Below are 461,373 nucleotides of genomic sequence, written 5' to 3'. Positions count from 1 at the left end.
GCACACGTTAGACCGTACCAACACTTAACCAACTAATTAGAAGCAAGGAGAAACACCATGAAACCTCAAATGGCTCTGAAACCACTGGTTTTCGCTCTCGCCGCACTCATGGCTGCTGCTGCTCAAGCAAATGGCTGGCACCCTGCGCCTCAACCAACCGGTGTTGTTGCCTCTGTCGTGACAGACGTACAAAACAGCGCAGGCAACCGCTTCGACGACACCAACACCGAAAACAACGCCTCTGCCGATGATTCGGTTAATAGCAACAGCGGTAACACCGGTGTGAACGCTCAGGCTGGCAGTGGCAACCAGGCAGACAACTCTGGCGCCATCTCCAGTGCCAAAGGTGACTATGCAAGCGTGTTCGCCGTGGTCGATGTGAATCAAAACAGCGGTCTGAACAACTTCGTTAACAAAGGCACACAAAACAATGCCTCCCTGGACAACTCGGTTAACGGCAACTCCGGTAACGTCGGTTACAACGGCCAAGCCGGTCAAGGCAACCAAGGTAAAAACAACCTGGCAATCACCACCGCTGATGGCAAAAACATCGCAGCGGCCGCCAACACCGAGCAAAACTCGCTCGCCAACAGCTACCTCAACACCGCTACTTCCGGGTATGGCCATTATGGCAAACCTCAGTACGTATCGAACAACTCCAGCCTCAACAACTCGGTTAACCGCAACTCCGGCAACACAGGTGTAAACCTGCAATCCGGTGCCGGCAACCAAGGCAGCAACAGCCTGTCGATCGGTCAAGGTTGCACCGTTTGCACCAGCGGCGTGCGCTTCTGATCCAATCGGGCCTTGGCAACAAGGCCCTTTTTTATTCCAGTGTCCAACAGGTCACACGATCATGCGCCTCGCGACCCTTACCCTCCTGATGTTGCTCACCGGCCCAACCTGGGCAGGCACCATGGCGATCTCCGCCATGCCTGGCGGTGCAGTCATCTACAAGAAGGTCGAGAGTATCCGTGAACGCCGGTTCGCCAACCTGGTGGAACAGAAAACCGATTTCAGCTGCGGTGCTGCGGCACTCGCCACCATCCTGCGCCAGGGCTATTGGCTGGACGTAGACGAAGACCACGTCATCAAAGGCATGCTGGTCAATGCAGACCAGGACCTGGTACGTACCCAGGGTTTTTCCATGCTGGACATGAAGCGCTACCTCGAAAGCATCGGCATGCGTGCCCGGGGTTACAAGATCGGGCCAGAGACCCTGGTGACCGTGAAAATCCCTGTGGTGGTGCTGCTGGAGATTCGTGGCTACAAGCACTTCGTGGTGTTACAGCGCGCGGACAAGGACTGGGTCTATATCGGCGACCCGGTGCTGGGCCATAAACGCTATTCACACGACGACTTCGTCAAAGGCTGGAATGGCATTGTCTTCGCCATCCTGGGTGAAGGTTACGACAAGGCCAACGCCTTGCTCGACCCACCCACACCGCTGACCGCCAAAAACCAGATGAATGAGTTCAGGCCCGTAGGCGATGCAGAGCTGATGGATTTCGGTTTCATCCAGAGCGACTTCTTTTAACAGAAGCGCAATAAGGGGCAGGACGCTCCAGGAGCAGCAGATGAACACTTCCCGTTGGCTGACGGTCTTGTGTCTGGCAGCCTCAATGCCCGCTTATGCTTCATCGGGGTTTAAACCGATCGAACTCAAGGATTCGGAAATGGCCGAGCTGCGCGGTCGATATGTGATGCCGGGGCGGATTATCAGCTTCGGCATCGTCATGAGCAGCACGTTTCAAAACGCTGCCGGAGATATCATCAAGGGCACGGCAAGCATGCAGGTCGACGCGTCCACCATCACACCGCAATTCTATGTACAAACCACCGGCTCATCAGGTTCAGGCACGAACCAGGGGCCGGGCACCGGCACCGTGACCGGCGGCGCAGGCCTGGGCAGTGGCCAAGGCGTGACTCAGAGCGTACGTACAGCCGGTGACGGTAATACGGGCTACAACAATGTAGGTATCAACGTGACTGAAAATGGCTTGGCCCCCACGAATGTCGTGCAATCCGGGCAGGTACTGCTGGCAGGTGGAATAGTCAACGGCACCAGCGCTGCGGGCGATATTGCTGTTTCGGCGAGAAACGGCGGCCTGCAGATGGCGATCCAGTCCAAGAATAATCAAGGCAACAGCCTCCAACAAATCGGTGGCGGCAATCTGGGCCAGGCCATCGTCCTGACCGGTAATGCCAACTTCGTCACCAATATGACCCAACTCAATGTGGTGATGAATAACGGCCTGAACAACCCGGCGTTGAACTGCAACCTGGATCAACTCAAAGGCCTACGCACTCTCGGTTATTGAACTACGCTGACCCTCGGCACTTTCGCATTCAGAACAGGACGGCTTATTTCATGCATCGATCGTTATCGCTACGTGCGGTGGTCTGTTTAAGTACGCTGTTGCCCGCATCCGTGTTGTATGCCGCGCCAGACGCCGATATCGAGACCCTCAAACAGGAACTTCTGGAACTCAAGCAGCGGTACGATGTACAGCAAAAAGCCCTGGCGGTGTTGGAGCAACGGGTGCGCCAGGTGGAGGACCAACCCGCGGCACCCGCGCCCAAGCGCCTGGCCAAGTCCCCGGCAGACTTCAAGAAAGGTGGCACGACCGTGGCAGGTACGGGCGCAGCAGCAGCCTCTGGTGGTGCAGGTGGTGGCGGCAGTTCTTACGGTCAGTCACTCAAGGACGACTCAGCCCCTGCACAAAGCGTGAGCAACCTCTATAACGAGGCCAGCGGCTTTTTCGGCAACGGCAAGTTCAGCGTTGAAACCGGCATCACCTACGCGCGTTACGATGCCCGCCAGCTCACCCTCAACGGCTTCCTGGCGTTGGACTCTATCTTCCTCGGCAATATCAACCTGGACCGGATCAAAGCCGATAGCTGGACCCTGGACCTGACCGGTCGCTACAACGTCGATAACCGTTGGCAGTTCGACGTCAACGTGCCGGTGGTGTACCGCGAATCGACCTACCAATCGAGCGGCGCCGGCAATGATGCCACTGCCACCTCTGAAGCAGACGTCAGCCGCGATCCAACCATCGGTGACGTGAACTTCGGCGTGGCGTACAAATTCCTCGATGAAACCCCTACCTTGCCGGACGCGGTGGTTTCGGTACGCGTCAAGGCGCCGACCGGTAAAGAACCCTTCGGCATCAAGCTGGTCAGGCAAACTACCAACGACAACCTCTATGTACCGGAAAGCCTGCCGACCGGTAACGGTGTCTGGTCGATCACACCGGGCATCTCGCTGGTCAAGACCTTCGACCCGGCCGTGCTGTTTGGCTCGCTTTCGTACACCCATAACTTCGAAGATTCGTTTGACGACATCAGCAGTGACGTCAATCAGAAGGTCGGCGGCAAAGTCAGGCTGGGCGACAGCTTCCAGCTCGGCGTCGGTGTAGCCTTCGCCCTGAACGAAAAGATGAGTATGTCGTTCTCGGTCTCCGACCTGATACAGCGCAAGAGCAAGCTCAAGCCTGACGGTGGGGACTGGCAGTCGGTGGTGTCCAGCGATGCCAACGCAGGCTACTTCAACGTGGGCATGACCATTGCGGCGTCGGATAACCTGACGATTGTGCCGAACCTGGCGATCGGGATGACGGATGATGCGCCGGACTTTACGTTCAGCCTGAAATTCCCTTATTACTTCTAACTGAAACGACGGTATTCGCCAACAAGCTCGCGCCTACTACGGGTAGTCGAAACAAGGAAAAGCCCCGCAACGATAAGGGTCGTTGCGGGGCTTTTCGGTTTACCCGCCCTAGCGGATCTGGTGTTTGTGCAGCAACCGGTAGAACGTGGGTCGGGAAACCCCCAGTACACGGGCCGCCACACTCAAGTTGTCACTGTGCCGGTTGAGCACGTCGCACAGCGCCTGACGTTCGGCGCGGTGCTTGTAGTCTTCCAGTGTAGCCATCGGCGGCGAAATTGCCTGTTGACCCTGCAATCCCAGATCAACGGCTTCTATCTGCCGTCCTTCGGCCAAGACCAGCCCACGGCGTACGCGATTGGCCAGCTCACGGACGTTGCCTGGCCAGGCGTGCTCACCCATTGCGACCAACGCATCGTCACTGAAACTGCGTGGGCGGCGGCCGGTTTCCTGGCTGTAGAAACGTGAAAAGTGGTTGGCCAACATCGCTATGTCGCCATGCCGTTCACGCAGAGGCGCGGTGACCACTTGCAGGACATTGAGCCGGTAGTACAAGTCTTCGCGGAAAGTACCCTTCTCTACGGCGGCTTCAAGGTCGACGTGAGTCGCCGCCAATACCCGCACGTCCACCGGAATCGGCTGGCTGCCCCCCACTCGCTCGATCTGTTTTTCCTGGAGAAAGCGCAGCAGGTTGGCCTGTAGCTCCATCGGCAGATCGCCGATTTCATCGAGAAACAGGGTGCCGCCGTTGGCCGCTTCAATCCGCCCGACCTTGCGCTGGTGTGCACCGGTAAACGCGCCCTTCTCATGCCCAAACAATTCGGATTGGATCAAGTGTTCAGGGATCGCCCCGCAATTGATCGCCACAAATGGTTTGGCGTGACGTTGGGATTGGCGGTGCAGGGTCTTGGCGACCAGTTCTTTACCGGTGCCGCTGTCGCCACGGATCAATACCGGGGATTCGGTGGGCGCCAGTTTGGAGAGCAATTTGCGCAGTTCGCGGATCGGTCGACTGTCTCCCAGCAGTTCATGCTCGGGTTCATCCACCGCCGTGTAGCCCTTGCCACGCAGGCGTGCCATGCCGAACGCGCGGCCCAAGGTGACCTGTACGCGAGCCACATCGAACGGCAAGGTATGGAAATCGAAGAACCACTCGCAGACGAAGTCACCGACGTTCTGCAGGCGTAGCACGTCTTGGCTGAGCACCGCGATCCACTCAGTGCCGCTGCGGCTGATCAGTTCTTTGACCGCTTCAGGACGTTCCAGGTGATAGGGCTGCAGGCGCAACAGGCCGACATCGCAAGACCGGTCACCGACCCCTTCCAAGGTGCAGCTGTCGACTTCCCACCCCGCCGCACGCAAACCGGGCAGCAGCCCGTGGCAGTCGTCACAGGGATCAACCACTAGCAATCGACGTTGAACGGGGGGTCCACCCATGACTGTTCCTTGGCGTCAACATTGTTAAAGTTATTTAGAAACAATAGTTTGTGACGTCTGCCGCTTACCCTAGCAAGGTTTTGACGCTGGCCTTGTATCGTTTCGCTATAAGTCGGGGCAAAAAGCCATTAGCCGGTGTTCAGACTGAAAAAGTTAGGCGTCGACGAGACTTCCATTCAGCTTTCAAAACAGCCGCTTACATGACGTTAATCACTAAATATCGAAAATAGTTGCTTTAACATGTGACCCGTACCCCGCCATCGTGCATCAGTACAAGTAACCCGCCGCACGGTCAGCCCAACCGCCGGCACTCACTTGAATGGGCAATGAGAGAGAACCCACATGAACGCCCCGCTCCGCATCAACGAAGCTCTTTTGATCGCAGACCGTGCCTTCCAGCCCTTTCAGTGCGTGGCCTGGCATGACGGCAATGGCGCCCTCAGCCTGAGCGTCATCGACCGCACCAATACCCGTATTGGTAGCAAACAACTGTCGTCGAGTGCTTATACCGACCCGGCACAACTTGAAGACTTGCTGTTGCAGGCCCGTGCCGAACTCGATAAAAGTGGCTACCAGTTGCAATCGTGGGCAATGCCTAAGTAATCCGCCACTGCAACTTGCGCTTATCGGTTTAGATCAGCGCAAGTTCAGTGTTAAAACGCGCGACGCTTATTGAGCAGCCAGAATAAACCGCTCGATGGCCTCTGCGGCACCGTCCTCGACATTACTACCGGTTACCACGCTGGCCTGACGCTTGACGGTTTCTTCAGCCTGGCCCATGGCAATCGACAACCCGGCCACCTGAAACATGGCAGGGTCATTGCCGCCATCCCCTATGGCCGCGGTCTGCTCCATGGCGATGCCGAGGTGCGCCGCCAAGGTTTTCAAGGCCTCGCCCTTGTTGGCCAACATTGCAGTCACGTCCAGGTACACCGGCTGTGAACGCGACACCTGGGCCAACCCCTGCACCTTGGGCTGCAACTGCGCCTCTAGCTCCACCAGCAACTGCGTGTTGTTGCTGGCCGCGACAATCTTGTCCACACGCTCCAGGTAGGGTTCAAAGCTCTCCACCACGACCGGCCCGTAGCCCAGCCCCTCAGCCTCGCGCGGCTCCATCGGCCCTGCCGGGTCGCGGCGCAACCAGTCGCCGTCAGCAAACACCCAGACCTCCACCTCCGGCTCAGCCGAGAACAACGCCAACGTCACCAGCGCCGCCTCCGCCGGCAGATGATGGGCAACCAGAATGCTGCCATCGGGATGGATCAGCGTACCGCCGTTAAAACCAGCGACGGGCACGTCGATGCCGAAGGTTTCGATCAAGTGCAGCATGGCCTTGGGCGGACGCCCGCTGGCCAGGCTGAAAAACACCCCGCTGTCACGCAAGGCACGCACCGCGTCGGCGGTGCGTTGGCTGAGGCTGTGATCCGGATGCAGCAACGTGCCGTCCACATCACTGAGGATAAAACGGATGGGATGGATCGCAGCATCACTCATCCGAGGCTATGCCAGGTGCGGCCGTCACGGGCCAGCAAGGCGTCGGCGGCAGCCGGACCATCTTCACCGGCCTTGTAGGTCTGGATCCCATCGTCTTCCTTCCATGCATCAAGGAATGGCTGCACCGCACGCCAGCCGTTCTCGATGTTGTCTGCGCGCTGGAACAAGGTCTGGTCGCCGGTCATGCAGTCATAGATCAGGGTTTCATACCCCGTCGACGGCTGCATTTCGAAGAAGTCCTTGTAGGCAAAACCCAGCTGGATGTTGGCCATGTCCAGGGTCGGCCCGGGCTTTTTCGCCAACAGGTCAAACCACATGCCTTCATTGGGCTGGATCTGGATCTTCAAATAGGTGGGCTTGAGCTCATCCACCTCAGTATCGCGAAATTGCGCGTAGGGCGCAGGCTTGAAGCAGATGACGATTTCGGTGTCGCGCACACTCATGCGCTTGCCGGTGCGCAGGTAGAACGGCACGCCGACCCAGCGCCAGTTGTCGATCATCACCTTGAGGGCGACGAAAGTTTCGGTGCTGCTGTCCGGGGCGACATTCGCCTCTTCGCGATAGCCCGGCAGCGACTTGCCGCCGATTTCACCGGCGGTGTACTGCCCGCGCACCGAATTGGCCCGTGCATCTTCAAGCGACCAAGGGCGCACCGCGCCAATCACCTTGGCCTTTTCACCCCGTACGGCATCGGCGCCGAAGGCAGCGGGAGGCTCCATGGCCACCATCGCCAGCAACTGGAACAGGTGGTTGGGCACCATGTCGCGCAGAGTGCCGGTCTTCTCGAAGAAATTGCCACGGGTTTCAACGCCGACGGTTTCAGCGGCGGTGATTTGCACATGGTCAATGTAATGGTTGTTCCAGAACGCTTCGAACAGCACGTTGGAGAAACGGCTGATGAGGATGTTCTGCACCGTTTCCTTGCCCAGGTAATGGTCGATGCGATAGATCTGCTTCTCGCTCATCACCTTGAGCAGGCTGGCGTTCAGCGCCTCAGCGGTGGCCAGGTCGGAGCCAAAGGGCTTCTCGATGACCACGCGGCGAAAGCCGTCTTCGGTTTCCGTGAGCAGGCCGGCGCTGCCCAGGCGCTGCACCACGTCGCTGAAGAAGCGCGGAGCAGTGGCCAGGTAGAACACCGCGTTGCCGGTCCCGCTGTCAGCGATCTTCTTGCCGATGTCGGCATAGGTGCTGTCATCGAGGAAATCCCCCTCGACGTAGCTGATGCCCTTGGCCAATTGCGCCCACCGCTCAGGGTCCAGGGCGTTTTCACCACTTCCCTTGACCTTGCTCGCTGCTTCGGTGCGAATGAAGTCTTCGAGTTTCTTGGCGAAATCGGCGTCGCTGATGGCGTTGTGGTCAACGCCGACAATACGCAGGCCGTCGCCCAGCAGGCCATCACGACTGAGGTTGTACAGCGCCGGCATGAGCAGGCGCTTGACGAGGTCACCATGGGCACCAAACAGAAACAGCGTGGTGGGTGGAGCGGGTTCGGCCTTGGGTTTCTTGCCGTTGGCGGTCATTTTTTGGAAGTCTCCACATGACCACCAAAGCCGAAGCGCATGGCAGAAAGCATTTTGTCACCGTAGGTGCTCTGCTGACGCGAACGGAAGCGTGCGAACAGCGAGGTGGACAGCACCGGCACCGGCACGGCTTGCTCCATGGCCGCTTCGATGGTCCAGCGGCCTTCGCCACTGTCGGCAACCGAGCCGGAATAGCCGTCGAGTTTCGGGTCGGTGGCCAAGGCGTCAGCGGTCAGGTCCAGCAGCCAGGAAGACACTACGCTGCCACGGCGCCAGACTTCAGCGATATCGGCCACATTCAGGTCGAAGCGCTGGTCTTCGGGCAGGTTTTCCGAGTTCTTGGTCTTGAGAATGTCAAAGCCTTCGGCGAACGCCTGCATCATGCCGTACTCGATGCCGTTGTGGATCATCTTGACGAAGTGCCCGGAACCCGCAGGGCCTGCGTGGATATAGCCTTGCTCGGCGCGCGGGTCAGCGCTGTCTGAGCGATCCTTGGTGCGCGGGATGTTGCCCAGGCCAGGGGCCAGACTCTTGAAGATAGGATCGAGGCGCTGCACGGTCTCGGCGTCGCCACCGATCATCATGCAGTAACCACGCTCCAGGCCCCAGACGCCGCCGGACGTGCCGACGTCGACATAGTGCAAGCCTTTTTCCGCCAGCGCCTTGGCCCGACGGACGTCGTCCTTATAGTTGGTGTTGCCGCCGTCGATGATTGCATCACCGTCTTCCAGCAGCGTACTCAATTCGTTGATGGTGTCTTCGGTCGGTGCGCCGGCTGGCAGCATCACCCACACGGTGCGCGGCTTCTGCAGCCCGGCAACCAGGGCCTTGAGATCGGCAACGCCGGTAGCGCCCTCTTCGCTCAGGCCTTTTACAAATGCTTCGTTACGGTCGTAAACAACGGTGGTATGCCCATTGAGCATCAGGCGCCGTGCAATATTCCCGCCCATGCGGCCTAGTCCGATAATCCCCAGTTGCATGTGCTGATGCTCCTAACTACTAAAAAATGTGTGACATAGTTTATAGCGCAATGAGGCTAATGAGGGTTAGTCCAGCGCGGATACCTGTAGTTTCATGGAAAAAAGTTGCCATCGTTTCACCATCACGGCACAAAAAGTCACAGGACCATCAAAAATAAAAAAGTTCCATTGCCCGCAAAAAGAATTCAGAATTAGCCTCGACTGCTGCCGAGAACCTCGACTCAAGCGTTCTGGCACACCGCGACATACCGGCTATTTGCGAGGTAAGCAATGAGCACTGCACAGATGAATCGTCCGCCACAGACCCTCTATGTCACCATTCGACGTGATGAGTTGCGCCAGTTGAAAGACGAACGCGAACAGCTGCAGCAGGAAGTCATGCGCCTGCGTTCGCACATCATCCAAGCCCAGTTGGACCAGCCCGCCGGCGTCCAGCCCGCACTCTGCTGAGTCTTGCGATCACTTTGTAAGATAACAGCTACAAAAATCTCACAAAGTTTTCACATACCCCTCCCGATACTCCCGCCCGAAGGGCCGCCCCATGCAAGGGTGGCCTCTGTTGCGCGCGCCCCTGCGCGTCAACTGAAAAAATTATCGGGTTGGAGCGCTGGATGGCGATGTTCAAACGCAGCACTACGTCTGCGAAAGGCTTTGATTGGGCCGGTCTTGGTTGGCTGTTTCTGTTCTTCTGGTACTTCTCGGGTATTACCCAACTGCTGATCCAACTGACCGGAACCTCCGGTTTCAGTGGCTTTCGCCAAGCCTTCTTTATGAGCGCGCTGTGGCTGGCGCCCATGTTGCTGTTCCCCCGCCGTACACGTCTGCTCGCCGCGTTGATCGGCGTCGTGCTGTGGGCTTGCTCCATGGCCAGCCTGGGTTATTTCTTCATCTACCAGCAGGAATTTTCCCAAAGCGTCATCTTCATCATGTTCGAGTCGAACATTTCGGAAGCCGGTGAATACGCCACCCAGTATTTTGCCTGGTGGATCGTGCTGGCGTTCATCGCTCATACCGCCTTCGCCGTGTTCCTCTGGACCCGTTTGCGCCCGGTCTATCTGCCTCGCGGTCAGTCGATGCTCGCCGCGGCCGCCATTGTGCTGGCTGTGGTGGGTTATCCGCTGGTCAAGCAGATCGCCACCAGCGATAACATGGAACAGGCTATTGATCGCTTCGAAACCCGCATCGAGCCTGCCGTGCCATGGCAGATGATTGTTGCCTATCGCCGCTACACCGAACAGCTGGACAACATGCAAGGCATGCTGACCAGCGCCAGCCAGATCCCGCCCCTGAAAAACCTCAAGGACAGCATGGCTGGCCAGCCGTCAACGTTGGTATTGGTGATCGGCGAATCCACCAACCGCCAGCGCATGAGCCTCTACGGCTACCCACGCAACACCACGCCCGAACTGGACAAGCTGCGTGATCAACTGGCAGTGTTCGATAACGTCATCACACCGCGCCCCTACACCATCGAAGCACTGCAACAGGTGCTGACCTTTGCCGACGAAGAAAATCCGGACCTGTACCTCAAGACACCGTCGATTGTCAGCGTGATGAAGCAGGCCGGCTACAAGACCTACTGGATCACCAACCAGCAAACCATGACCAAACGCAACACCATGCTCACAACCTTTTCCGAACAGGCCGACGAGCAGGTGTACCTGAACAACAACCGCAACCAGAACGCTCGCCAGTACGACGGTGACGTGCTTGCCCCCTTCTCCAAGGCGCTGGCCGACCCCGCCGAACGCAAGTTCATCGTGGTGCACCTCTTGGGCACCCACATGAGCTACCAGTACCGCTATCCGCCGACCTTCGACAAATTCACCGATCGCCAAGGCGTACCGGAGGGCGTCAGCGATGCGCAGTTGCCGACCTATAACAGCTACGACAATGCCGTGCTGTACAACGACTTTGTGGTGTCGAGCCTGATCAAGGACTACGCCAAGACCGACCCCAATGGCTTCCTGTTGTACCTGTCGGACCATGGCGAAGACGTTTTCGACTCCGCCGGCCACACCACCTTGGGGCGCAACGAAGGCAAGCCGACGGCGCCGATGTACACCATCCCGTTCATGGCCTACGCCTCCCCCAAATGGCGCGAAAGCCACGACTGGAGTTTCGCCGGCGACCTGCAACGCCCGTACAGCAGCTCCCAACTGATCCACACCTGGGCGGACCTGGCGGGCCTGAGTTTCGATGAATGGGACCGCAGCAAGAGCCTGGTCAGCGACAGCTTCACGCCTCGCCCCTTGATGATCGGCAACCCCTACGAGCGTCAGCAGAAAGGCCTGATCGACTTCAGCCTGATCAAGCCGAAAAAGCGCACCACCGACGTGGTGCTACAAGAGCCCTTGCAATAGAAAGATAACAATCATTCTCGTTTAACCCTAAAGTTCCGCGCCTCCTTTCGTCTTTGAGCCAAGGCCTTCTTTTACTGAGAAGGCTGCAAAGACGACAAGGAGTCTTCCGCGATGTTCGCGCCCTTTACGCGTTCCATGACCTTCACCCTCGGCCTGTTCACTGTGGTAGCAAGCCCGGATCTGCTGGCTGAAACCGACCCCGAAAACAACGCCCTCGAACTCGGTGCCACCAGTATCACCGCCGAAGGCCTGGGTGCCACCACCGAGCACACCGGGGCCTACACCACCGGTTCCATGAGCACCGCCACCCGCCTGAACCTGTCGGTCAAAGACACCCCGCAATCCATCTCGGTGATCACTCGCCAGCAGATGGATGATTTCAATCTCAATACATTGACCGATGCGCTGCGCCAGACCACCGGGGTGACCGTCCAACACCTGGATTCGGACCGCGCCGGCTACTCATCGCGCGGTTACTCCATCAACAATTTCCAGGTGGATGGCATGCTCAATACATTCGGGCGCATGAAGTCAGACGCCGACACCATCATCTACGACCGTATCGAAGTGGTACGCGGTGCGACCGGCCTGACTACCGGCGCAGGCGATCCCTCGGCCACGGTCAACATGATCCGCAAACGCCCGACGTCACAGTGGCAAGCCAAAGCCGGCGTCAGCGGCGCCAGCCATGACAACTACTACAGCTACCTGGATGTGGGCGGCCCGCTGGCATTTGACGGGCGCCTGCGCGGACGTACCGTGATGGCTTACCGCGACAGCCAATCCTTTCGCGACAACTACGCTCTGCAAAGGGAAGTCGGCTACGGCATTCTTGAGGCCGACCTGACAGACGATACCGTGGTAGCCGTAGGCTTCGATTATCAGAACAAGCATGTTCAGGGCACCTCATGGGGCACACTGCCCTACTGGAACAGCGATGGCGGCAAGGCCCGCTTGTCACGCTCCGCCAATATGGCCACCGACTGGAGCTCCTGGCCGCTGAAGGACAAGACCACCTTTGCCTCCCTGGACCACAAACTGTCCGAGGACTGGCGCCTGAAAGCCGCCTACACCCACCGACAGAGCGATACCGACGGCAAGGTCTATTACGGCGGCGCGGGCTTCCCGAATCCGGACGGCAGCGGCATGACCGCCTGGACCAACCAGATGGTGGGCACGTCGAAAATGGATGCCGTGGACTTCAACCTCGCCGGCACCTACACACTGCTGGGGCGCGAGCATGAATTGATGGTGGGGTATGGGGAGTCGGAGCAGCGGGATTCCTCGCCCTACCAGCGTTACAGCACACCCGAAGGCTACGAAACCATCCCTGATTGGCAAGATATGGGCGGTATCGTCAAGTTCCCCGACCGTACCACTGGGCTCAAGGGCCCTCACTCAAGCAAACAACAAAAAGCCGGGTATCTGGCCACTCGACTGAGCCTGACCGACAGACTTCACGCGGTACTGGGCAGCCGGTATGGCAGCTGGGAAATCGAAAGCACTCCTGTTGACTATGACGCCAATAACCAGCGTATCCCCGAACCCAAAACCCGCCAGACCCACAACGACATGTGGACGCCCTACGCCGGGCTACTCTACGACCTGACACCGCAATACACGGTGTATGCCAGCTACACCGATATCTTCAACCCGCAGGACGAACGCGACGCCAGCAAGAAATACCTGGAACCGGTGGTGGGCAGCAACTACGAAATCGGCCTCAAGGGCAGCCTGCTGAACGAGCGGTTGAACCTGGCCACCGCGTACTTCTGGAGCACCCAGGATAACGTGGCCGAACTCGACAACGCCGCGCCACCCGACCCGGTGACCCGCGAGCAGTTCTATAAATCCGGTGGCAAAGGCAACAAGGTGCAGGGCTTTGAAGTCGAGGTGTCAGGCGAAGTGATGCCCGACTGGAATCTCACCGCAGGCTACACCTACACCCACTCGGTCAACGGCGATAAGCAACGCAACAACACCGATCAGCCGATGAACCTGCTGAAGATGTCGACAGCCTACCGCCTGCCGGGTGAATGGCGAGGGTTGACGGTAGGTGGCGCGGTCAATTGGCAGAGCGAGTTCTACAAATTTGCCGGGCGTCCAACGGGTGGCCGGAACCAGGACGGCGACCTCATCACGACTCCGACCAAGATCACCCAGCAGGCCTACACCGTGGTCAACCTGATGTCGCGCTACCAGTTTGACGAACATGTTTCGGCATCCATTAACGTCAACAATCTATTTGATAAAAAATATTACGAACGTGTCGGTTTTTACAATGGCGTGTATTGGGGTGACCCTCGTTCGATCACTCTGGCATTGGACTGGAAGCTGTAAGATCTTTTAACCCGAAGTTAACGAAATTGTTAACTTCGCGGTTTTTTCCGAGTTAATTCCTACTTAATAAACTCACCTCAAACTCGCCCCATGAATCTGATCAAGGACAGAGCGGATACCGATCACTCTTAATGGGAATACTGCCATGAAACTCTCGACCCTGGTGCTTGCCAGCCTGATGACCCTGACCTCCGCCGCCGCCTTCGCCGAAGGTGGTTCCGAGCGCTCGAAAGAGTTCTACAACAACTTCACGTTCATGCAGCAAAAGACTCACGGCACTGCAGAACAAACCGCGCAGGCTGATGGGAAGAACGTGAAGAAAGAGGCAGCCGGTCAATCTACCGCCGAGGAACTACCGAACACTTGATTCAACTGCGTTAACCGCACGGCCCTTTACCATCCTGCTCCTATGGCTAAGGTGAACTTGGCGCCATTTAATTAATGGCGCCTTTTTTTTGCCTGTGATTGATTAAAGCGGTTTGCTCCAGAACAACATGCGCCCGTGGGCTGGATCAAATATCGAGTCATCAAAACCGAACTTGCGATAGGCCGACTGAGCCACCGCATTGCCCTCCAGCACCTCCAGGGTGATTTTGCAGCAGCCCCGCTGACGCGCAATTTCCTCGACCTTCTGCAGCATTTTCTGGCTCAACCCCAGCCCGCGAAACGCATCCATCACAACCACGTCATGGACATTGACCAGCGGACGGCAGGCAAATGTGGAAAACCCTTCAAAACAATTCACCAGACCTGCCGGCTCCCCTCCCACAAACGCCAGCACGCTGAAGGCATGAGGTCGCTTGGCCAGCTCGCCCGGCAACTGCTCCAGAAGATCGGCAGGCAGGCTGTGGCCACCGCCCATCGGGTCCTCGGCGTAATGGTTGAGCACGCGGCCAATAGCTTGCGCATGCACGGGATTGGTATAGCTGGCTTGCAGCACCAGGATATCTGGGGTGTCCATTTCCGTCCTCAATCACGACTACAAGGGAATCGGCTCCCTATAGGGGCACGATTGTAAGCGTGGAGCCGGACACAGATGAAGGAGATTAACTACAAAAATGCGCATGAAAGCGCCAAGGCTGTGCCGTTGAAAGCTGACAATCAGCCGATTCCTGTGTTTTTTCACACGCCCTCAGGCGAAACGCAGCAACTGCATTTCCCGCAGGCGGCTCAATGTCCGACGGAACGCAAACTCCAGGTAACCCTCGGTATAAAGACACTCCAGAGGTACCCGCGCCTCGATGAACAATGGCACCTTGCGGTCGTAGCACTCGTCCACCAGGGCGATGAAACGACGCACACTGTCATCGTGCACCGACAATTGCGGCAACTCGCGATCACCCGCCTCCACGCGCTGTGCGCCATCTTCGGTACCTCGGGCGATCCGGCCGGGGCGTTTTTGCGCACTGAGGTTGGGCACTTCACCCAACAGGATCGCCTTGAAGCGATCGCACAGCAGCATGAAATCCATCGCCGCGAGGGGTTGCTCGCACAGGTCCGCGTAATTGCACCAGAGCACTGTGTCGCTGGACTGCTGCGCGATGATCGAGCGATGACCGACAGTCACCGGCCCACTCTGCACCGCCTGCCCTTGCGCCAATTGCTTGAATACACCGGCCAGCGCGTCGGGTTGATTGACCCAATAGCGCTGAAACGCCACGCCCGGGTGCAAGCGGTGGTCCTTTTCGCCGTCCACGGCCACCACCTGCATATGCTGTTCTATTGCCGCAATGCCCGGCAAAAAACGCTCCCGGTTGAAGCCATCGGCGTACAACTGCCCAGGCGGTTGATTCGACGTGCAGACCATCACCACGCCTTCCTCGAACATCACCTGAAACAAGCGTCCCAGGATGATCGCGTCACCGATGTCATTGACGAACAGCTCATCGAAGCACAGCACGCGCACCTCCTGGCTCAGCTCGCGCGCCAGGGCCTGCAAGGGGTCATGGGTGCCTGTCAGTTGGAACAGCCGTTGATGCACCCACGCCATGAAGTGATGAAAGTGCTGGCGCCGCGCAGGCACCCGCAGGCTCTGGTAGAACTGGTCCATCAGCCAGGTCTTGCCACGCCCCACTGGCCCCCACAGGTAGACGCCGATGATTGGCGCACGCCCCCGATGTAGGGCTTCATGGCAGGCTTGCAGCGCGTCGACCGCTCGACGCTGAGCGTCGTCGGCAACGAAGCCCGGTTGAGCAATGGCGTATTGGTAGGCAGCGCGGGGCGAGTCGAAAGTCATGCCCGCCAGTATGACCTACAGGGAAATATCCAGTCGCGAAATCTTACCCTGCTCGTTCAATCGAAAGGTGTAGCGCAGCTCCAACGGGCTTCCGGGAAAATTGCCAGACACCACATTACTGACCAGCACCTTGCCCGTTCGGTGTTGCACCTTGAGCACTTCGACCCGCGGCTGGTAACGGCGCGCGGTGTCTTCCATCCAGCGCGCGATGGCAACGGTGCCGACTTGATGCTGCCCCTCATCGAACACATTGGCGTCGTCGGCAAAACAATCGGCGACAGCCGAGGTGTCACGGCTGTTGGCCGCCTCGAGGTAGGCCATGATGGCCGGCGCCAACTCGGGAATAGACATGGCACAGCTCCTTTGTAGGTGATTGGTGACGCCATGCTAAGCCAGGGTTGTGTCAGTTTTTGTCAGGAGTAAACGGCCCGTCCTCATTCTGTTCCATCAGCTTGCGCCAGGCCCGTAGCCAATCACTGCGCCGCCCCGGATAACGCTCGCCATGGGGTTGGGCACTGGCCACACGGTCGGTGCGGAAGGTGCGATACGCGCCACGCAATTCACACCAGGCGACGATCACCCGCACTTCGTTCAAGAACCCCAAGGCCAGGGGCCAAATCAGACGTTGGCTCTGGGTCTGGCTGGCGTCTGCGTAATCGATCTGCAATTTGGCCTGGCTGCGAATGGCTTCGCGAAACACGTTGAGGGGTACGCGGTTTTCCGGATAACCGAACCCTGGCGGGCCGGGCAATACCGTTGGGTTGCGCAAGGCTTCCTGAGCGGCCGGGTCGAGCACGTCGGCGATTTTCGCCAAAGCATTGGCGGCGGCGCGGCTGAGCACGTCATCACCGCGCTGATCCACGTAACGCAAGCCGAGCACGATAGCCTCGGTTTCCTCGGCGTTCAGCATCAAAGGCGGCAGAAACAGGCCGCTTCGCAACACATATCCAACCCCCGCCTCGCCGAAAATCGGCGCGCCCAATGCAGTCAATTCGGCAATGTCGCGGTAAAGCGTACGCTCGGACACCTCTAGCTGCGCCGCCAGCACGGCAGCAGTCACCGGGCGTTTCTTGCCCCGCAAGGCCTGGAGCAAAGTCAGTAGACGAGTGGTGCGCGACACGGGAATGCCTGCCGAGAAAAAAAGTGATGCAGCTTAGCAGAGCCCCCTGTCAGAAAACGTCAGCAGTGAAAAAGCCTCTTGACCGAATACATTACCAGCATCATATTTAATACATGTTGATAGACATGTATTAACCATCACAGCCTCAGGAGTCCTTCTATGCGCAATAAAGTCTTTGGCCGCCGCAGCGGTCTGCAGGTATCTGAACTGGCCTTGGGCACCGCTAATTTCGGTACGGGCTGGGGCCATGGCGCCGAACGCGATGAAGCCAAACAAATCTTCGACGGCTACCTTGAGGCCGGCGGCAACTTTCTCGATACCGCCAACGGCTACCAGTTCGGCCAGGCCGAAAAACTGCTGGGTGAGTTTATCGCCACCGAGCGTGACAACCTGGTGGTGGCCACCAAGTACACCTTGCGCTCCCAGCCATCGGATGAAGGCACGATCAGGCTGGGCAACAATCGCAAGAACCTGGTTCGCTCGGTGGAAGACAGCCTCAAACGCCTGAACACCGACCGGATCGACCTGCTCTGGGCGCACATGAGCGACAACGTCACGCCCATGGAAGAGATCCTGCGCGGCCTCGACGACCTGGTCCGCGCCGGCAAGATCCACTACGCCGGCCTTTCCAACTTTCCCGCCTGGCGTATTGCCCGCGCCGACCTGCTGGCCGAAGTGCGCAACTTCGCGCCGATCATCGGCATCCAGGTGGAATACAGTCTGGTCGAGCGCACCGCCGACCGCGAATTGCTGCCGATGGCCGAAGCCCTGGGCCTGGCTGCAACACTGTGGTCGCCCCTCGGCGGTGGCTTCCTGACAGGCAAGTACCGCAACACCCAGGACGACAACCGCGCCAACAAACTTGGGATCCTGGTGCACGCCGAACACAGCGCCCGTGAAACCGCCGTGCTGGATACCCTGCTGGCGGTCGCCGCCGAAGTTGAAGCCTCCCCGACCCACGTTGCCATCGGCTGGCTACGGGAAAAGGCGCGCCGCTCCACCACCGCACTGATCCCGATCCTGGGTTCGCGCACTCGCGCCCAACTGGACAGCACCTTGGGCGCGTTGAATGTGCAATTGTCGGCCGAGCACGTCACCCGTCTCGACCATGCCAGCGCCATACCACTGGGTGTACCGCACGGCATCATCGCCGAGCGTTTCCCCATCGATATCGGCCTGGACTCCCCTCGCCCGCCGGTTATCTGAGGCGAAAAAAAACGGCCTGTCGAACAGGCCGTTTTTTATTCATCGCTCCAGCTTAAGCCAGGCTCTTGCTGACCACTTCGAACACATCGCTCGACAGCTCACCAGACGACCGAATGCGCTCCAGCTCTGCCCTCATCAGCGCCTGGCGTGCGCTGTCGTATTTGCGCCAGCGGGTCAACGGCGCCAACTGCCGCGAAGCGATCTGCGGATTGAAACCATTCAACTCGATCACCAGGTCCGCCAGGAAGCGATAACCCGAACCGTCCGCCGCGTGGAAGTTGATCAGGTTCTGCCCGGCAAAGGCCCCCATCAAGGCGCGCACCTTGTTGGGGTTCTTGATGTTGAACGCCGGGTGTTCCATCAACGCCTTCACGCGCGCCAGCCCGCCCGGCAAGGTGCTGCCGGCCTGCACGCTGAACCACTGGTCCATGACCAACGGGTTGTCCTTGAAGTTCTCGGCAAACACCGCCAGGGCCTGGGCCTTCTCCGCTTCGAACGGCGAATTCACCAGCACCGCCAGCGCGGTCAGGCGCTCGGTCATGTTGTCGCTGGTGTCGAACTGCTCGAGAGTCGCCGCCAACACTTCCGGCTTGCCGCTGAGCATCAGGTACGACAGCGCGATGTTTTGCAATGCGCGACGGGCGAAGTGCTCGGCGGCCGCCACGTACGGCGTTTGCTTGGACAGCTCGCGATTGGCCTGGTAACGCAGCCACAGGGCTTCATGCAGGTTATCCGCCAATTGCTTGCGCGCAAACTCGCGGGCGGCGTGGATGGCATCCACATCCGCCACCTCGCTGATTTCGGTCAGGTAGGCTTCACCCGGCAGCGACAGCATCTCCGCAACCATCGCCTGGTCCAGGCTTTCGTCGCTCAACACGCTGCGCAGCGCGGTGATCAAGCGCTGATCCATGTGCAACGCCTGGCCCTGTTGATGCTGGGCAATCAGTTCCTGCAACACCTGCACCGACAACTGCTGGCCGGCATCCCAGCGGTTGAAACCGTCGCTGTCATGCTGCATCAGGAACATCAGTTGATCGCGGTTGTACGGGAAACTCAGCTTGACCGGCGCAGAGAACCCGCGCAGCAGCGAAGGCAACGGTTGCTCAGGGATATCAACGAACGTGAAGGTCTGCTCGGCCTCGGTCACCGAGATCACGCGCGACGTGGCGCCAGCGGTCGCTTCACCGGCCAGGCGCAAGGCCATACTGCTGCCCTTAGCGTCCAGCAAGCCCAATTCCACAGGGATCACGAACGGCAGTTTTTCCGCCTTGTCCGGGGTTTCCGGGCAGCTCTGGCGGAAGGTCAGGCTGTAGGTTTTGGCCACCGCATCGTAGGACTCGCTCACCGCCAGACGTGGCGTGCCGGCCTGGCTGTACCAGCGTTTGAACTGCGTCAGGTCGGCGCCGTTGGCGTCTTCCATGGCCTTGATGAAGTCGTCGCAGGTCACGGCCTGGCCATCATGGCGTTCGAAGTACAGATCGCTGCCTTTGCGGAAGCCTTCGGCACCGAGCAAGGTGTGGATCATGCCCACCACTTCGGAGCCTTTTTCATACACGGTCAGGGTATAGAAGTTGGAGATTTCGATGAAGCTGTCCGGCCGCACCGCGTGGGCCATCGGGCCGGCGTCTTCGGCGAACTGGTGGGTGCGCAAGTACGCCACGTCCTGGATGCGCTTGACCGTGGCCGAGTTCATGTCGGCGGAGAAGCCCGAATCACGGAACACGGTGAAGCCTTCCTTGAGCGACAGCTGGAACCAGTCGCGGCAGGTCACGCGGTTACCCGACCAGTTGTGGAAGTATTCGTGGGCGACGATCGCCTCGACCCGCTGGTGCGCGGCGTCGGTAGCGGTTTCGGCACGGGCCAGCACGGCACTGGAGTTGAAGATGTTGAGGCCCTTGTTTTCCATGGCGCCCATGTTGAAGTCGTTCACCGCCACGATCATGAAGATGTCGAGATCGTACTCGCGACCATAGGTTTCTTCGTCCCAGCGCATGGACTTCTTCAGGCTGGTCATCGCGTGCTGGCACTTGTCGATGTTTTCCGGCTCGACGTAGATACGCAGCGCTACGACACGGTCAGTCATGGTGGTGAACGTATCTTCGACACACCACAGGTCACCTGCAACCAGGGCAAACAGGTACGCCGGTTTCTTGAACGGGTCTTCCCAGGTTGCCCAGTGGCGGCCGTCTTCGCCAGGACCGCTGGCGATCGGGTTGCCGTTGGACAGCAGGATCGGGTAGCGATGCTGTTCGGCGATGACCGTGGTGGTGAAGGTACTCATCACGTCCGGGCGGTCGAGGTAGTAAGTGATCTTGCGGAAACCTTCGGCCTCGCACTGGGTGCAGAACATGCTGCCGGACTTGTACAGGCCTTCCAGGGCGGTGTTCGTTTCCGGGTGGATTTTTACCGTGGTGTCCAGGGTAAAACTCGCACTTTTCGGCTGGACCGTCAGGTGGCTGTCGGTCAGTTGGTAGTCATCAGCGCCGAGTGCTTGATCGGCAAGGTTCACGCTCAACAATTCCAGCTGTTGTCCATCCAGCACCAACGGCGGCAACCCCGCGCCGCGCTCAGGGTTGCGGCGCATCACCAGCTGCGCGTGGACCAGGCTGTGGTCCTCGAACAACTCGAAGGTCAGGTGCGTCTCTTCGATCAGGTAGTCCGGCGCCTGATAGTCCTTCAGGTAAATCATCTTCGGTTGTTCGGTGCGCATGGGTGGCATCCTTCTACTGATGCACGGCGAGCTGGTAGGCCGTGTACTTACGAATATTGATAACGCCGGTGTCGAAGATCAGGTATTGGCCCTTGATCCCCAGCAGCGTGCCTTCGGCAATCGGGTTCTTGTCCAGGTTGAAGCTGACGATCTTGGCCGGATACTGCTCCACCGGGTAGCGGATTTCGATCGGTTCGATGTCGGTCACCGGTTGGATGGCCTGCAGGCCAAAGCGTTCCTGCAAACCGAGCAAGCCTTCGGCGCAGGAAGCGAACAGCTCATCGCGCACCTGCTTGAGGTCGACCGCTTGGGCGTCGCCCTTGAGCAGCGCGCGCCAGTTGGTTTTGTCGGCCACCTGACTGCGGAACAGGTCTTCGACGAACCCGGACTGCTGGCGCGTCGCCACGCGCATGATCGGCAGCGCCTGGCTTGCACCCTGGTCCAGCCAGCGCGTCGGCAACTGGGTGGCGCGGGTGATGCCAACCTTGATCCCCGACGAGTTCGCCAGGTACACCACGTGGTCGGTCATGCAGAATTTTTCGCCCCAGCCCGGATCGCGGCAGGTGCCGGCATCGTAATGGCAACGCTCGGGGCTCATGATGCACAGGTCACACTGGGCCAGCTTGGTCATGCACGGGTAGCAGTAACCCTGGCTGAAGCTGGTCTTGGTCTTGCGGCCGCAATGGCTGCAATGAATGGCACCAAGGTATTCCAGGCGCACGTGAGTACCGATCAATGGATTGACCGGTACCTCGGCATCGCCTAGGCGAAACGCATATTGAACGGTCGGCTCACCGAGTTGCGCCGACATTTTGCTGACTGCACCGCGACCAATTTCAATCAATGGATCGCATCCGACTTGAACAGGATGTTCGGCACCGGCGCGGACTTGGACGCACATTCCTGCGGGCCCATGTAGCCGGTGCGCTGGTCTTCCGGCAGGTTCTGGATTTCCCAGGCGATCATGGCCTGCAACGACAGTTCGCGCTGTTCGGCAGAGAGCTTGCGGCCATCGGACCATTTGCCGATCTCCACGGCGAGCTTGAGGCTCTCGTAGATGTCCGGCGTGATGTTTTCGATCATTTCAGCAAAAGAGGACATAAGGCTCTTCCTTATCAAATAGACGCTTTGCGGCGGCTGTATAGCCCACCCAGCAAACCCGTCAGGCAACCGATAACCAGGCCGCCGACATGGGCAGCGTTGGCGATTTCGCCGAAACCGATCATCGAGACCAGCCCCGACAGGCAGAGCAGCAGCCATACCAGCATCATCACCAGCACCCCGCGGGGCAAGCGATAGGCCGGGTTAGGCGACAATAATTGAAAAATCCAGCAATGCCCGAGCAGGCCATACAGCACGCCGGACAACCCACCGAACAGGCCGGGGCCGCCATAAGCATATTGAGCGTAGTTGGACACCAGGCTGAACAACAGCGTCAGGCCCAGCAAGTTGATGCTGCCCTGGCGCGCTTCGATGCGCCGGCCCAGTTCCCAGTACCACATGCCGTTCATGGCCAGGTGCAGGATGCCAAAGTGGATCAGCATCGGGGTGACCAGCCGCCACCACTGCCCCGCCGCCAGGCTATCGGCCAGCGGCGTGAACTGGATGTACTCGCCGACGATGCGAAATGGCAGGAACGTCAGCCAGCTCATGGCTTGCAGGTTTTCACCGAGCAAGGTCACGGCGCCAACAATGATACTTGCCAGCAGCACCAAAGCGGTCAACGGGCTGTGCCGCAGTTGCTGAATGAACCCGGGCCGCTTGACCGGAGCCTGCTCGGGAATATCCAGTTGCTGGTCCGGGTCCCCGGCAGGAAAGCGTTGGTACAGTACGCGCACGTCGTCGCTGATGTTCTCGGGCACCCACAACACCTGCTCACCCGCCTCTTCACTGACACGATGGGGGACTTGCATACGTTGCAGCAGCAGGACAAAGCCGCCCAGGTCGACGCTCAAGGGTAAGCGTAATACCGCCACAGCACTCATTTGATGACCTCGGGCCGCTCAACGTCGACCCATACGAATTTATTCGGATCCAGCCGCGTCTCCTGATCCAGACGGTAGGCCACCAGCTTGCCATACAGCACTGCGCTGTAGTCCAGGCAGGCCAGGTTCGGTCGGATCGGCGCCGGTTTGCCGCTGCGCCAGTAATGGCCGACGAACAGCAAGGGTTCGTCGACGCCGTAGCGCAGCAGGGAATTCTTTTCGGTGGACGACAACGGCGTACGCGCCACCGGTTCCGGCAAGGCGTCGGGCTGGAACACGATATCGCCGTAGGTCTTGGGGTCGTCTTCCCAGAACTTGGTGCGGAAGAATGAGCGCGTCAGGCCATCGCCACCGGTCAGCGTCAAGCCATCCGGCAGGCGCATGTCGGTGCCACGCAGCAGGCGGTCGAACGCATTACAGGCAAAACTGCCCGGTACGGCGGCGGCCTGCAGGAAATGCTGGTCGATGCATCCGTTCGGAAAAGTCGCGCGCAGCGGATCGATAAAGCCGTTATCCCAGCAGGCGTGCACCACGCGGAAGCGTCCGGCATCGACAAACAGCGGCATGTCGTAGAACCAGCCGAGGAAGTCGTGCCAGTCGGCCGGGTGCTGTTCGAATTGGGTCAGGGTCTCGTGGATCAATCGCGCGTGCCGTGGGTTGTGTTCGCGCACGAACTGTTTGCCACTGCCAGGCGGTGCGGGCGTGGTCCAGCCCAGGGCGTTGAACTCATGGTTGCCCATGATGCACAGCGCCTGGCCGGCCTCGGCCATGTCGTGGACGATGTGCAAGGCCTCGCGGATGCGCGGGCCACGGTCGATGATATCGCCGAGGAACACCGCCATGCGCGACGGGTGGCGCCAGGTGCCGCCCTGCTTGTGGTAGCCCAACAGGTCGAGCAGGTGCTCAAGGGTATGGGCGCAACCGTGCACGTCACCAATCAGGTCGTAGCTACGCGCGGGATCGAGCATCAGTCGCCTCCACCCCCCAAGCGGCTGCCCCAGCCCAGCTTGGTGCGGCACACTTCGTAGTAGTTGTGGTCCAGCGGGTGGATCAACCGCAACTTCTGTGCCTTCTTGCTCACGGTGATGGTGTCACCGGGGGCGCAGGTGAAATGGTTCTGCCCGTCACACGACACCTGGGGGTAGATCTGCATGTCTTTGGACACCACGATTTTCAGCTCACTGTTGCCATCGACCACAATAGGCCTGCTCGACAACATATGGGGGTACATCGGCACGATCACAATGGCATCCAGCTTGGGATGCATGATCGGGCCGCCCGCCGACAGCGCGTAGGCCGTGGAGCCGGTAGGCGTGGCAACGATCAGGCCGTCGGCCTTCTGGCTGCACACGAACTGGCCGTCTATATAGAGCTCGAACTCGATCATCCGCGTGGACTTGCCGGGGTGCAGCACCACGTCATTCAAGGCATCGCCCTGGCCGATGGCTTCGCCGTGGCGACGCACTTCAGCTTGCAGCAGGAAGCGGTTTTCCACCAGGTAATGGCCGTCGAGCACCTTGGCCACTTCGACTTCCAGGTCATCGGGGCGGATATCGGTGAGGAACCCCAGGCTGCCACGGTTGATCCCCAGCACCGGCACGTTATGCCGAGCCAAGGCCCTGGCCGCACCCAGCAGGCTGCCGTCGCCACCGACCACAATCACCATGTCACAGACTTCGCCGAGCATCTTGCGCGATGAAGTCTGCAGGCCGTGGCCGGGGAGGATTTCAGCGATGGTGTCTTCGAGGATCACATGCAGATGGCGTTCCAGCAGGAATTTTTTCAGCCGGCGGACGGTGTCCAACACCTGGGTACTGCCCAGGCGACCGATAATGCCGATATTGCGAAATTGCTCCATGGGGCTCCTGCGGGATGTGGGGTGTGGCAAAAAGAAGGATTATGGGCGAAAGGCCGCCCCAGGCAAAATCCTTTGTCGCCATGAAGCCTTGATGACAATAGTTCTCAGCCACCCATGCAACCTTTAAACGGCTATGCTCGGACCATGACTGTGTTCCCGGATCTGCACACCCTGCCCCGACAGCTGCGCCACCCCGAAGTGCGCGACCTGGCGTGGGTGATGCTCGCCCCGCCGATGCTCGCGCGCACACCGTGGCCGCAACGCCACCCGCTGGCCGGCAGCGATTGGGTGCAGGCACCGCATCAACTGGAACGCTGGCTGCGCCAACTTGATCAGGACAGCGGCGCCTTGCAGCAATGGCTCAGCCTGTCACGCACGCGGCGCCTGGGCCTCTATTACGAACGCCTGTGGCAGTTCGCGGTGCAACATGCGCCGGGCGTGGAATTGCTGGCCGCCAACCTGCCGATCCGGCGTGCCGGGCATACCCTCGGCGAGCTGGACATGCTGCTGCGCGACCGCGATGGGGTGCATCACCTGGAGCTGGCGATCAAACTTTATCTTGGGCCACAGGATGGCCACGGCCAGGACACGGCGCAATGGCTGGGACCGGGTTGCCATGATCGGTTGGACCGCAAACTGGCTCATCTGGCCCAGCATCAACTGCCGATATCAGCGCGTGCGGAAAGCCGCGAGGCGTTGGCGGCGCTGGATATACAGCAATTCGATGCGCATTTGTGGCTGGGCGGTTACCTGCTCTACCCCTGGCCCGGCCAGGCTCAAGCCCCCGTCGGCGCCCATCCGCAGCACCTGCGTGGGCGCTGGTTGCATCAGCGCGATTGGCAAGCGTTTGTCAGCCTCAGCCAGCCGGGCCGCTGGCAACCCCTGCCCCGGCATGCGTGGCTGGCGCCGGCGCATTACCCGGCGGATCAGGTGTGGAGCGAGGCGCAGATGCAAGGCTGGCTGGCCGACCTGGACCCCATGGCCCCGGCGCAGTTGCTGGTGCGACTGGTGCAGGTGGGTGAGGATTGGGAGGAAGCTGAGCGGCTGTTTCTGGTGGCGGACCTTTGGCCGAATGTGCCGGGGGCTGGCTGAAGGATTTTTGGTGTATTGGAGGGCCTTATCGCAGGCAAGCCAGCGGCCACACTTTGACTGCACCGCCTATCAAATGTGGGAGCTGGCTTGCCTGCGAAAGCGATCGTCCAGGCGCTACAAGTCATCGATATGCCGATAATCCAGCTGCAACCCAGCCGCCAACTCTTGAGCCCGACCCAACCTGATCGGCCCACGCTCGATATCCACCAGCACGCCAGGGCACTCCAGCAACGGTAACCCGGCGATATCCTTGAGTCGTCCGTCAGTGATCACCAGCAACCGCTGTTGCTCAGCCGGATAACGCGCACGCCGCAGTGCCAGCCAATGCCTGGCCTCTACAAGCGCCGCGAGTAATGGCGTGCCGCCGCCCGCGCCCAACTGGTCCAGCCAACCCGCCAAGCCCTTCGCCGCCTTCAATCCCTGGACCTGCCAGTTGGGCGAATGCCCGCTGGCCGTCAACAACGCCATCCGTGCCCGCTGGCGGTAGGCATCATCAAACAACTGCGCCAACACGCCCTTGGCGTCGGAAAGCGCGTGATGTCGCCGGGTGGACGCCGACGCATCGACAATCACCAGCCACAACGCGGGGGCCGAACGACTGCGCAGGTGATAAAGCAGATCCTCACGGGTTTGCGGGCGCCCACCGAGCAAGGTGCCCGGCCAATTGATCGAGCCCTGTTTCGCGCTGCGCGCCTTGCCGTGCCTGCCTCTGTCCAGTTGCCCCGCGTTGGGGCGGGCATCCGCCCCCGCGTCAGGTCGGGGGCGAATGCCTAGGGCTTTTTTGGCCAGGCCGGCACATCGCGGCGTGCGCCGGTGGGCAAAGCCGGTGCGGGCATGTCACCCCATTGGCCTTGGCCTGGGGAAGCGTCGGAGGACTTGGGCGATTGCCCTTCACTCGGTGGACTCGAAGGAGTGGCCTGCTCTTGGCGGCGATGGCGCAAGGCAAACTCCGCCACAGCTTCAATATCTTCCTCGCCGATAGCATGGGCACCCCGCCAGGCGGCATGGGCCCGAGCGCCGCGCAACCAGACCAGGTCCGCACGCAACCCGTCGACGCCCGCAGCGAAGCACCGTTCGGTGATCCGAGCCAGCGTCTCATCGTCCAGCGCGATGGCATCCAGCCGCGCCCGCGCCTGAGTGCAGCGCTCTCGCAAGGCTGCCTGCGACTCATCCCATTGTGCGCAGAACGCCGCCGGGTCGCTGTCGAAATCCAGGCGACGACGAATGATCTGCCCACGCTCGACCGGCAAGGTCTGCCCACTCAACGCCACGTTGAAACCGAAACGGTCGAGCAGCTGCGGTCGCAACTCACCTTCCTCCGGGTTCATGGTGCCGATCAGCACGAAGCGCGCCGAATGGCGATGGGAAATACCATCGCGCTCGATCAGGTTGGTGCCGCTGGCGGCCACGTCCAGCAGCACATCCACCAAGTGGTCGGGCAGCAGGTTGACCTCATCGACGTACAATACGCCGCCATCGGCCTTCGCCAAGACCCCGGGTGAGAACTGCGCCCGCCCCTCGCCCAACGCGGCGTCCAGGTCCAGCGTGCCCACAAGGCGCTCTTCGGTGGCGCCCAAAGGCAACGTCACGAACTGACCACTGGCCAACAGGTCCGCCAAACCGCGCGCCAAGGTCGACTTGGCCATGCCGCGCGGACCTTCGATCAGCACACCGCCGATCTTCGGGTCGATGGCAGTCAGGCACAGCGCCAGTTTCAGGTCATCGGCGCCGACTACGGCGGACAGCGGGAAATGGGGAATATCAGTCATGCGATCCCTCTTCAAATTCTGCGACACAAGCCTGCTCACCACAACGAGCCCGCCTTTAGCCGTCCTCTTCTATATCCAGCAACAGGTTTTCCAGCGCCTCGCGATACGCCCCCGGCTCCTGCCACATGCCCCGCTGCTGGGCTTCGAGCATGCGCTCGGTCATGTCCCGCAAAGCGTCGGGGTTGTGTTGCTGCACAAAGGCGCGGGTGTCGGGGTCGAGCAGGTAGGCATCGGCCAGCAGCGCGTATTGATGATCGTCGATCAGCGCCGTGGTGGCGTCGAAAGCGAACAGGTTGTCCACGGTCGCCGCCATCTCGAATGCACCTTTATAGCCATGGCGCTTCACGCCTTCGATCCACTTGGGGTTGGCGGCGCGGGAGCGGATCACCCGGTTCAGCTCTTCCTTCAGAGTGCGGATCTTCGGCAGGTCCGGTTGGCTGTGGTCACCATGGTAGCTGGCGGCCTTGTCACCGCTGAGGGTTTCCACGGCAGCGAGCATGCCGCCCTGGAATTGGTAGTAGTCGTTGGAATCCAGCAGGTCGTGCTCACGATTGTCCTGGTTCTGCAGCACCGCCTGCACCTGGCTCAAGCGCTGAGCGAATTGCGCACGGGCGGCGGTGCCTTCATCGGAACCTCCATAGGCGTAGCCGCCCCAGTTGAGGTAAACCTCGGCCAAGTCCTCACGGCTTTGCCACAGGCGACCGTCGACCGCGCCCTGCACGCCCGCACCATAGGCGCCCGGCTTGGCGCCGAAAATGCGCCAACCGGCTTGTTTCGCCGCAGCTTCTGCGTCCAGGCCAGATGTGAGCAACGCCTCACGCTCACTGCGCACCTTGGCGGCCAGCGGGTTCATATCGTCCGGTTCATCCAGCGCCGCCACTGCCTGCACCGCGGCGTCGAACAGGCGGATCAGGTTGGCGAAGGCATCGCGGAAGAACCCGGACACACGCAGGGTCACGTCGACACGCGGGCGGTCCAGCAGGCTGATCGGCAGTATTTCAAAATCATCCACCCGTTGGCTGCCGGTCGCCCACACCGGGCGCACGCCCATCAGCGCCATGGCCTGGGCGATGTCGTCGCCGCCGGTGCGCATGGTGGCAGTGCCCCATACCGACAGGCCGAGTTGGCGCAGGTGGTCGCCGTGGTCTTGCAAATGTCGCTCGAGAATCAGGTTGGCGGATTGAAAGCCGATGCGCCAGGCCGTGGTAGTGGGCAGGTTGCGCACGTCGACGGTGAAAAAATTGCGACCCGTCGGCAGCACATCCAAACGTCCGCGGCTCGGCGCGCCACTTGGGCCGGCAGGCACAAAACGGCCACTGAGGGCATCCAGCAAGCCACACATTTCCGCCGGGCCACAAGCGTCCAGACGCGGCGCCACCACGATGCGCAGGCTTTCGATAACGGCCTTCACATCCTCCCAACCGGGCTCTTCCAGCTGTTCAAGCGGCCCCTCCAGCGCCTGTTCGATCAGCCGCGCGGCATACAGCTCCAGGCGCTCGCGGGTATCGCCGGCGGTGCGCCACAACTGCGCATCGATCTTCTGCAAGACCTGGGGACGGCGCCCGGTCCAGGGCTCGGCCAAAGCGCAATCCAGCGGATCAAAGCCCAAGTCAAAGGCCTTGGCCAACACACGCAGCAGACTCGATTGCGGACCACGGCCATCGCCACGCGGGATGCGCAGCAAGGCCAGCAAAGTATCGATACGCAGGCGACCTGCCGGCGACTCGCCAAAGATGTGCAGGCCATCGCGGATCTGCGACTCTTTCAAGTCGCACAGGTACGTGTCCAGGCGCGGCAGCCAGACGGCGGCGTCGGCGTCGCTCTCCAGCTCAAGTTCCTGGTCGATGCGGGTTTCGCGCACCAGCTTGAGGATGTCTTTCTGCAACTCCAGGGCGCGACGCGGATCCAGCAGTTGCGCTTCGTAGTACTCGTCCGCCAGCAGCTCAAGGTTACGCAGGGGGCCGTAGGTTTCGGCACGGGTCAGGGGCGGCATCAAGTGATCGATGATCACCGCCTGGGTGCGTCGCTTGGCCTGGGCGCCCTCGCCCGGATCGTTGACGATAAACGGGTAGATATTCGGCAGCGGCCCCAGCAGCGCATCGGGCCAGCAGTTTTCCGACAAGCCGACGCCCTTGCCCGGCAACCATTCAAGGTTGCCATGTTTGCCTACATGGATCACGCCGTGGGCACCGTAGGTGTGGCGCAACCAGAAGTAGAACGCCAGGTAACCGTGGGGCGGTACCAGGTCCGGGTCGTGGTAAACGGCGCTGGCGTCCACCTGATAACCCCGCGCCGGCTGGATACCGACGAACGTCAGGCCCAGGCGCAGGCCGGCGACCATCATGCGGCCATCGCGGAACATCGGGTCGTGATGAGGCGTGCCCCAGCGCTCCAGCACCGCCTGGCGATTGGCCGCGGGCAAGCGGCTGAACATCGCCTCGTAGTCCTCCAGGCCCAGGCTTTGGTGGCAGGGGCGCAGGTCGAGGCTGTCGAGGTCATTGGTAACGCCGCCGAGCAAAGCGTGGATCAGTGCCGTGCCGCTTTCCGGCAATGCATCCGACACCGGGTAGCCTTCGGCCTGCAGGGCACGCAGGATATTCAACGCCGCCGCCGGCGTATCCAGGCCGACACCATTGCCGATACGACCGTCGCGGGTCGGGTAATTGGCGAGGATCAGCGCGATGCGCTTGTCGCCATTCGGCACTCGCGCCAACTCGACCCAGCGCCGCGCCAGCTCAGCAACAAAATCCATGCGCTCCGGCGCGGCGCGGTAGCACACCACATCCGACTGGCTGCGCTCACTGCGCCAGGCCAGGTCCTTGAAGCTGATCGGCCGGCTGATGATCCGCCCGTCCAGCTCCGGCAAGGCAATGTGCATCGCCAGGTCGCGGGGGCCAAGACCTTGGTCGCTCGCTTCCCAGCCGGGCTGGTTGTCCTGGGCGCAGATCGCCTGGATCACCGGGATATTGCGGCGAAACGGCCGCAAGTGCGGCGCTTCCGGGCTGGACTGGGCGAAGCCGGTGGTGTTGAGAATCACCGCCGCGCCGACCTCGTCCAGCAGGTCCTCGACCACCGCCAGGCAGCCGGGTTCTTTCAAACTGGCCACCGCCATCGGCAACGGGTTGAGACCCGCCGCCTGCAAGCGCTGGCAGAACACATCGATAAAACCGGTATTGGCTGCCTGCAAATGCGAGCGATAGAACAACACCGCCGCCACCGGCCACTCGGCATTCCAGTCGGCCTGCCAATCATTCAGCCGGGCGCTGGCACGGTGCGGGTGATAAATCGCCGTGCGCGGCAAGGTTTGCGGCTCGGCCCAGGCGTAATCACGGCCCAGGTAAGTGCTGGCCAGGCAGCGATAGAAATCCAGGGCATTGCCCAGGCCGCCCTGGCGCAGGAAGTGCCAGAGGCGATCACGCTCTTCGGCGCCGACGGTACTTAGTCCGCTGAGCTCAGGGTCCGGGCGATCATCCCCCGGCACCAGAATCAGTTGAACGCCACGCTCGGCCAATTCCACCAGACGCTCAATGCCGTAACGCCAATAACCGATGCCACCATGCAGGGAAATCAGGATGACCTTGGCGTGGCGCAGCACCTCATCGACATACAGGTCGACCGAGGCATGGTTCTGCACCTGCATCGGGTTGGCCAAGCGAAAGCTGGGGTAATCGTCCGGCAACTGCTGGGCCGCTTCGGCCAGCAGCGCCAGGCTGGAATCGCCGCTGCACAGGATCACCAGATCAGCGGGGGTTTGTCCGAGGTCGGCAATATTGTCGTCCGAGACGAAACCACCGGGCTGGGTCCTGAGCAGGTGCATGGGTTAAACGCTGAGGGCTGCGCGCAGTTGCGCTTCAAGGCCCGCCGCGTCGAGGTCCTGACCGATCAGCACCAAGCGTGTGATGCGTGCTTCGTCCGGGCCCCAGGCACGGTCGAAGTGCTTGTCGAAACGCGTACCCACCCCTTGGATCAGCAGGCGCATCGGCTTGTTCGGAATCGCAGCGAAGCCTTTGACGCGCAGGATGCCGTGTTGCACCACCAACTGGGTCAGGGCGTCGAGCAGCAGCGCTTCATCGGCCTGCGGCAGGTCGATGGAGATGGAGTCGAAGGCGTCGTGATCATGGTCATGATCGTCTTCACCGTCATGGTGATGGTCGTGATGACTGTGGCGACCGTCGATATGCTCTTCGGAGCCGGCACCCAGGCCGATCAGCACGTCCAACGGCAAACGACCGCTGCTGGCTTCAATGATCTTCACCGCGGGCGGCAGTTCTTCCGCGACTTCCAGGCGCACACGGGCCAGGTCTTCAGGGCTGATCAGGTCGCTCTTGTTGAGGATCACCAGGTCGGCGCTGGCCAGTTGGTCGGCGAACAGCTCATGCAGCGGCGACTCGTGGTCCAGGTTCGGGTCGAGCTTGCGCTGGGCATCCACCTGGTCCGGGAAAGCGGCGAAGGTGCCGGCGGCCACGGCCGGACTGTCGACCACGGTGATCACAGCGTCGACGGTGCAGGCGCTGCGGATTTCCGGCCACTGAAAGGCTTGTACCAACGGTTTTGGCAGGGCCAGGCCGGAGGTTTCGATGAGGATATGGTCGAGGTCGCCGCGACGGGCCACCAACTCGCGCATCACTGGAAAGAACTCTTCCTGCACGGTGCAGCACAGGCAGCCATTGGCCAACTCGTAGACGCGGCCGTTGGCTTCTTCTTCGGTGCAGCCGATGGAGCACTGCTTGAGGATTTCACCGTCGATACCCAGTTCGCCGAATTCGTTGACGATCACGGCGATGCGACGGCCCTGGGCGTTATCGAGCATGTGGCGCAGCAAGGTAGTCTTGCCCGAGCCGAGGAAGCCGGTGACGATGGTGACGGGGAGTTTGGCCAGTGTTTTCATCGGATGCCCTTGGGGGCGGGCATACGGGACGATAGGCCCTGCGACGGCGCGCAGCAGCGGATTTCGTCACCGGATCACCCCGCCCGGTTGAAGTAGAAAATCGGTTGCGAGGCAGGTCTCCTGGCTTGGGGCTTGCGGGTCTTGCGACCGGCGCTGGCTGCGCCTTCCCGCCTTGTCGGCAGTGGCGTGGCAGTCAGCTGAACCCTTTACAGTTGCGGGGGCAGCCGCGGCTTGGACCGCGTTCCCTTCTTAGCTTCGGCCTGGGCCGAAGAACCTCGAAGGGTGTAAGGCTACGCAGTGCTTGGGGGATGGTCAATGATGGGGTTGGATTGGTTGGGTTAGTGTACATATCCGTTTCTGCGGTGATGGCTGCTATGGGTTCCGCCCTTACGGCGGGTCACTTTGGAAAAGAGCCCCAAAGTAACCAAAGGGCTCTTGCCCCAACACTCGGCACCTCGCTCACGCTCGGTGTGCCCGTAATCCGACAGGGATTTGGGGGGCCACCGCCACGCGCCATCCATGGCGCGGGGCGGCTAAACCGGCATCCCTGCCGGTTTACCCCCCAAATCCCTGTCGAATTCCGGCCAGCGTGTTTGACGGGGCGCTTAGGATCAAGATCAAGATCAAAAGCAAAAGCACAGCGGCCTGACAGCCGGCTTGAGTGGTGTAGAGCAAAGGCGGTTCGCTGTAGGAGCGGAACCCATTTCAGCCATCATCGCAACAAGGGATATGTACACACCCCAATTGACTCCCCTCCCACCCCCATGCTCTCCTACACATCTTGTTTCGGGTGCCCTTCACAGGGTGAAACGGGAAACCGGTGCGTCATAGCGATATGACCAGTCCGGTGCTGCCCCCGCAACGGTAAGCGAGTGAAGCGTCAGATCCACTGTGCCTCGACGGCATGGGAAGGCGATGCTTATTAGGCACATTGCCCCTCGCAAGCCCGGAGACCGGCCCGAAAAATTCAGATAACAAACCCGCGGTGGGCGGGCGCTGTTCAAACCCTGCGTGCCTGGCTCGCGGGGTTTCCATGCGCTCGTTTCACCCAGACACCTGAAAGGGACGCGCCATGTCGATCGTCAGCAGCACCTCGCACTCCGCCAGCAGCACCGCCACCCTGAGCCAACGCCTGACCGCCGCCATCGGCGCGTCGATCCTTGGTGCGTGCCTGGTGTACTTTGCCGGTTTCTCGCACATCGAGGCCGTGCACAACGCTGCCCACGATACCCGCCACAGCGCTGCGTTCCCGTGCCACTGAGACCTGCCGACATGATCAAGCGTATCGCGCAAACTGCAGGTTTCACCGGCCTGCTGGCCGCCCTGTTGCTGACCTTGCTGCAAAGCTTCTGGGTCGCCCCGCTGATTCTGCAGGCGGAAACCTTTGAAAAGGCCCCGGCCGCCACCGAAGTGGCCCACGAACACACCGAAGGCGCTGCCGCCCACACCCACGATGCCGAAGCCTGGGAGCCGGAAGACGGCTGGCAGCGCGTGCTCTCCACCACAGGCGGTAATCTGGTGGTCGCGGTCGGTTTTGCGCTGATGCTGGCCGGTCTCTACACACTGCGCGCGCCAACCCGCACCGCCCAAGGCCTGCTGTGGGGCTTGGCCGGTTACGCAACCTTCGTGCTGGCACCGACGATGGGCCTGCCGCCTGAGCTGCCGGGCACCGCCGCCGCGGACCTGGCGCTGCGCCAGACCTGGTGGATCGGCACTGCGGCTTCTACGGCTGCCGGCATCGCTTTGATCGTATTTGGTCGTAACTGGCTGTTGAAAGTGCTGGGCGTGGCGATCCTCGCCGTCCCCCACGTGATCGGCGCGCCACAGCCCGAAGTGCATTCGATGCTGGCACCGCAAGCCCTGGAAGCACAATTCAAGATCGCTTCACAGTTGACCAACGTCGCTTTCTGGCTCGCACTGGGCCTGATCAGCGCGTGGCTGTTCCGCCGCAACCGTGACGACCAATACTCGGCATGACCCTGGTGATCGGCCTGGGTTTCCAGCAGGGTTGCGATCTTCACACCTTGCTGGCGCTGTTCGATTCGGCCCTCGCCGAGGGCGGTATCGAGCGTCACCGCATTAGCGCGCTGGCCAGTATCGATCGCAAACAGAATGAACCGGGGTTACTGGCTCTGGCCCAGAGGCTGAACCTGCCACTGCAGTGTTTCAGCGCCGAGCAACTGGCGGCGTTTGAACACCGCCTGAGCCACAAATCCGACATCGCTTTTGCCCACACCGGCTGTTATGGCATCGCCGAAAGCGCCGCGCTGGCACTCGCCGAGCACCTTGCAGGCAGCCCTGCCCGCCTGTTGATCACTCGCAAAAAAACCGCCCAAGCCACCTTTGCATTAGCCTGCGCCGGCTAAAATCCCGATAATTGCCGCCCCCGATCATGAACAACATTCATGCTCGCCCGTTTTTTCGACAGGAACCACCATGACCGTCTACTTCATCGGCGCAGGCCCCGGCGACCCGGAATTGATCACCGTCAAAGGCCAGCGGCTGATCCGCAGTTGCCCGGTAATCATCTATGCCGGCTCATTGGTTCCGGCGGCGGTATTGGACGGCCATTCGGCGCTAACGGTGGTCAACAGCGCCGAATTGCACTTGGAACAGATCATTGACCTGATCAAAACCGCCCACGACAACGGCCAGGACGTGGCCCGCGTCCATTCCGGTGACCCGAGCCTGTATGGCGCCATTGGCGAACAGATCCGCCATCTGCGGGAGCTGGGCATTCCCTTCCAGATCATTCCCGGCGTCACCGCCGTGGCCGCCTGCGCCGCCCTGCTGGAAACCGAGCTGACCCTGCCCGATATCGCCCAAAGCGTGATCCTGACCCGCTATGCCGACAAAACCCGCATGCCCGCCGGCGAGGATTTCGACAGCCTGGCCCGGCATGGCACCACCATGGCGATTCACCTGGGGGTCAATCACCTGGAGAAGATCGTCGCTGAGCTGCTGCCGCACTACGGCGCGGATTGCCCGATTGCCGTGGTGCACCGGGCAACCTGGCCGGATCAGGATTGGGCGATGGGCACGTTGAGTGACATTACCGAGAAGGTGGCGGCCAAGGGCTTTCGGCGCACGGCATTGATTGTGGTGGGCCGGGTGTTGGCAAGTGACAGCTTCAGTGAGTCGTCGCTGTATCGCGCGGGCCATGCTCATCTTTACCGCCCCTGAAACCCAGGCATAAAAAAACGGCGCTCACGGGGCGCCGTTTTTTCTGCTCGCAGTGAACGCCTTATTCAGTAGTAGGCGTTTTCTTTCTGCGTGTGGTCGGTCACGTCACGCACGCCCTTGAGCTCTGGAATACGCTCCAGCAAGGTGCGCTCGATGCCTTCACGCAGGGTCACGTCCGCCTGGCCACAGCCTTGGCAGCCGCCGCCGAATTTCAACACCGCAATGCCGTCTTCGACCACGTCGATCAGGCTGACCTGGCCGCCGTGGCTGGCCAGGCCTGGGTTGATCTCGGTCTGCAGGTAGTAATTGATGCGCTCGTTCACCGGGCTGTCGGCGTTGACGTTCGGCACCTTGGCGTTTGGCGCCTTGATGGTCAACTGGCCGCCCATGCGGTCGGTGGCGTAGTCGACCACGGCGTCGTCGAGGAAGGCTTCGCTGAAGGCATCGATGTACGCGGTGAAGCTTTTCAGCCCCAGGGCGGTGTCTTCAGGTTTCTCTTCCCCAGGCTTGCAGTAGGCAATGCAAGTCTCGGCGTATTGGGTGCCGGGTTGGGTGATGAAGACGCGGATGCCGATACCCGGGGTGTTCTGCTTGGACAGCAGGTCAGCCAGGTAATCGTGGGCGGCGTCGGTAATGGTTATGGCAGTCATGGAAACTCCTCACAGGCTTGCCAGCAGTTTACGCCAAAATATTACGCAGGTACAAAGTCCTAGTGTTTTTGTCGGGATAGGTTTTTTGGGGGGGTGTACATATCCGTTATTTGGGTGATGGCTGCTATGGGTTCCGCTCTTACGGCGGGTCACTTTTGAAAAGAGTCCAAAAGCAACCAAAAGGCTCTTGCCCCAATACTCGGTGTGCCCGTAATCCGACAGGGGTTTGGGGGACCGCAAGAGCACGGCGGCCTGAGTGGTGTAGAGCAAAGGCAAGGGCAAACGCAGTCCCTGTAGGAGCTGGCTTGCCTGCGATGGTGGTTAACGATGACGCGGGTAACCAGACAAAACGCGGCGTTCTCACGTTTTTCGCCGGCAAGCCGGCTCCTACAAAGGACGAAAAGCGTATCCACGATGCGAAGCGAGTCGCGCTTGCTCTGGCTTTTGATCTGAGGCGCCGTAAGGGCGGAACCAATATCAGCCGTTACCGCAGCAACGGATATGCACTCCGAAAAGATCTCACAAGTTCTGATACCGATTCATATCCAACACCCCCTCTTCCACCGGCGTAGTCTCCCGAATGTACTGCGACACATCATGGAAGTACTGCCAAAACAACGGATGACTGCGCCGCACACCCCAGCGATCCACAATCTTCTCGAAACGCTTGGCATCCTTGGCCTGCTCCATTTCAGCCACAAACTCCGGCACTTCCTGGGCAGGGATATTGAACATAAAGTTCGGATAGCTGCTCAGCACGCCAGGATAAATCGTCACCGTGTCCAAGCCCGGCTGATAGCGATAAGCCTCACCCAGCAGAAACGCCACGTTACTGTGGGCACGATTGCGCAGCATGCTGTAGAGCACACGCTTACCGCTGGCGGTCTCGACACGCAACATCGTCGCTTCAGGCAGTTGGTCGATGACCTTGAGCCCGGCGGCCGGGCGTGAAGTCAGGCGGCTCAGCGCCTGCTCCGCATCCTGAATGGCTGGGTCCACGCCGTCACGCGAGCAATAGGCGCCCGTGCAGCGGTTGATCGGATCCGGGCTCGCATTCAAATCGCCATAACGCGTGAGCAACTGGTTGGCAAAGTCGCGCTTCGGATCGTTTTCATTCAGGTGCAGGCCAGTGGGTTTATCGTCATCAATGGCTTCATAGTCCAGCCATAGCTTGAGCTTGCCGCTGTTCTGGTACCAGTCATCCAAGAAGCCCTCGCGGGAATCGGCCGGCATCAGGCGCAGGAAGTTCTGCTCGGCACCGTTGCGAATCAGGTCGAAATACAACCGGGTCTGGGCCTGGTGCGACACGTTGCCGAACACATCGAAGTTCACCGCCAACTGATAATAGGTGCGCTCCAGCAGCGGGTAGTCGAACAGCCACAGGGTTTGCGGCACCTCGCCAATCAGGCCTTTGGTCACCGAAGCGCTGTCGAAGTGGCGGAAGATGCTCAGCAAGGCATTGTCATTGCCCGCCCACAGGGTCGACCAGCTTGGCGGCGGCAAGTCAGCATAGCTGTCGCGGCGCAGGGCCTCGTATTCATTACGTTTGTCGCGGTACGCCAGCCACAGGCTGAGCACGCTGCCGACGTCATCGTTCTGCCCCGGCATCGCCAGCAACGGCGTGGCCTGGCCGCGATAGCGCGCATCGGTGATGTACAGGTCGTGGTCCGGGTCTTGGAACAGGGTCCAGAAGTTGTCACGGATCACGTCCGTGGCAATCTGCCCACGGCACACCGGCCCACGGATAAAGGTGCGTACGAAGTATTCGGCGTTGTCCAGCATGAACTGGTAACGCGCCTTGGCCGGGATGGCTTCGAAGGTTTCGAAGGGGTTGGCGCGACGGCCTGGGCCATAGCCCGGCAAGGCGTTGACCTGCCAGTTGCCGGCGTAGAACAGTTCTTTGATCCGCGCCATCTTCTGGGCACTGAACGGGTACGCGATGTGGGTTTTATGCACAATCACACCCTGCACCGGCCACAGGCGGTAATACACACGGGTGCCTGGATCATCATTGGGGCGACGGGTGGCGATCAGATCGATCGGCTGGCCGCTGGGCGTACGCGAACGCACCCACTGGAAGAAATGCCCCGGTTCGCCGTTTTCGAAGTAGATGTGCGCGAGAAACAGATGTTCGAACAACCAGCGCGCCACCAGGCTCTCCCGCGCACCCGGCTGGTTGAACAGGTTTTCCCACTGCTGCACCTGCAGGGCTTCCTTGGCGCTGGGCGCCAGGCCTTGTTCATCGATAGGAGCGCCGGACGCGAGCCAGCGTTGCAGGGTCTGGTATTGCTGGTCCGTCAGGCCGGTGACCGCCAGCGGCATGCCTTCCTTGGGATGGGCACCGGCGTAGGCATTGAACTCGCCGGGCATGGCGCACATGTTTTCACGGTTCAGGCCCAGTACGATATCTTGAGGCAACTTGGCGTTGGGTTGCAGCGGTGCGTTATGGCCCAGCTCCAGCATGCGTGCCATCAAGGCCGCCTGGCTGCCCTGGGCGTCCAGCACCGAGTAAAAGCCCTTTTGCTGCCAGGCCTGCTTGCCAAAGGCGTCATAGAACAGCCGTGTGGTCGGGGTCGCCTGGCTGCGCTCGCCATCATAGACCGGCACTTTGTTTGCACCCCGGGCCGCGCCCTCGCCACTGCCCAGGTTGAGCTGGCAGGCGGAGTCGTAGCAGGCGTGGCAGGCCACGCACTTCTCGGTAAAGATTGGTTGAATGTCGCGAGTGTACGAAATCGCCGGGGCGGGTCCGTCAGCCTGTGCGATGCAAGCGACCAGCGCCAGGACGGCGCTGGTGATGAGGCGAAGTGACATGTATCGGGTCCCGGTTCAATGCGTGCGCTGAAAATTTGCCGGTGATTCTACCGGGCCATACTCCCCAGCAACATGAACGATATTCATGCAAAAACTGCGCATGCTCTAAATCGGCACAGGTTTGTTATGATTCACGCCCTCCGAAATGCCTGACCAGAGTAGTCCCATGTCCGATCGTAGCGTTCGTCTGCAAGCCCTTCATCAAGCCCTCAAGGAACGTATCCTGATCCTCGACGGCGGCATGGGCACGATGATCCAAAGCTACAAGCTTGAGGAAAATGACTACCGTGGCAAACGCTTCGCCGACTGGCCCAGCGACGTCAAGGGTAACAACGACCTGCTGGTGATCACCCGTCCAGACGTAATCGGCGGCATCGAAAAAGCCTACTTGGATGCCGGCGCCGACATCCTCGAAACCAACACCTTCAACGCCACGCGCATCTCCATGGCCGACTACGGCATGGAAGCGCTGGCGTTTGAGCTAAACGTAGAAGGCGCACGCCTGGCGCGCAAGATCGCCGACGCCAAAACGGCGGAAACCCCGGACAAGCCGCGTTTCGTCGCAGGCGTGCTCGGCCCGACCAGCCGCACCTGCTCGCTGTCGCCCGACGTGAACAACCCCGGCTACCGCAACGTGACCTTCGATGAATTGGTGGAAAACTACACCGAGGCCACCAAAGGCCTGATCGAAGGCGGTGCCGACCTGATCCTGATCGAAACCATTTTCGACACCCTCAATGCCAAGGCCGCGATCTTCGCCGTGCAAGGCGTGTTCGAGGAATTGAATATTGAGCTGCCGATCATGATTTCCGGCACCATCACCGACGCCTCCGGGCGTACCCTGTCGGGCCAGACCACCGAAGCGTTCTGGAACTCCGTGGCCCACGCCAAGCCGATCTCCGTGGGCCTCAACTGCGCCCTGGGTGCCAGCGAGCTGCGTCCGTACCTGGAAGAATTGTCGAACAAGGCCAACACCCACGTTTCTGCCCACCCGAACGCCGGCCTGCCCAACGAATTCGGCGAATACGACGAGTTGCCGTCACAAACCGCCAAGGTCATCGAAGAGTTCGCCCAGAGCGGCTTCCTCAACATTGTCGGCGGCTGCTGCGGCACCACGCCGGGCCACATCGAGGCCATCGCCAAGGCCGTGGCCGGTTACGCGCCGCGCCAGATCCCGGATATTCCGAAGGCTTGCCGCCTGTCAGGCCTGGAGCCGTTCACCATCGATCGCAGCTCGTTGTTCGTCAACGTCGGCGAGCGCACCAACATCACCGGCTCGGCCAAGTTCGCCCGCCTGATCCGTGAAGACAACTACACCGAAGCCCTGGAAGTCGCGCTGCAGCAGGTGGAAGCCGGCGCCCAGGTGATCGACATCAACATGGACGAGGGCATGTTGGATTCGAAGAAGGCCATGGTGACCTTCCTCAATCTGATCGCCGGCGAGCCGGACATCTCCCGCGTGCCGATCATGATCGACTCCTCCAAGTGGGACGTGATCGAGGCCGGCCTCAAGTGCATCCAGGGCAAGGGCATCGTCAACTCCATCAGCATGAAGGAAGGCGTGGAGCAGTTCATCCACCACGCCAAGCTGTGCAAGCGCTATGGCGCTGCGGTGGTGGTGATGGCGTTCGATGAAGCCGGCCAGGCCGACACCGAAGCGCGCAAGAAAGAGATCTGCAAACGCTCCTACGACATCCTGGTGAATGAAGTCGGCTTCCCACCGGAAGACATCATCTTCGACCCGAACATCTTTGCGGTCGCCACCGGTATCGAAGAGCACAACAACTACGCCGTCGACTTTATCAACGCCTGCGCCTACATCCGTGACGAGCTGCCGTATGCACTGACCTCCGGCGGCGTGTCCAACGTGTCGTTCTCGTTCCGTGGCAACAACCCGGTGCGTGAGGCAATCCATTCGGTGTTCCTGCTGTATGCGATCCGCAATGGGCTGACCATGGGCATCGTCAACGCCGGCCAGCTGGAGATCTACGACCAGATCCCGGCCGAGCTGCGTGATGCCGTGGAAGACGTGGTGCTCAACCGCACGCCGGACGGCACCGACGCCCTGCTCGCCATCGCCGACAAGTACAAGGGCGACGGCAGCGTCAAGGAAGCCGAGACCGAAGAATGGCGTGGCTGGGACGTGAACAAGCGCCTGGAACACGCGCTGGTCAAAGGCATCACTACGCACATCGTGGAAGACACCGAGGAATCGCGGCTGTCGTTCGAGCGCCCGATCGAAGTGATCGAAGGCCCGCTGATGTCCGGCATGAACATCGTCGGCGACCTGTTTGGCGCTGGTAAGATGTTCCTGCCCCAGGTGGTGAAATCTGCCCGCGTGATGAAACAGGCGGTAGCGCACTTGATCCCGTTCATCGAACTCGAAAAAGGCGACAAGCCGGAAGCCAAGGGCAAGATCCTGATGGCAACCGTAAAAGGCGACGTGCACGACATCGGCAAAAACATTGTCGGCGTGGTGCTCGGCTGCAACGGCTATGACATCGTCGACCTGGGCGTAATGGTGCCGGCAGAGAAGATCCTGCAGGTGGCCAAGGAACAGAAGTGCGACATTATCGGGCTGTCCGGCCTGATCACCCCGTCCCTGGACGAGATGGTCCATGTGGCTCGCGAGATGCAGCGCCAGGACTTCCACCTGCCGCTGATGATCGGTGGCGCCACCACCTCCAAGGCGCACACGGCGGTAAAGATCGAGCCCAAGTACAGTAACGATGCCGTGGTGTACGTCACTGACGCCTCCCGCGCCGTGGGCGTGGCGACGCAGTTGCTGTCCAAGGAACTGAAAGCCGGCTTCGTGGAGCGCACTCGCGAGGAGTACGTGGAAGTGCGCGAGCGCACCTCGAACCGCAGCGCCCGCACCGAGCGCCTGAGCTATCCCGCCGCCATCGCCAAAAAGCCACAGTTCGACTGGAGCACCTACAGCCCGGTGGTGCCGACCTTTACCGGCGCCAAGGTGCTGGACAATATCGACCTCAAGGTGCTGGCCGAGTACATCGACTGGACACCGTTCTTCATTTCCTGGGACCTGGCGGGCAAATTCCCACGCATTCTTACTGACGAAGTCGTCGGTGAAGCGGCCACCGCGCTGTACGCCGATGCCCAGGAAATGCTCAAGAAATTGATCGACGAAAAACTCATCAGCGCCCGTGCGGTGTTCGGTTTCTGGCCGACCAACCAGGTGCAGGACGACGACCTGGAAGTCTACGGCGACGACGGCCAGCCGATCGCAAAACTGCACCACCTGCGCCAGCAGATCATCAAGACCGATGGCAAGCCAAACTTCTCCCTGGCCGACTTCGTAGCGCCCAAGGACAGCGGTGTGACTGACTACATCGGTGGTTTTATCACCACCGCCGGTATCGGTGCCGAAGAAGTCGCCAAGGCCTACCAGGACGCGGGCGACGACTACAACTCGATCATGGTCAAGGCCCTGGCCGACCGCCTGGCCGAAGCCTGCGCTGAATGGCTGCACCAGCAGGTGCGTAAAGAGCACTGGGGCTACGCCAAGGATGAGCAATTGGACAACGAGGCGCTGATCAAAGAGCAATACAGCGGCATCCGCCCTGCCCCCGGTTACCCCGCGTGCCCGGATCACACCGAGAAAGCCCAGTTGTTTCAACTGCTCGACCCCGAGGCCCGCGAAATGCATGCAGGTCGTAGCGGCGTGTTCCTCACCGAGCATTACGCGATGTTCCCGGCGGCGGCCGTCAGCGGCTGGTACTTCGCCCACCCGCAGGCGCAGTACTTTGCCGTGGGTAAGGTCGACAAGGACCAGGTGGCGAGCTACACCGCGCGCAAAGGCCAGGACCTGAGTGTGACCGAACGTTGGCTGGCGCCGAACCTGGGCTACGACAACTAAGCCCGGCTGGATTGTCTATGCTATCCCTCACACACCTGGTGTCGAGGGATGTATGGACGATCCAATCAACAACAAGCCCCCTACCTTCTGGCAGATGCTGCACAGCGTGATCGCGGCCGCGTTTGGCGTGCAAAGCGGCAAGAACCGCGCTCGCGACTTTACCCACGGCAGGCCCAGCCACTTTGTAGCGTTGGGCATTCTGTTCACGGTGGTGTTTGCCCTGACGTTGTTCGGTATCGTCAAGCTGGTGCTGCTGTTGGCCGGCGTCTAGCGCAGCAGCAGTTGCAGGCTGAAGGGGTAACGGTAGGACGCCGGCTTGCCGACGGCAGACAGTGCACGGAAATCCACTGGCGCCGCTGGCGCCAACAACCGTTGTGCCTGGGTGGCGTCTATCAACTGGAACAGCGCTTCCTGGCGGTCGCGCCCGCCATGGGCGTCGATTGGCACGCCCTTGGCATCATCATGGATCAACACCATCGCCCACCCGCCCAGGGTGAAATGCCCGGCGACCAGTGTACTCAGCCGTCCATCCAGCCGTGCCTGCAAAATCTGCGGCGAACTGTTCACCGCACTGAACAACACCTCCTGACCCGGCACCCGCCCACTGTCCTGTAGCGCCTGCATGGCGCCAAGCGCCATTTCGTCGTTGGCCGACCACACCAGCGCGGTCTGCGGGTAGCGCTTGAACAACAGCACCGCTTGCTCGAACGCGCGCTGGCGGCTCCATTCGCCGGAGACCAACTGGCGCAGGCGCACTTCAGGGTGCTCAGCCAGGGCACGGCGCAGGCCCTTTTCGCGCAGCTGCGCGGCCGGGGTCGTCTTGGTGCCGGAGAATGCCAGCAGGTCGATGGATTCGCCAGGCTTTGCAGGGCCGTGCTGGCGCAGCAAGTCGGTCAGCATCAAATAACCGGCCTGCTCGTCGTTGGCGACCATGCTGCCCATCACGTCGGCGTCGTTGCGGGCGTTCAGCAATTGCACCTGATCGGCGGTCAGCGCGTTATTCACAATCAGCAGCTTGACCCCGCTCCCCTGGGCCATGCGCAGGATCTGCGGGGCAACGTATTGCTCGTTCACCAACACCAGGTAATCCGGCCGCTCGCTGCCTTGCAGTGCCTCGCGCGCCTGATTCAGGGTGTTGCGGGTGTCACGCTCGGAATAGCGCACACGCAAATGCAGGCCGAGGTCCTTGGCTCCGGCCTGCATGAACTGCGCGTAGCTGACCCAGAAGGTTTCCGTCGACATGCCAGGGTTGAGAAACACCACCGACGTGGCATGGGCCATCGCCCCGTACGCCGATCCCAGCAACCACACGCACGCAATCAGCACCTTCGACATTGATGTTCAGCCCCGGATATTTGACCGTCATGATAATGGCATTGCGACAGTCAATCGAGGCTGTTTACTGGTGGCTTACCCAAAACACGGCAGTTCCCACCACCAGAATGATCAGGAACAGAATGGCCCAGGCATCTACGGTACTGTCGGGTTTACGGGCTTTTGTCGGGTTACTCATCGCATCGCCTCTTGTCGGTTTTATAGGTGATTACGTTCAAACACGCTCACAGTAAAGTTGACGATTGCCCGCATGACAAATGTGGGTATGGCGATAACGGTTCTCATTAGTCGATTTGGTTATTTGCATATACTCAAACATCACTTTTGCGCATAAACGCAAACTGGTATCTTGCCCCGGCTCCGTTGGGAGTGCGCGGCCGTGCGCGCAGATTTGCCGAGAACAGGACCTATATGTACGTATACGACGAATACGATCAGCGCATCATCGAGGACCGCGTCAAGCAGTTCCGTGATCAGACCCGACGCTACCTAGCAGGTGAACTGAGCGAAGAAGAGTTCCGCCCTCTGCGCCTGCAAAATGGCCTTTATGTTCAGCGCTTTGCGCCGATGCTGCGGGTGGCCGTGCCCTATGGCCAACTGACGTCGCGTCAGACGCGCATGATGGCCAAGATTGCCCGCGACTTCGACAAAGGCTACGCCCACATCAGTACCCGCCAGAACGTACAGTTCAACTGGCCGGCGCTGGAAGATGTGCCGGACATCCTGGCTGAACTGGCTACCGTGCAGATGCACGCCATTCAGACCAGCGGTAACTGCCTGCGCAACGTGACCACCGACCAATTCGCCGGCGTGGCCGCTGACGAACTGATCGACCCACGCCCCTGGTGTGAAATCGTCCGTCAATGGACCACCTTCCACCCAGAATTCGCCTACCTGCCGCGCAAGTTCAAGATCGCCATCAATGGCTCGACCTCGGACCGTGCAGCCATCGAAGTGCACGACATCGGCCTAGAGCCGGTGCACAACGAGGCCGGCGAGTTGGGCTTCCGCGTACTGGTTGGTGGCGGCCTCGGCCGTACTCCGGTGGTCGGTGCGTTCATCAACGAATTCCTGCCATGGCAGGACCTGTTGAGCTACCTCGACGCGATCCTGCGGGTCTACAACCGCTATGGCCGTCGTGACAACAAGTACAAGGCCCGGATCAAGATCCTGGTCAAGGCGCTGACCCCTGAGGTCTTCGCCCAGAAAGTCGACGCTGAGATGGAATACCTGCGCGGCGGCCAGACCACCCTGACCGAAGCCGAAGTGCACCGCGTGGCCAAACACTTCGTCGACCCTGAGTACAAGGCGTTGAGCAATCAGGACGCCGAGCTCTCAGCACTGGACAAAGAACACCCCGGTTTCGCCCGTTGGCGCACCCGCAACACCCTGGCGCACAAGAAGCCAGGCTATGTGGCAGTGACCCTGTCGCTGAAACCGACCGGCGTTGCCCCAGGCGATATCACCGACAAACAGCTGGACGCCGTCGCCGACCTGGCCGAGCGCTACAGCTTCGGCCAACTGCGCACCTCCCACGAGCAGAACATCATTCTCGCGGACGTTGAGCAGAGCCAGCTGTTCACCCTGTGGGGCGAACTGCGCGAAGGCGGTTTTGCCACGCCGAACATCGGCCTGTTGACCGATATCATCTGCTGCCCGGGCGGCGACTTCTGCTCGCTGGCCAACGCCAAGTCGATCCCGATTGCCGAATCGATCCAGCGCCGTTTCGACGACCTGGACTACCTGTTCGACATCGGCGAGCTGGACCTGAACATCTCCGGTTGCATGAACGCCTGTGGTCACCACCACGTCGGCCACATCGGCATCCTGGGCGTGGACAAGAAAGGCGAAGAATTCTACCAAGTGTCCCTGGGTGGCAGCGCCAGCCGCGATGCGAGCCTGGGCAAGATCCTCGGCCCGTCCTTCGCCCAGGAAGCCATGCCTGAGGTGATCGGCAAGCTGATCGACGTGTACATCGAACAGCGCACCGAAGATGAACGTTTCATCGACACCTACCAGCGCATCGGCATCGACCTGTTCAAGGAGCGCGTCTATGCAGCGAATCATTAAGAACAACGAAGTCCTCGACGAAACCTGGCACCTGCTGCCCAAGGACGCGAGCTTTGACGGCATCTCCAACTGCGACGACCTGATCGTGCCGTTGGCGCTGTGGCGCGAACACGGCCACGCCCTCAAGGCCCGCGACGGCGGCCTGGGTGTGTGGCTGGACGCCGATGAAGAAGCCGAAGAAATCGGCGAAGACGTGGAGCACTTCCAGGTCATCGCGCTGAACTTCCCGGCGTTCACCGACGGCCGCAACTACTCCAACGCCCGCTTGTTGCGTGACCGTTACGGCTACAAAGGCGAGCTGCGTGCGATTGGCGACGTGCTGCGCGACCAGTTGTTCTACCTGCGCCGTTGCGGGTTCGATGCGTTCGCCCTGCGCGCCGACAAAGACCCGTACGAAGCCCTGGAAAGCCTCAAGGACTTTTCGGTGACGTACCAGGCGGCAACGGATGAACCGCTGCCGTTGTTTCGTCGTCGCCAATAAACCGTAGGAGCGGGCTTGCCCGCGAAGATCGTCAACGATAACGCGTGAATCCTGGATGAACGTGTTGTCTGTGAGGTCTTCGCGAGCAAGCTCGCTCCTACAGGTTCTCGCTGATCAATCCTAATACCTGCTTCTGCCCTACGCTGCACGGCACCCCTTCCGGCTGCGCCCGTACCGCTTCGATCACCCCCAGCAGTTGCGCCTTGCTATGGGCCAGTTGCGCCTGCATGGCTTCGATCTGCGTGACCTTGCGCTCCAGCGCCTCGATCAACTCTTCGCGCTTGTGCTCGCCCGGCGCAGGCATCAGCGCCTTGAGCTCCTGCAGGGTAAAGCCTGCCTGTTGCGCGCTCTGGATCAGCTGCAAGGTTTGCAGGGCCTCCGGCGCATAACGCCGGTACCCATTGGACTGGCGTCCGACCTGGCTGATCAGGCCCTCGGCCTCATAAAAGCGGATCCGCGACGCCGCCAGCCCACTCTGCTTTGCCAGCTCTCCAATATTCATCACGGCACCTGCTTGACATTAAAGTTAACTTTAAGCTTAGCCTGAGGCTTCCCCCACTCAGGAGTCAACCCATGTCACCCTTTGAAGCCCTGCAACTGCCCAATGGCCAGGTCCTCCCCAATCGTATCGCCAAGGCAGCGATGGAAGAAAATATGGCCGATGGCAATCAGGCGCCGTCCCGTGAGTTGAAGCAACTGTACAAGGCCTGGGCGGACGGCAAGCCAGGCGTGTTGATCACCGGCAACGTGATGGTCGACCGCCGGGCCATGACCGGCCCCGGTGGCGTGGCCCTCGAAGATGAGCAGCATCTGGCGAGCTTTCGCGAATGGGCCGACGTCGCCCGCAGCAACGGCGTGCACTTCTGGGTACAACTCAGCCACCCAGGGCGCCAGACGCCAGCCAACCTGCGCCAGCAAGCCCTTGCACCGTCCGCCGTCGCGCTCGACCTCGGCGGTTTCTCGAAAATGTTTGCCACACCCAAGGCCATGACCGAGGACGACATCCAGGACGTGATCCAGCGCTTCGCCACCAGCGCACGCCTGGCCGAAAAAGCCGGGTTTACCGGCGTGCAGATCCACGGTGCCCACGGCTACTTGCTCAGCCAGTTCTTGTCGCCGTTGAGCAACCAGCGCACCGACCGCTGGGGCGGCTCCCTGGAGAACCGTGCGCGCCTGTTGCTGGACGTAATCCGGGCAGTGCGCGCCAATGTCAGCCCGGCGTTTTGTGTATCCGTCAAACTCAACTCCGCCGATTTCCAGCGGGGTGGCTTTGCAGAAGCCGACGCACGCGCCGTGGTCGAAATGCTCAACCCGCTGCCCATCGACCTGCTGGAGTTATCCGGCGGCAGCTACGAGGCACCGGCCATGCAAGGCGAAGCGCGTGACGGTCGCACCCTGGCGCGTGAGGCGTATTTCCTGGAATTCGCCAGTCAACTGGCGACGATCGCCACGATGCCGCTGCTGGTCACCGGCGGTATCCGTCGCCTGCCCATCGTGCAACAGGTACTGGACAGTGGCGTCGCCATGGCCGGGATCGCCACAGCATTGACGCTGGAGCCGCAATTGATCCAACACTGGCGCGAAGGCCGCGACCCCAACCCGCAACTCAAGCCCATCGACTGGAAGCGCAAGCCCCTGGCGTCACTGGCCATCCTCGCCGTCGTGCGCTATCAGATGCGCCGGCTCAGCCGCGGCCATTTGCCCAAGGCCAACGTCGCGCCGTGTATGGCGTTGGTGCGTGACCAGTGGTTTCTTGCGCGGCGTACCCGGCAATACCGGGCGGCCATGACGCAATCTTCACATTAAAGGCTGAACATCCGCCGTGATCGAACTGTCCCCTATTGATCAGCAGTTTTTAACCTCACTGACGATTGGAGTTCTTCATGGCGAAAATCAACCTGGCCCAGCAATTGGCGACCACCCTTGAACAGGCGGGCATCAAGCGCATCTGGGGCCTGACCGGCGACAGCCTCAATGGCCTCACCGACGCCCTGCGTACCATGGACAGCATCGAGTGGATGCATGTGCGCCACGAAGAAGTGGCGGCCTTTGCCGCAGGCGCCGAAGCGGCGGCCACTGGCGAATTGACGGTGTGCGCCGGCAGTTGCGGGCCGGGCAACCTGCACTTGATCAATGGCCTGTTCGACTGCCATCGCAACCATGTGCCGGTGCTCGCGATTGCCGCGCAGATCCCATCGTCGGAGATCGGCCTGAACTACTTCCAGGAAACCCATCCCCAGGAATTGTTCAAGGAGTGCAGCCACTTCATCGAACTGGTCACCAACCCCGAGCAGATGCCCCACGTGCTGCACCGCGCCATGCGTTCGGCGATCCTCAATCGCGGCGTCGCGGTCGTGGTGATTCCAGGCGATGTGTCGCTGCTGGAAGTGGAAGACAAGCTCAAGCCATGGCCAGCCTTGCATGCGCCACGCACGCTGCCTGCGGATCAGGACCTGCAACGCCTCATCGAAATCCTGGAAAGCAGCCAGAAAACCACCCTGCTCTGTGGCAGCGGTTGTGCCGGCGCCCACGATCAGGTGGTGGCCCTGGCTGACGCTCTCGGCGCTCCCGTGGTACACGCCCTGCGCGGCAAAGAACATGTGGAATGGGACAACCCGTTCGACGTGGGCATGACCGGCCTGATTGGCTTCAGCTCCGGCTATCACGCCATGCTCGACTGCGATACCTTGATCATGCTCGGCACGGACTTCCCCTACCGCCAGTTCTACCCAACCGACGCGAAGATCATCCAGATCGACCGCAACCCCCAGGCCCTCGGCCGTCGCGCCACGCTGGACCTGGGCATTGCCGCGGATGTCAGCGAAACCATCGGCGCCCTGCTGCCGCGCTTGACGCGCAAGACTGATCGCAGCTTCCTTGAAACCTCCTTGAAACATTATGAGAAAGCCCGCCAGGGGCTGGACGACTTGGCTCAGCCGTCGAAAGCCAATCGGCCGATTCACCCACAATACGTCGCACGCTTGCTCAGTGAATTGGCAGATGACGATGCGATCTTCACCGCCGATGTCGGCTCGCCCACCGTGTGGGCTGCGCGCTATTTGAAGATGAATGGCAAGCGCCGTTTGATCGGTTCGTTTAACCACGGTTCGATGGCCAATGCCATGCCCCAGGCCATCGGGGCCCAGGCAGCCTTCCCGGATCGCCAGGTGATTTCGATGTCGGGTGACGGCGGTTTCGCCATGTTAATGGGGGATTTCATCTCGTTGGCACAGTTGAACCTGCCGGTGAAAGTCATCGTGTTCGATAACTCGTCCCTGGGGTTTGTCGCGATGGAAATGAAGGCTGCAGGCTACCTGGATGCCGGCACCGAGCTGAAAAACCCGGACTTCGCGGCCATGTCCAACGCCATGGGCATCCTGGGCATTCGCGTGGAGCAGTCCGAAGACCTGGAACCGGCCCTGCGCCGCGCCCTCGCCCACGACGGCCCAGTGCTGGTGGACGTGGTCACGGCGACCCAGGAGTTGGTGATGCCGCCGACCATCAAGTTGGAACAGGCCAAGGGTTTCAGCCTGTATATGCTCAAGGCGGTGATGAGTGGCCGTGGCGATGAAGTGATCGAACTGGCGCGCACCAACTGGTTGCGCTAACACAGGGAAGCGCCGTAGCGGACCGCGTTGGCGTTCTTGCTGGTAGATCAGCTGGCCTGACAACGCGCAAAAAAGACCCGGCGGTCATCGCCGGGTCCATAGCAATCAAGCGTGCTGTTTTGCCACCCACTTGCTGTAGGCATCAATAAATGCCTGCAGGAACGGCTTGGTCTTTTCCGACACCTTGCCCGCCTCGTCAAACACGCTGCCCGCGCCGCCCAGGTAGGCCTCCGGCTGCTGCATGCAGGGCACATCGAGGAATACCAGGGACTGACGCAGGTGATGGTTGGCGCCAAATCCACCAATCGCACCTGGCGATACGCTGATGACCGCGCCCGGCTTACCACTCCATGCGCTCTGCCCATAAGGTCGAGAACCGACGTCGATGGCATTCTTCAGCGGGGCGGGCACGGAGCGGTTGTATTCCGGGGTCACGAACAACACCGCGTCGGATGAGCTCACCTGTTTGCGGAAAGTACTGTAGGCTGCCGGCGGTGTCGCACCGTCAATATCTTCGTTGTAGAGCGGCAAATCGCCAATTTCCACAATGTTCAACTGCAGGTTGGCAGGGGCCAGTTCGGCCAGTGCCAGCGCGACCTTACGGTTGATCGAGTCTTTTCTCAAGCTGCCGACCACGACGGCTACGGTGTAGACCTTGCTCATTGGGGTTTCCCGACGTCTGACTAAAGGAGCTTGTAGTTATAAAGTCTTCGCGGCGTGTTCACCAGAAAGTTTTGATATTCCTGCGGGCGTTTGCCCGGCATTACGACCCGTAGGAAGAGTCTGAAAATATCAGCGAATAGTATTTTTATTCCGTAAGTAAACTACCCCGCTCCGTGACGGTCTACAGAACCGCAAATAGAGTGTTTATCTCCAGAGGTTCTAAACAGATGGCAGCAGTATTAGTCGGACAGTTTCATGCCAGAGACGCAGAAGGACGCGTGTATTCGGTGCATGAGTTCCAGGAATCCAACCCGGCGCAAGGCGACCTGGCTGGCTCGGCACCTACCACCACCTACAAGCTGGCCATTGGCGACCGTGTAGAGAAACTGGAAGGCGACGAATTCAAGTTGATCCAATCAGGTACCATTCTTGTGCGCGAATCGCAAACCACCCTCGCGTCATAAGACCTCGCCTATTCACCTGCTCAGTCCTGGCCATTCAAGGCATTGACTGGGCTGGGGTGATCACGGACGACGGATCTCCGTGACCTCGATACCCTGCTCTCCCTGCACCTGCTTAAGCGTCACCATCAACTGCCCCCGCTCGCCTTCGACGGCATACATCGAACGCTGGTAGCCTGCCGAGTTGTAGCCCGGATGTGCGACCACCTGCCTGACCAACTCCACGCCCAGCACCGAGCCCACTTGCTCGACCACCTGTTCCTGGGAGCGAATAAAGGCTTCAAGTGCCAGGTTTTCCGGCGGGATTTCGCGTTGAGTGTCGAAGAGATAAGCAGCCGCGCAGCCGACGGTCACTAGGACCAGCAGTTGCTTGGCCGTTACCCCGAGGAATATCGAGGGTAAAGGCATATGAGACCAGACCTGTTCTTGTTGTTAATGCCGGTAGCCGGCTGTGGTCGTTGATGATCAGCGCAGCCATTCTATTGAATACGCAGCCCGCTGCACATAGACTCCGGCGATGCGTTTACGTCATATCGAAGTGATTCAGGCCATCTTGCAGACCGGACACCTCGGCACGGCCGCCGAGTGGTTGCAGCTTTCCGTGGGCGATGTAGACGCGGCGCTTAAGGACGCCGAGCAGCAGCTTGGTTTCATGCTGTTCGCCAGTGTGCGTGGACGCTTGCAGGCCACCCGGGAAACCCTCGAGCTGCAAGCCGAAATCGCCCATGTCTATGAAGCGCTGGAACCGGTACAACGACTGGCCAGCCGCTTGAAACACCCTCACGCCCCGACCCTGCGCGCCCTCTGCACGCCGCCCCTGGCCAATCAGCTGTTGCCGCACAGCATTGCGCTACTGCGCCGGCGTTTCCAGGACACTCCCTGCAACCTCTCGAGCCAGACGACCCGAGAGATCGTCAGGAGCCTGCTGCTGCACGAAGCCGATGTGGGCTTGAGCCTGCATGACCCGGAACACCCGCAGATTCACAGCACCGTACTGGCTCAGGGCAAACTGCAGTTGCTCGCCCCCCATGGCTGGCTCAAGCCCAAACAGAAATACATCGCGCTACAGGAGCTGGCAGGACAATCGATGATCGGCCTGGAAGGCCAGGACCCGCTCAGCCGCCTGTTGGACGCCAAGCTGCAAGCCCTGCGCCCGCAGCCGGTGGTGCAGACGCGCGTACAGACCTATCAGATGATGCGCAGCCTGGTGGAAGCCGGAGAAGGCCTGGCAGTGGTCGACCCCTTCACCGCGTTCGGCGCACGGGAGGCTGGGCTGGATGCGTGCCCGGTGTCGCCGCCGATCCTGATCAGCCTGTACGCGCTCACCCTCAAGGACGGCGTGACCACCCCGGCGCTGAATGCGCTGCTGGAGATCGTCACGCAAAAGGCCGAGGGCCTGCTCGCCAGCGACACAAAACCCCTCACCCCTACACCTTGAACAACCGATACCAGAATATCGCCACTTCGCGGGTTTGCGGGTCAATGCCTCGATAGCGCAGGTGGTCGACCCCACCCATCACGTAACCGCAACGCTCATACAATCGGCAGGCGCCGAGGTTGTTGTTCTGGGTTTCCAGCATCATGCCCGGCAGGTTTTTCTTGCGGCTCCAGAACTGCGCCACATCCAACAACGCCTTGGCTACCCCGTGGCGTCGCGCGGGCAAGGCCACTGCCAGCTCGTCGACATGGGCAAAACCATTCCAATTGGTGCTGACCACGATATGTCCCACCGGGCGATCATCCAGGTAGGCCATGAAGATTGCGCTGTCGGGCGCATCGCGGAAACTGGCGAACTCTTCAGGGTCGATGCCATAACACTTGCGGTACGGCAATATTCGCTCCACGGGCCATTGATCGACTCGCTTGCCCATCTGTGGCTCACCGTAGGCGCTGACCTCAAAGCTGAAATCATTACCCCACACGTAGGCATCAAAACCTTCGTCGGCGACCCGTACACTGAGCCCTGGATACTTCGGGTTCATTACAGCTTGCATAAACATCCTTAACCCTTGATGCAATCAACGGTGTAACAACGACCACTGCCGTCATCTTCGTGTTGCAACCCATGAACATCGGCGACAAAACCGGGGAAACTGCTATCGAACGTCCGGGCAAAAGCCAGGTAGTCAATGATCGAGCGCGTCGACTCGGTAAAGCGCTCGCCCGGCATGATCAACGGAATGCCCGGCGGATAAGGCACCAGCATCACGGCTGCGATGCGCCCTGGCAAGGCGTCGATGGAAACTGCTTCCACTTCACCCCTGACCAACTGGTCGTAGGCGTCGGCGGGTTTCATCGCGATTTCCGGCAGAACGGTGTACATCCGTTTGAGGTGTTTCGCGGTGGCGTTGCTGCGGTAACAGCTGTGCAATTGGTCGCACAGGTCGCGCAGGCCCAGGCCTTGATAGCGCGTCGGGCCTTGGGCAAAAACCGAGGGCAGGCAACTGGCCAGGCTGACATTGGCGTCGTAGCTGCGCTTGAATTCCAGCAACTCGGTGAGCAAGGTACTCCATTTGCCCTTGGTGATGCCCATGGAAAACAGTACAAGGAAAGAATACAGCCCGGTTTTTTCCACCACCAGGCCCCGCTCCCAGAGGAATTTGCTGACAACCGCTGCGGGAATCCCGCAATCGCTGAGGGCACCTCCCGCAGTGAGGCCGGGCATCACCAGTGTCACCTTGATCGGGTCCAGTAGCACATAGTCTTCGGCCACGTCGCCAAAGCCATGCCAGTCATCTTGAGGGTGCAATAGCCAATCTGCGGTGACGACGCGGTCGATTCCGGCTACCGACGGCGGCTGCCAGATCGAAAACCACCAGTCCTCTTCAGCAATGTGCTGGCGCAAGTTGGCCAACGCGCGGCGAAAACTCAACGCCTCGTCGAACATTTCCTGCAACAGCGAACGCCCGGCCGGACCTTCCATCATCGCCGACGCCACATCCAGCGAAGCAATGATGCTGTATTGCGGCGAGGTGGAGATATGCATCATGAAGGCTTCGTTGAAACGGTCACGGTCCAACTGGCGGGCGCCGCCATCTTGCACATGGATCATCGAGGCCTGGCTGAAAGCCGCCAGCAGCTTGTGGGTCGAGTGGGTGGTGAATACCAGTGGGCTGTCCGGAGTGCGCGAGGTGCCCATGCCGTAGCGCCCGGCGAAAAACTCATGAAACGCGGCGTAGGCGTACCAGGCCTCATCAAAATGCAGCACCTCGACGCTATTGCCCAGTTGCTGCTTGATCAGCTCAGCGTTGTAGCACAAGCCATCGTAGGTGGAGTTGGTCACCACCGCCAGCTTCACTTTCGGCGGGCGGCCACGGGTGAGCGGGCTGGCGTCGATCTTGGCGCGGATGGATTCGGGGCTGAACTCGCTCAAGGGAATCGGACCGATAATCCCCAGCTCGTTGCGTTCGGGGCACAGGTACAACGGGATGGCGCCGGTCATGATGATCGAGTGCAGCACCGACTTATGGCAATTGCGGTCCACCAGCACCAGGTCATCGCGCCCGACCATGGAATGCCAGACGATCTTGTTGGCGGTGGACGTGCCGTTGATGACGAAAAAGGTGTGGTCGGCGCCAAAGTTGCGCGCAGCGCGGGCCTCGGCTTCAGCCAGAGGCCCGGTGTGGTCCAGCAGCGAGCCCAGTTCGGGCACTGACACAGACAGGTCCGAGCGCAGGGTGTTTTCCCCGAAGAACTGATGAAACGCCTGCCCCACCGGGCTCTTGCGGTAGGCCACGCCACCGCCATGACCGGGGGTGTGCCAGGAATAGTTGGAGTCGGCGGTGTGCTGCACCAGCGCCTTGAAGAACGGCGGCAACAGGCCATCCAAATAAGTGCGGGCCGCGCGCGCGACTTGCCGCGCAAGGAACGGCACGGTGTCCTCGAACAGGTAGAGAATGCCGCGCAGTTGGTTGAGCTCGCTCATGGCGTCGGCGGGCGCGTTTTCCAGGGTAACTTGCTCGCCCAGGGCAAAGATTGGCAAGTTGGGTGCCCGCAGCCGCGCCAGGCGGATCAGCTCGACCATGTTTTGCAGCAGATGGGTATTCTCGCCAGCGCCCTCGGCGGCGATCAGCATGCACGCCAAACCGTGATGGGTGGAAGCCACCAGTCGCCCCTCGGCGTAATCCACGGCGGAAAAAATACTGAAGCCCTCTTGTTCCAGCTCTCGGGCGATACCTCGGACCCGGTCACCGGCAACGGTGTCGGCCTTGATGTCACGGTGCACGATAAGGACAGGAAACTTCAGGTCTTTGTACATGAGTGCTTGTAGTCCTGAGGGCTATGCACTCAAGGGTAGAAGCTTGGGGGCGATGACGCGAATGAAGATTTTTAAAGCGCGGTAACCCACAGTAGAAGCCGGCTCGCCGGCTCCTGAGGGGTTTGACTCATTGTTGGGTCAGGGTCGACCACAACGCCGGCGCACCCGCCGATTTGGCAATCGCTTCCAACCGCGCCGCATGCTCGGCCAGATCCTGCTCACTGGCGCGGATGATCGTGGTTGGCTTGCGGTCGGCCGGCAAGCGGCGGATTTCCGAAGGGCGGTTACCCGACCCCTCCGCCGAGCCGCTGCCGTCAGAGGCGTTACCGGCCAGGGACAGGCTGGTCTGCCCGCCGGTCATGGTCAGGTAGACGTCGGCAAGAATCTCGGAGTCGAGCAAGGCGCCGTGGAGTTCACGGCCGGAGTTATCGACGCCATAACGTTTGCACAAGGCATCGAGGCTGTTGCGCTGGCCGGGGTGACGCTCACGGGCCATCATCAAGGTGTCGAGGATCGAGCAGTGCTGGGAAATGTCTGCGCGATCGGTCTGCCCCATCAGGGCAAATTCGTTGTTGATGAAGCCGACGTCAAACGCCGCGTTATGGATGATCAGCTGGGCGCCGTTGATGAATTCGAAGAACTCATCGGCGACTTCAGCGAAACGCGGCTTGCCCTTGAGGAATTCGTCAGTGATACCGTGGACGCCGATCGCGCCTTCGTCACTGTCGCGGTCCGGTTGCAGGTAGACGTGGAAGTGACGCCCGGTGAGGCGCCGACCCATCAATTCGACACAGCCGATTTCAATGATCCGGTGGCCGTCGGTCACCGGCATGCCGGTGGTTTCGGTATCGAGTACAACAGATCGGATGGCCATCAGGGTTCAGCTCTCAACGGTGTGGTGTGATTCAAGGGGCGCGATATTAACACGTGAGTCGGCATCAGCTCTGCTTGTAGCCGCGCACTTCGTCCACGCCACGGTTGGCCAATTGGTCGGCGCGCTCGTTGCCAGGATGGCCGATGTGACCACGCACCCACTTCCAGGTGATGTCATGGCGATTGCATTGCTCGTCGAGGAGTTGCCACAGGTCGGCATTTTTTACCGGTTCCTTGGCCGCCGTCTTCCAGCCGCGTTTCTTCCAGTTGACCATCCACTCGTTGATGCCCTTCATCACGTATTGCGAGTCGGTCACCAGCAGCACGTTGCAGCGGCGCTTGAGTTCTTCCAGGCCGCGAATGGCGCCCATCAGTTCCATACGGTTGTTGGTGGTATTAGGCTCGCCGCCCCACAACTCTTTCTCTACGCCCTTGCACACCAGCAACGCGCCCCAGCCGCCAGGGCCCGGGTTGCCCTTGCAGGCGCCATCGGTGAAGAGTTCTACGCTATCGGTCATCGGTTGCTCGGTATTCATTCAAAAAGAGGGTCATGCATCGCTTTGCTTGCGGTTGACCTTGGCCATCGGCATCGGCACCAGCTTGCCCATCGGCTCGCGGCGTACCGGTTGCACCGGCCGCAACCCAACCACGATCTTGCGCGCCACCAGCAGATAGAAGCCGCCACCCGACAATTGCCACGCACCTGCGCGGCGCTCCCAGCCAGCCAGGCGGGCTTGCCACTTGGTCGACGCAAGCGGCGGACGATAGCACCCGAAGCGGCGTTTCTCCAGCGCGAAGCCCAGCAGGTTCAGCCAGTCTCCTACCCGCTGCGGCGAGATACAGCGCGCCTGGCGCAAGGCGTCGTGGGCGAATACATGGCGCAAGCCCCAACTGCTCCAAGGGTTGATCCCGACAATAAGCAAATGGCCACCAGGGCGTACGCTGCTCGCCGCTTCGCGCAGCAAACCGTGGGGCGACAGGCAGAAATCCAGGCCATGCTGCAACACCACCACGTCGGCAGCGTGCTCGCTCAAGGGCCAGGCCTGTTCCTCGCAGACGATCTCTACCCCTGGCAACGGCGCGCCCAGGCGCACATTGCGCTGCACTTGGGGGGCGCACGGCGGCGTTTCGGCCGAAGGACCGTAATGCACCAGGTAGCCACCAAAGAACCGGCCCAGCTCGTCTTCGAGCATGCGCCGTTCCTCGTCCAGCAAAAATTGCCCGATCGGACCGGACAGCCATTCGCGGGCTGCGCCGATCAGGGCCAGCCACTCAGGATCGGCCTGGGCGAACGCTTTATCAGTCATTGCATTCTCCAACTCGCCTAGACGTTCTAAGATGCACCAATGTGTTCAGCTTGGCGAATCGAAGAATGATACAGATCAGTGCCCTGCCCGCCTTCACCGATAACTACATCTGGTTGTTACAAGACCCGAGTACCCAGCGCTGCGCCGTGGTCGACCCCGGCGATGCCGCGCCGGTGCTGGCTTGGCTAAAGCAGAACCCTGAGTGGGCCCTGAGCGACATCCTGATCACTCACCACCACCATGACCATGTCGGCGGCGTCGAACACCTCAAACGGGTGACTGACGCCAAGGTCTACGGCCCGGCCAACGAAAAGATCCCTGCGCGGGACGTAGCCCTGAACGATAACGATCGCATCAGCGTGCTCGGCTGGGATTTTGACATTTATACAGTGCCGGGCCACACCCTGGGGCATATCGCCTTTTATCACCTGGGCGTGCTGTTCTGTGGCGACACCCTGTTCGCCGCCGGTTGCGGGCGCCTGTTCGAAGGCACGCCAGCACAGATGCACACTTCACTTGAAAGTTTGGCCGCCCTGCCCGCTGACACCTTGGTGTACTGCACCCACGAATACACGCAGAGTAATCTCAAGTTTGCCCAGGCCGTGGAACCGGACAACGCCGATATCGCCCAACGGGTGGAGATCGTCCGCCAATTACGGGAACGTGGCGAGATCACGCTGCCTTCCAACTTGGCCCTGGAAAAGCGCACCAACCCCTTTCTGCGCACCTCTGAAACATCCGTTAAACAAAAAGCGGACGAACGGAGTGGACGCGACAACCGCTCTGGGGCCGAGGTATTTGCTAGCCTGAGGGCTTGGAAAGATAAGTTCTAATAGGAAGCAATCTGATACGTAATTTCTGAATGGTTGACCGGAACCAAACGGGTTTCTAGAATCGCCCGACATTTTTGCCCGGAACTTACTTCCAGCCAATGTCGTCATCTATTCGTAAATCCAACCATTCAGACGCATTGACCCGCCTGGCTCAAGCTGTGGCGGTGGCTGTGTCCGCCACGCTGGCGGGCTGCCAATCAAGCAATTTCACCGCACAATCCACCGTGCAACCCAAGCCAAACCTTACTGCCAAGATCAAACAGAAACCCGTCATCTGGCTTTCGGACAAGCCGGCTCCCGAAGTGCCCCAGGATGTTTGGGAGCGTATGCGACGGGGCTTTCAACTGCAGGACGGTGTAGGCGTCAACCCGCGTATCGAACAACAGCGCCTGTGGTTCGCCAGCAACCCTTCCTTCCTAGAGAATGCCGGCGAACGCGGCAGTCTCTACATTCATTACATCGTCGAACGCCTTGAAGAGCGCAACATGCCCCTGGAACTGGCACTGCTGCCAGTGATTGAAAGCGCCTACAACCCGATGGCCTATTCGCGCAGCGATGCGGTCGGTCTATGGCAGTTCATCCCCTCCACCGGGCGCTACTTCAATCTGCGCCAGACCCGTGCCTACGATGGCCGCCGCGACATCACCGCCTCCACCACAGCCGCCCTTGACTACCTGACCCGCCTGCACGACATGTTCAACGGTGACTGGCTGCTGGCCCTGGCTGCCTACAACGCGGGTGAAGGCACGGTGAGCCGGGCGATCGAGCGCAACGAAAAGCTCGGCCTGCCGACCGACTACTGGAACCTGCCCCTGCCTCAGGAAACCAAGGACTACGTGCCCAAATTCCTGGCGCTGTCCCAGGTGGTGCTGGCGCCCGAGGCCTATGGCGTCAACCTGAACCCGATTGCCAACACGCCGTACTTCGAGGTGGTTGAAGTCAAGCAAAGCATGGACCTGTCACGGGTTGCCGCGCTGGCCGAGATCGACGAAGACGAACTGTTCCAGCTCAATCCCGCGCTGAAACAACGCACCACCCTGGATGGCCCGCAGCATCTGCTGGTGCCGAGTTCCAAGGCACAACTGCTCACCAGCACCCTTTCGACGATGAAGCCTGAAGAATTGCTGGCGATGCGCCCGAAAAAGCAGGTGTTCGACGAAGTCGAGACGGCACGCGTTGCCGGCCGTACCCGCAACTACAAGGTACGCAGTGGCGACAACCTGACGCTGATTGCCAAGGCCAACAAGGTCGATGTGCATGACCTGCAGCGCTGGAACAAGCTCAACGGCCAGGCCCTCAAGGTCGGCCAGACCCTGGTGATGCAGGACACGCGCAAGCGGGTGGCCAAGGCCGACAGCAAGAAGCCGGTGCAATACAAGGTCAAGAAAGGCGACTCGCTGTACATCGTCGCCAAGCGCTTCAACGTTGAGATGCAACATCTCAAGCGTTGGAACCCACGTACTGGCCAGGCGTTGAAGCCGGGGCAGATGCTGGTGGTTTCCGGACCAAGATAAGCCCTCCCAACAGCACCGGGGAGCAAATGTGGGAGCGGGCTTGCTCGCGAAGGCAGTGTGTCATTCGACATATTCGGTGACTGACACTCCGTCTTCGCGAGCAAGCCCGCTCCCACATGGGCGCTCCATCATCCGACCGGCTTTTTCCAACCGGAACAAGCTGTTACTGTACCGATCATAAAGCCCAAGCCGCCCGGATCGGATCTCTGACTTGAAGCGTCCCCTCCTTCTACTAATAAGTCTGGCCTTGAGCTTTGGTGCGAACGCGGCGATTACCGAGAGCCACGGTTATACGCAGTTCGGCGTGCTCAAGTACCCGGCCAAATTCACCCACTTCGATTGGGTAAACCCTGCAGCGCCGAAAGGCGGGACATTGCGGGTCATGGCCTTTGGCACTTTCGACACCCTCAACCCCTACACTTTCAAGGGCTCAAGCCCGGTTTCCACCCCCAATTTCCTGCAATACGGCGTCAATGAGCTGAACGAACCGTTGATGGTCGGCACCGGCCTGTACGCGCCCTCCGGCGACGAGCCGACCTCCAGTTACGGGCTGATCGCACAGTCGGTGGAGTACAGCGAGGACCGCAGTTGGGTGGTGTTCAACCTGCGCCCGGAAGCGCGCTTCCACGATGGCAAGCCGATCACCGCCTATGACGTGGCGTTTTCCTATCGCACCCTGCTGACCGAAGGCCACCCGCAATACCGTACCAACCTGCAGGAGGTGGCACGGGTGGATATCCTCAACCGGCATCGCATTCGCTTTGTGTTCAAGCGCGCCGGCAACCCGCTGCTGATCCTGCGCCTGGGCGAATTGCCTGTCCTGCCCCAGCACTATTGGAAAAACCGCGACTTCAAGGCGACGACTTTCGAACCGCCGCTGGGCAGCGGGCCGTACCGCATCAGCAAGGTCACGCCTGGCCGGCAACTGGTGTTCGAACGGGTGAAGAACTACTGGGGCAAGGACCTGCCGGTCAACCGGGGTTTCTATAACTATGACAAGGTCGAAGTGGAGTTCTACCGCGACAGTGACGTGGCCTTCGAAGCGTTCAAGGCCGGTGAGTTCGATATCTACATTGAGCACCAGGCCAAGAACTGGGCCAATGGCTACAACTTCCCGGCGGTTAATCGGGGCGACGTGATCAAGGCGCAGATCGCGCACCAGATTCCGACCCAGAGCCAGGGTCTGTTCATGAACAGCCGGCGACCGATCTTCAGCCAGACCAAGGTGCGAGAAGCCCTGGGGCTGATGTTCGACTTCGAATGGACCAACCGCACCCTGTTCAGCAGCGCCTACAAACGCACCTTGAGCTACTACCCCAACAGCGAATTCTCGGCCTCCGGCGTTCCAACCGGGCATGAATGGCTGATGCTCTCGCCGTACCGCGATCAATTGCCGGCCAGCCTGTTTACCCAGCCGTTCAGCCTGCCCCAGACCGACGGCCGTGGCATCCCCCGCGAAACCATGCGCCGCGCCCTGGCCCTGCTCGGCGACGCCGGCTGGAAACTCTCCGGCCAACGCCTGCTCAACAAGGACGGTCAGCCGCTGCGATTCGAAATACTGCTGGTCAATCCGAACCTGGAGCGCATCCTGCAGCCCTATGTCGAAAACCTGATCAGCATCGGCATCGACGCGCGCCTGCGCACCGTCGATCGCGCCCAGTACAAGCAGCGCCTGGATCAATTCGACTTCGACATGATCCTGATCACCCTTAACCAGACCTTGAGCCCGGGCCTTGAGCAGTGGCAGTACTTCCACTCAAGCCAGGCGGCGATCAAGGGCAGCAAGAACTACGCAGGCATCGCCAACCCGATTGTCGATCACCTGCTGGAACAACTGCTGGCCGCCAAGACCCGCGAAGAGCAACTGGCCGCCGGCCGTGCCCTGGACCGGGTGCTGCTGTGGCAGCATTACAGTATTCCCAACTGGTACCTCAACTATCATCGCTTGGCGTACCGCAACCGGTTCGCCTTTGTCACCACGCCGCCCTATAGCCTGGGCCTGAGCGCGTGGTGGCTGAAAGCTTCGGAGAAAGCCCAATGATGTATTTGCGTACTGCACTGCTCGGCGGCCTGCTGCTGTGCACCGCGGCCCAAGCCGCCCCGCAACATGCGTTGACGCTCTACAACGAACCCCCAAAATACCCCGCCGACTTCAAGCACTTCGACTATGTGAATCCGGACGCGCCCAAGGGCGGCACCTTCCGCGAGTCCGCCATGGGCGGCTTCGACAGCCTCAACCCCTACATCAGCAAGGGCGTGCCAGCCGACAACCTCGGCCTGATTTACGACACCCTGGCTATGCAAAGCCTGGACGAGCCCATCACCGAATACGGCCTGGTCGCCGGCAAGATCGAAAAAGCCCCGGACAACAGCTGGGTACGCTTCTATTTGCGCCCCGAAGCACGCTTTCATGATGGCCACCCGATCCGCGCCGAAGACGTGGTGTTTACCTTCCAGGAACTGATCAAGGAAGGCTCGCCGATCTATCGCACTTACTACGCCGACGTCGACGAGGTGGTCGCCGAAGACCCACTGAAGGTGCTGTTCAAGTTCAAGCGCACCAATAACCGCGAATTACCACTGATCCTCGGGCAACTGCCGGTATTGCCCAAGCATTGGTGGGCCACCCGTGATTTTGCCAAGGGCAACCTCGAAGTGCCGCTGGGCAGCGGGCCGTACAAGGTCGCCGAGGTCAAGGCCGGGCGCATGATTCGCTACGAGCGGGTCAAGGATTACTGGGCCAAGGATCTGCCGATCACCCAAGGCTTCTACAATTTCGACAACCGCATCACTGACTACTACCGCGACAGCACCGTGTCCCTCGAAGCCCTCAAGGCCGGGCAGTTCGACTACTGGCTGGAGTTCAGCGCCAAGAATTGGGCCAACGCCTACAACATCCCGGCGGTTGCACAGGGGCGCCTGATCAAGGAAGAAATCCCCAACGGCAACCCCACGGGCATGCAGGGCTTCGTGTTCAACATGCGCAAGCCGATGTTCCAGGACGTGCGCGTGCGCAAGGCCATCAGCCTGTTACTGGATTTCGAATGGAGCAACAAGCAGCTGTTCAACGGCGCCTATACCCGCACCCGCAGCTATTTCGAGAACTCCGAGATGGCGGCCACCGGCCTGCCCGGCCCGGATGAACTGGCGATCCTCGAACCGCTGCGCGGCAAGATCCCGCCTGAAGTCTTCACCCAGGCCTTCGAACCTTCCAAGACCGACGGCAGCGGCATGATCCGCACCCAGCAGCGCGAGGCCTACCAACTGTTGCAGGAAGCCGGTTGGCGCATCGTCGACGACAAGATGGTCGACACCAGCGGAAAACCGGTAACCATCGAGTTCTTGCTGGCCCAGACCGAGTTCGAACGCATCCTGCTGCCGTTCAAGCGCAACCTGGCCGACTTGGGTATCGACCTGGTGATCCGTCGGGTGGACGTCTCACAGTTCATCAACCGGATTCGCTCGCGGGACTTCGATATGCTGGTGGGCAGCTTCCCGCAGTCCACCTCGCCGGGGAACGAACAGCGCGAGTTCTGGAAGTCCTCCAGCGCCGACAAGCCCGGCAGCCGTAACTACATGGGCCTCAAGGACCCGGCCATCGACCAACTGGTGGAAGAGCTGATCGACGCCGATTCGCGCAAGAGCCTGGTGGCACACGCCAAGGCCCTGGACCGTGTGTTGCAGTTCGGCTACTACGTGATCCCAAACTGGCATATCAAGACCTTCCGCGTGGCGTACTGGGATCACTTGGGCCATCCCAAAGTCCCGCCGCGCTACGACGTCGGCACCGCCACCTGGTGGGCCAAACCCGACGTAAAACCTGCGGTTACCCTGGAAACAAGCGCCGATCCGGCGAGCGGAGGCGATTAAATGCTGGCCTATATCTTTCGCCGCCTGTTACTGATCATCCCCACGCTGTTCGGGATCCTGCTGATCAACTTCGTCATCATTCAGGCCGCCCCCGGCGGGCCGGTAGAACAAATGATCGCCAAGCTCGAAGGTTTCGAGGGTGCCACCAGCCGCATTGCCGGCGGCGGTGCCGAAGTGTCGGTGGCCGGTTCCAGCAGCTACCGTGGCGCCCAGGGCCTGGACCCGGCGCTGATCAAGGAAATCGAAAAGATGTACGGCTTCGACAAATCGGCGCCGGAACGTCTGTGGATCATGGTCAAGAACTACGCCCAGCTGGATTTTGGCGACAGTTTCTTCCGTGACGCCAAGGTCATCGACCTGATCAAGGAAAAGATGCCGGTGTCCATCTCCCTCGGGCTATGGAGCACGCTGATCATGTACCTGGTGTCGATTCCCCTGGGGATCGCCAAGGCCACGCGGCACGGCAGCCATTTCGATGTGTGGACCAGTTCGGCAATCATTGTCGGCTACGCGATCCCGGCCTTCCTGTTTGCGATTTTGCTGATCGTGGTGTTTGCCGGCGGCAGTTACCTGGACTGGTTCCCCTTGCGCGGGCTCACGTCGAACAACTTCGACGAACTGAGCTGGGGCGGCAAGATCCTCGATTACTTCTGGCACCTGGCGCTGCCCATCACGGCCCTGGTGATCGGCAACTTCGCCACCATGACGCTGCTGACCAAGAACAGCTTTCTCGACGAGATCAACAAGCAGTACGTGGTTACAGCCAAAGCCAAGGGCCTGACCAATCACCGTGTGCTGTACGGCCATATATTCCGCAACGCAATGTTGCTGGTGATCGCCGGTTTCCCTTCGGCCTTCATCGGGATTTTCTTCACGGGGTCCCTGCTGGTGGAGGTGATCTTCTCTCTGGACGGCCTGGGCTTGATGAGTTTTGAAGCGGCGATCAACCGCGACTACCCGGTGGTGTTCGGCACGCTGTTTATCTTCACCCTGCTGGGGCTGATCGTGAAACTGATCGGCGACCTCACCTACACCCTGGTCGATCCGCGTATCGACTTTGCCAGCCGGGAGCATTGAGATGAATCTATCCCCCCTCAATCGCCGCCGGTTCGAGCGATTCAAGGCCAACAAGCGTGGCTGGTGGTCGCTGTGGCTGTTCCTGAGCCTGTTCGTGCTGAGCCTGGGCGCCGAGCTGATCGCCAACGACAAGCCGCTGGCCGTGCACTACGACGGCGGCTGGTATTTCCCGGCGCTCAAGCGCTACCCGGAGACCACCTTTGGCGGTGAATTCCCGCTGGAGGCCAACTACAAGAGCCCGTATATCCAGGAACTGCTCAAGGCCAAGGACGCCTGGACCTTGTGGGCGCCGATTCCGTTCAGTTACCAGAGCATCAACTACGACCTCAAGGTGCCCGCGCCGGCGCCGCCCTCTTCCGTGAACTGGCTGGGCACCGATGACCAGGGCCGCGACGTGCTGGCGCGGGTCATCTACGGCTTCCGCGTGTCGGTACTGTTTGCCCTGACCCTCACGGTACTCAGTTCGATCATCGGCGTGATCGCCGGGGCCCTGCAGGGTTTCTATGGCGGTTGGGTCGACTTGGCCGGGCAGCGCTTCCTGGAAATCTGGTCCGGGTTGCCGGTGCTGTACCTGCTGATCATCCTTGCGAGTTTTGTGCAACCCAACTTCTGGTGGCTGCTCGGCATCATGTTGCTGTTCTCGTGGATGAGCCTGGTGGACGTGGTGCGCGCCGAGTTCCTGCGCGGGCGCAACCTGGAATACGTGCGCGCCGCCAGGGCGTTGGGCATGCAGAACGGCGCGATCATGTTCCGGCACATCCTGCCCAATGCGATGGTGTCGACCATGACCTTTATGCCGTTCATTCTCACCGGCGCCATCGGCACCCTCACCGCCCTGGACTTCCTCGGCTTCGGCTTGCCGGCCGGTTCGCCGTCGTTGGGTGAACTGGTGGCCCAGGGCAAATCCAACCTGCAAGCGCCGTGGCTGGGCATGAGTGCCTTTGCCGTGCTGGCGATCATGTTGAGTTTGCTGGTGTTTATCGGCGAGTCCGCTCGCGATGCCTTCGACCCGAGGAAATGAGATGAATCAGGACAATCTGATCGAAATCCGCGACCTCTCCGTCGAGTTCGTCACGGGCGACCATCACCACCGCGTGGTGAACAACGTCAGCTTCGACATCAAGCGTGGCGAGACAATCGCTCTGGTGGGCGAAAGCGGCTCGGGCAAATCGGTGACCGCCCATTCGATCCTGCGCCTGCTGCCCTACCCGCTTGCGCGGCACCCCTCCGGCACCATCAACTATGCCGGGCAGGACTTGCTCACGCTGAAAGAAAAAACCATCCGCCATATTCGCGGCAACCGTATCGCGATGATCTTCCAGGAGCCGATGACCTCGTTGAACCCGCTGCATTCCATCGAGAAGCAGATCAACGAGGTGCTCGGCCTGCACAAGGGGCTGCAAGGTAAAGTCGCCACCCAGCGCACCCTGGAGTTGCTGGACCTGGTGGGCATTCCCGAACCGCACAAACGCCTCAAGGCCCTGCCCCATGAGCTGTCCGGCGGCCAGCGCCAGCGGGTGATGATCGCCATGGCCCTGGCCAATGAACCGGAGCTGCTGATCGCCGATGAGCCGACCACGGCGCTGGATGTGACGGTGCAGTTGAAGATCCTCGAATTGCTCAAGGAACTGCAGGCGCGCCTGGGCATGGCGCTGTTGCTGATCAGCCACGACTTGAACCTGGTGCGGCGCATCGCCCACCGCGTGTGCGTGATGCAAAAGGGTTGCATCGTCGAGCAGGCCGATTGTGAAACGCTGTTCCAGTCGCCCCAGCATCCGTACACCCAGAAGCTGCTTGCGGCTGAGCCCAGCGGCGGACCTGCGAGCAATGCAATCGGCCCTCCACTGCTGGAGGTGGATAACCTGAAAGTCTGGTTCCCGATCAAGAAGGGCTTTTTGCGCAACACCGTCGATTACGTCAAGGCGGTGGACGGCATCAACTTCAGCCTGCCCCAGGGGCAGACCCTGGGCATTGTCGGCGAAAGCGGCTCGGGCAAATCCACCCTGGGCCTGGCGATCCTGCGGTTGATCGCGAGCAAGGGCGGCATTCGTTTTGAAGGCCAGCAACTGGATACACTCAGCCAGCAGCAGGTGCGCCCGCTGCGCCGGGAAATGCAAGTGGTGTTCCAGGACCCGTTCGGCAGCCTGAGCCCGCGGATGTGTGTCAGTGAGATCGTCGGTGAAGGGTTGCGCATCCACAAGATGGGTACGCCGGCCGAGCAAGAGGTGGCGATTATTGCGGCACTCAAGGAAGTGGGGTTGGATCCGGAGTCGCGCCATCGGTATCCCCATGAGTTCTCCGGTGGCCAGCGTCAGCGCATTGCCATTGCCCGGGCGTTGGTGCTCAAGCCGCGCCTGATCCTGCTGGATGAGCCGACGTCGGCGCTGGATCGCACGGTGCAGCGGCAGGTGGTGGAGTTGTTGCGCAGTTTGCAGGCCAAGTACAACTTGACCTATCTGTTTATCAGCCATGATTTGGCGGTGGTCAAGGCGCTGAGCCATCAGTTGATGGTGGTAAAGCATGGGCAGGTAGTGGAACAGGGGGATGCGGCCGAGATCTTTGCTGCGCCGCAGCATGGGTATACGCGGCAGTTGTTGGAGGCGGCGTTTTTGGTTTGATCGTGTACCAATCCGTTTTTTCGGTAACGGATATGTACACCACCACTCCAACGGAACTTTGCCAAGAAATAACCGCCTGAATCCGGTAGGCTCACCCTTTTCATTCAAGGAGTTACTCCCCATGGCCAAAGCAACCGCCCGTCACATCCTCGTTTCCACTGAAGACAAGTGCAACGAACTCAAGGCCCAAATCGAAGGCGGCGCCGATTTCGCAGAAATCGCCAAAGCCAACTCCAGCTGCCCATCCAGCCGCGACGGCGGCAACCTGGGTTCGTTCGGCCCCGGCCAGATGGTCAAGGAATTCGACACCGTCGTATTCAGCGCCCCGGTCAACACCGTGCAAGGCCCGGTGAAAACCCAGTTCGGCTACCACCTGCTGGAAGTCACCAGCCGCCAGGACTGATCCTGTCTGTGCTGATGGTCTAAACGACGGCCCGCCTTTTGGTGGGCCGTTGTGCATGTGATGACTGGCGACGCTGATGCCGTTAGCGTACAAATCCCTTTTCTACTTCACACGGCATTCAAGGCTGACAATGCGATTGGCTTTTTCCTACATTTTTAGTTCGACACTGGCCCTGCTGCTGGCCAGCAGCGTCGTGATCGCGGCGCCCCAACCGTACCTGACCGTGTACGGTGAACCGGCCAAGTACGCCGCCGGCTTTACCCATTTCGACTATGCCAACCCGAATGCCCCCAAGGGCGGCAGCCTGCGCCGTTCGGCCATCGAGATCGGGCGCTTCGACCACGTGCTGCCGTATATCGACAAAGGCATCGGGGTTTCACAGGTCGACGGCTGGCTGTATGCGCCCCTGGCCCTGCGTTCCCTGGACGAGCCCTACACCGTCTACGGCCTGGTTGCCGAAAAGATGGAGCGCGCCGATGACGGCCTGTCGCTGCGGTTTTTCCTCAACCCCAAGGCACGTTTCGCCGACGGCAAGCCAATCACCGCCGAAGACGTGCGCTACAGCTTCGACCTGCTGATGACCCAGGGCAGTCTGCGCTTTCGCACCCTGTTCGCCGACGTCAAGCACGTCGAGGTCGAGGGCGAGCGCCAAGTGCGTTTCGACTTCTCCAGCAATGAAAACCGCACCCTGCCCCTGGATATCGCCACCCTGCCGGTGTTCCCGGAGCACTGGTGGAAGACCCGCGACTTTGCCAACGGCGGCGGCTATGAAGCCCCACTGGGCAGCGGCCCTTACAAGGTCAGCAAGATCGACTCCGGCAGCACCATTACCTTCACCCGCGACCCGAACTGGTGGGGCAAGGACCTGCCCGTCAGCCGTGGCCTGTACAACTTCGATCACCTGAGCCTGGAGTACTTCGGCGACACCGAGGTGGCCCGCCAGGTATTGCGCGGCGGTGCCTACGATTTCAACCGCGAATTTTCTGCCACCGGTTACTCCATCGGCTACAACGGCCCGGCCCTGGATGATGGCCGCCTGCAACGCGCGCACTTGGCCAAGGAGATGCCGCAACCGGCCCAGGGTTATGTGTTCAACGTGCAAAAACCAGTCTTCAAGGACCGCCGCGTGCGCCAGGCCCTCGCAATGCTGTGGGACTTCGAATGGGCCAACCGGCAGATGATGCGCAATATGTACATCCGCCAGCAAAGCTTCTTCTCCAATAGCCCGCTGGCAGCCACCCAGCCGCCGACCCAAGAGGAACTGGCGATTCTTGAACCCTTGCGCGGCCAGGTGCCCGACGAGGTGTTCACCCAGGTGTTCAAGGCACCGGTGACCGACGGCAGCGGCATGATCCGCGACAAACAGCTGCAAGCCTTGGCGTTGTTGGAAGAGGCCGGCTGGAAACCGCACGGCGACAAGCTGGTTAACGCCGAGGGCGAGCCGCTGGAGTTTACCTTCCTTAATGCCCAATCTGGCCTCGAACGCCTGTTGCTGCCGTACAAACGCAACCTCGCGCAGATCGGTATCACCCTGAATATCCGCCGTATCGACGCCTCCCAATATGTGAACCGGGTGATGGCACGGGACTACGACATGATCGTCACCGGCTTCCCGGTCACCACCTCGCCGGGCATGGAACTCTACAACTACTTCGGCTCGGCCGCCGCCTTTGACCCCGGCGCCAATAACTACATGGTGCTCAAGGACCCGGCCGTCGACAGCCTGATCAAGGGCCTGGTCAAGGCCGACACCCAGGCGCAGATGCTCACCTACGCCCACGCACTGGACCGGGTACTGCAATGGAATTACCTGTGGATCCCCAACTACTATCCGCCCGGCACCTCTGCCGCCTGGTGGAACCGCTTCGGCCGCCCGGCCATCGAGGCGAAAAACGATGAAGCCCTGGAAACCTGGTGGGAAATCAGCCCCACGCCCCTGACCAACGAGCAAATGAACGCTGAGCTGAAAAAACGCGGAGGTGCGCGCTGATGTTTGCCTATATCGTGCGGCGCCTGCTGCTGATCATCCCGACGCTGGTGATCATCCTGCTGGTGAATTTCGTGATCGTCCAGGCAGCTCCGGGCGGCCCGGTAGAACAAGCCATTGCCCACTTGCAAGGCATTGGCGGCGGTGCCGTCGGCGGATCGTCCGGCGAAGGCATCAGCGGCGGCTCCCGCGCCAGCCGCGGCCTGGACCCTAAGTTGATCGCAGACATCGAAAAACAATACGGCTTCGACAAGCCGGCACCGGAGCGTTTGTGGCTGATGCTCAAGAGCTACGCCCAGCTGGACTTTGGTAACAGCTTCTTTCGCGGCAAGACGGTGATCGACCTCATTCTGGAAAAAATGCCGGTCACCCTCTCGCTCGGCCTGTGGGCCACGCTGATCACCTACCTGGTGTCGATCCCCCTGGGGATTCGCAAGGCCGTGCGCCATGGCAGCAGCTTCGATGTGTGGAGCAGCACCGCGATTGTCATCGGCTATGCCATGCCGGCGTTCCTGTTCGCGATGTTCCTGATCGTGGTCTTTGCTGGCGGCACGTCGCTGAACTGGTTCCCGGTGCGCGGGCTGGTGTCGGAAAACTTCGAAGAGCTGAGCACCGTGGGCAAGATTGCCGATTATTTCTGGCACCTGGTATTGCCAGTCACCTCGCTGGTCATCGGCGGGTTTGCCACCCTGACCATCCTCACCAAGAACTCGTTCTTGAATGAAATCACGCGCCAGTACGTGGTGACCGCCCGCGCCAAGGGCTTGAGCGAAAGGCGTGTGTTGTATGGACACGTATTCCGCAATGCCATGTTGCTGGTCATCTCAGGGATTCCCCAGGCGTTTATCGCCGTATTCTTCGCCGGCTCCCTGCTGATCGAGGTGATCTTCTCCCTGGATGGCCTGGGCCGCATGAGCTACGAAGCCGCCGTCTCCCGCGATTACCCGGTGGTATTTGGCTCGCTGTTCATCTTCACCTTGTTCGGCCTCTTGATAAAACTCATCGGTGACCTCTGCTACACCCTGGTGGACCCGCGTATCGACTTTGCCGCGAGGAACGCCTGATGCTTAACCTGTCTCCCGTGGCGCGCCGACGTTTCGAGCGCTTCAAGAAGAACCGTCGCGGCTGGTGGTCGCTGTGGCTGTTCATCGGCCTGTTTATCCTGACACTGGGCGGTGAGTTGATCGCCAACGACAAGCCCTTGGTACTGAGTTTCAAGAACGAACTGTATTTCCCGGTATTCAAGCGCTACACCGAGCAGGCGTTCGGCGGCCAGTTGCCATTTCAGGCCGACTACCGCAGTGACTACGTGAAAAAGCTGATTGAGCAGGACGGCGGCTGGATGCTGTTCCCTCCGATTCCGTTCAGCGACGACACGCCCAACTACGAGCTGACCCGCCCTGCCCCCAGCCCGCCATCGGCGGTGAACTGGCTGGGCACCGATGACCAGTCGCGGGATGTATTGGCGCGGGTGATCTTTGGCGCACGGGTGTCGATCCTGTTTGCCTTGGCGCTCACGGCCATAAGCGCCGCCATCGGCATCGCGGCTGGTGCTTTGCAGGGCTATTACGGCGGCTGGGTGGACCTGATCGGCCAGCGCGTGCTGGAAGTGTGGTCCGGGTTGCCGGTGCTGTACCTGTTGATCATCCTGTCCGGCTTTGTCGAGCCGAACTTCTGGTGGTTGCTGGGGATCATGGCGCTGTTTTCCTGGCTGGCCCTGGTGGACGTGGTGCGCGCAGAGTTCCTGCGTGGGCGCAACCTTGAATACGTCAAGGCTGCTCGGGCCTTGGGCCTGGGTGACGGCAAGATCATTCGCCGGCACATCCTGCCCAACGCCATGACCGCCACCTTGAGCTACTTGCCGTTTATCCTGACCGGCGCAATTTCAACCCTGAGCGCCCTGGATTTCCTCGGTTTCGGCATGCCCGCAGGCAGCGCCTCGCTGGGCGAGTTGATCGCCCAGGGCAAGCAGAACCTGCAAGCGCCCTGGCTGGGCCTGACGGCGTTCTTCACACTGGCGCTGATCCTGTCGCTGCTGGTGTTTATCGGCGAGGCATTGCGTGATGCCTTCGACCCCCGCTCATGAGTGACCACCTATGAACCTGATCGAAATTCGCGACCTCAGCGTCGCCTTCAGCGGCCAGACCGTGGTGCGCAACCTGAGCCTGGACGTACGCCCCGGCGAATGCCTGGCGCTGGTAGGCGAGTCGGGCTCGGGCAAGTCGGTAACCGCCCACTCGATCCTGCAATTACTCCCCGAAGCCGGCACTGAAACCACCGGTTCCATCCAGTACCGTGGCCAGGAACTGATCGGCGCGTCGGCGGCGACCCTGCAGAAGCTGCGCGGCAACCGTATTGCGATGATCTTCCAGGAGCCGATGACCTCCCTGAACCCTTTGCACAGCATCGAAAAGCAGATCGGCGAAACCCTGTTGCTGCACAAGGGCCTCGGTGGCAAGGCTGCCCAGGCACGCATCCTGGAATTGCTCGACCTGGTGGGCATCCAGAAGCCCCAGGAACGGCTCAAGGCCTATCCCCATCAACTGTCCGGCGGGCAACGCCAGCGGGTGATGATCGCCATGGCCCTGGCCTGCGAGCCGGAACTGCTGATCGCTGACGAACCCACCACCGCGCTGGATGTAACGGTGCAGCGCAAGATCCTGCTGCTGCTCAAGTCCCTGCAAAAGCGCCTGGGCATGTCGCTGCTGCTGATCAGCCACGACCTCAATCTGGTGCGCAGCATTGCCCAGCGCGTGTGCGTGATGCGGGCTGGCGAGATTGTCGAGCAGGCCGACTGCCAGACCCTGTTCAATGCGCCGCAACACCCCTACAGCCGTCTGCTGCTGGATGCGGAACCGGACGCGGATGCGCTGTGCAGCGACGAACGCGAGACGGTGTTACAGGTGGATGACCTGACCGTGCAATTCCGCCTTGGCGGTGGGTTGTTCCGCCGCAAGACCTACCTGCGTGCAGTGGACGGCATCAGCCTCAGCGTGCAGCGCGGCAAGACCCTGGGGATTGTCGGCGAGTCCGGCTCGGGCAAGTCCACCCTGGGCCAGGCGATTCTGAGGCTGCTGGACTCCACCGGTAGCATCCGCTTCCAGGGTGAAGCCCTCGACCCGCTGAATAACCAGCAGATGCGCCCATGGCGCAAGCAGATGCAGGTGGTGTTCCAGGACCCTTACGGCAGCCTCAGCCCACGCATGACCGTAGAACAAATCATCAGCGAAGGCCTGGAGGTGCACGCGCCGTGCAGCCTGGCCGACCGCGATGCGCAGGTGATCCAGGTGCTCAAGGATGTGGGCCTCGACCCCGCCAGCCGTCACCGTTACCCCCATGAGTTTTCCGGCGGCCAGCGCCAACGCATCGCCATCGCCCGCGCCCTGGTGCTCAAGCCGGCGCTGATGCTGCTGGATGAACCCACGTCGGCCCTTGACCGTACCGTACAGAAACAAGTGGTGGCGTTGCTGCGTGAGCTGCAAGACAAGTACGGCCTGACCTACCTGTTTATCAGCCATGACCTGGCGGTGGTGCGCGCCATGGCTCACGATATGATCGTGATCAAGGACGGCCAGGTGGTGGAGCACGGCGCCAGTCATGCGGTGTTCGATGCACCACAACACCCTTACACCAAAGAGCTGCTGGCAGCGGCGCATATCCCCTTGTAAGCGCTCCCCCACTTGTGTGACGGCATAAATATGAACATCACCGACAACCTCAAGGACTACCAGCAGGTTCGTGGCCTGGCCATCCAGTCGCTGTTCGAGATCATCGAGCAGTCCAGCGAAGGCACGGTGATCGTCGACCGCGACGCCAACATCGTGTGGATGAACGAGCGCTACGCCAAGCGTTTCGGCCTCAAGAGCGCCGACGAAGCCATCGGCCAGCCGTGCGAGCAGGTGATTTCCAACAGCCTGTTGCGCCAGGTGGTGCGCAATGACCAGCCGATCCTGCTGGACATCCAGGACACACCCAAAGGCCCGCTGGTGGTGATGCGCTTGCCGATCCACAACGAGGCCGGCGCGGTGATCGGGGCGATCGGCTTTGCCCTGTTTGATGAACTGCGCAACCTGTCGCCGCTGATCGAGCGCTACCTGAGCATGCAGCAGGAACTGGCCTCCACACGCTCGCTGCTGCGTTCACGCCAGAGCAAATACAACTTCGCGCACTTTATCGGCACGAGCGCCGCCAGCCTCGAAGTCAAACGCCGGGCGCGACGCAGCGCCAGCGCCGAGTCGCCGGTATTGCTGCTGGGGGAGACCGGCACCGGCAAAGAGTTGCTGGCCCAGGCGATTCACGGCGCCTCAAGCCGTGCGCACAAGGCCTTTGTCAGCATCAACAGCGCGGCGATTCCCGCTGATCTGCTGGAGGCCGAGTTCTTCGGCACCGCGCCGGGTGCGTTTACCGGCGCCGACCGCAAGGGCCGTCCGGGCAAATTCCAGATTGCCCAGGGTGGCACGCTGTTCCTCGATGAGATCGGCGACATGCCCCTGCCGCTGCAAAGCAAATTGTTGCGGGTGTTGCAGGAAAAGGAATTCGAGCCGGTGGGCTCCAACGAGATGCTGCACAGCGATGTACGGGTGATCGCGGCCACGTCCATGGACCTGGAAGCGGCGATCAAACGTGGCGAATTCCGCGCGGACCTGTATTACCGGCTGAACGTGCTGCCGATCCAGGTGCCGCCGCTGCGTGAGCGCCTGGAGGATATCCCGGCGTTGAGCGAGGCGATTCTTGAGGAACTGCGCAGCCAGCATGAGCTGGACCGTGAGGCACTGGCGCTGCTGGCACAGCATGCGTGGCCGGGGAATATCCGTGAGCTGCGCAATGTGCTGGAGCGGGCGGCGTTGCTGAGTGATGACCTGGTGTTGGATGCCAGGGAGATTCGGGCGGCGATTGGCACCTTTACGCCGGTGGAACGTGCCAGCGCGGTGGCGGCGGTCGAGGGGGAGAGTTTCAGCGCGGCGCGGGAGCGGTTTGATCGGCAGGTGATTGGCGCGGCGTTGCGGGCGTGTGAGGGGAATGTGATAGAGGCGGCCAATCGATTAGGGCTCGGGCGCTCGACGCTGTACAAGAAAATGGTGGCGCTGGACCTCACTCAGTCTCAATAGAGAGACTTCATTCCAAATATGAAGACAGTCCAATGTGGGCGCGGGCTTGCTCGCGAATACGGTGTGCCAGCCGCCTAATTCGTTGCTGATACGCCGCATTCGCGAGCAAGCCCGCTCCCACATTTGATCTTTATGAGTCTCGAATACGGGACAAATCTGATAACGCCAATCCAATCGCTATAATTTATCCTTATATTTCAAACAGTTAGTTAATTGGCACGCATCTCGCTATAACCCTTCCCACAGTTTCACCCCACAAAAATAACAATCCGATGGAGACACACCATGAGTGTGATCATTGCCCTGGCAGCGCTCGCGTTGCTGATGCTGGCTGCCTACCGTGGCTATAGCGTTATCCTGTTTGCCCCCATCGCCGCCCTCGGCGCTGTCCTGCTGACCGATCCGTCCGCCGTCGCACCCGCCTTTACCGGGGTGTTCATGGAGAAGATGGTCGGCTTTATCAAACTGTATTTCCCGGTATTCCTGCTCGGCGCGGTGTTCGGCAAGCTGATCGAGCTGTCGGGCTTCTCACGTTCGATCGTGGCGGCGGCGATCCGCTTGCTCGGCACGCGCCAGGCGATGCTAGTGATCGTGCTGGTCTGCGCACTGCTCACCTATGGCGGTGTGTCGCTGTTCGTGGTGGTGTTTGCGGTGTACCCGTTCGCGGCAGAGATGTTTCGCCAGAGCAATATCCCGAAACGTCTGATCCCGGCGACCATCGCCCTCGGCGCGTTTTCGTTCACCATGGACGCCCTGCCCGGCACGCCGCAGATCCAGAACATCATCCCCAGCACCTTCTTCAACACCACCGCCTGGGCCGCGCCATGGCTGGGCTTGATTGGCACGATCTTCGTGTTCTGCGCCGGCATGCTCTACCTGGCACGCCAACGCAACAAGGCCCAGCGCGCCGGTGAAGGTTACGGCACCGAACTGCGCAACGAACCGGAAACCGCCGACAACCTGGCGCTGCCCAACCCCTGGCTCGCGCTGTCACCGCTGATCCTGGTGGGCGTGATGAACCTGTTGTTCACTCACTGGATTCCGCAGTGGTACGGCAAGACCCACAGCCTCTCCCTGCCGGGCATGACCACGCCGGTGACCACCGAAATCGCCAAGCTCACCGCGATCTGGGCGGTGCAGGCGGCATTGCTGGTGGGGATTATCGTGGTGCTGGTGTTCGGTTTCTCGGCGATCAAGAGCAAGCTCGCCGAAGGCAGTAAAAGTGCGGTCAGCGGCGCGTTGCTGGCAGCGATGAACACGGCGTCGGAATACGGCTTTGGTGCGGTGATCGCTTCGCTGCCGGGCTTTCTGGTACTGGCGGACTGGCTCAAAGGCATCCCCAACCCGCTGGTCAACGAAGCGATTACCGTGACCCTGCTGGCCGGTATCACTGGCTCTGCGTCGGGCGGCATGAGCATCGCTCTGGCGGCCATGTCCGAGAGCTTCATTTCGGCGGCCCATGCGGCCAATATCCCCCTTGAAGTCCTGCACCGCGTCGCGGCCATGGCCAGCGGCGGCATGGACACCCTGCCCCACAACGGCGCGGTGATCACGCTGCTCGCGGTCACCGGCCTGACGCACCGCGAAGCCTACAAGGATATTTTCGGTATCACGATCATCAAGACCCTCGCGGTGTTCGTGGTGATCGGCACTTTCTACGCCACCGGCATTGTGTGAGGTTTTCATGACGACATTGAACGGCAAGACCGCCCTGGTCACCGGTTCCACCAGCGGTATCGGCCTGGGCATCGCCTTGAGCCTGGCCAAGGCCGGCGCCAACCTGATCCTCAACGGCTTCGGCGACGCCAGCGCGGTGATCGCCCAGGTGCAGGCGTTCGGCGGCAAGGTCGGCCACCACCCGGCCGACGTCAGCGACCCGGCGCAGATCGCCGACATGATCGCCTACGCCGAGCGTGAATTCGGTGGCGTGGACATCCTGGTCAACAACGCCGGCATTCAGCATGTGGCGGCGGTCGAAGACTTCCCTGTCGAACGCTGGGACTCGATCATTGCGATCAACCTGTCTTCTGTGTTCCACAGCACGCGCTTGAGCTTGCCGGGGATGAAGGCCAAGGGCTGGGGGCGTATCGTCAATATCGCGTCTGTGCATGGGCAAGTCGGCTCGGTGGGCAAGGCGGCGTACGTCGCGGCCAAACATGGCGTGATCGGCCTGACCAAAGTGGTGGGCCTGGAAACGGCCACCAGCAATGTCACCTGTAACGCCATCTGCCCCGGCTGGGTGCTGACGCCGCTGGTGCAGAAGCAGATTGATGATCGCGCCGCCAACGGCGTAGACCCGCAGCAGGCTCAGCATGACTTGCTGGCGGAGAAGCAGCCGTCGCTGGAATTTGTGACGCCGCCGCAGCTGGGTGAGTTGGTGTTGTTTTTATGCAGCGAAGCCGGCAGCCAGGTGCGCGGCGCCGCCTGGAACATCGATGGCGGCTGGCTGGCCCAGTAACACGAGACACTGGAGTTCAAAATGTGGGAGGGGCAAGCCCCCTCCCACATTTGAACTGTATTGTGTGGAAGACCTAGATAAGAACAAGAGACCTTGCTGATGTCCGACATCCTCTGGCAACCCTCCCCCGAACGCATCGCCCACACGCGGATGGACCTGTTCCGGCGCTACATCAACGAACGCTATAGCGTGCAGCTCAGCGATTACCCGGGGCTGCACCAGTGGAGCATCGACCAGCGTCCGGATTTCTGGCGGGCGATCGTGGACTATTTCGACGTGCAATTTCGCAGCCCGCCGACGGCGGTGCTGATCGAGGACGCCGAGATGCCCAGTGCGCAATGGTTTCCCGGCGCCACCCTGAACTTTGCCGAGCACCTGTTGCGCCGCCGCGACGACCACCCCGCCGTGGTCGCCCTCAGCGAAGACGGCCAGCGCGAGCAATTGACCTACGCCGAACTGGCCGCCCACGTCGCCGGCCTGCAACACAGCCTGCGCGCCGCCGGAGTTGTCCAGGGTGACCGCGTCGCCGCGTGCATGCCCAACACCTGGCAAACCCTGGTGGGCATGCTCGCCACCACCAGCCTCGGCGCGATCTGGTCGTGCTCATCGCCGGACTTCGGCACCCAGGGCGTGATCGACCGTTTCGGCCAGATCGAACCCAAGGTGTTGATCACCTGCGCCGGTTATCGTTATGCCGGCAAAGACATCGACCAAAGCGCCAAGCTCAATGAAATCCTCGAACGCCTGCCGTCCCTGGAGCAACTGATCATCGTGCCGTACGCGCGGCCCCAGGCCCAGGTTTCGGACTATCAGACCCACGCTGGCGTCGCGCTGTGGCAAGACTTCTACCAACCCGGCGGCGAACCCCAATTCGTCGCGGTGCCGTTCGATCATCCGCTGTACATCCTCTATTCCAGCGGCACCACCGGCGTGCCCAAGTGCATCATCCACGGTACCGGCGGCGTACTGCTCACTCACCTCAAGGAACACGGCCTGCATGCCGACCTGTCTCGCGACGACTGCCTGTTCTACTACACCACCTGCGGCTGGATGATGTGGAACTGGCTGGTGTCGGTCTTGGCCATCGGCGCCACGGCGGTGTTGTATGACGGCTCGCCGTTTCACCCTGGGCCGGAACGGCTGATCGATCTGATTGACGCAGAAAAGATCAGCGTATTCGGCACCAGCCCCAAGTTTCTCGCCACATTGGAAAAAGCCGGCTTGCAACCGCGCCTGAGCCACGACCTGGGTAGCCTCAAAGGATTGATTTCTACCGGCTCGCCGCTGTCGCCCCAGAGCTACGACTACGTGTACCGCGAGATCAAGGCGCAGCTGTGCCTGTCGTCCATGTCCGGTGGCACCGACATCGTCTCCTGCTTTGTGATCGGCAACCCGGTGCTGCCGGTGCGGCGCGGCGAAATGCAGTGCAAGAGCCTGGCAATGGCCATCGAAGTGTGGGATGACCAGGGCCGGCCGCTGATCGGCGAGAAAGGCGAACTGGTGTGCACCCGGCATTTCCCGGCCATGCCTATTGGCCTGTGGAACGACCCGGAGTGCAAGAAACTGCGCGCTTCGTATTTCAGCCAGTTTCCCGGTGTCTGGGCCCAGGGCGACTACGCCGAACAGCGCCCCAACGGCAGCCTGCTGATTCACGGGCGCTCCGACGCCGTGCTCAACCCCGGCGGCGTGCGGATCGGCACGGCCGAGATCTACCGCCAGGTGGAAAAAATCCCCCAGGTGCAGGAAAGCCTGGCCATCGGCCAACGCTGGCAGGAGGACGTGCGCGTGGTGCTGTTCGTGCGCCTCAACGAGGGTGTCGAACTCGACGAAACCCTGGAGCAGCAGATCCGCCAGGTGATCCGCGCCAACACTACGCCCCGCCATGTACCGGCCAAGATCCTCGCTGTCACCGACATCCCCCGCACCATCAGCGGCAAGATCGTTGAATTGGCGGTGCGCAATGTGGTGCACGGCGAGCCGGTGAAGAACACCGACGCGTTGGCCAATCCGCAGGCTCTGGAGCAGTTTCGCGACCGCCCTGAACTCGCTCAAGGATGAAAGGTTTCAGCGCTGTCGTACTCATTTGAAAATAACCCCCGAATGCATGCTATTTTTCGGGGGTAGTCACCCGTTCCCGAGTCACGGGATAATGGGTCTTGTCATTTTTCAAAGCGTTACGCTCAGGGCTTTAACATGAAGGGAACATCCACCGTCAGCGAAGCCGCCGCATTGATTGCGCGGCTGGACTGGGCACAAAGCCCGCTCGGTGAGGCCAACGATTGGCCGCAAAGCCTGCGCACCGCCGTGGACATCGTTGTCCACTCGCCAATGCCCATGCTCCTGCTGTGGGGCGACCAACTCACGCAACTCTACAACGACGGCTTTGCCCAGTTGGCCGGCAACAAACACCCCGCCGCCATGGGCCAGCCCGCGCACCAGACATGGCCGGAGCTGGAAAGCTTTACCGCACCGGTCTACGACGCCGTGCTGAGTGGCCAGGTACGCACCTTCAGCGAGCAGCGCTTCGTGCTGCAGCGCAACAATCGCGACATGGAAATCTGGCTGGACCTGACCTACAGCCCTATCCGCGATGAAAGCACCCGTGTGGCCGGCATCCTGGTCACCGCCATCGAAACCAACGAACGCCGCAAGGCCCAGCACAACACCGAACAACGCCTGCAGCTCGCCCTGGCGGCGACCGACGCGGTGGGCACCTGGGACTGGGACATCGGCGAAGACCGCTTTATCGCCGACGCGCACTTTGCCTACCTGCACGGCGTCGACCCCAGCGATGCGCGCCTGTTGCCGATCAGCGACTACCTGCACGGCGTGCACCCGGAAGACCGCGGCATGGTGGCGGGCAGCATCAAGCACTGCATCACTTTCGGCACCGAATACGCCGAGGAATACCGCCTGTTGCTAGCGGACGGCCAGGTACGCTGGGTGTTTGCCCGTGGCCGTTGCTACAAAGATCATCAAGGCCGTCCGGCGCGCTTCCTCGGGGCCGCACTGGACCTCACCGAGCGCAAACACACCGAGCAAGCCCTGCGCCAGAGCCAGACCGAGCTGCAGTTGATCATCAACGCCATGCCGGTGCTGATCGGGTATGTCGACCATGAACAGCGTTTCCGCCTGAACAACAGCGCGTACCTGGAGTGGTACGGCATGACGCCCCAGGAGCTATACGGCAAGACCATCCGTGAAGTGCTCGGCGACGAGGTGTATGCCGGACGTGAAGACAAGATCGCCGCCGCGCTCAAGGGCAAGGCCTGCAGCTTCATGACCATCACCCCCCACCGCGACGGCCGCCCCCGCCACGCCTTGATGAAGTACCTGCCGCGTTTCAGCAATGACGGCTCGGTGAACGGTTTCTACATCTTTGTGATCGATGAGACCGAACGCAAACTCACCGAAGAAGCCTTGCGCCACCTCAACGAAAACCTTGAAGAGCGCGTGGCCCAGCGCACCCAGGCCCTGGCCGAAGCCAACCAGCGCCTGCAAAACGAGATGTTCGAACGCGAGCGCGCCGAAGACGCCCTGCGCCATGCGCAAAAGATGGAAGCCGTGGGCCAGCTCACTGGCGGCATCGCCCATGACTTCAACAACATGCTCACCGGCATCATCGGCAGCCTGGACCTGATGCAGCGCTACATCGCTGCCGGGCGCAGTGACGAAATCGGCCGTTTTACCGATGCCGCCGTGTCCTCCGCTCATCGCGCGGCCGCCCTCACCCACCGCTTGCTGGCGTTCTCCCGCCGTCAGTCGCTGGACCGGCGCCCGCTGGATCCGAACCAATTGGTCGCCTCCCTGGAGGACTTGTTCCGCCGCACCAAAGGCGCGCACATCACGCTCAAGGTGAAACTGGGCCACGACATCTGGCCGGTAAACACCGATGCCAGCCAACTGGAAAACGCCCTGCTCAACCTAGTGATCAACGCCCGCGACGCCATGCCCGATGGCGGCGAACTGCTGATCGAAACCGCCAACAGCTACCTGGATGGCACCGACATCACCACCCTCGAACCGGTCAAGGCCGGCGACTACGTGATGCTCGGCGTGTGCGACAACGGCACCGGCATGGCGCCGAAAATCCTTGCCAAGGCGTTCGACCCGTTCTTCACCACCAAGCCCATTGGCCAAGGCACCGGCCTGGGTTTGTCGATGATCTACGGGTTTGCCCAGCAGTCCGGCGGTCATGTGACGATCCAGAGCGAGCCGGGCCAGGGCACGTGCGTGCGCCTGTACCTGCCTCGCCTGTACGGCACCGCGCTGGAAAGCAGCCTGCCGCCGCACTTGAGTGAAGCGCCGGTGGCCCTGGCGGGTGAAGCGGTGGTGGTGGTCGAGGACGACCCCGCGGTACGCATGCTGGTGGTCAATGTGCTCGACGAGCTGGGCTACACCGCACATCAGGCGGCGGATGCCCGGACGGCGTTGCCGCTGCTGGAGTCGGATTTACGTGTCGACTTGCTGGTGACCGATGTAGGCCTGCCGGGCATGAACGGCAGGCAACTGGCAGAGATCGCCCGCCAGTATCGCCCTGGCTTGCGCGTGTTGTTCATGACGGGTTACGCCGAGAAAGCCGCCGAGCGCCAGGGGTTCCTGGAGGACGGCATGGACATGGTGGCCAAACCGTTTTCCATCGACCTGCTGGCCACGAAAATCCGCAGCATGATCAGCGTCGAAGAATGAGTTCAGGCATAATCGCGCGCCGTCGCACACCTGGTAGAGATCAATGAAAGCCCAAGCCCGTCACATTCTGGTGAAAACCAGTGAAGAAGCCGAACAACTCAAGCAGCGCATAGCCAAGGGCGAAGCGTTCGATGTGCTGGCCAAGAAGTACTCCACCTGCCCATCCGGCAAGCGTGGCGGCGACCTGGGTGAAGTGCGACCCGGGCAGATGGTGGGGGCGATTGATGCGGTGATCTTCAAGAAGCCGGTGAAGGTGGTTCACGGACCGATCAAGAGCAAGTTCGGCTATCACTTGGTGCAGGTGTTCTACCGCGACTGATGAATCGGGTGTCAAACCGGCTTTTTGTGGTGAGCAGGCTTGCCCAGCGCGAGGCAAGCCCGCTCACCACACGGGTTTGGTGTACACGCGGGGAATGAGTGCGCCGGGCACCTGGATGACCCGGCTTGCCAACCGATGCCCGGCCAATGCAGCCTGCTCCGGCGAGCTGCCCTTGAGCCGACTGGCCAAGTACGCCGCGCTGAATGAATCCCCCGCCGCCGTCGTATCGACAACCTTTTCGACCTTCACCGCCGGCACCGCAAAGCGCTCCCCCGCCCAGCGGATCAGACAGTCATCTGCCCCACGCTTGAGCACCACCTCGTCAATGCCAGGATACGCCGCGAACACCTGCTCACTGTCGGCATAACCAAACAGCGCGCGTTCGTCGTCCTCGGTCAGCAAGGCGATATCCACCTCGGCCAATACGCGGTGATACGCAGTGCGCGCCGCGTCAATACCGGCCCAGAGACGCGGCCGATAGTTGTTGTCAAACACCACCTTGCCCCCTCGACGACGGGTCTCGACCAGAGTTTGCAGCAAGCGCTCGCGGCCGATATCACCCAATACCGCCAGGGTAATACCGCTGAAATACACCACGTCGTAGTCCGGCAAAGCGGCCAGGATCGGTTCGGCGGCAGGCGTGGTGAAGCAGTCGCGCACGGCGGCTTCGTTGCGCCAGTAAAGGAATTTGCGCTCGCCATTGGCGTCGGTCTGGATGCAGTACAAACCCGGCAGGCGTCCGGGCAGGCGCTGGACCCTGCCCAGGCCCAGGCCTTCATCTTTCCATTGCTTGCACATGGCATCACTGAAGCTGTCATCGCCCAGGGCGGTGACGTAATCCACGCTGCCGGTTTCACCCAGCTCACGGCGCAGGTACACCGCCGTGTTCAAGGTGTCGCCACCGAAACTCTGGTGCAGGCTGCCGTCAGCGCGGTGTTGCAGTTCGATCATGCATTCGCCGATGAGGGCGATGCGCGGAGACAAACGGGTCATGGCTTTACACTCAGAATCGGGTTTCCAGGGATTCGATCACCTGCAATTGCTCATCAACCAGGCAGCCGACCTGCCACTTATCGAACGTGAGGCAAGGGTGGGAGGTGCCGAACGAAATGATGTCGCCAATGCGCAGCTCAACCCCTGGCGCCACGGTCATGAACGCGTGCTGGTCCATCACGGCAGTGACTTTGCACGCAGTCACATCATCGCCTTCAGCTGGAAGAATACCGGCCTTGTAGCGTTTGAGCGGCACCGGCAGACCGGCGTCGTAGGCCACGTCGCGCTTGCCCAGGGCGATCACGGCGAAGCCTGGCTCCGGCAAAGATTGCACATGGGCCCAGACTTCCAGGGCTGGGCGCAGGCCTTCGTTGAGGTCGCTGCGACGGTCGAGCACACAGCATTGCGCTTCTTTATAGATACCGTGGTCATGGGCCACGTAGCTGCCGGGGCGCAATACGCTGAGGAAGCGGCCGGCGGCGTTCTGCTGCTCAAACGACTCGGCAATCAGGTCGTACCAGGCCGAGCCCGACGCGGTGACGATGGGCTTGGGCAGGTCGAAAGAGCCGTTGTTCTGCAGGTCCACCGCCAGGCGCACCAGGCTGGCGGCGAAGTCGCGGATGCCGCTGATGGCGTGCTCGCCGTGGATCACGCCTTCGTACCCTTCGATACCGGTGAGGGCCAGGGCCGGCTGCGCCTTGATCGCCCTGGCCAGGTCGCGCACTTCCTGCTCGGTGCGGCACCCGCAACGGCCACCGACCACACCGTATTCGATCATCACGTTCAGGCGCAGGCCACGGGCGGCGAAGAACAGGCCCAGGTCGGCGACGTTATCCGGGTGATCAACCATGCAATGGAAGTCGAAATCCTTGTCGGCCAGCAGGTCGGCGATCAGCGCCATGTTCGGCGCGCCCACCAGTTGGTTGGCCATCAGCACACGGCGCACGCCACCGGCATAGGCGGCGCGGGTCTGCACCGCGTTGGCCAGGGTGATACCCCAGGCACCCGCCTCGATCTGACGCTGGAACAACGCCGGCATCATGCTGGTCTTGCCATGGGGTGCCAGCTCGGCACCGCTGTTGCTGACAAAGTCCTGCATCCAGCGGATGTTGTGCTCCAGGGCGTCACGGTGCAGCACCAGGGCAGGCAGGCTGACGTCACGGACCAGGTGGGCCCCGACGGCGGCGGCGCCCTTTTCAACGGCATTGATGGCAGACATGGAAAACTCCTATTCGTTGATACGCCGGGCCAGATTGTTGGCGCTGTCGATCAACACCCGGCGATAGTCGTTGTAGTGTTTGATGGCATCGGCCCGTGGAGCGACGATGCACAAGGTCGCAATGCTGACGCCTTGCGCATCCCGCACCGGGGCGGCAAAGCAGTGGGTAAAGGTGTCGGCCACGCTGTCGAAGGAAAAGAAGCCATCGAGGGTGGCCTGACGGATTTGCGCCAGGAAGGTATCCAGCGGCAGGCGCTGGCCGTCCGGCAGGATGAAATCGTCGTGATCGATCAGGTCGATGATCTGCTGGTCGCTCAAGTGCCCCAGCAACAGGCGCCCGGACGCGGTCCACGGAATCGGTGCGTTTTCGCCGATGTCCGAGGAAATACGAAAATGCCGCTCGCCCTCGCGCATCAGCGCCACCGTGTATTTGCGCCCGTTGAGCAGGCACATCTGCGCGGTTTCGTGGGTCTGGCTGACGATCTCCTGCAGGGCATGGTCGGCCTCGCGGGTCAGGTCGAAATGGCGCAGGTGCGCCTGGCCGAGGAAATACAGCTGACGGCCGAGGTAGACGTGACCGTCCTTGCCCACCGTTTCCAGAATGCGCCGTTCAAGCAGGGACGCGACCAATTCGTACACGGTGGACTTGGGACTGCCGATGCCGCTGGCAATATCATTCGGGCGCAGGGGCTGGCCGATTTCCTTGAGGAAATCGAGGATATCGAATGCACGGTCCAGGCCTTTGGCGCGGCGTTTGATGGTGTCTTCGGTCATGGCGGTTTCGGTCCGGTCAGAATGTTGCTATCAACACATACCCCCTGTGGGAGCGGGCTTGCTCGCGAATGCGGTGGCTCAGCGACAGATGCATTTACTGATACACCGCATTCGCGAGCCCGCCCGCTCCCACATTGGATTTGTAGCGACGTCAGGATCCAGGCATTTAGCCTTTTTTCTTGTACGCCACGCAATCGATCTCCACCTTGCAGTCGACCATCATGTTCGCCTGCACACAGGCCCGCGCCGGGGCGTGTTCCGGGGTGAAGTACTCGCCGAACACCTTGTTGAAGCTCCAGAAGTCCCGCGGGTCTTCCAGCCACACGCCGACGCGCACGACATCTTTGAGCTCGTAGCCGGCTTCTTCGAGGATCGCCACCACGTTACGCATGGTCTGGCGGGTTTGTTCGATGATGCCGCCGGTGATGATTTCGCCGTCCACCGCAGGCACTTGGCCTGAGACGTACAACCAACCGTCTGCTTCCACCGCGCGGGCGAAAGGACGAGGTTGGCCACCGCCGGCTGTGCTGCCGGCACCGTAACGAGTGATGCTCATAACAATATGCTCCTGATTAAAAACGAATGTTCTTGAGAAATTCCGCCAGGCGCGGCGATTGCGGGCGTTCGAAGATGTCCTTCGAGGTGCCCTGCTCTTCAATGCGGCCCTGGTTCATAAAAACGATCTTGTCCGAGACTTCATAGGCAAAGCGCATTTCGTGAGTGACCAGCAACATGGTCATGCCCTCTTCCGCCAGGCCTTTGATCACACTGAGTACTTCGCCCACCAGCTCCGGGTCGAGGGCCGAGGTGACTTCGTCGAACAGCATCAGGCTGGGGTTCATGGCAATGGCGCGGGCAATCGCTACACGCTGCTGCTGGCCGCCGGACAATTGACCCGGGAAGTGGTTACGACGCTCTAGAAGTCCTACGCGGTCCAGCCATTTTTCTGCCAAAGCCACCGCCTCGTCCTTAGGCATTTTCTTAACTTTCAATAAGCCCAGGGTGACGTTCTGCAGCGCAGTCAGATGCGGAAACAGGTTGAATTGCTGGAACGCCATGCCAGTCATCGCACGGTGCTGGGCAATCACCCGCTCAGGGTGGCGCACGCGCTTGCCGGCGATTTCGCTGTAGCCGATGGACTCGCCATCCAGGGTGATCTGCCCGCCCTGGAACTCTTCCAGCAGGTTGACGCAACGCAACAGCGTGGTCTTGCCCGAGCCGCTGGAGCCGATCAAGGTCACCACGTTGCCGCGCTGCATGGACAGGTCGACGCCCTTGAGCACTTCCACCTGGCCATATTGCTTACGCAGGCCACGGATGTTCAGCAGCGGTTGGTTGGTGTGAGGTTGGTTCATGGCAAGGCCACCCGCTTTTCAATGTAGCGCCCGAATAACTCGATGGCGTAGTTGATGACAAAGAACATAAAGCCTGCGAACAGGTAGAACTCCAGGGTCATGAAGGTGCGCGCGATCACTTGCTGGGTACTGAGCAGCAACTCGGCCACGCCGATCACCGACAGCAGGGTCGAAGCCTTGACGATTTCCGTGGAAGAGTTGACCCAGGTCGGCAAGATCTGGCGCAGCGCCTGGGGCAGCAACACGTAGCCCAGGGACTGGTAAAACGTCAGGCCGATCGCCTTGCCCGCTTCCAGTTGCCCACGGGGAATGGCTTGCAGCGCACCGCGCACGATCTCCGAGACGTGGGAGCCGCAGAACAACGTCAACCCGACTGCACCGGCCTGGAACGCGGTGATCTGCCAACCGAGCGCCGGCAGCATGTAGAAACACGCCAGCACCAGTACAAACACCGGCGTACCACGGATCAAGTCGACATACAGCCGAAACGGCGCACGCATCCAGAACTTGCCGTAGGTCAGGATCAACCCGGCGACGATGCCGATCAGGGTGCCAAAGATAATCGCCAACGCGGACACATAAACGCTGGCTTGAAAGCCCGCCCAGAGGGTCTCCCGGGCGATCCACAACTCATGTAGCCAGCTGGGGGATTCGTACATGGAAACCTCGCTTAACGACGGATCGCCAGACGCTGTTCCAGGTAACGGAGCAGCATGGCAATGAGGTAACAGGCAGCCACGTAGAGCGCGGTCGTGACCAGCCAGGTTTCAATCACCCGGTAGCTTTCGACGTTGATCTTGCGGGCGTAGTAGGTCAGCTCCGGCACGGCGATGGCGGCGGCGAGCGAAGTGTCTTTGAACAGCGAAATGAAGTTGTTCGACAGCGCAGGCAGCACGTTGCGCAGCATCACCGGCACGGTGATGTAGGCGCGGATACGCCACTCCCCTAGACCGATGGCCAGCCCGGCTTCCCGCAACCCTTTGGGAATGTTCAACAGCCCGGCGCGGAAGACTTCGGTCAGGTAGGCACCGGCGTACAACGATAGGGTGATGATGAACGAAGGGATCTTATCCAGACGAATCCCGAGGCTGGGCAACGCAAAGTAGATCAACAGGATCAGCACGAGAATCGGCGTATTGCGCACCACCGTCACATACACCGAGGCGAAGACGCGCAACGCACGGTGCTTGGACAGCATGGCAAACGCCATCATCAGGCCGATCACACAGCCGATGGCAATCGACAGCAGCGCCAGCTCAAGGCCCAGGCCGAGCCCCGCCAGCAAGCTGGGGAAGTCGCGCCATACGGCGGCAAAGTTCAACTGATAGTTCATGGTCAGCAGTACCTGATTGAGGCGCCGTCAGCGGCGCCCCAGGTTTTCGATTTACTTGAACTCAACCGGGAAGCCGATCGCGGGTTCCGGCAGGTCTACACCGAACCATTGCTTGAACGAGGCCTTGTAGGTCGGGAACTCCACACCGGTCATGGCTTCATGCAGCGCGGTGTTGACGAAGTTCAGCCAGTCCTGGTCGCCACGCTTGACGGCGCACGCATAGGTCTGCGGGCTCCAGGCGTAGGCCGGGCTGCGATAGCGGCCTGGGTTCTGCACCATCAGGTACTTGACCGAGGACTGGTCGGTAGCGGCGGCATCGGCGCGACCGGAGTTCACAGCCTGGTACATCAGGTCGACGCTGTCGTACTGGTCGACCTTGGCCTTGGGCAGCGCCTGGTGCACCAACTCTTCGGCGTAGACGTTTTGCAGCACAGCCACGGTGACGCCGTCGCCGGCGGCCTGCAGGTCTTCAATCTCTTTGTACTTGCTGTTGTTCGGCAGCAGCAGGCCCACGCCTTCGCGGTAGTACGGCAGGGTGAAGGCGACCTGCTGGGCACGGCTGGCGGTAACGGTAATGAACTGGCAACTCATGTCGACCTTGTCGGTCAGCAGGTTGGGAATCCGGGCGTCAGACGACTGCACCACGAACTCGACCTTGCTCGGATCGTTGAACAAGCCCTTGGCCACGATACGGCCGATGTCGATATCAAACCCCTGCAACTTGCCATCCGCTCCCTGGAAGTGCCACGGCGCATTGGTACTGCCTGTACCCACGATCAAGTGCCCACGCTTGAGCACATCATCGAGCTTGCTGTCCGCCGCCTGCACGATGCTGGCGAGGGAAGCCGATGCGGCGAAGAGAAAAACACACGCTTTAAACACGGAAGGTCGGTGATGCATGACAAGCACTCCAGGAGTTGTGTATTCCGCTATACCGGAACTTAGTATGTAACAACGGAATAGACAGCAGAAAGTGTGCCACACGCGGTAACAGAAAAATATGACGCATATAAATTTGTTATAAATCAGTCAGATGACTATTCATGAGCAGCAAGGCGTTACGCCAGCATCTGGAATCACGTTGCTACCCAAGGCCCCAAATGCCGGTGACAGGCCACAATCGAGTGCGCCACAACGACTTTGCCGCGCACCGTTGCAGTGCGCATGCAGCCTGGAAAAATCCCCACACTGGACTAGCCTTGGCGCATCTCTGCCGACAAGGACCCCGCCCTGATGAAGCTCCGTCTCACCCTGGTTTTGCTCGCTTTCCTGACGGCCGGCAGTGCCTCGGCCAACAACGACCGTCGCGAATGCAAAGCGGAACTGCGCAAGCTCAATGACGCCTTGAGCACCAACTACACCAGTCAGAACCACCATGGCTACCGCCAGGCAAAGGCCTCACGAGACAATCTGGAATACAAGAAATGTGCGAGCCAGGCACGCAAGGCGCGTGAACGGGTGGAGCGTAACGGCGACCTGTGAAGGTTGACAGTAGACCCGAACACCTTCCCGCCTTAGCGTGAGCCATGCCTGGAGGGGAATGTCGATGAACTATGTAAATGCCGTGATTGCGGACAAGGCTGCGTTTGAGCGCGAACTGGAGACGGCGCAGCCCGTTTTTGTGGTGTTTATGTCACATGACTGCACGGCGTGCAGTGACGCACTGCCACGCTTCATGCGCATCAGCGAACACTACAAGGACCACGTCAAAATCTTGATCCTTGATTGCCTCGACACCCCACGACACCCAAGTGTCGACCGCATCCCGATGCTGCTGATCTACCACAACCAGAGACTGCTCGAAGCCCTTCCCGGCCTTGGCGAGCAAGCGCTGAAAAGTGCCTTCAAGCAGTACACCCAACTACCCGCCGTTACGCCCTAGGCAAAGGCGCCAGGCAAACTTGCGTCACCCGCCGCTCCTCCACCGCCGCGACCGTCAGGCGCCAGCCCTCATGTTCCAGGCTATCGCCCACTACCGGAAGGCGGTCGAGCAGGCTCATGACCAGGCCGGCCAATGTCTGGTAATCCTCGGTCGCAGTCGCCCTGAAGCCGGTGCGCTGGCGAACCAGGTTAAGGTTCAAGGCGCCATTGGCGCGGAAGCCATCGCCCTCTTCGACGATATCCGGGCCCTCGATTTCGCTGGCATCCGGCAACTCACCCGCGATGGACTCCAGGATATCGGTCATGCTCAACACCCCCATGAAATCACCGAACTCGTTGATCACGAACGCGATATGGGTCGACTCCTGGCGCATTTGCTCCAGGGCATTGAGGATCGAGAAACTGTCCAGCAAATTGATCGCCCGGCGTGCCAGGTGCTCCAGGTTCGGCTCGTTGCCGGCCAGGTATTCCTTGAGCAATTCCTTCTTGTGCACGAAGCCCAGCGGCTCATCGACGGCGCCGTTGCGGATCAATGGCAGCCGTGAGTAGGACGAATGCATCAGCTTCAAGCGAATACTGTCAGGATCGTCCGCCAGATCGATGCAGTCGACCTTGGCCCGCGGGGTCATCAACGTGCGGATCGGGCGTTCGGCCAGCTGCAGCACACCGCTGATCATCACGCGCTCACGTCGGTCAAATAGCGGACCTTGCGCGGCATCCGGCTCGCCCAGCAGGTCAGCGACCTCTTCACCCACTTCTTCCACGGCCAGGCTGCGACCACCCAACAAGCGCATCACGGCATGGGCCGTGCGCTCACGCACCGGCAGCACGCCTTGGGCCGATTTCTTGCGACGTGAACGGGCGATCTGGTTGAACACTTCGATCAGGATCGAGAAACCAATCGCCGCGTACAGGTAGCCCTTTGGAATATGGAAACCCAGGCCTTCGGCGGTCAGGGCGAAACCGATCATCATCAAGAAACCCAGGCACAGCATGATCACTGTCGGGTGCGCATTGACGAAGCGGGTCAGCGGCTTGCTTGCCACGATCATGAGGCCGATGGACACGATCACCGCGATCATCATCACCGCCAACTCGTCCACCATGCCCACGGCGGTAATCACCGCATCCAGGGAGAACACCGCATCCAGCACCACGATCTGCGCCACGATCGGCCAGAACATCGCGTAGGCGACATTGCCGGTACGCTGGGCCACATGGCCTTCCAGGCGCTCGTGCAATTCCATGGTGGCCTTGAACAGCAGGAACACACCACCAAACAGCATGATCAGGTCACGGCCCGAGAAGCTCTTGTCGAACACCTCGAACAACGGCTGGGTCAGGGTCACCAGCCAGGAAATACTCGCCAACAGGCCCAGACGCATCAGCAGCGCCAGGGACAAGCCGATCAACCGCGCGCGGTCACGCTGCTCCGGTGGCAACTTGTCCGCCAGGATCGCGATAAACACCAGGTTGTCGATGCCCAGCACCAGTTCCAGCACAATCAAGGTCAACAGGCCGAGCCAGGCCGTTGGATCCGCTAACCATTCCATTTATTGAGTCTCTTCAGTCATCGATTTTCAGAATGCCGGGCACGGCAAGGCGCGGTCAGTGGACCGGTACAAGGTTAGCAGTCGGAATACGGGGTGCTTCAGAGGGAACAGCGGCAGCGTAAGTCTTGGGGAAAGACGACTGGGGGGCTCCGAGAGGGTGTTCATGCAAGTCCTGAAATAGCAAAAGGACTTGAATCCTACATCTGAAACACAAATTTCCTACAGCGCGAAACTATTACTAAATCTGTACCCCCCTGCAGGCGTCAGGATTTTCGGGTAGCGTCGTCCAACGCCAGAATGGTGTGCGCATTGGTCACCGTCGTGGCCAGCGTATTGATCACCCCCGACCGCAACGCCCCCAGGGTCGCCGCCGCCTTGGTGTTCTCGCTGGCAATCGCCACCACATCCGGGATGCGAAACAACTCCGGCACCGTCAACCCAATCACCCTGCCCTGTATGGCGTTGACCGCAGGCTGGCCGTGAATGTCGATAAAGTCATACCCCATCATGTCGCCGACAGTGCCGGACAAACGCGCCTGGGCGATTTCCTGCGGTGAAAACCACCCCATGCGCACCATATTGCTGTTTTCGCTCATGTCGCCAATACCGATCAACGCAATATCCGCACGCCGCGCCCGATCCAGCGTCGAGCGCACGGTGTCGTTATTGATCAGCACCCCGCGCAATTCCGGGTTCGCCACCAGGGCCGGAGCATACAAGCTTTCACTCTCCCCCCCGAAGCGCAGCGCCAGGCGCCGACAGATATGGTCGGGGTTCATGTATTCGCCGGCCTTGAGCGAACCACCGATGGCGCAGACAAATGTGCAATTGCGTGTCACCGGCAAGAACACGTTGTCGGCCACGGCCCCGACGTTGCGCCCCATGCCCACCGCGACAATCATGCCATCGCTCAACGTCTTGTTCAGGTAGTTGGCCACCAGGCTGGCGACGGCCGAGCGCTGGGTGTCAGGCTCACTGTGGTCGACGGCGATCAATGCGCGATCCAGCTTGAAGCGCTCCACCAACGCGCGCTCCAGCTCATTGTTCATCGCCGGATGCTGCAGCACGCGCACCTCGACAATCCCTTCATCGCGCGCACGCTTAAGCAGGCGGCTGACCTTTGCCCGCGACAGATCGAAGCGCTTGGCGATGGCTTCCTGAGTGACGTTCTCGAGGTAATAGAGCATCGCCACTTCGGTCATCTGATCGATATCGCTGGCAATGCGCTGGGTACTGTCACTCATGGGGACGGGCTTCCGTTTCGGCGTCAAAGGCGCATTCTCCCGACTCTTGCCCCGTTTAGTCCACTACTGATGCCCGTCGCGCTCGATCGCATTGATACGCTCGACCTTGGCGCCGGAACGCGCCGACTCAAACTCCGACTCCAGAAACGATTTGACGATGCTTTTGGCCAGCTCCGCACCGATCACCCGCGCACCGATGGACAGGATTTGCGCATCGTTGCTCTTGCGCGCCCGCTCCGCCGAATAGGTGTCGTGGGCCTGGGCCGCGCGAATGCCCAACACCTTGTTGGCGGAAATGGCCATGCCAATCCCGGTGCCACACACCAACACACCCAGCCGCTGCTGCCCGGCATTGATCGCGTTGGCCACGGCCAGGGCGATGTCCGGGTAAAGCACGGGCGCGGTGGAATGGGTGCCGAAGTCGGTCACCGGGTAACCCAGCGCCTCGATATGGCGCTTCAACAGCTCTTTGAGCTCAAAACCCGCTTCATCGCATCCGATAGCCACCGGGAAAGGTGTGTTCATGGCGTCTGGCTCCACTGCCGTGATCGTGTTTATGACCGATCATATGATCAGTCAGTGAAATTATGCTCACACATTTCGCGGTCAACCACCCCTCACTGTCAAGCATGATTTAACTGACTCGCCAGTCAATGGCGCCTAAATAGGCGTTATTCACGCACAAGATCAGAATTATGGCTTTTACATGAAAGAGATTGACTGATCAGAATTTCATTTGATACACATATGCTCACAGCGAAACATGACTGTGCGACCTAATAAGAATTCACAGCACGAGGACACGCCAATGGCCAGGCCATTACTGCTCCAGGCTGAACACGTCGCCAAGGCTTACGCCGGGGTCCCTGCCTTGCGTGACGGGCGCCTCTCTCTGCGGGCCGGCAGCGTCCACGCCCTGTGCGGCGGCAATGGCGCGGGCAAATCGACATTTCTGAGCATCCTGATGGGCATCACCCAGCGTGACGCCGGCAGCATTCTGCTCAACGGCGCGCCGGTGCAGTTCAACCGCCCGAGTGAAGCGCTGGCAGCGGGGATCGCGATGATCACCCAGGAGCTGGAACCTATCCCCTACATGACAGTCGCCGAGAACATCTGGCTGGGACGCGAACCACGCCGCGCCGGTTGCATCGTCGACAATAAGGCCCTTAACCGTCGCACCCGCGAATTGCTCGACAGCCTTGAGTTCGACGTCGATGCCACCAGCCCGATGCACCGCTTGAGCGTCGCGCAGATCCAACTGGTGGAAATCGCCAAGGCCTTCAGCCATGACTGCCAGGTGATGATCATGGACGAACCCACTTCGGCCATCGGCGAACACGAGGCGCAAACCCTGTTCAAGGCCATCCGCCGCCTGACTGCCCAGGGCGCCGGCATCGTCTATGTGTCGCACCGCCTGAGCGAACTGGCGCAGATCGCCGACGACTACAGCATCTTCCGCGACGGCGCCTTTGTTGAAAGCGGGCGCATGGCGGACATTGATCGCGACCATCTGGTACGCGGCATCGTCGGCCAGGAACTGACCCGCATCGACCACAAGGTCGGCCGCGAATGCGCTGCCAACACCTGCCTGCAAGTCGACAACCTGAGCCGCGCCGGGGAGTTCCACGACATCAGCCTGCAACTGCGCCAAGGCGAAATCCTCGGCATCTATGGCTTGATGGGCTCGGGGCGCAGCGAGTTTCTCAACTGCATCTACGGCCTCACGGTCGCGGACTCCGGCAGCGTCACCTTGCAAGGCAAACCCATGCCGATCGGACTGCCTAAGGCGACCATCAATGCCGGCATGTCCCTGGTCACCGAAGACCGCAAGGACAGCGGCCTGGTGCTCACCGGCAGCATTCTTTCCAACATTGCCCTGTCGGCCTACAAGCGCCTGTCGAGTTGGTCGCTGATCAATGCGCGCAAGGAAACCCAGCTGGCCGAGGACATGGTCAAGCGCCTGCAGATCAAGACCACGTCCCTGGAATTACCGGTGGCGTCCATGAGCGGCGGCAACCAGCAGAAAGTGGTACTCGCCAAATGCCTGTCCACCGAGCCGGTCTGCCTGCTGTGCGACGAACCGACCCGCGGCATCGATGAAGGCGCCAAGCAGGAGATCTACCACCTGCTCGACCAATTCGTACGCGGCGGTGGCGCCGCCATTGTGGTGTCTTCGGAAGCCCCGGAGCTGCTGCACCTGAGCGATCGCATCGCCGTATTCAAGGGCGGCCGGCTGGTGACCATCAGCACCGACACCGCCCTTTCCCAGGAAGCCTTGTTGAGACTTGCCTCATGAATGCCAAAACCATCACAGCCCCCGTTACTGCCGCGCCGCGCAATCGCCTGCGTCTGTCCCTCGACCGTTTCGGCCTGCCGCTGGTGTTTATCCTGCTGTGCGTGGTGATGGCGTTCTCCAGCGAGTACTTCATGACCTGGCGCAACTGGATGGACATCCTGCGCCAGACCTCCATCAACGGCATCCTCGCGGTAGGCATGACCTATGTGATCCTGACCAAGGGCATCGACCTGTCGGTGGGTTCGATCCTGGCCTTTGCCGGGTTGTGCAGCGCCATGGTCGCGACCCAGGGTTATGGCCTGCTGGCAGCGGTCAGTGCCGGGATGTTTGCAGGCGCGATGCTCGGCGTGGTGAACGGCTTCATGGTCGCGAACCTATCGATCCCGCCGTTCGTGGCCACCCTGGGCATGCTCAGCATTGCGCGCGGCATGACCTTCATCCTCAACGATGGCAGCCCGATCACCGACCTGCCCGACGCCTACCTGGCGCTGGGCATCGGCAAGATCGGCCCGATCGGCGTGCCGATCATCATCTTTGCCGTGGTCGCACTGATCTTCTGGATGGTGCTGCGTTACACGACTTACGGCCGCTATGTGTACGCGGTGGGCGGCAATGAAAAGAGCGCACGCACCTCAGGCATCGGCGTGCGCAAGGTGATGTTTTCGGTGTACGTGGTCTCGGGCCTGCTCGCCGGACTGGCTGGCGTGGTGCTATCGGCCCGTACCACCTCTGCCCTGCCCCAGGCCGGGGTTTCCTATGAGCTGGACGCGATTGCCGCCGTGGTGATCGGCGGCACCAGCTTGTCGGGCGGCACCGGCAGCATTGTCGGCACGCTGTTCGGCGCACTGTTGATCGGGGTGATCAACAACGGGCTGAACCTGCTCGGCGTGTCCTCTTATTACCAACAGGTCGCCAAGGGCCTGATCATCGTGTTCGCAGTACTGATCGACGTGTGGCGCAAGAAAAAACGCTAGAGAACGACCTACAACAATAACCGGAGTTCTACTCATGAAACTTGGTACCACCCTGGCCGCCACAGCGGCCCTCTCCCTGCTCGCCTGCAGTATCGCCATGGCCGCCGATGGCAAGACCTACAAGGTCGGCGCAGCCGTCTACGGCCTCAAGGGCCAGTTCATGCAGAACTGGGTCCGCGAGCTCAAGGAACACCCGGCGGTCAAGGACGGCACCGTGCAGTTGACCGTGTTCGACGGCAACTACGACGCCCTCACCCAGAACAACCAGATCGAAAACATGGTGACCCAACGCTACGACGCCATCCTGTTCGTACCGATCGACACCAAGGCCGGCGTCGGCACCGTCAAGGCGGCCATGAGCAACGACGTGGTGGTCATCGCCTCCAATACGAAAGTAGCCGATGCCTCCGTGCCGTATGTGGGTAACGATGATGTCGAGGGCGGCCGCCTGCAGGCCCAGGCCATGGTCGACAAGCTCAATGGCAAAGGCAACGTGGTGATCATCCAGGGGCCGATTGGCCAGTCGGCGCAGATCGACCGGGAAAAAGGCGAACTGGAAGTGCTGGGCAAACACCCAGACATCAAGATCATCGAGAAAAAGACCGCCAACTGGGACCGCGCCCAGGCCCTCGCACTGACCGAAGACTGGCTGAACGCCCACCCCAAAGGGATCAACGGCGTGATCGCGCAGAACGATGACATGGCCCTCGGCGCCGTACAGGCCCTGAAGTCCCACGGGCTGACCTCCAAGGATGTGCCCGTCACCTCTATCGATGGGATGCCCGACGCGATCCAGGCGGCGAAAAAAGACGAAGTCACCACCTTCCTGCAAGACGCCCAGGCACAGTCCCAGGGCGCGCTGGACGTGGCGCTGCGCGCACTGGCCGGCAAGGACTACAAGCCGCAGTCGGTGATCTGGGAGCGCTATGCCAAGGAGGTGAAATGGGGTGACGGCACGGCCAAGAACTACATCCTGCCGTGGGTGCCGGTCACCAATGCCAACGCCGATGCACTGTACAAACAAGTCAGCGGCGGCAAATAACGGTTTTGACCTGTAAATGCGCGCCAAATGTGGGGGAGCCACCGCCCCCATATCGGACCGCCACCGTTTTCGAAAATGGAGTTATTCATGTCTGGATTCTGGAACCAAGCCTTCGACCTGACCGGCCATTGCGCGGTGATTACCGGTGGCGCCGCCGGGATCGGCCTGGCCTGCGCCAGCCTGCTGGTGGAACGCGGCGCGCGCGTGGCCCTGCTGGACCGTGACCCCGCGGTGGTCGAGGTAGCCGCCGGCCTGGGCGCCGGGCATCTGGGCATTGCCGTCGACCTCGGTCAGATCGGCCAGATACAACACACCATCGATACGGTTTTCGCACACTTCCAACGCCTGGATTACTTGATCAACAGCGCCGGCGTGGTGCTGCTGGACAAGGCCGTCGATGTCAGCGAAAGCGCCTGGGACACCACCCTGGACATCAACCTCAAGGCCAGCTTCTTCGTGGCCCAGGCCTGCGCCCGGCACATGCTCGCCCAAGGCAGCGGGCGCATTGTCAACCTCGCTTCCCAGGCCGCCGTGATTGGCCTGGACCGGCATGTCGCCTACTGCGCAAGCAAGGCCGCCATTGTCGGCATGACCAAGGTACTGGCCATGGAGTGGGCCCCACAGATCAACGTCAATGCCATCTCCCCGACCATCGTCGAGACAGCCCTGGGCAAGAAAGCCTGGGCCGGCGAAGTGGGTGAAAAGGCCAAATTGCAGATCCCGGCGGGCCGCTTTGCCCAGCCGGAAGAAATCGCCGGGCTGGCGCTGTACTTGCTCAGCGATGCCGCACAGATGATCACCGGCGCCAACATGGTGATCGACGGCGGCTACAGCATTCAGTAATTCATCTTCTTGTCGTGAGGTTTTGTCATGTCCACCGTCACCGAACGCACACCTGAACAACTGTCCCCGGTCATCCCGAAAACCATGCAGGCCGTGGTTTGCCATGGCCCGGAAGATTACCGCCTGGAAACCGTCGACGTGCCCGTGCCGGGCCCCGATGAAATCCTCACCAAAGTCGAGTTGTGCGGCATCTGCATGGGCGACATCAAGACCTATCGCGGCGCCCCGTCGTTCTGGGGTGACGCCGAACAACCCCGCTACGTGAAACCGCCCATGATCCCCGGCCATGAATTCGTCTGCCGCGTGGTTGCCTTGGGCCCAGGCGCAGAGAAACGAGGGGTGAAGGTCGGTGACCGGGTGATTTCCGAACAAATCGTGCCGTGCTGGGGCTGCCGCTTCTGCAACCACGGTCAATACTGGATGTGCCAGAAGCACGACCTGTATGGCTTCCAGAACAATGTGCAGGGCGCCATGGCCCAGTACATGATCTTCACCAAGGAAGGCATCATCCACAAAGTGCCGGACTCTATCGCCCCGGACGAAGCAATTCTGATCGAACCACTGGCATGCTCACTGCACGCCGCGGAACGCGCCAATGTGGATTTCGACGACGTGGTGGTGGTCGCCGGCGCTGGCACCCTGGGCCTCGGGATCATCGGCGCGGTGCGCATGCGCAACCCGAAAAAGCTCATTGTCCTGGACATGAAGCCGGAGCGCGCCGCCCTCGCCCTGCGCATGGGCGCCGACGAGGTCTGGAACCCGGCCGAGGAGGACGTGCTGGCGAAAATCCGCGAGATCACCGACGGCTACGGGTGTGATATCTACATCGAGGCCACCGGGCACCACAAGGCGGTGAACCAGGGCCTGGCCATGCTGCGCAAGCTGGGCCGCTTCGTCGAATTCAGCGTGTTCAATGACGAGGCCACCGTGGACTGGTCGATCATTGGCGACCGCAAGGAGTTGGACGTGCTGGGCTCGCACCTGGGACCGTACATGTACCCGCGCGCCATCGATTTCATCGGCAACCGCAAGATCGACATGCGCGACGTCGTGACACACACATTTGCGCTGGCGGATTTCAAGGAAGCGTTCGCTGTCATGGAGCGCGGCGATAAGTCGCTGAAGGTGGTGCTGCAACCCTGACCGCGCACCCACCGCTTCTGCGCCTACCGTTAACAACAAGAACAGGAACCCGCGTTATGAATCGAGTCATCAACGATCCGGACCAGGTGGTCGAGGACATGCTGCGCGGCATTCTGGTCGCGCACCCCGAACTGCGCCAGTACGAGACCAACCCACGCGTCATCGTCAAGGCCAAGCCTTCTGGGCCTGGCCGCGTCGGCATTGTCACCGGGGGCGGGTCGGGCCATGAACCGGCCTTTCTCGGCTATGTCGGCCCGGGACTGGTGGATGCGGTGGCCGTCGGCGAGATCTTCTCCTCGCCCACTGCCAAGAGTTTTTTCGACGCGTTTCGCGCAGCCGACCATGGCGCAGGTGTGGCTTGCCTTTACGGTAACTACGCTGGCGACAACATGAACGTGAAGCTGGCAATGAAAATGGCCGCCAGCAAAGACATGCGTATCCGCACCGTGGTCGCCAACGATGACGTGGCGTCCGCGCCCAAAGCCGAGATTGCCAAGCGCCGTGGCGTGGCCGGGGAAATCTTCATGTGGAAGATCGGTGGCGCCGCTGCCGCCCAGCATTACGACCTGAACGGCGTGATCCGGGTCGCGCAGAAGACCGTCGACCACTGCCGCTCGATTGGTATCGGCCTCACGCCGTGCACCATTGCGGCAGTGGGCAAGCCGAACTTCCAGATTCCCGACGGCCAGATGGAACTCGGCATAGGCCATCATGGCGAACCGGGCATCGACGTAATCCCGATCGAACCGGCCGCCGCCATGGCCGAACGCATGCTCGCGCCGATCCTTGCCGACCGCGACTTCAGCCAGGACAACAGCGTGGTGGTGCTGGTCTCGGGCCTGGGCGCCACGCCGGTCATGGAGCTGTATATTTTCTACGCTGAGGTCGAAAAACAGCTCACGGCTAAAGGTTTGAAGATTCACCGTTGCTATGTGGGCAATTACTTCACGTCCCTGGAAATGATGGGCGTAACCCTGACCTTGCTCGGCCTCGACGCCGAGCTTACAACCCTGATCGATCAACCCTGCCGCTCCATCGGCATGACCCAGGCGGAGTGAACCATGAGCCAGTATTTTTCCACCCGCGACGGCGGCGCCATCGTCAGCGACCTGGTCAGCGTGATCGTCGCCAACCGTGAATACCTCAGTGAAATCGACGGCGCCATCGGCGATGGCGACCACGGCATCAACATGGCCAAGGGCTTCGCCCATTGCGGGCGCACCCTCGAAGGACGCCAACTGACCCTGGCCGAAGCACTCGACGAGCTGACCCTCAGCCTGATGGAGGGCATCGGCGGTTCCATGGGCCCGCTGTATGGCAGCCTGTTTATCGGCATGGCCGATGAAGTGCGCAACAGCGACGACATCGACGCCGCGACTTTTGCTCATTTGCTGCGCGGCGGGTTGACCTCGTTGCAGGACATTACCGAAGCGGGGGTGGGCGACAAGTGCCTGATGGACACCTTGATACCGGCGGTCGAAGCCTTTGAGCAGGCACACGCCACGGGGGCCTCCTTCAGCGAAGCACTGGACGCAATGAAAGCCGCCGCATCACAGGGCCGCGACTCGACCAAGGACCTGGTGGCAAAGATCGGCCGCGCCAGTCGCCTGGGCGAACGCTCCCTTGGCGTGTTGGATGCCGGCGCCGTGTCGTGTTGCCTGATCCTTACGCGCCTGGCCGACTCGGTACAGCCGCGACTGTCTGCTTGATCTGCTGGAGATACCGCGCCACCGCCGGCGCTTGCTCGAAGCGCCGGTGAATCAGCGACAGCCACGACGACGCGTCACTGCCCTGAATGCTGCGGTACACCACGCCAGGCAAACTCACATGCCCCACCATTGACGCCGGCACCACCGCCACACCCTGCCCGAGTGACACCAGCGCCACCACCGCCACCAATCCACCGGGTTGCGGCCCCAGGCGCGGCGCGTAGCCGCCTTGCGCGGCCACCTGCAAAGTGCCACTGATTTGCTCCGGCAAGATAAATGTCTCGTTTTGCAGGTGCTCGCAACCGATGGCCTTGAGGCCCAGCAGCCACGAGTCCTGCGGCAGCGCCAATACAAACCCCTCACTGTCCAGACGCACCGCCTCGACACCCTCAGGCAGGGTCATGGGCGAGCGGATATAACCAATATCGACACGCCCGTCCGCCACCGCGCCAGGCAACGTCGCCATCGCACATTCGCGCACATTCACGCTCACATCCGGAAACGCCTGGACGAACGCCTGCATTTGCCGCTGCAACAGCCCCGAATACACCGCCGACGCCACGTAGCCCAATTGGATATGACCGATCTCGCCACGCCCAGCGCGCTGGGCATTGCGCTGGGCGAACTCGAACTGGCGCACGGTAGCTTCGGCTTCGATCAGCAAGGCGGCGCCGGCTTCGGTCAAGCTGACCTCGCGCTGCTGGCGGACGAACAAGCGCGTACCCAGCGTCGTTTCCATGTCCTGGATCTGGCGGCTCAACGTCGGTGGCGCAATGCCCAACTGCTCGGCGGCCCGGGTGAAGTTGCGCTGGCGGGCTACAGCCAGGAAGTAGCGAAAATGACGGATGTCCATAACAGGATTAGCTCAAAGGTAATGAAGTGCTTCACGGCGGCTAACAAAGACGTCGCCGGCCGAGATTAAGCTAACGGCACTTGAACACTAGAGAGCCTTTGCAATGTCCGTCAACTGTCTTTTCCGCATTGCCTGCAAGGTAATTCAATCATGAGCCGAGTCAGTCCGCGCCTCACCTTATTGACGGCGTCCGGCGTCTGTTCGCTGATCGTGCTCGACACGAACATCGTCGCCGTCACACTGCCCAGCATCGCCCGTGATCTGGGAGCAAATTTTGCCGACATCGAATGGGTCGTCAGCGCCTACATGCTGGCCTTTGCCGCACTGTTGTTACCCGCCGGCAGCATCGCCGATCGCTTCGGCCGCAAGAAAACCCTGGTCTGGGGGCTGAGCATCTTTATCCTGGCGTCCCTCGGCTGCGGTGCCGCGCCCAACGCGTTGTTTCTGGACATCGCTCGCGCGATCAAAGGCGTCGGCGCAGCCCTGCTGTTGACCTCGGCACTCGCCACCATCGGCCACACCTTCCACGACGATGTGGAACGGGCCAAAGCCTGGGCCTTCTGGGGCGCCTGCATGGGCGTGGCCATGACCGCCGCACCGACCCTGGGCGGCTTGATCACCGAGTACCTGGGCTGGCGCTGGATTTTCTATCTGAACCTGCCAGTGGGCCTGGCCTTGATGGCGCTGGTACTGCGTGCAATCCCGGAATCCCGCGATACCCAGTCGGCACGGCTCGACCCCTGGGGCAGCCTGGCCTTCAGCGCCAGCCTGTTGTGCCTGATGTGGGGCCTGATCGAAGCCAATCGCATTGGCTGGGACAACCCGTTGACCTACGCCCGGCTCATCGGCGGCGCGGCATTACTGGGTGTATTTGTCCTCGTCGAGCGTGTGCAACAGCGGCCCATGGTCGACCTGCAACTGTTCCGCCACCCGCGCTTTATCGGAGCCTTGCTGGGGATGTTTGCCTACGCCGGTTGCGCCCAAGTGATGATGACCTTGTTGCCGTTCTACCTGCAGAACGGCCTGGGGTTCTCCGCGATTGACTCGGGCCTGGGCATGTTGCCGTTTGCGCTGACCCTGTTGATCTGCCCACGCATTGGCGCACGCCTGGCGGGGCGATTGACACCCGCTACGATGATGGCTGGTGGCCTGACACTGGTGGGCAGTGGCAACCTCTTGAGTGCCTGGGCGGTAAACGTGGGAGGTTACCTGCCTTTTGCCTTGGCGATTGCAGTTACAGGCGCCGGGGCAGGTCTGCTCAATGGCGACACGCAGAAAAACATCATGGTCTGTGTGCCGCGAGACCGTGCCGGTATGGCGTCGGGCATGAGCACCACCATGCGCTTCAGCGCGATCATGTTGGCGATCGGCGTGTACGGGGCGTTATTGAGCCGTCATAGCGAGCAGTTGTTGAGCGCAAGCATCGGCGCACAATGGCAGGCTCAGGTTAACGGCATTGCTTCACGCGTAGTCGCCGGGGATATGTCGGCAGCGATGGGTTTGTTGCCGGAGTCGGCACGCGCACTGGTGCAGCCGCTGGCGCGACAGGCGTTCGTGGGTGGGTTCAGCGCGGTGTTGTGGGTGGCGGGCGTATTCGGGTTGCTGGGGGCGCTGGTGGTGGGGATGTTGATGCGTAACCCGATACCTTCAGCCCCACAACAACTCCCCCTGCGGGCACCGAACTGAATGTGGGAGCGGGCTTGCTCGCGAATGCGGTGTGTCAGGAACAGATGCACTGACTGAGACATCGCATTCGCGGGCAAGCCCGCTCCCACAGGGGGGGGGGGTCGTCTACGTTCTGGAGGTCGGGTTACCAGAAGCGCTGCTGGGTCAACCGGCTCCACCAGGTCAGCAACACCCGGTCCACTGAGCCACTGGCCGCCAGCCCAACTCGCTCCTGCAAGCTCTTGCGCTCGGCATAATGCAGGTGGAACACCTCGGCGGTCTTGGCCTTGGTGGCCAGGTATTCGTCGCTGGTCTGCAGTTCGTCGACCAATTGCTTGTCGAGCGCTGCAACACCCAGCCACACTTCTCCGGTCGCCACGTCATCAATCGCCAACTGCGGGCGGTAGCGCGAGACGAAGTTCTTGAACAGTTGGTGAGTGATGTCCAGGTCTTCCTGGAACTTCTCGCGGCCCTTTTCAGTGTTTTCGCCAAACACCGTGAGGGTGCGCTTGTACTCACCGGCGGTCAGCACTTCGAAGTCGATGTCGTGCTTCTTCAGCAGGCGGTTGACGTTGGGCAACTGCGCCACGACGCCAATGGAGCCGAGGATGGCAAACGGCGCACTGATGATTTTCTCGCCAATGCACGCCATCATGTAGCCGCCGCTGGCTGCGACCTTGTCGATGCACACGGTCAACGGCACCCCTGCCTGGCGGATACGCGCCAGCTGCGATGAGGCCAGGCCGTAGCTGTGGACCATGCCACCGCCGCTTTCCAGGCGCAGCACCACTTCATCCTTCGGCGTGGCCAGGCTCAGCAAGGCCGTGATTTCATGGCGCAGGCTTTCAGTGGCGGAGGCCTTGATGTCGCCATCAAAATCCAGCACAAACACCCGTGGCTTGGCCTCGGCTTTCTGCTTGCCCTTCTTCTTTTCGGCCTTGCCTTCGGATTTACGCAGGGCCTTGAGCTGGTCCTTGTCGAGCAGGGTCGATTCCAGGCGCTCGCGCAGGCCCTTGTAGAAGTCATTGAGCTTGCTGACCTGCAACTGGCCGGCGGATTTGCGACGCCCTTTGCTGCGCAGGGCCGCGAAACTGATCAGTACCACCAGAATAGCGACCACCAGGGTCACGGTCTTCGCCAGAAAGCTCGCGTATTCGGCCAGAAAATCCATAGTTCTCCTTACAGGTGCGGTGCGCCAGGCGCGGATTGCCCAAGCATACCGACGGGGCTTGCCGGGAGCCAGTGCTCAAACCGCCACCAGGCGCCCTCCAACGAGCTTTTAAAACAAGCGTATGTTTTTTCATTGACAGCTCGCAGGCATCCTCATAACCTCGCCAGACTTTCAACGTACCGGGAAAACGGACGTGGGCAGCATCTATCTGATTCGACATGGCCAGGCCTCCTTCGGTGCAGACGACTATGACGTCCTGTCGCCCGTCGGCGTGGAACAGGCACAAGTGCTCGGCCGCCACTTGGCCGACATGGGCCTGGTGTTCGACCGCTGTGTGGCCGGCGATCTGCGTCGCCAGCAGCACACCGCCACCGCCGCCTTCGATCAGTACAGCGCCCTGGGCCTGCCGGTGCCGGCGCTGGAAATCGACAGCGCCTTCAACGAATTCGACGCCGACGCAATCATCCGCGCCCTGCTCCCCGACCTGCTGACCACCGAACCTGAAGCCCTGGAAATTCTGCGCAATGCCGCGCAGAACCGCAGCGAGTTCCAGCGTATCTTCGCCCTGATCATCGAGCGCTGGCTGGCCGGCACCTATGACCCACCGGGGCTGGAAAGCTGGCTGGGTTTCGTGGAGCGTGTGCAGGGAGGCCTGCAACGGATGCTCGAGGCGGCGGACAACGCGCAGAAGATCGCCGTGTTCACCTCCGGCGGCACCATCACCGCCCTGCTCCACCTGATTACCCGAATGCCTGCCGCCCAGGCCTTCGAACTGAACTGGCAAATTGTTAACACCTCGCTCAACCAGCTGAAATTCCGCGGTCGCGAGGTGGCACTGGCTTCCTTCAACAGTCATACCCACTTGCAACTGTTGAAGGCGCCGCAGCTCATCACGTTCCGATGAACTGCGGCCAACCGTGACCCCAAGGTCACTGGACTCTACCCTAAAGGATCGAAACCATGACTGACGTAGCCAAAGCTGTAGAAGCAATGAAAGCCAAATTCAACCCAGCCGCCGCTGACGGCCTGGACCTGGTGTTCGGTTTCCGTATCGACGACACCCAGAACTTCTCGCTGGTGGTGAAAAACAACACCTGCGAATTGCTGGAAGGCGAAAACCCAGACGCCCAGGTCACCCTGGTGATGGACGCTGAAACCATGAAAGGTATCGTCAGCGGCGAGACCGACGGCATGCAGGCCTTCATGGGCGGCAAGCTGCGCACCGAAGGCGACATGATGCTGGCCATGAAACTGAGCGAGCTGTTCCCGGCGTGATGCACGGGCACGCCTGAAGCCCGATCCCGCCTCTCCAGGCGGGATTTTTTTGCCTGCTACTTTGATTCCATTGTTGGCGCGTTGAGCTTGCCTTTGGGCCTCCCCTGCCCACGCTGGTACAACGCCTCCACCAGCTTTTGCCGCTCGTCCTGCGCCAAGATGCTGGCAAACTGCGCCAGCGTGCTATCCACCAATGCACGAAGCGCCATGTCGGCTTCGCGGGCCTGGGCCAGTTCGGTCGTCAACGCTCCCCGATCCAGCGTCGGCGCTTCCATCTGCTTGATTACCCCCAGGCGCGCCGCACGCCCGGCCATGATCAGCGGCTGGCTATCGGCGGTGTTATGACGCAACAGTTGGCGCAATTCCCTGCGCCGCTCCGGCGATAACTTGACCATGGCCTGACGCAACCCATGCTGGTTGACCACCACTTCGGCAGGTTGGGTGCTGGCTATCCAGTGGTAAAGACCACCAGCCAGCCCGCCGATCAAGAACACATTGAGCAATACCGAGACCAGCAGCCACGGTTTCAGGGATTGGGCGCTCATTGCTCGGCTTCCTCGGCGTTGACGGTAAAGATGACTTGCGCATCGCCCTGGTCAAACACACTGGGCAACACCTCGGCGGACACCCATGGCAATGGCACGCTCATGGACGCCACCAGCATGCCGGTGACAACACCCGCAATGCCGGCGCCCACCAGCCCTGCCGGTGACAACCAACCGGCGTAGCGCGACCAGAACGACGCGCGACGCGGCACCGACTGACGGATCTGCCGAGCCAGCGCCGGGTCGGTCAAGGCCAGTTGATGGCTGTCCAGTTCGGCGTCGAGCCAACCGGCCTGATTCAACGCTTCACGGGCACTGGCGTTAGCGCTGTCGAGCAGCTCCTGGGCGGCGCCGCGTTCAGCCACAGGCCAACGCTGTAGGTCGGCCCCATAGGCGTCGGCCAGATAAGCAAATCGTTCAGGTGTCATGATGTTCCCCTTCCTGGGCGGGCAAGCCCGGATGTATCGGCAAGTTGGCTGCGCAACTGGCGTCGGGCCCGCGACAGCAGGCTCTCCAGTGCCTCGACGCTGATGTTAATCAGGGCCGCGGCGTCGATGTTCGACAGCTCCTGGTAGTACTGCAACACAATCGCCTCGCGCTGGCGCTCGGGCAAAGCGGCCAAGGCGGCGGCCATGCGTGCGCTGCGGTCGGCGCTTTCCAATTGCTCATCCAGAGGCGCTGCGCTGTCCGCCAGCTCCAGCACCTCCTCCTCGGACAAAGGACGTTGCTTGCGCCGACGCAATCGGTCATGGCACAGGTTGAGCGCCACCCGATGCAGCCAGGTGTCGAAACGCGCCTCGCCACTGCGCCAACTCGCCGCCTGGCGCCAGATGCGCAGGAAGCTTTCCTGGGCCACGTCCTTGGCTTCGTCGGCATCCCCCAGGATCCGGCTGGCGAGCGCCAGCAGACGCGGCAGTTTGCGCGTCACCATTTCGTTGACGGCCGCAGGGTCGTTGTTGCCGATACGTACGAGCAGTTCAACGTCCGGATCAGAGTCTTTCAATCGGGCAATTCTCGGTCAGCGGATCCAATGCCCTTCGCGCCAGTACCAGTTCGGACCGTGGGCCTCCCAATGGCCGGGCGCCCAACGCGCATTGCGCATCACCGGCTGCCAGTGGCCTGGCACCCAGCCATAGCCGCGCCCTTCCCAGCGCCAATGGCCACGGTCCCAGGCGTAGCCCGGTCGCTCCACGGGAACCATTTCCACACGCTCCGGTGGCGGCGCCTGGCGGATGATGATTTCGGTCTGGGCAAACACCGAGGTGCTGACAAACGCGGCGAGTGTCAGCGGAGCAAGCAAGGCAAAGCGCACTGTGGCCAGGGGTCTCATGGCAACTCCTTCATGCAACGAGCGAAAGTGCCGGTTGCTGATGGGTTGAACGGGGCAAGTCGAAAAATCCGTCGCAGGACGCGCGGATTATTTACGCAGGCAGTATTGCCCAGGGGATGAAGGGGCTTGATGAAATGTTTGAAAGCTTCGCGACGGATTTACGCAGATGGCGACGTTGAAGGATTAACGCTGATCAACCGAAGAGGAAACACCATGTCCCGCCGACTTTACCTGCTGATTGCCGCATTGCTGATCGTCAGCCTCAGCGGCTGCGTGATCGTGCCGGAACACCGCCATTGCTGCTGGCGCTATTACGGCGCGCTCGATACGCCGACCCACAGCGTCAACGGCTAGCCAACCGCCGCAAAACCACGGCGCCCGGCCTTGATCTCGGTGCGCAACTCACCAATCAGGTTTGAGATGGAACGGATGCTGTCCAAACCGTCAGGGGACACGCCGGTCAGCAGCAAATCAACCCGGCCCGACACTGGCTCGAAGATGCTGATGCGCAACGAGCCGTCGCTGTTCAAGGTGCAATCGCACGCCAGCGGCAGGAAACCCGAAGCCATGATGCGGTTGAATTCAACGAATGAAATCATGACAAGTCCCCATCCCCCGGGCCTCACCCGGTCATTGAGATAGAGACAGCGTAGATGAGGTTCTGCAGGGCATGAAAGCATCCATGCAAAAGTGTTAGCCGGGCCTCATTTCGCCCTGAAAACGCCGAATCACTGACGCCAGAAAACCCGTCTTTTCGACCTCTCGTCTGCTGCTCCGGCGAGCGCTTGACTCGGCGCGTCGATCACAAGACGCTGTTGGCCTTTGGCCATCACTTTGAGCAAAACCACCATGAGCATCGACCCGCCGAGCCAGCCCGACAGCGATGTGTACAAGACCTTGCTGGAGTCGACCAAGGCCATTCCCTGGCGCATCGATTGGCAGACCATGACCTTCAACTATATCGGCCCGCAGATCGAAACCCTGCTGGGCTGGCCCCCGCAGAGTTGGGTCAGCGTGGACGACTGGGTCGAGCGCATGCACCCGGATGATCGTGAATACGTGGTGAATTTCTGTGTGTCGCAATCCCGCGCAGGCGTGGACCACGAGGCGGATTATCGCGCGCTGACGGTGAATGGCGACTACGTGTGGATTCGCGATGTGGTGCACGTGGTGCGCAAGGACGGCGAAGTCGAAGCGCTGATCGGGTTCATGTTCGATATCAGCGAACGCAAGAAGACCGAAGAGCACCTGCTGCGCCTGCAAAAACAACTGGAAGAATATTCCTACCAGGACGGCCTGACCGGCATTGGCAATCGGCGCATGTTCGACACCGTGTTGGAGCGCGAATGGACCAGCGCCCAGCGCAGCCAGCTACCGCTGTCGTTAATCATTCTGGATATCGATTTTTTCAAGCAGTACAACGACCACTACGGCCATATCAAAGGCGACGAATGCCTGCGCCAGGTTGCACATACCCTGTCCCAGGCGGCTAACCGGCCACGGGATTTCATTGCGCGTATCGGTGGTGAAGAGTTTGTGTGGCTGCTGCCGGAAACCGATGCGCAATCCGCCCGGCAGGTGGCGCAGCGTTGCTTGCACCTGATTCGCCAGCAGCAGATCGAGCATGGTTTTTCGGCGGTGTCGAACCTGCTGACCCTGAGTCTGGGCGTCGGCACGTGCATCGTGAAACCCGACAGCCCGATGCTGGGATTTGTCGAAGAGGTCGACAAGTTGTTGTACCAGGCCAAACGCAATGGGCGGATGCGCGCGGAGTTCGCTGACAGTGAAGTCTGACGCGAAGGTCAAATTGCAGGCAAAAAAAATCCCAAGTAGCTGATGGAAACTTGGGATTTAAAAATGCATAAACCGTGGGAGGTGAACGCCCGACTATAGTAACGATTGTAAAAAGCCGCAACAAGATTATTTTAATCCTTTCGTCGGATTAAAAACGCTGTAAGTCATTCAATAACCACACATTTTTTAAGGTAGCGAGGTCTATAAGTGCCACTTTTTGGTGCAACTACCCACCCTATTTCCACTTATAAAAAAGGGCTATTCGATTATCACGGCGTGCCATTCAACGACTTGCAAACTTCCTGCGGTTCGGGGCTGCCTGGCATTACCGAACGCCCCACACTTTGCACTTGCCGGCACAGTGCCAAGCGTTCATTGGCCGCTTCCCTTTCGCGGTCAACCTCGGCGTTGAGCCGCACAAAATAGATTCCCAGCAACACCGCGGCGCAGAGCACGCCGAGCACAAAGTAGCGAAAGCTGTTGGACGATGCCGGCTCTGGTGCGTTCATGACGTTACTGCGCCCTGCTCTTCTCATAACGCACATCATCGCCGTCCACTGGGCCGACCACGCTCCAGCCTAACCGCTGATAAAACCCGTTGGCACGGATGCCGTCGCGGCCGTCGGTGATCAGGAACAAGCGGTCGTGGCGTTCAAATAACGCAGCCTCGGCCACCGCCATCAGTTGACGGCCCAGGCCCAGATTCTCGTAAGTCGGGTGCACGAACATTGCGAACACCTCGCCTTCGGCCAGGTCGACCATGGCAAAGGCGGCGGGCTGACCATCCACCTCGGCGATCCAGACGCAGGGCGCCGCGCGGATGCTGTCGGCCAGCACCTGCGGCGTGATACCCAGATCGGCCATTTGCTCGGTACTCAAATGGTTTTGCACCACCGAGGTGCGAATGGTGAAGACCGTGTCGACATCGTCCTGCGTCGCTACGCGGATTAGCGTTTGCATACTGGCCTCCCTAATAGAGGACGCAATTGTAGGCAAATAGAAACGCAGTGAATGTCGTGGATTTGTAAAACGGCCTACAGGGCCTCGCCCTGATGCCAGCTCGCCGCTGTCACATTAAGCCGTCATTTGCGTGCGACTTTGTAGCGCACGCAATCCTGGTAGAAGCCCTGCCGAATCGCTTCGGGCTTAAGCCGTGAACGGCTGTCGTAGGTTTGTTCGGTGATGCCCATGGCCATCATGCGCATCCAGGATTTGTTGAATTTCATGGTCTGGATCTTCTGCCGCGCCGCGTAAAGCGACACGCCCGACAGCTTGAGCTCCTGGGCCCTGGCGGCGGTGCCGGCGCCCCAGCTGCACATGTACTTGTCCCCCTCGCGCAGCTCCCGAGCCTGCACGGCAGCCGCGCCGCCGGCCAGGGAACAGGCGATCAGCATGAATCCAACAGTGCGCATTTGCATCCTCACCTAACCACCTGAAAATAAAAGCGATTCTGGCGAGGATTTTGTTACAAAGGGGCCATTAAATTGCCTTATTGCGCAATGTTTCAGCTAGCTGCCGCAGCGGGCAGCCAGGCCGTTGAACAGCCCTCACTTCACCATTGGTAGGTCGCGCTCGCCTGCACGGTGCGCTGCGAGCCATACCAGCACCACGAATAGGAGTAGCAGGACGCGACATACTCTTTATTCGCCAGGTTGGTGGCATTGAGCGCCAGGCGCAGGTTGTCCTTCAGGAGGGCGATGTTCGGAATGTCGTAGTGCACCGCCGCATCGAACAGGGTGTAGCCCGGGACCTTCAGGGTGTTGGCGGTATCCCCCCAGGACGAGCCGACATACCGCGCCCCCGCACCGACGCCGAAGCCCTTGAGTTTGCCATCGTGGACGGTGTAGTCAGCCCACGCCGAGGCAGTGTGACGCGGCACGCCGTAGGTGGTGGTGCCTTCGGCGGCGATGGCCGGGCCTACGCCGATGTCGCTGATGGGTGCATACCGCACGGTGTTGTTGGACTTGCTGATGCGGTTATCCAGATAAGCATAGGCCGCGGTGATGTCCAGGTTGTCGTTGAGGCTGGCTTTGCCCTCCAGTTCAAAGCCTCGGGATTGCACTTCGCCGTCCTGGCTCTGGCAGCGTCCGGTGCCGCACAGGTGAGTCGGGTCTGGGTCGGTGGTCAGCACATTGGTCTGGCGTAGGTCGAAGATCGCCGCAGTGATAAAGCTGTTGCTGCCTGGTGGTTGGTACTTGATGCCGATTTCATACTGCTTGCCTTCGGTCGGCTTGAACACCGAACCGCCGTAGCCGGTGCCTGACTGCGGGTTGAACGACTCCGCGTAGCTGGCATACGGTGCCAGGCCATTGTCGAAGAGGTAGACCAGGCCGATGCGACCGGTGAAGGCTTTGCTGTCCAGAGAGGATTTGCTCTTTGCCCCGCTGCTGAGGGTCTGGGTGCTGTTATCGGTACTGGCCCAGTCGTAGCGACCGCCCAGCAGCAATACCCATTTGTCCCACTTCATCTGTTCTTGCAGGTACACGCCGGTCTGCTCGCTGCGCGAGGTGCCGTCGGTGGTGTAGGCCGGCACCGGCACGGCCGCGCCATAGACCGGATTGAAAATATCCAGGGTCGGGCCCGCTGTGTATACACCAGAACCGGACAGGGTGTCGGTGCTGGTGTTCTGGTAATCGAGCCCCATCAGCAGGGTGTGCTGCAACGGGCCGGTGTCGAATTTGGCCTGCACCTGGTTGTCGAGGGTATAGGCATCCAGGTCGACATCGCTGGCGATGGTCGAGCGGCGGATGGTGCGGTAATCCGCCATCAGGTAGTTGCTGTAGAGGCTGCGGTACTGGCCTTCGCTGCGCAGGTAACGCGCATTCTGGCGCACGGTCCACACGTCATCGAAGTGATGCTCGAACGCCCAGCCGATGCTGTAGTACTCGCGGTCACTTTTCTCGAAGTTTTTTTCACCGTCGTAGAAATCCACATCGATACTGCGCCCGGTCGGGCTGTGCAGCACCGACCCCCAGGCCGGCACCGAGCCGTAGGACGCACCTTTGGGATCCTTCTGGAAATGCCCGAGCAGGGTCAACGAGGTTGCGTCGTCCGGGCGCCAGGTGAGGGCGCTGGACAGTGACTGTCGGCGCGTCTCAGTGTGCTCGACCTGACCATCGGCGTCGTCGAAAAGCCCGGCCACGCGGTAGGAGTACACGCCCTGGTCGTCCATTGGGCCACTCAAGTCGAAGGTCGTACGCTTCTTGTTGAAGGTGCCGTACTCCACACCCACTTCATGAAACGGCGTATCCAAAGGACGCTTGCTGACCATGTTGATCACGCCGCTCGGCGTACCCTGCCCGTACAGCACCGACGCCGGGCCGCGCAGCACTTCCACGCGCTCCAGGTCAAAGGCGTCTTTCTGCGGCAAGGCATCACGGCTTGAGGGCATGCGCAGGCCGTCGAGGTAGGTCGCCGGCGAGAACCCCCGGATGGTCAACTGGTCCAGGCGCGATGCGGTGGCGCCACGGGTCTCCGGGATAACGGCAGCGCTATAGCGCAGGATCTGGTTGAGGCTCTCGGCGTTTTGCGCGCGCATCTGGTCTTTGGTGACGATGGAGATCGACTGCGGCGTTTCGATCAACGCGGTGTCGGTCTTGGTGCCCGACAAACTGCGCGTGGCCACATAACCGGACACCGGCCCGGTCGGGCTCTCAGCCTGGTACGCGCCGCTGATGGTGGTGGCCTGCAGCTCCATGGCCCCGCCGTTATCCGGGATGGATTCCAGGCGGTAGCGGTCGGCGGAGAGCTTCAAGGCTTGCAAGCCGCTGCCGGAAAGCAATTGGGTCAGCGCCACGTCGGTGTCGTATTGCCCACTTAGCCCCTGGCTGCGTTTGCCACGCGTCAGGCTTGCATCAAACGCCAGCACCAGGCCCGCCTGCTCGGCCAGGCTATTGAGTGCCTGGCTCAAATCACCGGCTGGAATCGAGAAGCGGCCCACAGCGCTGCTGCTCTCTTCGGCATGGGTGGACTGGACGGTCAGCAACGGCACGGCGGCAAAAGCCATCGCCACTGACAAGGCCAGTGGGTGCAAGGGACGAGCAAGGCGCGACATGGGAAATCCTGCGTAAGGGAGGTTCTATTAACCATGACGGCCAGGTCGGAAAATCGGGCAAGGATGAGAGCGATTTTTATTTGCTCTGCCGCGCTGCAATCAGTTTTGTCGCTTTTTTGTGTAGCCTTTGGGTTGGTTTTTAGTGGTTTTTCCCCGTGTTCAGTCAGCCCTTTCTGAATGTATTAACCGCTCTTCCTAAAGAAAATGGTCCCCGTTTTACATTTTGAAGGAAACAAAAAAATGCTGATTACGTTAACTAAAAGGTTTGCAAAAAAATGAGCCACCTTGACGACGGGACAATTGAAGACTTTAAAAAATCAATACGAAAATCACTGCTTAACAAAAACCAAACATGACCTAATGGTAGAAACAATGAGTCAGAACATACCCTAGCGATCTTTAGTTAGATGCTCACTGCTCCAAATGAAGACAATGCCTAAGACTGGAAGGTCTCGCACAATCCAAATCTACACACTAGAAACTCTTATATCGGAATGTCTGGGCAAGTAGGGAAAGCAACGGAATGCCTCAAGCGATCGTTCGAAACCAAAAAAATGCGTGGGTTATGGTGCCCCAAGAACATTTCGCGGCGAGGCGCTGTCGCCAATGACGTGACCTACGAATTGCATGGCATTCGTTGTTGGGTTTGCCTGTCTGCACCTATGTATCAACTTTGATTAAAGCCCTGGCGATAAGGTCGACGAATTTGACCTTTGGCGATTATATATTGACGCCTGTGAGCTACCGCAAAAAAAACATACCGAAAAGAGTACGTGGCGCATGAATTCGGCGCGTATCTGAAACGAGGAAAAGCCAAGAAAATGCCCGATTCGATGTCCAACTTGTACTTCATTCAACCTTTAATAAGGACTGCCCATCCTGACGAGCAATCAGCCCTTCACCCCCACGCCACCACCAACAACCCTGCCCCCAACACCAAACACAACGGCGAATAAAAATACGTATCCAACCTCGCAAACCGCGACCCACCGACCTTCTTGAAAAACCCCACCAACTCCGAATCCCCAATCGCCCTGGCGAACATCACCACCGCAATTGCGCTGATGCCCCACTGCAACGCCCCATGGGACACCGCCGAGAAGTACAATCCGGCCCGCAGGCACACCAGCAGCGCAATGGCCACCAGCCCCATCGCCACCAGGAACGTCCCCAGCGCCGAGGGTTTGAAGGCCGGTTTTGGGCCGCTGGCGAATTCGCCGGGCAGTTGGGGGATGGCGGCGAGGCTGCCGAGTTTGCCGCCGGCGGCCCAGTACAGGTGGACCATGCTGATGCAGGTAAACACCCCGACAATCCATCGTGCGACAACGAAGCTCATGGCTGGCTCTCCCTGAAAAGGTGCGAAACAGGATAGTCGTCCTGAGATTTTTTGCAGGCATTTCGTCGGCGGCTGATGGTAAAGTGCCGCCCCATGAAAATCGCCCGTGCCGACCGCTCGCTCATTGCCTGGATGCTCTATTGCTGCGTCCTGTTCAATGTGTTCGCCTGCAGTATCGGTCACGGGCAGATGGTCGGGATGCAGCTCAATGGCATCGGCGGTCAGTTTTGTACGGTGGACCCGCGTACTCAGGCGCCCAAGCCGTCCAACTCGACTGAAGAGAACCTGCCGACGCTGTCCAAGGCCTTTGGTTGCCCGCTGTGTTCCACCGGAGGCATGGGCCCGGCGCTGAGTTCCAGCCTGAATGTGGCGGTGTTGCCACAGCCCCATGCACCACCGCCGGCCATTGTCCTGTCTGCTGACATCCCTGCCCGCTTCACCTGGCCGGCGGCTAATCCGCGCGCACCGCCTGCTTTCGCCTGATCCCTTCGCTTTCCAATCTGCACTGACCACCGTTTCCGCAAGGATGTACGGGCGGCTGTGCGTTGTTTTCAAGCCAAGTTTTTCAGGATTCAACCATGAAACATTTACCCCTGTTGGCGGGCCTGTTCGGCTGCCTGCCTGTCTGTGCCTGGGCCCTTGAGTTGGCCCCGACCACCATTGATGGCGAACAAACCGCCGAGCCTGGCCTGGCCTTGGACCAATCCAGTGGCATGGCCTCGCGCTTGGGCTTGAGTGTGCGCGAAACCCCGGCGTCGGTGGCTATCGCCAACCGCAATGACATCGAACGCCACGGCGCCAAGACCTTCCGCGACGCAGCCAACACCTTGCCTGGCGTGAATGCCAGCGCCCCGCCAGGATTTGGCGGTTTTGTCTCCTACCGCGGCTTTACCAGCAGCCAGATCACCCAGATGTTCAACGGAATCAATGTCGCGACCGGCCTGGCCCGGCCAGTGGATGCGTGGATCTACGACCGGGTAGAGCTGGTAGGCGGCCCCTCCTCCTTGATCAACGGTGCCGGTTCCGTGGGCGGTTCGCTCAACTACGTGACCAAACTGGCCACCCGCGAAGAGCAGGCGGCCGAAGGCCAGCTCACCTATGGCAGCTATGACACCGCCGGCATGGCGTTTGGCGTCAATCACGCCCTGACCGAACCCGGCGCCGATGTGCAGCACTACGCGCGCCTGGACGTGAGCCGCAACACTAATCATAGCTACATCGACCGCGACCAACGCGAGGCCTGGAGCCTGGCGTTCTCCCTGCTCAGTGACCTCACGCCCAACCTGTCGCATACCCTGGCGCTGGAATACCAGGATGAGCATGAAGACAGCCCTTACTGGGGCACACCGGTGCTCAACCCCAAAGTGGGCGAGCTGAAGATCGACAAACACAACCGTTTCAACAACTACAACGTTTCCGACGGTCGCTATGAGCAGCGCACGATCTGGGCGCGTTCGATCATCGACTACCGCGTCAACGACAGCACCACCCTGAAAAACACCCTCTACCACTTGGACAGCCAGCGCGACTACCGCAACCTGGAAACCTACCAGTACAACGCCGACAACAGTGCGGTGAACCGTTCGACGGCCTATCAAGTGCGCCATCAGGGCGAACAGAACGGCAACCAGTTCGAGCTGCGCCACGACAACAGCCTTTTCGGCCTGTCGACCACCTGGTCCGGTGGTTTCGAGTACAAGGTCAATAGCACCACCAACACCCCGCTGAATGTGCCGGGCAACAGCAGCGTGGACCCGAACAACTACAACCCCGGGCACTTCTACGACATCCCGCGAACCCGTGAGAAGTTCGGCAAGGACAAGACCAACGAGGTCACCACCCAGGCGTTATTCGTGGAGAACCGGCTGGGGCTCACGGATAAACTCTCGCTGCTCACCGGCCTGCGTTACGACGCTATCGACCTGGATGTCACCAACCACCGTGCGATCACCGCCACCAATCCCCGCCACTTCAAGCGCAGCTGGGAACCGGTGACCGGTCGCGTCGGCCTGACTTACCAGTTCATCCCATCGGCCAACGTGTATGTGCAATACAGCACGGCCGCCGAGCAGCCGAACACCACCACGCAGGTGTTTGATGTCTCGACGGGCAAACAGTGGGAAGTGGGCAGCAAATTCGACTACCTGGACGGCCGAGGCTCGGCCACCGTGGCCGCTTACAAGATCGAGCGTAAGGATTTTGCCGTGACCGACCCGCAGGACCCGACCAACAGTATTCCGGTCGGCGCGCAGTCATCCAAAGGCATCGAGTTGGCCAGTTCGTTACGCATCACGCCAAGGTTGCTGGCGGAGGGTAACTTCGCGTGGGTCGACGCCGAGTACGACGATTTCAACGAGAAAATCGCCAGTGGCGCGGTGGTCTCGCGCAAAGGCAATACGCCAACCAACGTGCCCAAGCGCGTGGGCAACCTGTGGCTGACCTATGATTTTGCCGAAGATTGGCAAGGGGGCGTGGATGCGCGTTATGTGGCCGAGGTGTATGCAGATAATGCCAACACCCAGACGGTGCCGGCCTACACGCTGTTCGGCACGTTCCTGCGCTATAAAGTGGACTCGCACACCTCGGTGACGGGCCGGGTACGCAATTTGACGAATGAGGTGTATGCCGAGTTTGCCCATGTGTCGCCGGCTTACTACCTTGGTGCGCCAAGGACATTCGAGCTGGCAGTACAAACCAGGTTCTAAACACTTGAACGCAGGAGCCCGGCTTGCCGACGATGGCGTCCGATAGAACGCCATCGCCGGCAAGCCGGGCTCCTACAGTACATGCGCAGTGTTATTTCAGGCTGGCTTCAACCTTCTGTGCCACATCTTCTGTCAACCAAGCCTTCCACACCTGCGGATGTTCCTTCAGAAACACCTGGGCCACTTCCCGTGGCGCCGTGTGATTTTCACTCATGGTCGCCAAGGCTTTGTTCAGCGGCTCAATCGGAAACTCGACCTTCTCGAAGAACTGGGCAATCTGCGGGTGTTCCTTCTGGAACGGCGTCGAGACGCCGATGCTCAGCTTGGAGGCCAACGACCGCGTAGGTTTTGGATTCGGGTTATCCGCATCCGTCAGGGTCTTCCACGCCTCGGCATCAAACGGCGGCTCTTCCAACTGGATCAACTTGTAGCGCCCCATCAGCGGCGTCGGCGACCAGTAGTAAAACAACACGGGCTTGCCCCGGCGGATCGATGAGGCGATCTCGGCGTCCAGTGCCGCGCCCGAGCCGCTGCGGAAGTTCACATAGCTGTCGTCCAAACCGTAGGCCTTGAGCTTCTGTTTGTTGACCACTTCCGAGGTCCAGCCGATGGGGCTGTTGAGAAAGCGCCCCTTGCCTGGAGATTCCGGGTCCTTGAACACATCCTTGTAGCGCGCCAAGTCCTTCACGCTCTTGAGCTCCGGCGCGAGGGGCTTGATACCCTTGGCAGGGTCGCCCTTGACCACGTATTCCGGCACCCACCAGCCTTCGGTTGCGCCTTTGACCGTATCGCCCAGGCCGACCACTTTGCCTTCGGCTTCGGCCTTGACCCACACCGGGCTGCGGCCCGCCCATTCTTCACCGATCACTTGGATGTCGTTCTTCGCCAGGGCGGTTTCCAGGGTGATGGTGGTGCCAGGCAATGTATCGGTGGGCAGGTCGTATCCCTTCTCGACGATCACCCGCAACACTTCGGTGATCAGGCTGCCGCTTTCCCAGTTCAGGTCGGCAAAATGCACCGGGGCCTCGGCGGCCGACACCGGCAATGCCGCCACTGACAGCCCCAGCGTCGTCAGGGAGGCCGCCAACAGTGTTTTCAATCCTTTCATGCCCTTGCACCTCGCGATATCGCAGCAGACAGCGGACGGCTTTGCTACGTAAGCGCGAAGCCTCTGAATAGTTAAGTCAACTCAACTGTAGTAGAGGTTCCGGGAGATAGCGGGTGTTCGCGGAATTTTATGCTTATTCGCTGGCCTTGAACGTCACCAGTTCACCCTTGCGCCATTTGGCGGCTTTGCCGGTCACGGCTTTCAGGGTCTTGGTCAGGCCTTCTTGCAGCTGCTCGTTGGCGGCAAACACCAGCATCACGCTGTGGCCTTCCTTGAACACGATGCCATGGCCTTCGGCCGACGACACAAAGGCGTAGTCGCCCAGGCCGTAGACGGTCAACTTGATGTCACGGAACTTCAGTTCGAACTTGCCACCTTCACGGCTGGGCAATACCGCTGCGCGGAAGTGATCGCCCACTTTGAGCTCCAGACGCGGCTTATCATCCACGACCATCGCTGCCTCGGTATCGATCTCGGCGATGTAGATACCTTCCGGCGTCTGCTCTGTGATGTAAACGAAACGGGATTGAAACTGCTTGACCAACTTTGCGCGCAAATCACCCAGCACGAACAACGCGTGCATATCCAGATTACTGACTGCCAAGGAAACGCCCCCACATCAAAAAGAGCGCCGCCCGCCAGAGCGGGCAGCACAAAAAAAACGGCCATTACGGCACGATCCCATCACTCATTCTTTAAAAAACTGAAGAAGAACCCACTGTCGCGCCGCAAGACTAGTACGGACGTACGCGATGGACCTTGTGCAAGGTCATCAGGCACCACAGGAGATCACAGGTTCAACGGCCCGAGAATACGGGCCGACCAACTTCAGAGAATAACCCAATTAAAAATGCAGTTTTCCGACAAGCAAACACAAATAAACACGCTGTCATGGAACCGGGCGCAGATCGCCGACGACAATACTAAAACAGCAGCACCGATCAAAACCACCCAAAACGTTGCAATCAAGTCAACCGGATCGATCGAAAGGAGCAGGCCATGCAACGATCAACCTACAATGCAATGTCTTCGCACACCCGTCCATCATCTCAGGGCGAGGCTCAATACTACTGCTTGGGCGGCTTCGAGGGGTACTCGGATTCGGTTCTTTTCCAAGTCGTACCTGCCGGCAAAAACTTCTTCCACATCCGTGAAGTGCTCAGCGGCCGAATAAAAGGCTTTCGCAGCGGCCATGTCAAGGCCTGCGAACTGGCCAAGAAACTTGAAGCCCAGTTGCAAGCACCTCATGGAGCGGTCGTTTCGTCCGCCCGATAACTTAACTGCGCCGCCGACCCGCAACAACTGCCATACTGGCCCGTCCACTGAAGTTTGTGCCCTGCGGGCCCAGGTTTCTCCAGTGCAGTTATCTCCAAGGGAAGGCTCTACGTGACGGAATTTGATATCGGCGAATTTTTCATCCATGGCGACGCGAGGGAAGTAGACGGAGAGTTCCAAGCAGTGATCATCATGCGGGCCAAGCCACCGCTGACCACCGTCACCACCCACCAGGTGGAAAAAGACCGTTGGTTCAAAACCGTCGACGCGGCGGCCACCGCCGCAAAAGAATCCGCCAAGGCCCTGAAGGCCGCCGTGGATTCCGGGGCACTCAATTCCTGATAATCCGATAGAACTCTGCTGCACCACAACCCTCCCATGCATAACGACCACCCTGCATGGAGAACGAAATGGACGCGCCAATCCCTACCCTGGAAACCCTGTTTGAACAATTGGGCCTGGACTCAACCCCGGAAGCCATCGACGCCTTTATCGTCGCGCACCCTTTGCCTGAGGACGTGAAACTGATCGATGCACCGTTCTGGTCCGATCAGCAAGCTGCCTTTCTAAAGGAAGAGCTGCGCGACGACGCTGAATGGGCGATTCCCGTGGATGAACTGAATCAACGCCTGCATCAATCGCAGTAAGCCGAATCAATGCAGGCTGTCCGACTGCTCCAGGCGCAACAGCGCCTGCCAGGCGGCCCTGCACTCTTCAGCTTCATCACGACTGGCGAAGGCGGTGCCGCGCTGCTCACCGTTGAGCAACACCACCCAGCAGGCCTTCTGGCCCAGCGCACGCAGGGTTTGGGGTACGCCACTGCCAATCATCACGGCGACATCGACTTTGTTTTGCATGGAGCTTCTCCGCAGCATTAGTTAGCTGGCTAACAATGTTGGCCATGCTACGGTTTTCCTCGCGTTGGAAAAAGCTATCCCCGGAATAGCTCCATTGCATAAACAGCAATAATCCCTAGCGCCCGCCTTTCATCTCTTCGGGTTTATAGCCCAGCCGCAAGCCGCCCCAATGCCGACCCTTGACCATGATCGGCACCGACAGGTCGTGCATCAGCTCTCCGGTATCACGGGTATAGGTTTGCAGCAAGACTGCCTGCTGGTGGCTTCCACAACGGATCCCGGTGCGGTCTTCGAATTTGCGCTTGGTGCGATTCTGCACGGCATCCACCTGAACATCGCCGGTCAGCGCGTGGGAAAACGCCTTGTTGTGCGTCGGCACATAGCCCTGCGGCGTGCAGGCAATCGCGAAGACCAAGCCTTCATGCCGTGGCAACAGCGCTTCCTGGATCGCCGGCAACACCTGGTCGGTGTAGCCGTCGAACCGGGTGTGGTATTTGCTCGGGCTGGTATTGGCAATCAGCGTGTAGCTGCGGTCAAACAGATCATCCAGGCTGATGCGGTTCTGCTGCACATCGGCTTCGAACTGCGCGGCAATCTGGCTGGCGCCTTCACGGGCCAGGTCATAGATGCGCTGGTGATAATCATCCAGCCCTACTTCCGCCAGACGCTCGCTGATGGTTTCGGCCTGCCCTTCCATCTGCACGGCGGCATCGGCCAACTGACGGGTTTGCTGGTCGCTGACGGCCAGGTCGCTGCGCATCTGCTCAACAGCATGGAACAAGCTGTCGAGCTGGGTGCGATTGGTGTCAGTGCCCTGGGCGATCTCATTCACCTGGCCTTCCACATCTGCGGACAACCTGGCGATGTTTTGCAGCTGCTCGCCGGCGTGCTCTACCTGTTCAACGCCAGTCTGCAAGTCGGTCGAGAGCTGACGAATCTGCTCCACCACCTGGACGGTGCGTTGCTGGATATCCGCGACCATCACGCCGACTTCATCGGTGGCCGTGGCCGTACGCCCTGCCAACCCGCGCACCTCATCCGCGACGACCGCAAACCCACGCCCATGCTCACCGGCCCGCGCCGCTTCGATCGCGGCGTTAAGCGCCAAAAGGTTGGTCTGGCTGGCGATGGACTGGATCACCAGGGTCACCCGCTGGATTTCCTCGCTGCGCAGGCTCAAGGCTTCGATCAGCTCACGACTGGCGTTGGCACGCTGGCTGAGCTGATGCATGCGGGTGATCGATTGGGTCAGCACTTCGCGGCCTTCAGTGCTGCGTTGATGGGCCTGGCTGGCGGCACCCAGCGCGTCGCGGCTGAGTTGAGAGGTGAGCTTTTCGGTGCCGATCATTACTTCGGCACTGCTGACAATCTGCTTGGCCGCGCCCAATTGCGACTGCAGGCGAGCCGCCAGTTGCTTGACCGAATAGGCTACCGCGGCTGCGGACAGGGCGTTATGGCTGGTGGTGTAGGACAGGTCGCGAGTCAACTCGCCCATCCCATCGCCGACCTCAGAAGGCGCGCTGGCAGGCGCGCGACTTTTCAGGCGAGGCAGCCAGATCACCAGCAGGGCCAGTGGCAGGCAAAGGTAGAGCGGCAGGCTGGCGAGCGCCAAGCCAAGCAGGACCAACACCAGGGCGGCGCTCTGCAACAGTGGCGTCAGCCAGCCGGGCAGCCCGCGCGCCACCGCTTGCGGTGACACTGCTGCGCCCATCAGAGATCCGTCTCCAGCCATCTTCGTTACCCCACTGTTTGTCATTATTGTCGCTGCATTAAACGCCACTATCGGGCCATTATCCATGGGCCTTTAGTGGGGTAGCTTGCAGCAGATCAATAGACGGGGTGTAACGGGTCTTTCCCGGGGAGCCGCAGGACGGCCCCCCGCTTCACCGCATCAGGCTTGGCGCTGATGCTTGTCGATCTGCTCGTGGCGCTCTTGCGCTTCGATGCAGTACTTGGTGGTCGGGCTGATCAGCAGGCGCTTGAGGCCGATAGGCTCGCCGCTGTCATCGCACCAGCCGAAGGAATCTTCCTTGATACGCTCCAGTGCGCGCTCAAGTTGCGGCAGCATGCGCTGGTCGCGGTCGATGGCGTTGACCAGCCAGGTACGCTCTTCTTCCACGGAAGCGGCGTCGGCCGGATCGGCCGGGGTGTCCAGGCTTTCAATGGCGATACGGTTCTGTTCAATGCGCTCGTGGTGTTCCACTTTCATGTCTTGCAGCAACTTCTCGAAAAAAGCGTGCTGTTCGGCATTCATGTAGTCATCCGCCGGCATGGCCAGCAACTTTTCCTTTGTCATTGATTTCTCTATAAAAAATACGTGCATTAAGGCGAATAAGGGAGCGTTCCGGCCGACCTTTGCAGGTCTCGGAAGGGCGCCATCCATTTCAAGCGCCACCCGGCACTCAATTTACGAGGGGCGGCAGTCTAAGGCCGACTTGAGGGCGCAGCAACTGAAAAGACAGGCAATTTTTCCGAGATAACCCCCAAAAGCACCAGGACGGGCTCGGCGAATGGTCATCGGAGTGCGTTTATAGCAAGAAATTCAGTGTTGTGGAGCTATATAGAAGACAAACGGTTAGAACTGATCGACGAGGGATCCCATGTGGGAGCGGGTTTGCTCGCGAATGCTGAGTATCAGTCAGCACATCCGGTACTGATACACCGCATTCGCGAGCAAGCCCGCTCCCACAACTTGTCTCGCGTCAGGCAGGAAATTCAGTCAGCGCTTGAGTTTGCGCTTGTTGCGGTATTGGTCGATCACCACCGCCACCACAATGATCAGGCCCTTGATGATGTCCTGGATGTACGCGTCCACCCCGACAAAGGTAAACCCGCTGGCCATCACCCCAAGGATCAGCGCGCCAATCACGGTGCCGGTGATGCGCCCTACCCCGCCCGCCAGGCTGGTGCCGCCGATCACTGCCGCAGCAATCGCATCCAGCTCATAAGACATGCCCATGCCGGCCTGGCCGGTCGCGGCACGTGCCGAGGCCACCACACCCGCCAGACCAGCCAGGAGACCGGCGATGCTGTACACGATGATCAGGTGGCGCTTGACGTTGATCCCCGAGGTACGCGCGGCCTGCATGTTGCCGCCAATCGCATAGGTGTACTTGCCGTACTTGGTGTAACGCAGCGCAATATGGAAGATCACCGCCACCACCAGGAAGATGATCACCGGCATCGCGCCATGGCCGATGGCCGTGTACGAGTCCGAAAGCATGCTCACCGGCTGGCCTTCAGTGTAGTAACGCGCCAGGCCACGGGCCGAGACCATCATGCCGAGGGTGGCAATGAACGGCGGAATGCCGGTGACGGCGATGATGCTGCCGTTGATCGCACCCGCCAGCAGTCCCACACCCAGCCCCATCGCCACGGGGATCCACACCGGCAAGTCGGTCAGGCTCGGGAACACCGCACGGGAAAAGTCGGAAGTCTGTGCCAAACTCGCCGCGATCATCGCCGACAGCGCCAACACCGAGCCGGAGGACAGATCAATACCCGTGGTGATGATGACTTGAGTCACGCCGATCGCCAGCAGGCCGATGATCGACACTTGCAGGATCATCAGCACCAGGCGCTGGGAGTTCATCAGGAAGCTCTGGTCACGCACGATCCAGCCGAACAGCTCGAAGACCAGGCCGATGCCGATCAGCACCAGAAAGATGCTCAGCTCGGTGGGCAGGCGTCGACGACTTTTGGTGGGTACCGTCGCGGGTTTGTTATCTGTTATTGCGTTCATAGCCCTTCACCTTCTTATTCTGTACGTCAGTGGACTGCCGTCATCCCGGAGGCCAACTGCATGACTTTTTCCTGGGTCGCTTCGCTGCGGTCCAAGGTGCCCATCAACTCGCCTTCGTGCATCACCATGACCCGGTCGCTCATGCCCAGCACTTCGGGCAATTCGGAGGAAATCATGATCACGGCCATGCCTTCACTGGCGAGGAAAGCGATCAATCGGTAGATCTCGGCCTTGGCGCCCACGTCGATGCCACGGGTGGGTTCATCGAGGATCAGCAGACGCGGGTTGGTCATCAGCCAGCGCGCCAGCAAGGCCTTCTGCTGGTTGCCGCCGGACAAGGTGTCGATGCACTGCTCAAGGGACGGGGTTTTCACCCGTAGCTTCTTGCACATGTCTTCGCACAGCGCACGCAGGGCTTTCTGCTGGATAAAGCCGTTGCCGGTGTAGTGCGGCAATACCGCCATTTCCATGTTTTCCAGCACCGACAGGCAGGGGAACAGGCCGCTGAGCTTGCGGTCCTCGGTCAACAGCGCAAAGCCTTTCTCGATGGCCATGTGCGGGTCGCTAATGCGCACCGCCTTGCCATCCAGGGTGATCTGGCCGCTGCTGCTGGGGGTGATACCAAAAATGGTTTCCGCCACATTGGTACGGCCCGAGCCCATCAAGCCGGCAATACCGAGGATTTCGCCAGCGTGCAGGTCGAACGACACGTCCTTGAATACGCCGTCCAGCGTCAGGTCGCGCACCGTCAGCAACAGGTCGCCGATGGGCGTCTCGCGTAGCGGGAACAACTGGCTCAGCTCACGACCGACCATCATCGAAATCAGACTGTCGCTGTTCATGCTGTCGGCGCGTTGCAGGCCGATGTAGTGCCCGTCACGGAACACCGCCACTTCATCGGCGATGGCGAACACTTCGTTCATTTTATGGGTGATGTAAACGATGCCTTTGCCCTGGGACTTGAGGTCGGCAATGATCGAAAACAGGTGGGCCACTTCCTTCTCGGTAATGGCCGATGTCGGTTCATCCATGATCAGGATGTCGGAGTCGTAGGACACGGCCTTGGCAATCTCGACCATCTGCCGCTCGGCGATGCTCAGGTTGCCCACCTGTTCCTCGGGGTCCAGGTTGATACGCAGGCGCGCCAGCAGTTCGGCGGTGCAGCGGTGCATTTCGCGGTGGTTGACCATGTGCAGGCTGTTGAGCTGCTCGCGGCCGATCCAGATATTCTCGGCGATGCTCATGTGCGGCATCAGGTTGAGTTCCTGGTGGATCATCGCGATCCCGGCCTTCTGGGCCGCCAGGGGCGTTTCAAACACGATCGGCTTGCCACGCAGGCGGATTTCCCCGGCGTCGGGCTGGTAGATGCCGGCGATGATTTTCATCAACGTCGACTTGCCCGCACCGTTCTCGCCCATCAGCGCCAGCACGGTGCCAGGGCGCACCCGCAGTTGCACGTCGGCCAGGGCCACGACGCCGGGAAAGCCTTTGCTGATGTTGACGATTTCCAGCAGGTAGGGTTCTTCCAGCGTCTGAGGCTGAAGACTGGGAGGCTGCGAGACAGTCGCTTGAGCGAGCATAAGGAGGTACTCCATCTGCAGGGCGACCGAAACCGCCCTGCCGGCTTATTGTTGTTATCCAGGGGCTACTTGAAGTCTTTGACGTTGTCCGGGGTGATCAGTTGGAACGGGATCACCACGTTCTGCTCGATAGGCTCGTTCTTGGCCATCTTGCGCGCCGTCTCCACCGACTTGTCGGCCTGGCCCTTTGCATCCTGGAAGGCCGACACCGTCATGTCACCCTTGGTGATCGCATTCAGGCCATCCGGCGTGCCGTCGACACCGGCGATCAACACGCCTTTCTTGCCCGCCGATTTCAGGGCCATGGCGGCACCGATCGCCATCTCATCGTTGTTCGACAGCACCGCCTGGAAGTCACGGCCCTGGGTCAGCCAGTCGTTGACCAGGGTCATGCCCCTGTCACGCAGCCAGATACCGGTCTGTTCCTGCTCGATCTTGATGCCTGGGTACTTGGTCAGGACCTCCTTCACACCTTTGGTACGGTTGGTGGTGGAGTTGTTCGCCAGGTCACCCAGCAGAATCACGATATTGCCTTTGCCGCCGAGCTTTTCGGCGATGTACTGCATCTGCAGCTTCCCGGCCTCGACGTCATCGGACGTCACCGCCGCAACACCGGGGGCCAATGTTGGGCTGTCAGGACGACGGTTGACGAACACCAGCGGAATTTTCGCAGCGGTGGCGGCCTTGATGATATTGGCCGTCGACGCGGTATCCACCGGGTTGACGATGATCGCGTCGACTTTCTGGCTGATAAAGTTCTCGACCTGGCTCAGTTGCTTGACCACGTCGGCACGGGCGTCTTCGAACTGCAATTGCACGCCATCACCCTTGGGATAGGACTTGGCTTGCTTGTCCATGTCTTCGCGCAGGTAGGTGAGAAAGGTGTCATCAAAGGCGGACATGCTCACGCCTATCTTCAGATCGGCGGCAGAGGCAACACCGCTGGCGAGCAGCATGGACAGGGCCAGCGCGGTAAAACGGATCGGGGTCTTCATGAACGGTCTGTCTCCACTTTCTTGTTGGTTTTTTGGACGTTGCGTTTATCAGAGCTCTGCAGGCAGCCGGACGACGGGGGCACCCGGAATACAGCACACCAGCGCACCTTTGTTTTCGACGCACAGCACATTAAGGAAGGAGAAGTAGAACGGCCGGGCGCGGGGCAGACCGCGTGGCGCAAGAGCGGGGCGTAAAACTCGCAGTACAGCGTTGAAGATTTTCATCTGACGGTACCTGGTTGTTTTGATCTTGTTTTTGTTGAGTCGCGCGGATCAAGCCGAACGTACTTTATGCAACCTGGAAAAGACTTTATTGGAAAATAATTTCCATATCAACCTGTTTTAGAATTTTATTCTATTTTTGTTGAAACCACCTGCTGGCGCTCGGCGCTCAGGCGTGCGGCGTCCAATATACGGGTGGTTTCCAGAGCGTCATAGGCATCCACCGGCAGCGGTCCCTGCCCGTGTACAGCCAGTTGCAACTGTCGATAGAACTGCGTCCAGCAGCCCTTCTCCGACGGTACCCGCTCGCGCTCCGGGCCTTGCTCGAACCATCCCCAACGTCGATGCTCTTCGGCGCCCCAATGCTCGCCTTCGGTTTTCGGCGACTTGCCGGCCATCAAGGCTTCTTCCTGGCCGTCGAGGCCTTCGACGGTGTAACAGCCTGCGCTGCCACTGACCCGAAAGCGCGGCGCCTGGCTGTTTTGCAACGCGCTGCCCCACAGGTGGGAGATCACGCCGTTGGCATGGGTCAGCGAGACAAAGAAGCCGTGATCTACCGTGGGGTGTTCGACGGTGTAGTGCAGTTGGGCGAATACACGATCAACCGGGCCAAACAGTTGCAACGCCTGGTCGACCAAATGGCTGCCCAGGTCGCGCAGCCAGCCGCCACCGCTGGCGTTGCCCACGGCTTGCGGGCTGTAGCGCTCCACACGGGATTCAAAGCGGTTGATCTTGCCCAGGGCGCCGGCATCAATGAGCTTGCGCAGCGTCAGGTAGTCCGAGTCCCAGCGTCGGTTCTGGTACACGCTGAGCAGCGTGCCCTGGCGCTCGGCGGCGGTGATCAGCGCCTGGGCCTGTTCAGCGTTGGCGGCGAAGGGTTTGTCGCTGACGACGGCAACGCCGTGTTCGATGGCTTCCAGCACCAGGGCTGGGCGGCCTTTGAGGGTGGTGGAGACGACCAGAGCGTCGACGCCGACTTCAACGATCTGGCCGATGTTGTCAAAAGCTCTGACACTGGGGTGGTCGGTTGCCAGTTGCTGGCGGCGTTCAGGTGAGCGAGTCACCACGCCGACAAACGTCGCACCTGGCAGGGTTGCAATCAGCGGCGCATGAAAAAAGCGCCCTCCGTGGCCGTAGCCGACTAGACCGATGCGCATGCATAGACTCCTTAATGAAGGGGAAACCCAATCAAAATGTGGGAGCGGGCTTGCTCGCGAATGCGGTGTGTCAGATACACATTCTTTAACTGACACATCGCATTCGCGAGCAAGCCCGCTCCCACACTGACTGCTTTCCATCTGTGGGATCGCGGTCAGCCGTAGAAGTGTGGGCGGTCCGGCAAGCTCACTTTCACAATCTGCTCACTGTTCTGCGCCTCAATACACGCATCCGCCGCCACCGCCGCCGCAAAGCCATCCCACGCCGACGGTCCACCGACCTGTCCCGCACGCACGCTGTCGATGAACGCCTGCAACTCCACGTCGTATGCGCCGATAAACCGATCTTTCCAATCCATCAGGATTGCGTTGGACAGCTTCGCGCCGCTGCGCAGTTGCACCTGGGACGGCTCCGGCAGCTTGGCGATGCCGGTCTCCCCCACCACTTCGCACTGGATGTCATAGCCGTACTGGCAGTTCACGAACACTTCCACATCGATGCGCGTGCCCTTGGCAGTCTCCAACAGCACGATCTGCGGGTCGCGCAGATGGGCGAGCGCCTTGCTGGATTTGCGCGGAAACACCACTTGCACCGAGACGTAGTCATCGTTGAGCAACCACCGCAGCACATCCAGTTCGTGGATCAGGGTGTCGGTGATCGCCATGTCGGTCTTGTAGTTCTCGCCCACCGTCGGGTTGCGATGCGCGCAGTGCAGCATCAGCGGCTCGCCGATCTGGCCGCTGTCGATCACGGCTTTGAGGGCGCGATAGCCTTCATCGTAAGGGCGCATGAAGCCGACCTGCACCAGGCGTTTGCCGAAAGCTACTTCGGCATCGACGATCTTGCGGCAGCCTTCGGCGGTGACCGCCAAGGGTTTTTCGCAGAACACCGGTTTGCCGGCGGCGATGGCGGCCAGCACGAATTCTTCGTGGCTAGGGCCCCAGGAGGTGACGAGGACCGCTTCGACCTCGGGTGAATGGATCAGCGCATGGCCGTCGGCGTACACCTCGGCGCTGATGTTCAAGTCAGCCACCACCTTGGCGGCTTGCTCCAGGTTGATGTCAGTCACCGCCACCACTTGGCTGTTGAGCAAGGTCTGACTGCAGCGACGGATATGGTCCCGGCCGATAGCGCCTGTACCGATCACACCCAGTTTCAAAGACATACAAACACTCCTCTTGTTATTAGTACTGCCGGGCCTTCGCCAGGTGTTCATTGAGTTTTTTCGCGGCGGCATTCGTGCGTTCGCTGGTGGAGACCTGCGCCACGCCCACCCGCCACCACGACAGGTAGCCGTGGATCATGGTCTTGGGCAGCACCTTGATATCGATCAGCGTGGAAACCGTCTGCTTACGTGCATCGGCCAGTGCCGCTTCGAGCTGTTCCACGCTGCTGACCTTGTAGGTCTTGCAGCCATAGGCCGCTGCGCTCATGGCGAAATCCACCGGTACAAGGCCACCGTCAAGCTTGCCGCTCTCGGGGTTGCGGTAGCGGAATTCGGTGCCGAAGCTGTCCATACCGTTGCCGATCTGCAGGTTGTTGATGCAGCCGAACGCCATATTGTCGAGCAGCACCACGTTGATCTTGCGCCGCTCCTGGATCGAGGTCGCCAGTTCCGAGTGCAGCATCATGTAGGACCCATCGCCGACCAAGGCGTAGACCTCTTTGGTCGGCTCCGCGAGTTTCACGCCCAGGGCCGCATTGATCTCGTACCCCATGCACGAATAGCCGTACTCGACGTGGTAGGTGTTGACGCCCTTGCTGCGCCAGGCACGCTGCAAATCGCCGGGCAGGCTGCCGGCGGCGGCGACGATGATCGCGTCGTCGGCCAGGGCCTCATTCAATACACCCAGCACGCGGCTTTGGGTCAGGCACGAGCCGGTCAGCTCGATAAATTCACGCAGCACCGTGCGGTCCAGGTGGTCGTCGACCTCAGGCACGAAACCGTCGCCGGCATACTCCACCTGATGCACGCGGTCCACTTCGGCCTCCAACTGCGCCTTGGCCTCAGCGATCTGCCCGCCCCAGCCGGAACGGTAATCGCCCAAGGCATCGGCCAGTGCTTCGAGGGCGACGTGCGCGTCGGCCAACACCTGTACGCCGTCGAGTTTCAGGGCATCGCAGGGGCTGATATTGAGGTTGAGAAACTTCACCTCGGCATGCTTGAACAGCGATTTTGACGAGGTGGTGAAGTCGGTGTAGCGCGTGCCGATACCAATGATCAGGTCCGCTGCGGGCGCCAGCAGATTCGCCGCCAGGCAGCCGGTTTCACCAATCCCGCCGACGTTCAGCGGATGACTGGAAACCACGGCGCTCTTACCCGCCTGGGTTTCCGCGAAGGGAATATCAAACCGTTCAGCAAAGGCTTGCAGCGCGGCATTGGCGCCGGAGTACTTCACGCCGCCACCGCAGATGATCAGCGGCTTGCGCTTGCCCCGGAACGCCGCCAACGCATCGCCGATCATCGCGGCGGTGGCCGGGCGGCGGTCGATACGGTGCACACGTTTTTGCAGGAAGTAGTCCGGGTAATCCCAAGCCTCGCCCTGCACATCCTGGGGCAGCGCCAGGGTCACCGCGCCGGTTTCGGCAGGATCGGTGAGCACGCGCATGGCGTGAATCGCCGCCGTCATCAGCTGCTCAGGCCGGTTGATGCGGTCCCAGTACTTGCTGACGGAACGGAACGCATCGTTGGTGCTGATGCTCAAGTCGTGGAACTGCTCGATCTGCTGCAACACCGGGTCGGGCTGGCGGCTGGCGTAGACATCGCCGGGCAGCAACAGCAACGGGATACGGTTGGCGGTGGCGGTCGCCGCCGCGGTAAGCATATTCGCAGCACCTGGGCCGACGGAGGCGGTGCAGGCGTAGATCTTGCGGCGCAGGTGCTGCTTGGCGAAACCAATCGCGGCATGCGCCATGCCCTGCTCGTTGCGGCCCTGGTGCACCACCAGGTCGCCGGCGTCCTGTTCAAGGGCCTGGCCCAGGCCCAGCACATTGCCGTGGCCGAAAATGGTGAACACGCCGGCGACGAACTTGCTTTGTACGCCGTCGACTTCGATGTATTGGTTATCCAGGAACTTCACCAGGGCCTGGGCCATGGTCAATCTTGTTGTGGTCATGTTCGCACCTTGTATGAATGCAAATCTGTCGATCAACAGTGATCCCATGTGGGAGCGGGCTTGCTCGCGAAAGCGATGGGTCAGTAAGTCAATCCGGTGACTGACACACCGCCTTCGCGAGCTCGCCCGCTCCCACAAGTTATCCGCTGTCAGTTCCGGGATTTGTTCAGATGGGCAATGCTCGCGCCCAACGCTTGCTGGATATCCGCCAGCTCGTGCACGCTTGTCGCAAACGGTTCGAACGACAGGTAGCCGCTGTAACCGCTGCTGAGCAAGGTGTCGATCTGCGCGGCGTTGCCGAGGATATCGCCCTCGCCCACCAGCACCCGGTGACCGTCGCGAATCGATTGGAGCGGCGCCTCGGCATCTTCCACACCGGAGATATGCACCAGCCCGGTCAACTCCGGAAAAAACTCATGTTCGCCGGCCAGGTGATGATGGAAGGTGTCGTGCACCAGGCGAAACACATCCAGGCCGCCGATGGACTGGATCGCGTTCACCGCCACGCGCTTACGGCGCATGGCGCATTCTTCGAAGCCCAGGGGCTCGATAAACCCGAGAATCCCGTACTCGCGCAGGATCGGCGCCAGCTCGCTCAACGCAGTGCGCAAACCGGCGGCACGCTGGGCTTCGTTGCGGGTGTCGCCGGGTTCATTGAACGGACACATCACCAAGCCCTGCGCACCGCATTCGCGAGCATACGTGGCGAGCGCTATCGCCTGGGCGCGGCGCTCGTCATTCCACACATCGAAGGGGTACAGCGCGTTGATCGACAGCACCGTGATGCCCTGGGCCGCACACAATTCACGCACGCGGCTGGCCGGGGTGCCGTATTCGATCTGACGATCCTTGAGGTCGTTGCGAATCTCGATGGCATCGCATTTCAAGGCCACGGCCAGTTGGATGAAATCCGGCAGGGACAGGTTGGGCGCGACCATACGGTTAAGGGCGAAACGTAGAGGCGACTTCATTCTTGTTGTTCTCCGTCCAAACCGCTGATTAAAGGTCCAGCAGCCAACTGTGCTGCGGGTCGTTATGGAAATGCCAGGCGCGCTTGGGGCCGGCCATCACGTTCAGGTAATAAGACTCGTAGCCATAGGGCACGCTAACCGGGTGATACCCCTTGGGCACCACCACCAGGTCGCTGTTTTCCACGGCCATGGCCTGGTCGATGCTGCGGTCGTCGGTGTAAACGCGCTGGAACACGAAGCCCTGGGGCGGGTTGATCTGGTGGTAGTAGGTTTCTTCCAGGAAGCTCTGGTGCGGCAGGTCATCGGTGTCGTGCTTGTGCGGCGGGTAACTCGACGAATGCCCGGACGGCGTACGTACTTCCACCACCAGCAGGGAATGGGCCGGCTCGCTGTCGGGCAGGATGTCGCAGACGTAGCGGGTGTTGGCGCCCTTGCCGCGTACGCTGCGCTTGCAATTTTCCGGGCGGATCAGACGCGGCTCGTAGCCCACGGTGCCCGGTGCGGCGCATACGGCAATCTGTACGTCGCTCAACGCGGTGACCAGGGCATCAGTGCCCGGCGGCAGGTAGGCGGCGAACGGGGATTTGTCTTCAAACACCGATTGTCGATCGCCCAGGTTCTGCCAGTTGAAGCCTTCGCCTTCGATGTTCACCCGGCCGCTGAGCAGCACCAGGCACAGTTCTTTATCACCGGCACTGACCGGCAGGGTTTCCCCCAGGCTCAGGCGGTACGCGCAAAAGCCCACATACTCCAGGCGTCCGGCTTCCAGGGCGACCATGGTCTGGCCGCGTTTGCTGCTTTTGACCAACAAACTCATCACTCAAGTCCTCTCGTTGAGAAGCGCACGCAAGGTGTCATAGCCTTTTTTTGCATAGATATAGCTGGGTGCGACCGCCGGGTCCTGTTCGGCTTCCACCACCAGCCAACCTTCGTATTGGGCGGCCAGCAGCACATCGAGCAATTCGGCGAAGTCGATATCGCCATCGCCGGGCACGGTGAAGGTGCCGTTGACGATGCAGTCGGGGAAGCTCCACATCTGGTTGCGCGCCAGTTGCACCACCGCCTTGCGCACGTCCTTGAAATGCACGTGGCAGACGCGGTCGATGTGTTTGCGCAGCACCTCAATGGGCTCGCCGCCGCCCATGTAGCAGTGGCCCGAATCGAACAGCAGGCCGACTTCCGGGCCGGTACGGCGCATCAGTTGGTCAATGTCTTCCGGAGATTCAACATAAGCGCCCATATGGTGGTGGTACGCCAGGCGCACGCCTTGGGACAGGGTGAAACGCGCCAGTTCGGTGAGTTTGTCGGCGTAGTCCTGCCAGGCTTGTTCGCTGTGAAAGCGCGGGCGTTCGATCAGGCGGATGCGCGAGCCCTGGATTGAATCGGCCACCTCGCCGTACACCAGCACCGTAGCGCCATTGCGTTTCAGCAACTCGACATGCCCGACGATGGCCTCGATTTCTTCAGCCACCGAGCGCCGGGCCAGGCGGCTGGAGTACCAGCCGGAGACCAGCGCCAGGTCATAAGGGCGCAACACATCGCCGACGCCCTTGGCGTCCTTGGGGAATTTACCGTTGAGTTCGAAGCCTTCGTAGCCGATGTCCTTGCCTTCGCTCAGGGCGGTGCTCAGAGGCGTTTCGCCGCCCAGGGCGGGGAGGTCATCGTTGCTCCAGGAGATCGGGTTGATGCCAATTCGGATTGCGGGCATGGCTGCACCTTTTGTTTTTATCTGACTTGAGCCTGGTGAGATTTGCGTTATGTGGGAGCGGGCTTGCTCGCGAATGCGGTCTATCAGATCGCAATTCTTTAACTGACCCACCGCGTTCGCGAGCAAGCCCGCTCCCACATTTGACCGTGTTTAATTTCGGGCACTGCGCCAGGCGTTTATGAGTTGTTCAAAGGTGGCCTGGACTTGCTGAATCAAAACTTCATCATCAATCTCCCCCGCCATCCACGCCCGGCTCGGCTCCTGGAAGATCGTGCGGCCAACGGCAAACCCTCGGCAGGTCGTGCTCTGGCTGGCCTGCTGGAAGCCGTCGGCGAGAAACTCGGCCGACGCATTCAGGCCCAGCAGCACCACGCCACGGCAGTACGGGTCGCGCTCCTGGATCAGTTCGTCGAGCTTCTTCCAGTCCTCGGCCGACTGCGCCTCGATCTTCCACCACGCCGGGTAGATACCCAGGTTGTACAGACGCTTGAGACTGCGGTAGAGCACGTCGGGGTAAGTCGACGGGTGATCCTTGGGCGGGATGACTTCCAGCAGCAGTTCATGGCCGCTGACAATCGACGCTTCGTACACTGCCTTGAGTTGCGCTTCCTGTTCCAGGCGCAGCAGCGGCTCGTCGTCGGGATGGAATTGCACCAGGCACTTGATGATCTGCTCCTGGGGCCAGGCAATCAGGTTGCTGCCCACCGAGCGACCGTGTTCGAACGCCAGGGGACGCGAGTTCTGCACTTCCACCGGACGCGCAATCCACCAGCCGCGACCGCTGGCGGCGTTGAGCGCATCCTGGCCGAAGCGCTGGTCGGCGAGCAGGCCGACATCGGCCTCGACGCCTTGCTCTGCGAGTTTTTTCTCCACGCGCTCAATGGCCTGGATGAACAGTTGCTTGGCGTCACTGATGCGCGCCAGGTCCTGGCCGCCTTTCTGCGCCAGGTCCACCAGCTGCCAGCGATGATCGAAGGCAAACACGAACAGTTGTTTCCAGGCCTTGCGCGGCACCGTCACACGGTGCAGACGTTGCAGGGTCAGGTCCTGGTCCGGTCGGGTAATCGGTACCGGGCTGTTGAACAGGTATTCCAGCTCCGCCGGCGTGGGCATGGCCGGGGCGCAGGCGTGGCGTGAAACGACCAGGCCGCCACAGGCATTGGCCAACTGGCTGCAACGCTCGTCACTCGCATCGTTGATCCAGCCGCTGAGGAAGCCCGACATGAACGCATCGCCGGCACCGAGCACATTTAGCACTTCTACACGCACACCGGGGTAGATGGCGCCGTCTTCAAGACGTGCGGGGATGGCGCCGTGGATCACTGTGCAACCCTGCGGGCCGAGCTTGACCACCAGGGTCGCCTGGGTCAGTTCGCGCACCTTGCGCAGCGCAGTGAGCAAGTCTTCACTGCCCCCCGCGATGAGGAATTCTTCTTCAGTGCCGACGATCAGATCAAAGCGCGGCAGGATCTTCTGTACATGCTGGCTGACATTCTGGTCGGCGACAAAACGGGTTTCACCATCGGCCTTGCCCGCCAGGCCCCACAGCACCGGGCGGTAGTCGATATCCAGCACGCGCTGGACGTTGTGCTTGGCCGCGTAATCCAGCGCCTGGATGCTGGCCTTGTATACGCCGTCGGTGGAGAAATGCGTGCCGGTAATCAACAACGCCTTGCTGGAGGCGATAAAGGCTTCGCTGATGTCTTCGGCGCGCAGGGCCATGTCGGCGCAGTTTTCGCGGTAGAACACCAGGGGAAAGGTTTCGCGGTCCTTGAGACCTAGCAGGACCAGGGCGGTGAGGCGTTCCGGGTCGACCTTGATGCCGCTGACATCACAGCCTTCGCGGGCCAGGGACTCCACCAGGAAGCGCCCCATATGGTCATCGCCGACCCGGCTCAACATCGCCGACCTGAGGCCCAGCCTGGCGGTGCCGAAGGCGATGTTGGCGGAGGAACCGCCGAGGTACTTGGCAAAGCTGGACACGTCCTCAAGCCGCGCACCCACTTGCTGCGCATAGAGGTCGACGCCCAGGCGCCCGAGGCAAATCAGATCCAATTGACGCCCACTGGCAAAACGAGTCTGGCCCATGCTGGCTCCTGTTATTTTTATCAGCCTGCGTTGTACCGACGTGGCGACGGCAAACGCTCTTGGTGGGAGCAGACTAGAACGTCCGGCGACGCCAATCAATATTTATTCCAGATATTTTTTCATTGGAATATTTTTTCCATTAAGCTCGTACAGGGGCGCTTCCACCACAGTGCATCGTTTCAGCAGGCCACGCCGGCCGTGATGCCAAGGTATTTTTTTGCGCCTACCCTGTAGACTTGCGCCACCCATCAGCGCAACAGACAAAAACGCCAGAAGGATTACCCATGTCCCGCACCGATCCCGAGACCACCCTGGAAGACACCATCGCCAGCCCTCCGATCAATGCCGAGCGCCTGTTGCAGCTGATCACCGACGAATACGAGAGCCTGCCGCGCCAACTCAAGCGCATCGCCAGCTACATGAGCCAGCAGAGCGACCGGATCATGGTCGACCGCATCAGCGACATTGCCCGCGAGTGCGAAGTGCACCCGTCGGCCATCGTGCGCTTCTCGCAGCGCTTCGGGTTCAGTGGGTTCAGTGAGATGCAGGCGCTGTTCCGCGAGGCCTACACCCACAAGACCACGCCGGTGCAGAACTATCAGCAGCGCATCCGCAGCATGATCGCCAACAAGTCGCAGAAAGCCAGCGGCGGCGACCTGGCGCGCGAGTGCGTCAACGCGACCCTGTCCGGCATCGAGCGCCTGGGGTTGGAGTTGGATGATGTCGCTTTCGACAAAGCCGTGGACCTGGTGGTGAATGCCGACAATATCTACGTGGTCGGCGTGCGCCGCTCCTTCGCGGTGGCGGACTACCTGGTCTACAACCTGCAGCACACCAACAAACGCATCCATCTGATCTCAGGCCTGGGCGGCAGCTACCGCGAACAGATGCGCAGCGTGCGCGCCAATGACCTGGTGATCGCCATCAGCTTCACGCCCTACGGCAAAGAGACGCAGCATTGCCTGCGCATCGCCCAGCATCATCAGGCCAAGACCCTGATCATCACCGACAGCAACCTGTCGCCCCTGGCCAAGCGGGCGAACGCGGTGCTGTTGGTGAATGAAGGTTCGTCGTTTGCCTTCCGCTCGTTGAGCGCCACCCTGTGCCTGTGCCAGGCGTTGTTTATTGCGGTGGCGTACCGGTTGGAGTTGAAGGTGGATGAGATTCACGAGCAAGTCGGGTTCGACGACTGACGACCCCTACCACAACTGTGCCAACGCGCGGCCGTGGTAGCGGATCTGCGCCAGGGTCAGTGCCGTGTAGCCAATGATCACCGCCGGCGGCAAGGTCACCCCGTGACAGAACTTGCCCAGCGGCTGCAGCGTCAAGCCTGCTTCAGCAGCGCGGTTGCAGAATTCGACCTCTTCGACACCCGCTGGCAGCCACATCACAAAATGCAATCCGGCCTGCTGGCCGCTGACCGCGCAGTGCCCGCCCAGGCACTCCAGCAACGTATCGCGTCGGGCCTGGTACGCCTGGCGCGAGGCACGCAAATGACGTACGAAGGCGCCGCTGCGCAAGAACTCCACCAGCCCCAATTGATCAGTGGCCCCCACCGAATGCCCGGTGAGTTGCAAGGTGCGCAACAGTCCGCGGCGCAACACCTTGGGCACCACCATGAAGCCTACGCGCAAGCCGGGGAACAGGTTCTTGTTGAAGCTGCCGCAATAGATCACGCGGTCGGCCGAGTCCAGGGATTTGAGCGCCGCCAGCGGCGCGGTGTTGTAGTTGTACTCGCTGTCGTAATCGTCTTCGACCACCCAGGCGTCGGCGCGAGCGGCCCAGTCCAGCAACGCCAGGCGACGGGATACCGACAGGGTCATGCCCAGCGGCGCCTGGTGCGCCGGTGTGACATAGGCCAAGCGCGCCCTCTCAGGGAGTTGGCCAGTGTCGAGGCCCTCGGCAGTGACGGGAATACCCTGCACATTGGCGCCTGCCAGGGCGAACAGACGCCGCGCCGGCAGGTAGCCGGGGTCTTCGACACAGGCCGTCTCGCCCGTCTTGAGCACACTGCGCGCAATCAAGTCGAGGGCATGACGGATGCCGGTGGTGACGATCACTTCATCGGCCTCGCAGTGCAGGCCGCGATAGCTGCGCAGGTAGTCGGCGATCTGTGCGCGCAATTCAGGCAGGCCGGCCGGGTGCGATGCTTCCAGCACGCCCGGCCCTGCTGCCAGCAACCCACGGGAGATGCAGCGGGCCCAGGTCTTCAGGTCAAACAGACTGGCATCCGGGCGGCGTGCGACAAAGGGCACATGGCTCTGCACACCGACATCCGGCGGATCAGGCTCCGCAGGGCGACGAGGTATGTCCTTGGCCAACGGCGCGGCGATGAACTGCTCCGGGATTACCGCACACACCCGCGTGCCAGACCCGGCGACGCGTTTTACGTAGCCTTCGCTGTGCAGGCGGTCGAACACGGCTTCCAGCGTGCCACGTGACACCCACCAGCGCTCGGCCAGGCTGCGCGTGGAGGGCAAGCGGCTGCCCGCCGGCAATTGCCGGTTGAGGATCGCCCCGCGCAAGGCTTCGTAGGCGCCCTGCTGCTTGCCCGCGCCCAGCGTGTCGGGACGCGGCAGGTCGAGCACGGATGCGGTTTTTCCTCGGCGCATAGTGGTCCTATCAAACAAGGCATAAGTGGTCCTCAGGATTAAACCACAATACAGCTAGAGTCCGGGCTCTACTCCTTGCTTCGAGACGCCCCATGACTCAACGCGCCCTCTCCACTGGGTTCTGGCTGATGCTGCTGACCGCGCTCATCGCCTTGCCACGCGTCACCCTGGACATGCACCTGCCGGCCCTACCCGCCATGGCTGACTATTTCCACACCAGCGACAGCCAGTTGCAACTGACCCTCACGCTGTACGCCCTCGGCTCGGCGATTTCGCTGCTGGTCAGTGGGCCACTCACCGACCGCTTCGGCCGCCGTCCGGTATTGCTGGTCGGGTTGTTCCTGTATGTCCTCGCCACGGCAGCGTGCGCCCTGGCGGACAACCTCGCCGTGTTGATCATCGCGCGCCTGTTCCAGGCCTTGGGCGGCTGCTGCACCACCGTGATCGGCCGCGTGATGGTGCGTGACTACTTCGACCGCGACGAACAGGCACGCCTGCTCGGCCTGATCTCCATGGCCATGGCCATCTCACCCATGGCCGCGCCGGTACTGGGCAGCCTGATGCTGCCGTTCATCAACTGGCGCGGGCTGTTCGTGCTGCTGGGGGGGATCGGAGCTGTGCTGTGCGAGGTGGTGTATCGCCGCCTGCCCGAAACCCGCCCGCCGGAAGTCGCCGCCGCCCCGCCGCAGGGACTGCTGCGCCTCTACGGCCAGTTGCTGCGCGATCGTTATTTTCTGCGTTACGCCTTGGCCATCGGTTGCGTGTACAGCACCTACTTTCCGTTTATCAGTGAGTCATCGGCGCTGCTGCAACGCGGCTTCCATCTGTCCGCCACGGCGTATGCCCTGGTGTTCGCCGCCACGATCAGCGGCTACATGCTGGGCGCGAACCTGTTCCGGCGCCTGGTCAGGCGCTTTGACCCGGACCGCTTGATCGCCGTGGGGATAGGCCTGAATCTGCTGGGCAGCGTCACTCTTGCACTGGCCACAACGGCACTGCCAGGGGAATGGCTGGCGATTGTGTTGCCAATGGTACTGATCATGGTATCGGTGGGTATGACGATTCCGGCCTGTCAGCTGTCGGTGCTGCAGCCTTATGGCGCAATCGCGGGAACGGCATCCGGGCTGTTCTTTTTCACCCAGATGTTGCTGACGGCGGTGAGCAGTTGGGCGACCGGATTGTTGTCCGATGGCACCTCTGCGCCATTGGTGATCATGACATCGGTCGCGAGTGTGTTACTGGTGACCAGCTGGCTGGCCTTGCAGCAAAAAGCCGCGCCTGTTACTCAGGCGCGGCTTGGATGAAACGGTAATCAGTGCATGAAGATCGCGATCAGGATGATCACAGGAATAGGCACACCGAGGAACCAAAGCAGTAGTGAACGCATGATGCTCTCCTTGAAAGAACGGGCCTTGAATGAATTAACGGACGAAGTGTTCGGTTTCCACATACACCACGGCATCGCGACGGCGACCGCCAAAGGTGGCTGCGAAACTGGCGAAGAACGCGCCGATCAACAGAGCAACAAAGGTCCACAGCGACGTGTAGGCAGCGACCTTGGCGGCGGTGTCAGCGGCTTGTTTGGCTTTAAGCTTGGCGTCTTCGACTGCTTTGCGGGCATCGCCATAGACCTTGTCGATACGCGCTTCGGCATCCGCCTGGCTGAGGTTGGTGCGCTGGCTGATCAACTGGGCCAGGTAGGCACGGTCTTCAGCGGCCAATTGGCCGTCATTGCTCAGGGTGCGGGTGAAGATGCGGGCAACCACGCCGTGGGCGGCGTCATCGCTGACGGCTACCGGGCGGTCGTCGCGGAACAGGCTGTCGACGTAGTAGTCGAAGTCGCCGCCATTGACACCTTTGGCGGCACTGCCGGCGGCTTGCGTAATGCCGCTGGCCGCGCCGGCTGCAACACTGGCACCGGCTTTCACGCCGCCGCTGACGACACTGCTCACCGAACCGACCACCAGTACTGCAGTAATCAACGTGGCCACAGCCCAGGCCAGGAACCCATGGGCCGTGTCGCGGAAGTACACCTCATCGCCGTGCATATTCGCCCATTTCACCCGCAACCGACCGGCAATATAGCCGCCCAGCCCGGATGCGACGATCTGGGTAAACGCCAGCCAGACAATCGTGGAAATGCCAAGCCCCTTGGCGCTGATGCCACTGTCAGCCCACGGCGACACCGCCGAAAAGCCCAGGCCGAAGCCCAGCAGCACGAGGATCAGGGACAATGCGGCCGCAGCGGCCGCCCCGGCAAAAATCGCCCCCCAGGAAACCCCGGAGAGCGTGCTCGATTCTTGCAGCGTGGATGAGGATGTGATCATTGTTGTTGTGCTCCAAGGCAGAAAAATAGTGTTACAAGTCTCAAAAGGGACAGTGCAGGCACCATGCCAGGCAGCAAAAAATTTAAAACCGTTACAAATCATGGAGTTAAGTAAATTGAACTTACTCAAACCATGCAACTTGCAAGAAAGGGCCGTTGCGGGCGGGCGTTATGCATTCCCGTTAGCCGGTCATGAAAGATGTGTCAGTTTTGCCAATATGAAGTTTTATTTAGGAAGCGTTCAGCGATTTCTTGGCAAAATGCCCGCACTTCCGTAGGCGCCGGCTTGCTGGCGATTGCGGTCTTCCCGTGTGAATCGATCACCAGGTAATACCATGACCCGTATTTTGACTATCGAGGATGACGCCGTAACGGCCCGCGAGATCGTCGCCGAGCTGAGTAGCCATGGACTGGATGTAGATTGGGTAGACAACGGCCGCGAAGGCCTGGTCCGCGCCGTGAGTGGCGACTACGACCTGATCACCCTCGACCGCATGCTGCCGGAACTCGATGGCCTGGCCATCGTCACCACGCTGCGCACTATCGGTGTGTCGACGCCGATCCTGATGATCAGCGCCCTCTCCGATGTGGACGAACGTGTGCGCGGCCTGCGTGCCGGCGGTGATGACTACCTCACCAAACCGTTCGCCTCGGATGAAATGGCCGCTCGCGTTGAAGTGCTGCTGCGGCGCAAAAGCACCGTCCAGGAATTCGAAACCGCCCTGCGCGTGGCCGACCTGGAGCTGAACCTGATCAGCCGTGAAGCCAGTCGTGCCGATCAGCCCCTGAGCCTGTTGCCCACCGAATACAAGCTGCTGGAGTTCCTGATGCGCAACACTGGGCAGATCCTGTCGCGGATGATGATTTTCGAGGAAGTCTGGGGCTATCACTTCGACCCCGGCACCAACTTGATCGACGTGCACATCGGCCGTCTGCGCAAGAAGATCGACCCACCGGGCCTCACGCCGCTGATCCGCACGGTACGAGGTTCCGGTTATGTCATTGCTGAACCCCTCTAAGGGCTGGCGCTCTTCCAGCAGCCGCTTGCTGGCGCTGTACAGTTCGTTGTTCGTGGCCTGGAGCTGCATCCTCATGGGGGTGCTGTACTACGAGGTGTCGGGCTATCTGGGCGACCTGTCGCGCCATTCGCTGATGCAGCGCCAGCACCTGTTCCAGCGCTTTGACGGCGAGGAACTGGTGGAAGCCCTGACCACCAGCATGACCTTCGACATGAAGGGCGTGGACGCCTACGGCTTGTTCGATGAGCAGTTCCGCCCTCTCAATGGACCGATCCGCGCGGTGCCGCCCGACTTGCCCCTGGACGGCAAGATCCACGCCCTGACCAACTGCGTCGACTCCGACGACCCCAAGTTGCCCAAGGACAGCTGCGACGCCGTCGCCACCCATACCGATGACGGCCGCTGGCTGGTACTGGTACGCGCCAACGGCTCGCTGTTCGGCGTGACCCGTATCATCTGGCATGCCCTGCTGTGGGCGCTTTCCTTGACGATTATCCCTGGCGCTGCGGGCTGGCATTTGTTGCGTCGTCGACCGTTGCGGCGGATTCGCGGGATCCAGGCCAGCGCCGAAGCCATCGTCGCCGGCGACCTGACCCACCGCCTGCCGCTGTCGAATCGGCGCGACGAACTGGACATGCTCGCGGCCATCGTCAACGCCATGCTTGATCGCATCGAGAAGCTGATGAACGAGGTCAAGGGCGTGTGCGACAACATCGCCCACGACCTGCGCACCCCGCTCACGCGCCTGCGTGCGCAGCTGTACCGCATCAAGCAGGAGGCCGAGGCGGAGTCGGACTACGCGGTGAAACTGGATGACGCGATTGCCGAAACCGACACCCTGATGGCGCGCTTCCGGGGGCTGTTACGTATCTCCGAACTGGAAGACCACCAGCGTCGCTCAGGCTTTTTGGTCATGGATCCACTGCCACTGTTGCGCGAGTTGCACGACTTCTACCTGCCCCTGGCCGAAGAAGGCGAACTGCAATTGCGGCTCGAAACGCCGGAGTCCCTGCCATGGATCACCGGCGACCGCGCATTGCTGTTCGAAGCCCTCGCCAACCTGCTGAGCAACTCGATCAAGTTCTCCCCACCGGGCGGCGAGGTGATTCTGCGTGGGGTCAACGACGCCGGCAGCACGCGCCTTGAAGTGCACGACTCCGGCCCCGGCATACCCGCAGCGGAACGTGACGCGGTGTTCCAGCGCTTCTATCGCGTGGATGAGAGCGACCAGCAAGGCGGCTTTGGATTGGGCTTGTCGATTGTGGCGGCGATCATCAACCTGCATGGGTTCAGGCTCGAAGTGGGTACGAGTGAGCGAGGCGGTGCACGCCTGGTTCTGGAGTGCCGCCAACAACTCATGCCCGAATAACGCATGCATCACAACACCCTGTAGGAGCCGGCTTGCCGGCTCCTACAGGGGACGCGGGTCAGCCTGGGAAATTGGCCCGCAACGCCTCCAGCCCACCGCTGTAAACACCCGCAAACAACTCTTCCGCCGCCGCATCCGTGGTGCCTGCCGCCGGCGTGAACACACCGGACCAGGTCACTTTCGCCGACGCTTCACCCAACGCCTCGACCTGCACCGTTGCCAGGTATGCACTCACCGGAAATGGCGACTGTTCAATGGTGTAGCTGTAAGTACGGCCGACGTTATCAAAGCTCTGCAAACGCTCCACCACCACCCCGCCATCGGCGGTTTGCAGATGACGCACGCGACCGCCATCAAGGGCCTCGCTTTTGACGATAAACGGCAACCAGTCCGGCAGGCTGTTGAAGCCGCCGATCAATTGCCAGACCTGATCGGCCGATACAGGGATTTCAATCACAGAAGACGCTGTTGCCACGTTAATTACTCCAGAAAATAGAAAACCATTCAGATGGCCATGCTGTCGACCACACCGCCGTCGACCCGCAACGCGGCACCGGTGGTGGCAGAAGACAGGGGTGAAGCAATGTACGCCACCAGGTTGGCGACTTCATCCACATTTGCTGCGCGCTGGATGATCGAGGTTGGCCGTGCGTTTCGCACAAACACATCCGCCTCGTCCCGCGCACTGCGCCCGGATTTTGCGGTGGCGTCCTTGAGCATCTGCTCCAGGCCGTCGGTAAAGGTCGGGCCAGGCAAAACCGCGTTAACCGTCACGCCGGTACCCGCCAGGCGCTTGGCCAAACCATGCGACACCGCCAGGTTGGCGCTCTTGGTCACGCCGTAGTTGATCATGTCCGCCGGGGTAGCCACGCCGGACTCCGACGACAGGAAGATCACTCGCCCCCAGCCCTGCCCGACCATGCCCGGCACGTAATGCCGCGCCAGGCGCACACCGGAGATCACGTTGACTTCATAGAAGCGTGCCCATTCGCTGTCCGGGGCCTCGAAGAAATCCACATCGTTGAAGATACCCAGGTTGTTGACCAGGATGTCGGCGCGCGGTTCGGCGGCGAACAGTTTTTCTGCACCTTCGGCCGTGCCGAGGTCTGCCACCAGCCCGCGCAGGTCCGCGCCGGGGACGGCCTGGCGGATGCTCGCCAAGGCGTCATCCACCTTGCCCGCTTCACGCCCGATCACCACCACGGTGGCGCCGGATGCTGCAAGCGCCTGGCTGATGCCCAGGCCAATGCCGGCCGTGCTCCCGCTGACGATGGCTACTTTACCGCTCACATCAATTTTCATCGGTTGAACTCCTGAAGTTAAAGCGGCAGTGGTGCACGGTCCGAAATCAATCGGGCCTCGCGCAGGGACTGCCAGAAGGCTGCCGGAATAGTCTCTGACAACGCCGCAACGTCTTCGGCAATCCGCCCCGGACGACTGGCGCCTGGAATCACTGCCGCCACGGCCGGGTGGGCCAGGGAGAATTGCAGCGCCGCCGCTTTCACGCTGACGCCAAACGCCTGGGCAATCGCCCTGATTTGCTCGACCTTGCGGATGATTGCCGGGCTGGCTTGCTGGTACTCGAAGTGCGCGCCGCCCGCGAGGATGCCGGAGCTGTAGGGGCCACCGACGACGATCTCGACGTTCTGCGCCAGGGCCGCGTCCATCAGGCGCTGCAGGGCACGATCATGGTCCAACAGTGTGTAGCGGCCGGCCAGCAAAAAGCCGTCGGGCTGCGCTTCGGTCAGGTCCAGGGTCAGTTCGCACGGCTCGACGCGGTTTACGCCCAGGCCCCAGGCCTTGATCACGCCCTCTTCACGCAGGCGGGTCAGCACTTTGAAGGCACCGGTGCGGGCCTGGTTGAAGTACTCCAGCCATTGGTCGCCATAGAAGTCCTGGGCGATGTCGTGAATCCACACGATGTCCAGGCGATCAGTGTTCAGGCGGGTCAGGCTGTCTTCGATGGAGCGCAGGGTGGCGTCGGCGCTGTAGTCGTTGAGCATCTTGTTCGGGCGGCCGTGTTCGAACACGCCGCTTTTTTCGCCGAGGTCGCGGGCGCTGTCTTCTATTTCGTCGAGGATCACCCGGCCGACCTTGGTGCTGAGCACGAAATCATCGCGGTTGTACTGCGACAGGGCGTGGCCCAGGCGGATTTCCGAGAGGCCCGAGCCGTAGAACGGCGCGGTGTCGAAGTAGCGCACGCCGGCATTCCAGGCAGCCTCGACAGTGGCCTGGGCTTCGTCTTCTGGAATAGCGCGGAACATGTTGCCCAGCGGCGCGGTGCCGAAGCCGAGCTGGCCTGGGAGTTTGTCTTTCAAGCTCATGGTAGATCCTCAATGGGTTCAGGGGTCGCTGTGACCGTTGAGCAGATCCTAGATTGCGCAGATCGGACCGTCCAAGACATACTGCGACCAACTTGAGTCCCTAGAGGTCTAACATGATCGACCTGCGCCAATTGCGCTACTTCGAAGTCGTCGCCGAGGAAGAGCACGTCGGCCGTGCTGCCGAGCGCTTGCACATCTCCCAGTCACCGCTGAGCCGACAGATAGCCCAGCTGGAAGAGCGCCTGGGACTGACCCTGTTCGAACGCAGTCAGCAACGCATCCGCCTGACCCGTGACGGCCAGACCTTCCTCGCCGAGACCAAGGCCTTGCTGACCCACGCCAACCGCCTGGAATCCTTGGGCAGGCGCCTGGGCCGAGGTGAGGAAGGCGGCCTGTGCATCGGCTATATCGAGAACGCCATGCATGCCGGGGTACTGCCCAATGCCTTGCGCGTGTTGCGCGACGACCGGCCTACCGTGCATATCAAGCTGTATAACCTGCCGTCGCCGGAACAACTCGAAGGCCTGCGCCAGCGCAGCCTGGACATTGCCCTGGTCGGCGAACCACCCGCCGCCGACGACCCGGACCTTATCGCGCGGCAAGTGCTGGATGACCCCATGCTGCTGGCCTTGCCCGAGCATCATCCATTGGCCCGTCAGAGCGAGTTGTTGCCCGAGCACCTGGCGGACCAGGAGTGGATCGGCGTGCAGCGCAAACCCGGCGCCAACCCCGCCGACGACTTCGTCGCCGCCTGCATCCGCGCCGGTTTCACCCCGCAGATCCCCATGGAAGCCGGGGAGCCGTTTACCGCGCTGGGCCTGGTCGCTTCGGGCCTGGGCGTGGCCATGGTGCAAAAGGGCCTGAGCCGCAATGCCCCGCCCGGCGTGGTGTTGCGTGAACTGCCGTGGTTGAACTACACCACCCCGCTGTGGGCGGCGTGGCACCGCGTCAACCTGCGGCCGCTGGTAGAAACCTTTCGCAAGGTGCTCACCGAATCTGAGCATTGATGGAGCTCCACAGGTGGGGGGCGTCAGTTAAATCAATTCCCGCAGGCGATACCACAGCATCCCCAACGCCAGCAGCGGCGACCGCAGCGCCTTGCCACCGGGAAACGTCATGTGCGGTACCTGGCTGAAAATATCCAGCCCGGTGCTGTGACCGGCCTGGATAGCCTCGGCCAACAGCCTCGCGCACCAATGCGTCACGTTCAGCCCATGTCCGGAATACCCCTGGGCGTAAAACACGTTGGGGTACTGCTTCAAGCGACCGACCTGCGGGAAGCGATTGGCGGTAATGCCGATCTTGCCGCCCCACTGGAACTCGATGGCCGTATTGGCGAGCTGCGGGAACACCTTGAGCATTTTCGGCTGCATGTAAGCGGCGATGTCCGCCGGGTCGCGGCCGGAGTAATGGCAGGCGCCGCCGAACAACAGGCGCCGGTCTGCGGACAACCGGTAATAATCCAGGCCGACCTTCTGGTCGCACAGCGCCAGGTTCTGCGGGATCAGTTGGTTGGCCAGATCCGCCGATAACGGCTCGGTGGCGATGATGTAGCTGCCGGCCGGGAGTACCTTGCCACTCAGGCGCGGTTCCAGCTCCTCCAGATGCGCATTGCACGCCAGCACCAGGCTAGCGGCGCGCACCGTGCCGCCGGCGCAGCGCACGTGCACCGTGTCGCCGTGGATCAGTTCGAGTACTTCGGTGTGCTCGAAAATCCGGACCCCGAGGGATTCGGCCAACCGAGCCTCACCCAAAACCAGATTCAACGGGTGAAGATGCCCGGAGCCCATGTCCACCAGGCCGCCGGCATACACCGGCGAGCCGACTACTTGCTGTATATCCTGCGGCCCCACCAGACGCGTTTCGTGGGCGTAACCCAGCGCCGCCAGGTGCGCCTGCTCGCCCTTGAACGCCGCGAATTGCGCCGGGGTGTTGGCCAATTCGCAAAAGCCCCAGCGCAAGTCGCAGTCGATGCGGTGCGTTCGGATACGCTCGCCCACCAAGGCCACCGAGTCGATGCCGGCGCGCTCCAGGTAACGCACGCCATCCTCGCCCACGTACTTGCCGAATCCCGACACGTCATGGCCGATACCGCGAATCAACTGCCCGCCGTTGCGCCCGCTGGCACCCCAGCCAATACGGCGGGCTTCCAGCAGGACCACCGAGAGCCCGCGCTGGGCCAGTTCGATGGCGGTGTTAACGCCGGTGAAACCGCCGCCGATCACGCACACGTCGGCGGTCAGGTCAGTGCCCAATGCGGGTCGCTCCGTCAAAGCGTTGGCCGTAGCCCGGTAGTAGGACCGGGCGTGGTCAGTCGACTGAATCATTTGTTGGTCTTCACTTTGCTCCAGGCGCGGGTCATCAGGCGCATGGTTGCCGGGGTCGGCGTGGTGGAAATATAGAGTTTGTCGAGCACGTCCTGGGACGGGTACACCTCAGGATTATTCACCAGTTCCGGGTCCATGAACGCCTTGGCCGCCGGGTTGGCGTTGGCATACCCCACCGAGGCGCTGACCTTGGCGATCACTTGAGGGTCGAGCAGGTAGTTGATGAACGCGTGGGCTTCTTTCGGGTGACTCGCGTCGGCGGGAATCGCCAGCAGGTCGAACCACAGGTTGGAGCCTTCCTTGGGAATCGAATAGGCGATCTTCACACCATTCTTGGCTTCCTTGGCACGGTTGGCCGCCTGGAACACGTCGCCGGAATAACCGAAGGCCACGCAGATATTACCGTTGGCCAGGTCCGAAATGTACTTGGAAGAATGGAAATAGGTGATGTACGGCCGCAGCGTCAGCAGCTTGGCCTCGGCCTGCTTGTAGTCCTCGGGATTCTCGCTGCGCGGGTCCTTGCCCATGTAATTGAGGATCGCCGGGAACAGCTCGTCCGCCGAATCGAGGAAAGCCACGCCGCACTGGTTGAGCTTCTTGATGTTCTCGGGCTCGAACAGCACCGCCCATGAATCGATAGCGTCGATGCCCAGCACCTCTTTGACCTTGTCGACGTTATAGCCGATGCCATTGGTACCCCACAGGTACGGCACCGAGTGCGCGTTGCCTGGGTCATTCTTTTCCAACAGCTTTAGCAACTTGGGGTCGAGGTTCTTGAAGTTGGGCAGTTGCGCGCGGTCCAGCTTGAGGAACGCACCGGCCTTCACCTGGCGCGCCAGGAAGTGGTTGGACGGCACCACCACGTCATAGCCGGTGCGTCCCGCCAGCAACTTGCCCTCCAGGGTTTCGTTGGAGTCGAACACGTCGTAGATCGGCTTGATCCCAGTCTTGGCCTGGAAGTCGGCCAGGGTGGTCTCACCGATATAGTCGGTCCAGTTGTAGACGCTGACCGTCGGCGCCGCCTGGCTGGCGCTGCTGAACGCAGCCACCAGGGCCAGCGGAAAAAGCTGTTTCACAAGACGCATATCGACACCCCTTTTTTGGTTTTTTTAGACGCTCAACAGCAGGAACTCGCGCTCCCAGGAACTGATCACCCGTTTGAAATTCTCGTGCTCGGCGCGCTTGACCGCGACGTAGCCGCGCACGAACTTGTCGCCCAGGTACTGCTTGACCGTGGCGCAATCCTCCATGCGTGCCAGCGCATCTTCGAGGGTGAACGGCAGGCGCAGGTTACGGCGCTCGTAGGCGCGGCCCTCCACCGGCGCGCTGGGCTCGATCTGTTCGATCATCCCGAGGTAGCCACACAGCAGACTAGCCGCTATCGCCAGGTAGGGATTGGCATCGGCGCCGGGCAAGCGGTTTTCCACGCGCATGGCGTCGGGACTGGAGGTGGGCACACGCAGGCCAACGGTGCGGTTTTCTTCGCCCCATTCGACATTGACCGGCGCCGAGGTGTCCGGCAGGAAGCGGCGGAACGAGTTCACGTTGGGCGCAAACATCGGCAACAGCTTGGGGATGTACTTCTGCAAGCCGCCGATGTGGTGCAGGAAAAGCTGGCTCATCTTGCCGTCGGCATCGACGAACACCGGTTTGCCGGTGGCGATGTCGACCACGCTCTGGTGCAGGTGCATGGCGCTGCCAGGCTCGTCGGCCACCGGCTTGGCCATGAACGTGGCGGCCACGTTGTGCTTGAGCGCGGCCTCGCGCAGGGTGCGCTTGAACACGGTGATTTGGTCGGCCAGGTCGAGGGCGTCGCCGTGGCGGAAGTTGATTTCCATCTGCGCCGGGCCGTCTTCGTGGATCAGCGTGTCGAGGTCCAGGCCCTGGGCTTCGCACCAGTCGTAGACGTCTTCGAACAGTGGGTCGAATTCGTTGGCGGCGTCGATGGAAAACGACTGGCGACCGGTCTCGGCGCGACCGGAGCGGCCAATCGGGGTTTTCAGCGGCAGGTCCGGGTCTTCGCAGCGCTGGGTCAGGTAGAACTCCATTTCCGGCGCGACGATCGGCTGCCAACCCTGGTCGGTGTAGAGCTGCAGGACTTTCTTCAGCACGTTGCGCGGCGACAGTTCGATGGGGTTGCCCTGTTTGTCGAAGGTGTCGTGGATGACGATCGCGGTAGGCTCGATGGCCCACGGCACCACATAGGTGGCGTGGGACACCGGACGGCAGATCATGTCGATGTCAGCCGGGTCGAGCAGGTCGTAGTAGACATCGTCGTCGACAAAGTCCCCGGTTACCGTTTGCAGCAACACACTTTCCGGCAGGCGCATGCCTCGCTCATGCAGGAACTTGTTGGTGGGCGCAATCTTGCCGCGTGCGATGCCAGTCAAATCACTGATCACGCATTCGACTTCGGTAATCTTGTGTTCTTTCAGCCAGGCGGACAGCTGATCGAAGGGGGCGTTCATAAGGACCTCGTCATGGGTTGGGTGCATGCGCCGGCTTGTACTCCTGGCGCATTGAGGTCTATCTTGATGCCGCCGCCCCTGCGGCATCTATCCACTTTGCACGAACCACAACGCACCAATAGAGTGCGCCCAGGTTACCCATGACACAGGCAACAGCTTTGCGCGTACAGGCCTTCACCACCGGTGATGTGGCGGCTCAATGCAGTGCGACACCCGGTTGGGTGCAGCAGTACCAGCAGATGTCCCCAGGGCATTTCGCCGGGCGAATCCGCTACCTGGACCTGCAAGGTGTGCAGGTGTACGAAGAGTGCATGAACACCCGCGTGGAGCAGCATTTCAACGCACCGCCAGGCTCGCTGGCCTTCTGTTTCGACGGCAGTGACAACGCGCTGTACCTGCTGAACGGTGAAAGCCACAACACCTGGATCACCCCGGAAAACTACCGTGAAGTGGCGGTGGTGTTCGGGCCGCAATTCGTGCAACGCCATGGGCTGGATGTGGCGAAACTTGAAGGCCTGTTCATGGCGCCGCTGACCTGCCAGCAGAATGGACTGTTCAGCCGTTGGCTGAGTGGCACCCTCACCCGCCTGTCCACAGCAATCGACCCCGCCAGCCGCGATGCCCTCACCCAGCAATTGCTGGAAGACTGCCTGTTCATCCTCGACAACGCCTGCGTATGCCTGGACCGCCACTCGTTGCAGCGGCGCAGCGAAGAACGGCGACTGATGGCGCGCATCGGCGAATGGGCGGCGGATGCTCCGGATGAGATCGTCAACGTGTTGGAACTGGCGCGGATTGCCGGCGTGCCATTGCGTCAGTTGCAACAGGGGTTCAAGACCTACACCGGGATGAGCCCGGCGCAGTGGTTGCGGCTGCGCCGGTTGAATGGGGCGCGGCGGGAGTTGTTGCAGACCCGTGAGACCACCGTCGCTGAAGTGGCGATGAATTGGTCGTTCTGGCACTTGGGAAGGTTCTCCAACAGCTACCGCGCCCTGTTCAAGGAGTTGCCCAGCGAGACCCTGAAGCGTCACGCCTGACTGCAGGCGCTATTTCAGGAAAGTGCCAATTAAGTGGTTGACCCGCTCCGCCGCCTCCATCTGCACCATATGGCCCTGTCCCGGCAAGATCTCCACTTGGGCGTCCAACCCCTCGGCGTGACTGGCCGGGATGATTGCATCGTCGCTGCCCCAGATTACCAGGCTCGGCTGTCGGCCCACCACATGACGCCTGTCCAACCTCTGTCGTCCGCCTTCGAACAACGCGGCAGTGAGCTGCCGCAATGCCGGGTCGACTCCTTCCAACCGCTTGAACTTGAGCATGTCCTCCAGCATCTGCCGCGTCACCAGCGCGGGATCGCTGAACAGTTGGATCAATTGCGGCTTGAGCGCATTGCGGTTGTTGGCCTCGGCAAACCCTTGCAGGTAATCACCGTTGATGTCCATGCCCAGACCGGCGCTGGCGATCAGGGTCAGTGAGGCGACGCGCTGGGGCGCCCGGTCGGCAACGGTCAGCACGACCAGCCCGCCCATGGAGTGGCCGGCCAGGTGCACGCGGTCTAGCTTTAGATGATCAAGCAGGTCCAACACCGCTTGGCTCAGCTCATCAGCATCGCCGCGTTGCAGCTGCTTGCCCGACTCACCATGGGCTGGCAGGTCAAGGGCGACCACCCGGCGTTCGGCGGCCAATGCCGGTTGGTTGAACAGCCAGTTGTTCAGGTCGCCACCGAATCCATGAACCAGCACCAACGGAATGCCACCCTCGCCCAAGTCGAGATAGCGCAACAAACGCCCGCCTATTTCAACCTTCTGCGCACTGGGCCCCGAGGCCTCTGCTTCGGCGGTGCTGGAAACAAACCCGGCGTTGAAATGTTCGATGACCGCATCGATTTCTGCCTCGGTGGCCTCGCCCTCTACCACAATCCCCAGCAATGCGCCCACCGGCAGCGTCTCGTCACTCAGCGCCAGCACACGGCGCAGCACGCCAGTGAACGGCGCCTCGACGCTGCTGGAGATCTTGTCGGTCTCCACGTCCAGCACTTCCTCACCCTTCTCTACCCGGTCGCCGGGTTGCTTGAGCCAGACATCAATACGGCCCTCGGTCATCGATAGCCCCCACTTGGGCATGGTCAAGGTATGGATCATGCGGCGGTCCTCTTGTCGGCGATCTTCAGCACGGCGGCCTCGATCTTCGCCGCGTTGGGGATGTACAGGTCTTCCAGTGCATCGGAGAACGGCACGGGCGTGTGCGGCGCGGTGACCATTTGGATCGGCGCGCGCAAGAACGAAAAGCCCTGCTGGGCGACCAACGCACTGATATCAGTGGCCATGGAGCAACGCGGGTTGGACTCGTCGATCACCACCAAGCGGCCCGTCTTTTCCACACTTTCAAGGATGCTGTCTTGATCCAGCGGGCTGGTGGTGCGCAGGTCCAGCACCTCACAGTCGATGCCTTGTCGTGCCAGCTGGGCGGCGGCCTCCAGGGCGATATGCACCATGCGCCCGTAAGTCACCAGGGTCACATCCTTGCCTTCGCGAACAAAGTTGGCCTCACCGAAAGGCACGGTGTACAGCTCTTCGGGCACCTCGCCCTGCAGGCTGTAAAGCATCTTGTGCTCAAGGAAAATCACCGGATCGTTGTCGCGGATCGCCTGGATCAGCATGCCCTTGGCATCATACGGCGTGGCCGGGCACACCACCTTGAGGCCGGGAATGTGGGTCCACATTGAAGTGAGCATCTGCGAATGCTGGGCCGCCGCACGCAGGCCGGCGCCGTACATGGCGCGAATCACCAGCGGCGTTGTGGTCTTGCCGCCGAACATGTAGCGGAACTTGGCGGCCTGGTTGAGTAACTGGTCGAGGCAGCAGCCGATAAAATCGACGAACATCAATTCGCACACCGGGCGCATGCCACGGGTGGCAGCACCGACCGCCATGCCCACGTAGCCGACTTCGGACAACGGCGCATCGAGTACGCGCTCGGGAAACTCCGGGTACAGACCCTTGGTCACGCCGAGCACGCCGCCCCAGGCATCCTGCTCGCCAGGTGAGCCGGTGCCGCCGGACACATCCTGGCCAATAATGAACACGCTTTTGTCGCGGCGCATTTCCTGGGCCAGGGCTTCGTTGATTGCCTGCTGATAGCTGATTTTGCGAGCCATAAGATTCTCTCCACCTATTGTTGTTATTAGGGATACGCGACGTAGACGTCGCTGAGCAGGTCGGCGGCCTGGGGTTTGGGGTCGGACTTGGCCAGGCGCACGGCGTCCTCGATCAACTGCGCGACCTCGCCATCAATGCGCTCGAATTGCGCCGCATCGAGCCAGCCTTCGGCGCTGCAACGCTGACGAAACAGCGCCAGGCAGTCCGCGTTTTCCCGCAGGTTTTTCACTTCGTCGGGGCCGCGATAGGTTTGTGCATCGCCTTCGAAGTGGCCGTAGAAGCGGCTTAACTTCACTTCCACCAACGTTGGCCCGTCGCCCTTGCGCGCACGCTCCACGGCGACGCCAAGCGCTGCGTGCACGGCGAAGAAATCATTGCCGTCGACGATCACTCCCGGCATGCCAAAGCCCATGGCCCGTTCGGCGATGTCCTTGCACGCCACCGACCAACCGGAACCGGTGGCCTCGGCATAGCCGTTGTTTTCCGCAACGAACAGGCACGGCAGTTTCATGATCGAGGCCAGGTTCATCGCCTCGAACACCGCGCCTTCGTTGGAACCACCGTCGCCAAAAAACGCCACGGCCACGCCCTGGCTGCCTTTGAGCTTGGAGGCCAGCGCCGCGCCGGCCGCCAACGGTGCGCCGGCGCCGACAATGCCGTTGGCACCGAGCATGCCCTTCTCCTGGTCGGCAATGTGCATGGAGCCGCCCTTGCCGCCGCATACGCCGGTTTTCTTGCCGTAGATCTCGGCCATCATGCCAAACACATCCACGCCCTTGGCGATGCAATGGCCGTGGCCGCGGTGGTTGGAAGCAATGCAATCTTCATCATTGAGGTGAGCCATGACCCCGGCGGCGCTGGCTTCCTGGCCGGCGTACAGGTGCACGAAACCGGGGATCTCGCCGGTGGCGAATTCCACATGCAGGCGTTCTTCGAAATCACGGATAGTGCGCATCACGGTGTAGGCATGCAGCAATTGATCGGTGGACAGGTGAGTGGACATCTTGTTGTTCTCCAGGTTGTCTCGACGCACAAAAGGCTGGCTGCGGCCAGCTACAAGTCCTTCAGCACAGCCTGTGCCAAGGCCAGCAAAAACCTGGCAAAGCCTTGATCCAGAGCAGTTCCTTACGGTTGTGCCGCTAAGACAAGCCAGCGCAGAATGAGACGCGGCATTGCAACGTGCGGGCCGCGTCTCGGGCGGTTTGAGACGCTGCGTCTCATCCTGGGCAGTTGGTCAGCCCGCGCTTGTCCGACCCGACGCATGCGCGCTTAATAACGGGCATAACAACAAAGATCGAGAACCGGAGGCTTTATGCTCGCCGCGCACTCCAGAGAACACGTCGACTGCGTCAGTCGTGTGGTTCGCAACGCCGATCGCCTGCCCCAGGCTCCGGTGCCGTCGCTGATTTTCGATTCGTGGCGACGCTCCATGGAGCAACATCACCTGGACCCCGGTTCCCTGCAGGGGCCGCGCATCCTCAGCGAACCATTGCTCAGGGAGTGCCGCGAGCGCGCAGACCTGTTCATGCGCATTGCCAGCGAAGAAGTCGGGCAACTGCACCACCGCGTGCGGCATGCCGATTACTGCGTGATGCTGACCGACGCCCAGGGCCAGACCATCGACCATCGCGTGGACACCTCGATCCGCAACGACTGCCGCAAGGCCGGCCTGTACCTCGGCACCTGTTGGTCGGAAGCCGAAGAAGGCACTTGCGGCGTGGCCACGGTGCTCACCAGCCAATCAGCGGTGACGGTGCACAAGCGCGACCACTTCCGCGCAGCCTTCATCGGCCTTACCTGCTCCGCCGCGCCGATCTTCGACCCTCAAGGCAATCTGTTAGGGGTAATGGATGCCTCGGCACTCAAATCCCCGGATGACCGCCGCAGCCAGCACTTGGTGCGCCAGATGGTAGCCCAGAGCGCCCAGGCCATCGAAAACGCTTTTTTCATGCACAGCGCCCGCCAGCACTGGGTGCTGCAGGCCCACAGCACACCGGGCTACGTGGACAGCCAGCCCGACCTGCTGCTGGCCTGGGACCAGGACGGCCGCCTGCATGCCCTGAACAGCAAGGCGCGCCAGGCTCTGCGCCGGCGCTTTGGCCAGGTGCCGGAGCATATCGGTGAAGTATTCGACTTGGACGCCTTGCGCGCCGTGACCCACGATGCCACCCAGCAGTTGCCATGGTTGGGGGAGCCGGGGGTCCTGCACGTACGCGTCAATGCCCCGCGACGCAAACCGGCGCGTGCGGCGGTGATCCCGCTGGTCGATGCGCGCGTGGAGGAGCATCTGCGCCTGGCCCTGCGAGTCAAGAACCGTAACCTGCCAGTGCTGGTGCAAGGCGAAACCGGTGCGGGCAAGGAGGTGTTTGCCCGCCAGCTGCATGAGCGCAGCGCCCGTCACACGGGGCCGTTCGTGGCGGTGAACTGCGCGGCGATCCCGGAAAACCTGATTGAAAGCGAGCTGTTCGGCTATGTGGCCGGGGCCTTTACCGGCGCGTCCAGCAAAGGCATGCCGGGGCTGTTGGTGCAGGCCGACGGCGGCACGCTGTTCCTCGATGAGATCGGCGACATGCCGCTGGCCTTGCAGACGCGCCTGTTGCGGGTGATGGCCGAGGGTGAAGTGGCGCCATTGGGCGCAGCGAAAACCCGTGCAGTGGATATCCATGTGATCTGTGCCAGCCACCGTGATTTGTCGGTACTGGTCAGTGAAGGCCGGTTTCGCGAAGACCTGTTCTTTCGCCTGGGTTGCGCACGCTTCTGCCTGCCACCGTTGCGCGAACGGACCGACAAGCTGGCCCTGATCAATCGGCTGCTGGAACAGGAAGCACGCAACAGCAGGGTCTCGGTCGGCATCGCCCCTTCGGCGTTGCAACTGCTACTGGGTTACGCCTGGCCCGGCAATGTGCGGCAACTGCGGCATGTGCTGGCGTACGCCTGTGCAGTGTGTGAGGGCGGTACGGTTCAGGTGGCGGATTTGCCGGTGGAAGTGCGTGGGGAACAGGTTGCGGCACCGACGGAAGATCGCGCGAGCCCGGAACGCCAGGTGGTGCTGGATGCGTTGATTCGTCATCGCTGGAAGCCGTTGCCAACGGCCCAGGCGCTGGGAATTTCCCGTGCGACGCTGTACCGCCGCGTCAACCAACTGGGCATCGACATGCCCGGCAAACCGCGGCACTGACCCACACCGTAGGAGCCGGCTTGCCGGCCCCTACGGGGGAGATGGAGGGTCAGCGGTAGACCAGGCCGCCATCGATCAGCGGCGATTGGCCGGTCATGTAGTCGGAGTCCGGCCCTGCCAGGTACGAGACCAACCCTGCCACGTCCTCCGGCGTTTCTGCACGGCCCAGGGCAATGCCATCCACATACTTCTTGTAGGTCGCGCCCACATCAGCGCCGGTGATTTCGGCCATGCGCTTGTCGATCTCGACCCACATATCGGTGCCCACTACACCCGGGCAATAAGCGTTGACCGTGATCCCGGCGCTCGCCAGCTCCTTGGCCGCGGCCTGGGTCAAGGCGCGCACGGCGAACTTGGTGGCCGAGTACACACCCAGTAACGCAAAGCCTTCGTGGCCGGCAATGGAACAGGCGTTGATGATCTTGCCCTTCTGCTTGAGCGCCTTGAACTTCTTGCCGGCCGCCTGGATACCCCACAGCACGCCCTGTACGTTGATACCCAGGGTGCGCTCGACCTGTTCCGGGCTGACCTCCAGCAGTGAGTCGATCTGCGCGACCCCGGCGTTGTTGACGATGATGTCGAAGCCACCCAGGGTCTGGTGCGCGTGCTCTACCGCTGCCACCACCTGCTCGCGCTTGGACACATCGGCGACGAACACCGAAGCCTGGCGGCCCAGCGCCACGACTTCGCTGGCCACGGCTTCGAGCCTGGCGCCATTGATGTCCACCAGGGCGATGTCGGCACCGTCCTGTGCCAAGCGCAAGGCGATAGCCCGGCCAATGCCTTGACCGGCGCCGGTGACCAGCGCGACTTTTCCAGTAATTGCCATGATGTTCTCCTGCGATGATGAGGGAAGCCTTGTCTATCGCAGGTCCAGCAAGGCGTGTCGAGGCGCGGGCTGATGGGTGTGCGGCTTGAGACGAAGCGTCTCAAGCCGCGAGTCATTCTCGAAAACTTGTAAAAGTGCGCACTTATGCCTAGCTTATGCGCCCCCCGCCCCGCGCTTTAAGGCCCTGCCCCCATGGTTTTGCGTTTTCGTCCCGTCGTCTCCTCACGTTTCGCCCTCGGCCTGCTGCTCAGTGGTGGCATTGGCAGCAGCCTGGCGGCGGAAATCGAACTGCCGGCAGTTAACGTCCAGGGCCAGGATGAATCCGGTTACCGCAGTGAAACCGCCTCGGTGGGCGGCTTCGATGACGCACCACTGCTCGACACCCCGGCTTCGATCACGGTGATCAACGCCGCGCTGATCAAGGACCAGCAGGCGCGCCTGCTCAGTGAAGTGCTGCGCAACGACGCTTCGGTGGGTGACAGTTATGCGCCCATCGGCTACTACGAAAACTTCGTGGTGCGCGGCTTTTCGCTGAATGCGGCGAGCAGCTACAAGATCAATGGGCGCACCATCACCGGCGAACAGAACGTCGCCCTGGAAAACAAGCAGCAGGTGGAAGTGCTCAAGGGCCTGGCGGGCCTGCAAAGCGGTATCTCGGAACCAAGCGGCGTGATCAATTACGTCACCAAGCGCCCGGAAGACGTGCGTTCGGTGACCGTCTCCACCGACGACCGTGGCAGCGGCTATGTGGCCACCGATGTCGGCGGCTGGTTCGGCAGTGAGCAACAGTTCGGCCTGCGTGCCAACGTGGCCCATGAAGACCTCAACGCCTATGTTGAGCACGCCAATGGCCAGCGCGATTTCGTGTCCCTGGCCTTCGACTGGAACATCAGCCCTGACGCGGTATTGCAACTGGACGCCGAGTACCAAAACAAGCAGCAGCGCTCGGTGCCGGGCTACCAGCTGTTGGGCGGCACCGAAGTGCCACACAATGCCTCGCCGAAAACACTGCTGGGTCACCAGACCGGTTCCAGGCAGGTGGGCATCGACTCGCTGAACCTCAACGGCAAGTTCGAATACCGTTTCAGTGATCAATGGAAAGGCAGCGTGAGCGCCGCGCGCAGCAAGGTGGTGATCGATGACTACAGTTCGTTTGCCTGGGGCTGCTATGGGTCGACCAGCTGCAGCTCATCGAGCGTGCCCAACTACTTCAGCCCTGAAGGCAATTACGACGTCTACGACTACCGCAGCCCGGACGACACCCGCCGCGACGACGAAGTGCAGGCGGCCATGACCGGGTTGTTCGACACCGGCGGTATCGGCCATGAACTGACCTTCGGCACCAGTGCTTTTCGCCGCGTGATCGACAAGCGCAAATCGGTGAACGAGTTCATCGGCACCGCCAATATCGATGAAGATGTACCGAGCTTCATGCCCACTGACAAACCACTGAACGACAGCCACCGCAACCTCGACAGCCGTCAATATGGCCTGTTCGTCACCGACCGCATCCGCCTCAACGAACAATGGCAAACCCTCCTCGGCGGCCGCGAAGTACGCCTGGATGAAAAAGCTTTCGACGGGACCACTGGCAACCAGACACGCCACACTCAGCAATACGTCTTCCTGCCGCAAGCGTCGTTGATCTACAAGCCCGTGGAAAACATCTCGCTCTACACCCGCTACAGCAAAGGTTTGTCCCTGGGCGGCACTGCGCCGTGGTTCGCCAGCAACGCTGATGAGACCCTGGCGCCCACCACCTCACGGCAAATCGAAGCCGGGGTGAAATACGACTGGCGTCGCATCAGCTTTGCCGCCGCGGTGTTCCAGACCCGCCAGGCCTACCAGTACGCCAAGCCGGATGGCGCCGGCCTCTTCACCTATGTGCAACAGGGCGAGCAGAAAAACACCGGGCTGGAACTGTCGGCCAACGGCTGGGCCACCGAGCGCCTGCAGATCGCAACCAGCGTGACGGCGATTCGCGCACGGGTGACCGGTAGTGGTACCGCGGACTATGAGGGCCACCAAGCGATCAACGTGCCCAAGCTGCGCGCCAGTGTGTATGCGGATTATGCGTTGCCGTGGGTGAACGGCCTGGCGGTACTGGGCGGTGTGCAATACAGCGCCAAGAAGTACGCCAATCGCAGCGGCAATGTGGAGGTGGGCGATTACGCCGTGGTGAACGTAGGCAGCCGCTACACCACCAAGGTGAGCGGCTATGAAACGGTATTTCGCCTGAGCGTCGACAACCTGTTCGACAAGCGCTACTGGCGCGACGCGGGCGAGTACATGGGCGATGACTATCTGTTCCAGGGCGCGCCCTTGAACGCGCGCCTGAGTGCGTCGGTCAACTTTTAAGGCTTACTTGGGCATCTTGCGGAAACCCACGGCCAAGCGGTTCCAACTGTTGATGGTGGCGATCGCCACGCTGAGGTCAACCTGCTCCTGAGGGCTGAATTCGGCGGCCAGTGCGTTGAAGTCCTCATCCGGAGCATGGGTCTGGCTGATCAGGGTCAAGCTCTCGGCCCAGGCCAGGGCGGCGCGTTCACGCGGGGTGAAGAACGGCGTTTCACGCCAGGCCGACACGGTGTACAGGCGGCGTTCGGTCTCGCCACCTTTGCGGGCATCGGCGGTGTGCATGTCCAGGCAGAAAGCACAGCCATTGATTTGTGAAACGCGCAGGCGCACCAGCTCCAGCAGCGGCAGTTCGATGGACAATTTGCCGACGGCGGCTTCCAGGGCGAGCATAGCTTTCATGGCGTCTGGGGAGGCGGTGTAGAAATCGGTACGGGTTTGCATGGGGGTGCTCCAGGGCAGCGGGGATTGATGGCTAGGTTAGTCATCGGGCCTTGGGGGCGGAATATCCAATTTGGGGTAAGAATGGGTGACCAATTTTTGGGCGTGGGGAGTGTGTCGAAAACCGTTACCCAAATAACGGATTTGCCCAATCACCCCGGCAACGGAATCACCCTCAACGCCCTGACCGACTTATAAGAAAAGCTCGAATAAATCTCCTTGACGCAAGGCAGCGTCTGCAACACCTCCCGCGCAAACTCGCCAAACGACTCCAGGTCTTTGGCCACCACTTCCAGCAAAAAGTCATAGCGCCCCGAGACGTTATGGCACGCCACGATCTCCGGTATCTCCAGCAGCCGCTGCTCGAAAGCCCGTGCGATTTCCTGGGTGTGACTCTCCATCATGATGCTCACAAAGGCGGTCACCCCAAACCCCAAGGCCTTGGGCGAGAGGATCGCCTGGTAACCACTGATCACCCCACTCTCTTCCAGGTTACGCACCCGTCGCCAGCATGGCGAGGTGGTCAAGGATACGCGGTCGGCCAACTCGGCCACGGTGAGACGGGCGTTCCCTTGCAACGCGTTTAAAAGGGCTTTGTCGGTACGATCCAGGCTGACGGGCATAACTTGCCTCTGATTGTTGTTTTTAGCGGATTTTCATCCCGTGGTGCGGGAATTAGCGGCAAATATCGCAAAGTTCATCTTCAATTATGAGCATAGCATTGTAGGAAATAAGGAGCGCCCGACATGAACAATAAACACAATGCATTCGGCTTTTCCACCCGCGCCATCCACCACGGTTATGACCCCAAGGACCATCACGGCGCGCTCGTTCCGCCGATTTATCTGTCTGCCACCTTTGCTTTTCCCACCGCCGAATACGGCGCTGCCTGTTTCGCCGGCGAAGCCAGTGGGCACTTCTATACGCGTATTTCCAACCCGACCCTGGCGCTGCTGGAGTCGCGCATGGCGACCCTGGAAAACGGCGACGCGGCAGTGGCGTTCAGTTCCGGCATGGGCGCGATTGCCGCGACGTTCTGGACCCTGCTGCGCCCTGGCGATGAAGTGATCGTCAGCCAGACCCTGTACGGCTGCACCTTCGCCCTGCTGCACCATGGCATCGGCGAATTCGGTATCAAGGTGCGGCACGTCGACCTCACTGACCTGACGGCACTGCAAGCTGCACTCACCCCGGCCACCCGCATGATCTACTGCGAGACCCCGGCCAACCCCAACCTGCGACTGGTGGATATCGCTGCCGTGGCCGCCCTCGCCCACCAGCAGCCGAACGTCACCCTGGTCGTCGACAACACCTACTGCACACCCTATCTGCAACGCCCCCTCGAGCTGGGCGCCGACGTGGTGGTGCACTCGGCCACCAAGTACCTCAGCGGCCACGGCGATATCACGGCGGGCATCGCCGTAAGCAACCAAGCCCTGGCCCAGCGCATTCGCCTGCAAGGCCTCAAGGACCTGACCGGTGCGGTGATGTCGCCCCAGGACGCTTCGCTGCTTATGCGCGGCCTCAAGACCCTGGCCCTGCGCATGGATCGCCATTGCAGCAACGCCCAGGCCGTGGCCGAAGCCTTGCAGGCACACCCGGCCGTGCAGTCGGTGACGTACCCGGGATTGCGCTCGTTCCCGCAGTACGAACTGGCGACACAGCAGATGAAAATGCCCGGAGGCATGATCGCCTTCGAACTCAAGGGCGGCATCGAAACCGGTCGGCGGTTCATGAATGCGCTCAAGTTGTTTACCCGTGCGGTCAGCCTGGGTGATGCCGAGTCACTGGCCCAGCACCCGGCGAGCATGACCCATTCCACCTACACCCCGCAGGAGCGCGCGGCGCACGGCATCAGCGAGGGATTGGTGCGTTTGTCGGTAGGGCTTGAGGACGTGGCCGACCTGTTGGCGGATGTGCAACAGGCACTGGCCAAGTGCACCCGTACTGCCACGCGTCCTTCCAAGCTGGCGAGCTTTTAATCCGATTTTCTAGGATTGGCCCCCCTTCCCGTCGCCGCCGCCATCCAACCGTGCCGCCATGCGAATGTCGATCTCAGGGGGACGCTCGGTAACGGCCCCCCGCATGATTGACGCGGTCTTCCAGCCCCTGGCTCGGCTTGCCGGCTTACAGGTTCAGGCGGGGGGTAATTTCAGGTGACGGGCGTACCACGGTCGTCTCGGCACGCGCTTGAACAGGCCCTGCAACAGGTGTTCGTCTTCGCCAAAGGTAATGCGCAGCGCGAGCTTCATGGTCTCGGGGTCCATCTCCATCGAACGGCCCATCTGCAACCCCGGCGTGGTGCTGCAGCCATGGGTATCCGGGCCCAGCCAGGGGTCGCCGACTTCCACCCAACGGCCCGGTGCGAACCAGGCCACGCCGTTGACTTCCATGCGCTGGACTTCGCCCGGATTGAAGCGCTCATGGGCGCGGAACCAGTCCTCGATGCGGTCGTCGATCCAGCCATGGAAATGCCAGAACACCGGGTTGACGTGAGAGGAAAACGGGTCGCCGAGGAAATCGTTTTCCGCCGCATACCAGCGCGCAGCGAAGTCGGCGGGGTCGCGAGCCATGGGCACGGGGGCGCCGTTGGAGGGGTCGCGCGGCACCGAAGCCCAGCGCATGTGCAACCAGTCGTGCAGACCCAGCTCCATCTCAGAACCCAGTTGACCGAGGGTGAATTTAGCCAGGTAACGTGGGTCACGGTATTGGGACTCCCAGACCTGGAAGTTGCTGTGATAGGTCTCGGCAGCCTTGATGTCGCTGACCCACTGGGTGTACTCGGTATCGTCCGGGGCCGACCAGGTGGGCGGCAGCGCGAAGCCATCGTGGTTGTCGAAGTAACGCAGGAAGCCCAGGCGATCCAGCTCCAGGGCCGGTTGCGGTTCGGGAAATTGCGGCCACGAGGGCAGATCCTGCATTGAACGCGCAGTGCCGAGCATGTGCCGATGCATAAAGAAAAAGTCGATCCCCGAGCCGTTGCGGTCCTTGTGTTTTCCCCGCGCATCGCGTTCCTGGCCGCGTGGGCCGGGTTGCCAGCCGATGCCGCGCAGGGCATCGCGCTTCTCTTCGGAGAGCTTGTGCCACTGGTCGCGGGTCGCGTGCCACAGCTGGTGAAACAGACGGTGCTCGGGGGCAATCAGCCAGGCCAGCAGGGTCGGATTGAGGCCAATGCGCTGGCGAGCCTCGGGGAACCACTGCTTGTGGGCAATGAAACGATTGTCGCGCTCAACTAAAGCCAGCGGCCGGTCGAGGTCGAGGATCTGCCCACTGAGGGTGCTGCTGCCAGCGTTGGCAAAGGCAGCCCAGACCTCATCAAGGGTCATCTTGAATTCATAGGCCGGCGCGCCGTCGGCCGAAGCGCGGTCGATCAGGCGCCAATAGAGCACGGCGCTCTCCCCTGTCAGCAGGTCACCCAGCACACGGTAACGCGGCTCGCCCTCGGCGCGCAGATGGGCGGCGGTGTCCAGGTACCCCCGCAGACCGCGTCCACGGGGCGCGATGTCGAGCAGCAGTTGCAAATCTTGCAGTGGCAGCCCTTTGAGGCCGGCGTCGCGGCCTTCAAGGCGCAGGTCCCAAACCCCACGCAGCGTGTTCGCCAGGTGCTGGCCGGCGGTGTCGGCCAGGTCCACCGTGGCTTCGCCGGGGGTGATGGGGAATTCTTCTTCGCGCGTCAACTCGCGATGGGCATAGAAGGCGGCCGGCACAGCCGCGCCTGTCAGCGCCAGGCCTGCGATGAACCCACGTCGAGAGATGGTCATTGTCTACCTTAGGAAACGGCTTTATCAGAGCTAGAACGTTTGCCCGCCGGGGAAATTTACCGGCGCGCCCTGCCCGCCTAAATTTCCCCACCCATCACTCGTTCTTCCCTGATAGCGAAGGCCTCAACTGACTGAGATGGCAATGACAAAACCACGTTCGAAAAAGGCGCTGTATATCGGCTTGCCCCTGGCACTGGCCATCGGTGCCGGGGCCGGTTTCCTGGTCTGGGATCACTGGTTCAAGGGCAATGCCGGTTACCCGTTGGCGGTGATCAAGCAGGCCGATGAAATGCAGGATAGGTTGTTGTCGTTTGACAGCCATATCACCGTGCCCGTGGATTTCGGTACCGCAGGCAACGAGGCGGACAAGGACGGCGAAGGTCAGTTCGACCTGGCCAAGGCGGCACGCGGGCGCTTGTCCGGCGCAGCGTTGACCATTTTCGGCTGGCCGGAAATCTGGAACGGTCCCAACGCCCCGCACAAACCCACCGATGGGTTTGTCGAAGCCGCGCGCAACGAACAGGAAGTGCGCTACAAGATCATCAGCGGCATGGTGCGTGACTTCCCCAACCAGGTCGCCATCGCCTACACCCCGGATGACTTCCGGCGCCTGCATGGCGAGGGCAAGTTCGCGATCTTCATCAGCATGCTCAACGCCTACCCGCTGGGCAACGACTTGAACCAGTTGGACCTGTGGGCGGCGCGCGGCATGCGCATGTTCGGCTTCAGCTATGTGGGCAACAATGCCTGGTCGGACTCGTCGCGGCCGCTGCCGTTTTTCAATGATTCCACCGACGCCCTTGACGGCTTGTCGGACATTGGCAAGCAAGCGGTGCACCGCCTCAATGACCTGGGGGTGATCATCGATGTGTCGCAAATGTCGACCAAGGCCCTGGAGCAAGTGGCGCAGTTGAGCCGCACACCGATGGTGGCGTCCCATTCGGCGCCGCGCGCCTCCGTGGATATCCCGCGCAACCTGAGCGACAAAGAGCTGCAACTGATCAAGAACAGCGGCGGCGTCGTGCAGATCGTGGGCTTCTCCGCCTACCTGCGTCCCCTGAGCCAGCCGACCCAGGACAAGCTCAACGCCCTGCGCGCACGCTTCGACCTGCCGCCCCTGCCTAATCTGGCCGTGGCGCTGATGCCGGGCGACGCAATCATCGCCGCCTGGCCCGAGCACAGGTTCGGCGAGTACGCCAGCGCGCTGTACGGCATCCTCGACGAGGAACCCAAGGCCACCCTCAAGGATCTGGGGGATGCCATCGACTACACCGTGCGCAAGATCGGCATCGATCATGTCGGCCTGTCTTCGGACTTCAACGACGGGGGCGGCATCCAGGGCTGGAACAACGTCGGCGAGATACGCAACGTCACTGCCGAATTGATCCAGCGCGGCTATTCCGAGGCCGATATCGCCAAGCTGTGGGGAGGCAACTTCCTGCGGGTGTGGGACCAGGTACAAAAAGCCGCCAAACCCTTGGCCAACCGCTAATCATCCAGAAGCCCGTCCATGACCGACCGCCGTACCTTTCTCAAGCAGGCTGGTGTATTTGCCGCCAGCCTGCCACTGGGCGCCGCCCTGCTTCCGCAGGCCCTTGCCGCCCCTGCAACCGATGACCCATGGACGGGGCTCAAGCAACTGTTCAACCAGGACCCGGATTACCTGCACTTTTCCAATTTCCTGGTGGCTACCCACCCCAAGCCGGTGCGCGAGGCTATCGAGCGTTACCGCGCACAGATCGACCGCAACCCAGGGCTGGCCATGGACTGGGACCTGCAGGAAACCTGGAAGCGCGAAGGTCAGGTGCGCGAGTGGGCGGGACGCTACCTGAAGGCCACCCCGCCGCAGATCGCCCTCACCGGCAGCACGTCCGAAGGGCTGGCGATGATTTACGGCGGGATCAAGGTGCGACCTGACCAGGAAATCCTCACCACCGTCCACGAACACTATGCCACCGAGTACAGCCTGGACTTTCGCGTGCGCAAGGAGCAGACCCAGGTCCGCAAGATTCGCCTGTTCGACAGCGCCAACCGCGTGTCTGCCGACGAGGTGCTGGGCAACATCCAGCGCAATATCCGCCCCAACACCCGCGTCCTCGGTATGACCTGGGTGCAGTCCGGCAGCGGCGTGAAGCTGCCCATTGGCGAGATCGGCAAGCTGGTCGAAGAACACAACCGCAACCGTGACGACAAGGACCGTATCCTTTACGTGGTGGATGGCGTGCACGGTTTCGGCGTAGAAAACCTCGACTTCCCGGATATGCATTGCGACTTTTTCATCGCGGGTACCCACAAGTGGATGTTCGGCCCACGCGGCACGGGCCTGGTCTGCGCCCGCGACCCGCAAAACAACGACGTGACCCCGATGGTGCCAACCTTCTCCGAAGACAAGGACTTCGCCACCGTCATGACCCCGGGCGGCTACCACGCCTTCGAGCATCGCTGGGCGGCGGACGAAGCCTTCAAGCTGCATCTGCAACTGGGCAAGGCGCAGGTGCAGGCGCGGATTCATGCACTCAACACCGAACTGAAAGACCAGTTGCTGGCACACCCAAAGATCGAACTGGTCACCCCCCACAGCCCTGAACTGTCGGCCGGTTTCACCTTCTTCCGCGTCAACGGCCAGGACAGTGATGCCGTGGCGGCCTACATGATGAAAAACCGCGTGGTGATCGACGCCGTGGACCGCGATGTCGGCCCGGTGATCCGAACCGCCCCCGGCCTGCTCAATTCCTCCGCCGAGATCCAGCGCTTCATGACCTTGCTGAGCCAGCGGGCGTGACACCCACCTTTTCCCCTTTGAATGAGAGGCCCACATGAACAAACCGCTCACAGCCCTGGCGCTTTCCGCCCTGTGCAGCGCCTTGCTGCCCAACCTGGCCCAGGCCGCCGCGCCACAACCCGGCAAAGTGTTCAAGGACTGCAAGGACTGTCCGGAAATGGTGGTGCTGCCTGCCGGCACCTTCACCATGGGTACGCCGGACGATGAAGTCGGCCGCGAGCCGGATGAAGGCCCGATGCACGACGTGACCTTCGCCAAACCGTTCGCCATGAGCCGCTTCCACATCACCGCCGGCGAATGGGACAGCTACATCCGCCAGACCGGGGTGAAGATCGCCGACGGTGACACCCGCCCCGGCCGCGAATGCATCGCCAGCAAGCCGCGCTACCCCCAGGGCCCACGCCAGCCGGCGGTGTGCATGGACATGGACGACATCAAGCAGTACGTGGCCTGGCTGTCGAAAAAAACCGGCCAGCAGTACCACATGGTCAGCGAAGCCCAACGTGAATACGCTGCGCGCGCCGGTTCTACCGGACCATTCCCCTTCCCGTTCGACGAGGGCAAGGACTACAGCATCGCCAAGCACGCCAACACCTATGGCCCGGCCGATGGGTACAGCTACTCGTCGCCCGTCGGCAGCTACCCGCCGAATGCGTTTGGCATGTACGACATGCATGGCAACGTCTACGAGCGAGTGGCCGACTGCGAGCACTCCAACTATATCGGCGCGCCTACCGACGGCAGCGCGTGGATGGAGCCAAACTGCGAGGGCTACATGATTCGCGGCAATGACTGGGGAGAAGCGCCGGTGTTCTCGCGCTCCGGCAACCGCAACAACATCTACCCGCAGACGCGGGGGGATTGGATTGGCTTCAGGGTCGTGCGCGACCTGTAATAACGCAGAAGATCAAATGAGGGAGGGGACTTACCCGATGGTGGTGTACCCGTCAGAGTATCAGTACCTGACCTACCGCCCTCGGCGGCATAAGTCTCTACACAACGCTGTAGCAACCCCGGCGACCAAGGCAACCCAGGTAACCCAGGTAACCCAGGTAACCACGATGCGAAGCGAGCCGCTCTTGATCTCGCTTTTGATCTCAGGCGCCCCGTCAAACACGCTGGCCGGAATTCGACAGGGATTTGGGGGGTAAACCGGCAGGGATGCCGGTTTAGCCGCCCCGCGCCATGGATGGCGCGTAGCGGCGGCCCCCCAAATACCTGTCGGATTACGGGCACACCGAGCCTAGGCGAGGTGCCGAGTGTTGGGGCGAAGGCCTTTTGGTTACTTTTGGGCCTTTCCAAAAGTGACCCGCCGTAAGGGCGGAACCCATAGCGGCCGTTACCCAAATAACGGATATGTACCCAGTCTGATCCAACATCCAGGCCAGCGGTCAGGCCGCCACGGGAGCAAGCTCCCTCGCCACAGGTCCAGCGCCATACCCAGAATTGTGTAGATACCGAGGCCTCGATGGCGCTGAATCAGTCACCTGATGAATTGACTGACACACCGCTATCGGGGGCAAGCCCCCTCCCACATTTGGATCGCAGCCTAACCGTTAGATGGCGCTCGGCTGTCAGGCCGCCACGGGAGCAAGCTCCCTCGCCACAGGTCCAGCGCCATACCTAGAATTGTGTAGATACCGAGGCCTCGATGGCGCTGAATCAGTCACCTGATGAATTGACTGACACACCGCTATCGGGGGCAAGCCCCCTCCCACATTTGGATCGCAGCCTAACCGTTAGATGGCGCTCGGCTGTCAGGCCGCCACGGGAGCAAGCCCCCCTCCCACATTTTTAACTGTGCCCGCTTTAGATTCCCTGCTGCGCCAACAACGCCAACCCTTCATGCAACGCCGGGAACAGGCTGTTATTGAAGTTGTTCCAACGCAACTCAAGGATGGTGTCCTCCGGCGAGATCTCGGTCTTGAGCACGTCGTGGAACACTTCGCCCGAGTCGATGCCGTTGTCCACGTAGTGGAACGACGCGCCGGTGAGGTACAGCGGCGCCGAGGGCGTCGTGGCCTTGGTCGCCCAATCCGTGACCGTCAGCCCACGCGCGCCGTACAGGGCATTCCAGGTCGCATAAGCACCACGGCGCTCGTACGGCGATTCGATGCGGGTGATACCTGGGTGGATGTTCATGATGCGACGGGCAAACGGCGCACCGGGGCGCACCAGCTCGTCCAGAATCACCAGCAGGCCGTCCAGCACCACGATATCGGCCTTCAACTCCACCAGCGTGTCATGCAGGCGGCGTTCGAAATCCTGCTTGCCGGCGATATGTTCCGCGCTGCCCCGAGGCAGGCGCCGATAGGTCGACGGCACACTCAGTAACAGATCATTGACCAGGCGCCCCTGCACGCGCAGGTCGGCGGGATACAGCCACTGGCGACCCGGCTGGTAGGCAAAACCGTAGTCGCTGACCAATTGCTGGTCCCGTGGGTTCTGCTCGTCATCGTCATACACCACGCCCACCAGGTTGTAGGCCTCGCCCAGCGGCGTGTCGTTCAGCGCCCCCACCAGGGATTCCAGCACCGACATCATGTAGCGCTCATGGTCCTTGTACGCCACCGGCTGCCCGGCCTTGTCGGCCGCGGCATTGCGCAGGGACCACACGTACACCAGATTCTTTTTCGTCATTGTCTCGCTCTCGCTGGATAGATCAGGCACGCGCCAATACGCGTGCGCCTACACCACAAGAACGAACCAGCCCACGCGCAATTTATCCACCCCGGCCACCGCCCGGCACACCGAGCTAAATAGTCGCGCCGACACTTCGTTTGTCATGGGTAAGGGTCTGTGTGCCCAGCCCCCTCTTTTTCACTTTCCGGGAAGTATTTATGACCGACCCCAAGCGCGGCGCCTTCAACGGTCTGCTCGCATTGCTCAGGCCCTTTCGCACCATCGTGACCGTCTCCGTCGCCCTGGGCATGGCCGGCGGCCTGGCCATCACGTTGCTGCTGGCGACCATCAACAATGCCCTGCACTCCCCACAAGGCATGACCCAGGGCGTGATCCTGACCTTTGCAGCCTTGTGCGTGCTGGCCCTGGTCAGCTCGATCATTTCCGACATCGGCACCAACTACGTCGGCCAACGGATCATTGCCGCCCTGCGCAAAGACCTGGGGGAAAAAGTGCTGTCGGCGCCCATCGGGCAAATCGAGCGCTACCGCTCCCATCGACTGATCCCGGTGCTGACCCACGATGTCGACACCATCAGCGACTTCTCCTTCGCGTTCACGCCCTTGGCCATTGCCGCCACGGTGACGCTGGGCTGCCTGGGCTACCTGGCTTACCTGTCGGTACCGATGTTCCTGATGATGGTCGTCGCCATCGTGATTGGCAGCGCCGTGCAGTTCATCGCCGGCGGCAAAGGTATCCAAGGCTTTGACTTGGCACGCAGCCATGAAGACGAATTGCAGCGTTATTACAACGCCATCGCGTCCGGCGCCAAGGAACTGCGCATGCATCGGCCACGACGCTTTCGCATGAACACCCACCGTATCCAGGAAACGGCGGACCGCATCAGCGATATTCAGGTGCGTTCGGTCAACATCTATATCCTCGCCAAGACCTTCGGCTCGATGCTGTTCTTCGTCGTCATCGGCCTGGCCCTGGCGATGCAGGCCTATAACCCGAACCCGGACCCGACCGTGATCACCGGCTTCGTGCTGGTGCTGTTGTACATGAAAGGCCCGCTGGAACACCTGCTGGGTTACCTGCCCGTGGTGGGCAAGGCGAAGATTGCCTTTGGGCGTATCAGCGAGTTGTCGGAGCGCTTCTCCTCTCCGGAACCGCACCTGCTGATGGATGACAGCGAGGCGCCGACACCGATCGTCAACAGCCTGGAACTGCGCAACGTGAGCTACAGCCCACCGGCCGTGGAAGGCAGCGAGCCGTTTCACCTGGGGCCGATCAACCTGAGCATTGCCCAGGGCGACATCGTGTTTATCGTCGGCGAAAACGGCAGTGGCAAGACCACGCTGATCAAATTGCTGCTGGGGCTCTACCCGCCGCAGTCCGGCGAAATCCTGCTCAACGGCGAGGCCGTGACCGACCCCGAGCGCGATGACTATCGCCAATTGTTCACCACGGTATTCGCCGACTATTACCTGTTCGACGACCTCGTCCAGGGCAGCGCCACCCAGTCACTGGACAGCGCGACTAAATACCTGGAACGCCTGGAGATCGCGCACAAGGTCAGCGTCAAGGACGGCGTATTCAGCACCACCGACCTGTCCACCGGCCAGCGCAAGCGCCTGGCACTGGTCAACGCATGGCTGGAAGAACGCCCAGTGCTGGTGTTCGACGAATGGGCCGCCGACCAGGACCCGGCCTTCCGTCGAATTTTCTATACCGAACTGCTGCCGGACCTCAAGCGCCTGGGCAAAACCATCATCGTGATCAGCCATGACGACCGTTATTTCGACATCGCCGATCAGCTCGTACGGCTGCGCGCCGGCCAGGTGGTGCACGAGATGGAGCCTGCATGAAATTTTCTTTTCCGGTTTTCCGAAGTAGAAACGTCTCACTAGTGGTAATGAGAACCAACCTCAATAAACTTTAAAATTTGCCCACTTAAAACACAGAAGAGAAACCATCCATGTCAGCACGACTCGGTCTCAGCCCACTGAGCAAAGCGCTAACCAGGGCCCTGAACATCAACCTCCTGCCGAGCGCGCTTGCCCTTGCGGTATCGCTGCCGGTTGCCGGCTATGTGCAGGCACAGGAGATCGAGTTGGACATTCCAGCACAGGCACTGGGGAGTGCACTGCAGGAATTCGGCCGCCAGGCCAACCTGCAGGTGCTGTACAGCCCGACCGACGTAGCAGGAAAAAACAGCACTGCGATCAAAGGCAAACTGGATCCGCAGCAGGCGATCAACACCTTGCTGGCAGGCACTTCAACCACCCACAGCCTCAGTGGCAACGCGCTGACCGTTACCGCCGCCGGCGCGTCCGCCGGGCTGGAATTGAGTCCGACCCAAGTGACCGGCAACGTGCTGGGCAACATCACCGAGGGCTCCGGCTCCTACACGCCGGGCACCATTGCCACGGCCACGCGGCTGACCCTGACCCCGCGGGAAACCCCACAGTCGATCACGGTGATTACCCGGCAACATATCGAGGACTTCGGCCTCAACAACGTCGATGACGTGATGCGCCACACGCCTGGCATCACCGTATCGGCCTATGACACCGACCGTACCAACTATTACTCGCGTGGATTCTCGGTCAACAGTTTCCAGTACGACGGTATTCCGTCCACCGTGCGCAACGTCGGCTACTCGGCGGGGAACACCCTGAGCGACATGGCGATCTATGACCGCGTCGAAGTGCTCAAGGGTGCCACCGGCCTGCTCAACGGCGCCGGCTCCCTGGGCGCGACCATCAACTTGATCCGCAAGAAGCCGACGTCGGAGTTCAAGGGCCATGTGCAACTGGGGGCCGGCTCCTGGGACAACTATCGCAGCGAAGTGGATGTGAGCGGCCCGTTGACCGACAGCGGCAATGTCCGGGGCCGTGCAGTGGCGGCGTACCAGGACAAAAAGTCCTTCATGGACCACTACTCGCGCAAGACCGAAACCTACTACGGCATTACCGAGTTCGACCTGTCACCCGACACCATGTTGACCGTCGGCTTCGACTATCAGGACAACATTCCAAAAGGCTCCAGCTGGTCCGGTTCGTTCCCGTTGGTCAACTCCAACGGCAGCATCAACAAGATGCCACGCTCCTATAACAACGGCACCACCTGGAGTTCCTGGGAACAGAACACCCGCACCGCCTTTGCCATGCTTGAGCATGATATGGGTGACGGCTGGGTCACTAAATTCCAGCTCGACCACAAGATCAACAGCTACCATGCCGACCTCGGTTCGATCCAGTTTGTCCAGCCGGCAGCCGATGGCACCGCCGAGATCAACGGTCAGAAATACACCGGTGAAACCAAAAGCACTTCGGCCGACCTCTACGCCACCGGGCCTTTCAGCCTGTTCGGCCGCGAACATGAACTGGTGGTGGGCGGCTCGATCGGCACGTCGCGTTGGCAAGGCAAGGGGTACTGGTCGCCAGAATGGCCAGGCGGCAATAAAGTCGATTTCTATAACTGGAATGGCCACATCGCCAAGCCGATCTACGGCCCTGTCCAACAATACATCGACGACACCATCCGCCAGACCGGCTACTACATGACCACACGCTTGAACGTGATGGATGACCTGCACGTAATCCTCGGTGGGCGCGTCGCCAACTACCACGTCACCGGCATCAACCCTTCCTACAAGGAAACCGGCCGGTTCGTGCCTTACGCCGGTGTGGTCTACGACCTCAATGACAACATTTCGGCGTACGCCAGCTACACCGATATTTTCCAACCCCAGGAAAGCACCTACAAAGATCGGAATCAGAAGCTGCTGGAACCGGATGAAGGGCAAAACTATGAGTTGGGCCTCAAGGGCGACTTCCTCGATGGCCGCCTGAACGCCAGCGTTGCTTACTTCGAAGTGCATGAGACCAACCGCGCTATCTCGGACGATGCCTACAACAACCAGACCCCGGCCCCCAGCAACTACGCGTTCAAGGGTTCCAAGGCCGTGACCAAAGGCTATGAAGCTGAAGTTTCCGGTGAGCTGAGCCCAGGCTGGCAGGTTCAGGGCGGCTACACCCACAAGATCGTGCGTGACGATAACGACAAGAAAATCTCCACCTTCGAGCCTGAGCACCAGGTCAACCTGAACACCACCTACAAGCTCAAGGGCGACCTGGATCAATTCACCATTGGTGGCGGCCTGCGCTGGCAGAGCAAGGGTTGGTATGAAATCTACAACTCGCCGCTCAACACCAACCAGGACATCACCCAGAAGGCCTATTGGCTGGTGGACTTGATGACCCGCTACCAGGTCACCAAGAACCTCTCGGCGACTGTCAACTTCAATAACATCTTCGACAAGTCCTACTACACCAACGTGGGCTTCTATAACTCGGCTGCCTACGGTGAGCCGCGCAACGTGATGTTCAGCACCCGCTGGGACTTCTGATGTGATGCCTTGATCGCCCTTGCGGCGATCAATCGAAAGCCCGATGGAAGCGCTGCTTTCATCGGGCTTTTTTGTGCCCCGCCCTCCCCTGTGGCGAGGGAGCTTGCCCCCTCGCCACAGGTTCAGTGTTCATCATTTGAGGTGTTATTCCATGGCGGCCACCAGGCTACGGATGAACTCGGCACTGTCGATGATCCCGTCGTGATCAGTCTCGATCACCACTGAACGCTCGATCCGCCCCTGAACAAGGGTGCTTGCCATGTGCTGCTCAATGAGGTCCTTGAACTGACCGGCGCGGCTCATGGACGCCCACCAGCAACTGACCGGGGCCTTGATCGGCTTGAAGTCCGCCGCCGACAGACGCTCACTCAGCGCGCGGTCGACCTCCCAGGAAATCTGCGCCTCATTGCCACGCAGCAACTCGTCCTTGATACCGGTAAAGGCCTCGCCCAGGGTCTGCTCGGCCCAGGCGATAAACCCTTGCCACTGCCCCGCTTCGTCTTGGGCATCACGCTGACATTGCTGCCAGGCCGCCTGAATCCGCTCGGCAAACGCCGGGAACATCACGCCCAACAAGGCCGCACGCCGCTCGTTCGCCGAGATTTCACGGTCATCCTCGGTGACGACCGCCTGCCAATAGGGCGTGAGCCACTGCGGCGGCGCGGCGTCGATCCAGCCGACAAATTCGACGTCGCGTCCCGCTTGCTCCAGCACGTAGGCCACTTCCATCGCCAGGTTGCCACCCAACGACCAGCCTGCCAGGCGGAAGGCGCCTTGGGGCTGGGCCAACAGAAGTTGCTCGGCGTAATCCTCGACCATGGCTTGCCATTCGGGCACCTCTGCCCCCGCCTCGGCCAGCGCACGACAGATCACCCCGAACACCGGACGCTGCTCCCGTAGCGCGAGGGCAATCGCGGTGTAGCAATGCACCGAACCGAAGCTTGGGTGGAACATGAACAACGGCGTGCCTTCGGTCTGGCTGTTGAGCTTGACGATCAACGAGCTGCGCGCGTCGCCCTGCAGGCAGTTAACCTGGCCACGTACCGTCGGGTTAAGCATCAACTGGCTGACGGACAAGCCGACACCGCTGACTTTACGGATACGTTCCTTGAGCATCAGCACCAGCAAGGAGTGACCGCCCAACTCGAAGAAGTTGTCGTTCAGCCCTACGCGCTCGACACCCAGGACATCCCGCCAGATCGCCGCGACCTGCTGCTCGATGGCGCTTTGCGGGGCCTGATACGCGCCTGCACCTTGCGCCTCCGGTTTAGGCAACGCCTTGCGGTCCAGCTTGCCATTGGGGCTCAGGGGCATCTGTGTCAACACCACCCACTGTGCCGGCACCATGTAGTCCGGCAACTGCGCCGCGAGGTGCATCGCCACCTGTGCTTTCCAATCCTCGCTCGGCGCCTGCAGCACCAGGTAGCCCACCAGGTGCGTGCCGTCCACGGCGAGCACCGCCGCTTCACGCACACACGCGTGCTCCAGCAGGCGGGCCTCGATTTCACCCAACTCGATGCGCAAGCCACGCAGCTTGACCTGGTGATCGATGCGCCCGGCATACTCGATCACCCCATCGTCGCGATAACGCGCCAGGTCCCCGGTGCGATACAAACGGCTGCCACTGCCGAACGGATCGGTCACAAAGCGTTCGGCGGTCAGCGCCGGCCGACGGTGATAACCGCGCGCCAGGCCGACGCCGCCGAGATAGAGTTCACCCAACACGCCAACGGGTGCCGGTTCCAAGTTGCCGTCCAATACGTAGCAGCCCAGGTTGGCGATCGGCCGACCAATCGGCACGGCGTCACGCCCTTCGTCGACGCAGGTCCAATGGGTCACGTCGATTGCCGCTTCGGTCGGCCCATACAGGTTGTACAAACCGGCATGGGGCAGCTTGGCGAACACCTGTTGCTGGGCATCCACCGGCAGCGCTTCACCGCTGCACACAATGCGCTGCAGGCTATGACAGGCGCCGACGCCGGCATCCTGCAAGAAGGCCTGGAGCATGGACGGCACAAAGTGCAACGTCGTGACGTGCTCGGCGTTGATCAGGCTCACCAGCCTGGCCGGATCACGATGGTCGCCCGGCGCTGCCACGACCAGGCGCGCGCCGGTCATCAACGGCCAGAAGAACTCCCACACCGACACGTCGAAACTGAACGGCGTCTTCTGCAAGACCGTATCACTGCCCTCCAGGCCATACGCGTGCTGCATCCAGCACAGCCGGTTGGTCAGCGCCGAATGGCGGTTACCCGCGCCTTTGGGCTGGCCGGTGGAGCCCGAGGTGTAGATCACATAGGCGAGGTTTTCGCCATCGACGGTGACTAGCGGATTCTGCTCGGCGTAGGCCTGCAACCACTCATCGCCCTGCTCCAGCACCAGGCTGTGCAAGCCCGTTGGAATCGGCAGTTGCTCCAGCAAATGCGCCTGGGTCAACAATAGCTTCACGTCGCTGTCTTGCAGCATGTAGGCCAATCGATCGCGGGGGTATTCCGGGTCCAGCGGCACATAAGCGCCACCGGCCTTGAGTACCGCCAGCAGGCCAACGACCATTTCAATCGAACGCTCAACCGCCAGTCCCACGAGGACATCCGGCCCAACGCCGGCTGCTATCAGGCGATGCGCCAGGCGGTTTGCCCGACGGTTAAGCGCGGCGTAACTCAACACCTGCCCGGCGAATACCAGCGCCGGTGCGTCCGGTGTGCGCACCACCTGGGCTTCGATCAGCTGATGCACCGCAAGGTGCAGCGGGTAGTCCGCGGCTGTGGCGTTCCAGGCATGCAGGACCGTTTCGCGCTCGGTACTGGCCAGCGAAGGCAACGTTGCCAGACGCTGAGCGCCGTCCACTGCCAATGCCTGCAACAGCTGCTGGAAGTGCTCGGCCAACTGTTCGATATGCGCCGCGCTGAAGGCGTGGCGGTCGTAATTGAACTCCATGCCCAAGGTGTCACCGATGCCCAGCAACACGGTCAACGGGTAATGGGTTTGCTCCAGGCTGTGGACGGCACCGAACGTCAGGCCCGAGGGTGCGCCCTGCTCCAGCGCTTCGGAGACCGGGTAGTTCTCAAACACCAGAATGCTGTCGAACAGCGCTTCGCCCCCCAGCCCGGCCCAGCGCTGGATCTCGAACAGCGGCGTATGCTCCTGCTCACGCAAGCGCACGTTCTGCGCCTGGATCTGCTGCAGCCACTGGCTGACCGTCATCTGTGCATCCGGCGTGGCAACGACGGGCAAGGTGTTGATGAACAGACCCACCTGTTGTTCGATACCGCGCAATTGCGCCGGACGGCCTGCCACGGTGGCGCCGAACGCCACGGTGGCCTGTCCGGTGTGATGCTGCAACAGCAGCAGCCAGGCGCTTTGCACCAGCGTATTGAGGGTGACTTTATGGCGCTGTGCGAAGGCCTTGAGCTGAGCGGTCTGGCTGGCGTCCAGGTTCAGACGGTGCTCGCCGTTGACCGCCAGCGCCTCGCTTTGCGCAGCCTGTAGGCCACGGGCCAAGCGGGTCGGTTCCTGCAGGTTGAGCAGTTGCGCTTTCCAGAATGCCTCGCTGACCGACTTGTCCTGCGCCTGCAGCCAGGCAATGTAATCGCGGTAACGCCCGATGGGCGCACGCAGCGGTTCACCGGCGTAATGTTGCAGGACCTCGCCAAACAACTGCGAACCACTCCAGCCGTCCATCAAGATGTGGTGGTTGGTGTAGATCAAGTGATAACGGGACGCCCCCGTACGGACCACCGTCAGGCTCAGCAACGGCGCCTGTTCCAGCACGAACCCCTGGGCCCGCGCCGACTCGGCGAGGCTATCGAGTGCCGCACTGCTGTCAGGACGACCTTGCCAGTCCAGCTCGGCGAACGGCATGCGCATCTGTTTGTAGACCACCTGCAACGGCTGCTCAAACTCGGTCTGCCAGAGAAAACCGCTGCGCAGGATCTCATGGCTGTCCACCGCCGCCTGCCAGGCCTGGCGGAAGCGCGGTACATCCAGGCCCTCGACATCGATGCGCATCTGGTTGATGTAGTCACCCGAGCCTTCGCCGTACAGCGATTGGAAGAGCATGCCTTGCTGCATCGGCGACAGCGGGTAAACGTCTTCGATGTCAGCCACCGTCACCGGCAAGCTGTCCAGTTGCGCCTGGGACAGGCGCGCCAGCGGGAAGTCCGAAGGCGTGACACCCTGGTTGACACCACAGTGCTCGATCAACGCCTTGAGTTCCGCGGCGTAGTCATCCGCCAGGCGTTGTACCGTCGCCTCGTCGAACATCTGCTGGCTGAAGCTCCAGTTCAACTTCAATTCGCCCGCGTAGACCTGGCCGTTGATTTCCAACCAGTTGCCCAGCGGGGCCTCGCCACTCTGTTCGGCACCACTGCCATCACCGGAGGGGACGAACAAGCCTTCTTCGCCGCCGTCAAAACTGCCGTCGAATTGCCCCAGGTAGTTGAAGGTGATGCGTGGGCGCGGCAGTTCGCTCAGGGCCTGTTGAGCCTCGGCATTCCCCAGGTAACGCAGGGCACCAAAGCCCAGGCCCTTGTCGGGAATCGCGCGCAGCTGCTCCTTGATCTGCTTGAGGGAGCCGGCCAGCGAATCGGTCGGCACCAGCTTCACCGGGTAGAGGCTGGTGAACCAGCCGACGGTACGGGTCAGGTCGATCTCGTCGAACAGGTCTTCACGGCCATGGCCTTCCAGGCGGATCAACATCGACGCGTCACCGGTCCAGCGCACAACGACGCGCGCCAGTGCGGTCAGCAACAGGTCATTGATCTGGGTGCGGTAAGCACTGGGGGCGTCCTGCAACAGACGCCGCGTGAAGACCTGATCCAGATGGGTGGTCACGCTCAGCGCATGCCGGTTGCTCAAACTGGCCTGTGGATCGGCCCCCGGCAGGCCGGTTGGGCTGCCTTGCAACTGCGTCTGCCACCAGGCCAGTTCCTGCGCCAGTGCGGCGCTGCGTGCATAGGCTTGCAGACGCTCGGCCCAGGCCCGGATCGCGCTGGTCTTGGCGGGCAACACGACCGTGGCACCTTGGGCAACTTGGCGGTAAGCCGTTTGCAGGTCTTCCAGCAGGATGCGCCAGGACACGCCGTCCACCACCAAGTGATGAATCACCAGCAGCAAGCGCTGGGAGCCGTCGGCCAGATCGACGAGCACTGCACGCAGCAGCGGCCCTTCGCTCAGGTCGAGGCTGCGCTGGGCTTCCTCACCCAGGGCCTCCAACTCTTCGACCGCATTCAAGGTGGTCTGCCACAGGACCTGCTCGGCCTGATGCTGCTGCGGCCCGCGATACGCCGCGCTCCAGCCTGCCGCGCCCTGGACGAAACCGATGCGCAAGGCGTCGTGATGCACGATCAAGGCCTGCAGCGCCGCCACCAGCAGCGGCGCCTGCAACGCCTGGTGTGGCTGTAGCACCACCGACTGGTTCCAGTGGTGACGCTGGGGGATGTTATCGGCGAAAAACGCCTGCTGGACGGGCAGCAACAACAAATCACCGGTCAATGCCGACTGATCCAGCACCACCGCGCCCTCGCCTTCGCGGGCCACGGCCGCCAGGCTCTGGACCGTCTGGTGCTGGAACAGATCCTTGGGCGTGAAGCGCACACCGGCCTGGCGGGCACGGCTGACCACCTGGATCGAGATGATCGAGTCACCGCCCAATTCGAAGAAGTTATCGTGCAAACCAACACGTGGCAGACGCAGCACGTCGGACCAGATCGCCGCGATCTTCTGCTCCAGCTCACTCTGCGGCGCCACGTACACCTGCTGCATCTGGCTGACATCCGGGCGCGGCAAGCCCTTGCGGTCAAGCTTGCCGTTCGGCGTCAGCGGCATGCGCTCAAGGAACATCAGGTGCGTGGGCACCATATAGTCCGGCAAGCGGGCTTTCAGGGCGCGGCGCAGGGCTTCGCGGCAGGTCGACTGCGCCACTGCGTCGTCGATCAGCAGCGGGTCGAGCGGCACTACATAGGCAACAAGTTGCTTGCCGCTCGGCCCCTCCTGGGCCACCACCACGGTTTCTCCGACACTGTCCTGCTCGCGCAGGCGGGCTTCGATCTCGCCCAACTCGATACGGAAGCCCCGGATTTTCACTTGATGGTCGACGCGACCGAGGTAATCCACCACACCATCCGGGCGGCCACGGGTCAGGTCGCCGCTGCGATACACACGGCTGCCGGGCTTGCCGAATGGGTCCGGCACAAAGCGTTCGGCGGTCAGGGCCGGACGCTCCAGGTAACCCCGGGCCACGCCCTCACCGCCCAGGTACAACTCGCCGGCGACGCCGATGGGTTGCAGGTTGAGTTGCGCGTCCAGCACGTAGCCGCTGCGGTTGCCCAGCAGCGTGCCGATCGGCGCGTAGACGGCTCCGCAGGGGTCGCCCTTGCGCGCTTTCCACAGTAACGGCGTGACCACGGTTTCCGTCGGGCCGTAACCGTTGAACAGGTAGGTCGGCTTGAGTGCGCGCCAAGCCAGGTCATAGCTGGCCTGGGCCACGGCATCACCGCCGAAGCAATACACACGAACCTTGGGCGGGTTACCGTCGCGCTCGGCATGTTCGGCCAACTGTTGCAGGTACACCGGCGGGAACACGGCCATGGTCACGTGATGGCGATGCATCTGCTGGTAGGTGTACTCCGGCAGCCACAGGCTGTCATCGCGAATCAGCACGCTGGCGCCGTTGATCAGCGGGTGCATCCAGCCTTCGTGGGAGCCGTCGAAGGCAAACGACATGAAATGCAGTTCGCAATCGGCCGGCGATGTTTCATAACGCTCGCCGGTGGCAATGATGTGCGCCACCAACGGGCCGTGGGACACCGCTACGCCCTTGGGCATGCCGGTGGAGCCGGAGGTGTAGATCACGTAGGCGAGGTTGTCGCCATCCAGCACGACCTCGGGTGCGCTGTCGTCGTTGGCGGACCAGGCTTGCGTCTGGTCCACGGCAAGGGCTTCCAGGCCGTCTGGAATCGGTAAGCGCTGTTGCACCGTCGAATGGGTCAACAGCAATCGGGCACGGCTGTCCTGCATCATGTACAGCAGGCGGTCACGCGGGTATTCGATGTCCAGCGGCACGTAGACGCCGCCGGCTTTCATCACCGCCAGGAACGCCACCATGATCTCGGCGCTGCGTGGCATGGCAATCGCCACGCGCACTTCGGGGCCAACGCCACGGGCGATCAATGCATGGGCCAGGCGGTTGGCCTGGCGGTCCAGCTCGCCGTAAGTCAGCTGTTGCTCGCCAAATTTCACCGCCACCGCCTCGGGGGTTTCCCCGGCGCGGTCGGCCACCAACTCGTGAACCAGACGCTTGGCCGAGAAACCTGCGTCGCTCTGGTCCCACCGTTGAAGGATCTGCTGCCGTTCGGTGTTGTCCAGCAGGTTCAATTGGCTGAGAGTCTGCCGTGGGTCGGCAACCATGCCTTGCAACAGGTTCTGCCAGTGTCGCGCCATGCGTTGCACGGTACTGGCCTCAAACAGGTCCTGCGCATAGCCGAGCGTGGCCCAGATACCTTCGGTGGATTCCTGGATATCCAGGTCCAGGTCGAAATGCGCCGTCTTGCTTTCCCATTCCAACCCCTCTACCGAAAGATTCGGCAGTTGCTGCTGAACCTGAGCCTGGCCCACGTCGGTCTGGTGGTTGAACATCACTTGGAACAACGGGTTGTGGCTCAGGCTGCGTTCGGGTTGCAGCGCTTCCACCAGTTGTTCGAAGGGCAGGTCCTGGTGGGCCTGGGCGTCCAGCGCCCGTTGCCGGGCCTGTTGCAACAGCTGCTCGACGCTCATCTGCCCGTGGAGATCGGCCTTGAGCACCTGGGTGTTGACGAAGAAGCCGATCAGACGCTCGGTCTCGCTGCGATTGCGGTTGGCGATCGGCACCCCGACACGGATCTCTTCCTGGCCACTGTAGCGGTGCAGCAGCGTCTGGAACGAGGCCAATAGCAGCATGAACAAGGTCACGTCCTGCTGCTTGGCCAAGGCCTTGAGGCCTTGGGTCAACGCGCCGGGCAGTTCGAATGCCAGGCGCGCGCCACGATGGCTTTGCACAGCAGGACGCGGGTGGTCGAACGGCAACGCCAACACGCTCTGCTCACCGCCGAGCATGTCGCGCCAATACGCCAGTTGACGGGCCTTCTCGCCCGCCTCCATCCAGTTGCGCTGCCATACGGCGTAGTCGGCGTACTGAATCGGCAGCGCCGGCCATTGCAACACCTGTCCCTGGCTGTAGGCCGCATACAGTTGCACCAGCTCTTCAACCATCAGTTGCATCGACCAGCCATCGGACACGATGTGATGCTGCACCAAGACCAGTACATGTTCATCAGCGGCGATGCGCAGCAACGAAACCCGCAGCAAAGGCCCTTGTTCCAGATTGAAGGGTTGGGCGATTTCGGCCTCGACCCGTGCCTTGAGTTGCGCTTCATGCACCTCGGCGTGCGCTATCTGCAACGACACCTGCGGCGAAATTATCTGAACCGTGCGGTCGCGCTCCTGGCGCAAATGGGTGCGCAGGCTTTCATGCCGAGCCAGCAAGGTATCGAAACTGCGTTGCAGTGCGCCCAAGTCAAGCTGCCCTTTCAAACGCAAGGCGCTGGGGATGTGGTACGCGGCGCTTTGCGGCTCCAGTTGCCACAAAAACCACTGGCGCTCCTGGGCGTAGGACAGCGGCAACGGCTGGTCCCGCCCTACCGGCAACAGCGCGGGCGCGGTCGGTGCGTCTGGGTCCTGGGTTGCCAGTGCGGCGACAAACCCCTCCAGGCGCGGCTGTTCGAACAGCAGCTTGAGCGGCACTTCGAGCTTCAATGCCTGACGAATGCGCGAGACCACTTGCATGGCCAGCAGTGAATGCCCGCCCAGTTCGAAGAAGTGATGGGTCAGGCCCACACGCTCGACGCCAAGAATATCGGCCCAGATCGCCGCAACCTGCTGTTGCCGTGGCGTAACCGGTGCCTGCCAGGCCTGTTGCACCGCGCTGCCATCGGGTTTGGGCAGCGCCTGGCGGTCAAGCTTGCCGTTGGGGTTCAACGGCATGCGGTCGAGGAAGATCAGGTGCGCAGGCACCATGTAATCGGGCAGTTGCTCACGCAAGGTGGCCTTGAGCGTTTCGCCCGCCGCAGCCTGTTCCGCCGCGGACAACGGTTGGGCCGGTACGAGGTAGGCCACCAACTGGTTGTCGGCGGCCAGCAGGAAGGCTTCGCGCACCGCCTCCTGTGCCAACAGGAGCGCTTCGATCTCACCCAACTCGATACGGAACCCGCGAATTTTGACCTGATGGTCGACGCGACCGACATATTCGATCACCCCGTCAGCGCGATAACGCGCCAGGTCACCGGTGCGGTAAAGACGCTCGCCCAGGGTGCTGAACGGGTCGGCGACAAAACGTTCGGCAGTCAGGCTCGGGCGTTGCAGGTAATCACGGGCCAGGCCGCCGGCACTGGCAATGTACAGCTCACCCACGGCGCCCACCGGCAACAGGTTAAGGTCAGGGTCCAACACATACAGGCCGCGCCCCGGCAACGCGCGACCAATCGGGCTGGCCGTCGCACCCATCACGGCATTGTCATCGCTGCAATCGAGCACGCTGGACACCACCGTGGCCTCGGTCGGCCCGTAGGTATTGAGCAGGCGTACATGCCCCAACCCCGCGCGTCGCCACAGCACCGGGCCATCCAACGGCATCGCTTCGCCGCCGATATGCACCTGGCGCAATGCGCCATAGGGCCGTGGCCCCGCTGCCAGGCAATCCTGCAGGAACAGTTTCCAATAGGCCGTGGGCAAGTCGGCCAGGGTGATGCCTTGGTCGATAATCTGTCGGTACAGGTCCGCGCCGTCCCACAACTGCGGCCCGCGCAACACGACCGTCGCGCCCAAGGTCAGGGCCGGGTACAGCTGCTCGACAAAGCCATCGAAGTTAAGGGTCGCGAACTGCAGTACGCGGTCGTCCGCGACCAGACGCGAATACTCGGCCGCGATACCGGCGAATTCGCTCAATGCCGCATGGCTGATGGCAACGCCTTTTGGCTTGCCGGTGGAGCCGGAGGTGTAGATGACATACGCCAGGCTGCGGGGCTCGAACGCGGTAGGCGGGTTGTGCTCGGCACACTGCGCCAGCTGCGCGTCGGCCAGGTCGATGTCCAGCGCCGTCAGATCGGCCGGCAATGGCAAACGATCGCGCAGGTGGGATTGGGTTAACACCAGGCGCACACCACTGTCATCGAGCATATGTACCAGGCGTTCACGCGGGTATTCAGGGTCAAGCGGCACGTAGGCACCACCCGCCTTGAGCACCGCCAACAGGCTGACCACCATAGCAAAGGAGCGCTCGACCGCGATCCCCACCAGCACTTCCGGGCCTACGCCCTGGGCGATCAGGTAGTGTGCCAGGCGATTGGCCTGGCGGTTCAGTTCACCGTAGCTGAGCGTTTGGTCATCCAGGGCCAGCGCCTGGCGCGCCGGATGTTCGCGGGCCTGGGCCTCGAACAACTGGTGCACGGCATGCGGTGCCGCGACGGTGGCGGGGGCATTCCAGTCCTTGAGCATCCGCTGTTGTTCGGGCGCATCGAGCATCGACAGCACGCAAAGACGGCTGCGAGGTGCGCTCACTGCCGCCTGGAGCAGGTTCTGCCAATGCTGCGCCAAGCGTTCGATGGTTGCGCTTTCGAACAGGTCGGTGGCATAGGTCAACGCCGCCCAGAGGCCTTCAGCGGACTCATGGGTGTCCAGGCTCAGGTCGAAATGCGTGGTCTGGTTTTCCCAATCCAGCTGCGCCACCCGCAGGCCGGGTAATTGCTGGCCATCGCGTCCGCCCTGGGCGTCGGTCTGGTGGTTGAACATCACTTGGAACAGCGGGTTGTGGCTCAGGCTGCGCTCAGGTTGCAGCGCCACCACCAGTTGTTCAAACGGCAAGTCTTGGTGCGCCTGGGCTTCCAGGGAGCGGCGCTTGGCCTGTTGCAGCAGTTCGGCAAAGCTCATCTGCCCGTCCAGGTCGGCCTTGAGCACTTGGGTGTTGACGAAAAAGCCGATCAGCCGCTCGGTTTCCACGCGGTTGCGGTTGGCATTCGGTACGCCGATGCGGATGTCCGACTGGCCGCTGTAGCGAAACAGCAGGGTCTGGAACGAGGCCAGCAACAGCATGAACGGGGTTACGCCCTCTTGCTGGGCCAGGCGCTTGATACCGGCCACCAGGTCCGCCGGCAGATGCACCTGCAAGCTGGCGCCGCAATGGCTTTGCTGCGCCGGGCGCGGATGGTCCAGGGGTAATTCCAGCACCGGTTGCTCACCGCCCAGCAGGTCCTGCCAGTAGGCCAATTGACGGGCCTTCTCCCCGGCCTCCATCCAGCTGCGCTGCCACAGCGCGTAGTCGGCGTAGTGGATCGGCAAACCCGGCAGTTGCACCTCCCGGCCTTGGCTGTGCGCGGCGTAGAACTGCACCAGTTCCTCGACCATGACCTGCATCGACCAACCATCGGAAATGATGTGGTGCTGCACCATCACCAGCACATGCTCGTCTTCGGCCAATTGCAGCAAGCTCACGCGCAACAGCGGCCCCGCCTGCAAATCGAAAGGCCGGGCTATCTCAGCCCCGACGCGCGCCAGCAATTGCTGTTCGTCGGCAACGTCCTGGCGTATCTCGATGCGCGCCTCAGGCGCTACGTTTTGCAGCAGGCGCTCGCCGTCCTGTACCAGGCGTGTGCGCAGGCTTTCATGGCGGGCCAGCAGGCTGTCGAACGCGCGTTGCAGCGCCGCCAAGTCCAGACGGCCCTGCAAACGCAGTGCGCCGGGAATATGGTAAGTGGCGCTGTCCGGGTCCAGTTGCCAGAGAAACCACTGGCGCTCCTGGGCGTAGGACAACGGCAGCATCTGGCCGTCCTCACGGATCGAGGCAATCGGCAGTTGAGCGAAGCTCATACCCCGGCTTTGCAGGCGCTGGTAAAACTGCTGGCGCTGTTCCAGAGGCAGGCGAAGGAAGCGCGAAACCAGATCGATATTAGGGTTGGAAAGCATGGGTCAAATCGCCTCTAGTTCGCTCAAAAAGTCACGAAGGTCATCAAAATCTTCCGCACTGCCGGCGCGGAAGGTGGCGGCGGCCTGTACATAGGCGCGCAGCGTTTCGGTCTGGAACACTTCCAGCAACGGCACTTCCAGGCCCAGTTCGGCCTGGACCCGCGAGGTGATCTGGATCGCCAGCAGGGAATGGCCGCCCACTTCGAAGAAGTTGTCGTTCAGGCCCACCTGCGGCAGGCGCAGCACGTCGGCCCAGATCGCGGCGATCTGCTGTTCCAGCTCGGTTTCGGGGGCCACATAGGCCTGTTGCAACAGGCTCGCGTCCGGTTCGGGCAAGCCCTTGCGGTCGAGTTTGCCGTTGGGGGTCAGCGGCATTTGTGCCAGGAACATGAAGTGCGTCGGCACCATGTAGTCCGGCAGGTGGGTTTTGAGCGCGCGGCGCAGGCTGTCGCGGAACTCGCTTTCATCGGCCAGGAGGGTGTCTGCCGGTACCACGTAGGCGACCAGTTGTTTGCCGGTCGGGCCTTCATGGGCCACCACGACGGTTTCACCGACATTGTCCTGTTCGCGCAGACGGGCTTCGATCTCGCCCAGCTCGATACGGAAGCCCCGGATTTTCACTTGATGGTCGACGCGACCGAGGTAATCCACCACACCATCCGGGCGGCCACGGGTCAGGTCGCCGCTGCGATACACACGGCTGCCGGGCTTGCCGAATGGGTCCGGCACAAAGCGTTCGGCGGTCAGGGCCGGACGCTCCAGGTAACCCCGGGCCACGCCCTCACCGCCCAGGTACAACTCGCCGGCGACGCCGATGGGTTGCAGGTTGAGTTGCGCGTCCAGCACGTAGCCGCTGCGGTTGCCCAGCAGCGTGCCGATCGGCGCGTAGACGGCTCCGCAGGGGTCGCCCTTGCGCGCTTTCCACAGTAACGGCGTGACCACGGTTTCCGTCGGGCCGTAACCGTTGAACAGGTAGGTCGGCTTGAGTGCGCGCCAAGCCAGGTCATAGCTGGCCTGGGCCACGGCATCACCGCCGAAGCAATACACACGAACCTTGGGCGGGTTACCGTCGCGCTCGGCATGTTCGGCCAACTGTTGCAGGTACACCGGCGGGAACACGGCCATGGTCACGTGATGGCGATGCATCTGCTGGTAGGTGTACTCCGGCAGCCACAGGCTGTCATCGCGAATCAGCACGCTGGCGCCGTTGATCAGCGGGTGCATCCAGCCTTCGTGGGAGCCGTCGAAGGCAAACGACATGAAATGCAGTTCGCAATCGGCCGGGGATGTTTCATAACGCTCGCCGGTGGCGATGATGTGCGCCACCAACGGGCCGTGGGACACCGCTACGCCCTTGGGCATGCCGGTGGAGCCGGAGGTGTAGATCACGTAGGCCAGGTTGTCGCCGTCCAGTTTCACCTGCGGTGCCGTGTCGCTGAAGCCTGCCCATTCCTCGGTACGATCAATTGCCAGGCAATCAAGGCCGTCGGGGATCGGCAGTTGCTGCAAGGCACGGGTGTAGGTCAGCAGCAACTGCGCGCGGCTGTCCTGCATCATGTACAGCAGGCGATCACGCGGGTACTCGATGTCCAGCGGCACGTAGACGCCACCGGCTTTCATCACCGCCAGGAACGCCACCATGATCTCGGCGCTACGCGGCATGGCAATCGCCACGCGCACTTCGGGGCCGACGCCACGGGCGATCAATGCATGGGCCAAGCGATTGGCCTGGCGATCCAGCTCGCCGTAGCTCAGGGTTTGCGCGTCGAATTTCACCGCGACTGCATCCGGGTTTTCCCGGGCGCGGTCGGCGACTAATTCGTGGACCAGACGCTTGGCCGAGAAGCCGGCGTCGGTCTGGTCCCACAGTTGAAGAATGTGGTGTTGCTCGTCCTGGCCCAGCAGGTTGAGTTGGCTGATGGGTTGCTGTTGGTCGGCGACCATCGCCTGCAACAGGTTCTGCCAGTGGCCGGCCATGCGTTCAATCGTGGCGGGCGCAAACAGGTCGGTGGCGTAGTTCAGGGAAGCCCGCAGGGTCGCCTGGCTTTCCTCCACATCCAGTGCCAGGTCGAACTGGGCCACGCCTTCATCCCAACTCAGCACCTCGACATCGAGTTCGGTGAGGCGCTGCAGGTGATGGGCAGCCGAGGTTACGCGATGGTTGAACAGCACCTGGAACAGCGGGCTCAGGCTCATGCTGCGCTCGGGTTGCAGGGCTTCTACCAGTTGCTCGAACGGCAGGTCCTGGTGGGCCTGGGCCTCCAGAGAGCGCTGGCGTACCTGTTGCAGCAGTTGCACGACACTCATCTGCCCGTGGATATCGGCCTTGAGCACCTGGGTGTTGACGAAGAAGCCGATCAGCCCCTCGGTTTCCAGGCGATTGCGGTTGGCAATCGGCACGCCCACGCGCACGTCTTCCTGGCCGCTGTAGCGGTGCAGCAACGCCTGGTAGGACGCCAACAGCACCATCGGCAACGTCACACCGGCGCCTTGGGCCAAGCGGCGCAAACCGGCCAAGAGTTGCGGTTGCAACTCGATTCCCAGGCGTGCGCCACGGTGACTTTGTACCGCCGGGCGCAGGTAGTCGAAAGGCAACTCCAGTACCGGCTGCACGCCACCCAACTGGGCCTGCCAGTACGCCAGTTGGCGGGCCTTCTCGCCGGCCTCCATCCAGTTGCGCTGCCACAGGGCGTAGTCGGCGTACTGGATCGGCAAGGCTGGCAAGTCTGGCATGTGGCCTTGGCTGAAGGCGGCATACAGCTGCACCAGTTCCTCGACCATCAGTTGCATCGACCAGCCATCGGAGACGATGTGGTGCTGCACCAGCACCAGTACATGATCATCAGCCGCCAGGCGCAGCAGTTTGACCCGCAGCAGCGGCCCGCGCAGCAGCTCGAACGGCTGCGCGACCACCTCAGCGACCCGTGCCTTGAGGCTGGCTTCATCGGTGTCGGCCAGGTCGATTTCGATCAGGCCCGAGTCCTCAATCACCTGCACGGTAGCGGCGGCGTCCTGGCGCACATGGGTGCGCAGGCTTTCATGGCGCGCCAGCAAGGTATCGAAACTGCGTTGCAGCGCCCCCAGGTCAAGCTGCCCGTGCAAACGCAAGGCGCTGGGGATGTGGTACGCGGTGCTGTGTGGGTCCAGTTGCCAGAGGAACCATTGGCGTTCCTGGGCGTAGGACAGCGGCAGCGGTTGGCGGCGGTCAGCCTTGAGCAAGGCCGGCGCAACCACGCCCTCCTCGCCCAAGGCCTGCACGAAGTCACCCAGCAGCGGGTGTTCGAACAGAGTCTTGAGCGCCACTTCCAGCGCCAGTGCCTGGCGAACCCGCGAGACTACCCGTGTGGCCAGCAGCGAATGCCCACCCAGTTCGAAGAAGTGGTCATCGAGACCGACCTGCGGCAGATCCAGCACGTCGGCCCAAATGGCCGCGACCTGCTGCTCACGCGGCGTCACGGGCGCCACATGCCCGGTGCGCAACAGCGCCGCGTCCACCGCCGGCAATGCCTTGCGATCAAGCTTGCCATTGGGGGTCAGGGGCAGGCTGTCGAGGAACATCAGGTGCGCCGGCACCATGTAGTCCGGCAGGCGCTCGCGCAGGGCCGCCTTGTAGACCTCCGGCGCGTCGGGCGCGGAACTGACCAGGTAGGCGATCAAACGATCGTTGTCGGCCAGGACCACGGCTTCGCGTATACCGGCCTGCTCGCGCAGGCAGGCTTCGACTTCACCCAGTTCGATACGGAACCCACGCACCTTGACCTGATGGTCGACCCGGCCGATGTACTCCACCACACCGTCGGCGCGGTAGCGGGCCAGGTCGCCGGTGCGGTACAGGCGTTCGCCCGGCGCACCATACGGGTTAGGCACAAATCGCTCGGCGGTCAGCGCGGGACGCTCGTGGTAACCGCGCGCCAGGCCGACGCCGCCGATCAGCAACTCACCGGCCGCGCCCACCGGGCTTGGGGTCAAGCCGGCATTGAGGATGAACAACGCGGTATTGGCGATAGGCCGCCCGACCAAAGGCTGGGCCTCGTGCAGACGATGGGCTGCCGACCAGATAGTGGTTTCCGTCGGGCCATAGAGGTTCCACAGCGGGCCTTGCAGGTCGAGCAGGCGCTGGGCCAGGTCCGACGGCAGTGCTTCGCCGCCGCACAGGCATTTGATACCGCGCAGCAGCTGGGCACGCGGGCTCTCCAGCAGCATGCGCCAGGTCGACGGCGTGGCTTGCAGGACGTTGGCACACTGGCTGTGCACCAGGTCGATGATGGCTTCGGGGTCGAGGGCCAGTTCCTGGCCACTCAGCAGCACGGTGGCGCCGACCGTCAGCGGCACGTACAGCTCCAGGGCGAAGATGTCGAACGAGAAGGTGGTCAGCGACAAGACGCGGGCGTCAGCACCGATGTCCAGGGTGCCGGCCATCCCGCAGGTGAAACTGCACAGCGCCTCGTGGCGCACCATCACACCCTTGGGCGTGCCGGTGGAGCCGGAGGTGTAGATCACGTAGGCCAGGTGTTCCGGCGTGACGTTGACCTGCGGGTCGTGCTCGGCGGCGTTGTCATCCGCCTCGACCATCAGCACCTGCACACCCTGCGGGTGCGCCAGGCTGCCGTCCAGGTGCGACTGGGTCAGCAACACTCGCGCACGGCTGTCTTCAAGCATGAAGGCCAAGCGGTCCGCCGGGAACTGCGGGTCGAGCGGCACATACGCGCCACCCGCCTTGAGGGTCGCCAACAGGCCGATCACCATGTCCAGCGAACGCTCGACATGCACCGCCACCAGCACGTCCGGGCCTACGCCCGCCGCAATCAGGCGATGGGCCAGGCGGTTGGCGCGACGGTTGAGTTCGCCGTAGCTGAGGGCCTGACCCTTGAACTGCAGCGCCAGCGCGTCCGGTTGTGCCAGGGCCCGGGCCTCGAACAGCGTGTGCACGCAACGCTCGCGGGGATAATCCACCGACGTGTCGTTCCAGGCCTCGACCATCTGTTGCCATTGCGGTGCGCTGAGCATCGCCAGCTCATCCACGGCCTGGGACGCATCGTTCACCACGGCGCGCAACAGGTTTTGCCAGTGCTCGGCCAGGCGCTCGACGGTGGTGGCGTCGAACAGGTCGGTGGCATAGGTCAGGGACGCCCACAGGCCTTCGGCGGACTCTTCGGTCTCCAGGTTCAGGTCAAACTGGGTGCTGTGCCCGGCCCAATCCACCGCTTGCAGGTCCAGGCCCGGCAATTGCAGCGGGGCCGCACGCAGGTTGTCCTGGTGGTTGAACATCACCTGGAACAGCGGGTTATGGCTAAGGCTGCGCTCCGGCTGCAGGGCTTCGACCAGTTGTTCGAACGGCAGGTCCTGATGCGCCTGGGCGTCCAGGGCCCGCTGCTTGACCTGGGCGAGCAATTGGTCGAAGGCCATCTGCCCGTGCACGTCGGCTTGCAGCACCTGGGTGTTGACGAAGAAGCCCAGCAGGCGCTCGGTTTCCAGGCGATTACGGTTGGCGATCGGTACGCCGACACGGATCCGGGACTGGCCGCTGTAGCGATGCAGCAAGGTCTGGAACGACGCTAGCAGCAGCACGAACAGGGTCACTTCCTGACGCTGGGCCAGCGCCTTGAGCTCAGCGACCAGCGCGTTGTCGAGCTGGACTTGCCGGCGTGCGCCACGATGGCTTTGCAGCGCCGGCCGCGGATGATCCAGCGGCAGCTCAAGCACCGGATGCTCGGTGCCCAAACGGGTGCGCCAGTAGTCGAGTTGGCGCTGTTTTTCACCGGCCGCCATCCAGTCACGTTGCCACTGGGCATAGTCGACGTACTGGATCGGCAGCGCAGGCAACTCAGCCTGGCCCTGATAGAGCGCCACCAGCTCGTCGACCATCACTTGCATCGACCAACCGTCGGAGATGATGTGGTGCTGGGTGATCACCAGCACATGGTGCTCGGCCTCGACCTCCAGCAAGTTGACGCGCATCAGCGGGCCATTGACCAGGTCGAACGGACGCTGGATTTCCTGCGCCACCGCGTGCTCGATCGCCGAGGCCACGACCCGCTGGCGTTCGATCGGCATCGCCAGGCGCGGATGAATCACTTGCCAGGTGTGCTCGCCCTCTTCCACAAAGGTGGTGCGCAGCGGCTCATGGCGCTGCACCAGAACCTGGAACGCCTGCTCCAGCGCCGCGACGTCCAAGCGTCCGCGCAGATGCAGTGCACTCGGCACGTGGTAAGCCGCGCTGGTCGGGTCCAGTTGCCAGAGGAACCATTGGCGCTCCTGGGCGAACGACAGCGCCAGCGGCTGGTCCCGCGTCACCGCCACCAGCGGCAGCGCCGGGGCGGTCTGCAACCCGGCGCAAGCGACTGCGAACGCTTCCAGCGTCGGTTGTTCGAACAGTGCGCGCAACGGCACTTCCAGCTTCAGGTCATGACGCACCCGCGAGACCACTTGGGTCGCCAGCAACGAATGGCCGCCGCGTTCGAAGAAGTGGTCGTTGAGGCCCACCTGTTCCACTTGCAACACTGCTTGCCAGATGACGGCCAATCGCGATTGCAGGGGATTCTGCGGCGCCAGGTAGGCCTGGCGCGCTTGATTCAGGTCCGGCGCCGGCAATGCGCGACGGTCAAGCTTGCCGTTGTTGTTCAACGGCAAGGCCTCAAGGATGACCCATTGCCCCGGCACCATGTAGTCCGGCAGGGACTGGCGCAAGGTGGCCGCCAATGCTTGCGGGTCGAGCGTCTGCGCCGTAACGGGCACCACATACGCCACCAATTGCGTGCCCGTCGCGCTCGGTTGCGCGATGACAGCCGCTTCACGCAACGACGGCAAGGCTTGCAGGCTGGCTTCGATCTCGCCCATTTCCACGCGGAAACCGCGAATTTTCACTTGATGGTCGATACGCCCGACGTACTCCAGCGCACCCGCCTCGTTGTAACGGGCCAGATCGCCACTGCGGTAGAGCCGTGCACCCGGCACGGCGGAAAACGGGTCCGGCAGGAAGCGCTCGGCGGTCAACGCCGGGCGGTCAAAATAGCATTGCGCCAGGCCGTGCTCGGCGCCGATGCACAGCTCGCCCACGCCATCGCTGGCCAGCAGTTCGAAACCACTGTCCAGCACATACAAGGCACGGCCTTCGATGGCCCGGCCAATCGGCACGCCAAACGCATCGCTGGCGTCCGCCAACTGGCAGTCGTGCACGCTGGACACAACGGTGGCCTCGGTGGGCCCGTAGGTGTTGACCAGGCGCACGCCACCCAGGCCGGCGGTATGCCAGGCGCGCAGCCCTTCCACCGACATCGCCTCGCCACCCACGTGGACCTGGCGCAGGTTGCCCAGGGTGCGTCGGTCGACGGCGCATTCCTTGGCGAGCAGATACCAGTACGCAGCCGGCAAGTCCGCCAGGGTCACGCCCTGCTCGACGATTTCGCGGGCCAGTTGCCCGGCATCCCACAACTCATCGCCGCGCATGATCAACGCCGCGCCCACACACAGCGGCGGGTAGCATTGCTCGACGAAGCCGTCAAAGCTGAACGTCGCAAATTGCAGCACGCGATCAGAAGCACTCAAGCGGCTGTAAGCCTCGGCGCTGTCGCAGAACTGGCTGAGGGCGGCATGGTCGATAGCCACGCCCTTGGGTAACCCGGTCGAGCCGGAGGTGTAGATCACATAGGCCAGGTCGGCAGCGGCGGCATGGTTGGCGGGAGGGGTCGACGGGTAGTCGGCCAACTCTGCGCCCGACGCGGTGAAGTCCAAACGCGCCAGCCCTTGGGGCAGTGGCAGGTCGGCCAGCAGCCCGGTTTCGCTGAGCAGCAGGTCCAGGCGGCTGTCCGCCAGCATGTAGGCCAGGCGTTCGGTCGGATAGTTCGGGTCCAGCGGCACATAGGCGGCGCCGCTTTTGAGCACCGCCAGCAGGCTGACGATCAACTGCGGGCCACGTCGGGCCGCCAGGCCGACGCGCTGGCCTGGGCCAACACCCAGCGCCAGCAGGCGATGGGCAAGACGGTTGGCGTGGTCATTCAGCTGTGCGTAGCTCAGGCGCGCGTCGCCCGCTTGTACCGCCAGCGCGTCAGGTGTGGCGGCAGCTTGGGCGGCGATACGTTCGTGCACGCGCAGCTGGCGCGGGGCGGCACCGGTCGCCCGGCTATGGGCGAGCACGTCGCGGTGAGTAGCGGCGTCGAGCAGGCGCAGGTTGCCAAGCGGTGCCTGGGCGTCTGCGAGCATCTGCACCAGCAGGTGATGCAGGTTGCCGCTCAGTCGAGCAACCTGCTGCGCGCTGAATCGGGCCTGGTCGTAGCCGAACTCCAGGCGCAGGCTGGCGCCCAACTCGATCCCCAGCGTCAGCGGATAGTGGGTCTGCTCATGGTTGTGCAGGCGGCCGAACGTCAGGCCGGCGGGCGCGCCTTGTTTCAAGGCTTCGGCCACCGGGAAGTTTTCGAACACCAACAAGGTGTCGAACAACGCAGCGCCCTGCTGCCCCGCCCAGCCCTGGATGTCGTAGAGCGGCACATGTTCGTGGTCGCGCAGGCTCAGGTTGAGCGCTTGCAGTTCGCTCAGCCAACCGGCCACCGACAGCGCTGGCGAGGCCGCGCTGACAATGGGCAGCGTGTTGATGAACAGGCCCAGTTGCTGTTCGATTCCCGGCAACGGTGCCGAGCGCCCCGCGACCGTGGCGCCAAAGGCCACGCAGTCCTGCCCGGTATAGCGCTGCAGCAACAAGCTCCAGGCGCCTTGAAGCACGGTGTTGAGGGTGACTTTGTGGCGGCGGGCAAACTCGCCGAGAGCACGCGTGAAGTCGTCGCCCAGCAGCACCCGATGCTCAGCCATGCCTTTGCCTTCGGTCGGTACACGCAGCGCCTGCGCCAGCAAGGTGGGCGTTTGCAACGGTGCCAGAGTGGCTTTCCAGAACGCTTCGCCCGAAGCTTGCTGATGCAGCCAACCCAGGTAATCGCGGAACTGCCCCAGCGGCGCTGGCACGGCGTGCCCGGCGTAATGAGCGATGACCTCACCCAGCAACTGCGCGTTACTCCAGCCGTCCATGAGGATGTGGTGGCTGGTGAAGATCAGGTGCCAGGCCGTACCGGCACCGCGTACCAGCATCAGGCGAAACAGCGGCGCTGCATTCAGTGTGAAACCTTTCTCGCGCTCGGCCACGGCGAGCGCATCGCAGTCGGCGTCGATGTCTTCGATCACATGCAACTGCACATCGACCTGGCGCTGGATCACCTGATGGGCGCTGTCCAGGCCAAGCCAGTGGAAGCTGCTGCGCAGAATGTCATGGCGGTCCAGCGCGGCTTGCCAGGCACGGCCGAACGCCAGCAGGTCCAAGCCTTCGATGTCCAGGCGCAACTGGTTGATGTAAGCCTCGGCCTCAGGCTCATACAGGGTGTGGAACAACATGCCCTGCTGCATCGGCGACAATGGGTAGAGATCGGCAATCGCCGGCCCGGCGATGGGCAAGCCGTCCAGTTGCTGCTGGGTCAGGCGTGCCAGAGGGAAGTCCGAAGGCGTGACCTGCCCCGCCGGCGTGGCGCAACAGTGTTCGATCAGGGCCTGGAGTTCCGCCCTGTAGTCATCGGCCAGGCGCTGGACCGTCGCCACGTCGAACATCTCGCGACTGAATCCCCACTGCAAAGCGAGTTCACCGCCATACACCTGCCCTTCCACGGTCAGCCAGTTGGCCAGCGGCGCCTGCGGGTCCTGGGCCTGGCCACTGCCCTGGGTAGCCGGGACGAACAGCGCCGACTCATTGAACTGGCGGTCGAACTGGCCCAGGTAGTTGAAGGTGATGCGTGGCGCGGCCAAGGCTGACAACGCTTCGCGGGCGTCAGGCGTGCCGAGGTAGCGCAACAGGCCGTAGCCAATGCCTTTGTGCGGCACGGCGCGCAGTTGCTCCTTCACCGATTTGATCGCCGCCGACAGCTCGCCATCGGCGTGCAGGCGCACAGGGAACAGGCTGGTGAACCAGCCGACGGTGCGGCTCAGGTCAACCGAGTCGAACAGGTCTTCACGGCCATGGCCTTCCAGCTGGATCAGCGCGGCGGGCTGTTCGCTCCAGCGGCTGATGACCCGTGCCAACGCGGTCAGCAGCAGGTCGTTGACCTGGGTGCGGTAGGCCGCCGGGGCATCTTGCAGCAGTTGCCGAGTGTGTTCGGCACTGAGACGGATCTCCAGCAGGCTGCCCAGGCGATTTTGCAGGCCGCCCTGGGGGTTGTCGCACGGCAGATCGGCACTCGCGGTCTGCGCTTGCCAATACGGCAGTTGCTCGTCCAGCGTCTGTGCATGGCGCTGCAACTGCTGCGCCCACAGCTGGTAGGCGCTGGTCTTGGCTGGCAACGCGGCGTTGCGATAGGCCTGTTGCAAGTCTTCGAGCAGGATGCGCCACGACACACCGTCCACCGCCAAGTGGTGCACCACCAGCAGCAGGCGCTGGGTGCCGTCGGCCATCACGGCCAGGACCGCGCGCAGCAGCGGGCCCTGTTCGAGGTCGAGACTGCGTTGCGCCTCGTCGCACAGCGCGGCCAACTCGGCCTCGTCAGCAACCTGGGATTGCCACAACGACGCGGTGGCAACCGGCTCGGCGTGAGCTTGTCGCCAACCGTCTGCCTGCTGCACAAAACGCAGGCGCAGGGCGTCGTGGTGGTTGATCAACCGAGTCAAGGCGGCCTCTAGGCGCGCGGGCTCAAGGGCTTCACGCGGGGTCAGCAGCAACGACTGGTTCCAGTGTTGACGCGCCGGGATCGCCTGCTCGAAAAAGCTGTGTTGGACGGGCGTGAGGATCACCTCGCCGGTCACCGGCCCCTGATCGATAGCAGTCGCCTGCTCGAAGGTCGCCACCAGCGCCAGGCTGCGCACGCTCTGGTACTGGAACAGGTCCCGTGGGCTGAGGCGAATACCCGCCTGGCGCGCACGGCTGACCACCTGGATGGAGATGATCGAATCGCCGCCCAGTTCGAAAAAGTTGTCGTCCAGGCCGACCTGTTCCACACCCAGCACATCGCTCCAGATCGCCGCCACGGCTTTCTGCAGGTCGTTTTCCGGGGCGACAAAGGCCTGCTGTGGCGCGACATCCGGCAATGGCAGGGCCTTGCGGTCGAGCTTGCCGTTGGCGGTCACGGGCAGCTTGGCCAGGGGCACCATATGGCTGGGCACCATGTACTCGGGCAGGCTGCTGAGCAGCCAGGCTTTGAGGTCGACCGGCGCAGTGTCCTCCAGCACCAGGTACGCCACCAGTTGCTTGCCACCCTGCACCAGTACCACGGCTTCGCGCACCGAGGGGTGTTGCATCAGGCGTGTCTCGATTTCACCCAGCTCGATCCGCAGGCCGCGCAGCTTGACCTGGTGATCGAGACGGCCAAGGTACTCAATCACCCCGTCGGCCCGCTGACGCACGCGGTCGCCCGTGCGATACAGACGCGCGCCGTCACCGAAGGGGCTGGGCACAAAACGTTCTGCGGTGAGCGCCGGGCGCCGGTGGTAACTGCGGGCAAGGCCAATGCCGCCCAAGTAGAGTTCGCCGCTGACGCCAGCGGGCACCGGGTTGAGCTGGGCATCGAGCACGTAGGTGCCGAGGTTGGCGATTGGACGGCCGATGGGCACGCTGTCGGCGCCTTCGTCGACGCAGGTCCAGTGGGTGACGTCGATGGCCGCTTCGGTCGGGCCGTAGAGGTTGAACAGCCCGGCTTGAGGCAACTTGGCAAACACTTGCAATTGCGCATCCAGCGGCAAGGCTTCGCCGCTGCACACGATGCGCTGGAGGCTGGTGCAGGCCTGCACTCCGGGCTCATGGATAAACGCCTGGAGCATCGAGGGCACGAAGTGCAGCGTGGTGATGCCGTGCCGACCAATCGTCTCGATCAGGCGGGCCGGTTCGCGATGCTCGCCAGGGGCCGCGACCACCAGGCGTGCGCCGGTCATCAACGGCCAGAAAAACTCCCACACCGAGACGTCGAAGCTGAACGGGGTTTTCTGCAGGACCGCATCGCGGGCATCCAGACCGTAGGCCCGCTGCATCCAGCACAGGCGGTTGACCAGTGCGCGATGACTGTTACCGGCACCCTTGGGCTTGCCGGTGGAGCCCGAGGTGTAGATCACGTAGGCCAGGTTCAGCGCGTGAAGGGGGACGTTTGCCGACTCGGCGCTGTAGCCATCGAGCCAACTGGCAGGCTGGTCCAGGGCAATCACCTGGATACCCTCGACAGGCAGCACTGGCAACAGGCTGTGCTGGCTGAGCAACAACTGAATGCCACTGTCCTCGATCATGTAGGCCAGGCGTTCCTGGGGATATTCAGGATCCAACGGAACGTAGGCGCCACCCGCCTTGAGAATGGCCAGCAGACCGACCACCATTTCGATGGAGCGCTCGATGCAGATTCCGACCAGCACGTCCGGGGCTACGCCCTTCTCGCGCAGGGCATGGGCCAGCTGGTTGGCACGCGCATCCAGCTGGGCGTAGGTCAGCGTCGTGGTGCCGAACACCAGCGCCGGCGCGTCGGGCGTGGCCTGCACTTGGTCTTCGATCAGGTGATGGATGCCGCGCTCGGTCGGGTACGCCTCGGCGGTCTGGTTCCACGCGTGGACCAGCAATTGCTGTTCATCTGCGGCCAGCATCGGCAACTCGCCGATACGCTGCGTGCCGTCCGCCACCATGGCCTGCAACAGGCGGATCCAATGCCCGGCCATGCGCTCGATGGTCAGCGCGTCGAACAGGTCATTGGCGTAGGTCAGCGCGGCGTGCAGGGTGCCGGATTTTTCATAGGTGTCGAGGGTCAGGTCAAACTGGGTGGTACGGCCTTGCCACTCCACCAGCGCCAGCTCCAGGCCGGAGGCGGTGCTGACGCCGGCAATGTCGGCCACCACTGGCTGGTGGTTGTACATGACCTGAAACAGCGGCGTATGGCTGAGGCTGCGCTCGACCTTGAGCGCTTCCACCAGCCGCTCGAACGGCAACTCCTGATGAGCCTGGGCGCCCAGTGCGTGTTCCTTGATGCTTTGCAGCAGCTCAGTGACAAGGGTTTGCCCGGTCAGCTCGGTGCGCAGGACCTGAGTGTTGACGAAAAAGCCGATCAGGCCTTCGACTTCCGTGCGGTTGCGGTTGGCGATCGGCACGCCGACGCGGATATCGCCCTGCCCGGTGTAACGATGCAGCAGCACGTTGAAGGCACCGAGCAACAGCATGAACAGGGTGACGTTGTGCTTTTGCGCACAGGTGCGCAATTGCGCGGCCAGCTGCGGGTTGATCGCAAAATCATGGCGCGTGCCCTGATAGCTCGGCATGGCCGGGCGTGGGCGGTCGGTGGGCAGCTCCAGCACCGGGTGCTCATCACCCAGGCGCGCCTGCCAGTACTCCAGCTGACGCGCCTGCTCGCCGGCTTCGAGCCAGCGGCGCTGCCACAGGGCGTAGTCGCTGTACTGGATCGGCAAGGCCGGCAATTGTGGGGCCTGGCTGCGCTCATGGGCGTCGTAGCAGCGGATGAACTCGTCGATCAGCACGTTCATCGACCAGCCGTCGGAGACGATGTGGTGCAGGGTCAGCAGCAACACGTGCTCCTGGGCGTCGAGTTTGAGCAGTTGCACGCGCAGCAGCGGGCCGTTTTCCAGGTCGAACGGCAGCAGCGATTGACGGGTCGCAGCGGCGTTGACGGCCTCTTCACGCTCGGCGAGGGCCAGGTGGCTCAGATCGAGTTGCTCGACGGTCAACGACGTGTCGGCCGCCACCTGCAACAGGCGTTCATCCGCCTGGCGCTGGAACACGGTGCGCAAGGTTTCGTGGCGCGCAACCAGGCTGGCAAACGCCTGCTCCAGCGCATCCAGGCTCAGCGCGCCCTTGAGCCGCACGGCACCCGGCAGGTTGTAGGCCCCGCTGGCCGGGTCCAATTGCCAGAGAAACCACATGCGCTGCTGCGCGTAGGACAGCGCCTGGCGATCCTCCACTTGCACCCCTGCCGGAATCGGAAACCGGGAAAAGTCCACGCCTTCTTTCTGCAAGGCCTGCAGGAACAGTTGGCGTTTTTCCAGGGGTAACCCGATAAACCGGCGAGCAAGTTTCAAGGAGTCTTCAGCATTCATTTCTTGGAGTCCGGAGCAATAGGCAGGAAGCACAAAGGCACGTCGTCCCTATAAAACGAACCGGAGAGGGAAAAATTAGCGGGGGGATGGGAGGCGCAAGGCGAGGTGTCATCAAGGGTTACATCAGTCTCAGGAAGACCGCACAACGTCGGGCTAGCATTGACGAACACCACTTTTTGCAACTGAATTTAGTTACACGCAGGAAACGCCTTGCCCAAAACAAGCTGCTCGCCAAACTGCTCGATGAGCACATGGCATTTACCTGGCCCGAACTCGTCACGCTGCTGCGTCGACTGGGCTACTACCTCACTACGTGCCAGTCCCTGGGCCACACACCGGAGAAGCCTTGCACGGCTCCTTCAATGTCCGGGTCGGCCATGACCTGCACTTGGCGGCGGCCCTGGCGGCGACCCGCAAGAAACTGACCCTCAATGACCTGACTCGCCAAGCCTTGAGCGATTTTCCGCACCACCACAGTGCAGACGCTTGCCCAGCGATAAGCCGATTATCCCAACCGCCGATACCCCAGCACCGCGGCCCCCAGCACCACCGCCCCGGCCACCAACGCGACCCAGAACCCGCTGGTGGCGCCAAAGTGGTCGATCATCCAACCGGAACTGGCGGCGCCGATGGCCACGCCGATGCTGAGGCCGGTGATCAGCCAGGTCATGCCTTCGGTCAGGCGGCTGGCGGGCACGATCTGCTCCACCAGGGCCATGGACACGATCAACGTGGGGGCGAAGAACAGCCCGGAAATAAAGATCGCCACCGCCAGCCCCGGGATGTTGCTCACCAGCAGCAACGGCAAGGTGGTCAACGCGGTGGCCACGCCGCAGAACAGGAACTGCCTGGGCAACGGTGCCTTGAGCTTGAGGGTACCGAACGCCAGCCCCGCCAGGCACGAACCGATGGCGTACACCGACAGCACAATGCTCGCCGCCGCCGGCTGGCCCTGATGCTGGGCAAAGGCGACGCTGACCACGTCCACCACGCCGACGATCACGCCCATGGCCAGCAGCAGGATCATCAGGATCAGCACCGAGGGCGATGCAATCAGCCAGCCGCCGTGATGGTCCTGATGTTCATGGACGGGAGGCTCGGTCTCACGTTGCAATACAAAGGTGGTGACGCCGACCGCCAGTAACAGCGCCGCCACCAAGGGCCCCGCCTCGGGGAACAGCACCACGCTCAAACCCACCGAAATGGGTGGCCCGATGATGAAGCACACCTCATCCAGCACCGACTCCAGGGCGAACGCGGTCTGCAACTTGGGCTGGCCACGGTACAACTCGGTCCAGCGCGCACGCACCATGGCCGACATGTTCGGCATGCAACCGGCCAAGGCGGCAAACAGGAACAACGTCCAGTTCGGTGCCTGCAAGCGGGTGCACAGCAGCACCATCAACAAAGCCCCACCACCGATCAGCGCGGCCACCGGCAGCACCCGGCCCTGGCTGTAGCGATCCACCAGCCGTGATACCTGGGGTGCGCAAAACGCCGTGGCCAGGGCAAATACCGCTGCCACCGAACCCGCCAGGCCGTAACCGCCGTGCACCTGGGAAAGCATGGTGATCAAGCCAATCCCTGTCATCGACACGGGCATGCGCGCCAGCATGCCTGCCAGTACAAAGGCCCGGGCGCCGGGGACCTGGAATAACTCGGCGTAAGGGTTTGCCATCCTGCTGGACCTCTTCCTGAATGCCTGCGACTTGCTATCTGCAATGACCGAGGCAAAATACATACGGTGCGTATGTGGCAAATCATGCGTAACATACGCGACGTATGTCAATCGTTCACTTGCCCGTTGTGAGACCTACCATGAGCCGAGCCCGTGCCGAAATGATCGAAGACACCCGTGCCCGGCTGATCGCCAGCGCCCGAAAGGCCTTTGCCACCCAAGGCTACGCGAACACATCAATGGACGATTTTACCGCCCGCGCCGGCCTGACACGCGGCGCGTTGTACCATCACTTTGGTGACAAAAAAGGACTGTTGGCCGCCGTGGTTGCCCAACTCGACAGTGAGATGGACACACACTTGCAGCGCATTACAGATGAAGCAACGGATCCGTGGGCCGGCTTTTGCGAACGTTGCCGCGCCTATTTGCGCATGGCTCAGGACGACGAGATCCAGCGCATTGTGTTGCAGGATGCGCCCGCCGTATTGGGCGATACCGGCTCCCAGCAACAGTGTGTCGAGTCGTTGCGCCAACGGCTGGAAGCCCTGATGCAAACCGGTGTCATCCGCCCCGCCCCGAGCGCCGCGCTGGCGCAATTGATCAACGGCAGCCTGGTCAACACCGCCCTGTGGATCGCCCGGGATGAGCATCCGGGCGAGCGGCTGGAGCAAGGTTTGCAGGGCCTGGAGCTGTTGTTGCGTGGCCTCAGCCTTACACCAACCGCTTGATCTGCTTGTGTCGCCACACCAGGCGGTAATACGCAGTCTGCAATGCCAGCATGGCCAGGTAGGTCACCGGAAACGCCATCCACACCCCTTCCAGGCCGAAGTGGGCGTTCAACAGGTAAGCCATCGGCAGTTCAACGCAGAGCACACAGAAAATCGAGATCACCACCGGCATCAGCACCACACCGCTGGCGCGCATGATCCCGCCGATCACAGCCTGGAAACCAAACACCAGGATGCTCCACAGCATGATGTGCAGCAGGTGTTCGGCATTGACCCGCGCCGCGTCGTCGGTGATGAACAGGCCGAGCAACCAGTGCGACAAGACGTAACCCAGCACAATCAGGCCACCGGTAAGGCAGGTGTTGATCAACAGGCCGGTGCGCAGGATCGGGCCGATGCGCTCCAAACGCCCGGCACCAATCGCCTGGGCGCCGAGGATCGACGCGGTGATGGCAATCGACAGCGCGGGGAACTGCACGTAGTTGACGATCTGCGTCACCGCGCCATAGGCCGCCGTGGCTTGGGAGCCATGGCCGTTGACCAAGGCAAGGATGACCAATTCCGACAGCGACAGCACCACCATCTGCAGGCCGGTGGGCAAGCCGATACGCAGGACTTTGCCAAGAATCACACGGTCCAGGCGCAAGGCGGCGAGCAGTTCGCGGTCCGGTGCCATCACATGGTTTTTATGCCGAAGGCGCAAGATCAAAAACAGCATGGCTAACGCGTTGCCCACCAGCCCGGCATACACCGCGCTCTGGATACCCATGGGTGGCAGGCCGACCCAGCCGCGAATCAGCGCCGGCGTCAGCAGCAGGCCGACCAGGGTCGAGACCATCAGCGCCAGCAACGGCGAGATCGTGTCGCTGACACCGCGCAGCAGCTGGGTGTAGAGGATGAACACCAGCAGCAACGGCATGATCAGCATCATCTTCTGCGCATAACCGACCGCATCGTCGAGCACATCAACCGGTGTGCCCAGCGCCTGCAGCGCCGGGCGCGCAAATAGGCTGCCCAACACTGCGGCAACCACACCCACCAGCGCGCCCAGGGTCAGGGTCGCGCCGGTGATTGCCTTGACCATTGCCGTTTCCTGGGCACCCCAGGCCTGGCCGATCAACACCGAGGCGCCCGCCCCCAGGCCAATCACCAGGGCAATGAAGAAAAACACGATGGGAAACATCCCCGACACCGCCGCCAGCGCCTGGGTACCGAGCATTTGCCCGACATAGATACCGTTGAGGGTGCCGGAAAAACTTTGCAGGAAGTTGGACAGGACCATCGGTGCCAGAAAGATCAGGTAGATCTGCCACAGCGGGCGTTGCAAAGGGCTTTGCATGAAAAAACGGGGCCTCGAAGAACTAAAGCGTCCGAGGGTTATACCGTAAGTGGATCCTATCTTCCTGTGCTTTCGGGTTCGACCACCAAACAGGCGTTGCGCACTGTCGCACTCAGGTGTCGGGCATTACCTTGCAATAAGCATTCGGCAATCGCGGGCTCCAGTTCGACCCGCAAGCGCCTGGCCAGCGCCCTCGCGCCAAATCGCATGTCGTGCTGGCGGCACAGCCAAGCCCGCGCCTGCGCATCCAGCACCAACGAGCGCTGCTGCACCGCCAGGCGCTGGTTGAGTTTGTCGAGTTCCACCGCCAGCAGCGCCTCCAGCCACTGCGCGTCGATGGGCTCGAACATCAGGATACGGTCGATCCGATTGAGAAACTCCGGTTCGAAATGCCCATGCAGCGCCTCTTCCAACACCTGTGCCTCACCCCGTGCACACACGCGCAGCAGACGTCGCCAGCCCTGGGTAAAACGCAGGCGATGCCGACGCGCCTGTTGCGCGCCGATGTTGCTGGTCATGAAGATCAGGCTGTTGCGAAAGTCTAACGTGCGCGTGCCGCCGGCCAAGGTCAGCTGACCGTTTTCCAGTATGCCCAACAGGCTGCGTACCACCTCCTGGCTGGCCTTTTCCAGTTCATCGAACAGCACGATCCCCGGCCGGCTGTAGGTGCCCTGGATCAACTCGCTGTTGAACAGGCTGATGCCCTCCTTGCTGCCCACATACCCCGGCGGCGCGCCGGTCAGCGCGGCCGCGTAATGTTCCTGGGCCAGGGTGTGCATGTCGATGCGGCAGAAACCGTCGGCGCGACCGTGCAGCGCCTGGGCCAGCAGGCGCACGATTTCGGTCTTGCCGACACCGGTCGGCCCCATGAACAGGTTGACGCTCAGGGGGCGGTCACGCTCACTGATATCGGCCTTGACCACCTTGAGCAAGCCTTCCACCTGGGCCAGCGCCGCCTCCTGGCCGATGATCCGGCTGCGCAGCAGGGCCATCACCTGGGCCGGTTCAAAGGTAAAGCGCATGCCCTACCCCGCCGTCTTTTCTTGACCACCATGGGGCAAATTCGCCACCGGGCACTCCGCGACGCCTACCGTGCTGCGGGTGATTTTCTCCACGTTTTCCTGGGCTTTCTGCGCATCCAAGACCCAGGTGCGATAGAACTCGAACGGGCAATCCGCCACGCCCTTGTCGCCATCGCCCGAGGCATGCATGCCGGTGTAGCCCCGATGCAGCAGCTTGAACAGATGGTTCTGCGACTGGTCATTGGCCCGCGCATCGCGGATCTGCGACACCGACAACTGCGCATACTGAATACCCATCTCCTCCTCGCCGCACTCGCCCAGGGTGCGCCCATCAAAGCCGATGATCGCCGAGTGCCCGAAGTACGAGTACACCCCGTCGAACCCCGCCGCATTCGCCACCGCCACATAGCAGTTATTGGCCCAGGCCATGCTCTTGGACATCTGCACCTGCTGCTCCTTGGCCGGGTACATATAGCCCTGGCACCGCACGATCAGCTCGGCGCCCTTCATGGCGCAGTCTCGCCAGATCTCCGGGTAGTTGCCGTCGTCGCAGATGATCAGGCTGATCTTCATGCCCTTGGGCCCGTCGCACACGTAGGTTCGATCCCCCGGATACCAACCCTCGATCGGGCACCAGGGAATGCACTTGCGATAGCGCTGCACGATCTCGCCCAGGTTATTGATCAATACCAAGGTGTTATAGGGCGCCTTGTGCGGATGTTCTTCGTGGCGCTCGCCGGTCAGGGAGAACACGCCCCAGGTATTCGCCTGGCGGCAGGCTGCCGAGAAGATCGCGGTCTCCTCGCCGGGAATGCTCGCGGCGGTCGCCATCATCTCGTCATGGTCGTACATGATCCCCATGGTGCTGTATTCCGGGAACACCACCAAATCCATGCCGGGCAGGCCCTGTTTCATGCCGACAATGATCTCGGCAATCTTGCTTGCGTTGTCGATGACCTCGGCCTTGCTGTGCAGGCGCGGCATCTTGTAGTTCACCACCGCTACACCGACGGTGTCCGGGCTGCTGGAAATGTCGCCATGGCGCATTACAACGCTCCTGTTCTAGTGACTGATCATCCACGGCCGTGGGCCGGTGCGGGTCTTGAGCCCCAAGGGGTTGGCCTTGCTGGGCTCGACCTTCTTGCGGGTGCCGCAGCAACTACAACCGGCCGGGTGTTTGCGGCTGTCCTGGTATTCGCCGACCGTTTGCGGCGCGTTGGCGCTGCGCTCGTTGCCGGCGATGGCCCTGCGCTGGTTGGCCGACAGGGTTTGCAGCGCCGGAGCCGACACCCGCAACTGCCCGCCCGGCCCTGCGCAATACGGGCATTGGCTGGGTTCGTTGCGCTGTGCAATCGGGCGCAACATCGTGAAGGTGCCGCAGGTGTCGCAGGCGTATTCGTAGGTCGGCATGGCTAGAGGTCCGGAGCGATGGGCAGGTCGATGCTGCCGTCGAGAAATTGAGTTGGGCCACTGGCGTTGGGGTTGATGTCGAACTCGAAGATTTCCGTCGGCAGCCACAATGTGGCGCAGGCATTCGGGATGTCCACCACGCCGCTGATATGCCCTTGCACCGGTGCCGAGCCGAGCAGCGCGTAACCCTGGGCCGGCGAGTAGCCGAACTTGGTCAGGTAGTTGATCGCATTCAGGCACGCCTGGCGGTAGGCGACATTGACGTCCAGGTAGTGCTGCTGGCCCTGTTCGTCCACCGAAATGCCTTCGAAGATCAAGTAATTCTTGTAGTTCGGCGTGATCGGGCTCGGCTTGAACACCGGGTTCTTGATCCCGTACTTGGCCATGCCGCCCTTGATCAGCTCGACCTTCATGTGCACCCAACCAGCCATCTCGATCGCGCCGCAAAAGGTGATTTCGCCGTCGCCCTGGCTGAAGTGCAGATCGCCCACCGACAGCCCGGCGCCGTTGACGTAGACCGGGAAGAAGATCTTCGAGCCCCGGGATAAATCCTTGATATCGCAGTTACCGCCATGCTCGCGCGGCGGCACTGTGCGTGCGCCGGTCGCTGCCGCATCGTCACGGGCCTGCCCGGTGAGTTTGCCCATGTGAGCAGTGGCGGCCAGCGGTGCGTTGGCCAGTGGCGGAACGCGCGTCGGGTTTGTGTCAATCAGCTCCTGCTCGCGACGGTTCCAGTCGGCGAGCATCACCGGGTCGGGCAGGCAACCGATCAAGCCTGGGTGGATCAGCCCGGCAAAGTTCACCCCGGGGATATGCCGCGAACGGGTGAACATGCCTTTGAAGTCCCAGATGGCTTTCTGCGCGCTGGGGAAGTGATCAGTAAGGAAACCACCGCCGTTCTGCCGCGAGAAAAAACCATTGAAGCCCCACTGGGAATCGGCCTTGGCACCGATATCCAGCAAGTCCACCACCAACAAATCCCCCGGTTCGGCGCCGTGTACACCCACCGGGCCCGACAGATAGTGCACGGTCGACAGGTCGACATCGCGCACATCGCTGGCGTCGTCATTGTTCTTGATCGCGCCGGCGGTCCAATCGTAGGTTTCCAGGATGAAGTCATCGCCCGGCTTGACCCAACAGGCCATGGGGATGTCCGGGTGCCAGCGGTTATGGATCTGCTCGTTCTCGGTGACAGGCTGGTTGAGGTCGACTTTGATCAGCGTTTCGGTCATGGACTGGCTCCTGGACGGATGACGGGGTGCGTGGGATCCAGTCTCAGGCGGCCAGGAAAAACGGGAAATACGTTGGATGACGTATTAACGACGGTGTCGCGGTTTTATTCCATCAATTCGCTCGATGACAGCTTAAGTATTTACTGATTGGACGCCAGGCAGGCAGGTCGTTAGATTCCACCGCGAAGATAGCTTTTAGCCATCACTCCTGCCCCCTTGAATATCGAGCCTTTTATGAAAAACCCTATGTCGTTGGCAATGCGTATCGGGCTGGGCTTCGCGTCCACCTTGTCGTTGCTGGTGCTGATCACTGCCGTCGGTATTCAACGCGTGGGTTTTATCGACAGTACGCTCAAGGATGTCGGTGAAAAAGCCGCCGTCGTCCAGCGCTACGCGATCAACTTCCGTGGCAGCGTGCACAACCGCGCCATCGCCATTCGCGATGCGGTACTGGTCAAGGATGAAGCGGCGCTCAACCGCCATCTGGCCGAGATCGACCAGCTCAAGCGCGATTACCAGGACTCTGCCGTGATGCTGGACCGCCTATTCGCCAACACCACCGCCAGCGCCGAGGAAACCCGTCTGCTGGGTGATATCAAGGCCATCGAGACCCAGGCCCTGGCGTCCACCGAACGGGTGATCAACCTGCGTCGCAGCAATGACACTGCCGGCGCCCAGGACTTGCTGCTGGCCCAGGCTTCGGTCCACTACACCGAGTGGCTCAAACGCGTGAATGCGCTGATCGACTTCGAAGAAGCGCACATCAAGCAACGCCTGGATACCGTGCAATCGGCTGCCGGCACCTTTGCCATGCTGATGGTGCTGGCCAGCGCCGTCGCGATCATCTTGAGCGTGCTGGTGTCACTGCTGATTATCCGCAAGGTCAAGGCCACCCTTGGCGCAGAGCCGGAGGAAGTCGCCGAGGCGATCCGCCGCCTGGCCGATGGCGAGCTGAACCAGCGCATCGAGACCCGCTACCCCGACAGCGTGATGGGCATCCTGAAAAACGCCCTGGCACGCCTGAGCGACACCATCAGCGAAGTGCGCTCGGCAGCCCAGGCCCTGCGCCATTCCTCGGTCACCCTGCTGTCAGTGGCCAGCGATAACCGCCAGCAGATCAACCTGCAGACCAGCGAAGCCCAGCACGTGGCGGCCGCAATCACGCAAATGGCCGCCTCGGTCAGCGAGGTCTCAGGCTACGCTTCCGCCGCATCCAAGGCGACTATCCTGGCCGACGCCGAAGTGGACAGCGGCCACCGCCTGGTGGGCGAAGTGACCGTGTCCATCGAAGAATTGGCGACGATCCTCGACCAGGCCACCCTTCGGGTCAACCAGGTGTCCAGCGACAGTGAAAACATCGAAACCGTGATCGAAGTGATCAACGCCATCGCCGCCCAGACCAACCTGTTGGCGCTGAACGCGGCGATTGAGGCCGCACGTGCCGGTGAACATGGCCGAGGATTTGCGGTGGTGGCCGATGAAGTGCGCTCCCTGGCGACGCGCACCCAGGAGTCCACCCAGGAAATCCGCGACATGATCGGCAAGCTGCAAAGCGGCACCCAGGACGCCGCCGACATCATGCAACGCAGCCGCAGCCTGGCCCAGACCACCGTGACGCAGACCCGCGACTCTCAGTTGGCGCTCGGCAAGATCAGCCAGGAAGTCGGCGCGATCAATGCGATGAACGCGCAGATCGCCAGTGTTTCCGTGCAGCAAAGCGCGGCGGCTGAAGAGGTTGCACAGAACGTCACGCGCATCCACAGCTCCACCGTGCAATCGGCGGCAGGCTCCGAGCAGGTGGAAAATTCCAATCACGAACTGGCGGAGCTGGCGGATCGCTTGAGCACCAAGGTGGCGTTTTTCAACGTGGCCTAGCGTTTGTCGCGTTTCATCTGCATGGTCAGGGTGAAACGGTCGGCAGGGTAGACCGATTCCGATACGGCGATCAGCACGCCGGCCTCATCGCGGTACTGGCGAATGATGGTCAGCCCCAGCGCACCGCTCTGCGCCTTGAGGCTGGCGGCCAATTCAGACGATAACTGTACCGGGCGCACTTGCTGGTCCACCACATCGATGTGCCGCGAGAAGGCCTTGCCGATCAGTGCCGCGATCAGTTCATCCGGGTGCTTGCGTGCTTCAGGAATCACCTCGGCAAAGGTCTGTTCGGCATATACATCGGTCCAGCACAACGGCGCATTGCCAGCGCCGGCATCGACCTTGATGCTCGACACACAGAAGTAATGCCCGCCCGGCTCCAACCCCAGGCGCCGGGCCAGGGCGATGTCGACAACGAACTCGCGCACCGCCTGGATATCGCGGATATGGGTTTCGGCCACTTGCACGAGGTCGGCCACCGACGCCATCGCCTGGGAGTACCCCCCCTGGGGCGACGACGCTTCGACGCGCGTGCCCACGCGCTTGCGCCGCGAGACCATGCCCTGCCCCTGCAACTGGTCAATGGCCGCGCGCACGGTGTGGCGGCTCACCGCATACAGCGAGCAGAGTTCGAACTCAGTCGGCAACAACGAACCCACCGGGTAATGGCCGCTGCCAATCTGGTCGATCAAATCCTTGGCAACCGCCGCATAACGCCTCTGGCTCACGCTTTCCATTTTTACCCTCGTTATCGAGTTGACAGTGTATCAGCACAAGCGCAATCATAATGTACGGACATATAAAATATGTATGGTTTAAAAATAACAATTAGGATTTTCCCATGTCGAGTACCGTTTTTGATTCCGCCCTGTTCCGCGACATGTTCGGCACCGCCGAAATGCGCGGCGTGTTCTCCGATAAAGCCCTGATCGAACGCTATATCGAAGTGGAAGTGGCCCTGGCCCGTGCCGAAGCGCGTTGCGGCGTTATCCCGACCGACGCGGCCGAGCAGATCGCCACGCTGTCGCAGTACGAAGCCCTAGACCTGGCGCTGATGCAGCACGAGACAGAAATCGTCGGTTACCCGATCCTCCCGCTGGTTGAGCAACTGTCGAAGATCTGTGGTGAAGCGGGCCGCTACGTGCATTGGGGCGCCACCACGCAGGACATCATGGACACCGCCGTGGTCCTGCAAGTACGCGCCGCACTGGCCATCGTCGAGCGCGATATCCAGACCGTGCGCGGGCTGCTCGCCGGCCTGGCCGAGCGTTATCGCGACACGCCCATGGCCGGCCGCACACACTTGCAGCACGCGCTGCCGATCACCTTCGGCTACAAGTGCGCGGTGTGGCTGAGCATGTTCGATCGCCACGCCGAGCGCTTGGTGGAACTGCGCCCACGCGTCGAAATCGGCCAGTTCGCCGGGGCTGCAGGTACCCTCGCCTCCCTCGGCGACAAAGGCCTGGAAGTCCAGGAAGCGTTGATGAGCGAACTCGGCCTGGGCGTACCGCAGGCCACCTGGCACGTGGCCCGCGATGGCCTGGCCGAGACCCTGAACTTCCTCGGGCTGGTCACCGGTTCCCTGGGCAAGATCGCACTCGACATCATGATGATGATGACCAGCGAGCTGGGCGAAGTGTACGAGCCGTTCGTCAAGGGCCGTGGCGCCAGCAGCACCATGCCGCAAAAGCGCAATCCGATTTCCTGCGAGCTGATGTACGCCGCCGCCAAGGGCGTGCGCCAACACGCCGGGCTGATGCTCGACGCGATGATCCAGGACTTCGAACGCTCCACCGGCCCGTGGCAGGCGGAGTGGATCGCCATTCCCGAAGCCTTTGCGCTCAGCGCCGCGTCCCTCGGCCAGGCGACCTTTATGCTCGCCGGCCTGGAGGTGCGCCCCGAGCGCATGCGCAAGAACCTCGACATGACCCAGGGCCTGATCGTCGCCGAAGCCGTGATGATGGGCCTCGCCCCGGCCCTTGGCCGCCAAGTGGCCCATGACGTGGTGTATGCCGCGTGCCGCATGGCCAACGACCAGGGCACCAGCTTGCTCGACGCCCTGCTCGCCCAGGGTGAAGCCACGGCGCAACTGGACCTGGCCGAGCTGCAACGCCTGACCGATCCCGCCAACTACCTGGGGCTGGCGCCGCAGATGGTGGATATCGCGCTGGCGCGCCAGGGTGCCGTGAAACGCTGACGCCAACGCGGATGAAGATCCAACTGTGGGAGCGGGCTTGCTCGCGAATGCAATGCCTCAGTCAACCAATGCATCAACTGACAGAGCGCTTTCGCGAGCAAGCCCGCTCCCACAGAGGTTCTCTTTCGTTTCACAAGCCTGTGTAACACCCGAACCATAACAACAATGAGAGCACAGACATGTCATCCACCACCGCAAAAAAACCGCTCTACAAGGACCTGACCTTCCAGGTCATCGCCGCCATGTTCCTCGGCATCGCCTTTGGCTTTCTCGCCCCCGAGCTGGCCGCCAGTTTCAAGATCCTTGGCGATATCTTCCTCAAGCTGATCAAGACCGCCGTCGCGCCGCTGGTGTTTTTCACCGTGGTCCACGGCATCGCCTCGGCCGGCGATATCAAGCGCGTCGGCAAGGTCGGCTTGCGCGCGTTGATTTACTTCGAAGTAGTCTCCACCATCGCCCTGGCCATCGGCCTGTTGTGGGGCAACCTGTTGCAGATCGGCTCCGGCATGCACGACGCCCACCCGAGCAGCGCCGCCGCGACCGCCGCGAGTGCCGCCGTGGCCAAGGGGCATGCGCCGGCGTCGACCCTGGACTTTATCTACGGCATCTTTCCGGACAATTTCGTCGGTGCCTTCGCCGGCGGCCAGTTGCTGCAAGTACTGGTGATCTCGGTGTTGTTCGGCTTCGCCCTGCTGGCGTTGAAGCCCGAACGCCGCGAAGTGATCGAAGACGGCCTGAACCGCATCTCCGAGTGCTTCTTCGAGTTTATCAACCTGCTCATGAAGTTCGCGCCCCTGGGTGCCTTCGGTTCGGTGGCTTACGCGGTGGGCAGCAATGGCACGGCGGTGCTGATGTCCCTGGCCAACCTGGTGTTGATGTTCTACGTCGGCATCGCATTCTTTATCTGTGTGGTGCTCGGCGCCGTATGCCGGTTGAGCGGCTTCAGCCTGTGGCGCTTCCTCACCTATATCAAGGATGAAATCTTCATCGTGCTCGGCACCGCCTCGTCGGAAAGCGCCCTGCCGCGCCTGCTGCAAAAACTCGAGAAATTCGGCTGCTCCAAACAGAGCGTTGGCCTGGTGCTGCCCACCGGCTATGCGTTCAACCTCGACGGCACCTCGATCTACATGTCGCTGTGCGTGCTGTTTATCGCCAATGCCTACGGAGTGCCGCTGAGCTGGGAACAACAGCTGGGCATCATCGCGATCATGCTGGTGACCTCCAAAGGCGCGGCGGCGGTGTCGGGTGGCAGCTTCGTGGTGTTCGCCGCGACGGTCACGGCCATCGGCGTGCTGCCGGCAGAAGGCCTGGCGCTGCTGTTCGGCGTGTACCGCTTCATGTCGATGGCCATTGCCACCTGCAACACCATCGGCAATAGCGTCGCGACGGTGGTGGTGTCGAAATGGTCCGGGGAGTTCTCCCAACAGACTGCCCAGGATGAATACCAACGCGTGCTCGGGCGTGCTGCCGGCGCTGCGCTTTAACGGAGCCTCGTGATGACGACTCTGCGAATCGAACATGACGCGTTCGGCCCCGTGTCCATACCGGCCGACCGCTACTGGGGCGCGCAAACCCAACGGGCGCTGGAGGTCTTCGGCGGTAAGCAGCCGTTCCCCGCCAGCCTGATCCGCGCCTTTGGCCAACAAAAACGTGCGTGTGCGCGTGCCAATGCACGCCTCGGCGTATTGGCGCCGGCCCTGGCGCAAGCGATCGAACAGGCCGCCGAAGCACTCGCCAAAGGCGACCTTGACCAGCACTTCCCGCTGTCGATCTGGCAAACCGGCTCCGGCACCCAGACCAACATGAACGCCAATGAGGTGATCGCCAACTGCGCCAACCTCACCCTCGGCGGCGAACTGGGCAGCAAGTCGCCGGTGCACCCCAACGACCATGTGAACCGCTCACAGTCGTCCAACGACAGCTTCCCCACAGTGATGCACCTGACCACTGTGCTGGAACTGCGCGGTCGACTGCTGCCTGTGCTGGGCCATCTGCGTGATGCGCTCGGTAACAAAGCCGACGCCTGGCAGGAGGTGCTTAAAATCGGCCGTACCCACCTGATGGATGCGGTGCCCATGAGCCAAGGCCAGGCATTTGGCGCGTTTGCCCAGCAAATCCAGCACGGCATCGCGCGCATCGAAGCGTGCATGCCGCGCCTGCGCCTGCTGCCCCAAGGGGGGACAGCTGTGGGCACTGGACTGAATACACCGGCGGGTTTTGACCTGGCGTTCTGCGAGGAAATCAGCCGACTCACTGGCGAACGTTTCGAAACCAACCCGTGCAAGTTCGAAGGCATGGGCACCCACGATGCCTTGGTAGAAGCCTCTGGGGCATTGAATGTGCTCGCCGTGTCACTGACCAAGATCGCCAATGACATCCGCCTGCTTGGCTCGGGGCCGCGCTGCGGCCTGGGTGAATTGATCGTGCCCGACGACGGCCTGACCTCTTCGATCATGCCCGGCAAACGCAACCCGACCATCGCCGAAGTGCTGGTGCAGGCGGCGATGCAGGTGATCGGCAACCACACCACCATCACCCTGGCGGGGGCTTCCAGCACCTTCGAATTGAACGTGGCCAAGCCGGTATTGATCCACAACCTGCTGCACTCGATCGAGGTACTCAGCGACTGCGCCAGCCTGTTCACCCACAAGCTGCTGGGCGGCCTGGAAGTGAACCGCCGGCAACTGGCGCACAATGTGGAGCACTCATTATTGATGGCGACCGCACTGAACCCGGTGCTGGGCTATGACCGCGTGGCGCAGATCACCCGTAAGGCCGCGGACGAGGGCCTGTCACCCAAGGACGCGGCGGTGCAACTAGGGCTGATAACCGCCGAAGATTATGAGCGACAGGTGCGGCCGGAAAGGATGATCACACCCAGCTGACGACTGAACGTTGCCCGACAGGACGTTCAGTCCGACACCCCCGCAAGGCGCTCTACCTGAGCATGAAAAGTCATAACTCCAATGTTTGGACTGTATCGCGTCCAATCAGCCTGTCCGGTAGATCGCTGTCGGTAACGGAGTCCAACTGACGGTTGAACTCCGGCCGGCTAAGGATCTCCCGGGCCAGCAGGGTCATCCTATCGTTCACGGGATTGCCGTCCATCGTCTGGCTTGCTACTTCACGTAATGATTGCTGGCTGATTTTGTCATTGGCGTTGGGAGCGAAGTAGTCAAAGTTATTACCCAGCTCTTTCGCCAAATCAGCGTTTGTGGCACCTCTTAACTCACGAAAAACCTCACCACTCTGCGGGCTCATGCCTTCGCCTTGCGACGATGCGGACATGCTGCCGAATGCCTGCGGGCGATAGTACTCGTCATAGGTGTTTTCAACACGTTGGCGCTGCATGGAACCGGTGTACCTTCCGGCCCAACTCTGCATGGACGGTGTCTCTTGGGATTGGTAGTAATCAACCACCCTGTTCGCGTCCCCCTGGCTGATCAGCCCGTCTTCAAGACCACTGTGGTTGATTGCATCGAGCAAATGACTCATTTCAGGACGGCTGAGAATCTCGTTGGCCAGCAGTGTCATCCGGTCTTCTACCGGGTTACCGGTCAACGGACGATTGGCAGCGTCCTCAAGGACTGCACGTGTGACAAAGCCGGACGGGCCCTGGAAGTAGCTGAAGTTATCGGCAAAATCCCGTGCAACCGTGGTATTCGAAGGCGCGCGATAGTCCCCCGGTGAATGATTCATTGCGGGCTGGTTGAACGCTCCGACGTTATTAATGGGGCGCTCATATTGCGCAGGGTAAGCCTGCGAAAATGACGGTGCAGTGCTCGGCTCTCCGGCCCTGGACTGCTGGCCGGCAGACGCGTCATCGCTCGTGTAGTAATCAACGAGCTGTTCAACGTTTTCACGGTCAACTAGACCGTCGTGTATACCGCGCTCATTCAACTTATCCAACTTGCGGTTCACGTCCGGGCGATTAAGGATTTCGCCTGCCAATAGCGTCATATTGTCGTCGACGGAATGACCGGTCAGCGGACGAGCCGCCACTTCACGGAGTCTGGCCTGGTCCACGAAGCCGGTCTTGGTATTGACGAAGTAATCAAAGTTATTCCCAAACGTCTTTACCAGATTCAAATTTGAAGTGTTCTTGTATTTGTCCTCCCGCGAGGTGGGTTGCCCGTCAAGATCAGGCCTATTGAAACTGAGTGGGTAATTTTGACCGTATTGAGTATTTACCATGGCAACACCTCAGGGAGTAGATGCATCACAGCCGACCAACGTTCGGCTGGACAGTTTGTCGACATCCATCTGTGGCCACACAAAGAGCAACGGTTCCAGTAAAACATAGGTTAAAACCAGCACTTACGAAGCGGCAACCCAACCTGCATTCACACCGATAAGTACCGGCTGATCATCGCCTCATCCACTCGGTCGCGGGTCTCTTCAATCACAAACCGCCCCTTCTCGATCACCAGAAAACGGTCCGCGATGTCCAGGGTAAACGACAGCACCTGCTCCGACACCACAATGGTCAAATCGCGCAGGTTACGGATTTCCTTCAGCGTGCGGGCAATGTCCTTGATGATCGACGGCTGGATACCCTCTGTCGGCTCATCCAACAACAACACTTTGGGGTTGGTCGCCAGCGCCCGGGCTATCGCCAGTTGTTGTTGCTGCCCGCCAGACAGGTTACCGCCCTTTCGCGACTGCATGTCGTGGAGCACCGGAAACAGCGCATACAAGTCTTCCGGCACTTTGCCGCGTGCCGATGCCGGCAAGCCGGTCTGAATATTTTCCAGCACGGTCATACTCGGGAAAATCATGCGGCCCTGGGGCACATAGGCGATCCCCCGCGCGACCCGTTCATGGGTTTCCAGCGCCGAGACATCCTGCCCATCCACGCTGACTTGGCCCTGCCACTGCGGCAGGATGCCCATCAGGCTCTTGAACAACGTGGTCTTACCCATGCCGTTGCGGCCCATCACCGCGACAATCTCGCGCTTGGCGACATTCAGGTTCAAGTCATGGAGAATCTGGCTCTGCCCGTAGCCGCAGGACAACTGGTCGATCTTGAACATGCGCGGCTCCTCAGTGGCCCAAATACACTTCGATAACTTTCGGGTTGCTTTGCACCGATGCCATGCTGCCCTCGGCCAACACTTTGCCCTGGTGCAGCACCGTGACCTTGTGGGCGATGCTTTTGACGAACTCCATGTCGTGCTCGATCACCAGCACCGAACGGCCCTGGCTGATGCGGTTGAGCAGCTCGGCGGTTTGCGCGCGCTCATTGACGCTCATGCCAGCCACCGGTTCATCGAGCATCAGCAACTCGGGGTCCTGCATCAGTAGCATGCCGATCTCCAGCCACTGCTTCTGGCCGTGGGACAGCAGGTCGGCCTGTTGTTGCAGCAGGTCGCCGAGAAAGATCTCCCGCGCCACCTCCTCCACCCGGGCGATCACCTGGGCGTTGCGCTTGAAGAACAGCGCGCCCCATACCTTGCGACCGGCCGGGTAAGACATCTCCAGGTTCTCGAACACCGTGAGGTTTTCGTAGATCGACGGGTTCTGGAACTTGCGGCCCACGCCGGCACGCACAATGTTGTACTCGCGCATGTTGGTCAGCTCCTGGCCATCGAACTGGATGCTGCCGCTGGTGGCGCGGGTTTTGCCGCAGATCAGGTCAAGCACGGTGGTCTTGCCGGCGCCGTTTGGGCCGATCACCACGCGCACTTCATTGCGGTCGATGTACAGGTTAAGGTTGTCGACCGCCTTGAAGCCGTCGAACGACACGGTGAGGCCTTCAATGGCCAGCACCGGTTTTTTCATTTCAAAGCCGACGGCGGTCATGGCTGGGTCTCCAGGATTTTGCTTGTGGCCTTGGGTGTTAACGGTGCGTTCACCGGGGTCGCCGCTACAGGTTTACGCCGCAACATTTTCGCCAGTGCCTGACGCCCATGGCTGTCCCACAAACCGGCGAGGCCGTTGGGGAAGTACATCACCACCGCGATAAACAGCCCGCCCATCAGGTACAACCACAACTCGGGGAAGGACTCGGAAAAGTAAGTCTTGCCGTAGTTCACCAGCAACGCGCCATACACTGCACCGAGCAGTGACATGCGCCCGCCCACCGCCGCAAAGATCACCATCTCGATCGACGGCACGATGCCCACGAACGACGGCGACATAAAGCCCACCTGCAAGGCAAACATCGCCCCGCCAATCGCCGAGAACGCGGCGGCCACGCAGAACACGAAGATCTTGAAGCTGGCCACGTCATACCCGGAGAAACGCACGCGTTCTTCCTTGTCGCGCATCGCCATCAGCAACCGGCCGAGCTTGGAAGCAAGGATGAAGCGGCCAATGAAGATGCAGCCGAACAGCAACCCGGCGTTGATGAAGTACAGGATCATCTTCGCGCTGTCGGTGCGCAGGTCCCAGCCAAGCAGGGTCTTGAGGTCGGTGATGCCGTTGACGCCACCGGTCAGGCCTTGTTGGCCGACGATCAGCACCGTGAGGATCAGCGCAATCGCCTGGGTGACGATGGAGAAATACACATCGCCCACGCGCCGCTTGAACAGCGCCATACCGATGATGAACGCCAGCAGCACCGGCACCGCAATCACCGCCGCCAAGGTGAAGCTGAAACTGTGGAACGGCTGCCACAGCCACGGCAGCTCGGTGATCTGGTTCCAATCCATGAAGTCCGGAATGCCCGGTGTGGACTGGATCTTGGTGCTTTCGGGGTCCGAGGCTTCCAGTTTGAGGAACATTGCCATGCAGTAGCCGCCGACGCCAAAGAACACGCCCTGCCCCAGGCTGAGGATGCCGCCATAGCCCCAGCACAACACCAGGCCCACCGCGACAAACGCATAGGTCAGGTATTTGCCGACCATGTTCAGGCGGAACGCATCCAGGGTCAGGGGGAATACCACCAGGATCAACAGCGCCAGCAACACGATGCCGATCAGGTTTTGCTGGCCGCCCAGCAGCTTGTCTAAAGCCTTCATCCGCTCGCCTCTACTTGCGCACTTTGATGGAGAACAACCCTTGCGGGCGCAGCATCAGGATCAGAATCACCGAGGACAAGGTGAGTACCTTGGCCATCGAGCCACTGAGGAAAAACTCCGACAGCGATTGGGTCTGGGCAATCACGAAAGCCGAAGCGATGGTGCCGAACAGGCTCTGCGCGCCGCCGAAGACCACCACCAGGAAGGTGTCGACGATGTACTGCGAGCCCGCCGTCGGCCCGGTGGAGCCGATGGTGGTGAACGCCGCGCCGGCCACCCCGGCGACGCCGCAGCCCAAGGCGAAGGTCATGCGGTCGACCTTGCGCGTATTGATGCCCACCGCGCGGCTCATCAGGCGGTTCTGCACCGTGGCGCGCACTTGCAGGCCCCAACGCGAGCGGTAGAGCATCAGGAAGATCGCGGCGGTGAGCAGCAGGGTCAGGGCCATCATGAACAGGCCATTGCGCGGGATCTCGATGGCATCGGTGAAATTCACCGAGCCCATCAACCAGGCCGGTGGTTCAGCGCTGACCTCACGGGCGCCGAACACCGAGCGGAAGGTCTGCTGCATCACCAGCGACAGCCCCCAGGTGGCGAGCAAAGTGTCCAGCGGGCGCTTGTACAAGCGGCTGATCATCGCCCACTCCACCAGCCAGCCAATCGCACCGGCCACCAGGAATGACAGGGCAATGGCGAAGAAGAAGTAATAGGGTTGAAAGCCCGGCGCAAAGTGCGCCGTGAGGCTGGAACACACGTAGGTGGTGTACGCGCCGATGGTCAGGAACTCACCGTGGGCCATGTTGATCACACCCATCTGGCCAAAGATGATCGCCAGCCCCAATGCCATCAGCAACAGCACGCAGAACACGGACAAGCCGTTGAACCCCTGCATCGCCGCGATGGCTCCAAATTCCGATAGCCATTCCATGATGATGGTCTCCTGAGCGCCAGGTTGAATTGCAATCTGCTTCCGCTTTAGGTGGGAGCGGGCTTTCTCGCGAATGAGGTGGATCAGTCAATACACCGGCGAATGACACTCCGCATTCGCGAGCAAGCCCGCTCCCACACTTAGGTCAGCGTCAAGACCGGGGTTATTGGTAGCCTTTGGGAAACGGATTCGGCTCGATCAGATCCGACTCGTAGATCACCTTGAACTGACCGTTGGGCTGCACTTCACCGATGCGCGACTTGCTCCATAGGTGATGGTTCTCGTGAATCTTCACGTAGCCTTCCGGCGCGGTTTTCAGCTCGATGCCAGGCGACGCGGCCACAACTTTATCCACGTCGAAACTGCCGGCCTTCTCCACCGCCGCTTTCCACAGCCACGGCCCCAGATAGGCCGCCTGGGTCACGTCGCCGATCACTGCGTCCTTGCCGTATTTGGCCTTGAAGGCCTCGACGAAGGCTTTGTTGTTGGGGTTATCCAGACTCTGGAAGTACTTCATGGAGGCATAGAAACCGGCCATGTTTTCACCGCCGATGCCGAGCAGTTCGTCCTCGGTGACCGACAGGGTCAGCAGGGTCTGCTTGGCCGAATTAACGCCCGCCGCGTTGAGTTGTTTGTAGAACGCCACGTTGGACCCACCCACCACCGCCGCAAACACCACATCAGGCTTTTTCAGCTTGACCTTGTTGATCAGCGAACCGAACTGGGTGTTGCCCAGCGGGTAGTAGTCTTCGCCGACCACGGTGCCGTGCAGGACGTTTTCGATGTGCTTGCGCGCAATCTTCATCGACGTGCGCGGCCAGATGTAGTCGGAGCCGACCAGGTAGAAGGTCTTGGCGCCCTTGGTCTTGGCGATCCAGTCGAGGCTGGCGAGAATTTGCTGGGTGGCTTCCTGCCCGGTGTAGATCACGTTTTTCGACTGTTCCAGGCCTTCATAGAAGGTCGGGTAGTAGAGCAGGCCGTTTTCCTTTTCGAAGATCGGTAGTACGGCTTTGCGCGAGGCCGAGGTCCAGCAGCCGAACACGGCGGCGACCTTGTCGTTGACCAGCAGCTTCTTGGCTTTTTCGGCGAAGGTCGGCCAATCGGAGGCGCCGTCTTCCTGGATCACCTTGATCTGCCGTCCGAGGATCCCGCCAGAGGCATTGATCTGTTCGATGGCCAAGCGTTCGGCCTGGATCGAACCGGTTTCGGAAATCGCCATGGTGCCGGTGGCGGAGTGCAACTGGCCGACGGTGACTTCGGTCGGGGTCACGGCGAGGCCTTCGTTATCGGCCAGCACGCCCTGGCTGAACAGAGCGGCCGCCAGCAATGACAGGGCCAACAGCGGTGTGGAGCGGATCAATCGTGGTGCCATGGGGCGACTCCTCTGCAATGAGGAGTCCAGCATGGCGGCAGAGGACTGGGGCGGGTATACGCAGCCTGACGTAACGGCGTACGTCATTTGACGTATGCCACTGCGCACCATTTTCGAGCAGGATCCCGCCCGCCCTGACAGCACCGATCAATGTGGGAGCTGGCTTGCCTGCGATGGCGGTGTATCAACCGACTTCCCCATGCCTGACCCACCGCCATCGCAGGCAAGCCAGCTCCCACATTTTGAATCGGGGCATGGAACTTGCTCATTAACACCCGCCCTCTTTCCGGAGTCTCCCGCCGTGCACCCTCCTTCCGGCACCCAGCGCATCGTCAAGATCCGCCGCGACTACAACACCTGGGTCGCCGACGAGACCATGGAAGACTACGCCCTGCGCTACACCCCCAAGTCCTTCCGCAAGTGGTCGGAGCTGCGCATTGCCAACACCGCACTCGGCGCGGTGTCGTTCCTGGCGCTGGAGGCCATCGGCGGCGTGCTGGCCTTGAACTACGGTTTTACCAACACCTTCTGGGCGATCCTCGCCATCAGCGTGGTGATCTTCCTCACCGGCCTGCCCATCAGCTATTACGCCGCGCGCTACGGCGTGGACATGGACCTGCTCACCCGTGGCGCCGGCTTCGGCTATATCGGTTCCACCATCACCTCGCTGATCTACGCCAGCTTCACTTTCCTGTTCTTCGCCCTGGAAGCGGCGATCATGGCGCTGGCACTGGAGCTGTATTTCCATATCCCGCTGGCCCTGGCCTATGTGATCTGCTCGCTGCTGGTGATCCCACTTGTGGCGTACGGCGTGACGCTGATCAGCCGCCTGCAACTGTGGACGCAACCGATCTGGCTGTTGTTGCTGGTGCTGCCGTATGGCTTTGTGGGGTGGAAGAACCCCGACGCCTTCAGCGACTGGACCAGCTTTGTCGGACGCAGCGGTGACGGCGGCGGCTTCAACCTGTTGGCGTTCTGCGCCGCCTGCACGGTGGCGTTGTCGCTGGTGACGCAGATCGGTGAACAGGTGGATTATCTGCGGTTCCTGCCGGAAAAAACTGCTGCCAACCGCAAGCGCTGGTGGGCCGCCCTGCTCTGCGCCGGCCCCGGCTGGATCATCCCCGGCGCTTTGAAGATGTTCGCCGGGGCGTTCCTGGCGTTTCTCGCGCTGCAACATGAAATCCCCATGGAACGCGCTGCCGAGCCGACCCAGATGTACCTGGTTGCGTTCCGCTACGTGTTCAGTTCGCCGGAATGGGCGCTCGGCGCCATGGTGCTGTTCGTGATCATTTCGCAAATGAAGATCAACCTGACCAATGCCTACGCGGGCTCCCTGGCCTGGTCGAACTTTTTCGCCCGCGTGACCCACAGCCACCCCGGTCGCGTGGTGTGGCTGGTGTTCAATGTGGCCATCGCGCTGATGCTGATGGAGTTGGGCGTGTTCGACGTCATCGACCAGGTGCTGGGGCTCTACGCCAATATCGCGATCGCGTGGATCGGCACGCTGGTGGCGGACCTGTTGATCAATAAGCCATTGGGCCTGTCGCCCCGGCACATCGAGTTCAAGCGCGCGCACCTCTACGATATCAACCCGGTGGGCGTCGGCTCGATGCTGATTGCGTCGTTGCTGTCGATCCTCGCCCACTTCGGCCTGTTCGGCGCCCTGGCCCAGGCGGCACCGCCCTTCGTGGCCCTGAGCACGGCGCTGGTGATGGCGCCGCTGCTGGCCTGGCTGACCCAGGGCAAGTACTACATCGCCCGCACCAGCGACGTGCAGTTGATTCACCCGGTTGCCCCCGCGACCCACGCGGTGTGCGGGCTGTGCAGCAACCCGTTCGAGACCGCGGACATGGCGTTCTGCCCGGCCTACAGCACGCCGATCTGCTCACTGTGTTGCTCGCTGGATGCGCGCTGCGGTGATCGTTGCAAGCCCCACGCCCGCCTGGTCACCCAGTTCGAAGGCGTACTGCGCTGGCTGCTGCCCAACACGATGATGCCGCGCCTGCACACACGCCTGGCCCATTACCTGGGATTGTTGCTCGCCCTGGTGCTGATGCTGGCCGGCGCATTGGCGTTGATCTACGTACAGGCAGCCCAGGGCTTGCCCCATTCGGAAACCCTGTACCAGGCGTTCTTCAAGGCGTTCCTGACCCTCTCGGTCCTGGCCGCCGTGCTCGCCTGGTGGGTGGTGCTGACCCGCGAAAGCCGTGGCGTAGCCCAGGAGGAATCCGACCGCCAAACCCTGCTGCTGATGCAGGAAATCGACGCCCACAGCCTCACCGACCAGGCCCTGCAGCAAGCCAAGGAAGCCTCGGAAGCCGCGAATGCCGCCAAGAGCCGCTACGTCACCGGGCTGTCCCACGAACTGCGCACGCCGCTCAACAGCATCCTTGGCTTCACCCAGATTCTGCAGCGCGACAGCGCCATGCCCGAGCAGCATCAGGATGCACTGGCGACCATCCTGCGCAGTGGTTCGCACTTGGTGTCATTGATCGACGGTTTGCTCGACGTGGCCAAGATCGAGGCCGGCAAGTTGCGCCTGGAACTCACCGAAATCCCCTTCCCCGAGCTGCTCCACGACCTGGAGCAGATGTTCACCCCGCAAGCTCACGACAAGGGTCTGCGTTTTCGCCTGGACTGCGTGGGCAAGATCCCGGCGGTGGTGCGCGGCGATGAAAAACGCGTGCGCCAGATCCTGATCAACCTGCTGGGCAACGCCGTGAACTTCACCGACAGCGGCGAAGTGCGCCTGCGGGTCAGTTATATGCGCGAGACCGCCAACTTCGAGATTATCGACACCGGCATCGGCATCGATCCTGGGCAGTTGGAGCGGATATTCCAACCGTTCGAGCGCGGCGACCTGATGCGCCAGGACAACGGCGTGGGCCTGGGGCTGACTATCACGCGCATGCTGACTGCGTTGATGGGCGGCGAACTGCGAGTAACCAGCGAGCTGGACAAGGGCACCTGCTTCCAGGTGCGGCTGTTCCTGTCTCAGGTGCGCGCGCCGCAAGCGGTGGTGCATGTGGAGCACGACATCATCGGTTATCAGGGCGAGCGGCGGCGCATCCTGGTGGTGGATGACCATGTAGACCATCGCAAGGTGCTCAGCGGCATGCTCACGCCGCTGGGCTTCGAGGTGATCCAGGCCAGTAATGGCCAGGACGCGATCCGCCAGGTGGCGCTGCTGGCGCCGGACCTGATCCTGATGGACCTGTCGATGCCGACCCTGGATGGCTACGAAACCAGCCGCCTGATCCGCCGTAATGCGCTGTGCACCGCACCGATCATCGTGATCTCGGCCAACGCCTTTACCGATGACCGCGAACGCAGCATTGCCGCCGCCTGCAACGACTACCTGGCCAAGCCCGTGCGCACGCCGGAGCTGCTCGGGCGCCTGCAACAGCACCTGGACCTGCACTGGCTGCGGCGCACCCAGCGCTCGATACCGCCACCGCCACCCCGTGTGCTGCCCGGCGCCGAAGACCTGGCGGTACTCGCCGAACTCAGCGCCATCGGTTACGTGCGCGGCCTGCACGAAAAACTCGACACGATCCTTGCGCAGCAGCCCGACACCGAGCCTTTCATCACCAAGGTACGTGGGCTGCTCAAGGGTTTTCGCCTGGATGAACTCAACCGCACCCTCAAGGAGGCCGAAGATGAATGCACTCACCCTCAGCACTGAACCCGGCGTTGTGCTGATCGTCGACGACACGCCGGATAACCTGGCGATGCTCTCTGACGCCCTCGACGACGCGGGCTATATGGTGCTGGTGGCCCTCGATGGCCTCAGCGCGTTGAACCGCGTACAACGCCGGCGCCCGGACCTGATCCTGCTGGACGCAATGATGCCCGGCCTGGACGGCTTCGAAACCTGCCGCCGGCTCAAGGCGCAACCCGCCAGTGCGGACATCCCGGTGGTGTTCATGACCGGGCTGACCGACACCAGGCACGTGGTGCAGGGTTTTGAAGTGGGTGGCAGTGACTACGTGACCAAGCCGATCCAGACCGACGAGGTACTGGCGCGGGTGGCGGCACATTTGCGCACGTCACGTATTTTGTTGTCGGCGCGGGAGGCGCAGCAGCCGAGTGTGTTGACGCTTGAAGATGAGCCGGCGCAGAGGCTGCTGTCAGCCCGGTTTCAGTTGACCGAGCGTGAGGTAGAGGTGCTGCGCTGGGTGGCGTGCGGGAAAACCAATCGGGATATCGGGGATATTCTGGGGTTGAGCCCGAGGACGGTAAACAAGCATCTGGAGCATGTGTATGTGAAGTTGGGCGTGGAGACCCGCACGGCGGCCACCTCAGTCGCCCTGGCCGCCATCTGAATGTGTGTGAGGCCCGCTCCCCCATTTTTTGCTCTTCATCGTGGCTGAAATCGTTACCCGCCGAAGGTTTGTGAGGGCCGGCGCAACGTCGGATCAAACGGATTGATCCGGGGCCCGATCGCCGCCGCTTCGCGCTTCAACAACTCCACCACCATTGGCAACCGGCTCGGCCCCAGCCGATCGCTGATGGTCGCCACACTCAATGCCGCCACCGCATGTCCGTCACGATTGAGGATCGGCACCGCCAACCCCGCCATGCCTTCCAACACCCCGGTATTGCGTGCGGCATAGCCCAGGTTGCGCACGTTCTCCACTTCCGAGCGCAGCAGCACTTCGTCATACAGGTGGAAGTCCTTGAGCCGTGGCAAGTTGTAACGGATCACCGTCTCGCGCTCCTCCTCCGGCAAGAACGCCAGGATCGCCAGGCTGCCCTGCCCCACACCCAATGCCACGCGCCCGCCGATATCGCCGGTGAAGGTGCGGATCGGGTACGGGCCTTCGCTGCGGTCCAGGCAGATCGCATCGAAGCCTGAACGCGCCAGCAGGAACAGCGAATCACCCAATGATGCGCTCAGGCGCAACATGCTTGGCCGCACCAGGTCACGCAGGTTGCCGGTCTTGCCCGCATGCGCCGCCAGGGCGAAGAACTCCAGGCTCAGGCGATAGCGCTTGCTGCGCGCGTCCTGCTCGACCATGCCTTCGTCCATCAGACTGCGCAGCAGCCGGTGAGTGGTGGGTTGGGACAGGCCCACCTGTTGCGCGAGTTGGGTAACGCGTTCGCCGCCCTCCGGCACCTGACCCAGGGTGCGCAGCAGCGCGAACAGCCGAGACACCGAACCGGCACCAACTTCCTTACCGCCATCATTTCGACCAGTGGAATCCATAACAACCAATCTCTTAGTTAATTCCGGTGAGTGAATAAATTTGAAAATAATAGTCCATTCAGTGAAATTCCATCTTCCGCCCATCCTAGTCTTCGTCCTAATCTGCGTCCACAGGGGCGAATTGAACAACTAACGGCAGCCGACTCAAGATCGAGCGCCAACGCACCGGCTACACCTCATTCGCATCTGCCCAAAACAAAAAAGCGCGTTTCGACGCGACTCAAAAAAGGTGGAACGCAGACATGGCATTTCTCCAACTCAACGCCTTGAGCAAACGCTATGGCGCCGTCGATGCGGTGGTCGCCACTGACCTTGCGGTGGAAAAAGGCGAGTTCGTTTCCCTGCTCGGCCCCTCGGGCTGTGGCAAGACCACCACGCTGCAAATGATCGCCGGCTTCGTTGATGTAAGTGGCGGGCAGATCCTGCTCGACGGCCGTGACATCACCCACGCCAAGCCCGCCAGTCGAGGCCTGGGCGTGGTGTTCCAGAGCTACGCGCTGTTCCCGCACATGAGCGTGCGCGACAACGTCGCCTTCGGCCTGAAGATGCGCAAAGTGCCGGCCGCCGAGATCGCCAGCAAGGTCAAGACTGTGCTGGAACTGGTGCGCCTGGCCCCCCACGCCGACCGTTACCCGCGTGAACTGTCCGGCGGCCAACGCCAGCGCGTGGCCCTCGCCCGCGCACTGGTGATTGAGCCGCCGGTGTTGCTGCTGGATGAACCGCTGTCCAACCTCGACGCCAACTTGCGCGAAGAGATGCAGTTCGAAATCCGCCGCATCCAGTGCGCCGTCGGTATCACCACCTTGATGGTCACCCACGACCAGGCCGAAGCGCTGTCCATCAGCGACCGCGTGGTGGTCATGCAAGCCGGGCGCGTGACCCAGATCGACGCACCGTACAAGCTCTACGAACACCCGCGTACCCGCTTCATCTCGGACTTTGTCGGCAAGGCTAACCTGTTGCCGGGCGACTACGACCTGTTGGGAAGCCCACAAGTACGTCACGAAAGCGGCGACGGCGAACTGACCCTGAGCCTGCGTCCGGAAAAGATCCAATTGGTCGACGCAGGCAGCGGCCGACTGCAGGGCAAGGTCCTCGACAGCTACTTTTTCGGCAGCCAATGGCTGTATCGCATCCACACCAGCCTGGGCGAAATCACCGTGGTGCGCAGCAACGACGGCAGCGCGCCGCTCGGTTACGGTGCGGCGGTGGGCCTGGACTGGCAAGCCAGTCTGCTACGCGTGTTGGCGAAGGATGAGGTGCACGCATGAGCCGGGGCTACCTGTTGTCATTGCCCGCCCTGGTGCTGTTTGCCGGGTTGCTGATCCTGCCGTTGGGGCTGACCCTGGTGTTGTCGTTCAACGTGTTCGACTACCAGGTGGGCGTGAAGGCCGATGAATGGACCTTCGCGCATTACCTGTCGCTATTGAGCGACTCGTACTTCTACGAGATCTTCTGGCGCACCTTCTGGATCAGTGCACTGGTCACGCTGTTGTGCGTGCTGATCGGTGTGCCCGAGGCCTACATCCTCAGCCGCATGGGCACGCCATGGCGCTCGATCTTCCTGATCCTGATCCTTACGCCCTTGCTGATTTCGGTGGTGGTGCGCGCCTTTGGCTGGAGCCTGTTGCTTGGCGCAGACGGGTTGGCGAACCAGGTCATCCAGTTCCTCGGCGGGCGCCCGGTGAAGCTGCTGTACACGCCGTTCGCGGTGATCATTGCCCTGGTGCACGTGATGCTGCCGTTCATGATCATCCCGGTGTGGACCTCCCTGCAGAAGCTCGACCCGTCGGCTGAACAAGCCGCGTTGTCCCTGGGCGCCAGCCAGGCCACGGTGATGCGCAAGATCGTATTGCCGCAGGTCATGCCCGGCGTGCTGTCCGGCACCTTGATCGTGTTTGGCCTGGCCGCCAGTTCCTTTGCGATCCCTGGCCTGCTCGGCGGTCGTCGCCTGAAAATGGTCGCCACCGTGGTGTACGACCAATACCTCTCGGAACTCAACTGGCCCATGGGCGCGACCATCGCGGTGGTGCTGCTGTTGGTCAATCTGCTGATCATGCTGAGCTGGAACCGCATGGTCGAAGGCCGCTACAAAAAGTCCCTGGGGGTTTAAGCGCATGTCCAGAAACGGTCCTTTGGCCCTCGGTTTCCACGGTGTGGTGGTGCTGTTCATGATGGCGCCACTGGTGGTGGTGTGCCTGGTGGCCTTCACGCCGGAAAACACCTTGAGCCTGCCCACGTCGGGCTTCTCCCTGCGATGGTTTCGCGCGGTGTTCGAGCGCGCGGATTTCATCCAGGCGTTCTATAACAGCCTCATTCTGGCATTCACAGCCGCGACCCTGGCCACCTTGATTGCCGTGCCAGCGGCCTTGGCGATCAGCCGGTACACATTCCCAGGGCGCAATTTTTTCAGCGCGTTGTTCCTGTCGCCGATCATCATCCCGCACCTGGTGCTGGGCGTGGCGATGCTGCGCTTGTTCGCGCTGATGGGCGTCAATGGCAGCTTCACCTGGCTGATGCTGGCCCATGTGGTGATCATCACCCCGTACGTGCTGCGCCTGGTGTTGGCCGCCGCGATTGGTATTGATCGCAGCGCCGAGCAGGCTGCCGAGTCCCTGGGTGCCAGCCGCTTTACGCTGTTTCGCCAGATCACCCTGCCGATGATCCTGCCCGGCGTGGCGGGCGGCTGGCTGTTGGCGTTCATCAACAGTTTCGATGAGGTGACGTTGTCGATCTTCGTCAGTTCGCCGGCGACCCAGACCTTGCCGGTGCGCATGTATGTGTATGCCACCGAGTCCATCGATCCGATGATGGCGGCGGTGTCGGCGCTGGTGATTGCATTGACAGCGGCCACCATGATCCTGTTGGACCGGGTCTACGGCCTGGACCGTGTATTGGTGGGGAAACACTGATGGCCCTGTTCAAACGCCTGGCCGAAACCCAGCGCCCTGCCCTGGCCTTCACCCTTGATGGGCAACATGCCAGCGGTTTGCTCGGTGACACCCTGCTGACCGCCGTACTGACCTGCGCCGAACACCTGCGTGGCAGCGACTTCAGCGCCGAACGACGGGCCGGTTTCTGCCTGATGGGCGCGTGCCAGGATTGTTGGGTGCGGCTTGAAGACGGGCGCCGCGTGCGCGCCTGTTCGACGCTACTGGAAGAAGGCCAGGCCATCAGCCGCGATCCGGGACGCCGACCATGAAGCCCGTGGTGATTGTGGGCGCAGGCCCGGCCGGAATCAGCGCGGCGCGCACGTTGCTCGACCACGGCATCAAACCTTGCCTGGTGGATGAAAGCTTGCGCGGCGGCGGGCAGATTTATCGACGTCAACCGCTGGGCTTTCAACGCACCGCCAAGCAGATCTACGGATTTGAAGCGCGCAAGGCCCAAGCCATGCACCGCACGATGGATGAGCTCGCCCCCCTGATCGACTACCGCCCTGAAACCCTGGTGTGGAATGCCGAGGACGGGCGCCTGGACATGCTCAACAACGGCCGCGCCGAAAGCATCGAGTACGCGCAACTCATCGTCGCCACGGGCGCCACCGACCGCATCCTGCCCGTGCCGGGATGGACCTTGCCGGGCGTGTATAGCCTGGGTGCGGCGCAAATCGCGCTGAAGTACCAGGGCTGCGCCATCGGTGAGCGCGTCGCGTTTTGTGGCAGCGGGCCGTTGCTCTACCTGGTCGCCTATCAATACGCCAAGGCCGGCGCCAGGGTGGTGGCGGTGCTCGACAGCGCGCCGTTCAGTGCCCAGTGCCGTGCATTACCCGCGCTGTTAGGGCAACCGGCGACGTTAGCCAAAGGTTTGTATTACCGCGCCTGGCTGACGGCCCATGGGATTCCCGTGCATCAAGGCGCCACGCTTCAACAGATCGACGGCGCGCAACGGGTCAGCGGCATTCAATGGGATGATCAGGCCTTGGAATGCGACGCCGTGGCCTTCGCCCACGCCCTGCGCAGCGAGACGCAGCTGGCGGACTTGCTCGGCTGTGAATTCGCTTGGAGTGCCCTGAACCGCGCATGGTTGCCCCATCGGGACAGCGCCGGACGCAGCAGCGTCAATGGCGTGTACCTGGCGGGCGATGGCGCCGGAATCATGGGCGCGGATGCGGCGCAAATGGCGGGTGAACGTGCGGCGCTGGCCGTGCTCGAGGATTCGCGCATTGCCATCGATCACCGCCGCCCTGCTGTGCTGGAGCAACAACTGACGGCCATCCAGCGCTTTCGCCATGGCTTGGAAACCGCATTCCCGTTCCCGGAGGAATGGGCAGCCGAAGCCCCCGATGAGTTGATCCTCTGTCGTTGCGAAGAAGTCAGCGTCGGCGACGTACGTGCGGTGGTGGATGAAGGTCACTGGGAGATCAATCGCGTCAAGGCCCATTGTCGGGTAGGCATGGGCCGCTGCCAGGGCCGGATGTGCGGGTTGGCGGCAGCGGAGATTGTCGCCGAACGCAGTGGTCGGGCCATCGAACACGTCGGCCGCTTGCGGGGCCAGGCGCCGATCAAACCGCTCCCGTTTGGCGTGGAGGTACAGGCATGATCGACGTCATCGTACTGGGCGGCGGGATCGTCGGCGCCTCGGCAGCGCTGATGCTGGCGCAGAAAAGCCAGCGGGTGGCGCTGGTGGAGCGGGATTTCTGCGGCTCCCATTCCAGCGGCGTCAACTATGGCGGCGTGCGGCGCCAAGGCCGGCCATTGCACCAGTTACCACTGTCGCAACGCGCCCACCAGCTGTGGGCGGACTTGCCGGGATTGATCGGCATTGACGGCGAATACGTGCGCTCCGGGCATTTGAAGCTGGCGCGCAGTCACGCCGATTTCTCAGCGTTGCAGGCGTATGCCGAGCAGACACGGGGATTTGGCCTGGGTTTGCAGTTGCTCGACTACACCGCATTGCGTGCACGCTTCCCGTGGGTCGGTGATATCGCCGTAGGCGCCTCGCTCTGCCCGGAAGATGGCCACGCCAACCCACGTCTGGTATCGCCCGCCTTTGCTCGCGCGGCGAAACACCGCGGTGCGCACATTTATGAACAGTCGCAGGTCACGCGTATCGAGCATGACGGCCAGCACTTCCAGGTGCACTGCGCCAACGGCCTGCATCTACAAGCGCCGTGGCTGCTCAATTGCGCCGGGGCGTGGGCAGGTGCGGTGGCCGAGCAGTTTGGCGAAGCAGTGCCTATGACTTCGGCACACCCGGCGATGCTGGTCACTGAGCCCTTGCCGGTAGTGATGGACGTGAGCACTGGCGTCGAAGGTGGTGGGATCTATGCACGACAGGTCGCCCGGGGCAATTGCATCCTCGGCGGCGGTCGCGGCTTTGCCCTCGGCCCGCAGCAAGCACGACCTGGGCAGGCCGCGGTGCTGGAGATCCTGCGCAATGCCGGCGAGCTGTACCCGTTCCTCAAAGGTGCCCAGGCCATCCGCACCTGGAGTGGCACCGAAGGTTACCTCCCCGATCATGAACCGGTGATCGGCCCCAGCAGCACTCAACCCGGCCTGCTCCACGGTTTCGGCTTTGCCGGCGCCGGGTTCCAGCTCGGTCCTGCGGTCGGTGAAGCCTTGGCAGAGACCGTCTGCGACGGAGCCAGCCGCCAACCCATCGAAGCGTTTTCCATCCGTCGTTTCCAAGCCTGAGAGGAAAAACATCCATGAACCCACGTATTGCGCTGTCCTGCTTGTCCCTCGCCCTGCTCGCCTCCACCGCGCACACCGCGCACGCCGCGCCCACGCTGTACCTGGGCATGAACGGCGGCACCATGGAGCGGGTGTACGCCGATAAGGTGCTGCCCGCGTTCGAAAAGGCCAATAACGTCAACGTGGTGATCGTGCCCGGCACCTCGTCGGACATCCTCGCCAAGGTCCAGGCCAACAAAGACAACCCGCAGATGCACGTGATGTTCCTCGATGATGGGATCATGTACCGCGCCATCGCCATGGGCCTGTGCGACAAGCTGGCGCCAAGCCCGACCCTGGAACAGATCCCCGCCAAGGCGAAGATCAAGGAAGAAGCCGTGGCCGTAACCCTCGGCGTCACCGGCCTGGGCTACAACGCCAAGATGTTCAAGGAAAAAGGCTGGGCCGCGCCCACCTCCTGGATGGACCTCGCCGACCCGCGCTTCAAGGACAAAGTGGTGTTCCAGTCCCTGGCTTCATCCACCTTCGGCCTGCACGGTTTCCTGATGTTCAACCGTATCCAGGGCGGCGACGAAACCAACGTGGACCCCGGCTTCAAGGCCTGGCCGAAAACTGTCGGCCCCAATGTGCTGGAATACATCGCCAGCTCCGCGAAGATCTCCGAAATGGTGCAGACCGACGAAGCCGCGATCTTCCCGCTGACGCCCACCCAGGTCGCCACCCAGAAACTGCTCGGCGTGCCCATGGAATATGCGCAACCCAAGGAAGGTGCGGTGGTGCTGAACGTGGCTGAATGTGTGATTGCCCGTAACGACCAGCCGGAACTGGCGCAGAAACTGGCAGCCTTCCTGCTCACCGCCGAAGCCCAGGCCCCGGCGCTGGAAGAAGGTGACCAGATCCCATCGAACCCGACCACGCCGACCACCGACAAGACCCGGGCACGGGTCGAAGCCATGCAGGGTTACTTGCAGACCGCGATTTCAATTGATTGGGACCAGGTCAACCAGGCGCGGCCGGAGTGGAATGCGCGCTGGAGCCGCTCAATCGAACGTTGACCGAAATCCCCTGTAGCAACTGGCTCGCCAGCGCCTACAAGGGGGTAATGGGCAGCGCGCGTTTGTGGGCGGTCTTCAGGTAGGCCTGCTCGACAATGGTTCTCACGCGCTCGCTCACCGGTTCGCCCATCAGGTAGGCGTCGATCTCTGCATACGTGCAACCGTAGGCATATTCATCCAGCTTGCCGGGTACGAGTTCTTCCAGGTCGGCGGTGGGGTGTTTGTGCACCAGGTTGTCGGGGGCGCCAAGGGCCGTGGCGAGCAGGCGCACCTGGGTTTTTGTCAGGCCTGACAGCGGGGCCAGATCGCAGGCGCCGTCACCGAACTTGGTGAAAAATCCCATCAAGGCTTCAGCGCCGTGGTCGGTACCGACCACCAGGCCGTCATGCAAGTTGGCCACGGCGTACTGGGCGATCATCCGCGTGCGTGCCTTGACGTTGCCCTTGATGAAATCGACATGGGCGGCGCTGACTTCAGTGGTGGTCAGGCTGGCCATGAGGCCGTCGACGCTGGCGGCGATGTTGAGCGTGTCGATCTGGTCCGGGGTGATGAACGCCAGGGAGGCCTGGGCGTCGCTTTCGTCGGCCTGGGTTTTATAAGGCAGGCGCATGGCGATGAAGCGCGCGGCGTAGTCTTCGTCGCGCAATTGCGTCACTGCCAACTGGCACAGACGACCGGCCGTGAGGGAGTCAACACCCCCACTGATGCCCAGTACCAACGCCTTGCAGCCGGAGCCGCGCAAAGTGGCCTTGATGAAGTCGATGCGCCGCTGGATTTCGTTGGCCTCACCGCCCTTCACCAGCGTGCGGTCGATATTCAGTTCCTGCACGATACGGTCTTGCATGTCATACCTCCACGTGGCCGACGTTGAATACCTTGGCTGCATACTGCAAAAACGAGGCGTCTTCGCAGACGTTCTTGACCGGGTCGTCCGAGAATTTAACCACCGGTTCGCCATGCACCCGCACCAGCTTCATCACGATGCTCAACGGCTCCACGCCCTCCACATCGCAGGCCAGGCTGGTGCCCATGCCGAACCCGAACCGGGCCTTGCCACGCACGTGGCGCAGGATCGGCAGGCATTTTTCGAAGTTCAGGCCGTCGGAGAACATCAAGTCCTTGGTCATCGGGTCGATGCCCAGTTGCTTGTAGCGGGCCAGCACCTTGTCGGCCCAGACGATGGGGTCACCGGAATCCTGGCGCAGGCCGTCATACAGCTTGGCGAAGTAAAGGTCGAAGTCCTTGAGGAAAAAGTCGGTGCTGATGCAGTCAGTCAGGGCGATACCCAGGCGGCCACGGTATTCGCGCACCCAGTTTTCCAGCGCAGCGTTCTGGCTTTCGCGCAGCCGCCCCAGTTGCTGGTGCACCATCAGCCATTGGTGGGCCATGGTGCCGATCAGCGGCAGGTCGAATTCGTAGGCCAGGTGCGCGTTACTGGTGCCGACGAACTGACCGGGGAAGTCGCGGCGCATGATATCGACCACCTCGCGCTGGGCCTTGAATGACAGGCGCCGCCGGGTAGAAAAGTCGGACACACGCAGGTCGGCCAGCTCTTCGCGGCTGAGGTTTTTCTCCAACCAGTCGAACTTCTGGTAGAGCTTGCGGGTGACGTCTTCCAGGGTCACATCGGGGTATTTGTCGCGGTTGCGCAGCTCACTGACCAGGGCCAAGACCGGCTGTTCGAACATGATGCAGTGCAGCATCGGGCCAACCACGCGGATGTTAAGTTGGCCGTCGATTTCGCTGACGTGAATGTAACGCAGGTTGAAGCGGAACAGGCCGAGGAAACGCTCGTAATCCGGGGTGAGGTATTCGCGAAAGCGCGGGTTGAACAGAAAGCGCAGTTCACCTTCACGCATGTGCAGCCCGGCCATTTTCTCAATCTCGGCGCGCAGTTCGGGGATCAAGTGGCCGAGTTTCTCCTTGGAGCGGACGATGAAGTTGTATTCCACATCGACATTCGGGTGTTGGTGCAACACGGCTTGCATCATGGTGAAGGTGTAGTAATCGGTGTCGAGCAAACCCTGGATAACGGGCGTTTCGTAGTCGTAGGCACTTTCCATGGTGTCTCTCCTTAACGCGCGGCCATCGCGGCCAGTTCTTCGCGGGTGCTGCTGATGACGGCACCAGCCTTGAGCAACTCATTGACCGCCTGCACACCCCCCTCCTCCGTGATACCTCGGCATGCCGGCAAATGCAGGATCACCTCCAGGCCGGCCTTGAGCAATTGCGACGCGGTGGTCTTGACGCAGTAGTCCAGGGCCAGGCCGCCGACGATCACGCGGGTCACGCCTTGGGCTTTCAGGTACTCGATCACGCCGGTGGACAGTTTGTCGTGCAGGTCGTGGTAACAGGCGCCGTAGGGGTGCAGGTCGGGTTCAACACCTTTCCAGATGAAGTAGTCATAGTCATAGGGCGTAGGCAACGCGTCCAGCAAGGTGAAGCCCTCGGTGCCCGGTACGCAATGGCTCACCCAGGTCACATCGGCATGGGCCAGGCCGGTGGGTTGCAACATCTCGCTGTGCTGCGACACCACCCAGGGCGCATGCGGGGTGTGGGCATCCTTGCTGCCGACGCGATGGCCGGCCAGGCTGGCCATGTAGTTGAGCTCGGCACCGATCTGGTCGCCGCCGGCCACCGGCAATTCGTTGGGGCACAGTGGCGTGAAGCTCTTCTGGGCGTCGACATCGAATGAAGCAATGGCAGTTTTCGCGAGGGTCATGGCGGTTCTCCTGTGGCCTGGAAACAAAAGTACACGTCATGTACTTTCATTGCAAGAAACATTTGGTTATCTACGCTTGAGCCAGTACATGACATATCTGCTCGATTCGTTAGACTGTGCCCCACAGCTGTCTAGAAGGACGTCAACATGCCCCTTAGCCCCTACCTGCACACGGTCGACCTGTGCGTACTGTTTTACTGCCGCGCCGCTGGCGAACTGAAACTGTTGCTGAACAAGCGCGAGGCCGAGCCGTTCGCCGGGCATTGGGCGCTACCGGGTGTGGTGGTGAATGGCGATGTGCAAGATCTGAGCCTCCAGGCTGCGGTGGAGCGTTTGCGTGCAAGTGACAAGGTCGGGCTGAGCCTGGCCTGGAGCGAGCAAGTGGGTACGGTGGGCGATGCATTTCGCGACCCGCGCTGCTGGTCGTCGTCCACCTATTACCTGGCGATCGTGAGCGATGAGACGCAGTTGGGTGAGCACCAAGACTGGTTTTCACTGAAGGCAGTGGCCGATGGCAGCATCAAGCTGCCCTTCGATCACAACAGCATCGTGGCCGCCGTGCAGGAACGCTTGTTCTCCAAGTCGCTGTACAGCAGCTTGCCGCTGATGTTCCTGGGCAATGAGTTCAGCGCGCCGGAAGCGACCACGATTTTTTCCCTGGTGCTGGCGCGGCCGGTGTTGAAGACCAGTATTCGTCAGCGCTTGCTGAAGCTGACTGAGGCGGGGTATTTGCGCGAGACGGGGCGTAAAAAGCAAGGTGAAGGCGGCAGGCCCCAGGCAACGGTGGAAAACCTGAAGCCCGGGGATATTTATTTCTTCGACCGCAGTTTTGCCGAGTAAAACACTCGCTGCCGGAGTTCAATTCATCCAGTTGCCGCCGTCGACGTTGTAGGTCTGGGCCACCACATAGTCGGCCTCTTTGGAAGCCAGGAAGATTGCCATACCCGTCAAGTCTTCCGCCGTGCCCATGCGCCCAAACGGCACCTCCGCCCCTACGCGCTGCTTCTTCTCGCCCGGTGCCAGGCCCTCGTGCTTGGCAAACAATGCATCCACGCCATCCCAATGCTCCCCATCCACTACACCGGGTGCGATGGCGTTGACGTTGATCCCCTGCTTGATCAGGTTCAACCCCGCCGATTGCGTCAGGCTGATCACCGCCGCCTTGGTCGCGCAATAGATCGCCACCAACGGCTCACCCCGGCGCCCGGCCTGGCTGGCCATGTTGATGATCTTGCCGCCGTGGCCCTGCCTGATCATCTGCCGCGCCGCAGCCTGCAGGGTGAACAGCGTGCCGGCGACGTTGATCGAGAACAGCCGATCGTAACTGTCGCGGGTGATGTCGACGATGGGCGCCAGGTCGAACAATGCGGCGTTGTTGATGAGGATATCGAGCTTGCCAGCCTGGGCGACCACCGCGGTAATTGCGCCGTCGATGGACACCTGATCGGTGACGTCCATGGCGACGGCATAGGCCTGTGGGCCCAATTCAGCGGCGGTGGCCTGGGCCCGTTGCAGGTCGATGTCGGCGATGGCCACGGTGGCGCCTTCGGCGATGTAGGCCTGGGCAAAGGCGCGGCCGATACCACGCGCCGAACCGGTGATCAGTGCGCTCTTGCCTTCAAGTCGTTTCATGGAAAAGTCCTGTTGAAGTTATTTCGGGTAGCCGGCGCGTTTCATTTCGCGCTCGGTGGTGGACTGGGCGTCCAGCAAGGCCTGGTCAACCGACATACCGCCAGTCAACGCCGCCGAAAACAGCTTGCCGACCGAGGTGCCAATCGCCTGGAACTCGGGAATGGTCACGTACTGGATGCCCACGTACGGCACTGGCTTGGCCGAAGGATGCGCGGGGTCGGCGTGCTTCATCATCTCCAGGGTCACCTGGGCGAACGGTGCGGCCTTCAAGTACGCCTCGCTGTAGGTAGACTGGCGAGTGCCTGGCGGTACGTTGGTGATGCCTTCTTTGTCGGCGACCAACTGGATGTAGTCCTTGGATGTCGCCCAACTGATGAACGCCTTGGCGGCGTCCTTGTGCTTGGAGGTGGCCGGAATCGCCAGGGACCAGGCGTACAACCAGGACGAGCCTTTGTCGGTGACTTCGGTAGGCGCGGCGGCGAAACCAACGCTGTCGGCGACCTTGCTCTGGCGCTTGTCGGTGGTGAAGGAGCCGGCGACGCTGGCATCGACCCAGATCGCGCATTTGCCGCTGTTGAACAGTGCCAGGGTTTCGTTGAAACCATTGCTGGAAACGCCCGGCGGGCCATATTGCTTGAGGGTGTTGACGTAGAAGTTGGCGGCCGCCGTCCACTCGGGACTGGTCAGCTCGGGCTTCCACTGCTCGTCGAACCAACGTGCGCCAAAGGCGTTGGCCATGGTGCTCAGCAAGGCGATATTTTCACCCCAGCCGGCCTTGCCGCGCAGGCACATGCCGTATTGGCCTTTGTCCTTGGCGGTGAGCTTGGCGGCGAACTCGCCGAGCTGGCTCCAGGTAGGATGCGCGGGCATGCTCAACCCGGCCTGCTTGAACAGGTCGGTGCGGTAGTAGGTGACGGTGCTTTCGCCGTAGAACGGCAAGGCGTACAGGGTGTTGTTGACCGACAGGCCCTGGCGCACCGAAGGGAAGATGTCGTCGGCGTCGTAGTCGGGCGGCAGTTGAGTCAAGGGTTCCAGCCAGTGCTTGGCGCCCCACAATGGGGTTTCGTAGGTGCCGATGGTCAGCACATCGAACTGCCCGCCCTGGGTGGCGATATCGGTGGTAAGGCGCTGGCGCAGCACGTTTTCTTCCAGTACCACCCAGTTGAGCTTGATGTCCGGGTGCTGCTCTTCGAACACCTTGGACAGGCGCTGCATGCGGATCATGTCGCTGTTGTTGACCGTGGCGATGGTCACGGTGTCGGCGGCGTGGCTGGGTATGGCCAGCGCCAGGCCGGAAAGCAGGAACAACGCTTGCGGGAGCTTGGACATAGCGGTTTCTACCTGTTGTTTTTGTTGTTGAGGGCCGATTACAGCAGCTTGACCAAGCCCCCACAAACGCGTGGAGGATGAGCGAGTGGTACTTTTTTAACCTTGGCGCGAAGGTTAAAAAAGTATCAGTGCCAGGCAAAACCAGGGGTAGCGCGCCCCTGTCCGAGGCGCGTATTTTGGAGCGATTCCAAGCATCATAAGAATCCCCGCCATGCCCATCAGCCGCGCCAAGCTGTTCGAGCACCGCCCCGCCGAACTCGAAGTGATCCTGCCCGAGCCAGAGCATTGCTTTCGCTGGTTTGAACACGACTACCCCTATGACCTGGCGCGCTGGAACCACCACCCCGAATTTGAAATCCACCTGATCCGTCAAGGCAGCGGCAAACTGGTAGCGGGCGACTACATCGGTGCGTTCAGTGCCGGGCATGTGGCCCTCATCGGCCCTGACCTGCCCCACGACTGGATCGGCGAACTGGCGCCCGGCGATTACCTGACCGGCCGCGATGTGGTACTGCAATTCGACGGCGCCGCCCTCCTCGCCCTGCGCACAACCCTGCCAGAACTCGGTGACCTGCAACCGCTGTTCGAGCATGCCCGCCGCGGGCTGGAATTCACTGGCGACACCGCGTTGCAGGCTGCGCGCTTGATGGAAGCCATCGGCACCGCCCACGGCCTGCAACGCTTGATCCTGTTCCTGCAACTGCTCGATACCCTGAAGAACGCCCCGACGCAACAGGTCAAGGCCCTGGCCAGCCCCTGCTATGCGCCGACGCTGGATGCACGCAGCGCCGAACGCATCAACCAGGCGTTCGATTATCTGATGCGCGAGTTGACCGGCGATGTGCGCCTGTCGGTAATCGCACAGCAACTGGAGATGAGCGAGCCGGGCTTCTCACGTTTCTTCAAGCGCAACACCGGCCACGGGTTCATCGACCTGATGCGCAAGTTCCGTGTCCAGCGCGCCTGCCGGCTGCTGTTGCAAAGCGACATGTCGGTGGCGGACATCTGCTTTGAAGTGGGCTACGCCAACCTGTCCAATTTCAACCGGCACTTTCGCATCGAGATGCACCAGACGCCGAGCGATTATCGACGGGAAACCGCGATGCATCTGTTCCAGTGCATTGAGAAAATGACACCCAGTCAATTCTGACCAAAAGGTCGACTAAATCGCATTTTTTTCAGTTTGATCAAGCCATTGAGCAAACTTGGTACAGCCTGTGCAAACGTTTGCGGTACGAACTTGCCTGCCAAGTTCATCCTTACCCGAAGCATCGGGTTCAAACCGCGTACGAATAGGGATTTTCAATGCACTCCACCTCAAGGCGTCCTGCCCTCTTTGGTGTTTCCTTGCTACTGTCCGCCGTTACGGGAGTACTCAGCGCCCCCATTTTGGCGCAGGCCAAACCCGTCGATGACTCAGCACAGGGCGAAACCCTCAGCCCTGAAGCCAGCCCGGCGAAAAAAGGCGTGTACCTGTCGGACTGGTTCAACCAGGACCTGACATTGATCGGCAGCAAAGACATCAGCTTCGGCCCCAAGCCGCAGGATGACATCTACCTGGAATACGAGTACTTCGGCCGCAAGGGGCCCTTCGAGTTGTACGGCTATATCGACGTGCCGAAGATCCTCACCATCGGTAACAGTAATGACAAAGGCGTGTGGGACCATGGTTCGCCGGTGTTCATGGAACACGAACCCCGTATCTCCATCGACTACCTGGCCGGCCGCAGCCTGGCGATCGGGCCATTCAAAGAATGGTACGTGGCGTTCGACTGGATCTACGACCACGGCAGCCGCAAGGAAAACCGCGCCAACACCCTGTACAGCGGCCTCGGCACCGACATCGACACCCATTCGCGGGTGAACCTGTCGGCCAATTTCTACGGGCGCTACCAGTGGGAAAACTACGGCGCCAGCAATGAATATTCATGGGACGGCTACCGCGCGCAAATGAAGTACATCGTGCCCATCGGCAAGTTTGATAACGGCGCCTCGCTGACCTACATCGGCTTTACCAACTACGATTTCGGCTCCGACCTGCACAAGGACAACCCGGCGCGAACCGCCAACTCCCTGGTGGCGACCAACGTGCTGCTGTACTCGTTTACCCACCTGCGCTTCACCCTGGTCGGCCGTTACTTCCATAACGGCGGCAACTGGGAAGACGGCAGTGAGTTGAATTTCGGCGAAGGCAACTTCCGCGCCCGTTCCGACGGCTGGGGTTACTACGCCGGCGTGGGCTACCAATTCTGATAAAGGAGCTTTAGATGAAAGCGTTTACACGTCTCTCAATAGCCATCGGCCTGGCCATGCTGCCCCACGTGGTACTGGCTGATACAACTGCGCCGATCAAACCCAAGGTCATGCTGATCACCATGTTCGCCCCCGAGGCGCAAACCTGGATCGATCGCCTGGAACTCAAGCAGGAAGTGCGCGTGCCAGGACTGTCCGCCGAATACCCGGTGATCCGCTGCAACACTCAGGACGTGTGCCTGTTGGTCACCGGCATGGGCCAGACCAACGCTGCCGCGTCCACGCTGGCCTTGGCGTTGTCGCCCAAATTCGACCTGCGCAAGAGCTACTTCCTGATCGCGGGGATCGCCGGCATCAGCCCCAAGCACGGCACCATCGGCACCGCCGCCTGGGCCCACTACCTGGTGGAGTTCGGCACCCAGTGGGAGCTGGATTCGCGGGACGCGCCCAAGGATTGGCCGACGGGCTACATCGGCATCAACACCAAAGGTCCCAACGAGAAACCCCCGTTGGATTACAAGACCGAAGTGTTCGAGCTGAACCCCAAGTTGCAGGCCAAGGCATTCGCCTTGTCGCAGAACGTCGAACTCACTGAAAGCAAGGAATCCGCCGCCTGGCGCAAACACTATCCCGCCGCGCCGGCCAACCAGCCGCCGCAAGTCACCCGCTGCGACACCCTGGCGGGCAACACCTGGTTTTCCGGTACGCGCCTGAGCGAACGCGCCGAAGTCTGGACCAAGCTGCTGACCGACAACAAAGGCGAATACTGCACCACCCAGCAGGAAGACAATTCCACCTATGAAGCACTGCTGCGCGCCAGCCGCGAAGGTCTGGTGGATATCCAGCGCCTGGCGGTGGTACGTGCAGGCTCGGACTTCGACCGTCCGTACCCTGGCTACAGCGAAGTGGACAACCTGCTGAAGTACGCGGATCAGGGCGGTTTTGTGCCAGCGCTGGAGAACCTGTACCGCACGGGCAACCCGTTGGTACAGGCAATCCTCAAGAACTGGTCAGCCTGGGAAAAGGGCGTTCCGTAGGCATGACCGACAGGATTAAGGCAGGAGGATGATTTTGTCTGCGCTGCCTTGATTCACCGCCTCATAGCACTGCACCCCATCGGCCAGCGCCACTTCACGCAGGCCGGTGGGCAGCGGCAGCAAGCCGTCATCAAAGAAACGTCCGAACTGCTCCAGCATCACCGCGCATTGCTCGCAGGTGTAGAGCAACGAATTGATCCCCACTACCGAGCCACCTTTGCGATACAAGGCCAGGGCGGGTAACTGTACATAGCCATCCCCCGGCGCAGCGATGATGGCGATGCGTCCGAACGGTGCCAACGCGGAAACGGCCGCCGGTAGCCAGAAACCGGTGGTGTCGAAGATCACATCGGCACCGCCCTTGAACACCCCATTGACCTGCACAGCGAGGTCTTCGGGTTTACCCAAGGTCATCGCGTCGAAACCTTGCGCCTGCAATACCTCGACCTGCTCCGGCCGGCGCACAGCGGCCAGTACCTGTGCGCCACGGATTTTCGCCAGGGCCAGGGTTGCGCTGCCCACGGCGCCATTGGCCCCCATCACCAATAAGCGCGTGCCCTTGGTCACGCCACTGCGTTCCAGCGCATCCCAGGCGGTGGTGTACGGCACACCGAGGCTGGCGGCCTGGGCAAAACTCAGATGGCTGGGCTTAGGCGCCACGCCCTTGGCCGACACGGTGAGGTATTGGGCGTGGGAACCGTCGGCAAAAAAGCCCAGGTCGCGGCCGGTGCCCCAGACTTCCTGGCCTACCAGGTCCTGCGGCCCCTCCACCACCACCCCGGCAAAATCGCGGCCGGGAATGCGCGGCAATGTGGTGTAGGGAAAGCGGCCGAGCACGTTTTTGACGTCGCTGGGGTTAAGACCGGCGGCCTTGATCTGCACCAGCACTTCACCGGCAGCCGGCACCGGGGTGGCGACGTCAACGAAGTGGAGGGCGGCGAGGTCACCGGTGGCGGAAAATTGCAGTGCGTTCATGGCCAATATCCATCGAAGTGAAAAAAGAGATCAGGAGAACCAGGCGGCTATCAGCTGCCGGCCCATGGGCCAGAGCTTTTCGCCCAGCAACATGCCCATCAGGCCCACCAGGGCGATGGCCGGCGGTGCGGGTGAACGAAAATCCAAGGCGCCGTAGATCACGCCGACAAACAAACCGATGGCGAGGGAAATCAGGTAGTTCATGAGGACCGTGCCTTAGAGGTGAATGCGCTCAGTGTAGAGAGCACCTTCCTGAAGCATCGGCCAAGTGCTTCAGGATTTCGGCCAAACCCTCAGTCGACGTAGTGCGAAGGCGCCACACCGAGTTCGCGGCGGAACATGTCGCTGAAACTGCTGGGGGAGTAACCGAGGGAGCGCGCGATGGCACTGACAGACTGGCCTTGGATCAACTCCGCCACTGCGGTGGCCAATTGCACCTGGCGGCGCCATTCGGCGAAGCCCATGCCCAAATTGTTCTGGAACAGTCGCGACAAGGTGCGCACGCTGGCACCGGCGGTTTCGGCATGATGTTCGAAAGCAACCTCCAGGGAGGGCGCAGCCATGATGGCCTGGCACGCAGTGATCAGCCGTCGGTCAGCGCCCACCGGCATGGCGATGCGGATCTGCGAACGCCGCGCCCGCTGCAACTCCAGCAAGGCCAGGCTGACCACGGCGTCGTAATACGCCGCCTCGCCGCTATCGCCCTCCTCCACCAGCGTGACGATCAACTCACGCAGCAACCCACCGACTTCGATCACCTGCACCTGGCTGTCCAACGTGGCCGCCAGTGCCGGGCGCAGGTAGATGTTGCGCATCTGCAAATCCGACACCACACGAATCCCATGCGCCACCCCGGGCGGCAGCCAAACGGCGCGTTGTGGCGGCACCACCAGGGCTTCGCGCGGTGTCTCGACCCACATCACGCCGCTCATGGCATAGAGCAATTGGCCCCAGTCATGGCTATGGGGTTCAACGTACAGCCCACGCGGATAAGTGCGCGCCAGGGGCTGCACGGGGACGGCGTGATCACTGAGGTCGGGCGGCGCAGCCAGGGCCATGGAGTGCACATCAAGCAAGGGTGAGCCGCCATGGTAATGACCACCGCCCGACAATCCGAGTGAATTTTTGCGACCCGCGGGGATCATTGGCTTATACCGGCGCAGCTCGGAAGCGCGCGCCACCCGCTTGATCAAGGAGAGAGACAATGGATTCAACACAATCGGTCAACGGCAAGGCACAGATCGACTACACCCAGGACACCCTGTTCGGGCCGATTACCCGGCATGTCGAATGCCAAGTGAGCGTGCAACATCAACCTGGCTGGACGGTACTCAACGTGTTCCAACCGTTGCCGGACGATCTACGTGATGCGCAAACGGTGGTGTTGGCGCTGGAGGGGCGTCGCACGAGCGGGGTTGTAAAGCATCGTCGAAACCTGGCGGACCATAGCTTGCGGCTCGAACTCGAGCGGCAATAGGAGCCGGCAGGCCGGCTCCCGCAAACATGTCAGCTTTTGGCGGACTTGGCGCACTCGCAGCCGGTTGCCGCCGCACACGGCTCACCATGGGCATGGTGCTCCGCACAGCCCTGACAGCAATAGCCCTTGCCGTCCTTCATTACCGCGTCAGCTCCCAGCACACACTTGCAGTGTGGGCAGGCACAGGTTTTATCTGGCATGGTCAGACTCCTTTTTCATGGTCGTCCCGGTGCGGCGGGCGCCGGCACCTTAATCAGTGACTGCGGCCCGCCGGCGATGGTTCAAACCGTCAGTCGGTGCGGGTATTGCTGCGGTACATGAACACCAGGGCCAGGGCGAGGCACACCATCGCCACGATCCGCGCCCCCGACAACTCAATCGCCGGGTTGCCCAGCCAGCCAAAGTTGTCGATCAGCATGCCCATGCCCAATTGCCCGACGATCACCGCCACCGTCGCAACCGCCGTGCCGACGACAGGCACTGCGCCGACCATGACCATCATGTACACCACGCCGAACAAGGCCCCCGTGAGTTGCCATTTCGGCACCTCCAGCAAGCTCACCGCCTGGGCAGGCTCAAAGAACAGAATCAACAACGCGGTGACAATCGCCCCGACCACAAAGGTCACCAGGCTGCCGCGCAACACACCCACCGTCTGGCCCAAGCGACCATTGATGGCGGCTTGCACACTCAACACCGCACCTGCGGCGACCACAACAACCAGTAACAGAATCAGATTCATCGCCTTAACCTCGTGCAATCAGAACAAGTGCCACCACAATCAAGGTCAAGGCGATCCAGCGTTCGCCATTGACCCGCTTGCGCGCCGTGCCGAACCAGCCGAAATGGTCGATCAGCACGCTCTTGCCAACTTGACCCGAGAGAATCGCGATCATGGTCATCGCGATGCCGATATGGGGCGTGGCCAGGGTCAGCACCACCACATAGATCGGCCCTAGGAAACCGCCGATCAACTGCCAACGTGGCAGCTCGGAGAGTGCCGGGCCTTTTTGCGGGCCGCTGAACAACAGCAGCAGAAACAGGATGGCCGAGCCCACGCCAAAGATGCTCAATGTCGCCCACAAATGCCCGACCTGCACACCCAATGGCCCGAGCAGGCCGGCTTCAATCGACAATCCCATGCCAGCCAGTATCACCAGCGGCAAAAGCAGTAGCCGCAGGACATTTTTTTTCGGCTTGGCGTGCGCCACACCCTCAATGGAACTCGCTTGCATACATCACCTGCACATCAACAAAGGATTGGATGGCGCGCATTATCCGGTGGCAGTCCTATGCGATAAATGGGAGCATGCCTACAACACCTTTGCGCAAAACGCACAGCCTGGAGACACCATGCAAGGCTTGAATGAACTGAGCTTCAAGGCACTGCGCCTGTTCGTCGCCGTGCTGGACTTAGGCAGCTTTTCCGAAGTGGCGCGCCGTGAGGGCCTGGCGCCCTCCTCCATTTCCCGGCAGATCCAGCTGATGGAACAGGCCCTCGGCCAGCAGTTACTCTACCGTCACACCCGCGCAGTCAGCCCTACCGAAGCCGGACGCCTGCTCGGGCGACATGCCCGCTTGATGCTGGAACAACTGGAAGCCGCCGGCCAGGCGCTGCAGGAACAGGAAAGCGAGCCCAGCGGCCTGGTGCGCATCAATGCGCCGATGGTGTTCGGGCAGCGCCATCTCTCCCCTTGGCTGGGCGAGTTGTGCCGGCGTTATCCAAAACTGCAATTGGATATCCAGCAAACCGACACCTACGTCGACCCGCTGCAAGACGGCACCGACCTGCTCTTTCGCATCGGTGTGCTCAACGACTCCAGCATGCAGGCACGCATCTTCGCTCCCCAACGCTTTCGCATCGCCGCCAGCCCTGCCTACCTGATCCGACATGGCACCCCCAAACATCCTGACGAACTGATCAACCACCAGTGCCTGGCCTACAAAGGCATCACCGGCCAGCAACGCTGGTTCTTCCGCAAGGGCCAGGGCGACTGGGCACCTTATAGCGTCAAGGGCCCGATCACCGGCAACCATGCCGACACCCTCACCCACGCCGCCGAACAAGGGTTGGGACTGGTGGTGTTTCCTTCCTGGTTGATCGGCGACAGTTTGCGCGCGGGCACTTTGCAGGCGGTGCTGACGGAGTACGAAGTGGCGACAACATTGGAGCCACAGCAGATTGCAGCCCTGTGGCCGGGGAGCCGACGGTTGTCGCTGAAGGTGCGGACGGTGATTGATTACTTTGTAGAGTGCTTTGGCGGGGTGCCTTATTGGGATCGGTGAGCTTTGTTGCGTCTATCCAAACACCCATTGCCCAATCAGCCAGGCATTCGCCCCACTGATCAGCGCAAACAGAAACCACGCCAGCAAGCGTGTCGGCAGCCGATTCACGAACGGCCCCATCAGCTGTTTGTCGCCGGTCATGCGAATCAACGGATACAGCGCAAACGGCAACTGCAGGCTGAGCACCACCTGGCTGAGGATCAGCAATTTGCCAATGGCATCGTCGCCCATCAGCCATACCCCCAGGAACGCGGGGATCAACGCCAGCCCACGGGTGATCAAACGCCGTTGCCAGCAAGGAATACGCAGGTTGAGGTAGCCCTCCATGATCACCTGCCCGGCGATGGTGCCGGTAAAGGTGGAACTCTGCCCAGAGGCCAGCAAGGCAATGCCAAACAGGATGCTGGCGAAGGCACCGCCGACCAATGGATCAAGCAGGTGATAGGCATCCTGGATCTCGACCACGTCGGTGTGGCCGGTCTTGTGGAAGGCTGCGGCGGCGAGCACCAGAATCGCGGCGTTGACCAACAAGGCCAGGGCCAACGAGCCAATGGTGTCGATACGCGCCAACTTGACCGCGTCCTGTTTGCTGGCCAGATCCTTGCCAATCAGGCGAGTTTGCACAATGGAGCTGTGCAGGTAGAGGTTATGCGGCATCACCGTGGCACCGAGGATGCCGATGGCCAGGTACAGCGGTGCAGCATCGCTGATGGCCGACAGTGACGGAGTAAAACCGCTGAACACGTCAGGCCAGTACGGTTTGATCAATACCAGTTCGATGAAGAAACACACGCCGATCGTCGCTACCAGTGCCAGCATGATCGCTTCCAGACGACGGAAACCCCGGTTCTGCAGGGCCAGGATCAGCAGCGTGTCGAAGGCAGTAATGACAATGCCGGTGGTCAGCGACACCCCCAGCAGCAAGTGGAATGCCAGGGCACAGCCCAGCACTTCGGCAAGGTCGGTGGCGACGATGGAGATTTCCGCCAACACCCACTGGGTGCGTGCAGACCGCCTGCTGTAGCGCTCGCGGCATAGCTGCGCCAGGTCCTTGCCGGTGGCGATGCCCAGCCGCGAGCACAGGCACTGCACCGCCATCCCCGCCAGGCTGGCCAGCAGCACCACGAACAACAGGTTATAACCGTAGCGTGAGCCCGCCTCGATGGCCGTGGCCCAGTTGCCGGGGTCCATGTAGCCAATAGAGATCAGCAGGCCTGGGCCGGCGAACATCAGCGCGCGCTTGAAAAACGAAGCCTTGGGATCAACGGCAACGGAACCGGCCACTTCCGGCGGGCAAAATGGGGCAGTAGCGATTTTTGGCAGGCTGAATTTCACGCGGTATCCCAGGCAAACACTCTCGATAGAGGCGCAGCTTATCAGTCGGACGCGACGGTGCGCATCACCGTGTCCCGCGGCAGGTCGAACGCTTCGACCACTTGCACCACCAGGTCCATCTCCTGGTTCAGCGCTTCACGCTCCATGCGCTGGCGAATCACGCCGACCACCAGCACCGCCAGCGTGGTGATCGAATACGCCGGGCCGGAAAACGCGCGCACGCCGCTGACCAATAGCATCGCCGCCGCCACCGCCTGCCCCACCACCGGAATCGCCGTGGCCGCACCGCGACGCAGGATAAACCCGGTCAGCCCGGCCAGCGCCGTACCGCTCAACGCGGTGGTGGCCGACCGGCCTACGTCAAAACGACTGAACAGCCCCTGCTCCTTTTGCGCGGCGGCCTTGAGTTCGGCGTCGAATACCTGCCGATCCGCGCTGCTGAGCTTGTCTTTGTACTGTTCGATGAGTTTTTCGGCGACCTCGGTTTCAAGATCGGCCAGCGCGACACTATCAAGAGGCTCATCGAACTTGATCCCCAGCCGCTGCACCACATCTTCAGCGATCTGGCGGTAACTCACGCCATGGCCTCGGGCCAGGTTCATAAAGGTATCGCCGCCCATGCGCTGCAACTCAATGGCCAGCTTGAGCGGCTCGCGCGCAGTGGCGTCTATGGATGCACTGCGTTTTTGCGCCATCAGTTCGGCGAGGAATTTCAACTCTTCAGGTCGCGCCTGTACCAACGCCGGGAACAACTCCGCGTCCTCTTCGGCAAAACGCACTTCAGCGCTGCGCTGGTCGGAGCGGATCATGCCGCGTCGCTCGTGCAGCAGGTCGGTGTACTGCACCACCGTCTGCAACTGCGGCCAATAGGCGGCGTGATCGAAGGTCGCCAGGTGCACGTTGGTGACCTTGGCCTTGAGCGCCGGCGTCACCGGGATCGCATAGCGACCGATGCAACGCTCAGTATCCGGTTTCAGCGCCAGCGCCCAGTCTTTGCTGGAGTGGCAGTTGATCACACGCCCGTTGAGCGGCGCTGATACATCATCCCACGGGCTCGACGTACAGATTGCCCCGCCCATCAACAGCAGATTGTCCAATGGCAGTTCGCGGGCGGTGTCGGGGCTGGCGAGCAGGCTCTTGACCAGAATGCGTGCGCCAAGGGAATGGCCGATCAGGTTGATACGCCGGACTGCCAGGGACTCGCTGTGCAGGTAGTGAGCCAGTTCCGGCAGCAGGCTCCTGGCGACCTCGTCCACACGGGCCTCGACGCTTTTGTAGTGGTCGAGGAAATACGCAATCGCCTTGCCCAACCCGACAGTCGCCGCGCCCAGGCTGCCGCCGCCGAGCATCGCGCCGATCACATCCTTGAACGGTGCAAACAGGTTCTCCAGGAAATGCCCCGCCGGCCAGAACAACATCAGGTTGGTGGAGCCTTCGATACCCGCCAACTGTGCCTTGAAGCTGCCCAGTTGTTGCCGGTTGAAGAACGCCGAATAGCCGTGGACATAGAGATTAAGCACATCGCCCTGAGGCTCACCGCACATCAGGAACGTGGGCTTGCGGGTGCGGTGCATTTCATCCCACTGGTGTTGCATGGGCCGGTGACTCCGGGTGACAAGGGACGGCGATAGTAACAAAGGCCACGGCTCAACGTCGTACCGCTGGGGGAAAAGGCACCACGTTGGCCCCCCCTTTCTTTCAGAAGATGGAAGCAGCCTTGGACTTGGCCAGGTAACGCGCCGGTGAATCGCCCAGGTTACGGCGAAACACCGAGGTGAACGCGCTGGAGCTGCTGAACCCCAACTCGAACGCCACATCGGTAATGGACGAGCCATGACTGAGCCGCGCCGTCGCTTCCAACAGGCACACCTGCTGGCGCCATGACACAAAGGTCATGCCGGTGCATTCACGGAAGTTACGGGTAAAGGTGCGCCGGCTCATGCTCGACCAGTCGGCCATCTCGCAGATGGAAATTTTCTGCGTCGGTGCCTCAAGGAAACGCTGACAAGAACGGGCCAGCCGCGCTTCGGAGGGCAATGGCGCACTGAGGGGCAACTCGGGCATGGCGCCGATTTCATCGATCAGCAGGGTCAGCACACACCGATCGCGCACGCTCGGCGACGCCGATGGCCCAATCGCCAGCGCCGCCTCCAATAGATGGCGCAACAGCGGCGAGACACCAAACACCTGGCAATAGTCCTGCAACCCGGCGCGTTGGGCCGCGTCGTCATTCAGGTAGGTATTGAGCATCACCACGTCGCCGCGCATGTGCATCTCATGGGATATCCCGCCCGGCACCCAAATGGCGCGCTGCGGCGGCACGACCCAATTGCCGAGGTCAGTGAACATTTTCAACGCGCCGGTGGACGCATAGGCGAACTGCCCGCGCCGGTGGGTATGCCGTGGAAACACCGTACCGGACGGGTACTCGCGCAGCGTCACCACCGCTTCGGGGCTATCGGGTTCATAAGGAGAAAAACTGAAGGTCGGTGGCATGGCCCAATTTTGTCAAAGTATGACCTGACATAGCAAGCGGGCCATCACTCTGCCACCTAGAATCGTCGCTCCCCAAGTTGGGTTCATATCGAAGGGATATTCGGAAAATGAGTGGCAAAAACTACTTGGACGTAAGCGTAGACGGCGCCGTTTTGATGGTGGGTCTCAACCGCCCGCAGAAGCGAAACGCGATGTCTCTGGAAGTGATGCACGAACTGCGCGATACCTTCACCAACATACCCGACGGCATTGGTGCCGCCGTGCTCTACAGCACCAGCCAGCATTTCTGCACGGGGTTGGACCTGTCGGAAATCCGCGACCAATCGGTCATCGATAACGTCCAGGCCTTCCGCGAATGGCACAAGACCTTCGAACTGATCCAGTTTGGCAAGGTGCCCGTGGTAGCCGCCATTACCGGTGCCGCCATCGGTGGCGGCCTGGAAATCGCCACCGCCTGCAGCTTGCGCGTGGTGGATGACAGCGCCTTCTTCTCGCTGCCCGAAGCCATGCGTGGCCTGTATGTCGGCGTCGGCGCCTCGGTACGCTTCCCACGTATCGCCGGCATCGCCCTGATGACCGACATGATGCTCACTGGCCGCACGCTCTACGCCAAGGAAAGCTATGAACGCGGCGTGGCCCAGTACCTGGTGCCGGTCGGCCAGGCGTTACTCAAGGCCACCGAGTTGGCACACAAGATCGCCGGCAACCTGCCCATGACCAACTACGCGGTGACCCATGTGTTGCCACGCATTGTCGATCAGAGCCAGCAGGACGGCCTGATGACGGAAGCCTTGATCGCCGCCGTGGTGTCTTCCGACATCCGCACACAGGATCGCCTGGCCGACTTCCTGGATCGCAAGAAGGACAAGATCCAGACCGCGCCAGCGGTGTAACTCCCGGTCGTTAACGTTGCCGGGCACACCTCGGCAAACCATGGATGGCCGTCACAACTCACTATTAACCCGGTGAAACCATGTTTCAGCACAGCACTCAAGACGATCTTTATCGCAGCAATGACGCGACCGATGAACGATTGATCAAAATCGAACGCAGCTGGCATAAACGCGCACAGATCAAGCTCGATTCCCAACGCCCGGATATCCAGCTGGACCTGCAGGCGCCGGACTTTCTCGAGGCCCTGTTACCTTTCGCCCATGACCCGCATTACCAGGCTTACCCCCATGCCCTGAAGCTGCTGATCCTGTCGGCCGGCTGGGTGATCTACAACCAGAAAACCATCGCCATCGAAACCGAGATCATTTGCCCGTCCTGCATCGACCTGCTGCAGCTGGGCTCGCGCCTGAGCTCCGCCAGCGCCGCGACGATTTCTGAAACCCTGGCGGATGAGGCTTATCACACGCTGTTTTCGATCAACATGTGTGAGCTGGCGATCACCCAACGCGGCATGCGCATCAAATGGCCGGAGCTGGAACTGACCCGCCACCTGAGCCAGGCCCAGGCCACCTTGTCCGAGGCGGATTTCAAGATCTATCGCCTGGCCTTCTCGCTGGTCTCGGAGACATTCATCAGCGACTACCTGGCCGACCTCAGCAACGCGCCGGACATCCAGCCGGTGTTCCGCCATGTGGTAGCCCTGCACAAAAAAGACGAACTGGTGCACAAGCACATCTTTCCGCTGTTCGTGCAGCAGGTCGTCGGTGGCTTCACCGCGCAGCAAACCGCCTTGTTCACCCGCGGCATCGCCAACTCCATCCGGATCTTCCCGATGCGCGAGATTTCAGCGTGGCGAATCATCCTGCCGCAACTGCTCGAAGTATTCGGCGATCCATCGCTGCTGCTACCGACTCAATTTACCGAGACCGGCGAAGCGGACTACTCGGCCATGCCCGAGATCCTCAGCTCCATCGGCATACACCCCGAAGTGGTGCTGCCCGAGTTGCAGGTGATGAACGAACCGGTCACCACCGTTTGAAACCAGCGTGCTGCTGATCACTACAAATTCAATAGAGTAATTGTCATGTGTGGATACATTGGCGTCTTTGCCAAACAACCTCGTGCGTTCAACCCGAACATGTTCGATGCCGCCCTGCGTGCCATCCATCATCGCGGCCCGGACAGCTCCAGCCAATGGTTCGACCCCAAGGGCCAAGCGGCCTTTGGTTACGTACGCCTGGGCCTGGTCGGCCTGGGTAACGGCACCCAGCCTATCGTTGCCGACGAAGGCGACCTGGTGATGATGGTCAACGGCGAGTTCTATGACTATCAACGCATCCGCACCGAGCTGGAAGGCTACGGTTGCCGCTTCAAGACCTCGTCCGACAGCGAGATCGCCATGCACTTGTACCGCCGCCATGGCGTGCGTGGCCTCAAACAACTGCGCGGCGAGTTCACCATCCTGATATTCGATCGCTTGCGCAAAAAGCTGTTTGCCGTGCGCGACCGGGTGGGCGTCAAGCCGCTGTACTACACCGAACATGAAGGTGCCTGGTACTTCGCGTCCGAGATCAAAGCCTTGCTTGCAGCCGGCGTGCCGGCACAGTGGGACCACGAAGCCTACGCCAATCGCGGCTTTATCCTGCGCGACCGTACCGTGTTCAACAACATCCGCAGCGTGAAACCGGGTTGCTGGATTATCGCCGACGAAAGCGGCCTGCAGACCGAACAGTACTGGGACTGGGACTTCCCGGATGCCGAGGCGACCGAACAGCGCAGCGAAGCCGAGATGATCGAGTCCCTGCGCAACACCATCGAGGAGTCCGTACGCCTGCGCCTGCACGCCGATGTGCCGGTGGGCGTGTGCCTTAGCGGCGGCCTCGATTCGTCGGCCATGCTGGGCATCGCCACCGAGTTGACCGGCCAATCTTTGCAGGCGTTCCACTTGTCTTTCGAGGGCGAGCAAGCCTACGACGAACGCCAGTACGCCGAAGTGGCCGCCCGGCATAACCGTGCCCACCTCAACGTGCTGTCGGTGAACTCTTCCGACATGGCGGACAACTTCGAAAATGCCCTTTGGCACGCCGAAATGCCCTTCGCCAACGCTCACAGCGTGGCCAAGTACCTGCTGTGCAAATACGTGCAGAACCAGGGCATGCGCGCCGTACTGACCGGTGAAGGCGCCGACGAAGTCTTCGGCGGCTACCCGCATTATCGTCGCGACATGGTGCTGTACAACCATGAAAACCAGGACCCGTCGGCGATTGCCGAACTCAGCCGACGCCTGCACGCCAGTGAAGACCGCTACCTGCCTGGCGGCAAGAATGACGTGAAATGGGTACAGGACGAACTGGGCCACGGCGTGTCCTGGCTGCAAACTCAATCGGCGTTGTTCGGCCCCCTGGCGCAGCTGTACAGCGACGATTTCCGTGAGCGTTTCAGCCATACCGATGCCTATCGCGAGTTCTACGACCGTCTGAGCCCACGGGCACTCAACGGCTGGGAGCCGGTGAACCGCTCGTTGTACATGGTCGCCAAGTCCAGCCTGCCCAACGTGGTGCTCACCTCCCTGGGTGACCGCATGGAAATGGCCGGCAGCCTGGAAGGCCGCCCACCGCTGCTCGATCACCAAGTGATCGAGGCCGCGTGCCGCCTGCCGGTGAACATGAAAGTACGCGGCGCCACCGAAAAGTACGCCCTGCGCGAAGCCATGCGCCCTTACGTGCCCCAGGCTGTGCTGGATCGCAAGAAGCAGTACTTCCGCGCGCCACCGGCGTCCGAAAGCCCGCAATCGAAGCTGTATGAAATGATCAACGATGTGTTGAGCGGCCCGGCATTGAATAACGTGCCGTTCTTCGATCCGCGTAAAGTGCGCGCGTTGCTGGCAACCCTGCCAAGCTTGTCCACCGCCCAACGCGCCTCGGCAGACAACCTGCTGATGGAAATCGCCGGGCTGTGCCTGATGCAAAAACGCTTCGCCTTGAACTGACTTCCCGGCGGCACATCGCGATCGCGCTGTGCCGCCTGACCCAAGGAGGGTCCATGCTGAAAAAACATTTGTTTCTGGCCGTGCTCGTTACCCTGGTGTGGGGGGTCAACTTCCCGATCACCAAACTGGGCCTGCGCGCCATCGATCCGTTTGTACTCACGGGCATCCGCTTTGCCCTCGCCGCCCTGCCCCTGGTGTTCTTTATCAAACGCCCCGCCGTCAAGTTCAGCTACGTGGCCGCCTACGGCTTTATCTTCGGGCTGGGCATGTGGGGCGTGATCAACTACGGCATCCAGGTGGGCGTGAGTCCCGGTATTGCGTCGTTGATCATTCAGCTCAGCGTGTTCTTCACCATGGGCTGGGGCTTTGTGCTGTTCAAGGAGAAAATCCGTGGTGCGCAGATGATCGGCGCCGTGCTGGCCTTGATTGGCCTGGCCGGGATCATCTCCACTCAGGAAGGCAACCATGCGGTGCTGGGCGTCCTGCTGATCGTACTCAGTGCGGTGGCCTGGAGCGTAGGCAACGTGATCATCAAGAAATCCGGGGTCAAGGAGATCTTCTCGTTCATGGTCTGGGCCAGCCTGATCCCGCCGATCCCGCTGTTCCTCACCGCCTGGCTGATGCACGGCAGCGCGGCATTCGAAGGTTTGCAAAGCAGCCTCGACCTGACGGCGATCCTCTCGATCCTGTTCCAGGTCTACTTGGCCACGCACTTTGCCTACTGGGGCTGGAACTCGCTGCTCAAGCTGTACCCGGTGTCCACCGTGGCGCCGCTGTCGTTGCTGATTCCGGTGTTCGGTATCACCAGTTCGATGCTGATCCTCGACGAGCGCATTTCCACACCGAACCTGATCTCGATCGGGATCATCATTGTTGGCCTGGCGGTGGGCCTGTACCGCAGGCCAGTCAATCTCGCGCCCGTGGAACCGCAGCCGATTGCCCACATGGATAGATAGTCATGGCATGAATTCAGGATTTTGTTCGCGTATGGGCTGCGCGAGCACCTGCATGACTCGCCGGCGATAAAAGTCGCTCATCGCGTGCAAACCTCAGGCCACGGGGGCTGGGACGATGAGTTCCAGATCCCCGACGCCCTGGCCGGCGAGCAGCATTGCCTTGAGGTCAGGCGTTCGCGACCGCGTTCAGCAGGCAAAATTGTCGATCTTGACCTGACCATCGGGAAACGTCGCAATGATTTCCAGCTCGCCGCCCATCGCACGGATATAGTCGCGCAACGTGCTGATGTACATGTCGGTGCGCCGCTCCATCTTGGAGACGGCGGCCTGGTTGATATTCAATGCCTAGGCCAGACTTTGCTGGCTCAACTGCTGAGCTTTGCGCAGCTCATGCAGAGGCATTTCCTGCAGATGTTGCTGGACCAGCTGCTGCGCTTCAGCACGCGCCTGCGGCGTCATGCGAGCTTGAAGTTCAGCGAATTGCTTCGCCATGGGTACGGCCCTCTTTACGCAATGCTTCCAAATGCACGTCATACAGCTTTTCAGCCACAGGGACGTGCTCCTCATACCACCGGTGCCGAATTCATCCGTGTACTCAATGTTCCAACCCATGAAAATATTCCACCCAGGGAATATAAACTCAAGAGCCTAAAACTAGAAGATGAAGTGGCCTGGCTTCCACTCGCAGGGGTCGGCAAATTGTTTGTACATCCTTCAGCAACGACCCCAGTGCGCTCAGTCCCTTGTAAAAACGTTGCTCCATCACACGCATACGCGGCAAAAACACAATTATCGAAATGTAAAAGGCGCTCTAATACCCGTCTGTTGATTGGCTTTGAAGATCCTGGAGTTCCTAATGCCCCATGAAGGCAACCTGTTACAAGCAGCCGTGGTGTTCCTGCTCGCCGCCGTGTTGACCGTGCCCCTGGCCAAACGCCTGCAATTGGGCGCGGTGCTGGGCTATCTGTTCGCCGGCGTGATCATCGGCCCGTCGGTGCTGGGCCTGATCGGCAACCCGCAAAGCGTCGCGCAGTTCTCCGAGCTGGGCGTGGTCTTGCTGCTGTTCATCATCGGTCTGGAATTGTCGCCCAAGCGTTTATGGGTGATGCGCAAGGCCGTGTTCGGCGTAGGTCTGGCGCAGGTGCTGCTCACGGGTCTGGTGATGGGCGCGGTGGCGTTGTGGCTGTTCGGCCAGTCGTGGAACAGTGCGATCGTGCTCGGTCTGGGCCTGGCCTTGTCATCTACCGCGTTTGGCCTGCAAAGCCTGGCCGAGCGCAAGGAGCTGAACCAGCCGCATGGCCGCCTGGCCTTTGCGATTCTGCTGTTCCAGGACATCGCCGCGATCCCGCTGATCGCCATGGTGCCGTTGCTGGCCGGCAGCGATCACCCGACCACCGAAGCCCAGGGCCTGCAGCATGTGTTGCAGATTCTCGGCAGTATTGCGGTGGTGATCATCGGCGGACGCTACCTGTTGCGGCCAGTGTTTCGCGTCGTCGCCAAGACCGGCCTGCGCGAAGTGTCCACCGCCACCGCACTGTTGGTGGTAATCGGCACCGCCTGGTTGATGGAACTGGTGGGCGTGTCCATGGCCCTCGGCGCATTCCTCGCCGGCCTGCTGCTGGCGGACTCGGAATACCGCCACGAACTGGAATCCCAGATCGAACCGTTCAAGGGCCTGCTGCTGGGTCTGTTCTTCATCAGCGTGGGCATGGGCGCCAACCTCAGCCTGCTGCTCAGCTCACCGCTGGTGGTGATCGGCCTGACGCTGCTGCTGATCGGTTTGAAACTGCCGCTGCTGTATGCCGTGGGCCGCATGGTGGGTGATCTCAATCGCGAGAGCGCCCTGCGCCTGGGCGTGGTGCTCGCAGCGGGCGGTGAGTTCGCCTTCGTGGTGTTCAAGATAGGCCGCGACCAGGGCCTGTTCGAACCGCACCTTTACGACATCCTGGTGCTGACCATCACCCTGTCCATGGCGGTGACGCCGTTGCTGCTGTTGGTGTGCCCGAAGCTGTTCAAGCCCAAGGTCAAACCAGTGGAAATCCCCGAGGCGTACCGCACCATCGAAAGCGACGCGCCCCGTGTGGTCATCGCCGGCATGGGCCGTATGGGCCAGATCGTGGCGCGGATCCTGCGAGCTCAGAACATCTCGTTCATTGCCCTGGACACGTCGGTGGAAACCATCGAACTGACCCGCAGTTTCGGCGGCATGCCGGTATTTTATGGCGACCCGCAGCGCCCAGAGATCCTGCACGCCGCCAAGGTCGACCAGGCGGAATTCTTCGTGATCGCCATGGACGACCCGGAGATCAACATCAAGACCGCCGAGCTGGTGCGCAATCTCTACCCGCACATGAAAATCATCGCCCGCGCGCGTAACCGCCAGCACGTGCACCGCCTGGTGGACCTGGACGCATCGCCGATTCGCGAGACCTTCTACTCCAGCCTGGAAATGAGCCGTCGCACCCTGGTCGGCCTCGGATTGAGCCAGGCCCAGGCCGATGCGCGCATCACCCGCTTCAAGAACCACGACCTGCAAGTGCTGGCCGCGCAACACGCGGTGTACGACGACGCCGCCAAAGTCATGCAAACCGCCCAGGAAGCCCGGACAGAACTGGCGCGATTGTTTGAGATGGACCGACTTGAGGAAGAGTCCGACAAGGTGTGAGGCTATGGATGAACGATTTTGCGAAATTTCTGACAGAATACGGCGCAATTTCGTTCATCCCCGGAGCGCTTCATGGCCACTTTCACCAAGACCGCCGTCCTGCTGGCCCTCGCGCTGACCGCCGGCAGCGTATTCGCCGCTTCCAAGCCGACCACGCAAACCATCTCCACCTTGGGTGGCAAGTTCACCTTCAAACTGCCCAAGGCCTACGTCGCCGACACCCTGCCGGCCGGCAAGGCCGAGGATGGCACCGCCGACACCCAGGGCACGATGTATGCGAACCAGACCACGAAAAGTGTGGTGATCGTCGCCGAAACCGTGCGTAACGATGGGGTAACCATCGGCGACAACGACGCGCCATTCCTGGATGGCGCTGTGGCCGGGTTCGTCAAGGACCAGAGCGCTGCGCTGCCTGACTTCAAGAAACAGAGCGAGAAGAAACTGACGTTCAAAGGCCTGGGCCTGCGCCAGGTAGACAGCACCGCCACCCAGGGCGGCGGCAAGACGCTGAACTCCACGTTCCTGGGTGGTTCGGGCAACCACCTGCTGGTGATCCAGGCTATTTCACGGGCGGATGACGCCAAGGGGCATGCGGCGTTGGTCAAACAGATTACCGGCGGCAAATAACCTTTCGACGGTCAGTGCAGGCTTTTTTCCAACCAGGCTTTCAGGTCCTGCACTTCCGTCTCGCTGATGGTATGCGGCATGCCGGGGTACCCATGGAACTCCGGCTTTAACCCCAACCCGGTCAGCACCTCATTCGCCCGTGTCGCTGACACATACGGCAAAGCCTGGTCCAACGTGCCATGGCCGATAAAGATCGCCAGTTTGCCCAGTGACGCGTTCGGCTTCAGCTCAGCCTTGAGCACCGGCAACACGCTGCCACTCAACGCCGCAATGCCGCGCAGCAGTTCCGGCCGGCGCAGGCCCACCTCGTAGGACATGATCGCACCCTGGCTGAAGCCCACCAGGAACACCCGATCCGGTTGCGTGTGGTACTTGGCGGTGGCTTTGCCGACAAAGTCTTCGATCAGCTTGGCGCTGCGCTGCAGGTCAGCGGTTTCGCCATCGTAATCACCGTCGCCGGGTGTCTTGGTAAACCAGCGATAACCGTGCGGGTCCACTGGCATCGGCGCACGGGCCGACAAGTAGGTCCAGGTGGACGGCAGCGCGTCCTTGATGCCGAACAGGTCCTCCTCGTTACTGCCAAATCCATGCAGGAAAATCACCAGAGGCTGGTTACGCGCATCGCCCTGGGCCTGTTCCAGGTACGACAAAGGCAAGTCGGTGTGCAATACATCGTCGGCATGGGCGGTGCCGACTACCAGCGTCAGCGCCAGGGCGAAGCGTTTGAGCATGGGACGTTACCTCAGGGTTTGCGTAACAGATAGGTGTCCATGATCCAGCCATTTTGCAGGCGCGCCGCCTTGCGCACCCGTTCGATTTCTTGCGCTACCTCACTGACTTTGCCGCTGATCAGGATCTCATCCGGCGTGCCCAGGTAGGCCCCCCAATAGATATCCAGGTCCTGATCCGCCAGGGTGCGGTAGGAGTCTTCGGCGTCGAGCATCACGACCAGCGTGTCGGCATCACTCGCCTGCCCCGCCGCCAAACGGCGCCCGGTGGTGATCTCAACGGACTTGCCAATTCGGTTCAACGGCACTTTGTGCTGGGCTGCCAGGGCTTGCACGCTGGTGATGCCAGGGATCACTTCGAACTCGAACTCACTGCGGCCGCTGGCGAGAATCGCCTGCAGAATGCGGATGGTGCTGTCATACAACGCAGGGTCGCCCCACGCGAGGAAAGCGCCCACTTCACCGTCAGCCATTTCTTCGTTGATCATGCGTTCGAACGTCTGCTGCTTGTCGCGGTTGAGGTCCTGCACGGCGGTGGTGTAGTCGATATCGCCGCGCACACGCTCGGGGCAATCGGCCTCGACGAAACGGTAGCCAGGCTCGGTGATATAGGTCTCGCAGATTTCGCGACGCAGGTCGATCAACTTGTCTTTGCTCTGGCCCTTGTCCATCAGGAAAAACACGTCGGTGCGATTGAGCGCCTTCACGGCCTGCATCGTGATGTAGTCAGGGTTGCCGGCGCCAATGCCGATGATCAGGATGCGTTTCATGGGTTGCTCTCATTGCGGGGCGTGGATTTTGCCATGTTCAGGCGGCTAGGCGTGAGTTTCCAGGCGCAGGCGCCACACGTCGTTGAAGCGCAGTTCAGTGGCAGACAGCGGTTCGACATCGATCAGGTAGAACATCGAAATGGGAAACCCCAGGGCGTAGAACATTGCGGCACGGATCACAAAGGGGTGGGTGACAGCGACGATATGGCCGGGTTGGGTTTCCAGGGACTTCATCCATTGCCCTACCCGTGTGCACACCTGGTCCACCGATTCGCCACCATGGGATGTGCTGGCGCTGTTGCCCTGCCAATCCATCAGCTCCTCACGGTCGATATCATCGATGTCCTTACCTTTCCAACGACCCAAGTCGCCATCACGCAAGGCGTTATCCACCTGGGGATTGCGACCGAACAAGCCTGCTGTCTGGCGGGTACGCGCCTCTGGGCCGCAGACCAGGCGCAGGCTTTTCTTATAGCGGCCGGCAAGGGACAGGCCCGCATGTTGCCAGTCCATCGCAACGGACTCGTTATCGGGGAAGCTGCCCTTTTTTTGCTGTGGCGTCACGGCATGACAAATAAGTGTCAAACGAGTGGCCTGCATCACAGGTTTCCTGAAGGATAGGGATGAGGCCAGCAAGATTGGAGCAGTTAGCGCAGGGACGCAACGCCCTGTGCCAGATAGAGCACCTGGTAACCCCTACCTGGGTGCTCCGTATCCAATGCCTTGGCCGACAACGTAATACGCACCAAACGCCACGCTTGCACATCCAGCGCCAGGAACACCGCAAAGGTGTCGCTGTTGTCAGCCAGCTGCCGATTGCGCTGCTTCTCCTCGGCCAGCACCGCCGCCCTGTCCGCTCCCGGCGCCAGCGGCCACTCCTCGCGATACAAGCTCAACGCACCCTGCGCCGGGCCACGTTGCACATCCAGCGGTAACCAACTCTCAATGTGCGGCCGACCAAAGCTATCGAGCACCTTCTGAAAACGCTCGCCGAGTAAAAAGTCAGCGGCCTGCAACGGGTCTGCCCACAGGTACACCGACGAATACACATTGCCGCCGTGCTCCTGGGCGATAAATGCCTTGAACAGCAACCCCTCGGCGTGATCCCACAACGGCCCCAGTTGCGCGGCGCGGCGGCGAATCACGCCCATGTCGTAGTCAGCAGGCAAGCGGTGTGAATATTGTTTGGCAAACATGCGAAAACTCCTGTGCAAGATGAGGGATGAGCTTGCGCAGCGACGATCATTTCAACAAGATATCAGCCAATATAGGTGCGATAAGGAGTCAATATGACTGACGCGCTAAAACCGCTGGATATCGACACCGTCCAGGCCTTTGTGCTGGTAGCCGATTTCGCCAGTTTCACTCGCGCTGCCGAAGCCCTCGACACCTCCCAGGCGGCGATCAGCCTCAAGCTCAAACGCCTGGAAGAACGCCTCGGCTATCGCCTGCTCGAACGCACGCCTCGGCATGTGCGGCTGTCGCCCCGCGGCGAACAGTTCATCGTCGCCGCCCGCGCCCTGCTCAATGCCCATGAACGCGCCTTGGCCGATATGGGCAACCCCTTGCTGCGGCGCCTGGTGATCGGCATCAGCGACCATGTGGCCGGCCCCGACCTGCCGACGTGGCTCAGCCGCCTGGCCGCCTATGACCCCTTGGTGATCCTCGAAGTGCGCATCGCCTCCTCCCGCGATCTGGTCGCCGCCTTTGATCGCAATGAGCTGGACGCGGTCATCGTGCGCAACGAGGGCGACCGCCAAGACGGCGAAGTGTTGGCGGTGGAACGCTTTGGCTGGTTCGCCGCCCCCACCTGGCAACACAGTCCCGGCACGCCCCTGCGCATGGCCACCATGGCCGCGCCCTGCGGCGTTCGCCACCTGGCGACACGCGCACTGGATGAGGCACGCATCGACTGGACCGAAGTGTTCGTTGGCGGTGGCGTCATGGCCGTAGGCGCCGCCGTCAGCGCCGGGCTCGGCGTGGCGGCCCTCGCCCATCGCGTGGCGCCGACGGGTGCGGTGGAGGTGAGCGAGCAATACGGCTTGCCGCCCTTGCCAGTCAGTGAAGTGGTGCTTTACAGCCGTATCAGTGACGTGCGCTCCAGGGAAACCTTGCGAGCCCTGAGCACGACCTTTCGCGGCGTCCTACAGCGCTGAAATCAGGCCCGCCAGTAGGCTTTCCGTGGGAGCTGGCAAGCCAGCTCCACCTTTTCAACCGGGTTTGGCATGAAATCGAAACCGTCAGTCAAACCACTCCCGCCGCCCCTCAAACGTCCCCACAATCAACGCCACAATCATCCGCACTGCCTCCCTATCCGCCACCTGCGCATTCACCGCCAGCCACACCTGCCGCTGCATGCTCTCGGTCAACAACCCCGGCAACGCCACCAAGCCCCGGTCAAAACTGCTCATGTAATGCGGCAGCAACCCAATGCACGCGCCACAGCGGATCATCTCCAGCATCAGCGAATACGCATGCACCTGCACCACCGCTGCCAGGCGCTGTTCCACCACATGGTTCCAAGCCCGCAAGGCGCCCACCTGCGCATCGGGCTGCCATTGCACCAGCATGTAGTCGTCGAGGTCTTCCAGGCTGTCTGGCCGCGTCGTCAACCGTGAATATCGCTTGGCGATATGCGGCACGTAGTGCAAGCGCGCCAGGGCCTGTGGCGGCTCGGTGGCAAAGCTCGGGCCAGGCACGGGGTCATCGGCGTCCGACAGCCACAGCACCACGTCGACATCCACCGCTTGCAGCGACAACTGGCTGTCGATGGAGATGATCTCCAGGCGCACGCTGGCATTGCGACGCAGCAAGGCGATCAGGTCGCGCCCAAGGATGTCGTGCAAGATCGGTTCGGCCACCGCCAGCCGAATCAGCGGCTGCTCCGTGACCGGCAAACGCCGTTCATGGGCCAGGGCAATCAATTGGGCGTGCAATTGCTGGCCGTCGCGACTGAGTACCAAGCCATTGCCCTGGTAGCTGAACAGCGAATGGCGCACGTGCTCTTCAAGCTGCGCCAGGCGCTTGCGCAACAGCGTCGCCTTGATATTCAGACTGCGCGCCGCCTGCATGAAACAGCCGCAGCGCGCGCTCACCAGAAAGTAGCGCGCCACCTCCGGGTCGATCTCATGGGCCAGGGCCAGCCAGCGACTGCGCCCCTCCGCCGGGGCGCGATAAGAGGACGGCACCTGCGGGGCGGACGGTTCTAGAAATGCCATGGGAGACTCCCTGTCTTGTCGGTCTGTGCATCCAATGCGGGTTGACGCGGGTTACTCCAGCACCTTGTTCAGTTCGGCGCCGTCGATACTCAGGGTTGCGGTGTTGAGCATGCCTTCGAGGTAGGCCTTGGCGATCTGTTCCTGACGCTGGGCGCGCAGAGCCTGCGTAAGACGTTCGCGCAGTTCGTCGAGGGTCGCAGTACGCGCCGGTTGCTGGCCGGTGAGCTTGAGCACATGAAACCCCGCCGCGCTCTGCACCACGTCCGACACCGCGCCGACCTTGAGGCGCGACACCGCACTGCGGACTTCCGGCACCAGCTGTTGCAAGGGCTGCATGCCCGAGTCGCCACCGCGCGCGGCAGAGTCGGTGTCCTGGGAAAACTGCGTGGCCAGGGCGGCGAAATCAGCCGGCGCAGCCTGGGCACGACGGCTCAGTTCCTGCGCTTGGCGCCGCACGCTGTCGACGGTTTGCGGGTCATGGGTCGCCAGGAAAATCTGGCTCACCTGGTACAACGGTGGCGTCACCCATTGCGCCTTGCCACTGTCGTAGGCCAACTGCAACTCCGCGGCGCTGGGGTAATCGGCCGGCACCTGGCTGACCGACAGCATGTAGTCGCGAAACACGATTTGCTCGGCGGCGGCGCGGGTCTGCTGTTCCACGTCCGGGCGCTGACGCCAGCCCTGGGCGTCCGCCTGTTCGAGCACGGCCTTTTGCGCCAGGCGTGAACGGATCCAGGTCTCCAACGCGCTGCGGTTGCCGCGCAATTGCTCGCGGGACTCGGCAGGCAGGCTGGCCAGCACGGTTTTCAGTTCCGTCAGGTCGATCTGCTGATTGCCCAGGCGGGCCACCGCCGGTCCGGCCGATACAGGGTTGAGCACCGGTGCCGGTTGCTGCGCCGCCACCGGGTCGCTGCCCGGCCGCAGGCTCAAGCCCACCGCCACCACCAGCAAGGCCAACGCACCCGCGCCGACCATCAGGGTTGGCTTCTTCACAATACCGGTGCCTCGGCTTCAGCCTGCAACTGCGCCGCCTGCTGGCTGTATTCACGCAGGTAGACGATGAACTCCTGCAACAGGCGGTCCCACAATTCCAAATGGCTGCGCAGGTGCGTGGCGCCGACACCCGCCACCACCACGTCCATTTCCATCAACAAAAACTCGCCTTGCACCGACAACCGCGCAAAGCGTCGCGATGCGTTCCACACTTGGGCCAAACCTTCGGGCAATTCGCCCTGGATCCGCAGCGCGCAGCTGTAGGTGAAATCCACATACGCACCCTGCTCTGCCGCCGGGTTACCGAAGCGCACGGCAAAGCCGATGCCCTGACTGGCGCTGAGCAATTGCACGATGCCGTTTTGTTCGGTCTGGTTGACCCGATAGCCGGCTTCCTGCAGCAACTCGGTGAGGCTCTGGGGGGTGACGCTGGTGATCAATTCGCTCATGGTGATCTCTTCCCTGTCTATCAATGATTGGCAGTTGCCTGGGGCGCATCGAAACGGCTCTTGTACAAATCGTCGCCAAAGCCCTGGGCGAGTTCCTCGAACTTGACCCGCGCGCTGCTGGCGAAGGGCTGGCGAATACTCATCACCTCGGCCACATCGATTTTTTCGTAGGCCGCGAGCAACTGCTGAGCCACGCCGTACATCTGTTGATTCTTGACTGAACATTGCTGCACTTGTGTGTCACGCTCGCTCAGTTGTGCCTGCAAGCGCGCTCGCTCGGCCTCTTTGCCCTTGGCCAGCACCAGCAGTTCGTCATAGGCCTTCTTGAACTTGCCGATCTGCTCATGACTGGCCGCCACCTGCGCCTGTGCCTGGCTGTGCAGGCTCTGTTGCTGACCGGCCATTTGCTCGGCCACGCCACGGGCCTTGTCCAACTCAGCCGTCAACTGCTTGATGTGTGCCTGGGCCTGCTTGGCCTGGTTTTCAGCCGCAATCCGCGCGGCGCTGGCCTGGGCCTGTTCGCTTTGCAGGGCCTGCAATTGCTGGGTGGTGCTGCGCAGTTGCGTACGCAGGCGCTCCTCCATGCCTTCAGCCGACGCGCCAGTGGTGACCAGCAGCAGCAACAGCCCGCAGATTCGCGTGTTCATGTGGCATCTCCCTGCGCATCAAAAGCGCGTGTTGAGTTCCAGTTGCATCACATCGACTTCGAACGGCGCGCCATACACTTGCGAGGCGCTCAACCAACGCGCACTGGCGTAGATGTTCTTTTCGATGCCGTAGTTGGCGCCAATGAAGTACCCCTTGGCGTTGGTGCCGCCCAGGTGGAACGACGAATCGTTGAAGCCGTCAGGCAGGGCGTCAGGCTGAATGTACTTGTAGCCGGCCAACACGTTCCAATCACCGCGCTTGCGCATTTCCAGCGCACTGCCGAGGGTGAAGGAGACCATCAGCGCATTGCCGCCACTTTCAAACTGGCCCTTGCTGTTGATGTTGTTGACGATCTCGCCTTCGCTGCGCTTGAGCATTTCGCCCTTGTCGTAGGCCAGGTTGTGAATGAAGTTGCCTTGGGTGCGTAGCTTGAAATCGCTGGGCAGTTCGGCATCCCAGGCCAGGTTCAGGTCGAGCACGTCGAACTTGGACGCCAGGCCCACGAACTGCGGTTGCGGGGTCAGGCCAGGGGTGGCCGGGTTGGGGGCGATGTCGCGCAGCAGGAACACGCTGTTGCCCTTCTGCATGAAGGCCAGGCGCGAGCCGTCGCTGTCACAGGCCGGCTGGCCGGACCAGGGGCGGCAAGCGCCGGAGCGTTCACCTTCGATATCATCAAAGTGGTAGTAGGCCACCGCGCCCTTGAGGCTGTTTTCGCGGTTGATCTTCCAGTTGGCGCCGATCTGACCACCAAACAGCCACTTGGTCTCGCTGTCTTCCTTGTCGAACCCGTTACTGCTGGCCGAGTCGGAGGTGTACTCCACCGGGAACGCACCCAAGGTGCCGAACAGGCCCCACTGGCTGTTCAGCGCATGGTTGAAGTTGGCAGCGATACCGTCGAAGTTCAGGTCACCCGAATACATCATGTCGGTGGAATAGAACGGGTTGGCGAAACGCCCGGCGGTGAGGGTCACGTCCGGGGTGGCCTTCCAGCTCAGGTATCCCTGATCGAGCCAGATGTCTTTCTTGCCAAAGCCGCCGCCCAGGGTCTGGGTGGTGGACACTGGGTTGTTGTCGGAGCCGGTGCCGACACGGATGCCGGCGGTCCAGTCCGGCGACAGCACCGCTTTCATGCCCAGGCGCGCACGCAGGCGGAACAGGTTCTCGCGATCCTTGGTGGTGTTGAGCAGCGGTGGCAGCTTGGTGTTGGTGTCCTTGTTGGTGTCGTACGGGCCACTCTCATTGAGTTTGGCGTAGTCGACAATCTCGTTACTGTTATTGCCCGAGAAGTAACGCGACTCGTCCCGCAGGCGGATATCACCGTCAAAGCTGATGCGCGAGACCCAGTCCGGGAAGGTATTGGGCTGTGCCCAGTTTTCCTGCTTGGCGGTGGCCATGACCTCGGCCTTGACCTGATCACGAATCTGATCCTTCACCGCCTGCGGCACGTACTGCACACGCACATCGCCGGGTGCGGCAGTCGGGCCTGCAGCAACCACCGGTGCGGCATTGGCCTGGCGTGCCTGCTGTGCCTCTTTTTCGGCCTGGGCGATCAGCCCATTGGCCGTGTCCTGGGTCAGCACGCCTTGCTGCACCAACAGGCGGATCAGGTTGATGGTGACGTTTTCCGAGGGCGCGACCGGGGCGGCAGCCGCCTGGCCGACCAGGGTCGCGATGACCATGCCGACCGCCAGGGTCAGTCGATTCACGGGGGAAATCATGTGTACGCAACTCCTGTAAAAAACCGTTGTAAAAGGGTTTGTTCAATCCGGACGCCGGCCCTTGAGGGACAGGCGCATGGGCAGCGTCAGCGACGCCGGCGGCTTCTGGGTGGCACGCGGTGCCTGGATCAAGGCGAGCATCTGCGCGTCGGTCTCGGCATCCCCGCTGGACTTGGCCACCAGTGCCTTGGTGACTTGGCCGTCGGCGCCCAACCACAGGTCTATCTGTATCGAGAAGGCCTTCTTGCGCAGCTCAGGGTCTTCGCGCATCAGCCGTTGATACGTGCCGGCCAGGTACTGCTTATAGGTGCCCGTCCCCAAGCCGCCGCCGCCACTGCCGGCCAGGCCACCGCCCTTGCCGGCGCCGATGTTGAAACCGTCATTGCCCGACTGGGCGTCGCCGTCGATCTGCATCGGGTTGGCCAGATCCTCGTTAGGCGAAGGCGGCGCTTCCTCGGCTGGCTTGACCTCCTCGGGCTCGGGGCTTGGCACCGGCTCCGGGATTTTTTCTTCGACCTGGGGCTCAGGCTCCTTGGGTTTCTCCGGCGGCGGTGGCGGTGGTGGCGGCAACGGGATGATCGTCGGCACCTTCGGCGCTTCGCGGCGCACGCCACTCATGTCATTGGCCCACTGCCACAAGCACCAGGCCGCCACGGCGCCCAGCAATAGGCCGGCACCCCACTTTAACGGGCGCAACGGCGGCTTCTTTTTTACGGACAAGGGCGCGATCGGGATCTGTGCAGTCATGGTTCAGCCCTGGCTCGGCTTGCCGGTGACCAACCCGACCTGAGACAGCTCAAGTCGGCGCAGCAGGTCGAGCACTTCGATCACCTTCTGGTACTGCACCATCGCATCGCCACGTACGATGACCGGAAAATCCGGGTTCAGCGCTTTCTCGATGCGCAGGCGTTCTTCCAGCTCGCCGAGCGTCACCGGGTAAGCGTCGAGAAACACCTGGCCACCGTCATTCACGGAGATGGCCTTGGTCTTGGCCTCCGACAACGACACCGAGGCGCTGGCCTTGGGCAGGTGAATCTGGATGCCCGACACCTGGGCGGTGGCGGTGAGGATAAACATCACCAGCACCACCATCAGCACGTCCACCAGGGGCGTGATGTTGATGCTGTCGACGGCGGCGTCATCGTCATCGTCGTGGGAGGCATTTACGGAAGCCATGGCGATTCTCCTCAGGCCAGAACCGGCGCATGGTGGTCACGACGGTGCGCCGCTTCGCTGTGCTGGCTCTCGCCGTGCATCTCCGCCAGGCGGGTGATGAACTCGTCGACAAACACGCGCATGTCCGCGCTGACTTCCTTGTTGCGCGTGATCAGGCGGTTGTAGCCAAACAACGCCGGGATCGCGACGAACAGGCCCATGGCCGTGGCCAGCAGCGCCGCCGCCATACCGGGGGCGATGGCGTTGATGTTCACGTCACCGGCCATGGCCGTGCCGAGGAACACCACCATGATCCCCAGCACGGTACCCAGCAGGCCGATGTACGGGCCGCCGGCAATGGCGTTAGACAAGGTCGAGAGCTTGGAACTGAGCGCCTGGTTTTCGCGGGTGCGCACGCCGTCCATGGAGCAGCGGATGGCTTCGATGGTGGCGGCGGAGACCGACGAGGTGTCGGCGCCCTGAGCGCGGCGGGTGCGGATCTCCTTCACCGCCACCAGGTACAGGCGCCACAGCGAAGAATGAGCCAGGCGTTCGCCCAACGGGGCATCGTCGGCGTACATCTCCAGGCGCGTGCCGATCTGCGCGAAGTGCTCGCGGAAGACCTCGTTGGCGCTGCTCACACGGCTGACTTGGCGGTTCTTGCGCAACATGATGACCCATGACTGGAACATCATCGCCACCAGCACCAGGATGATCACCCAGGCATCCACCGGAACGGCGTTGAGCAGGAAGCCCAGGCTGCCGAAACCGAAGCCGGACTGTTCTTCATCCACACCGTAGGCCACCAGTTTTGACTCGGCGCCCTGGGCGCTGGCATCGGCCAGCAACAGTGCCGCCGGACGCGCCACTTTGGACAGGCGCAGCTCATCGATGGCCCCGGCGAATGGCGGCCGCGTGTTGCCGGCTTCGGGCAGATCGGCACCGATGGCCAGTGGGGTGTTGAACGCCGGCAAAGCGACGGCCAGGGTGGCGGTTTCGCGGCCATTCACATACAGCGAGACCTTGTCACCCTCGGCGGTGAACGCCAGGTGCTGCCATTGGCCGGGGTTCAGCGGTTGAGTCGACACGGCGCGCTGGCCGTCGATGTCCACGAACGGCATGCCCTGGTTCAGCCCCAGCAACAGGCTGTGAGGGCCATCACGTCGAGCCAGAACGACTTGCTCGCCGCTGGCCTGGTCCAGGCGCAACCAGGCGCTGAAGGTGAACGCGCCACCTGCGGCGTGTTGCAGCGAAGGGCTGGCCGGCAACATCAACGCTTGGCCGTTGAACTGCAAGGCGCGGCCGATCACTCCGTCGATGCTCACACCGGTGGCGTTCAGCGCGGTGTTGGCGTAGGCCGTGGTGTCCCGGGCCGGTGTACCGTTGGCCCCGTCGAAATGGTAGAGCGCGGTGTAGTTCGGGTCGAAGGTCAGTTGGCCGTTGGCGGTGGCCGGTGCCTTCTGGTTGCCGTAGTACATCCACAAGTCCTGGCGCTGGCCGCCTTCGACCTTGGGCACATCGACCCAGATCAGCGCCATGCCCATCAACGGATCGAAGCTCTCAATCTGATGATTGAACACCGTCTTGTCATCGGCACTCACGAAACGCAGGTCGGCACCGTCATCCTTGACCCCATCAAAGGTAAAGTTGCCAGTGTGCAGGCGCACCAACAGCGCGGTGCGGCCCAGGGCCTGGTTGATCGCGGCGCCTTGGGCGGTGGTGTCTACCGAGATCTGCTTGCGGTAGTGCCAGTCGTCCTGCCACCAGGCGTGGGCGGTGGCCGGGAGCGTGAAGCCCAGGCAGATCAACAGGCTCAGGAATAGGCGTTGCATGGGTGAAGTCTCCGGAAGAAAAAGTCAGAAAGTCGCCTGCACACTGAAGTGCAGTCGCGAGTCCTGTTTCTGGGTGTTCGGTCCATCGAGCAGCGGGTAGCCCCAATCCAGGCTGCCGGACAACCATTTGCTCAAACTGGCGCGGGTGCCCAGGCCGACACTGGCCAGGCTGTATTCGTCTTCTTGCTCGGGCAGCGGGTCGTGCAGGCGCATGCGCGCACCTTCAGCGAACGCGTAGAAGCGCCACTCCTGCACATAGCTGCCGAGGAACTTGGCCAGGGACGGCGTGCGTAACTCCTGGGAGAGCAAATACCCTTCGTCCCCGGTGCGTTCGGCCGCCAGGTAACCGCGCACCGAGGTGGCGCCACCGGCGGAGTACTGCTCGTTGGAGACCAGCGGGCCGGAGGCGAGTTGGAAGCCGCCCTTGGTCGCCGACTGCCAATCGTTGGCGAAGGTGTAGGTGTAATTCAGGTCACCTTTGAGCACGGCAAAACTGGCACTGGCCTTGTAGCGCTTGTACTCGAACGCTTCGGCATCGCTGCCATAGCCAAAGAACGCGCGGGTGCCCACCACCAGGTTCAGGCCCAAGCCCAATTGCGATTGCTCGGTGTAGCGAAAGCCGTTGTAGCCCAAGGTGAACGGCGCGTATTTGAGCGGCACCTGGTCGCTGCTGGCGCCGAATTTCATCTGTTCGTCGAAGTCTTTGAAGTCCACGCCTAACGAGAATGAGTTGGCCCAGTTACCCGCCGCAGGCAGGTTGTAGATGGCTGACACACCGTATGAATGCCCTTTGCCCAGCACGTTGCTGCCACCGATGGTGGCAATGTTGCTATCGGACTGGTAACCGGAGAACTGCAAGGTCCAGCGCTCGTTGAGCGGTGCGCTGTAGGAGCCCGACCACACCTTGGCATTTTCGGTGTCCTGGGGCGCGGTGAAGTAGGTCAAGGCAATGCTGTGGCCCAATTGCCAGAGGTTGTCATACCCAAGGGTCGCTACCGAGCGCAGCTTCTCGGTGTCGGCGCTGTAGTCGTTGTTGAGGCCGAGGCTGGCGTGCCAGGGGTTCTGGTCTTCCACCTGCAAATCCACGTCCATGGTGCCGGGGCGTTGCCCCTCGCGTACCAGCGGCGTGACCTGGCGCCCAGCGCCACGATTGAGGCCCGCCAACTGTGTCTGTACCGTGGCGAAGTCCGGCACCGCGCCCTCCTCCAGAGCCGGCACTTGCTCGCGGATTTCCACCGGCGAATAATGCTTGGCACCCACCACCCGCACCCGGCCGACTTTAGTCTCGCTCACCTGCAGGTAGACAATACCGTCATCGACCTTCTGCTCCGGCAACTCGACAAACACCGACTGGTAGCCACGCGACTGGTAGATCTTCTGCAACGCATCGCGGGCGCCTTCGATATCGCCCAAGGTCTTCTGCGGCCCCAGGAACGGATACACCGCTTCCTCGATCGTCGCCGCATCCAGGACCGTATTGCCACGCACGAAGTACTCGTTGACGTCGACCTTGCGCACGCCCTCGTCTTCCTCGGCCGACACCGGTTGCGCCAGGCTCCCCAGCGTCACGCAACACAGCGCCAACGTTAATTTGAACAGATGCTCCACACCGCCCCCTGACTGTCTGATTTTTTGCGCCATCGCCGGATGTCCGGCGTGCGGCCTGCTCAATTGCTGGTGATCGAGGTGCTGCCGTGGCGTGCCAGCCAGGTGTGCAGCAGGGCGAAGTTCAACGAGAACTCCGGCATGTGCAGCAAGGCGCCACAAAACACGTCACCGATGATTTTCTGGATAAGTTGCACCGCACGCGGGTTGTTCAGCAGCGTGGCGATGTCGCGGGTCAGGGCATGAATGCTCCAGACCTTCTGGTTGAGGTCCAGGCCGACGAACCAGCGGAACAGCAGGTTGTAGTTCAGCTGTTCATGCAATTGCTGCTCGCTGGGCACCGAGTACAACAGTTGCAGCAGGAGGATCTGCAGGATGGTCTGTGGGGCGATCGACATCGCGGGTTCGGCGTTGAGCCAGTCACGGTGCTGGTCGAGCACTTCATCGATCTGTGGGCGCAGCAACACCAGGGAATGGCTGGCCGGGATGTAGCTGGAGACTTCCTTGCGGGTGCCCTGCCAATCGTCCTGGGAGACGATCCAGACCCAGGGGGCGCCATAGCGATAGACCGACACCGGCTTCTTGCGCGCGGCTTCGACGATCTTTGACAGGCGCTGATCGAGCTCCTGCATGCCGACTTTCGAGTAACGTTCCATAGTTCCCATTGCCCCACTCCTGGCATCCTGCTTGCGGCTGAAAAGCCCACCTTTCTGGTGGGCTCAAGCGCGTTACACAGAGGAGACGGGAGTGGCCATGGGCTACCGAACTTTTGTCATGAAAGCTTCATTTTGGATTGGGTGGGGGGCAATTCTTGGTGGTTGGATCAAAGGCAGTTACGTGTAGGCGCTGGCTTGCCGACGATGCAGGCGAATCGGTACATCGGGCACACCCAGGTGATGCCATCGCAGGCAAGCCAGCGCCCACATTTTTACGAGTACGCCAGACCTGAACCGAGGCACTAAAGCCGCCGGGCTTTTGCTTTTGATCTGGGGCGCCCCGGCAGGACGCCGGGTGAGCCGCCGTAAGGGCGGACCCCATACCCGCCGTTACCTAAACAACGGATATGTACTCACCCCCCAGAACAAAACCCAACCCCCTGCAACGGCAGTTCATAAGACTTCTTAACCGTCCGCACCACCAACGTCGAGGAATAAGTCCGAATCGGAATATCCCGATAAGTCTCCAAAAACCGATAGATATACTCGGTGTACTCCGCAGCATCCCGAAACTTCGCCACCATCACAAAATCAAACTCCCCGGTCATCAAATAACAATCCTGAATCTCCGGATGACTCAAGAGTATGTGCTGCATCCTGCGATCAATATCATTGCTGTCCCGATCCAGCTTGATCAGAAAAAAAGCGGTCACCTGGATCCCCAGCTTGCGCTCATCCAGTACCGCCACTTTCGCCTTGATAATCCCCACGCTTTCCATGCGGCGGATCCGCCGGTAACAACTGGTGGATGACAGCCCCACACTGTCGCTCAACAATTCCAGGCTCTGGTCGCAATCCTTTTGCAACTTGCCCAGAATCTTCAAATCCATGGCGTCTGTCATCGGTTCCAAATCGTCCTTGAAAATTGCAATGAATCCGTCGCAATGACGGGCCAATTTGCACAAATCCTGCGCAGTGGCTAGTTAACATCGATTCAGCTTAGCAGCCCGGCCAACACCTGGCCTCATGGCGGCATGAGAGGGATCTTATGATAGTCGCGAAACCGACATGGACCGCTGATATCCAAGGACTTTTCAGCGCGCCCTACTGGATACCCGCCAGCCAGCGCGCCGCCGTCGCGGCCACTTGGATAGGCTGCATGAATGCCTACGATGTGTTCCTGGAAGACCCGGCGTCGGTCAAGACCTGGTCGGAAACCATCTACCAGCACCTCGCTTCGCGCAATATGCCGCTGACCACCGACCCGCAACAATTCTGGCCGATCGACGCGCTGGAAACCTTCCGCCTGTGGGTCAACCAGGGTTGGCGGCTGGACAGCATCTCGCCATTCGACCTGGCCGAGCGCATCCCGCCACCGGCGCTGCCGTACCCGGTCAAACGCGTGCGCCAGGACATCCGTTCGCTGAGCGCCGAGGCGCTGAACCTTTACCGTGCCAAACTGGATGACGTGATGCACATCGGCGACCCTGACAGCGGCTCGCCCTGGCAGCGTTACGCCTATATCCATACCAACTGGTGCCTGCATTACCAGGAAGCCTTCGCCCTGTGGCATCGCGCCTATCTGCTGTACCTGGAAGCGTTGATCGACTGCGCGATTCCTTACTGGGACTGGATGGCCGTAGATGCCAGCGTTGACGGCAGCCCTCAGGCCGGCCTGCCCCAAGCGTTTCTCGATGAAACCTATGTGCACCCGCAGACCGGCGAAGTACGACGCAACCCGTTGCGTTATGCGGCGGCCAAGGACGGCTGCTCCAAGGTCTGCGCCAGCACGCCGGTCGAAGGCGTCGACTGCCGGTATGTGCAGCGCAACCCGCTGTTCTATACCCAAGGCGAGGCCTTTCGTTTCGAGCGGACCCAGTTGTATGGCATGAGCCGGATCTTCCAGCAGCAGGTGGTCGATGCGCTCGCGTTCACCACGTTCAGCCAGCCCCAGGGAGTACCGGGTTATCCCTGGGCCAACATCACCTTTTTCGACCCGCCGCAACCGAACAACCTGTACCCCAACCGCACACTGAATTTCGACGGGCTCTACGAGCAGCCCCACGACAACTATCACGGCTGGATCGGCGGTGACATGGCCGACAACGCCTACACCGCGTTCGACCCGGTGTTCTGCTCCTATCACGCCAATATCGACCGCATGTTGGAAGTCTGGATCCGCGCCAATCCGGCGGCGCAGTACACCACCCAATGCCTGCTGCAACCCTTCGCCGGGCACCAGGCCGATGAGGTGACCTTCACCAGCGCCGATGCCTGGCGCTACACCAGCCTCGGCGACATGGCCCAGGACAGCCGGCACATCGGCTACGACTACGGCACCCCAGTGGCTCCACAGTTCGGCGCGGCCAAGGCTGCGTGCTGCCATCAGAAACAGTCCGTAGCCACCGGCCCCTGGGTGGTGTTCGACCACGTGCGCTGCACCCACGACACCTATCTGATCGACGTCTTCCTCAATCAGCCCGGTGCCACGGCGCAACACGCGAATGCCAACAACCCGCATTACGTCGGACGCTTCAGCCGCATCGGCATGGGCCTGGTGGATGACAAGGGCCGCTGCATCACCCAAGGCGTCTCCCGCGCACTGAATGCCGCGCGCAACGCCCAGGCGCTGAACCTCAAACCGACCGATGCGGCGCAGTTATCGCTGATCGTGACCCATCCCGATACTGGCCAGGTGTTGACGCCCGATGCATACGCGCCCCTGCCTGGCTTTATCGCCCAACTGGTGTGGGACAACCCACGCCAAACCTCCGCCGGCCCCGCTCCGGACGCCGGTTGCTGCTCCACCAACACCAATGCTGGAGAACCAACATGAGCACGCCCTTCACCCAATTCACCTCGCCTGCCGAGCAAGCCCCCAAGGACTACAACAAGCTGGGCCTGGAAAACCAGCTGCCGACCTTCGAAACCGACTGGAACAACAACGTCACCGGCTGGACCCAGATGTCGGTGATCGGCAACCCCTGGTCCAACCTCAATGACGCACCGCGTTCGGGCTATTACAACCCGCTGGACAGCGGCTACGGCACGCAGACGCCAGTGACCATCACCTGGCAGCCCTTCCCCAACCGGCTGTGGACGTTTTTCTACAACGACGGCGCCGCCGTGGTCCCACAATTGGGCGGCAAGGCCATGACCCTTGACCAGGTGATGCAGCTGACCGACCACGGTCAGATCACGCTCAACAACACCCTGTATTCGCTGTACCCGGACCCGAAAGCGACCCAGCTGCAGATCCCCAGCGTGCTGTGCAAGTCCATCAACTGGAACGGCCCCTACGCTGACTTTTCACCCTCGGGCCCACGGGGCTGGCTGGATGAATATTGCGAGTGGTCGATCACCCGCGACCCCGACGGCAACATGCGCAGCATCATGTTCACCAGCGAGAACCCGGCCTATTTCCTGACCATGTGGAACATCGACCCGCAGGCCGTGCTCGGGCTGTACAAAGCGTACGTCGACCCGCAAGTGAAGATCGAAGACCTGTACCTGCGCTACACCGCCAACGGCCCGACCGGCAAGGCCGGCGAGCCGGTGCTTGACCCGACCACCGGCCAGCCCGCCTACGACACCGTGAACAAATGGAACAGCGGCACTGTGCGTATACCGGGCGTGTCGGGCGGCGCGATGCACCTGACCTCCGGCCCCAATACCTTGAGTGCCGAGATCTACCTCGCGGCCGCGGCCACCATCCTGCGGCCGATCAAGAGCAGCGCCAACCAACAGAGCCTGATCTGCTGCGCCCAATACGGGCAGAACTACCGCAACTCCGATCCGCATATCGGTTTCTCCGCTAACCAGGAAGCCGTCAAAGCCCTGATTTCACTGACCAACCCCATCGGCCTGTACCTGCAACAACCGAAATCCTTCAGCACCTGGAAAGACCCTCAAGGCCAGGATGTCAGCAGCTACTGGCATGTCACCCGAGGCACTGCCGGCACCGGGCCGAACAAGTCCGACCAGATCCTGCAAGCCGTCTTCGAGGTGCCCCAAAGCGCGGGGTTCTCGATCAACGAAATCACCATCAACGGCACGCCGATTGATTACGTGTGGGTGATCGCCAACGAGCTGAGTGTGGCCCTCAGCGTCACCCCGGCACCGCTCACCGCCACGCCCGAGGAATGCGATTGCGTAGCGGCGAACACCACCGATGCGCAACCCTGGCCGGTGCAGTTGCTGCCGATTGACCTGTTCTACGGACAGTCCCCCAGCGACTTGCCGGCCAGCTTTGCCCCCGGCAGCTCAGGCCAGTTCGTGCTGGTGGTGCAAGGGGCCGATCCGAATACCACTGCGGCGGATGCGCGGGTGCAGTTTTCCAATCCAGGGATCACTGCCCAGGTCACGGAATTCCTGCCGGATGCCTCGGCGATTCCAGGGCAGACCGACAGCGGCGGCACCCAGGGCTACATCATGACCGTCACCGTCAGCAGCAACGCGGTGCCGGGGCTGGTCAGCGTGCGCGCGCTTAACCCCAGCGAAGCCGCCAACCCCAGCGCCACCCAGCACCCGTGGGAAAGCGGCCTGGCGCTGGTGCCTGGCGTCTGAGTGCCTGTCGGCCGCCCCTGCCTGGCGTGGGCGGCCGCTTCTTGAGTCTTGAGCAAGGAATGCGACCATGAACAGATGGCTTCGCCCGCTGCGTCGGGCACGCTTGAGTGTGTTGTGCTGGATACCCTGCGCCCTTCTCCCCCTCGCCCCCGCACCGGCCATTGCAGCCTCGGACACCCAGAGCTGCGTCAGTCAACTGGTGTTCGATCCCACCAGCGGCGGCTTCCTGCCGGTGAACAACTTTGGCACCGAGCAGGACTTTCTCAATTGTTTCGGCTGGCAGTTGTTCATCGCCATGAACTGGCCGGTCAATCCCGGCTGGCCAGCCGACCCGAGCCTGGCCGGTGAGCCGGACACGCAAAGCACCGCGGCCCAGTTCGGCGTACCGCCAACGTCCGGCCAGCCGATGGGCAATGCCCCGGTGTGGGCCAGCTATAAGGATGCCAGCGAGATCTTCCTGCCCGGCGCCCCCAAACCCTCGGGTTGGGGCGTGGAAACCCTGGTGCCGTCCAATTGCACCGCCACCGGCAACCTCAAGGCGTTTGCCACGGGCGCGCGTAAATTCATGGCGGCCACGTCTGAAAGCGCGATCAACCGCAAGCACCGTTTCCATTTGTCCAGCGGCACCCAGGTGACCTTGCCGGACTCAATCATGGAGGCTTCCGGTGGCTGGCTTACGGACCAGTCGGGCAACCTGGTGTTTTTCGAGCGCAAGGTCGGCAAGGCCGAGTTCGATTACATCGTCGATAACGGGCTGTACGACGCCGCCAACCAACTGATCGTGGCGCAGAACAGCGACAACCGGCACCCCGCCGGCCTGTCATTGCCCGCCGGCAAACTGGTGCGCGAGCTGCCGGCCAAAGCACTGCCCCAGGAAGAACTCGGCGCCCTGGAACTCAAGGCAGCCTGGCGCGTACTCACCAACAAACCCCAGCTGTATGGGCGTTACCTGACCACCGTCGCCTGGCTGCAGCGCCCCGACACGCTGCAGTGCACCCAGGAAGTGGTGGGGCTGGTGGGCTTGCACATCATCAACAAGACCCAGACTCAGCCGAACTTCATCTGGACCACCTTCGAGCAGGTCGACAACGTGCCGGACAACGGCACGGCTGCGCCCGAGGGCTACAGTTTCAACAACCCGACCTGCACCGGTGATGCCTGCACGCCCAACGTCGCACGGGTGCAATGCGATGCCACCCACACGCCGCCCGACTGCACGCCCCTTGATCAGCCGGTGCAGGCCACGCGGGTCAATGCCACGCCCCAGGACCTGCAGATGCTGAACACCGCTGTGCAGCAGACCTTCGCCCAGAAGACCCAGGGCCAATCGGTGTTCCAGTACTACAAACTGGTGAATGTGCTGTGGTCCAAAACGCCTAACGCGCCCAACGATCCGGGCCCTGGGCCCAACGTGAAGGTGCCGCTGTCCTATGGACCGTTTGTCAGCGACCAGAGTGTCGTCGTCGCCAACACCACCCTCGAAACCTACGTGCAAAACAAGAACTGCAACGACTGCCACCAGTACGCGGCGATTGCCGGCGCCTCCCAACTGACGTCGGACTTCTCCTTCCTGTTTGGTAATGCCGATTCGGCGAAGAACGCGCGCCTGATCAAACGCATCGAGGCGTTCAAGACCCTCAAGGACAGCCCGTAATCGCAAGCCCAACACAGGGCGAAAATGTGGGAGCGGCGGCGCGACTGGCTCGCTCCCACACGGCCTTCAAACGCCTTACAAACTGATCTGCTTGCGCTCCTCCTCCGTCAGCCGTGCCCGCGCTTGTTCACTCAGCGGCCCCGCGCCCAGTACCTGCACCGGGCTGTCAGGGTTGTAGCCGGAGGTTTTCTGCGCCGGTGCAGGCTCCTGCGGCAATGGTTCGTTGCCCAGGCTCAACACCTCAACCGTCATGATCGACGGCCGGCCCTGCTTGGCCGCCGCCTGCTGGCTGCGCGCCGCGTCTTCCGCCGCCTGGGACGCCGCCGCCCCCGCCGCGCTGGCCGACGTCATGGCGTTGGTGTTGACCGCAGCAGACACCGGCACCCCGGACGACTTGCCCTGGCTCTGGATATTCGCCGCGTTCACGACACGCAAGGCGGCGATGTTGACGTTACCCGACACACGAATGCCCGCTTCGCCCGCGTCGATGGTGCCCAACGGCGCGATCAGGTCGATGTCCCCCGCCGGCACTTCCGGAATCGGGTTGAGCGTGGCGATCCCCGCACCGGTGCTCGGCACGGACGGCGACAGGGCCACATTGCCCCAGTTGTCATAGACACGCTTGGGCGGTGTGTACACCACGGTGGTCTTGGAGCCTCGACCGGCGTTGATGTCGCCCTCGCTGGTCCAACCCATGATCGAACCCCCGAAGGTGGTCATGATGCGGCTCTGGCCGAGCAGGATGCTCCCCATGGAATAGAGCTGGATATCGCCGGCGCCTTGGGTAATCACCCCCGCCGTCGACGGCGGCGCTTCGCCCTCGATGCCGAAGGTCTGGCTGCCGCCTGGGGTGAACATCTGGATCGAACCCCCGAAGTTGGTGTGCACACCCGAGCCGCCGAACAGTGTGATGTCGCCTGTGTAGGCAATCGGGTTGCCGGCCACGTCCTTGTCCGGGAACAGCGCGGCAATGGCGGCACGACCACGCAGGTAACTGCCCTGGCGCACGCTGCCGTCAGTGTTGTACTCACGCCCCGCGGCCTTGAGTTCGGCGAAGTACAGGTCGCGGGCGAACACCCGTTGCTGCTCGGCGGGCAGTGCCGCGTAGTAGGCGCGTGCCTGTGCGGTATCGCCGACAAAACCGAAGCGCTCGGCGAGCCAGGTGACCAGTTCGTTTTCGTACGTCTTGGCGACCTTATTGCCTTGAATCGACTCGCCAGGTTGCGCCAGGTTGACGGGGTTCAGGTACGCCTCGACGAAGCGCAGGTAATCCGGTCCATGGGGGCCGACACCTGCTTGCATGACGATACTCGCCCCAGGACGGTTGTCCCCGGCCAATAGGGGCCCAAGGCTGGTCACGCTGGACTCACCCAACGCCCCGGAACCGCTCAGGAGGATATTGCGTCCCGCCGACAGCTCCAGCAGGCCGGGGCCAGCGACCTGGAAGTTGCTGTAGAGAATGTCGCGTCCGGCGGACACCACGGAGATGTCGTTAGGGTTGTCGTGAATGATCAGGTTATCCTGGGTGCGCATGCCTGCAACAGCAAGCGAGTCCTGACCGAAGCGCCGACCGCTGCTGACAATATCCCGTCCAGCCATCATCCATACCGATCCATTGCCCTCATACCAGGTCTGGCCTTCGTGCAAGCTGCCCACCGTTGTACCGAACGCAATCACTCGGCCACTGCTGACCCCAACCAGATCGCCGTCAATCGCGTAGAAACGCGCAGGTTCAGCACTGCCACCGGGTGACAGCGCAGCCGTACCCGGCCCGAACACAAATAACGGCTGGCTACCCGAGTTGCCGTTGACCGACAGGTTGCTGGCCTTCACCGCGTTACCGATGCGGCCCTGATACGCCGGATGCCAAGGGGTCGCCGTGGTGCTCTGCGCCGTCCCGGATTGGCTGACGGTCATGCCGCCGGCGTAGATCGAGTCCTGGGCCATGAACTGCAGCTGGCCGTTCTCGCCGGGCGCCAATAGCAGTGGGTAGGTGTAGTTGTTGTCGCCGTTGGCCTGCGCCTGGGCCGCTTTACCGTAATACAGACTGCCGCTGGCGGCCGTAGCCCTGACGATCGACGGATAGACCACCGCCAAGTCGGCCGTCGCGTCGGATCGGCTGAAGGGCGTCAGGTTGCCGCCCAAGGAAAACAGGTCGATCGACGTGCCCTTGGTCCACAGTGTGAACCAACTGGTACCGGTGCCCTGTTCAGCCCCTTGAGCGAAGGGGGACAGATGGGAAAGCACGACTCGCCCCGGGTCTTCGACGTTCTGCACCACCAGGTCACCCAGGGTCTGCAGGTTGAATGTGGCGTCACCTGGCACCAGGGTCATCCCGCCGCGAGCCACCCCACGGGTCGCGACCAGTGGATCGTATGCACGGGTTTCGCCGGGGCTCTGGACGCCGGCGACACTGCCATACATCACGTCGACGCTGCCCACGGTGGCACTGCGCAACTGCACGTCACCCCGCAGGTTGACCAGTACACCATCGCGATGGTCACCGCTATCGGCGACGCTGGCCGGGTTCAGTGCCCCACCGATGCGCACACGCAGATCGCCGCCACCGGTCAACTGCAGGCTGCCATCGCTGGCGACACGGCCCGTACTGCCCACGGCCAGCACCAGGCCCTGGCTATGCGGGTTCGCCTCGACATGTTGGGTGCTGTAGCCCAGCGTGTTCAATACGCCGGCGTTGCCGCTGACATCGACATCCACGTTCCCGCCGCCGAGGGCACCGAAGCCGGTAAAGCCGAGCAGTTTGTCCGCCGCCGTCGTCGCGGTGTAACTGCCGAAATTGATCCACCACGCCGTCGGCTGGGCTTGCCCGCCTGTCGCCACGTCGCTGCTGCCCTGGCGCCACAACCAGTTGCCGACGGCCGCCGAGTCCACGCCGGCATCCCGTGGGTTGGGTCGCGCAGGGTTCAAACCGGTGACGCTGGTGATGTTGCCGGTCAGGTCGCCGCCGACAGTCAGCGTCAGGTTGCCCCCGGCCCCCGGGTACCAGGCACGGTAGATGCTGGTGGGCGAACCATTGACGAACTTTTCAAAGAAACTGCCGGTGTCATTCAGCACGGTTTTGGCCGCAGGGTCAGCGCCTGCCGGCTTCGCCTTGGGCAGGTTGTAAGGGTCGCCGGCAAAGGTGCCGGTCGACGAGGTGCCGGCCGTGTAGACGCCGTACAACGAATCCATGCTCAGGCTGCCCGCACTCAACAGCTCAAGGTCACCTGTGCCGGTGCGGATGACGCTAAATCGCGTGCTTGAGGGTACGGCGGCGTATTCCTTGTCTGCCTTCAGCAGGCAATAGTCCGGAGCAGTGGCACACACCTCCTCAACCGAGGGGTAACCGATACTCTGGAAAAAAGCATCGGTCATTTCGGTGCCGACGACGACGTTGATCCCATTATTGGCCAAATCATCCGCGGCATATTGAGTAAACACATACGTCACCTTGGGCTTGCAGTACTCCGGCGTTGCGGCACAGAAGTCCTCGATTGAACCCAACCCGAAGCCGTCGAGTACCGCCTGGTCAATCGGGTCGCCCTCCTTAACGACCACCCCGGCAAATCCCATATCAATCACTGCCTGGGCGGTCCAGGTCTGCACACCTTTGGCCGGCATTTCCTTGGCGAACATGCCGTAGTGGTTATCCGCCAAGTGGATCTCACCACTGCGCGGATGGGCTTGCAGGATACGGCTGTCAGCCGCCTCGGTGTCGGCGCCTGCCACCAGACGCAACGACCACGATTGAGTACCTTCAGCCAGCATCGGCGAGATCGCCCATACCTGGCCGGCGGCGCCGGAAACGCCGACGCGCAATTGCACCGACGTCGCCCCGTTGGGCAACTTCACATCGGTGCCGGCGGGGATCAACCCGCCTTTTGGCAAGGCCTTGTTGCCGCTGAGCAATACGCTGTTATTGGCCAGCGTTGCACCGTGCACGGTGGGCAACGGCACCCCTTTAGGCCAGGTCATGGCTTGCAGGCGGGTGCCCTCGGTCAACAGCATGCCGGCGCCCAGTTGTGTGCCCGCCACCAGGGTTTGCGCCTGGCTGAGCAAGGTGCCGGCGGCGAACAGCAGGTTACCGCTGCCATCGCGCACATCGGCCGACAACACGCTGCCAGCGGGCAGCACCAGGTCCTGGGCCAATGTCGCGACGACCGGCAAGCGCGTGCCGGCAGCCACCGTCAAGCCTTTGATCGGCAAGTCGTAGTTAAGCGTGGCTCCGGCCGGGAAGGCGGTGCCGTCCGCCAGGGTCACACCGTTGCCCGGCACCACGATATTCCCACCACTGAAATCGACACCCGGCAACAGCACCCAGCCTTTGTCATCCTCGGACACCGGCGGCTTGGCGAAGCCGTCGTTGATGCTGCCGTAGATATTCAGGTCGCCGCCGGCGCGCAGGGTCAGGCTGCCGGACTCGCCGGAACCATAAATAGAGTTGTCCTTCTGACTATTGGGGTTGAGGCTGGCATAGCGGTAGCCGGACAGGTCCAGATCACCCTGCACCACCAAATCGCCGTCCGGGGTCTTGCTGACGATTTCCACGCCAGGACGCAGATGGAAGGCATCGGCATAAGTGGCGTTGTTCAACCCGGCGAGCTTGTTGTTCAGCAAGTTCAGGTTGCTCTTCGCCGCATTGATAAACGCCTCGCTCAAGGCGTGCTTGCCATCCAGGTAACCCTGGGTGATCTCCTGATACGGTCTGCCGCTGGCGGTCGGGTCGGTTTTTTCCGGCGCATCGTCGTAGGTGGCCATGCCGTTGAGGGTTATCGAGCGTGCGCCCTGGACAATCAGGCGCCCGCTGGCATCGATATTGATGTCATTGCTGCTGCCGTCCGGGTTGAACAACCGAGGCGCGTTCAGCGCCAGGGTGCCGCGATTGCGCCCATCGTTGCCCGCCGCGCCGTCGGTGCCATGGCGCAGGTCGATGCGCACGCCATCGGCCAGGGTCAGTTGGCCGGTGCCCGACCCCAATACCACACTGGCGCGGTTCGGCGCGTCGATGATCTTGCCGTAGCTGTCCACCCGCAGCTTGCTGCCATGGGCGTCGAGTACCGCCGTGCTGTCCAGGGTCAGGCCATTTTTGCCGGCCAGGTTGATGCTGCCGACCCGCTCGCCGCTGGCGTCCACCAGACCTTTGACGCGCAGGCTGCCATTGTCCACCGACACACTGATGGTGCCGGCCTTGAGCCCGTTGCCGATGGTCAGGTCACCCTGCTTGAGCTGGAAACTGCGCGCACCGAAGACTTCGCCGTTGTTGAGGCGCTGGTTGAGGTCGGCGAACTGTTGGTCGAGGGCGCCGCTGCTGCCCAGGCGTTGCGCCTGGATTTCCACGGTGCCGGCCAGGTACGGTATTGAGGTGCCGCCGGCCAGGTAGTGGCCGCTGCTGCTGCCGAGGATCTTGCCTTGCAGGTCGACGATGCCCCCGGCCGCGTCCGTTGCCACAGCGCGCAGCTTACCGGCCTGGTTGTGCTTGGCGGACAGGTCGATGGTCGATCCCGCCGCCTGCAGAATATTGCCGCTGCGGCTGTCCAGCAGCACGTCGCCGCCCCAGCCGTATTGGGTCACGTCGTTGAAGGGGATGGCGCGACCGGCCACGTCGATCAAGGCGTCGTCGGTCAACACCACATCGCCACGGGCGCTGAGGCTGACTTTGCCGCTGGGCAGCACCACCGCACTGGCCACCCGAATGCTCTCGCCTTGCAGCGACAGCTCGGCACCCTGGCCGCTGGCCGTGCCACGCGGGCCGGCGGACGCGCCGATATCAATCGCACCGCCCGCCTTGATCACGTTCACCGAGCCGGCTTCACCGGTCATCAACGGCGTACGAATGGTCAGGTTGCCGCCGCTGTACTGAAAGCCGCTGACCGGGTCATACGCGCCCTGGCGCTGATACACCGACAGGCTGCCCTTATGGTTGGCCGTGATGCGCTCGCTGGCGTTGAGAGTGACATTGGCAAAGCCCAGGGCCAGACGGTCGAAGCTTTTCACGTTGCTCGGCTGGCCAAAGGCGCCATAACCGAACTCGATCCGTTCGGCGTTGACGTCCAGGCGCCCGCTGCCGGTGCCCGCGCCACCCGCTACCACCGCGCCCGGCGCCGTGATCGCGCCCAGCCAGATCAGGTTGGCGGTGTGGATCGACGCCACGTCGTTGGCCCCCCCGGCGCCGTACAGGGCCGGGGTGGATAGCATCAGGTTGCTCAGCAGCGATTTGCCGGTGAGCGGGTCATAGGTGTCGAGTACCGCATTACCGTAGAAGTTGAATCCGTCGCGGGCCGAGAGCTGCAGGGTTTCCAGCGCCGGGGCGCCGAACTGCGTATCGCCGCGCAGCAATCGATCCAGCAGTGCCTGGCTGAGCGTCAGCCCGGTCGGCAAGCGATTCGCCGCCGCCGCTGCGGCCAGGGCTTCGGCGCTGCCCAGATTGAGGGTGCTCACGCCCAGGTTCAGGTGACGGGTGCCGTAACGCACCTGTTCGCCGAGCTGGAAGGTGCTGTCGGTCAGGGCCACGATGCTGCCGTTGGAGTACAGCCCGGTCTGGCCACCGCACACCCCACCGCTGCAGGCACCGATATTGATCCCCTGGCTGATCACACTGCCCACCTTGGGCGCACTGATCACGTTGAGCAGGCCATTGGACACCGCCAGCGTGTTGGCCACCTGGTAGATATAGCCGTCACGGGCATCGTAGCTGGCATTACCGCGCCCCAGGGTGTTGATCGAAGCCCCCTGCGCCACGATGATCGAGCCGGTGTTACTCACCAGGAACACTTCCGGTGCCGCAAGGGTTGCGCCATTTCGCAAGATCACGTTGCTATCGGCGCGATTGACCCCGTTCGCCAGGTAAATGAAGTTCCCGGACTGGCCGTACTCCACAACCGTCATTCCACCCACCACCAACCGCGAAGCCCCCAGCGCATTCAGGCTGTCGGCGTTGAAGGTGATGCCGGCGAACCCGGCTGTCGCCGACTGCCCCGCGCCGACCACTTCGATCCCTTGGGTACTGCGGTCGATCACTGCCACCGTGCCGCCATACCCTCCCGATGCGGCCCCGAAGCGCCCGATGCCCTGGAACGAGAAGGCCTCGGCGCCGTCTCCCGGACGCAGGGCCAGTTTCAAGGTCTTCGCATCGGCCTCCAGCATCGGCCGTGGCACGCCCAACCTGGCCGCATCGGCCCTGGCGAACTGGGCGTAACGGGTTTCGTTGTAGTCGGAATAGCGGCGCAGGGTGTCGGCCGAGGTCAGGGTCAATTGGCTGGCCACGCTGTTGCTGATCCCGGTATGGGCGATCGACAGGTGCCCGGAAGTGGCCCACGAACCGTTGCGCATCAAGGTGGTCGCGGTCCCGCTGCCCTGCCCGGCCAGGCCATTGATCTCGACGCGGAAGGCACCTGGCATCAACGCGTAGGTCGACGGCATCAGCGTGTAAGTGCCCGCCGGTAAACCGGGCACACCGGCGCCGATGGTGATCTGCTGGCCGACCAACGGCGTCACGGCCCCGCCCTCCGCCGCGACCGGCGCGGCGCCTGGCTGGATCCCCGGCACAATCGCATAGATCGGGTTGGTGGACAGCCCCGGCAGCACGAACCCGCCATTGGCACCAAACTGCACCAACGGGTTGTAGCGCGCATCCGTGGAACCACCGCGCCCTGAAACAAAGCCGGCACCCAGCAAATCGCCTCCGCCGGACAAGTCTAACGTGGCGTCAGGCAACACACTGATCGTCTTGCCACCGAGGATGACCCCGACATTCAGGTCACCTTCGCGAGTGACCACGCCCCCCTGACCGATAAATTTCACCGTCTTGCCGTTGTATTTGTAGACCTGGCCGTCCAGCGTTCCGCCATAGGGCAGCACCAGGCCTTTGCCACTCACCGACGTCAGGCTGCCTGGCAACAGTTGCACAACGCTGCTGCCCATGCTGCCGATATCGATCAACCCCAGGGGCGCGCGCACCACGCCACCTTGGCGCACCGTGGCCGCGCCCAGTTGCAGGCGGCCGAACGCCGAATAAGGGATAGGCGCGTCGGCACTGCCCACGCGACCGATGGTCAGCGTACGCAAGGGATCAAAATCCAGGTCAAGGGAGGTGGTGGTCGACTGCCCCCGGTAGCCGGCGATGACGCGGGCACTGACTTCAGTGGCCGGGTACAGTTGCGCGGCGCGCAAGGTCATATCGCCCTGGGTCAGCAACTGCGTGCTGACACCGGTAATGATGTCATTCTCGGCCGCACCGGCGAGAAAGCGCAGGTCGCCCTGGCTGGTCAGGTTGACCTGGTCGAAGCCCCGACGCTCAAGGCTGGCCTGGCTGTTGTCCGCCCGAAACACGTGGCTGCGGTTACCGAAGATGACATTGCCGCGCACGTCGATCAGGCTGCCGGTGGCCGTCAATTGCGCCTCGGTTGCCTGCTGGGACGGGGCCGGCAGCACCGGCACCGGTCGCACATAGAGGTCTTTGCCCGTCTCTTCAGGTGCGAGGAAACCCGCCAACAGCAGGTGCGGCGCGGACAGGTTGATGCGCGAGTTGCCTGCTGCATTGTCGCTGAGGCCGTATCCACGGCTGTACAGGCGCAGGCTCTGGCCCATGTTCAAGGTAACGTCACCGTCAAAGCTCAACAGGCCGTTGCTCAACAGCGCCAGGTTATCGAAACCACCCGCGCTGACTTGATCCACACCCAACCGCCCCTGCCCATACGCCAGGCTCGCGGCAGCGTCTTCAGCAGTGCCAGCCAGCGCCGTCGGTTGATGCGCCTGACCCAACACCAGTTCACGCACCTTGAGGACGCGATCGGTGACAGATGCCTTCTGGTAATACGGGGTGTCCAACGCCACGTTGAGACTACCGCCCGCCGCACCGGCGCCCCCGGCCCTGGCGACAAAACTGCCCTCTAGGTACAAGCCGTTATTGGACGCCAGCGTGATGCTGCCGCCATTGCTGGCCGCTTGCACAGCGCCTTGCCCCGGCACGTTTATCAGGGCTTGGGTGCCGGAGGCCTCCAGGCGCGCGCCGTTACGCACCACCACGAACAAATCACTGGCCTTGGCCAGGCCGGTGTTCAGGTCGAACGTGCCGCCAATGTTGAGGCTGCCGCCGTCGCGCACCAGGCCATAAGTGCGCCCACGGTTGTCCACCGCCGTCGCAGCCCGTGCCGAGACGTCGATCACCGCCTGCTCGCCGACCCAGATCGAGCGGCCATGGCCGATGGCATTCACCGCTTCAGAGGCGCCCGTCGTCAAGCCGCCCAGGCTCACGTTGCCGCCCCAGGCATTGAGCGTGCCGTCCATCGTCAATTGGCCGACGCTGCGCAGGTTGATCGCCTGGCCGGGGTCCACATGGATCACCGCGCCCTGGCCGACGGTGAGCGCCGTGGTCGCCAATTGCGCGGCGGTGGAATTGACATGGCCGGCGGTGAGGCTCACACCGGCGCCCCGGCGTTGGGTCAGCACGCCTTTGGCAGCGTCTTCCTGATACAGCGGCGGCGTCCAGCGTTCCAGTGCGGTGGCAGGATCGCTACCGGTTGGCATACCCGAGGCCTGTGCGCCTAATCGAAAGACCGGCAGGCTGACGTCGACCTGAGTACCGTCGGTGACGATCAGCCCTTCATTGCCGGTAATGTCGTAGGCCGAGAAGCCCTTGTTGAAGAAATCACCGGCCAGTTTCAGGGTGTCGCTGCCCACCGCATTGGTGCTTTCGCCGATCTGTACTTTATGCGCCTGCAACGCCAGGGTGCCGCCGCCGTTGACGCCATAGCCGCGCACGTCACCCTCCAAGGCCAGGGCACCCAGGGCGCCTAGGGTCACATTGCCGCCCTTGCCGCCCGTGAGTTTGCCATCCACGCCGAGGGTGCCCCCGGAAGACGCATCCACGACACTGCCGGCGGCCAGGTTCACATTGCTGGCACTGCGCAGGGATACCTTGCCGCCGTTCACATAGGCCACACCTGCGCTGGCGGCCGGGTCCAGGGCCAGGTTATTCCAGCGACCGCTGGTGTCCAGTTTGACGCCGGCGGCGACGTTCACATTCGAACCACCGGCCAGGATCGTGTCCGTCACCTCGCCGGCCTTGAGCGGGTCGACCTGGCTGAGGATGTTGCCGGCGTTGACACTGCCGCCGTGGGCGGTGAGGTTGGCATTGATCTGCACACCCGGCCCGAACAAGGTGATATCGCCACCGTCCGCCACGCTGAGCGCCCCATTGACGTTCACCTGTTGCTTGGCAGCGACTTTGACCGCGCCCAACCGGGCGCCATTGAGCTGATCGCTGTCGAGCAGGATCTTGCCCTGGCGATCGGACGGCAGCACAGTGCCCAGGTCCAGGCCGTCGGCGATTTTCTGCGTGTTGCTGTCGATCAGCACCTGGTCGGACGTACCGCTCAGGGCATAGCGCAGCGTGCCGGTGGTTTTGTTGTAGACCGGAATGTATTGGCCAATGATCAGTTGCGCACGCTGGGCCCTGGCTTTCTGGGATTGCTGGTAGCCGTCGAGGTTGATCGTCGGTGCCTGGGTCTGGCGATCACCCTGGAACACATCACTGATCACCTGGCCTTCCAGTACTGCGCTGGAGGTACCGATGACCAGCTTGCCGGCATCGCGGCCCACGGTGTAACCGGCTTCATAGCGGCGTTGGGGAGCGATCAGCGGGTTGTAGTAAGACTCGGTCTGGCCCCAGCGGACGCTGGTGTCTTCATAGCCCTTGTAGAAACCGGAGTAGAGAATGTCGCCCGGCGCTTTCGACACCTCATACAAGCGGCCATCCGGGCCCTTGAGCCAGGTCTGCTGAATGTAACCAGCCTGCACATCCACGGTGCCGCCCGACAGGTTGATCTGCGCGCCCTTTTGGGTCACCGCCTCCTTGCCGGTAAAGGTCACGGTGCCGCCCTGGGCCATCCATTCGCCCACCGAGTGGCCCTGGGTGCCGAGGTAGCCGCCCACTTCCAGCAAGCCGCCGGCCGTGTACCAACGGTCGGTGGCGTAGCCGTTGGTGCCGGCCGGCACGAACACCAGCTCGCGCAGATCGACCCACACATCATTGTTGATCAGTTGCCCACCGTCGCGGTTGACCGGCGCATCGCGCTGCTCATTGCCCTGCACGTTGATCTTGATGGCGTTGGACTCCATCGCCACCTTGACGCCGATGGCACCCGACACGTCGATCATCGCGCCATCGCGCACCAGGCTGCGCTGGCCGGCGCTGACCGCTACCTGGCCGCCGGTGGCCAACGTGATCGAGCCCTTTTGGAAGTCCACGGTGCCGCCGCTGACAATCTCGATGCGCGACTGATCGGTACGGTCAACCACAGCACTGAGGTTATTGAACTGCCCGGTGATCAGGTTGGCGGGCGTGCCGTCGAGCTTGATCAGACCGTTGTCTTTCTGGCTGTTGAGGGCCGTGCTGCCGCTGGCGTCGAGCAGGACCGCGGTGGTGCTGCCTTCGCCCAGGGTCACGCTGCCGCGGGTGTCGCTGGCGGCGTTGAGCAAGTGAATCGTGCCGCGTGTATCCACCGAGGTGCTGGCCAGGGCCACGCCGTTTTGTTGCACCTGGTGGCCGGTCAGGGTGATGTCGCCGGTGGAGGCCATGATCAGGCCGCTGTTGGTGACGTTCCCCGCGGTGCTGCCGGCCTTGAGGCTGGTCGCCACTTCGTTGCCACGGGTGGTGGAGCGGTCGTTGCCCGCCGTACCGACGCCCTTGCGAATGTAAAAGCTGTCGCCGGCCGCCAGGGTGGCCTGGCCCTTGGCAGTGATGATAGTCCCGGCGTTTTCCACTTCGCTGCCCAGCAACAAGGCATAGCCGCCTGAGTCCGTGGAGGTAGCGGCAGTGTGCGTCTGGATCAGCGCGCCGCGCTGTACTTCAACCTTGCCCGCCGCGTCGGTGAACGTGGGCTGAGTACCATTGGTGTCGACGTACAGCCCGCGCTGGGTGAACTGGTCGTCAGTCATGGTCGCGGCCGCCGCCACCAGGTTACGCACGTTGACCTGGCTGGTGCCGCTGAAGACCACACCGTTACGGTTCATGATCATCACCGTGCCGGCGCCGTTGATCTGGCCTTGAATTTCGCTGGGCCGCGCATTCGGGTCATTGACGCGGTTGAGCACTGCCCAAGTGGACTGCTGCTGGAAATCGACGGTGGTATTGCGCCCGACGTTGAAGGTTTCCCAGTTGAGGATCGCCTTGTCGGCCGTCTGCTCGATGGTCACCGTGGTCTTGCCGCCGGATTGGCTCTGGATCGGGCCCTTGGCGTTGGTCCAGCCCTGGGTCAGGCTGTTATCGACCTGCAGGCCGCCCTTGCCCAAACCGTCTGGGATGTTCGAGACCTGACCGAACGCTGCCTGACGCCCCGCCGCTTGCGCCGCCTGCTGAGCCGCAATCGCCGCGACGCTGGTGTTCAACGTGCTGATGGAACGCGCCAACTGCTGCTTGGCCTGTGCCTGCTGGTTCAGCGAAGGAATTCCGGGCACCTGGCCGGCACCGGTCCGCGCGGCCGTGCTCGCCTGGGAAGCGCCCTTGTCGGCAAACCAGCCGGAACTGAACGCCGTAGCCGCCTGGGCATTACCGGCCACCATCAACAAGGCGATGGCCTGCGCCAAAGGCTTGAGGCGCAGGACGGTCACTGGGGCTTTGAGGTTAACCGGTGTTTTGCAGCGGACCATCGGGACTCTTCCTTCTTTGTTATCGCCTGGGAGCAAGACAGCCTCACGTATGAGGGTTAGGCGGTTGGCAAGGCGCGGGACTGAACTTCTGTCATGGAAAGTTCATGCAGGGCTGTTAACGCAAAAAAATCAGCAACGGCACAGGCCGTTGCTGATCGGTAGTGCGGGTCGTGGAAGCTTGGGTTACAGCGGACGACCGATGGCGTTGCAGACGCTGGTGTTGCCGATGCCTTGAGCGTTGGAAGCTGTGGCGAAGGTGTCACGCACGGCTTTTTTCCAGTTGGCTGGCAGCGGTACGAAGCGGTTGTTGCTGATGGCGGTGTCGTTGTTACCGAAAGCACCGTAGTGACGAGCGAAGAAGCTGCGCACTTGGGTGGTCTGGGTAGCGTCGGCGTAGCACTGGCTGAAGATCAGGTTAGTGAAGCCCAGGATCGGGTAGCCGCTGGAGGGGTAAGCGAAGGTGGCTGGGCCGCTTGCAGTGGCAGCAAACACCGGCACCCAGTTGTCCGGGTTGGTAGCGTCGATGAACGAGCCATCAGCGCGGGCTTCGGTTGGCGCTGGAACCAGGCCGATTGCAGCCGAGACGTTGGCAGGTGCAGGGGAAACACCGCCAACCTTGGCGACTTTGGTGGCGTCATCCAGACCGGCCAGGGTGGTCGCCGCGTAATCCGGGCTCATGTAGGTGATACGGCCTTCAACGGCGTTCAATGCATCCATCACGCCCTGGCTGCCAGTGGCGGCCACCGCCGTCGATGGCAGACCACCGCCGTAGCTTGAAGAGAAGGTGGTGGTCACAGCGAAAGGTTGGGCTTCGGTGCATTTGGCATTCAGGAAGCGTGTGAACAGTTCAGTGGTGCCGCTGGACTCGCTGCGATACACCAGGGCAATCGGGCCAGTGCGGCCGGAGTTGGTGATCTGGTTCCAAGTGGTCAAACGACCGGAGAACACACCACACAGTTGGTCAACGCTCAGGTCAACCGCGTTGGTGCCTGCCTTGTTGAACGGAATGGCAACCGAAGTGGCTACCGAAGGCACCTGGATCAGCTTGCCCCAGGCAGGTTGCTTGGTGGACGCATAGGTCGACAGCTCAGTGGCGCTCAGCTTCGAGTCGCTGCCAGCCCAGTGCACGTTCTTGTTGGTCACGCCAGCCACGAACTTGGTGTAGTCATTGTTCAGGAACGCCGATTTGCCGTTGCCGCTGCCCACACCGATGTACGGAGCGAAGCCAGTGGTGAGTACGCCAGCGGTTTGATACAGCGGCTGTGGCAGAGTCGCGCCGCCGCCGTTGATGTCTGCCATTGCAGCCTGGGCCGAGCACAGTGCGGCGAGGGTCACGGATACCGCGAGAACGTTGCGCTTAAACATGAAGAATCTCCTTTCGTCGTGTTTGTACGTTTGGGGTAGAGGGCTCTTGCATGACGCCATGGCTTCGGTCCCGAGCCTGAACTACCTGGGGTAGCTACGGGGGTGGCCAGGGGTAAAACCATGGGAGAGAAAGTCGCAGTTTCCGATGACGGTTATGGGAAAAAACCTCGGGAGGAACGCCTTGATTTTTAAAAAGATTCTCGGGTGTTTTGGTCACGGTTTCGAGCGGTTTGGGCGCAGGTGACAGCGAGGTTTCAGCAGGCGTGGCTGGAGCCCGCGCAGGGTGTGAAAATGTGACGCTACAAGGCACCCGAGGTCGGTCGGGTGAGCTAGGTGACCAGCTGGTTTATTTCAATGATCGGCAACAGCACCGCCATGACGATCACCAACACCACGGCGCCCATTACCACAATCATTAACGGCTCCAGCAACGCGGTCATGCCCATGGCCCGGCGCTCGATATCCCGCGACAGGGTCTGCGCCGCACGCTCCAGCATCGGCGGCAACGCGCCGGTCTTTTCACCGCTGGCGATCAGGTGGATCAACACCGGCGGGAACACCTTTTCCACCGCCAGCGCTGGGGCCAGGTTGACGCCTTCGCGCACCTTGGCGGTGGCGTCGTTGACACATTGGCTCAGGCGATCATTGGACAGGGTCTGCCGCGCCGCTTCCAGGGCGCGCAACAGCGGCACCCCGGCACCGCCGAGAATCGCCAGGGTCGAGGCGAACCGCGCAGTGTTCAGGCCCAGCACGAAACGCCCGATCAGCGGCAAGCGCAACACCCGGCTATGCCAACTCAAACGTGCCACCGGGTTGCGCAAATACAGGCGCCAGCTCCAGAAACCACCGACCATCCCGGCAAAACACAACCCACCCCAGGCGCGGACGAAATCGCTGGCATTGAGCATCGCCAGGGTCAACCCGGGCAAATCCTGGCGCGCCTGGGAGAACGCACTGACCACCTGCGGCACCACATAGCTCAACAGGAAAATCACAATGCCAATGGACACCAACCCCACCACGCCAGGATAGATAAACGCGGTGAGGATCTTGCCGCGCAGGTTGTTGCGTTCTTCGATGTAGTCGGCCAGGCGTTCCATCACCTGGGCCAGGTCGCCGGACTCCTCCCCCGCCGCAATCAGCGCGCGATAAATCGACGGAAAATCCCGTGGCCGCGCCGCCAACGCATCCGCCAGGCGCATGCCACCGCGCACATCGGCGCGCACCGCGCTCAAGGTCTGGGCGATATGTTTTTTCTCGGCCTGCTCCACCGTGGCACTCAACGCGGCTTCCAACGGCAGGCTCGCGCCCAACAGGCTTGCGAGTTGCCGCGTGGCCCAGGCCAGGTCGTTGTCCGACAGCTTGGCAGTGAACAGGCTGCTGCCGGCCGCGGCTTGCTGATTACCCTCGATCTGCACCAGCAACGCCGTCAAGCCTCGGCTACGCAAGTTGGCAAACGCCGCGCTCTGGCTGTCGGCCTCCACATGCCCGGCCTCGACGTTGCCGTTGGCATCGGCGGCCTCATAGCGATAGCGATTCATCAGGCGTCCCGTGTCACACGCAGGATTTCTTCCGGCGCGGTGGCGCCGCTGTGCACCCAGCGCTCGCCGTCTTCACGCATGCTGAACATCCCGGCGCGACGGGCGGCCAGGCGCAGGTCCTGCTCGTTGGCGCCCTGGTGGATCAGGCTGCGTACATCGTCGTCGACGCAGAACAACTCATGGATCCCGGTACGGCCGCTATAGCCGATCTGGTTGCACTGTGCGCAGCCCACAGGGCGCCAAGTACCGGGAGCGGACGGGTCTTCCTGCTTGCAGTGCGGGCACAGGCGCCGCACCAGGCGCTGGGCCAACACGCCGAGCAACGATGACGCCAACAGGAACGGTTCGACACCCATATCAATCAGCCGGTTGACCGCCGACACCGCATCGTTGGTGTGCAAGGTCGCCAGCACCAAGTGACCTGTGAGTGATGCCTGCACAGCGATTTGTGCGGTCTCCAGGTCACGGATTTCGCCGATCATGATGATGTCCGGGTCCTGGCGCAGGATCGCCCGCAGGGCCAGGCCGAAGGTCATGTCGATCTTGGCGTTGACCTGGATCTGGCTGATACCCGGCAGGTCGTACTCCACCGGGTCTTCCACGGTAAGGATATTGCTGGTGCTCGCGTCCAGCCGCGCCAGGGCGGCATACAGGCTGGTGGTCTTGCCGCTGCCGGTGGGGCCGGTGACCAGCACGATGCCGTGGGGTTGGCGGATCAGCGTATCCAGGCGTGCCAGCAATTGCGGCGCCATGCCCAGGGTCTCCAATTGCAGGCGCCCGGCTTGTTTGTCCAGCAGGCGCATGACGACTCTTTCGCCATGGCCGGTGGGCACCGTGGACACCCGAATGTCGATGGGCCGCCCGGCCACGCGCAGGGCAATACGACCGTCTTGGGGCAGGCGTTTTTCGGCAATATCGAGCTGGGCCATGATCTTGATCCGTGACACGAGCGCGCCATGCAACGCCTTGCGTGGCGACACCACGTCACGCAGGGTGCCGTCGACGCGGTAGCGCACTACGGAGTGGGTTTCGTAGGGTTCGATGTGGATGTCGCTGGCCTCGTCGCGGGCGGCCTGGGTGAGCAAGGCGTTGATCATGCGGATGACTGGCGCGCCGTCCTGGGTGTCGAGCAGGTCGGTGATCTCGGGCATATCTTGCATCAGGCGGTCGAGGTCTACCTCGTTTTCAGCCGCGCCGACGACGGCGGCGGCGCTACCAGTGTCGGCGTAGGCACTGGTGAGCAGGCCGTCGAGTTCGTCATCGCGTACTTGTTCGAGGTGGGTTTGGCCGAATTGGCGGTGGACTTCGCTGATCGACCAGCCGGGGGTTGAGGGGCAAACCGTCAGTAGCATGCCTTGGTCGCCGGGGCGCAGGAGGATGCGTTGGGATTTGGCCCAGGCGTACGGCAATAGGCTCATTGGGTTTGCCCTTTGGAGGGGTGTACATATCCGTTGCTGCGGTAACGGCGGCTTAGGGTTCCGCCCTCACGGCGGGTCACTGTGGAAAAGCCCCACAGTAAGCAAAGGGCTCCTGCTCCAACACTCGGCACCTCGCCTAGACTCGATGTGCCCGTAACCCCTGCCGAATTCCGGCCAGCGTGTTTGACGGTGCGCCTAAAATCAAAAGCAGTTTTTTGTGTACCGCAGATTGCTTTTCTGTGGGAGCTGGCTTGCCTGCGATGCAGGCACCTCGGTCCATCAGAAACACCGCGTTGATGCCATCGCAGGCAAGCCAGCGCCCACCTCGCAGCAACGCATATGTACCCGGCGCTCACTGCGGCACCGCCCTTATCACCGCCCGAGGCCCCTGCTGCCCAGGAATCGCCTTCTCCACCGAAGGCAACTGCGGCGCCTGCACATCCGGCATCGCCCAACTATGCTCCGGCTGCAACGCACCCTGCGCCCGGCGCATAAACTCATACCGGTTCAACGTAATACTGCGCCCCGCCCCACTGTCCCGAATAATGTAAGGCCGCAAAAACACCATCAGGTTGGTCTTGCTCACACTGCGCTTCTCATTACGAAACAACGCCCCCAACCCCGGAATATCCGATAACCACGGCACCGCGTCATTACTCTGGCTATACCCATCCTGCAGCAACCCGCCAAGCACCATGATCTGCCCGTCATCCAACAAAATACTGGTATCGATAGCGCGCTTATTGGTCACCGTCCCCGCCGTTACCGAAGCCCGCTCATCCACGGTGCTGACCTCCTGGTAAATATCCAGCTTCACCGTACCGCCCTCGGAAATCTGCGGCCGCACATTCAACTTGAGCCCCACCTCTTCACGTTGCACGGTCTGGAACGGGTTGTTGCTCGTGCCCCCGCCGCCGGTCACATAACTGCCGGTGACGAACGGAATCGTCTGCCCTACAAAAATGCTTGCGGCCTCGTTATCCAGGGTCAGCAGGTTGGGCGTGGACAGCACGTTGGTACCGCCCTTGCTCTTCAACGCGCGGGCCAACACCTTGAGGTCGAGCACCTTGCCGATGCCGGGAATATCCACGGTGCCATCGACCAGGCCCACGTTCAGGCCCTTGGGCAGTACGTCGATGCTGGTCTTGCTGGTAGGTGTGCTGTTCACACCGCTGCCCCCCAGGTTGACGCCGCCAAACCCTCCCTTGCCACCGAGGTTGCCGGCCTGCCATTGCACGCCGAACTCGGTGGCATCGTCTTCGCCGACCTCCACGATCAAGCTTTCGATCACCACCTGGGCGCGGCGCTGATCGAGCATGTCGATCACTTCGCGCAGGTTGCGGTACAACGGGTCCGGCGCGGAGATCAGCAGGGTGTTGGTGGTGGCGTCGGCCTGGATTGTCACGCCACCGGCACTGAACGAAGTGTCCTGATCCTGGGAGGTACCACTGGTGCCCGTCGTCGAACCGGTGGACTGGCCATAACCCGACTGCACGCCACTGCCGGTGGGCGTGCCGCTGCTGTTTTGCGCATTGCTCGTACCTTCGGTGTTTTTGCCATTGCCGCCCATGGCACTGAGCTTGCCACGGGCATCGTCGCTGACGCCGGAATCGCTTTCACCGGTCAGCAACCCACGCAGCGACTGGGCCAACTTGCCCGCCTGAGCGTTGCGCAGGTACACCACGTGCATGTTGCTCGGATTGCTCTGGGCGTTGTCGAGTTTGTAGATCAGGTTGCGCGCGAGCTCGGTGCGCTCCGGGCTGCCGGAGCGGATGATGATCGAATTGGAACGTGGGTCGCCGATCACGTTGATCTTCTGGGTCTGGTCGGCGCCCTGGGTCTCCAGCAGCTCGGAGACCATGGCGGCGATGTCCACGGCGATGCCGTTCTGCACCCTCACCACATCGGTGTCGATGGCGCTGGGGGTGTCGATGCCGTTGATGATCTGCGCGACACGTGCGAGGTTTTCCGCGTAATCGGTGATGACAATGCTGTTATTGCCGGGGTAGGCATTGATCGGGTTGTTCGGCGACACGATGGGACGCAGCACCGGGATCAGGTTGACTGCGTTTTCATATTGCAGGCGGAAGGTACGCGTCTGCATGCCGCTGCTGCCGGCCGTGTAGATCGGCCCGCCGAGCAGCTTGGCATCGGCCTCAGGCACCACCTGGGCGACGCCCCCCACATCGACCACGCTGAAGCCCTGCATGCGCAGCGCCGCCAGCAGCATGTCATAGGCCTGATGCGCCGGTACCTGGCCTTCGCTGACCAGGGTGAGATTACCCTTCACGCGAGGGTCCACCAAAAATTGCTGGCCGGTGGCACGGGACAGTGCGCGCACCACCGCCTGGATATCCGCGTCGACAAAGTTGAGCTGTACGGGCTGGTCACCCAGCGGGTTGCGTGCCTTGACCACCGCTGGGGCGTGGCCACGTGCGCTGTTGGTGACTCGGTGTTGTACGGGAGGTTTAGGTGCAGGTTCACTCTGGCGATCCAGCACGGTCTCGCCACTACGACGCGTGTCGGCCAGGGGTTGGCCGAGTTCACTGTCCACCAGCAAGGGTGCAGTTGACGGATTGCTGCACGCACTCAACGCCAGTACCAGCAGGGGTGCAACCATACGGAAAGGCGGGACTGACCACTTCATGAAGCTTCCTTAGCGCCAAGCGCCTGATCCATGCGAACGGTCCCGGACACAGTGCCGGCCGAGTTATCGACGGTATCGACGGCACGCTGCAAACGCGCCTCGGACACCTCCAGGGAAAACGAACGGGCATTGCCCAGCAGCCAACCCAGCACCGCCTCGGCCGGGGCGTTGTCGAAGGTCAGGCGCCAACCGCCGGGTTCCAGCGCCTGCAACTGGTAATGGCCGTGCAAGCCGGCGTTGTCCAGGGCTTGACGCAGCGCGGTTTCGTCGCCCTGCCTCGGCGCGGCGACGTCCTGCAACAACACCTGCAAGGCTTCGGCCTGAGCACGTAGCTTGGGGATTTCGGCCTGCCAGTAATCGATCTTCTTCAACGCCGGCTGCACCAGCACCAGCCAGGTCAGCAGGCTCGCCAGGACCAGGCCGGCGCCGCCGAGCAGGCGTTTCTCGCGCAGGGCCAGGCCGCTCCAGAACACTTGGGCCTGGCCGCGCAGTCGCTGCACGTTACTCATCGCCGGCACCTACGGGTTGCTCCGCAGCCTGCGCCGGGCCAAGGGTCCAGGCATGGCCATCGCGGCTGGCAGTGAAGCCGGCCTGGGCCAGTGCGGCCTGCCATTCACCCTCGGCCGTCGGGTTACGACTGTCGGCGAGCAATTCCACGTGCAAACGGCCCTGTTCAAAGCTCAGGTTGTCGACACTGCCCACCATGAACGGCAGGTTGCTGCCAGCCAGTTGCAACAGGCTGGTGAAGCGTTGGCCTGGATCGGCGGCAGCGCCGGTCTGGCGGGCGGCCACCTGTTGTCGGGCTTGTTGCAAAGGGTTGAGCACCACCGGCAATTGTGGAAATGCCTGGCGCACCTGCTGGCTCATCAAGGCCTTGAGTCGCTGGCCTTCCTCCACCTGACGTGCGGCGTACAGGTTGAGGCCGAGGGTCCAAAGGGCGGTGGCGAACGCAACACAGGCGAGCGCCCTGCCCCATCCAACGGTCGAGGGTTGCCGCAGACGCCCGTGCAAGCCCCAATGGGGAACACCCCCACTCCAACGCTGCGCCGCGTCTACCAGTTGCACATCCAGCGCCTGCAAGCCGAGCGGATGCACCGCGCCTTGTTGCAGGCTGTCGCGCGTCAACAGATAGCCGTCATCCAGCGCCGCGGCGCCCACCGGCAAGGCGAAGGGTGCCGGGTACAGGCCGCGCAGCTTGAGTGGCAGCTGCGCGAGCCGCTCCAACCCGACCTTGGGCACCCAGGCGACCTGCACACGCCCATCGCTTTCGCGCGGGCCGTGAGCCACCTGCATCTGTTCCATTGGTCCCAAGATCAACGCCTGCGCAGCGCAGGCCACGGCGGCTGCGGTTTTCGCGGCGGGCAGCGGCGGCAACTCCAGGCTGGTGAGCAGGCTGTCGCGAGGGTGTAGAAAACACTCTACTGCCTGACGGTTCCTACCCACCTGCGCCAAGCTTTCATAACCCTCTTCAATCACCACACCACGGTCCAGCCAGGCAAATTTGACCTGGCTCTCAGCGGTCAATTGATCAAGCGGCGGCAAGCCTATGCGCAAGCGTTTCATACGCCCACCCGCGACCAGATCACCCGAGGCTCGCGGTCTTCGGGGCGATGCAACAACGCATCAACCGTCACCCGCCGCTGCTCACGGCGAGCCTGGCCCTGCAGGCGAAACCACTCACTGGTAATGCCCACCTGCACCGCGTCCACCGCCACCTGCGGCAAGCGCAGGCGATTGACGAAATCCCCCCGGTTGATAAACCAATGCCCGCTGTCACGCTCGGCCACCAGCCCATGGGCCTGGGACAGGCTGAGCTGCGGCACCACCGCACTGAGTACTTCGGCGCTGGCGGTGTTGCCGTTGACCCAGGTAGGACCGGGCAACACGCTGATATAGGCCTGCATGCGCTGCAACACGTTGGGGTCGAGGCCTTCGATCCCGCTCAAGTCATCCAGGCTGCGCAGCATCGGGTATTTGGCGGGCGGTTCATAGGAGGCGATCACCCGCTGGCTGATACGCCGGCTCACCGCCGGATCGACACCTATCAGTCGGCACAGTCGCTCAAAACTCTGCAATTGCTCGCTGTCCACCTGCTGGCGATTGACCAGATTGCGCAGGTTGAACTTGCCCTGCTCGTCCACAATCCGCCCCTCAAATGCGCCACCCTGGGCACGCGCCCAGGGTTGATCGAGGCGGGTCAGCACGTCCTTCTGGCGCGCGTCCCAGAGCATCTGGCGGCTGCGTTCAAGGCCACCCTGCAACAGCCACTGGCCCTGGATACGCAACTGCTCGGCTTCCAGGCTGCGGGTGAACACGGTCTGGCGCGTGAGCATGGCACCGGCCAGCACCGCCACCACCGCGGCGATCAGCAAGGCGCTGATTATCGCCATGCCGCGCTGCTTCGCCGCTGGGGGCGAATACCGTTTCATGGCCGGCCTTACAACTGCCAGGAGCCGATATCGGCATTTACGCCATCGCCATCCGGCTGGCCGTCGGCGCCCAGCGAGAACACATCCACTTCGCCGTTGGCGCCTGGGTTAAGGTAATGATAGGGCTTGCCCCAAGGGTCGTTGGGCAAGCGCTCCAAGTAAGCGCGCCAGTTGCTGTTTTTCGCATCCGCCGGGCGCTCCACCAAGACTTTCAACCCCTGGTTCATGCTCGGATAAGTGCCGTGGTCCAGGCGATAGAGCTTCAACGCCTGCATCAACCCGCCGATATCCTGTTTCGCTGCGGTGGCCCGTGCCTGGTCCGGCCGATCAAGCACCTTGGGCACCACCATTGCCGCGAGGATTCCGAGGATGACCACCACCACCATGATCTCGATCAAGGTAAAGCCACGCTGCCCGCGAGGGCCTGGCAATGGGGACGTTAGGCGCGCGATATCCATCTCGACATTCCTTGGCTTGAGTGCAATTCGTGGCGCAGTGTTGCAAGAACACATGTCAGTCGTATTGAAAATCCTCGGGAGTTTCGGTCGCCAATCGGTCAACTGCCGGCGCTAGTCTGCGGGCCTGTTTCCCGGCTTTGAGAGCGCCATGTACGGCCGTCGCAAGGAGCAAGGTTTTACCCTGATTGAAGTGCTGGTGGCGCTGGCGATCATCGCCGTGGCCATGGCCGCCGCCGTGCGCGTGGCGGGGCTGATGACCCAGAGCAACGGCTTGTTGCGCGACAAATCCATCGCGTTGCTGGCGGCGCAGAGTCGCCTGGCGGAACTGCGCCTGGAGGGGCACCTGCGCAGCGGCAAGTGGACCTTCGAGTGCGACCAGGGCCGCTTGAAACTGCGTTGTGAGCAGAGCATCAACGCCGATGGCCGCCTGTTTCAAGTCAACCTGCAGGTGCTCGACGCCCGCCGCGAAGCGCCGCCCCTGGCCCGCCTGGACACCCAGGTCATGGCCGAGTGAGGCGCGGCAACGCGGGCCCCTCCGGCAACGTGTCGAGGTTGACGTGCAGCTTCTCGCCACCGCGCTCGATCTCCACACCGTCGCCTCTGATGGCCGTCAGCCGTACGCCTGGGCTGAGGCGTTCACCCAGCAGAAAGCTGCGCGGCGGGCCGTCATTCAGGCTGAGGATCGCCACCGCACCCCGAGCACCAGCCAGCACGCCAGTGACTTTGACCTGCAGCGCCGTCGGCGTATTGGAAAACCATTGCAACGCCGGGTTATCGCTGCGTGCCGCCAATGCCTGGGGGGTCGCTTGGGGCGTGTGGGATTCGGCGCTGGTGAGGAGCAGCGGCGTCCAGACCGCCACACCCGCCAAGGCGGCCAACACACCCAGCGCCTGCACGCCATGAGCCAGGGTGAAACGATGGGCGAATGTCATCGGAGGGACCTCCTGTTTGTCCGTGGCACCAGCCTACAGGTCAATTCGCACGCTTTTATTTCACAGACTCGCCAGTTCTCCAGGAAGCCCGTGATGAAACAGCAAGGTTTTACCCTGATCGAGTTGATGGTGGTACTGGTGATTATCGGCATCGCCAGCGCCGCCATCAGCCTCACGATCAAACCTGACCCACTGCACCTGCTGCGCAAGGACGCCGAGCGCCTGAGCCAACTGCTGCAAGTGGCCCAGGCCGAAGCCCACGCCGATGGTCGCCCCATCACCTGGCGCGCCGACGCCAAGGGCTTTCGCTTCAACCGTCGCAGTGATGATGGGGTGCATGTGGAATCCTTCCAGGGCGACAGTCAACTGCGCCCGCGCCTCTGGGAAAGCACACCGATGCAGATCAACATCGAACCGCGCCAGACCCTGGTACTGAATGCCGAATGGATCAGCCCGCCGCTGCGGGTAGTGCTCTCCGATGGGCAACACAGTCTCAGCCTGCAACGCGACGCCGCCGGTTTGATGCGCGTGGAGCGCCTGCCATGAATCAGTCCCAGCAGGGCTTCACGCTGATAGAAGTGATGGTGGCGATCATGCTCATGGCATTGGTCAGCTTGATCGCCTGGCGCGGCCTGGACAGCGTTACCCGCGCCGATCAGCACTTGCAGGCCAGTACGGAACAGACCGAGGTGCTGCTGAGGGCATTGAACCAGATGCAGCGGGACATCAGTTTACGGGCCAGTGTCGAACTCACCCTCCCCAGCGCGCCGGAAGACGGGGCGGCTAAAACCGAGGGGCTGGCGGCAGTCACGGTGCGCAGTTCCGACAGTAAGGGTTTTCGACTGGACGTGATCCGCAGCGCCCCGGTCGCAGGCGATGGGCTGCAACGGGTGCGGTGGTGGCTCAAGGGCGATTCGCTGTATCGGGCAGCGGCCCCAGCGCGGGACCGCTTTCCTCTGCCGGCGGCAAAGGATGGGGTGGTGGTGTTAACCGGCGTCAGTGATTTGCAGGTGCGGGTTTGGGAAGCCGATAAGGGGTGGCGACAGTTGAGCGGTAACCGTCGCGAGGATCCACTGGGATTGGAGATCAGCCTGGTGCGACAGACGCCGCAGGGGGTGGAACGGTATCGACAGGTGGTGGGGCCGTTGAACTAACTCAACAACACCACCCCACCCGGCAATTCCGTACACTTGGCGCCATACGCATCGCGAATCAACAACGCCACCCCGGCCAGCTGTTGCAGGCTGAACCGCGCCTGCACGCGGCGCTGGCCCAGCTCGTTGTTCAGCAACACAAGCATCCCCGGCCGGTAGCGATTGATCTCATCCACCACCGTCGCCAGCGTGGCGTTGTTGAACACCAGCACCTGCTCACGCCAGGCCACCACTGCCTGGGTATCCACCGTGATCACTTCACTGACCCCGGCGCTGCCATAGGTCAGTTGTCGACCACTGCCCAGGCTCACACTGTTGCCGGCAACGTCCACCGACAGCGAACCCTCGATACAGGTGACACAGACCGTGTGATCGGTATGACGCACATTGAACCGCGCCTGCGCCGCACTCACCCAGCCTTCGCCGGCCTGGACCTTGAGCGGTTGTGCAACGTGGGTAACCACCTCGACTTCACCTTCGAGCAATTCAATGCCCTGCCCCACCCGACTGATGCGGGTCTGGGTATTGAGTTCCAGGCTGATCCCTTCGCTCAACACCACTTGGCGTTGCTCGCCGACTTCGGTGCGGTAGTCCGTCGTAAGCCCGGCAAAGCCACCGGGTACGCCGACGCGCACCATCACCACGGCCGCCGATGCGGCGATCGCACCGCCCAGGAAGGCGCGACGACCAAAGCTGCGCGGTGGCGAGACGTGCTCCAGAGCCGGGGCCAATTGCTGCCACAGCGCCTTGGCCTGCTCGAATGCCTGGGCATGTTCCGGGCTCTGCGCGCACCAGGCTTTGAGCGCCTTGGCATCGGCCACGGTGGCACGCCCCGAGGTCAACAGGACCAGCCACTCGCGGGCTTCATCGTGCAGGGGGCTGGCGGCGGATGGCCGGGCGGTGGAGAGGTTAAAAATATTCAAGCGCGCACGTACTCACGGATTTATCAGGGACTCGACACTAAGACGGTTTTCCGGCACCGGGACCGAACCGCTGAATCACTTTTCTTTCCAGGCGCTTGGCACAGTGGCCCAGGGCGGCCTTGATTTCCTTCTCGACCATACGCGTGGAAATGCCAAAACGCTGGGAGATTTCCAGGTGCGGCGCCTCTTCCAGGCGGGCGGCGATGAGGATTTTGCGGCGGCGTGCCGGCAGTTCATACAGCGCCTTGACCAGGGATTGGATTTCTTTCTGGCCGCCCACCACGCGTGACGGGTCCTGGGCTTCGTCGGCGCTTTGCAGCAGTTCTTCGACCTCGCTGCCAGTGAGCAAACGCGCGTCGGCCTGGCGGCGGTCGGCGGCGATGTTCAAGGCCATGCGGTACAGGTACGCGTTGGGTTGCGCCAGGTTTGGCGGCACTTCCATACGATCGACCCGCAGGTAGGTCTCGTGCAATACGTCATTGGCCAGGTCCTCCGAGCCCAGGCGCTTGCGCAAACGCACCTTGAAGTCTTCGTAGGACGCCAGGAACAAGCTGACCATCGTACTGTGCCCGGTGTCTTTCATCCGCCCCAGGCTCCTTTTGCTGCTGTGCATTCCATGCGCGTTCCTGTTGTGTCAGGCATCAAAAGTAAAGTCACCGGTTGGCGCAGCGAGCTGGGTGCCGGGCGTTCGACCCGGGCCGCACTCAGGCTGCGCACCAGTGCTTCATCGCGTTGTTCATCGCCGGAGGAACTGACCAGCCGACTGTGTTCGATCACTCCGTCCGGGTTGACCCAGACCTGCACCAGCGCACGAAAACTGCCGGGCCGGGTCAGCGGCGAACGGCACAAGCTGGTCTCAATGGCTTGCTGTAACGCCGACGCGTAGCTGTTGTTGATCCGCGCGGCGCTGCGTGCCGCCGCACCACGTGAAGTGGTCGGCGGGCTGACTTGCGGTGCCTGCAAGGTAAACGCATCGCTGCGTGCATAACGTGCCATCAGGCCACTCCCTGTCAGCAACATCGCCAATGCCTCTTGCGCGGTAAAGCGCCCGCGCACCCCGATGGAACGCCGGCCCCGCGTCAACTCACGGTCCACCAGCACTGCCATCCCGGTGGCGCGGCTGTAGGCTTGCAGTGCGTGTTCCAGGTCTTGCGCCGGCAGATTCAACGACAGCAGCGGTGACTCTGCCTGCGCCGGACGACCGCCGGCCAGCAGCAACAGCAAGACCAGGGCGCACGCGACGCGCCTCCAGCCCCCCTGTTCACCCCCTGCTTTGCATCGCTGCACGGCCGACGCGCCCTAGAAAACCGTCATCCTGAGGCCAGTTTATGAATCTGATGTTACGGTGATAGCAAAAAAAACATCACGGTGATGAGAAGCCTGCTGCACTACACTTTGCAGCCTTATCGGCCCACTCCTTCGGGCCCGCCAGGAGGCCCTGATGAAAGCGTTACCGTCCCTTGTCAGCCTGTTGCTGTGCGCCGCTCTGCCCTTGCTCGCCCATGCCGACAATTGCGCAGAGGTCACGGTGGATGGCTATAAGGCGCCCGACTATGGCTGCCTTAGCCAACAGATGGGTAATGACACGAATGCCACAAAGGCGACGCAGAAAAACCGCGAGACGCAGAATATTTCCATCGAGAAGCGCCCGCCCAATAAGGTCGGTTTAGCCACCCCGGCGGCGACCAGCGTGCGTATGGGCAACACGTTCGGTACGTCGGTGAAGCCGCAGCGGCCTTGAGCCGTGAGTAGACATATAAAAAATATGGGAGGGAGCTTGCTCGCGAATGCGGTGGGTCAGTTACACATACGTTAACTGACACCCACCCTTCGCGAGCAAGCCCGCTCCCACCTTTGGACACGCAGTGTGTATCAGGCCGCGTGGCTTTCCTTCTTCAAGCTGTCCATATCAATCACAAACCGATACTTCACATCGCCCTTGAGCATCCGCTCATACGCCTCGTTGATGCCCTGGATGTCGATCATTTCGATGTCCGAGACAATCCCGTGCCTGGCGCAAAAGTCCAGCATGTCCTGGGTTTCCTGGATGCCGCCAATCAGCGACCCGGCCAGGCTGCGGCGCTTGAAGATCAGGTTGAACACCGTCGGCGACGTGGTGAACAGCGTGACGTGCGCGCCCATCGCATGGGCGATCTTCACGGCCATATGCCCAAGCCCACCAAGGCCTACCACCCCGACCTTTTTGCCGGGGCCGACCTTCCAGTGATGCAACGGCGAATAGGTGGTGATACCCGCGCACAGCAACGGCGCCACGGCGGCCAGGTTGGAATCATCGTGGGAGATGCGCAGCACGAACTTCTCCTTGACCACGATGCTGTCCGAATAGCCGCCAAAGGTATTTTCACCGCCGAACACCGGGCCGTTGTAGGTGCCGGTAAAGCCGTTCTCGCAGTATTGCTCCTCGCCCTCGGCGCAGGACGCGCAGTGCTGGCAGCTGTCGACCATGCAGCCGACACCGGCCAAATCACCGACTTTGAACATGCTGACATCGGTGCCCACCGCCGTGACACGGCCGACGATTTCATGGCCGGGCACAGAGGGGTACAGGGTGTTGTTCCATTCGTTGCGGGCGGTGTGCAGATCGGAGTGGCACACGCCGCAATAGAGAATATCGATTTGTACGTCATCCGCCCCCGGCGCACGGCGCTCGAAGGTAAAGGGCTTGAGGGAATCCTTGGCGTTCTGGGCGGCGTAGCTGTAAGTCTTGGCCATTACGTTCACCTGTGTAATCGGATGCTTGAAGTCAGATGACTAGCATAGACGCTGAATCGTTCAATCAAGCACGCCTGTACAATTCGCACCGCCGCCTCGTCCCTAAGCTCATGGCTTCGATCCGATAGACAGTGCTGGAGAGTGGGCATGTGTAAACGAGTGATGAAGGTTTCCCTGGCACTGACGCTGCTGGCCGGCCAAATGATGGGCAGTGCGTTCGCGGCAACGCCCGCAGTGGCCGTGGCACCGCAATACGACACCAGCCATGTTTACGTAGCACCGGCCGATGTCGACCGTTTTGCCCAGAGTTTCCTGGCCACCTTCGGCGGCAAAAGCACCCCCCAGGTGGTAGTAAATGTACTGCCGGTGCCGAGCAGCACCACCTCGCAATTGCTGCAAACCCCGGCGGGCACGGTGTCGTTGTTTGGTTTCACTACGCCGATCCCGCACCCGTTCGGCCAGGAGCGCAACGGTTACCTGGTCAAGGACATGGACCTGGCACTCAAGGCGGCCCGGGAAAACGGTGCGGCGGTGATCGTCAGCGACTTCCCGGATCCGATCGGGCGTGACGCGGTGGTGCAGTGGCCAGGCGGCGTGAACATGCAGCTCTACTGGCACACCAAGACCCCGGATTACGCCGCGTTCCAGACCGTGCCGGAAAACCGCGTGTACCTCAGCCCCGACCGTGCCGACAGCTTTATCAAGTCGTTCCTGGGCTTCTCCCACGGCAAAGTCCTGGCCGATGACAAACACGCGCGTGGCGTGGATATCGGTCAAGCCAGCGGCAGCTATCGTCGTGTCGACATCGAGTCGCCGTTCGGGCGCATGGCAGTGCTGGTCACCAACGGCCAACTGCCCTATCCGTTCGGCCATGAAACCACCGGCTATCAAGTGGCTGACCTGACGGCCACCTTGGGCAAGGCCACCGGCTCCGGCGCCAAAGTGGTGGTGCCCGCCTTCGACAGTAAAGACCGTCGCAGTGCGTTGGTCGAGTTCCCGGGCGGTTACGTCGCCGAGATCCATCAACTCAACGCGGCAAAATGACCCGTCGCACAGGCTGGGGCCTGGCCGTGCTGTGGCCGCTGCTCGCCGGCAGCGTCCACGCCGATGAGCAAGCGACACGCCCGGCCATCAAGGCCAATCGCTGGCAGGAAGACTGGTCGGTACTGCAAAACCCGGCGCTGCGCACGCAACCGCTGGACAGCTTGAAGTACATCCCGTTGTCAGGTGCCAACCCGTTTACCTACCTGTCTCTGGGCGCGACCCTGCGCGAGCGCTTCGAGATGAACGATGCCAGTGGTTTCGGCGTGCGCGATGTGAAGCGTGATCGCTACCTGATCCAACGCTTCCAGGTGCATGCCGACCTGCATCTGAACGAAAACTGGCGAGTGTTCACCCAGCTCGAAGATGTGCGTGCGTATGACAAGACGACGATCGGCGGCGCCGACCAGAATCGCGTCGACCTGCGCCTGGCCTTTGCCGAGTACGTCAATGCCTTCAGCAGCGGCATGCTGAAGGCACGTGTCGGGCGTCAGGATTTCGCCTTCGACCTGCAGCGCTTCATCTCATCGCGGGACGGCCCGAATGTGCGGCAATCCTTCGACGCGCTGTGGGCCGACTGGGAGACATCCAACTGGCGCTTTATCGGGATTGCCAGCCAGCCGGTGCAGTATCAGGACGGGCGGCATTTCGACGACAAGTCCAACAGCGACGCGCGCTTCCACATGGTGCGGGTCGAGCGCCTGGTGGGCGGCAAGAACGAGTTGTCGGCCTACTACGGCGTGTATGAACGCAGCGCGGCGCATTACCTGGACGCAGACGGCGACGAAACCCGCCACCTGTTCGACGCACGCCTGGGTGGCGCGGCCATGGGCTTTGACTGGGACGTCGAAGCGATGCTGCAAAGTGGTTCGGTGGGCAACAAGGATATCCGCGCCTGGGCCGGTGGCAGTCGCACCGGCTATACCTTCGACAGCCTGGCCTGGAAACCGCGCCTGGGCCTGCAACTGGACATCGCCTCGGGCGACCGTAAGACCGGGGATGGCACTGTCGGTACGTTCAACCCGCTGTTCCCCAACGGCTACTACTTTTCCCTGGCGGGCTACACGGGCTACAGCAACCTGATTCACGTCAAGCCGTCGATCACCGTCAAGCCGATCGACAAGCTCAGCGTGCAAACCGCCATCGGCCTGCTCTGGCGCCAAACCACCAGCGATGCGGTGTACACCCAGCCCAACTTGCCGGTGGCCGGCACCGCAGGCCAGGGTGATCGCTGGACCGGTGCCTACGCGCAATTGCGCACCGACTATGTGTTCAGCCCCAACCTCACCGGCGCCGTCGAGGCCGTGCACTACGACGTCGGCCAGACCCTGCGTGATGCCGGTGGTGATGACAGCAATTACCTGGGGGTCGAGCTGAAATTCAGCTGGTAGGCCCAACCAAGCACACCCGTACAAGCCCCGCGTACGGTTTACACCAATAGTGACGCTGAGCTTTTCTCGCTACCCAAGGAGTTTTCCATGAGCACTTTTGTTGCCAAAGACGGTACCCAGATCTACTTCAAGGACTGGGGCAGCGGTAAGCCCGTGCTGTTCAGCCACGGCTGGCCACTGGACGCCGACATGTGGGAATACCAGATGGAATACCTCAGCAGCCGTGGCTTTCGCACCATCGCGTTCGACCGCCGTGGCTTCGGCCGCTCTGACCAGCCGTGGACCGGTAACGACTACAACACCTTCGCCGACGATATCGCGCAGTTGATCGAACACCTGGACCTCAAGGACGTGACCCTGGTGGGCTTCTCCATGGGCGGCGGCGACGTGGCGCGTTATATCGCGCGCCACGGCAGTGCTCGCGTTGCCGGCCTGGTGCTGCTGGGTGCGGTCACGCCGATCTTCGGCCAGAAACCAGACTACCCGCAAGGCGTGCCCAAAGACGTGTTCGACGGCATCAAGGCCGGCCTGCTGAAGGACCGCGCGCAATTTATCAGCGATTTCAACACACCGTTCTTCGGCATCAACAAGGGCCAGACGGTCTCTGAAGGCGTACTGACCCAAACGCTGCAAATCGCGATGCTGGCGTCCCTCAAATCGACCGTGGATTGCGTCACCGCCTTCTCCGAGACCGACTTCCGCCCGGACATGGCCAAGATCGACGTACCGACCCTGGTCATCCACGGGGACGGCGACCAGATCGTACCGTTCGAGACCACCGGCAAAGTCGCCGCGGCCTCGATCAAAGGCGCCGAACTGAAAGTCTACAAAGAGGCGCCACACGGATTCGCCGTGACCCATGCCCAGGCCTTGAATGAAGACCTGCTGGCGTTCCTGAACCGCTGAAATACCTGTACCACCCTCTCCTTATTTCGGCCGGGCTTGCCCGGCCTTTTTTTGCTCAAGAGAAACGTTGGCTCAGTACCAGCCGCCCCGGCCCGGCAATCAGTACACTGGTGAAGATGATCAACAACAGCCAGCCGAATTGCCCCTCAAACAACGTCCACTCCGGGTGCACCACCAGCATGGCGATCAACAGCACCGCCAGGATCGGCAGGCACGCCAGGCGCACCAACACCCCCGCAACGATCAACAAAGGGCACAGCACTTCGGCGAAAATCGCCAGCAACAGCGTGACGTGCGCCCCCAAGTGAAACGGGTCTTCGATCACCTTCAGCTGTTCGCTGTAGTTCAACACCTTGGGCAAACCGTGTACCCAAAGCAGGAACAGCGCCCCGCTGCCCCGCAGAAACAACAGCCCAATATCCTGAGTTTTTGATTCGTTCATAAGCGACCTGCCTGGGTGAACACCGCCGGCACCTGCGCGACGGTGATATCGGAGGCGATTGTGGGCCCGCCACACCACAGGAAATTGCAAGCCTGTGCTGACTACTCCCCCGTGCCCGCAAATGCCGCGACAATTTCATCGATCACCACCCGCACCCGTGCGGTATGGCGCAGGTCGGCGTGGGTCACCAGCCACACGTCATACGGCAAGGGCCGCGTGCGCTCGGGCCACAGACGCACCAGCCCATCACGTTCGCCGGTGTACACCGGGATCTCGCCGACGCCGATGCCGGCCGCAATGGAGCGGCGCACCAGCAGGCTGGAACTCAAGGCCGCGACAATGCGTCCGCGCCCCGGGGGCTCAGCGACCAGGGTCATGTCCTTCTGGCTTTGCAGGTAGGGTTGGTAGACGACCAGGTCATGGCCTTCGAACAGGCTTCCCTGCTCCGGCACGCCGTGGCGGTCGATGTAGTCCTGAGAGGCAAACAGCCCTACCGGCCAGCGTGCAATGCGCCGGGCGATCAGGTCGGGGTTGTCCGGGCGGGTGTTGCGCACGGCGATATCGGCTTCGCGCTTGGCCAGGCTGAGGATCTGGGTGGAGGCATCCAGTTGCACGCGCACGTCGGGGTGTTTGTCGTGCAGGCGTGCAATCGACGGAATCAGGAAGTCGATGGCCAGGGAGTCGGTGGTGCTGACCCGCACGGTGCCGGTCAGGCGGTCATCCAGGCCCTGGATCTGGCGCTCCAGGTCGAGGGCTGAGCGTTCCATTTTCTCCACCGAGAGCAACGCGGCTTCGCCTACTGCCGTGAGTGCGTAACCTTCGGACGTGCGCAGAAACAAGGTGGCGCTCAAGGACTTTTCCAGCGCGTTGACCCGCCGACCCACCGTGGCCTGATCCACGCCCAACACCCGTGCGGCGCCGCGCAGTGTGGATTCGCGGCAGACCGCCAGAAAGACCCGTGCATCATCCCAATTCATGCTTGCTCCTCGTGATGCATATATGCATCGGTGTGCCGTTTAATCGCAGCATTATTGCATCAGAAAACCCGGATATGCTGGGCGCCAGAGAAAAATACCCGGGACCGCCATCATGCTCGACACACACGCCCCACCCCGCAGCTCAGTCTGGCTGCCCATCTTCGCCGGCCTCTGCGCCAGCCTGGTCAGTATCGGCCTGGCGCGGTTCGCCTATACGCCGTTGATCCCGACCTTGATCCAGGCGCAGTGGTTTTCCGCCAATGATGTGGTCTACCTCGGCGCCGCCAACCTGGTGGGTTACCTGATCGGCGCGCTGATCGGCCGCCCCATCGCCCAGCGCACCTCGAACAAGACCGCGCTGCGCATGATGATGGTGGCGGTGACCCTGGCGTTCTTCGCCTGTGGCTTCCCGTTGTCGGTGGTGTGGTTCTTCGCCTGGCGGCTGCTGTCGGGGATTGCCGGTGGCGCGATCATGGTGTTGGTGGCGGCGACCGTGTTGCCCCACGTACCGGCGGCACGCCGTGGCTTGGCCAGCGGCGCGATCTTCCTCGGTATCGGCCTGGGCATTGCTGGCTCCGGCACCCTCGTACCGCCCTTGTTGAACCTGGGTTTGCAACAGACCTGGTTTGGCCTGGGCCTATTGGCGCTGGTGTTGACGGGCGCCAGCTGGTTCGCCTGGCCCACCGGCACACTGCATGAAGCAGCGGCCCCCACGGGCACTTCAGCGCAGACACCCTCCGGCGTGTACCTGCTGTTTGCCCAGTACGCCTTCATGGCGGCGGGCCTGGTGCCGGCGATGGTGTTCCTGGTCGACTACGTGGCCCGAGGCCTGGGTGACGGTGCGCATATCGGCGCGATGATCTGGGTAATGTACGGCCTGGGCGCGATTGTAGGGCCGGTGACCTACGGGTTCCTCGCCGACAAACTCGGTGCCCGCTTGAGTATCCGCGTGGTGCTGGTGGTGCAGGCGATTGCGGTCGGCCTGTTGCCGTTTACCGGCTCCTTTACCGCCCTGGCGGTGCTCGCGGTGGTCCTCGGTTCCTTCCCGCCAGGTATCGTGCCGCTGGCACTGGCGCGGGTGCATGAACTGCTGCCCAACCATCATCAGCAACACGTGGCGTGGAGCCGCGCCACGGTGTCCTTCGCGACGTTCCAGGCGCTGTCCGGGTTTGCCTACTCGGCGCTGTTCAACAGCAGCGGCGGCCAGCATGCGCTGTTGTTCATGATCGCTGCCGGGGCCATTGTGGTCGCATTGGCACTGGAACTCGGCATGATTGTGCTGAACCGTCGGCCGCTCGACACGGTCCCAACCCATACGCTCATCGCTGCAGGTAATCTGAAATGACGCTTCCTCAAGAAATGACCCTGATCGAAATCACCACCCCCGGCGGGCCTGAGGTGCTGCAACCACGCCACGCCGAGGTGCCTGTCGCAGGCCCCGGCGAGATCCTGATCCGCGTGCATGCCGCCGGGGTCAACCGGCCTGACGCCCTGCAACGCGCCGGCAAGTACCCGATGAAACCGGGCTTCAGTCCGATTCCAGGGTTGGAAGTAGCCGGTGAAGTCGTGGCGCTGGGCGAAGGCGTGAGCGAATACCAGTTGGGCGACAAAGTCTGTGCTCTGACCAATGGCGGTGGCTACGCGCAGTTTTGCAGCGTGCCGGCCAGTCAGGCCCTGCCCATTCCTGAAGGCATGGATTGGATTCAAGCTGCTGCGGTACCGGAAACGTTCTTCACCGTATGGGCCAACCTGTTCGGCCTCGGCGATGCGCACACCGGCCAGCGCGTGCTGATCCATGGCGGCACCAGCGGTATCGGCACCACCGCACTGATGCTGTGCCGCGAGTTCGGCATCCAGGCCTTCGCCACCGCTGGCAGCGCCGATAAGTGTGCAGCGATTGCCAAGCTGGGCGCCGAGCCCATCAATTATCGCGAGCAGGATTTTGCCGACGTCATTGCGCAGCAGACCGACAATCAGGGCGTCGATGTGATCCTCGACATCATGGGCGCCTCGTACTTCAACAACAACCTCAAGGCCCTGGCCATGGACGGTCACCTGGTGATGCTGGGGTTCCTGGGAGGCGGCAAGGCCAATGATGTCGACCTGCTGAGCATCCTCGCCAAACGTGCGGTGATTACCGGCTCACTCCTGCGGGCACGCAGCAAAGACGAAAAAGCCGCCATCGCCGAGCAACTGCGCGAATACATCTGGCCGGTGCTGGCCGCCGGGCGTTGCTTGCCGATTATCGACAAGGTGTACGCCTACACCGACGCCGCCCAGGCCCATGCACGGATGGAGGGTGGGGATCATATTGGGAAGATTGTGTTGCGGGTGGAGTAACGCTGATCGTGGCCTTGTGAAGATCCAGTGTGGGAGCAGGCAAGCCAGCTCCCACATGGGTCAGCTTTGCGGGACTACTCGGCGTATACCGGGTAATCGATGTACCCCGCTGCCGTCCCGCCATATAAACCCTCGGCCTTCAGCGGATTCAACGGCCATCCGTTGAAAATCCGCTGCGGCAGGTCTGGGTTGGCAATGAACGGCCGCCCGAACGCGATCAAGTCCGCCAGCCCGGCTTCGACCAAATCAGCGCCGCGTTCAGCGGTGTAGCGGCCGGCGTAGATGATGCGCCCACTGAAGGTTTCGCGCACTGCGCGGCGGAACGATTCGGGCAATACCGGGGCGTTATCCCAGTCGGCTTCGGCAATGGACACATAGGCGATGCCCGACGCCTCCAGCACCTTGATCGCTTCGAGGTAGGTGTGGTGCGGGTCGTCTTCCACCAGGCCGATATACACCCGGTCCTGATCAGTGCCGCTGAACAGCGGTGAGAAACGCACCCCCAGGCGCTCTGGCCCGACCACTGCGCTGACGGCTTCGACGATCTCGCGCAGAAAGCGCAGGCGGTTGTGCAGCGAGCCACCGTATTCATCGTCACGCTGATTGGCGTGGGCCGAGATGAACTGGTTGACCAGGTATCCATTCGCCGAATGGATCTCTACCCCATCGAACCCGGCATCCAGCGCATTGCGCGCCGCCTGGGCGTAGTGCCCGACCAGTTCCTCGATCTCCAGGGTGGTCAAGGCACGCGGCACAGGCGGTTGCTTCAACTCACCCTCGCCCGGTGCCGTTTCGATGAAGGCCTTGGCCTGCAGCGCCTGGATTGCCGACGGTGCGACAGGTGCCGCGCCGTCTGGCTGCAAGGCGTTATGGGACACCCGGCCAACGTGCCACAGCTGGGCGAAGATCACCCCGCCTTCGGCGTGCACCGCGTCGGTGACCTTGCGCCAGCCGTCAATCTGCGCCGGGGTGTAGATGCCTGGCGTCCAGGCATAACCCTGGCCACGCGGTTCAATCTGTGTGCCTTCGCTGACCATGAAACCGGCACTGGCACGCTGGCGGTAATAGTCAGCCATCAAGTCGGTGGCGATATCACCCGGCTGGGCACTGCGCTGGCGTGTCAACGGCGGCAACACAATACGGTTGTTCAGCGTATGGTGACCCAGCTTTACTGGGGTATTAAGCACATTGTCAGTCATTCAATAATTTCCAAATTCTGGACGTGCTAAAGCATTGGCGACTTATAAAAGTCGCCAATGCAGTAAGCGGTTAGTTAAGTTAAGCGGTGAGTGTCAGCAGGGCTTTGGCGACGTCACTGGAACTACCAGGGTTTTGCCCGGTTACCAATAAACCATCGGTAATGACAAAGGATTGCCAGTCAGCACCTTTCTCATAAAGGCCGCCCAACCGCTTGAATTCATCTTCAACCAGGAACGGCACTACATCGGTCAGTTCCACCGCTGCCTCTTCCGAGTTGGAGAACCCGGTAACGCGACGCCCCTTGACCAACGGTTGACCATTGACCGCCTTGACGTGACGCAAGGCGCCCGGTGCATGGCAGACAAAGCCGATCGGCTTGCCAGCGCGCTCGAAGGACTCGATCAGGGCGATCGACACCGGCGACTCCGCCAGGTCCCACAGCGGGCCGTGGCCGCCTGGGTAGAACACGGTGTCGAAGTCATCGGCGTTGACCGAATCCAGCTTCAGCGTGGTCGCCAGGGCCTGTTGCGCAGCCGTATCGGCGGCGAAGCGGTGGGTCTGTTCGGTCTGGAAGTCCGGCTGGTCGCTTACCGGATCCAGAGGCGGCTGGCCGCCGGCCGGTGAAGCCAGCACAATCTCGGCACCGGCGTCCTTGAACGCGTAATAGGGGGCGGCAAACTCTTCGAGCCAGAAGCCGGTCTTGCGCCCGGTATCGCCGAGCTGGTCGTGAGAGGTCAGTACCATTAATACTTTCATTTTCCAGTGCCTCGATAAGTGTGGTTGTCAGTCTGTTCAGGCTGCCCCAACAACTGCCGGGTCAACCCCAGTGCCTCGTCGAAAGGCGCCGCTGTGCGGGTGATCTTGCTCATGACGCTGGTCCCCAGCCACAACGCATACAGGCGCTGGGCCAGGCTTTCGGGGTGTTGCGTAATGATGACCGAACCGTCGTCGACGCCCTGCTGCAAGGCCTCGGCGAGCAAGCCGATGGTGCGTGCGGTGCCGCGCTGCAGGGCCAGGCGCATCGGCTCTGAAAGGTCTGACACCTCGGCACCGAGTTTGACGGCAAGGCATTTGCCTGCATCGGTACAGCCGGTCTGGTTGTTGATCCAAGACTGCCAATAACGCATCAACTTGGCGTGAAGGGTTAAACCCGGCTGGTCGAACAATTGCTGCATGCCGTGCACGTAGTGGTCGAAGTAGTGGTCGAGCAATACGACGCCGAACGCATCTTTGGAGGTGAAGTAGTGATAAAACGAACCTTTGGGTACTTGGGCGGCTTGCAATATTTCGTTCAGGCCTACCGCAGAAAATCCTTTGCGACCGACAAGACGTTGCGCGGTATCCAGAATGGTCTGTTTTGCACTTTTGGTTTCGCTGTTCATGCTTCATCCCGTCCGATTAGACCAGTCGTCTAGTTCGTTGAGGGAATCTTAGGAGGCTGTCCAGACCCGCACAATGTCAGATCCGCAAGGATTCCGGACATGACGCGAAGGCAGTTGCCGTTTACCCGGCACGCGCCGACAATCCCCCTTCCCGCGCCCTTTGGAGAATGACGATGCACAGCGTTGCGCTGATGGTTTACCCGAACTTCCAATCCCTGAGCCTCAGCCTGGGTTCGGTGTTCGAGTGCGCGAACCTGCTGCGCGGCGAGCCGGCCTATGAATTTCATCTGGTCTCGGAGAGCGGCGGCGCGGTGATGACGTCCCAAGGGTTCTCGGTGAACACCACGCCGATCCGGCCGGAGGGTTACGACACCCTGATCGTCAGCGGCTACCTGGAATTCCGCCTGCCGGAAGCCAACCTGCTGGAACTGGTCAAGGCCGCCTCGGCCCAGTCGCGGCGCGTCGCCTCATTGTGCATGGGCATTTTCGTGCTGGCCGAAGCCGGCCTGCTGGAAGGCAAGCGCACCACCACCCACTGGATTCACGCCCCGGCCTTTCGCAAGCGCTACCCGGACATTCGCCTGGAAGAAGACAAGCTGTTTATCGTCGACGGCCACGTGTGGACCGGCGCCGGCATGAGTGCCGGCGTCGACCTGGCCTTGGCCATGGTGGAGAACGACTTGGGCAGCGACCTGGCACGCCGCATCGCGCGCAAGCTGGTGATCGCCCAGCGGCGCGGCAGTGAGCAATCGCAGTTGTCGGCGCTATTGGAACTGGACCCGAAATCGGACCGCGTACAACTGGCCCTGGCCTACGCCCGCGAGAACCTGACCCACGATCTGTCCGTGGAAGCCCTGGCCGATGTCGCCCGCCTGAGTCCGCGCCAGTTCAGCCGAGTGTTCCGTGAAGAAACCGGGCAAACGCCGGCCAAGGCCATCGAGTCCCTTCGGGTAGAAGCCGCACGGGCGATGATGGAGACCAGTCGCCACCCGGTTGAGGTGGTGGCCCGCGAAACCGGGTTTGGGGATCGCGAGCGCATGCGTCAGGCGTTTTTAAGGGCGTTTGGGCAGCCGCCGCAGGTGATGCAGCAGGCGCTGTTTATCCCAGGTTAGGCTGATAGCCAAACAGCGATTTCACTTCCAGATAGTCCTCCAGGCCAAATACCCCCCACTCACGGCCATTACCGGACTGCTTGTACCCGCCAAAGGGCGCGCCGTTATCCGCCTTGCTGCCATTGAGATGGACCATCCCCGTGCGCAGACGGCGGGCGACCCTGCGCGCGCCTTCCAGCGTGCCGGCCGTGACGTAACCCGACAGGCCATAGGGGCTGTCATTGGCGATGGCAATCGCCTGTTCTTCGCTGTCGTAGGGAATGATCACCAACACCGGCCCGAACACCTCTTCGCGGGCAATCGGCAGGTCGGGGTGGACATCGGCAAAGACCGTGGGCCTCACGTAGAAGCCGCGGTTGATGCCTTGCGGCCGCCCTGCACCACCGCATACCGGTGGGATGTCCACGGCCGCCAACAGCGCCTGCACCCGTTCGAACTGCGCCTGGTTGGCCAGGGGGCCCATGGCAGTCGCTGGATTGCTATCGTCAAAGCAGACCTGCGCGGCAATCTCCTGGGCGATCGCCACCGCCCGCGCTTGCAAGGCCCGGGGCACCAGCAGGCGCGTCGGCGCATTGCAGGACTGGCCGCTGTTGCGAAAACAGCTGCTCACACCGTGTCGCACGGCAGCGTCCAGGTCCGCATCGGCAAGAATCAGGTTGGCCGACTTGCCGCCCAGCTCCTGAGAGACACGCTTGACCGTGTCCGCTGCCGCCTTGGCCACAGCGATGCCCGCGCCGGTGGAACCGGTAAACGAGACCATATCGATCCCGGCATGCCGGGCGATGCCGTCGCCCATCGTAGGACCGTCGCCATTGACCAGGTTGAACACGCCCTTGGGCACCCCGGCATGGTCCAGGATATCGGCCAGCAGCATCGCCGACAGCGGCGCCTTTTCACTGGGCTTGAGCACCATCGTGCAGCCCGCGGCCAGGGCCGGCGCGAGCTTGCAGGTGAGTTGGTTGAGTGGCCAGTTCCACGGTGTGATCAGGCCGCACACCCCTATCGGTTCGCGGCTGATCAGGGTGCTGTCGTGGGCATATTCGAAGGCATACGTCTTGAGCACGTCATACGCACGCTGCAAGTGGCCCAACCCCGCGGGCACATGGGCACTGCGCGCCAGCGAGAGCGGCGCGCCCATTTCCTGGTGCACGCATTGCGCCAGGGCTTCGCTGTGCTGGCGATAGCCATCGATGATCGCCGCCAGCACTTCCAGGCGTTGCTCGCGCGTCCATTGCCCATAGCTGTCGAAGGCCCGCCTGGCCGCGGTGACGGCGCGGTCGAGGTCGGCCAGGGTGCCGAGGCTGATGGTGGCGACGGTTCGCTCCGTCGTCGGGTCGACCACCGGCAAGGTGTCGCCGCCGAGAGGCTTGACCCACTGCCCGTCGATGTAAAAATCCAGGTGATTCATCGCGTCGCCTCAAGTGCCTTGCCCAAGGCGCTGAACACCTGCGCGACCTGTTCCTGGTTGATGATGAGTGGCGGCGACAGCACGATATTTTCGCCGGAGGCGCGCACCAGCACGCCCGCCTCGAAACACCGCTGGGCCACCTCTGCCGCCCGCGCTCCGGGGGCGCCCTCGCGGGGCTTGAGCTCGACCGCGCAAAGCAGGCCGATGGCACGCACATCCAGCACCAGCGCCTGCTCACGCAAGGCCAGCGCGGTGTTCTGCCACAACGGCGCAATCTGCCGCACATGCGCATTGAGGCCCAGCTCTTCGTGCACCTCCAGGGTCGCCAAACCGGCGGCGCAGGCCAGTGGATGGGCCGAATAGGTGTAACCGTGCATCAGCTCGATGGCCTGCTCCGGGCCTTGCATGAACGCCTCGTACACCGCGCCGCTGACCAGCACGCCGCCCATGGGCACCGCGCCGTTGGTGAGGCCCTTGGCCAAGGTCATCAAGTCCGGGGTGACGCCAAAGGCCTCGGCGGCGAATCCATGGCCCACGCGGCCGAAGCCAGTGATGACTTCATCGAAGATCAACAGCAGGCCGTGCCGATCACAGATCTCGCGCAGCTTTTGCAGGTAGCCCAGGGGCGGCGCGTAGACCCCACCCGAGCCGGTGACCGGTTCGACAATCACTGCCGCCACCGTAGCCGGGTCGTGTACTTCCAGTAAGTGCAGCAACGCATCCGCATAATGCGCGCCCTGCTCCGGCTGGCCGAGGCTGAAACGCGAGCCAGCGTCATAGGGCAGCGGCAAGTGCGCCACGTCGCCGAGCAACGGCCCGAAGTCACGCTTCTGCCGGCCGATGCCCGACACCGACAGACCGCCAAACCCCATGCCGTGGTAACCCTTGGCACGGCCGATCAGCTTGGTGCGCCGGCTATCGCCTCGGGCCTGATGATAGGCGCGCGCGATCTTCAAGGCGGTGTCCACGGCCTCGGAACCGGAGTTGGTAAAGAACACCTTGTCCAGGTTGGCCGGCGCTTTGGCGACCAACTGATCCGCCAGGATCAGCGCCGCCGGGTGGCTCATCTTGAACGAGGACACAAAGTCCAGGCGCCCTGCCGCTTCGCGAATGGCCTCGACGATACGGGGCTGGCCATGCCCGGCATTGACGCACCACAACCCGGCCATCGCATCGAGCACGTCGCGCCCTTCGGTGGTGGTGTAGTGCATGCCAGCGGCGCGGTCGAACAGCATCGGTTGGCGGTTGAAGGGGCGCATCGCGGTAAAGGGTGCCCACAGGGAAGAGGTCATCAGTTGTACTCCTTAAAGCGGGATTCGTGAGCCGATCAGGGTCGGGCGTTGCAGGGCACCGGCGTTGGTGTTGACGCCCCGGTCGAAACGCAGGCGCCCGTCCTGCACGCGGCCGGTAACGTGGTCGCCAAAGGCGGTTTCGACGAAGCGCCAGTCCATACGTAACTCACCTTCCGTGGACCAGCAGGCCTGCGCGACCACAGCGGTCTGTTCTGGCTGATACTGGTGGTGCAAGTAATTGCCGGTAAGGCTGGTGAGGGTCTCGATCGGCTGTCGGAAACCGGCGCGCACGTGATGAGTGCCGCGATGATCCACCAGGGTGAAATCGCAGTAATCCGCCTGGAAATCGAAGGCCACTTCGCGCACGCCATCCTCATTCGGTTCAATGGCGAAACGGCCCTGCAGTGCACGGCTGGCGGGCGAGCTTTGCAGACCCTGCAGCGTCGGCAGGCGCAGGCCGTCGATCAGCGCATCCAGTTGCGCCTGGCTGGCATTGGCATCAACGGCGGTACGCCCCAGCGCCGGGAACAGGTGCTGCCACAGCGCCGCGTGCAAGCGCTTTTCCCCCAGGCGCAGGCCGCAGGTGAAGACAATCACCGTGTCCTGTTCCGGCAGCACCATGCACTGCTGGCCGAACACGCCCGAGGCGTAATAACCGCCGTGTTCGGTCATCCACCATTGGTACCCATAGCCTTCACGCTGGGCTTCATTGGCTTTGTTCTTGTCGCGCGGCAGGTACTGCTTGCCGTCGAACTCCCCCATCCACACGTCCTGCACCTGATTGCGCGTGGCCTCACCGACCCACTCTGGCGACAGCAACTGGCGCCCTTGCCATTGGCCGTGGTTGAGGTGCAACACGCCAAACTTCAACGAATCTTCGCTGGTGCAACTCAAGCCATTGCCTCCAGAGTTGAACCCACCGGGAGCCAGGTCCCACTCCAGGTGATCGAGGCCCAGATAGTCGAGGACGCGCGCCTGCAACAACGCGTGCATCGTCTGCCCAGTGACCTGGGTGACGATGGCCGACAACATGAAACTTGACGCACTGCTATAGATAAACGACTGCCCAGGTGGCTCGTCCACCGGCTCATTGAGAAAGGCTTCGACCCAGCTGCTTTGCAGGTTGCGCCAATCGCCGCCAGAAATGCCACGGGTGTGACCGGTGCGCATGGTCAGCAGGTCTTCCACGGTCATGGCCGCCAGGTTGGCGCTGATGGGTTGCGGGCACAGCTCGGGAAAAAAGCTCACCACCTTGGCATCGAGGCTCAAGCGACCGTCGTCGATCAACAGGCCGATCGCCGTGGCCGTCCAGCTCTTGGTGGCCGAATGCTGCACGTGCAGGCGATGCGCCGAATAGGGCTGCCAGTACGCCTCGGCCACCACCGCACCCTGGCGATACAGCAGGAAACTGTGCAGCTCTAGGCCTTGCTCGGTCACGGCCTGGAGGAAGTCAACAACGCCGGCCGGGTCGACGCCGCGCTCATGGGGCAAGGCTCTGGGCAGCGGGATGTAGGTCATGATGGGTCCTCAATGATGTTTTTATATTTCAAATAGTGCAGATAAAGTTTTATTCGCTGCGGACCTGATGTATTTGAGGCCCCTATAATTCAGTTTTTCCGGGTATCCTTGCCTCCCCTGTCACAGGAACGACCTCGCACCATGTCCCAACTCACCTCGCTGCAGACCAAAGTCGCCGGCCAGATCCTTGCCGCCATCGCCAGCGGCGACCTGCAACCCGGTCTGCACCTCAAGGAAGTGGAACTGGCCCAACGCCTGGGCGTCTCGCGCTCGCCCATTCGCAGCGCACTGGCGTACCTGGCCGAACAGAAAGCCATTGAGCCGCTGCCGCAACAGGGCTATCGCGTACCGCTGGAAACCACCGAAGGCTTGGCGCAGCACTTCACCGAGCTGCACAACGAAGAGGACGAGTTGTACACGCGGCTGATCGACGACCGTCTGAACCAGGTGCTGCCCGACCAGATCTCCGAGAGCGACCTGCTGCGCCGCTATGGGGTCGGCAAAAGCGTGCTGCGCCGCTGCCTGTTGCGCCTTTCCGACGAAGGCGTGATGCAACGCAAGCACGGACACGGCTGGCAGTTCCTGCCGACGCTGAATAGCCCGCAGACTCGCTTCGAGAGCTACCGCTTCCGCATGCTGCTGGAGCCAGCCGGGTTGCTGGAGCCGACCTTCAAGATCAACCCCGAACAATTCCGTCGTTGCCGCGAACGCCAGATGGAACTGCTGGAAGGCAAAGTCGATGGGCAACGCTTTATCGAATACAACGCCGAATTCCACGAACTGTTGGCGGCGGCATCGGGCAACGGCTACATCCTGCAGGCGATCCAGCAGCAGAACCGGTTGCGTCGACTGACCGAGTTCCACACCGTGAACAATCAGGAAAGGGTCAAGGTCTCGTGCTGTGAACACCTGGCGATTCTGGATGCCCTGGAGCAAGGCGATAACGAATGGGCGTCGACGCTGCTGCATCGACACCTGGATGTGGCGAGCAAGTTGCGCGTGGCACGCAACAAGGGATGAGGCGCGCGCGCCCATGCCCCTGACGGGCCCGACCCGGCCTCGAAGCACGCTCGAAACCGGCCAGACCTTAACCACACACGCAACCCCTGTCGCAATGGACATGTACACCGACAGACCGCCATCGCAGGCAAGCCAGCTCCCACACTCACACCACGTCGCCCCCACTTTCATTACCAAAGCGCCACGGTATAACCGACAATCACCCGGTTCTCATTCATATCCCGTAAATAGTTAGCCTTGCTCAACCCATTGCGCCAACGCAACGACACCCCTTTCAGCGTTCCAGACTGAAACACATACCCCAAATCGATATCCCGCTCCCACTCACGTCCCTCCCCCGCAAACCCCTTCACCTGCGCCTGATCACCCTTGGCCCAACGCGTTGAAAACGTCAGCCCCGGTACACCCAGCGCCGCAAAATCAAAGTCATAGCGCGCATGCCAGACCCGCTCATTGGTCTGCGAGAAATTACTCAACTGATACTCGGAAAACAGATAGGTATTGGTCCCGTCCACATAAGTAAACGGGGTGTCCCCATATTGCTCCTGATACCCCCCACCCAGACTGTGCCCCTTGTAGCTGAACATCGCCCGCGTACTCAGCGCACGGTTATCCACCTTGCCCGCCAAGCCAGCACCGGACTTGTCCGCATCGAAATAACGGATATCCGTCTTGAGCGTGCCACCGCCCAGGGCGAAGCTGTTTTTCAGCCCTACGAAATGCTGCTGGTAGATATCCTCCAACTGCGCAAAGTGGTAGCTCAACGTCATCCCCGGCGTGAGCTTGTAATCGCCACCGGCAAAGCGGAAACGATCACTCTTGGCGGTGCTTTTGTAGGCACCGCTCTGGCTGGTCAGCCCCATGTCTTCGTATTCGGTGGATTCGCGCTGCTTGGTGTGGTCGATCTGCCCGCCGATCAACGCCAGCCCGGCGATGTCCGTGGACGTCACCTGAGTGCCCCGGAAGGTCTGCGGGAACAGTCGGCTGGTGTTGGGCTGCAAAGTCGGCAGGTCCGGCAGCAGGTAACCGCTGCGCAGCTCGCTCTGGGCGAAGCGCACCTTGCCGGTCACGCCGTACTTGGAATACTCGTCATGGGCGCGCTTGGAATAGCTCGGCTTGCCCGGCGTGGCATCGTTGTCCCTGGACAACAGGCCGGAGCCGGAGCGGTCCGGGCTGGAATCGAGCTTGAGGCCGAGCATGCCTACCACGTCCACACCAAAGCCGACGGTGCCTTCGGTAAAGCCAGACTTGAGGTTGAGGATAAATCCCTGGGCCCATTCCTCACGCTTGGATTGCCCGGCGTCTTCACGGTAATCGCGGTTGAAGTAGTAGTTCTTGAGGTCCAGATCTGCCTTGCTGTCCTTGATGAAGTCAGCCTGGGCCGGGGCACACAGCAGCCCCCCGCTCATGAGGCCGACGCCCTTCAAGATCAGGTTGAGAGTGTTGTTGTGCATGTTCTTGGCTCCTGGCAGTCGTTATGGGTGAGTAGGTCTTATTGTTTTTCTGGGCACGACATTCCCCATCGCGCAGACGTGAGGGTCTGCGCGCCGGGTGAAATCAGGGGTTTAAATGGCCGGTCGTATTCGGTAGCCACCGTCCGGCAGTTGCTCCAGCGGGCTGGCGGCGGCCAGCAGTTGCCGGGTGTACGGGTGCTGCGGGTGATCGAAGATCTGCTCGCGCGCGCCCACTTCCACCACATTGCCCTGATGCATCACCGCAACCCGATGGGCAATGCGCTCCACCGCCGCCAGGTCATGGGAAATGAACAGGCAGGCAAAACCGTACTGCGCCTGCAGACGTTCGAACAGTTCGAGGATCTGTTTCTGGATAGTCATGTCCAGCGCCGAGATCGGTTCGTCGGCAATCACCAGTTGCGGGTGTCGCACCAATGCCCGGCCAATGGCGACGCGCTGGCGCTGGCCGCCGGAGAGCTGGTGGGGGAAACGCTCGACAAACTGCTCGCCCAGGCCGATGTCCTTGAGGGTTTGCGTTACCCGTTCACGGCGCTCGGCGGCATTCAGGCCAGGTTCGTGGCGCAACGGTTCGGCGAGGATTTCTCCGATTTTCATCCGCGGGTTCAGGGACGAATAGGGGTCCTGGAAGATCATCTGGCATTGCAGGCGATGGGTACGGTTGGCGGTCTTGAGGATGTCCACGCCTTTGAAGCGGATCGAGCCGGCACAGGGTTTGATCAGGCCCACCAGGGAACGCCCGAGGGTGGTCTTGCCCGAGCCGCTGCCGCCCACCAGCGCCAGGGTTTCGCCGGGGGCGATCACCAGGCTGGCGGAATGCACCACGCGGGTGTGCTGACGCTTGCCCCAGAACGTGGTCGGCCCAGGGTGTTCGATGCACACCTGATCCACTTCAACCAAAGGCTCGTTGCTGACCGGCAAAGGCGCCAGCACGCCCCGACGCGGCAACGCTTCCAACAGCTGGCGGGTGTACTCGGCCTTGGGCGCGAGCAGGATGTCTTCGATGCTGCCCTGCTCCACCGCCTTGCCGTGACGCATCACCACCACCTTGTGGGCGTACCGCGCTACCAGCGACAGGTCATGGCTGATAAACAGGATCGCGGTGCCCTGCTCGCGGGTCAGTTCGAGCATCAACTCGATCACGTCCAGTTGCGCCAGGCAGTCGAGGGCCGTGGTCGGTTCGTCGGCGATCAGCAAGGCCGGGCGCAGCAGCATCACCGAGGCCAACATGATGCGCTGGCGCATGCCACCGGAGAATTGGTGCGGATAGGACTCCAGGCAGCGCTCGGCGGCCTTGATGCCGATACGGCGCAACATGGTCAGGCAACGTTCGCGGATTTGTGGAGGGTCGAGGTCGGTGTGCAGCTTGAGCGCTTCGCTCATCTGTTGGCCGATTTTCAATGCCGGGTTGAGCGACACCATCGGTTCCTGGAACACCATGCCGATGCTGGCGCCGCGAATCGCACGCAGCGCTTCAGTGCTGACACTCGCCAGGTCGCGCCCCTGGAAATCCAGACGTCCGCCGCACACTTGCATCGGCAACGGCAGCAGGCCGATGGCCGCGCGGGCAGCCATGGTCTTGCCGCTGCCGGACTCCCCCACCAGCGCCACGATCTCACCCGGCGCGATGCTGAAACTCAGGTCATCCACCGCTAATGGGCCGTGTTCGCCCACACGGATCTTCAGGTGTTCGACGTTCAACAAAACAGGATCGGCGGACATGTTCACTTCCTCATCCGGGGGTCAAGACGATCACGCAGGGCGTCGCCAAACAGGTTGATCGCCAGCAATGTCAGGCAGATAAACAGCCCGGGGAACACCCCCAGCCAGGGTGCCGAAGCGATGTACGGCCGGCTGCTGGCAAGCATGTTGCCCCAGGTCGCCGCCGGCGGCGGTACGCCCAGGCCGAGGAAGCTCAGGGCGCTTTCCGACAGCAGCGCCCAGCCGAACATGCTGGTGGCCAGCACGCATAATGGCGCCAGGCAGTTCGGCGCGATGTGGCGCAGCATGGTGTACAGCTCGGAGTTGCCGATCACCCGCGAGGCTTCGATGTACTCCAGCTCACGCAGGGACAGTACGGTGCCGCGCACCACGCGCACCACCGACGGCGTGTAGGCGATGCCCAGGGCCAGCACGATGCCGTACTTGCTTGCGCCGATGATCGCCATAATGCCCAGCGCCATGAGGATGCCGGGAAAAGCCAGCAGCGCGTCGTTGAACATCATCAACACGCGGTCAGTCCAGCCGCGCAGGTAACCGGCAAGCATGCCAATCAAGGTGCCTGCCAGCACGGCAACGCTGACCGTCAACAGGCTCACCCACAAGCTGGTGCGCGCGCCAATCAACAGACGGCTGAACACATCGCGGCCAAATTCGTCGGTGCCCAGCCAGTGAGCAGCCGACGGGGCCTGGAAGCGCGACATCAGGTCGATCTTCAGCGGGTCGAACGGTGACCACACCAGCCCCATCAACGCCAGCGCAATCAACACCACCAGCAGCCCGCCACCGATCAAGGCGTTGGCCGGCGCCCACACGCGCCGACGCTTGGCCGCTACGGGCACGGCAATAGTCGAACTCATAACTTCACCCTTGGATCGAACAGCGGATAGAGCAGATCCACACACAGGTTGACCAGCACGTAGATAAAGGTGATCAGCAGCAAGCAGCCCTGCAGCACCGGATAATCGCGGGCGAAAATCGCGTCCACCATCAGCCGGCCGATGCCTGGCAGGGTGAACACGGTTTCGAGTACCGCGATGCCACCCAGCAGGTTGCCGAGAATCAGCCCCACCAGGGTCCAGGTCGGCGCGAAGGCGTTGGGCAACGCGTGTTTCCACAACACCGCGCGCTCCGACAAGCCCTTGGCCCGGGCATGGGCGATGTATTCCAGGCGCAGCACTTCGATGGTGCTGGCCCGCGCCATGCGGGTGATCGCGCCGACTTCCACCAGGGTCAAGGTCACCACCGGCAGCACCATGTAGCTCATGGCTTGCCACGGCGCCTGGGAGAAACTGACGTAGCCCACCACCGGCAACCAGCCGAGCTGGATGCCGAACGCGTGCAGCAACAGCAGCCCGAGCCAGAAGCTGGGGATCGACAGCAGCAAGGTCGCGATGGACACCAGCCCCAGGTCGAGCGCGCTGTTCTGTTTCCACGCGGCAATCAAGCCAATGGGCACCGCGATCAGCGTGGCGAACAGCACAGCCACCAGCACGATGGTCGCGCTGACGCTGAAGCGGTCGAGAATCAGCGGCAACACAGCCTGCTTGGTGCTGATGGAAAACCCCAGGTCAAAGCTCAACACGGCCTTGAACCAGATCAGAAACTGCGTCACCAGCGAGTGATCCAGGCCGAGGGTGTGGCGCATGTCAGCCAGGCTTTGCGGGTCGGCCATGTCGCCGAGCATCAGCAGCGCCGGGTCACCCGGAATCAGACGGATCAGCGCGAACACCATCACTGAGATCAGCAACAGGGTGGGGACCGCCATGGCCAGTTTTTGCAGGATAAAACGCAACATGCTGGAGGCCCCGTTATTGCGCCGCGAGGCTGACGCCCCACAGCCGTGGCGACGACACCGGCCACGAATGGAAGCCCTTGACGCTGTCACGCAGCGCTGCGGCGACCGTGCCGTTGTAGATGATCACCATCGGCGTGTCGTGGATCATCATGGTGTGCAACTGGTCGAACAGCGCCTGGCGCTTGGCCGTGTCACTCTCGCGCACCGCGTCACGCAGCACCGCCTGGGCCTGTGGGTTGTCCCAGACCTTGCGCGGTTCCTTGGTCTTGTCGCCCATCAGCGAGTCGAAGCTGGTGGCCGGGTCCAGGCGCGAGGAGTAAGAGAACGCCATCATCTGGTAGTTGCCACTCTGGTAGCGTTCCAGTTGGGTGCCCCATTCCAGGGTTTCCATCTGGATGTTCAAGCCGCTGGCCACGGCCATCGCCTGGCTCAGCAGGCCCATGTCGAACATTTGCGAATAGCGTTTGTTGACGATCATCTTGATCGGCTGGCCGTGGTAGCCGGCCTCTTTCAACAGGCGCTGGGCTTCCTGCGGGTCATAGCGATAACCCTGCTTGGCGGTGGCGCTGTAGAACGGACTGGTTTGCGGGATCGCCGAGTTGTTCGGCTCGGAGGTGCCGTTGGAGAGCGCAGTGACCATCTGCCCGTAGTCGAGGGAATGGGCGATGGCCTGACGGATGCGCACATCCTTGAGCAGCGGGTCGTTGGTCTGGAACAGCAGGCCGCAGATGGCCATGATCGGGCTGAACGAGATCTGCACACCCGGCGTGGATTTCAGCTCTTGGGCGTCGCTGGCGCTGACGTTGGGCAACAGGTCGATGTTGTTGGACATCAAGGCGGCCTTGGCCGACGAAGGATCGGGAATCACCATGAAGCGCACGGCGTCGACCAGGGCGGTCTTCTTGCCGGTAAAGCCGTCCGGCCCGGCGTCATCGCGCGGGCTGTAGTCCTTGAAGCGCGACAGCACTACGTACTGTCCGGGCTTCCATTCGCCGAGGCTGAACGGGCCGGTGCCAATCGGCGCTTTCCAGCTGCCGTCCGCCGCCAGCGAGTCGGGGTGCAGGATGCCGCTGCCACCACAATCGGGGCGCGCCATCGAGGCCAGGAACAGGCCGCTGGGCTGGTCGAGATGGAAGACAACCGTGAGGGGGTCCGGGGTGTCGATGCCGGTGATTTTCGCCCCACCGCGGCCATCGAACTCTGCCAGGCAGCGCCATTGGGTCTTGGGGTTGAGGTAGCGTTCCCACGTCCACTTGACGTCCTGGGCGGTCAGCGTCGCACCGTTCTGGAAGTGCACCCTGTCGCGCAATGTGAAGGTGTAAGTCATGCCGTCGTCAGAGCGTTTGACCTCGCGGGCCAGCAACGGGCCGACGGAAGCGTCTTCACGGTGGGCCACCAGGCCCTCGACGATGTGCAGCATCACCGTGTCGGTATTTTCGTCACGGTTGACGCCGGGTTCGGTGCTACGGATATCGGCGTTCAGGCCGACACGCAAGGCGGTCTCGGCCTGCGCAAGGCCGGCGCCCAATGCAAGGGTGACGCACAGCGTTCCATTGAGTAAGCGATTCACGGGAGATGTTCTCCTTCGCTGAAAAGACCGGCCAGGGGCAGGAGCCGGCTTCAAGCCTGTGTTAGGTCGTTGTTGTTATGGCCTGATCGAAATCAGTACCGCGGATGTTTTTGTTTTTTTAAATTCGCCTGAACATATTCACAGCAAGCATCATCCTTGTAAATGTTTTTTTAAGCATATAAAAACATTGATGGCTAAGTCACAGGCAAAAAAAAGAGGCCGAAGCCTCTTTCAGGGATGAGCCGGCGCGCGTCAATCAGTGCAACGCCGCCCGCGTAATCAGGTAACTCACCAACTGCGGGTCATCCTCCAGCTCAATCGTCTGCACCGGACGCGGCAGGTTATCCAGCACCGTGCGCCAGAACGCCTGGGACACTTCGTCCTGATCATAGAAGCGCACCAGCCAATCGGCTTCGCCGCTGCACAGCACCTGGCTGGCGATGGCGCGGCCGATGCCTTTGCGGCGATAGCGCTTGAGGACGAACACGTCGGCCAGCTCCAGGGCGTCGATGCCCGGCAGCTCGCTGCCTTCGATCAACAGGAAACCAGCGATATAGCCATCCACCAGCAGCAGGTTGGCGCTCCATTGCGGGTCCTGCCAGTAACGGCTCAGGTGTTCGTCATGGATATAGAAACGGCCATCGGCCTCGACATCCTCCTGTTCCCAGTCAGAAGATTCATAGGCGTAGTACTGGTAAAGATTGCGGATCAGCTCGGCGTGCTCCGGGCCGGTCTGGATCAATTCGACGGTGACTTCGGGCATGAGACTCTCGGTGAAAAAACACAGGGCGCCATTGTTCACAAAACCTGGGAGCAGGCCAATAGAGCGGCCAACCTTTCTACTTGCTGAACCGATTGCAAATAGGTGTTGCCTGCCCCAACCCCCTGAAACATTTCGAATAAACTCCGCGAAATTGCCTCCCCTCTTTCAAGGACACGTATTGTGAGCAACGTCTGTTCCGCCGGCCTGGATGTAGGTTTTGCCTCCCTGGATTACCTGCAGATCTTCATCCTGGGCGTGATCCAGGGCATTACCGAGCTGCTGCCGGTGTCGTCCACCGCCCATATGCGCGTAGTACCCGCCCTGCTCGGCTGGCAGGACCCCGGTTCGGCGTTTTCCGCGGCCATGCAATTGGCGGCGCTGGCGGCGGTGGTCAGTTATTTCTGGCGCGATGTACGCCAAGTGACCACCGGCAGCATCGGCGCGGTGCGCCGAGGTGACTACAACGACCGCTGGTTCAAGCTGGCGGTGGCGATTGTGCTGGCGACCATCCCTATCGGCATTGCCGGCCTGGTGCTGTCTTCGACCCTGAATGCGTGCAACTCGCCGTTGCGCGGGCTGATGGTGATCGGCATTTCCTGCGTGGTCATGGCCGTGCTGCTGGCGGTGGCCGAAGTGCGCGCACGCCATACCCGAGAGGTTAGTGAGATGCGCCTGCGAGATGCGTTGATCGTGGGCATTGCGCAGATTGGTGCGCTGATTCCGGGCGTCTCGCGTTCCGGCTCCACCCTCACCGCCGCGCTGTTCCTCAACTTCAAGCGTGAAGAGGCCGCGCGGTTCTCGTTCCTGCTCGGCCTACCGGCCATCGCCCTCGCCGGCCTGAAGGAGCTGTGGGTGCTGTTGCATGCCGATATGCCCGCCCATGCCTGGCCGCATTTGCTGTTCGGCCTAGTGGTCGCGAGCATCTCGGCGTTCTTTGCGATCTGGGGCCTGATGAAGTTCCTGGAGCGGTTCTCCACCTGGCCGTTCGTGATCTATCGCGCGTTGCTGGGGATCTTCCTGATCGTGGCGGTCAGCACCGGCTTGCTGTAGGCGCGAGCTTGCCCGCGAAGCACACAAGGGCGGCGCCGCGTTATCGTTGACGACCTTCGCGAGCAAGCTCGCGCCTACAGCTTGCGCTCGGCCAGTTCCTCCAGAAGGTCGGCCGAAGGCACGAAAAACAGGCCGCCGGTGACCGCCGTGCTGAAGTCCAGCAGGCGGTCATAGTTACCGACCGGACGGCCGACGAACATGTTTTCCAGCATCAATTCCAGAGGCTCCGGCGAGCGCGCGTAGCCGATGAAGTAGGTGCCGAACTCGCCTGCGCCCGGCCGGCCGAAAGGCATGTTGTCCCGCAGGATCTTCACTTCCTCGCCGTTCTTGTCGGTGATGACCGTCAGCGCGCTGTGGGAATTGCTGGGCTTGGTCTCTTCGTCCAATTCGATATCCGACAGCTTGGTACGCCCGATCACCTTCTCTTGGGCCTCCACTGTCAGGCTGTTCCAGGCGGTCATGTTATGCAGGTACTTCTGCACCAGTACGTAGCTGCCGCCTCGGAATTCGTTGTCTTCATCACCGACGATGGTGAACCCCACGGCCTTGCGCCCCACCGGGTTCTCGGTGCCGTCGACAAAGCCGATGATGCTGCGCATATCGAAATAGCGGAAACCCTGGACCTCATCCACCACCTTCACGCTGTCGCCCAGGGCCGCCATCACGTGGGTGGCCAGTTCGAAGCACAGGTCCATCTGTTCGGCGCGGATATGCAGCAGGATATCCCCCGGTGTCGACACGGCTTTGCGCCCTTCCACACCGAACTCGCGAAATGGGTGCAGCGCCGCCGGGCGCGGTGCACCGAACAGTCGGTCCCACGCGTCCGAGCCAAACCCGCACACGCAGGTCAGGTTGCCCGCTGGCACCCGCTTGCCCACCGAGCGCACCAGCCCGGCGAGGTCCGCGCACCAGCCACGCACCTGGTCTTCACCGCCGGGGGCGACGGTGGCAACCATGAAAATCGCGCTACTGGTGATGGGATGGCAGACAGATTGCGGCTCAAGGGGCGGCTGAACGGAGGATGGCGTCATGGTGAAAGTCCAGGCTAAAGGGCGAGATTGAACCCGCGCAGATTAGCAGATCATTTCCGACAGCTTTCCCACACTTCACGAATCAACGCCTGCATCTTCAGCGCTTCTGCCCAGCGCTCACTGATTTCGCGACCGTCCGCGCCGGTAATCGCATAGGGCGGCGGGCCCAGTTCGCAAGTGAAGGCCAGGCTCTGCGGTGTGTCGGGCCGGGTCAGCCAGTCTTCGATCCCGTAGCGCCACCACTCGGTAAAACGCCGTACCCAGGCTTGATGCTGGGGAAAGTCCAGGGAGACCTTCACCTGTTCGCTGCTGGCGACGCGGCCGTGGAAACCCCAGCTGTGGCGCAGAATTTGGCGAATCTGCTCGTCGTCCTCAGCGGCGCCAGGCTCGGACAGTTCACGCCCGACCACGTAGTGGGACAGGTCGGCCAGCAGTTTCAAGTCGGGCATCTGTGCCAGCAAGTCGAGGGTGAACAGCAGGTCATTGGTGAGCCGATAACGGTGGGTTTCCAGCAGCACCGGATAGTCCACCTGCTCGGCCAGGCGCTGCCAGCCTTCGACCAATCGGGCCGCCTCGGATTGGGTACGCGGGCGTACGTCGGCTTGCAGGGTGAGGTGGTGGCAGCCGTAGCCGCTGATCACATCCAGCGCGGCCGCCAGGTCGTCCACCGTTTGCGGAAACAACTGGCCTTCGATCTGCAGGCCCCTGGCCGTGGCGGCGGCGTGCAGGCGCGCGACCTCAGCGGGCTTGAAGTAATGGTCGGTAATGCCGTCGAAACCGGCGGCCTTGATGCGGTCGAGTTGGGCATCGAGCGAACCGGGTTCAGTTTGCATGGCCCACAGCGATTGGAACACCAGGAATTGGCGCATATCAGCCTCGCAGCAGGTGTTTGAGGGACAGCTCGGGGTCGGCCAGGCTGGCGGGGGCCAGCGACAGGTGTGCGCTGATCAGGCGTTCGCAGAGCTTGATGTCCTTGGCCACGCTGTTGCCCGGTGCCCAGCCGCAGGCACCTTGCAAGCGCTGATCGGCATCCAGGTAGAACAGCAGCATGCCACCGCTCGCCAATGGACGACTGACCATCAAGGGTGTAATCACACCCACGGTCTGCACGCCCCAGTCGTACTGGTCGGACCAGAAACCGGGGAGTGCCTCGAACGGCACCTCGCGACCCAGCAGGTTCAGCGCCGCATGCCGCCCCTGGGCCTCGGCGTTGCGCCAGGTTTCCTGGCGCTGGTATTCGCCACCCAGGCGAAACTCGCACACGTCACCGGCGGCATAAATGCCCGGCGCGCTGGTGCGTAGGTGGCTATCGACGCGAATGCCCTGCCCTACTTCCAACCCCGCCGCTGCGGCCAATTCGATATTGGGTTGCATGCCGATGCCAACCACCACCAGGTCGCAGGGCAAGCGTTGCCCGTCCACCAGCCACACGGCGTCGGCCTGGATGGATTCCAAGGCCACATTCAAGCGAACGTCGACCCCGTGCTGACGATGCAGCGTCAGCAGCGCCTCGCTGATGACCGGCGGCAACACCCGCCCCGCCAGGCGTGGGCCGGCTTCGAGCAGCGTCACCTCGCAGCCCAGGCCACGTGCCGTCGCTGCCACTTCCAGGCCGATAAAGCCACCACCGACCACCACCAGCCGCGTACCAGCCTTCAACGCACTGCGCAGGGCCAGCGCCTCGTCATGGGTGCGCAGGTAAAGCACATGGGCCTGCTCCTGGGGCAAGCGTCGCGCCCGGCCACCAGTGGCCAGCAGCAGACCGGCATACGGCAGCCACTGGCCGTCGGCGAGTTGCAGGCGATGCTGCTGCGGCTGCAGATGCGTCACTGGGTTACCCGCAATGTGCTCGATGCCCAGTTCGGCCAGGCGTGCGCGGTCGCACAAGCTGTATCCGGCCAGGTCCGCTGTGCCCTGCAACAGGCCTTTGGACAACGGCGGCCGCTCGTAGGGCAAGTGCGGTTCATCGCCTATCAGAATCAGGCGCCCGGTGTAGCCTTCTTCACGCAAGGTCAGTGCCGCACGGCCACCGGCATGGCCGGCGCCGACGATGATCAGAGGGGCGTTCATCATCACACCGTGACGGCGAGCAACACCCGCCCCGCTTCGACCCGCACCGGATAGGTCTTGAGGTTGACGCACACCGGCGCGCCGAGGGCCTTGCCCGAGCGGTAGTCAAAGCGCCCGTTGTGCTTGGGGCACTCGATCACGTGGTCCATCACCAGGCCGTCGGCCAGGTGGATGTTCTCGTGGGTGCACAGGCCGGCGGTGGCGAAAAACTCATTCTCGGCCGAACGGTACACCGCGTAGGTATGCGGGCCGTGGTCGAAGCGCAGCACGTCTTCCGCGTCTATTTCGCCCACGGCGCAGACGTCGATCCATTGATCGTTCATGGTGTTTTTACCTTGTAGTGAGCGAGCTCGCGCTGGGCTGCGAAGCGGCCCCACGATCGAGCGTTCAGGTTTGTCTGAAAATAAGCGCTGGGTTTATTGGGGCTGCTGCGCAGCCCAGCGCGAGCAAGCTCCCTCGCCACGGGGGTTGTGTGCCAGTGGGCGCTGGATGAAGTAGGTCGGGTCGCTGCGCTGCTTCCAGATCGTCGGCAAGATTTCCTTGTACGCCTCGAACAGGTTGGCGTAAGGCGGCGGGCAGTCGCTGCGGATTTCTTCGTGCAATTGCGCGAGCGCGTGGTACGGCACCATCGGGTACATGTGGTGTTCGAGGTGGTAGTTCATGTCCATGTAGATAAAACGCAGCACGCGGTTCATGTAGATGGTGCGGCAGTTGCTGCGGTGGTCCAGCACGTCTTCGGCCAAGCCGACATGCTGGGTGAGGCCGAACAGGTAACCTAGCCAGGCGCCGTAGAGGCTGGGCAGGCCAACCAGCATCAGCGGCAGCCAGCTGTGCAGGTACAACGCGGTGCCGATCACCACGGCATAAATACCGACCCAGATGCGCGCCGCACGAAACACTTTGGGCCATTCGGATTCGGGAATGAAGTCCGCCTCCTGGGCACTCATCTTGCCAATGGCATGGCGCGCTACGCCACTGAACGTCTTCCAGGCCAGGGGCAGGTTGAACAGGCTCAAGAACATCATCAAGAAGCTCGGCGGGCGCGGTTCGACGATCTCCGGGTCGCGGCCAACCACGATGGTGTCGGTGTGATGGCGGGCATGGCTCCAGCGCCACACATGGGGTTCGAAGATGCACATGAAGCTGGCGACCTGATACAGCACGTCGTTCATCCAGCGGGTCTTGAACGCGGTGCCGTGACCGGTTTCATGCCAGCGCGGGTTGGACGCGGTGCCGTACAGCACGCCGTAGGCGAGGAAGAACGGCACACAGGCCCAGGTGCCCCAGAACCAGTAGCCACCAAAACCGGTGGCAAACAGCGCGCTCACCCAAATAGCGGTGTCGAGCAGGGCCGGGCCGTCGCGGCGCTGCATCAGTTCTTTCATGCGCTTACGTGAGATGGGGGATTGGTACCAACTGGCCGAGACCAGGCCTTTATCAAAGGCGCGGGCGGCTTCGGGGCCGGTGAGGCTGTAGTCGCGACGCGAGATAGGAGCGGTGTGTTCAGGCATTGTTATTGTTCTCCACAAGCGGGTGGTTTCTGGTGCTGTGTGAAACCCACCATAGAGAACGGGTAATTCACCCTCAAGGCCTTGAATCCATTCCCTATCAAGCTATCATCCAGGCCCAGCGGGGCTTGATAGTTTTCTATCAAGACGCTCAAGGGGCCTGTCATGAACAACAAAAAACGCCCAACCATCGCCACCGTTGCCGCCCATGCCGGGCTCAGTGTGGCCACCGTTGACCGCGTGTTGAATGCACGCGCGCCGGTCAATCCTGAAACCGCCGAGCAGGTGTTCCAGGCGGCCGAAGCCGTGGGGTATTTCGCGGCGCGGTTGATCGGCCAGCGTATCCGCGAACGCCGGCCAACCTATCGCTTCGGCATCCTGTTACTGGCTACCGCCCAGGCGTTCTATGCCAGCCTGGCGCACGCGATCAGCGCCGCCGCCGAGCAGCATGCGGGCGCCAACCTGACGTGCCAGTTCGACTACATCGTTGATCGCACGCCCGCCGCCATCGTTGCGCAAATCGAACAGCTGGCCGTGCAGTGCGATGGCCTCGCGGTGGTCAGCTTTGCCCACCCGCTGATCAACGCCTGCCTCAAGCAGATTCGCGAAGCCGGCGTGCCGGTGGTTGCCCTGCTATCGGACATTCACGAACAGGCCGAAGAACCCTATGTAGGCCAGGACAACCATGTGGTCGGCCGCACCATGGGCTGGCTGCTCGCGCGCACCTGTGGCGCGCGCAAAGGCAGCGTGGGGATTCTGCTCGGCGGCCATCGTTTTCTCGGCCACCAGGCGCGGGTCGAAGGCCTGCACAGCTACCTGGCCGAGCACGCGCCGGGGCTCAAGCCGTTGGAGCCGCTGATCAACCTCGACAACTGCGATATCACCGAAGAAGCCACCCTCGACCTGCTCAGCCGCCACAGCGACCTGCGCGGGTTATGCGTGGTGGGCGGCGGCGGTGACGGCATCATCAGCGCCCTGGCACAGTTGCCCAAGCGGCCGGCGTTGTGTTGCATCTTGCAGGAGTCGACCGAGCTGTCACGCCACGCACTGCGCCAGGGGTTGATTGATGTGGTGATGGATTCGCAGCCGGGGCAGACAGCAATAGCGCTGGTGCAGTTGATGGTGCAGTTGCAGAGCACTGAGGCGTTCGATCCGGTACAGCAGCGGGTGTATATCCCGCCGCAGATCGTGACGTCGGAAAACATGGGTAGCTGACACACGGCGCCTACAAGGGGCTGCGGAAATCTGCGGCATTCAGGCCAAACCGACTCATCTTGTTGTACAGCCCACCCCGCGACACGTTCAGTTGTCGCGCAGCCAGGCGGATGTTGCCGCCAGTGTTTGTGAGTGCGGCGACGATGGCGTGCCTTTCGTGGCTGCTGAGGTCCTGGGCGGCTTGCGGTTCGTAGGCGCGCAGCGGGGCGCGTTGGCGGTTTTCCAGCGGCAGATCCACCGGTTCGATCAGCGCCCCCATCGCCAGGTTGGTCGCCCGTTCGATGCTGTTTTCCAACTCGCGCACATTGCCCGGCCAGCCATAGGCCGACAGCAATGCCATCGCCTCCGGCGAAAAGCCCTGCACCGATTTACGCAGCGAGCGTGCGAAGCGGGCCAGGAAGTGCCGCGCCAGCAGTGGAATGTCTTCGCGGCGCATGCGCAGCGGCGGCACGGTCAGGTTCAGCACGTTCAGGCGGTAGTAGAGGTCTTCGCGAAACGCGCCCTGCGCAACCGCCTGGCTGAGGTTGCGGTGGGTGGCGGCGATGATGCGCACGTCCACTTGCCGCGAATTTTTCGCGCCCACCCGAGTGATTTCACCCTCCTGCAACACCCGCAGCAGGCTGACCTGGGCATCGAAGGACATGTCGCCAATCTCATCGAGAAAGATGGTGCCGCCATCCGCCAGTTCGAACTTGCCCGCCGAGCCGCCACGGGCCGAGCCGGTGAACGCACCTTCGACGTGGCCAAACAGCTCGCTTTGCACCAGGTCTCGTGGAATCGCGCCGCAGTTGACCGCCACGAACGGGCCGTTGCAGCGGTCGCTGCCATTGTGGATGGCCTGGGCGAACAGCTCCTTGCCGGTGCCGCTTTCGCCAAGGATCAGGGTGGTGGAATCACTGCGGCTGGCGATGCGCCCCAGGTGCAGCGCGTCCTGGATCGCCCGCGAGCTGCCCTGAATGGTGTCGAAGGTGTAGCTGGCCTGGGTGCCGATAATGCGCCGGGTGATTTCGCGGATGCGGCGGTTCTCTCGCAGTGACACGATCACCCCGCCCTGCTCCAGCGGGCACACCGAGACCAGGCAGGCGAGTTGACTGCGGTTGTGCAGGTGGAAGGTGCAGTCGCGGTCGCGAACGGCCTCACCCATCGAGTCGCTTAATTCGCTACGGCCCAGTTGCTGGAACGGCCGACCGATCAGCTCCAGCCCCACCCCGAACAGTTGCCGCGCATAGCGGTTGAGCGCCTTGATACACCCTCGCTCATCCAGCACCACCAGGCCTTCGTTGAGCACTTCGAGGACGGTTTGCTGTTCTTCCAACAAACCATGCAGCGCCATCTGCCGCGATACGGCTTCGGCTGCGGCCTGCACCGTGCCGAGGGTATGGAAGTGAAACCAGCCGGGTTCAGCGGTGAGGGTCAGCATGGCCACGGTCTGGCCTTGGGTATTCTTGATCGGTGCGGCGGCGCAGTGCATGCGGCGCTGGCGCAGGCCGATGCCGAAATTCTCCTCGGCCAGCACGTACACCAAGTGATCCTCGGCCAGCGCCAGGCCGGTGCAGTTGGTGCCTTGCACCGATTCCAGCAGGCGACTGCCCACGGGGGTGATGTCCAGCCCGCAGAAATACAAGGTGGTGCCATCGGCGTCGGTGAGGTTGATATGACCGCGCGGGTTGTAGGCCAGCAAACCGTGCATGACTTGCGCGGCGGCGGCGATCAGCACGCGGTGGTCGGCCTGGGTGGCGGCCAGGGTGTCCGCGGCGACGAAGCGGTACGCGTTGTCTGCCGGGTCAATACCCGCCTCGACACTGCGCCGCCACGACGCCCAGATCACTTGGCGCACGTGCGCCGGGCGCTCGACCTGGCCGGCCAGGCAGTCGTGCCATGCCTGCTCAAGCGCGGGAACCGGGCCATCATTCAACGCGGCAGGCCCCAGGGCCGTCAGGTAGTCAAGGTCTTGCACGCTGAACGCCATGCTCATGAGGGCAGTTTCCATGTTCACATTTTTGACATGTCAGTATAGACATGTCATCAGAATGAACACTTTTTGTTTTCACATAACCATTAACCCTTTTTTATCAATGAGTTATGAATTGGCATATCCCTTGCTCATGTGCATTTGCCCATCAGGACCGTCCTGGGGCCAATAACAACAAGGGGTTATTTCATGAGTACACACAACATCCGCCTGGGTTTGATCGGTGCCGGACGCATGGGCAGTTTCCACGGCTTGACCGCAGCTCGGCATATCCCCGGTGCCAGCCTGGCGGCAATTGCCGACCCGACGCCTGGCCAGGCCGCTCGCCTCGCCGCTGAATTAGGCGTGAGCAAGGTCTATACCGACCCGCAGCAGTTACTCGACGACCCGGATATCGACGGCGTACTCATCGCCGCCCCTGCCCGCAGCCACGCCGAGCTGGTGATCAGCGCCGCCCGCGCCGGCAAGGGCATCTTTTGCGAAAAGCCCATGGCCATCACCCTCGATGAAGCCGATCGCGCCATCGCTGCCGCCGCCGATGCGCGGGTGCCGCTGCAGGTCGGCTTCAACCGGCGTTTCGCCAAGAGCTTTCGCACCGCGCACCTCGACGTCGCCGCCGGCCGCATCGGGACTCCGCAGTTGCTGCGCTCGCTGACCCGCGACCCGGCGCTGAACAACCCGGCCAATTCGCCGCAATGGGTGATCTTTCTCGAAACCTTGATCCACGACTTCGATACCCTGCGCTACCTCAACCCCGGCGCCGAGGCTGTGCAGGTCTACGTGATGGCGGACGCACTGATTGCCCCGGAATACAAAAGCAAAGGCTTCCTCGACACCGCCGTGGTTGCGATCCGCTTCGACAACGGCGCCATCGCCACCGCCGAGGCCAATTTCCAGGCCGTGTATGGCTACGACGTACGCGGCGAAGTGTTCGGCAGCGCCGGCATGCTGAGCATGGGCAGCCTCAACGATTCCGACCTTTTGCGCTACCTGGCCCAAGGCATTCAGGCCGACACCCAGCGCCTGGACACCGACCTGTTGCGCGACGCTTACATCGCCGAGCTCAACCACTTTGTCGACTGCCTGCGCAGCGGCGCCAAGCCGATGGCAAGCGGAGAGGATGCGCGTGCGGCCCTGGCGATTGCCCGTGCCTGCATCGAGTCGTTCGAAACCGGCAAGGCGGTGGCCATATGAGCCCATTCAAACTGGCGATCAGTGCCGAGATGGTGTTTCTCGACCTGCCCTTCATCGAGCGCGTAAAACGTATTCACGCGCTAGGGTTCAGCGCGGAAATCTGGAGCTGGACCAATAAGGACATCGCCGCCCTGGCCGCCACCGGCGTCGATTTCACCTCCATGACGGGCTATATCAGCGGCACCCTCACCGACCCCGACGGCATCCGCCAATTGCTCGACAGCGCCCGTGAGTCTTTGAGCGTCGCCGAACACTTGAACTGCCCCAGCCTCAACCTGCACGGCACCGGCCTGGGTGACGGCGGCCTGCCCGTTCAACCCGTGAGCCAGACCACCGGCCGCATGTGGCTGAGCGCCTGCAAAACCCTGGAAAAAATCGCCCGCCTGGGGGAAGACGCCGGCCGTGTGTTTCTGCTGGAAAACCTCAACACCGACGTCGACCACCCCGGTACGCCCTTCGCCCGCGCCGACGATACCCTGGCGCTGATCGAGGCCGTGGGCAGCCCCCACTTGAAGATGAACCTGGACCTGTACCACGCGCAGATCGGCGAAGGAAACCTGATCGAGCTGATCCAGCGCGCCGGCAGCGCCATCGGTGAAATCCAGGTGGCCGACGTGCCGGGACGCCAGGAGCCCGGCACCGGTGAAATTCACTACCCTGCCATTGCCAGGGCCCTGCACGCCATGGGCTACAGCGGCGTGGTCGCCCTGGAGGGCTGGGCCAGCGGCGACAGCGAGTTGGCCCTGGAGCGTTTCCGCCAGGCATTCACCCTATAACAATAAAAGGATCACCTTTATGAATCGCTATTCATTGTTTGCTGCCACGCTGTTGCTGTTGTTCAGCCAATGGAGCTTCGCCGCCTATCGCATCGGCGTGAGCATTGCTCGGGTCGACGATAACTTCATGACCTACGTGCGCACCGGCCTGGAAGCCGCTGCCAGGCAGCAGAACGTGCAGATCCAATTCGAAGACGCCCAGGGCGATGTGGTGCGTCAGCTCAATCAGGTTGAAGGTTTCCTCAACCAGAAGGTCGACGCGGTGATCGTACTGCCGGTGGACACCGCCGCCACCGCCAACATGACCCGCGCCGCCGTGGCAGCCAAGACGCCACTGGTGTACGTCAACCGTCACCCGGACGAGCGCACCCTGCCCAAAGGCGTGGTTACCGTGGCTTCCAACGACATCGAGGCCGGGCAACTGCAAATGCGCTACCTGGCGGAAAAACTCGCTGGCAGGGGCAATGTGGCGATCATCATGGGCGACCTTGCACAAAACGCCACCCATGACCGCACCGAGGGCGCCAAACAGGTGCTCAAGGACTTTCCCGGTATCAAGGTGGTCGAGCAGCAAAGCGCCGACTGGCAACGCAGCAAAGGCATGGACCTGACCAGTAACTGGCTGCTGGCGGGTACGCAGTTCGATGCCATCGTGGCCAATAACGATGAAATGGCGATAGGTGCCGCCATGGCGTTGCAGCAAGCGGGTAAAGCCAAGGGCGATGTGGCGATTGTGGGTATCGATGGCTTGCCCGACGGGCTGGCGGCGATCAAGCGGGGCTTGCTGACGGCGTCGGTGTTCCAGGACCCGAAGGCCCAGGCGACCCAGGCAGTGCAGGCGGCGGTGCGGATGATCAAGGGTGAGGCGATTGAGCCGGAGGTGTGGGTGCCGTTCGAACTGATCAAGCCTGAACAGGTGGCAGTGTTCGAGCAGCGCTACAAATAGCTCTGAGTACACAATGCGTGAGCGGGCTTGCTCCCGAATGTGATGGATCAGCCAATGAATTGGTTGACTGACACACCGCATTCGCGAGCAAGCCCGCTCCCACAGTTTTAATCCAGGTCGCTTGCAGAATGGCGCTCGGCCAACTGCTCGGCAGGCTCCCCGGACACCCGATTCACCCGCCGCCCCCGCTGCACCGCCGGTCGCGCTTCAATCGCATCCGCCCAGCGCAGCACATGCTTGTACTCATGCACCGCCAAAAACTCCGCCGCGCCATACAAGCGACCTTTGACCAACCCGCCATACCACGGCCAGATCGCGATATCGGCGATGGTGTATTCATCGCCCGCGATGTATTCGCTCACTGCCAGGCGCTGGTCGAGTACGTCGAGCTGACGCTTGGTTTCCATGGCAAAGCGGTTGATCGCGTACTCCATCTTGCTCGGCGCATAGGCATAAAAATGCCCGAAACCACCGCCCAGGTACGGCGCGCTGCCCATCTGCCAGAACAGCCACGACAAGCATTCGGCACGGGCCGCAGGTTCGGTGGGGAAGAACGCACCGAATTTCTCGGCCAGGTACTGCAGGATCGCGCCCGACTCAAATACACGGATCGGCGTGGCGCCGCTGCGGTCCAGCAGCGCCGGGATCTTCGAGTTGGGGTTGACTCCGACAAAGCCGCTGCCGAACTGGTCGCCGTCGCCGATCTTGATCAGCCAGGCATCGTATTCCGCACCGCTGTGACCCAGCGCCAGCAGCTCCTCCAGCAGGATCGTGACCTTCTGACCGTTAGGCGTGGCCAGGGAATACAGCTGCAGTGGGTGCTTGCCTACCGGCAGTTCCTTGTCATGGGTCGCGCCGGCAATCGGTCGGTTGATGCTGGCGAAGGTGCCGCCATTCTCGGTGTCCCAGGTCCACACTTTTGGGGGTACGTAATCGGTCATGCTTACTGCTCCAGAGGCGTTAGCGATCAGCGAAGCGCTCCAGACTAAACCAAAGGTTGATGGCGCGTCACACACTGATCCCAAGACCGCTTCAAAGATGCAACGGCACGCCCAGGGCTCCACTGCGCGGCACGCTTACCCGCAGCGCAATCAACAAGGCGGCCAGCACCATCAACACACCGGCACCGAGAAACACCCCGCCGATGCCGCTGAGACTGAACATCACGCCCCCACCGGCCGCACCCGCCGCAATGGCCGATTGCACGGACGCCACCACCATGCCACCGGCACTTTCCGCTTGATCCGGCACGGCGCGGGCCACCCAGTTCGACCACGCCACCGGCACCCCGCCAAAGGCCATGCCCCACAACGCCAGCAGCAATGCCTGGCCTGGCAGCGAGGCTGGCAGCAACACCAGGGCAAGTGCCGCGAGGCCCACCAATACCGGCATCAGCACCAACGTGCCGAGTGGATAACGTACCAGCATCCAACCGGCCAGCAGCGTGCCAACAAAGTTGGCTGCACCGAACCCCAGCAGCATCAAGGCCAACCCTTCGGTGCCCACCCCCGTGGTGCTTTCCAGAAAAGGCCGGATGTAGGTGAACAGCGCGAAGTGCCCGGTGTGTACCAGCACACAGCCAAACATGCCGATGGCGATGCCCGGGCGCAACAGCACGTCCAGCACCGTGCGCAGGCGTGCGGTGCCCGTCGGGGCCAGGCGTGGCAGCGTGAACAGCTGGAATGCCAGCGTCACCCCACCGACGGCCGCTGCGGCCACAAACGCACTGCGCCAGCCGTACATACCACCGAGGTAGCTGCCCAGTGGCACGGCAACCACCGTGCCTACCGCAATGCCACTGAAGATGATCGACAGCGCACGGGGCAGCAGCGCGGCCGGCACCAGGCGCATCGCCACCGCCGCCGCCATGCTCCAGAAACCGCCCAGGGCGACACCCAGCAAAATGCGCATCAACAAAAGCACCGCCAGGCTGGAAGAGAACGCCACCAACAGGTTCGAGGCAATCATCAGCAGGGAGAACCCCAGCAGCACCACGCGCCGGTCGATACCACGCGTGAGGCCGGGTACCAGCAGCCCGGCGAACAACGCCACCACTGCCGTCACCGTCACGGCCTGGCCGGCCAGCGCCTCGGACACCCCAAGGTCCACCGCCATTGGCGTCAACAGGCTGGCTGGCAGGTATTCCGCCGTCAACAACCCGAACACCCCCATGGCCAGGGAAAACACCGCCATCCAGGCTGGGGTGGCGGGCTCTGCCTGCGAACGGACAGAGGCTTGAGCTACACAATCATTCATCACACGACATCCTCGGGAAATTAGCGCGACGGCCAGTCTAGGTAGGTCAATCCGGATGATCTATGATGCAAACCCTTGAGTTTTTGACTGAAACCCCGACCATGACCCCAGCGGCCCCGTTCAACCTGTCCTCCGGCCTCATCGACGAGCTGCTGCGCGGCATGCGCCTGAGTGGGGTGCAATACCGGCGTATCCAGGCCGGGCCGAGCTTCGGCATGGGCTTTGAGGCCAAACCCGGACATGCCTACTTTCACTTCCTTGCCGCCGGGACGGCGACCTTGCGTACCGACGACGGCAGCCTGTTCGAGTTGTCGGCGGGTAATGCCGTGTTCATCTCCCATGGCGGCGCCCATGCGCTGTCATCCACGGCGGATCGGCCGGTGCAGGACATCAACGGCTTTGACGCGACCTCCCTGGGCGATACCGTGTGCGCCGTGGATGCCTCGCCCGACACGCCGCCCAGTACGTTGCTGTTCAGCGCCTGCATGGCGTTCGAACTTGGCAGTATCCAGGGACTCGGCAGCCTGATGCCGGCCTTGATGCTGATCGATGCCCAGGGCCAGCGTTATCCCGGCCTGATGCCGATCCTGGCGGTGATGGAACGTGAAGTATCCGCTGCGCGCATCGGCTACTCCGGCATCCTCGCGCGCCTGGCCGACGTGGTCGCCGCCATGATCGTGCGAGGCTGGGTGGAATGTGCCTGCGGTAACGCATCGGGACTGGTGGCGGCGTTGCGCGACACGCGATTGGCCGGTGCCCTGCTCGCTTTGCACCAGCAACCTGGACGCGATTGGAGCGTGGCGGAATTGGCTGCGCATTGTCATACCTCCCGATCGGTGTTTGCCGAGCGCTTCCAGGCCACCCTGGGGATCCCGCCACTGCGCTACGTGACGGAGTTGCGCATGCGCCTGGCCAGCCAATGGCTGACCCTGGAGCGGTTGCCTATCGAAGAAGTCGCGCTGCGTCTGGGTTATACCTCCCAGGCGGCATTCAGCCGCGCGTTCAAGCGCATTACCGGCCAGCCACCTGGCGCCAGCCGCCAGAACCAGCGGAGCCCGGCATGAACGATCGCCGCGCAGACATCATGACCCATCCTGTGTAGACAACTGGCGGTCGCCTATCAGCAATGATGGGGGGCCATTGCGCACGCCGATCCTGAGCCCTTACTCTCTTGAGCCATCACCTTGTTAGCAATGGAGGCTTCATGAAACTGATCGGCATGCTGGACTCGCCTTACGTACGCCGCGTGGCGATTTCCCTGGACGTGTACGGGATGGATTTTGTGCATGAACCGCTGTCCGTATTCCGCACCTTCAACGAGTTCGCCCAGATCAACCCGGTGGTGAAGGCGCCTACCCTGGTGCTGGACGATGGCACGGTGTTGATGGACTCAAGCCTGATCCTGGACTACCTGGAAGCCCTGGCCCCGCTGGATAAAAAGCTGCTCGCGCAGCAACCCAACGCACGCGCCCAGGACCTGCAAACACTCGGGCTGGCCCTGGCGGCCTGTGAGAAAAGCGTGCAAATCGTCTACGAACACAACCTGCGTCCAGCCGAGAAGCAACATGCGCCCTGGCCGGATCGCGTCAGCGGGCAATTGCTCGCGGCCTACTCGCTGCTGGAAAAGCACCTGCCTGAGAGCGAGGCGCTGACCCAGGCCTCGATTACGGCGGCGGTGGCCTGGTCGTTCAGCCAGTTCACCGTGGCGTCGGTTGTGAAGGCAGATGCGTTTCCCAACCTCAAGCGCCATGCCGAGCGGCTGGAGCAGCACCCGGCGTTCAAGCGTTACCCTATCGAATAAACGATGCAGAGCGGGATTGTGTGGGAGCGGGCTTGCCCGCGAAGACGGTGTATCAGTTGGTACATGTGCCGACTGACGCTCTGCCTTCGCGGGCAAGCACGCTCCCCCATAAGCTCTCTGCCACCGTGAGTCGAACGGGGCCGACTCAGACCCACCCACCATCCACGATAAAGTTCTGCGCCGAACACATCGCCGATGCATCAGAGGCAAGGAACAACGCCATGTTGGCGATGTGTTCCGGCAGCACGCTGCCCGGCAAACATTGACTGCGGCTGATCAGTTCCTTGGCGGCATCGTCGACCCACATCGCCAGTTGTTTTTCCGTCATCACCCAACCCGGCACCAGCGTATTCACGCGGATGCGGCTCGGTCCCAGTTCACGAGCCAGCGCACGGGTCATGCCGTGGGCGGCGGCTTTGCTGGCGGCGTACACCGGGTAGCCAGCGGAGGCCATCATCCAGCCGACGGAGCCGAGGTTGATGATCGCACCGCCGCCCGCGCTTTTCATCATTGGCACCACGGCCTTGGCGGCGAAGAAAGCGTGCTTGAGGTTGACGGCGATGAGCCGGTCGAACATCTCCGAGTCGACTTCCTCCAAGGTGTGGCGCGCGTCATTGGCGGCGTTGTTCACCAGCACGGAGATCGGTCCCAGGGAGTGTTCGAAGCGCCCAATGGCAGCCTTGTAGGCGATCTCATCGGTGATATCGCAATTCACAAACTCAACGGTGTGCCCGCGCGAACTCAATAGCGCCGCCAGGCGCTCGCCCTGGCTTTGGGCGCGGTCGACAAAGCCGACCTTGGCACCTTGGGCGGCGAAGGCGCGCACCATAAATTCGCCAATACCCGAGGCGCCACCGGAGATCAGGACAGTCTTGCCTTCAAGGTCGGGGTAAACCGCATGCTGAGTGTTCATATAGAGGTGCCTCGCTTAATTAGTCTTATTTTATTTTGCAAAAACGGCGTTAAAGGCTATAAATTCGCTGTCCAACCGACAAAATATCGCACATTAGTAGAACTATTCCACCCAAAACAACAAAAGGAAGTTCGACCATGAAGCACCCTCGTTACCTGCTCTCCGGCCTCGCCCTGTCCATGCTGGTCGCCAGTGGCGGCGCCCAGGCTGCAGGCCTTACCAGCGAGCACAAACCTTTCGGTAAAACCAACGACGGCACCGCCGTCGAACAGTACGTGTTGCGCAACAGCCATGGCATGCAAGCCACGGTGATTACCTACGGCGGCGTGTTGCAGTCGCTGAAGGTGCCGGACAAGCACGGCAAGGTCGAGGACGTGGTGCTGGGCTTCGACGACGTGCAGGGCTATCAAAGCGGTACGGCGTTTTTCGGCGCGACCATCGGGCGCTTCGGCAATCGCCTCGCGGGCGGTGCCTTCGAGCTCGACGGCAAGCGTTACCAGGTTCCGCTCAACGATGGCCCCAACTCGCTGCATGGCGGCGCCCAGGGCTTCGACAAGCACGTATGGAAAGCCACGCCCGTCAAGGCCAAGGACTCCGTGGGCGTGACCCTCACCTACCTGTCCAAGGACGGTGAAATGGGCTTCCCCGGCAACCTGAAGACCGAGGTCACCTACCGCCTCAACGACAACAACGAACTGCACATCGATTACACCGCCACCACCGACAAACCCACGGTGCTCAACCTCACCAACCACAGCTACTTCAACCTCGCCGGTGCGGGCAATGGCGACATCCTCAAGCAAGTCGCTACCTTGCATGCCAGTCATTACACGCCGGTGAATGCCACCTTGATCCCTACCGGCAAACTGGCACCTGTCAAAGGCACGCCGATGGACTTCCTCAAGCCCACGCCGATCGGCCAGCACATCAAGGACGATCACCCGCAGCTCAAATTCGCCGAGCCGAAACAGGGAGGGTTCGACTTCAACTGGGCGCTGGATACCAAAGGTGATGTGAAACAGCTTGCGGCCGAGGTGCATGATCCTGAGTCCGGACGGCGTTTGCAGCTGTTTACCACGGAGCCTGGGGTGCAGTTCTACACCAGCAACTTCCTGGATGGGTCGGTGAAGGGCAAGGCTGGGAAGACCTACCTGCACTGGAGCGGGTTCACGCTGGAGACCCAGCATTTTCCAGATGCGCCCAACCAACCCAAGTTTGCCTCGACCCGCCTGAACCCAGGGCAGACTTACACCCAGAACACCGTCTTCAAATTCTCCGCCGATTAAACCTTAGGGAGCGGGCTTGCCCGCTCCCACATCTAGTCTTCACAGGGCATGACTCAGCGTTGCTTCATGCGGTCGATGACGACGGCCAGGAGCAGGATCGAGCCGCGGATCACGTACTGATAAAAGGTGTCGATGTTCTTCAGGTTCATCGCATTCTCAATGATCGCCAAAATCAACACACCGGCGATCACGTGGCGGATCATCCCAACCCCGCCGCTCAGCGACACCCCGCCCAATACGCACGCCGAAATCACCGTCAGCTCGAAACCCTGGCCAATCATCGGCTGGCCGGAAGTCATGCGCGACGCCAATATCACTCCGGCCAACGCCCCGATCACCCCATGCACGGCAAAGATCAGGATCTTGGTGCGGTCCACATTCACGCCCGCCAGCAACGCGGCTTCCGGATTGCCGCCGATGGCCATGGTGTTGCGCCCGTAAGTGGTGTAGTTGAGCAGCCAGCCGAAGAACAGGAAGCACAGGATAGTGATCAGGATCGGCACCGGCACGCCCATCAGTTGGCCATTGCCGAAGACAAAGAATTGATCCTGGGACACCCCCACCGCCTTGCCGTTGGCAAAAATGTAGGCCAGGCCACGCACGATTTGCATGGTCGCCAAGGTGGTGATCAGCGCATTGACCCGCAGCTTGGCGATGACGATGCCGTTGATCAGCCCTACCATCAGGCCCATCAGCAGCGCAGCGCCAATGCCGAGCATGACGCTGTCGGTGTCGCGCATCACAATCGCCGCCACCACGCCGGCGCAGGCGATCACCGAGCCTACGGACAGGTCAAAGTGCCCCGACGCCAGGCAAAACAGCATGGTGCAGGCGGCGATGCCCACGGTGGAAATCGCCAGACCCAGGCCGCGCATATTCAGGGGTGAGAGGAAGTTGTCGATCAGCAAGGCGCACAGCAAAAAGATGCTCACGGCGGCCAGCAGCATCGCCCAGTTGTCCAGCAAGGCGCGCAGGTCAAGCGGCTTGCGCGCGGTGGGCAGCACGTTGTGTTGAGTGGTCATAGTCGTCTCTCAGTTCGCCACGCTGCGCGGCAAGGCCAGTTGCAGCAGGTTGGATTCAGTCGCGTGCTCACGGGTTTGTTCGCCGCGCAGCGCGCCTTCGCACAGCACCAGGATGCGATCGGCGATGCCCATCACCTCCATCAAGTCGCTGGACACCACGATCACCGCAATGCCTTGGGCAGCCAGGTTATGGATGATCTGGTAGATCTCGGCCTTGGCGCCGATATCGATGCCGCGGGTGGGTTCGTCCAGCAGCAGCACCTTCATCGGCATCGACAGCCAGCGGCCGAGAATGGCCTTCTGCTGGTTGCCGCCGGAGAGGTACATGATTTTTTGCGCCGCGTTGGGTGTCTTGACCTTCATGGCGTTGATCTGCTGATCGGCGTTGCCCTTCTCCCAGCCTTCACGCAGCAACCAGCCGAACGTGGAATGGGCACCGCGTGCGCTGATATTGATGTTCTCGGCGACACTGGACAGCGGAATGATGCCCTCCTTCTTACGGTCTTCCGGGCACAGCAGCACGCCGGCGGCGATGGCGTCCCGTGGTGACTGCAAGTGCAAGGGCTCGCCGCAGAGCTCCAGTTGCCCGGCGCTGGCACGTTCCAGGCCGCTGAGCAGGCGGAACAACTCCGTCCGCCCTGCGCCTACCAGCCCGAACAGGCCAAGAATCTCGCCCTTGCGCACGTTGAAACTGACCGGCTCACGCAGACCGGGGCCCAGCAGGCCGTCGACCTTGAGCGCCACTTCGCCGTGCTCACGCGGACGGTAGTCGTAGATGTCCTGGATATCGCGACCGACCATGCACGTCACCAACTGGTCATGGGTCAGCGCGCTCATGTCCTCGAACGTGCGCACGTAGCGACCGTCCTTGAACACCGTGACCGCGTTGCAGATGCGGAATACTTCTTCCATGCGGTGCGACACGTAGAGCACCACTTTGCCCTCATCGCGCAGACGCGCGATGATCGCCATCAAGCGGTCGATTTCGCGCGCGGAGAGGCTGCTGGTGGGCTCGTCGAAGGCGATTACATGGGCGCCACGGGACAGCGCCTTGGCGATTTCCACCAGTTGGCGCTGGCCCAGGGACAGACGCCCGAGTTTCTCGGCCGGATCGATTTCATCCGCCAGGCCCTTGAGGCAAGCGAGGGCCTGCTTGCGCAGGAGCCCCCGGTTGACCACGCCGAAACGCGACGGTAAATGCCCGAGGAACAGGTTCTCGGCCACGCTCATTTCCGGCACCAGATGCAGTTCCTGATGGATCACCGCCACACCGCTGGCAATACTGTCGGCGGCGCTTTTGAAGGCCATGACCTGCTCGCCGATCTGCAGCGTGCCGCTGTTGGGAATGTAGGCGCCGCCGAGGATCTTCAGCAGCGTCGACTTGCCCGCGCCGTTCTCGCCCATCAGCGCGTGCACCTGCCCAGGGTGGGCGCTGAAGCTGATGCCATCCAGCGCCTTGACCCCGGGGAAGGTTTTGCCAATGCCGTCAAATCGCAAGGCAGCAGCGGTCATTGCCACAGCCCGATCTTGGTCAGTTCGGCCTGGAAGTTCTCACGGGTGATCAAGGTCACCTCATCCATGGCGGTGTATTTGGCAGGCTCGGTGCCTTTGGTGACCCACTCGTACATCATCAGCGCCGTGTTATAGCCCTCGATATGGGGGCTAGGCAGCATCGAGCCGAAGAAACCACTGCTTGGCTTTTTCAGTTCGCCAATGGCGTCGGTGCCATTGATGCCGATGCCGATCACGTTGGCCGCCTTGAAGCCGGCGCTTTCGGTGGCGCGCACGCCGCCCAGCACGGTGTTGTCGTTCATGCCGCCGATGATCAGGTTTTTCGCGCCACTGGGCAGTTTCACCAGGGCCGAATTGGTGGCGTCCATGCTGCCTGGGACATCCAGGGTTTTGGCGGCAGTAAACAGGATGTGATCCTTGGGAATACCCGCTTCCTCCAGGGATTTGACCGAACCATCGGTGCGTTTTTTACCCGTGTCGAGCTCGTTGAAGGTGTTGATCACCGCATAGGTGTCCTTCCAGTCCCAGCCGCGTTTTTTCGCTTCGGCGGCCATGGCGGCGCCCTGCTTCTGGCCGACTTCGAAGGCCGCCATGCCCAGATACGGCACGTCCTCCATGAAGTTGCCCTTGGCATCCACGAATCGGTCGTCCACCGCGATGACTTTCAAGCCGTTGGCCTTGGCCTTGGCGACGATGGCCGGGCCGAGGGAAACGTCCGGCGGGCAGATCACAAAACCCTTGGCGCCGTTGGCAGCCAGGCTGTCGATGGCCGAGAGGGTTTTCTCGCCGTCGGGCACGGCGATCTTGATCACGGTGAAGCCATGTTCCTTGCCGGCTTTCTCGGCAAAGGCCCATTCGGTCTGGAACCATGGTTCCTCGGCCTGTTTGACCAGGAAACCGATTGTCACTTCCTCAGCGGCCAGCAACAGCCCGCTCAAACTCATGGCCGAGACCGCCACAGCGGCGCAGCACAGGGAACGCAAACCACGACGACGATTCATACGGGTGACTCCTTGTTGTTGTTTTAAGTCTTGGGTTTTATCCAGCAAAGCGATGACAAGGTTTTCCAGGGACATCAACTTCCATGGCCAACACCGCACCGTCCAAGGGGTGATCCAAGGGACTGGCGGCGCTGGTGATGTACAGGGTGGTGAGGTTCGGGCCACCCAATACGCAACTGGTGGGACGGCTGACGGGCAGTTCGACGATGCGGTCCACTTCGCCGTCGGGCGTGAGGCGCAGCAGGCAACTGCCGTCCCAGCGGGCGTTCCAGATGTAGCCGTCAACGTCCATGGCCGAGCCGTCCGGCCCGCCGCGCTCGTGTGGGCCGAACCAGGTCTGCGCTGGGTCGAGTTGGCCGTCGGGTTGGATAGCGTGCCGGTACAGCGTGCCGTCCAGGCTGTCGCCGAAATGCACGTGGCGGCCGTCATCACTCCACAGCAAGGTGTTGGGAATGCCCAGGCCGCTGAGTAACGGCGTGACCTGCGCATCTGCATCTATGCGAAACAGGCCACCGGAACGTCGGGTGATGGGCAGGTCTTCACCCTGCTCGCCAATGTTGTTCTGCATGGTGCCCAGCCACAGGCGGCCGCTGGCATCGCAGCGCGCTTCGTTGCCGCGGTTACCCGGTTGCGGGTCCGCTACGCACAGCAGCGTCAGGGCTTCAGTGGCCAGGTCGAGGCGATAGACGCCACTGCTCAGGGTCACCAAGGCATCGCCGCTTTCACACGGGATGAACGCCGAGACATGCTCGGGCAACTGCCACACTTGCAATTGCCCGCCCATCAGGCGCAGCGCCTGTTTGCCGGCGATATTGACCCAGTACAGCGCCTGGGTCGGCGCGTCCCAGAACGGGCCCTCGCCCAATTGCGCACGGTGCGGGGTAACGGCGATACACGACATGATGCCTCCTGAATTTTTATTGTTCTCAGGTGTGCGTTACAGCGGGTCGCGAGATGGCGTGCCATCCACCAGCCGCTGGATACGCAACGGGTTGGCGTTTTTCAACGCGTCGGGCAGCAGGCTATCAGGGTAATTCTGGAAGCACACGGGGCGCAGGAAACGGTCGATGGCCAAGGTGCCGACCGAAGTGCCACGGGCGTCCGACGTCGCCGGGTACGGCCCGCCGTGCACCATCGAATCGCAGACCTCCACACCGGTCGGGTAACCGTTGAGCAGGATGCGGCCGACCTTCTGCTCCAGCAGGGGAGTGAGTTCGGCGAACTGTTGCAGGTCGGCCGGCTCGCCAATGATCGTTGCTGTGAGCTGGCCGTGCAGGCCGTGCAACGCGGCGCTGAGTTGGACCTGGTCGGCGACTTCGACGAACACCGTGGTGGGGCCGAAGACTTCTTCCTGCAGCACTTCATCGCCGTCGATCAATAGGCGTACATCGGCCTTGAACAACTGCGGTTGCGCTTGGTTACCGGCCTGTCGGCTGCCCGCCAGGTGCTGGATACCCGGATGAGCCAGGAGTTTCTCCAGTCCTTTGCCGTAGCTGCTCAGGGTGCCGGCGTTGAGCATGGTCTGTGCCGGTTGGTCGCCGATCAATTGGGCGACTTGTTGGGTGAACGCGGTGAATTCAGGCGATGCGACACCGATCACCAGACCAGGGTTGGTGCAGAACTGGCCGCAGCCCTGGACGACCGATGCCGTCAGGTCACGCGCGACGCTTTCGGCCCGTGCTTTTAACGCCTGGGGCAGCACAATCACGGGGTTGATACTCGACATCTCGGCAAACACCGGGATCGGTTGCGGGCGCGCTGCCGCCATGTCGCACAATGCACGGCCGCCCTTGAGCGAGCCGGTAAAGCCGACCGCCTGGATGGCCGGATGCTTGACCAGTGCTTCACCGACACCGCCGCCGAAGATCATATTGAACACACCCGCCGGCATCTCGGTGGCTTCGGCCGCGCGGATGATCGCATCGGCGACGCGTTCTGCCGTCGCCATATGCCCGCTGTGGGCTTTGAACACCACCGGACAGCCTGCCGCCAGCGCGGCGGCGGTGTCGCCGCCCGCAGTAGAGAAGGCCAGGGGAAAGTTGCTGGCGCCAAACACGGCCACCGGCCCCAGGCCAATGCGATATTGACGCAAATCCGGGCGCGGCATGGGTTGGCGGTCAGGCAGCGCTTTGTCGATGCGCGCGCCGTAGAAATCACCCCGACGCAACACGGTGGCGAACAGACGCATCTGGCCGCTGGTACGCCCACGCTCGCCCTTGATACGCGCGGCCGGCAACGCGGTTTCGCGACAGACCAGCTCGACAAATTCATCACCCAGCGCGTCCAGCTCATCGGCCACTGCGTCCAGGAACTGCGCGCGGCGTGCCGCACTCAACGCGCGGTAGGCAGGATAAGCCTGCGCGGCAGCCTTGGCGGCGGCGTCGACTTCCTGGGGCGTAGCCTGGTAGAAATGCTGCGGCAAGGCTTCACCGCTGGTGGCGTCGACGCTTTGCAAGGTGACGCTGCCGTTGGCGCTACGCTGACCGCCGATGTAGTTGTGGCCGAGGAACGAGGTCATGTTTTTCTCCTTAAAGGGTAATGACGTTGCCGGGTTCGAAAGCCGCATCACTGCTGCCAACACGGTTGACCAGCGGCGCACCGAACTCGGCCTGGCTGATTTCGAACACATCGCCCGGCTGGGTACGGATACCGTCCGCGAACGACAACGTGGCGGTGCCGAAAAAGTGGATGTGTACGTCGCCAGGCTTGAGGAACTGGCGGTATTTGAAGTGGTGGTATTCGAGGTTCTCCAGGCTGTGGCACATATTGGCCTCGCCGCTGAGGAATTCGTTCCGCCAGATTTCCTCACCGTTACGCACGATACGGCTGGTGCCCGCCAGGTGCTGGGGCAACTCACCCACGCGCAACTCCGGGCCATAACTGCAACTGCGCAGCTTGGAATGGGCCAGATACAGGTAGTTCTTGCGCTCCATGACGTGGTCGGAGAATTCATTGCCCACCGCGAACCCGACACGATAGGGCTTGCTGTCCGGGCCGATGACGTAGAGGCCACCGATCTCCGGCTCTTCACCGGCATCCTCGGCAAACGGCGGTACCGGGAAAGCTGCGCCGGGGCGCACGACGATGCTGCCGTCGCCCTTGTAGAACCACTCGGGCTGCACGCCCGCCTGGCCGGCCGCGGGCTTGCCGCCCTCCACGCCCCACTTGAAGATGCGCATGGTGTCGGTCAGTGCGGTGTCGTCTCCGGCCTGGTGCATCTTGTCCCGCGCAGAGGCGCTGCCCAGGTGGGTCAGGCCGGTGCCGCTGATCAGCATATGCGCCGGGTCCGGGTGGTCCAGCGGCGGCAGGATTTTCAGGCCGGCCAGCAACGTGGCGTAGTCGTGACTGTCGCCCAGGCCGAGGTTATTGACCTGTTGTGCCAGGCCGACGCCGGCTTCGATGGCGGCCAGGGCCAATTCGCGCACGCTGCGTGCCGTCTGCACTTCACGCAGGCTATCGCCCTCTACCACGCCGACCCGGCGTTCGCCGTTGCTTAACTCGAACTGAACTAAACGCATGAAACTTCTCCCAGATTAAGTACGTGTAGCGCCACGGGCACTGGCGGCGAATTGGTCGGCAGGCAGCACGTGCTTGCGCTCCAGCAAGCGGTAGACCACGAAGGTCAAGACCAACCCGAACACCATCACCCCGGACAAAAAGTACAAGCCCGACGCCAGGTTGCCGGTGTATTCCTTGAGCGCACCGATCACGAACGGGCCGATATAGCCACCGAGGTTGCCCACCGAGTTGATCAGCGCAATGCCCGCCGCCGCACTGGCGCCGGCAAAAAAGCGCCCCGGCAAGGTCCAGAACACCGCCGTGCAGGAAAACATCGCGAACGCCGCCAGGCACAGCGCCGCCATTTGCAGCAGCGGCACGCTCAACCAGGCACTGAAGAACAGGCCGATGGCACCGAGCACATAAAGCACCGCAAGATGACCGTAGCGATCATTCAACCGATCGGAACTGCGCGGGATGATCAGCAAGCCGATGATGCCGAAGATATACGGCACGGCGGAGATGAAGCCGGTGGTGAGGTCGCTGCCGCCGAATTGCTTGATCAGCGTCGGCAACCACAGGCCCAGGCCATAGATGCTCAGGGTCACCGGCAGGTAGAACAGCGCCAGCAGCAACACCCGCTTGTCTTTCAGGGCATGCAGCGGGTTGCCGTGGCGGGTCTGGCCGTAGGCTTGCAGGTCTTTGGCGAGCTCTCCGGTGAGCCAGGCCTTTTCGTCCTCGCTCATCCAGGTGACCTGCTTGGGGCCGTCCGGCAAGTAGCGCAGCACCGGCCAGGTCAGCAGGATCGCCGGCGTGCCGATCACGATGAACAGCCACTGCCAGCCATGCAGACCAAGCATGCCGTCCATGCCCAGCAAACCACCGGACACCGGGCCGGTAATCATCATCGCAATAGGCTGGGACAGGATGAATAGCCCAAGGATCTTGCCGCGATGGCGCACCGGAAACCATTGGGTGATGTAGTAGAGAACACCCGGAAAGAACCCCGCCTCTGCCGCGCCGAGCAGAAAGCGCATCACGTAAAAGCTGTGCGGCCCCTGCACGAAGGCCATGCCGATGGTGATAGCGCCCCAGGTGATCATGATGCGTGCAAACCAGCGCCGTGCGCCAAAGCGGTCGAGCATCAGGTTGCTGGGGATCTCGAACAGGAAGTAGCCAATGAAGAACAACCCCGCGCCCAGGCCATAGGCGGCGTCGCCGATGCCGACGTCGGCGCCCATGTGCAGCTTGGCAAAGCCCACAGCGGAGCGGTCCACGTAGGCGATCAGGTACAGCAGGATCAGGAAGGGAATCAGTTTCAGCGTGATGCGCCGAATAAGCCGCAGTTCCTGGCTCATGGGGTCGATCTCCGATTGTTGTTTTTATAGAAGCTCGGGGGACGCCTCTCGCGGAAATCCGCCAGGGTCATACCTCTGTTGAAGCCGACTATATAGTATGACTATTTGCAAAACAACTCTTCCAAAGCAGCGTTTTTGCGCTTATGTTTAAGCACGCATAGAACATATAGTCATACAATAAGAGAATCGATCATGCCTGATAAAAAGCCCGGCCTACGCTCTGCCCAGTGGTTTGGTACCGCCGACAAGAACGGCTTCATGTACCGCAGCTGGATGAAGAATCAGGGCATTGCCGACCATCAGTTTCATGGCAAGCCAATCATCGGCATCTGCAATACCTGGTCAGAGCTGACCCCCTGCAACGCGCATTTCCGCCAGATTGCCGAGCACGTCAAACGCGGCGTGATCGAGGCCGGCGGCTTCCCGGTGGAGTTCCCGGTGTTCTCCAATGGCGAGTCGAACCTGCGCCCTACCGCGATGCTTACCCGCAACCTGGCAAGCATGGACGTAGAGGAAGCAATCCGTGGCAACCCGATTGACGGCGTGGTGCTATTGACCGGCTGCGACAAAACCACCCCCGCCCTGCTGATGGGCGCGGCCAGTTGCGACGTGCCAGCCATCGTCGTCACCGGCGGGCCGATGCTCAACGGCAAGCACAAGGGCCAGGACATTGGCTCGGGCACAGTGGTCTGGCAGCTCAGTGAACAGGTCAAGGCTGGCACGATTACGCTGGATGATTTCCTCGCGGCCGAGGGCGGCATGTCACGCTCGGCAGGCACCTGCAACACCATGGGCACCGCGTCGACCATGGCCTGCATGGCCGAGGCGTTGGGCACTTCCCTGCCCCACAACGCGGCGATTCCGGCGGTGGATGCACGGCGCTATGTGCTGGCGCATATGTCGGGCATGCGTGCGGTCGAAATGGTGCGCGAAGACTTGAAGCTGTCGAAGATCCTCACCAAAGAGGCGTTCGAAAACGCGATCCGCGTGAATGCGGCCATCGGCGGTTCGACCAACGCGGTGATCCACCTCAAAGCCATTGCCGGGCGCATCGGCGTCGAACTTGACCTGGATGACTGGACCCGCATCGGCCGTGGCATGCCGACCATTGTCGACCTGCAACCCTCGGGCCGCTTCCTGATGGAAGAGTTCTACTACGCCGGCGGCCTGCCCGCCGTGCTGCGCCGCCTCGGTGAAGCCAACCTGATCCCGCACCCGAATGCCCTGACCGTGAACGGCAAGTCCCTGGGCGAGAACACCCAGGACTCGCCGATCTACGGCCAGGACGAAGTGATCCGCACCCTCGACAACCCGATTCGCGCCGATGGCGGCATCTGCGTGTTGCGCGGCAACCTGGCGCCGCTCGGTGCGGTGCTCAAGCCGTCCGCCGCCAGCCCGGCACTGATGCAGCACCGAGGTCGTGCGGTGGTGTTCGAGAACTTCGACATGTACAAGGCGCGCATCAATGACCCGGAACTGGACGTGGATGCCAACTCGATCCTGGTCATGAAAAACTGTGGCCCCAAGGGTTACCCAGGCATGGCCGAAGTCGGCAACATGGGCCTGCCCGCCAAGCTGCTGGCCCAGGGCGTGACGGACATGGTGCGGATTTCCGATGCGCGCATGAGCGGCACCGCATATGGCACGGTGGTGTTGCACGTGGCGCCAGAGGCTGCGGCCGGCGGGCCGCTGGCCACGGTCAAGGAGGGTGACTGGATCGAACTGGACTGCGCCAACGGCCGCTTGCACCTGGACATCCCCGACGCAGAGCTGGCGGCACGCATGGCCGACCTGGCGCCGCCGCAGAAACTCATCGTCGGCGGCTATCGCCAGCTGTACATCGACCATGTGCTGCAGGCCGACCAGGGCTGTGACTTTGACTTCCTGGTGGGTTGCCGCGGGGCGGAAGTCCCAAGGCATTCCCACTAATTGGGATGCTATGATGCGGCGAATTCAAGCCAGAGCCTCCCTGTAGTCATGGATCACCAGCCGTCCAAGCCGCGCAAGAGCCAGCATGCCCAGATCGTTCAGGACTTGGGCATGCACATCGTTTCCGGTCGCTTCAAGCCTGAAGAACGGCTGCCCATGGAGGCCACGCTCTGCGAGGAGTACAAGGTCAGCCGCTCGGTGTTGCGTGAGGCTACGCGGGTGCTCAGCGCCAAGGGCCTGGTGTATTCCAAGCCACGGGTGGGCGCGGTGGTGCGGCCTCGGTTGAAATGGCACCTGCTCGACCCGGACGTATTGTCCTGGTTGATGCAGTCCACGCCCCACAGTGAGTTCTTCAACACGTTGGCCGGCGTGCGACGCATCCTCGAACCGGAAATCGCCGCCATGGCTGCGACCACCGCCACCGATGAAGACATTGCCACCATCGAACAAGCCTACCTGGGCATGGAAACCGCGCAGACCCACGAACAGCTGCTTCAGGCCGACCTGGACTTCCACCGCGCGATTGCCGACGCCACCCGCAACGACCTGCTGGCCTACATGTGCAATATGCTGTCGCTGCCGTTGCGCGAGTCGATCAACATCACCAACCGCCGCCCGGACATCCAGGGCCTGAGCCTGCCCCGGCACAAGGCGATTCTCACCGCAATCCAGAACCGCGACGCGCTGGGCGCGCGGCATGCGTCGCTGGTGCAGTTGGATGACACGCGGGTGGCGTTGGATACGGTGATGAATGTGCTGACGCCGCTCTGAAGCGGGAGCCGGCAACCGGGCTTTATCGGGTGTAACTCGATCCAAATGTGGGAGCGGGCTTGCTCGCGAATGCGGTGTATCAGCCAATACATTCAGTGACTGACACTTTGCATTCGCGGGCAAGCCCACTCCCACATTTTTACCTGTGTACGCCGTTAGAGGGTGTAGGCGATACCGACCTGCACCGTGCGCGGCTCGCCTGGGTAGGCGTAGAAGTTCCCGAACGCGCCTTCTTCAAAGTCGCGGTTGAACAGGTTCTTCACGTCCAGGTTCAGCCGGACTTTGTCGTTGACCTTGTAGTAGCTGAGCAGGTCGACCACGGTGTAGGCGTCCATCGAGAACGGCGTATTGGAGGTCTGGCCAACGCGCTCATCGACATATTTGGCGCCGGCGCCCAACCCAAGCCCTTTAAGGCTGCCATCCTGAAATTCGTACACGTTCAGCAAGCTGAAGCTATTGCGCGGGATGTTGGCCAACCGCGAGCCGACCCGAATGGTGTTGTCTTTGGTCACTTCGGCGTCCACATACGCATAGCCACCGATGACACGCCATTCCGGGGTGAGGTTGCCGGCAACGTTCAGGTCGAACCCACGGCTGCGCACCTGTCCAGCGGCGACTTTTGAGTTCGGGTCCAAAGGATCGGTGGTGAGCACATTTTTCTTGTCGATCTGATAGATCGCGGCATCAACGCTCAACTGGCGATCCAACCCTTCCCATTTGATGCCCATCTCATACGACTTGCCCTTTTCAGGTTCAAATCCAACTCCGCCACTGCTAGCACCGGTATTGGGCTTGAACGAGCGTGCTGCGTCGGCATAGATCGCCAGGGTGTCAGTCAGGTCGTAGATCGCACCCACGCGTGGAGTGACCGAGTTGTCGCTGGCCTTCCAGTTTTTACCACCCGCTACATAGGTCTCGTACTCGTGCTCGAAGCGTTCAAAGCGCGCACCCGCCAACACTTTCAGACGTTCGGTCAGCGCGACCTGATCCTGAATGAATGCCGAGTAGGTTTTAAGGTTTTCTTTATCGTGAGTCGGGGTGCTGGTCAGCGCCGGGCGCGGTTTGCCATAGACCGGGTTGAAAATATCGCTGGTGTAGGCGGCACTGGAGCGCTGGATGATCGACTTATAGTCGTAATCCTCAAACTCAACCCCCGTCAGCAAGGTGTGATCAAAAGCCCCCGTGGAGAAATGCCCGGTCAGGTTGAGCTGGGCATCTTTATCGGTCCATTCCAGCTTGCGGTAGTTGAAGTTTCGGTTGAGCGTGTGACCGTCCGCCGCCAGGCTATTGGCTTCAATCGCGTTGCCCTGCAAGGTACCGTCCAACCACTGAAACCCACCGCCCAGGGTCCAATTGTCGTTGAGCAGGTGCTCGAAACGCAGTTGGGCCATGTTGTTGTCGTTGTGCAATTTACCGACATCTTTATCCCCCCAGAAGGTATCGCGCGACGCGGTGCCTTTCTGATTGGTAAAGCGCGTCAGGCCACGATCCAGCGGGTGATTGTTGCGCATGAAGTCGCCTTCGAAGATCACCTTGGTGTCGTCGGTGGCTTGCCAAGTGATGACCGGCGTCACGCCGTAACGCTCGGTCTCGACATGGTCACGGAAGGTCTCGCCGCCCTCGCCCACCACATTCAGGCGATAGGCCAGGCGACCTTGCTCGTCCAGCGGCCCGGAGGCGTCGAGGGTGGCGCGCTGCATGCCCTGATCATCCAGCTGGCTGCCGAGGGTCACCGTAGGCTCGGCCAGCGGTTGCTTGGAGACCACGTTGAAGGTGCCACCCGGATCGCCACGACCATAGAGCATGGTCGCCGGGCCGCGCAGCACTTCCAGGCGTTCGATGGTGTTGGCGTCCGGCATGTTCGGGTAACCACGGTTGATCGGAAAACCGTTGCGGTAGAACTCGCCGGTGGTAAAGCCGCGCACGGTAAAGGTGGTGAGCCCCTGCCCGCCGAAGTTGTTGGCACGCCCGACACCGCCGGCGTAATCCAGCGCGTCCTGCAGGCGGGTAGCACCAATGTCCTCGACCACGTCTTTGGAGACCACACTGATGGACTGCGGGGTTTCATGAATCGACGTGTCGGTACGCGTCGCGCTCGCCGAGCGTGTGGCGTGGTAGCCCTGCACCGGCCCCTGCGCTGTTTCATAGTCGGCAGTGCCGGTGATGCTGGTGGCCTGCAACTCGATGCCGGCTTTTTCAGCCGACTCGACCTCTGCCCAACTCAACGGGGAAAACGCCTGAAGCACACACAGGGAAACCAGGGTACGACGCATGGGAATGACCTAGTAAATGAGCCAAATGGAGCGGCATATTTGCCAATTATTTTGCCGCGCATGTTATAGCAACTCATTACCGATTGACATGCGTTCTCATTCGTTACTTTTCGACAGATGAAAAAAAGCCACTCCTGAGAGTGGCTTTCGATGATGAACGCAGGCTATTTCGCCTCAGCGATAGCGTTCCAACCAATGTGCATACGGCGCAGGCAAGGTCCAGGACGACTTATCGACGCCCAGTTCTTTAGCCGCAAAGTATGCCCAATGCGGGTCTGCCAGGTGAGCACGGCCCACCGAGACCAGGTCCAGGTGACCCGCCTGCAATGCACCTTCAGCCAGCTGCGGGGTGCCAAAACCCCAGGCCGAGGTGACCGGAATACCGGCTTCGCGACGCACGCGCTCAGCGATCGGGCCCATGAACGCCGGACCCCACGGAATATTGGTGTCAGGGATGGTGAAACCGACGCTCACGCTCAGCAGGTCCAGGCCACCGGCCTTGAAACGACGGGCCAGTTCGATGGACTCGGTGAGGGTCTGCTCGTCGCGGCCGTCGTATTCGATCACGCCGAAACGTGCAGTGAGTGGCAGGTTTTCCGGCCAGACTTCACGAACGGCGGCCAGGGTTTCCAGGAGGAAACGGCTGCGGTTATCGAAGCTGCCGCCATAGGCGTCGGTGCGTTGGTTGGAGTGCTCGGAGAAGAAGCTCTGGCCCAGGTAACCGTGGGCAAAATGCAGTTCGATCCACTCAAAGCCGGCGTCACGCGCACGGCGGGCAGCGTCGACGAAGTCCTGGCGCACACGCGCAATGTCGTCCAGGGTCATGGCCCGCGGCACTTGCGGCAGGTTGGCACCAAAGGCGATGGCCGACGGGGCGATGGTTTCCCAGCTGCGGGCATCGGAGGCGGCGATATGGTCGTCACCTTCCCACGGGCGGTTGGCGCTGGCTTTACGGCCGGCGTGGCCGATCTGGATGCCCGGCACCGAGCCAGCAGCCTTGATGGCTTTGACCATTGGCACGAAGGCCTCGGCGTGGGCGTCGCTCCAAATACCAGCGCAGCCGGGGGTGATGCGGCCTTCCGGCGCGACAGCGGTGGCTTCGACCACCACCAGACCGGCACCGCCACGGGCCATGCTGGCCAGGTGCACGTGGTGCCAATCGTTGACGATGCCGTCTTCGGCCATGTACTGGCACATCGGCGGAATAGCGATGCGGTTACGCAGGGTGACGTCTTTGAGTGTGAACGGTTCGAACAAAGCGGACATGAAGAACTCCGGGAGCGAGTGAGTGATTCGATAGTTCGATGGTAATCGAACTATGGTATTCAACGATACCCCCCTGCTATGATTCATTTCATGCGAGCCTTTAAACACCCTCCCCTTGAAGACCTGACCCTCGAACGCCTGCTGTACGCGCTGAGTGACCCGGTTCGCCTCGAAATCGTGCGCTGCCTGGCCGGCGTGCCCGAGGCCACCTGTGGCGAACTGGATGGCGGGCGACCCAAGTCGAGCATGTCCCACCACTTTCGCGTGTTGCGTGACGCCGGGCTGGTGCACACCCGCAGCGCGGGCACCACGCATCTGAATTCGTTGCGTGCCGAGGTGCTTGAGGCGCGCTTTCCGGGTTTACTCGGGTGCATCCTCGCCCAGCACTGAGCCAGGATCAGCCTCCCCCTGCACAGCATCACGGCTCGGCGCACCGCCGAATTTGAGTGCGCCAATGCGCCCTTGCAGTTGGTCGACAAATCGCTGCGCCTCCAACCGTGCGTTGAACATCATGCTCAGGTCCCCCAGGCGCAGCAGGCAGTCCTTGGGTGAAACTTGGCATTGAGGTGGTCAGTGCCATCGATAAAAACAACGTACTCGCCCGAATGAGAAACCATCATGAATAGACGACCATGAAGTAATGGCGGGCAACGTCATTGGACAAGCGCATGTCGTGCTGGCAGCGCTTGAGGTGCTGCGCCAGCAAGAGATCGACATTCGCGGCACTTAAACGATTCAGGCATCAGGCGAACCTTTGCTGTGAACCCGCGTCCGAGCTTAAGCACTGTTGCTTACCGCTCGCGAGGTTCTCGTTTGAAAGCCGCCATCATCAAAAAGTACCGCCTGATCATTAAGACCATGGGCTACGTGGGCTGGGCGCTGTTCTGGCTGTTGTTGTGGGACGTCGCCGTCACTGTGGACTTCATGTTGTTCCTCACCTACAAGATCAATCTGCCGCTGATGCCCCTGACCCTGCTGGGTTCGGCGCTGGTGGTGCTGATCAGTTTTCGTAACAGCAGCGCCTACAACCGCTGGTGGGAAGCCCGTACCCTGTGGGGCGCGATGGTCAACAACTCGCGCAGTTTTGCACGCCAGGTACTGACCCTGCTGGACGATCCTGACGACGAAGTGAACCCGGTCAAGGCCACCCTGCTGCGTCGCCATGTGGCCTATGTGAATTGCCTGGCCGCGCACCTCAAGGGCCAACCGTGCCCTGAAGAAGTCCGCGCGTTTATCCCCGGCGATGAGTTTGCGCGTAACGGCGCCACCAACAACTTTGCCAACGATATCCTCACCGGTTCAGCGGCGTTGCTGGCACGGGAGTACAAGGTCGGTCACCTCGACAGCATTCGCCTGGCACGGCTGGAGTCGACCCTGGTGGATTTGTCCAACGCCCAGGGCGGCATGGAACGGATCGCCAACACACCGCTACCCTACCCTTACGTGTATTTCCCGCGCCTGTTTATCTCGCTGTTCTGCCTGATCGTACCGGTGGGCCTGGTGGAGTCCCTGGGTTGGTTCACCCCGCTGGCCTCGACGGTGGTGGGCTTCATGCTGCTGGCCATCGAGCGCATCGGCACCGACCTGCAAAGCCCGTTCAACTCCAGCGAACACCAGATCCAGATGGACACCATCTGCGAAACCATCGAGAAAAACCTGCAGTCGATGCAGCGTGATGCGCTGGGTGGCGAGCGCATCGGTTAAACCCTCCCTTCGGCCTCAAGTGCGTGCTCCCTCAGTCGATATACAGGGAGTACGCATGGGCCACACCCCCCTCATAACAACACATGCGACGCTCGACGCTACTGTTTTCTCCTTGCCAAAATTATAAATACCCGCGGGTGAAGTCATGAATATCAAGCAAAAGCTGACCTGGGCATTTGCCGCCATCGCGTGCGTGCCGGTTATCCTGGTGGCCGTGCTGGTCGTGTTGAATCTGCGCGAGGGGGCCCTAGCCAATTTCCTCGACAGCAGTGGCCGTGAGATCCGCCAGATCGACAACGGCATGAAGCAGTTCTTCGATGGCATCAGCCAGAACGTCGACTATGTGGCCAAGGACCCGCGCGTTGTCGCGGCCAAGGACCTCAAGAGCTACGCCGGCGCCGACGCCGCACAAATCCCGCTCACCCCCACGAATAAAGAGCTGCTGGAGATCTTCGACCAGTTCGCCAAGAGCCATCCCAGCACTGCCTACCTGTCCCTGGGTTTGAAAGACGGCGGCTACGCCAGTTGGCCCGACGACACCAAACTCAACAACTACGATCCGCGCGTGCGCCCCTGGTATCAGGCGGCCATCGCCGCGCCGGGTAAAACCGTGCGCACCGGTGCCTATTATTGGGCGCCGGATGATGTGACGCTGATCGGCACCGTACACACCGTCGCCGACGCCACCGGGAATATCCTCGGCGTGGTCGGCCTGGACGTGTCGCTCAAGCAGCTCACCGAACTGGTACGCAACATCAAGCTGGGCGACAGCGGCTACCTGATGCTGGTGGAAGGCAACGGCAACGTGCTGGTGGACCCCAGCGATGCCAAGCACAACTTCAAGCCCCTGGCCGACCTGGGCCCGAACTATGCCGAACTGGCTAAACGCGGCGACGGCGTGACCCAGATCGAGATTGATGGCGTGGCGTACATGGCCAATATGGTTAGCTCCAAAGACTTGGGCTGGCGCTTTATCGGCCTGATCAAGCGCGACGAAGTGATGGCCGGCGCCACGCGCCTGACTTGGTTGATTGCAGCCATTGCAGCGGTATTGGCATTGGTGTTCGCAATAGTCGGTGCCAGCTTTGCCAGCGTTATCGTGCGCCCGATCCGTGGCGTAGCCGACGGCCTGCAAGAGATCGCCGAAGGTGAAGGCGACCTGACGCGCCAGCTCAAGGTGCAAGGCAAGGACGAAACCGCCAGCCTGGCCGGCTGGTTCAACCAGTTCCTGAGCATGATCGCCCAGTTGGTGCAACGCATCGGCAACGCCTCGTCCGACCTGCAGAGCGCCGCCGCCGACACCCGCGAAGTGGCTCACAACATGAACCAGGCGGCCGGTCGCCAACGCGAAGCCGTAGAACTGGTAAGCACCGCGTTCAACGAAATGGTGGCCACCGCCAACGAAGTCGCGCGTTCCTGCAGCGCCGCCGCCACCAGTGCCGACGAAGGCTACCGCGACGTGCACGACGGCCAGCAGCACATCGGCGAAGCCACCGGCAGCGTGCTCAAACTCAGTGAAGACCTGCAACGCTCGACCCAGACCATGCAGCAGTTGGAGCAGGACAGCAAAAACATCAACACCATCCTCGACACCATCCGCTCGATTGCCGAGCAGACCAACCTGCTGGCGCTCAACGCGGCGATCGAGGCGGCGCGCGCCGGCGACCAAGGCCGAGGTTTTGCGGTGGTCGCCGACGAAGTCCGCGCCCTCGCCCGTCGCACCGCCGACTCCACCGGCGAAATCGACAGCCTGCTCGGCAACCTCGCCCGCCGCACCCAGGAGGTGACGCAGCAGATGCAAGGCAGCCTGCTGGTGTCTCACACCAGCGTGGAACGTATCCAGCAGGCACGCGACAGCTTCGACAAGATCCGCGGCTCGGTGGACTCGATCCGCGACCAGAACACCCAGATCGCCACGGCCGCCGAAGAGCAGCACCAAGTGGCCGAAGAGATCAACCGGCACATCGCGCAGATCCATGCCGACGCGCAACTGGTCGAAGGTTTTGCCCACTCGGCGCAGACCGGGTCAGGTCGGTTGACGGACATTTCGGGCCAGCTCAAAGGATTGGTAGGTCGCTTTAAGTTCTGATCGGGCGCGAAACCTGCTCCCATTCAGCGCATCACATTGGTGAGCGGGCTTGCTCCGCTCACCACACTTGCATTGCGCCCTGGGCGACATTTAGCCACACGTCATCATCGCAGTACCTGTAATAGTCTATTGCAGGACTATAATGTACTAACCAGTTACTTATCTTGCTAAAATCGCGTCTTTGCCCTCTCACATTCGAGTCCTTTCGACATGAAACGAGCATCGCGCGCCGCTGGCGTCTCTAGATTATTATTGCTGGGCTTGGGCGTTATCATCGCCCTGCTCGGCCTCGCGCTGGCCATTGGCGGCGTCAAACTGGTCAGCCTGGGAGGTTCCTGGTACTTCCTGATCGGCGGCGCAATCATGGCAATCGCCGGGCTTTTGATCGCCTGCCGCAAGCCTGCCGGCGCATGGGTGTTCGCAGCCTTTCTGATCGGCACGGCCATCTGGGCGGTGGCGGATGTGGGCCTGGTGTTCTGGCCGCTGTTCTCGCGACTCTTCATGTTTGCGGCCATCGGTATGGTGGTGGCGCTGGTCTACCCGCTGCTCGTCAATAAGCCTGCGCGCGGCGCCTATGCCGTGGCGGCCGTACTGGCGGCGGGCGTTGCAGTGGCGGCAGGCAATATGTTCGTCGCCCACCCAAGCGTGGCGCCGACCGGTGCCGGCCCAGGCATCACCCCGGTGGCTGCGGGCGACGCACAGAAAGACTGGGCGCACTACGGCAATACCGAAGGGGGCAGCCGCTTCGCCGCGCTGGACCAGATCAACCGCGACACGGTCAACAAGCTCAAGGTGGCGTGGACCTATCACACCGGCGACGTGGCCATCAGCGACGGCAACGGCGCCGAAGACCAACTGACGCCCCTGCAGATCGGCAACAAAGTGTTCATCTGCACGCCGCACAACAACCTGATCGCCCTTGACGCCGATACCGGCAAAGAGCTGTGGAAGAACGAAGTCAATGCCAAATCGGCGGTGTGGCAGCGTTGCCGTGGCATGGCCTACTTCGACGCCACCGCGCCGATTGCCCAGCCGACCCAGCCCAACAGTTCGCCGATCATGCCCGCCAGCGTTCCCGCCGGTGCGCAGTGCCAGCGTCGCCTGCTGACCAACACCATCGATGCACGCCTGATCGCCGTGGATGCCGACACCGGCAAGTTCTGCGAAGACTTCGGCACCCACGGCCAGGTGGATCTGAAAGCCGGCCTGGGTAACGTACCGGACAGCTACTATCAGCTGTCCTCCGCGCCACTGATCGCCGGCACCACCGTGGTGGTGGGCGGTCGCGTGGCCGACAACGTCCAGACCGACATGCCCGGCGGTGTGATCCGTGGCTTCGACGTGATCAGCGGCCAGATGCGCTGGGCCTTCGACCCAGGCAACCCGGAAGACAAGCAGGCGCCCGCCGACGGCAGCACCTACGTGCGCAGCACCCCAAACAGCTGGGCGCCGATGTCCTATGACCCGCTGATGAACACCGTGTTCTTGCCGATGGGCAGTTCGTCCACCGACATCTACGGCGTGGAACGCACCCAGCTCAACCACAAATACGGCGCTTCGGTACTGGCGCTGGACGCCTCCACCGGTGCGGAAAAATGGGTGTACCAGACCGTCCACAATGACCTGTGGGACTTCGACCTGCCGATGCAGCCGAGCCTGATCGACTTCACCCCGCCGGGCAGCGACAAAGCGGTGCCAGCGGTAGTGATCGGCACCAAGGCCGGGCAGATCTACGTGCTCGACCGGGCCACTGGCAAGCCGTTGACCGACGTGCAGGAAGTCCCGGTCAAGGCCGCCAACATCCCTAACGAACCCTACTCGCCCACCCAGCCAAAATCGGTCGGCATGCCGCAGATCGGCGCACAGACCCTGACCGAATCGGACATGTGGGGTGCCACGCCGTTTGACCAGCTGCTGTGCCGCATCGACTTCAAAGGCATGCGCTACGAAGGCCTGTACACCGCGCCAGGCACTGATAAATCCCTGAGCTTCCCGGGTTCGCTGGGCGGCATGAACTGGGGCAGCATTTCCACCGACCCGGTGCATGGGTTTATCTTCGTCAACGACATGCGCCTGGGCCTGTGGATCCAGATGGTGCCGTCGCAAAACAAGGCCCAGGCCTCGTCCGGTGGCGAAGCGCTGAACACCGGTATGGGCGCCGTGCCGCTCAAGGGCACGCCCTATGCGGTGAACAAGAACCGCTTCTTGTCGGTGGCCGGCATTCCGTGCCAGGCGCCACCGTTCGGCACCCTGACCGCGATCGACATGAAGACGCAAAAGGTCGCCTGGCAAGTACCGGTCGGTACCGTTGAAGACACCGGCCCCCTGGGCATCCGCATGCACCTGCCGATCAAGATCGGCCTGCCAACCCTCGGCGGCACCCTGTCGACCCAGGGCGGCTTGATCTTTATCGCCGGCACCCAGGACTTCTACCTGCGCGCCTTCAACAGCGGCAACGGTGATGAAGTCTGGAAAGCCCGCCTGCCCGTGGGCAGCCAGGGTGGCCCGATGACTTACGTGTCGCCGAAAACCGGCAAGCAATACATCGTGATCACTGCCGGTGGCGCACGCCAGTCCACCGACCGTGGCGACTACGTGATCGCCTACGCCCTGCCATAACCCCCTCTTCGCGCGGTGCCTCCCCCGGCACCGCGCCTTCTGTTTGGAAGAACCCGCATGACCCCCACTTCTCACATTCCCCTTGGGCGCCTGTTGCTGGGCCTTGCCCTGGGTGCCGCCCTGCCCGTGCAAGCCGATGACACCACCCTGACCGGCGACTGGGGTGGCCTGCGCCATGAGCTCGACGCGCAAGGCATCCGCTTTACCGGCGACTACAGTGGCGAAACCGCCTACAACGCCCACGGCGGCCAACACCGCTCGGCGCGCTACTCGCAGAACCTCAAGCTCGGCGTGCAGTTCGACCTGGGCAAGCTCTACGGTTTCAACAATGGCGACCGCATCCAGGTCACCCTCAACGACCGTCGTGGCAATAGCGCTTCCGAGGACCTGGTGGGCAACCGCCTGCCGATCCAGGAAAACTACGGCGGCCTGTACACTCGCCTGACCGAGCTGAGTTACGAGCGCACGCTCTTTACTCCGGCGCTGAACGTCAAGCTCGGCTACATGGCCATGGGCAACGACCTCGGCGGCCTGGACAGCGGGATTCTGTGCAACTTCATGAACGCCGGTTTCTGCGGGCATCCGCTGAACATGTCCGGCGGCAGCGGCTGGACCAACTACCCGAATGCGCACCTGGGTGCGCGGGTGAAATACGACTTTGCCCCCAACTGGCAACTGCGCGTCGCCGCGTTCAACGTCGACCCGCAAAGCAATGGCAACTCCAGCCGCGCCTGGCACCTGGGGCCCAAGCACACCACCGGCACCGTGGTGCCGATCGAGTTGGTGTACAAACACGCGGGCAGCCTGCCGGGCGAATACAAGCTGGGCTATTACTACGACAGTTCCGACGTGAAACGCATCGGCAGCAACAAGGAGGTCAGCGGTCGCGGTGGTCACTACCTGTTGATTGATCAGGCCGTATGGGCCTCGGAGTCCTCCGCCGGCCGCGTGCTGCACGCCTTCGGCCAATACTCCGCCGCCAGCGAAGCGGCCTCGCCGTTCAGCAAGTGGTATGGCGCGGGCGTGGTGTTGTACAAACCGTTCGAAGGCCGGCCGCGTGACACCCTGGCCCTGGGTTATGGTCGCGCCGTGCCCAACCCGCGCAGCCGCGAGGTGCAGGAACTGGCCGCGCTCAACGCCGGGAACGACTACCCCAACCTGAATAATGCCGAACAGCTGATCGAACTCAGCTACGGCTACCAGGCCACGCCTTGGCTGACCTTGCGCCCGGATGTGCAGTACATCATCGAGCCGGGGGCATTCTCGGGCGAAAACATCGACAACGCGCTGGTGCTGGGCTTGCAAGTCAAGGCCGTGTTCTAGGCCTCACTCTGCTGATACTCGCGTGGCGTACACCCAAACTCGCGGCGGAACACCGTGTGCAGATACTGCGCCGATTTGAAGCCGCAGGCCTGGGCAATATCGGCAATCGCCAGGGCCTGGTTCTGCAGGCCCTTGGCGGCAGCGGCGAGTTTGAAGCGCAGGATCTCGTCATGCACACTGCAGCCACGCACCTTGCGAAAATGTGTCTCCAGCGATGAACGCGATACCCCCACATATCCCGCCACCTGAGCGGTCTTGATCCCCTGGCAGGCGTACTGCCGGATAAACAACAGCGCCTGCATCACGTACGGATTACCCAAGGGTTGATGCAAGCTTGAAGCCTGCACATTAATCGCATCCGGCGGCACCAGGATCTGCTCACCTCTGCACGGCTTGCCGTGCAACATCTGGTGTAACAGCGCGGCGGCCGTGCGGCCCATGGTTTCGGTGCCCTGGATAACCGAACTCAACGGCACCCGCGTGAGCGTCCGAGTCAGCGGATCATTGTCGATACCGATCAGCGCCACTTCCTCCGGCACGGCAATGCCGGCCGTGAGACATGCTTGCAGCAACTGCCGGGCGCGGGCGTCAGTGACCGCGATAATGCCAATAGGCTTGGGGAGGCTGTGCAACCAGGCGATTTGCTGTTCGACGGCGCTGTCCCACAGCGGTGCGCTGGTGCCCAGCCCGCGATAGACCTCGACCTGCAATCCGTCCCGTTGCAGCAGGCGGCGAAAGGCTTTTTCGCGCTCCTGGGCCCAGCGATTGGCCTGGGCTTCGGGCAGGCTGAAACAGGCAAACCGCGTCAGGCCGGCCTCGATCAAATGTTCATAGGCCAGCTTGATCAAGGCGTAGTTGTCCGTGGCCACGTAGGGCATGCCTTTGGGATAGGCACGCACATCCTCGTAGGAACCCCCCACCGCCACCACGGGCAGCTTGCTCCCGGCCAGCGCCTCGCCAATCAGCGGGTCATCAAAGTCAGCAATGATGCCGTCGCCCTGCCAGCGCTCGATGCCTTTGAGGCGGCACAGGAAGTCCTCTTCGAGGAACAAGTCCCAGGACGCGCGGGTACTGCTCAGGTAATTGCCGATGCCGGCGATAATGCCACGGTCGTAGATTTTGCTGCCGTTGAACAGCAGGGCAATGCGGTGCACGGGCGGTAGGGTTTTCATTGTTTTTATCCTGAAGCCGGTCAAAACAGACTAGCCCCTGTCACGCAAAATCGCACCATCTCTTGATGATTTTCGTAATCGGCAGGCGCAGCGCCGTTGTTAGTATCGAGTCACCGCCAAGAACAATAAGGAAAACGCCATGCCGTACTTCCCCGGTGTCGAGAAGGTTCGCTTCGAAGGCCCCAGCAGCGATGCCCCCCTCGCCTTTCGCCATTACGATGCCAACAAGCTCATCCTCGGCAAGCCCATGCGCGAACATCTGCGCATGGCGGCCTGTTACTGGCACACCTTCGTCTGGCCTGGGGCGGATATGTTTGGTGTGGGCACGTTCAAGCGGCCGTGGCAGCGCAGTGGCGACCCGATGGAACTGGCCATCGGCAAGGCAGACGCCGCTTTCGAATTTTTCTCCAAGCTGGGCATCGACTACTACAGCTTTCACGACACGGACGTCGCCCCCGAAGGCAGCTCGCTCAAGGAGTATCGCCACCACTTCGCACAGATGGTCGACCACCTGGAACGCCATCAGGAACACACCGGCATCAAGCTGCTGTGGGGCACCGCCAATTGCTTCAGCAACCCGCGCTTTGCCGCCGGCGCCGCCAGCAACCCGGACCCGGAAGTGTTTGCCTACGCCGCCGCCCAGGTGTTCAGCGCAATGAACGCCACCCTGCGCCTCAAGGGTTCCAACTATGTGTTGTGGGGCGGCCGCGAGGGTTATGAAACGCTGCTCAACACCGACCTCAAGCGCGAACGCGAACAGCTCGGGCGCTTCATGCGCATGGTGGTGGAGCACAAGCACAAGATCGGCTTCAAGGGCGACCTGCTGATCGAGCCCAAGCCCCAGGAACCCACCAAGCACCAATACGATTACGACAGCGCCACGGTGTTCGGCTTCCTGCATGAGTACGGCCTGGAACATGAGATCAAGGTGAACATTGAGGCCAACCACGCAACCCTGGCCGGGCACAGCTTTCATCATGAGATTGCCACCGCCGTGTCCCTGGGGATCTTCGGCAGCATCGACGCCAACCGAGGCGACCCGCAGAACGGCTGGGACACCGACCAGTTCCCCAACAGCGTCGAGGAAATGACCCTGGCCACCTATGAAATCCTCAAGGCCGGGGGCTTCAAAAATGGCGGCTACAACTTCGACTCCAAGGTACGCCGCCAGAGCCTGGACGATGTGGACCTGTTCCACGGGCATGTGGCGGCCATGGATGTACTGGCTTTGGCACTGGAACGCGCGGCAGCGATGGTCGAGAACGATCGGTTGCAGCAATTCAAGGACCAACGGTACGCCGGTTGGCAGCAACCGCTGGGCCAGGCCGTGCTGGCCGGTGAGTTCAGCCTGGAATCACTGGCCGAACATGCATTTGCCCACGAGCTGGACCCGCAGGCGGTGAGTGGTCGCCAGGAGATGCTTGAAGGCGTGGTGAATCGCTTTATCTACCGGTGACATTTGCGCGACAAATCTCTGCACAGAGCGTCGAGGGACGCTCTACAGTCTTACCCGCATCACGCTGTGTCTTTCCAACAACAATAAAAGGACGCACTACCATGAAGTCATTCAAACGCACACTTATCGCCACGGCCCTGGCCCTGCTCGCCCTGCCGGCGATGGCCGATTCCGCCCACCCGAAGATCGGTTTCTCCATCGATGACCTGCGTCTGGAGCGCTGGTCCCGCGACCGTGACTACTTCGTCGCCGCCGCGGAAAAACTCGACGCCAAGGTCTTCGTGCAATCGGCCGATGCCAACGAACAGAAACAGATCTCGCAGATTGAAAACCTGATCTCACGTGGCGTCGACGTAATTGTCATCGTGCCGTTCAACGCCACCGTGCTCACCAACGCCGTCGCCGAAGCCAAGAAGGCCGGGATCAAGGTGGTGTCCTATGATCGCCTGATTCTCAACGCGGACATCGACGCCTACATCTCCTTCGATAACGAAAAAGTCGGCGAAATGCAGGCCAGCGGCGTGTTGCAAGCGGCGCCCAAGGGTAACTACTTCCTGCTCGGCGGCGCGCCCACCGACAACAACGCCAAGGTCCTGCGCGAAGGCCAGATGAAGGTGTTGCAACCGGCCATCGACAAGGGCGACATCAAGGTTGTCGGCCAGCAGTGGGTCAAGGAATGGAACCCCACCGAAGCCCTGAGCATCGTCGAAAACGCCCTGACCCGGAACAACAACAAGATCGACGCCATCGTCGCCTCCAACGACGCCACCGCCGGCGGCGCGATCCAGGCCCTGGCCGCACAGAAACTGGCGGGCAAGGTGCCGATCTCCGGGCAAGACGCCGACCTGGCCGCGATCAAGCGCGTCATCGACGGCACCCAGACCATGACCGTGTACAAGCCGCTCAAGCTGATCGCCTCGGAAGCCGCCAAGCTTTCGGTGCAGCTGGCGCGCAATGAGAAACCCACCTACAGCTCGCAATACGACAACGGCAGCAAAAAGGTCGACACCATCCTGCTCACCCCTACCCCGCTGACCAAGGCCAATATCGACCTGTTGGAGAAAGACGGGTTCTACACCAAAGAGCAGATTGCCGGGCAGTGACCGCCATGTCCGACTACCTGCTGCAAATGAACGGCATCGTCAAAAGCTTTGGCGGTGTCAACGCGCTGAACGGCATCGATATCAGGGTGCGGCCAGGGGAATGCGTTGGCCTGTGCGGCGAGAACGGTGCCGGCAAGTCCACCTTGATGAAGGTGCTGTCGGCGGTCTACCCGTACGGCACCTGGGAAGGTGAAATCCTTTGGGACGGGCAGCCGCTCAAGGCCCAGTCCATCAGCGAAACCGAGGCCGCCGGCATCGTGATCATCCACCAGGAACTGACCCTGGTGCCCGACCTGTCGGTGGCTGAAAACATCTTCATGGGCCACGAACTGACCTTGCCGGGTGGGCGCATGAACTACCCGGCGATGTTCCACCGCGCCGAAGCGCTGATGCGCGAGCTCAAGGTGCCGGACATGAACGTGGCGCTGCCCGTGTCGCAGTACGGCGGCGGCTACCAGCAACTGGTGGAAATCGCCAAGGCCCTGAACAAGCAGGCGCGACTGTTGATTCTCGACGAGCCGTCCTCGGCCCTGACCCGTTCGGAAATCGAGGTGCTGCTCGATATCATCCGTGGCCTCAAGGCCAAGGGCGTGGCCTGCGTGTACATCTCCCACAAGCTCGATGAAGTGGCGGCAGTGTGCGACACCATTGCGGTGATCCGCGACGGCAAGCACATCGCGACCACCGCCATGGCCGACATGGACATCGCGAAGATCATCACCCAGATGGTCGGCCGCGAGATGAGCAACCTCTACCCCACCGAGCCCCATGCGGTGGGCGAGGTGATTTTCGAGGCGCGCAACGTCACCTGCCATGATGTCGACAACCCCAAGCGCAAGCGTGTGGACGATGTGTCCTTTGTGCTCAAGCGTGGGGAAATCCTCGGCATCGCCGGGTTGGTGGGCGCCGGGCGCACGGAACTGGTGTCGGCGCTGTTCGGCGCCTATCCCGGCCGCTACAGCGCCGAGGTGTGGCTGGACGGCCAGGTGATCGACACACGCACGCCGCTCAAATCGATCCGCGCCGGGTTATGCATGGTGCCCGAGGATCGCAAGCGCCAAGGCATCATTCCCGACCTGGGCGTGGGCCAGAACATCACCCTGACGGTGCTCGACAGCTATGCGCACCGAACCCGCATCGATGCCGAAGCCGAACTGGGCAGCATCGACCAGCAGATCGCGCGCATGCACCTCAAGACCGCCAGCCCGTTCCTGCCGATCACCAGCCTGTCCGGTGGCAACCAGCAAAAGGCCGTGCTGGCGAAAATGCTGATGGCCAAGCCCAAGGTGCTGATCCTCGACGAGCCCACACGGGGCGTGGACGTGGGTGCCAAATATGAGATCTACAAGTTGATGGGCGCGCTGGCGGCCGAAGGCGTGGCGATCATCATGGTGTCCTCGGAGCTGGCCGAAGTGCTCGGCGTTTCCGACCGCGTGCTGGTAATCGGCGACGGCCAATTGCGCGGTGACTTCATCAACGAGGGGCTCACCCAGGAACAAGTGCTCGCCGCTGCGCTCAGCCAACACAACAATAATGATCGGAAGACCGTGTAGATGAATCAGGTCAAACACCTTTTTACCCGCTACAAAATGCTCGCCCTGGTCATCGCCGTGGCGGTGATCTGGGTGTTTTTCAGCTGGCAGACCGAGGGCGGTTTCCTCACCCCGCGCAACCTGTCCAACTTGCTGAGGCAAATGTCGATCACCGGGATATTGGCGTGCGGCATGGTGCTGGTGATCATCAGCGGCGAGATCGATTTGTCGGTGGGCTCGTTGCTCGGGTTGCTGGGTGGGCTGGCGGCGATCCTGGATGTGGTTTATCACATTCCATTGCTGGCCAACTTGAGCCTGGTGGCGTTGTGCGGGTTGATGATCGGGCTGGCCAATGGGTACATGACCGCCTATTTGCGCATCCCTTCGTTCATTGTCGGCTTGGGCGGGATGCTGGCGTTTCGCGGCATTCTGCTGGGGATCACCGGCGGCACCACCATCGCGCCGGTGTCGCCTTCGCTGGTGTACGTGGGCCAGGGTTACCTGCCGCATTCGGTGGGGATCGGGCTGGGCGTGCTGTTGTTTGCACTGACCGTTTTCCTGACCTGGAAGCAGCGGCGCAATCGCGCGCTGCATGGGTTGGCGGCGCACTCGCTGGTACGTGACCTGGTGCGGGTGGCGGTGATCGGCGCCGTACTGGCGGGGTTTGTCACGACGCTCAACAGCTACGACGGGATTCCCGTCCCGGTCTTGCTTCTGCTGGTTTTATTGGGCGTATTCAGCTACGTCACCAGCCAGACCGTATTCGGCCGTCGCGTGTACGCGGTGGGCAGCAATATGGAAGCCACGCGCCTGTCGGGCATCAACGTACAGGCGGTGAAACTGTGGATCTTCGGCATCATGGGCGTGATGTGTGCCCTGGCCGGGTTGGTCAACACGGCTCGCCTGGCTGCCGGCTCACCGTCGGCGGGGAATATGGGTGAGCTGGATGCGATTGCAGCATGTTTTATTGGCGGTACGTCAATGCGCGGTGGTTCGGGTACGGTGTATGGCGCATTGCTCGGGGCCTTGGTGATCACCAGCCTGGACAATGGCATGTCGATGCTGGACGTGGACAGCTATTGGCAGATGATTGTGAAGGGCAGCATTCTGGTACTGGCGGTTTGGGTGGATGTGAGCACGCGGGCGGGTCGGCGATGAACCGCAGCGACGGCGTTGGATTGCGGGGGTGTGGCATTGGCTGGAGATTGCCAACACCACGGTGGAACGCTCTATCGAGCGCTTGAACCCCACACAAGCCACGGCCTGAACGCGAAAAAATGTGCGAGCGGGCTTGCCTGCGATAGCGCTGTATCCCTGCCAGACCTGCTGATCTGACACTGTGCTATCGCGGACAATCCCGCTCCCCCATTGGACCTAAGGTGTACTTAAATTACTTGGACACCGGCATCGCAAACTCGGCGCCCTGCTCGATGCTCTCCGACCAGCGCTGCATGATCGACTTCTGCTTGGTATAGAACCGCACACCTTCAGTACCATACGCGTGCATGTCGCCAAACAGGCTCTTCTTCCAGCCGCCAAACCCGTGCCACGCCATCGGCACCGGAATCGGTACGTTGATGCCGACCATGCCCACTTCAATCCGCCGTGCAAATTCACGCGCGATGTTGCCGTCGCGGGTGAAGCAACTCACACCGTTACCGAATTCGTGAGCGTTGACCAGTTTGATCGCTTCGGCGAAGTCATTCACGCGCACACACGCCAGAACCGGGCCGAAAATTTCTTCGCGGTAAATGCTCATCTCTTCAGTCACATGGTCGAACAACGTCGCCCCCAGCCAGAAGCCATTTTCCAGGCCCGGTTCGGTGGGTACATAGTCACGCCCGTCGAGCAGCAATTGCGCGCCGGCTTGTACGCCTTGTTCGATGTAGCCGCTGATGCGCTCCAGCGCCGCACGGGACACGATCGGGCCCATCTCGGCCTTCAAATCACGGCCGTCGGTGATGCGCAGGTGCTTGGCACGCTCGGTCAGGGCGGCGATGACTTTGTCGCCCACATCGCCCACCAGCACCGCTACGGAGATGGCCATGCAACGCTCGCCAGCACTGCCGTAGGCGGCCCCCATCAGGGCGTCGACGGTTTTTTCGATATCGGCGTCCGGCATCACCACCATGTGGTTTTTCGCGCCACCCAAGCCTTGCACGCGCTTGCCGTTGCGGGCGCCGGTTTCGTAGATGTACTGGGCAATCGGCGTGGAGCCGACAAAGCTCACCGCCTTGACGTCCGGGTGTTCGATCAGCGCGTCCACTGACTCCTTGTCGCCCTGCACCACGTTGAACACGCCTTTGGGCAAACCGGCTTCACGCAGCAACTCGGCCATGAACAGCGAGGCGCTCGGGTCGGTCGGGCTTGGCTTGAGGATGAACGTGTTGCCCGCCGCAATAGCGATCGGGTACATCCACATTGGCACCATCACCGGGAAGTTGAACGGCGTGACGCCGGCGACCACGCCCAGGGGCTGGCGCATTGTCCAATTGTCCATGCCGCGGGAAACCTGGTCGGAATGCTCACCCTTGAGCAGGTTGGGGATACCGCAGGCGAATTCGAGAATGTCGATGCCACGGTCGACTTCGCCCTGGGCGTCGGTGAAGACCTTGCCGTGCTCGGCGACGATGATGCGCGCCAGGTCGTCCTTGCGCTCACGCAGCAGATGAAGGTATTCGAACAGCACACGGGCGCGACGGATCGGCGGCGTGTCGGCCCAACCGGCGAACGCGGCCTGGGCGGCGGCAACGGCTTCGGACACGGTCTGGCGACTGGCCAGGGCGACGCGACCGGTCTTTTCGCCGGTGGCCGGATTGAAGACGTCCTGATAGCGATCATCGCGGGACACGCGCTGGTCGTTGATGTAGTGCTCGATGGTGGTGGTCATGGCAGTAGATCCCAGGTGAGTAACAGTGAGGACCACGATAGGCTTTCGCTTTGTTCCAAACCAGAGCAGAATCCAGAACTTATTGTCCACCAATGCGAACAATCCAATCATGGAAAAGGCCGAGATCGAAGGGCTGTGGACCCATATCCATTGGCTGTCGGTGCTGGAGGAACAAGGCACCTATACCGCTGCGGCGGCAAGACTGGGCGTGAGCAAGTCCGCCGTGAGCCAGCGTATTTCCGACTTGGAAAAGGCCACCGGCACGCGCCTGGTGACGCGCACTACACGCAGTGTAAGGCTGACCGATGCGGGGCTTTCGTTGACCCGCGAAGTGCGCAGCGCCTATGAACAAATCGCCCGCAGTTTCTCGTCGGTGCGCGACTCGGTGGGAGAGATTCGCGGTCTGCTACGACTGACAGCGCCCGTGGCATTTGCCCGTCAGCAACTGGTGCCGCATCTGTCGGAGTTTTTGCAGCAATACCCGCAGGTACGCCTACAGCTCGACGTGTCGGATGCCCTGAGTTCACTGGCCGCCGAGGGCTACGACCTGGCCGTCCGCCACGGTTTCCAGGTGCCGGAAACCCATGTGGCCTGGAAGCTGTGCGACACCGGCTCGGTGCTGGTCGCCAGCCAGGACTACCTGCAACGTCACGGAGAACCCCGCGAACCTGGCGATCTGTCCGCGCATAACTGCCTGTTCTACCCTCGCGGCACCGATCAGCCCGCCTGGACCTTCGAGCGCGGCACTAAAAACGTCGAACGCCTCACCGTGCCCATCGCCGGCAGCTTCGCCACCAACAACAGCGAAGCCCTGCGCGACTCGGCGCTCAACCACCTGGGCATCGCCCTGCTGCCGGATTTCAGCGCCCACGCTGCCCTGTCCAGCGGCAAATTGGTGCAGGTGCTCAAGGGCTGGACGCTCAAGGGGGCGTTTGCCGATGAGATCTACCTGATCCGGCCGTACTCGCCACATGTGCCGAAAGCGGTGAGTGCGCTGGTCAGCTATTTGAAGGGGAAATTGTCCGGCGGGTTTCAATACAACGCCCACTGATTGCGCCAGCCCGCCGGGGCGCGGTGCCGGGCAGTCTGATGAATCGGAACCGGGGCAAGTGAGGCGCGCGCTTTTTTCTCGCGGGATATTGCTCGACAGAACTAAAAGTCCATAATGGACAAATAAGTTCACCCGCGGAGACACCCATGTCCAGCACACCCCACGTGATCCATCAGGCCCAGGCCCGCGAGCTGCTCGGCCAAATCGATGTGCCGTCTATCCTGCGCAAGTTGTTCCGTGACCTGGCGACCGGGCAAGCGGTGCAGCCGGCGCAGCAGCTCGTGGAGTTCCCGCAAGCGGCGGGCGACTTTATCAACTACCTGGGCGTGCTGGCCGAGGATGGGGTGTACGGGGTCAAGACTTCGCCCTATATCGTGCGTGAACAAGGCCCGCTGGTGACGGCTTGGACATTATTGATGTCGATGCAGACCGGCCAACCGTTGCTGCTATGCGATGCAGCCGAACTGACCACCGCCCGCACGGCCGCCACCACAGCCCTGGCAGTGGATGCATTAGCGCCTTTATCAGCGCGACGCTTGGCGATCATCGGCAGTGGCAAGGTGGCCCAGGCGCACCTGCATTATGTGAAAGGCTTCAGGGATTGGCAGCGCATCAGCGTGTTTTCACCCAGCCTGGCCAACGCATCCACCGATACCATCGCGCAACTCAAAGGCCTGGACCCACGCGTGGTCATCGCCAGCAGTTGCGAGACGGCGGTGGAAGACGCCGATGTGATCCTGTTGTGTACGTCGTCGGCCGGACCGGTGCTCGACCCGGCGCGGTTGACCAAGCCGGCACTGATCACGTCGATCAGCACCAACGCCCCACGCGCCCATGAAGTGCCGCCGCAACGCCTCAACACAATGCAGGTATTTTGCGACTATCGCCGGACCACCCCTGGCTCGGCCGGTGAAATGTTAATCGCAGCCGAACAATACGGTTGGGATCCGCGCGCAGTGGCCGGTGACCTGCCCGAATTGCTCAGCGAACAGGTACAGCGCCCGACCTACGACAGCCCTGTGTTTTTCCGCTCCATCGGCCTGGGCCTGGAAGACATCGCACTGGCCAACGCCCTCTGGAGACAGCTATGAGCCACGCAGACTTCATCATCATCGGCGGCGGCATTGCCGGCGCGTCCACGGGGTTCTGGTTGTCGCAGCACGGCAAAGTGCTGGTGCTGGAGCGCGAAAGCCACCCGGCCTATCACTCCACCGGGCGTTCGGCGGCGCTGTACACCGCCGCCTATGGCACCCCGCAGGTGCGGGCGCTGACCCTGGCCAGCCGTGAGTTTTTCGATAACCCGCCACCTGGTTTTTGCGAACATCCGTTACTCACGCCAAGGGGCGAAATGACGGTGGATTTCATTGGCGATGCGGTGGAGTTGAACGACCAGTACCTGAGCGCCAAGGCCACCGTGCCGCAGGTCGAACTGCTCAGCGCCGACGAAGCCTGTGCGAGACTGCCGATCCTGCGCCGCGAAAAAGTCCACGGCGCGTTGTATGACCCCACCGCCAGCGACATCGACACCGACGCTCTGCACCAGGGCTACCTGCGTGGCATCCGCCGCAACGGCGGCGAGGTACGCACCGACAGTCATGTGCTCGGTTTGAGCCGCGACGCCGACGGCATCTGGCAGGTACAGACCCAGGACGCGACCTGCACCGCGCCCGTCATCATCAACGCCGCCGGCGCCTGGGCCGACCACATCGGCGGGCTCGCCGGGGCCGCGTCCATCGGCTTGCAGCCCAAGCGGCGCTCGGCGCTGATCTTCGCCGGCCCCGAAGGGGTCGACAGCCACCACTGGCCAATGCTGGTGGCGCTGGACGAATCCTTCTACATGAAACCCGACGCCGGCATGTTCCTTGGCTCACCGGCCAATGCCGACCCGGTCGAACCCCAGGACATCCAGCCCGAAGAACTGGACATCGCCATGGGCATCTACCAGATCGAGGAAGCCACCACCCTGACCATCCGCCGTCCGACGCGAACCTGGGCCGGCCTGCGCAGCTTTGTGCACGACGGTGATCTGCTCTCAGGTTTTGACCCAAAGGTAGCGGGCCTGTTTTGGGTGGCGGCGCAAGGGGGTTATGGCATTCAGACCTCGCCGGCCATGGGCCAGGCCAGTGCGGCACTGGTGCGCGGCGCCCCGCTGCCGGAGGCACTGACGCGGTTCGGCCTCGACGCTGGTATGCTCTCCCCTGCCCGCCTGGAGCCCCATTGATGAACACCGCTGAACAAGACAAGGTCATGCAGAACTTCCGTGCGATGGCCGACGCCATCGCTACCCTGTTTTTCCCCCACGCCGAAGCGGTGTTGCATGACCTGCGCTCGCAAAAAGTCGATTACATCGCCAACAACTTGTCCAAGCGCAGCATAGGCGATGATTCGGCGCTGGAGGACATGCTCAGCGACGATGTCAGCGATGTAAACATCGGCCCGTACGAAAAGCTCAACTGGGACGGTCAGAAAATCCGCAGCCTGAGTACCGTGCTGCATGACCACAAAGGCCGTCGACTGGCGGTACTGTGCATCAACCTGAATATTTCATTGTTTGAAAACGCCAAGGCGGCGCTGGACCTGTTTCTGTCACCGAGCAAACTGATCCCGCAACCAGACTCGCTGTTTCGCGATGACTGGCAGGAGCGCATCAATACCTTCCTGCATGCGTGGATGCGTGAGCGCCAGTTGAGCCTGAACCTGCTGACCCGTGACCACAAGCGCGAGCTGGTTCTGGCCCTGCATGCCGAAGGGGCGTTCAAGGGCAAGAGCGCGTCGAACTATGTGGCCAATGTGCTGGGCATGGGACGGGCGACGGTCTACAAACACCTGAAAGAGTTGAAGGGCTGATGGATTTACCCCTGTAGGAGCGAGCTTGCTCGCTCCTACAAAGGTCATCAATCGCCGTAGATGTCGGATTTGAAGTACTGCTGCGAAATCTTCTGGTACTCGCCACTGGCGCGAATGCCATCGATGGCCGCATTCAACTGGCCGACCAACTCCGTATTGCCCTTGCGCACCGCGATCCCTGCACCCTCGCCCACGTATTTCGGGTCCTTGAGTTCCGGGCCGACAAACGCATAGCCCTTGCCGCGTGGCATCTGCAGGAAGTCGTTCAGGAGAATGGTGTCGGCAAAGATCGCATCGAGGCGACCGGCTGCCAGGTCCATGTAGATCTCTTCATTATTGCTGTAGCGCTTGACGTTGATGCCCTTGGGCTCGAACACCTCGGTGGCATAACGGTCGGTGGTGGTGGCGCGCTGCACGCCGATCGTCTTGCCCTTGAGGCTGGCATATTGGTCATCCACCACGGCGCCCTCCTTCATCACCAGGCGCGATGACGTGAAGTAGTACTTGTGGGTGAAGTCCACCGACTTCTTGCGGTCTTCGTTGATGGTCATGGACGACAAGGCCATGTCGATTTTCTTCACCTTGAGGGAAGGAATCAGACCGTCGAACTCACCTTCTACCCACACGCACTTGACCTTCATCTGCGCGCACAGCGCATTGCCGATATCGTAGTCAAAGCCAACGATCTTGCCTTCCTCGGTCTTGGACGCGAATGGCGGGTAAGCCGCCTCGATGCCGATGCGCAGGGTTTTCTCGGCGGCCATCGCGTGGCTGGACGCAAGCAGGCCCAGGGCCAGGACGGTGATAAGGGAGCGCTTCTTCATGGTGGTGTTCTCGCAAGTTGTTGTTGGTTTGGCAGACCTGAAGAAAGAAACGAAGCCGTTAACTTTGTACTTATAATTCCATATTGGACTTTTACGTCTTTATCGTCAATCACGCCGCTTTGCGGTTCGACACCCATGACTTTTTTGCACAACGTACCGGTGTTTTTGAGCGTTCTGCTCTGATTTATGCGTGCCTATACTCGGTCCAGCCTCTCGGTTCAGCCGGGGGGGAGTCCCACAACAATAATTAAGGACAGCCACCATGACCCAGCCCTTCCTGGCCGCTCGGGATTTTCTGCTCGCTCACCGCACCGATTACGCCACAGCCGTACGGGATTTCCGTTGGCCGCAACTGGGCGAATTCAACTGGGCCCTGGACTATTTCGATGCGATGGCCGAAGGCAATCCGGCCGATGCGCTGTGGATCGTCGAGGAGGACGGCAGCGAGCAGCGTTACAGTTTCCAGCAACTGGCTGCGCGCTCCAATCAGGTGGCCAACCACCTACGCGCCCTCGGTGTAAACCGGGGTGATCGTGTGCTGCTGATGCTCGGCAACGATGTCGCGCTGTGGGACACCATGCTGGCTGCATTCAAGCTCGGCGCCGTGGTCATTCCCGCCACGGCGTTGCTGAACCCCGATGACCTGCGCGACCGTATCGAACGTGGCCAGGTTCGCCACGTGGTGGTCGGCGAAGCGCATGTGCACAAGTTCGCCGGCCTGGCTCAGGGTTGCAGCCGTATCTGCGTGGGTTCGGCGCCTGCCGGCTGGGTCGCGCACAACGCGGCTTTTGAATACCCCGAACAGTTTGAGGCGCAAGGCCGCACCCTGGCCACCGACCCAATGCTGCTGTACTTCACTTCCGGCACCACCTCCAAGCCGAAAATGGTGCTGCACAGCCACCAGAGCTATCCGGTCGGGCACTTGTCGACCATGTACTGGATCGGCCTGCAACCGGGCGACCTGCACCTGAATATCTCATCGCCAGGCTGGGCCAAGCATGCCTGGAGTTGCCTGTTCGCACCGTGGAATGCCGGTGCGTGCATCTTTATCCATAACGTCGCGCGATTCAGCGCGCCGGCCTTGCTCAGTGCCTTGGAACGCTACGGCGTAACCAGCCTGTGCGCGCCGCCGACGGTGTGGCGCATGCTGATCCAGGAAGACCTGGCCAGCTACAGACCGCGCCTGAGCCTGCGCGAGCTGGTGGGCGCGGGTGAGCCGCTGAACCCGGAAATCATCGAGCAGATCCAACAGGCCTGGGGCTTGCCGTTACGTGATGGTTTCGGCCAATCGGAAACCACTGCCCTGGTAGGCAACACGCCCGGCCAGTTGCTCAAGCCCGGTTCCATGGGGCGCCCGTTGCCGGGCTACCAGGTGGCCCTGCTCGACCCGGATGGCATTCCCGGCAACGAAGGCGAAGTCGCCCTGCCCCTGGACGTGCGCCCGCTCGGCCTGATGCTCTGCTACGAGGACAGCCCGGAGAAAACCGCCGAGGTCATGCGTGACGGCTACTACCGCACCGGCGACACCGCGCAGATCGACGCCGACGGCTACATCACCTTCGTCGGTCGCGCCGACGATGTGTTCAAGGCCTCCGACTACCGCATCAGCCCATTCGAACTGGAAAGCGCCTTGATCGAACACCCGGCCGTCATGGAAGTCGCCGTGGTGCCGAGCCCCGACCCGTTGCGCCTGGCGGTGCCCAAGGCATTCCTGATCCTGGCCCATGACGAACCCGGCAGCGCGGCGTTGGCCCAACATATTCTGGCCTTCGCCCGTGAGCATTTGGCGCCGTACAAGCGGGTGCGACGCATCGAGTTCGTCACCGAGCTGCCCAAGACCATATCCGGGAAGATTCGGCGGGTGGAACTGCGGCAAATGGAGGTGCTGCGGCGCCAGGGTGATACGCGGGGTGAGCATGAGCACTTCGAGGAAGACTTCGTGCGCCCAACCGCTGAATCGTAGTCGCACAATCCTGTTGAATACTTGCCTGATCCTCCGACTTATCGACTAATGGATAGATAGCCCTTGCGCGCTGGTCTAGAGTTCGACAATAAGCGGCCACTGCGTTCATGACTAAAACAGGCCGCACCTACCGTCGATCAGCAGGTGAGCCATGGAATTACGAATCAACCAAAAGGCCTATCAGGTCGATGCCGACGCGGACACGCCATTGCTGTGGGTGATCCGCGATGACCTGGGCCTGACTGGCACCAAGTATGGCTGTGGCCTGGCCCAGTGCGGCGCGTGTTCGGTACTGGTGGATGGCAACGTGGTGCGCTCCTGCGTCACCCCGGTGGCCGGGGTGGTCGGACGAGAAATCACCACCATCGAAGCGATTGAAACCGATGAAGTGGGCAAGCGTGTGGTCGCGACCTGGGTCGAGCATCAGGTGGCGCAATGCGGCTACTGCCAGTCCGGGCAAGTGATGGCGGCCACTGCGCTGCTCAAGCACACGCCGGCGCCCAGCAAGGCGCAGATCGACGCGGCGATGATCAACCTGTGCCGTTGCGGCACGTATAACGCCATCCATGCGGCTGTCGACGACCTGGCCAAGCAGGGGGGCGTCTGATGAACCTCATCAACGAACTGCTCGACGCACCGGTAAACCTTTCGCGCCGCCGCTTTCTGGCGAGTACGGCCGTGGGTGCGCTGGTGATTGGTTTTGGCCTGCCACTGGGCGCGGGTCGGGTGCAAGCCGCCACCGCGGCTGAACGCGGCACCCAGGTGCCGGCGTTCCTGGAGATTCGTCCGGACGGCACGGTGCGCCTGCTCAGCCCCTTCATGGAAGGCGGGCAAGGCACGCACACCGCCATGGCGCAGATTGTCGGTGAAGAACTGGATGCCGACCCCGCGACGTTCATCGTCGAAGCCGCCCCGCCCGGCGAAGCCTATGTGGTGATGGAAAACGGCCTGCGCATCACCGGCGGCAGCATGTCGGTGCGCATGAGCTACCCGACCATGCGCCGCCTCGGCGCCCTGGCCCGCGCGATGCTGCTGCAGGCGGGCGCCAAACAATGGGGCGTACCGGTTGGCGAACTGACTACCCAGCCTGGCCGCGTGGTGCACGCGGCTTCCGGTCGTTCGCTGGGTTATGGCGAACTGGCCAGTAGCGCCCTCGACATGCCAGTGCCCGATCCCGCCAGCATCACCCTGCGCGACCCGAGCCAATTCCGCTGGATCGGCAAACCGGTCAAGCGCCTGGACGCCTACGACAAATCCACTGGCAAGGCGCTCTACAGCATCGACCTGAAAGTCGACAACATGCTTCACGCAGCCGTCCAGCATGCGCCACGCCTGGGCATGACCGTGGGCAGCCTGCGCAACCAGTCGCAGGTCGAAGGCATGAAAGGCGTGCATTCGGTGCACGTGCTGCCCGGCGCAGTGGCCGTGGTGGCTGAACGCTGGTGGCATGCCAAGCGTGCGGTAGAAGCGATCCAGGTCGACTGGCAGGAGGCGGCTGCCGACTCGGCACTGCGCGTCATGCCGGCGGATTTTTCCAGCGACAAGCACCGTGAGTTCCTAGCGGCCCAACAGGGCCCGACCCGCGACGACGAGAACGAAGGTGACGTGGCCGGTGCGTTGAAAGGCGCCAAGACCCAGGTCGAGGCGACCTACCACAACCAATACCTCAACCACGCCCAGCTGGAGCCGCCGTCGGCCCTGGCGCGCTTCAACCCCGATGGCACGCTGGAAATCTGGCTGCCCAACCAGGCGCCGGACATGTTCCGCGCCGACATTGCCAAACGCACCGGCCTAGACCCTGCGCAAATCACCCTGCACTCGCCGCTACTCGGTGGTTTTTTCGGCCGGCACTTCCTGTATGACTCGGCTAACCCTTATCCGCAGGCCATTGCACTGGCCAAGGCGGTGGGCCGTCCGATCAAGCTGATCTGGAGCCGTGAGGAAGAGTTCCTGCGCGATGTACTGCGCCCACTGGCGGTGGTCAAGTTCCGTGCCGCGCTGGATGACAAAGGCCTGCCGGTGGCCATCGAAGCGGTCAGTGCAACCGAAGGCCCGACCGAGGCACTCGCCGGCAAACAGGGCGATAAGATCGACCCCACGGCCGTTGAAGGGTTGTCGGGCAAGTCCTACGCGATCCCCAACAAACGCATCGCGCAGATCTACGTCAAAGGCGCACCGATGCTCGGTTACTGGCGCTCGGTGGGCAATTCGCTCAACGACTTTTTCTACGAGTCGTTCCTCGACGAACTGGCGGACAAGGGGGGGCATGATCCCTATGAGCTGCGCCTGCACCTGCTGCGCGACAACCCACGGCTGACCACGTTGCTGCAAGCGGCGGGTGAACTCTCCGGTGGCTGGAAGCGCGGCCCCTTTACCGCCGAGGACGGCACCCGGCGCGCACGCGGCGTGGCAATGGCTTCGCCGTTCGGTTCCCACACTGCGGCGATCGCGGAAGTGTCGATCGAGAATGGCAAGGTCAAGGTGCACGATATCTGGCAGGCCATCGACCCCGGCAGCATCGTCAACCCGGCGATTGTCGAGGCACAGGTCAACGGCGCCGTGGCGTTGGGCTTGTCCCAGACCTTATTGGAAGAAGCGGTCTACGTGGACGGCAAGCCCCGGGCGCGCAACTACGACCTTTACCCGATCCTGGCGCCTGCGCAGATGGCGCGGGTGCATGTGCGGGTGGTCGAGAGTGGCGAAAAAATGGGCGGTATCGGCGAGCCTCCATTGCCAGCCGTGGCACCGGCCGTGGCCAATGCGGTGGCACAGTTGACAGGCCAGCGCGTGCGCAGCCTGCCCTTGAGCCGACACACTTTCAGCTGACCTTCAGGAAACGCCCATGAACAACCGTCGATTCGCAAGAACCGCAGGCTGGCTGGCGCTGCCCTGCCTGGTCGCCGCAGGCCTGCTGGCCTGGTACGTCACCCGTGAACCGGCTACGCCGTTCGAACAGGAACAGGCGGGCGCCACCTTCGAACCCGCCCTGGTCAGCCGTGGCGAGTATGTTGCCCGTCTCAGCGACTGCGTGGCCTGCCACAGTCTGGCGGGCAAGGCACCGTTCGCCGGGGGCCTGGAAATGGCCACGCCGTTGGGGGCGATCCACGCCACCAACATCACGCCGGACAAATCCACGGGTATCGGCACCTACAGCCTGGCCGACTTCGACCGTGCGGTGCGCCATGGCGTAGCACCGGGCGGCCGCCGGCTGTATCCGGCCATGCCCTACCCGTCCTACGTGAAACTCAGCGATGACGACATAAAAGCGCTGTACGCGTTTTTCATGCAGGGCATAAAACCGGCCAACCAGCCGAATATCCCCAGTGATATTCCCTGGCCGCTGAATATGCGCTGGCCCATCGCGCTGTGGAATGGCGTGTTCGCCCCCACTGCGACTTACGCCGCCAAGCCCGACCAGGACGCCCTGTGGAACCGCGGCGCCTACATCGTCCAGGGCCCCGGCCACTGCGGCAGTTGCCACACGCCACGCGGCCTGGCCTTCAACGAAAAAGCCCTGGACGAAGCCGGCGCGCCGTTCCTCGCCGGCGCCCTGCTCGATGGCTGGTACGCACCCAGCCTGCGCCAGGACCCCAACACCGGGCTGGGCCGTTGGAGCGAACCGCAGATCGTGCAGTTCCTCAAGACCGGGCGCAACGCCCATGCAGTGGTCTACGGCTCGATGACCGAAGCCTTCAACAACTCCACGCAGTTCATGCAGGACGACGACCTGGCGGCCATCGCCCGCTATCTCAAGTCATTGCCCGGCGACCCGCAGCGCGACGGCGCCCCCTGGCAGTATCAGGCGGTGGCAGCGGTGCAAGACGCCCCCGGCGCCCACACTTACGCAACCCGCTGCGCCTCCTGCCATGGCCTCGACGGCAAGGGCCAGCCCGAGTGGATGCCCCCCCTCGCCGGGGCCACCTCGGCGCTGGCGAAGGAAAGCGCCTCGGCGATCAACATCACCCTCAACGGCTCGCAACGCGTGGTGGCGTCTGGCGTGCCGGATGCCTACCGCATGCCGGCGTTCCGTGAGCAACTGTCCGACACGGAAATCGCCGAGGTGTTGAGCTACGTGCGTAGCACCTGGGGCAACAACGGGGGCGCGGTTGACGCCAACGCGGTGGGCAAGCTGCGCGGGCACACCGACCCGGCGAGCAGCAGCCCGATCATCCTGCACATGCGCTGAGTTCAGGACTTCAGGTTTTTCACACTGGCAAACGTTGCCTCGCCCCGCGCCTGCTCCATTACATTCATGGGCACGGGGGTAGGCAACGCGTGCATCACCGGCTTGATCACGATGGCTCGCTCGCTGTCGGTGATCGAGCGTTCGTCACTGGGCGGCACGCCGAAGTACTCGCGGTAGCACTTGGAGAAATGCGGCGTGGACACAAAGCCGCAAAGCACCGCCAACTCCACGATGGAAATGGGCGTCTGCTTGAGCAACTGCCGCGCACGGATCAGCCGCAGCCGCAGGTAATAGCGCGAAGGCGAACAGTGCAGGTATTTCTGGAACATGCGCTCAAGCTGGCGACGGGACAACGCGACATACGCGGCCAGCTCATCCAGGTTGATCGGCTCCTCCAGGTTGGCCTCCATCAACGCCACGATTTCCTGCAACTTGGGCTGCTGGGTGCCGAGCATGTGCTTGAGGGGCACGCGCTGATGGTCCTGCTCGTTACGAATCCGTTCGTACACAAACATGTCGGAGATGGCCGCTGACAGCTCGTGCCCGTGATCACGACCAATCAGGTGCAGCATCATGTCCAAGGGCGCCGTGCCGCCCGAGCTGGTGAGACGGTCACGGTCAAGGCTGAACAGACTGGAGCTGACGGTGACCCGTGGAAAGGCCTCCTGCATGGCCGCCAACCATTCCCAATGCACACTGCATTCATAGCCATCCAGCAAGCCGGCCCGTGCCAACACAAAGCTACCGGTGCAGATACCGCCCAGTCGCTTGGCGTAACGCGCCTGGCCGCGCAACCACTTGACCAGTTCGCCGGTCACAGTGCCCTGGATGCCAATGCCACCACAGACAATCACAATGTCGGCCGGCGGCACGCTGAATATCGAACCCTCTGGGGTGATGGGCACACCGTCACTGGCCCACACGGGGTTACCGTCCGAACTCGCGGTGTGCCACTTGTAGAGCTCCTGGCCCGACAGCTGGTTGGCCATGCGCAAGGGTTCGACCGCCGAAGCCAGTGACATCAGGGTGAACTGGTCCAGCAGCAGGAACACGATGCTGCTTACAGGGCGGCCACTCATAGCTGTGAGGCTGCGCCCACTGTTTTTTGCGTGCGTTCCGGCTGTCGTGCAGTCAGCAAACCGACCAGGGAAATCACCAGGGCCAGGCCGATGGTCGATGACACTTCAAATCGGTGTTCAGGCGTTACCAGCATCACCGTCAATGCGGCACAGATGAACGCGATGACCAGCCAGGTCAGCCAGGGAAACAGCCACATCTGGAAGGTCAACGTGACGTTGCGCTGGCGCAGGATCTTGCGCATGCGCAACTGGGACACGGCGATCACCAGGTACACCAGCAAGGCGATGGCACCCGAACTGGCCAGCAGGAACTGGAACAACCCGGCCGGCGCGAAGTAACTGAACAGGGTTACGCCCGCGCCCAGGATGGTGCTGGCAATCACCGCAGCCCGCGGCACACTGGCCGCCGAGGTTTTCTTCATCAGTGCGGGTGCATCCCCACGCTTGCCCAGGGAAAACAGCATGCGCGAGGCAATGTAGATGGAGGAATTCATGCAACTGGCCACGGCGATCAACACCACCACGTCAACCAGCAACTTGGCGTGGGGAATGTTCATCAGTTCCAGTGCACGCTGGTAAGACCCGACCGACGCCAGCAACGGGTCATTCCATGGCACTACGGAAATCACCACGAAGATCGACAGCAGGTAGAAGACACCGATGCGCCACATCACCGAGCGCGTGGCCCGGGCGATGTTCTGCGCGGGGTTGCTGGACTCGGCCGCCGCGATGGTGACCGCCTCCGTGCCGATAAAACTGAACATGATGGTGATGAAGGCCCCGACCACCGCCGACAGCCCGTTGGGCGCGAACCCACCGTGTTCCTCCATCAACCGACTCAACCCGCTGACCTCCCGCTCGGGAATCCAGCCCATCAGCACCGCAAAGCCTAGGCCGATGAAAGCGATGATCGCAATGACCTTGGCCATGGCGAACCAGAACTCGAACTCGCCGTATTTGGACACGCTGAACAAATTGGTGACCACCAACAAAAAGATCGACAACAAGGCAAACAGCCAAGCGTCGATCTGCGGGAACCACTGGTTGAGGATATGCCCGGCGGCCAGGGCCTCGATAGGGATCACCAGCACCCAGAACCACCAGTACAACCAACCGATGGTGAACCCGGCCCAGCGACCGATGGCCTGGTCGGCATAGGTCGAGAAAGACCCGGTGTCAGGATTGGCCACCGCCATCTCCCCCAGCATGCGCATCACCAGCACCACCAGTGTGCCGGAGAACAGATAAGCCAGGAGTACCGCCGGCCCCGCCGCCGCAATCGCATGCCCGGAACCGACAAACAACCCCGCGCCGATAATGCCTGCGATGGAAAGCATGGTCACATGACGCGGCTTGAAGCCTTGCGCCAACTGGCCGTTGGAATCGTTGGAATTCAGGCTATTCATTGTTTTTGTTGTTCTCGGTGATCGACGTTAGGGCGTACTGACTGAAGAGTCAGGCGATCATCATTTCTTAATGATGGGTCACCTTACGCGGCCTGACTTCATCGAAAATAGCCTGGGAGCGGCATAGATTGGTCTGATATCGACATGAGGCTGCGCAAAAGCCAGAAGGCAACGTTGGAAAGGAAGGGTGTTTCCAGGTCAGCAACCCATGGAGTAGGCTCTGTCAAAGCAGCACTCCAACACTGGCAGGACGCTTCCAATGCCTAACGACAGCAACCACGCGAAAGATCCCATTCGCCAAGCCACACCCGACGACGTGCGTGCCCTGATCGAACTGGACACCTACGCAACCGCTCACACCCATCGTCGCGTGTTCATCCACGATGCTGTGATTCGCCAACAATGCCTGGTTGCCGTCGACACCGCTGGCCGATGCGCCGGTTACCTGGTGCTGACCCATGACTTTTTCGATCACGGCTTTGTGGCGCTGGTCGTCGTGTCGCCGGCGCACCAGCGTCGAGGTGTGGCGCTGCGATTGCTGGCCGCGGCACAGGCGGCATGCAAGACGCCCAAGTTGTTTGCGTCGACCAATGCGTCAAACACCGCAGCCCAGGCGCTGCTTGCCAAGGCTGGATTCGTGCCGAGCGGGCAGATCGACAACCTGGACGACCACGACCCTGAGCAGGTGTATGTGAAATTTATCCAGCCCCTGTGATTGCGTTTCCCATCGGCTCCACGCCCCCTCCATCGAACCTCCCGTAAAACTCCACCCCTTGTGCACACTGGCGCCTCCCAAAACAGCGACAACGTTGCCACCGCAGACCGCGCGCTCTACTGCGAGTTTGATCGAGCCTGGCTTAAATGCGCATGGCCGGAAAAAAACTGCCCTCTCCATCATTCCTCCACAAAACCTCCCATGAATGCGCACGTTGGTTGCGCACAATCAGGTTCATCACAGTGCCCCCTTGAACGGGTCACACGGAGAACCCCATGATTCCAGCCCTGTACGTCGCAAAAACCGGCTTGTCGGCCCAGGACACCCAGCTGACGACCATTTCCAACAACCTGGCGAACGTCTCGACCACCGGTTTCAAACGCGACCGTGCCGAGTTCCAGGACTTGCTGTATCAGATCAAGCGCCAGCCGGGCGCGCAGTCGACGCAGGACAGTGCATTGCCATCAGGACTGCAACTGGGCACCGGCGTACAGATCGTCGGCACCCAGAAGAACTTCAGCGCCGGCAGCCTGCAGACCACCGGACAACCGCTGGACCTGGCCGTTAATGGCCGAGGGTTCTTCCAAGTGCTGCAGCCGGACGGTACCACCGGCTACACTCGTGACGGCACCTTCCACCTGAATGCCAATGGCCAGGTGGTCACCGCCAGCGGGTTCGCCCTGGAGCCCGCCGTTGTGGTGCCGGACAACGCCAAGACCTTCACCGTCGGCCAGGACGGCACGGTGTCCATCACTCTGGCCGGCAACTCCGCGGCGCAAGTGATCGGCAACCTGCAGACCGCCGACTTCATCAACCCGGCTGGTTTGCAGGCAATCGGCAACAACCTGTTCCTGGAAACCGCGTCCAGTGGCGCGCCCCAAGTCGGTACGCCGGGGCTCAACGGCTTTGGCACCACGTTGCAGCGCGCCCTGGAGACTTCGAACGTGAGCACGGTTGAAGAGATGGTCAATATGATCACCACGCAGCGGGCCTACGAGATGAACTCCAAAGTGATTTCCACCGCCAACCAAATGTTGGGCGCCCTTACCCAGAAGCTATGATCAACACCTGACAGCGTGGGCCATGGAGCGGCAATCACGACAAGGCCTCTTCACCGAGCAGACTATGAACGATTACCCCGTCGCATCGACACCCCGTCCCAACAGCATCCGAGAGAACCAGGCCTTGGTGCTGATCGCCGAAGACGAGCCCGAGATCGCGGATATCCTCATCGCCTATCTCAAGCGCAGCGGCTTCCGTACCGCCCACGCCCTTGATGGCCGGCGCGCGCTGGAACTGCACCTGAGCCTCAAGCCAGACCTGATGCTGCTGGATGTGCTGATGCCCCATGTCGATGGCTGGCAAGTCCTGGCCGAAGTGCGCCATCGCGGCAACACGCCGGTGATCATGCTGACCGCACAGGACCAGGACATGGACAAGTTGATGGGTTTGCGTATCGGCGCCGATGACTACATCGTCAAGCCGTTCAACCCGGCCGAGGTGGTGGCCCGTACCCAGGCGGTGCTGCGGCGCTCCGTCAACTACACATCCGGTGTCAGCGCCAGCGTGTTGCGGGTGGATGGGTTTGAGATCGATATCGAGAGCCATCAGGTCACGGTGAACATCTCGGGCAACGCCCTGCCGCTGCTGCTGACCGTCACCGAGTTCAAACTGCTGGCCCAGTTGGCCCGAGCGCCGAAACGCGTGTTCAGCCGCGCGGAATTGTTGGCGCTGTGCTCGCCGGAAAGCGACAGCCTGGAACGTACAGTCGACAGCCATATCAGCAAGTTGCGCCGCAAGATCGAAGACCTTGGGCTGCAAGGCGTGCCGGCGAGCATTCGCGGGGTGGGTTATCGGTTCGGGAGTGGCGCGTGAAACTATTCAATGGTTTGAGCCGCCAGATCATCTTGTCCATGTCGGTCGTGGTGCTGTGCGTGGTCGCCCTGGCAGTGATCGGCTCCTATGTGTTCTACGCCCTGCTTTGGACCTACTGGCCACTTCCGGACGAGCAGGTCGACGAGTGGATGCCGGCCAATGCCGAATGGGCGTGGATGGGCTTGACCACCTGCGTCAGCCTGGCCGTCGGCGCATTTGTCGCCACCAAGTTGTCGCGGCGCATCCTGATGCCATTGAACTCAGTGGCCGAGAACCTGCGCAAGCTGGCGGACGGCGATCTCGATGTGCAAGCCGTGGCCGGCGACGAGTCCATCGGTGAGGCGGCTATTTTGGTGAATGACTTCAACAGCATGGCCCAACGCTTGAAACGTATGGCACAGGAACAAGCATTCTGGAATGCAGCCATTGCCCATGAACTGCGCACGCCACTGACCATCCTGCGCGGTCGCCTGCAAGGCTTGGCCGAGGGGGTGTTCGAGCCGGACACGGCGCAGTTCTACAGCCTGCTTGGGCAGGTCGAAGGGCTGGCACGGATGATCGAGGATTTGCGCGTGGTCGGTCTGGGGGACAGCGGCTACCTGGAAGTCAACGTGCAAGACGCCGACCTCGCCGCAGGGGTTGAGGACGATGTGCGGCTGTTCGAACCCAGCCTGGCCGCTGCTGGTTTTACCCTGCAACTGGACCTGCAACGCCGCACCCTGCGCTGCGACCCTGCACGGATTCGCCAGGCCTTGCTGGCCCTGCTGGACAACGTGCGTCGGCACGCGACACCTGGCAACGTCAATGTGCACCTGAGCACGCGCGACGGCGTTCACTACCTGAGGGTACGCGACGACGGCCCTGGCATTGATGAGGATTTTGCGACGCACCTGTTCGAAGCCTTCCAGCGCGGCGAAAACTCTCGCTCACGCGCCCAGGGCGGCAGTGGCCTGGGCCTGGCGGTGGTGCGCGCGATTGCCATTGCCCATGGTGGCGCGGTGACGTGTCGAAAAATGGAAAACGGCGGAACGCTGTTCGAACTCAGTTGGAACCTTTGAGTAAACCCGGCCCGTCATGCACATCTTTTCCAGGCTGTTCAGACCCATTCAACGCTATCGATGCTTTGTCCTGTTGGACGCCGAATGTATGTGCATTGCGTTCAAAAGCTGCATCGCAGCACCTCAAAGCGGGCATTGGATAGAAGTTGACCGCATCAACTTGTCGTGGCTGGGGAAGTCCCTCCCCAGTCGTGCCCGGATAACTTAACGAGTGTGAACATGAGCCCTTCCCTGTCACTCCTTGAAGAGTCACTGCGCCTGCACACGGCCCGCCTGAAAAGGCTGCAACGGTTCTGGGTGCCGCTGCAACAGCACGCGCCAAAGTGGGTGCTGGCGCTGTGGATCATCGGCGTTTCCGTGTCGCTGGCGACCCAGTGCTGGTGCCACTGGTTCGTAACCGCGCCGCTGATCTGCGTGTTGATCGTCGCGGAAATCGTGATCGACGAGACGCAAATGACACTGCAGTTGCGCACCGATGCCGTTCGCGACGCGTTGAGAGCGGCCCGTGACAGGTTTTCATACGCCTGAGCCTCTCGCGTAAGGCGTTGGCATCGGCTCACTACTGAACGCTTCGACTTCCTGTATCAAACCTCGCGCAGCCATCATCACCAGATCACGTCCCTTGTCCGGGCTGGCCTGCGCCGGGTCTGAACCCATGCGCCCGTCCACATGGCGCGCACGGAAATCAAAGGCTTCACGGATCGGGCCCCAGGGCGCGATTTGAGGCGAGTAGTCAGCGGTTTTGATCGCCTCCGGGTAGGCCCATTGGGTCACCGCTATCTCCGACGGTGTGGCATGAATGCCGTGCCCGGTGGGGAACTGTTCCTTGGCCAGTTCACCGACACCTTCAAGGTCCCACCAATTGCATAACTTCAGCGCGAATCCCGCAGGGCGCCGGGCGAAACTTGCCTCGGCGTACAACTCGGAGAATGCGGCTTCAATGGAGGCGACATTGCCGCCATGACCATTGAGGAGCAGGATCTTTTCAAAGCCGTGGGCGACCAGCGAGTGCACCCAGTCGCCGATGGCGGCAATAAACGTCGAGGGTCGCAGCGAGATCGTGCCGGGAAAGCCGATGTGGTGCTGGGCCATGCCTATGTTGAACGTTGGCGCGATCAGGATATCGGCGCTTTTTTGCGCCTGGCACGCAATGATCTCCGGGCACATCCAATCGGTGCCCAACAAACCGGTGGGGCCGTGCTGCTCGTTGGAGCCGATCGGAATCACGATGGTGCGGCTGCGCTCAAGGAACTGGCCGATCTCGGCCCAGGTCGACAGGTATAAAAGCATGATGGTTTCCTCGTTGGTTTCAATGACTGCGGATGTAATCGCCCGTCTGCCCGGTGCGTGTTCGCGGTTTGGTCGCGATGATCACGAAGGCCGCGCACAGGAACACACAGCCCACGGCGATGAGCCCCGTGTCGAGGCTGCCGGTAGCGGTTTTGGCCCAGCCGATCATGGCCGGGCCCCAGAAACCACCGGACAGTCCGATGGTATTGATCAAGGCAATGCCGCCCGCGGCCGCTTCGCCCTTGATGTGCTCGGAGGGCATCGCCCATAACACGGTGTAGGCCATGAACATCATGCTGATCGACAGGGTCAGCAGTGCCATCGACACCAGCAGGTTGCCGCCTGCCAGGGGATAGAGGATCAGCAGGACGGCGCCGGTGGCAGCAGGGATGGCGCAGTGCAGGCGTCGCTCGCCGAGGCGGTCCGAACGCCGTCCGATCCAATACATACCGAGTGCCGCGCCGACATAAGGCAACGCGGCGTACCAGCCCAACTGCTGGGTGTCGTTGACGCCCAGGGCTTTGATGACGGCCGGCAGCCAGAAGCTCATGGCGTAGATCGAAAAGATGATGCAGAAGTACGCCGATGCCAGGACATATAGCTTGGGGTCGCGCAACACGGCACGAAATGAATGGCTGCGCGCGCTCGCAGTGCCCAGTTCGGTTTCCAGCAACTGCTTTCCGGCGGCATTCAGCCACGGCGCGTCTGCGGGCCGATCACACAGCACGACGTACATGAGCACGCCGAGAAACACACAGGGCAGGCCTTCGATCAGGAACATCCATTGCCACCCGGCCAGGCCGCCGACGCCGGCAAACGTGGTGATCAGCCACGCTGAAATCGGGCCACCCAGGATGCCGCCCATGGGCCCGGCGATAAACACGATGGCAATCGCCCGCGCCATGCGGCTCGGGCCGTACCAACGGGACAGGTAATAGATCATGCCCGGTGCAAAACCGGCTTCGAACACGCCCAGCAAAAAGCGCATGGCATAAAACGTCGGCACGTCGCGCACAAACAGCATGCAGGCGGAGGTGATGCCCCACAGCACCAGAATGCGGCTGAAGGTTTTGCGCGCGCCGATGCGCGGCAGCATAAGGGTGCTGGGCAATTCGAACAGCACGTAGCCGACGAAGAAAATCCCGGCACCGGCGCCGTACGCCGCATCGGACAAGCCCAGGTCGCTTTGCATCTGCAGCTTGGCGAAGCCGACATTGATGCGGTCCAGATAAGCGAAGACGTAGCCGATGAACAACAGCGGCAACAGCCGCCAATTGAGTTTGTGGTAGAGGGCAGCAATGGCCTCGTTGGTTGCGGGTGCCGGAGCGGTTGGCATACGTGTCTCCCATTATTCTTGTGGGTGCTGCGGGCTTGCCAATCCATGGTGCGCCGCGCCATTATCGCCAGCAAGAGCAACTAAGTTCGCGTAGTGTTGCTTTATAGGCAACGCAACCTTTACGACGGTGACCCTCATGCGAGAGATCAATCAACAACGCCTGCGCTACTTTCATGAAGTGCTGATGCACGGTTCTATCCGGGGGGCGGCGGACAGCATCAACACCTCGCCGTCGGTGATCACCCGCCAGATCAAACTGCTGGAAGAAGAACTCGGCGCGAAGCTATTCGAGCGCCAGGCCCGTGGCGTACAACCGACCGAGGCGGCCGCGCATTTGCTTGAATTCTGGCGCGGTTATCGTTCACAGCAGGAGAAACTCGAAGACCAGTTGCAGGCGATCAAGGGCTTGCAGCAAGGCCATGTGCGCGTGGTGATCAGTGAAGGGTATGTCGATGTGCTGGTGGACAACGTGCTCGCGCCTTTCTGCAAGCAGTACCCCAAACTGGAAGTCACGCTGGATATCCTGCCGGTGGTGGATGTGCTCAACGAAGTCGCTGAAAACCGTGCGCACATTGGCCTGGCGTACAACCCGCCGACGCACCCGCACATTGAGTTTCGCGCTGCCTCCTTGCAGCCGGTGATGTTGCTGGTGCGCCCCGACCACCCATTGGCTGTGCGCGGCAGCATGGCCAGTGTGCAGGACGTGCTCGAATGCCCGCTGGTCCTCACCCCCACCACCTTCGGCATCGGGCACGCCATCACCCTGCTTGAGTATGCCGAGAAGATCCAGGTGCGCCCGACCCTGGTCAGCAATTCGCTGGCGGCGCTCAAGCGTCTGGTTGCCAGTGGCGACTTTGCCTCGCTGGCCGGGGAGTTCGCGGCCTCTCGGGAGATCGAAAATGGCGAGCTGGCATCGGTGCTGATCGATCACCCCCTACTGCTGGGGGTGGAAGCCAAATTGCTGGTGAAGGCCGCACGCCCGTTGGCAGCCCCCGCCCAGGAGCTGTTGGACTGGATGCTGGCGCGTTTGCCGATGTTCAAGTCGCAGGCATAAGCAGGCTTACCGGGTGCGGGAAACCAGTTCTGGATTGAACATCCCCTCAAAACGCGCTTTGTTCGCCGCGTAATACGCCGCCACCGCCTTGTCTGCCGTGCTCTCCCGCGCCTGCATCATCAACGCTTCGAGGTCGGCCTGGGGGAGGGAGAAATGCGCAAAGAAGTACGCCACCTCGGGGTGTTCCTGGCTGAAGCCTTTGCGGGCCATGGCGTGGATCTGTTCGGCGCCGCCGAAGATCTGCTTGGGATCCTCCAGGTAGCGCAGCGACCATTTGGAGAACATCCAGTGCGGGCTCCAGGCGTTGACCAATGACCACTTGTCACGCTTGAGATTGCGGTCCATCTCGTTGAGCATGCCGCTTTCCGAAGACCCCACCAGTTTGTAGCCCGTCAACTTGTAGTCCTCGATCGCCCTGACGGTGAGTGTGTACTGGCCGTTGCCGACTTCGGAGGTCAAGATCTTGCCGTCGAACTTCTCGCGGATCCCAGGCTTGTTCAGGTCCTCCACGCTGGCGACTTCTGCAACCGGCACCGAGGTGGGCACGGCCATGCCGATTCGCCCTTCATACAGCACGCCAAGGTCTTCGAGCCGGTCCTTGTACTTGTCGTAGAACGCCTTGTGGGTACTGGGTAGCCAGACCATCGGAATCAGGTCGATGTTGCCGTTGGCCAGCGCCTGGAACTGGATGCCGATGTCGGCCATCACCAACTTGACCGGTTGCTTGAGATGCTCTTGCAAGGCCGTACTGGCGAGCTTGACGGTGATTTCCGTGTCGGACCAGTTCACCCAACCGATGCGGACCGGTGGTTTTTCCTCTGCTTGGGTCACCGCCGCACTGGCTCCCAGCGCAAGGCCGAGCAGGTAGGCACAGGCTTTTTTCCGATAGTGCACATGAGCATTCATCAGGCGTCCTCCTAAGGGGTGAGGCCGATCTTAGCGATGAGTTCAGGGCCCCGCAATAAAAATGTACATGCATGTCTACCATTATTGACACCTATGTACATTTATCCTAATTTCAGATCGCCGAGCCTGATGATGCCCACTACGGAGCACAGAATAATGTCCAGCGATCCCCTGCTGCAGCCTTACAAAATCAAGCACCTGACCCTGCGCAATCGGATCATGACCACGGCCCACGAGCCGGCCTACCCGGTGGACGGCATGCCGCAGGCGTTATACCGCGCCTACCACGTCGAACGTGCCAAGGCGGGCGTGGCCTTGACCATGACCGCAGGTTCCGCCGCCGTATCACGGGACAGCCCGCCGGTGTTCAACAACGTGCTGGCGTACAAAGATGAGGTGGTCGGCTGGTTGAAGGACCTGACCGATGAGTGCCACGAACACGGCGCGGCGGTGATGATTCAGCTAACGCACCTGGGCCGTCGTACACGCTGGGACAAGGCCGACTGGCTGCCGGTGGTCTCGCCCTCGCACCGCCGCGAGGCGTCACACCGCTCCTTCCCGAAGAAGCTGGAAGACTGGGACATCGAGCGGATCATCAAGGACTACGTCGACGCCGCCGAGCGTATGAAAGCGGCCGGATTGGATGGCCTGGAACTGCAAGCCTACGGTCATTTGATGGACCAGTTCTGGTCGCCACTGACCAACGAGCTAGAGGGCCCTTACGGTGGTTCCCTGGAAAACCGCATGCGCTTTACCTTCGACGTCCTGCGCGGCATTCGCCAGCGCGTCGGTGAAGACTTTCTGCTGGGCGTGCGCTACACCGGTGACGAAGCGCTGCCGGGCGGGTTCACCGCCAACGAAGGCCTGCAGGTGTCGCACATGCTCAAGGACAGCGGGCTGGTGGACTTCCTCAACGTGGTACGCGGGCACATCGATACGGACGCGGGCCTGACCGACGTGATTCCGATCCAGGGCATGCGCAACTCGCCGCACCTGGAGTTTGCCGGCGAGATCCGCGCGTCCACCGGATTCCCCACCTTCCACGCGGCGAAAATCCCGGACGTCGCCACCGCACGCTACGCCATCGCATCGGGCAAGGTGGACATGGTCGGCATGACCCGCGCCCATATGACCGACCCACATATCGTGCGCAAGATCATCGAGCGGCGTGAAGAAGATATCCGGCCCTGTGTCGGCGCCAACTACTGCCTGGACCGCATCTACCAGGGTGGCGCTGCCTACTGTATCCACAACGCGGCGACCGGCCGGGAAACCAGCATGCCCCACGACATTCCCAAGGCGGCCGTAAAGCGCAAAGTGCTGGTTATCGGCACGGGCCCGGCAGGGCTGGAAGCCGCAAGGGTTGCCGGCGAGCGCGGCCATGAGGTGACAGTACTGGAAGCGGCAGACCGGCCCGGCGGGCAAATCCGCCTGACCGCCCTGAGCGAGCGGCGTCGCGAAATGATCGGCATCATCGACTGGCGCATGGCCCAGTGCGAACGCCTTGGCGTGACATTCCACTTCAATACCTGGGCCGAGGCCGAGACGGTGCTGGCCCATGAGCCGGACGTGGTAATCGTCGCCACCGGCGGCATGCCCCATACCGAGGTGCTCGCCGAGGGCAATGAACTGGTGGTGTCGACCTGGGACATCATTTCAGGCGACGTCAAACCGGGGCGTCATGTGTTGATCTTCGACGATGCCGGCGACCATGCCGCGCTGCAAGCCGCCGAGGTGATTGCGCAAAGCGGCGCGAGCGTCGAAATCGTCACCCCGGACCGCGCGTTCGCCCCGGAAGTCATGGCCATGAACCTGGTGCCCTACATGCGCAGCCTGCAGGACCTGGACGTGATCTTTACCGTGACCTATCGGGTCGAGTCGGTGGAGAAACGCGACGGTCGGCTGGTCGCCCGTTTTGGCAGTGACTACGGCACGGTGCACAAACAGCGGGTGGTCGACCAAGTGGTGATCAACCATGGCACGGTTCCGCTGGACGACCTGTACTTCGACCTGCGCGCGCACTCCAGCAACGGCGGCGCGGTCGAGCAGCACGATTTGATTGCCGGCAACGTGCAGAACATCGTGACCCACGCCGAGGGCCGCTTCCAGTTGTTCCGGATCGGCGATGCGGTGGCCGCACGCAATACCCATGCGGCGATCTACGATGCGTTGCGGTTGGTCAAGGACCTCTAAAAAAGCTCAAACACGCCCGGTGCGGTTTCGGCGTAGCCAAATGCCCCATAGAAGCGGTCCAGTTCACGCCGCTTCAACGCCTTGCCGGTGAACACGCTGACGTACTGCGGAATACGCCGGAACCGCACCACCACATCCTCGGTGGTGTTCATCGAGATATAGCCGATCTGCGTCAGGTAGATGGTCCGGGCACGCACATCGGCCGCCTCTTCATCGTAGCCAAAACGCCGGAACATACCGGTCAGCGCGTTGATACGGGTGTCATCGGCCAACGCGATTTCTGCCGAGACATCCGCCGACTGCATCGCCCAACTGCGTACGGCAAATTCGAATTGCGAGTCGAACAATTCCGGGTTCAACCAGCACTCGAAGACGTTGAGGATGGCTTCGGAAATACTCTCGGCATAACGTTCGCACTGGTGCACCAGGTTGCCGGTGTTCTTGTCGCGCCAGCGGGTCAGCAAGGCGGCGAGCAATTGCTCGCGGTCCTCATAGAACCAATAGAAACTGGTACGCGACAAGCCCAATTGCTTGGCCAGTGGCATGACGCGTACGGCGTCGATGCCGGACTCTTTCAAGGCGGCGTAAGCGGCGTCCAGCCACACGTCGACCGAGCCTCGCCAGCCGGTGTCCTGGGCCTTGCCTCGCGGTTTTACGGTGTGCGACATCCGGGGGTTACCTTTGCCAGGGAATTGCACGCCACTCTACACCGCAAGACGTGCAGCGCACAGGGAATGTACATCGACGTACATTTCCTGTACGCCCTGCCTGACCCATCGTTTGGGCAGTTTGAAGGCTCAACGCCCCCAACCTTGCACTAACTTGAACGATTCTGCGCTTTTACCTCTCCATTAAGCAGGACCCCAGACACAAGAACGGCTTGTGTCAGTCCTTGTGCGAGCTACGAACCCGGCACCCTAGGCGCCCTTCACCGCGCTCGCCTACGACGACCTTGAGGTAAAGGCCATGGCCGCGAACACGCGTGAAGCATCGACACCCTTCGTCCCGGACGAACTCGCCAGGAATGCCGAACTGTTCTACGAAGCAGATCGATTGGAGAAAGCCGCCTACGACATCATTGACACTAGCCTGGCGGATGCCGATGCCTGGCTGCGTTTTTCTGAAGCCAAGCGGGTGGCCGAGACGAAACGCGCTGAAGCGTACCAAGACCTGCTGCGCATCCGGCGCACTACAGTGGGGTCGAGGCCCCGGCAAGGACAGTGCTGCGACAGGTGATGTGCGCCTGCGCGATGCAGACCTGAAAGAGTAGCCAGCTACGGAAAACCCGACTTTACTCGTCGGGATGCCGCGCGCCGCAACAATTGAACCCTGTGACAGGGGCGCCGGTCATACAGCGGCTGGGAGCCCCTCTAACTCGTCTATGGAAACAGCAGTGAAAAACCTGACTCGTGCAGAACTGGAGGCGCAAGTCCTGCATTTGCGTGCCCTGCTGGAAGGCGCAGGCCTTGATCCGTTGTCAGGTTCACCTGGCAATGGCGCGGCGCAGCGCTCTGTGGATGAAACGCAAGCGTGCTACCGCCAGGCGGTGCTCGACCTGTCCAGCATGCGCGTTGAGCACACCGCACTGCGTCAGAGCGAAGAACGCTTTCGCACAATCCTGGAGACGGTCGAGTCGGCGTTCGCCATCGTCAAGGTCAAGTTTGACGCCGATGACCGACCGATCGACTACCGCTTCGTCGAAGCCAACCCGGCCTTCGAGCATCAAGCCGGGGTCGACCTGCGCGGCAAGTGGGTCACCGAATTCGCGCCGGACCTGGAACAGTTCTGGTTCGAGACCTACGGGCACGTGGCCAAGACCGGTGAGCCGGCAACCTTCGAAAGCTATGCCGAAGCATTCAAGCGCTGGTTCGATGTACGCGCGGTGCGCGTTGGTGATCCGGCTGACCGGCAAATCGCAATTATCTTCAGCGACGTCACTGAACGCCGCAACGCCGAGGAGCGCCTGCGCATCAGCGAGGCAGTGGCGCGGCAAAACGTGGAGCGTGTACAACTGGCGCTGGCTGCCGGCGCAATCATCGGCACCTGGCACTGGGACATTCCCAGCGACCGCTTCAGCATCGATGAAGCCTTCGCCCGCGCCTTTGGCGTGGACCCGGCCTTGGGCCATGAGGGCCTTAGCCTCGCGCAGGTGATGACCTCGGTACACCCGGAAGACCGGGAGGGACTGACCACCGCCATCCATGCTGCGATTGCCCGGGGTGGCGCCTATGCCCACCAGTACCGCGTGCGTCGCGATGACGGTCGATATTATTGGATCGAAGCCAATGGGCGCGTTGACCTTGCCGAAGATGGCACACCGTTGACGCTGCCGGGCGTGGTCATCGATGTGGAGAGTCGCCGCTCTGTCGAGGCTGAGCGCGACCGTGCGACTGCCGCACTGCGCGCCCTGAATGAAACCCTGGAACAACGCGTGGCCGAGCGCACCGTCGAATTGATCCAGGCCGAAGAAAAACTGCGACAGTCACAGAAAATGGAAGCCGTGGGCCAATTGACCGGCGGCCTCGCCCATGACTTCAACAACCTGCTCGCAGGTATCTCCGGGGCGTTGGAACTTACCGGGCTGCGCATCGCACAAGGGCGCTGGCAAGAAGTGGACAAGTACATCAGCACCGCACAGGGTGCGGCCAAGCGTGCGGCGGCGTTGACCCATCGTCTGCTGGCGTTCTCGCGCCGGCAGACCCTGGACCCACGGCCAACCGATGTGAACGTGCTGATGGAAGGTATGGGCGAACTTATCCAGCGTACGGTAGGCCCCAGCATCACGGTCGACACCCTCGGTGCCAGCGGCGTATGGCCGACACTGGTGGATGCCAGCCAGTTGGAAAACGCCCTGCTGAACCTGTGCATCAACGCTCGGGATGCCATGCCCCACGGCGGGCGTATCCGCATTGAAACCGCCAATGTATGCGTGGATGCTGCCACCGCCAGCGCCCACGACTTGACCGAAGGGGAATACCTGACGCTGACAGTCAGCGACACCGGCACGGGCATGACGCCCGAAATCATGGCCAAGGCGTTCGATCCGTTCTTTACCACCAAGCCCATCGGCCAGGGTACCGGCCTGGGGCTGTCGATGATTTACGGGTTCGCCAAGCAATCCGGCGGGCAGGCACGGATTGCATCGCAGGTCGGGCGCGGCACGGCGATCAGCCTTTACCTGCCGCGCTACCAGGGGCAGGCCATCGAGGCCGATCCTGAACTGGACAGTACCAGCGCCACCCCGGCCGAGCGCGGCGAGACCATCATGATCGTGGACGATGAACCCAGTGTGCGCACCCTGCTGATGGATGTACTGGGCGGACTCGATTACAGCCTGATCGAAGCGAGCGACAGCATTACCGGCCTCAAGATCCTGCGCTCCGACGTGCATATCGACCTGCTGATCACCGATGTCGGCCTGCCCGGCGGCATGAACGGTCGACAGATGGCCGATGCTGGCCGAGAAGTACGGCCGGCGCTGAAAACCCTGTTCATCACCGGCTATGCCGAAAGCACCATCATCGGCGACAACAGCCTCGGGCCGGGGATGCAGGTGCTGACCAAGCCGTTTGCGATAGACACCTTGACGGCGCGAGTGCGGGAGTTGATCGAGTCGTAGCTATCAAGTGAAGGCAGTGAAGGGCAACCCTCAATTCATCGCGCAAAGACAGCCGTTGATTGATGATTGCGCCTCACACCAGCATTGCCGGCCGGCGTATTTATCCGCCCCTCGACACCTATTCAGCCGCCTTGAATCGGTCACGTGTGTAAGCCATTCGAGCCTCTGGACACAAAGAATGCCCGGACACTTGTGGGATAGATATCAACGCCGCCGGTAACTTTTCTGTCCGGAGGGCGTGAGGCAGTACACCCCACCCCGCGGGCCGGTGCAGTAAGTACCACTGCCGCAGCCGCAGCTGCCCGTACGACCTTGCAGCGGTTGCAACGCGGGCCGTGACTGCTGATTACCGGTGTAGGCCAGACAACTTCTTTTCGAGACACTGATGGAGCCGTCGTTGCACAGGAATACGTCCCCATCACAACCGGCAATCCCACCCTTGCGACCTGAGCAAGGCGTATTGGCAGCCAGGCTGATCGTGCTCGACAGCATCAGGACAACGCCCAGCATGATCATCCGGTGATGAGAACGAGACATTACGTACCCTCAAACGATAGCGAAGACGCAATCAAGCACAGGGTTTCCTGCCGCAGATCCAATTCAGGTGTGACGTGCGTGGCGTGTCTTGAGGAGGAAAAACCAAGGGTGATTTGATCTCCATCTCACCCGAGCTGTCAGTCAATGGCGCCGAGTCGCCCATGGTGATTCGCGCCGCGGCCTTCATGATCCACTGATCCACATTGGCATCGCCCGAGCCCTTGACCATCGTCACCTGGGGCAGGCCACTGTCCGACTTGAAGCGATACGCCAACGTCACGATCTTGGCTGCACCCGAGGCATTGACGGCCTCGAATACTTCCCCTACCGCCAGACGTCGCGTCTGCAAACTGACGAAACCTTTCATCCACAGTTGCTGATAACGCTGGGCCTGGCTTTCATTGAGCGGCTGCCCTGCTCTACGCAGACGGTTCATCGCCTCCCAGGCGTCATCGCGGCAGCGTTCGACCGCATCCAGATACAGCGCCAGCGCACCCGGCAAATCCTGCGGGCCACCCTTGCCCTCCTCCATGAGTCGCCCCAGTTGCAACACGGCGTTCTTGCCCGAGAGGCGGTAAAACTCACGTGCCTTGACATAGTCCACCGGCTCACCCTCACCGCGCTCGGCCATCTGCCCCAAGAGCACATTCACAGCCGGGTCAAGCTGGGCGGCCTCGACGAATAGCGCATGGGCCTGGCCGAAGTCTTGATCGACGCCGTAGCCGCCTTCCTGATACAACTTGCCCAGCATGGCCTTGCACGTGGCATTTCCATAACCCGCGTAGCGTTCGATATACCGCAGATTATCTCGCTCAAACGGCTTCTGGCCGGCGATCCACATACAGCGAAGGCCAACGAGTGGAGCGTTGTAGTCGGCGGGTCGGGTCAGGCTCTGGCAGCCCGTGATAGAGATCAACAGCAGTAGAAAAGTAAGCGTCTTGAACATGGCATCCATGCGTCCACTGAGAAACACGTGAAATCATTATGCCACTAATCAAGTCGACGGGGTCGGCTTGACGTTTACCGAAAGCACTACGGCCCGTGTATCGCTGCTGCTCAAGGCGGACGCGTGTTCGCGGAGCAACTCGGTATAAATGATACTTGTCGCAGGCCGGCACGAACGGCGGTGGGGTTTTCGCTTCGCCGAGCCCATAAACCGTGTGCCGCCCCTCCCGGAGACGCGACGCCAGTCGAGTGAAATCACTGTCGCTGGATACCAGGAGGTTTAAGCACGGAGCCCAACACCAGGCGCGAGCTGAAGGTCCCTGTAGAAAAGCCAAATTACAGGCAAAAAAAAGCCACTCTATTGAGTGGCTTTTTCTTTGTGTTTGGAGCGGGAAACGAGACTCGAACTCGCGACCCCGACCTTGGCAAGGTCGTGCTCTACCAACTGAGCTATTCCCGCGTCTTGGTGATGCGCATTCTATAGAATTATCAGAAGCGGTCAACCCTTTGATTCAAAAAAGTTTTATTTCTTTTCAACAGTGGTGCGCAGATGTGGCCAGGCAGCACGCAAATACTGGAGCATGGACCACAGGGTCAGGCCGGCCGCGACGAGCAGCAAGGCGTAGCCCAGCAGGACCCAGAAGGTGAAGTGCGACGGGTTGGCTAGCAGGATGACCAGCGCAAGCATCTGCGCAGCAGTTTTCCATTTGCCCATGTTGGAAACGGCCACGTGGGCGCGGGCGCCGATTTCAGCCATCCATTCGCGCAAGGCGGAAACGACGATCTCACGGCCGATGATCACGGCGGCAGGCAGGGTCAGCCACAGGTTGCCGTGTTCTTGCACCAGCAACACCAGGGCGACGGCCACCATGAGCTTGTCAGCCACCGGGTCCAGGAACGCGCCAAACGGCGTGCTCTGCTCCAGGCGCCGGGCCAGATAACCGTCGAGCCAGTCGGTGGCGGCCGCGAAGGCGAACACGGAACTGGAGGCCGCATAGCTCCATTCGTACGGCAAATAGAACAACAGAATGAAAATCGGAATAAGCAGGACGCGTAGAACGGTGATCAGATTAGGGATATTCATCGGCACAACTGGCTACGAGGTGGAAAGGCATTCTATTCGCTATGCAGATTCGCATAAATCAACTCAGCGAGCTTTTTACTGATACCGGGTGCTTTGGCTATTTCGTCAATGCTGGCACGGGATAGCTCTTGCAAGCCACCAAAATGTTTAAGCAAGTCGCGTCGCCGTGTCGGCCCGACGCCCGCCACCCCTTCCAGGGTTGAGGTTCGCCGGGTTTTGCCACGCCGGGCGCGGTGACCGGTAATGGCGAAACGGTGGGCTTCGTCACGGATCTGTTGAATCAGGTGCAGCGCAGGTGAGTCGCCCTTCAAGGTGAACTCATGGGCGGCATCATTCAAGTACAACGTCTCGAAACCGGCTTTGCGCGTGGCGCCCTTGGCCACGCCGAGCAGGATCAGGTCGGGCACTGCCAGTTCGTTGAGCACGTCACGCGCCATGGACAACTGGCCCTTGCCACCGTCCACCAGCAGGATATCCGGGAGTTTGCCCTCACCGTCCTTAAGCTTGCTGAAACGCCGGGTCAGGGCCTGGTGCATGGCCGCGTAGTCATCGCCGGCAGTGACGCCTTCGATGTTGTAGCGCCGGTAATCGGATTTGATCGGCCCTTCCGGACCAAACACCACGCACGACGCCACGGTGGCCTCGCCGCTGGAGTGACTGATGTCGTAGCACTCCAGGCGCTGCGGCGGTTCGTCCAGGTTGAGGACTTCGGCCAGGGCATCGAAGCGTGCGGCGACGTGCTGTCGATTGGCCAGGCGCGCACTCAGGGCCTGTTCGGCGTTGGTCACCGCCAGTTGCTGCCAGCGCGCGCGGGTGCCACGCACGCGGTGGCTGATGTCCAGCTCACGGCCGCGCAGTTCGTGGATCGCCTCGATCAGCGTGGGGAAGTCTTCATGCACCACGTTGACGATCAGCTCCGACGGCAAATCGCGCTCGGGGCTGCTGACGTAGTACTGCCCAAGGAAGGCCGCCATGACTTCGGCCACGTCCTCGTCGATACCGGTCTGTGGGAAAAAGTTCTTGCTGCCCAGTACCCGACCACCCCGCACGCTGATGAGGTGCACGCAGGCGCCGCCTGGGTTGACGAAGGCCGCGATCACATCGACGTCGCCGGTGCCGCCCTCCATGCTCTGCTGGTCCTGGACGCGGCGTAGCAGTGAGATCTGGTCACGTAGCTCGGCGGCGCGCTCGAAGTCCAGGGTGCTGGCGGCCTGCTCCATGGCACCGGACAGTTCATCGGTGAGGGCATTGCTCCGCCCTTCCAGAAACATCACCGAGTGGCGCACATCCTCGGCGTACTCGGCCGGCTCGACCAAGCCCACGCAAGGCGCCTTGCAGCGCTTGATCTGATACTGCAGGCACGGCCGGGTGCGGTTCTTGTAGAAACTGTCTTCGCACTGGCGCACAAAAAAGGTCTTTTGCAGCAGGCTCAGGCTCTCACGGATCGCGCCGGCACTCGGGTACGGGCCGAAATACTTGCCCTTCTGCTTCTTCGCGCCACGGTGAATGCTCAGCCGTGGGAAGTTGCCGTCGGATAAAAACACGTAGGGGTAGGATTTATCGTCGCGTAGCAGGATGTTGTAGGGCGGGCGCCACTCCTTGATCAACGTCTGCTCAAGCAGCAGCGCCTCGGTTTCATTCGCGGTGATGGTGGTTTCGACCTGGGCGATGCGCGTCACCAGCGCGGCGGTTTTCGGCGCGAGACCGCTCTTGCGAAAGTAGCTCGCCAGGCGGTTCTTCAGGTTCTTGGCTTTGCCGACATACAGCAGGCGCGCCTCGCTGTCGAACATGCGGTACACGCCGGGGCGGCCACTGCAGGTTGAGAGAAAGGCACTTGGATCAAACGGTGTGCTCATGTCAGGCGCTGGCGTCCACCATGCCGTGGCGCACCGCGAGCAGGGTCAATTCAACATCACTGCTGATGGCGAGCTTCTCGAAAATGCGATAGCGGTAGGTGTTGACGGTTTTGGGCGATAGGCACAATTTGTCGGAGATGGTCTGCACCTTCTGGCAACCGACGATCATCAAGGCGATCTGGATTTCCCGCTCCGACAGCACATCGAACGGTGAGTCGCTGACGGGTTGGAAGGATTTGATCGCCAATTGCTGGGCAATCTGCGGGCTTATGTAGCGCTGGCCGGCAAACACCAGGCGAATGGCTTGCACCATCTCCGCCAAGCCCGCGCCCTTGGTCAGGTAACCCGCCGCTCCCGCCTGCAACAAGCGCGTCGGGAACGGGTCTTCTTCACACACAGTCACCACCACGACTTTGATGTCCGGATGGCTGCGCAACAATTTGGTCGTGGCGCCAAGACCGCCGATACCAGGCATCTTGACGTCCATCAGCACCACATCGGGTTTCAACTCCCGGGCCTTGATCAGGGACTCTTCCCCGGACTCGGCCTGGCCGACTACTTGCAGGCCATCGATGTCAGCCAGCATTCGTGTAATGCCTGTACGAACGAGATCATGGTCATCGACTACTAGCACCCTAATCAAGCAGACACCTCGCGATATGGTCTTATAGGTTGCTGAACACCTTAGCAAAAAACCAAGGCGCAGACCTAGCTGCAAGCGTCATATATATAGAGTTTGAACACACAGTAGCCATCCACCGAGTGGCGAACGGCTCTATTTGCTGGGCAATAGGTCAGGAATTCCGGGGCTGCGGCTTGATTTTTCTACTCTGCAAAATGGAGTGCTCGGCCAGGGTTGCCGTCAAGCGGCGTATAGCAGCCTGGTCTTCCTTGAACATTACGCGGTAGTCACCCAGTACCTTTTCTTCAATCTGGCTGAGGTTTTTCAGTTGAATCGGCGTAATCACGCCGGTCAGCACGTACAACACATCAACGCCTCTCTCGGCAACACGCGACAAGTAGTCGGCCTTGGGCACGCGCCCTCCACTTTCGTATTTGCCTTGTGCGTTGGCTTCAACGCCGCCTATTTCACCAAAGACTTTTTGCGACAGGCCAAGTCGCTCTCTTTCTTGCCTCAAACGCGAACCGATTCCACTCATTTGAATGCATGCTCCTATTTGGCACACCTCAAGAGGTGACACGCTCATCTCTTTATTAAACGAACTTGAACGGCTTTAAACTACGCCCGGAATCCGTAATGCTGCATAAGCCAATCCGGCAACCACCTATCAAGTGCTCGCTGGGCGCAAAAAGGGACGGCGTGGAGAAGCCCATAAGGTAGCGGTCCTTTTGGGCATGAAAGAAGGGATCATCCTTTATTAAGGCTGATGGCCAAAACAACGATCAGGAGGTCGTCTCCTGAAGCCAGTATGCGCCTATTAGGATTGACTGCATGATTTAGCGGGATGGGCAGACACGCTCCATACGCCAGAAGCAGTCCTCCTCACCGACAATGCTCAACCCCCTACGCTGATAGAGCCGCCTGGCCGGATTGGTCTTGAATACCGTCAAACGCAGCAAACCCAACGCCTGCGCCTTGAGCGCCATCTGCTCCAGCACCCAACTGCCCGCACCCAATCTGCGACACGTTTCGAGCATATGCAGCTCTCGGATGTAGAGCGCACGGCTGTCGCGGCTCAGGCTGACAAAGCCCATCACCCCGTCGTCATTGCAGATCAGCCAGTTTTCACGGCCAGCCCAGGCGACGTCAAAACCATCGTTGGACCACATCAGCCCGTATTGCCGGTAGTAATGGCTCATAGCCTCAAAGGTCAGGGTGCGTGCGAACGGCAGGTCAAGGTCCGTGGCTGCGCGTAAGTGAAACGCCATCTGTCCGTATCCATCCCAATTAGAGTGTCCACAGCATATCGGCACTCACCCCATAGTCGTAAGTAGCCCATGACAATAGAAATTTCTGATTGAAACTACCGGTGTGCGTCAAGTAAGCTCTGCCAATCATTTGGAGACACACCATGTTGCAACTCACCCACACTCAGGTCTGCCCTGCTACCAGCGCCCCGCGCGCGGTATCGGCTACCCGTGTGAACGGTTCGAGCGCAGCAGTAAGCTTTTATTTTGGGTATTGGTTTAGCCACTGGCGCGCCTGATACCTGAAATCGGCGCCCACTACTCAAGGGGTCGCCTACCAGAGAAATCTAAACCCCCGGTCGGCTCCCCGACCGGGGGTTTTGTTTTTTCAGGCCTCTATTAATTTCGCAGAACACTTAAAGGACACACGACATGAACTACGCCACCTATTACCGCTACGACACCTCCACCGCATGGCGATTTAGCCAGCTCCGCTCGGGACAGCCTGCCGCCTCCGATCGGTCACCTCTTGGTGGCAAGCCAACACACGTAGCCAATACGGCCAATTGTCGAACACCCCAGTAGGGCAGAGCGCGCGGGAACAGCCCGCCGCTTGCCCAGGAAGCCTTGAATATGAACTCCGCCACCGCCGCTCTGCCGATTTCTGCACTGACCAGCGCCAATGAAGCCCTGACCCAGCGCCTGCCCAGCTCCCTTGAGCTCAAGCACCAACTGCCCCTCAGCCCGTTCCTCACCGAACAAGTCCACGCCCATCGCCACGCCGTGCGCGCCATCCTCAATGGCGAAGATTCGCGTTTGCTGGTGATTGTCGGCCCGTGCTCGATCCACGACCCTGAGTCGGCCATGGAATACGCGCGCAACCTAAAGAAGCTCGCGCTCGAAGTCAGCGACCAGATGCTGCTGGTGATTCGCGCCTACGTCGAAAAACCGCGCACCACTATTGGTTGGAAAGGCCTGGCCTACGACCCACACCTGGACGGCAGCGATGACATGGCCGCCGGCCTCACGCTGTCCCGCCAGTTGATGCGTGAAATGCTGCGCCTGGGCTTGCCGGTCGCCACGGAGCTGCTGCAACCCATGGCCGCCGGCTACTTCGATGACCTGCTCAGCTGGGTCGCGATTGGCGCGCGCACCACTGAATCGCAGATCCACCGCGAGATGGCCAGCGGCCTGGGCATGCCCGTGGGTTTCAAGAACGGCACCGACGGTGGCGTCGCAATTGCCTGTGACGCGATGCGCTCGGCGTCCCACCCGCACCGTCACTTCGGCGTCGACAGCCAGGGCCACCCGGCGATCATCCAGACCCCAGGCAACCCTGACACTCACCTGGTGCTGCGCGGAGGTCACCGTGGGCCGAACTACGATGCGCAAAGCGTGGCACAGGTGAAGCACGATCTGGCCAAGTCCAAGGTGGCGGCACGCATCATGGTCGATTGCAGCCACGCCAATAGCGGCAAGGACCCGTTGCGCCAACCGGCGGTGTTCAACGAGGTGCTGGACCAGCGCCTGCAGGGCGACACCTCGCTGATCGGCATGATGCTCGAAAGCCATCTGTTCGAAGGCTGCCAGCCGCTGAGCGCGTCGATGAAATACGGCGTATCGGTGACCGATGGTTGCCTGGGCTGGAATGGCACCGAGCAGTTGTTGCGCAGTGCGGCCGAAAGGTTGCGGGAACAACGCAAGACCGACTGACATTTAAACGGTAATCCGCTCAGGATAGGGGGTATAGCGCCTCATCGAACTGCGCCAGCTTCGGAAACACCAAGGGCTGTTCATCCGTCAGCCCTTGCAACCGCTGCTCATACGCCACCAGGAAATCCTGCCGCGCGTCAGCGCTGATGTACGGCACATGCCACGCCACAAACGGCGCCAGCACGTCATAGCCCACATACGCCAACGTCCCGCGCAGAATCGGCCGCAGCATATCCTCCAGCGGCCCATGAATCGCGCCCTCACCGAACATATGCTCGCGCCCGCCCAGGGTCACCGTGATCATCGCCCGTTTACCCGCCAGCCCGCCCTGATCATAAAAGCGCTTGCCGCCGTAACACACCCCCGACACCAGCACCCGGTCGATCCAGCCCTTGAGCATCGCCGGCGCCGAGAACCAGAAGATCGGAAAGTTGAGGATCAACAGGTCAGCCCACAGCAGCTTGTCCAACTCGCCCTGGATATCTGCGGCGATTGACTGCTTCTTCACCCCCAGGCGCTGCTCCAGGGCGTATACCAGGTAATCCGGATTTTCCCGCGAGGAAAAGTCCGCCGCCGACGCCACCGGGTTCCACCGCATGGCGTACAAATCGCTGACCTTTACCGCATGCCCCAGGCCCTCCAGCGTGGCGACCGCCCGATCGCGCAAGGCCGCGGTGAATGACTGCGGTTCAGGATGGGCGTGAACAATCAAAACCTTCATGGGATGTCCTCAAACAGTGTGCGCCGCCCGTTGGGCCAGCAGATGATCGAGCCAGTCGGGGTCCCCCCCCCTGATCTTGTCTCTCCAAAGGTCAACAGGCACAGGCATGTTTCAACTCGATCAAGGTCACGCCATTGCGTTTGAAAGCGTTGCGCAGGTCCGTCTGCAATTCATCCAGGTTGCGGGGCTGGTTCACGGTGCAGCCGAACGCCTGAGCGAACAGCGCGAAATCCGGGTTGCGGGGCAGCACGCCGATGGGCGCGATATCGAGGCTCAGCATGTCGTCACGAATCTGGCCAAGGGCGTCGTTGTTCCACAACAGCACCACCAACGGGCTGTCCAGTTCTTCCACGGCGGTGGCCAATTCCTGGGCGGTATAGAGGAAACCACCGTCGCCTACCAACACCAGGCCCGGCCGTTGTGGCGCGCCAAACTTGGCGCCGATGCCGGCAGGCAGGCCGTAGCCCAGGGTGCCGTAGCCGGTAGGATGCAACCAGCTGCGCGGCGCACGGCTGCGGTAGGCGTAATTGCCGGTGTAGGCCAACTGGGTCATGTCACTGCTGATGAACGCATTGGCCGGCAATTCGGCTTCAATACGGTCGAGAATGGCTTGGTGGATGGACTGCAACGGGCCGTGCCCCGATTCGATCGCGTGCAGCAACGCCGCCACTGTCGAGATGGCGGCTTCAGCGTTGCGCGCGGTGGTCGGCAGGCGTTCCAGCAAGGCCAGCACGGTCTGCTGCGCATCGCCTTTAAGCGCCACGGCACAGGGGTAGAAATCATTGAACTTGCGCGCGTCGATATCCACCCGCAGTAGCTCGCCGCCGAGAGGCAAACGCTCACACCAATAGTCGGTATCGGCCATTTCCGTGCCCACCGCCAGCACCACATCCGCCTCACTGATCAGTTGCCACCCGGGTTCGACGCAGAGGGTGGAACCGGCATTCAGCGGGTCATTGACAGGCAGTAAACCCTTGCCGGCCACGCTGGTGAAGAACGGCGCCGCCAACTGCGTGCTCAAGCGCTGCAATGCCTCGCCAGCCGCCAACGCACCGCCTCCGGCGATGATCATTGGGCGTTTGGCTGCCGCGAGTTTGGCCGCGCCCTGATCCAGGGCTTTGGCCGGCGGCAAACCGCGATCTGGCCGGCGTACGACCTCGTTGCTCCAATCGCGCTGGATTGGCGCGGCCAACACGTCCAGCGGCACCGAGATATGCACCGGGCGGGGTCGCTCGCTGTCGAAGATGGCGTAGGCACGGGCGACCAGTTCAGGCAAGTCCTCAGCGCTCAGAGCGACCGCCGAAAACGCGGTGATCGGCGCCGTGATCGCGCGCTGGTCCTGGGTCTCATGCAGGATGCCCCAGCCCTTGCCGAGGCTGACGGTGCTGTTGACGCTGGAAATCACCAGCATCGGAATCGAATCGGCATAGGCCTGGCCAATAGCGGTGGCGGCATTGGTCACGCCGGGGCCGGTGATCACAAAACACACCCCCGGCTTGCCGCTGACCCGCGCGTAGCCATCAGCCATAAAGCCGGCACCTTGCTCATGGCGCGTCAGCACATGGCGAATGCCGCTACCGGGCAGGCCGCGATACAGCTCCAGGGTGTGCACACCGGGAATGCCGAATACCGTGTCGACGCCATAGTTGGCCAGCAGTCGCACCAGGGCCTGGCCACCGGTCATCGCTTTATCGTACATGTTCATCTCCTAGACGGATCAACGCATCGACCGCCGTGGCGCCCTGGGCATTGACCAACAATGGGTTCACATCCAGCTCCAGCAACTGCCCGGCATTGGCGCAGGCGTAGTCGGCCACGGCACGAATGGCCGTCACCAGGGCGTCCAGATCCGCCACTTCACGCCCGCGAAAACCTTGCAGCAATGCTGCGCTGCGCAGGCTGAGCAAGGCGTTGCGGATGGCACTGTCGGTGGTCGGCAACAACAGGCTGCGGCTGTCCTTGAGCAACTCCACCAGGATGCCGCCGGCGCCGATGACCAGGGCCAGGCCAAAGTCGTTTTCGCGTTTGATGCCCACGATCAACTCCGCCAACGGCGGTGTAGCCATCGACTCCAGCAGCAATTGATCGAAGACGACATGCGGTGCATAAGCCGAGATGTGCGCGCGCATCTGCTCAAGTGCAGCGGTCAGGGCCCTGCCGTTTTGCAGGTTCAGCACCACGGCACCGGCCTCGGTTTTATGCGGCAACTGCGCGCTGACCGCCTTGAGCACCAGGGGATAGCCCAGCATTTCTGCATCGCTGACCGCCCTGCCCGGCGTACTCAATACGCCGGCCGGTGTCGTAAGGCCGAATGCACGCAAGGCTTGCTTGGAGGCCCATTCGTCCAAGGCCTCGCCTCTGTCATCCAGGGCTTTTGGGCACAACGGTTCGAGGATCGATTCTCCTCGCTCCAGCAACACGCGGCGGTTGCGCGGGTAGTCGGCAATCCGCCCCCAAGCGGCCAATGCATCCTCTACGCCTTGCAGCGCAGCAATTCCCTGAGCATGCAGGCGCTCGCGGGCATGGGGCGGCAACAGTTCGGGAAGTGCCGAAGTGACGAACCCGGTCTTGCCATGGCGACCGAGCGCGGCGCAGAACAGCTCCAGCAACAGGTCGCACTCCTTGCGCTCACCCGTGAATTCGGCCGGGTAATCCAGCACCAGCATGGCGGCGTCGGCGGCGGTTCGCAGCACGGTGTCGAGCATCGCGTCGAGGGCATCACGGTCGCCCCAGATGGCGGTGGTGAAATCCAGCGGATTGACCAGGTTGGCGTAACTGGGCAGCACCTGGGCCAGTTCAGCACGTTGGTCGTCGTCCAGTGTCGGCAAGGCCAGGTGATTGCGTTCGGCGTAGTCGGCAATCAGCCCCGCATCGCCACCAGAACAGGCCAGTGCAATCAAGCGATTCCCCTCCGGAAGATTGCCGCACGCGGCGGCCTTCAGGGTTTCGACAAAACTCACGGGGCCGCTGACGCGGATCACGCCCAGGCGCGCAAACAAGCTGTCGTACAGCGCGTCGGAGCCCGACAGCGAACTGGTGTGACTCAAGGCCAGTTCCGCACCGATCTGCGACACGCCGGTTTTCAGCGCAATGATCGGAATGCCTTTCTCCAACGCCTTGTGCGCTGCTCGGGCAAACCCCGGCACATTCTTCAAGCCTTCCAAATGCAGGCCGATGGCGGTGACGCGCGGCTCATCGAGCAACACGTCCATCAGCTCGGCAACGCCCAGTTGCGCCTGATTACCGACCGAGGCCATGTAGGCCACTGGCAGCGAACGGTCGCTCATCGACAGGTTGTAGGCGAAGTTGCCGCTCTGGGTGAGCACCGCCACGCCCTTCTCTACCGACTTGCCGCCATGGGCCACCGGCCACAGCGCCGAGCAGTGCAGGTAGTCAAGCAGGCCGTAGCAGTTGGGGCCAAGCAAGGCCATATCGCCCGCAGCCTTCAGAAGTTGCTGCTGCAGAGCTGCACCGCCGGCCCCCGTCTCGGCAAAACCGGAGGCGTAGCATATGGCACCACCCGTGCCGATAGCGGCTAGCTCAGCCACGCAGGTCAGCGTCAACTCGCGATTGGTGGCGATAAACACCGCATCCGGCCCGCACGGTAAATCGGTCACGCGGCGCACGCAGGGGATGCCATCAAGGCTGTCATGCTGCGGGTTGACCAACCACATCGGCCCGGTAAATCCGCCGTCGGCACAGCGCTTGAGCGCACGCGCCATGCTGCGTCCACCAACGAAAGCCAGGTGCCGGGGCGCCAGCAGGCGTTTGAGATTGTCGCGAATAGCCTGGGACATACGCTCTCCTCGCCGATCAGCGCAACAGCGGCCGCAACAGTTCACGGGCGATGATATGGCGCTGGATTTCCGAAGTGCCTTCCCAGATCCGCTCGATCCGTGCGTTACGCCAGATACGTTCAACCGGCCCTTCATCCATCAAGCCCATGCCGCCAAAAATCTGCACCGCCTCATCGGCGACCTTGCCCAGGGTTTCACTGGCAAACAGCTTGGCCATGCCGGCCTCGCCATCGGTCATGCTGCCCTGATCCATCTTCCAGGCAGTGTGCAGGGTCAGCAGTTCAGCGGCCCGGATCTGTGTGGCCATGTCGGCCAGCTTGAAGCTCACGCCTTGGTAGGTGCCGATCGGCTGGCCGAACTGCTTGCGGTCCGCCGCCCATTGCAACGACACATCCAGGGCGCGCTGGGCCTGGCCGACGCAGTTGGCGGCCACCATCACACGGCCGGCCGTGAGCCAGGCATTGGCCACCTCCCAGCCTTTGCCCACTTCGCCCAGCACCTTGGAAGCCGGGACGCGGCAGTCATCGAAGAACATTTCATAGGTGTGATAACCCCGGTTGCTTACGCACTTGGGGCCACGGCGGATGGTCATGCCGGGGGTGCCACGATCGACCAGGAACGAGGTCACGGCGTTGCGCTGCCGGCCATTGTGTTCGTAGGTATCGGTGACCGCGAACACGATGGCAAAATCGGCGTGCCCGGCATGGCTGATAAAGTGCTTGCTGCCATTGATTACGAAGTCATCGCCACTGCGCACGGCGCGGGTCTTGATGGCGTTGGCATCGGAACCGGCGCCGGGTTCGGTCAAGGCAAAACAGTCGACTTTCTTGCCTTGCACACAGGGCAACAGGTAGTCGCCAATCTGTGAGCCGGTGCACGCCATCAGGATCTTGGACGGCCGCGCGACAAACACATGCAAGGCCCACGAGACTTTGGACAGCTCCCGTTCGATCAGGGCCTGGGACAGGTAATCCAGGCCGCCGCCCCCCACCTCTTCCGGCATGTTGAAGGCATAGAAACCGGCAGCAATGGCCTTGTCGCGAATCTGCGCAGCCAGCTCGGGCGAGACCGCGTCGGCACGGTCCACCGCCTCTTCATGGGGCAACAATTCCTTGGCAACAAAACTGCGTACCGCGTCCACCAACATGTCTTGTTCTTGGCTGAGTTGGAAATTCATGGCGCTACCTGTTCGGAGGTGTTGTTGTTATTTGCCGCTGAAAATCGGAAGGCGTTTTTCCAGGGAGGCGCGCAAGGCTTCGGTACCGTCGGCGCTGCGTCCGCACAACAGCCCAGCGGCCAGTTCGGCCTGCAGTTGCGCGGGCAGGCTGCGCTCGGCGCCGTCACGGATCAGGGTTTTGGTCTGGGCGAAGGCAAAGGTCGGGCCGTTGGCCAGGCGTGTGGCGAGTGCGTTGGTATGGGCGTGCAGGTGATCATCCGTGACCACTTCACCGACCAGGCCCGCAGCCAGGGCTCGGTCGGCGCTCCATAGCTCGTCAAGGAACAGCAGCCGCTTGGCTTGCTCGCTGCCGATCAGGCGCGGCAAGTGCCAACTGGCACCGGCATCCGGCGAGTAGGCCATGCTGGTGTAACCGGCCTTGAAGCGCGCCGATTGGGCGGCGACGCGCAGGTCGCAGCACAGGGTCAGGTCCATACCCGCGCCGACAGCGGTGCCGTTGATTGCGGCAATCGTGGGTTTGTCGAGGGTGTGCAGGCGCGTCATCAAGGCGTGGGCAGTGTCGGTCCAGCCATAAGTTTCGAGGGCGCCACGGGCTTCGGCGGCGGCCCACTCAGCCAGGTCGGCACCGGCGCAGAAGCTGCGACCGTTGCCGGTCAATACCACCACACGCACAGCGGGGTCGGTGTTGAAGGTATCGAGCAAGGCGTGCAGGTGCTTGAGGGTGGGAATGTCCAAGGCATTGCGCTGCGGGCCACGGTTGAGGGTGATCCAGGCAACGCCAGCTTGCACCTGAGTGAGCACGGGCGAATCAATAGTCATGGCTTCCTCGAATTATTTTAGTTGGCTTGAGGGGTGCGACACGAAACGATACTAAACAAGTGTTCAGCAAGAAGACAATCGGCAATCAGCAAATATTTTCAGGAGGGGTAAACGGCCGGCCTGAACCGTGCGTCCAGGCGGCTGGAGAAGGCTCAGGGTTTGAGCTGATAACGCTGGCGCCCACCGGCCTGCAGGCCATCGACCCAGGCTTCGCAGATCTGGATGCCCTGCTCCGGCGTGAACGTGCCAGGGTTGAGCCCCGACTCCAGCCACAACCCATCGAGCAGCGCGCTCAGTCCGATGGCGGCCAGATCGGCGTCGAAGTGCTTCCAGCCCTCCTCCCTGGCCATGTCGGTCAGGGCCGAACGCATGATGGTGCGGTACTCGCCATAGGAGTGTTCGTGAGCCAGGTTGATCGCCGGCGCTGTCTTGACCGCGCCCCAGAAAACCAGCCAGGCGTCCAGCAAGTGCGGGTCGAGCAATTCGGCGGAAAATGAGCCGCGGAACAATGCCGACAGGCGCTCCCGAGGGTTAGGCGGCGCCTTGGCCATGGTCGCGCGCAGCAGGCTCATGACCTGATCGGTGATGGTGCGGTAGGCCTCGGCCACCAGTTCGTCCTTGCCCGAATAGTGATGGCTGATCAATCCCACCGACACCCCGGCCTCGGCACTGATCTTGCGAATTGACGCCCCCTGAAAACCATCACGCTTGAGGCACGTGAGCGTGGCCTGGACCAGATTGGCCTTGCGCACTTCCGGGTCCATCCGGGAAAAACGGGATTCCTGGGTCATGCGGCGAATTCCTACGATTGAGACGGCAGCACGACTCTACATCAGTCGCGATAACCCGGCGACACCTGATCCAGCGTCCGCAGCTCAGGTCGCTCATGCGGCAATGCGCGACCAATCGATAGCACGCCGCGAGCTGTTCACGGCGCTGCTATTCGTGATTTGCGGTAAAGAGTCCTTTTCGGATTCGGCGGTTTTTCCGAAGGAACAACGGGCGGATACTCGACGCCATTGTTCACACCCCTTCAGGAGTTACCGATGTCTATCCCAACGCAAAACGTCCCAGCCTTCGGCCTTGGCACATTCCGCCTGCAAGGCCAGGTGGTGATCGATTCCGTGAGCACCGGCCTGGAACTGGGGTACCGCGTGATCGATACCGCGCAGATCTACGAGAACGAAGCCGACGTCGGCCAGGCGATTGCCAACAGTGGCGTCCCGCGTGACGAGCTGTTTATCACCAGCAAGATCTGGATCGCCAACTTCGCCGAAGGCCAGCTGATTCCAAGCCTGCGTGAAAGCCTGAGCAAACTTAAGACCGACTATCTGGACTTGACACTGATCCACTGGCCCTCACCGGAAAACCAGGTACCTGTCGCCGAATTCATGGGCCAATTGCTGGAAGCCAAGCACCTGGGCCTGACCCGCCAGATCGGCATTTCCAACTTCACCGTCGACTTGATGAAACAGGCGATTGCAGCCGTCGGGGCCGAAAACATCGCCACCAACCAGGTCGAACTGCACCCCTACCTGCAAAACCGCAAGGTCGTGGATTTCGCCACCGCCAACGGCATTCAGGTCACGTCCTACATGACCCTGGCCTACGGCGAGGTGCTCAAGGACCCGGTGATCCAGCAAATCGCCGAGCGCCATCAGGCGACCCCGGCGCAAGTGACACTGGCCTGGGCCATGCAATTGGGCTACGCCGTCATCCCATCATCGACCAAGCGCGCCAACCTGGAAAGCAACCTCAAGGCCCTGCAACTGACCTTGAGCGCTGCCGATATGGCACAGATTGCCGAACTGGAACGCGGCCATCGCCTGACCAGCCCCAAGGGTATCGCGCCAAAGTGGGATTAAACACCGGCAACGGGCGCACGGGATAACTCCCGCAGCCACGGCAGCACGCGCAGGCCGGCGGTGGCTGCGGGTGGGTCGATGATGTCCATGAAGTGTTCGAGGTTGACGTTATCAGGCATGCCGGGCAGCCGCATCAGCACCGCCGGGGTTGCATCAGCGGTGCGGGCGCTCAGGTCCAGATAATCGTAGACCAGCACATGGTGTGCCTGAGGTTGAGGCCCGCAAGCGTGGGCCGTCAGCCCCGAATTGATGATCAGCACATCAAACGGCCGGGCCGGGATGGCGGTGAGCAACAGGACCTCTTCAAGGGTTTCCACTGGTACGATCCGGAAATACCCCAACCGGTTGAGCATTTTTTCGATATGCAGGCGTTGCAGGTGTTGTTCATCGGCAATCAGTATGGTCAATGCTTTGTTTGGCATGGCGGAACCCTGGGCATGCAGCGCTCGTCAGTGAGCGAGGCCCATTTTCCAGACATATCCCGAGGACAAAATCAGGCTTATTCCCGTCCACTGTAGGAGTTCTCCCAAATCCACCGAATGGCTAGCCACCTGGGTCAAGACTGCTTGATGCACGCGCTCAAGCTGTGATGCAAGCGATCCATGGCATGGCCAATCGCGTCAACCGTAGCCGCCAACGCATCACGGTCCCTCCTTTCACACACGTCCTCCAGCGTTTCACAACAAGCGACCAGCGCCTGCGACTTGACCATACGAGCCCCACCTTTGACGCGATGGGCCAGGTCATGCAACTTGCCGAAATCCGTGCGTGCTCTCAGCGTCGATAGCACCAAGCGGTCCTCTGCCAGGCTGTCGAGCAATGGCGCCAGCAACTCGTTGAGCCCAGCAGTATCGCCCCCTGTCAGGGCGACCAGCGTACTCAAGTCACATACCGGCACGACCTCTTTCACCTCCGGCGCCGCGGTGCGCGATGCCAATGCCGTGCGCAGATCATCGAGGCCGGTCGGTTTGAAGAGACAGCCGTCCATGCCCGCCTGCCGGCAGCGCTCGGTCTCCTCGGGCTGGGCGTTGGCGGTGAACCCCAGCAACAGGCATGGCACCAGCCCACGCTGGCGCTCTTGGGCACGGATATCACGTGCCAATGTATAGCCATCCATGATCGGCATGTTGCTATCAGTGATCACGCCATCAAACTGCCCGTCCTGCCAGAGCGCAAAACCCTCGGCGCCGTCTTCGGCCGTAACGATGCGATGCCCCAGGAAGCTCAGTTGCCGAGCTAACAACAGACGGTTGGCCGGGTAGTCGTCAACCACCAGGAGGTTCAACGCGTGAGTCGCAGGCGCGGGAGGCGCAGGTGCGTAAACCGGTGTGGCCGTGGCCGTGGCCAGCGTCAACGTCAGGTCCACCCTCGTCCCCTTGCCCAACACACTGCTCAAATGCAATTGGCCGCCCATCATTTCGCACAGGTTGCGGCTGATCACCAACCCCAGGCCAGAACCGCTGCGCGCCGACTGGTCGTTGTTGCTGCCTTGGATAAAGGGGCTGAACAAGCGCTGCTGATCTTCGGCACTGATGCCAATCCCCGTATCCTCCACACACAACCTGAGGCTCAAGTGGTCACCGGCCAATGTCGGTGTGCTCTGAGCCGCCAGGCGCACCTGCCCGGTGGCGGTAAACTTGATAGCGTTGCCCAGCAGGTTGGACACCACTTGCTTGAAACGCAAAGGGTCGATCAGCACCGCCCGGTCGATCATCGGGTCGAGCTCGACTTGCAGCAGCAGCCCCTTGTCCCGCGCCAGCCCTTCGAACACCCGCGCTACGGACGCCAACAACTCATGGAGATTGGCCTGTTCCAGGCTCAGGGACAGGTGACCGGTTTCAATGCGCGCAATGTCCAGGATATCGCCGATCAACTCCAGCATGCTCCGGGATGCCATCGAAGCCACCTCCAACGCATCCTGATCGACACGGCCCTGCTCGGCGTTTTTCTGGGCCAATTCGATCATGCCAATCACCGCATTCATGGGGGTGCGGATCTCATGGCTCATGATCGCCAGGAACGTCGTTTTGGCACGGTTGGCGGCGTCCGCTTCCTCCTTGGCTTCCTGCAGTTGGCCAAGCAGGCGCTGACGTTCGCTGACATCCACCCAACCGGCAATCATGCCCACGACGGCGCCGTTGCTGTCACGGTACGGCAGCATCCACTGGTAAATAGTCAGCACACCGCCACCCGGCACCTTGAGCACGCGATCCTGGATCTGCGGCTCGCCGCGCTCCATCAGGCTCAAGTAATCGGCATGGAACGACTGAGCCTGCGGCGGGTTGCCCGTGTCGGTTTGCACCACGGTCTTGCCGATCACGTCCTCCAACTTGAAGCCAAACACATCCAGGTAAGCGTTGTTGCAAGCCATCAAGCGGCCTTGGCGATCGCGCACGTAGATCGGATGGGGAGTGCCGTCGATCAGCACGCTCATGAACCGCATCTGGTCGCTCAAGGCCTGTTCTGCCTGGGCACGCTTGTGGATCAAGTTGCGCAGGTAGAGCACCCAGCCCAGGGTCACCAGCAGCAGCAACGCAGCCAGGCCAAACCCCTGGATGATCACATTGCGATGGCTGCTCCAGTAGCTGTCATCAATGATGATCTCACTGCGCCAACGGTTGCTCAGTTCGTCCATTTCCTCAGGTGTGATACTCAACAACGCCTTCTCGAGGATCGAATACAGCTCCAGTTGGCTGCGGTTGACGCCAAAGGCAATGCGTGCCGGTTCCGTGCCGATCGTGGTGGTGATACGCAGACGGTCTCGATAATTGCGCGCAATCATGTAGCGTGCGCTGATCAACGACACGATAGTCGCATCGACACTCCCCTTCGCGACCAGGTCCATGGCGGCCTCAGGGTTCCCGACGTCGACAAACTGGATACCTGGATAGTCGCGTGCTATCTGTGCACCGAGGCTGTTGCCACCAATGAACGCCAGGCGTTTACCGGGCATGTCTTCCAGGGTGAGCAGCCGTTCATCACTGGCACGCGCCACCAACACGTAAGGATTGGACAGATAAGGTCGGGTAAAGCGGACCTTTTCGGCACGCTCGACGCTGGGGGTGATGACCGCGAGCATGTCCGCTTGCCCGCTGCTGACCTCATCAATTTGCCGAGTTAACGAATTGCCGTGGACCATCTCGAACTTCAAGCCCGTGCGCAAGCTGATCCGCGACAATACCTCGTCGCTCAGCCCCACGAACTGCCCCCGCTCATCTAAAAATGACAGCGGCATGAACTTGTCGAGCACCGCGACCTTTACCCGCGGGTGCTTCTCCAGCCAGCGCTGCTCACTGTCGCTCAAGCGCAGTCGGTCTGCCTCCAGAACCCCACTGTCTGCGGCGCTCCAACGGCGCAGGATGCTCATTTGCTGACTGGCGGGGATCACGGCCAGCGCTGCGTTGATGATATTCAGCAGGCGGATGTTATCCGCAGTGAAAGCAAACCCGAACGGATTGACCTCCAGCCCGGAAAAATCGGCCATACGGATATTATTGAGGTGGTTCTTTTTGATCAGATAACGGGCACTGATAATGTCGCCGAGGTACACATCCGCCTGACCAAACGCCACGGAGCCGATGGCTTGGTGGGTCGAGCCATACAACAGCAGTTGCGCCTTGGGGTAATAGGCCTGGACAGCGTCGGGTTGCATGTAGTGGTAGAGCATCGCCACGCGTTTGCCGGCCAGGTCGGCGCTCAGTAAATGACTGTCACCCGCGCGGGTTATCAGCACGGGTTGATCATTGGCGTAGGAACGGGACAGCACCAGGCCCTTGTCGGCGGCTTCGTAACCATTGGCCGATCCTACTAAATCCACTTGGCCCAGCTTGAGTGCCTCGATCACCTCATCGCGGGTGTCATAGCGTCGAACTTCGATAGGCACGCTTAAGATGAGGCTGATCAGCCACGCGTAGTCAGCGGTGATACCTTCAAAATCCTTGTTATTGCTCAAGTCAAAAGGTGCGTAGTCCGGCGCCGACACCCCCATCACCAATGTGCGTCGCTGGCGTAACCAGCGCCAGTCGCTCTCATCGAGCTCCAGCCCTGGGTTTTCAAGGGTCGCGTGGCCAAGGAGCTGTAGGGTGTGCGGCTCATCCAGGGCCATCGCTGCAGGGGAAAACAACCCGATCAGCAGGATGGCCGTGAATCTCAACAGCCGGGTGGTCGTCATTTCAGATCAGATGATTGCGCTGGGCGAACTTGGACAGGTGCACCACCGAAGACATGCGCAGCTTCTCCTTGAGTCGCGTCTTGTAGGTGCTGATGGTTTTGTGGCTCAACAGCATATCCTCGGCGATTTCCTTATTCGTCAGGCCTGTGGCCAGTCTTTGCAGCACCGTCACTTCGCGGTCCGACAGCGAATTGACCAGCTCTTGCTCAGTGGTCTGCAAATCGTCACGGCGCACTGAACTGGTGGCCACGCTGGGGAAGCAGCTGTAGCCGGACCGGATCGCCCTGATCGCCTTTTGCAACTCGTCCAGTTCACCCGTCTTGGCCACAAAGCCCATGGCCCCGGCGCGCATGCAGCGGGTGGAGAAGAACACGGCCAGATAGGAGGTCAGCACCAGGATCTTGCAAGGCAGTTCCAGCGCCTTGATCCGGCTGATCACCTCCAATCCGCCAAGCTTGGGCATGGCCAGGTCGAGAATGATCAGATCCGGGCGCCGCTCACGCGCCAGCTGCATGGCATCGGCACCATTGCCCGCTTCATAGATTTCATCGAAGCCTTCTTGCTTCAACAGGTACTTCACGGTGGCGCGGATAAAAGGGTGATCATCCACAATTAAAGCTTTGCTCATAAGACTCCCCGAGGGATCAGTACGCTTACATATCACACGGGACCTATCTACCTGTGAAAAGTAACAGTTCCGACAAACGGTGCTGATAACTCTGCATGACACTACAGGTAGTAAAGACCCCTCCTTTTGATAAATCACGGTCAATACGTTGAGCTGCGCCTTGGTTCCTGAGGCGCAAGGGCGCAACCTTAACAACGGCGCGGCTTATCAAATGAAGGGATAATCTCGATTGATTGTAGGACTTTTCCTCGCAGTAGCTTAGTCCGCTTTGCACGGGATAACGCCTGACGGCCGGGAACTACTCGGTGGTACTCGGGCTCCAGAATGCCTGCACCACCAGGGTCGACATCGAGATTCGCGCTACCAGCGCATCCAGTTCGTCACCGTCCACCGACGTGACGGCCAGGGTCGCTTCGATCTCCACTTCTTCCGTGCCGAAGGGGCGCACGTCCACGTCGCTGGCCGGGTAGTTGCAACGTGCCAGCTCTGCTTCCAGCAAGGCCAGCACGGCTTTCTGCTGGGTACGCCGGGCGATCACATACAGGATGTTGGTGACCTCTGCCGATACCACGTCCAATGGTTGACGGTTGATGTTGTTGACGATCGGGCGCAGCAAGGTGTTGGCGGCCAGCACAAACAGCGTGCCCAGCAGCGCTTCGAGGACCAGGTCGGCACCCGCGCAGGCCCCCACTGCCGCCGATGCCCAGAGGGTGGCCGCCGTGTTGAGCCCACGCACGTTGCCCTCCTCCCGCATGATGACACCGGCACCGAGAAAACCGATGCCCGAGACCACGTAGGCCACCACCCGCACCGCGCCTTCCGCGCCACCGAGCCGGCTGGCCATGTCGACGAAGATCGCCGCGCCCACCGCCACCAGCACGTTGGTACGCAGGCCCGCCGTGCGCTGGCGGTACTGACGCTCGAAGCCGATCAAGCCGCCGAGGACAAAGGCCGCAGTGAGGCTGACCAGGGTGTCGACCAGGGATTCGAGGTTGATGTTGTTGATTGCTTGCATAGGACATCCTCCCTGCTTATTGCCAGCCAAACTATTGCCAGCCAAACTTACGGATGTAGTAGCCCTTCACCGCCTGGGTCAGCGCCATGTACGCCAGCAGGATCACCGGCAGGAATACGAAGTACAGCGACGGCAGCGCCTGCAACTTGAAGTAATGCGCCAGCGGCCCCATCGGCAGGAAAATGCCCACCGCCATGATCACGCCGGTCATCACCATCAACGGCATCGCGGCACGGCTTTGCAGGAACGGAATTTTCGGGGTGCGGATCATGTGCACGATCAGCGTCTGGGTCAGCAGCCCCACCACAAACCAGCCGGACTGGAACAGGGTCTGGTGATCGGGGGTATTGGCGTCGAAGACATACCACATGAGTGCGAACGTGGTGATGTCAAAGATCGAGCTGATCGGCCCGAAAAACAGCATGAAACGGCCGACATCTCCCGGCTGCCAGCGTTGAGGTTTGCTGAGCATTTGCGCGTCGACGTTATCGAACGGTATCGCGATCTGCGAAATGTCATACAGCAGGTTCTGCACCAGCAGATGCATCGGCAACATCGGCAAAAACGGGATGAACGCACTGGCCACCAGCACCGAAAACACGTTGCCGAAGTTGGAGCTGGCAGTCATCTTGATGTACTTGAGCATGTTGGCGAAGGTGCGCCGGCCTTCCAGCACGCCCTCCTCCAGAATCATCAGGCTCTTTTCCAGCAGGATGATGTCGGCGGCTTCCTTGGCGATATCCACCGCGCTGTCCACCGAAATGCCGATATCAGCAGTACGCAGCGCCGGGGCGTCGTTGATGCCATCGCCCATGAAACCCACCACATGCCCGTTGGCCTTGAGCAAGCGCACGATGCGTTCCTTGTGGCTCGGGGTCAGCTTGGCGAACACATTGGTGGTTTCCACGGCCTTGGCCAGTTCGGCGTCGGTCATGGCCTCGATGTCGTTGCCCATCAGCAGGCCCTGTTGCTCCAGGCCCACTTCGCGGCAGATCTTGGCAGTGACCAACTCGTTATCACCGGTCAGCACTTTCACTGCAACGCCGTGGGCTTTGAGCGCCTTGAGCGCAGGCGCGGTGCTTTCCTTGGGGGGGTCGAGGAAGGCGACGTAGCCGATCAGCGTGAGGTTGTTCTCATCCGCCAGGCTATAGGTGTCGCGACCCGGTGCCATCGGCTGCGCGGCCACGGCGACCACGCGCAGGCCTTCTTCGTTGAACGCGGCAGTGACCTGGCGGATGCGCGCCAGCAGGTCTTCGGTCAACGCTTCATTGACGTCGCCATGGCGCACGTTGTTGCACACCGACAAAATCTCTTCCACCGCGCCCTTGCAGATCAACAGGTGCGGCTGGCCTTGCTCAGCGACCACGACGGACATGCGGCGACGATTGAAATCGAACGGGATCTCATCGACCTTCTGGAACGCCGTGCCGACTTTCAGCTCGCGATGCACCTCCACATGCTCCAGCACCGCCACGTCCAGCAAGTTTTTCAAGCCCGTCTGGTAGTAGCTGTTGAGGTAGGCCATTTCCAGCACATCGTCGGACTCTTCACCCCACACGTCCACATGGCGCGCCAGGAAAATCTTGTCCTGGGTCAGGGTGCCGGTCTTGTCGGTGCACAGCACATCCATGGCGCCGAAGTTCTGGATCGCATCCAGGCGCTTGACGATGACTTTTTTGCGCGACAGAAACACCGCCCCCTTGGCCAGGGTGGACGTGACGATCATCGGCAGCATTTCCGGGGTCAAGCCCACGGCAATCGACAGCGCGAACAGCAGTGCTTCGGTCCAGTCGCCCTTGGTGAAACCGTTGATGAACAGCACCAATGGCGCCATCACAAACATGAAGCGGATCAGCAACCAGCTGACCTTGTTGACGCCGTGCTGGAACGAGGTGGTCGCACGGTCAGTCGCGGTCACACGCTGGGCCAAGGCACCGAAATAGGTGCTGTTGCCGGTGGTCAGGATCACCGCCGTCGCCGCCCCGGACACCACGTTGGTGCCCATGAACAGGATGTTCTCCAAGTCCAGCGGGTTGCGGGTCTGGGTGTCCTGCTGCTGGGCGAACTTCTCCACCGGCATCGACTCACCGGTCATCGCCGCCTGGCTGACGAACAGGTCCTTGGCGCTGAGTACTCGGCAATCGGCAGGGATCATGTCCCCGGCCGACAGCACGATCAGGTCACCCGGCACCAATTGCTTGATCGGCAATTCGATGCGCTTGGCTTCATCGCGGCGTAACACCGTGGCGGTGTTGCTCACCATGGCTTTCAGCGCATCGGCGGCCTTGTTGGACTTGGCCTCCTGCCAGAAACGCAGCAGCGTCGACAGCACCACCATGGAGAAAATCACCGTGGCGGCCTTCATGTCTTCGGTCAGCCAGGAGATCACCGCCAGCAAGGTCAGCAACAGGTTGAACGGGTTTTTGTAGCAGTGCCACAGGTGCACCCACCCTGGCAGCGGCTGTTCGTGCTCGACTTCGTTGAGGCCGTATTGCACGCGCAGAGCGTCAGCTTCCTGGGTATTCAAACCCTCAGAGTGGCTGCCCAGCGTGCCGAGCAACTGCACCGCACTGCTGTTGGCGGAAACCACCAGGGTTTGCGCCAGTGTCGGCGGCACTTCGCGGCTGACGCTGGCGTCGGTCACGCTATCGAGCATCGCCAGGCGGCGGAAATGCCGGGCGATGTGCCGGGTCCGCAGGAAGCCGGCAAAGAACTCTTTCAACAGAGTCAAGTTCATGGTGTTACTCCTGCGCGAGGAAGAAACCGTCGTGCAGGTACCGCCGTCTGCACCGCGCCCGTTTTATAGGCACAGCCAGCGTGGCCCGCCTGCCGCAAAAGGCAGGCGCGTCCGTAGCATCCCGAGGTGAACCGGGTGCTGGTCAGCGTCGATGAGAGGGATTCGGGCAGGTGCCAGGACTGGCCGCTGCCGGGATGCCGCTTCTCGCTTTTAGTGGCGAGACAACGGCATCGGAAAAATGCGCGTTACCTTGCCAAGCCTGTGCCGGTTACCGAAACCGGCCGACTACTGTCACTCGAACAAGTACCCACTGAGGGTCTCCGCTATTGATGAAAACGCGCGAAGCTTACGCCCCGATGATGGGAGAGTAAACCGTAGGAAAGTGTCCGCATGGGGAATAAGAAAATTCTTCAGGATGGGTTCAGGAAGGCGCATCCACTTGATCCCGCTGAACCAACGCCAAGTAATCACCCACCTGCCCACCTGTCAGCGCCTTGACCTGAATCGATACCCGGTTCACCTGGCGGCCCAGGGTGATCCCCTCGCGGGTGCGTACCTGCACATAGCCAAGCTTTGGCCAGAAGCGCTCCGCCTTGGCGTTGCCGATGACCACTGTCAACCGCAACCAGTGAGCGCCATTGCGAACCGCCCAGACTTCAAGATCCCCATGCAGTTGCTGCGCCAGCCCAGTGCCATGCAAGCGTGCATCCACCAGCAACAGCCCGATATGCCACACGCCAACGGCCAGCAAGTCCGCCGCGATGTTCACCACCGCGACCAGCCGGTTTTCCACATCGCGGTAACCCAGCCAATACATCCGGCTGCATGCCCACCCTGCGGGCAACTGTCCCTGCAATTCTTCATGCGCTTCGGTCGCAGTGGCCGGCTCGCCGTTGACCGCAATGAAGTAATCCGGCGCCCGCTCGAAAAACCGCTGCAGCTCCTGCTCATCACTGCTGTCCAGCTCAACGACCTGAATGCCCGCGACAGAGCACCCCGGCAACAGCGGTGAGTCAACGTCCATGTTCACTCGCCCTCAATCGTCCCGCGTCAGTACTTCCAACAACTCAATCTCAAAACGCAGATTGCTGTTGGGCTTGATATGCGCGCCCATCGACCGCTCGCCATAGGCCAGATGCGCCGGCACGAACAGGGTACGTACACCGCCCACCTGCATGCCCATCAAGCCCAGGTCCCAGCCCTTGATCACGCGCCCAGTGCCGATCACACACTGGAACGGCTTGCCGCGCTCCCAGGAAGAATCGAACACCGTGCCGTCTTCCAGGGTGCCGGTGTATTGAGTGGTGATCAGCGCACCCTTCACCACGGTTTTGCCGGTGCCGGGGCGGATGTCGGTGATTCGGAGTTCTTCGGTGCTCATAGGGCGCTCGTTGACGGTACAAAAGGGTGGGTTTTCCCAGAATCGGGTGGGTTTGGCAAGTGTGAAGGTGGAACCGTCGCTGGAGGGCATGCACTCGAGTTAACGCGGTGTCGTTCAGGGGAGAGAGAGCATGCACCCCCACAATTCACTTAGTCGCTTGCACTGCCCCTACTAAAAAAAACGACTTCCCCTTACAAAAAACCAACTCCAGCCTATTTCTGGCTAGCAGCGCTCACATCCATTCTGTTCAGAGTCCGTTAACTCTGAACAGGGAACATCAGAATGACCATCGGCTCCAACTTCAATTACCCCGCAGATTCCGCCCAACACCATCACCGACAAAAGCGCTCCGGCAAGAGCAAATGGACAGCTCGGTTTCCTAACCCACCGGACTTATGTTTTGACTACCGCACCTTGGTTGAGCACGTCAACGGTATTGCCCAAGCCACCGAGCCGCATCATAAAATATGCATTATTGGCGCGGGCATTACGGGCCTAACAACTGCACGTGAACTTCACCGCTGCGGTTTCACAAACATCACCTTAATTGAAAAATCCAAGCGCATTGGCGGCAGGCACCTTACCGCTCTTGGGAATAACGGTACCCACTCGGTTGGCAGACCGCCTTTCGAGATGGGTGCAATGAGAATGCCGTTCTTCAATAAATCAGACGAACCGCCTAAAGATGGGCGTTCCCTCATGGCCTATTACGCCAACGCATTCGAATTGCGCCACACAGACTTCCCCAATCCAGGCAGCCCCGCGGTCCGATCCACAGGTATATTTCTACGAGAAGGAAGCATAGATGACAACACAGAACCCACCATGCTTATTTGGAAAAACACTGATGGAAAAACACCGCCTCCTGGTCAAACTCTGGGCAATGTTTTCGCAAAATGGAAGGCCTTCGCCGAGCGAATGACGTTGATCGTCTCTGAGCATTACGGCGCTGAAGGCTGGGAAAACATGTGGCATTTAATAGTCAACAAATATGAAGGCATTTCATTCCGCAACTTGGTAAAAATGCCAAGCATCGATAGCTGGCACCCAAGTGACCCTGGGAACTTCGGTGGGATGGGCATGACTGCACAGGAATCCGCTGTTTTCTACTCCATCGGTATCGGTGATGGCAGCTGGGGAGCATTTTATGACGTATGCTCGCTTTACCCCCTGCGCACGGCGATATTTGGATTCAGCAGTCATCTGCAACTCATCCACGGACGCGTAAACGCGGACGGCACACCGATGGCATCGCCTTACTTGAATCATTCCGAGACCTTGGATTCGAGAGGCCTTGCGTTCAACAAACCAAACTACGTCGGCCTAGGTTCTCTGGCCGAATCCCTACTCTTCATCAAACCCCAAGAAACGCATGAGTCTCTATACGAGCACCTCATAAAAAGTCAGTCAGGCTTCATGACCAGTAGTGCAGTGACAAAGATCAAGAAATTAAAAAGCGGGAAAATACGGGTCTATTACGACTGGAACATCACACAAAAACAAAAGACCAAAAAAGAATTCCTCGATTACGATTCTGTGGTGATGACACTACCTTCATGGTTGATCGAAACGCAAATATCCATTGAAAACTTCAGCCAGGAAGTGCTTCCATTTGAAGTCACAGAAGCCTATAAAACGGCCCATTGGGAAACCAGTTGCAAAGTGTACGCGCCTCTCAAAAAATCATTTCTCTCCGACAATAAAAAAATCCCTCAAGCCATCGTGACGGATAGCTTGGTTCATGACGTATATACCTACCGTTATAACCCTACCGATACTTACGACTGCATCCTTCTCAGCTACACATGGGAAGATGATGCCATAAAGCTATCGGTGTTCACCGATGAAGAACTCGTTGACAGATGTATTGAGGACCTCGACAGAATTCTTTTGAAATCTACCAACATACAAGAAAAAATATCACCTTATATCGGACGTAATCACGCGGTGGTTCAACGGTGGATGAATGATAAAAATTCGCTTGGCTGCGCAAAACTTTACCGTGCAGGTACTTATTACGACGCAATGAAACTACTGAAATACAATCGAGACTTTTCTCACAAGTCAGGTTTGTACCTCTGCGGTGAATCCTTCTCCGTAGATTCGGGCTGGACAGAGCCCTGCTTCAGGGGAGCAATTGATACCGTGATAGCCATTTGTAATAGAACCCAAGCCAATTTCAACGGAGGCTTTACCATGCATGACTACCCAATCTACAAAGCCGAACCATAAAAGAAAGAGACTACAACTCAAGGGGAATCACCTGACTTTCAATTAAACATTCGGTCGCCTCTTATAAACGCCCAACCGACTCCCGGTTGTATAACAATAAGAGGTCACCGCCATGAGCGAACCAGCAAGCCCCGCCCGCGTAGCAGTCATCCAACTGGACCCTCAGGTTGGCATGAACAACCGGTCCAGCAACCTGCATCAAAGTCTTGCACTGGCGACCGAAGCTGCAAACGGTGGAGCCAACCTGATCGTACTGCCCGAGCTCACCAATTGCGGGTATTTCTTCAGCAGTCGCCAGGATGCCTTTGATCATGCCGAGCTGATTCCAGGCGGCGAAAGTGTGCGGGCATGGATAGATTTTGCCTGCAAACACCAGGTGTACCTGGTGACAGGCCTGTGTGAAATAGACGGTATGCAGTTGTTCAACACAGCTGTGCTGCTAGGTCCCGACGGGTTCATCGGCAAATACCGCAAGGCACATCTATGGAACCTGGAAAAACTCTGGTTCACTCCGGGTGATACCGGATTTCCAGTATTTGAAACACCGATAGGCCGTATTGGCTTGCTGATTTGTTGGGATATCTGGTTCCCGGAGGTGCCACGTATTCTCAGCCAGCAGGGCGCCGATATTATTTGCAGCCTGAACAATTGGGTATGGACGCCACCGCCGCTATTCGATGAGGCAGGCAAATGCATGGCGTCGTACCTGACGATGACCGCCGCCCACGTCAATAACGTGTTTATCGCTGCCGCCAGCCGCATCGGCGAAGAGCGTGAAGCGCGTTACCTCGGATGCTCGTTGATTGCCGGAACCAACGGCTGGCCGATTGGCGCGGTAGCTTCAGCCAATCGCCAGGAAATCCTGTTCGCCGACATTGATATCACCAGCGCCCGCAGTGCTCCGATCTGGAACAGCCTCAATGACCTGCAGCGTGATCGACGCATTGATCTCTACGATCAAATGCTCGGCTACTCCCGACACCCTGCCCTTCCACGCTGATCGGAGGGCGCTATATGAAAACCTTCATTACCGAAACGAGGGCCCGCCGGTCCAGGGTAGATCTCACCGTCCTGATGTTGGGGTTTGCCAGCATGGTACTGGTGCTCTGGGTGGCGCTCAGCAATCAATGGTCATGGCCGGGCTACGCCGAAATGGTTGCAAGCCTGCCCCATCCTGTTGCCTGGCTTCGATGGATAGTCGGGGATATCAGCGAAGTAGCCTTCTATAAGCACGAATTGGCATCACTCGGTTTGTTGAGCGGCGCCTACCTGGCATGGTGGGCGAGCAAGCACGGTAAAGCCTGGCAAGGATTTTCTATTTCCTACGGAACAGGGCTATGGCCTTGGCTGGTGACAAGTTCACTGCTGGGGCTAATGCTGAGTAATCTTCTGTGGGGCTGGAGCGTCACTGCACAGACCTGGCAGCCAACGTTTGCGGCATTCGTCTCGTTACCGGCAGCCATGGTGCTGATGTTCGGCGGTGGCTGGAAAGTTGCTGTAAACGGTGCTGTATTGGGCGCATTGCTGGTGACACCCATTTGCATGCTGATCGTGAACTTCGTATGCGTTCCACTGGGTCTTCCAGTGGTGATCGGCAACGTGGTGGGCATGGCGATCGGCAGTGTCATTGCGTTTGTACTGTGTCGTCGAGTGCCGTCGTTGGTGAGTTCTGACTACATAGCCCCCGCCAAGCCAGCACCCGCCAGACCGGCCACTTACGGTATTGTTTGGGGCCTGCGTCGGGTGCTGGCAGATTTTTCCGAAGCGCCTTTTTTCGGCAACGAGCTCGCCAGTCTCGGGTTGCTGGCAGGTGTGCTGGTGGCCTATGCACTGAACCCGATCAGCCCGGCGTATGGATCAGGCCTGGTCTTGCCCCTGCTGGCGGCCCAAGCGTTGACATCGGCGTTGGGCGTCGCGATCTGGCGAAAACAGTGGATGAAACGAGGCTGGTATCCGACCTACGTTCCGCTGGTCTCTGTAGTCCCGGCGGCTGTATTGACCCATGGTGGCAGTTGGACAGTCATCGCTTCAAGTGCACTGCTCGGGGCGCTGATCGCTCCGCCACTGGCCTCTGCGATTGCGGGGCGCTTGCCCGTACACTTTCATCCGTATATAGGCAATGTCACTTCCATGGCGTTGAGTACGTTGATGATAGTGCCTCTGGTAGGCTGGTTGATCAAGATGTAGATCCTCCCCCACGCTGCACTATTCATGCAGCGTGGGAACAGCGTTTACCCTCTTACAACCACCGCCAAAACCGACTCCAAAACCCCCGCCCCAAATCATCCTTGCACCGCGCATATTGCGCCGCATACATCTGCGAACGCGCCTGTACCTTGCTGGCCACTGGCGGCAACCACGCCTTCGCGGCATAGGTGCGCTGGCGGTAGCCGCCCCAGCCTTCGTGGTAGTTCAGGTACTGGCCGTAAGCGTCGTATTTGTATACGCCGTTAACGGTGTAGGTCTTGTCCATGTACCAACCGACAAAGTCGATGGCGTCGTCGAAGTCCTGGCGGCTGGCGCCGCTGCGGCCAGTACTCTTGCGGTAGTCGTTCCACACCTCGTCCTTGGCCTGGGCGTAGCCGGCAGCGGTGGAAACGCGGCCCCAGGGGATGATCCACAACAGGTATTTGCGTGGGGCCAGGGCGTCCTGGTGGAAGCCGGACTCCTGATACATGATGGCGAACGGCACCTGGATCGGCACGCCCCAGCGTTTTTGCGTGACTTTGGCGGCGTCGTACCAGTCGTCCTTTTCGCGGAAGATACCGCAGAGGTCATTGGGCGTGCGTGGCGGCGAGGTGCCGCACGCCGCCAGCATGGATGTGAGTAATAACAGTCCGACAGCTTTGCCTGCACTCAAGGGGCACCTTTGCGGGATACGCGTAAAAGGCCGGCATTTTACCCATTCATTGAGGTTGATGCCGACCTGTCATCCGCACCTGCCCAACTGATCCAGCAACCGGATGGCTGCCGACGCTGGCAGGTTTGATGCCGGCGAAAAGCAGCGTCCTTGCTGCACACGCCGTTAAGCCAACGGCACTCGACGCGTGGTCAGGGCCATGCGTCCCACAAAGAAACTCAGCGCTGCGCCCAGCAGCAACATAGCCAAGGTGCTCCAAGCCGCACGGGAGAGTTGTTGAGCCGCCACTTCACCGGCTTCACGGGCTTTCTGCTCGGCCTGCTGCTTCAACTCATCGACCTTTTGCATGGCTTGTTGGTAAGCCTGGGCATAGTTGTCGACGATCTGCGTGGCCTCTGCCTTGCTCTTACCGGTGCGGGCAGCAACGATGTTGACCAACGCGTCTTTATCCGCAGCATTCAACGCAGGCTCACCAGACGCTTTGACACGCTCGAACCATTGCTTCAACTGATCGCCCGCCTGGGCCGGGTTGATCGCAGCGTCGGTGGCGGTCTGTTTGCCATCGGCGGCGGCCTGATCGGATTTCTGTTCGACGTTGGCCGGGTCCAGCTCAGGCTTGCCGCTTTGCTTGAGCAAGGTGTCGAGTTCACCTTGCAGGCTGTTCCAATCCAGCTGGATGCCCTGCTCGTTCAGTTGCTGCTTGACGCTGTCGCCAATGCCCGGCGCTGCCGCCGCGATGCCGCTTCCGGCTGCCGACAGGCCCTTGCCCACCACATTACCGGCGGTGCCGACGACACTGGCGGCCAGCCCGGCCAGCAGCCAAGTAGTGAGCAAGGTGGTCAGGGTCCAGGTGAGCACGCCGTGCAGGCCGCCACGATCCGGGGCGGTCCGCCCAGCCACAAAGGCCCCCACGCCGATTGCCACCAGCGTCGAGACGAACAGCCAGATCCCCGCGCCCGTGCCAAAACCGCTGAGCGGGTTGCCCGCCTTCATCGGGTCGACAGCGCTGGCACCGATGGCCGTTCCCAGCACACTCAGCACCAGGTAGGTCACCAGCGCAATTGCACTACCGGCCAGCACGGAACTCCAGGACACGCGAAACAGCGAACGGTTGGCTTCATAGACAGTGGTCATGTTCGATCCTTTTACAGTGATTGACCATTTCAGTCTGGCGAGCCTGCGGCTTGCCGTCCCCGCTCAAATGCACCAGGTCATCTAGTGCATTCGTACCCCGTATTGCGGATTTTCTTTGCACTATCCTGAGGTGCGGATGTCGTACTTTCCATGCGCCCAAAACCCCGGAGATCTCATGACCCAGGACGTTCTAGCCAAAGAAACCAACCGTCGCCAACTGCAGCAGATCATCTCCGGGCTGTCCGACGGTGTGATTCTGGCCGAGATGGATCAAACTATTCTCTGGGCCAACGAAGCAGCCCTCGCCATGCATGGTGTGGGCGACGTGATGGGGCTAGGGGCCGATGGCCAGCAATATGCCAAGCGCTTCGCCCTGCGCTACCGCAACAACCACCCAATACAGCCAGAAAACTACCCGTTGGCCCGAGCGGCCGCAGGCGATGAATTCAGCGACGTGGTGGTGGAAGTCACGCCCACTGCCGATGAAGAGAAAACCTGGGTCCACCGCCTGCGCAGCCTGGTGATCACCGACTCCCGTGGCGAGCCTGAATTACTGGTACTGATCCTCAGCGACGCCACCGAATGGGCCAGCGCCGAACAGCGCTTCGAAAAAACCTTCAACGCCAACCCGGCGCCGGCGGTGATCTGTCGCCTGAGTGACTTGCGTTACATCAAGGTCAACCAGGGTTTCCTGGAAATGACCGGCTACAACCGCGACCAGGTCATCGGTAAATCCGTCTATGAGCTGGATGTGCTGGAACAGGCCGAACGCAAGGACCTGGCCATCCAGCGCCTGGGTGAAGGCGCCACCATCCCGCAGATGCAGGCCGAGCTGCGTTTGCCTGAGGGCGGCAGCAAATTGGTGATTGTTGCCGGTCAGCCTTTGGACATGAACGAAGAAGACTGCATGCTGTTTTCGTTCATGGATCTGGAGCCGCGGCGCAAAGCAGAAATCGCGCTGCGCCAGAGTGAGGAGCGCTTCGCCAAATCCTTCCGCCTGACGCCCGTTCCGACCCTGGTGTGCAGCGCCAGCAACCGCCAGGTAGTGGATATCAACGAAGCCTTCATGAGCATCACCGGCTACACCAGCGAAGAGCTGATCGGCAAGTCCATCGAAGACATCAGCTTTATCGACAGCCCCCAGGCGGGCGCGCAGTTGTTCACCACCCTGGAAAAAGCCGGCAACCTCGACGGCCAGGACCTCAAGGTGCGCAAGAAAGGCAATGAGGTGATCGACTGCGTGGTGTCCGCCGACACCGTGATCATTGAGGACGTGCCGTGCTACCTATTGGTGATGATGAACATCACCGAACGCAAACGCTCCGAGCTGGAGCTGGTGGCGGCCATCGAGGAAGTGATGCAGGACGCCTCGTGGTTCAGCCAGACGCTGATCGAAAAACTCGCCAACGCCAAAAGCGTCAACAGCCCCAACAAGCCGAATATCGCCTACACCGACCTCACCGCCCGTGAGCGTGACGTGCTCGGCCTGATCTGTGAGGGCCTGGCCGACAAAGAGATCGCCTCACGCCTGACACTGGCGCCCAATACCGTGCGTAACCATGTGGCCACGGTGTATTCGAAATTGGGCGTGCACAGCCGCAGCGCGGCCATCGTTTGGGCCCGTGAGCGCGGGCTGTTTGCCGGGGAATTGCGTGTTAAGAAGTAGGCCATGAAAGTGCAAATGCACTAGTGTGGCTAGTGCGAATTCGCCTTATTGCAACGCGAGGCGCGCCCTACCCTTCAGGGAACGAACATTTTGCCCTGAAGGAACTTGCATGTTTACCCTCTCGCAACTGCGAAATTGCATCGAAGAAGGCCTGTCGCCGCTGACGTGTGAGTTCACCCTGTGCAGGGACGCGTCGCTGACCCTCAAGGTCTACGACGCCGAAACCGGCCGGGTCGACCTGGTGGTGACCGGGATCAGCACCAATCGGCTGCAAACCCCGCAAGAAGTCGAAAAGATGGTGGAAGAGTTGCGGTACGAACTGCACAGCAACACCATGGGCAAGCTCACGCTGGATGATTTGCCTTTAACGACGCCCCGATGAAATAGAACACCCCGCCCCCGACAATGAACGCTCCCAGCATGTAAAACATGTAGTGGGCCGGTAGGCTGGCCAGCACTAGCCCACACAGCACCGGCCCCAGAGCCGCCCCCAGGTTGGACAGATTCTGCGCCCCGTAGTACATGCCGCGCAGGTGGTCCGGGGCAATTCGGTCGATAAACATGTACTCGGCCGGAAACACAATGATCTCCCCCACCGTGAACACCGCCATCGCCAGCACCCACCACAACACACTGGTGGACAGCGCGAATCCGACGATTCCCAACATGAACATGCCCAGACCCGCGATCAGCCACTGGCCCAGGTAGCGGTGCGAAATACGCCGCCCGATCACGTATTGCAGGGCAATCACCAACACCGCGTTGGTGGTCAGCACAGCGCTGACCACGGTGTAGGTGTATTCGGCGGTGGTGGTGGTCACCAGGTATTGCGACAGCCACGCGGTGAACTGACCGAACACCACGGCGCTGAGCACGCCGCCTAGGGTGAAGCAGACTAGGCGATGATCCCTTAACAACACCCGGCCGACGGCAAGGAACGGCACTGGCTTTTGCGTGGCATCCACGGTCGTCAGAGTACGGTCGCCCCAGCGCCAGTACAGCAGGAAAAAACTCACCCCCAGCAGCGCCGAAAGGATGAACGGCAAGCTGATATCCAGCTTGGCAATCATCGCCCCGAAAAAAGGCCCTACGGCATAGCCAATATTGGTCAGGGTGTACTTGATGGAAAACACTTCGCTACGTGCATCTTCGGGCAACAGGCTGGCGAAGCCGGCTTTGACGGCGATATCGATTACCGCGTAAGCCAGGTTGATCAGGATCAGGCAGCTGTAGAACGCCCAGATATTCCGCGCCAGCACGGTGCCGATGAAGCCCAGCACAAACAACACGCTGAAGGCCAGCAGCAACCGATAACTGTTGATACGGTCGACCAGAAACCCGCCATACACGCTGAGCAGCGAGCCGACGATCAGCGAACTGCCGATCACCAGACCGACCTGTGTGATATCGAGGGCGAAGTGACTGGTGAGGTAAATCACCAGGTACGGAAACGTGATTGCCTTGGCCAGCGTGAGCAGCAACGTGGCGGACAGCAGCAGGTTAACGGTGCGGGGGTAGTTTCTTATTGTGGCAAGCATCCTGCTCTCTTTCCTTGAAGGTAACGCGGACTTTTCAGCCGGTTACCTTAACTCAAGAACAGGGCAGAAATGCAAGGTCATTTCTTGACGGGCGTGATCTCAAGGATGGTGCCGTTGGTGGTCTTGAGCAGCACGAATTTATCGCCCACCCGCGCCCACTGGCTGTCTTCTTCAGGCTGTTTGAGTCCGCGTTTTTTCCAGTCGCTGACAGCCGACTCCTTGCGCATCAGGATATCAGGCGCACGGTCGCCTTCTTTCAGGTCGCGGGTGTTGATATTCGAAGGTTGCACGGTTTCCTGAGGGGTATCACCGGCCTGCACGACGAAGCTGGCGGTGGACAGGCTGGTGGCGACCAGCAGGCAGGCGAGTAGGGATCTGGACTTCATGGGTGCTCCTTCAATGAATGGTGCGTACCCAACTTCGGACCGCTAGCGCGCATGATCATTCAATCAAGCCTCACACCCAACCGCTTGAAGGACGTCATTGCCTGCGTGAAATAAATCCTGTAATTTTTCATGAAATTTATCGAAATATATTTCATGACCCCACAAGAAGAACTCGCCACCCTCGCCGCGCTGATCCACGACCTGCGCAAGCACAAAAAGCTTACCCTCGCCCAGCTCGCGCAAAAAATCGAGCGCTCGGTGGGTTTCCTGTCCCAGGTCGAGCGCGGCCTGTCACGCCCGACGGTGGCGGACCTCACCGCCATCAGCCACGCGCTCGATGTCCCGACCACCTACTTCTACAGCCAGCCCAAGCCCAAGGCCGTGGACTGGATCACGCGCCCCAACGAGCGGCGCACGGTGTATTACGCCAATGGCATCACCGACATCCTCGTCTCGCCGAGCATGAACGGCGCCTTTTCGATGCTCGACAGCCTGTTGGCGCCCGGTGCCAACAGCGGCGAACAAACCATGAGCGACCGCGCCGAGCAGGCCGGTTTTGTGCTGGAGGGCGAGTTGACGCTGTGGGTAGAGGGTGAGGCCGACTCCGTCACCCTCGGCCCCGGCGACAGCTTTCACCTGGCCAGCTTTGCCCATTGCCGCTACGCCAATCTGACCGACCTGCCCGCCCGCGTGTTGTGGGTTTACAACTAGGAGCTGCACCCGTGAAAAGCCATGCCTCCACGTTACTGGCCGAAGTCCGGACCTTTCGCCAGAACCATCCCGACGTGCGTTATGTCGACCTGATCGCCCTGGACATTCCCGGGCATTTCTACGGCAAGCGTTATCCCATCGAGATGCTGGAAAAAGTCGCCGCCGGCAGCCCGTTGAAGCTACCGCAAAACGCCGTGCTGCTGGGGGTCCAGGGCGGGCTGTTCAAGATTGGCGACTATTGCTTCAACGACGGCGACCCGGATGCCAACCGCCGCTTGGTGCCGGGCACGCTCAAGCCGGTGAGTTGGGAATCGCAGCCATTGGGTCAGATGCTGATCACATCAGACGGCACCGAAGCGCCCATCGAATTCGAACCCCGTGAAGTGCTGGCCAAAGTGCTGGAGCGCCTGCAGCACAAGGGTATTCACCCGGTGGTGGCGTTCGAGCTGGAGTTTTATCTGTTCGACAAAAAACTCGACAACGGGCTGCCGCAATTTGCTCGCGACCCACTGAGCGATGACGCCGACGACCAGCCCAACCTGCATATCGAACGGCTGTCGCGCTTCAGTGAAGTGCTGGACGACATGGCGCAAACCGCCAAGGACCAGGGCGTAGACATTACGGTGATAACCGCTGAAATCGGACCCGGTCAGTTTGAGATCAACTTCGGTCACCTCGACGATGGAATGCGCGCCGCCGACTGGGCCGCCCTGTTCTGCCGCAGCACCCGGGGCGTGGCGCTCAAGCACGGTTACCGCGCCAGCTTCATGGCCAAGCCCTACCTGCAATACCCCGGCAGCGGCATGCACGTGCATGTCAGCCTGTATGACGGCGCGGGCAATAACCTGCTGGCAGCGCACCAGCAGCAACCGTTGCGCCATGCCGTGGCCGGTTGCCTGGAATTGTTGCCCCACTGCATGCCGATCTTCTCGCCCAACCACAACGCCTTCCGCCGCCTGGGCGCTACGGTCAACGCCGCCACCCGTGCGAGCTGGGGTTTTGAAGACCGCGACGCGTGCGTGCGCATCCCCGAGTCCGACCCACGCAACCTGCGCATCGAGCATCGCCTGGCCAGTGCCGATGCCAACCCGTATCTGGTGCTGGCGGCGATCCTCGTCGGCCTAGAGCACGGCCTGGAAACCAAGCACGAACCCATCGCCCCGCTGAACGAGGACCGCAGCAGCGGCACTGACTTCCCCCTGGAAATGCTTGACGCCGTGCGCGCCATGCAGCATCAACCGGTATTGCGCGATAAGCTGGGCGCCGAATTTGTCGACGTGTACTGCGAAAACAAACGCCAGGACCATCTGGCCTTCCAACAAGAGATCCACGCGCGGGAATACCGCTGGTTTCTCTAACCGCCACTGGAATCACCGATGACCGACCAAAGCGCCCCGGCCCTCAAGGACATCTTCAACGTCGAACGCCTGCAACACATCGCCAATGAGATGACGGCGGTGTACCCGGCGTTCGACGCCAAGGGCTTCCTCAAGCACGCCAAGGCCGGGTTGGCCGAGTTGTCGGTGATGCAGCGCATGGCGCGGGTCAGCGAGAGTCTGTACGCGGTGATCCCGCTGGACTATCCGCAGACCCTCAAGGTGCTTTACGCGCTGGCCCCGCGCCTGAACAGCGCGTTTGTCAGCCTGTTCCTGCCGCATTTCGTGGCGAGTTACGGGCTGGATGACTTCAAGCGCTCCATGGCCGCGCTCAAGTACTTCACCACCTTTGGCTCCGCCGAATTCGCCATCCGCCACTTTTTGCTGCACGATTTCCCGCGCACGCTGGCGGTGATGCAAGCCTGGTCGCTGGATGACAACGAGCACGTGCGCCGCCTCGCCAGTGAAGGTTCAAGACCGCGCCTGCCGTGGTCATTCCGCCTGGCCCAGGTGCAGGCTGACCCTGAGCTGTGCGCGTTGATCCTCGACAACCTCAAGGCCGACAGCAGTCTCTACGTGCGCAAGTCCGTGGCCAACCACCTCAATGACATCACCAAGGATCATCCGGACTGGGTGCTCAGCCTGATCGAGGGCTGGAGCCTGGATAACCCTCATACCGCGTGGATCGCCCGCCATGCCTTGCGCAGCCTGATCAAGCAAGGCAACACCCGCGCGCTGACGATCATCGGCGCCGGCGCCAAGGCCGAGGTGCAGATCCACCACCTGCAGGTCACGCCAGCGGTGATCAACCTGGGCGAACGCATCAACCTCTCCTTCACCCTCGAATCTACGGCCGCCACGCCACAGAAGCTGGTGGTGGACTACGCCATCGACTACGTGAAAAGCGCCGGCCACAGTGCGGCGAAGGTGTTCAAGCTCAAGGCGTTTACCCTCGGCGCGGGCGAGTGTCACAGCCTGCGACGCGAGCAACATATCCGCGAGTTGACCACGCGTAAGCATTACCCCGGCAAACACTTGGTCCACGTGCTGATCAACGGAGAGAAGCTAGCCAGCGCCGACTTCGAACTGCGAGACGACTGACACAAATCAAAGAAAAGGCTCTAGAACGGGCCTTTCAGCCGTAATAATTGTCGAACAATCCTGGCTTTCTCAGTTGCGACCCATTATCATCCAGCGCCTTCTCGCTACCCGTCGGGGTAGCTGTTTCAATGTGTCACCTGAGGCGCCCATGTACCGTTTTTCGTTTCACCGCCCCCTGATTGCACTCAGCCTGGGGCTTGCCGCTCCTGGCGTGTTCGCCGCGCTACAGCCCCTGGCCGAAGCGCCACTGGCCAGCGACACCGAGTTGCACTGCCACTTCAACCGTGACGCCAGTACCGACTGCACCACCACCTACCGCTATACGATCCTCAAGCCGAACGGCCGCGAAATGCTTTCGCGCATCGACTTCGATTACTCCGAGGACGACACTTTCGAAGTGCTCAGCGCGCAGTCCACCCAGCCCGGCGCCAAGCCGGTGGCCCTGGATGCCACGCAAATCGACACCCGCACCGCGCCCAACCCGGACCAGGGTTTCAGCCGTGATAAGCAGACCTCCCTGGCCTTCCCCAACCTGCGCGTCGGCACGCAGATTCGCTACACCGTGCGCGAGCACCACGCCGCCAAGCCCTTGATGACCCAGTTTCATTACGTCCTCAAATTCGGCCCCAGCCCGGCGCGGCGCGACCGGTTCAAAGCGCGGTTTACGGCAGAGCGCCCCCTCCAGTGGCGCAGCGAACTGTTCGAGGGTTTCAACGTGAGCGTGTCGCAGAACGGCAAGACCCTGGACGTGGTGCAGAAGACCCCGACCTATCTCAACTACATCAACGAAGCGTCCAACGCCGCGTTGTTGCGCATCCCGCGTATCGAGGTGGGTAGCGCCCTGGAGCGCCAGGCGTACTTCGGTGGTTTCGCTCAAGCCTACAACCAGATCCTCGGTGCCAACCTGCCGCCGCAGAGTGCTGCAGCTGTAACGGCCGTACGCGGTTTGGCGCCGGCGGAACAGATTGCCGCGTTGATGCAGCACATCAACGATCACTACCGTTACCTGGGTGATTGGCGTGCGACCGAGCGCGGCTATGTGCCGTTCAACCTCGATGAAATCGAGCAGCACGGTTATGGCGACTGCAAGGACCTGGCAATCCTGCTGACCGCCTTGCTCAAAGCCACTGGCATCAAGGCCGAGACCGCCTGGGTCAGCCGTGGTGATGTGGTCGAATCGCTATTGATCCCCGGCACCCAGGCGCCGAACCACGCGATCGTGCGCGCCGAAGTGGACGGCCAGGTGTGGTGGCTCGACCCGACCAACCCGGTGTTTGCTCCCGGCCAAGTCATGCCCGACATCCAGGACCGTTGGGTGCTGGTCAACGACGCGCAGGGTCAAGTGCGCGAAGAACATATCCCCCTGGAACGTCCCGAAACCACCCTGCGCCTGGACAAACAGGTGCGCTACGACCAGCAAGGCGCCGGCACCACCCAGGCCACGATCACCTTCAGCCGCCTGCCGCTGATGCAACTGAGCGTCGCCGACCGCCAGCAAGGCAGCACCGCGACCGACCAGGACATCTGCGCCAACTTCGGCAACGAGATCAGCGACTGCCACATCACCCGCGCGGCCACCGGCTTTGTGGTGCATGACGGGTATACCGTCACGGCGCAGATGAATGACCAGCGGGCGCTGGAAAAGCTGGCGAATGACTATGTGTACAGCGATGAATCGCTCAAGGGTCGTTGGGATGGCTTTATCAACTATCGGCGACAAGGGCAGCAGGCCGAGCTGGATCTGGGGAATCCGCAAACCCATGACTACACCATCACCCTGAGCGGCGGGCAGATGGAAAAAACTATCCCTGGCTGCCAGGTGCGCTCGCCCTGGTACGACATGGATCTGGAGGGTTCACGACAGGCTGGCGGGTTGCGCTACCACTATCGCCTGAGCCAGAAGGTGCGATGGTTGGGCCATGACGAGATTGTCAGCACGGCGTTCGGGAAGATGATTGAGGATGCGCGGGCTTGCGCGGAGCAGGTGCATCAGGTGGTGAAACTCTAACGCGGCTACAGGGGTTCGCCGAGCAACAAACGTTGCTCGCGCGCACACAATTCCACCACGTAATCCCACAACACCCGCAACCGCACCGACTTGTGCAACTCCCGGCGCGAGCTGATCCAGTAGCTGCGCTGGATCCCCTCCCCCGGCAGCAACGGCACCAATTCCGGATCGCCCGAGGCCATGAAGCACGGCAACACTGCAATCCCCAACCCGGATCGCGCGGCCTGGTGCTGGGCGATCACACTGGTGCTGTGGAACACCACCTTGGGGTTGCGGCAGAAACTGCTGAGAAACTTGAGTTCCTGGCTGAACAGCAAGTCGTCCACGTAATCGATCCACGCATGTGCCGCGAGGTCTTCGCGCTTCTCAATCGGTGGGTTGCGGTCCAAATAAGTGCGGCTGGCGTAGAGGGCCAGGCGATAATCAGTGAGTTTGCGTGTGACCAGTTGATCGACGCTGGGACGCTCAAGATGGATGCTGATTTCCGCTTCGCGGTTGAGGATGCTGACAAAGCGGGGCACCGCCACCAATTCCACTTCCAATCCGGGGTAGCGATCGAACAGCCCGCCCATGCGGCTGGCGAGGAACATCACGCCCAACCCTTCGGCCACCCCGAGGCGGATCTTGCCCAGAGGCGCGGCGGAGTGGGTCAGTTCGTCTTCGGCCAGCAGCGCGACGTTTTCCATGGCTTCGGCATGCTTGAGCAGGGCTTCGCCGGCGGGGGTCAGCTCGTAGCCCTGGGCATGCTGCACAAACAGTGCGGTGCCGAGGCTCTTCTCGATGGCCTCGATGTGCCGGGCCACGGTGGCATGCGTGGTTTTCAGGCGTTGCGCGGCGGTGAGCAGGCGGCCGCTGCGCTGCAACTCGAGAAAGTACCGCAGATCGTTCCAGTCGAACATAACGCCTCCATTGCATGAGCCTCGGTTACGCTGTTTAAAAACGCACAGCAGTTGGGTAAAAACTAACATTTTTAAGACGAAAACTAACAACTAGGATGGAACCATAAGAAAAACAAGCGAGGCTTGCGATGCCCATTGCTACTGCTGAATACGATTACATCGTCGTAGGCGCCGGCCCCGCCGGCTGCCTGCTGGCCAATCGACTGTCCGCCAACCCTGCTCACCGGGTGCTGCTGCTTGAAGCCGGCGGCCGCGACAATTACCCCTGGATCCATATTCCCGTCGGCTACCTGTTCTGCATCGGCAACCCGCGCACCGACTGGTGCTTCAAGACCGAAGCCCAGGAAGGCCTGCAAGGCCGTGCGCTGAGTTACCCACGGGGCAAGGTGCTGGGCGGCTGCTCGTCCATCAACGGCATGATTTACATGCGCGGCCAGGCTCAGGATTACGACGGCTGGGCGGCAGAAGGCAACGCAGGTTGGGCTTGGAAAGACGTGCTGCCGCTGTTCAAGCAGAGCGAAAACCACTTTGCCGGCGGCTCGGAATTCCATAGCGACGGCGGTGAATGGCGCGTCGAACAGCAGCGCCTGCATTGGCCGATCCTGGATGCCTTTCGTGATGCGGCAGCGCAGAGTGGCATCGCCCCTGTCAACGACTTCAATCAGGGCGACAACGAAGGCTGCGGCTACTTCCAGGTCAATCAAAAGGCCGGCGTACGCTGGAACGCGGCCAAGGCGTTCCTAAAGCCGGTCCGCCAGCGCCCCAATCTGACGGTGTTGACCGACGTGGACGTAAACCGCGTGCTGCTGGAAAACGGTCGGGCCTCCCAGGTGATCGCGCGCCAACATGGCCAACAGGTGAGCTGGAAAGCGCGCAAGGAGATCGTGCTGTGCGCCGGCTCCGTCGGGTCGCCTGGCATCCTGCAGCGCTCGGGGATTGGCCCGTCCAATGTGCTTAAACCTTTGGGCATCGACGTACTGCATGAATTGCCGGGCGTCGGTGGCAACCTGCAAGACCACCTGCAACTTCGGCTCATCTATAAGCTGGAAAACGCCCGCACCCTCAACCAGATCGCGGGCACGCTGTGGGGCAAGATGGGCATGGGCCTGCGCTACCTGTACGACCGCAGCGGCCCGTTGTCGATGGCGCCCAGCCAACTCGGCGCGTTTGCCCGCTCGGGCCCGGAACAGACGTCGGCCAACCTCGAATACCATGTACAGCCGCTGTCGCTTGAGCGCTTTGGCGAACCGCTGCACGCATTTCCGGCGTTTACCGCATCGGTCTGCGACTTGCGCCCGCAAAGCCGCGGACGAATCGACATTCGCTCGGCCAACCCGGCGGACGCACCGCTGATCCGCCCTAACTACCTCAGTCATCCGGAAGACTTGCGGGTGGCCGCCGACGCGATTCGCCTGACACGCCGTATTGTTTCCGCACCCGCCCTGAGCCAGTTCAAACCGGTGGAATACCTGCCGGGCGATTCGCTGCAGTCCGAAGAGCAATTGCACGAAGCCGCCGCGCGTATCGGGACGACGATCTTCCACCCGGTCGGCACTTGCCGCATGGGCAGCGATAAAGACGCGGTGGTGGATGCTCAACTGCGGGTGCACGGGGTGCCCGGATTGCGCATCGCCGATGCGTCCGTCATGCCGCGCATCACGTCCGGCAACACCTGTTCGCCTACGCTGATGATCGCGGAGAAGGCCGCCCAGCTGATCCTTTCGCCGACTACAAGGAACCTTGCCCCCGAGAGAGAAATGACTGCACCCGCATGACCCGTAGGACAACCGGCGCTGAGGTTGGCGCCGACAGTGGAACAACAATAAATAATCACTGTGAGGGCTACCCGATGTCAGAACAAGCTCAACCCCTGGGCGCGGCGGTCAATACCGCCATCACCCGCAACGAATCCAAGAAGGTCATCTTCGCCTCGTCCCTGGGGACGGTGTTCGAGTGGTATGACTTTTTCCTCTACGGCGCCCTGGCGGCGGTGATCAGCAAGCAGTTCTTTGCCGGGGTCAACGACACCACGGCGTTCATCTTTGCCTTGATGGCCTTCGCGGCCGGCTTTGTGGTGCGCCCGTTCGGTGCACTGGTGTTTGGCCGCCTGGGCGACATGATCGGGCGCAAATACACCTTTTTGGTCACCATCATCCTGATGGGCGTGGCGACTTTCTGCGTCGGGCTGCTGCCGACCTACGCCAGTATCGGTATTGCAGCGCCGATCATCCTGATCGTCCTGCGCATGCTGCAAGGCCTGGCGCTGGGCGGCGAATACGGCGGCGCGGCCACGTATGTGGCGGAGCATGCGCCTGCGGGCAAGCGTGGGTTCCACACCAGCTGGATTCAGTCCACCGCAACGCTCGGCCTGTTGCTGTCGTTGCTGGTAGTGCTGGCCTGCCGTTACTTCACCGGGGACCAGTTCGAAGTGTGGGGCTGGCGCATTCCGTTCCTGTTCTCCATCGTGCTGCTGGGTATTTCCACCTGGATCCGCATGAGCCTGCATGAGTCGCCGGCGTTCCTGAAAATGAAAGAGGAAGGCAAGGCCAGCAAGTCGCCGATCCGCGATTCATTCGGCAAATGGGAAAACCTCAAGATCGTGCTGATTGCCCTGTTCAGTATCAACGGCGGCCAGGCGGTGACTTTCTATGCGGCGCAGTTCTATGTGCTGTTCTTCCTCACGCAGTTCCTGAAAATGGACCCTGCCCTGGCCAACATGCTGCTGATCATCAGCGTGGTGATTGGCGCACCGTTTTTCATCTTCTTTGGCTGGCTGTCGGACAAAGTGGGACGCAAACCGGTGCTGATGCTCGGTCTGTTGCTGGCGACCGCACTGTACTTCCCGATCTTCAAGAGTCTGGCGCACTACACCAACCCGGCGATGGACCAGGCCAGCAACCAGGCACCGATCACCGTGCTGGCCGACCCGGCCACCTGCACCTTCCAGTTCGACCCGGTGGGCAAGGCGAAATTCGACAGCCCGTGCGACAAGGTCAAGACCTTCCTCGTCAAGCAGGGCCTGCCTTACAGCAGCGCCGCCGCTCCGGCCGGCAGCCCGGTACAGGTGAGCGTGGGCGACGTGCGGATCGAAGGGTTTGACGAAAAAGCCCTGCGCGGCGCCGTGACCCTCGCCGGCTACCCGTCTTCGGCGGATGTGGCCCAGGTCAACAAGACCATGGTGGTGGTACTGATCGTGGCGCTGATCCTGATCGCCGCGATGTGCTACGGCCCGCTGGCAGCGTTGATGGTGGAATTGTTCCCGACACGCATCCGCTACACCTCGATGTCCCTGCCTTACCACATCGGCAACGGCTGGTTTGGCGGGTTCCTGCCGACCGTATCGTTCGCCCTGGTGGTGTACACCGGCGATATTTTCTATGGCCTGTGGTACCCGGTGGTGGTGACCGGCGTGAGCCTGATTGTGGGAATGATCTGCCTCAAGGAAACGCGGCATGTGGATATCGATAAGAACTAACCCGGTCTCCTGAACACTGGACCCCCCCTGTGGGAGCGGGCTTGCTCACGAAGAGCGTGGATCAGTCGCAGAAAAGTTGACTGATCCACCCCCTTCGCGAGCAAGCCCGCTCCCACATTTGTTTTGTGATGACCACACAAATTGCTGTACATCCATACAGATAAAGGTTGATCAAAGCCCTCCGACTGAGCATCCTGCAAGGCATCAACCCGATCTGATGTGATGACCATGCGGCTGTACCTCTGTGAAAAACCCTCCCAGGCCAAGGATATCGCGGCCGTACTCGGCGCCAGTCGCCGGGGCGACGGCTGCTGGCTGGGCAGTGGCGTCACGGTCACCTGGTGCATCGGCCACCTGCTGGAAACCGCCCCGCCCGACGCCTACGACGAGAAGTACAAGCGCTGGGTACTGGCCGACCTGCCGATCGTCCCGGAAAAATGGAAGATGCGCGTCAAACCCAAGACCGCCAACCAGTTCAAGGCCGTCAAGCGTTTACTGGGAGAGGCCCAGGAACTGGTGATCGCCACCGATGCCGACCGTGAAGGCGAGATGATCGCCCGTGAGCTGGTGGAGCATTGCCGCTATCGCGGACCGATCCAGCGGCTGTGGCTGTCGGCGCTGGACGACGCCTCCATCCGCAAAGCCCTGGCGGCCCTCAAGCCCGGCGCCGAGACCTTCAGCCTGTACCACTCGGCCCTGGGCCGTTCTCGCGCTGACTGGCTGATCGGCATGAACATGAGCCGCCTGTTTACCTTGCTTGGGCGCCAATCCGGCTACCAGGGCGTATTGCCCGTGGGACGGGTGCAAACGCCGACCTTGCGCCTGGTGGTGGACCGCGACCGCAGTATTGCCGATTTTGTACCGGTGGCTTACTGGGCCATCGATGTCGACCTGCAGCACGAGCGCATCACGTTCACCGCCCAATGGCGCGCGGCCGAGGATGCCTGTGATGACCAGGGCCGCTGCCTAGACCCGCAACTGGCGCGAGACGCCGCCGACGCCATGCGCAACGCCGCCACCGCGCGGCTGGTCAAGCTGCGCACCGAGCGCATGCGCGAAGTTGCCCCCCTGCCCTTCGACCTCGGCACCCTGCAGGAAATCTGCTCCAAGAAACTCGGCCTTGGCGCCCAGGAAACCCTGGATATTGCCCAGTCGCTGTATGAAACCCACAAAGTCATCACCTACCCACGCAGCGATTGCGGCTACCTGCCACTGAGCCAGCACAGCGAAGCGCCGAAGATTCTTGCTGCACTGGCGCGCGCCGATGCCGCGGTGAACGAACTGATGCCACATATCGAGACCCAGCGTCGCTCGCGGGCGTGGAATGACGCCAAGGTCAGCGCCCACCACGGCATCATCCCTACCGGTGCCGGCAAGGACGTGGGGCAACTCACCGGCAAGCACCGCGCGGTGTACACCTTGATTCGTGCACGCTACCTGGCGCAGTTCCTGCCCAACCATGAATACGACCGCACCCAGGCGGACTTCGATTGCGCGGGGCAAGCGTTGCGCGCGGTGGGCAAAGTGGTGATCGAACCCGGTTGGAAACGCGCGTTGCCAGAAGCCCTGGCGCCGGCAAAAGGGCGGGAAGCGCCAGCCCCACAAGCATTGCCGGCATTGGTGCAGGGCCAGGATTATGCGGTGGCCAAGGTCAACCTCAAGGACCTGTGGACCCAACCGCCCAAGCCCTTCACCGAAGGTGACCTTATCAAGGCGATGAAAAACGTCGCCAAGCTGGTGGAAGACCCGCTGCTCAAGCAAAAGCTCAAGGACACCACTGGCATCGGCACCGAGGCCACTCGCGCCGGCATCATCCAGGGGTTGCTGGACCGGGGTTACCTGGTGAAGAACGGCAAGGCGCTGTCGGCCACGCCGGCGGCGTTCAGCCTGATCGATGCAGTGCCCCGCGCGATTGCTGACCCGGGCACCACCGCGATCTGGGAGCAGGCGCTGGACATGGTGCAAAGCGGCGAAATGAGCCTGGAAGAATTCGTCGCCAAACAGGCGGCCTGGATGAGCAAGCAAGTCGCGCGCTGCAATGGCATGCGCATGACCATCACTGGCCCGGCCAGCCCGGCAGGTCGAGGCGCCACACCGTGGAAAAAGAAACGTAAAAGCGCGCCCCGCAAGACGGCGGCCAGCCCCAAGCGGGCGAAAAAACCGACAAATGCCGGTTAAACACCGAAAAAATCCGGCGAATGACGTTTTTCGACGGGTTTAACGCCGCTTTGGACCTTGCCGCGGCGTGGGCCGTCTAGGATTCTGTAAGGGGACCCTGACCCACTAACAACAACACCGGAGTGGCCGCCATGAAAACCGTTGCACAAGTGCTCAAAGCCAAGGACCAGAAAAACCAGGAAGTCCATGTCATCAAACATGACCACACCGTGTTTGAAGCACTGGTGCGGATGTCGGAGAAAAACGTCGGCGCCTTGCCGGTCGTCCAGGATGGCGTGGTGGTAGGCATCATCAGCGAACGTGACTACGCACGAAAAATCATGCTCAAGGGGCTGTCGTCGGTCACCACAAAGGTCCATGAGGTGATGAGCTCTCCGGTGATCACCGTCGACACCCATAAAAAGGTCGATGAGTGCATGAACATCATGACCGACAGTCACCTGCGCCACCTGCCAGTGGTCGAAGACGGCAAACTGCTGGGGTTGCTCTCCATCGGTGACCTGGTAAAAGAAGCCATTGCCGACCAGGCCGACCTGATCAAACAGCTGGAGCAATACATCCGCGGCGAATAGGGGAACCCATGCTCGACACGCTGGAACATACAGAGGAGCACCTCGACACCCTGTACAGGGCGTTGGCGGAACGGCGTTTTCTGGTATTGACCGGTGCGGGGATCAGCACGTCGTCTGGTATTCCCGATTACCGCGACAGCGAAGGCGTGCGCCGGGGCAAGGCGCCGATGATGTACCAGGAATTCCTCGCCACTCCGCAGGCGCGGCGCCGTTACTGGGCGCGAGCAATGCTGGGGTGGCCGAGGGTACGCATCGCGCAACCGAACAAGGCGCACCTGGCGCTGGCGGCGCTGCAACAACGTGAGCGAATCAGCGGGTTGATCACCCAGAACGTCGACACCCTGCATGATCAAGCCGGCAGCCATGACGTGATCGAACTGCACGGCAGCCTGCACCGGGTGCTGTGCCTGGACTGCCAGTTGCGCAGCCAGCGTGATGCGATCCAGCGGCAGATGGAAATCGACAACCCCTACCTGGCGCACGTCCACGCGGTGCAAGCACCGGATGGCGACACCTTGCTCGATCCTGCGTTTGAAGAACACTTCCAGGTTCCCCGCTGCCCCCATTGCAATGGCGAGCGCCTGAAGCCGGATGTAGTGTTTTTTGGCGAAAACGTAGCCCCGGCGACAGCCGCCAGGGCGATGAATGCGGTAGAGCATGCCGAGGGTTTGCTGGTGGTGGGCTCGTCGCTGATGGCCTACTCGGCGTTTCGCCTGTGCAAAGCCATGGTCGAACAGAGCAAGCCGGTCATTGCCATCAACTTGGGCAAGACTCGAGGGGATGAGCTGTTGCACGTGAAGATCCAGGCGTCGTGCGAGCGGTTGTTGCCGCTGTTGACCGACCGTTTGCGGTAACGCGTACACCGCCAATCAAAACTGTAGGCGCTGGCTTGCGGGCGCCTACTGTGCTTTGTGTCGAATTCACTGGCTCGGCCCTACGACTCCCCCCTCCAGAAAATGACGCCCAAGTCACGTTTTCTTGCATTCTCCCGTCCTCACGGCGATTTATGTAGTGATAAAAAATAATCACTACATAATCGTTGACGTAACGTTTTTGTCCTTGCATTATCGAGACGTCTCCCGGATCGGGAGCGTTGGTAACAAGCGTTTTGAACAAGCTCGTCTGACCGCCGAGCTGTTTTTTCCGGATGTGCACTGCCCACAAGGCGGATTGATGAAGCTGACCGGACCGAGAGGCTCGGTACAAGGCGCTCAAATGCGGCTTGTCTTCGTTATGAAAGCATTGCGTAGCAGTTCATCAGCAAGACTACATGCATCAGGTTCAAGACCCTGCCCGTATTCGGCAGACAGTCGCTGACGCCCGGTTTTCTTAACCGGAGACAACTAAAGATGTTTTAACGAACCAACTGATAGATCGCCAACTGGTCAAGGGGCTTACACATGAATCTGAACAACCAACCAACTATCGAAGAATTGGCTGAGATGTTCGCAGCGCAGAAAGACACACTCGACGACCATATCCTGTGGATTGGCAAATCGGGCGAAGTCCAAATCGACTGCCTGGCGCCCCACACCGAAGAAGCCGAGTTCGACCGCAATAACCGTGAACTGGCAGCGCGCCTGAAAATGTACCGTCGTGGCCAGGGCTATGTCGGAAAGAAAGCCGCCGCCGATCGCAACTTCATCGAGCAGGTCTTCCACACACTTAATACCGAATGGCAGAACCTCAAAGGCCAATCGAACGTTAAAGTGATTGATAGATACTGCTGATAACAGCATTAAACAGTTAAGCCCGCTTGTTAGTTCAAGCGGGCTTTTTAATGCCTGTCTTATAACAATGCAGGAAACCGCCCCTTTGCCGCTTCATCCCGGAAAATATCAAACAACACCTGCGCCGCCGCCGACAGCTCATGCCCTGGCTTGGTCAGTACACCAATCGGCCGTTCGATAACCGGATCGCTCAAGGTGATGCAATGAGCGCCCGCCTCCTCCATTTGCCGTGCGCATAACGCGGGCACAGCGCTGACGCCCAAACCACTGGCAACCATCTTGCCCACCGTCGCCAGTTGATGGCTTTCCAGGGCTACCGGCAACTTCATGTGGAGGGCGCCCAGGTGTTCTTCCAGCATCACCCGCACTGTGGAAGGCCTTTGCAACGTGATGAACGGCTGTTCCAGCAAGGTTTTCCAATCGATTTCAGCACACTCTGCCAAAGGCGAATCACCAGGCACCACTGCAATGAAGCGATCAAGGTACAACGGCGTAAACGCCAGTGATGAACCTTCCGCAGGCTCGAACGCCACGCCCAACTCCACCTGCCGGTCGCGCACCATCTCCAGCACCTGCTCATTGATCAAGTCATGCACGGTCACATTCACTTGAGGGTAACGCGCGCGGAATGTCTTCAGGATCGGTGGCAGCAAATTGCCCGCAAACGATGGCATCGCCGCGACGGTCACTCGGCCACGCTGCAAGGTGAACCGCTGGCGCAGTTCGTCTTCAGCGTTGTCCCAGTCGGCAATCAGCCGGCGCGCCAGGGGCAGCAGGGACTCGCCCTCAGGCGTCAGGGCAACGTTGCGTGTATTGCGGCTGAATAAACGCCCGCCCAGCCCTTCTTCCAGGCCCTTGATGGTCAGGCTCAACGCCGATTGGGAAAGGTGCAGACGCTCGCAGGCGGCGGCAAAACTCAGGCTTTGGGCCACGGCGAGAAACGCGCGCATCTGTTTAACTGTCATGACGCGACTCCAAACGGTTCGGCGACTATGCTGTTTTTTAAATCAATCAACCTTAAAAAACAACTTAACAAATCAATCAGCCGGAGCAACACTCGGTTCATTGGCTGGCCCACAAACAATAAAAGAGGTGCATATGGCAGGTTTCGATAAACGCGTGGCGTCCTACGAGGAAGCACTGGCAGGCCTGGAAGACGGCATGACCGTACTCTCCGGCGGTTTTGGCCTGTGCGGCATTCCCGAAAACCTCATCGCCGAGATCAAGCGCAAAGGCACCCGCGACCTGACCGTGGTTTCCAACAACTGCGGCGTCGACGGTTTCGGCCTGGGCGTGCTGCTCGAAGAGAAGCAGATCAGCAAGGTGATCGCGTCCTACGTCGGCGAGAACGCGCTGTTCGAGAAGCAATTGCTCAGCGGCGAAATCGAAGTGGTGCTGACCCCCCAAGGCACCCTGGCCGAAAAAATGCGCGCTGGCGGCGCCGGCATCCCGGCCTTTTTCACCGCTACCGGCGTTGGCACGCCTGTGGCCGAAGGCAAGGAAACCCGCGAATTCAACGGTCGTCCCTACCTGATGGAAGAGTCCATCACCGGCGACTTCGCCATCGTCAAAGGCTGGAAAGCCGACCATTTCGGCAACGTCATCTATCGCCACACCGCCCAGAACTTCAACCCACTGGCCGCCACCGCCGGCAAGATCACCGTGGTCGAAGTGGAAGAAATCGTCGAACCGGGCGAGCTGGACCCGGCGCAGATCCACACCCCTGGCATCTACGTCGACCGGATCATCTGCGGCACGTTCGAGAAGCGCATCGAACAGCGCACCGTGCGCAAATAATCCGCCTCCAGCCCGAATAATAAGGACACCTAAAATGGCTCTTACCCGCGAACAAATGGCTCAACGCGTCGCCCGCGAAATGCAGGACGGCTTCTACGTCAACCTCGGTATCGGCATTCCGACCCTGGTAGCCAACTACATCCCCGAAGGCATGGAAGTGATGCTGCAATCGGAAAACGGCCTGCTCGGCATGGGTCCTTTTCCTACCGAAGAAACCATTGATGCCGACATGATCAACGCCGGCAAGCAGACCGTGACCGCACGCATCGGTGCGTCGATCTTCTCCTCCGCCGAGTCCTTCGCGATGATCCGCGGCGGCCACGTCGACCTCACTGTACTTGGCGCGTTTGAAGTGGACGTACAAGGCAACATCGCGTCGTGGATGATCCCCGGCAAACTGGTCAAAGGCATGGGGGGCGCCATGGACCTGGTGGCCGGTGCAGAAAACATCATCGTGATCATGACCCACGCGTCCAAGGACGGTGAGTCAAAGTTGCTCAGCCAGTGCAGCCTGCCGCTGACCGGCGCCCACTGCATCAAGCGTGTATTGACCGACCTGGCCTACCTGGAAATCGAAAATGGCGCTTTTGTCCTCAAGGAACGCGCACCTGGCGTCAGCGTTGAAGAGATTGTGAGCAAGACCGCCGGTAAACTGATCGTCCCGGACCACGTTCCAGAAATGCACTTCCAGTGAGGACAGATTCCATGCAAGACGTCGTGATTGTTGCTGCCACCCGCACCGCCGTGGGCAGCTTCCAGGGTTCGCTGGCAAGCATTCCGGCTCCGGAACTGGGCGCCGCCGTGATCCGTCGCCTGTTGGAACAGACCGGCCTTGACCCGGCCCAAGTGGATGAAGTGATCCTCGGCCAGGTACTCACCGCCGGCAGCGGCCAGAACCCGGCACGCCAGGCCTCGATCCTCGCCGGCCTGCCCCACGCGGTGCCGAGCCTGACCTTGAACAAGGTCTGCGGCTCCGGCCTCAAGGCCCTGCACCTGGGTGCCCAGGCCATCCGTTGCGGTGACGCCGAAGTGATCATCGCCGGCGGTATGGAAAACATGAGCCTGGCCCCTTATGTACTGCCAGCCGCCCGCACCGGTTTGCGCATGGGCCACGCCAAAATGATCGACAGCATGATCACCGATGGCCTGTGGGATGCGTTCAACGACTACCACATGGGCATCACCGCCGAAAACCTGGTGGACAAGTACGGCATCAGCCGCGAAGCCCAGGACGCTTTCGCTGCGGCGTCCCAGCAGAAAGCCACTGCTGCTATCGAAGCGGGCCGCTTTGTCGATGAGATCACCCCGATCCTGATTCCCCAGCGCAAAGGCGACCCGGTGGCCTTCGCCGTGGATGAGCAGCCGCGCGCCGGCACCACTGCCGAGTCCCTGGCCAAACTGAAACCTGCGTTCAAGAAAGACGGCAGCGTCACCGCCGGCAACGCCTCCAGCCTCAACGACGGCGCCGCTGCAGTGCTGCTGATGAGCGCCGACAAGGCCAAGGCCCTCGGCTTGCCGGTACTGGCGCGCATCGCCAGCTACGCCAATGCGGGCGTAGACCCTGCCATCATGGGCATTGGCCCGGTATCGGCCACCCGCCGCTGCCTCGACAAAGCCGGCTGGAGCCTGGGCGACCTGGACCTGATCGAAGCCAACGAAGCCTTCGCCGCGCAATCCCTGGCGGTGGGCAAAGAGCTGGAGTGGGATGCAGAGAAGGTCAACGTCAACGGTGGTGCCATCGCCATCGGCCACCCGATCGGCGCGTCTGGCTGCCGTGTGCTGGTGACGCTGTTGCACGAAATGATCAAGCGCGATGCCAAGAAAGGCCTGGCAACGCTGTGCATCGGTGGCGGCCAGGGTGTGGCCCTCGCTCTCGAACGCAGCTGATTCAAAGAGCAACATAGAAGAGGCCCGGTTCCACGAAAACCGGGCCTTTTCTTCTTCTCGATCCCCTGAAAGGACACGGTCAATGTGGGAGCTGGCTTGCCTGCGATGGCGGTCTACCTGTACCCGATGGTTAACCTGACCCACCGCTATCGCAGGCAAGCCAGCTCCCACATTTGACCTCCAATCGTCAGTCAGAACGCGGCACCGCAAACACCGCACTCGCCCGCGCCACCACCTTCTCCCCCACCTGCAGGCTCACCGTGGCAAACGCCATCTGCCGCCCCCGCTTGTGATGTTCCAAGCGCACCACAACCCACTCCCCCACCTGCACTGCACCCAGGTAATCCAAGGTCATGCTCGCGGTAATCAACGGCAACGGCGGCTCACTGGAAAACGCCATCGCATAACCCATGCCGATATCTGCCAGGGTCGCCAACACTCCGCCATGCACGGTGCCGCGTCCATTGGCGTGACGATTGTCGGCACGCAGGCCGATTTCCAATTGCAGTCCCTCCCCTCGGCAATATGCCGGGCCGAGCAGATCAAGCAAGGGACTGCTGCGCGGCAGTGAAACAAAGCCTTCTGGTACGACGTGAGTGATCATGACGGGCTC

General features: G+C 61.6%; 383 protein-coding genes, 1 tRNA gene, 6 pseudogenes and 2 riboswitches. Of the genes and pseudogenes, 175 read left to right on the top strand and 215 right to left on the bottom strand.

Going from position 1 to position 461,373, the window contains the following annotated elements; genetic code table 11:
* Positions 1–57 precede the first annotated feature (57 nt).
* The 4 genes from PF1751_RS11920 (at position 58) to PF1751_RS11905 (ending at position 3,673) form a co-directional block, all read left to right on the top strand.
* On the top strand, positions 58–795 hold the full coding sequence (locus PF1751_RS11920) for a hypothetical protein (RefSeq protein WP_010210840.1): 738 nt from the start codon (positions 58–60) through the stop codon (positions 793–795).
* 61 nt (positions 796–856) lie between these two features.
* Positions 857–1,537, top strand: coding sequence for a C39 family peptidase (locus tag PF1751_RS11915; RefSeq protein WP_010210841.1), 681 nt, complete (start codon positions 857–859; stop codon positions 1,535–1,537).
* 40 nt (positions 1,538–1,577) lie between these two features.
* Positions 1,578–2,321 (top strand): hypothetical protein, encoded by a 744-nt coding sequence (locus PF1751_RS11910; RefSeq protein WP_021491794.1) that lies wholly within the window; start codon positions 1,578–1,580, stop codon positions 2,319–2,321.
* 50 nt (positions 2,322–2,371) lie between these two features.
* Positions 2,372–3,673 (top strand): transporter, encoded by a 1,302-nt coding sequence (locus tag PF1751_RS11905; protein WP_021491795.1) that lies wholly within the window; start codon positions 2,372–2,374, stop codon positions 3,671–3,673.
* Positions 3,674–3,781: 108 nt separating this feature from the next.
* Here the strand turns inward: PF1751_RS11905 and PF1751_RS11900 are convergent, their stop codons facing one another.
* Positions 3,782–5,107: a sigma-54 dependent transcriptional regulator gene (locus tag PF1751_RS11900; protein WP_021491796.1), complete on the bottom strand. Its 1,326-nt coding sequence runs from the start codon at positions 5,105–5,107 to the stop codon at positions 3,782–3,784.
* Between the two features lie 342 nt (positions 5,108–5,449).
* Between PF1751_RS11900 and PF1751_RS11895 the strand changes: the two genes are divergently transcribed.
* A complete protein-coding gene (locus PF1751_RS11895) occupies positions 5,450–5,710 on the top strand; it encodes a hypothetical protein (RefSeq protein WP_010210845.1) in 261 nt (86 codons plus the stop codon).
* A 66-nt stretch (positions 5,711–5,776) separates the two neighbouring features.
* Here PF1751_RS11895 and PF1751_RS11890 read toward each other — a convergent pair whose 3' ends face one another.
* Genes PF1751_RS11890 through gnd form a run of 3 tightly spaced genes read right to left on the bottom strand, consistent with a single transcriptional unit; the run spans position 5,777 to position 9,101 of the window.
* Positions 5,777–6,601 (bottom strand): Cof-type HAD-IIB family hydrolase, encoded by an 825-nt coding sequence (locus PF1751_RS11890; RefSeq protein ID WP_044287049.1) that lies wholly within the window; start codon positions 6,599–6,601, stop codon positions 5,777–5,779.
* A complete protein-coding gene (gene zwf, locus PF1751_RS11885) occupies positions 6,598–8,121 on the bottom strand; it encodes a glucose-6-phosphate dehydrogenase (RefSeq protein WP_042571579.1) in 1,524 nt (507 codons plus the stop codon). Before zwf ends, PF1751_RS11890 begins: the two co-directional genes overlap by 4 nt.
* Entirely contained in the window at positions 8,118–9,101 is a 984-nt protein-coding gene (gene gnd, locus PF1751_RS11880; protein ID WP_021491799.1) for a phosphogluconate dehydrogenase (NAD(+)-dependent, decarboxylating), read from the bottom strand. The genes zwf and gnd overlap by 4 nt, the downstream gene beginning before the upstream one ends.
* 270 nt (positions 9,102–9,371) lie before the next feature.
* Here gnd and PF1751_RS29235 point away from each other — a divergent pair, with 270 nt between their 5' ends.
* The 4 genes from PF1751_RS29235 to PF1751_RS11865 all read left to right on the top strand — a co-directional run bounded on the left by PF1751_RS29235 (position 9,372) and on the right by PF1751_RS11865 (position 14,171).
* Positions 9,372–9,551 carry a DUF6026 family protein gene (locus tag PF1751_RS29235; RefSeq protein WP_255213030.1) on the top strand — a complete coding sequence of 60 codons (180 nt, stop codon included), beginning with the start codon at positions 9,372–9,374 and terminating at the stop codon, positions 9,549–9,551.
* A gap of 161 nt (positions 9,552–9,712) precedes the next feature.
* A complete protein-coding gene (locus PF1751_RS11875; RefSeq protein ID WP_010210852.1) occupies positions 9,713–11,464 on the top strand; it encodes a phosphoethanolamine transferase CptA in 1,752 nt (583 codons plus the stop codon).
* 111 nt (positions 11,465–11,575) lie between these two features.
* Positions 11,576–13,804 carry a TonB-dependent siderophore receptor gene (locus PF1751_RS11870; RefSeq protein ID WP_010210853.1) on the top strand — a complete coding sequence of 743 codons (2,229 nt, stop codon included), beginning with the start codon at positions 11,576–11,578 and terminating at the stop codon, positions 13,802–13,804.
* Positions 13,805–13,949: 145 nt separating this feature from the next.
* Positions 13,950–14,171 carry a hypothetical protein gene (locus PF1751_RS11865; RefSeq protein ID WP_010210854.1) on the top strand — a complete coding sequence of 74 codons (222 nt, stop codon included), beginning with the start codon at positions 13,950–13,952 and terminating at the stop codon, positions 14,169–14,171.
* Between the two features lie 102 nt (positions 14,172–14,273).
* Here the strand turns inward: PF1751_RS11865 and PF1751_RS11860 are convergent, their stop codons facing one another.
* The 4 genes from PF1751_RS11860 to PF1751_RS11845 form a co-directional block, all read right to left on the bottom strand.
* Entirely contained in the window at positions 14,274–14,765 is a 492-nt protein-coding gene (locus PF1751_RS11860; RefSeq protein WP_042571581.1) for a GNAT family N-acetyltransferase, read from the bottom strand.
* A 171-nt stretch (positions 14,766–14,936) separates the two neighbouring features.
* A complete protein-coding gene (gene zapE / locus PF1751_RS11855) occupies positions 14,937–16,040 on the bottom strand; it encodes a cell division protein ZapE (RefSeq protein WP_010210856.1) in 1,104 nt (367 codons plus the stop codon).
* Positions 16,041–16,055: 15 nt separating this feature from the next.
* Positions 16,056–16,391: a nuclear transport factor 2 family protein gene (locus PF1751_RS11850; RefSeq protein ID WP_010210857.1), complete on the bottom strand. Its 336-nt coding sequence runs from the start codon at positions 16,389–16,391 to the stop codon at positions 16,056–16,058.
* Positions 16,392–16,443: 52 nt separating this feature from the next.
* Positions 16,444–17,160 carry a helix-turn-helix transcriptional regulator gene (locus PF1751_RS11845; protein ID WP_021491802.1) on the bottom strand — a complete coding sequence of 239 codons (717 nt, stop codon included), beginning with the start codon at positions 17,158–17,160 and terminating at the stop codon, positions 16,444–16,446.
* A 159-nt stretch (positions 17,161–17,319) separates the two neighbouring features.
* Between PF1751_RS11845 and PF1751_RS11840 the strand changes: the two genes are divergently transcribed.
* Positions 17,320–18,366, top strand: coding sequence for an aldo/keto reductase (locus tag PF1751_RS11840; RefSeq protein WP_010210860.1), 1,047 nt, complete (start codon positions 17,320–17,322; stop codon positions 18,364–18,366).
* Between the two features lie 52 nt (positions 18,367–18,418).
* On the opposite strand, the gene pepN is transcribed toward PF1751_RS11840, so the two are convergent.
* From pepN to PF1751_RS11810, 6 genes are read right to left on the bottom strand one after another with little or no spacing between them, the layout of a single operon-like run.
* A complete protein-coding gene (gene pepN / locus PF1751_RS11835) occupies positions 18,419–21,076 on the bottom strand; it encodes an aminopeptidase N (RefSeq protein WP_010210861.1) in 2,658 nt (885 codons plus the stop codon).
* 13 nt (positions 21,077–21,089) lie between these two features.
* A complete protein-coding gene (locus PF1751_RS11830) occupies positions 21,090–21,920 on the bottom strand; it encodes a DUF2797 domain-containing protein (RefSeq protein WP_021491804.1) in 831 nt (276 codons plus the stop codon).
* Complete coding sequence (locus PF1751_RS11825; RefSeq protein WP_010210866.1) at positions 21,917–22,177, bottom strand: YeaC family protein; 261 nt, start codon at positions 22,175–22,177, stop codon at positions 21,917–21,919. Before PF1751_RS11825 ends, PF1751_RS11830 begins: the two co-directional genes overlap by 4 nt.
* Positions 22,178–22,191: 14 nt before the next feature.
* Positions 22,192–23,061, bottom strand: a complete 870-nt coding sequence (locus PF1751_RS11820; RefSeq protein WP_021491805.1) for a rhomboid family intramembrane serine protease — start codon at positions 23,059–23,061, stop codon at positions 22,192–22,194.
* Positions 23,058–24,032 carry a metallophosphoesterase gene (locus PF1751_RS11815; protein ID WP_373422413.1) on the bottom strand — a complete coding sequence of 325 codons (975 nt, stop codon included), beginning with the start codon at positions 24,030–24,032 and terminating at the stop codon, positions 23,058–23,060. The genes PF1751_RS11820 and PF1751_RS11815 overlap by 4 nt, the downstream gene beginning before the upstream one ends.
* Positions 24,029–24,919, bottom strand: a complete 891-nt coding sequence (locus PF1751_RS11810; protein WP_010210870.1) for an NAD(+) kinase — start codon at positions 24,917–24,919, stop codon at positions 24,029–24,031. Before PF1751_RS11810 ends, PF1751_RS11815 begins: the two co-directional genes overlap by 4 nt.
* A 144-nt stretch (positions 24,920–25,063) precedes the next feature.
* Between PF1751_RS11810 and PF1751_RS11805 the strand changes: the two genes are divergently transcribed.
* Entirely contained in the window at positions 25,064–26,011 is a 948-nt protein-coding gene (locus tag PF1751_RS11805) for a DUF1853 family protein (protein WP_044287048.1), read from the top strand.
* 114 nt (positions 26,012–26,125) lie between these two features.
* Here PF1751_RS11805 and PF1751_RS11800 read toward each other — a convergent pair whose 3' ends face one another.
* The 4 genes from PF1751_RS11800 to cobW are packed head-to-tail and all read right to left on the bottom strand — an operon-like array spanning position 26,126 to position 32,668.
* A complete protein-coding gene (locus PF1751_RS11800) occupies positions 26,126–26,728 on the bottom strand; it encodes a VWA domain-containing protein (protein ID WP_044287047.1) in 603 nt (200 codons plus the stop codon).
* Between the two features lie 53 nt (positions 26,729–26,781).
* Positions 26,782–27,780, bottom strand: a complete 999-nt coding sequence (locus PF1751_RS11795; protein ID WP_021491684.1) for a magnesium chelatase ATPase subunit I — start codon at positions 27,778–27,780, stop codon at positions 26,782–26,784.
* 55 nt (positions 27,781–27,835) lie between these two features.
* On the bottom strand, positions 27,836–31,597 hold the full coding sequence (gene cobN / locus PF1751_RS11790; protein WP_021491685.1) for a cobaltochelatase subunit CobN: 3,762 nt from the start codon (positions 31,595–31,597) through the stop codon (positions 27,836–27,838).
* A gap of 3 nt (positions 31,598–31,600) precedes the next feature.
* Entirely contained in the window at positions 31,601–32,668 is a 1,068-nt protein-coding gene (gene cobW, locus PF1751_RS11785; protein WP_021491686.1) for a cobalamin biosynthesis protein CobW, read from the bottom strand.
* A gap of 93 nt (positions 32,669–32,761) precedes the next feature.
* Positions 32,762–32,961, bottom strand: a riboswitch (cobalamin riboswitch).
* 478 nt (positions 32,962–33,439) lie between these two features.
* Positions 33,440–33,644, top strand: a riboswitch (cobalamin riboswitch).
* A gap of 96 nt (positions 33,645–33,740) precedes the next feature.
* On the opposite strand from cobW, the gene PF1751_RS11780 reads away from it, so the two are divergent.
* From PF1751_RS11780 to cobM, 4 genes are all read left to right on the top strand, one after another.
* Complete coding sequence (locus tag PF1751_RS11780) at positions 33,741–33,929, top strand: CbtB domain-containing protein (RefSeq protein ID WP_010210882.1); 189 nt, start codon at positions 33,741–33,743, stop codon at positions 33,927–33,929.
* Between the two features lie 11 nt (positions 33,930–33,940).
* Positions 33,941–34,645 (top strand): CbtA family protein, encoded by a 705-nt coding sequence (locus tag PF1751_RS11775; RefSeq protein ID WP_010210883.1) that lies wholly within the window; start codon positions 33,941–33,943, stop codon positions 34,643–34,645.
* Positions 34,642–35,034, top strand: coding sequence for a cobalamin biosynthesis protein (locus PF1751_RS11770; protein WP_044287046.1), 393 nt, complete (start codon positions 34,642–34,644; stop codon positions 35,032–35,034). The genes PF1751_RS11775 and PF1751_RS11770 overlap by 4 nt, the downstream gene beginning before the upstream one ends.
* A gap of 70 nt (positions 35,035–35,104) precedes the next feature.
* On the top strand, positions 35,105–35,851 hold the full coding sequence (gene cobM / locus PF1751_RS11765; RefSeq protein WP_010210885.1) for a precorrin-4 C(11)-methyltransferase: 747 nt from the start codon (positions 35,105–35,107) through the stop codon (positions 35,849–35,851).
* 65 nt (positions 35,852–35,916) lie between these two features.
* Here the strand turns inward: cobM and nfuA are convergent, their stop codons facing one another.
* A complete protein-coding gene (nfuA, locus tag PF1751_RS11760; RefSeq protein ID WP_003173594.1) occupies positions 35,917–36,501 on the bottom strand; it encodes a Fe-S biogenesis protein NfuA in 585 nt (194 codons plus the stop codon).
* A gap of 519 nt (positions 36,502–37,020) precedes the next feature.
* A complete protein-coding gene (locus PF1751_RS11755) occupies positions 37,021–39,312 on the bottom strand; it encodes a fatty acid cis/trans isomerase (protein ID WP_021491688.1) in 2,292 nt (763 codons plus the stop codon).
* 166 nt (positions 39,313–39,478) lie between these two features.
* Here PF1751_RS11755 and metH point away from each other — a divergent pair, with 166 nt between their 5' ends.
* Together metH and PF1751_RS11745 are read left to right on the top strand one after the other, a co-directional pair.
* Positions 39,479–43,189 (top strand): methionine synthase, encoded by a 3,711-nt coding sequence (gene metH / locus PF1751_RS11750; RefSeq protein ID WP_021491689.1) that lies wholly within the window; start codon positions 39,479–39,481, stop codon positions 43,187–43,189.
* Positions 43,190–43,241: 52 nt separating this feature from the next.
* Positions 43,242–43,460, top strand: a complete 219-nt coding sequence (locus PF1751_RS11745) for a DUF2970 domain-containing protein (RefSeq protein ID WP_010210891.1) — start codon at positions 43,242–43,244, stop codon at positions 43,458–43,460.
* Here PF1751_RS11745 and PF1751_RS11740 read toward each other — a convergent pair.
* The gene (locus PF1751_RS11740; protein WP_021491690.1) at positions 43,457–44,524 is read right to left on the bottom strand and encodes an ABC transporter substrate-binding protein; all 1,068 of its coding nucleotides are present in this window, start codon (positions 44,522–44,524) and stop codon (positions 43,457–43,459) included. The two genes, PF1751_RS11745 and PF1751_RS11740, sit on opposite strands and share 4 nt — an antisense overlap.
* A gap of 411 nt (positions 44,525–44,935) precedes the next feature.
* On the opposite strand from PF1751_RS11740, the gene PF1751_RS11735 reads away from it, so the two are divergent.
* The gene (locus PF1751_RS11735) at positions 44,936–46,594 is read left to right on the top strand and encodes a nitrite/sulfite reductase (protein ID WP_010210897.1); all 1,659 of its coding nucleotides are present in this window, start codon (positions 44,936–44,938) and stop codon (positions 46,592–46,594) included.
* Positions 46,578–47,075 carry a DUF934 domain-containing protein gene (locus tag PF1751_RS11730; RefSeq protein WP_010210898.1) on the top strand — a complete coding sequence of 166 codons (498 nt, stop codon included), beginning with the start codon at positions 46,578–46,580 and terminating at the stop codon, positions 47,073–47,075. Before PF1751_RS11735 ends, PF1751_RS11730 begins: the two co-directional genes overlap by 17 nt.
* Positions 47,076–47,172: 97 nt before the next feature.
* Here PF1751_RS11730 and PF1751_RS11725 read toward each other — a convergent pair whose 3' ends face one another.
* Positions 47,173–47,577, bottom strand: coding sequence for a MerR family transcriptional regulator (locus tag PF1751_RS11725; RefSeq protein ID WP_010210899.1), 405 nt, complete (start codon positions 47,575–47,577; stop codon positions 47,173–47,175).
* Between the two features lie 71 nt (positions 47,578–47,648).
* Here PF1751_RS11725 and PF1751_RS11720 point away from each other — a divergent pair, with 71 nt between their 5' ends.
* The gene (locus PF1751_RS11720; protein ID WP_010210900.1) at positions 47,649–48,881 is read left to right on the top strand and encodes an NADH:flavin oxidoreductase/NADH oxidase family protein; all 1,233 of its coding nucleotides are present in this window, start codon (positions 47,649–47,651) and stop codon (positions 48,879–48,881) included.
* Between the two features lie 77 nt (positions 48,882–48,958).
* The gene (poxB, locus tag PF1751_RS11715; RefSeq protein WP_010210901.1) at positions 48,959–50,683 is read left to right on the top strand and encodes a ubiquinone-dependent pyruvate dehydrogenase; all 1,725 of its coding nucleotides are present in this window, start codon (positions 48,959–48,961) and stop codon (positions 50,681–50,683) included.
* A 105-nt stretch (positions 50,684–50,788) separates the two neighbouring features.
* Here poxB and PF1751_RS11710 read toward each other — a convergent pair whose 3' ends face one another.
* Positions 50,789–51,346: an NADPH-dependent FMN reductase gene (locus PF1751_RS11710; RefSeq protein WP_021491692.1), complete on the bottom strand. Its 558-nt coding sequence runs from the start codon at positions 51,344–51,346 to the stop codon at positions 50,789–50,791.
* Between the two features lie 227 nt (positions 51,347–51,573).
* Between PF1751_RS11710 and PF1751_RS11705 the strand changes: the two genes are divergently transcribed.
* Positions 51,574–51,810 carry a hypothetical protein gene (locus tag PF1751_RS11705; protein WP_016979714.1) on the top strand — a complete coding sequence of 79 codons (237 nt, stop codon included), beginning with the start codon at positions 51,574–51,576 and terminating at the stop codon, positions 51,808–51,810.
* A gap of 60 nt (positions 51,811–51,870) precedes the next feature.
* Here the strand turns inward: PF1751_RS11705 and PF1751_RS11700 are convergent, their stop codons facing one another.
* Complete coding sequence (locus tag PF1751_RS11700; RefSeq protein WP_010210906.1) at positions 51,871–52,215, bottom strand: hypothetical protein; 345 nt, start codon at positions 52,213–52,215, stop codon at positions 51,871–51,873.
* Positions 52,216–52,324: 109 nt separating this feature from the next.
* Between PF1751_RS11700 and PF1751_RS11695 the strand changes: the two genes are divergently transcribed.
* Positions 52,325–53,245 (top strand): LysR substrate-binding domain-containing protein, encoded by a 921-nt coding sequence (locus PF1751_RS11695; RefSeq protein ID WP_010210908.1) that lies wholly within the window; start codon positions 52,325–52,327, stop codon positions 53,243–53,245.
* Here the strand turns inward: PF1751_RS11695 and PF1751_RS11690 are convergent.
* The 5 genes from PF1751_RS11690 to PF1751_RS11670 form a co-directional block, all read right to left on the bottom strand.
* Positions 53,235–53,801, bottom strand: a complete 567-nt coding sequence (locus PF1751_RS11690; RefSeq protein WP_031290712.1) for a GNAT family N-acetyltransferase — start codon at positions 53,799–53,801, stop codon at positions 53,235–53,237. The genes PF1751_RS11695 and PF1751_RS11690 overlap by 11 nt on opposite strands.
* 8 nt (positions 53,802–53,809) lie before the next feature.
* Positions 53,810–56,065, bottom strand: a complete 2,256-nt coding sequence (locus PF1751_RS11685; protein WP_010210911.1) for an Orn/Lys/Arg family decarboxylase — start codon at positions 56,063–56,065, stop codon at positions 53,810–53,812.
* 127 nt (positions 56,066–56,192) lie between these two features.
* The gene (gene dnaQ, locus PF1751_RS11680) at positions 56,193–56,933 is read right to left on the bottom strand and encodes a DNA polymerase III subunit epsilon (RefSeq protein WP_167337377.1); all 741 of its coding nucleotides are present in this window, start codon (positions 56,931–56,933) and stop codon (positions 56,193–56,195) included.
* Positions 56,934–57,003: 70 nt separating this feature from the next.
* Complete coding sequence (gene rnhA / locus PF1751_RS11675; protein ID WP_010210917.1) at positions 57,004–57,456, bottom strand: ribonuclease HI; 453 nt, start codon at positions 57,454–57,456, stop codon at positions 57,004–57,006.
* Positions 57,457–57,486: 30 nt separating this feature from the next.
* Positions 57,487–58,245 (bottom strand): methyltransferase domain-containing protein, encoded by a 759-nt coding sequence (locus tag PF1751_RS11670; RefSeq protein WP_010210918.1) that lies wholly within the window; start codon positions 58,243–58,245, stop codon positions 57,487–57,489.
* Positions 58,246–58,310: 65 nt separating this feature from the next.
* Between PF1751_RS11670 and gloB the strand changes: the two genes are divergently transcribed.
* The 18 genes from gloB to PF1751_RS11580 all read left to right on the top strand — a co-directional run bounded on the left by gloB (position 58,311) and on the right by PF1751_RS11580 (position 83,121).
* Positions 58,311–59,078, top strand: a complete 768-nt coding sequence (gloB, locus tag PF1751_RS11665; protein ID WP_010210923.1) for a hydroxyacylglutathione hydrolase — start codon at positions 58,311–58,313, stop codon at positions 59,076–59,078.
* A 98-nt stretch (positions 59,079–59,176) separates the two neighbouring features.
* Positions 59,177–60,592 (top strand): lytic transglycosylase domain-containing protein, encoded by a 1,416-nt coding sequence (locus PF1751_RS11660; protein WP_010210924.1) that lies wholly within the window; start codon positions 59,177–59,179, stop codon positions 60,590–60,592.
* Positions 60,593–60,803: 211 nt separating this feature from the next.
* A complete protein-coding gene (locus PF1751_RS11655) occupies positions 60,804–62,633 on the top strand; it encodes an extracellular solute-binding protein (protein WP_021491695.1) in 1,830 nt (609 codons plus the stop codon).
* On the top strand, positions 62,630–64,462 hold the full coding sequence (locus PF1751_RS11650) for an extracellular solute-binding protein (RefSeq protein ID WP_010210928.1): 1,833 nt from the start codon (positions 62,630–62,632) through the stop codon (positions 64,460–64,462). The genes PF1751_RS11655 and PF1751_RS11650 overlap by 4 nt, the downstream gene beginning before the upstream one ends.
* Positions 64,463–65,539, top strand: a complete 1,077-nt coding sequence (locus tag PF1751_RS11645; RefSeq protein ID WP_010210929.1) for a microcin C ABC transporter permease YejB — start codon at positions 64,463–64,465, stop codon at positions 65,537–65,539.
* A gap of 1 nt (position 65,540) precedes the next feature.
* Complete coding sequence (locus PF1751_RS11640; protein WP_010210931.1) at positions 65,541–66,560, top strand: ABC transporter permease; 1,020 nt, start codon at positions 65,541–65,543, stop codon at positions 66,558–66,560.
* Between the two features lies 1 nt (position 66,561).
* Positions 66,562–68,157 carry an ABC transporter ATP-binding protein gene (locus PF1751_RS11635; RefSeq protein WP_044287045.1) on the top strand — a complete coding sequence of 532 codons (1,596 nt, stop codon included), beginning with the start codon at positions 66,562–66,564 and terminating at the stop codon, positions 68,155–68,157.
* Between the two features lie 121 nt (positions 68,158–68,278).
* Positions 68,279–68,560, top strand: a complete 282-nt coding sequence (locus tag PF1751_RS11630) for a peptidylprolyl isomerase (RefSeq protein WP_010210937.1) — start codon at positions 68,279–68,281, stop codon at positions 68,558–68,560.
* A 130-nt stretch (positions 68,561–68,690) separates the two neighbouring features.
* The gene (locus PF1751_RS11625) at positions 68,691–70,550 is read left to right on the top strand and encodes an extracellular solute-binding protein (RefSeq protein ID WP_042571591.1); all 1,860 of its coding nucleotides are present in this window, start codon (positions 68,691–68,693) and stop codon (positions 70,548–70,550) included.
* Positions 70,550–71,611 carry a microcin C ABC transporter permease YejB gene (locus tag PF1751_RS11620; protein ID WP_010210941.1) on the top strand — a complete coding sequence of 354 codons (1,062 nt, stop codon included), beginning with the start codon at positions 70,550–70,552 and terminating at the stop codon, positions 71,609–71,611. The genes PF1751_RS11625 and PF1751_RS11620 overlap by 1 nt, the downstream gene beginning before the upstream one ends.
* Complete coding sequence (locus tag PF1751_RS11615; protein ID WP_042571592.1) at positions 71,611–72,633, top strand: ABC transporter permease; 1,023 nt, start codon at positions 71,611–71,613, stop codon at positions 72,631–72,633. Before PF1751_RS11620 ends, PF1751_RS11615 begins: the two co-directional genes overlap by 1 nt.
* Before the next feature lie 10 nt (positions 72,634–72,643).
* Positions 72,644–74,215, top strand: coding sequence for an ABC transporter ATP-binding protein (locus PF1751_RS11610; RefSeq protein WP_044287044.1), 1,572 nt, complete (start codon positions 72,644–72,646; stop codon positions 74,213–74,215).
* A 30-nt stretch (positions 74,216–74,245) separates the two neighbouring features.
* Positions 74,246–75,655 (top strand): sigma-54 interaction domain-containing protein, encoded by a 1,410-nt coding sequence (locus PF1751_RS11605; RefSeq protein ID WP_010210945.1) that lies wholly within the window; start codon positions 74,246–74,248, stop codon positions 75,653–75,655.
* 285 nt (positions 75,656–75,940) lie between these two features.
* On the top strand, positions 75,941–77,332 hold the full coding sequence (locus PF1751_RS11600) for a GntP family permease (protein ID WP_010210946.1): 1,392 nt from the start codon (positions 75,941–75,943) through the stop codon (positions 77,330–77,332).
* A 7-nt stretch (positions 77,333–77,339) separates the two neighbouring features.
* Entirely contained in the window at positions 77,340–78,113 is a 774-nt protein-coding gene (locus PF1751_RS11595) for a 3-hydroxybutyrate dehydrogenase (protein WP_010210947.1), read from the top strand.
* A gap of 99 nt (positions 78,114–78,212) precedes the next feature.
* A complete protein-coding gene (locus PF1751_RS11590; protein WP_044287043.1) occupies positions 78,213–80,171 on the top strand; it encodes an acetoacetate--CoA ligase in 1,959 nt (652 codons plus the stop codon).
* Positions 80,172–80,306: 135 nt separating this feature from the next.
* Positions 80,307–82,802, top strand: a complete 2,496-nt coding sequence (locus tag PF1751_RS11585; RefSeq protein ID WP_010210950.1) for a PAS domain-containing hybrid sensor histidine kinase/response regulator — start codon at positions 80,307–80,309, stop codon at positions 82,800–82,802.
* Between the two features lie 43 nt (positions 82,803–82,845).
* Positions 82,846–83,121, top strand: coding sequence for a peptidylprolyl isomerase (locus tag PF1751_RS11580; protein ID WP_003174397.1), 276 nt, complete (start codon positions 82,846–82,848; stop codon positions 83,119–83,121).
* A 63-nt stretch (positions 83,122–83,184) separates the two neighbouring features.
* Here the strand turns inward: PF1751_RS11580 and PF1751_RS11575 are convergent, their stop codons facing one another.
* The 8 genes from PF1751_RS11575 to PF1751_RS11540 form a co-directional block, all read right to left on the bottom strand.
* A complete protein-coding gene (locus PF1751_RS11575) occupies positions 83,185–84,114 on the bottom strand; it encodes a sugar kinase (RefSeq protein WP_044287042.1) in 930 nt (309 codons plus the stop codon).
* A gap of 10 nt (positions 84,115–84,124) precedes the next feature.
* Entirely contained in the window at positions 84,125–85,333 is a 1,209-nt protein-coding gene (locus tag PF1751_RS11570) for an amino acid deaminase (RefSeq protein ID WP_010210955.1), read from the bottom strand.
* A gap of 9 nt (positions 85,334–85,342) precedes the next feature.
* Positions 85,343–86,107: an IclR family transcriptional regulator gene (locus tag PF1751_RS11565; protein WP_010210956.1), complete on the bottom strand. Its 765-nt coding sequence runs from the start codon at positions 86,105–86,107 to the stop codon at positions 85,343–85,345.
* A 166-nt stretch (positions 86,108–86,273) separates the two neighbouring features.
* A complete protein-coding gene (locus PF1751_RS11560; protein ID WP_010210958.1) occupies positions 86,274–86,663 on the bottom strand; it encodes a RidA family protein in 390 nt (129 codons plus the stop codon).
* A 16-nt stretch (positions 86,664–86,679) separates the two neighbouring features.
* A complete protein-coding gene (locus tag PF1751_RS11555; protein ID WP_010210959.1) occupies positions 86,680–87,462 on the bottom strand; it encodes an amino acid ABC transporter ATP-binding protein in 783 nt (260 codons plus the stop codon).
* A complete protein-coding gene (locus PF1751_RS11550) occupies positions 87,459–88,121 on the bottom strand; it encodes an amino acid ABC transporter permease (protein ID WP_010210961.1) in 663 nt (220 codons plus the stop codon). The genes PF1751_RS11555 and PF1751_RS11550 overlap by 4 nt, the downstream gene beginning before the upstream one ends.
* An 11-nt stretch (positions 88,122–88,132) precedes the next feature.
* Complete coding sequence (locus PF1751_RS11545) at positions 88,133–88,795, bottom strand: amino acid ABC transporter permease (RefSeq protein WP_010210962.1); 663 nt, start codon at positions 88,793–88,795, stop codon at positions 88,133–88,135.
* A gap of 51 nt (positions 88,796–88,846) precedes the next feature.
* Entirely contained in the window at positions 88,847–89,695 is an 849-nt protein-coding gene (locus PF1751_RS11540; RefSeq protein WP_010210965.1) for a transporter substrate-binding domain-containing protein, read from the bottom strand.
* A gap of 333 nt (positions 89,696–90,028) precedes the next feature.
* Between PF1751_RS11540 and PF1751_RS11535 the strand changes: the two genes are divergently transcribed.
* A complete protein-coding gene (locus PF1751_RS11535; protein WP_010210966.1) occupies positions 90,029–90,277 on the top strand; it encodes a hypothetical protein in 249 nt (82 codons plus the stop codon).
* A 64-nt stretch (positions 90,278–90,341) separates the two neighbouring features.
* Entirely contained in the window at positions 90,342–90,677 is a 336-nt protein-coding gene (locus PF1751_RS11530) for a thioredoxin family protein (protein WP_044287041.1), read from the top strand.
* Here the strand turns inward: PF1751_RS11530 and PF1751_RS11525 are convergent.
* The 3 genes from PF1751_RS11525 to rpiB all read right to left on the bottom strand — a co-directional run bounded on the left by PF1751_RS11525 (position 90,667) and on the right by rpiB (position 93,998).
* A complete protein-coding gene (locus PF1751_RS11525) occupies positions 90,667–92,229 on the bottom strand; it encodes a TerC family protein (protein WP_044287040.1) in 1,563 nt (520 codons plus the stop codon). The two genes, PF1751_RS11530 and PF1751_RS11525, sit on opposite strands and share 11 nt — an antisense overlap.
* Positions 92,230–92,492: 263 nt before the next feature.
* Positions 92,493–93,473 carry a sugar-binding transcriptional regulator gene (locus PF1751_RS11520; protein WP_010210972.1) on the bottom strand — a complete coding sequence of 327 codons (981 nt, stop codon included), beginning with the start codon at positions 93,471–93,473 and terminating at the stop codon, positions 92,493–92,495.
* A gap of 63 nt (positions 93,474–93,536) precedes the next feature.
* Positions 93,537–93,998, bottom strand: a complete 462-nt coding sequence (gene rpiB / locus PF1751_RS11515) for a ribose 5-phosphate isomerase B (RefSeq protein WP_010210973.1) — start codon at positions 93,996–93,998, stop codon at positions 93,537–93,539.
* 283 nt (positions 93,999–94,281) lie between these two features.
* Between rpiB and PF1751_RS11510 the strand changes: the two genes are divergently transcribed.
* The 7 genes from PF1751_RS11510 to dhaL all read left to right on the top strand — a co-directional run bounded on the left by PF1751_RS11510 (position 94,282) and on the right by dhaL (position 101,480).
* Positions 94,282–95,769, top strand: coding sequence for a sugar ABC transporter ATP-binding protein (locus PF1751_RS11510; RefSeq protein ID WP_010210976.1), 1,488 nt, complete (start codon positions 94,282–94,284; stop codon positions 95,767–95,769).
* Positions 95,766–96,743 (top strand): ABC transporter permease, encoded by a 978-nt coding sequence (locus tag PF1751_RS11505; RefSeq protein WP_010210977.1) that lies wholly within the window; start codon positions 95,766–95,768, stop codon positions 96,741–96,743. Before PF1751_RS11510 ends, PF1751_RS11505 begins: the two co-directional genes overlap by 4 nt.
* 34 nt (positions 96,744–96,777) lie before the next feature.
* Positions 96,778–97,785 (top strand): substrate-binding domain-containing protein, encoded by a 1,008-nt coding sequence (locus PF1751_RS11500; protein ID WP_010210978.1) that lies wholly within the window; start codon positions 96,778–96,780, stop codon positions 97,783–97,785.
* Positions 97,786–97,872: 87 nt separating this feature from the next.
* Complete coding sequence (locus PF1751_RS11495) at positions 97,873–98,628, top strand: SDR family oxidoreductase (RefSeq protein ID WP_010210979.1); 756 nt, start codon at positions 97,873–97,875, stop codon at positions 98,626–98,628.
* Between the two features lie 27 nt (positions 98,629–98,655).
* Positions 98,656–99,771 (top strand): erythritol/L-threitol dehydrogenase, encoded by a 1,116-nt coding sequence (locus PF1751_RS11490; protein ID WP_010210982.1) that lies wholly within the window; start codon positions 98,656–98,658, stop codon positions 99,769–99,771.
* A gap of 56 nt (positions 99,772–99,827) precedes the next feature.
* A complete protein-coding gene (locus tag PF1751_RS11485; protein WP_044287039.1) occupies positions 99,828–100,829 on the top strand; it encodes a dihydroxyacetone kinase subunit DhaK in 1,002 nt (333 codons plus the stop codon).
* Between the two features lie 3 nt (positions 100,830–100,832).
* Entirely contained in the window at positions 100,833–101,480 is a 648-nt protein-coding gene (gene dhaL, locus PF1751_RS11480; protein WP_010210985.1) for a dihydroxyacetone kinase subunit DhaL, read from the top strand.
* Here dhaL and PF1751_RS11475 read toward each other — a convergent pair.
* Positions 101,437–102,333, bottom strand: a complete 897-nt coding sequence (locus PF1751_RS11475) for a LysR family transcriptional regulator (RefSeq protein WP_044287038.1) — start codon at positions 102,331–102,333, stop codon at positions 101,437–101,439. The two genes, dhaL and PF1751_RS11475, sit on opposite strands and share 44 nt — an antisense overlap.
* Positions 102,334–102,483: 150 nt before the next feature.
* Here PF1751_RS11475 and PF1751_RS11470 point away from each other — a divergent pair, with 150 nt between their 5' ends.
* Positions 102,484–104,019: an MFS transporter gene (locus PF1751_RS11470; RefSeq protein ID WP_044287037.1), complete on the top strand. Its 1,536-nt coding sequence runs from the start codon at positions 102,484–102,486 to the stop codon at positions 104,017–104,019.
* Between the two features lie 124 nt (positions 104,020–104,143).
* Here the strand turns inward: PF1751_RS11470 and sohB are convergent, their stop codons facing one another.
* The gene (gene sohB, locus PF1751_RS11465; RefSeq protein ID WP_010210988.1) at positions 104,144–105,169 is read right to left on the bottom strand and encodes a protease SohB; all 1,026 of its coding nucleotides are present in this window, start codon (positions 105,167–105,169) and stop codon (positions 104,144–104,146) included.
* Positions 105,170–105,362: 193 nt separating this feature from the next.
* Here sohB and PF1751_RS11460 point away from each other — a divergent pair, with 193 nt between their 5' ends.
* Together PF1751_RS11460 and PF1751_RS11455 are read left to right on the top strand one after the other, a co-directional pair.
* Positions 105,363–106,073 carry a histidine phosphatase family protein gene (locus tag PF1751_RS11460; RefSeq protein WP_010210989.1) on the top strand — a complete coding sequence of 237 codons (711 nt, stop codon included), beginning with the start codon at positions 105,363–105,365 and terminating at the stop codon, positions 106,071–106,073.
* A 56-nt stretch (positions 106,074–106,129) separates the two neighbouring features.
* Positions 106,130–106,444: an SCP2 sterol-binding domain-containing protein gene (locus PF1751_RS11455; protein ID WP_010210990.1), complete on the top strand. Its 315-nt coding sequence runs from the start codon at positions 106,130–106,132 to the stop codon at positions 106,442–106,444.
* Between the two features lie 56 nt (positions 106,445–106,500).
* Here PF1751_RS11455 and PF1751_RS11450 read toward each other — a convergent pair whose 3' ends face one another.
* The 4 genes from PF1751_RS11450 to PF1751_RS11435 are packed head-to-tail and all read right to left on the bottom strand — an operon-like array spanning position 106,501 to position 108,319.
* Complete coding sequence (locus PF1751_RS11450) at positions 106,501–106,989, bottom strand: periplasmic heavy metal sensor (protein WP_021491708.1); 489 nt, start codon at positions 106,987–106,989, stop codon at positions 106,501–106,503.
* On the bottom strand, positions 106,986–107,417 hold the full coding sequence (locus PF1751_RS11445; protein ID WP_010210994.1) for a hypothetical protein: 432 nt from the start codon (positions 107,415–107,417) through the stop codon (positions 106,986–106,988). Before PF1751_RS11445 ends, PF1751_RS11450 begins: the two co-directional genes overlap by 4 nt.
* Positions 107,414–107,992, bottom strand: a complete 579-nt coding sequence (locus tag PF1751_RS11440; protein ID WP_044287036.1) for an RNA polymerase sigma factor — start codon at positions 107,990–107,992, stop codon at positions 107,414–107,416. Before PF1751_RS11440 ends, PF1751_RS11445 begins: the two co-directional genes overlap by 4 nt.
* A gap of 15 nt (positions 107,993–108,007) precedes the next feature.
* Entirely contained in the window at positions 108,008–108,319 is a 312-nt protein-coding gene (locus PF1751_RS11435; RefSeq protein WP_021491709.1) for a YXWGXW repeat-containing protein, read from the bottom strand.
* A 213-nt stretch (positions 108,320–108,532) separates the two neighbouring features.
* Between PF1751_RS11435 and PF1751_RS29230 the strand changes: the two genes are divergently transcribed.
* Entirely contained in the window at positions 108,533–108,673 is a 141-nt protein-coding gene (locus PF1751_RS29230; protein WP_010210997.1) for a hypothetical protein, read from the top strand.
* Here PF1751_RS29230 and PF1751_RS11430 read toward each other — a convergent pair.
* Positions 108,670–108,918 (bottom strand): DUF1652 domain-containing protein, encoded by a 249-nt coding sequence (locus PF1751_RS11430; protein WP_010210998.1) that lies wholly within the window; start codon positions 108,916–108,918, stop codon positions 108,670–108,672. The genes PF1751_RS29230 and PF1751_RS11430 overlap by 4 nt on opposite strands.
* Positions 108,919–109,168: 250 nt before the next feature.
* Here PF1751_RS11430 and PF1751_RS11425 point away from each other — a divergent pair, with 250 nt between their 5' ends.
* Positions 109,169–110,113: a GGDEF domain-containing protein gene (locus PF1751_RS11425; protein ID WP_021491711.1), complete on the top strand. Its 945-nt coding sequence runs from the start codon at positions 109,169–109,171 to the stop codon at positions 110,111–110,113.
* Positions 110,114–110,382: 269 nt separating this feature from the next.
* Here the strand turns inward: PF1751_RS11425 and PF1751_RS11420 are convergent, their stop codons facing one another.
* The 5 genes from PF1751_RS11420 to PF1751_RS11400 form a co-directional block, all read right to left on the bottom strand.
* Positions 110,383–110,622, bottom strand: a complete 240-nt coding sequence (locus PF1751_RS11420) for a hypothetical protein (protein WP_010211000.1) — start codon at positions 110,620–110,622, stop codon at positions 110,383–110,385.
* A gap of 4 nt (positions 110,623–110,626) precedes the next feature.
* Complete coding sequence (locus tag PF1751_RS11415) at positions 110,627–111,073, bottom strand: GNAT family N-acetyltransferase (protein ID WP_021491712.1); 447 nt, start codon at positions 111,071–111,073, stop codon at positions 110,627–110,629.
* A 122-nt stretch (positions 111,074–111,195) separates the two neighbouring features.
* The gene (locus tag PF1751_RS11410) at positions 111,196–111,525 is read right to left on the bottom strand and encodes a hypothetical protein (protein WP_010211002.1); all 330 of its coding nucleotides are present in this window, start codon (positions 111,523–111,525) and stop codon (positions 111,196–111,198) included.
* Between the two features lie 140 nt (positions 111,526–111,665).
* A complete protein-coding gene (locus PF1751_RS11405; RefSeq protein WP_044287035.1) occupies positions 111,666–114,167 on the bottom strand; it encodes a TonB-dependent siderophore receptor in 2,502 nt (833 codons plus the stop codon).
* Positions 114,168–115,065: 898 nt separating this feature from the next.
* Positions 115,066–115,503: a DUF3995 domain-containing protein gene (locus tag PF1751_RS11400; RefSeq protein WP_010211004.1), complete on the bottom strand. Its 438-nt coding sequence runs from the start codon at positions 115,501–115,503 to the stop codon at positions 115,066–115,068.
* A gap of 93 nt (positions 115,504–115,596) precedes the next feature.
* Between PF1751_RS11400 and PF1751_RS11395 the strand changes: the two genes are divergently transcribed.
* Both PF1751_RS11395 and PF1751_RS11390 read left to right on the top strand, forming a co-directional pair.
* On the top strand, positions 115,597–115,986 hold the full coding sequence (locus PF1751_RS11395; protein WP_010211005.1) for a DUF2946 domain-containing protein: 390 nt from the start codon (positions 115,597–115,599) through the stop codon (positions 115,984–115,986).
* Positions 115,987–116,081: 95 nt separating this feature from the next.
* Positions 116,082–118,208 carry a TonB-dependent receptor gene (locus tag PF1751_RS11390; protein ID WP_044287034.1) on the top strand — a complete coding sequence of 709 codons (2,127 nt, stop codon included), beginning with the start codon at positions 116,082–116,084 and terminating at the stop codon, positions 118,206–118,208.
* Positions 118,209–118,299: 91 nt separating this feature from the next.
* Here PF1751_RS11390 and PF1751_RS11385 read toward each other — a convergent pair whose 3' ends face one another.
* Both PF1751_RS11385 and PF1751_RS11380 read right to left on the bottom strand, forming a co-directional pair.
* Positions 118,300–119,316, bottom strand: a complete 1,017-nt coding sequence (locus PF1751_RS11385; protein ID WP_021491715.1) for an ABC transporter substrate-binding protein — start codon at positions 119,314–119,316, stop codon at positions 118,300–118,302.
* Positions 119,317–119,449: 133 nt separating this feature from the next.
* Positions 119,450–119,899: a hypothetical protein gene (locus PF1751_RS11380; protein ID WP_010211009.1), complete on the bottom strand. Its 450-nt coding sequence runs from the start codon at positions 119,897–119,899 to the stop codon at positions 119,450–119,452.
* A 416-nt stretch (positions 119,900–120,315) separates the two neighbouring features.
* Between PF1751_RS11380 and PF1751_RS28310 the strand changes: the two genes are divergently transcribed.
* The 3 genes from PF1751_RS28310 (at position 120,316) to PF1751_RS11365 (ending at position 121,238) form a co-directional block, all read left to right on the top strand.
* Positions 120,316–120,591: a hypothetical protein gene (locus PF1751_RS28310; RefSeq protein WP_021491717.1), complete on the top strand. Its 276-nt coding sequence runs from the start codon at positions 120,316–120,318 to the stop codon at positions 120,589–120,591.
* A gap of 111 nt (positions 120,592–120,702) precedes the next feature.
* The gene (locus PF1751_RS11370) at positions 120,703–120,933 is read left to right on the top strand and encodes a hypothetical protein (protein ID WP_010211011.1); all 231 of its coding nucleotides are present in this window, start codon (positions 120,703–120,705) and stop codon (positions 120,931–120,933) included.
* A 68-nt stretch (positions 120,934–121,001) separates the two neighbouring features.
* On the top strand, positions 121,002–121,238 hold the full coding sequence (locus tag PF1751_RS11365; RefSeq protein WP_010211012.1) for a DUF2789 domain-containing protein: 237 nt from the start codon (positions 121,002–121,004) through the stop codon (positions 121,236–121,238).
* Positions 121,239–121,244: 6 nt separating this feature from the next.
* Here PF1751_RS11365 and PF1751_RS11360 read toward each other — a convergent pair whose 3' ends face one another.
* The 14 genes from PF1751_RS11360 to PF1751_RS11300 all read right to left on the bottom strand — a co-directional run bounded on the left by PF1751_RS11360 (position 121,245) and on the right by PF1751_RS11300 (position 137,028).
* A complete protein-coding gene (locus tag PF1751_RS11360; RefSeq protein WP_010211013.1) occupies positions 121,245–121,448 on the bottom strand; it encodes a hypothetical protein in 204 nt (67 codons plus the stop codon).
* 115 nt (positions 121,449–121,563) lie between these two features.
* Entirely contained in the window at positions 121,564–122,796 is a 1,233-nt protein-coding gene (locus PF1751_RS11355) for a methyl-accepting chemotaxis protein (RefSeq protein ID WP_373422412.1), read from the bottom strand.
* Between the two features lie 543 nt (positions 122,797–123,339).
* Complete coding sequence (locus PF1751_RS11350) at positions 123,340–123,744, bottom strand: TraR/DksA family transcriptional regulator (protein WP_003191666.1); 405 nt, start codon at positions 123,742–123,744, stop codon at positions 123,340–123,342.
* 423 nt (positions 123,745–124,167) lie between these two features.
* The gene (locus PF1751_RS11345; protein ID WP_010211015.1) at positions 124,168–125,190 is read right to left on the bottom strand and encodes an ABC transporter permease; all 1,023 of its coding nucleotides are present in this window, start codon (positions 125,188–125,190) and stop codon (positions 124,168–124,170) included.
* A 26-nt stretch (positions 125,191–125,216) separates the two neighbouring features.
* Positions 125,217–126,770: a sugar ABC transporter ATP-binding protein gene (locus PF1751_RS11340; RefSeq protein WP_010211017.1), complete on the bottom strand. Its 1,554-nt coding sequence runs from the start codon at positions 126,768–126,770 to the stop codon at positions 125,217–125,219.
* Between the two features lie 65 nt (positions 126,771–126,835).
* A complete protein-coding gene (locus tag PF1751_RS11335) occupies positions 126,836–127,765 on the bottom strand; it encodes a sugar ABC transporter substrate-binding protein (protein ID WP_042572060.1) in 930 nt (309 codons plus the stop codon).
* Between the two features lie 48 nt (positions 127,766–127,813).
* Positions 127,814–127,990 carry a hypothetical protein gene (locus PF1751_RS29225; RefSeq protein ID WP_167337367.1) on the bottom strand — a complete coding sequence of 59 codons (177 nt, stop codon included), beginning with the start codon at positions 127,988–127,990 and terminating at the stop codon, positions 127,814–127,816.
* A gap of 125 nt (positions 127,991–128,115) precedes the next feature.
* Positions 128,116–129,144, bottom strand: a complete 1,029-nt coding sequence (locus PF1751_RS11330) for a Gfo/Idh/MocA family protein (RefSeq protein ID WP_044287033.1) — start codon at positions 129,142–129,144, stop codon at positions 128,116–128,118.
* Positions 129,145–129,299: 155 nt separating this feature from the next.
* Entirely contained in the window at positions 129,300–130,310 is a 1,011-nt protein-coding gene (iolG, locus tag PF1751_RS11325; RefSeq protein WP_021491721.1) for a bifunctional inositol 2-dehydrogenase/D-chiro-inositol 1-dehydrogenase, read from the bottom strand.
* A 19-nt stretch (positions 130,311–130,329) separates the two neighbouring features.
* On the bottom strand, positions 130,330–132,261 hold the full coding sequence (gene iolD / locus PF1751_RS11320) for a 3D-(3,5/4)-trihydroxycyclohexane-1,2-dione acylhydrolase (decyclizing) (protein WP_044287032.1): 1,932 nt from the start codon (positions 132,259–132,261) through the stop codon (positions 130,330–130,332).
* Positions 132,262–132,410: 149 nt separating this feature from the next.
* Positions 132,411–133,232: a TIM barrel protein gene (locus PF1751_RS11315; RefSeq protein WP_021491723.1), complete on the bottom strand. Its 822-nt coding sequence runs from the start codon at positions 133,230–133,232 to the stop codon at positions 132,411–132,413.
* Between the two features lie 28 nt (positions 133,233–133,260).
* A complete protein-coding gene (gene iolB / locus PF1751_RS11310; RefSeq protein WP_010211023.1) occupies positions 133,261–134,049 on the bottom strand; it encodes a 5-deoxy-glucuronate isomerase in 789 nt (262 codons plus the stop codon).
* Positions 134,050–134,052: 3 nt separating this feature from the next.
* Entirely contained in the window at positions 134,053–134,940 is an 888-nt protein-coding gene (gene iolE / locus PF1751_RS11305; protein ID WP_042572056.1) for a myo-inosose-2 dehydratase, read from the bottom strand.
* A 150-nt stretch (positions 134,941–135,090) separates the two neighbouring features.
* Positions 135,091–137,028 (bottom strand): bifunctional 5-dehydro-2-deoxygluconokinase/5-dehydro-2-deoxyphosphogluconate aldolase, encoded by a 1,938-nt coding sequence (locus PF1751_RS11300; protein ID WP_010211025.1) that lies wholly within the window; start codon positions 137,026–137,028, stop codon positions 135,091–135,093.
* A 284-nt stretch (positions 137,029–137,312) separates the two neighbouring features.
* Between PF1751_RS11300 and PF1751_RS11295 the strand changes: the two genes are divergently transcribed.
* Entirely contained in the window at positions 137,313–138,221 is a 909-nt protein-coding gene (locus PF1751_RS11295) for a MurR/RpiR family transcriptional regulator (RefSeq protein ID WP_010211026.1), read from the top strand.
* 6 nt (positions 138,222–138,227) lie between these two features.
* On the opposite strand, the gene pdxR is transcribed toward PF1751_RS11295, so the two are convergent.
* Positions 138,228–139,640 carry a MocR-like pyridoxine biosynthesis transcription factor PdxR gene (gene pdxR / locus PF1751_RS11290; RefSeq protein WP_042572055.1) on the bottom strand — a complete coding sequence of 471 codons (1,413 nt, stop codon included), beginning with the start codon at positions 139,638–139,640 and terminating at the stop codon, positions 138,228–138,230.
* 92 nt (positions 139,641–139,732) lie between these two features.
* On the opposite strand from pdxR, the gene PF1751_RS11285 reads away from it, so the two are divergent.
* Positions 139,733–140,944: a multidrug effflux MFS transporter gene (locus tag PF1751_RS11285; RefSeq protein WP_044287031.1), complete on the top strand. Its 1,212-nt coding sequence runs from the start codon at positions 139,733–139,735 to the stop codon at positions 140,942–140,944.
* Between the two features lie 117 nt (positions 140,945–141,061).
* Here the strand turns inward: PF1751_RS11285 and PF1751_RS11280 are convergent, their stop codons facing one another.
* The gene (locus tag PF1751_RS11280) at positions 141,062–141,967 is read right to left on the bottom strand and encodes a hypothetical protein (protein ID WP_010211029.1); all 906 of its coding nucleotides are present in this window, start codon (positions 141,965–141,967) and stop codon (positions 141,062–141,064) included.
* A gap of 334 nt (positions 141,968–142,301) precedes the next feature.
* Between PF1751_RS11280 and PF1751_RS11275 the strand changes: the two genes are divergently transcribed.
* Both PF1751_RS11275 and PF1751_RS11270 read left to right on the top strand, forming a co-directional pair.
* Positions 142,302–142,985, top strand: a complete 684-nt coding sequence (locus PF1751_RS11275; RefSeq protein WP_010211030.1) for a response regulator transcription factor — start codon at positions 142,302–142,304, stop codon at positions 142,983–142,985.
* Complete coding sequence (locus tag PF1751_RS11270; RefSeq protein WP_010211031.1) at positions 142,963–144,354, top strand: sensor histidine kinase; 1,392 nt, start codon at positions 142,963–142,965, stop codon at positions 144,352–144,354. The genes PF1751_RS11275 and PF1751_RS11270 overlap by 23 nt, the downstream gene beginning before the upstream one ends.
* Positions 144,355–144,412: 58 nt before the next feature.
* Here PF1751_RS11270 and PF1751_RS11265 read toward each other — a convergent pair whose 3' ends face one another.
* From PF1751_RS11265 to PF1751_RS11255, 3 genes are read right to left on the bottom strand one after another with little or no spacing between them, the layout of a single operon-like run.
* Entirely contained in the window at positions 144,413–144,829 is a 417-nt protein-coding gene (locus tag PF1751_RS11265) for an SRPBCC family protein (RefSeq protein WP_029529162.1), read from the bottom strand.
* 29 nt (positions 144,830–144,858) lie between these two features.
* A complete protein-coding gene (locus tag PF1751_RS11260) occupies positions 144,859–145,656 on the bottom strand; it encodes an SDR family NAD(P)-dependent oxidoreductase (RefSeq protein ID WP_021491730.1) in 798 nt (265 codons plus the stop codon).
* 17 nt (positions 145,657–145,673) lie between these two features.
* The gene (locus tag PF1751_RS11255) at positions 145,674–146,678 is read right to left on the bottom strand and encodes an aldo/keto reductase (protein ID WP_042572053.1); all 1,005 of its coding nucleotides are present in this window, start codon (positions 146,676–146,678) and stop codon (positions 145,674–145,676) included.
* Positions 146,679–146,791: 113 nt separating this feature from the next.
* Here PF1751_RS11255 and PF1751_RS11250 point away from each other — a divergent pair, with 113 nt between their 5' ends.
* On the top strand, positions 146,792–147,685 hold the full coding sequence (locus PF1751_RS11250) for a LysR substrate-binding domain-containing protein (protein WP_044287030.1): 894 nt from the start codon (positions 146,792–146,794) through the stop codon (positions 147,683–147,685).
* Positions 147,686–147,712: 27 nt separating this feature from the next.
* Here PF1751_RS11250 and PF1751_RS11245 read toward each other — a convergent pair whose 3' ends face one another.
* From PF1751_RS11245 to PF1751_RS11235, 3 genes are read right to left on the bottom strand one after another with little or no spacing between them, the layout of a single operon-like run.
* Complete coding sequence (locus tag PF1751_RS11245) at positions 147,713–149,005, bottom strand: NAD(P)/FAD-dependent oxidoreductase (protein WP_044287029.1); 1,293 nt, start codon at positions 149,003–149,005, stop codon at positions 147,713–147,715.
* Entirely contained in the window at positions 149,002–150,090 is a 1,089-nt protein-coding gene (locus tag PF1751_RS11240; protein WP_010211037.1) for a polyamine ABC transporter substrate-binding protein, read from the bottom strand. The genes PF1751_RS11245 and PF1751_RS11240 overlap by 4 nt, the downstream gene beginning before the upstream one ends.
* Before the next feature lie 24 nt (positions 150,091–150,114).
* Complete coding sequence (locus PF1751_RS11235) at positions 150,115–151,473, bottom strand: glutamine synthetase family protein (RefSeq protein ID WP_010211038.1); 1,359 nt, start codon at positions 151,471–151,473, stop codon at positions 150,115–150,117.
* A 140-nt stretch (positions 151,474–151,613) separates the two neighbouring features.
* Here PF1751_RS11235 and PF1751_RS11230 point away from each other — a divergent pair, with 140 nt between their 5' ends.
* Complete coding sequence (locus PF1751_RS11230; protein ID WP_031290720.1) at positions 151,614–152,510, top strand: helix-turn-helix domain-containing protein; 897 nt, start codon at positions 151,614–151,616, stop codon at positions 152,508–152,510.
* Between the two features lie 9 nt (positions 152,511–152,519).
* On the opposite strand, the gene PF1751_RS11225 is transcribed toward PF1751_RS11230, so the two are convergent.
* The 3 genes from PF1751_RS11225 to PF1751_RS11215 are packed head-to-tail and all read right to left on the bottom strand — an operon-like array spanning position 152,520 to position 155,634.
* A complete protein-coding gene (locus PF1751_RS11225; RefSeq protein WP_021491735.1) occupies positions 152,520–153,614 on the bottom strand; it encodes an acetoin dehydrogenase dihydrolipoyllysine-residue acetyltransferase subunit in 1,095 nt (364 codons plus the stop codon).
* The gene (locus tag PF1751_RS11220) at positions 153,611–154,630 is read right to left on the bottom strand and encodes an alpha-ketoacid dehydrogenase subunit beta (RefSeq protein ID WP_044287028.1); all 1,020 of its coding nucleotides are present in this window, start codon (positions 154,628–154,630) and stop codon (positions 153,611–153,613) included. The genes PF1751_RS11225 and PF1751_RS11220 overlap by 4 nt, the downstream gene beginning before the upstream one ends.
* A gap of 26 nt (positions 154,631–154,656) precedes the next feature.
* On the bottom strand, positions 154,657–155,634 hold the full coding sequence (locus PF1751_RS11215; RefSeq protein WP_021491736.1) for a thiamine pyrophosphate-dependent dehydrogenase E1 component subunit alpha: 978 nt from the start codon (positions 155,632–155,634) through the stop codon (positions 154,657–154,659).
* A 309-nt stretch (positions 155,635–155,943) separates the two neighbouring features.
* Between PF1751_RS11215 and PF1751_RS11210 the strand changes: the two genes are divergently transcribed.
* Complete coding sequence (locus PF1751_RS11210; protein WP_044287027.1) at positions 155,944–157,809, top strand: sigma-54-dependent Fis family transcriptional regulator; 1,866 nt, start codon at positions 155,944–155,946, stop codon at positions 157,807–157,809.
* Between the two features lie 49 nt (positions 157,810–157,858).
* On the opposite strand, the gene PF1751_RS11205 is transcribed toward PF1751_RS11210, so the two are convergent.
* Positions 157,859–158,638, bottom strand: a complete 780-nt coding sequence (locus PF1751_RS11205; RefSeq protein WP_010211047.1) for an acetoin reductase — start codon at positions 158,636–158,638, stop codon at positions 157,859–157,861.
* Positions 158,639–158,830: 192 nt separating this feature from the next.
* On the opposite strand from PF1751_RS11205, the gene PF1751_RS11200 reads away from it, so the two are divergent.
* Positions 158,831–160,996 (top strand): TonB-dependent siderophore receptor, encoded by a 2,166-nt coding sequence (locus PF1751_RS11200; protein ID WP_044287026.1) that lies wholly within the window; start codon positions 158,831–158,833, stop codon positions 160,994–160,996.
* 3 nt (positions 160,997–160,999) lie between these two features.
* Here PF1751_RS11200 and PF1751_RS11195 read toward each other — a convergent pair whose 3' ends face one another.
* Both PF1751_RS11195 and PF1751_RS11190 read right to left on the bottom strand, forming a co-directional pair.
* Positions 161,000–161,437, bottom strand: a complete 438-nt coding sequence (locus PF1751_RS11195; RefSeq protein WP_021491739.1) for a carboxymuconolactone decarboxylase family protein — start codon at positions 161,435–161,437, stop codon at positions 161,000–161,002.
* 149 nt (positions 161,438–161,586) lie between these two features.
* Positions 161,587–162,057 (bottom strand): Lrp/AsnC family transcriptional regulator, encoded by a 471-nt coding sequence (locus tag PF1751_RS11190; RefSeq protein WP_010211050.1) that lies wholly within the window; start codon positions 162,055–162,057, stop codon positions 161,587–161,589.
* 123 nt (positions 162,058–162,180) lie between these two features.
* On the opposite strand from PF1751_RS11190, the gene PF1751_RS11185 reads away from it, so the two are divergent.
* A complete protein-coding gene (locus PF1751_RS11185) occupies positions 162,181–163,416 on the top strand; it encodes a methionine gamma-lyase (RefSeq protein WP_010211051.1) in 1,236 nt (411 codons plus the stop codon).
* 153 nt (positions 163,417–163,569) lie between these two features.
* Here the strand turns inward: PF1751_RS11185 and pvdP are convergent, their stop codons facing one another.
* Positions 163,570–165,195, bottom strand: a complete 1,626-nt coding sequence (gene pvdP, locus PF1751_RS11180; protein ID WP_042572044.1) for a pyoverdine maturation tyrosinase PvdP — start codon at positions 165,193–165,195, stop codon at positions 163,570–163,572.
* A 142-nt stretch (positions 165,196–165,337) separates the two neighbouring features.
* Here pvdP and pvdM point away from each other — a divergent pair, with 142 nt between their 5' ends.
* The 3 genes from pvdM to pvdO are packed head-to-tail and all read left to right on the top strand — an operon-like array spanning position 165,338 to position 168,872.
* The gene (gene pvdM / locus PF1751_RS11175) at positions 165,338–166,687 is read left to right on the top strand and encodes a pyoverdine-tailoring dipeptidase-like protein PvdM (protein WP_010211053.1); all 1,350 of its coding nucleotides are present in this window, start codon (positions 165,338–165,340) and stop codon (positions 166,685–166,687) included.
* 18 nt (positions 166,688–166,705) lie between these two features.
* Positions 166,706–167,977 (top strand): pyoverdine-tailoring periplasmic protein PvdN, encoded by a 1,272-nt coding sequence (gene pvdN / locus PF1751_RS11170; RefSeq protein WP_021491742.1) that lies wholly within the window; start codon positions 166,706–166,708, stop codon positions 167,975–167,977.
* Between the two features lie 34 nt (positions 167,978–168,011).
* Positions 168,012–168,872 (top strand): dihydropyoverdine dehydrogenase, encoded by an 861-nt coding sequence (pvdO, locus tag PF1751_RS11165; RefSeq protein WP_010211056.1) that lies wholly within the window; start codon positions 168,012–168,014, stop codon positions 168,870–168,872.
* 914 nt (positions 168,873–169,786) lie between these two features.
* Here pvdO and PF1751_RS11155 read toward each other — a convergent pair.
* Positions 169,787–170,617 carry a formyl transferase gene (locus PF1751_RS11155; RefSeq protein ID WP_031291047.1) on the bottom strand — a complete coding sequence of 277 codons (831 nt, stop codon included), beginning with the start codon at positions 170,615–170,617 and terminating at the stop codon, positions 169,787–169,789.
* 200 nt (positions 170,618–170,817) lie between these two features.
* Between PF1751_RS11155 and PF1751_RS11150 the strand changes: the two genes are divergently transcribed.
* The gene (locus PF1751_RS11150) at positions 170,818–172,470 is read left to right on the top strand and encodes a cyclic peptide export ABC transporter (protein ID WP_044287024.1); all 1,653 of its coding nucleotides are present in this window, start codon (positions 170,818–170,820) and stop codon (positions 172,468–172,470) included.
* 110 nt (positions 172,471–172,580) lie between these two features.
* On the top strand, positions 172,581–175,016 hold the full coding sequence (locus PF1751_RS11145; RefSeq protein ID WP_010211060.1) for a TonB-dependent siderophore receptor: 2,436 nt from the start codon (positions 172,581–172,583) through the stop codon (positions 175,014–175,016).
* Positions 175,017–175,160: 144 nt separating this feature from the next.
* Here PF1751_RS11145 and PF1751_RS11140 read toward each other — a convergent pair whose 3' ends face one another.
* Together PF1751_RS11140 and PF1751_RS11135 are read right to left on the bottom strand one after the other, a co-directional pair.
* Positions 175,161–187,007 carry a non-ribosomal peptide synthase/polyketide synthase gene (locus tag PF1751_RS11140; RefSeq protein WP_044287023.1) on the bottom strand — a complete coding sequence of 3,949 codons (11,847 nt, stop codon included), beginning with the start codon at positions 187,005–187,007 and terminating at the stop codon, positions 175,161–175,163.
* A 3-nt stretch (positions 187,008–187,010) separates the two neighbouring features.
* Positions 187,011–201,050 carry a non-ribosomal peptide synthase/polyketide synthase gene (locus PF1751_RS11135; protein ID WP_044287022.1) on the bottom strand — a complete coding sequence of 4,680 codons (14,040 nt, stop codon included), beginning with the start codon at positions 201,048–201,050 and terminating at the stop codon, positions 187,011–187,013.
* 302 nt (positions 201,051–201,352) lie between these two features.
* Here PF1751_RS11135 and PF1751_RS28300 point away from each other — a divergent pair.
* Positions 201,353–201,546: pseudogene (locus PF1751_RS28300) on the top strand (toxin-antitoxin system HicB family antitoxin); the annotation flags it as partial.
* A gap of 9 nt (positions 201,547–201,555) precedes the next feature.
* Here PF1751_RS28300 and PF1751_RS11130 read toward each other — a convergent pair.
* Positions 201,556–202,728, bottom strand: coding sequence for an MFS transporter (locus PF1751_RS11130; RefSeq protein WP_010211063.1), 1,173 nt, complete (start codon positions 202,726–202,728; stop codon positions 201,556–201,558).
* A gap of 140 nt (positions 202,729–202,868) precedes the next feature.
* On the opposite strand from PF1751_RS11130, the gene PF1751_RS11125 reads away from it, so the two are divergent.
* A complete protein-coding gene (locus PF1751_RS11125) occupies positions 202,869–203,456 on the top strand; it encodes a TetR/AcrR family transcriptional regulator (protein ID WP_044287021.1) in 588 nt (195 codons plus the stop codon).
* On the opposite strand, the gene PF1751_RS11120 is transcribed toward PF1751_RS11125, so the two are convergent.
* The 5 genes from PF1751_RS11120 to fmdA are packed head-to-tail and all read right to left on the bottom strand — an operon-like array spanning position 203,440 to position 208,459.
* Positions 203,440–204,795, bottom strand: a complete 1,356-nt coding sequence (locus PF1751_RS11120) for an MATE family efflux transporter (protein WP_010211065.1) — start codon at positions 204,793–204,795, stop codon at positions 203,440–203,442. The genes PF1751_RS11125 and PF1751_RS11120 overlap by 17 nt on opposite strands.
* Positions 204,796–204,851: 56 nt before the next feature.
* Positions 204,852–205,817, bottom strand: coding sequence for an AAA family ATPase (locus PF1751_RS11115; protein ID WP_042571145.1), 966 nt, complete (start codon positions 205,815–205,817; stop codon positions 204,852–204,854).
* Between the two features lie 3 nt (positions 205,818–205,820).
* Positions 205,821–206,864 carry an aliphatic amidase gene (locus PF1751_RS11110; RefSeq protein WP_010211067.1) on the bottom strand — a complete coding sequence of 348 codons (1,044 nt, stop codon included), beginning with the start codon at positions 206,862–206,864 and terminating at the stop codon, positions 205,821–205,823.
* 15 nt (positions 206,865–206,879) lie between these two features.
* Positions 206,880–207,227, bottom strand: coding sequence for an FmdB family zinc ribbon protein (locus PF1751_RS11105; RefSeq protein ID WP_010211068.1), 348 nt, complete (start codon positions 207,225–207,227; stop codon positions 206,880–206,882).
* A 2-nt stretch (positions 207,228–207,229) separates the two neighbouring features.
* Entirely contained in the window at positions 207,230–208,459 is a 1,230-nt protein-coding gene (gene fmdA, locus PF1751_RS11100) for a formamidase (protein WP_010211069.1), read from the bottom strand.
* A 234-nt stretch (positions 208,460–208,693) separates the two neighbouring features.
* Here fmdA and PF1751_RS29855 point away from each other — a divergent pair.
* Positions 208,694–209,206 (top strand): annotated as a pseudogene (locus PF1751_RS29855) (MCP four helix bundle domain-containing protein); the annotation flags it as partial.
* 63 nt (positions 209,207–209,269) lie between these two features.
* The gene (locus tag PF1751_RS29850; RefSeq protein ID WP_420820066.1) at positions 209,270–210,334 is read left to right on the top strand and encodes a methyl-accepting chemotaxis protein; all 1,065 of its coding nucleotides are present in this window, start codon (positions 209,270–209,272) and stop codon (positions 210,332–210,334) included.
* Here PF1751_RS29850 and PF1751_RS11090 read toward each other — a convergent pair.
* The gene (locus tag PF1751_RS11090; protein WP_029529164.1) at positions 210,331–211,062 is read right to left on the bottom strand and encodes a GntR family transcriptional regulator; all 732 of its coding nucleotides are present in this window, start codon (positions 211,060–211,062) and stop codon (positions 210,331–210,333) included. The two genes, PF1751_RS29850 and PF1751_RS11090, sit on opposite strands and share 4 nt — an antisense overlap.
* A 113-nt stretch (positions 211,063–211,175) precedes the next feature.
* On the opposite strand from PF1751_RS11090, the gene PF1751_RS11085 reads away from it, so the two are divergent.
* From PF1751_RS11085 to PF1751_RS11075, 3 genes are all read left to right on the top strand, one after another.
* Positions 211,176–212,531: a class-II fumarase/aspartase family protein gene (locus PF1751_RS11085; RefSeq protein WP_010211073.1), complete on the top strand. Its 1,356-nt coding sequence runs from the start codon at positions 211,176–211,178 to the stop codon at positions 212,529–212,531.
* A gap of 179 nt (positions 212,532–212,710) precedes the next feature.
* Complete coding sequence (locus PF1751_RS11080; RefSeq protein WP_044287019.1) at positions 212,711–214,015, top strand: cation:dicarboxylate symporter family transporter; 1,305 nt, start codon at positions 212,711–212,713, stop codon at positions 214,013–214,015.
* 12 nt (positions 214,016–214,027) lie between these two features.
* A complete protein-coding gene (locus PF1751_RS11075; RefSeq protein ID WP_044287018.1) occupies positions 214,028–215,416 on the top strand; it encodes a class II fumarate hydratase in 1,389 nt (462 codons plus the stop codon).
* A 70-nt stretch (positions 215,417–215,486) separates the two neighbouring features.
* Here PF1751_RS11075 and PF1751_RS28035 read toward each other — a convergent pair whose 3' ends face one another.
* The 6 genes from PF1751_RS28035 to urtA form a co-directional block, all read right to left on the bottom strand.
* Complete coding sequence (locus tag PF1751_RS28035) at positions 215,487–216,725, bottom strand: hypothetical protein (protein ID WP_052806507.1); 1,239 nt, start codon at positions 216,723–216,725, stop codon at positions 215,487–215,489.
* 149 nt (positions 216,726–216,874) lie between these two features.
* Positions 216,875–217,564, bottom strand: coding sequence for an urea ABC transporter ATP-binding subunit UrtE (gene urtE / locus PF1751_RS11065; RefSeq protein ID WP_010211077.1), 690 nt, complete (start codon positions 217,562–217,564; stop codon positions 216,875–216,877).
* A 10-nt stretch (positions 217,565–217,574) separates the two neighbouring features.
* Complete coding sequence (gene urtD, locus PF1751_RS11060; protein ID WP_010211078.1) at positions 217,575–218,333, bottom strand: urea ABC transporter ATP-binding protein UrtD; 759 nt, start codon at positions 218,331–218,333, stop codon at positions 217,575–217,577.
* Complete coding sequence (urtC, locus tag PF1751_RS11055) at positions 218,330–219,493, bottom strand: urea ABC transporter permease subunit UrtC (protein ID WP_010211079.1); 1,164 nt, start codon at positions 219,491–219,493, stop codon at positions 218,330–218,332. Before urtC ends, urtD begins: the two co-directional genes overlap by 4 nt.
* Before the next feature lie 10 nt (positions 219,494–219,503).
* Entirely contained in the window at positions 219,504–220,421 is a 918-nt protein-coding gene (gene urtB, locus PF1751_RS11050) for an urea ABC transporter permease subunit UrtB (protein ID WP_010211080.1), read from the bottom strand.
* 163 nt (positions 220,422–220,584) lie between these two features.
* Entirely contained in the window at positions 220,585–221,793 is a 1,209-nt protein-coding gene (gene urtA / locus PF1751_RS11045; protein ID WP_010211081.1) for an urea ABC transporter substrate-binding protein, read from the bottom strand.
* A 301-nt stretch (positions 221,794–222,094) separates the two neighbouring features.
* On the opposite strand from urtA, the gene PF1751_RS11040 reads away from it, so the two are divergent.
* Both PF1751_RS11040 and PF1751_RS11035 read left to right on the top strand, forming a co-directional pair.
* Entirely contained in the window at positions 222,095–225,478 is a 3,384-nt protein-coding gene (locus PF1751_RS11040; protein WP_044287017.1) for an ATP-binding protein, read from the top strand.
* Positions 225,453–226,118: a response regulator gene (locus PF1751_RS11035; protein ID WP_044287016.1), complete on the top strand. Its 666-nt coding sequence runs from the start codon at positions 225,453–225,455 to the stop codon at positions 226,116–226,118. The genes PF1751_RS11040 and PF1751_RS11035 overlap by 26 nt, the downstream gene beginning before the upstream one ends.
* 53 nt (positions 226,119–226,171) lie before the next feature.
* Here PF1751_RS11035 and PF1751_RS11030 read toward each other — a convergent pair whose 3' ends face one another.
* Positions 226,172–227,002 (bottom strand): IclR family transcriptional regulator, encoded by an 831-nt coding sequence (locus tag PF1751_RS11030; RefSeq protein WP_044287015.1) that lies wholly within the window; start codon positions 227,000–227,002, stop codon positions 226,172–226,174.
* 242 nt (positions 227,003–227,244) lie between these two features.
* Here PF1751_RS11030 and PF1751_RS11025 point away from each other — a divergent pair, with 242 nt between their 5' ends.
* From PF1751_RS11025 to PF1751_RS10995, 7 genes are read left to right on the top strand one after another with little or no spacing between them, the layout of a single operon-like run.
* Positions 227,245–228,273, top strand: a complete 1,029-nt coding sequence (locus PF1751_RS11025; protein ID WP_010211087.1) for an ABC transporter ATP-binding protein — start codon at positions 227,245–227,247, stop codon at positions 228,271–228,273.
* Complete coding sequence (locus tag PF1751_RS11020) at positions 228,270–229,115, top strand: ABC transporter permease (protein ID WP_021493287.1); 846 nt, start codon at positions 228,270–228,272, stop codon at positions 229,113–229,115. The genes PF1751_RS11025 and PF1751_RS11020 overlap by 4 nt, the downstream gene beginning before the upstream one ends.
* A gap of 4 nt (positions 229,116–229,119) precedes the next feature.
* On the top strand, positions 229,120–229,914 hold the full coding sequence (locus PF1751_RS11015; protein ID WP_010211089.1) for an ABC transporter permease: 795 nt from the start codon (positions 229,120–229,122) through the stop codon (positions 229,912–229,914).
* Positions 229,914–230,204: a (2Fe-2S)-binding protein gene (locus PF1751_RS11010; RefSeq protein ID WP_044287014.1), complete on the top strand. Its 291-nt coding sequence runs from the start codon at positions 229,914–229,916 to the stop codon at positions 230,202–230,204. Before PF1751_RS11015 ends, PF1751_RS11010 begins: the two co-directional genes overlap by 1 nt.
* On the top strand, positions 230,201–231,544 hold the full coding sequence (locus PF1751_RS11005) for an FAD/NAD(P)-dependent oxidoreductase (protein ID WP_010211091.1): 1,344 nt from the start codon (positions 230,201–230,203) through the stop codon (positions 231,542–231,544). The genes PF1751_RS11010 and PF1751_RS11005 overlap by 4 nt, the downstream gene beginning before the upstream one ends.
* Complete coding sequence (locus PF1751_RS11000; protein WP_044287013.1) at positions 231,541–232,638, top strand: NAD(P)/FAD-dependent oxidoreductase; 1,098 nt, start codon at positions 231,541–231,543, stop codon at positions 232,636–232,638. The genes PF1751_RS11005 and PF1751_RS11000 overlap by 4 nt, the downstream gene beginning before the upstream one ends.
* Before the next feature lie 14 nt (positions 232,639–232,652).
* Positions 232,653–233,693: an ABC transporter substrate-binding protein gene (locus PF1751_RS10995; protein WP_044287012.1), complete on the top strand. Its 1,041-nt coding sequence runs from the start codon at positions 232,653–232,655 to the stop codon at positions 233,691–233,693.
* A 34-nt stretch (positions 233,694–233,727) separates the two neighbouring features.
* Here PF1751_RS10995 and nadE read toward each other — a convergent pair whose 3' ends face one another.
* The 3 genes from nadE to PF1751_RS10980 are packed head-to-tail and all read right to left on the bottom strand — an operon-like array spanning position 233,728 to position 236,415.
* Positions 233,728–234,537 carry an ammonia-dependent NAD(+) synthetase gene (nadE, locus tag PF1751_RS10990; RefSeq protein WP_044287011.1) on the bottom strand — a complete coding sequence of 270 codons (810 nt, stop codon included), beginning with the start codon at positions 234,535–234,537 and terminating at the stop codon, positions 233,728–233,730.
* 1 nt (position 234,538) lies between these two features.
* Entirely contained in the window at positions 234,539–235,756 is a 1,218-nt protein-coding gene (pncB, locus tag PF1751_RS10985) for a nicotinate phosphoribosyltransferase (RefSeq protein WP_044287010.1), read from the bottom strand.
* 11 nt (positions 235,757–235,767) lie between these two features.
* Positions 235,768–236,415: a nicotinamidase gene (locus tag PF1751_RS10980; protein ID WP_044287009.1), complete on the bottom strand. Its 648-nt coding sequence runs from the start codon at positions 236,413–236,415 to the stop codon at positions 235,768–235,770.
* Between the two features lie 147 nt (positions 236,416–236,562).
* On the opposite strand from PF1751_RS10980, the gene PF1751_RS10975 reads away from it, so the two are divergent.
* On the top strand, positions 236,563–237,255 hold the full coding sequence (locus PF1751_RS10975; RefSeq protein WP_021493289.1) for an NUDIX hydrolase: 693 nt from the start codon (positions 236,563–236,565) through the stop codon (positions 237,253–237,255).
* Between the two features lie 18 nt (positions 237,256–237,273).
* On the opposite strand, the gene PF1751_RS10970 is transcribed toward PF1751_RS10975, so the two are convergent.
* Positions 237,274–238,047, bottom strand: coding sequence for an L-iditol 2-dehydrogenase (locus tag PF1751_RS10970; protein ID WP_044287008.1), 774 nt, complete (start codon positions 238,045–238,047; stop codon positions 237,274–237,276).
* A gap of 18 nt (positions 238,048–238,065) precedes the next feature.
* Positions 238,066–239,376 carry an ABC transporter substrate-binding protein gene (locus PF1751_RS10965; RefSeq protein WP_044287007.1) on the bottom strand — a complete coding sequence of 437 codons (1,311 nt, stop codon included), beginning with the start codon at positions 239,374–239,376 and terminating at the stop codon, positions 238,066–238,068.
* A 211-nt stretch (positions 239,377–239,587) separates the two neighbouring features.
* Between PF1751_RS10965 and PF1751_RS10960 the strand changes: the two genes are divergently transcribed.
* The 3 genes from PF1751_RS10960 to PF1751_RS10950 all read left to right on the top strand — a co-directional run bounded on the left by PF1751_RS10960 (position 239,588) and on the right by PF1751_RS10950 (position 242,666).
* On the top strand, positions 239,588–240,526 hold the full coding sequence (locus PF1751_RS10960) for an AraC family transcriptional regulator (protein ID WP_021493291.1): 939 nt from the start codon (positions 239,588–239,590) through the stop codon (positions 240,524–240,526).
* Between the two features lie 155 nt (positions 240,527–240,681).
* Positions 240,682–241,629 carry a nucleoside-specific channel-forming protein Tsx gene (locus tag PF1751_RS10955; RefSeq protein WP_044287006.1) on the top strand — a complete coding sequence of 316 codons (948 nt, stop codon included), beginning with the start codon at positions 240,682–240,684 and terminating at the stop codon, positions 241,627–241,629.
* A gap of 14 nt (positions 241,630–241,643) precedes the next feature.
* A complete protein-coding gene (locus PF1751_RS10950; RefSeq protein WP_044287005.1) occupies positions 241,644–242,666 on the top strand; it encodes a purine-nucleoside phosphorylase in 1,023 nt (340 codons plus the stop codon).
* Positions 242,667–242,681: 15 nt separating this feature from the next.
* Here the strand turns inward: PF1751_RS10950 and PF1751_RS10945 are convergent, their stop codons facing one another.
* The 3 genes from PF1751_RS10945 to PF1751_RS10940 form a co-directional block, all read right to left on the bottom strand.
* The gene (locus tag PF1751_RS10945; protein ID WP_044287004.1) at positions 242,682–243,641 is read right to left on the bottom strand and encodes a quinone oxidoreductase family protein; all 960 of its coding nucleotides are present in this window, start codon (positions 243,639–243,641) and stop codon (positions 242,682–242,684) included.
* Between the two features lie 30 nt (positions 243,642–243,671).
* Positions 243,672–243,845, bottom strand: a complete 174-nt coding sequence (locus PF1751_RS28295; RefSeq protein WP_080923195.1) for a DUF1427 family protein — start codon at positions 243,843–243,845, stop codon at positions 243,672–243,674.
* 89 nt (positions 243,846–243,934) lie between these two features.
* The gene (locus PF1751_RS10940; protein ID WP_021493294.1) at positions 243,935–244,699 is read right to left on the bottom strand and encodes an AraC family transcriptional regulator; all 765 of its coding nucleotides are present in this window, start codon (positions 244,697–244,699) and stop codon (positions 243,935–243,937) included.
* 146 nt (positions 244,700–244,845) lie between these two features.
* On the opposite strand from PF1751_RS10940, the gene PF1751_RS10935 reads away from it, so the two are divergent.
* Complete coding sequence (locus PF1751_RS10935; protein WP_010211107.1) at positions 244,846–245,118, top strand: hypothetical protein; 273 nt, start codon at positions 244,846–244,848, stop codon at positions 245,116–245,118.
* A gap of 29 nt (positions 245,119–245,147) precedes the next feature.
* Here the strand turns inward: PF1751_RS10935 and PF1751_RS28290 are convergent, their stop codons facing one another.
* The 3 genes from PF1751_RS28290 to PF1751_RS10925 form a co-directional block, all read right to left on the bottom strand.
* Positions 245,148–245,318, bottom strand: a complete 171-nt coding sequence (locus PF1751_RS28290; RefSeq protein WP_010211108.1) for a metallothionein — start codon at positions 245,316–245,318, stop codon at positions 245,148–245,150.
* Positions 245,319–245,407: 89 nt separating this feature from the next.
* A complete protein-coding gene (locus PF1751_RS10930) occupies positions 245,408–245,860 on the bottom strand; it encodes a DMT family transporter (RefSeq protein ID WP_010211110.1) in 453 nt (150 codons plus the stop codon).
* A gap of 4 nt (positions 245,861–245,864) precedes the next feature.
* Positions 245,865–246,353, bottom strand: coding sequence for a DMT family transporter (locus PF1751_RS10925; RefSeq protein WP_044287003.1), 489 nt, complete (start codon positions 246,351–246,353; stop codon positions 245,865–245,867).
* A 118-nt stretch (positions 246,354–246,471) separates the two neighbouring features.
* Here PF1751_RS10925 and PF1751_RS10920 point away from each other — a divergent pair, with 118 nt between their 5' ends.
* Complete coding sequence (locus PF1751_RS10920; RefSeq protein ID WP_021493295.1) at positions 246,472–247,404, top strand: LysR family transcriptional regulator; 933 nt, start codon at positions 246,472–246,474, stop codon at positions 247,402–247,404.
* Between the two features lie 12 nt (positions 247,405–247,416).
* On the opposite strand, the gene PF1751_RS10915 is transcribed toward PF1751_RS10920, so the two are convergent.
* The 3 genes from PF1751_RS10915 to PF1751_RS10905 form a co-directional block, all read right to left on the bottom strand.
* Entirely contained in the window at positions 247,417–248,739 is a 1,323-nt protein-coding gene (locus PF1751_RS10915) for an Nramp family divalent metal transporter (RefSeq protein WP_010211114.1), read from the bottom strand.
* 41 nt (positions 248,740–248,780) lie between these two features.
* A complete protein-coding gene (locus PF1751_RS10910; protein ID WP_021493296.1) occupies positions 248,781–250,334 on the bottom strand; it encodes a DUF726 domain-containing protein in 1,554 nt (517 codons plus the stop codon).
* Between the two features lie 103 nt (positions 250,335–250,437).
* A complete protein-coding gene (locus PF1751_RS10905) occupies positions 250,438–251,235 on the bottom strand; it encodes an AraC family transcriptional regulator (RefSeq protein WP_010211116.1) in 798 nt (265 codons plus the stop codon).
* 107 nt (positions 251,236–251,342) lie between these two features.
* Between PF1751_RS10905 and PF1751_RS10900 the strand changes: the two genes are divergently transcribed.
* The 4 genes from PF1751_RS10900 to PF1751_RS10885 all read left to right on the top strand — a co-directional run bounded on the left by PF1751_RS10900 (position 251,343) and on the right by PF1751_RS10885 (position 256,074).
* Positions 251,343–252,128, top strand: a complete 786-nt coding sequence (locus PF1751_RS10900; protein ID WP_010211117.1) for a crotonase/enoyl-CoA hydratase family protein — start codon at positions 251,343–251,345, stop codon at positions 252,126–252,128.
* A gap of 80 nt (positions 252,129–252,208) precedes the next feature.
* Positions 252,209–253,168, top strand: a complete 960-nt coding sequence (locus PF1751_RS10895) for a diiron oxygenase (protein WP_010211118.1) — start codon at positions 252,209–252,211, stop codon at positions 253,166–253,168.
* Between the two features lie 45 nt (positions 253,169–253,213).
* Positions 253,214–255,118, top strand: coding sequence for an asparagine synthase (glutamine-hydrolyzing) (gene asnB / locus PF1751_RS10890; protein ID WP_042571547.1), 1,905 nt, complete (start codon positions 253,214–253,216; stop codon positions 255,116–255,118).
* Between the two features lie 53 nt (positions 255,119–255,171).
* Positions 255,172–256,074 carry an amino acid metabolite efflux pump gene (locus PF1751_RS10885; RefSeq protein WP_010211120.1) on the top strand — a complete coding sequence of 301 codons (903 nt, stop codon included), beginning with the start codon at positions 255,172–255,174 and terminating at the stop codon, positions 256,072–256,074.
* Between the two features lie 186 nt (positions 256,075–256,260).
* Here PF1751_RS10885 and PF1751_RS10880 read toward each other — a convergent pair.
* Positions 256,261–256,566, bottom strand: a pseudogene (locus PF1751_RS10880) (XRE family transcriptional regulator).
* 364 nt (positions 256,567–256,930) lie between these two features.
* Here PF1751_RS10880 and PF1751_RS10875 point away from each other — a divergent pair.
* Both PF1751_RS10875 and PF1751_RS10870 read left to right on the top strand, forming a co-directional pair.
* A complete protein-coding gene (locus tag PF1751_RS10875; protein ID WP_010211122.1) occupies positions 256,931–258,739 on the top strand; it encodes a monovalent cation:proton antiporter-2 (CPA2) family protein in 1,809 nt (602 codons plus the stop codon).
* Positions 258,740–258,811: 72 nt separating this feature from the next.
* Positions 258,812–259,366 (top strand): DcrB/PsbP domain-containing protein, encoded by a 555-nt coding sequence (locus PF1751_RS10870; protein ID WP_010211123.1) that lies wholly within the window; start codon positions 258,812–258,814, stop codon positions 259,364–259,366.
* Between the two features lie 11 nt (positions 259,367–259,377).
* Here PF1751_RS10870 and PF1751_RS10865 read toward each other — a convergent pair whose 3' ends face one another.
* From PF1751_RS10865 to PF1751_RS10850, 4 genes are read right to left on the bottom strand one after another with little or no spacing between them, the layout of a single operon-like run.
* Entirely contained in the window at positions 259,378–260,097 is a 720-nt protein-coding gene (locus PF1751_RS10865) for an alpha/beta hydrolase (protein WP_044287002.1), read from the bottom strand.
* Positions 260,098–260,108: 11 nt separating this feature from the next.
* A complete protein-coding gene (gene cobF / locus PF1751_RS10860; RefSeq protein ID WP_010211126.1) occupies positions 260,109–260,864 on the bottom strand; it encodes a precorrin-6A synthase (deacetylating) in 756 nt (251 codons plus the stop codon).
* Positions 260,865–260,909: 45 nt separating this feature from the next.
* Positions 260,910–261,464, bottom strand: a complete 555-nt coding sequence (locus PF1751_RS10855) for a histidine phosphatase family protein (protein WP_029529167.1) — start codon at positions 261,462–261,464, stop codon at positions 260,910–260,912.
* 47 nt (positions 261,465–261,511) lie between these two features.
* A complete protein-coding gene (locus PF1751_RS10850) occupies positions 261,512–262,060 on the bottom strand; it encodes a DUF4865 family protein (protein ID WP_021493299.1) in 549 nt (182 codons plus the stop codon).
* A gap of 93 nt (positions 262,061–262,153) precedes the next feature.
* Between PF1751_RS10850 and PF1751_RS10845 the strand changes: the two genes are divergently transcribed.
* Positions 262,154–263,020, top strand: a complete 867-nt coding sequence (locus PF1751_RS10845) for a LysR family transcriptional regulator (RefSeq protein WP_021493300.1) — start codon at positions 262,154–262,156, stop codon at positions 263,018–263,020.
* 84 nt (positions 263,021–263,104) lie between these two features.
* Here the strand turns inward: PF1751_RS10845 and PF1751_RS10840 are convergent, their stop codons facing one another.
* From PF1751_RS10840 to PF1751_RS10790, 11 genes are all read right to left on the bottom strand, one after another.
* The gene (locus PF1751_RS10840) at positions 263,105–264,082 is read right to left on the bottom strand and encodes a LysR family transcriptional regulator (protein ID WP_044287001.1); all 978 of its coding nucleotides are present in this window, start codon (positions 264,080–264,082) and stop codon (positions 263,105–263,107) included.
* 51 nt (positions 264,083–264,133) lie between these two features.
* Positions 264,134–265,075 (bottom strand): peptidylprolyl isomerase, encoded by a 942-nt coding sequence (locus PF1751_RS10835; protein WP_021493301.1) that lies wholly within the window; start codon positions 265,073–265,075, stop codon positions 264,134–264,136.
* Positions 265,072–265,524, bottom strand: coding sequence for a YbjN domain-containing protein (locus tag PF1751_RS10830; RefSeq protein ID WP_010211132.1), 453 nt, complete (start codon positions 265,522–265,524; stop codon positions 265,072–265,074). Before PF1751_RS10830 ends, PF1751_RS10835 begins: the two co-directional genes overlap by 4 nt.
* 20 nt (positions 265,525–265,544) lie before the next feature.
* Positions 265,545–266,171: a hypothetical protein gene (locus PF1751_RS10825; protein ID WP_010211133.1), complete on the bottom strand. Its 627-nt coding sequence runs from the start codon at positions 266,169–266,171 to the stop codon at positions 265,545–265,547.
* Positions 266,172–266,189: 18 nt separating this feature from the next.
* Positions 266,190–267,890 (bottom strand): putative porin, encoded by a 1,701-nt coding sequence (locus PF1751_RS10820; protein WP_010211134.1) that lies wholly within the window; start codon positions 267,888–267,890, stop codon positions 266,190–266,192.
* A gap of 42 nt (positions 267,891–267,932) precedes the next feature.
* The gene (locus PF1751_RS10815) at positions 267,933–268,637 is read right to left on the bottom strand and encodes an energy transducer TonB family protein (RefSeq protein ID WP_010211135.1); all 705 of its coding nucleotides are present in this window, start codon (positions 268,635–268,637) and stop codon (positions 267,933–267,935) included.
* Between the two features lie 3 nt (positions 268,638–268,640).
* Positions 268,641–269,066 carry an ExbD/TolR family protein gene (locus tag PF1751_RS10810; RefSeq protein WP_010211136.1) on the bottom strand — a complete coding sequence of 142 codons (426 nt, stop codon included), beginning with the start codon at positions 269,064–269,066 and terminating at the stop codon, positions 268,641–268,643.
* Positions 269,067–269,077: 11 nt separating this feature from the next.
* Positions 269,078–270,877, bottom strand: coding sequence for a DUF2341 domain-containing protein (locus tag PF1751_RS10805; protein ID WP_044287000.1), 1,800 nt, complete (start codon positions 270,875–270,877; stop codon positions 269,078–269,080).
* Between the two features lie 24 nt (positions 270,878–270,901).
* On the bottom strand, positions 270,902–272,485 hold the full coding sequence (locus PF1751_RS10800; protein ID WP_044288116.1) for a ShlB/FhaC/HecB family hemolysin secretion/activation protein: 1,584 nt from the start codon (positions 272,483–272,485) through the stop codon (positions 270,902–270,904).
* Positions 272,486–272,544: 59 nt separating this feature from the next.
* Entirely contained in the window at positions 272,545–273,138 is a 594-nt protein-coding gene (locus tag PF1751_RS10795; protein ID WP_021493306.1) for a transposase, read from the bottom strand.
* A gap of 413 nt (positions 273,139–273,551) precedes the next feature.
* Positions 273,552–274,028, bottom strand: a complete 477-nt coding sequence (locus PF1751_RS10790) for an Lrp/AsnC family transcriptional regulator (RefSeq protein WP_029529171.1) — start codon at positions 274,026–274,028, stop codon at positions 273,552–273,554.
* Positions 274,029–274,186: 158 nt separating this feature from the next.
* Between PF1751_RS10790 and PF1751_RS10785 the strand changes: the two genes are divergently transcribed.
* From PF1751_RS10785 to PF1751_RS10775, 3 genes are all read left to right on the top strand, one after another.
* Entirely contained in the window at positions 274,187–275,974 is a 1,788-nt protein-coding gene (locus PF1751_RS10785) for a tyrosinase family protein (RefSeq protein ID WP_080923194.1), read from the top strand.
* Complete coding sequence (locus PF1751_RS10780; protein WP_044286998.1) at positions 275,971–277,704, top strand: hypothetical protein; 1,734 nt, start codon at positions 275,971–275,973, stop codon at positions 277,702–277,704. Before PF1751_RS10785 ends, PF1751_RS10780 begins: the two co-directional genes overlap by 4 nt.
* 67 nt (positions 277,705–277,771) lie before the next feature.
* Entirely contained in the window at positions 277,772–279,358 is a 1,587-nt protein-coding gene (locus tag PF1751_RS10775; RefSeq protein ID WP_044286997.1) for a hypothetical protein, read from the top strand.
* Positions 279,359–279,433: 75 nt separating this feature from the next.
* On the opposite strand, the gene PF1751_RS10770 is transcribed toward PF1751_RS10775, so the two are convergent.
* The 9 genes from PF1751_RS10770 to gspG all read right to left on the bottom strand — a co-directional run bounded on the left by PF1751_RS10770 (position 279,434) and on the right by gspG (position 301,864).
* A complete protein-coding gene (locus tag PF1751_RS10770) occupies positions 279,434–292,006 on the bottom strand; it encodes a filamentous haemagglutinin family protein (RefSeq protein WP_044286996.1) in 12,573 nt (4,190 codons plus the stop codon).
* 183 nt (positions 292,007–292,189) lie between these two features.
* The gene (locus tag PF1751_RS10765) at positions 292,190–293,371 is read right to left on the bottom strand and encodes a substrate-binding domain-containing protein (protein ID WP_010211146.1); all 1,182 of its coding nucleotides are present in this window, start codon (positions 293,369–293,371) and stop codon (positions 292,190–292,192) included.
* Positions 293,372–293,700: 329 nt separating this feature from the next.
* On the bottom strand, positions 293,701–294,912 hold the full coding sequence (gene gspF, locus PF1751_RS10760; RefSeq protein WP_010211147.1) for a type II secretion system inner membrane protein GspF: 1,212 nt from the start codon (positions 294,910–294,912) through the stop codon (positions 293,701–293,703).
* Positions 294,912–296,330 (bottom strand): type II secretion system ATPase GspE, encoded by a 1,419-nt coding sequence (gspE, locus tag PF1751_RS10755; RefSeq protein WP_010211148.1) that lies wholly within the window; start codon positions 296,328–296,330, stop codon positions 294,912–294,914. The genes gspF and gspE overlap by 1 nt, the downstream gene beginning before the upstream one ends.
* 352 nt (positions 296,331–296,682) lie before the next feature.
* Complete coding sequence (gene gspD / locus PF1751_RS10750) at positions 296,683–298,977, bottom strand: type II secretion system secretin GspD (RefSeq protein WP_031291465.1); 2,295 nt, start codon at positions 298,975–298,977, stop codon at positions 296,683–296,685.
* Positions 298,974–299,486, bottom strand: a complete 513-nt coding sequence (gene gspM / locus PF1751_RS10745) for a type II secretion system protein GspM (RefSeq protein ID WP_021493313.1) — start codon at positions 299,484–299,486, stop codon at positions 298,974–298,976. The genes gspD and gspM overlap by 4 nt, the downstream gene beginning before the upstream one ends.
* Positions 299,479–300,540 (bottom strand): type II secretion system protein GspL, encoded by a 1,062-nt coding sequence (gspL, locus tag PF1751_RS10740; protein WP_021493314.1) that lies wholly within the window; start codon positions 300,538–300,540, stop codon positions 299,479–299,481. Before gspL ends, gspM begins: the two co-directional genes overlap by 8 nt.
* The gene (gene gspK, locus PF1751_RS10735) at positions 300,537–301,406 is read right to left on the bottom strand and encodes a type II secretion system minor pseudopilin GspK (RefSeq protein WP_021493315.1); all 870 of its coding nucleotides are present in this window, start codon (positions 301,404–301,406) and stop codon (positions 300,537–300,539) included. The genes gspL and gspK overlap by 4 nt, the downstream gene beginning before the upstream one ends.
* 8 nt (positions 301,407–301,414) lie before the next feature.
* The gene (gspG, locus tag PF1751_RS10730) at positions 301,415–301,864 is read right to left on the bottom strand and encodes a type II secretion system major pseudopilin GspG (RefSeq protein ID WP_010211155.1); all 450 of its coding nucleotides are present in this window, start codon (positions 301,862–301,864) and stop codon (positions 301,415–301,417) included.
* A gap of 148 nt (positions 301,865–302,012) precedes the next feature.
* Here gspG and gspI point away from each other — a divergent pair, with 148 nt between their 5' ends.
* Entirely contained in the window at positions 302,013–302,378 is a 366-nt protein-coding gene (gspI, locus tag PF1751_RS10725; protein ID WP_010211156.1) for a type II secretion system minor pseudopilin GspI, read from the top strand.
* Here the strand turns inward: gspI and PF1751_RS10720 are convergent.
* Complete coding sequence (locus tag PF1751_RS10720; protein WP_010211157.1) at positions 302,365–302,796, bottom strand: type II secretion system protein N; 432 nt, start codon at positions 302,794–302,796, stop codon at positions 302,365–302,367. The two genes, gspI and PF1751_RS10720, sit on opposite strands and share 14 nt — an antisense overlap.
* A 93-nt stretch (positions 302,797–302,889) precedes the next feature.
* On the opposite strand from PF1751_RS10720, the gene gspH reads away from it, so the two are divergent.
* Positions 302,890–303,342, top strand: coding sequence for a type II secretion system minor pseudopilin GspH (gene gspH / locus PF1751_RS10715; RefSeq protein ID WP_010211158.1), 453 nt, complete (start codon positions 302,890–302,892; stop codon positions 303,340–303,342).
* On the top strand, positions 303,339–303,950 hold the full coding sequence (locus tag PF1751_RS10710; RefSeq protein WP_010211159.1) for a type II secretion system protein GspJ: 612 nt from the start codon (positions 303,339–303,341) through the stop codon (positions 303,948–303,950). Before gspH ends, PF1751_RS10710 begins: the two co-directional genes overlap by 4 nt.
* Here the strand turns inward: PF1751_RS10710 and PF1751_RS10705 are convergent.
* From PF1751_RS10705 to PF1751_RS10695, 3 genes are read right to left on the bottom strand one after another with little or no spacing between them, the layout of a single operon-like run.
* On the bottom strand, positions 303,947–304,873 hold the full coding sequence (locus PF1751_RS10705) for a FecR family protein (protein WP_044286995.1): 927 nt from the start codon (positions 304,871–304,873) through the stop codon (positions 303,947–303,949). The genes PF1751_RS10710 and PF1751_RS10705 overlap by 4 nt on opposite strands.
* Positions 304,874–304,910: 37 nt before the next feature.
* Positions 304,911–305,456: an RNA polymerase sigma factor gene (locus PF1751_RS10700; protein ID WP_010211161.1), complete on the bottom strand. Its 546-nt coding sequence runs from the start codon at positions 305,454–305,456 to the stop codon at positions 304,911–304,913.
* The gene (locus tag PF1751_RS10695; protein ID WP_010211162.1) at positions 305,453–306,097 is read right to left on the bottom strand and encodes a TonB family protein; all 645 of its coding nucleotides are present in this window, start codon (positions 306,095–306,097) and stop codon (positions 305,453–305,455) included. The genes PF1751_RS10700 and PF1751_RS10695 overlap by 4 nt, the downstream gene beginning before the upstream one ends.
* Before the next feature lie 217 nt (positions 306,098–306,314).
* Between PF1751_RS10695 and PF1751_RS10690 the strand changes: the two genes are divergently transcribed.
* Positions 306,315–306,614, top strand: coding sequence for a hypothetical protein (locus tag PF1751_RS10690; RefSeq protein ID WP_021493317.1), 300 nt, complete (start codon positions 306,315–306,317; stop codon positions 306,612–306,614).
* Between the two features lie 131 nt (positions 306,615–306,745).
* On the opposite strand, the gene PF1751_RS10685 is transcribed toward PF1751_RS10690, so the two are convergent.
* Positions 306,746–307,606, bottom strand: a complete 861-nt coding sequence (locus PF1751_RS10685; RefSeq protein ID WP_044286994.1) for an NAD(P)-dependent alcohol dehydrogenase — start codon at positions 307,604–307,606, stop codon at positions 306,746–306,748.
* 147 nt (positions 307,607–307,753) lie between these two features.
* On the opposite strand from PF1751_RS10685, the gene PF1751_RS10680 reads away from it, so the two are divergent.
* The 3 genes from PF1751_RS10680 to PF1751_RS10670 all read left to right on the top strand — a co-directional run bounded on the left by PF1751_RS10680 (position 307,754) and on the right by PF1751_RS10670 (position 310,944).
* The gene (locus PF1751_RS10680; protein WP_029529174.1) at positions 307,754–308,650 is read left to right on the top strand and encodes a VOC family protein; all 897 of its coding nucleotides are present in this window, start codon (positions 307,754–307,756) and stop codon (positions 308,648–308,650) included.
* Positions 308,647–310,038 carry an alginate export family protein gene (locus tag PF1751_RS10675; protein WP_044286993.1) on the top strand — a complete coding sequence of 464 codons (1,392 nt, stop codon included), beginning with the start codon at positions 308,647–308,649 and terminating at the stop codon, positions 310,036–310,038. The genes PF1751_RS10680 and PF1751_RS10675 overlap by 4 nt, the downstream gene beginning before the upstream one ends.
* Positions 310,039–310,125: 87 nt before the next feature.
* Complete coding sequence (locus PF1751_RS10670; protein ID WP_010211168.1) at positions 310,126–310,944, top strand: alpha/beta fold hydrolase; 819 nt, start codon at positions 310,126–310,128, stop codon at positions 310,942–310,944.
* A gap of 55 nt (positions 310,945–310,999) precedes the next feature.
* On the opposite strand, the gene PF1751_RS10665 is transcribed toward PF1751_RS10670, so the two are convergent.
* Both PF1751_RS10665 and PF1751_RS10660 read right to left on the bottom strand, forming a co-directional pair.
* Positions 311,000–311,386 (bottom strand): DoxX family protein, encoded by a 387-nt coding sequence (locus tag PF1751_RS10665; protein WP_044286992.1) that lies wholly within the window; start codon positions 311,384–311,386, stop codon positions 311,000–311,002.
* A gap of 101 nt (positions 311,387–311,487) precedes the next feature.
* Positions 311,488–312,363 (bottom strand): LysR family transcriptional regulator, encoded by an 876-nt coding sequence (locus tag PF1751_RS10660; protein WP_010211170.1) that lies wholly within the window; start codon positions 312,361–312,363, stop codon positions 311,488–311,490.
* A 112-nt stretch (positions 312,364–312,475) separates the two neighbouring features.
* Between PF1751_RS10660 and PF1751_RS10655 the strand changes: the two genes are divergently transcribed.
* Together PF1751_RS10655 and PF1751_RS10650 are read left to right on the top strand one after the other, a co-directional pair.
* Positions 312,476–313,708 (top strand): YbfB/YjiJ family MFS transporter, encoded by a 1,233-nt coding sequence (locus PF1751_RS10655; protein ID WP_044286991.1) that lies wholly within the window; start codon positions 312,476–312,478, stop codon positions 313,706–313,708.
* Complete coding sequence (locus PF1751_RS10650; protein ID WP_021493320.1) at positions 313,705–314,703, top strand: NAD(P)H-quinone oxidoreductase; 999 nt, start codon at positions 313,705–313,707, stop codon at positions 314,701–314,703. The genes PF1751_RS10655 and PF1751_RS10650 overlap by 4 nt, the downstream gene beginning before the upstream one ends.
* A gap of 74 nt (positions 314,704–314,777) precedes the next feature.
* Here the strand turns inward: PF1751_RS10650 and PF1751_RS10645 are convergent, their stop codons facing one another.
* The 3 genes from PF1751_RS10645 to PF1751_RS10635 all read right to left on the bottom strand — a co-directional run bounded on the left by PF1751_RS10645 (position 314,778) and on the right by PF1751_RS10635 (position 317,285).
* Positions 314,778–315,902 (bottom strand): alkene reductase, encoded by a 1,125-nt coding sequence (locus PF1751_RS10645; protein WP_010211174.1) that lies wholly within the window; start codon positions 315,900–315,902, stop codon positions 314,778–314,780.
* A gap of 79 nt (positions 315,903–315,981) precedes the next feature.
* Positions 315,982–316,659 carry a type 1 glutamine amidotransferase domain-containing protein gene (locus PF1751_RS10640; protein ID WP_010211175.1) on the bottom strand — a complete coding sequence of 226 codons (678 nt, stop codon included), beginning with the start codon at positions 316,657–316,659 and terminating at the stop codon, positions 315,982–315,984.
* Positions 316,656–317,285, bottom strand: coding sequence for a TetR/AcrR family transcriptional regulator (locus PF1751_RS10635; protein WP_010211176.1), 630 nt, complete (start codon positions 317,283–317,285; stop codon positions 316,656–316,658). The genes PF1751_RS10640 and PF1751_RS10635 overlap by 4 nt, the downstream gene beginning before the upstream one ends.
* A gap of 173 nt (positions 317,286–317,458) precedes the next feature.
* Between PF1751_RS10635 and PF1751_RS10630 the strand changes: the two genes are divergently transcribed.
* Positions 317,459–318,397: a GlxA family transcriptional regulator gene (locus PF1751_RS10630; protein ID WP_010211178.1), complete on the top strand. Its 939-nt coding sequence runs from the start codon at positions 317,459–317,461 to the stop codon at positions 318,395–318,397.
* Here PF1751_RS10630 and PF1751_RS10625 read toward each other — a convergent pair.
* Genes PF1751_RS10625 through PF1751_RS10615 form a run of 3 tightly spaced genes read right to left on the bottom strand, consistent with a single transcriptional unit; the run spans position 318,384 to position 322,615 of the window.
* A complete protein-coding gene (locus tag PF1751_RS10625; RefSeq protein WP_044286990.1) occupies positions 318,384–319,805 on the bottom strand; it encodes an aldehyde dehydrogenase family protein in 1,422 nt (473 codons plus the stop codon). The genes PF1751_RS10630 and PF1751_RS10625 overlap by 14 nt on opposite strands.
* Positions 319,802–321,097, bottom strand: a complete 1,296-nt coding sequence (aptA, locus tag PF1751_RS10620; RefSeq protein ID WP_044286989.1) for an omega-aminotransferase AptA — start codon at positions 321,095–321,097, stop codon at positions 319,802–319,804. Before aptA ends, PF1751_RS10625 begins: the two co-directional genes overlap by 4 nt.
* 12 nt (positions 321,098–321,109) lie before the next feature.
* On the bottom strand, positions 321,110–322,615 hold the full coding sequence (locus PF1751_RS10615; RefSeq protein WP_044286988.1) for a serine hydrolase domain-containing protein: 1,506 nt from the start codon (positions 322,613–322,615) through the stop codon (positions 321,110–321,112).
* Positions 322,616–322,756: 141 nt separating this feature from the next.
* On the opposite strand from PF1751_RS10615, the gene PF1751_RS10610 reads away from it, so the two are divergent.
* The gene (locus tag PF1751_RS10610) at positions 322,757–323,635 is read left to right on the top strand and encodes a GntR family transcriptional regulator (protein WP_010211184.1); all 879 of its coding nucleotides are present in this window, start codon (positions 322,757–322,759) and stop codon (positions 323,633–323,635) included.
* A gap of 170 nt (positions 323,636–323,805) precedes the next feature.
* Here PF1751_RS10610 and PF1751_RS10605 read toward each other — a convergent pair whose 3' ends face one another.
* The 6 genes from PF1751_RS10605 to PF1751_RS10580 all read right to left on the bottom strand — a co-directional run bounded on the left by PF1751_RS10605 (position 323,806) and on the right by PF1751_RS10580 (position 330,957).
* Positions 323,806–325,044, bottom strand: a complete 1,239-nt coding sequence (locus tag PF1751_RS10605; protein WP_373422407.1) for an OprD family porin — start codon at positions 325,042–325,044, stop codon at positions 323,806–323,808.
* A gap of 156 nt (positions 325,045–325,200) precedes the next feature.
* On the bottom strand, positions 325,201–326,829 hold the full coding sequence (locus PF1751_RS10600; RefSeq protein WP_021493324.1) for an ABC transporter ATP-binding protein: 1,629 nt from the start codon (positions 326,827–326,829) through the stop codon (positions 325,201–325,203).
* Between the two features lie 2 nt (positions 326,830–326,831).
* The gene (locus tag PF1751_RS10595) at positions 326,832–327,686 is read right to left on the bottom strand and encodes an ABC transporter permease (protein ID WP_010211188.1); all 855 of its coding nucleotides are present in this window, start codon (positions 327,684–327,686) and stop codon (positions 326,832–326,834) included.
* Positions 327,683–328,624, bottom strand: a complete 942-nt coding sequence (locus PF1751_RS10590) for an ABC transporter permease (protein WP_010211189.1) — start codon at positions 328,622–328,624, stop codon at positions 327,683–327,685. The genes PF1751_RS10595 and PF1751_RS10590 overlap by 4 nt, the downstream gene beginning before the upstream one ends.
* A gap of 13 nt (positions 328,625–328,637) precedes the next feature.
* A complete protein-coding gene (locus PF1751_RS10585; RefSeq protein WP_010211190.1) occupies positions 328,638–330,194 on the bottom strand; it encodes an ABC transporter substrate-binding protein in 1,557 nt (518 codons plus the stop codon).
* Positions 330,195–330,450: 256 nt separating this feature from the next.
* Positions 330,451–330,957, bottom strand: coding sequence for a GNAT family N-acetyltransferase (locus PF1751_RS10580; protein ID WP_010211191.1), 507 nt, complete (start codon positions 330,955–330,957; stop codon positions 330,451–330,453).
* Between the two features lie 180 nt (positions 330,958–331,137).
* Here PF1751_RS10580 and PF1751_RS10575 point away from each other — a divergent pair, with 180 nt between their 5' ends.
* Positions 331,138–332,007: an undecaprenyl-diphosphate phosphatase gene (locus PF1751_RS10575; protein WP_010211192.1), complete on the top strand. Its 870-nt coding sequence runs from the start codon at positions 331,138–331,140 to the stop codon at positions 332,005–332,007.
* Positions 332,008–332,081: 74 nt separating this feature from the next.
* On the opposite strand, the gene PF1751_RS10570 is transcribed toward PF1751_RS10575, so the two are convergent.
* The 5 genes from PF1751_RS10570 to PF1751_RS10550 all read right to left on the bottom strand — a co-directional run bounded on the left by PF1751_RS10570 (position 332,082) and on the right by PF1751_RS10550 (position 336,619).
* Complete coding sequence (locus tag PF1751_RS10570) at positions 332,082–333,038, bottom strand: Dyp-type peroxidase (protein WP_029529177.1); 957 nt, start codon at positions 333,036–333,038, stop codon at positions 332,082–332,084.
* A 50-nt stretch (positions 333,039–333,088) separates the two neighbouring features.
* Complete coding sequence (locus tag PF1751_RS10565) at positions 333,089–333,907, bottom strand: sugar phosphate isomerase/epimerase family protein (protein ID WP_044286987.1); 819 nt, start codon at positions 333,905–333,907, stop codon at positions 333,089–333,091.
* Position 333,908: 1 nt separating this feature from the next.
* A complete protein-coding gene (locus tag PF1751_RS10560) occupies positions 333,909–335,108 on the bottom strand; it encodes an NAD(P)/FAD-dependent oxidoreductase (protein ID WP_044286986.1) in 1,200 nt (399 codons plus the stop codon).
* Positions 335,109–335,110: 2 nt separating this feature from the next.
* Entirely contained in the window at positions 335,111–335,431 is a 321-nt protein-coding gene (locus tag PF1751_RS10555) for a MocE family 2Fe-2S type ferredoxin (protein WP_010211196.1), read from the bottom strand.
* A gap of 93 nt (positions 335,432–335,524) precedes the next feature.
* Entirely contained in the window at positions 335,525–336,619 is a 1,095-nt protein-coding gene (locus PF1751_RS10550) for a fatty acid desaturase family protein (RefSeq protein WP_010211197.1), read from the bottom strand.
* A 162-nt stretch (positions 336,620–336,781) separates the two neighbouring features.
* Between PF1751_RS10550 and PF1751_RS10545 the strand changes: the two genes are divergently transcribed.
* Entirely contained in the window at positions 336,782–337,831 is a 1,050-nt protein-coding gene (locus PF1751_RS10545) for a LacI family DNA-binding transcriptional regulator (RefSeq protein ID WP_044286985.1), read from the top strand.
* Between the two features lie 10 nt (positions 337,832–337,841).
* On the opposite strand, the gene PF1751_RS10540 is transcribed toward PF1751_RS10545, so the two are convergent.
* Positions 337,842–339,806, bottom strand: a complete 1,965-nt coding sequence (locus PF1751_RS10540) for a sigma-54 interaction domain-containing protein (protein ID WP_044286984.1) — start codon at positions 339,804–339,806, stop codon at positions 337,842–337,844.
* A 186-nt stretch (positions 339,807–339,992) separates the two neighbouring features.
* Between PF1751_RS10540 and PF1751_RS10535 the strand changes: the two genes are divergently transcribed.
* From PF1751_RS10535 to PF1751_RS10525, 3 genes are read left to right on the top strand one after another with little or no spacing between them, the layout of a single operon-like run.
* Positions 339,993–340,997, top strand: a complete 1,005-nt coding sequence (locus PF1751_RS10535; protein WP_010211200.1) for a Gfo/Idh/MocA family oxidoreductase — start codon at positions 339,993–339,995, stop codon at positions 340,995–340,997.
* Entirely contained in the window at positions 340,994–341,773 is a 780-nt protein-coding gene (locus tag PF1751_RS10530) for a TIM barrel protein (protein ID WP_010211201.1), read from the top strand. The genes PF1751_RS10535 and PF1751_RS10530 overlap by 4 nt, the downstream gene beginning before the upstream one ends.
* Positions 341,774–341,792: 19 nt before the next feature.
* Positions 341,793–342,719 carry a sugar ABC transporter substrate-binding protein gene (locus PF1751_RS10525; protein ID WP_021493333.1) on the top strand — a complete coding sequence of 309 codons (927 nt, stop codon included), beginning with the start codon at positions 341,793–341,795 and terminating at the stop codon, positions 342,717–342,719.
* A gap of 107 nt (positions 342,720–342,826) precedes the next feature.
* Here PF1751_RS10525 and yghU read toward each other — a convergent pair whose 3' ends face one another.
* Together yghU and PF1751_RS10515 are read right to left on the bottom strand one after the other, a co-directional pair.
* The gene (gene yghU / locus PF1751_RS10520) at positions 342,827–343,660 is read right to left on the bottom strand and encodes a glutathione-dependent disulfide-bond oxidoreductase (RefSeq protein ID WP_010211203.1); all 834 of its coding nucleotides are present in this window, start codon (positions 343,658–343,660) and stop codon (positions 342,827–342,829) included.
* Positions 343,661–343,751: 91 nt separating this feature from the next.
* Positions 343,752–344,975, bottom strand: coding sequence for an MFS transporter (locus PF1751_RS10515; RefSeq protein WP_029529179.1), 1,224 nt, complete (start codon positions 344,973–344,975; stop codon positions 343,752–343,754).
* 65 nt (positions 344,976–345,040) lie between these two features.
* On the opposite strand from PF1751_RS10515, the gene PF1751_RS10510 reads away from it, so the two are divergent.
* Together PF1751_RS10510 and PF1751_RS10505 are read left to right on the top strand one after the other, a co-directional pair.
* Positions 345,041–346,039 (top strand): AraC family transcriptional regulator, encoded by a 999-nt coding sequence (locus PF1751_RS10510; protein WP_042571554.1) that lies wholly within the window; start codon positions 345,041–345,043, stop codon positions 346,037–346,039.
* A 140-nt stretch (positions 346,040–346,179) separates the two neighbouring features.
* Positions 346,180–346,776 (top strand): glutathione S-transferase, encoded by a 597-nt coding sequence (locus PF1751_RS10505; RefSeq protein WP_044286983.1) that lies wholly within the window; start codon positions 346,180–346,182, stop codon positions 346,774–346,776.
* A gap of 145 nt (positions 346,777–346,921) precedes the next feature.
* Here the strand turns inward: PF1751_RS10505 and PF1751_RS10500 are convergent, their stop codons facing one another.
* Positions 346,922–347,689 carry an SDR family NAD(P)-dependent oxidoreductase gene (locus PF1751_RS10500; RefSeq protein ID WP_010211208.1) on the bottom strand — a complete coding sequence of 256 codons (768 nt, stop codon included), beginning with the start codon at positions 347,687–347,689 and terminating at the stop codon, positions 346,922–346,924.
* 137 nt (positions 347,690–347,826) lie between these two features.
* On the opposite strand from PF1751_RS10500, the gene PF1751_RS10495 reads away from it, so the two are divergent.
* Positions 347,827–348,975, top strand: a complete 1,149-nt coding sequence (locus PF1751_RS10495; RefSeq protein WP_042571522.1) for an aldose epimerase family protein — start codon at positions 347,827–347,829, stop codon at positions 348,973–348,975.
* 53 nt (positions 348,976–349,028) lie between these two features.
* Here PF1751_RS10495 and araH read toward each other — a convergent pair whose 3' ends face one another.
* Genes araH through PF1751_RS10460 form a run of 7 tightly spaced genes read right to left on the bottom strand, consistent with a single transcriptional unit; the run spans position 349,029 to position 357,366 of the window.
* The gene (gene araH / locus PF1751_RS10490; RefSeq protein WP_010211211.1) at positions 349,029–349,997 is read right to left on the bottom strand and encodes an L-arabinose ABC transporter permease AraH; all 969 of its coding nucleotides are present in this window, start codon (positions 349,995–349,997) and stop codon (positions 349,029–349,031) included.
* 9 nt (positions 349,998–350,006) lie between these two features.
* Positions 350,007–351,509 (bottom strand): L-arabinose ABC transporter ATP-binding protein AraG, encoded by a 1,503-nt coding sequence (gene araG / locus PF1751_RS10485; RefSeq protein WP_044286982.1) that lies wholly within the window; start codon positions 351,507–351,509, stop codon positions 350,007–350,009.
* Positions 351,506–352,510, bottom strand: coding sequence for a substrate-binding domain-containing protein (locus PF1751_RS10480; RefSeq protein ID WP_044286981.1), 1,005 nt, complete (start codon positions 352,508–352,510; stop codon positions 351,506–351,508). The genes araG and PF1751_RS10480 overlap by 4 nt, the downstream gene beginning before the upstream one ends.
* A gap of 37 nt (positions 352,511–352,547) precedes the next feature.
* Positions 352,548–353,411 carry an SMP-30/gluconolactonase/LRE family protein gene (locus tag PF1751_RS10475; protein WP_010211216.1) on the bottom strand — a complete coding sequence of 288 codons (864 nt, stop codon included), beginning with the start codon at positions 353,409–353,411 and terminating at the stop codon, positions 352,548–352,550.
* 36 nt (positions 353,412–353,447) lie between these two features.
* Positions 353,448–355,028, bottom strand: coding sequence for an aldehyde dehydrogenase (NADP(+)) (locus PF1751_RS10470; RefSeq protein ID WP_042571520.1), 1,581 nt, complete (start codon positions 355,026–355,028; stop codon positions 353,448–353,450).
* A 10-nt stretch (positions 355,029–355,038) separates the two neighbouring features.
* Positions 355,039–356,028, bottom strand: coding sequence for an AraD1 family protein (araD1, locus tag PF1751_RS10465; protein WP_021493342.1), 990 nt, complete (start codon positions 356,026–356,028; stop codon positions 355,039–355,041).
* Positions 356,029–356,043: 15 nt separating this feature from the next.
* Positions 356,044–357,366: an MFS transporter gene (locus PF1751_RS10460; RefSeq protein ID WP_021493343.1), complete on the bottom strand. Its 1,323-nt coding sequence runs from the start codon at positions 357,364–357,366 to the stop codon at positions 356,044–356,046.
* Between the two features lie 192 nt (positions 357,367–357,558).
* Here PF1751_RS10460 and PF1751_RS10455 point away from each other — a divergent pair, with 192 nt between their 5' ends.
* Positions 357,559–359,295 (top strand): IlvD/Edd family dehydratase, encoded by a 1,737-nt coding sequence (locus tag PF1751_RS10455; protein WP_010211220.1) that lies wholly within the window; start codon positions 357,559–357,561, stop codon positions 359,293–359,295.
* 48 nt (positions 359,296–359,343) lie between these two features.
* Entirely contained in the window at positions 359,344–360,066 is a 723-nt protein-coding gene (locus PF1751_RS10450; protein ID WP_010211221.1) for a FadR/GntR family transcriptional regulator, read from the top strand.
* A 155-nt stretch (positions 360,067–360,221) separates the two neighbouring features.
* Here PF1751_RS10450 and PF1751_RS10445 read toward each other — a convergent pair whose 3' ends face one another.
* Together PF1751_RS10445 and PF1751_RS10440 are read right to left on the bottom strand one after the other, a co-directional pair.
* Entirely contained in the window at positions 360,222–362,339 is a 2,118-nt protein-coding gene (locus PF1751_RS10445) for a TonB-dependent siderophore receptor (RefSeq protein ID WP_042571518.1), read from the bottom strand.
* Positions 362,340–362,513: 174 nt separating this feature from the next.
* The gene (locus PF1751_RS10440; RefSeq protein ID WP_010211224.1) at positions 362,514–363,605 is read right to left on the bottom strand and encodes an NADH:flavin oxidoreductase/NADH oxidase; all 1,092 of its coding nucleotides are present in this window, start codon (positions 363,603–363,605) and stop codon (positions 362,514–362,516) included.
* 90 nt (positions 363,606–363,695) lie between these two features.
* On the opposite strand from PF1751_RS10440, the gene PF1751_RS10435 reads away from it, so the two are divergent.
* The gene (locus tag PF1751_RS10435; protein WP_032882858.1) at positions 363,696–363,995 is read left to right on the top strand and encodes an ArsR/SmtB family transcription factor; all 300 of its coding nucleotides are present in this window, start codon (positions 363,696–363,698) and stop codon (positions 363,993–363,995) included.
* On the opposite strand, the gene PF1751_RS29110 is transcribed toward PF1751_RS10435, so the two are convergent.
* Positions 363,966–364,118: a hypothetical protein gene (locus PF1751_RS29110; protein ID WP_021493346.1), complete on the bottom strand. Its 153-nt coding sequence runs from the start codon at positions 364,116–364,118 to the stop codon at positions 363,966–363,968. The genes PF1751_RS10435 and PF1751_RS29110 overlap by 30 nt on opposite strands.
* A gap of 300 nt (positions 364,119–364,418) precedes the next feature.
* Between PF1751_RS29110 and PF1751_RS10430 the strand changes: the two genes are divergently transcribed.
* The 5 genes and pseudogenes from PF1751_RS10430 to PF1751_RS10415 all read left to right on the top strand — a co-directional run bounded on the left by PF1751_RS10430 (position 364,419) and on the right by PF1751_RS10415 (position 371,340).
* Positions 364,419–365,309 carry a bestrophin family protein gene (locus PF1751_RS10430; RefSeq protein WP_010211227.1) on the top strand — a complete coding sequence of 297 codons (891 nt, stop codon included), beginning with the start codon at positions 364,419–364,421 and terminating at the stop codon, positions 365,307–365,309.
* Positions 365,310–365,454: 145 nt separating this feature from the next.
* Positions 365,455–366,534: pseudogene (locus PF1751_RS29845) on the top strand (cache domain-containing protein); the annotation flags it as partial.
* A 9-nt stretch (positions 366,535–366,543) separates the two neighbouring features.
* On the top strand, positions 366,544–367,398 hold the full coding sequence (locus PF1751_RS29840) for a methyl-accepting chemotaxis protein (protein ID WP_373422406.1): 855 nt from the start codon (positions 366,544–366,546) through the stop codon (positions 367,396–367,398).
* Positions 367,399–367,608: 210 nt separating this feature from the next.
* Entirely contained in the window at positions 367,609–370,017 is a 2,409-nt protein-coding gene (locus PF1751_RS10420; protein ID WP_010211229.1) for a glucose/quinate/shikimate family membrane-bound PQQ-dependent dehydrogenase, read from the top strand.
* A 57-nt stretch (positions 370,018–370,074) separates the two neighbouring features.
* A complete protein-coding gene (locus PF1751_RS10415) occupies positions 370,075–371,340 on the top strand; it encodes a carbohydrate porin (RefSeq protein ID WP_042571514.1) in 1,266 nt (421 codons plus the stop codon).
* On the opposite strand, the gene PF1751_RS10410 is transcribed toward PF1751_RS10415, so the two are convergent.
* On the bottom strand, positions 371,337–372,512 hold the full coding sequence (locus tag PF1751_RS10410) for a XylR family transcriptional regulator (protein WP_044286980.1): 1,176 nt from the start codon (positions 372,510–372,512) through the stop codon (positions 371,337–371,339). The two genes, PF1751_RS10415 and PF1751_RS10410, sit on opposite strands and share 4 nt — an antisense overlap.
* Before the next feature lie 139 nt (positions 372,513–372,651).
* Between PF1751_RS10410 and xylA the strand changes: the two genes are divergently transcribed.
* The 4 genes from xylA (at position 372,652) to PF1751_RS10390 (ending at position 377,761) form a co-directional block, all read left to right on the top strand.
* A complete protein-coding gene (xylA, locus tag PF1751_RS10405) occupies positions 372,652–373,968 on the top strand; it encodes a xylose isomerase (protein ID WP_010211232.1) in 1,317 nt (438 codons plus the stop codon).
* Positions 373,969–374,069: 101 nt separating this feature from the next.
* Positions 374,070–375,071, top strand: coding sequence for a D-xylose ABC transporter substrate-binding protein (xylF, locus tag PF1751_RS10400; RefSeq protein ID WP_010211233.1), 1,002 nt, complete (start codon positions 374,070–374,072; stop codon positions 375,069–375,071).
* A gap of 5 nt (positions 375,072–375,076) precedes the next feature.
* Entirely contained in the window at positions 375,077–376,624 is a 1,548-nt protein-coding gene (gene xylG / locus PF1751_RS10395) for a D-xylose ABC transporter ATP-binding protein (protein WP_175439642.1), read from the top strand.
* On the top strand, positions 376,625–377,761 hold the full coding sequence (locus PF1751_RS10390) for a sugar ABC transporter permease (RefSeq protein ID WP_021493353.1): 1,137 nt from the start codon (positions 376,625–376,627) through the stop codon (positions 377,759–377,761).
* A 232-nt stretch (positions 377,762–377,993) separates the two neighbouring features.
* Here PF1751_RS10390 and PF1751_RS10385 read toward each other — a convergent pair whose 3' ends face one another.
* Positions 377,994–379,493 carry a CoA-acylating methylmalonate-semialdehyde dehydrogenase gene (locus PF1751_RS10385; RefSeq protein ID WP_010211236.1) on the bottom strand — a complete coding sequence of 500 codons (1,500 nt, stop codon included), beginning with the start codon at positions 379,491–379,493 and terminating at the stop codon, positions 377,994–377,996.
* A gap of 109 nt (positions 379,494–379,602) precedes the next feature.
* On the opposite strand from PF1751_RS10385, the gene PF1751_RS10380 reads away from it, so the two are divergent.
* The 4 genes from PF1751_RS10380 to PF1751_RS10365 all read left to right on the top strand — a co-directional run bounded on the left by PF1751_RS10380 (position 379,603) and on the right by PF1751_RS10365 (position 383,391).
* On the top strand, positions 379,603–380,544 hold the full coding sequence (locus PF1751_RS10380) for a LysR family transcriptional regulator (RefSeq protein ID WP_010211237.1): 942 nt from the start codon (positions 379,603–379,605) through the stop codon (positions 380,542–380,544).
* A 146-nt stretch (positions 380,545–380,690) separates the two neighbouring features.
* On the top strand, positions 380,691–381,635 hold the full coding sequence (locus PF1751_RS10375) for an ornithine cyclodeaminase family protein (protein ID WP_010211238.1): 945 nt from the start codon (positions 380,691–380,693) through the stop codon (positions 381,633–381,635).
* Positions 381,632–382,765, top strand: coding sequence for an NAD(P)/FAD-dependent oxidoreductase (locus tag PF1751_RS10370; RefSeq protein ID WP_021493355.1), 1,134 nt, complete (start codon positions 381,632–381,634; stop codon positions 382,763–382,765). Before PF1751_RS10375 ends, PF1751_RS10370 begins: the two co-directional genes overlap by 4 nt.
* Positions 382,765–383,391: a helix-turn-helix transcriptional regulator gene (locus PF1751_RS10365; protein WP_010211240.1), complete on the top strand. Its 627-nt coding sequence runs from the start codon at positions 382,765–382,767 to the stop codon at positions 383,389–383,391. Before PF1751_RS10370 ends, PF1751_RS10365 begins: the two co-directional genes overlap by 1 nt.
* 47 nt (positions 383,392–383,438) lie before the next feature.
* Here the strand turns inward: PF1751_RS10365 and PF1751_RS10360 are convergent, their stop codons facing one another.
* Positions 383,439–384,215 carry an ABC transporter substrate-binding protein gene (locus tag PF1751_RS10360; RefSeq protein WP_044286979.1) on the bottom strand — a complete coding sequence of 259 codons (777 nt, stop codon included), beginning with the start codon at positions 384,213–384,215 and terminating at the stop codon, positions 383,439–383,441.
* A gap of 262 nt (positions 384,216–384,477) precedes the next feature.
* Here PF1751_RS10360 and PF1751_RS10355 point away from each other — a divergent pair, with 262 nt between their 5' ends.
* The 4 genes from PF1751_RS10355 to PF1751_RS10340 all read left to right on the top strand — a co-directional run bounded on the left by PF1751_RS10355 (position 384,478) and on the right by PF1751_RS10340 (position 390,364).
* Complete coding sequence (locus PF1751_RS10355; RefSeq protein ID WP_010211242.1) at positions 384,478–386,178, top strand: AMP-binding protein; 1,701 nt, start codon at positions 384,478–384,480, stop codon at positions 386,176–386,178.
* 151 nt (positions 386,179–386,329) lie between these two features.
* A complete protein-coding gene (locus PF1751_RS10350) occupies positions 386,330–386,785 on the top strand; it encodes a (2Fe-2S)-binding protein (RefSeq protein ID WP_010211243.1) in 456 nt (151 codons plus the stop codon).
* Complete coding sequence (locus tag PF1751_RS10345) at positions 386,785–389,004, top strand: xanthine dehydrogenase family protein molybdopterin-binding subunit (protein ID WP_044286978.1); 2,220 nt, start codon at positions 386,785–386,787, stop codon at positions 389,002–389,004. Before PF1751_RS10350 ends, PF1751_RS10345 begins: the two co-directional genes overlap by 1 nt.
* Positions 389,005–389,020: 16 nt before the next feature.
* Positions 389,021–390,364: a c-type cytochrome gene (locus PF1751_RS10340; protein WP_010211245.1), complete on the top strand. Its 1,344-nt coding sequence runs from the start codon at positions 389,021–389,023 to the stop codon at positions 390,362–390,364.
* A 2-nt stretch (positions 390,365–390,366) separates the two neighbouring features.
* On the opposite strand, the gene gbdR is transcribed toward PF1751_RS10340, so the two are convergent.
* Positions 390,367–391,443 (bottom strand): choline metabolism transcriptional regulator GbdR, encoded by a 1,077-nt coding sequence (gbdR, locus tag PF1751_RS10335; RefSeq protein ID WP_010211246.1) that lies wholly within the window; start codon positions 391,441–391,443, stop codon positions 390,367–390,369.
* The gene (gabP, locus tag PF1751_RS10330; RefSeq protein ID WP_010211247.1) at positions 391,440–392,849 is read right to left on the bottom strand and encodes a GABA permease; all 1,410 of its coding nucleotides are present in this window, start codon (positions 392,847–392,849) and stop codon (positions 391,440–391,442) included. The genes gbdR and gabP overlap by 4 nt, the downstream gene beginning before the upstream one ends.
* Before the next feature lie 259 nt (positions 392,850–393,108).
* Between gabP and PF1751_RS10325 the strand changes: the two genes are divergently transcribed.
* From PF1751_RS10325 to PF1751_RS10305, 5 genes are all read left to right on the top strand, one after another.
* Complete coding sequence (locus PF1751_RS10325) at positions 393,109–393,564, top strand: GNAT family N-acetyltransferase (RefSeq protein ID WP_010211248.1); 456 nt, start codon at positions 393,109–393,111, stop codon at positions 393,562–393,564.
* Between the two features lie 275 nt (positions 393,565–393,839).
* Complete coding sequence (flgG, locus tag PF1751_RS10320; RefSeq protein ID WP_042571506.1) at positions 393,840–394,625, top strand: flagellar basal-body rod protein FlgG; 786 nt, start codon at positions 393,840–393,842, stop codon at positions 394,623–394,625.
* Between the two features lie 64 nt (positions 394,626–394,689).
* Positions 394,690–395,439, top strand: coding sequence for a response regulator (locus PF1751_RS10315; protein WP_010211250.1), 750 nt, complete (start codon positions 394,690–394,692; stop codon positions 395,437–395,439).
* Positions 395,436–396,497, top strand: a complete 1,062-nt coding sequence (locus tag PF1751_RS10310) for an ATP-binding protein (protein WP_021493360.1) — start codon at positions 395,436–395,438, stop codon at positions 396,495–396,497. Before PF1751_RS10315 ends, PF1751_RS10310 begins: the two co-directional genes overlap by 4 nt.
* A 219-nt stretch (positions 396,498–396,716) precedes the next feature.
* Positions 396,717–397,025 carry a hypothetical protein gene (locus tag PF1751_RS10305; RefSeq protein ID WP_010211252.1) on the top strand — a complete coding sequence of 103 codons (309 nt, stop codon included), beginning with the start codon at positions 396,717–396,719 and terminating at the stop codon, positions 397,023–397,025.
* Here PF1751_RS10305 and PF1751_RS10300 read toward each other — a convergent pair.
* Together PF1751_RS10300 and PF1751_RS10295 are read right to left on the bottom strand one after the other, a co-directional pair.
* On the bottom strand, positions 397,014–397,787 hold the full coding sequence (locus PF1751_RS10300; RefSeq protein WP_010211253.1) for a creatininase family protein: 774 nt from the start codon (positions 397,785–397,787) through the stop codon (positions 397,014–397,016). The two genes, PF1751_RS10305 and PF1751_RS10300, sit on opposite strands and share 12 nt — an antisense overlap.
* 19 nt (positions 397,788–397,806) lie before the next feature.
* A complete protein-coding gene (locus PF1751_RS10295) occupies positions 397,807–399,123 on the bottom strand; it encodes an MFS transporter (RefSeq protein WP_044286977.1) in 1,317 nt (438 codons plus the stop codon).
* 136 nt (positions 399,124–399,259) lie between these two features.
* Here PF1751_RS10295 and PF1751_RS10290 point away from each other — a divergent pair, with 136 nt between their 5' ends.
* Complete coding sequence (locus PF1751_RS10290) at positions 399,260–400,177, top strand: LysR family transcriptional regulator (protein ID WP_010211255.1); 918 nt, start codon at positions 399,260–399,262, stop codon at positions 400,175–400,177.
* A 6-nt stretch (positions 400,178–400,183) separates the two neighbouring features.
* Here PF1751_RS10290 and PF1751_RS10285 read toward each other — a convergent pair whose 3' ends face one another.
* Positions 400,184–401,083, bottom strand: coding sequence for a glycine betaine ABC transporter substrate-binding protein (locus PF1751_RS10285; RefSeq protein ID WP_044286976.1), 900 nt, complete (start codon positions 401,081–401,083; stop codon positions 400,184–400,186).
* A gap of 156 nt (positions 401,084–401,239) precedes the next feature.
* Here PF1751_RS10285 and PF1751_RS10280 point away from each other — a divergent pair, with 156 nt between their 5' ends.
* Positions 401,240–403,276, top strand: a complete 2,037-nt coding sequence (locus PF1751_RS10280; protein WP_010211257.1) for an NADH:flavin oxidoreductase — start codon at positions 401,240–401,242, stop codon at positions 403,274–403,276.
* Here PF1751_RS10280 and PF1751_RS10275 read toward each other — a convergent pair.
* Entirely contained in the window at positions 403,273–403,944 is a 672-nt protein-coding gene (locus PF1751_RS10275; protein ID WP_044286975.1) for a TetR/AcrR family transcriptional regulator, read from the bottom strand. The two genes, PF1751_RS10280 and PF1751_RS10275, sit on opposite strands and share 4 nt — an antisense overlap.
* Positions 403,945–404,242: 298 nt before the next feature.
* On the opposite strand from PF1751_RS10275, the gene PF1751_RS10270 reads away from it, so the two are divergent.
* Together PF1751_RS10270 and PF1751_RS10265 are read left to right on the top strand one after the other, a co-directional pair.
* A complete protein-coding gene (locus PF1751_RS10270) occupies positions 404,243–404,512 on the top strand; it encodes a hypothetical protein (protein ID WP_010211259.1) in 270 nt (89 codons plus the stop codon).
* 157 nt (positions 404,513–404,669) lie between these two features.
* Positions 404,670–406,895, top strand: coding sequence for an ATP-binding protein (locus PF1751_RS10265; RefSeq protein ID WP_044286974.1), 2,226 nt, complete (start codon positions 404,670–404,672; stop codon positions 406,893–406,895).
* 204 nt (positions 406,896–407,099) lie between these two features.
* Here PF1751_RS10265 and PF1751_RS28280 read toward each other — a convergent pair whose 3' ends face one another.
* The 8 genes and pseudogenes from PF1751_RS28280 to PF1751_RS10235 all read right to left on the bottom strand — a co-directional run bounded on the left by PF1751_RS28280 (position 407,100) and on the right by PF1751_RS10235 (position 412,477).
* The gene (locus PF1751_RS28280; RefSeq protein ID WP_406550085.1) at positions 407,100–407,411 is read right to left on the bottom strand and encodes a YdcA family protein; all 312 of its coding nucleotides are present in this window, start codon (positions 407,409–407,411) and stop codon (positions 407,100–407,102) included.
* A gap of 52 nt (positions 407,412–407,463) precedes the next feature.
* The gene (locus PF1751_RS10260) at positions 407,464–408,378 is read right to left on the bottom strand and encodes a tetratricopeptide repeat protein (protein ID WP_226994544.1); all 915 of its coding nucleotides are present in this window, start codon (positions 408,376–408,378) and stop codon (positions 407,464–407,466) included.
* Between the two features lie 160 nt (positions 408,379–408,538).
* Positions 408,539–408,712 (bottom strand): annotated as a pseudogene (locus PF1751_RS29835) (NYN domain-containing protein); the annotation flags it as partial.
* Between the two features lie 49 nt (positions 408,713–408,761).
* Positions 408,762–408,837 (bottom strand) — tRNA-Gly (locus tag PF1751_RS10255).
* 63 nt (positions 408,838–408,900) lie between these two features.
* Positions 408,901–409,461: a CDP-diacylglycerol--glycerol-3-phosphate 3-phosphatidyltransferase gene (gene pgsA, locus PF1751_RS10250; protein WP_010211263.1), complete on the bottom strand. Its 561-nt coding sequence runs from the start codon at positions 409,459–409,461 to the stop codon at positions 408,901–408,903.
* Positions 409,462–409,493: 32 nt separating this feature from the next.
* Positions 409,494–411,317, bottom strand: coding sequence for an excinuclease ABC subunit UvrC (gene uvrC, locus PF1751_RS10245; RefSeq protein ID WP_044286972.1), 1,824 nt, complete (start codon positions 411,315–411,317; stop codon positions 409,494–409,496).
* 1 nt (position 411,318) lies between these two features.
* Positions 411,319–411,960, bottom strand: a complete 642-nt coding sequence (gacA, locus tag PF1751_RS10240) for a response regulator transcription factor GacA (RefSeq protein ID WP_010211277.1) — start codon at positions 411,958–411,960, stop codon at positions 411,319–411,321.
* Between the two features lie 151 nt (positions 411,961–412,111).
* Positions 412,112–412,477: a helix-turn-helix domain-containing protein gene (locus tag PF1751_RS10235; RefSeq protein WP_010211278.1), complete on the bottom strand. Its 366-nt coding sequence runs from the start codon at positions 412,475–412,477 to the stop codon at positions 412,112–412,114.
* 112 nt (positions 412,478–412,589) lie between these two features.
* Here PF1751_RS10235 and PF1751_RS28270 point away from each other — a divergent pair.
* Positions 412,590–412,740 (top strand): annotated as a pseudogene (locus tag PF1751_RS28270) (helix-turn-helix domain-containing protein); the annotation flags it as partial.
* Positions 412,741–412,775: 35 nt separating this feature from the next.
* Here PF1751_RS28270 and PF1751_RS10230 read toward each other — a convergent pair.
* Positions 412,776–413,207 (bottom strand): GNAT family N-acetyltransferase, encoded by a 432-nt coding sequence (locus PF1751_RS10230; protein ID WP_010211279.1) that lies wholly within the window; start codon positions 413,205–413,207, stop codon positions 412,776–412,778.
* Positions 413,208–413,819: 612 nt separating this feature from the next.
* On the opposite strand from PF1751_RS10230, the gene PF1751_RS10225 reads away from it, so the two are divergent.
* Positions 413,820–414,899, top strand: a complete 1,080-nt coding sequence (locus tag PF1751_RS10225; protein ID WP_010211280.1) for a 3-deoxy-7-phosphoheptulonate synthase — start codon at positions 413,820–413,822, stop codon at positions 414,897–414,899.
* A 19-nt stretch (positions 414,900–414,918) separates the two neighbouring features.
* On the opposite strand, the gene PF1751_RS10220 is transcribed toward PF1751_RS10225, so the two are convergent.
* From PF1751_RS10220 to PF1751_RS10195, 6 genes are all read right to left on the bottom strand, one after another.
* Entirely contained in the window at positions 414,919–415,620 is a 702-nt protein-coding gene (locus PF1751_RS10220) for an NAD(P)H-dependent oxidoreductase (RefSeq protein ID WP_044286971.1), read from the bottom strand.
* 91 nt (positions 415,621–415,711) lie between these two features.
* Positions 415,712–417,319, bottom strand: coding sequence for a 5-guanidino-2-oxopentanoate decarboxylase (locus tag PF1751_RS10215; RefSeq protein WP_010211282.1), 1,608 nt, complete (start codon positions 417,317–417,319; stop codon positions 415,712–415,714).
* Positions 417,309–419,417, bottom strand: coding sequence for an acetate--CoA ligase family protein (locus tag PF1751_RS10210; RefSeq protein ID WP_010211283.1), 2,109 nt, complete (start codon positions 419,415–419,417; stop codon positions 417,309–417,311). Before PF1751_RS10210 ends, PF1751_RS10215 begins: the two co-directional genes overlap by 11 nt.
* Positions 419,418–419,433: 16 nt before the next feature.
* Complete coding sequence (locus PF1751_RS10205; protein WP_010211284.1) at positions 419,434–420,594, bottom strand: acyl-CoA dehydrogenase family protein; 1,161 nt, start codon at positions 420,592–420,594, stop codon at positions 419,434–419,436.
* Between the two features lie 27 nt (positions 420,595–420,621).
* The gene (locus PF1751_RS10200) at positions 420,622–421,413 is read right to left on the bottom strand and encodes an enoyl-CoA hydratase/isomerase family protein (RefSeq protein ID WP_010211285.1); all 792 of its coding nucleotides are present in this window, start codon (positions 421,411–421,413) and stop codon (positions 420,622–420,624) included.
* Between the two features lie 152 nt (positions 421,414–421,565).
* A complete protein-coding gene (locus PF1751_RS10195) occupies positions 421,566–422,204 on the bottom strand; it encodes a TetR family transcriptional regulator C-terminal domain-containing protein (RefSeq protein WP_010211286.1) in 639 nt (212 codons plus the stop codon).
* Between the two features lie 255 nt (positions 422,205–422,459).
* Between PF1751_RS10195 and dkgB the strand changes: the two genes are divergently transcribed.
* Positions 422,460–423,278 carry a 2,5-didehydrogluconate reductase DkgB gene (gene dkgB, locus PF1751_RS10190; protein ID WP_021493368.1) on the top strand — a complete coding sequence of 273 codons (819 nt, stop codon included), beginning with the start codon at positions 422,460–422,462 and terminating at the stop codon, positions 423,276–423,278.
* Here dkgB and PF1751_RS10185 read toward each other — a convergent pair.
* The 7 genes from PF1751_RS10185 to PF1751_RS10155 form a co-directional block, all read right to left on the bottom strand.
* Positions 423,275–423,700 (bottom strand): hypothetical protein, encoded by a 426-nt coding sequence (locus PF1751_RS10185; protein ID WP_044286970.1) that lies wholly within the window; start codon positions 423,698–423,700, stop codon positions 423,275–423,277. The two genes, dkgB and PF1751_RS10185, sit on opposite strands and share 4 nt — an antisense overlap.
* A 134-nt stretch (positions 423,701–423,834) precedes the next feature.
* A complete protein-coding gene (locus PF1751_RS10180) occupies positions 423,835–427,449 on the bottom strand; it encodes a transporter substrate-binding domain-containing protein (protein WP_044286969.1) in 3,615 nt (1,204 codons plus the stop codon).
* Position 427,450: 1 nt separating this feature from the next.
* Positions 427,451–428,077, bottom strand: coding sequence for a response regulator transcription factor (locus PF1751_RS10175; protein ID WP_010211290.1), 627 nt, complete (start codon positions 428,075–428,077; stop codon positions 427,451–427,453).
* A gap of 298 nt (positions 428,078–428,375) precedes the next feature.
* A complete protein-coding gene (locus PF1751_RS10170; protein WP_010211291.1) occupies positions 428,376–429,092 on the bottom strand; it encodes an MgtC/SapB family protein in 717 nt (238 codons plus the stop codon).
* A 31-nt stretch (positions 429,093–429,123) separates the two neighbouring features.
* Positions 429,124–431,829 (bottom strand): magnesium-translocating P-type ATPase, encoded by a 2,706-nt coding sequence (gene mgtA, locus PF1751_RS10165; protein ID WP_044286968.1) that lies wholly within the window; start codon positions 431,827–431,829, stop codon positions 429,124–429,126.
* 421 nt (positions 431,830–432,250) lie between these two features.
* The gene (locus tag PF1751_RS10160) at positions 432,251–432,853 is read right to left on the bottom strand and encodes a GNAT family N-acetyltransferase (protein ID WP_042571496.1); all 603 of its coding nucleotides are present in this window, start codon (positions 432,851–432,853) and stop codon (positions 432,251–432,253) included.
* Between the two features lie 12 nt (positions 432,854–432,865).
* Positions 432,866–433,210: an FKBP-type peptidyl-prolyl cis-trans isomerase gene (locus PF1751_RS10155; protein WP_010211294.1), complete on the bottom strand. Its 345-nt coding sequence runs from the start codon at positions 433,208–433,210 to the stop codon at positions 432,866–432,868.
* 282 nt (positions 433,211–433,492) lie between these two features.
* On the opposite strand from PF1751_RS10155, the gene PF1751_RS10150 reads away from it, so the two are divergent.
* The 3 genes from PF1751_RS10150 to PF1751_RS10140 all read left to right on the top strand — a co-directional run bounded on the left by PF1751_RS10150 (position 433,493) and on the right by PF1751_RS10140 (position 437,629).
* Complete coding sequence (locus PF1751_RS10150; RefSeq protein WP_042571495.1) at positions 433,493–435,442, top strand: flavin monoamine oxidase family protein; 1,950 nt, start codon at positions 433,493–433,495, stop codon at positions 435,440–435,442.
* Between the two features lie 112 nt (positions 435,443–435,554).
* Complete coding sequence (locus tag PF1751_RS10145; RefSeq protein ID WP_042571494.1) at positions 435,555–436,442, top strand: nitrilase family protein; 888 nt, start codon at positions 435,555–435,557, stop codon at positions 436,440–436,442.
* A 14-nt stretch (positions 436,443–436,456) separates the two neighbouring features.
* Positions 436,457–437,629 (top strand): hypothetical protein, encoded by a 1,173-nt coding sequence (locus PF1751_RS10140; RefSeq protein WP_167337366.1) that lies wholly within the window; start codon positions 436,457–436,459, stop codon positions 437,627–437,629.
* Between the two features lie 52 nt (positions 437,630–437,681).
* Here the strand turns inward: PF1751_RS10140 and PF1751_RS10135 are convergent, their stop codons facing one another.
* Together PF1751_RS10135 and PF1751_RS10130 are read right to left on the bottom strand one after the other, a co-directional pair.
* Positions 437,682–438,302 carry a transglycosylase SLT domain-containing protein gene (locus PF1751_RS10135; RefSeq protein ID WP_021493370.1) on the bottom strand — a complete coding sequence of 207 codons (621 nt, stop codon included), beginning with the start codon at positions 438,300–438,302 and terminating at the stop codon, positions 437,682–437,684.
* A 165-nt stretch (positions 438,303–438,467) separates the two neighbouring features.
* Positions 438,468–439,436, bottom strand: a complete 969-nt coding sequence (locus PF1751_RS10130; RefSeq protein ID WP_010211300.1) for a hypothetical protein — start codon at positions 439,434–439,436, stop codon at positions 438,468–438,470.
* A gap of 175 nt (positions 439,437–439,611) precedes the next feature.
* Between PF1751_RS10130 and PF1751_RS10125 the strand changes: the two genes are divergently transcribed.
* Both PF1751_RS10125 and PF1751_RS10120 read left to right on the top strand, forming a co-directional pair.
* Complete coding sequence (locus PF1751_RS10125) at positions 439,612–441,102, top strand: PAS domain S-box protein (RefSeq protein WP_010211302.1); 1,491 nt, start codon at positions 439,612–439,614, stop codon at positions 441,100–441,102.
* A gap of 109 nt (positions 441,103–441,211) precedes the next feature.
* Entirely contained in the window at positions 441,212–441,484 is a 273-nt protein-coding gene (locus PF1751_RS10120) for a DUF1652 domain-containing protein (RefSeq protein WP_010211303.1), read from the top strand.
* On the opposite strand, the gene PF1751_RS10115 is transcribed toward PF1751_RS10120, so the two are convergent.
* Positions 441,447–442,640 (bottom strand): MFS transporter, encoded by a 1,194-nt coding sequence (locus PF1751_RS10115; RefSeq protein ID WP_042571491.1) that lies wholly within the window; start codon positions 442,638–442,640, stop codon positions 441,447–441,449. The genes PF1751_RS10120 and PF1751_RS10115 overlap by 38 nt on opposite strands.
* A 77-nt stretch (positions 442,641–442,717) precedes the next feature.
* Positions 442,718–443,026 (bottom strand): RcnB family protein, encoded by a 309-nt coding sequence (locus PF1751_RS10110; RefSeq protein ID WP_010211305.1) that lies wholly within the window; start codon positions 443,024–443,026, stop codon positions 442,718–442,720.
* Between the two features lie 153 nt (positions 443,027–443,179).
* Between PF1751_RS10110 and PF1751_RS10105 the strand changes: the two genes are divergently transcribed.
* From PF1751_RS10105 to PF1751_RS10090, 4 genes are all read left to right on the top strand, one after another.
* Positions 443,180–443,737, top strand: coding sequence for a helix-turn-helix domain-containing protein (locus PF1751_RS10105; protein WP_010211306.1), 558 nt, complete (start codon positions 443,180–443,182; stop codon positions 443,735–443,737).
* An 11-nt stretch (positions 443,738–443,748) separates the two neighbouring features.
* Entirely contained in the window at positions 443,749–445,095 is a 1,347-nt protein-coding gene (locus PF1751_RS10100) for a glutamine synthetase family protein (protein ID WP_010211307.1), read from the top strand.
* Between the two features lie 18 nt (positions 445,096–445,113).
* Positions 445,114–446,214 carry a DNA alkylation repair protein gene (locus PF1751_RS10095; RefSeq protein ID WP_044286967.1) on the top strand — a complete coding sequence of 367 codons (1,101 nt, stop codon included), beginning with the start codon at positions 445,114–445,116 and terminating at the stop codon, positions 446,212–446,214.
* 148 nt (positions 446,215–446,362) lie between these two features.
* Positions 446,363–448,222 carry a DUF3857 domain-containing transglutaminase family protein gene (locus PF1751_RS10090; RefSeq protein WP_044286966.1) on the top strand — a complete coding sequence of 620 codons (1,860 nt, stop codon included), beginning with the start codon at positions 446,363–446,365 and terminating at the stop codon, positions 448,220–448,222.
* 5 nt (positions 448,223–448,227) lie between these two features.
* On the opposite strand, the gene PF1751_RS10085 is transcribed toward PF1751_RS10090, so the two are convergent.
* Positions 448,228–449,121: a LysR family transcriptional regulator gene (locus tag PF1751_RS10085; RefSeq protein WP_010211310.1), complete on the bottom strand. Its 894-nt coding sequence runs from the start codon at positions 449,119–449,121 to the stop codon at positions 448,228–448,230.
* Between the two features lie 128 nt (positions 449,122–449,249).
* On the opposite strand from PF1751_RS10085, the gene PF1751_RS10080 reads away from it, so the two are divergent.
* The 6 genes from PF1751_RS10080 to PF1751_RS10055 all read left to right on the top strand — a co-directional run bounded on the left by PF1751_RS10080 (position 449,250) and on the right by PF1751_RS10055 (position 457,076).
* Entirely contained in the window at positions 449,250–450,896 is a 1,647-nt protein-coding gene (locus PF1751_RS10080; protein WP_044286965.1) for a GMC family oxidoreductase, read from the top strand.
* 74 nt (positions 450,897–450,970) lie between these two features.
* Positions 450,971–452,596, top strand: coding sequence for an MFS transporter (locus PF1751_RS10075; protein ID WP_010211312.1), 1,626 nt, complete (start codon positions 450,971–450,973; stop codon positions 452,594–452,596).
* A gap of 228 nt (positions 452,597–452,824) precedes the next feature.
* Positions 452,825–454,774: a DNA topoisomerase III gene (locus PF1751_RS10070; protein ID WP_044288115.1), complete on the top strand. Its 1,950-nt coding sequence runs from the start codon at positions 452,825–452,827 to the stop codon at positions 454,772–454,774.
* A 131-nt stretch (positions 454,775–454,905) separates the two neighbouring features.
* Positions 454,906–455,346 (top strand): CBS domain-containing protein, encoded by a 441-nt coding sequence (locus PF1751_RS10065; RefSeq protein WP_016977364.1) that lies wholly within the window; start codon positions 454,906–454,908, stop codon positions 455,344–455,346.
* Between the two features lie 8 nt (positions 455,347–455,354).
* Positions 455,355–456,200 (top strand): NAD-dependent protein deacetylase, encoded by an 846-nt coding sequence (locus tag PF1751_RS10060; RefSeq protein ID WP_010211316.1) that lies wholly within the window; start codon positions 455,355–455,357, stop codon positions 456,198–456,200.
* Positions 456,201–456,746: 546 nt separating this feature from the next.
* Complete coding sequence (locus tag PF1751_RS10055) at positions 456,747–457,076, top strand: hypothetical protein (RefSeq protein ID WP_010211317.1); 330 nt, start codon at positions 456,747–456,749, stop codon at positions 457,074–457,076.
* A gap of 59 nt (positions 457,077–457,135) precedes the next feature.
* On the opposite strand, the gene PF1751_RS10050 is transcribed toward PF1751_RS10055, so the two are convergent.
* Complete coding sequence (locus tag PF1751_RS10050; RefSeq protein ID WP_044286964.1) at positions 457,136–458,041, bottom strand: LysR family transcriptional regulator; 906 nt, start codon at positions 458,039–458,041, stop codon at positions 457,136–457,138.
* A 133-nt stretch (positions 458,042–458,174) separates the two neighbouring features.
* Between PF1751_RS10050 and PF1751_RS10045 the strand changes: the two genes are divergently transcribed.
* From PF1751_RS10045 to PF1751_RS10035, 3 genes are read left to right on the top strand one after another with little or no spacing between them, the layout of a single operon-like run.
* Positions 458,175–458,873: a CoA transferase subunit A gene (locus PF1751_RS10045; protein ID WP_010211319.1), complete on the top strand. Its 699-nt coding sequence runs from the start codon at positions 458,175–458,177 to the stop codon at positions 458,871–458,873.
* Between the two features lie 34 nt (positions 458,874–458,907).
* Positions 458,908–459,567 (top strand): CoA transferase subunit B, encoded by a 660-nt coding sequence (locus tag PF1751_RS10040; RefSeq protein ID WP_010211320.1) that lies wholly within the window; start codon positions 458,908–458,910, stop codon positions 459,565–459,567.
* A gap of 11 nt (positions 459,568–459,578) precedes the next feature.
* Positions 459,579–460,760 carry an acetyl-CoA C-acetyltransferase gene (locus PF1751_RS10035; RefSeq protein ID WP_010211321.1) on the top strand — a complete coding sequence of 394 codons (1,182 nt, stop codon included), beginning with the start codon at positions 459,579–459,581 and terminating at the stop codon, positions 460,758–460,760.
* Between the two features lie 187 nt (positions 460,761–460,947).
* Here PF1751_RS10035 and PF1751_RS10030 read toward each other — a convergent pair whose 3' ends face one another.
* On the bottom strand, positions 460,948–461,364 hold the full coding sequence (locus tag PF1751_RS10030; RefSeq protein WP_044286963.1) for a PaaI family thioesterase: 417 nt from the start codon (positions 461,362–461,364) through the stop codon (positions 460,948–460,950).
* Positions 461,365–461,373: the final 9 nt, after the last annotated feature.

Origin of the sequence: Pseudomonas simiae (genome assembly GCF_000934565.1) — a bacterium.
GTDB lineage: Bacteria > Pseudomonadota > Gammaproteobacteria > Pseudomonadales > Pseudomonadaceae > Aquipseudomonas > Aquipseudomonas simiae.
This window is presented reverse-complemented; position numbering and strand designations above follow the sequence as displayed.

Coding starts and splice junctions, on each gene's coding strand:
- PF1751_RS11120 (WP_010211065.1), bottom strand. CDS start 204,795: ATGCAAAGCCCTTTGCAACGCCCGCTGTGGCAGATCTACCTGATCTTT.
- PF1751_RS10850 (WP_021493299.1), bottom strand. CDS start 262,060: ATGTTTGCCAAACAATATTCACACCGCTTGCCTGCTGACTACGACATG.
- PF1751_RS10825 (WP_010211133.1), bottom strand. CDS start 266,171: ATGAACACGCGAATCTGCGGGCTGTTGCTGCTGCTGGTCACCACTGGC.
- PF1751_RS10595 (WP_010211188.1), bottom strand. CDS start 327,686: ATGAGTTCGACTATTGCCGTGCCCGTAGCGGCCAAGCGTCGGCGCGTG.
- cobW (WP_021491686.1), bottom strand. CDS start 32,668: ATGAAAACACTGGCCAAACTCCCCGTCACCATCGTCACCGGCTTCCTC.
- PF1751_RS11795 (WP_021491684.1), bottom strand. CDS start 27,780: ATGACTGATATTCCCCATTTCCCGCTGTCCGCCGTAGTCGGCGCCGAT.
- PF1751_RS11705 (WP_016979714.1), top strand. CDS start 51,574: ATGGCAGCAGTATTAGTCGGACAGTTTCATGCCAGAGACGCAGAAGGA.
- PF1751_RS11755 (WP_021491688.1), bottom strand. CDS start 39,312: ATGTCACTTCGCCTCATCACCAGCGCCGTCCTGGCGCTGGTCGCTTGC.
- PF1751_RS10570 (WP_029529177.1), bottom strand. CDS start 333,038: ATGACGCCATCCTCCGTTCAGCCGCCCCTTGAGCCGCAATCTGTCTGC.
- PF1751_RS10670 (WP_010211168.1), top strand. CDS start 310,126: ATGAGCACTTTTGTTGCCAAAGACGGTACCCAGATCTACTTCAAGGAC.
- PF1751_RS11450 (WP_021491708.1), bottom strand. CDS start 106,989: ATGAGCGCCCAATCCCTGAAACCGTGGCTGCTGGTCTCGGTATTGCTC.
- PF1751_RS10955 (WP_044287006.1), top strand. CDS start 240,682: ATGCACTCCACCTCAAGGCGTCCTGCCCTCTTTGGTGTTTCCTTGCTA.
- PF1751_RS10455 (WP_010211220.1), top strand. CDS start 357,559: ATGCCTGATAAAAAGCCCGGCCTACGCTCTGCCCAGTGGTTTGGTACC.
- PF1751_RS11525 (WP_044287040.1), bottom strand. CDS start 92,229: ATGGAATGGTTAGCGGATCCAACGGCCTGGCTCGGCCTGTTGACCTTG.
- PF1751_RS10545 (WP_044286985.1), top strand. CDS start 336,782: ATGAACAACAAAAAACGCCCAACCATCGCCACCGTTGCCGCCCATGCC.
- gspL (WP_021493314.1), bottom strand. CDS start 300,540: ATGAAACGCTTGCGCATAGGCTTGCCGCCGCTTGATCAATTGACCGCT.
- PF1751_RS10295 (WP_044286977.1), bottom strand. CDS start 399,123: ATGCCAACCGCTCCGGCACCCGCAACCAACGAGGCCATTGCTGCCCTC.
- PF1751_RS10340 (WP_010211245.1), top strand. CDS start 389,021: ATGAACAACCGTCGATTCGCAAGAACCGCAGGCTGGCTGGCGCTGCCC.
- PF1751_RS11895 (WP_010210845.1), top strand. CDS start 5,450: ATGAACGCCCCGCTCCGCATCAACGAAGCTCTTTTGATCGCAGACCGT.
- PF1751_RS11245 (WP_044287029.1), bottom strand. CDS start 149,005: ATGATTCAGTCGACTGACCACGCCCGGTCCTACTACCGGGCTACGGCC.
- PF1751_RS11860 (WP_042571581.1), bottom strand. CDS start 14,765: ATGGACACCCCAGATATCCTGGTGCTGCAAGCCAGCTATACCAATCCC.
- PF1751_RS11225 (WP_021491735.1), bottom strand. CDS start 153,614: ATGATCCATACCTTGACCATGCCCAAGTGGGGGCTATCGATGACCGAG.
- PF1751_RS10370 (WP_021493355.1), top strand. CDS start 381,632: ATGAGCCACGCAGACTTCATCATCATCGGCGGCGGCATTGCCGGCGCG.
- PF1751_RS11475 (WP_044287038.1), bottom strand. CDS start 102,333: ATGGACATCCGTCATTTTCGCTACTTCCTGGCTGTAGCCCGCCAGCGC.
- PF1751_RS10350 (WP_010211243.1), top strand. CDS start 386,330: ATGGAATTACGAATCAACCAAAAGGCCTATCAGGTCGATGCCGACGCG.
- PF1751_RS28310 (WP_021491717.1), top strand. CDS start 120,316: ATGCAACGATCAACCTACAATGCAATGTCTTCGCACACCCGTCCATCA.
- PF1751_RS10045 (WP_010211319.1), top strand. CDS start 458,175: ATGGCAGGTTTCGATAAACGCGTGGCGTCCTACGAGGAAGCACTGGCA.
- PF1751_RS11360 (WP_010211013.1), bottom strand. CDS start 121,448: ATGCAAAACAAAGTCGATGTCGCCGTGATGATTGGCAGTGGCGTACCC.
- PF1751_RS10505 (WP_044286983.1), top strand. CDS start 346,180: ATGAAACTGATCGGCATGCTGGACTCGCCTTACGTACGCCGCGTGGCG.
- PF1751_RS10085 (WP_010211310.1), bottom strand. CDS start 449,121: ATGTTCGACTGGAACGATCTGCGGTACTTTCTCGAGTTGCAGCGCAGC.
- rnhA (WP_010210917.1), bottom strand. CDS start 57,456: ATGACCGATAGCGTAGAACTCTTCACCGATGGCGCCTGCAAGGGCAAC.
- gbdR (WP_010211246.1), bottom strand. CDS start 391,443: ATGAGTGGCCGCCCTGTAAGCAGCATCGTGTTCCTGCTGCTGGACCAG.
- PF1751_RS10815 (WP_010211135.1), bottom strand. CDS start 268,637: ATGACTGCACAGATCCCGATCGCGCCCTTGTCCGTAAAAAAGAAGCCG.
- PF1751_RS11620 (WP_010210941.1), top strand. CDS start 70,550: ATGTTTGCCTATATCGTGCGGCGCCTGCTGCTGATCATCCCGACGCTG.
- PF1751_RS10050 (WP_044286964.1), bottom strand. CDS start 458,041: ATGACAGTTAAACAGATGCGCGCGTTTCTCGCCGTGGCCCAAAGCCTG.
- PF1751_RS10205 (WP_010211284.1), bottom strand. CDS start 420,594: ATGAATTTCCAACTCAGCCAAGAACAAGACATGTTGGTGGACGCGGTA.
- PF1751_RS11020 (WP_021493287.1), top strand. CDS start 228,270: ATGAGCCGGGGCTACCTGTTGTCATTGCCCGCCCTGGTGCTGTTTGCC.
- PF1751_RS10120 (WP_010211303.1), top strand. CDS start 441,212: ATGTTTACCCTCTCGCAACTGCGAAATTGCATCGAAGAAGGCCTGTCG.
- PF1751_RS10965 (WP_044287007.1), bottom strand. CDS start 239,376: ATGTCCAAGCTCCCGCAAGCGTTGTTCCTGCTTTCCGGCCTGGCGCTG.
- PF1751_RS11905 (WP_021491795.1), top strand. CDS start 2,372: ATGCATCGATCGTTATCGCTACGTGCGGTGGTCTGTTTAAGTACGCTG.
- PF1751_RS10385 (WP_010211236.1), bottom strand. CDS start 379,493: ATGACCACCACCATCGAGCACTACATCAACGACCAGCGCGTGTCCCGC.
- PF1751_RS29225 (WP_167337367.1), bottom strand. CDS start 127,990: ATGAAAATCTTCAACGCTGTACTGCGAGTTTTACGCCCCGCTCTTGCG.
- PF1751_RS28280 (WP_406550085.1), bottom strand. CDS start 407,411: ATGATCATGCTGGGCGTTGTCCTGATGCTGTCGAGCACGATCAGCCTG.
- PF1751_RS10200 (WP_010211285.1), bottom strand. CDS start 421,413: ATGACTATTGATTCGCCCGTGCTCACTCAGGTGCAAGCTGGCGTTGCC.
- PF1751_RS11135 (WP_044287022.1), bottom strand. CDS start 201,050: ATGAATGCTGAAGACTCCTTGAAACTTGCTCGCCGGTTTATCGGGTTA.
- PF1751_RS11215 (WP_021491736.1), bottom strand. CDS start 155,634: ATGTCCACTCACCTGTCCACCGATCAATTGCTGCATGCCTACACCGTG.
- PF1751_RS10590 (WP_010211189.1), bottom strand. CDS start 328,624: ATGTTGCGTTTTATCCTGCAAAAACTGGCCATGGCGGTCCCCACCCTG.
- PF1751_RS10615 (WP_044286988.1), bottom strand. CDS start 322,615: ATGACCTACATCCCGCTGCCCAGAGCCTTGCCCCATGAGCGCGGCGTC.
- PF1751_RS11340 (WP_010211017.1), bottom strand. CDS start 126,770: ATGCTCGCTCAAGCGACTGTCTCGCAGCCTCCCAGTCTTCAGCCTCAG.
- PF1751_RS10660 (WP_010211170.1), bottom strand. CDS start 312,363: ATGAATTGGGATGATGCACGGGTCTTTCTGGCGGTCTGCCGCGAATCC.
- PF1751_RS10940 (WP_021493294.1), bottom strand. CDS start 244,699: ATGGCCCTGGCTGCGCCGCCCGACCTCAGTGATCACGCCGTCCCCGTG.
- sohB (WP_010210988.1), bottom strand. CDS start 105,169: ATGGATTTTCTGGCCGAATACGCGAGCTTTCTGGCGAAGACCGTGACC.
- gspH (WP_010211158.1), top strand. CDS start 302,890: ATGAAACAGCAAGGTTTTACCCTGATCGAGTTGATGGTGGTACTGGTG.
- PF1751_RS11735 (WP_010210897.1), top strand. CDS start 44,936: ATGTACGTATACGACGAATACGATCAGCGCATCATCGAGGACCGCGTC.
- pgsA (WP_010211263.1), bottom strand. CDS start 409,461: ATGAATATCCCTAATCTGATCACCGTTCTACGCGTCCTGCTTATTCCG.
- nadE (WP_044287011.1), bottom strand. CDS start 234,537: ATGCAAGACCGTATCGTGCAGGAACTGAATATCGACCGCACGCTGGTG.
- PF1751_RS10060 (WP_010211316.1), top strand. CDS start 455,355: ATGCTCGACACGCTGGAACATACAGAGGAGCACCTCGACACCCTGTAC.
- PF1751_RS10645 (WP_010211174.1), bottom strand. CDS start 315,902: ATGACTGACAATGTGCTTAATACCCCAGTAAAGCTGGGTCACCATACG.
- flgG (WP_042571506.1), top strand. CDS start 393,840: ATGATTCCAGCCCTGTACGTCGCAAAAACCGGCTTGTCGGCCCAGGAC.
- PF1751_RS10930 (WP_010211110.1), bottom strand. CDS start 245,860: ATGAATCTGATTCTGTTACTGGTTGTTGTGGTCGCCGCAGGTGCGGTG.
- nfuA (WP_003173594.1), bottom strand. CDS start 36,501: ATGACTGCCATAACCATTACCGACGCCGCCCACGATTACCTGGCTGAC.
- PF1751_RS11380 (WP_010211009.1), bottom strand. CDS start 119,899: ATGCACGCGTTGTTCGTGCTGGGTGATTTGCGCGCAAAGTTGGTCAAG.
- PF1751_RS10790 (WP_029529171.1), bottom strand. CDS start 274,028: ATGGATTTGAAGATTCTGGGCAAGTTGCAAAAGGATTGCGACCAGAGC.
- PF1751_RS11490 (WP_010210982.1), top strand. CDS start 98,656: ATGTCCACCGTCACCGAACGCACACCTGAACAACTGTCCCCGGTCATC.
- PF1751_RS11150 (WP_044287024.1), top strand. CDS start 170,818: ATGACCGACCCCAAGCGCGGCGCCTTCAACGGTCTGCTCGCATTGCTC.
- PF1751_RS11085 (WP_010211073.1), top strand. CDS start 211,176: ATGTCGAGTACCGTTTTTGATTCCGCCCTGTTCCGCGACATGTTCGGC.
- PF1751_RS11820 (WP_021491805.1), bottom strand. CDS start 23,061: ATGAGTGCTGTGGCGGTATTACGCTTACCCTTGAGCGTCGACCTGGGC.
- PF1751_RS10435 (WP_032882858.1), top strand. CDS start 363,696: ATGCGAGCCTTTAAACACCCTCCCCTTGAAGACCTGACCCTCGAACGC.
- PF1751_RS10945 (WP_044287004.1), bottom strand. CDS start 243,641: ATGAACGCACTGCAATTTTCCGCCACCGGTGACCTCGCCGCCCTCCAC.
- PF1751_RS10315 (WP_010211250.1), top strand. CDS start 394,690: ATGAACGATTACCCCGTCGCATCGACACCCCGTCCCAACAGCATCCGA.
- PF1751_RS11445 (WP_010210994.1), bottom strand. CDS start 107,417: ATGACACCTGAACGATTTGCTTATCTGGCCGACGCCTATGGGGCCGAC.
- xylA (WP_010211232.1), top strand. CDS start 372,652: ATGCCGTACTTCCCCGGTGTCGAGAAGGTTCGCTTCGAAGGCCCCAGC.
- PF1751_RS10845 (WP_021493300.1), top strand. CDS start 262,154: ATGACTGACGCGCTAAAACCGCTGGATATCGACACCGTCCAGGCCTTT.
- PF1751_RS11390 (WP_044287034.1), top strand. CDS start 116,082: ATGAAACATTTACCCCTGTTGGCGGGCCTGTTCGGCTGCCTGCCTGTC.
- dkgB (WP_021493368.1), top strand. CDS start 422,460: ATGTCTATCCCAACGCAAAACGTCCCAGCCTTCGGCCTTGGCACATTC.
- PF1751_RS11130 (WP_010211063.1), bottom strand. CDS start 202,728: ATGGCAAACCCTTACGCCGAGTTATTCCAGGTCCCCGGCGCCCGGGCC.
- PF1751_RS11425 (WP_021491711.1), top strand. CDS start 109,169: ATGAGCATCGACCCGCCGAGCCAGCCCGACAGCGATGTGTACAAGACC.
- PF1751_RS11890 (WP_044287049.1), bottom strand. CDS start 6,601: ATGAGTGATGCTGCGATCCATCCCATCCGTTTTATCCTCAGTGATGTG.
- PF1751_RS11145 (WP_010211060.1), top strand. CDS start 172,581: ATGTCAGCACGACTCGGTCTCAGCCCACTGAGCAAAGCGCTAACCAGG.
- PF1751_RS11610 (WP_044287044.1), top strand. CDS start 72,644: ATGAACCTGATCGAAATTCGCGACCTCAGCGTCGCCTTCAGCGGCCAG.
- gspM (WP_021493313.1), bottom strand. CDS start 299,486: ATGAGTAACGTGCAGCGACTGCGCGGCCAGGCCCAAGTGTTCTGGAGC.
- PF1751_RS10895 (WP_010211118.1), top strand. CDS start 252,209: ATGTTTCAGCACAGCACTCAAGACGATCTTTATCGCAGCAATGACGCG.
- PF1751_RS10935 (WP_010211107.1), top strand. CDS start 244,846: ATGGATTCAACACAATCGGTCAACGGCAAGGCACAGATCGACTACACC.
- PF1751_RS10580 (WP_010211191.1), bottom strand. CDS start 330,957: ATGCCCGAAGTCACCGTCGAATTGATCCAGACCGGCCCGGAGCACGCC.
- PF1751_RS10380 (WP_010211237.1), top strand. CDS start 379,603: ATGGAAAAGGCCGAGATCGAAGGGCTGTGGACCCATATCCATTGGCTG.
- PF1751_RS10415 (WP_042571514.1), top strand. CDS start 370,075: ATGACCCCCACTTCTCACATTCCCCTTGGGCGCCTGTTGCTGGGCCTT.
- PF1751_RS11580 (WP_003174397.1), top strand. CDS start 82,846: ATGAAAGCCCAAGCCCGTCACATTCTGGTGAAAACCAGTGAAGAAGCC.
- PF1751_RS10090 (WP_044286966.1), top strand. CDS start 446,363: ATGTACCGTTTTTCGTTTCACCGCCCCCTGATTGCACTCAGCCTGGGG.
- PF1751_RS11520 (WP_010210972.1), bottom strand. CDS start 93,473: ATGAGTGACAGTACCCAGCGCATTGCCAGCGATATCGATCAGATGACC.
- gnd (WP_021491799.1), bottom strand. CDS start 9,101: ATGCAACTGGGGATTATCGGACTAGGCCGCATGGGCGGGAATATTGCA.
- gspI (WP_010211156.1), top strand. CDS start 302,013: ATGTACGGCCGTCGCAAGGAGCAAGGTTTTACCCTGATTGAAGTGCTG.
- PF1751_RS11365 (WP_010211012.1), top strand. CDS start 121,002: ATGGACGCGCCAATCCCTACCCTGGAAACCCTGTTTGAACAATTGGGC.
- PF1751_RS10865 (WP_044287002.1), bottom strand. CDS start 260,097: ATGCTCAAACGCTTCGCCCTGGCGCTGACGCTGGTAGTCGGCACCGCC.
- PF1751_RS11540 (WP_010210965.1), bottom strand. CDS start 89,695: ATGCATCACCGACCTTCCGTGTTTAAAGCGTGTGTTTTTCTCTTCGCC.
- PF1751_RS10470 (WP_042571520.1), bottom strand. CDS start 355,028: ATGACCTCGTTCCTCGGCCACAACTACATCGGCGGTCAGCGTAGCGCC.
- PF1751_RS10720 (WP_010211157.1), bottom strand. CDS start 302,796: ATGACATTCGCCCATCGTTTCACCCTGGCTCATGGCGTGCAGGCGCTG.
- iolE (WP_042572056.1), bottom strand. CDS start 134,940: ATGCCCGCAATCCGAATTGGCATCAACCCGATCTCCTGGAGCAACGAT.
- PF1751_RS11630 (WP_010210937.1), top strand. CDS start 68,279: ATGGCCAAAGCAACCGCCCGTCACATCCTCGTTTCCACTGAAGACAAG.
- PF1751_RS11720 (WP_010210900.1), top strand. CDS start 47,649: ATGTCACCCTTTGAAGCCCTGCAACTGCCCAATGGCCAGGTCCTCCCC.
- cobN (WP_021491685.1), bottom strand. CDS start 31,597: ATGCACCTGCTCAGGACCCAGCCCGGTGGTTTCGTCTCGGACGACAAT.
- PF1751_RS11810 (WP_010210870.1), bottom strand. CDS start 24,919: ATGGAGCAATTTCGCAATATCGGCATTATCGGTCGCCTGGGCAGTACC.
- PF1751_RS29110 (WP_021493346.1), bottom strand. CDS start 364,118: ATGATGTTCAACGCACGGTTGGAGGCGCAGCGATTTGTCGACCAACTG.
- PF1751_RS10605 (WP_373422407.1), bottom strand. CDS start 325,044: ATGAGCGGGGGGCTGCTGTGTGCCCCGGCCCAGGCTGACTTCATCAAG.
- pvdM (WP_010211053.1), top strand. CDS start 165,338: ATGACAAAACCACGTTCGAAAAAGGCGCTGTATATCGGCTTGCCCCTG.
- araD1 (WP_021493342.1), bottom strand. CDS start 356,028: ATGCGTTTAGTTCAGTTCGAGTTAAGCAACGGCGAACGCCGGGTCGGC.
- PF1751_RS10290 (WP_010211255.1), top strand. CDS start 399,260: ATGCGAGAGATCAATCAACAACGCCTGCGCTACTTTCATGAAGTGCTG.
- PF1751_RS29840 (WP_373422406.1), top strand. CDS start 366,544: ATGATCGCCCAGTTGGTGCAACGCATCGGCAACGCCTCGTCCGACCTG.
- PF1751_RS11710 (WP_021491692.1), bottom strand. CDS start 51,346: ATGAGCAAGGTCTACACCGTAGCCGTCGTGGTCGGCAGCTTGAGAAAA.
- PF1751_RS10885 (WP_010211120.1), top strand. CDS start 255,172: ATGCTGAAAAAACATTTGTTTCTGGCCGTGCTCGTTACCCTGGTGTGG.
- PF1751_RS10030 (WP_044286963.1), bottom strand. CDS start 461,364: ATGATCACTCACGTCGTACCAGAAGGCTTTGTTTCACTGCCGCGCAGC.
- PF1751_RS11730 (WP_010210898.1), top strand. CDS start 46,578: ATGCAGCGAATCATTAAGAACAACGAAGTCCTCGACGAAACCTGGCAC.
- PF1751_RS28290 (WP_010211108.1), bottom strand. CDS start 245,318: ATGCCAGATAAAACCTGTGCCTGCCCACACTGCAAGTGTGTGCTGGGA.
- PF1751_RS11850 (WP_010210857.1), bottom strand. CDS start 16,391: ATGTCTATTCCCGAGTTGGCGCCGGCCATCATGGCCTACCTCGAGGCG.
- PF1751_RS11805 (WP_044287048.1), top strand. CDS start 25,064: ATGACTGTGTTCCCGGATCTGCACACCCTGCCCCGACAGCTGCGCCAC.
- PF1751_RS11105 (WP_010211068.1), bottom strand. CDS start 207,227: ATGCCGACCTACGAATACGCCTGCGACACCTGCGGCACCTTCACGATG.
- PF1751_RS10665 (WP_044286992.1), bottom strand. CDS start 311,386: ATGAACGAATCAAAAACTCAGGATATTGGGCTGTTGTTTCTGCGGGGC.
- PF1751_RS10390 (WP_021493353.1), top strand. CDS start 376,625: ATGAATCAGGTCAAACACCTTTTTACCCGCTACAAAATGCTCGCCCTG.
- zwf (WP_042571579.1), bottom strand. CDS start 8,121: ATGACCGCCAACGGCAAGAAACCCAAGGCCGAACCCGCTCCACCCACC.
- PF1751_RS11195 (WP_021491739.1), bottom strand. CDS start 161,437: ATGCAAACCCGTACCGATTTCTACACCGCCTCCCCAGACGCCATGAAA.
- PF1751_RS10070 (WP_044288115.1), top strand. CDS start 452,825: ATGCGGCTGTACCTCTGTGAAAAACCCTCCCAGGCCAAGGATATCGCG.
- PF1751_RS11915 (WP_010210841.1), top strand. CDS start 857: ATGCGCCTCGCGACCCTTACCCTCCTGATGTTGCTCACCGGCCCAACC.
- PF1751_RS11230 (WP_031290720.1), top strand. CDS start 151,614: ATGACACAGGCAACAGCTTTGCGCGTACAGGCCTTCACCACCGGTGAT.
- PF1751_RS10630 (WP_010211178.1), top strand. CDS start 317,459: ATGCACAGCGTTGCGCTGATGGTTTACCCGAACTTCCAATCCCTGAGC.
- aptA (WP_044286989.1), bottom strand. CDS start 321,097: ATGACCTCTTCCCTGTGGGCACCCTTTACCGCGATGCGCCCCTTCAAC.
- PF1751_RS11035 (WP_044287016.1), top strand. CDS start 225,453: ATGAATGCACTCACCCTCAGCACTGAACCCGGCGTTGTGCTGATCGTC.
- PF1751_RS11500 (WP_010210978.1), top strand. CDS start 96,778: ATGAAACTTGGTACCACCCTGGCCGCCACAGCGGCCCTCTCCCTGCTC.
- PF1751_RS11640 (WP_010210931.1), top strand. CDS start 65,541: ATGAATCTATCCCCCCTCAATCGCCGCCGGTTCGAGCGATTCAAGGCC.
- PF1751_RS11495 (WP_010210979.1), top strand. CDS start 97,873: ATGTCTGGATTCTGGAACCAAGCCTTCGACCTGACCGGCCATTGCGCG.
- PF1751_RS10300 (WP_010211253.1), bottom strand. CDS start 397,787: ATGCTTTTATACCTGTCGACCTGGGCCGAGATCGGCCAGTTCCTTGAG.
- PF1751_RS11600 (WP_010210946.1), top strand. CDS start 75,941: ATGAGTGTGATCATTGCCCTGGCAGCGCTCGCGTTGCTGATGCTGGCT.
- PF1751_RS29230 (WP_010210997.1), top strand. CDS start 108,533: ATGTCCCGCCGACTTTACCTGCTGATTGCCGCATTGCTGATCGTCAGC.
- PF1751_RS10805 (WP_044287000.1), bottom strand. CDS start 270,877: ATGCAACGCCTATTCCTGAGCCTGTTGATCTGCCTGGGCTTCACGCTC.
- PF1751_RS11125 (WP_044287021.1), top strand. CDS start 202,869: ATGAGCCGAGCCCGTGCCGAAATGATCGAAGACACCCGTGCCCGGCTG.
- PF1751_RS10210 (WP_010211283.1), bottom strand. CDS start 419,417: ATGTCCCAGGCTATTCGCGACAATCTCAAACGCCTGCTGGCGCCCCGG.
- PF1751_RS10765 (WP_010211146.1), bottom strand. CDS start 293,371: ATGTTTAAGCGCAACGTTCTCGCGGTATCCGTGACCCTCGCCGCACTG.
- PF1751_RS10655 (WP_044286991.1), top strand. CDS start 312,476: ATGCTCGACACACACGCCCCACCCCGCAGCTCAGTCTGGCTGCCCATC.
- PF1751_RS11355 (WP_373422412.1), bottom strand. CDS start 122,796: ATGATCGGCACCGAAAAGCTCACCTCTCAACTCAGCCGCGACGCGCTG.
- PF1751_RS10325 (WP_010211248.1), top strand. CDS start 393,109: ATGCCTAACGACAGCAACCACGCGAAAGATCCCATTCGCCAAGCCACA.
- PF1751_RS11565 (WP_010210956.1), bottom strand. CDS start 86,107: ATGACCGAAGACACCATCAAACGCCGCGCCAAAGGCCTGGACCGTGCA.
- PF1751_RS11260 (WP_021491730.1), bottom strand. CDS start 145,656: ATGAAAATTGATGTGAGCGGTAAAGTAGCCATCGTCAGCGGGAGCACG.
- PF1751_RS11780 (WP_010210882.1), top strand. CDS start 33,741: ATGTCGATCGTCAGCAGCACCTCGCACTCCGCCAGCAGCACCGCCACC.
- PF1751_RS10105 (WP_010211306.1), top strand. CDS start 443,180: ATGACCCCACAAGAAGAACTCGCCACCCTCGCCGCGCTGATCCACGAC.
- PF1751_RS10305 (WP_010211252.1), top strand. CDS start 396,717: ATGAGCCCTTCCCTGTCACTCCTTGAAGAGTCACTGCGCCTGCACACG.
- PF1751_RS10635 (WP_010211176.1), bottom strand. CDS start 317,285: ATGAACAGCGAAACCAAAAGTGCAAAACAGACCATTCTGGATACCGCG.
- PF1751_RS10160 (WP_042571496.1), bottom strand. CDS start 432,853: ATGGACGTTGACTCACCGCTGTTGCCGGGGTGCTCTGTCGCGGGCATT.
- PF1751_RS11530 (WP_044287041.1), top strand. CDS start 90,342: ATGAACTATGTAAATGCCGTGATTGCGGACAAGGCTGCGTTTGAGCGC.
- urtD (WP_010211078.1), bottom strand. CDS start 218,333: ATGACCGCCGTCGGCTTTGAAATGAAAAAACCGGTGCTGGCCATTGAA.
- PF1751_RS10150 (WP_042571495.1), top strand. CDS start 433,493: ATGACCATCGGCTCCAACTTCAATTACCCCGCAGATTCCGCCCAACAC.
- cobM (WP_010210885.1), top strand. CDS start 35,105: ATGACCGTCTACTTCATCGGCGCAGGCCCCGGCGACCCGGAATTGATC.
- PF1751_RS28035 (WP_052806507.1), bottom strand. CDS start 216,725: ATGGTAAATACTCAATACGGTCAAAATTACCCACTCAGTTTCAATAGG.
- PF1751_RS10440 (WP_010211224.1), bottom strand. CDS start 363,605: ATGTCCGCTTTGTTCGAACCGTTCACACTCAAAGACGTCACCCTGCGT.
- fmdA (WP_010211069.1), bottom strand. CDS start 208,459: ATGACCGAAACGCTGATCAAAGTCGACCTCAACCAGCCTGTCACCGAG.
- poxB (WP_010210901.1), top strand. CDS start 48,959: ATGGCGAAAATCAACCTGGCCCAGCAATTGGCGACCACCCTTGAACAG.
- PF1751_RS29850 (WP_420820066.1), top strand. CDS start 209,270: ATGCTGATGGTGCTGGCCAGCGCCGTCGCGATCATCTTGAGCGTGCTG.
- PF1751_RS10040 (WP_010211320.1), top strand. CDS start 458,908: ATGGCTCTTACCCGCGAACAAATGGCTCAACGCGTCGCCCGCGAAATG.
- pvdO (WP_010211056.1), top strand. CDS start 168,012: ATGAACAAACCGCTCACAGCCCTGGCGCTTTCCGCCCTGTGCAGCGCC.
- PF1751_RS10355 (WP_010211242.1), top strand. CDS start 384,478: ATGACCCAGCCCTTCCTGGCCGCTCGGGATTTTCTGCTCGCTCACCGC.
- PF1751_RS10560 (WP_044286986.1), bottom strand. CDS start 335,108: ATGAACGCCCCTCTGATCATCGTCGGCGCCGGCCATGCCGGTGGCCGT.
- dhaL (WP_010210985.1), top strand. CDS start 100,833: ATGAGCCAGTATTTTTCCACCCGCGACGGCGGCGCCATCGTCAGCGAC.
- PF1751_RS10280 (WP_010211257.1), top strand. CDS start 401,240: ATGTCCAGCGATCCCCTGCTGCAGCCTTACAAAATCAAGCACCTGACC.
- PF1751_RS11430 (WP_010210998.1), bottom strand. CDS start 108,918: ATGATTTCATTCGTTGAATTCAACCGCATCATGGCTTCGGGTTTCCTG.
- PF1751_RS11140 (WP_044287023.1), bottom strand. CDS start 187,007: ATGCTTTCCAACCCTAATATCGATCTGGTTTCGCGCTTCCTTCGCCTG.
- PF1751_RS10130 (WP_010211300.1), bottom strand. CDS start 439,436: ATGACCACTGTCTATGAAGCCAACCGTTCGCTGTTTCGCGTGTCCTGG.
- PF1751_RS11455 (WP_010210990.1), top strand. CDS start 106,130: ATGACTGACGTAGCCAAAGCTGTAGAAGCAATGAAAGCCAAATTCAAC.
- PF1751_RS10870 (WP_010211123.1), top strand. CDS start 258,812: ATGGCCACTTTCACCAAGACCGCCGTCCTGCTGGCCCTCGCGCTGACC.
- pncB (WP_044287010.1), bottom strand. CDS start 235,756: ATGGAAAGTGCCTACGACTACGAAACGCCCGTTATCCAGGGTTTGCTC.
- PF1751_RS11900 (WP_021491796.1), bottom strand. CDS start 5,107: ATGGGTGGACCCCCCGTTCAACGTCGATTGCTAGTGGTTGATCCCTGT.
- PF1751_RS11335 (WP_042572060.1), bottom strand. CDS start 127,765: ATGAAGACCCCGATCCGTTTTACCGCGCTGGCCCTGTCCATGCTGCTC.
- PF1751_RS11240 (WP_010211037.1), bottom strand. CDS start 150,090: ATGCGTCTTGTGAAACAGCTTTTTCCGCTGGCCCTGGTGGCTGCGTTC.
- PF1751_RS10995 (WP_044287012.1), top strand. CDS start 232,653: ATGAACCCACGTATTGCGCTGTCCTGCTTGTCCCTCGCCCTGCTCGCC.
- PF1751_RS11660 (WP_010210924.1), top strand. CDS start 59,177: ATGTCGTCATCTATTCGTAAATCCAACCATTCAGACGCATTGACCCGC.
- PF1751_RS10220 (WP_044286971.1), bottom strand. CDS start 415,620: ATGAAGGTTTTGATTGTTCACGCCCATCCTGAACCGCAGTCATTCACC.
- PF1751_RS11220 (WP_044287028.1), bottom strand. CDS start 154,630: ATGGCTCGCAAAATCAGCTATCAGCAGGCAATCAACGAAGCCCTGGCC.
- PF1751_RS11385 (WP_021491715.1), bottom strand. CDS start 119,316: ATGAAAGGATTGAAAACACTGTTGGCGGCCTCCCTGACGACGCTGGGG.
- iolG (WP_021491721.1), bottom strand. CDS start 130,310: ATGTCTTTGAAACTGGGTGTGATCGGTACAGGCGCTATCGGCCGGGAC.
- PF1751_RS11030 (WP_044287015.1), bottom strand. CDS start 227,002: ATGGATTCCACTGGTCGAAATGATGGCGGTAAGGAAGTTGGTGCCGGT.
- PF1751_RS11670 (WP_010210918.1), bottom strand. CDS start 58,245: ATGACTGATAAAGCGTTCGCCCAGGCCGATCCTGAGTGGCTGGCCCTG.
- PF1751_RS11205 (WP_010211047.1), bottom strand. CDS start 158,638: ATGGCAATTACTGGAAAAGTCGCGCTGGTCACCGGCGCCGGTCAAGGC.
- PF1751_RS11350 (WP_003191666.1), bottom strand. CDS start 123,744: ATGACAAAGGAAAAGTTGCTGGCCATGCCGGCGGATGACTACATGAAT.
- PF1751_RS11510 (WP_010210976.1), top strand. CDS start 94,282: ATGGCCAGGCCATTACTGCTCCAGGCTGAACACGTCGCCAAGGCTTAC.
- PF1751_RS10035 (WP_010211321.1), top strand. CDS start 459,579: ATGCAAGACGTCGTGATTGTTGCTGCCACCCGCACCGCCGTGGGCAGC.
- PF1751_RS10810 (WP_010211136.1), bottom strand. CDS start 269,066: ATGGCTTCCGTAAATGCCTCCCACGACGATGACGATGACGCCGCCGTC.
- PF1751_RS29235 (WP_255213030.1), top strand. CDS start 9,372: ATGAGCACTGCACAGATGAATCGTCCGCCACAGACCCTCTATGTCACC.
- gspF (WP_010211147.1), bottom strand. CDS start 294,912: ATGAATCGCTATCGCTATGAGGCCGCCGATGCCAACGGCAACGTCGAG.
- araG (WP_044286982.1), bottom strand. CDS start 351,509: ATGACCGCTGCTGCCTTGCGATTTGACGGCATTGGCAAAACCTTCCCC.
- rpiB (WP_010210973.1), bottom strand. CDS start 93,998: ATGAACACACCTTTCCCGGTGGCTATCGGATGCGATGAAGCGGGTTTT.
- metH (WP_021491689.1), top strand. CDS start 39,479: ATGTCCGATCGTAGCGTTCGTCTGCAAGCCCTTCATCAAGCCCTCAAG.
- PF1751_RS10600 (WP_021493324.1), bottom strand. CDS start 326,829: ATGTCCGCCGATCCTGTTTTGTTGAACGTCGAACACCTGAAGATCCGT.
- PF1751_RS10260 (WP_226994544.1), bottom strand. CDS start 408,378: ATGTTCAAGACGCTTACTTTTCTACTGCTGTTGATCTCTATCACGGGC.
- PF1751_RS10510 (WP_042571554.1), top strand. CDS start 345,041: ATGCAAACCCTTGAGTTTTTGACTGAAACCCCGACCATGACCCCAGCG.
- PF1751_RS11770 (WP_044287046.1), top strand. CDS start 34,642: ATGACCCTGGTGATCGGCCTGGGTTTCCAGCAGGGTTGCGATCTTCAC.
- PF1751_RS10525 (WP_021493333.1), top strand. CDS start 341,793: ATGAATCGCTATTCATTGTTTGCTGCCACGCTGTTGCTGTTGTTCAGC.
- PF1751_RS11435 (WP_021491709.1), bottom strand. CDS start 108,319: ATGAGACCCCTGGCCACAGTGCGCTTTGCCTTGCTTGCTCCGCTGACA.
- pdxR (WP_042572055.1), bottom strand. CDS start 139,640: ATGCGCCGAGGAAAAACCGCATCCGTGCTCGACCTGCCGCGTCCCGAC.
- PF1751_RS10625 (WP_044286990.1), bottom strand. CDS start 319,805: ATGAATCACCTGGATTTTTACATCGACGGGCAGTGGGTCAAGCCTCTC.
- PF1751_RS11585 (WP_010210950.1), top strand. CDS start 80,307: ATGAAGGGAACATCCACCGTCAGCGAAGCCGCCGCATTGATTGCGCGG.
- PF1751_RS10960 (WP_021493291.1), top strand. CDS start 239,588: ATGCCCATCAGCCGCGCCAAGCTGTTCGAGCACCGCCCCGCCGAACTC.
- PF1751_RS10230 (WP_010211279.1), bottom strand. CDS start 413,207: ATGGCGTTTCACTTACGCGCAGCCACGGACCTTGACCTGCCGTTCGCA.
- PF1751_RS11615 (WP_042571592.1), top strand. CDS start 71,611: ATGCTTAACCTGTCTCCCGTGGCGCGCCGACGTTTCGAGCGCTTCAAG.
- PF1751_RS11775 (WP_010210883.1), top strand. CDS start 33,941: ATGATCAAGCGTATCGCGCAAACTGCAGGTTTCACCGGCCTGCTGGCC.
- PF1751_RS11545 (WP_010210962.1), bottom strand. CDS start 88,795: ATGAACTATCAGTTGAACTTTGCCGCCGTATGGCGCGACTTCCCCAGC.
- PF1751_RS10285 (WP_044286976.1), bottom strand. CDS start 401,083: ATGAATGCTCATGTGCACTATCGGAAAAAAGCCTGTGCCTACCTGCTC.
- urtE (WP_010211077.1), bottom strand. CDS start 217,564: ATGTTCAAGATCGACCAGTTGTCCTGCGGCTACGGGCAGAGCCAGATT.
- gspD (WP_031291465.1), bottom strand. CDS start 298,977: ATGAAGTGGTCAGTCCCGCCTTTCCGTATGGTTGCACCCCTGCTGGTA.
- PF1751_RS10095 (WP_044286967.1), top strand. CDS start 445,114: ATGACCGACCAAAGCGCCCCGGCCCTCAAGGACATCTTCAACGTCGAA.
- PF1751_RS10170 (WP_010211291.1), bottom strand. CDS start 429,092: ATGCAAGCAATCAACAACATCAACCTCGAATCCCTGGTCGACACCCTG.
- PF1751_RS11535 (WP_010210966.1), top strand. CDS start 90,029: ATGAAGCTCCGTCTCACCCTGGTTTTGCTCGCTTTCCTGACGGCCGGC.
- PF1751_RS11345 (WP_010211015.1), bottom strand. CDS start 125,190: ATGAACGCAATAACAGATAACAAACCCGCGACGGTACCCACCAAAAGT.
- PF1751_RS10270 (WP_010211259.1), top strand. CDS start 404,243: ATGGCCGCGAACACGCGTGAAGCATCGACACCCTTCGTCCCGGACGAA.
- PF1751_RS10180 (WP_044286969.1), bottom strand. CDS start 427,449: ATGACGACCACCCGGCTGTTGAGATTCACGGCCATCCTGCTGATCGGG.
- PF1751_RS10540 (WP_044286984.1), bottom strand. CDS start 339,806: ATGAGCATGGCGTTCAGCGTGCAAGACCTTGACTACCTGACGGCCCTG.
- asnB (WP_042571547.1), top strand. CDS start 253,214: ATGTGTGGATACATTGGCGTCTTTGCCAAACAACCTCGTGCGTTCAAC.
- pepN (WP_010210861.1), bottom strand. CDS start 21,076: ATGCGCACCGAACAACCGAAGATGATTTACCTGAAGGACTATCAGGCG.
- PF1751_RS11840 (WP_010210860.1), top strand. CDS start 17,320: ATGCGCAATAAAGTCTTTGGCCGCCGCAGCGGTCTGCAGGTATCTGAA.
- gspK (WP_021493315.1), bottom strand. CDS start 301,406: ATGAAACGGTATTCGCCCCCAGCGGCGAAGCAGCGCGGCATGGCGATA.
- PF1751_RS10460 (WP_021493343.1), bottom strand. CDS start 357,366: ATGAGCCAGGAACTGCGGCTTATTCGGCGCATCACGCTGAAACTGATT.
- PF1751_RS11625 (WP_042571591.1), top strand. CDS start 68,691: ATGCGATTGGCTTTTTCCTACATTTTTAGTTCGACACTGGCCCTGCTG.
- PF1751_RS11110 (WP_010211067.1), bottom strand. CDS start 206,864: ATGCGCCATGGCGACATTTCCAGCAGCCCGGACACCGTCGGTGTAGCG.
- urtB (WP_010211080.1), bottom strand. CDS start 220,421: ATGGAATGGCTATCGGAATTTGGAGCCATCGCGGCGATGCAGGGGTTC.
- PF1751_RS11685 (WP_010210911.1), bottom strand. CDS start 56,065: ATGTACAAAGACCTGAAGTTTCCTGTCCTTATCGTGCACCGTGACATC.
- PF1751_RS11415 (WP_021491712.1), bottom strand. CDS start 111,073: ATGCAAACGCTAATCCGCGTAGCGACGCAGGACGATGTCGACACGGTC.
- PF1751_RS10115 (WP_042571491.1), bottom strand. CDS start 442,640: ATGCTTGCCACAATAAGAAACTACCCCCGCACCGTTAACCTGCTGCTG.
- PF1751_RS10535 (WP_010211200.1), top strand. CDS start 339,993: ATGAGTACACACAACATCCGCCTGGGTTTGATCGGTGCCGGACGCATG.
- PF1751_RS11725 (WP_010210899.1), bottom strand. CDS start 47,577: ATGAATATTGGAGAGCTGGCAAAGCAGAGTGGGCTGGCGGCGTCGCGG.
- PF1751_RS10910 (WP_021493296.1), bottom strand. CDS start 250,334: ATGCAACACCAGTGGGATGAAATGCACCGCACCCGCAAGCCCACGTTC.
- PF1751_RS11270 (WP_010211031.1), top strand. CDS start 142,963: ATGTCATTGCTGAACCCCTCTAAGGGCTGGCGCTCTTCCAGCAGCCGC.
- PF1751_RS11740 (WP_021491690.1), bottom strand. CDS start 44,524: ATGTCGAAGGTGCTGATTGCGTGCGTGTGGTTGCTGGGATCGGCGTAC.
- PF1751_RS11330 (WP_044287033.1), bottom strand. CDS start 129,144: ATGCGCATCGGTCTAGTCGGCTACGGCCACGGAGGGCGCTTTTTTCAT.
- PF1751_RS10500 (WP_010211208.1), bottom strand. CDS start 347,689: ATGAACACTCAGCATGCGGTTTACCCCGACCTTGAAGGCAAGACTGTC.
- PF1751_RS10515 (WP_029529179.1), bottom strand. CDS start 344,975: ATGAATGATTGTGTAGCTCAAGCCTCTGTCCGTTCGCAGGCAGAGCCC.
- PF1751_RS11690 (WP_031290712.1), bottom strand. CDS start 53,801: ATGCAAGCTGTAATGAACCCGAAGTATCCAGGGCTCAGTGTACGGGTC.
- PF1751_RS11410 (WP_010211002.1), bottom strand. CDS start 111,525: ATGCGCACTGTTGGATTCATGCTGATCGCCTGTTCCCTGGCCGGCGGC.
- PF1751_RS11255 (WP_042572053.1), bottom strand. CDS start 146,678: ATGAGCTTGAAAGACAAACTCCCAGGCCAGCTCGGCTTCGGCACCGCG.
- gloB (WP_010210923.1), top strand. CDS start 58,311: ATGATACAGATCAGTGCCCTGCCCGCCTTCACCGATAACTACATCTGG.
- PF1751_RS10055 (WP_010211317.1), top strand. CDS start 456,747: ATGAATCTGAACAACCAACCAACTATCGAAGAATTGGCTGAGATGTTC.
- PF1751_RS11185 (WP_010211051.1), top strand. CDS start 162,181: ATGAACAATAAACACAATGCATTCGGCTTTTCCACCCGCGCCATCCAC.
- PF1751_RS11595 (WP_010210947.1), top strand. CDS start 77,340: ATGACGACATTGAACGGCAAGACCGCCCTGGTCACCGGTTCCACCAGC.
- PF1751_RS10785 (WP_080923194.1), top strand. CDS start 274,187: ATGATAGTCGCGAAACCGACATGGACCGCTGATATCCAAGGACTTTTC.
- PF1751_RS10875 (WP_010211122.1), top strand. CDS start 256,931: ATGCCCCATGAAGGCAACCTGTTACAAGCAGCCGTGGTGTTCCTGCTC.
- PF1751_RS11605 (WP_010210945.1), top strand. CDS start 74,246: ATGAACATCACCGACAACCTCAAGGACTACCAGCAGGTTCGTGGCCTG.
- PF1751_RS11210 (WP_044287027.1), top strand. CDS start 155,944: ATGCTCGCCGCGCACTCCAGAGAACACGTCGACTGCGTCAGTCGTGTG.
- iolB (WP_010211023.1), bottom strand. CDS start 134,049: ATGAGTTTGTTGGTCAAAAGCAGCAAACGCGGCCAGACCATGGTCGCC.
- PF1751_RS10905 (WP_010211116.1), bottom strand. CDS start 251,235: ATGCCACCGACCTTCAGTTTTTCTCCTTATGAACCCGATAGCCCCGAA.
- PF1751_RS10125 (WP_010211302.1), top strand. CDS start 439,612: ATGACCCAGGACGTTCTAGCCAAAGAAACCAACCGTCGCCAACTGCAG.
- PF1751_RS11295 (WP_010211026.1), top strand. CDS start 137,313: ATGTCCCGCACCGATCCCGAGACCACCCTGGAAGACACCATCGCCAGC.
- PF1751_RS11875 (WP_010210852.1), top strand. CDS start 9,713: ATGGCGATGTTCAAACGCAGCACTACGTCTGCGAAAGGCTTTGATTGG.
- PF1751_RS11560 (WP_010210958.1), bottom strand. CDS start 86,663: ATGAGCATCACTCGTTACGGTGCCGGCAGCACAGCCGGCGGTGGCCAA.
- PF1751_RS11075 (WP_044287018.1), top strand. CDS start 214,028: ATGACGACTCTGCGAATCGAACATGACGCGTTCGGCCCCGTGTCCATA.
- PF1751_RS10980 (WP_044287009.1), bottom strand. CDS start 236,415: ATGACCCTCGCGAAAACTGCCATTGCTTCATTCGATGTCGACGCCCAG.
- PF1751_RS10155 (WP_010211294.1), bottom strand. CDS start 433,210: ATGAGCACCGAAGAACTCCGAATCACCGACATCCGCCCCGGCACCGGC.
- cobF (WP_010211126.1), bottom strand. CDS start 260,864: ATGAAACGCATCCTGATCATCGGCATTGGCGCCGGCAACCCTGACTAC.
- PF1751_RS11825 (WP_010210866.1), bottom strand. CDS start 22,177: ATGTCCTCTTTTGCTGAAATGATCGAAAACATCACGCCGGACATCTAC.
- PF1751_RS10950 (WP_044287005.1), top strand. CDS start 241,644: ATGAAAGCGTTTACACGTCTCTCAATAGCCATCGGCCTGGCCATGCTG.
- PF1751_RS10450 (WP_010211221.1), top strand. CDS start 359,344: ATGGATCACCAGCCGTCCAAGCCGCGCAAGAGCCAGCATGCCCAGATC.
- PF1751_RS10140 (WP_167337366.1), top strand. CDS start 436,457: ATGAAAACCTTCATTACCGAAACGAGGGCCCGCCGGTCCAGGGTAGAT.
- PF1751_RS11700 (WP_010210906.1), bottom strand. CDS start 52,215: ATGCCTTTACCCTCGATATTCCTCGGGGTAACGGCCAAGCAACTGCTG.
- araH (WP_010211211.1), bottom strand. CDS start 349,997: ATGACCACTCAACACAACGTGCTGCCCACCGCGCGCAAGCCGCTTGAC.
- PF1751_RS10675 (WP_044286993.1), top strand. CDS start 308,647: ATGACCCGTCGCACAGGCTGGGGCCTGGCCGTGCTGTGGCCGCTGCTC.
- urtC (WP_010211079.1), bottom strand. CDS start 219,493: ATGAAGGCTTTAGACAAGCTGCTGGGCGGCCAGCAAAACCTGATCGGC.
- xylG (WP_175439642.1), top strand. CDS start 375,077: ATGTCCGACTACCTGCTGCAAATGAACGGCATCGTCAAAAGCTTTGGC.
- PF1751_RS10185 (WP_044286970.1), bottom strand. CDS start 423,700: ATGCCAAACAAAGCATTGACCATACTGATTGCCGATGAACAACACCTG.
- PF1751_RS10925 (WP_044287003.1), bottom strand. CDS start 246,353: ATGCAAGCGAGTTCCATTGAGGGTGTGGCGCACGCCAAGCCGAAAAAA.
- PF1751_RS11645 (WP_010210929.1), top strand. CDS start 64,463: ATGCTGGCCTATATCTTTCGCCGCCTGTTACTGATCATCCCCACGCTG.
- PF1751_RS10475 (WP_010211216.1), bottom strand. CDS start 353,411: ATGTCGTGTATCGCCGTTACCCCGCACCGTGCGCAATTGGGCGAGGGC.
- PF1751_RS11200 (WP_044287026.1), top strand. CDS start 158,831: ATGGTTTTGCGTTTTCGTCCCGTCGTCTCCTCACGTTTCGCCCTCGGC.
- PF1751_RS11190 (WP_010211050.1), bottom strand. CDS start 162,057: ATGCCCGTCAGCCTGGATCGTACCGACAAAGCCCTTTTAAACGCGTTG.
- PF1751_RS11575 (WP_044287042.1), bottom strand. CDS start 84,114: ATGACCCGTTTGTCTCCGCGCATCGCCCTCATCGGCGAATGCATGATC.
- PF1751_RS11300 (WP_010211025.1), bottom strand. CDS start 137,028: ATGGGCCAGACTCGTTTTGCCAGTGGGCGTCAATTGGATCTGATTTGC.
- PF1751_RS11870 (WP_010210853.1), top strand. CDS start 11,576: ATGTTCGCGCCCTTTACGCGTTCCATGACCTTCACCCTCGGCCTGTTC.
- PF1751_RS11485 (WP_044287039.1), top strand. CDS start 99,828: ATGAATCGAGTCATCAACGATCCGGACCAGGTGGTCGAGGACATGCTG.
- PF1751_RS28295 (WP_080923195.1), bottom strand. CDS start 243,845: ATGAACTACCTGATTTCCCTCGCCATCGGTTTGTTTGTCGGCGTGATC.
- gabP (WP_010211247.1), bottom strand. CDS start 392,849: ATGAATAGCCTGAATTCCAACGATTCCAACGGCCAGTTGGCGCAAGGC.
- PF1751_RS11920 (WP_010210840.1), top strand. CDS start 58: ATGAAACCTCAAATGGCTCTGAAACCACTGGTTTTCGCTCTCGCCGCA.
- PF1751_RS11550 (WP_010210961.1), bottom strand. CDS start 88,121: ATGTACGAATCCCCCAGCTGGCTACATGAGTTGTGGATCGCCCGGGAG.
- zapE (WP_010210856.1), bottom strand. CDS start 16,040: ATGACTTTCGACTCGCCCCGCGCTGCCTACCAATACGCCATTGCTCAA.
- PF1751_RS10855 (WP_029529167.1), bottom strand. CDS start 261,464: ATGCAGGCCACTCGTTTGACACTTATTTGTCATGCCGTGACGCCACAG.
- PF1751_RS11005 (WP_010211091.1), top strand. CDS start 230,201: ATGAAGCCCGTGGTGATTGTGGGCGCAGGCCCGGCCGGAATCAGCGCG.
- PF1751_RS11745 (WP_010210891.1), top strand. CDS start 43,242: ATGGACGATCCAATCAACAACAAGCCCCCTACCTTCTGGCAGATGCTG.
- PF1751_RS10840 (WP_044287001.1), bottom strand. CDS start 264,082: ATGGCATTTCTAGAACCGTCCGCCCCGCAGGTGCCGTCCTCTTATCGC.
- PF1751_RS11590 (WP_044287043.1), top strand. CDS start 78,213: ATGTCCGACATCCTCTGGCAACCCTCCCCCGAACGCATCGCCCACACG.
- PF1751_RS11235 (WP_010211038.1), bottom strand. CDS start 151,473: ATGAACGCCCCCTTCGATCAGCTGTCCGCCTGGCTGAAAGAACACAAG.
- PF1751_RS11635 (WP_044287045.1), top strand. CDS start 66,562: ATGAATCAGGACAATCTGATCGAAATCCGCGACCTCTCCGTCGAGTTC.
- PF1751_RS10685 (WP_044286994.1), bottom strand. CDS start 307,606: ATGGCCAAGACTTACAGCTACGCCGCCCAGAACGCCAAGGATTCCCTC.
- PF1751_RS10175 (WP_010211290.1), bottom strand. CDS start 428,077: ATGAGCAAAGCTTTAATTGTGGATGATCACCCTTTTATCCGCGCCACC.
- PF1751_RS10550 (WP_010211197.1), bottom strand. CDS start 336,619: ATGCCTGAACACACCGCTCCTATCTCGCGTCGCGACTACAGCCTCACC.
- PF1751_RS11315 (WP_021491723.1), bottom strand. CDS start 133,232: ATGAAGTCGCCTCTACGTTTCGCCCTTAACCGTATGGTCGCGCCCAAC.
- PF1751_RS10780 (WP_044286998.1), top strand. CDS start 275,971: ATGAGCACGCCCTTCACCCAATTCACCTCGCCTGCCGAGCAAGCCCCC.
- PF1751_RS11650 (WP_010210928.1), top strand. CDS start 62,630: ATGATGTATTTGCGTACTGCACTGCTCGGCGGCCTGCTGCTGTGCACC.
- PF1751_RS10565 (WP_044286987.1), bottom strand. CDS start 333,907: ATGCGCCAATTCCTGGTGTTCCAATCGCTGTGGGCCATGCAAACTGAA.
- PF1751_RS10110 (WP_010211305.1), bottom strand. CDS start 443,026: ATGAAGTCCAGATCCCTACTCGCCTGCCTGCTGGTCGCCACCAGCCTG.
- PF1751_RS10830 (WP_010211132.1), bottom strand. CDS start 265,524: ATGAGCGAATTGATCACCAGCGTCACCCCCCAGAGCCTCACCGAGTTG.
- PF1751_RS10495 (WP_042571522.1), top strand. CDS start 347,827: ATGAAGCACCCTCGTTACCTGCTCTCCGGCCTCGCCCTGTCCATGCTG.
- PF1751_RS10795 (WP_021493306.1), bottom strand. CDS start 273,138: ATGGAACGTTACTCGAAAGTCGGCATGCAGGAGCTCGATCAGCGCCTG.
- PF1751_RS10375 (WP_010211238.1), top strand. CDS start 380,691: ATGTCCAGCACACCCCACGTGATCCATCAGGCCCAGGCCCGCGAGCTG.
- PF1751_RS10650 (WP_021493320.1), top strand. CDS start 313,705: ATGACGCTTCCTCAAGAAATGACCCTGATCGAAATCACCACCCCCGGC.
- PF1751_RS10360 (WP_044286979.1), bottom strand. CDS start 384,215: ATGAAGAAGCGCTCCCTTATCACCGTCCTGGCCCTGGGCCTGCTTGCG.
- PF1751_RS11470 (WP_044287037.1), top strand. CDS start 102,484: ATGAGCCGAGTCAGTCCGCGCCTCACCTTATTGACGGCGTCCGGCGTC.
- PF1751_RS10145 (WP_042571494.1), top strand. CDS start 435,555: ATGAGCGAACCAGCAAGCCCCGCCCGCGTAGCAGTCATCCAACTGGAC.
- PF1751_RS10530 (WP_010211201.1), top strand. CDS start 340,994: ATGAGCCCATTCAAACTGGCGATCAGTGCCGAGATGGTGTTTCTCGAC.
- pvdN (WP_021491742.1), top strand. CDS start 166,706: ATGACCGACCGCCGTACCTTTCTCAAGCAGGCTGGTGTATTTGCCGCC.
- PF1751_RS10420 (WP_010211229.1), top strand. CDS start 367,609: ATGAAACGAGCATCGCGCGCCGCTGGCGTCTCTAGATTATTATTGCTG.
- yghU (WP_010211203.1), bottom strand. CDS start 343,660: ATGACCGATTACGTACCCCCAAAAGTGTGGACCTGGGACACCGAGAAT.
- PF1751_RS10680 (WP_029529174.1), top strand. CDS start 307,754: ATGTGTAAACGAGTGATGAAGGTTTCCCTGGCACTGACGCTGCTGGCC.
- PF1751_RS10215 (WP_010211282.1), bottom strand. CDS start 417,319: ATGTACGATAAAGCGATGACCGGTGGCCAGGCCCTGGTGCGACTGCTG.
- PF1751_RS11285 (WP_044287031.1), top strand. CDS start 139,733: ATGACTCAACGCGCCCTCTCCACTGGGTTCTGGCTGATGCTGCTGACC.
- PF1751_RS10710 (WP_010211159.1), top strand. CDS start 303,339: ATGAATCAGTCCCAGCAGGGCTTCACGCTGATAGAAGTGATGGTGGCG.
- PF1751_RS11115 (WP_042571145.1), bottom strand. CDS start 205,817: ATGCGCTTTACCTTTGAACCGGCCCAGGTGATGGCCCTGCTGCGCAGC.
- PF1751_RS11280 (WP_010211029.1), bottom strand. CDS start 141,967: ATGATCACATCCTCATCCACGCTGCAAGAATCGAGCACGCTCTCCGGG.
- PF1751_RS11695 (WP_010210908.1), top strand. CDS start 52,325: ATGCGTTTACGTCATATCGAAGTGATTCAGGCCATCTTGCAGACCGGA.
- PF1751_RS10770 (WP_044286996.1), bottom strand. CDS start 292,006: ATGGTCCGCTGCAAAACACCGGTTAACCTCAAAGCCCCAGTGACCGTC.
- PF1751_RS10975 (WP_021493289.1), top strand. CDS start 236,563: ATGCCCCTTAGCCCCTACCTGCACACGGTCGACCTGTGCGTACTGTTT.
- PF1751_RS10920 (WP_021493295.1), top strand. CDS start 246,472: ATGCAAGGCTTGAATGAACTGAGCTTCAAGGCACTGCGCCTGTTCGTC.
- PF1751_RS10690 (WP_021493317.1), top strand. CDS start 306,315: ATGAAAGCGTTACCGTCCCTTGTCAGCCTGTTGCTGTGCGCCGCTCTG.
- PF1751_RS11395 (WP_010211005.1), top strand. CDS start 115,597: ATGAAAATCGCCCGTGCCGACCGCTCGCTCATTGCCTGGATGCTCTAT.
- PF1751_RS11000 (WP_044287013.1), top strand. CDS start 231,541: ATGATCGACGTCATCGTACTGGGCGGCGGGATCGTCGGCGCCTCGGCA.
- PF1751_RS10900 (WP_010211117.1), top strand. CDS start 251,343: ATGAGTGGCAAAAACTACTTGGACGTAAGCGTAGACGGCGCCGTTTTG.
- PF1751_RS10195 (WP_010211286.1), bottom strand. CDS start 422,204: ATGACCCAGGAATCCCGTTTTTCCCGGATGGACCCGGAAGTGCGCAAG.
- PF1751_RS11555 (WP_010210959.1), bottom strand. CDS start 87,462: ATGAACCAACCTCACACCAACCAACCGCTGCTGAACATCCGTGGCCTG.
- PF1751_RS11570 (WP_010210955.1), bottom strand. CDS start 85,333: ATGTCTGCCATCAATGCCGTTGAAAAGGGCGCCGCCGCCGTCGGGGCC.
- PF1751_RS10065 (WP_016977364.1), top strand. CDS start 454,906: ATGAAAACCGTTGCACAAGTGCTCAAAGCCAAGGACCAGAAAAACCAG.
- PF1751_RS11505 (WP_010210977.1), top strand. CDS start 95,766: ATGAATGCCAAAACCATCACAGCCCCCGTTACTGCCGCGCCGCGCAAT.
- PF1751_RS10820 (WP_010211134.1), bottom strand. CDS start 267,890: ATGATTTCCCCCGTGAATCGACTGACCCTGGCGGTCGGCATGGTCATC.
- gspG (WP_010211155.1), bottom strand. CDS start 301,864: ATGGATATCGCGCGCCTAACGTCCCCATTGCCAGGCCCTCGCGGGCAG.
- uvrC (WP_044286972.1), bottom strand. CDS start 411,317: ATGAGCACACCGTTTGATCCAAGTGCCTTTCTCTCAACCTGCAGTGGC.
- pvdP (WP_042572044.1), bottom strand. CDS start 165,195: ATGACCATCTCTCGACGTGGGTTCATCGCAGGCCTGGCGCTGACAGGC.
- PF1751_RS11910 (WP_021491794.1), top strand. CDS start 1,578: ATGAACACTTCCCGTTGGCTGACGGTCTTGTGTCTGGCAGCCTCAATG.
- PF1751_RS10080 (WP_044286965.1), top strand. CDS start 449,250: ATGCCCATTGCTACTGCTGAATACGATTACATCGTCGTAGGCGCCGGC.
- PF1751_RS10775 (WP_044286997.1), top strand. CDS start 277,772: ATGAACAGATGGCTTCGCCCGCTGCGTCGGGCACGCTTGAGTGTGTTG.
- PF1751_RS10235 (WP_010211278.1), bottom strand. CDS start 412,477: ATGAGTGGAATCGGTTCGCGTTTGAGGCAAGAAAGAGAGCGACTTGGC.
- PF1751_RS11010 (WP_044287014.1), top strand. CDS start 229,914: ATGGCCCTGTTCAAACGCCTGGCCGAAACCCAGCGCCCTGCCCTGGCC.
- PF1751_RS11080 (WP_044287019.1), top strand. CDS start 212,711: ATGTCATCCACCACCGCAAAAAAACCGCTCTACAAGGACCTGACCTTC.
- PF1751_RS11400 (WP_010211004.1), bottom strand. CDS start 115,503: ATGAGCTTCGTTGTCGCACGATGGATTGTCGGGGTGTTTACCTGCATC.
- PF1751_RS10275 (WP_044286975.1), bottom strand. CDS start 403,944: ATGTCGCACACCGTAAAACCGCGAGGCAAGGCCCAGGACACCGGCTGG.
- gspE (WP_010211148.1), bottom strand. CDS start 296,330: ATGAGCCTATTGCCGTACGCCTGGGCCAAATCCCAACGCATCCTCCTG.
- PF1751_RS10610 (WP_010211184.1), top strand. CDS start 322,757: ATGTCCCAACTCACCTCGCTGCAGACCAAAGTCGCCGGCCAGATCCTT.
- PF1751_RS11025 (WP_010211087.1), top strand. CDS start 227,245: ATGGCATTTCTCCAACTCAACGCCTTGAGCAAACGCTATGGCGCCGTC.
- PF1751_RS10640 (WP_010211175.1), bottom strand. CDS start 316,659: ATGAAAGTATTAATGGTACTGACCTCTCACGACCAGCTCGGCGATACC.
- xylF (WP_010211233.1), top strand. CDS start 374,070: ATGAAGTCATTCAAACGCACACTTATCGCCACGGCCCTGGCCCTGCTC.
- PF1751_RS10700 (WP_010211161.1), bottom strand. CDS start 305,456: ATGAAAGACACCGGGCACAGTACGATGGTCAGCTTGTTCCTGGCGTCC.
- PF1751_RS11250 (WP_044287030.1), top strand. CDS start 146,792: ATGATCGACCTGCGCCAATTGCGCTACTTCGAAGTCGTCGCCGAGGAA.
- mgtA (WP_044286968.1), bottom strand. CDS start 431,829: ATGAACTTGACTCTGTTGAAAGAGTTCTTTGCCGGCTTCCTGCGGACC.
- iolD (WP_044287032.1), bottom strand. CDS start 132,261: ATGACCACAACAAGATTGACCATGGCCCAGGCCCTGGTGAAGTTCCTG.
- PF1751_RS10555 (WP_010211196.1), bottom strand. CDS start 335,431: ATGAACGATCAATGGATCGACGTCTGCGCCGTGGGCGAAATAGACGCG.
- PF1751_RS10410 (WP_044286980.1), bottom strand. CDS start 372,512: ATGAAAACCCTACCGCCCGTGCACCGCATTGCCCTGCTGTTCAACGGC.
- PF1751_RS10445 (WP_042571518.1), bottom strand. CDS start 362,339: ATGCGTCGTACCCTGGTTTCCCTGTGTGTGCTTCAGGCGTTTTCCCCG.
- PF1751_RS11155 (WP_031291047.1), bottom strand. CDS start 170,617: ATGACGAAAAAGAATCTGGTGTACGTGTGGTCCCTGCGCAATGCCGCG.
- PF1751_RS10345 (WP_044286978.1), top strand. CDS start 386,785: ATGAACCTCATCAACGAACTGCTCGACGCACCGGTAAACCTTTCGCGC.
- PF1751_RS11275 (WP_010211030.1), top strand. CDS start 142,302: ATGACCCGTATTTTGACTATCGAGGATGACGCCGTAACGGCCCGCGAG.
- PF1751_RS11015 (WP_010211089.1), top strand. CDS start 229,120: ATGTCCAGAAACGGTCCTTTGGCCCTCGGTTTCCACGGTGTGGTGGTG.
- PF1751_RS10970 (WP_044287008.1), bottom strand. CDS start 238,047: ATGAAACGACTTGAAGGCAAGAGCGCACTGATCACCGGTTCGGCGCGT.
- PF1751_RS11420 (WP_010211000.1), bottom strand. CDS start 110,622: ATGAACGCACCAGAGCCGGCATCGTCCAACAGCTTTCGCTACTTTGTG.
- PF1751_RS10225 (WP_010211280.1), top strand. CDS start 413,820: ATGAACTCCGCCACCGCCGCTCTGCCGATTTCTGCACTGACCAGCGCC.
- PF1751_RS10075 (WP_010211312.1), top strand. CDS start 450,971: ATGTCAGAACAAGCTCAACCCCTGGGCGCGGCGGTCAATACCGCCATC.
- PF1751_RS10480 (WP_044286981.1), bottom strand. CDS start 352,510: ATGAATCGTCGTCGTGGTTTGCGTTCCCTGTGCTGCGCCGCTGTGGCG.
- PF1751_RS10365 (WP_010211240.1), top strand. CDS start 382,765: ATGAACACCGCTGAACAAGACAAGGTCATGCAGAACTTCCGTGCGATG.
- PF1751_RS11865 (WP_010210854.1), top strand. CDS start 13,950: ATGAAACTCTCGACCCTGGTGCTTGCCAGCCTGATGACCCTGACCTCC.
- PF1751_RS11405 (WP_044287035.1), bottom strand. CDS start 114,167: ATGTCGCGCCTTGCTCGTCCCTTGCACCCACTGGCCTTGTCAGTGGCG.
- urtA (WP_010211081.1), bottom strand. CDS start 221,793: ATGGCACCACGATTGATCCGCTCCACACCGCTGTTGGCCCTGTCATTG.